Source organism: Staphylococcus sp. Marseille-Q5304, from assembly GCF_943737015.1.
Classification (GTDB): domain Bacteria; phylum Bacillota; class Bacilli; order Staphylococcales; family Staphylococcaceae; genus Staphylococcus; species Staphylococcus hsinchuensis.
Map to the genome: position 1 here is coordinate 57,672 of NZ_CALSFP010000001.1, position 461,373 is coordinate 519,044.

At 34.0% G+C, this 461,373-nt stretch carries 432 protein-coding genes, 7 tRNA genes, 3 rRNA genes, 9 pseudogenes and 3 riboswitches (2 of these 454 running past the window's edge); of the genes and pseudogenes, 326 read left to right on the forward strand and 125 right to left on the reverse strand.

Annotated elements, in window-relative coordinates; translation table 11 throughout:
- Positions 1 to 857 carry the 5' portion of a LysR family transcriptional regulator gene (locus tag NGI30_RS00295; protein ID WP_251521907.1) on the reverse strand. It extends 34 nt beyond the left edge of the window, so 857 of the gene's 891 nt are visible here — the first part of the coding sequence; it begins with the start codon at positions 855 to 857; its stop codon lies beyond the left edge, outside the window.
- A gap of 399 nt (positions 858 to 1,256) precedes the next feature.
- Here NGI30_RS00295 and NGI30_RS00300 point away from each other — a divergent pair, with 399 nt between their 5' ends.
- From NGI30_RS00300 to NGI30_RS00325, 6 genes are all read left to right on the forward strand, one after another.
- Positions 1,257 to 2,876 carry a poly(glycerol-phosphate) alpha-glucosyltransferase gene (locus NGI30_RS00300; RefSeq protein ID WP_502960373.1) on the forward strand — a complete coding sequence of 540 codons (1,620 nt, stop codon included), beginning with the start codon at positions 1,257 to 1,259 and terminating at the stop codon, positions 2,874 to 2,876.
- Between the two features lie 47 nt (positions 2,877 to 2,923).
- Complete coding sequence (locus NGI30_RS00305; protein ID WP_251942390.1) at positions 2,924 to 3,178, forward strand: hypothetical protein; 255 nt, start codon at positions 2,924 to 2,926, stop codon at positions 3,176 to 3,178.
- A gap of 291 nt (positions 3,179 to 3,469) precedes the next feature.
- Positions 3,470 to 3,862, forward strand: a complete 393-nt coding sequence (locus NGI30_RS00310) for a lactococcin 972 family bacteriocin (RefSeq protein ID WP_251942391.1) — start codon at positions 3,470 to 3,472, stop codon at positions 3,860 to 3,862.
- Between the two features lie 108 nt (positions 3,863 to 3,970).
- Positions 3,971 to 6,013, forward strand: a complete 2,043-nt coding sequence (locus NGI30_RS00315; protein ID WP_251942392.1) for a bacteriocin-associated integral membrane family protein — start codon at positions 3,971 to 3,973, stop codon at positions 6,011 to 6,013.
- A 1-nt stretch (position 6,014) separates the two neighbouring features.
- Positions 6,015 to 6,644, forward strand: a complete 630-nt coding sequence (locus NGI30_RS00320) for an ABC transporter ATP-binding protein (protein ID WP_251942393.1) — start codon at positions 6,015 to 6,017, stop codon at positions 6,642 to 6,644.
- Between the two features lie 128 nt (positions 6,645 to 6,772).
- A complete protein-coding gene (locus tag NGI30_RS00325) occupies positions 6,773 to 7,006 on the forward strand; it encodes a hypothetical protein (RefSeq protein ID WP_251942394.1) in 234 nt (77 codons plus the stop codon).
- Between the two features lie 156 nt (positions 7,007 to 7,162).
- Here the strand turns inward: NGI30_RS00325 and NGI30_RS00330 are convergent, their stop codons facing one another.
- Together NGI30_RS00330 and NGI30_RS00335 are read right to left on the reverse strand one after the other, a co-directional pair.
- On the reverse strand, positions 7,163 to 8,113 hold the full coding sequence (locus NGI30_RS00330; protein ID WP_251942395.1) for a glycosyltransferase family 2 protein: 951 nt from the start codon (positions 8,111 to 8,113) through the stop codon (positions 7,163 to 7,165).
- Positions 8,114 to 8,127: 14 nt separating this feature from the next.
- Entirely contained in the window at positions 8,128 to 10,173 is a 2,046-nt protein-coding gene (locus tag NGI30_RS00335) for a Mur ligase family protein (protein ID WP_251942396.1), read from the reverse strand.
- 476 nt (positions 10,174 to 10,649) lie between these two features.
- Here NGI30_RS00335 and NGI30_RS00340 point away from each other — a divergent pair, with 476 nt between their 5' ends.
- Positions 10,650 to 11,345 carry a transglycosylase family protein gene (locus tag NGI30_RS00340; RefSeq protein ID WP_251942397.1) on the forward strand — a complete coding sequence of 232 codons (696 nt, stop codon included), beginning with the start codon at positions 10,650 to 10,652 and terminating at the stop codon, positions 11,343 to 11,345.
- A 63-nt stretch (positions 11,346 to 11,408) separates the two neighbouring features.
- On the opposite strand, the gene NGI30_RS00345 is transcribed toward NGI30_RS00340, so the two are convergent.
- Positions 11,409 to 11,834 (reverse strand): MaoC/PaaZ C-terminal domain-containing protein, encoded by a 426-nt coding sequence (locus tag NGI30_RS00345; RefSeq protein ID WP_251942398.1) that lies wholly within the window; start codon positions 11,832 to 11,834, stop codon positions 11,409 to 11,411.
- 156 nt (positions 11,835 to 11,990) lie between these two features.
- Between NGI30_RS00345 and NGI30_RS00350 the strand changes: the two genes are divergently transcribed.
- The 3 genes from NGI30_RS00350 to NGI30_RS00360 are packed head-to-tail and all read left to right on the forward strand — an operon-like array spanning position 11,991 to position 15,156.
- A complete protein-coding gene (locus NGI30_RS00350) occupies positions 11,991 to 12,614 on the forward strand; it encodes a TetR/AcrR family transcriptional regulator (protein WP_251517096.1) in 624 nt (207 codons plus the stop codon).
- A 29-nt stretch (positions 12,615 to 12,643) separates the two neighbouring features.
- Positions 12,644 to 13,525, forward strand: a complete 882-nt coding sequence (locus NGI30_RS00355; RefSeq protein ID WP_251942399.1) for an ABC transporter ATP-binding protein — start codon at positions 12,644 to 12,646, stop codon at positions 13,523 to 13,525.
- 23 nt (positions 13,526 to 13,548) lie between these two features.
- The gene (locus NGI30_RS00360; RefSeq protein WP_251942400.1) at positions 13,549 to 15,156 is read left to right on the forward strand and encodes an ABC transporter permease; all 1,608 of its coding nucleotides are present in this window, start codon (positions 13,549 to 13,551) and stop codon (positions 15,154 to 15,156) included.
- Between the two features lie 64 nt (positions 15,157 to 15,220).
- Here NGI30_RS00360 and NGI30_RS00365 read toward each other — a convergent pair whose 3' ends face one another.
- Positions 15,221 to 15,439, reverse strand: a complete 219-nt coding sequence (locus tag NGI30_RS00365; protein ID WP_251517103.1) for a hypothetical protein — start codon at positions 15,437 to 15,439, stop codon at positions 15,221 to 15,223.
- A 195-nt stretch (positions 15,440 to 15,634) separates the two neighbouring features.
- Between NGI30_RS00365 and NGI30_RS00370 the strand changes: the two genes are divergently transcribed.
- Positions 15,635 to 16,474: a YitT family protein gene (locus NGI30_RS00370; RefSeq protein ID WP_251517105.1), complete on the forward strand. Its 840-nt coding sequence runs from the start codon at positions 15,635 to 15,637 to the stop codon at positions 16,472 to 16,474.
- A 69-nt stretch (positions 16,475 to 16,543) separates the two neighbouring features.
- On the opposite strand, the gene trhO is transcribed toward NGI30_RS00370, so the two are convergent.
- The gene (trhO, locus tag NGI30_RS00375) at positions 16,544 to 17,497 is read right to left on the reverse strand and encodes an oxygen-dependent tRNA uridine(34) hydroxylase TrhO (protein ID WP_251942401.1); all 954 of its coding nucleotides are present in this window, start codon (positions 17,495 to 17,497) and stop codon (positions 16,544 to 16,546) included.
- 333 nt (positions 17,498 to 17,830) lie between these two features.
- On the opposite strand from trhO, the pseudogene NGI30_RS00380 reads away from it, so the two are divergent.
- From NGI30_RS00380 to NGI30_RS00435, 12 genes and pseudogenes are all read left to right on the forward strand, one after another.
- Positions 17,831 to 18,769 (forward strand): annotated as a pseudogene (locus tag NGI30_RS00380) (ADP-ribosylglycohydrolase family protein).
- Between the two features lie 102 nt (positions 18,770 to 18,871).
- Complete coding sequence (locus NGI30_RS00385; protein WP_251517109.1) at positions 18,872 to 19,342, forward strand: peptide-methionine (S)-S-oxide reductase; 471 nt, start codon at positions 18,872 to 18,874, stop codon at positions 19,340 to 19,342.
- A 224-nt stretch (positions 19,343 to 19,566) separates the two neighbouring features.
- Positions 19,567 to 21,000 carry a YhgE/Pip family protein gene (locus tag NGI30_RS00390; RefSeq protein ID WP_251942402.1) on the forward strand — a complete coding sequence of 478 codons (1,434 nt, stop codon included), beginning with the start codon at positions 19,567 to 19,569 and terminating at the stop codon, positions 20,998 to 21,000.
- Positions 21,001 to 21,026: 26 nt separating this feature from the next.
- Positions 21,027 to 21,482, forward strand: a complete 456-nt coding sequence (locus NGI30_RS00395; protein ID WP_251942403.1) for a MarR family winged helix-turn-helix transcriptional regulator — start codon at positions 21,027 to 21,029, stop codon at positions 21,480 to 21,482.
- A 214-nt stretch (positions 21,483 to 21,696) separates the two neighbouring features.
- Positions 21,697 to 21,783, forward strand: a pseudogene (locus NGI30_RS00400) (hypothetical protein); the annotation flags it as partial.
- A 92-nt stretch (positions 21,784 to 21,875) separates the two neighbouring features.
- Positions 21,876 to 22,799, forward strand: coding sequence for an AEC family transporter (locus tag NGI30_RS00405; protein ID WP_251517115.1), 924 nt, complete (start codon positions 21,876 to 21,878; stop codon positions 22,797 to 22,799).
- A 158-nt stretch (positions 22,800 to 22,957) separates the two neighbouring features.
- A complete protein-coding gene (gene xylB, locus NGI30_RS00410) occupies positions 22,958 to 24,445 on the forward strand; it encodes a xylulokinase (protein WP_251942404.1) in 1,488 nt (495 codons plus the stop codon).
- A gap of 101 nt (positions 24,446 to 24,546) precedes the next feature.
- A riboswitch (TPP riboswitch) is annotated at positions 24,547 to 24,657 on the forward strand.
- Between the two features lie 69 nt (positions 24,658 to 24,726).
- The gene (locus NGI30_RS00415; protein WP_251517119.1) at positions 24,727 to 25,311 is read left to right on the forward strand and encodes a thiamine phosphate synthase; all 585 of its coding nucleotides are present in this window, start codon (positions 24,727 to 24,729) and stop codon (positions 25,309 to 25,311) included.
- Positions 25,304 to 26,431: a glycine oxidase ThiO gene (thiO, locus tag NGI30_RS00420; protein ID WP_251517121.1), complete on the forward strand. Its 1,128-nt coding sequence runs from the start codon at positions 25,304 to 25,306 to the stop codon at positions 26,429 to 26,431. The genes NGI30_RS00415 and thiO overlap by 8 nt, the downstream gene beginning before the upstream one ends.
- Positions 26,409 to 26,609: a sulfur carrier protein ThiS gene (gene thiS / locus NGI30_RS00425; protein ID WP_251517123.1), complete on the forward strand. Its 201-nt coding sequence runs from the start codon at positions 26,409 to 26,411 to the stop codon at positions 26,607 to 26,609. Before thiO ends, thiS begins: the two co-directional genes overlap by 23 nt.
- Before the next feature lies 1 nt (position 26,610).
- Positions 26,611 to 27,378 (forward strand): thiazole synthase, encoded by a 768-nt coding sequence (locus tag NGI30_RS00430; protein ID WP_251942405.1) that lies wholly within the window; start codon positions 26,611 to 26,613, stop codon positions 27,376 to 27,378.
- Positions 27,375 to 28,376: a ThiF family adenylyltransferase gene (locus tag NGI30_RS00435; RefSeq protein WP_251942406.1), complete on the forward strand. Its 1,002-nt coding sequence runs from the start codon at positions 27,375 to 27,377 to the stop codon at positions 28,374 to 28,376. The genes NGI30_RS00430 and NGI30_RS00435 overlap by 4 nt, the downstream gene beginning before the upstream one ends.
- Positions 28,377 to 28,573: 197 nt before the next feature.
- On the opposite strand, the gene NGI30_RS00440 is transcribed toward NGI30_RS00435, so the two are convergent.
- Positions 28,574 to 29,638 carry an LLM class flavin-dependent oxidoreductase gene (locus NGI30_RS00440; RefSeq protein ID WP_251942407.1) on the reverse strand — a complete coding sequence of 355 codons (1,065 nt, stop codon included), beginning with the start codon at positions 29,636 to 29,638 and terminating at the stop codon, positions 28,574 to 28,576.
- Positions 29,639 to 29,653: 15 nt separating this feature from the next.
- Positions 29,654 to 30,580, reverse strand: coding sequence for a VOC family protein (locus NGI30_RS00445; protein WP_251942408.1), 927 nt, complete (start codon positions 30,578 to 30,580; stop codon positions 29,654 to 29,656).
- Between the two features lie 615 nt (positions 30,581 to 31,195).
- Between NGI30_RS00445 and NGI30_RS11435 the strand changes: the two are divergent.
- Positions 31,196 to 31,324 (forward strand): annotated as a pseudogene (locus NGI30_RS11435) (KxYKxGKxW signal peptide domain-containing protein); the annotation flags it as partial.
- A gap of 185 nt (positions 31,325 to 31,509) precedes the next feature.
- Here the strand turns inward: NGI30_RS11435 and NGI30_RS11405 are convergent.
- Positions 31,510 to 32,277, reverse strand: a complete 768-nt coding sequence (locus NGI30_RS11405) for a hypothetical protein (RefSeq protein WP_286009859.1) — start codon at positions 32,275 to 32,277, stop codon at positions 31,510 to 31,512.
- Positions 32,278 to 33,817: 1,540 nt separating this feature from the next.
- Between NGI30_RS11405 and NGI30_RS11495 the strand changes: the two genes are divergently transcribed.
- The 8 genes from NGI30_RS11495 to gtfB all read left to right on the forward strand — a co-directional run bounded on the left by NGI30_RS11495 (position 33,818) and on the right by gtfB (position 50,968).
- Entirely contained in the window at positions 33,818 to 40,297 is a 6,480-nt protein-coding gene (locus tag NGI30_RS11495) for an LPXTG cell wall anchor domain-containing protein (protein ID WP_502960383.1), read from the forward strand.
- 140 nt (positions 40,298 to 40,437) lie between these two features.
- Positions 40,438 to 41,664, forward strand: a complete 1,227-nt coding sequence (gene secY2, locus NGI30_RS00460) for an accessory Sec system protein translocase subunit SecY2 (protein WP_285813481.1) — start codon at positions 40,438 to 40,440, stop codon at positions 41,662 to 41,664.
- Positions 41,665 to 41,674: 10 nt separating this feature from the next.
- Positions 41,675 to 43,234, forward strand: coding sequence for an accessory Sec system protein Asp1 (gene asp1 / locus NGI30_RS00465; protein WP_251942409.1), 1,560 nt, complete (start codon positions 41,675 to 41,677; stop codon positions 43,232 to 43,234).
- On the forward strand, positions 43,224 to 44,783 hold the full coding sequence (gene asp2 / locus NGI30_RS00470) for an accessory Sec system protein Asp2 (protein ID WP_251942410.1): 1,560 nt from the start codon (positions 43,224 to 43,226) through the stop codon (positions 44,781 to 44,783). Before asp1 ends, asp2 begins: the two co-directional genes overlap by 11 nt.
- The gene (gene asp3 / locus NGI30_RS00475; protein ID WP_251942411.1) at positions 44,770 to 45,747 is read left to right on the forward strand and encodes an accessory Sec system protein Asp3; all 978 of its coding nucleotides are present in this window, start codon (positions 44,770 to 44,772) and stop codon (positions 45,745 to 45,747) included. Before asp2 ends, asp3 begins: the two co-directional genes overlap by 14 nt.
- Positions 45,719 to 48,109, forward strand: a complete 2,391-nt coding sequence (gene secA2 / locus NGI30_RS00480) for an accessory Sec system translocase SecA2 (protein WP_251942412.1) — start codon at positions 45,719 to 45,721, stop codon at positions 48,107 to 48,109. The genes asp3 and secA2 overlap by 29 nt, the downstream gene beginning before the upstream one ends.
- Positions 48,110 to 48,126: 17 nt before the next feature.
- Complete coding sequence (gtfA, locus tag NGI30_RS00485; protein WP_251942413.1) at positions 48,127 to 49,635, forward strand: accessory Sec system glycosyltransferase GtfA; 1,509 nt, start codon at positions 48,127 to 48,129, stop codon at positions 49,633 to 49,635.
- Positions 49,628 to 50,968: an accessory Sec system glycosylation chaperone GtfB gene (gene gtfB, locus NGI30_RS00490; RefSeq protein WP_251517143.1), complete on the forward strand. Its 1,341-nt coding sequence runs from the start codon at positions 49,628 to 49,630 to the stop codon at positions 50,966 to 50,968. Before gtfA ends, gtfB begins: the two co-directional genes overlap by 8 nt.
- 275 nt (positions 50,969 to 51,243) lie before the next feature.
- Here the strand turns inward: gtfB and NGI30_RS00495 are convergent, their stop codons facing one another.
- Both NGI30_RS00495 and NGI30_RS00500 read right to left on the reverse strand, forming a co-directional pair.
- Positions 51,244 to 51,405, reverse strand: a complete 162-nt coding sequence (locus NGI30_RS00495) for a hypothetical protein (RefSeq protein WP_251517145.1) — start codon at positions 51,403 to 51,405, stop codon at positions 51,244 to 51,246.
- A 126-nt stretch (positions 51,406 to 51,531) separates the two neighbouring features.
- Positions 51,532 to 52,395 carry an oxidoreductase gene (locus tag NGI30_RS00500; RefSeq protein WP_251517146.1) on the reverse strand — a complete coding sequence of 288 codons (864 nt, stop codon included), beginning with the start codon at positions 52,393 to 52,395 and terminating at the stop codon, positions 51,532 to 51,534.
- A 79-nt stretch (positions 52,396 to 52,474) separates the two neighbouring features.
- Between NGI30_RS00500 and panB the strand changes: the two are divergent.
- From panB to NGI30_RS00520, 4 genes and pseudogenes are all read left to right on the forward strand, one after another.
- A pseudogene (panB, locus tag NGI30_RS00505) lies at positions 52,475 to 53,291 on the forward strand (3-methyl-2-oxobutanoate hydroxymethyltransferase).
- Positions 53,284 to 54,141 carry a pantoate--beta-alanine ligase gene (panC, locus tag NGI30_RS00510; RefSeq protein WP_251942414.1) on the forward strand — a complete coding sequence of 286 codons (858 nt, stop codon included), beginning with the start codon at positions 53,284 to 53,286 and terminating at the stop codon, positions 54,139 to 54,141. Before panB ends, panC begins: the two are co-directional and overlap by 8 nt.
- 203 nt (positions 54,142 to 54,344) lie before the next feature.
- Positions 54,345 to 55,832, forward strand: a complete 1,488-nt coding sequence (mqo, locus tag NGI30_RS00515; protein ID WP_251517152.1) for a malate dehydrogenase (quinone) — start codon at positions 54,345 to 54,347, stop codon at positions 55,830 to 55,832.
- 302 nt (positions 55,833 to 56,134) lie between these two features.
- Entirely contained in the window at positions 56,135 to 56,464 is a 330-nt protein-coding gene (locus tag NGI30_RS00520) for a hypothetical protein (RefSeq protein WP_251517154.1), read from the forward strand.
- A gap of 142 nt (positions 56,465 to 56,606) precedes the next feature.
- Here the strand turns inward: NGI30_RS00520 and NGI30_RS00525 are convergent, their stop codons facing one another.
- Positions 56,607 to 57,797, reverse strand: coding sequence for an MFS transporter (locus tag NGI30_RS00525; RefSeq protein ID WP_251942415.1), 1,191 nt, complete (start codon positions 57,795 to 57,797; stop codon positions 56,607 to 56,609).
- Between the two features lie 111 nt (positions 57,798 to 57,908).
- Here NGI30_RS00525 and NGI30_RS00530 point away from each other — a divergent pair, with 111 nt between their 5' ends.
- From NGI30_RS00530 to NGI30_RS00565, 8 genes are all read left to right on the forward strand, one after another.
- Positions 57,909 to 58,793, forward strand: a complete 885-nt coding sequence (locus NGI30_RS00530) for a LysR family transcriptional regulator (protein WP_251942416.1) — start codon at positions 57,909 to 57,911, stop codon at positions 58,791 to 58,793.
- Positions 58,794 to 58,869: 76 nt separating this feature from the next.
- Positions 58,870 to 59,625 (forward strand): glycerophosphoryl diester phosphodiesterase, encoded by a 756-nt coding sequence (locus NGI30_RS00535; protein WP_251517162.1) that lies wholly within the window; start codon positions 58,870 to 58,872, stop codon positions 59,623 to 59,625.
- A 29-nt stretch (positions 59,626 to 59,654) separates the two neighbouring features.
- Positions 59,655 to 60,110, forward strand: coding sequence for a MarR family winged helix-turn-helix transcriptional regulator (locus NGI30_RS00540; RefSeq protein WP_251519036.1), 456 nt, complete (start codon positions 59,655 to 59,657; stop codon positions 60,108 to 60,110).
- Positions 60,111 to 60,315: 205 nt separating this feature from the next.
- The gene (locus NGI30_RS00545; protein WP_251943890.1) at positions 60,316 to 61,245 is read left to right on the forward strand and encodes a ketopantoate reductase family protein; all 930 of its coding nucleotides are present in this window, start codon (positions 60,316 to 60,318) and stop codon (positions 61,243 to 61,245) included.
- Positions 61,246 to 61,338: 93 nt separating this feature from the next.
- Positions 61,339 to 62,982, forward strand: a complete 1,644-nt coding sequence (locus tag NGI30_RS00550; RefSeq protein WP_251942417.1) for an alpha-keto acid decarboxylase family protein — start codon at positions 61,339 to 61,341, stop codon at positions 62,980 to 62,982.
- Positions 62,983 to 63,319: 337 nt separating this feature from the next.
- The gene (locus NGI30_RS00555) at positions 63,320 to 63,898 is read left to right on the forward strand and encodes a PadR family transcriptional regulator (protein WP_502960374.1); all 579 of its coding nucleotides are present in this window, start codon (positions 63,320 to 63,322) and stop codon (positions 63,896 to 63,898) included.
- A gap of 3 nt (positions 63,899 to 63,901) precedes the next feature.
- A complete protein-coding gene (locus tag NGI30_RS00560) occupies positions 63,902 to 65,029 on the forward strand; it encodes an FAD-dependent oxidoreductase (protein WP_286009861.1) in 1,128 nt (375 codons plus the stop codon).
- Positions 65,030 to 65,165: 136 nt separating this feature from the next.
- A complete protein-coding gene (locus tag NGI30_RS00565) occupies positions 65,166 to 66,152 on the forward strand; it encodes a Gfo/Idh/MocA family oxidoreductase (RefSeq protein WP_251942418.1) in 987 nt (328 codons plus the stop codon).
- A 71-nt stretch (positions 66,153 to 66,223) separates the two neighbouring features.
- Here the strand turns inward: NGI30_RS00565 and NGI30_RS00570 are convergent, their stop codons facing one another.
- Positions 66,224 to 67,357, reverse strand: coding sequence for a glycerate kinase (locus NGI30_RS00570; protein ID WP_251519044.1), 1,134 nt, complete (start codon positions 67,355 to 67,357; stop codon positions 66,224 to 66,226).
- A gap of 1,018 nt (positions 67,358 to 68,375) precedes the next feature.
- On the opposite strand from NGI30_RS00570, the gene NGI30_RS00575 reads away from it, so the two are divergent.
- Positions 68,376 to 68,795: a VOC family protein gene (locus tag NGI30_RS00575; protein WP_251517174.1), complete on the forward strand. Its 420-nt coding sequence runs from the start codon at positions 68,376 to 68,378 to the stop codon at positions 68,793 to 68,795.
- Positions 68,796 to 68,900: 105 nt separating this feature from the next.
- On the opposite strand, the gene NGI30_RS00580 is transcribed toward NGI30_RS00575, so the two are convergent.
- On the reverse strand, positions 68,901 to 69,797 hold the full coding sequence (locus NGI30_RS00580) for a fructose bisphosphate aldolase (protein WP_251517177.1): 897 nt from the start codon (positions 69,795 to 69,797) through the stop codon (positions 68,901 to 68,903).
- A gap of 486 nt (positions 69,798 to 70,283) precedes the next feature.
- Between NGI30_RS00580 and NGI30_RS00585 the strand changes: the two genes are divergently transcribed.
- The 3 genes from NGI30_RS00585 (at position 70,284) to betA (ending at position 75,408) form a co-directional block, all read left to right on the forward strand.
- Positions 70,284 to 71,909 (forward strand): BCCT family transporter, encoded by a 1,626-nt coding sequence (locus NGI30_RS00585; protein ID WP_251517179.1) that lies wholly within the window; start codon positions 70,284 to 70,286, stop codon positions 71,907 to 71,909.
- 259 nt (positions 71,910 to 72,168) lie between these two features.
- The gene (betB, locus tag NGI30_RS00590) at positions 72,169 to 73,668 is read left to right on the forward strand and encodes a betaine-aldehyde dehydrogenase (protein ID WP_251517182.1); all 1,500 of its coding nucleotides are present in this window, start codon (positions 72,169 to 72,171) and stop codon (positions 73,666 to 73,668) included.
- A gap of 51 nt (positions 73,669 to 73,719) precedes the next feature.
- Positions 73,720 to 75,408 carry a choline dehydrogenase gene (gene betA, locus NGI30_RS00595; RefSeq protein ID WP_251942419.1) on the forward strand — a complete coding sequence of 563 codons (1,689 nt, stop codon included), beginning with the start codon at positions 73,720 to 73,722 and terminating at the stop codon, positions 75,406 to 75,408.
- A gap of 156 nt (positions 75,409 to 75,564) precedes the next feature.
- Here betA and NGI30_RS00600 read toward each other — a convergent pair whose 3' ends face one another.
- Both NGI30_RS00600 and NGI30_RS00605 read right to left on the reverse strand, forming a co-directional pair.
- On the reverse strand, positions 75,565 to 75,753 hold the full coding sequence (locus tag NGI30_RS00600; RefSeq protein ID WP_251517188.1) for a hypothetical protein: 189 nt from the start codon (positions 75,751 to 75,753) through the stop codon (positions 75,565 to 75,567).
- A 770-nt stretch (positions 75,754 to 76,523) separates the two neighbouring features.
- Positions 76,524 to 78,683: a bifunctional glycosyltransferase/CDP-glycerol:glycerophosphate glycerophosphotransferase gene (locus NGI30_RS00605; RefSeq protein ID WP_251942420.1), complete on the reverse strand. Its 2,160-nt coding sequence runs from the start codon at positions 78,681 to 78,683 to the stop codon at positions 76,524 to 76,526.
- Between the two features lie 474 nt (positions 78,684 to 79,157).
- On the opposite strand from NGI30_RS00605, the gene NGI30_RS00610 reads away from it, so the two are divergent.
- Positions 79,158 to 79,784 (forward strand): nitroreductase family protein, encoded by a 627-nt coding sequence (locus NGI30_RS00610; RefSeq protein WP_251517194.1) that lies wholly within the window; start codon positions 79,158 to 79,160, stop codon positions 79,782 to 79,784.
- 207 nt (positions 79,785 to 79,991) lie between these two features.
- Here NGI30_RS00610 and NGI30_RS00615 read toward each other — a convergent pair whose 3' ends face one another.
- Positions 79,992 to 80,930: a nucleoside hydrolase gene (locus NGI30_RS00615; protein WP_251517197.1), complete on the reverse strand. Its 939-nt coding sequence runs from the start codon at positions 80,928 to 80,930 to the stop codon at positions 79,992 to 79,994.
- A 196-nt stretch (positions 80,931 to 81,126) separates the two neighbouring features.
- Between NGI30_RS00615 and NGI30_RS00620 the strand changes: the two genes are divergently transcribed.
- Together NGI30_RS00620 and NGI30_RS00625 are read left to right on the forward strand one after the other, a co-directional pair.
- Entirely contained in the window at positions 81,127 to 82,518 is a 1,392-nt protein-coding gene (locus NGI30_RS00620; protein WP_251517200.1) for an MFS transporter, read from the forward strand.
- A gap of 547 nt (positions 82,519 to 83,065) precedes the next feature.
- The gene (locus tag NGI30_RS00625; protein WP_251517203.1) at positions 83,066 to 84,718 is read left to right on the forward strand and encodes an APC family permease; all 1,653 of its coding nucleotides are present in this window, start codon (positions 83,066 to 83,068) and stop codon (positions 84,716 to 84,718) included.
- A 380-nt stretch (positions 84,719 to 85,098) separates the two neighbouring features.
- Here NGI30_RS00625 and NGI30_RS00630 read toward each other — a convergent pair whose 3' ends face one another.
- Positions 85,099 to 86,328: an ArgE/DapE family deacylase gene (locus tag NGI30_RS00630; protein ID WP_251517206.1), complete on the reverse strand. Its 1,230-nt coding sequence runs from the start codon at positions 86,326 to 86,328 to the stop codon at positions 85,099 to 85,101.
- 186 nt (positions 86,329 to 86,514) lie between these two features.
- Positions 86,515 to 86,997 carry a GyrI-like domain-containing protein gene (locus tag NGI30_RS00635; RefSeq protein ID WP_251942421.1) on the reverse strand — a complete coding sequence of 161 codons (483 nt, stop codon included), beginning with the start codon at positions 86,995 to 86,997 and terminating at the stop codon, positions 86,515 to 86,517.
- 104 nt (positions 86,998 to 87,101) lie between these two features.
- Between NGI30_RS00635 and NGI30_RS00640 the strand changes: the two genes are divergently transcribed.
- Positions 87,102 to 88,061 carry a helix-turn-helix transcriptional regulator gene (locus NGI30_RS00640; protein ID WP_251942422.1) on the forward strand — a complete coding sequence of 320 codons (960 nt, stop codon included), beginning with the start codon at positions 87,102 to 87,104 and terminating at the stop codon, positions 88,059 to 88,061.
- Positions 88,062 to 88,133: 72 nt separating this feature from the next.
- Here NGI30_RS00640 and NGI30_RS00645 read toward each other — a convergent pair whose 3' ends face one another.
- Complete coding sequence (locus tag NGI30_RS00645) at positions 88,134 to 88,790, reverse strand: toxoflavin lyase-like VOC family protein (RefSeq protein WP_251517215.1); 657 nt, start codon at positions 88,788 to 88,790, stop codon at positions 88,134 to 88,136.
- Between the two features lie 695 nt (positions 88,791 to 89,485).
- Here NGI30_RS00645 and argF point away from each other — a divergent pair.
- Positions 89,486 to 90,481, forward strand: coding sequence for an ornithine carbamoyltransferase (gene argF, locus NGI30_RS00650; protein WP_251517218.1), 996 nt, complete (start codon positions 89,486 to 89,488; stop codon positions 90,479 to 90,481).
- Positions 90,482 to 90,697: 216 nt separating this feature from the next.
- Positions 90,698 to 91,678 (forward strand): biotin synthase BioB, encoded by a 981-nt coding sequence (gene bioB / locus NGI30_RS00655; RefSeq protein ID WP_251517221.1) that lies wholly within the window; start codon positions 90,698 to 90,700, stop codon positions 91,676 to 91,678.
- A gap of 134 nt (positions 91,679 to 91,812) precedes the next feature.
- On the opposite strand, the gene panE is transcribed toward bioB, so the two are convergent.
- Positions 91,813 to 92,730 (reverse strand): 2-dehydropantoate 2-reductase, encoded by a 918-nt coding sequence (gene panE, locus NGI30_RS00660; RefSeq protein WP_251519046.1) that lies wholly within the window; start codon positions 92,728 to 92,730, stop codon positions 91,813 to 91,815.
- Between the two features lie 241 nt (positions 92,731 to 92,971).
- Here panE and NGI30_RS00665 point away from each other — a divergent pair, with 241 nt between their 5' ends.
- Together NGI30_RS00665 and NGI30_RS00670 are read left to right on the forward strand one after the other, a co-directional pair.
- Positions 92,972 to 93,721, forward strand: coding sequence for a CPBP family intramembrane glutamic endopeptidase (locus NGI30_RS00665; RefSeq protein ID WP_251942423.1), 750 nt, complete (start codon positions 92,972 to 92,974; stop codon positions 93,719 to 93,721).
- Positions 93,722 to 94,058: 337 nt separating this feature from the next.
- Positions 94,059 to 95,831 (forward strand): acyltransferase family protein, encoded by a 1,773-nt coding sequence (locus NGI30_RS00670; protein WP_251942424.1) that lies wholly within the window; start codon positions 94,059 to 94,061, stop codon positions 95,829 to 95,831.
- Between the two features lie 846 nt (positions 95,832 to 96,677).
- Here NGI30_RS00670 and NGI30_RS00675 read toward each other — a convergent pair.
- Positions 96,678 to 96,836, reverse strand: a complete 159-nt coding sequence (locus NGI30_RS00675) for a hypothetical protein (protein ID WP_251517229.1) — start codon at positions 96,834 to 96,836, stop codon at positions 96,678 to 96,680.
- A gap of 333 nt (positions 96,837 to 97,169) precedes the next feature.
- Here NGI30_RS00675 and manA (NGI30_RS00680) point away from each other — a divergent pair, with 333 nt between their 5' ends.
- Positions 97,170 to 98,105: a mannose-6-phosphate isomerase, class I gene (gene manA / locus NGI30_RS00680; RefSeq protein WP_251517232.1), complete on the forward strand. Its 936-nt coding sequence runs from the start codon at positions 97,170 to 97,172 to the stop codon at positions 98,103 to 98,105.
- Positions 98,106 to 98,150: 45 nt separating this feature from the next.
- The gene (locus NGI30_RS00685) at positions 98,151 to 99,044 is read left to right on the forward strand and encodes an ROK family protein (protein WP_251942425.1); all 894 of its coding nucleotides are present in this window, start codon (positions 98,151 to 98,153) and stop codon (positions 99,042 to 99,044) included.
- 79 nt (positions 99,045 to 99,123) lie between these two features.
- Here NGI30_RS00685 and NGI30_RS00690 read toward each other — a convergent pair whose 3' ends face one another.
- Positions 99,124 to 99,582, reverse strand: coding sequence for a threonine/serine exporter family protein (locus NGI30_RS00690; protein WP_251517238.1), 459 nt, complete (start codon positions 99,580 to 99,582; stop codon positions 99,124 to 99,126).
- A 12-nt stretch (positions 99,583 to 99,594) separates the two neighbouring features.
- The gene (locus NGI30_RS00695) at positions 99,595 to 100,347 is read right to left on the reverse strand and encodes a threonine/serine exporter family protein (protein ID WP_251517241.1); all 753 of its coding nucleotides are present in this window, start codon (positions 100,345 to 100,347) and stop codon (positions 99,595 to 99,597) included.
- 267 nt (positions 100,348 to 100,614) lie between these two features.
- Between NGI30_RS00695 and NGI30_RS00700 the strand changes: the two genes are divergently transcribed.
- Both NGI30_RS00700 and NGI30_RS00705 read left to right on the forward strand, forming a co-directional pair.
- Entirely contained in the window at positions 100,615 to 101,514 is a 900-nt protein-coding gene (locus NGI30_RS00700) for a PLP-dependent cysteine synthase family protein (RefSeq protein ID WP_251942426.1), read from the forward strand.
- A complete protein-coding gene (locus tag NGI30_RS00705) occupies positions 101,514 to 102,653 on the forward strand; it encodes a bifunctional cystathionine gamma-lyase/homocysteine desulfhydrase (protein WP_251942427.1) in 1,140 nt (379 codons plus the stop codon). The genes NGI30_RS00700 and NGI30_RS00705 overlap by 1 nt, the downstream gene beginning before the upstream one ends.
- 92 nt (positions 102,654 to 102,745) lie before the next feature.
- On the opposite strand, the gene NGI30_RS00710 is transcribed toward NGI30_RS00705, so the two are convergent.
- From NGI30_RS00710 to NGI30_RS00720, 3 genes are all read right to left on the reverse strand, one after another.
- Entirely contained in the window at positions 102,746 to 103,366 is a 621-nt protein-coding gene (locus tag NGI30_RS00710) for a hypothetical protein (protein ID WP_251942428.1), read from the reverse strand.
- A gap of 126 nt (positions 103,367 to 103,492) precedes the next feature.
- Entirely contained in the window at positions 103,493 to 103,966 is a 474-nt protein-coding gene (locus NGI30_RS00715; protein WP_251517253.1) for a thioesterase family protein, read from the reverse strand.
- Positions 103,967 to 104,112: 146 nt separating this feature from the next.
- The gene (locus NGI30_RS00720) at positions 104,113 to 105,528 is read right to left on the reverse strand and encodes an APC family permease (RefSeq protein ID WP_418129320.1); all 1,416 of its coding nucleotides are present in this window, start codon (positions 105,526 to 105,528) and stop codon (positions 104,113 to 104,115) included.
- A 267-nt stretch (positions 105,529 to 105,795) separates the two neighbouring features.
- Between NGI30_RS00720 and NGI30_RS00725 the strand changes: the two genes are divergently transcribed.
- Positions 105,796 to 106,176, forward strand: a complete 381-nt coding sequence (locus NGI30_RS00725) for a VOC family protein (protein ID WP_251942429.1) — start codon at positions 105,796 to 105,798, stop codon at positions 106,174 to 106,176.
- Between the two features lie 51 nt (positions 106,177 to 106,227).
- Here the strand turns inward: NGI30_RS00725 and NGI30_RS00730 are convergent, their stop codons facing one another.
- On the reverse strand, positions 106,228 to 106,650 hold the full coding sequence (locus NGI30_RS00730) for a universal stress protein (RefSeq protein ID WP_251517261.1): 423 nt from the start codon (positions 106,648 to 106,650) through the stop codon (positions 106,228 to 106,230).
- Positions 106,651 to 106,718: 68 nt separating this feature from the next.
- Positions 106,719 to 107,786 carry a quinone-dependent dihydroorotate dehydrogenase gene (locus NGI30_RS00735; protein WP_251942430.1) on the reverse strand — a complete coding sequence of 356 codons (1,068 nt, stop codon included), beginning with the start codon at positions 107,784 to 107,786 and terminating at the stop codon, positions 106,719 to 106,721.
- 350 nt (positions 107,787 to 108,136) lie between these two features.
- Between NGI30_RS00735 and NGI30_RS00740 the strand changes: the two genes are divergently transcribed.
- The 7 genes from NGI30_RS00740 (at position 108,137) to NGI30_RS00770 (ending at position 116,021) form a co-directional block, all read left to right on the forward strand.
- A complete protein-coding gene (locus NGI30_RS00740) occupies positions 108,137 to 109,006 on the forward strand; it encodes a fructosamine kinase family protein (RefSeq protein ID WP_251517267.1) in 870 nt (289 codons plus the stop codon).
- Between the two features lie 87 nt (positions 109,007 to 109,093).
- Positions 109,094 to 109,876 carry a trypsin-like serine peptidase gene (locus tag NGI30_RS00745; protein ID WP_251942431.1) on the forward strand — a complete coding sequence of 261 codons (783 nt, stop codon included), beginning with the start codon at positions 109,094 to 109,096 and terminating at the stop codon, positions 109,874 to 109,876.
- Positions 109,877 to 110,185: 309 nt separating this feature from the next.
- Complete coding sequence (locus NGI30_RS00750) at positions 110,186 to 111,550, forward strand: amino acid permease (protein ID WP_251942432.1); 1,365 nt, start codon at positions 110,186 to 110,188, stop codon at positions 111,548 to 111,550.
- A 168-nt stretch (positions 111,551 to 111,718) separates the two neighbouring features.
- A complete protein-coding gene (locus NGI30_RS00755) occupies positions 111,719 to 112,303 on the forward strand; it encodes a M23 family metallopeptidase (RefSeq protein WP_251942433.1) in 585 nt (194 codons plus the stop codon).
- A 541-nt stretch (positions 112,304 to 112,844) separates the two neighbouring features.
- Entirely contained in the window at positions 112,845 to 113,582 is a 738-nt protein-coding gene (locus tag NGI30_RS00760; protein ID WP_251942434.1) for a transglycosylase family protein, read from the forward strand.
- 258 nt (positions 113,583 to 113,840) lie between these two features.
- Positions 113,841 to 114,998, forward strand: coding sequence for an aminotransferase class I/II-fold pyridoxal phosphate-dependent enzyme (locus NGI30_RS00765; protein WP_251942435.1), 1,158 nt, complete (start codon positions 113,841 to 113,843; stop codon positions 114,996 to 114,998).
- 24 nt (positions 114,999 to 115,022) lie between these two features.
- Positions 115,023 to 116,021 (forward strand): D-lactate dehydrogenase, encoded by a 999-nt coding sequence (locus tag NGI30_RS00770; RefSeq protein ID WP_251942436.1) that lies wholly within the window; start codon positions 115,023 to 115,025, stop codon positions 116,019 to 116,021.
- A gap of 97 nt (positions 116,022 to 116,118) precedes the next feature.
- Here NGI30_RS00770 and copZ read toward each other — a convergent pair whose 3' ends face one another.
- A complete protein-coding gene (gene copZ / locus NGI30_RS00775; protein ID WP_251517329.1) occupies positions 116,119 to 116,325 on the reverse strand; it encodes a copper chaperone CopZ in 207 nt (68 codons plus the stop codon).
- Between the two features lie 56 nt (positions 116,326 to 116,381).
- A complete protein-coding gene (locus tag NGI30_RS00780; protein WP_251517331.1) occupies positions 116,382 to 118,766 on the reverse strand; it encodes a heavy metal translocating P-type ATPase in 2,385 nt (794 codons plus the stop codon).
- A 254-nt stretch (positions 118,767 to 119,020) separates the two neighbouring features.
- Between NGI30_RS00780 and NGI30_RS00785 the strand changes: the two genes are divergently transcribed.
- A complete protein-coding gene (locus NGI30_RS00785) occupies positions 119,021 to 119,782 on the forward strand; it encodes an ABC transporter ATP-binding protein (RefSeq protein ID WP_251517333.1) in 762 nt (253 codons plus the stop codon).
- A complete protein-coding gene (locus NGI30_RS00790) occupies positions 119,772 to 121,682 on the forward strand; it encodes an FtsX-like permease family protein (RefSeq protein ID WP_251942437.1) in 1,911 nt (636 codons plus the stop codon). Before NGI30_RS00785 ends, NGI30_RS00790 begins: the two co-directional genes overlap by 11 nt.
- A gap of 131 nt (positions 121,683 to 121,813) precedes the next feature.
- On the opposite strand, the gene cwrA is transcribed toward NGI30_RS00790, so the two are convergent.
- Together cwrA and NGI30_RS00800 are read right to left on the reverse strand one after the other, a co-directional pair.
- Complete coding sequence (cwrA, locus tag NGI30_RS00795; protein ID WP_251517337.1) at positions 121,814 to 122,020, reverse strand: cell wall inhibition responsive protein CwrA; 207 nt, start codon at positions 122,018 to 122,020, stop codon at positions 121,814 to 121,816.
- Positions 122,021 to 122,137: 117 nt separating this feature from the next.
- Entirely contained in the window at positions 122,138 to 123,559 is a 1,422-nt protein-coding gene (locus NGI30_RS00800) for an SLC13 family permease (protein ID WP_251942438.1), read from the reverse strand.
- Positions 123,560 to 123,788: 229 nt separating this feature from the next.
- Between NGI30_RS00800 and NGI30_RS00805 the strand changes: the two genes are divergently transcribed.
- The gene (locus NGI30_RS00805) at positions 123,789 to 124,352 is read left to right on the forward strand and encodes a sugar O-acetyltransferase (protein ID WP_251517339.1); all 564 of its coding nucleotides are present in this window, start codon (positions 123,789 to 123,791) and stop codon (positions 124,350 to 124,352) included.
- Between the two features lie 70 nt (positions 124,353 to 124,422).
- On the opposite strand, the gene NGI30_RS00810 is transcribed toward NGI30_RS00805, so the two are convergent.
- Entirely contained in the window at positions 124,423 to 125,493 is a 1,071-nt protein-coding gene (locus NGI30_RS00810) for an acyltransferase family protein (RefSeq protein ID WP_251942439.1), read from the reverse strand.
- Between the two features lie 323 nt (positions 125,494 to 125,816).
- Between NGI30_RS00810 and pruA the strand changes: the two genes are divergently transcribed.
- The 4 genes from pruA to NGI30_RS00830 all read left to right on the forward strand — a co-directional run bounded on the left by pruA (position 125,817) and on the right by NGI30_RS00830 (position 130,418).
- Positions 125,817 to 127,361, forward strand: coding sequence for an L-glutamate gamma-semialdehyde dehydrogenase (gene pruA, locus NGI30_RS00815; RefSeq protein WP_251942440.1), 1,545 nt, complete (start codon positions 125,817 to 125,819; stop codon positions 127,359 to 127,361).
- Positions 127,362 to 127,610: 249 nt separating this feature from the next.
- Positions 127,611 to 128,075 (forward strand): hypothetical protein, encoded by a 465-nt coding sequence (locus tag NGI30_RS00820; RefSeq protein ID WP_251517346.1) that lies wholly within the window; start codon positions 127,611 to 127,613, stop codon positions 128,073 to 128,075.
- A 115-nt stretch (positions 128,076 to 128,190) separates the two neighbouring features.
- Complete coding sequence (locus NGI30_RS00825) at positions 128,191 to 128,721, forward strand: methylated-DNA--[protein]-cysteine S-methyltransferase (protein ID WP_251517347.1); 531 nt, start codon at positions 128,191 to 128,193, stop codon at positions 128,719 to 128,721.
- Positions 128,722 to 128,852: 131 nt separating this feature from the next.
- Positions 128,853 to 130,418 (forward strand): BCCT family transporter, encoded by a 1,566-nt coding sequence (locus NGI30_RS00830; protein WP_286009862.1) that lies wholly within the window; start codon positions 128,853 to 128,855, stop codon positions 130,416 to 130,418.
- Positions 130,419 to 130,515: 97 nt separating this feature from the next.
- Here NGI30_RS00830 and NGI30_RS00835 read toward each other — a convergent pair whose 3' ends face one another.
- Complete coding sequence (locus NGI30_RS00835; RefSeq protein ID WP_251942441.1) at positions 130,516 to 131,691, reverse strand: hydroxymethylglutaryl-CoA synthase; 1,176 nt, start codon at positions 131,689 to 131,691, stop codon at positions 130,516 to 130,518.
- A 102-nt stretch (positions 131,692 to 131,793) separates the two neighbouring features.
- On the opposite strand from NGI30_RS00835, the gene NGI30_RS00840 reads away from it, so the two are divergent.
- The 9 genes from NGI30_RS00840 to NGI30_RS00880 all read left to right on the forward strand — a co-directional run bounded on the left by NGI30_RS00840 (position 131,794) and on the right by NGI30_RS00880 (position 143,474).
- The gene (locus NGI30_RS00840; protein ID WP_251942442.1) at positions 131,794 to 132,948 is read left to right on the forward strand and encodes a thiolase family protein; all 1,155 of its coding nucleotides are present in this window, start codon (positions 131,794 to 131,796) and stop codon (positions 132,946 to 132,948) included.
- The gene (locus NGI30_RS00845; RefSeq protein ID WP_251942443.1) at positions 132,948 to 134,231 is read left to right on the forward strand and encodes a hydroxymethylglutaryl-CoA reductase, degradative; all 1,284 of its coding nucleotides are present in this window, start codon (positions 132,948 to 132,950) and stop codon (positions 134,229 to 134,231) included. Before NGI30_RS00840 ends, NGI30_RS00845 begins: the two co-directional genes overlap by 1 nt.
- A 114-nt stretch (positions 134,232 to 134,345) precedes the next feature.
- Positions 134,346 to 135,320 carry an SMP-30/gluconolactonase/LRE family protein gene (locus tag NGI30_RS00850; RefSeq protein ID WP_251942444.1) on the forward strand — a complete coding sequence of 325 codons (975 nt, stop codon included), beginning with the start codon at positions 134,346 to 134,348 and terminating at the stop codon, positions 135,318 to 135,320.
- A gap of 332 nt (positions 135,321 to 135,652) precedes the next feature.
- A complete protein-coding gene (nhaC, locus tag NGI30_RS00855; protein ID WP_418129029.1) occupies positions 135,653 to 137,149 on the forward strand; it encodes a Na+/H+ antiporter NhaC in 1,497 nt (498 codons plus the stop codon).
- A gap of 197 nt (positions 137,150 to 137,346) precedes the next feature.
- Positions 137,347 to 138,222, forward strand: a complete 876-nt coding sequence (cidR, locus tag NGI30_RS00860) for a cidABC operon transcriptional activator CidR (protein ID WP_251517359.1) — start codon at positions 137,347 to 137,349, stop codon at positions 138,220 to 138,222.
- A gap of 709 nt (positions 138,223 to 138,931) precedes the next feature.
- Positions 138,932 to 139,318 (forward strand): CidA/LrgA family protein, encoded by a 387-nt coding sequence (locus tag NGI30_RS00865; RefSeq protein ID WP_251517361.1) that lies wholly within the window; start codon positions 138,932 to 138,934, stop codon positions 139,316 to 139,318.
- Positions 139,319 to 140,005 (forward strand): LrgB family protein, encoded by a 687-nt coding sequence (locus NGI30_RS00870; RefSeq protein WP_251942445.1) that lies wholly within the window; start codon positions 139,319 to 139,321, stop codon positions 140,003 to 140,005.
- A 94-nt stretch (positions 140,006 to 140,099) separates the two neighbouring features.
- Positions 140,100 to 141,842, forward strand: a complete 1,743-nt coding sequence (locus NGI30_RS00875) for a pyruvate oxidase (RefSeq protein WP_251517365.1) — start codon at positions 140,100 to 140,102, stop codon at positions 141,840 to 141,842.
- 237 nt (positions 141,843 to 142,079) lie between these two features.
- The gene (locus NGI30_RS00880) at positions 142,080 to 143,474 is read left to right on the forward strand and encodes a YfcC family protein (protein ID WP_251517367.1); all 1,395 of its coding nucleotides are present in this window, start codon (positions 142,080 to 142,082) and stop codon (positions 143,472 to 143,474) included.
- A gap of 242 nt (positions 143,475 to 143,716) precedes the next feature.
- Here NGI30_RS00880 and NGI30_RS00885 read toward each other — a convergent pair whose 3' ends face one another.
- The gene (locus NGI30_RS00885; protein ID WP_251942446.1) at positions 143,717 to 144,049 is read right to left on the reverse strand and encodes a hypothetical protein; all 333 of its coding nucleotides are present in this window, start codon (positions 144,047 to 144,049) and stop codon (positions 143,717 to 143,719) included.
- Positions 144,050 to 144,507: 458 nt separating this feature from the next.
- Here NGI30_RS00885 and pgsB point away from each other — a divergent pair, with 458 nt between their 5' ends.
- The 5 genes from pgsB to NGI30_RS00910 are packed head-to-tail and all read left to right on the forward strand — an operon-like array spanning position 144,508 to position 148,965.
- Complete coding sequence (gene pgsB, locus NGI30_RS00890) at positions 144,508 to 145,665, forward strand: poly-gamma-glutamate synthase PgsB (protein ID WP_251942447.1); 1,158 nt, start codon at positions 144,508 to 144,510, stop codon at positions 145,663 to 145,665.
- Position 145,666: 1 nt separating this feature from the next.
- Positions 145,667 to 146,119, forward strand: coding sequence for a poly-gamma-glutamate biosynthesis protein PgsC (gene pgsC / locus NGI30_RS00895; protein ID WP_251517373.1), 453 nt, complete (start codon positions 145,667 to 145,669; stop codon positions 146,117 to 146,119).
- A 14-nt stretch (positions 146,120 to 146,133) separates the two neighbouring features.
- On the forward strand, positions 146,134 to 147,204 hold the full coding sequence (locus NGI30_RS00900; protein ID WP_251517375.1) for a CapA family protein: 1,071 nt from the start codon (positions 146,134 to 146,136) through the stop codon (positions 147,202 to 147,204).
- Complete coding sequence (locus NGI30_RS00905) at positions 147,194 to 147,352, forward strand: hypothetical protein (protein WP_251942448.1); 159 nt, start codon at positions 147,194 to 147,196, stop codon at positions 147,350 to 147,352. Before NGI30_RS00900 ends, NGI30_RS00905 begins: the two co-directional genes overlap by 11 nt.
- A gap of 2 nt (positions 147,353 to 147,354) precedes the next feature.
- A complete protein-coding gene (locus NGI30_RS00910; protein ID WP_251942449.1) occupies positions 147,355 to 148,965 on the forward strand; it encodes a gamma-glutamyltransferase in 1,611 nt (536 codons plus the stop codon).
- Positions 148,966 to 149,092: 127 nt separating this feature from the next.
- On the opposite strand, the gene NGI30_RS00915 is transcribed toward NGI30_RS00910, so the two are convergent.
- Positions 149,093 to 150,430 carry an aspartate aminotransferase family protein gene (locus NGI30_RS00915; RefSeq protein WP_251942450.1) on the reverse strand — a complete coding sequence of 446 codons (1,338 nt, stop codon included), beginning with the start codon at positions 150,428 to 150,430 and terminating at the stop codon, positions 149,093 to 149,095.
- 341 nt (positions 150,431 to 150,771) lie between these two features.
- Positions 150,772 to 152,880 (reverse strand): helix-turn-helix transcriptional regulator, encoded by a 2,109-nt coding sequence (locus NGI30_RS00920; protein ID WP_251942451.1) that lies wholly within the window; start codon positions 152,878 to 152,880, stop codon positions 150,772 to 150,774.
- A 773-nt stretch (positions 152,881 to 153,653) separates the two neighbouring features.
- Between NGI30_RS00920 and NGI30_RS00925 the strand changes: the two genes are divergently transcribed.
- The 6 genes from NGI30_RS00925 (at position 153,654) to NGI30_RS00945 (ending at position 158,708) form a co-directional block, all read left to right on the forward strand.
- Entirely contained in the window at positions 153,654 to 154,139 is a 486-nt protein-coding gene (locus NGI30_RS00925; protein WP_342610458.1) for a haloacid dehalogenase type II, read from the forward strand.
- Between the two features lie 48 nt (positions 154,140 to 154,187).
- Positions 154,188 to 154,328 carry a hypothetical protein gene (locus NGI30_RS11440; protein WP_342610457.1) on the forward strand — a complete coding sequence of 47 codons (141 nt, stop codon included), beginning with the start codon at positions 154,188 to 154,190 and terminating at the stop codon, positions 154,326 to 154,328.
- Between the two features lie 129 nt (positions 154,329 to 154,457).
- A riboswitch (TPP riboswitch) is annotated at positions 154,458 to 154,562 on the forward strand.
- 136 nt (positions 154,563 to 154,698) lie between these two features.
- Positions 154,699 to 156,444: a phosphomethylpyrimidine synthase ThiC gene (gene thiC, locus NGI30_RS00930; RefSeq protein ID WP_251942452.1), complete on the forward strand. Its 1,746-nt coding sequence runs from the start codon at positions 154,699 to 154,701 to the stop codon at positions 156,442 to 156,444.
- Positions 156,445 to 156,710: 266 nt separating this feature from the next.
- Entirely contained in the window at positions 156,711 to 157,304 is a 594-nt protein-coding gene (gene srtA / locus NGI30_RS00935) for a class A sortase SrtA (protein ID WP_251517386.1), read from the forward strand.
- A gap of 96 nt (positions 157,305 to 157,400) precedes the next feature.
- The gene (locus tag NGI30_RS00940; RefSeq protein ID WP_251942453.1) at positions 157,401 to 158,060 is read left to right on the forward strand and encodes an NAD(P)H-dependent oxidoreductase; all 660 of its coding nucleotides are present in this window, start codon (positions 157,401 to 157,403) and stop codon (positions 158,058 to 158,060) included.
- A gap of 99 nt (positions 158,061 to 158,159) precedes the next feature.
- A complete protein-coding gene (locus NGI30_RS00945; RefSeq protein WP_251943899.1) occupies positions 158,160 to 158,708 on the forward strand; it encodes a tubby C-terminal domain-like protein in 549 nt (182 codons plus the stop codon).
- A gap of 132 nt (positions 158,709 to 158,840) precedes the next feature.
- Here the strand turns inward: NGI30_RS00945 and NGI30_RS00950 are convergent, their stop codons facing one another.
- Positions 158,841 to 159,125, reverse strand: coding sequence for a GNAT family N-acetyltransferase (locus NGI30_RS00950; RefSeq protein WP_251942454.1), 285 nt, complete (start codon positions 159,123 to 159,125; stop codon positions 158,841 to 158,843).
- 177 nt (positions 159,126 to 159,302) lie between these two features.
- Between NGI30_RS00950 and NGI30_RS00955 the strand changes: the two genes are divergently transcribed.
- Complete coding sequence (locus NGI30_RS00955; RefSeq protein WP_251942455.1) at positions 159,303 to 160,262, forward strand: metal ABC transporter solute-binding protein, Zn/Mn family; 960 nt, start codon at positions 159,303 to 159,305, stop codon at positions 160,260 to 160,262.
- Between the two features lie 235 nt (positions 160,263 to 160,497).
- On the opposite strand, the gene aldA is transcribed toward NGI30_RS00955, so the two are convergent.
- Positions 160,498 to 161,922, reverse strand: coding sequence for an aldehyde dehydrogenase (aldA, locus tag NGI30_RS00960; protein ID WP_251942456.1), 1,425 nt, complete (start codon positions 161,920 to 161,922; stop codon positions 160,498 to 160,500).
- 258 nt (positions 161,923 to 162,180) lie between these two features.
- On the opposite strand from aldA, the gene NGI30_RS00965 reads away from it, so the two are divergent.
- From NGI30_RS00965 to isaB, 3 genes are all read left to right on the forward strand, one after another.
- The gene (locus tag NGI30_RS00965; protein ID WP_251517407.1) at positions 162,181 to 162,624 is read left to right on the forward strand and encodes a MarR family winged helix-turn-helix transcriptional regulator; all 444 of its coding nucleotides are present in this window, start codon (positions 162,181 to 162,183) and stop codon (positions 162,622 to 162,624) included.
- Positions 162,625 to 162,664: 40 nt separating this feature from the next.
- Entirely contained in the window at positions 162,665 to 162,877 is a 213-nt protein-coding gene (locus NGI30_RS00970; RefSeq protein ID WP_251517411.1) for a VraH family peptide resistance protein, read from the forward strand.
- Between the two features lie 321 nt (positions 162,878 to 163,198).
- Positions 163,199 to 163,711 carry an immunodominant staphylococcal antigen IsaB family protein gene (gene isaB / locus NGI30_RS00975; protein WP_251517413.1) on the forward strand — a complete coding sequence of 171 codons (513 nt, stop codon included), beginning with the start codon at positions 163,199 to 163,201 and terminating at the stop codon, positions 163,709 to 163,711.
- Between the two features lie 88 nt (positions 163,712 to 163,799).
- On the opposite strand, the gene NGI30_RS00980 is transcribed toward isaB, so the two are convergent.
- Positions 163,800 to 165,215 carry an anion permease gene (locus tag NGI30_RS00980; protein WP_251942457.1) on the reverse strand — a complete coding sequence of 472 codons (1,416 nt, stop codon included), beginning with the start codon at positions 165,213 to 165,215 and terminating at the stop codon, positions 163,800 to 163,802.
- A 473-nt stretch (positions 165,216 to 165,688) separates the two neighbouring features.
- Between NGI30_RS00980 and NGI30_RS00985 the strand changes: the two genes are divergently transcribed.
- The gene (locus NGI30_RS00985; protein ID WP_251517420.1) at positions 165,689 to 167,488 is read left to right on the forward strand and encodes a cation:proton antiporter; all 1,800 of its coding nucleotides are present in this window, start codon (positions 165,689 to 165,691) and stop codon (positions 167,486 to 167,488) included.
- 49 nt (positions 167,489 to 167,537) lie between these two features.
- On the opposite strand, the gene NGI30_RS00990 is transcribed toward NGI30_RS00985, so the two are convergent.
- The gene (locus tag NGI30_RS00990) at positions 167,538 to 169,490 is read right to left on the reverse strand and encodes a fructose-1,6-bisphosphatase (RefSeq protein ID WP_251517423.1); all 1,953 of its coding nucleotides are present in this window, start codon (positions 169,488 to 169,490) and stop codon (positions 167,538 to 167,540) included.
- 419 nt (positions 169,491 to 169,909) lie between these two features.
- Between NGI30_RS00990 and putP the strand changes: the two genes are divergently transcribed.
- Positions 169,910 to 171,448 carry a sodium/proline symporter PutP gene (gene putP / locus NGI30_RS00995; RefSeq protein WP_251942458.1) on the forward strand — a complete coding sequence of 513 codons (1,539 nt, stop codon included), beginning with the start codon at positions 169,910 to 169,912 and terminating at the stop codon, positions 171,446 to 171,448.
- Positions 171,449 to 171,647: 199 nt separating this feature from the next.
- Here the strand turns inward: putP and uptA are convergent, their stop codons facing one another.
- Positions 171,648 to 172,265: an undecaprenyl phosphate transporter UptA gene (uptA, locus tag NGI30_RS01000; protein ID WP_251517429.1), complete on the reverse strand. Its 618-nt coding sequence runs from the start codon at positions 172,263 to 172,265 to the stop codon at positions 171,648 to 171,650.
- Between the two features lie 316 nt (positions 172,266 to 172,581).
- Here uptA and NGI30_RS01005 point away from each other — a divergent pair, with 316 nt between their 5' ends.
- Entirely contained in the window at positions 172,582 to 173,820 is a 1,239-nt protein-coding gene (locus tag NGI30_RS01005; RefSeq protein WP_251943902.1) for a pyruvate MFS transporter, read from the forward strand.
- A 395-nt stretch (positions 173,821 to 174,215) separates the two neighbouring features.
- On the opposite strand, the gene NGI30_RS01010 is transcribed toward NGI30_RS01005, so the two are convergent.
- Positions 174,216 to 174,542: a hypothetical protein gene (locus tag NGI30_RS01010; RefSeq protein WP_251517435.1), complete on the reverse strand. Its 327-nt coding sequence runs from the start codon at positions 174,540 to 174,542 to the stop codon at positions 174,216 to 174,218.
- 189 nt (positions 174,543 to 174,731) lie between these two features.
- Between NGI30_RS01010 and budA the strand changes: the two genes are divergently transcribed.
- The 9 genes from budA to NGI30_RS01055 all read left to right on the forward strand — a co-directional run bounded on the left by budA (position 174,732) and on the right by NGI30_RS01055 (position 184,362).
- Positions 174,732 to 175,430 (forward strand): acetolactate decarboxylase, encoded by a 699-nt coding sequence (gene budA, locus NGI30_RS01015; RefSeq protein WP_251942459.1) that lies wholly within the window; start codon positions 174,732 to 174,734, stop codon positions 175,428 to 175,430.
- 313 nt (positions 175,431 to 175,743) lie between these two features.
- Positions 175,744 to 177,657, forward strand: coding sequence for an FUSC family protein (locus tag NGI30_RS01020; RefSeq protein WP_502960375.1), 1,914 nt, complete (start codon positions 175,744 to 175,746; stop codon positions 177,655 to 177,657).
- Between the two features lie 150 nt (positions 177,658 to 177,807).
- Entirely contained in the window at positions 177,808 to 178,221 is a 414-nt protein-coding gene (locus NGI30_RS01025) for a DUF2188 domain-containing protein (RefSeq protein ID WP_251517441.1), read from the forward strand.
- A gap of 165 nt (positions 178,222 to 178,386) precedes the next feature.
- Complete coding sequence (locus NGI30_RS01030; protein ID WP_251942460.1) at positions 178,387 to 179,082, forward strand: GTP pyrophosphokinase; 696 nt, start codon at positions 178,387 to 178,389, stop codon at positions 179,080 to 179,082.
- A 121-nt stretch (positions 179,083 to 179,203) separates the two neighbouring features.
- The gene (locus tag NGI30_RS01035) at positions 179,204 to 179,926 is read left to right on the forward strand and encodes a MerR family transcriptional regulator (protein WP_251942461.1); all 723 of its coding nucleotides are present in this window, start codon (positions 179,204 to 179,206) and stop codon (positions 179,924 to 179,926) included.
- Between the two features lie 296 nt (positions 179,927 to 180,222).
- A complete protein-coding gene (locus NGI30_RS01040) occupies positions 180,223 to 180,906 on the forward strand; it encodes a GntR family transcriptional regulator (protein ID WP_251517449.1) in 684 nt (227 codons plus the stop codon).
- 32 nt (positions 180,907 to 180,938) lie between these two features.
- On the forward strand, positions 180,939 to 182,480 hold the full coding sequence (gene gntK / locus NGI30_RS01045; protein WP_251517451.1) for a gluconokinase: 1,542 nt from the start codon (positions 180,939 to 180,941) through the stop codon (positions 182,478 to 182,480).
- A 133-nt stretch (positions 182,481 to 182,613) separates the two neighbouring features.
- Positions 182,614 to 183,972 (forward strand): gluconate:H+ symporter, encoded by a 1,359-nt coding sequence (locus tag NGI30_RS01050; RefSeq protein ID WP_251942462.1) that lies wholly within the window; start codon positions 182,614 to 182,616, stop codon positions 183,970 to 183,972.
- Between the two features lie 195 nt (positions 183,973 to 184,167).
- A complete protein-coding gene (locus tag NGI30_RS01055) occupies positions 184,168 to 184,362 on the forward strand; it encodes a hypothetical protein (RefSeq protein ID WP_251517457.1) in 195 nt (64 codons plus the stop codon).
- Positions 184,363 to 184,593: 231 nt separating this feature from the next.
- Here NGI30_RS01055 and NGI30_RS01060 read toward each other — a convergent pair whose 3' ends face one another.
- On the reverse strand, positions 184,594 to 184,863 hold the full coding sequence (locus NGI30_RS01060) for a DUF1413 domain-containing protein (protein ID WP_251517460.1): 270 nt from the start codon (positions 184,861 to 184,863) through the stop codon (positions 184,594 to 184,596).
- A 165-nt stretch (positions 184,864 to 185,028) separates the two neighbouring features.
- On the opposite strand from NGI30_RS01060, the gene NGI30_RS01065 reads away from it, so the two are divergent.
- Positions 185,029 to 185,733: an SDR family oxidoreductase gene (locus NGI30_RS01065; RefSeq protein ID WP_251942465.1), complete on the forward strand. Its 705-nt coding sequence runs from the start codon at positions 185,029 to 185,031 to the stop codon at positions 185,731 to 185,733.
- 5 nt (positions 185,734 to 185,738) lie between these two features.
- Here NGI30_RS01065 and NGI30_RS01070 read toward each other — a convergent pair whose 3' ends face one another.
- A complete protein-coding gene (locus NGI30_RS01070; protein ID WP_353047296.1) occupies positions 185,739 to 186,056 on the reverse strand; it encodes a helix-turn-helix domain-containing protein in 318 nt (105 codons plus the stop codon).
- Between NGI30_RS01070 and NGI30_RS01075 the strand changes: the two genes are divergently transcribed.
- Entirely contained in the window at positions 186,021 to 186,380 is a 360-nt protein-coding gene (locus tag NGI30_RS01075) for a Rossmann-fold NAD(P)-binding domain-containing protein (RefSeq protein WP_251517468.1), read from the forward strand. The two genes, NGI30_RS01070 and NGI30_RS01075, sit on opposite strands and share 36 nt — an antisense overlap.
- Positions 186,381 to 186,482: 102 nt before the next feature.
- On the opposite strand, the gene NGI30_RS01080 is transcribed toward NGI30_RS01075, so the two are convergent.
- The 3 genes from NGI30_RS01080 to NGI30_RS01090 all read right to left on the reverse strand — a co-directional run bounded on the left by NGI30_RS01080 (position 186,483) and on the right by NGI30_RS01090 (position 191,928).
- The gene (locus tag NGI30_RS01080; RefSeq protein ID WP_251517471.1) at positions 186,483 to 188,642 is read right to left on the reverse strand and encodes an RNA degradosome polyphosphate kinase; all 2,160 of its coding nucleotides are present in this window, start codon (positions 188,640 to 188,642) and stop codon (positions 186,483 to 186,485) included.
- 67 nt (positions 188,643 to 188,709) lie between these two features.
- On the reverse strand, positions 188,710 to 190,236 hold the full coding sequence (ppx, locus tag NGI30_RS01085; RefSeq protein WP_251942467.1) for an exopolyphosphatase: 1,527 nt from the start codon (positions 190,234 to 190,236) through the stop codon (positions 188,710 to 188,712).
- Positions 190,237 to 190,389: 153 nt separating this feature from the next.
- Entirely contained in the window at positions 190,390 to 191,928 is a 1,539-nt protein-coding gene (locus tag NGI30_RS01090; protein ID WP_251517476.1) for an AbgT family transporter, read from the reverse strand.
- 241 nt (positions 191,929 to 192,169) lie between these two features.
- Here NGI30_RS01090 and NGI30_RS01095 point away from each other — a divergent pair, with 241 nt between their 5' ends.
- On the forward strand, positions 192,170 to 192,988 hold the full coding sequence (locus tag NGI30_RS01095) for an SDR family oxidoreductase (RefSeq protein ID WP_251517479.1): 819 nt from the start codon (positions 192,170 to 192,172) through the stop codon (positions 192,986 to 192,988).
- Positions 192,989 to 193,066: 78 nt separating this feature from the next.
- Here the strand turns inward: NGI30_RS01095 and NGI30_RS01100 are convergent, their stop codons facing one another.
- Both NGI30_RS01100 and NGI30_RS01105 read right to left on the reverse strand, forming a co-directional pair.
- Positions 193,067 to 194,143 carry a M42 family metallopeptidase gene (locus tag NGI30_RS01100; protein WP_251942469.1) on the reverse strand — a complete coding sequence of 359 codons (1,077 nt, stop codon included), beginning with the start codon at positions 194,141 to 194,143 and terminating at the stop codon, positions 193,067 to 193,069.
- Between the two features lie 172 nt (positions 194,144 to 194,315).
- Positions 194,316 to 195,898 (reverse strand): annotated as a pseudogene (locus tag NGI30_RS01105) (FMN-binding glutamate synthase family protein).
- A 335-nt stretch (positions 195,899 to 196,233) separates the two neighbouring features.
- Between NGI30_RS01105 and NGI30_RS01110 the strand changes: the two are divergent.
- The 12 genes from NGI30_RS01110 (at position 196,234) to pcp (ending at position 207,391) form a co-directional block, all read left to right on the forward strand.
- Positions 196,234 to 196,884 (forward strand): ABC transporter ATP-binding protein, encoded by a 651-nt coding sequence (locus tag NGI30_RS01110; RefSeq protein WP_251517488.1) that lies wholly within the window; start codon positions 196,234 to 196,236, stop codon positions 196,882 to 196,884.
- Complete coding sequence (locus NGI30_RS01115; protein WP_251942471.1) at positions 196,881 to 197,651, forward strand: ABC transporter permease; 771 nt, start codon at positions 196,881 to 196,883, stop codon at positions 197,649 to 197,651. Before NGI30_RS01110 ends, NGI30_RS01115 begins: the two co-directional genes overlap by 4 nt.
- 156 nt (positions 197,652 to 197,807) lie before the next feature.
- Complete coding sequence (locus tag NGI30_RS01120) at positions 197,808 to 198,968, forward strand: MFS transporter (protein ID WP_251517495.1); 1,161 nt, start codon at positions 197,808 to 197,810, stop codon at positions 198,966 to 198,968.
- A gap of 100 nt (positions 198,969 to 199,068) precedes the next feature.
- On the forward strand, positions 199,069 to 199,665 hold the full coding sequence (locus NGI30_RS01125) for a YdeI/OmpD-associated family protein (protein WP_251517498.1): 597 nt from the start codon (positions 199,069 to 199,071) through the stop codon (positions 199,663 to 199,665).
- A 362-nt stretch (positions 199,666 to 200,027) separates the two neighbouring features.
- Positions 200,028 to 201,209 (forward strand): betaine/proline/choline family ABC transporter ATP-binding protein, encoded by a 1,182-nt coding sequence (locus tag NGI30_RS01130; protein ID WP_251517500.1) that lies wholly within the window; start codon positions 200,028 to 200,030, stop codon positions 201,207 to 201,209.
- Positions 201,206 to 201,841, forward strand: coding sequence for an ABC transporter permease (locus tag NGI30_RS01135; RefSeq protein ID WP_251517503.1), 636 nt, complete (start codon positions 201,206 to 201,208; stop codon positions 201,839 to 201,841). Before NGI30_RS01130 ends, NGI30_RS01135 begins: the two co-directional genes overlap by 4 nt.
- A 15-nt stretch (positions 201,842 to 201,856) precedes the next feature.
- On the forward strand, positions 201,857 to 202,801 hold the full coding sequence (locus NGI30_RS01140; protein WP_251942473.1) for an osmoprotectant ABC transporter substrate-binding protein: 945 nt from the start codon (positions 201,857 to 201,859) through the stop codon (positions 202,799 to 202,801).
- Positions 202,798 to 203,478, forward strand: coding sequence for an ABC transporter permease (locus tag NGI30_RS01145; protein ID WP_251517509.1), 681 nt, complete (start codon positions 202,798 to 202,800; stop codon positions 203,476 to 203,478). Before NGI30_RS01140 ends, NGI30_RS01145 begins: the two co-directional genes overlap by 4 nt.
- A gap of 23 nt (positions 203,479 to 203,501) precedes the next feature.
- Entirely contained in the window at positions 203,502 to 204,263 is a 762-nt protein-coding gene (locus NGI30_RS01150) for an alpha/beta hydrolase (RefSeq protein ID WP_251942475.1), read from the forward strand.
- Positions 204,264 to 204,725: 462 nt separating this feature from the next.
- On the forward strand, positions 204,726 to 206,117 hold the full coding sequence (locus NGI30_RS01155; RefSeq protein ID WP_251517514.1) for an MFS transporter: 1,392 nt from the start codon (positions 204,726 to 204,728) through the stop codon (positions 206,115 to 206,117).
- A 37-nt stretch (positions 206,118 to 206,154) separates the two neighbouring features.
- On the forward strand, positions 206,155 to 206,595 hold the full coding sequence (locus NGI30_RS01160) for a DUF805 domain-containing protein (RefSeq protein ID WP_251942477.1): 441 nt from the start codon (positions 206,155 to 206,157) through the stop codon (positions 206,593 to 206,595).
- Between the two features lie 154 nt (positions 206,596 to 206,749).
- Complete coding sequence (pcp, locus tag NGI30_RS01165) at positions 206,750 to 207,391, forward strand: pyroglutamyl-peptidase I (protein ID WP_251942479.1); 642 nt, start codon at positions 206,750 to 206,752, stop codon at positions 207,389 to 207,391.
- Between the two features lie 43 nt (positions 207,392 to 207,434).
- On the opposite strand, the gene NGI30_RS01170 is transcribed toward pcp, so the two are convergent.
- Positions 207,435 to 207,935, reverse strand: coding sequence for a GNAT family N-acetyltransferase (locus NGI30_RS01170; RefSeq protein WP_251517522.1), 501 nt, complete (start codon positions 207,933 to 207,935; stop codon positions 207,435 to 207,437).
- A gap of 140 nt (positions 207,936 to 208,075) precedes the next feature.
- Positions 208,076 to 208,915 carry a membrane protein insertase YidC gene (yidC, locus tag NGI30_RS01175; protein ID WP_251517525.1) on the reverse strand — a complete coding sequence of 280 codons (840 nt, stop codon included), beginning with the start codon at positions 208,913 to 208,915 and terminating at the stop codon, positions 208,076 to 208,078.
- 211 nt (positions 208,916 to 209,126) lie between these two features.
- Here yidC and NGI30_RS01180 point away from each other — a divergent pair, with 211 nt between their 5' ends.
- Entirely contained in the window at positions 209,127 to 209,939 is an 813-nt protein-coding gene (locus NGI30_RS01180; RefSeq protein ID WP_251517527.1) for a metallophosphoesterase, read from the forward strand.
- Positions 209,940 to 209,978: 39 nt separating this feature from the next.
- On the opposite strand, the gene tcaB (NGI30_RS01185) is transcribed toward NGI30_RS01180, so the two are convergent.
- Positions 209,979 to 211,187: a putative multidrug effflux MFS transporter TcaB gene (gene tcaB / locus NGI30_RS01185; protein WP_251942481.1), complete on the reverse strand. Its 1,209-nt coding sequence runs from the start codon at positions 211,185 to 211,187 to the stop codon at positions 209,979 to 209,981.
- Between the two features lie 300 nt (positions 211,188 to 211,487).
- On the opposite strand from tcaB (NGI30_RS01185), the gene NGI30_RS01190 reads away from it, so the two are divergent.
- Positions 211,488 to 211,871 carry a GtrA family protein gene (locus NGI30_RS01190; RefSeq protein ID WP_251517533.1) on the forward strand — a complete coding sequence of 128 codons (384 nt, stop codon included), beginning with the start codon at positions 211,488 to 211,490 and terminating at the stop codon, positions 211,869 to 211,871.
- Between the two features lie 220 nt (positions 211,872 to 212,091).
- Entirely contained in the window at positions 212,092 to 212,982 is an 891-nt protein-coding gene (locus NGI30_RS01195) for a cation diffusion facilitator family transporter (protein WP_251942483.1), read from the forward strand.
- A 104-nt stretch (positions 212,983 to 213,086) separates the two neighbouring features.
- Here NGI30_RS01195 and NGI30_RS01200 read toward each other — a convergent pair whose 3' ends face one another.
- Positions 213,087 to 213,452, reverse strand: coding sequence for an aggregation-promoting factor C-terminal-like domain-containing protein (locus tag NGI30_RS01200; RefSeq protein WP_251517538.1), 366 nt, complete (start codon positions 213,450 to 213,452; stop codon positions 213,087 to 213,089).
- A gap of 330 nt (positions 213,453 to 213,782) precedes the next feature.
- On the opposite strand from NGI30_RS01200, the gene NGI30_RS01205 reads away from it, so the two are divergent.
- A complete protein-coding gene (locus tag NGI30_RS01205) occupies positions 213,783 to 214,469 on the forward strand; it encodes a 2,3-diphosphoglycerate-dependent phosphoglycerate mutase (RefSeq protein WP_251517541.1) in 687 nt (228 codons plus the stop codon).
- 363 nt (positions 214,470 to 214,832) lie between these two features.
- A complete protein-coding gene (locus NGI30_RS01210) occupies positions 214,833 to 216,284 on the forward strand; it encodes an MDR family MFS transporter (RefSeq protein ID WP_251942485.1) in 1,452 nt (483 codons plus the stop codon).
- Between the two features lie 148 nt (positions 216,285 to 216,432).
- Here the strand turns inward: NGI30_RS01210 and NGI30_RS01215 are convergent, their stop codons facing one another.
- The gene (locus NGI30_RS01215) at positions 216,433 to 217,677 is read right to left on the reverse strand and encodes an aminoacyltransferase (RefSeq protein ID WP_251517546.1); all 1,245 of its coding nucleotides are present in this window, start codon (positions 217,675 to 217,677) and stop codon (positions 216,433 to 216,435) included.
- A 256-nt stretch (positions 217,678 to 217,933) separates the two neighbouring features.
- Here NGI30_RS01215 and NGI30_RS01220 point away from each other — a divergent pair, with 256 nt between their 5' ends.
- The 3 genes from NGI30_RS01220 to NGI30_RS01230 all read left to right on the forward strand — a co-directional run bounded on the left by NGI30_RS01220 (position 217,934) and on the right by NGI30_RS01230 (position 219,828).
- A complete protein-coding gene (locus NGI30_RS01220) occupies positions 217,934 to 218,302 on the forward strand; it encodes a cystatin-like fold lipoprotein (protein WP_251517548.1) in 369 nt (122 codons plus the stop codon).
- 45 nt (positions 218,303 to 218,347) lie between these two features.
- Positions 218,348 to 218,974, forward strand: a complete 627-nt coding sequence (locus NGI30_RS01225; RefSeq protein WP_251942487.1) for a DsbA family protein — start codon at positions 218,348 to 218,350, stop codon at positions 218,972 to 218,974.
- Positions 218,975 to 219,312: 338 nt separating this feature from the next.
- The gene (locus tag NGI30_RS01230) at positions 219,313 to 219,828 is read left to right on the forward strand and encodes a YceI family protein (protein ID WP_251517562.1); all 516 of its coding nucleotides are present in this window, start codon (positions 219,313 to 219,315) and stop codon (positions 219,826 to 219,828) included.
- A 65-nt stretch (positions 219,829 to 219,893) separates the two neighbouring features.
- Here the strand turns inward: NGI30_RS01230 and NGI30_RS01235 are convergent, their stop codons facing one another.
- Together NGI30_RS01235 and NGI30_RS01240 are read right to left on the reverse strand one after the other, a co-directional pair.
- A complete protein-coding gene (locus NGI30_RS01235; protein WP_251517578.1) occupies positions 219,894 to 220,664 on the reverse strand; it encodes a hypothetical protein in 771 nt (256 codons plus the stop codon).
- Entirely contained in the window at positions 220,651 to 220,989 is a 339-nt protein-coding gene (locus NGI30_RS01240) for a PadR family transcriptional regulator (protein ID WP_251517580.1), read from the reverse strand. The genes NGI30_RS01235 and NGI30_RS01240 overlap by 14 nt, the downstream gene beginning before the upstream one ends.
- Positions 220,990 to 221,162: 173 nt before the next feature.
- Between NGI30_RS01240 and NGI30_RS01245 the strand changes: the two genes are divergently transcribed.
- Together NGI30_RS01245 and NGI30_RS01250 are read left to right on the forward strand one after the other, a co-directional pair.
- Positions 221,163 to 221,759 (forward strand): helix-hairpin-helix domain-containing protein, encoded by a 597-nt coding sequence (locus NGI30_RS01245; protein WP_251942489.1) that lies wholly within the window; start codon positions 221,163 to 221,165, stop codon positions 221,757 to 221,759.
- The gene (locus NGI30_RS01250; RefSeq protein ID WP_251942490.1) at positions 221,760 to 222,242 is read left to right on the forward strand and encodes an SRPBCC family protein; all 483 of its coding nucleotides are present in this window, start codon (positions 221,760 to 221,762) and stop codon (positions 222,240 to 222,242) included.
- Positions 222,243 to 222,406: 164 nt separating this feature from the next.
- On the opposite strand, the gene NGI30_RS01255 is transcribed toward NGI30_RS01250, so the two are convergent.
- Positions 222,407 to 222,757, reverse strand: coding sequence for a magnetosome magnetite crystal formation protein family (locus NGI30_RS01255; protein ID WP_251517585.1), 351 nt, complete (start codon positions 222,755 to 222,757; stop codon positions 222,407 to 222,409).
- A 180-nt stretch (positions 222,758 to 222,937) separates the two neighbouring features.
- Here NGI30_RS01255 and NGI30_RS01260 point away from each other — a divergent pair, with 180 nt between their 5' ends.
- Entirely contained in the window at positions 222,938 to 223,030 is a 93-nt protein-coding gene (locus tag NGI30_RS01260) for a type I toxin-antitoxin system Fst family toxin (protein ID WP_251517587.1), read from the forward strand.
- A 222-nt stretch (positions 223,031 to 223,252) separates the two neighbouring features.
- On the forward strand, positions 223,253 to 223,789 hold the full coding sequence (locus NGI30_RS01265; protein WP_251517590.1) for a GNAT family N-acetyltransferase: 537 nt from the start codon (positions 223,253 to 223,255) through the stop codon (positions 223,787 to 223,789).
- Between the two features lie 183 nt (positions 223,790 to 223,972).
- Here the strand turns inward: NGI30_RS01265 and NGI30_RS01270 are convergent, their stop codons facing one another.
- Positions 223,973 to 224,407, reverse strand: a complete 435-nt coding sequence (locus NGI30_RS01270; protein ID WP_251517593.1) for an Hsp20/alpha crystallin family protein — start codon at positions 224,405 to 224,407, stop codon at positions 223,973 to 223,975.
- A 383-nt stretch (positions 224,408 to 224,790) separates the two neighbouring features.
- On the reverse strand, positions 224,791 to 225,231 hold the full coding sequence (locus tag NGI30_RS01275; RefSeq protein ID WP_251942493.1) for a MarR family winged helix-turn-helix transcriptional regulator: 441 nt from the start codon (positions 225,229 to 225,231) through the stop codon (positions 224,791 to 224,793).
- Between the two features lie 419 nt (positions 225,232 to 225,650).
- Between NGI30_RS01275 and NGI30_RS01280 the strand changes: the two genes are divergently transcribed.
- The 4 genes from NGI30_RS01280 to NGI30_RS01295 all read left to right on the forward strand — a co-directional run bounded on the left by NGI30_RS01280 (position 225,651) and on the right by NGI30_RS01295 (position 230,005).
- Positions 225,651 to 226,004: a DUF3139 domain-containing protein gene (locus NGI30_RS01280; RefSeq protein WP_251517599.1), complete on the forward strand. Its 354-nt coding sequence runs from the start codon at positions 225,651 to 225,653 to the stop codon at positions 226,002 to 226,004.
- 427 nt (positions 226,005 to 226,431) lie between these two features.
- The gene (locus tag NGI30_RS01285) at positions 226,432 to 227,706 is read left to right on the forward strand and encodes a cation:dicarboxylate symporter family transporter (protein WP_251517603.1); all 1,275 of its coding nucleotides are present in this window, start codon (positions 226,432 to 226,434) and stop codon (positions 227,704 to 227,706) included.
- Between the two features lie 169 nt (positions 227,707 to 227,875).
- Positions 227,876 to 228,454, forward strand: coding sequence for a peptidoglycan recognition protein family protein (locus tag NGI30_RS01290; protein ID WP_251517605.1), 579 nt, complete (start codon positions 227,876 to 227,878; stop codon positions 228,452 to 228,454).
- Between the two features lie 111 nt (positions 228,455 to 228,565).
- A complete protein-coding gene (locus NGI30_RS01295) occupies positions 228,566 to 230,005 on the forward strand; it encodes a sucrose-specific PTS transporter subunit IIBC (RefSeq protein ID WP_251942494.1) in 1,440 nt (479 codons plus the stop codon).
- Between the two features lie 86 nt (positions 230,006 to 230,091).
- On the opposite strand, the gene NGI30_RS01300 is transcribed toward NGI30_RS01295, so the two are convergent.
- Together NGI30_RS01300 and NGI30_RS01305 are read right to left on the reverse strand one after the other, a co-directional pair.
- Complete coding sequence (locus NGI30_RS01300; RefSeq protein ID WP_251517611.1) at positions 230,092 to 231,030, reverse strand: magnesium transporter CorA family protein; 939 nt, start codon at positions 231,028 to 231,030, stop codon at positions 230,092 to 230,094.
- A gap of 80 nt (positions 231,031 to 231,110) precedes the next feature.
- Positions 231,111 to 231,715, reverse strand: a pseudogene (locus NGI30_RS01305) (TetR/AcrR family transcriptional regulator).
- 159 nt (positions 231,716 to 231,874) lie between these two features.
- Here NGI30_RS01305 and NGI30_RS01310 point away from each other — a divergent pair.
- The 4 genes from NGI30_RS01310 to NGI30_RS01325 all read left to right on the forward strand — a co-directional run bounded on the left by NGI30_RS01310 (position 231,875) and on the right by NGI30_RS01325 (position 235,588).
- Positions 231,875 to 233,164: a YhgE/Pip domain-containing protein gene (locus NGI30_RS01310; protein ID WP_251517616.1), complete on the forward strand. Its 1,290-nt coding sequence runs from the start codon at positions 231,875 to 231,877 to the stop codon at positions 233,162 to 233,164.
- A 297-nt stretch (positions 233,165 to 233,461) separates the two neighbouring features.
- A complete protein-coding gene (locus NGI30_RS01315) occupies positions 233,462 to 233,875 on the forward strand; it encodes a DUF2871 domain-containing protein (protein WP_251517619.1) in 414 nt (137 codons plus the stop codon).
- Between the two features lie 211 nt (positions 233,876 to 234,086).
- Complete coding sequence (locus tag NGI30_RS01320) at positions 234,087 to 235,118, forward strand: NAD(P)/FAD-dependent oxidoreductase (RefSeq protein WP_251517622.1); 1,032 nt, start codon at positions 234,087 to 234,089, stop codon at positions 235,116 to 235,118.
- A 65-nt stretch (positions 235,119 to 235,183) separates the two neighbouring features.
- Complete coding sequence (locus NGI30_RS01325) at positions 235,184 to 235,588, forward strand: GNAT family N-acetyltransferase (RefSeq protein ID WP_251517624.1); 405 nt, start codon at positions 235,184 to 235,186, stop codon at positions 235,586 to 235,588.
- Positions 235,589 to 235,642: 54 nt separating this feature from the next.
- Here the strand turns inward: NGI30_RS01325 and NGI30_RS01330 are convergent, their stop codons facing one another.
- On the reverse strand, positions 235,643 to 236,632 hold the full coding sequence (locus NGI30_RS01330) for an acrylyl-CoA reductase family protein (RefSeq protein WP_251942496.1): 990 nt from the start codon (positions 236,630 to 236,632) through the stop codon (positions 235,643 to 235,645).
- Between the two features lie 585 nt (positions 236,633 to 237,217).
- Between NGI30_RS01330 and NGI30_RS01335 the strand changes: the two genes are divergently transcribed.
- The 3 genes from NGI30_RS01335 to NGI30_RS01345 all read left to right on the forward strand — a co-directional run bounded on the left by NGI30_RS01335 (position 237,218) and on the right by NGI30_RS01345 (position 239,152).
- The gene (locus NGI30_RS01335) at positions 237,218 to 237,757 is read left to right on the forward strand and encodes a hypothetical protein (RefSeq protein ID WP_251517630.1); all 540 of its coding nucleotides are present in this window, start codon (positions 237,218 to 237,220) and stop codon (positions 237,755 to 237,757) included.
- A 74-nt stretch (positions 237,758 to 237,831) separates the two neighbouring features.
- Positions 237,832 to 238,368: a hypothetical protein gene (locus NGI30_RS01340; RefSeq protein ID WP_251942498.1), complete on the forward strand. Its 537-nt coding sequence runs from the start codon at positions 237,832 to 237,834 to the stop codon at positions 238,366 to 238,368.
- Positions 238,369 to 238,405: 37 nt separating this feature from the next.
- Positions 238,406 to 239,152 carry a hypothetical protein gene (locus NGI30_RS01345; protein WP_251517637.1) on the forward strand — a complete coding sequence of 249 codons (747 nt, stop codon included), beginning with the start codon at positions 238,406 to 238,408 and terminating at the stop codon, positions 239,150 to 239,152.
- 89 nt (positions 239,153 to 239,241) lie between these two features.
- Here the strand turns inward: NGI30_RS01345 and NGI30_RS01350 are convergent, their stop codons facing one another.
- Positions 239,242 to 240,930 carry a CDP-glycerol glycerophosphotransferase family protein gene (locus tag NGI30_RS01350; protein ID WP_251942500.1) on the reverse strand — a complete coding sequence of 563 codons (1,689 nt, stop codon included), beginning with the start codon at positions 240,928 to 240,930 and terminating at the stop codon, positions 239,242 to 239,244.
- 252 nt (positions 240,931 to 241,182) lie between these two features.
- On the opposite strand from NGI30_RS01350, the gene NGI30_RS01355 reads away from it, so the two are divergent.
- Positions 241,183 to 242,784 carry an L-lactate permease gene (locus NGI30_RS01355; RefSeq protein ID WP_251942501.1) on the forward strand — a complete coding sequence of 534 codons (1,602 nt, stop codon included), beginning with the start codon at positions 241,183 to 241,185 and terminating at the stop codon, positions 242,782 to 242,784.
- A 133-nt stretch (positions 242,785 to 242,917) separates the two neighbouring features.
- Here the strand turns inward: NGI30_RS01355 and NGI30_RS01360 are convergent, their stop codons facing one another.
- Positions 242,918 to 244,066 (reverse strand): glycosyltransferase family 4 protein, encoded by a 1,149-nt coding sequence (locus NGI30_RS01360; RefSeq protein WP_251517644.1) that lies wholly within the window; start codon positions 244,064 to 244,066, stop codon positions 242,918 to 242,920.
- A 402-nt stretch (positions 244,067 to 244,468) separates the two neighbouring features.
- On the opposite strand from NGI30_RS01360, the gene mqo (NGI30_RS01365) reads away from it, so the two are divergent.
- Positions 244,469 to 245,947: a malate dehydrogenase (quinone) gene (mqo, locus tag NGI30_RS01365; protein WP_251517648.1), complete on the forward strand. Its 1,479-nt coding sequence runs from the start codon at positions 244,469 to 244,471 to the stop codon at positions 245,945 to 245,947.
- A 230-nt stretch (positions 245,948 to 246,177) separates the two neighbouring features.
- Here the strand turns inward: mqo (NGI30_RS01365) and NGI30_RS01370 are convergent, their stop codons facing one another.
- Both NGI30_RS01370 and NGI30_RS01375 read right to left on the reverse strand, forming a co-directional pair.
- Positions 246,178 to 247,554 carry a HAMP domain-containing sensor histidine kinase gene (locus tag NGI30_RS01370; RefSeq protein WP_251517650.1) on the reverse strand — a complete coding sequence of 459 codons (1,377 nt, stop codon included), beginning with the start codon at positions 247,552 to 247,554 and terminating at the stop codon, positions 246,178 to 246,180.
- Positions 247,547 to 248,221, reverse strand: a complete 675-nt coding sequence (locus tag NGI30_RS01375; protein WP_251517653.1) for a response regulator transcription factor — start codon at positions 248,219 to 248,221, stop codon at positions 247,547 to 247,549. Before NGI30_RS01375 ends, NGI30_RS01370 begins: the two co-directional genes overlap by 8 nt.
- 154 nt (positions 248,222 to 248,375) lie before the next feature.
- Between NGI30_RS01375 and NGI30_RS01380 the strand changes: the two genes are divergently transcribed.
- A complete protein-coding gene (locus NGI30_RS01380; RefSeq protein WP_251942503.1) occupies positions 248,376 to 249,428 on the forward strand; it encodes an ABC transporter permease in 1,053 nt (350 codons plus the stop codon).
- Positions 249,428 to 250,096, forward strand: a complete 669-nt coding sequence (locus NGI30_RS01385) for an ABC transporter ATP-binding protein (protein ID WP_251517658.1) — start codon at positions 249,428 to 249,430, stop codon at positions 250,094 to 250,096. Before NGI30_RS01380 ends, NGI30_RS01385 begins: the two co-directional genes overlap by 1 nt.
- Positions 250,097 to 250,285: 189 nt before the next feature.
- Here the strand turns inward: NGI30_RS01385 and NGI30_RS01390 are convergent, their stop codons facing one another.
- The gene (locus NGI30_RS01390; protein ID WP_251517660.1) at positions 250,286 to 251,236 is read right to left on the reverse strand and encodes a YdcF family protein; all 951 of its coding nucleotides are present in this window, start codon (positions 251,234 to 251,236) and stop codon (positions 250,286 to 250,288) included.
- Between the two features lie 364 nt (positions 251,237 to 251,600).
- Here NGI30_RS01390 and tcaA point away from each other — a divergent pair, with 364 nt between their 5' ends.
- Entirely contained in the window at positions 251,601 to 252,995 is a 1,395-nt protein-coding gene (tcaA, locus tag NGI30_RS01395) for a membrane-associated protein TcaA (RefSeq protein ID WP_251942505.1), read from the forward strand.
- Positions 252,996 to 253,235: 240 nt separating this feature from the next.
- Positions 253,236 to 254,444: a putative multidrug effflux MFS transporter TcaB gene (gene tcaB, locus NGI30_RS01400; protein ID WP_251517666.1), complete on the forward strand. Its 1,209-nt coding sequence runs from the start codon at positions 253,236 to 253,238 to the stop codon at positions 254,442 to 254,444.
- Between the two features lie 60 nt (positions 254,445 to 254,504).
- Here tcaB (NGI30_RS01400) and NGI30_RS01405 read toward each other — a convergent pair whose 3' ends face one another.
- The gene (locus NGI30_RS01405; protein WP_251942507.1) at positions 254,505 to 255,056 is read right to left on the reverse strand and encodes a TetR/AcrR family transcriptional regulator; all 552 of its coding nucleotides are present in this window, start codon (positions 255,054 to 255,056) and stop codon (positions 254,505 to 254,507) included.
- Positions 255,057 to 255,182: 126 nt separating this feature from the next.
- On the opposite strand from NGI30_RS01405, the gene NGI30_RS01410 reads away from it, so the two are divergent.
- Positions 255,183 to 255,830: an HlyD family efflux transporter periplasmic adaptor subunit gene (locus tag NGI30_RS01410; RefSeq protein WP_251517671.1), complete on the forward strand. Its 648-nt coding sequence runs from the start codon at positions 255,183 to 255,185 to the stop codon at positions 255,828 to 255,830.
- A gap of 13 nt (positions 255,831 to 255,843) precedes the next feature.
- Positions 255,844 to 257,715 (forward strand): DHA2 family efflux MFS transporter permease subunit, encoded by a 1,872-nt coding sequence (locus tag NGI30_RS01415; RefSeq protein ID WP_251942509.1) that lies wholly within the window; start codon positions 255,844 to 255,846, stop codon positions 257,713 to 257,715.
- Positions 257,716 to 257,796: 81 nt separating this feature from the next.
- Here the strand turns inward: NGI30_RS01415 and NGI30_RS01420 are convergent, their stop codons facing one another.
- Positions 257,797 to 258,426 carry a hypothetical protein gene (locus NGI30_RS01420; RefSeq protein WP_251517676.1) on the reverse strand — a complete coding sequence of 210 codons (630 nt, stop codon included), beginning with the start codon at positions 258,424 to 258,426 and terminating at the stop codon, positions 257,797 to 257,799.
- Between the two features lie 261 nt (positions 258,427 to 258,687).
- Here NGI30_RS01420 and NGI30_RS01425 point away from each other — a divergent pair, with 261 nt between their 5' ends.
- The gene (locus tag NGI30_RS01425) at positions 258,688 to 259,587 is read left to right on the forward strand and encodes an alpha/beta hydrolase fold domain-containing protein (protein WP_251517678.1); all 900 of its coding nucleotides are present in this window, start codon (positions 258,688 to 258,690) and stop codon (positions 259,585 to 259,587) included.
- Positions 259,588 to 259,700: 113 nt separating this feature from the next.
- Here NGI30_RS01425 and NGI30_RS01430 read toward each other — a convergent pair whose 3' ends face one another.
- Entirely contained in the window at positions 259,701 to 260,096 is a 396-nt protein-coding gene (locus NGI30_RS01430) for a hypothetical protein (RefSeq protein WP_251517681.1), read from the reverse strand.
- Between the two features lie 17 nt (positions 260,097 to 260,113).
- Positions 260,114 to 260,581, reverse strand: coding sequence for a thioesterase family protein (locus tag NGI30_RS01435; RefSeq protein WP_251517684.1), 468 nt, complete (start codon positions 260,579 to 260,581; stop codon positions 260,114 to 260,116).
- A 125-nt stretch (positions 260,582 to 260,706) separates the two neighbouring features.
- On the opposite strand from NGI30_RS01435, the gene corA reads away from it, so the two are divergent.
- Together corA and fni are read left to right on the forward strand one after the other, a co-directional pair.
- Positions 260,707 to 261,648 (forward strand): magnesium/cobalt transporter CorA, encoded by a 942-nt coding sequence (gene corA / locus NGI30_RS01440; RefSeq protein ID WP_251942511.1) that lies wholly within the window; start codon positions 260,707 to 260,709, stop codon positions 261,646 to 261,648.
- A 60-nt stretch (positions 261,649 to 261,708) separates the two neighbouring features.
- Complete coding sequence (gene fni, locus NGI30_RS01445; RefSeq protein ID WP_251517689.1) at positions 261,709 to 262,752, forward strand: type 2 isopentenyl-diphosphate Delta-isomerase; 1,044 nt, start codon at positions 261,709 to 261,711, stop codon at positions 262,750 to 262,752.
- Positions 262,753 to 262,945: 193 nt separating this feature from the next.
- On the opposite strand, the pseudogene gltS reads toward fni, so the two are convergent.
- Positions 262,946 to 264,155: pseudogene (gltS, locus tag NGI30_RS01450) on the reverse strand (sodium/glutamate symporter).
- A 233-nt stretch (positions 264,156 to 264,388) separates the two neighbouring features.
- Here gltS and NGI30_RS01455 point away from each other — a divergent pair.
- Positions 264,389 to 265,714, forward strand: coding sequence for a Na+/H+ antiporter NhaC family protein (locus NGI30_RS01455; protein ID WP_251517695.1), 1,326 nt, complete (start codon positions 264,389 to 264,391; stop codon positions 265,712 to 265,714).
- 78 nt (positions 265,715 to 265,792) lie between these two features.
- Here the strand turns inward: NGI30_RS01455 and NGI30_RS01460 are convergent, their stop codons facing one another.
- Complete coding sequence (locus tag NGI30_RS01460) at positions 265,793 to 266,401, reverse strand: DNA-3-methyladenine glycosylase (RefSeq protein WP_251942513.1); 609 nt, start codon at positions 266,399 to 266,401, stop codon at positions 265,793 to 265,795.
- A 217-nt stretch (positions 266,402 to 266,618) separates the two neighbouring features.
- Here NGI30_RS01460 and NGI30_RS01465 point away from each other — a divergent pair, with 217 nt between their 5' ends.
- A complete protein-coding gene (locus NGI30_RS01465; RefSeq protein WP_251517702.1) occupies positions 266,619 to 267,200 on the forward strand; it encodes a DUF805 domain-containing protein in 582 nt (193 codons plus the stop codon).
- A 33-nt stretch (positions 267,201 to 267,233) separates the two neighbouring features.
- On the opposite strand, the gene NGI30_RS01470 is transcribed toward NGI30_RS01465, so the two are convergent.
- The gene (locus NGI30_RS01470) at positions 267,234 to 268,850 is read right to left on the reverse strand and encodes a ribulokinase (RefSeq protein WP_251942515.1); all 1,617 of its coding nucleotides are present in this window, start codon (positions 268,848 to 268,850) and stop codon (positions 267,234 to 267,236) included.
- A gap of 184 nt (positions 268,851 to 269,034) precedes the next feature.
- On the opposite strand from NGI30_RS01470, the gene NGI30_RS01475 reads away from it, so the two are divergent.
- Positions 269,035 to 269,934, forward strand: coding sequence for an ABC transporter ATP-binding protein (locus NGI30_RS01475; RefSeq protein WP_251942517.1), 900 nt, complete (start codon positions 269,035 to 269,037; stop codon positions 269,932 to 269,934).
- Positions 269,927 to 271,165 (forward strand): ABC transporter permease, encoded by a 1,239-nt coding sequence (locus NGI30_RS01480; protein WP_251517764.1) that lies wholly within the window; start codon positions 269,927 to 269,929, stop codon positions 271,163 to 271,165. Before NGI30_RS01475 ends, NGI30_RS01480 begins: the two co-directional genes overlap by 8 nt.
- 107 nt (positions 271,166 to 271,272) lie before the next feature.
- Here NGI30_RS01480 and NGI30_RS01485 read toward each other — a convergent pair whose 3' ends face one another.
- Positions 271,273 to 271,437, reverse strand: a complete 165-nt coding sequence (locus NGI30_RS01485; protein WP_251517766.1) for a hypothetical protein — start codon at positions 271,435 to 271,437, stop codon at positions 271,273 to 271,275.
- A 400-nt stretch (positions 271,438 to 271,837) separates the two neighbouring features.
- On the opposite strand from NGI30_RS01485, the gene NGI30_RS01490 reads away from it, so the two are divergent.
- Positions 271,838 to 272,848, forward strand: a complete 1,011-nt coding sequence (locus NGI30_RS01490) for an aldose epimerase family protein (protein ID WP_251942519.1) — start codon at positions 271,838 to 271,840, stop codon at positions 272,846 to 272,848.
- 94 nt (positions 272,849 to 272,942) lie between these two features.
- Here the strand turns inward: NGI30_RS01490 and NGI30_RS01495 are convergent, their stop codons facing one another.
- Positions 272,943 to 273,632, reverse strand: coding sequence for an MOSC domain-containing protein (locus tag NGI30_RS01495; RefSeq protein ID WP_251517771.1), 690 nt, complete (start codon positions 273,630 to 273,632; stop codon positions 272,943 to 272,945).
- Between the two features lie 149 nt (positions 273,633 to 273,781).
- On the opposite strand from NGI30_RS01495, the gene NGI30_RS01500 reads away from it, so the two are divergent.
- On the forward strand, positions 273,782 to 274,468 hold the full coding sequence (locus tag NGI30_RS01500) for a ribose 5-phosphate isomerase A (RefSeq protein WP_502960376.1): 687 nt from the start codon (positions 273,782 to 273,784) through the stop codon (positions 274,466 to 274,468).
- Between the two features lie 67 nt (positions 274,469 to 274,535).
- Here NGI30_RS01500 and sdpC read toward each other — a convergent pair whose 3' ends face one another.
- Positions 274,536 to 276,056 carry a peptidoglycan release complex CPBP-like subunit SdpC gene (sdpC, locus tag NGI30_RS11415; RefSeq protein ID WP_286009863.1) on the reverse strand — a complete coding sequence of 507 codons (1,521 nt, stop codon included), beginning with the start codon at positions 276,054 to 276,056 and terminating at the stop codon, positions 274,536 to 274,538.
- 253 nt (positions 276,057 to 276,309) lie between these two features.
- Between sdpC and hutG the strand changes: the two genes are divergently transcribed.
- A complete protein-coding gene (hutG, locus tag NGI30_RS01510) occupies positions 276,310 to 277,239 on the forward strand; it encodes a formimidoylglutamase (RefSeq protein ID WP_251517776.1) in 930 nt (309 codons plus the stop codon).
- Here the strand turns inward: hutG and NGI30_RS01515 are convergent.
- Positions 277,229 to 278,104: a LysR substrate-binding domain-containing protein gene (locus NGI30_RS01515; RefSeq protein ID WP_251517779.1), complete on the reverse strand. Its 876-nt coding sequence runs from the start codon at positions 278,102 to 278,104 to the stop codon at positions 277,229 to 277,231. The genes hutG and NGI30_RS01515 overlap by 11 nt on opposite strands.
- A gap of 141 nt (positions 278,105 to 278,245) precedes the next feature.
- On the opposite strand from NGI30_RS01515, the gene NGI30_RS01520 reads away from it, so the two are divergent.
- The 8 genes from NGI30_RS01520 to NGI30_RS01555 all read left to right on the forward strand — a co-directional run bounded on the left by NGI30_RS01520 (position 278,246) and on the right by NGI30_RS01555 (position 287,937).
- On the forward strand, positions 278,246 to 279,520 hold the full coding sequence (locus tag NGI30_RS01520) for a YjiH family protein (protein WP_251942523.1): 1,275 nt from the start codon (positions 278,246 to 278,248) through the stop codon (positions 279,518 to 279,520).
- A gap of 40 nt (positions 279,521 to 279,560) precedes the next feature.
- The gene (hutU, locus tag NGI30_RS01525; RefSeq protein ID WP_251517783.1) at positions 279,561 to 281,222 is read left to right on the forward strand and encodes a urocanate hydratase; all 1,662 of its coding nucleotides are present in this window, start codon (positions 279,561 to 279,563) and stop codon (positions 281,220 to 281,222) included.
- On the forward strand, positions 281,222 to 282,454 hold the full coding sequence (hutI, locus tag NGI30_RS01530; protein WP_251942525.1) for an imidazolonepropionase: 1,233 nt from the start codon (positions 281,222 to 281,224) through the stop codon (positions 282,452 to 282,454). Before hutU ends, hutI begins: the two co-directional genes overlap by 1 nt.
- Positions 282,455 to 282,777: 323 nt before the next feature.
- Positions 282,778 to 283,914, forward strand: coding sequence for an amidohydrolase (locus NGI30_RS01535; RefSeq protein ID WP_251517788.1), 1,137 nt, complete (start codon positions 282,778 to 282,780; stop codon positions 283,912 to 283,914).
- Between the two features lie 66 nt (positions 283,915 to 283,980).
- On the forward strand, positions 283,981 to 284,862 hold the full coding sequence (locus NGI30_RS01540; RefSeq protein WP_251517792.1) for an SDR family oxidoreductase: 882 nt from the start codon (positions 283,981 to 283,983) through the stop codon (positions 284,860 to 284,862).
- Positions 284,863 to 285,009: 147 nt separating this feature from the next.
- Positions 285,010 to 285,621: a flavin reductase family protein gene (locus NGI30_RS01545; protein WP_251517795.1), complete on the forward strand. Its 612-nt coding sequence runs from the start codon at positions 285,010 to 285,012 to the stop codon at positions 285,619 to 285,621.
- 124 nt (positions 285,622 to 285,745) lie between these two features.
- Positions 285,746 to 285,847, forward strand: a riboswitch (SAM riboswitch).
- A gap of 105 nt (positions 285,848 to 285,952) precedes the next feature.
- Positions 285,953 to 287,245, forward strand: a complete 1,293-nt coding sequence (locus NGI30_RS01550; protein ID WP_251942527.1) for a Na+/H+ antiporter NhaC family protein — start codon at positions 285,953 to 285,955, stop codon at positions 287,243 to 287,245.
- Between the two features lie 185 nt (positions 287,246 to 287,430).
- A complete protein-coding gene (locus tag NGI30_RS01555; protein WP_251517800.1) occupies positions 287,431 to 287,937 on the forward strand; it encodes an SRPBCC family protein in 507 nt (168 codons plus the stop codon).
- 300 nt (positions 287,938 to 288,237) lie between these two features.
- On the opposite strand, the gene NGI30_RS01560 is transcribed toward NGI30_RS01555, so the two are convergent.
- Complete coding sequence (locus NGI30_RS01560; RefSeq protein WP_251942529.1) at positions 288,238 to 288,768, reverse strand: hypothetical protein; 531 nt, start codon at positions 288,766 to 288,768, stop codon at positions 288,238 to 288,240.
- 300 nt (positions 288,769 to 289,068) lie between these two features.
- Between NGI30_RS01560 and NGI30_RS01565 the strand changes: the two genes are divergently transcribed.
- The 3 genes from NGI30_RS01565 to NGI30_RS01575 all read left to right on the forward strand — a co-directional run bounded on the left by NGI30_RS01565 (position 289,069) and on the right by NGI30_RS01575 (position 291,007).
- Positions 289,069 to 289,983, forward strand: a complete 915-nt coding sequence (locus tag NGI30_RS01565) for a bile acid:sodium symporter family protein (protein ID WP_251942531.1) — start codon at positions 289,069 to 289,071, stop codon at positions 289,981 to 289,983.
- 181 nt (positions 289,984 to 290,164) lie between these two features.
- Positions 290,165 to 290,809 carry an HAD family hydrolase gene (locus tag NGI30_RS01570; RefSeq protein ID WP_251517808.1) on the forward strand — a complete coding sequence of 215 codons (645 nt, stop codon included), beginning with the start codon at positions 290,165 to 290,167 and terminating at the stop codon, positions 290,807 to 290,809.
- Positions 290,810 to 290,815: 6 nt separating this feature from the next.
- Positions 290,816 to 291,007, forward strand: a complete 192-nt coding sequence (locus NGI30_RS01575; protein WP_251517811.1) for a hypothetical protein — start codon at positions 290,816 to 290,818, stop codon at positions 291,005 to 291,007.
- A gap of 94 nt (positions 291,008 to 291,101) precedes the next feature.
- On the opposite strand, the gene NGI30_RS01580 is transcribed toward NGI30_RS01575, so the two are convergent.
- Together NGI30_RS01580 and NGI30_RS01585 are read right to left on the reverse strand one after the other, a co-directional pair.
- On the reverse strand, positions 291,102 to 291,278 hold the full coding sequence (locus NGI30_RS01580) for a hypothetical protein (RefSeq protein ID WP_251517814.1): 177 nt from the start codon (positions 291,276 to 291,278) through the stop codon (positions 291,102 to 291,104).
- On the reverse strand, positions 291,275 to 291,634 hold the full coding sequence (locus NGI30_RS01585; RefSeq protein WP_251517818.1) for a hypothetical protein: 360 nt from the start codon (positions 291,632 to 291,634) through the stop codon (positions 291,275 to 291,277). Before NGI30_RS01585 ends, NGI30_RS01580 begins: the two co-directional genes overlap by 4 nt.
- A gap of 338 nt (positions 291,635 to 291,972) precedes the next feature.
- Between NGI30_RS01585 and NGI30_RS01590 the strand changes: the two genes are divergently transcribed.
- Together NGI30_RS01590 and NGI30_RS01595 are read left to right on the forward strand one after the other, a co-directional pair.
- Positions 291,973 to 293,367: an amino acid permease gene (locus tag NGI30_RS01590; RefSeq protein ID WP_251517821.1), complete on the forward strand. Its 1,395-nt coding sequence runs from the start codon at positions 291,973 to 291,975 to the stop codon at positions 293,365 to 293,367.
- A 236-nt stretch (positions 293,368 to 293,603) separates the two neighbouring features.
- The gene (locus tag NGI30_RS01595) at positions 293,604 to 295,034 is read left to right on the forward strand and encodes an alkaline phosphatase (RefSeq protein WP_251942533.1); all 1,431 of its coding nucleotides are present in this window, start codon (positions 293,604 to 293,606) and stop codon (positions 295,032 to 295,034) included.
- A 158-nt stretch (positions 295,035 to 295,192) separates the two neighbouring features.
- Here the strand turns inward: NGI30_RS01595 and NGI30_RS01600 are convergent, their stop codons facing one another.
- The 5 genes from NGI30_RS01600 to NGI30_RS01620 form a co-directional block, all read right to left on the reverse strand.
- Complete coding sequence (locus tag NGI30_RS01600; protein WP_251517827.1) at positions 295,193 to 296,068, reverse strand: MurR/RpiR family transcriptional regulator; 876 nt, start codon at positions 296,066 to 296,068, stop codon at positions 295,193 to 295,195.
- A gap of 2 nt (positions 296,069 to 296,070) precedes the next feature.
- The gene (locus NGI30_RS01605; protein ID WP_251517830.1) at positions 296,071 to 297,510 is read right to left on the reverse strand and encodes a PTS transporter subunit EIIC; all 1,440 of its coding nucleotides are present in this window, start codon (positions 297,508 to 297,510) and stop codon (positions 296,071 to 296,073) included.
- A 40-nt stretch (positions 297,511 to 297,550) separates the two neighbouring features.
- On the reverse strand, positions 297,551 to 298,441 hold the full coding sequence (gene murQ / locus NGI30_RS01610) for an N-acetylmuramic acid 6-phosphate etherase (RefSeq protein ID WP_251517833.1): 891 nt from the start codon (positions 298,439 to 298,441) through the stop codon (positions 297,551 to 297,553).
- A gap of 4 nt (positions 298,442 to 298,445) precedes the next feature.
- Positions 298,446 to 299,504: a MupG family TIM beta-alpha barrel fold protein gene (locus NGI30_RS01615; protein ID WP_251942535.1), complete on the reverse strand. Its 1,059-nt coding sequence runs from the start codon at positions 299,502 to 299,504 to the stop codon at positions 298,446 to 298,448.
- A gap of 104 nt (positions 299,505 to 299,608) precedes the next feature.
- Positions 299,609 to 299,938, reverse strand: a complete 330-nt coding sequence (locus tag NGI30_RS01620; RefSeq protein WP_251517840.1) for a hypothetical protein — start codon at positions 299,936 to 299,938, stop codon at positions 299,609 to 299,611.
- 140 nt (positions 299,939 to 300,078) lie between these two features.
- Between NGI30_RS01620 and NGI30_RS01625 the strand changes: the two genes are divergently transcribed.
- Positions 300,079 to 300,810 carry a CPBP family intramembrane glutamic endopeptidase gene (locus NGI30_RS01625; RefSeq protein WP_251942538.1) on the forward strand — a complete coding sequence of 244 codons (732 nt, stop codon included), beginning with the start codon at positions 300,079 to 300,081 and terminating at the stop codon, positions 300,808 to 300,810.
- A gap of 28 nt (positions 300,811 to 300,838) precedes the next feature.
- Here the strand turns inward: NGI30_RS01625 and NGI30_RS01630 are convergent, their stop codons facing one another.
- Positions 300,839 to 301,531 carry a helix-turn-helix transcriptional regulator gene (locus NGI30_RS01630; RefSeq protein ID WP_251942540.1) on the reverse strand — a complete coding sequence of 231 codons (693 nt, stop codon included), beginning with the start codon at positions 301,529 to 301,531 and terminating at the stop codon, positions 300,839 to 300,841.
- Positions 301,532 to 301,961: 430 nt separating this feature from the next.
- Here NGI30_RS01630 and NGI30_RS01635 point away from each other — a divergent pair, with 430 nt between their 5' ends.
- The 7 genes from NGI30_RS01635 to NGI30_RS01665 all read left to right on the forward strand — a co-directional run bounded on the left by NGI30_RS01635 (position 301,962) and on the right by NGI30_RS01665 (position 309,999).
- Complete coding sequence (locus NGI30_RS01635) at positions 301,962 to 302,756, forward strand: inositol monophosphatase family protein (RefSeq protein ID WP_251942542.1); 795 nt, start codon at positions 301,962 to 301,964, stop codon at positions 302,754 to 302,756.
- 98 nt (positions 302,757 to 302,854) lie between these two features.
- Positions 302,855 to 303,772, forward strand: a complete 918-nt coding sequence (locus NGI30_RS01640) for an LCP family glycopolymer transferase (protein WP_251942544.1) — start codon at positions 302,855 to 302,857, stop codon at positions 303,770 to 303,772.
- A 306-nt stretch (positions 303,773 to 304,078) separates the two neighbouring features.
- On the forward strand, positions 304,079 to 307,033 hold the full coding sequence (gene fdhF, locus NGI30_RS01645; protein ID WP_251942546.1) for a formate dehydrogenase subunit alpha: 2,955 nt from the start codon (positions 304,079 to 304,081) through the stop codon (positions 307,031 to 307,033).
- On the forward strand, positions 307,033 to 307,497 hold the full coding sequence (locus NGI30_RS01650) for a helical membrane plugin domain-containing protein (protein WP_251517857.1): 465 nt from the start codon (positions 307,033 to 307,035) through the stop codon (positions 307,495 to 307,497). The genes fdhF and NGI30_RS01650 overlap by 1 nt, the downstream gene beginning before the upstream one ends.
- A gap of 223 nt (positions 307,498 to 307,720) precedes the next feature.
- Complete coding sequence (locus NGI30_RS01655; RefSeq protein ID WP_502960377.1) at positions 307,721 to 307,954, forward strand: hypothetical protein; 234 nt, start codon at positions 307,721 to 307,723, stop codon at positions 307,952 to 307,954.
- 32 nt (positions 307,955 to 307,986) lie between these two features.
- Positions 307,987 to 308,763 carry an N-acetylglucosaminidase gene (locus NGI30_RS01660; RefSeq protein ID WP_251517864.1) on the forward strand — a complete coding sequence of 259 codons (777 nt, stop codon included), beginning with the start codon at positions 307,987 to 307,989 and terminating at the stop codon, positions 308,761 to 308,763.
- Between the two features lie 111 nt (positions 308,764 to 308,874).
- Positions 308,875 to 309,999, forward strand: coding sequence for an FAD-dependent monooxygenase (locus NGI30_RS01665; RefSeq protein WP_251517867.1), 1,125 nt, complete (start codon positions 308,875 to 308,877; stop codon positions 309,997 to 309,999).
- Positions 310,000 to 310,056: 57 nt separating this feature from the next.
- Here the strand turns inward: NGI30_RS01665 and NGI30_RS01670 are convergent, their stop codons facing one another.
- From NGI30_RS01670 to NGI30_RS01690, 5 genes are all read right to left on the reverse strand, one after another.
- A complete protein-coding gene (locus NGI30_RS01670; RefSeq protein WP_251942550.1) occupies positions 310,057 to 311,013 on the reverse strand; it encodes a 2-hydroxyacid dehydrogenase family protein in 957 nt (318 codons plus the stop codon).
- Between the two features lie 98 nt (positions 311,014 to 311,111).
- Complete coding sequence (locus NGI30_RS01675) at positions 311,112 to 311,426, reverse strand: DMT family transporter (RefSeq protein ID WP_251517873.1); 315 nt, start codon at positions 311,424 to 311,426, stop codon at positions 311,112 to 311,114.
- Positions 311,426 to 311,746, reverse strand: a complete 321-nt coding sequence (locus NGI30_RS01680; RefSeq protein ID WP_251517875.1) for a DMT family transporter — start codon at positions 311,744 to 311,746, stop codon at positions 311,426 to 311,428. Before NGI30_RS01680 ends, NGI30_RS01675 begins: the two co-directional genes overlap by 1 nt.
- 236 nt (positions 311,747 to 311,982) lie before the next feature.
- The gene (locus NGI30_RS01685) at positions 311,983 to 312,429 is read right to left on the reverse strand and encodes a CHAP domain-containing protein (RefSeq protein WP_251517878.1); all 447 of its coding nucleotides are present in this window, start codon (positions 312,427 to 312,429) and stop codon (positions 311,983 to 311,985) included.
- Between the two features lie 300 nt (positions 312,430 to 312,729).
- Positions 312,730 to 313,098, reverse strand: coding sequence for a DUF4870 domain-containing protein (locus NGI30_RS01690; RefSeq protein WP_251517880.1), 369 nt, complete (start codon positions 313,096 to 313,098; stop codon positions 312,730 to 312,732).
- A 191-nt stretch (positions 313,099 to 313,289) separates the two neighbouring features.
- Between NGI30_RS01690 and NGI30_RS01695 the strand changes: the two genes are divergently transcribed.
- Together NGI30_RS01695 and nhaC (NGI30_RS01700) are read left to right on the forward strand one after the other, a co-directional pair.
- A complete protein-coding gene (locus NGI30_RS01695; RefSeq protein WP_251517883.1) occupies positions 313,290 to 314,360 on the forward strand; it encodes an NAD/NADP-dependent octopine/nopaline dehydrogenase family protein in 1,071 nt (356 codons plus the stop codon).
- A 41-nt stretch (positions 314,361 to 314,401) separates the two neighbouring features.
- Positions 314,402 to 315,811: pseudogene (gene nhaC, locus NGI30_RS01700) on the forward strand (Na+/H+ antiporter NhaC).
- A 379-nt stretch (positions 315,812 to 316,190) separates the two neighbouring features.
- Here nhaC (NGI30_RS01700) and NGI30_RS01705 read toward each other — a convergent pair.
- The gene (locus tag NGI30_RS01705) at positions 316,191 to 316,952 is read right to left on the reverse strand and encodes a CHAP domain-containing protein (protein WP_251517886.1); all 762 of its coding nucleotides are present in this window, start codon (positions 316,950 to 316,952) and stop codon (positions 316,191 to 316,193) included.
- 475 nt (positions 316,953 to 317,427) lie between these two features.
- Here NGI30_RS01705 and NGI30_RS01710 point away from each other — a divergent pair, with 475 nt between their 5' ends.
- The 4 genes from NGI30_RS01710 to NGI30_RS01725 all read left to right on the forward strand — a co-directional run bounded on the left by NGI30_RS01710 (position 317,428) and on the right by NGI30_RS01725 (position 320,863).
- Positions 317,428 to 318,495 carry an LLM class flavin-dependent oxidoreductase gene (locus NGI30_RS01710; RefSeq protein ID WP_251517890.1) on the forward strand — a complete coding sequence of 356 codons (1,068 nt, stop codon included), beginning with the start codon at positions 317,428 to 317,430 and terminating at the stop codon, positions 318,493 to 318,495.
- On the forward strand, positions 318,496 to 318,855 hold the full coding sequence (locus NGI30_RS01715) for a hypothetical protein (RefSeq protein WP_251517893.1): 360 nt from the start codon (positions 318,496 to 318,498) through the stop codon (positions 318,853 to 318,855).
- Positions 318,856 to 319,274: 419 nt separating this feature from the next.
- On the forward strand, positions 319,275 to 319,631 hold the full coding sequence (locus NGI30_RS01720) for a transcriptional regulator, SarA/Rot family (protein WP_251942552.1): 357 nt from the start codon (positions 319,275 to 319,277) through the stop codon (positions 319,629 to 319,631).
- Positions 319,632 to 319,783: 152 nt separating this feature from the next.
- On the forward strand, positions 319,784 to 320,863 hold the full coding sequence (locus NGI30_RS01725) for a PTS sugar transporter subunit IIC (RefSeq protein WP_251942554.1): 1,080 nt from the start codon (positions 319,784 to 319,786) through the stop codon (positions 320,861 to 320,863).
- 59 nt (positions 320,864 to 320,922) lie between these two features.
- Here the strand turns inward: NGI30_RS01725 and NGI30_RS01730 are convergent, their stop codons facing one another.
- The 4 genes from NGI30_RS01730 to NGI30_RS01745 are packed head-to-tail and all read right to left on the reverse strand — an operon-like array spanning position 320,923 to position 323,915.
- Entirely contained in the window at positions 320,923 to 321,618 is a 696-nt protein-coding gene (locus NGI30_RS01730; RefSeq protein ID WP_251942556.1) for an amino acid ABC transporter permease, read from the reverse strand.
- Between the two features lie 13 nt (positions 321,619 to 321,631).
- Positions 321,632 to 322,318 (reverse strand): amino acid ABC transporter permease, encoded by a 687-nt coding sequence (locus NGI30_RS01735; RefSeq protein ID WP_251517913.1) that lies wholly within the window; start codon positions 322,316 to 322,318, stop codon positions 321,632 to 321,634.
- Positions 322,318 to 323,127: an amino acid ABC transporter substrate-binding protein gene (locus NGI30_RS01740; RefSeq protein ID WP_251943907.1), complete on the reverse strand. Its 810-nt coding sequence runs from the start codon at positions 323,125 to 323,127 to the stop codon at positions 322,318 to 322,320. Before NGI30_RS01740 ends, NGI30_RS01735 begins: the two co-directional genes overlap by 1 nt.
- Before the next feature lie 41 nt (positions 323,128 to 323,168).
- Positions 323,169 to 323,915 (reverse strand): amino acid ABC transporter ATP-binding protein, encoded by a 747-nt coding sequence (locus NGI30_RS01745; RefSeq protein ID WP_251517916.1) that lies wholly within the window; start codon positions 323,913 to 323,915, stop codon positions 323,169 to 323,171.
- 153 nt (positions 323,916 to 324,068) lie between these two features.
- Between NGI30_RS01745 and NGI30_RS01750 the strand changes: the two genes are divergently transcribed.
- From NGI30_RS01750 to NGI30_RS01765, 4 genes are all read left to right on the forward strand, one after another.
- On the forward strand, positions 324,069 to 325,220 hold the full coding sequence (locus tag NGI30_RS01750; RefSeq protein ID WP_251517919.1) for an acyl-CoA dehydrogenase family protein: 1,152 nt from the start codon (positions 324,069 to 324,071) through the stop codon (positions 325,218 to 325,220).
- A gap of 257 nt (positions 325,221 to 325,477) precedes the next feature.
- Entirely contained in the window at positions 325,478 to 326,386 is a 909-nt protein-coding gene (locus tag NGI30_RS01755; protein WP_251517921.1) for an ABC transporter substrate-binding protein, read from the forward strand.
- Positions 326,387 to 326,639: 253 nt separating this feature from the next.
- Entirely contained in the window at positions 326,640 to 327,188 is a 549-nt protein-coding gene (locus NGI30_RS01760) for a biotin transporter BioY (RefSeq protein WP_251517924.1), read from the forward strand.
- Positions 327,189 to 327,217: 29 nt separating this feature from the next.
- The gene (locus NGI30_RS01765) at positions 327,218 to 327,967 is read left to right on the forward strand and encodes a GNAT family N-acetyltransferase (RefSeq protein ID WP_251517927.1); all 750 of its coding nucleotides are present in this window, start codon (positions 327,218 to 327,220) and stop codon (positions 327,965 to 327,967) included.
- Positions 327,968 to 328,039: 72 nt separating this feature from the next.
- On the opposite strand, the gene fdhD is transcribed toward NGI30_RS01765, so the two are convergent.
- Positions 328,040 to 328,843 (reverse strand): formate dehydrogenase accessory sulfurtransferase FdhD, encoded by an 804-nt coding sequence (gene fdhD, locus NGI30_RS01770; protein ID WP_251942558.1) that lies wholly within the window; start codon positions 328,841 to 328,843, stop codon positions 328,040 to 328,042.
- A 128-nt stretch (positions 328,844 to 328,971) separates the two neighbouring features.
- Between fdhD and modA the strand changes: the two genes are divergently transcribed.
- From modA to NGI30_RS01785, 3 genes are read left to right on the forward strand one after another with little or no spacing between them, the layout of a single operon-like run.
- Positions 328,972 to 329,745 carry a molybdate ABC transporter substrate-binding protein gene (gene modA / locus NGI30_RS01775; RefSeq protein ID WP_251517931.1) on the forward strand — a complete coding sequence of 258 codons (774 nt, stop codon included), beginning with the start codon at positions 328,972 to 328,974 and terminating at the stop codon, positions 329,743 to 329,745.
- Positions 329,746 to 329,756: 11 nt separating this feature from the next.
- Positions 329,757 to 330,428: a molybdate ABC transporter permease subunit gene (modB, locus tag NGI30_RS01780; RefSeq protein WP_251517933.1), complete on the forward strand. Its 672-nt coding sequence runs from the start codon at positions 329,757 to 329,759 to the stop codon at positions 330,426 to 330,428.
- Positions 330,429 to 331,043: an ATP-binding cassette domain-containing protein gene (locus NGI30_RS01785; RefSeq protein WP_251517935.1), complete on the forward strand. Its 615-nt coding sequence runs from the start codon at positions 330,429 to 330,431 to the stop codon at positions 331,041 to 331,043.
- 99 nt (positions 331,044 to 331,142) lie between these two features.
- On the opposite strand, the gene cudC is transcribed toward NGI30_RS01785, so the two are convergent.
- Positions 331,143 to 331,697, reverse strand: coding sequence for a choline uptake/conversion transcriptional regulator CudC (gene cudC / locus NGI30_RS01790; RefSeq protein WP_251517937.1), 555 nt, complete (start codon positions 331,695 to 331,697; stop codon positions 331,143 to 331,145).
- A 330-nt stretch (positions 331,698 to 332,027) separates the two neighbouring features.
- Between cudC and NGI30_RS01795 the strand changes: the two genes are divergently transcribed.
- Entirely contained in the window at positions 332,028 to 333,029 is a 1,002-nt protein-coding gene (locus NGI30_RS01795) for a ThiF family adenylyltransferase (protein WP_251517939.1), read from the forward strand.
- Between the two features lie 12 nt (positions 333,030 to 333,041).
- Entirely contained in the window at positions 333,042 to 333,545 is a 504-nt protein-coding gene (locus NGI30_RS01800; RefSeq protein WP_251517941.1) for a MogA/MoaB family molybdenum cofactor biosynthesis protein, read from the forward strand.
- A gap of 23 nt (positions 333,546 to 333,568) precedes the next feature.
- Here the strand turns inward: NGI30_RS01800 and moaC are convergent, their stop codons facing one another.
- Positions 333,569 to 334,057, reverse strand: coding sequence for a cyclic pyranopterin monophosphate synthase MoaC (gene moaC / locus NGI30_RS01805; protein ID WP_251942560.1), 489 nt, complete (start codon positions 334,055 to 334,057; stop codon positions 333,569 to 333,571).
- 52 nt (positions 334,058 to 334,109) lie between these two features.
- Here moaC and NGI30_RS01810 point away from each other — a divergent pair, with 52 nt between their 5' ends.
- From NGI30_RS01810 to NGI30_RS01840, 7 genes are all read left to right on the forward strand, one after another.
- A complete protein-coding gene (locus NGI30_RS01810; protein ID WP_251517946.1) occupies positions 334,110 to 335,369 on the forward strand; it encodes a molybdopterin molybdotransferase MoeA in 1,260 nt (419 codons plus the stop codon).
- The gene (gene mobB, locus NGI30_RS01815; RefSeq protein ID WP_251517949.1) at positions 335,366 to 335,839 is read left to right on the forward strand and encodes a molybdopterin-guanine dinucleotide biosynthesis protein B; all 474 of its coding nucleotides are present in this window, start codon (positions 335,366 to 335,368) and stop codon (positions 335,837 to 335,839) included. Before NGI30_RS01810 ends, mobB begins: the two co-directional genes overlap by 4 nt.
- 5 nt (positions 335,840 to 335,844) lie before the next feature.
- Entirely contained in the window at positions 335,845 to 336,297 is a 453-nt protein-coding gene (locus NGI30_RS01820) for a molybdenum cofactor biosynthesis protein MoaE (RefSeq protein ID WP_251517951.1), read from the forward strand.
- On the forward strand, positions 336,294 to 336,527 hold the full coding sequence (gene moaD, locus NGI30_RS01825; protein WP_251942562.1) for a molybdopterin converting factor subunit 1: 234 nt from the start codon (positions 336,294 to 336,296) through the stop codon (positions 336,525 to 336,527). The genes NGI30_RS01820 and moaD overlap by 4 nt, the downstream gene beginning before the upstream one ends.
- A 6-nt stretch (positions 336,528 to 336,533) precedes the next feature.
- Positions 336,534 to 337,139, forward strand: coding sequence for a molybdenum cofactor guanylyltransferase MobA (mobA, locus tag NGI30_RS01830; protein WP_251517957.1), 606 nt, complete (start codon positions 336,534 to 336,536; stop codon positions 337,137 to 337,139).
- Positions 337,140 to 337,156: 17 nt separating this feature from the next.
- Positions 337,157 to 338,179: a GTP 3',8-cyclase MoaA gene (gene moaA / locus NGI30_RS01835; protein WP_251517960.1), complete on the forward strand. Its 1,023-nt coding sequence runs from the start codon at positions 337,157 to 337,159 to the stop codon at positions 338,177 to 338,179.
- 404 nt (positions 338,180 to 338,583) lie between these two features.
- Positions 338,584 to 338,934 (forward strand): transcriptional regulator, SarA/Rot family, encoded by a 351-nt coding sequence (locus NGI30_RS01840; protein ID WP_251517963.1) that lies wholly within the window; start codon positions 338,584 to 338,586, stop codon positions 338,932 to 338,934.
- 238 nt (positions 338,935 to 339,172) lie between these two features.
- Here the strand turns inward: NGI30_RS01840 and NGI30_RS01845 are convergent, their stop codons facing one another.
- The gene (locus NGI30_RS01845) at positions 339,173 to 340,378 is read right to left on the reverse strand and encodes an MFS transporter (RefSeq protein ID WP_251517966.1); all 1,206 of its coding nucleotides are present in this window, start codon (positions 340,376 to 340,378) and stop codon (positions 339,173 to 339,175) included.
- Positions 340,379 to 340,813 (reverse strand): MarR family winged helix-turn-helix transcriptional regulator, encoded by a 435-nt coding sequence (locus tag NGI30_RS01850; RefSeq protein ID WP_251517969.1) that lies wholly within the window; start codon positions 340,811 to 340,813, stop codon positions 340,379 to 340,381.
- Between the two features lie 248 nt (positions 340,814 to 341,061).
- Here NGI30_RS01850 and NGI30_RS01855 point away from each other — a divergent pair, with 248 nt between their 5' ends.
- The 3 genes from NGI30_RS01855 (at position 341,062) to NGI30_RS01865 (ending at position 346,915) form a co-directional block, all read left to right on the forward strand.
- On the forward strand, positions 341,062 to 341,835 hold the full coding sequence (locus NGI30_RS01855; RefSeq protein ID WP_251517971.1) for a VOC family protein: 774 nt from the start codon (positions 341,062 to 341,064) through the stop codon (positions 341,833 to 341,835).
- A gap of 378 nt (positions 341,836 to 342,213) precedes the next feature.
- Positions 342,214 to 343,464 carry a lipid II:glycine glycyltransferase FemX gene (locus NGI30_RS01860; RefSeq protein ID WP_251517972.1) on the forward strand — a complete coding sequence of 417 codons (1,251 nt, stop codon included), beginning with the start codon at positions 342,214 to 342,216 and terminating at the stop codon, positions 343,462 to 343,464.
- Between the two features lie 265 nt (positions 343,465 to 343,729).
- Positions 343,730 to 346,915: an efflux RND transporter permease subunit gene (locus NGI30_RS01865; RefSeq protein ID WP_251942564.1), complete on the forward strand. Its 3,186-nt coding sequence runs from the start codon at positions 343,730 to 343,732 to the stop codon at positions 346,913 to 346,915.
- A gap of 179 nt (positions 346,916 to 347,094) precedes the next feature.
- Here the strand turns inward: NGI30_RS01865 and mspA are convergent, their stop codons facing one another.
- Together mspA and NGI30_RS01875 are read right to left on the reverse strand one after the other, a co-directional pair.
- Entirely contained in the window at positions 347,095 to 347,412 is a 318-nt protein-coding gene (mspA, locus tag NGI30_RS01870; RefSeq protein ID WP_251517977.1) for a membrane stabilizing protein MspA, read from the reverse strand.
- A gap of 61 nt (positions 347,413 to 347,473) precedes the next feature.
- The gene (locus tag NGI30_RS01875) at positions 347,474 to 347,650 is read right to left on the reverse strand and encodes an SE1832 family protein (protein WP_251517979.1); all 177 of its coding nucleotides are present in this window, start codon (positions 347,648 to 347,650) and stop codon (positions 347,474 to 347,476) included.
- A gap of 148 nt (positions 347,651 to 347,798) precedes the next feature.
- On the opposite strand from NGI30_RS01875, the gene NGI30_RS01880 reads away from it, so the two are divergent.
- Positions 347,799 to 348,707 carry an AEC family transporter gene (locus tag NGI30_RS01880; RefSeq protein ID WP_251517981.1) on the forward strand — a complete coding sequence of 303 codons (909 nt, stop codon included), beginning with the start codon at positions 347,799 to 347,801 and terminating at the stop codon, positions 348,705 to 348,707.
- 93 nt (positions 348,708 to 348,800) lie between these two features.
- Here the strand turns inward: NGI30_RS01880 and NGI30_RS01885 are convergent, their stop codons facing one another.
- The 3 genes from NGI30_RS01885 to NGI30_RS01895 all read right to left on the reverse strand — a co-directional run bounded on the left by NGI30_RS01885 (position 348,801) and on the right by NGI30_RS01895 (position 351,693).
- On the reverse strand, positions 348,801 to 349,592 hold the full coding sequence (locus NGI30_RS01885; RefSeq protein ID WP_251942566.1) for a glucose 1-dehydrogenase: 792 nt from the start codon (positions 349,590 to 349,592) through the stop codon (positions 348,801 to 348,803).
- A 66-nt stretch (positions 349,593 to 349,658) separates the two neighbouring features.
- Entirely contained in the window at positions 349,659 to 350,516 is an 858-nt protein-coding gene (locus tag NGI30_RS01890; RefSeq protein ID WP_251517985.1) for a RhaT/GlcU family sugar-proton symporter, read from the reverse strand.
- Between the two features lie 307 nt (positions 350,517 to 350,823).
- Positions 350,824 to 351,693, reverse strand: coding sequence for a GNAT family N-acetyltransferase (locus NGI30_RS01895; RefSeq protein WP_251517987.1), 870 nt, complete (start codon positions 351,691 to 351,693; stop codon positions 350,824 to 350,826).
- 125 nt (positions 351,694 to 351,818) lie between these two features.
- On the opposite strand from NGI30_RS01895, the gene NGI30_RS01900 reads away from it, so the two are divergent.
- Positions 351,819 to 353,957, forward strand: coding sequence for a DNA topoisomerase III (locus NGI30_RS01900; RefSeq protein WP_251942568.1), 2,139 nt, complete (start codon positions 351,819 to 351,821; stop codon positions 353,955 to 353,957).
- A gap of 112 nt (positions 353,958 to 354,069) precedes the next feature.
- Positions 354,070 to 355,404: an NCS2 family permease gene (locus NGI30_RS01905; RefSeq protein WP_251517997.1), complete on the forward strand. Its 1,335-nt coding sequence runs from the start codon at positions 354,070 to 354,072 to the stop codon at positions 355,402 to 355,404.
- Positions 355,405 to 355,510: 106 nt separating this feature from the next.
- Here NGI30_RS01905 and NGI30_RS01910 read toward each other — a convergent pair whose 3' ends face one another.
- Positions 355,511 to 355,894, reverse strand: coding sequence for a hypothetical protein (locus tag NGI30_RS01910; protein ID WP_251517999.1), 384 nt, complete (start codon positions 355,892 to 355,894; stop codon positions 355,511 to 355,513).
- A gap of 346 nt (positions 355,895 to 356,240) precedes the next feature.
- Between NGI30_RS01910 and rpsJ the strand changes: the two genes are divergently transcribed.
- The 35 genes from rpsJ (at position 356,241) to rpsI (ending at position 375,072) form a co-directional block, all read left to right on the forward strand.
- Entirely contained in the window at positions 356,241 to 356,549 is a 309-nt protein-coding gene (gene rpsJ / locus NGI30_RS01915) for a 30S ribosomal protein S10 (RefSeq protein ID WP_001118667.1), read from the forward strand.
- 27 nt (positions 356,550 to 356,576) lie between these two features.
- Positions 356,577 to 357,236 carry a 50S ribosomal protein L3 gene (rplC, locus tag NGI30_RS01920; RefSeq protein WP_251942570.1) on the forward strand — a complete coding sequence of 220 codons (660 nt, stop codon included), beginning with the start codon at positions 356,577 to 356,579 and terminating at the stop codon, positions 357,234 to 357,236.
- A 26-nt stretch (positions 357,237 to 357,262) separates the two neighbouring features.
- Positions 357,263 to 357,886, forward strand: coding sequence for a 50S ribosomal protein L4 (gene rplD / locus NGI30_RS01925; RefSeq protein WP_251518003.1), 624 nt, complete (start codon positions 357,263 to 357,265; stop codon positions 357,884 to 357,886).
- Complete coding sequence (rplW, locus tag NGI30_RS01930) at positions 357,886 to 358,161, forward strand: 50S ribosomal protein L23 (protein ID WP_002482614.1); 276 nt, start codon at positions 357,886 to 357,888, stop codon at positions 358,159 to 358,161. The genes rplD and rplW overlap by 1 nt, the downstream gene beginning before the upstream one ends.
- Before the next feature lie 29 nt (positions 358,162 to 358,190).
- Positions 358,191 to 359,024: a 50S ribosomal protein L2 gene (gene rplB, locus NGI30_RS01935; protein WP_251518005.1), complete on the forward strand. Its 834-nt coding sequence runs from the start codon at positions 358,191 to 358,193 to the stop codon at positions 359,022 to 359,024.
- Between the two features lie 64 nt (positions 359,025 to 359,088).
- Positions 359,089 to 359,367 carry a 30S ribosomal protein S19 gene (gene rpsS / locus NGI30_RS01940; protein ID WP_251518007.1) on the forward strand — a complete coding sequence of 93 codons (279 nt, stop codon included), beginning with the start codon at positions 359,089 to 359,091 and terminating at the stop codon, positions 359,365 to 359,367.
- A gap of 28 nt (positions 359,368 to 359,395) precedes the next feature.
- Positions 359,396 to 359,755: a 50S ribosomal protein L22 gene (rplV, locus tag NGI30_RS01945; RefSeq protein WP_251942572.1), complete on the forward strand. Its 360-nt coding sequence runs from the start codon at positions 359,396 to 359,398 to the stop codon at positions 359,753 to 359,755.
- A gap of 22 nt (positions 359,756 to 359,777) precedes the next feature.
- Complete coding sequence (gene rpsC / locus NGI30_RS01950; protein ID WP_251518012.1) at positions 359,778 to 360,431, forward strand: 30S ribosomal protein S3; 654 nt, start codon at positions 359,778 to 359,780, stop codon at positions 360,429 to 360,431.
- A gap of 2 nt (positions 360,432 to 360,433) precedes the next feature.
- A complete protein-coding gene (rplP, locus tag NGI30_RS01955) occupies positions 360,434 to 360,868 on the forward strand; it encodes a 50S ribosomal protein L16 (RefSeq protein WP_251518014.1) in 435 nt (144 codons plus the stop codon).
- Positions 360,858 to 361,067 (forward strand): 50S ribosomal protein L29, encoded by a 210-nt coding sequence (gene rpmC, locus NGI30_RS01960; RefSeq protein ID WP_002482620.1) that lies wholly within the window; start codon positions 360,858 to 360,860, stop codon positions 361,065 to 361,067. The genes rplP and rpmC overlap by 11 nt, the downstream gene beginning before the upstream one ends.
- A 25-nt stretch (positions 361,068 to 361,092) precedes the next feature.
- The gene (rpsQ, locus tag NGI30_RS01965; RefSeq protein WP_251518016.1) at positions 361,093 to 361,356 is read left to right on the forward strand and encodes a 30S ribosomal protein S17; all 264 of its coding nucleotides are present in this window, start codon (positions 361,093 to 361,095) and stop codon (positions 361,354 to 361,356) included.
- Between the two features lie 29 nt (positions 361,357 to 361,385).
- A complete protein-coding gene (gene rplN, locus NGI30_RS01970; protein ID WP_251518018.1) occupies positions 361,386 to 361,754 on the forward strand; it encodes a 50S ribosomal protein L14 in 369 nt (122 codons plus the stop codon).
- Positions 361,755 to 361,795: 41 nt separating this feature from the next.
- Positions 361,796 to 362,116: a 50S ribosomal protein L24 gene (rplX, locus tag NGI30_RS01975; RefSeq protein ID WP_251518020.1), complete on the forward strand. Its 321-nt coding sequence runs from the start codon at positions 361,796 to 361,798 to the stop codon at positions 362,114 to 362,116.
- A gap of 22 nt (positions 362,117 to 362,138) precedes the next feature.
- Positions 362,139 to 362,678: a 50S ribosomal protein L5 gene (gene rplE, locus NGI30_RS01980; RefSeq protein ID WP_251518022.1), complete on the forward strand. Its 540-nt coding sequence runs from the start codon at positions 362,139 to 362,141 to the stop codon at positions 362,676 to 362,678.
- A gap of 21 nt (positions 362,679 to 362,699) precedes the next feature.
- Positions 362,700 to 362,885, forward strand: a complete 186-nt coding sequence (locus tag NGI30_RS01985) for a type Z 30S ribosomal protein S14 (protein ID WP_251518024.1) — start codon at positions 362,700 to 362,702, stop codon at positions 362,883 to 362,885.
- A 31-nt stretch (positions 362,886 to 362,916) separates the two neighbouring features.
- Positions 362,917 to 363,315, forward strand: a complete 399-nt coding sequence (gene rpsH / locus NGI30_RS01990) for a 30S ribosomal protein S8 (protein ID WP_251518026.1) — start codon at positions 362,917 to 362,919, stop codon at positions 363,313 to 363,315.
- 24 nt (positions 363,316 to 363,339) lie between these two features.
- Positions 363,340 to 363,876, forward strand: coding sequence for a 50S ribosomal protein L6 (rplF, locus tag NGI30_RS01995; RefSeq protein ID WP_251518029.1), 537 nt, complete (start codon positions 363,340 to 363,342; stop codon positions 363,874 to 363,876).
- A gap of 31 nt (positions 363,877 to 363,907) precedes the next feature.
- Positions 363,908 to 364,270 carry a 50S ribosomal protein L18 gene (gene rplR / locus NGI30_RS02000; RefSeq protein ID WP_251518031.1) on the forward strand — a complete coding sequence of 121 codons (363 nt, stop codon included), beginning with the start codon at positions 363,908 to 363,910 and terminating at the stop codon, positions 364,268 to 364,270.
- Between the two features lie 20 nt (positions 364,271 to 364,290).
- Positions 364,291 to 364,788 carry a 30S ribosomal protein S5 gene (gene rpsE / locus NGI30_RS02005; protein WP_251518033.1) on the forward strand — a complete coding sequence of 166 codons (498 nt, stop codon included), beginning with the start codon at positions 364,291 to 364,293 and terminating at the stop codon, positions 364,786 to 364,788.
- Between the two features lie 16 nt (positions 364,789 to 364,804).
- Positions 364,805 to 364,984: a 50S ribosomal protein L30 gene (gene rpmD / locus NGI30_RS02010; protein ID WP_002482630.1), complete on the forward strand. Its 180-nt coding sequence runs from the start codon at positions 364,805 to 364,807 to the stop codon at positions 364,982 to 364,984.
- Positions 364,985 to 365,001: 17 nt separating this feature from the next.
- Positions 365,002 to 365,442, forward strand: a complete 441-nt coding sequence (rplO, locus tag NGI30_RS02015) for a 50S ribosomal protein L15 (protein WP_251518035.1) — start codon at positions 365,002 to 365,004, stop codon at positions 365,440 to 365,442.
- Complete coding sequence (gene secY, locus NGI30_RS02020; RefSeq protein ID WP_251518037.1) at positions 365,442 to 366,734, forward strand: preprotein translocase subunit SecY; 1,293 nt, start codon at positions 365,442 to 365,444, stop codon at positions 366,732 to 366,734. The genes rplO and secY overlap by 1 nt, the downstream gene beginning before the upstream one ends.
- Positions 366,735 to 366,751: 17 nt before the next feature.
- Entirely contained in the window at positions 366,752 to 367,399 is a 648-nt protein-coding gene (locus tag NGI30_RS02025; RefSeq protein WP_251518039.1) for an adenylate kinase, read from the forward strand.
- A gap of 174 nt (positions 367,400 to 367,573) precedes the next feature.
- Positions 367,574 to 367,792, forward strand: coding sequence for a translation initiation factor IF-1 (infA, locus tag NGI30_RS02030; protein ID WP_001118443.1), 219 nt, complete (start codon positions 367,574 to 367,576; stop codon positions 367,790 to 367,792).
- A gap of 30 nt (positions 367,793 to 367,822) precedes the next feature.
- Positions 367,823 to 367,936 carry a 50S ribosomal protein L36 gene (rpmJ, locus tag NGI30_RS02035; RefSeq protein WP_002471372.1) on the forward strand — a complete coding sequence of 38 codons (114 nt, stop codon included), beginning with the start codon at positions 367,823 to 367,825 and terminating at the stop codon, positions 367,934 to 367,936.
- Positions 367,937 to 367,957: 21 nt separating this feature from the next.
- Positions 367,958 to 368,323, forward strand: a complete 366-nt coding sequence (gene rpsM / locus NGI30_RS02040; protein WP_251518041.1) for a 30S ribosomal protein S13 — start codon at positions 367,958 to 367,960, stop codon at positions 368,321 to 368,323.
- Positions 368,324 to 368,346: 23 nt separating this feature from the next.
- Positions 368,347 to 368,739, forward strand: coding sequence for a 30S ribosomal protein S11 (gene rpsK, locus NGI30_RS02045; RefSeq protein WP_251518043.1), 393 nt, complete (start codon positions 368,347 to 368,349; stop codon positions 368,737 to 368,739).
- Positions 368,740 to 368,814: 75 nt separating this feature from the next.
- Complete coding sequence (locus tag NGI30_RS02050) at positions 368,815 to 369,759, forward strand: DNA-directed RNA polymerase subunit alpha (RefSeq protein ID WP_251942574.1); 945 nt, start codon at positions 368,815 to 368,817, stop codon at positions 369,757 to 369,759.
- 18 nt (positions 369,760 to 369,777) lie between these two features.
- Positions 369,778 to 370,146 carry a 50S ribosomal protein L17 gene (gene rplQ, locus NGI30_RS02055; RefSeq protein WP_251942576.1) on the forward strand — a complete coding sequence of 123 codons (369 nt, stop codon included), beginning with the start codon at positions 369,778 to 369,780 and terminating at the stop codon, positions 370,144 to 370,146.
- Positions 370,147 to 370,745: 599 nt separating this feature from the next.
- The gene (locus NGI30_RS02060; RefSeq protein WP_251518049.1) at positions 370,746 to 371,555 is read left to right on the forward strand and encodes an energy-coupling factor transporter ATPase; all 810 of its coding nucleotides are present in this window, start codon (positions 370,746 to 370,748) and stop codon (positions 371,553 to 371,555) included.
- Positions 371,552 to 372,415 (forward strand): energy-coupling factor transporter ATPase, encoded by an 864-nt coding sequence (locus tag NGI30_RS02065; protein ID WP_251518051.1) that lies wholly within the window; start codon positions 371,552 to 371,554, stop codon positions 372,413 to 372,415. The genes NGI30_RS02060 and NGI30_RS02065 overlap by 4 nt, the downstream gene beginning before the upstream one ends.
- Complete coding sequence (locus tag NGI30_RS02070) at positions 372,405 to 373,211, forward strand: energy-coupling factor transporter transmembrane component T family protein (protein WP_251518053.1); 807 nt, start codon at positions 372,405 to 372,407, stop codon at positions 373,209 to 373,211. Before NGI30_RS02065 ends, NGI30_RS02070 begins: the two co-directional genes overlap by 11 nt.
- A 4-nt stretch (positions 373,212 to 373,215) precedes the next feature.
- Positions 373,216 to 374,040: a tRNA pseudouridine(38-40) synthase TruA gene (gene truA / locus NGI30_RS02075; protein ID WP_251942578.1), complete on the forward strand. Its 825-nt coding sequence runs from the start codon at positions 373,216 to 373,218 to the stop codon at positions 374,038 to 374,040.
- 182 nt (positions 374,041 to 374,222) lie between these two features.
- Entirely contained in the window at positions 374,223 to 374,660 is a 438-nt protein-coding gene (rplM, locus tag NGI30_RS02080; protein WP_251518058.1) for a 50S ribosomal protein L13, read from the forward strand.
- Between the two features lie 19 nt (positions 374,661 to 374,679).
- Positions 374,680 to 375,072 (forward strand): 30S ribosomal protein S9, encoded by a 393-nt coding sequence (gene rpsI / locus NGI30_RS02085; protein WP_251518061.1) that lies wholly within the window; start codon positions 374,680 to 374,682, stop codon positions 375,070 to 375,072.
- 97 nt (positions 375,073 to 375,169) lie between these two features.
- Here the strand turns inward: rpsI and NGI30_RS02090 are convergent, their stop codons facing one another.
- Positions 375,170 to 376,156 carry an LLM class flavin-dependent oxidoreductase gene (locus NGI30_RS02090; RefSeq protein WP_251518064.1) on the reverse strand — a complete coding sequence of 329 codons (987 nt, stop codon included), beginning with the start codon at positions 376,154 to 376,156 and terminating at the stop codon, positions 375,170 to 375,172.
- A gap of 153 nt (positions 376,157 to 376,309) precedes the next feature.
- Here NGI30_RS02090 and NGI30_RS02095 point away from each other — a divergent pair, with 153 nt between their 5' ends.
- The 6 genes from NGI30_RS02095 (at position 376,310) to NGI30_RS02120 (ending at position 381,732) form a co-directional block, all read left to right on the forward strand.
- Entirely contained in the window at positions 376,310 to 377,317 is a 1,008-nt protein-coding gene (locus NGI30_RS02095) for an NADP-dependent oxidoreductase (RefSeq protein WP_251942581.1), read from the forward strand.
- A 17-nt stretch (positions 377,318 to 377,334) separates the two neighbouring features.
- Positions 377,335 to 378,366, forward strand: a complete 1,032-nt coding sequence (locus NGI30_RS02100; RefSeq protein ID WP_251943910.1) for a zinc-binding alcohol dehydrogenase family protein — start codon at positions 377,335 to 377,337, stop codon at positions 378,364 to 378,366.
- A gap of 315 nt (positions 378,367 to 378,681) precedes the next feature.
- Positions 378,682 to 380,205, forward strand: a complete 1,524-nt coding sequence (locus tag NGI30_RS02105) for a BCCT family transporter (protein WP_251942583.1) — start codon at positions 378,682 to 378,684, stop codon at positions 380,203 to 380,205.
- Positions 380,206 to 380,369: 164 nt separating this feature from the next.
- Positions 380,370 to 380,906 carry an alkaline shock response membrane anchor protein AmaP gene (gene amaP, locus NGI30_RS02110; protein ID WP_251518075.1) on the forward strand — a complete coding sequence of 179 codons (537 nt, stop codon included), beginning with the start codon at positions 380,370 to 380,372 and terminating at the stop codon, positions 380,904 to 380,906.
- Positions 380,907 to 380,918: 12 nt separating this feature from the next.
- Complete coding sequence (locus NGI30_RS02115; RefSeq protein ID WP_251518077.1) at positions 380,919 to 381,158, forward strand: DUF2273 domain-containing protein; 240 nt, start codon at positions 380,919 to 380,921, stop codon at positions 381,156 to 381,158.
- A 67-nt stretch (positions 381,159 to 381,225) separates the two neighbouring features.
- Positions 381,226 to 381,732, forward strand: a complete 507-nt coding sequence (locus tag NGI30_RS02120; protein WP_251518080.1) for an Asp23/Gls24 family envelope stress response protein — start codon at positions 381,226 to 381,228, stop codon at positions 381,730 to 381,732.
- Between the two features lie 142 nt (positions 381,733 to 381,874).
- Here the strand turns inward: NGI30_RS02120 and NGI30_RS02125 are convergent, their stop codons facing one another.
- On the reverse strand, positions 381,875 to 383,830 hold the full coding sequence (locus tag NGI30_RS02125) for an IucA/IucC family protein (RefSeq protein WP_251942585.1): 1,956 nt from the start codon (positions 383,828 to 383,830) through the stop codon (positions 381,875 to 381,877).
- Between the two features lie 104 nt (positions 383,831 to 383,934).
- On the opposite strand from NGI30_RS02125, the gene NGI30_RS02130 reads away from it, so the two are divergent.
- From NGI30_RS02130 to NGI30_RS02160, 7 genes are all read left to right on the forward strand, one after another.
- Positions 383,935 to 385,110 carry an MFS transporter gene (locus NGI30_RS02130; RefSeq protein ID WP_251942586.1) on the forward strand — a complete coding sequence of 392 codons (1,176 nt, stop codon included), beginning with the start codon at positions 383,935 to 383,937 and terminating at the stop codon, positions 385,108 to 385,110.
- Positions 385,107 to 386,864 carry an IucA/IucC family protein gene (locus NGI30_RS02135; RefSeq protein ID WP_251942588.1) on the forward strand — a complete coding sequence of 586 codons (1,758 nt, stop codon included), beginning with the start codon at positions 385,107 to 385,109 and terminating at the stop codon, positions 386,862 to 386,864. The genes NGI30_RS02130 and NGI30_RS02135 overlap by 4 nt, the downstream gene beginning before the upstream one ends.
- Positions 386,865 to 386,866: 2 nt before the next feature.
- Complete coding sequence (locus NGI30_RS02140; protein ID WP_251518092.1) at positions 386,867 to 387,940, forward strand: alanine racemase; 1,074 nt, start codon at positions 386,867 to 386,869, stop codon at positions 387,938 to 387,940.
- A 79-nt stretch (positions 387,941 to 388,019) separates the two neighbouring features.
- Positions 388,020 to 389,030 (forward strand): ABC transporter substrate-binding protein, encoded by a 1,011-nt coding sequence (locus NGI30_RS02145; RefSeq protein ID WP_251518094.1) that lies wholly within the window; start codon positions 388,020 to 388,022, stop codon positions 389,028 to 389,030.
- A gap of 12 nt (positions 389,031 to 389,042) precedes the next feature.
- The gene (locus NGI30_RS02150; protein ID WP_251518097.1) at positions 389,043 to 390,074 is read left to right on the forward strand and encodes a FecCD family ABC transporter permease; all 1,032 of its coding nucleotides are present in this window, start codon (positions 389,043 to 389,045) and stop codon (positions 390,072 to 390,074) included.
- Positions 390,071 to 391,033, forward strand: a complete 963-nt coding sequence (locus NGI30_RS02155; RefSeq protein WP_251942591.1) for a FecCD family ABC transporter permease — start codon at positions 390,071 to 390,073, stop codon at positions 391,031 to 391,033. The genes NGI30_RS02150 and NGI30_RS02155 overlap by 4 nt, the downstream gene beginning before the upstream one ends.
- 162 nt (positions 391,034 to 391,195) lie before the next feature.
- Positions 391,196 to 392,569 carry a YjiH family protein gene (locus NGI30_RS02160; protein WP_251942593.1) on the forward strand — a complete coding sequence of 458 codons (1,374 nt, stop codon included), beginning with the start codon at positions 391,196 to 391,198 and terminating at the stop codon, positions 392,567 to 392,569.
- Between the two features lie 114 nt (positions 392,570 to 392,683).
- Here the strand turns inward: NGI30_RS02160 and NGI30_RS02165 are convergent, their stop codons facing one another.
- Together NGI30_RS02165 and NGI30_RS02170 are read right to left on the reverse strand one after the other, a co-directional pair.
- On the reverse strand, positions 392,684 to 392,998 hold the full coding sequence (locus tag NGI30_RS02165; RefSeq protein ID WP_251518107.1) for a heme oxygenase: 315 nt from the start codon (positions 392,996 to 392,998) through the stop codon (positions 392,684 to 392,686).
- A 140-nt stretch (positions 392,999 to 393,138) separates the two neighbouring features.
- Positions 393,139 to 393,399, reverse strand: coding sequence for a SunI/YnzG family protein (locus NGI30_RS02170; RefSeq protein WP_251518110.1), 261 nt, complete (start codon positions 393,397 to 393,399; stop codon positions 393,139 to 393,141).
- Between the two features lie 171 nt (positions 393,400 to 393,570).
- Here NGI30_RS02170 and NGI30_RS02175 point away from each other — a divergent pair, with 171 nt between their 5' ends.
- The 20 genes from NGI30_RS02175 (at position 393,571) to glmM (ending at position 410,014) form a co-directional block, all read left to right on the forward strand.
- Complete coding sequence (locus NGI30_RS02175; RefSeq protein WP_251518124.1) at positions 393,571 to 394,077, forward strand: metal-dependent hydrolase; 507 nt, start codon at positions 393,571 to 393,573, stop codon at positions 394,075 to 394,077.
- Positions 394,078 to 394,145: 68 nt separating this feature from the next.
- Positions 394,146 to 395,333 (forward strand): UTP--glucose-1-phosphate uridylyltransferase, encoded by a 1,188-nt coding sequence (locus NGI30_RS02180; RefSeq protein ID WP_251518127.1) that lies wholly within the window; start codon positions 394,146 to 394,148, stop codon positions 395,331 to 395,333.
- Between the two features lie 15 nt (positions 395,334 to 395,348).
- Positions 395,349 to 395,972, forward strand: a complete 624-nt coding sequence (trhA, locus tag NGI30_RS02185) for a PAQR family membrane homeostasis protein TrhA (protein WP_251942595.1) — start codon at positions 395,349 to 395,351, stop codon at positions 395,970 to 395,972.
- Between the two features lie 401 nt (positions 395,973 to 396,373).
- The gene (gene sdrM / locus NGI30_RS02190) at positions 396,374 to 397,708 is read left to right on the forward strand and encodes a multidrug efflux MFS transporter SdrM (RefSeq protein ID WP_251942597.1); all 1,335 of its coding nucleotides are present in this window, start codon (positions 396,374 to 396,376) and stop codon (positions 397,706 to 397,708) included.
- 160 nt (positions 397,709 to 397,868) lie between these two features.
- Positions 397,869 to 398,327: a SepA family multidrug efflux transporter gene (locus NGI30_RS02195; protein ID WP_251942599.1), complete on the forward strand. Its 459-nt coding sequence runs from the start codon at positions 397,869 to 397,871 to the stop codon at positions 398,325 to 398,327.
- A 179-nt stretch (positions 398,328 to 398,506) separates the two neighbouring features.
- A complete protein-coding gene (gene salA, locus NGI30_RS02200; RefSeq protein WP_251518137.1) occupies positions 398,507 to 399,571 on the forward strand; it encodes an iron-sulfur carrier protein/transcriptional regulator SalA in 1,065 nt (354 codons plus the stop codon).
- Between the two features lie 477 nt (positions 399,572 to 400,048).
- Positions 400,049 to 401,598: ribosomal RNA gene (locus NGI30_RS02205) — 16S ribosomal RNA — on the forward strand.
- A 106-nt stretch (positions 401,599 to 401,704) separates the two neighbouring features.
- Positions 401,705 to 401,781: transfer RNA gene (locus tag NGI30_RS02210), tRNA-Ile, on the forward strand.
- Between the two features lie 163 nt (positions 401,782 to 401,944).
- Positions 401,945 to 404,866, forward strand: a 23S ribosomal RNA gene (locus NGI30_RS02215).
- A gap of 77 nt (positions 404,867 to 404,943) precedes the next feature.
- Positions 404,944 to 405,058, forward strand: a 5S ribosomal RNA gene (gene rrf / locus NGI30_RS02220).
- Together the 16S, 23S and 5S rRNA genes with 7 tRNA genes alongside form the textbook arrangement of a ribosomal RNA operon.
- 10 nt (positions 405,059 to 405,068) lie before the next feature.
- Positions 405,069 to 405,143 (forward strand) — tRNA-Asn (locus NGI30_RS02225).
- A 1-nt stretch (position 405,144) separates the two neighbouring features.
- Positions 405,145 to 405,216, forward strand: a tRNA-Glu gene (locus tag NGI30_RS02230).
- A gap of 5 nt (positions 405,217 to 405,221) precedes the next feature.
- A tRNA-Val gene (locus NGI30_RS02235) sits at positions 405,222 to 405,297 on the forward strand.
- Positions 405,298 to 405,314: 17 nt separating this feature from the next.
- Positions 405,315 to 405,398: transfer RNA gene (locus NGI30_RS02240), tRNA-Tyr, on the forward strand.
- Between the two features lie 7 nt (positions 405,399 to 405,405).
- Positions 405,406 to 405,480: transfer RNA gene (locus tag NGI30_RS02245), tRNA-Gln, on the forward strand.
- A 3-nt stretch (positions 405,481 to 405,483) separates the two neighbouring features.
- A tRNA-Lys gene (locus NGI30_RS02250) sits at positions 405,484 to 405,556 on the forward strand.
- Between the two features lie 257 nt (positions 405,557 to 405,813).
- Positions 405,814 to 406,719, forward strand: coding sequence for an arginase (gene rocF / locus NGI30_RS02255; RefSeq protein ID WP_251518140.1), 906 nt, complete (start codon positions 405,814 to 405,816; stop codon positions 406,717 to 406,719).
- 176 nt (positions 406,720 to 406,895) lie between these two features.
- Complete coding sequence (cdaA, locus tag NGI30_RS02260; protein WP_251942601.1) at positions 406,896 to 407,702, forward strand: diadenylate cyclase CdaA; 807 nt, start codon at positions 406,896 to 406,898, stop codon at positions 407,700 to 407,702.
- A 1-nt stretch (position 407,703) separates the two neighbouring features.
- Positions 407,704 to 408,636 (forward strand): CdaR family protein, encoded by a 933-nt coding sequence (locus tag NGI30_RS02265; protein ID WP_251518145.1) that lies wholly within the window; start codon positions 407,704 to 407,706, stop codon positions 408,634 to 408,636.
- Positions 408,637 to 408,661: 25 nt separating this feature from the next.
- A complete protein-coding gene (glmM, locus tag NGI30_RS02270) occupies positions 408,662 to 410,014 on the forward strand; it encodes a phosphoglucosamine mutase (protein ID WP_251942603.1) in 1,353 nt (450 codons plus the stop codon).
- Positions 410,015 to 410,077: 63 nt separating this feature from the next.
- Here glmM and NGI30_RS02275 read toward each other — a convergent pair whose 3' ends face one another.
- Genes NGI30_RS02275 through NGI30_RS02290 form a run of 4 tightly spaced genes read right to left on the reverse strand, consistent with a single transcriptional unit; the run spans position 410,078 to position 415,234 of the window.
- Positions 410,078 to 411,181, reverse strand: a complete 1,104-nt coding sequence (locus NGI30_RS02275; RefSeq protein ID WP_251942605.1) for a mannitol-1-phosphate 5-dehydrogenase — start codon at positions 411,179 to 411,181, stop codon at positions 410,078 to 410,080.
- Positions 411,181 to 411,615: a PTS mannitol transporter subunit IIA gene (locus NGI30_RS02280; RefSeq protein WP_251518151.1), complete on the reverse strand. Its 435-nt coding sequence runs from the start codon at positions 411,613 to 411,615 to the stop codon at positions 411,181 to 411,183. The genes NGI30_RS02275 and NGI30_RS02280 overlap by 1 nt, the downstream gene beginning before the upstream one ends.
- 6 nt (positions 411,616 to 411,621) lie before the next feature.
- Positions 411,622 to 413,658: a BglG family transcription antiterminator gene (locus NGI30_RS02285; protein WP_251942606.1), complete on the reverse strand. Its 2,037-nt coding sequence runs from the start codon at positions 413,656 to 413,658 to the stop codon at positions 411,622 to 411,624.
- A 34-nt stretch (positions 413,659 to 413,692) separates the two neighbouring features.
- On the reverse strand, positions 413,693 to 415,234 hold the full coding sequence (locus NGI30_RS02290; protein WP_251942609.1) for a PTS mannitol transporter subunit IIBC: 1,542 nt from the start codon (positions 415,232 to 415,234) through the stop codon (positions 413,693 to 413,695).
- A 614-nt stretch (positions 415,235 to 415,848) separates the two neighbouring features.
- On the opposite strand from NGI30_RS02290, the gene glmS reads away from it, so the two are divergent.
- The 4 genes from glmS (at position 415,849) to NGI30_RS02310 (ending at position 419,914) form a co-directional block, all read left to right on the forward strand.
- A complete protein-coding gene (gene glmS, locus NGI30_RS02295; protein ID WP_251518154.1) occupies positions 415,849 to 417,654 on the forward strand; it encodes a glutamine--fructose-6-phosphate transaminase (isomerizing) in 1,806 nt (601 codons plus the stop codon).
- A 206-nt stretch (positions 417,655 to 417,860) separates the two neighbouring features.
- Positions 417,861 to 418,220, forward strand: coding sequence for a DUF2200 domain-containing protein (locus NGI30_RS02300; RefSeq protein WP_251942611.1), 360 nt, complete (start codon positions 417,861 to 417,863; stop codon positions 418,218 to 418,220).
- A gap of 21 nt (positions 418,221 to 418,241) precedes the next feature.
- A complete protein-coding gene (locus tag NGI30_RS02305) occupies positions 418,242 to 419,027 on the forward strand; it encodes an ABC transporter ATP-binding protein (protein ID WP_251518157.1) in 786 nt (261 codons plus the stop codon).
- Positions 419,028 to 419,062: 35 nt separating this feature from the next.
- Positions 419,063 to 419,914: an HAD family hydrolase gene (locus NGI30_RS02310; RefSeq protein ID WP_251942614.1), complete on the forward strand. Its 852-nt coding sequence runs from the start codon at positions 419,063 to 419,065 to the stop codon at positions 419,912 to 419,914.
- A gap of 142 nt (positions 419,915 to 420,056) precedes the next feature.
- Here NGI30_RS02310 and NGI30_RS02315 read toward each other — a convergent pair whose 3' ends face one another.
- A complete protein-coding gene (locus NGI30_RS02315; RefSeq protein WP_251518161.1) occupies positions 420,057 to 421,178 on the reverse strand; it encodes a DUF975 family protein in 1,122 nt (373 codons plus the stop codon).
- Positions 421,179 to 421,312: 134 nt separating this feature from the next.
- Here NGI30_RS02315 and NGI30_RS02320 point away from each other — a divergent pair, with 134 nt between their 5' ends.
- Entirely contained in the window at positions 421,313 to 422,044 is a 732-nt protein-coding gene (locus NGI30_RS02320) for a metallophosphoesterase family protein (protein ID WP_251942615.1), read from the forward strand.
- Positions 422,045 to 422,239: 195 nt separating this feature from the next.
- Here the strand turns inward: NGI30_RS02320 and NGI30_RS02325 are convergent.
- Together NGI30_RS02325 and NGI30_RS02330 are read right to left on the reverse strand one after the other, a co-directional pair.
- Positions 422,240 to 423,192 (reverse strand): annotated as a pseudogene (locus tag NGI30_RS02325) (cation diffusion facilitator family transporter).
- A 10-nt stretch (positions 423,193 to 423,202) separates the two neighbouring features.
- Positions 423,203 to 423,499 (reverse strand): ArsR/SmtB family transcription factor, encoded by a 297-nt coding sequence (locus NGI30_RS02330; RefSeq protein WP_251518165.1) that lies wholly within the window; start codon positions 423,497 to 423,499, stop codon positions 423,203 to 423,205.
- A gap of 140 nt (positions 423,500 to 423,639) precedes the next feature.
- Here NGI30_RS02330 and NGI30_RS02335 point away from each other — a divergent pair, with 140 nt between their 5' ends.
- The 7 genes from NGI30_RS02335 to NGI30_RS02365 all read left to right on the forward strand — a co-directional run bounded on the left by NGI30_RS02335 (position 423,640) and on the right by NGI30_RS02365 (position 429,661).
- The gene (locus NGI30_RS02335) at positions 423,640 to 424,293 is read left to right on the forward strand and encodes an SDR family oxidoreductase (RefSeq protein WP_251942617.1); all 654 of its coding nucleotides are present in this window, start codon (positions 423,640 to 423,642) and stop codon (positions 424,291 to 424,293) included.
- A gap of 579 nt (positions 424,294 to 424,872) precedes the next feature.
- A complete protein-coding gene (gene manA / locus NGI30_RS02340; RefSeq protein ID WP_251942619.1) occupies positions 424,873 to 425,811 on the forward strand; it encodes a mannose-6-phosphate isomerase, class I in 939 nt (312 codons plus the stop codon).
- A gap of 22 nt (positions 425,812 to 425,833) precedes the next feature.
- A complete protein-coding gene (locus tag NGI30_RS02345) occupies positions 425,834 to 426,064 on the forward strand; it encodes a hypothetical protein (RefSeq protein WP_251518171.1) in 231 nt (76 codons plus the stop codon).
- Between the two features lie 114 nt (positions 426,065 to 426,178).
- Positions 426,179 to 427,561, forward strand: a complete 1,383-nt coding sequence (locus NGI30_RS02350) for an EVE domain-containing protein (RefSeq protein ID WP_251518172.1) — start codon at positions 426,179 to 426,181, stop codon at positions 427,559 to 427,561.
- 238 nt (positions 427,562 to 427,799) lie between these two features.
- A complete protein-coding gene (locus tag NGI30_RS02355) occupies positions 427,800 to 428,183 on the forward strand; it encodes a thiol-disulfide oxidoreductase DCC family protein (protein WP_251518174.1) in 384 nt (127 codons plus the stop codon).
- A gap of 19 nt (positions 428,184 to 428,202) precedes the next feature.
- On the forward strand, positions 428,203 to 429,066 hold the full coding sequence (rbsK, locus tag NGI30_RS02360) for a ribokinase (RefSeq protein WP_251518176.1): 864 nt from the start codon (positions 428,203 to 428,205) through the stop codon (positions 429,064 to 429,066).
- 151 nt (positions 429,067 to 429,217) lie between these two features.
- Positions 429,218 to 429,661, forward strand: coding sequence for a Dps family protein (locus tag NGI30_RS02365; protein ID WP_251518178.1), 444 nt, complete (start codon positions 429,218 to 429,220; stop codon positions 429,659 to 429,661).
- 114 nt (positions 429,662 to 429,775) lie between these two features.
- On the opposite strand, the gene deoD is transcribed toward NGI30_RS02365, so the two are convergent.
- Positions 429,776 to 430,486 (reverse strand): purine-nucleoside phosphorylase, encoded by a 711-nt coding sequence (deoD, locus tag NGI30_RS02370; protein WP_251518180.1) that lies wholly within the window; start codon positions 430,484 to 430,486, stop codon positions 429,776 to 429,778.
- Between the two features lie 184 nt (positions 430,487 to 430,670).
- On the opposite strand from deoD, the gene deoC reads away from it, so the two are divergent.
- The 4 genes from deoC (at position 430,671) to NGI30_RS02390 (ending at position 434,253) form a co-directional block, all read left to right on the forward strand.
- Complete coding sequence (deoC, locus tag NGI30_RS02375; RefSeq protein WP_251518181.1) at positions 430,671 to 431,333, forward strand: deoxyribose-phosphate aldolase; 663 nt, start codon at positions 430,671 to 430,673, stop codon at positions 431,331 to 431,333.
- Positions 431,334 to 431,402: 69 nt separating this feature from the next.
- Positions 431,403 to 432,704 (forward strand): pyrimidine-nucleoside phosphorylase, encoded by a 1,302-nt coding sequence (locus NGI30_RS02380; protein WP_251518183.1) that lies wholly within the window; start codon positions 431,403 to 431,405, stop codon positions 432,702 to 432,704.
- Between the two features lie 11 nt (positions 432,705 to 432,715).
- On the forward strand, positions 432,716 to 433,903 hold the full coding sequence (deoB, locus tag NGI30_RS02385) for a phosphopentomutase (RefSeq protein ID WP_251942622.1): 1,188 nt from the start codon (positions 432,716 to 432,718) through the stop codon (positions 433,901 to 433,903).
- Entirely contained in the window at positions 433,900 to 434,253 is a 354-nt protein-coding gene (locus NGI30_RS02390) for a DoxX family protein (RefSeq protein WP_342610407.1), read from the forward strand. The genes deoB and NGI30_RS02390 overlap by 4 nt, the downstream gene beginning before the upstream one ends.
- Positions 434,254 to 434,350: 97 nt before the next feature.
- On the opposite strand, the gene NGI30_RS02395 is transcribed toward NGI30_RS02390, so the two are convergent.
- Positions 434,351 to 434,821 (reverse strand): S-ribosylhomocysteine lyase, encoded by a 471-nt coding sequence (locus tag NGI30_RS02395; protein WP_251518187.1) that lies wholly within the window; start codon positions 434,819 to 434,821, stop codon positions 434,351 to 434,353.
- A 268-nt stretch (positions 434,822 to 435,089) separates the two neighbouring features.
- Here NGI30_RS02395 and NGI30_RS02400 point away from each other — a divergent pair, with 268 nt between their 5' ends.
- The 3 genes from NGI30_RS02400 (at position 435,090) to NGI30_RS02410 (ending at position 438,279) form a co-directional block, all read left to right on the forward strand.
- A complete protein-coding gene (locus NGI30_RS02400) occupies positions 435,090 to 436,274 on the forward strand; it encodes a M20 family metallopeptidase (RefSeq protein WP_251942624.1) in 1,185 nt (394 codons plus the stop codon).
- Positions 436,271 to 437,473: an L-aspartate--L-methionine ligase LdmS gene (gene ldmS, locus NGI30_RS02405; RefSeq protein ID WP_251518190.1), complete on the forward strand. Its 1,203-nt coding sequence runs from the start codon at positions 436,271 to 436,273 to the stop codon at positions 437,471 to 437,473. The genes NGI30_RS02400 and ldmS overlap by 4 nt, the downstream gene beginning before the upstream one ends.
- 140 nt (positions 437,474 to 437,613) lie before the next feature.
- On the forward strand, positions 437,614 to 438,279 hold the full coding sequence (locus NGI30_RS02410) for a DUF2750 domain-containing protein (protein ID WP_251518192.1): 666 nt from the start codon (positions 437,614 to 437,616) through the stop codon (positions 438,277 to 438,279).
- Positions 438,280 to 438,388: 109 nt separating this feature from the next.
- Here the strand turns inward: NGI30_RS02410 and coaW are convergent, their stop codons facing one another.
- Positions 438,389 to 439,192 (reverse strand): type II pantothenate kinase, encoded by an 804-nt coding sequence (gene coaW / locus NGI30_RS02415; RefSeq protein WP_251942626.1) that lies wholly within the window; start codon positions 439,190 to 439,192, stop codon positions 438,389 to 438,391.
- Between the two features lie 93 nt (positions 439,193 to 439,285).
- On the opposite strand from coaW, the gene NGI30_RS02420 reads away from it, so the two are divergent.
- The 4 genes from NGI30_RS02420 to pyrG all read left to right on the forward strand — a co-directional run bounded on the left by NGI30_RS02420 (position 439,286) and on the right by pyrG (position 443,219).
- Entirely contained in the window at positions 439,286 to 439,654 is a 369-nt protein-coding gene (locus NGI30_RS02420; protein ID WP_251518195.1) for a VOC family protein, read from the forward strand.
- Positions 439,655 to 439,729: 75 nt separating this feature from the next.
- A complete protein-coding gene (locus tag NGI30_RS02425; RefSeq protein WP_251518197.1) occupies positions 439,730 to 440,590 on the forward strand; it encodes a GNAT family N-acetyltransferase in 861 nt (286 codons plus the stop codon).
- A gap of 108 nt (positions 440,591 to 440,698) precedes the next feature.
- Positions 440,699 to 441,259, forward strand: coding sequence for a DNA-directed RNA polymerase subunit delta (gene rpoE / locus NGI30_RS02430; RefSeq protein WP_251518209.1), 561 nt, complete (start codon positions 440,699 to 440,701; stop codon positions 441,257 to 441,259).
- A gap of 355 nt (positions 441,260 to 441,614) precedes the next feature.
- Positions 441,615 to 443,219 carry a CTP synthase gene (gene pyrG, locus NGI30_RS02435; RefSeq protein WP_251518232.1) on the forward strand — a complete coding sequence of 535 codons (1,605 nt, stop codon included), beginning with the start codon at positions 441,615 to 441,617 and terminating at the stop codon, positions 443,217 to 443,219.
- Positions 443,220 to 443,347: 128 nt separating this feature from the next.
- On the opposite strand, the gene NGI30_RS02440 is transcribed toward pyrG, so the two are convergent.
- Positions 443,348 to 443,869, reverse strand: coding sequence for a DUF2529 family protein (locus NGI30_RS02440; RefSeq protein WP_251518233.1), 522 nt, complete (start codon positions 443,867 to 443,869; stop codon positions 443,348 to 443,350).
- Positions 443,870 to 444,069: 200 nt separating this feature from the next.
- Between NGI30_RS02440 and fdaB the strand changes: the two genes are divergently transcribed.
- From fdaB to atpB, 19 genes are all read left to right on the forward strand, one after another.
- On the forward strand, positions 444,070 to 444,930 hold the full coding sequence (gene fdaB / locus NGI30_RS02445; protein ID WP_251518234.1) for a class IIb fructose-bisphosphate aldolase FdaB: 861 nt from the start codon (positions 444,070 to 444,072) through the stop codon (positions 444,928 to 444,930).
- Between the two features lie 396 nt (positions 444,931 to 445,326).
- Entirely contained in the window at positions 445,327 to 446,586 is a 1,260-nt protein-coding gene (gene murA, locus NGI30_RS02450; protein WP_251518235.1) for a UDP-N-acetylglucosamine 1-carboxyvinyltransferase, read from the forward strand.
- Positions 446,587 to 446,661: 75 nt separating this feature from the next.
- Positions 446,662 to 446,985, forward strand: a complete 324-nt coding sequence (locus NGI30_RS02455) for a winged helix-turn-helix transcriptional regulator (RefSeq protein WP_251518236.1) — start codon at positions 446,662 to 446,664, stop codon at positions 446,983 to 446,985.
- A 241-nt stretch (positions 446,986 to 447,226) separates the two neighbouring features.
- Positions 447,227 to 448,654, forward strand: coding sequence for an aldehyde dehydrogenase family protein (locus NGI30_RS02460; protein ID WP_251942628.1), 1,428 nt, complete (start codon positions 447,227 to 447,229; stop codon positions 448,652 to 448,654).
- Between the two features lie 332 nt (positions 448,655 to 448,986).
- Positions 448,987 to 449,745 carry a threonine/serine exporter family protein gene (locus NGI30_RS02465; RefSeq protein ID WP_251942631.1) on the forward strand — a complete coding sequence of 253 codons (759 nt, stop codon included), beginning with the start codon at positions 448,987 to 448,989 and terminating at the stop codon, positions 449,743 to 449,745.
- 15 nt (positions 449,746 to 449,760) lie between these two features.
- Positions 449,761 to 450,219, forward strand: coding sequence for a threonine/serine exporter family protein (locus tag NGI30_RS02470; RefSeq protein WP_251518239.1), 459 nt, complete (start codon positions 449,761 to 449,763; stop codon positions 450,217 to 450,219).
- A gap of 459 nt (positions 450,220 to 450,678) precedes the next feature.
- Positions 450,679 to 451,995 (forward strand): transcription termination factor Rho, encoded by a 1,317-nt coding sequence (gene rho, locus NGI30_RS02475; RefSeq protein WP_251518240.1) that lies wholly within the window; start codon positions 450,679 to 450,681, stop codon positions 451,993 to 451,995.
- Between the two features lie 143 nt (positions 451,996 to 452,138).
- Entirely contained in the window at positions 452,139 to 452,396 is a 258-nt protein-coding gene (locus NGI30_RS02480; protein ID WP_251518241.1) for a type B 50S ribosomal protein L31, read from the forward strand.
- A gap of 191 nt (positions 452,397 to 452,587) precedes the next feature.
- Positions 452,588 to 453,187, forward strand: a complete 600-nt coding sequence (locus NGI30_RS02485; protein WP_251518242.1) for a thymidine kinase — start codon at positions 452,588 to 452,590, stop codon at positions 453,185 to 453,187.
- Complete coding sequence (gene prfA / locus NGI30_RS02490; RefSeq protein WP_251518243.1) at positions 453,187 to 454,263, forward strand: peptide chain release factor 1; 1,077 nt, start codon at positions 453,187 to 453,189, stop codon at positions 454,261 to 454,263. The genes NGI30_RS02485 and prfA overlap by 1 nt, the downstream gene beginning before the upstream one ends.
- Positions 454,250 to 455,089 carry a peptide chain release factor N(5)-glutamine methyltransferase gene (gene prmC, locus NGI30_RS02495; RefSeq protein WP_251518244.1) on the forward strand — a complete coding sequence of 280 codons (840 nt, stop codon included), beginning with the start codon at positions 454,250 to 454,252 and terminating at the stop codon, positions 455,087 to 455,089. The genes prfA and prmC overlap by 14 nt, the downstream gene beginning before the upstream one ends.
- Positions 455,090 to 455,173: 84 nt before the next feature.
- Positions 455,174 to 456,217 (forward strand): L-threonylcarbamoyladenylate synthase, encoded by a 1,044-nt coding sequence (locus NGI30_RS02500; protein ID WP_251518245.1) that lies wholly within the window; start codon positions 455,174 to 455,176, stop codon positions 456,215 to 456,217.
- Entirely contained in the window at positions 456,214 to 456,639 is a 426-nt protein-coding gene (locus tag NGI30_RS02505) for a low molecular weight protein arginine phosphatase (RefSeq protein WP_251518246.1), read from the forward strand. The genes NGI30_RS02500 and NGI30_RS02505 overlap by 4 nt, the downstream gene beginning before the upstream one ends.
- Before the next feature lie 138 nt (positions 456,640 to 456,777).
- A complete protein-coding gene (locus tag NGI30_RS02510; protein WP_251518247.1) occupies positions 456,778 to 457,302 on the forward strand; it encodes a TIGR01440 family protein in 525 nt (174 codons plus the stop codon).
- 20 nt (positions 457,303 to 457,322) lie between these two features.
- Positions 457,323 to 458,561, forward strand: a complete 1,239-nt coding sequence (gene glyA / locus NGI30_RS02515; protein WP_251518248.1) for a serine hydroxymethyltransferase — start codon at positions 457,323 to 457,325, stop codon at positions 458,559 to 458,561.
- Positions 458,562 to 458,577: 16 nt separating this feature from the next.
- Positions 458,578 to 459,207, forward strand: coding sequence for a uracil phosphoribosyltransferase (upp, locus tag NGI30_RS02520; RefSeq protein ID WP_251518249.1), 630 nt, complete (start codon positions 458,578 to 458,580; stop codon positions 459,205 to 459,207).
- Between the two features lie 21 nt (positions 459,208 to 459,228).
- Positions 459,229 to 460,365 carry a non-hydrolyzing UDP-N-acetylglucosamine 2-epimerase gene (gene wecB, locus NGI30_RS02525; RefSeq protein WP_251942633.1) on the forward strand — a complete coding sequence of 379 codons (1,137 nt, stop codon included), beginning with the start codon at positions 459,229 to 459,231 and terminating at the stop codon, positions 460,363 to 460,365.
- 149 nt (positions 460,366 to 460,514) lie between these two features.
- Positions 460,515 to 460,865, forward strand: coding sequence for an ATP synthase subunit I (locus NGI30_RS02530; RefSeq protein WP_251518251.1), 351 nt, complete (start codon positions 460,515 to 460,517; stop codon positions 460,863 to 460,865).
- Between the two features lie 29 nt (positions 460,866 to 460,894).
- Positions 460,895 to 461,373, forward strand: partial view of a F0F1 ATP synthase subunit A gene (gene atpB, locus NGI30_RS02535; protein ID WP_251518252.1) — the 5' portion only. It continues 244 nt past the right edge of the window; only the first 479 of its 723 coding nucleotides appear in the window; it begins with the start codon at positions 460,895 to 460,897; its stop codon lies beyond the right edge, outside the window.

Sequence of the window (461,373 nt, forward strand, 5' to 3'; positions counted from 1 at the left end):
AACTTAATCCAATTTTTAGTTAAGGAATCAACAATGACATCTTTTCTCCAAATAATAGCCAATTCCCATTTCATCGTTGGCTCGTTAATGTCGATTGTGAGTAAATCGCTATCCAGCAATTGCAAAATACCTTCAGGCAAAATACAGATTCCCATATTATTGAGTAACATTTCTTCAATAAAGCTCCATTGCGTTGATTCAAAGATGACATTCGGATTGAAATTATGATTACGACACGTATTAATAATTTTGTCATTTAAGAAAAAGTCAGAACTAAATAATATGAATTCTTGATCCTTTAAATCTTGTATATCAATCGATGATTTACTAGCTAGTTCATGGTCTTTATGCACCACTAACTTTAGACGCTCTTCCAATATAGAGAAATTATCGAATATCTCATTATTTGTAGGCAACACAGTAATCCCCATATCAAGATCACCATAATAGATATCATGCTCTATTTTCTTACTACCGTTTTCGAAAAGTTGGAAAGAGACATTAGGATACAATTTATGAAATTGTGAAATCAATTTAATTAACTTTCTAATGTTAATAATAGTCGGAATACCAATTTTAAGATGACCTGTTTTCATTTCTAATAAATTACTTAACTCATTTGGGATATTATCATACATCTTCAACATTTCTTTACATTGAAAGAAAAACGCTTCTCCAGCATCAGTTAAGTAGATTTGATTCTTATACCTTCTAAATAAAGTAACTTCAAGTTCATTTTCAATTAATTTAATTGTATTACTGATCGTAGGTTGCGTAATAAAAAGCTTTGCTGCAGCTTTGGTCATACTCTTTTCATTTACAACCTCTACAAAATACTGCATATGTTTGAGTTCCAACGTGTCTTTCCCTCCTATTATCCAAATGCGCTCAATCACATTTTATATAAATATTACTTTTCTTAGTCTATAAATCTATTTTATACCCTGCGTGTGTTTGGTGAAAGCCAACTTATCGAAAAGAGGGGCATAATTATTAATCTGAGTAAGACAGAATAAAAATGCTAGTAGTTAAAAGTTTATTTAAAGTAAATTGAAAATATTTTAAAGTATAAACGTACAGTCACTCAAATGAAAAAATAATTTATGATTATATATCATCAAAAAGTGTAGTTTGTATTCATATTTAGCTAAATTTAATGTAAAATACAAGTAAATATTCAGTTAGTGTTAAATATAATTGTAAAAAACTAAAGAACCCAAATATTATTTGAAAATATTAGAAAAGAGGTTAGTCTTTTGATTTTAGGAGATAGAATTAAACAACTATTACAAAAGTTAAATGATAGTCAACTTACATATGAATATGCCTTCCTTAGTTTAGGTAAGGCAAATATGAAAGCATCTGTGAAAATTTTAAAAAACCCTAGATATCTTGAAAGAGATATTAAAAAGCAATGTGAAAAGTTCAAAAAGCAAGCGGGTGTTGTACCACAATGGATAAAATTGGACGTTGTAACAGAAACAAAACAGGTCTTGTTTGATGATGTTATTGCAGAACTCATTGCTACACGACGCAATTATGTTGATTTTGGCGTGGCGTTAGATAAATATTGGAATCTGGCATTTTTACCTGAAGAAATTAATGCAAATGCATTTGTTCGACCTGCTAAAAATGATAAATCGAAATTCATTTTTTCAGATGAAAACGTCAACAACTACTTAAAAAAATATACGACACATAAAAAAGCTTTTTCATATGATTTTTATCAAGGTAAAGAAGTTACTAAATTTTATACACAAGGGTTTATTCAAGATGGCGAGGAGACATACAAACTGGGTGAGAGTGGCTACACTAAAAACCTACGAGAAGTAAGCCATTTACCAGAAGAAATTGACCGTATGTTAAATCATAGTGTTGAATATCTAAAAGGGATGATTCAACCAAATGGTAAATATCATTACGGATATTTCCCACATTTTGATAAAAATATAAACTTCTATAATAACTTAAGGCATTCATCTTCAACTTATGCATTAATTGAAGGTCTCAATTATTTAGGAAAATCAATAAGTCCTGCTGAAAAAGCAATTGATTATCTTATTGAGCATTATACTTATGAATCTGGAGAGGCAAGTTTCATTTATGATGATACAAATCAAATGAATGAAATAAAATTAGGTCAAAACGCTGCGTTTATTTTTGCAATATGTGAATATTTAAAACATAACCCGGGAAATACGAGATATTTAAATGTGGCTCAAAAAATAGCAAACGGTATTTTACAGATGATTAATTTAGAAACTGGTGAAACAACGCATGTGTTAAATTATCCAGACTTATCAGTTAAGGAAAAACACAGAATTGTTTATTATGATGGTGAAGCAGCTTTAGCTTTACTCAGACTTTATCAAATAGATAATAATACGCAATGGTTAGATGCAGTGAAATGCTTATTTGAGTACTTCATCGCACACGATTATTGGAAATATCATGATCACTGGTTAGGTTATTGTACGAATGAATTAGTTCAGATTGAGCCAGAAGAAAAGTATTACCGTTTTGGAATTAAAAATGTTAGTGATTATTTAGATTATATGCGTCAAAGAGAGACGACTTATCCTACGTTTTTAGAAATGTTAATGGCCACGTATCGTTTAGTAGAAAAAGCCAAGGCTACAGGTTATGGACATTTAGTAGATACATTGATTGATGAAGAAAAATTTATTGAGACTATTCATATACGTGCAGATTATGAACGAACTGGTTTCTTTTATCCAGAAATTGCTATGTACTTTAAAAACCCGGCAAGAATTTTAAATACATTTTTCATAAAACACCACGGTTATCGTGTCAGAATTGATGATATTGAGCATTACGTATCAGGTTACGTTCAATATCAACATGTATTCAAATAGAGCTACTCATTTAAAGTTGATATAAGTCATAGAAGGGAGTCGGTGATATGACTGAAAATAAAAACACTCAAAAATCAACAGAAAATAAAAAAGGTCAAACAGTAAAAGAACAACACGACGATGATAATAAAAGTGATATAGATAAAGAAATTGAAGCCGAATTATTGCAGTATTTAAAAGAACGTGAAGAAGGAAAACATGAAGAAAAGCAAGAAAAGAAAAAATACACAACTGCAATGTTTTTTGTAATGTTAGTCATTGCGGCCATATATATTTACAAATATATTCATCATTTAATATAAATAAAGAATGAAGAAGATGTAAAATAAAATCATGACAGAAATAAGCTCCTACACATTTATTAGTGTAGGGGCTTATTTATTTATAAAGATACGTTTTGTCTAGAAGAGGGAAATAAAACTTAAATAAAAATGCATAGTAGACTAAAAATAAGTCGTTAATTATCAATTTATTTTTATATAATTGTAAATGATAAAGTTTATGTAAATAATATTGTTTACGTCATTTTATGGTGCTATTATAAAATACGTTAATGATGCATCGTTAACAATTATTATAGGAGGTTTGTATTAATGAAAAAACAACTTTTACTTGCTTCTGTTTTTACTGTTGGCATCTGTGGTTTAGGAGTGATAGGTAATGCGAATGCAGAAATGACGGACTCTAAAGGAGGTTCTGAAAGTGTAGATGATTATCATGGTTTAAAGTCTTCAAAAACATATGATAGAGGTATTTCTCTACGATCAATCCAACTAGGAAAAATATCTGGTGGATATTGGATAAGAGGGACTACTAGTAAATATGTTAAATCCAAATACAAACATTATAAGGGCTATGGTTATGCTTCGGTTATAAATGGAAATGGCGTCCACAAAGACGGAGGGTGGCAAAGTAAAGGTCATTGGTCTAATGCTGTTTTGAAAAAAACAAAGCACGGAAACAAAGCTTTTTATGACCACACATAACCAAACTATGAAATAAATAAGAAAAGGGACATAGAAAATTTAGAGAGATAATGCCCTTTAGTGAAAATTTTCTGTCCCTAGTTATTCTGTGAAAGGTAATTTATATTAATGAAAAAAATATTGCTATTTTTATTGGTCTCAATTACGTTTATGTGCAGTTTAGTAATCGTAAACTCTGTTAAGGAACTATCTTATTATCAAGCTGTCATAAAAGATCATGATAATTTTGTTTTTAATTATTCGGAGAAAGAAAAGAAACATACTAAAGATGCTGCTCAATACTTTAATAAAATTGCCCAAAAGTACCATGTAGGTTTAACCAAAGTTACATATTTAAGTAATCATCGTATTCTATTAAATACTAATGAAAAAAGACTACTTAATCAAAGGGATAACCATCATCAGTTACATATATTTGATAGTAAACTTCATATCGATGTTGAAAATATAAAATCAACAAAGCATATTTCCGAAGTGGGGACATATTTCATAACAGGTGCCAATAAAGACAAAAAAACTGTTATTTCACTCATCAACAAATATGTGGGAGAAACAATAAACCAAACCCCTCCGAGTATTTTATCCTATTTGACTTTAGATCAATATACTTTATCATTAATTTTTTTATTAATTCTATTAATTTTCATTGTTTATTGTCACTATTTACAGCGTAATAAGCAAAACTATAAAGTACTTTCAGATTTAGGATACGGATCGCATCATCTTTTTTCATTTGTAATTCGTGATTTGAAATGGACATTTTTGAGTTGTATTTTAATTTCTGTCGGAACTACATTTATTGCTTACATGGTTATTTATAGAGATTTACATATCATACAATTATTAGCTATCGCGTGTTCCGTAATCGTTTTGACTTTCATTTCACTAAGTTTCATTACAATTATTATTTTAAAGATATATCAAAAGAAATTTTTTGAAAACCAGATCTCTACAAAGCTCAATCTAATACTATATCTATATATTTTACTTGGGTTTATAACGGCAATCTTTTTTACGACCTCGACGCATCAAATAATTAAGAATAATCATGATCTTCAGTCTAAAATCCCTTCACTTAAAGGGTGGAAAAATACGAAAAATGTTTATCAGACAAATGTGCAAGACAATGGAGCTACTTTTAATAAAAAAATTGAATTAGCTCAAGATAAGAAATTCGATCATTTATTAAAAAGTAAAAATAACCCTGGATTTTTAATCGATACTGAAAATTTTGAAGGCGAAAATACAGATATTCCATTATATGAATTAAATGAAGATAAAAATAAAAATATTGAACCTAGTGGGAAAACAATCATCGTCGATCAAAATTATCTCAAACGTCATCATATATTTACTTATAAAGGTCAAGATGTTTTGGAACGCATTCATTATAATAAATATACAAGAAATATATTGGTGCCAATCAAATTGAAACGTTATGAACATGAAATTATAAAGAATTTTACTGAAGATTTTAAAATGAAACGCACATTGTCTAATAACATTAAGAAAGATCGAGCTCCAGCTCATATAAATATTATTTATGTAAGAAACAGTTCAAAGTATCCGACTTACAATAGTGATATAGGGGGCGAAAATAATACAATAGTAGCACCTATAGCGATAGTTGAAACAGGAAATACACACATTAGAAACAATATGCATTATATGACGATGTGTTATTTCTTTGAGAGCAAAAAAGATAATCCTTATGATAGTTTGAAACCTTTATTGACAAAATATGACTTACTGGCAGACATAACTTCTATAGAATCGGTCTATGACACCAAAGTTAACGATATCAATGATATAAAAAAGGAAATTGTTAAGTACAGTTTACTAGCATTCATTACGTTAATTTCATTTATTATTTCCATACTTACGGCTATTCATTTATATTTTGTAAATTCCAGATATGAAATTTTTATTAAAGATAGTTTAGGATACTCCATTTGGAATACGCACAAATATGTATTTCTGTTATTCGCAATTGTTAACATATTGCTACTTAGTTTATTTTTACAAAAGTATCCCGTGATGAGTTTATTCATCTTTAGTGGGGTGTTTATTTTCGAAATGATTGTCATATCTATAGAATTTTTAATACTGAATCGAAAGAACCAGAATGCTATTTTGAAAGGAAAAGAATGAGATGATTAAATTAGACAGTATTTCTAAATCATTTAACAATACCTGTATATTGAATAATTTGAGTCTGGCTATTGAAGAAAAAGCGTTTGTAGTGATTAAAGGTAAAAGTGGGCAAGGTAAATCTACATTACTAAATATTCTAGGTTTGTTAGAGCCACCTACTGAGGGTCTAGTTAGATTTAAAAACCAATCTATAACGTCGAAATCACAAATTAGAAAGTTAAAAAAAGAGGATATTGCCTACATATATCAAAATTATGGCTTATTAGAAAATAAAACGGTGTTAGCAAACCTTATGTTACCGTTAAATATCTCTAAAAAAGACACACCTCAAATTATCAAAACGATTCAATCTGTCGGGTTATCTAAAGAGATACTTAAGCGGAAGGTTTATACTTGTAGCGGTGGAGAGCAACAACGCATTGCAATTGCTAGAGCAATTCTTAAAAAACCTACCGTTATACTTGCTGACGAACCAACTGGTAATTTAGATGAAAATAATGCTCGTGATGTCATTAATATTTTTCAATCCTTAAATCGAAAAGGCGTCACCATCATTATGGCCACTCATAATGAAAGTTATTTCAAAATAGGAACAAAATTGATTGATTTAGATGTTGTAAATGCATAGTATATACAATTTAATTTACCTGTCATCTCCTCAAACAATTTTGCCATATGTAAAGCCTTCTTCAATTAGAAAAAATATACTGTTAATATAATATTATAAACAGTATAACTATAATGAAGGAGAATTGGATGAAAGATTGGAAAAAATATCAAATTATATTATTTGTTACGAGTTTTATATTTTTTATTGGTTTTTTACTAGAATTAAGCGGTATTTTTTCATTCGGTGAAACTTTTAAAATGGTTTGCTTAATAATTTTCACTTTTTCAACATCAATATATATCTTTGAACGAGAAAAAATCGCTTCAGTTTTATTCATGATAAGTACTGTATTGATACTTTTATCATTAATTTTTAAATGATATTGGCAGTAATTTACTCCGACTCATGAGGGAATAGCATTAGCCGAAGACTACAGGCTGAGGCAGTGCCCGAGGAAAGCGTGCGCAAAAAATTGCCGACAAACGTGGTGAATTTGTCGGCAGTTCATTATGAACATTTCAATTTTCAAATATTAATCATTGGTATTGGTCATATTTACCTAAAAATAAGCTTTCTATAAACGCAATGGTCTTTTCATCCGCTAATGGGTTGCGCAATATTTTTAGTAAATCTGGTTTCGTATGTTTAAAGAATCGCATTGGGGCATACTGACCACGTTGAATCATCGATGTATAACGATTTAAGAATATAGTCAATAACATTAACTTTCTTTCTGAAGATAGATCAGTTTTGTGATTAATGAAATCATAAACAGCCAAATATATTTTTACAGCATCTCTTGGTGGTGTCTTAAAGTGTGTTAACGCTACATCGTCTTGTTGCTCATAAAAATAGTAATCTTTGCGATAACCAAGAATAGCGATATGATGAACTACGCTGTAAACTTGCATTAAAAACCAATTGTCTTCACGAACTTTAATACTTTCAGGAAAACGAATAGAATAGGTTTCTATTAAATCTCGTTTAATTAATTTACCGATGACATTTAACGAATTATACAATTTGGTTTCTTCAAATTTGAGTTTCGTGACTGTCATTTCATTTGAAAAGGCTGATCTACTAATTGGGCGTGTGCTGTTTTCCCCTCTAAAGTAAGGTAGACAAATGATATCATCCTCAGAAGATGCAGCAACTTCAAGTGCATCAGATAGGGCATGAGACGTAATATAATCATCCGAGTCAATAAACAAAATCCATTTACCTTGAGCGATATCTAACGCTTTATTTCTAGGTGCAGATGCACCACCTGAATTTGTAACGCTTTCCAATATCGTTAGATGAGGGAGCTGGTTGAGAAACGTCTTAGCAACGTCTAAAGAATGATCAGTAGAACGGTCATCAGACACTATGACTTCAACTTTCTGCATATCATATGTTTGTTCAACTAATTTATTGAGTAATCGTTGAATACCTTTTTCTCGATTATATAAAGGTATAATGATGCTAACATCTATTTGTTTGTTCAATGGACGTGCCCCTTTTAAAATGTGATTTTGCTTTTCAAATCTTCAATATTGTTATAAGACGTAAATATTATTGTCTGTTTTGAACCTCTAATAAGACCACTTTTATACTTTAATCCAATGATAAAAGCATTACTAAATCTGAAGATATCATATTTATACGCATTAAATAGTTTTAATAAGTCATGCACTGTAAATGATTGACGTTCTTTAATACGGAAACGTCCAGTTAAATTAGTAGAAATAGAGTTTGATAGTTCATGTTGCGTAATCAGTGTGTCAGTGAATTTCTTACGATTTGCAAAGTTTTTAAATACATAATCTACGAGTTCATATGTTTGTGAAGGGTGCGGTTGATTAGTCATACTTTCCAATAATTCAAATAATGTCGTTGGTTTACCTTTATAATATGTTTCGTTATTCGTAACCCATTTATTCATGATAATCTGTTCGTCATCTAACTTGTCTGCCATTGCTTTTAAATAATAAATGAAAGGCCCCATACCTTCGATTGTCATAGATTGGTCATCGTTATAGCGTTCAATGATTTCTCCTGTATGGTTATCAACAATAAGATAACTGCGACCGATTTTACTCACTTCTTCGAATAAGTCTCCGAAATCTTCATTTAAGCTCAATTGCTTTAAAACGTTAGGAAGTGCTTTAGCAACTTCTGGGAAATCTGTACCGCCACTAGATGATTTTAATAACGTAATTGAGTCGTTATTACAAAGATATTTTAAATCGTGCATGAGTAATGCTTTATTTGGATACCAAGTGATATGTTTATTTTTAACTTGGCCTACGACCGGTCGTAAATCAGCATCTAAACAAAGAATGTGATCTGCGTTGGAATCGTTTAACACTTCTATTAATTCGCTATGAACTTCACGAGATTTGTGACCGAGGTCATTGATTTTACCTAAGGCGATGACTTTGTTGCCACTGAAAAATTTAGTTTGAGAATTAAATGCTTGGATCGCATTAATCATCGCTGGTAATGATGCATTATGTGTGTCATCTATAATCGTAGCCGTATGCGTTGGTGTTTGTATTTCTTTCATCGCTAAAATCTTTGAAAATGGTTTGAACGACTCTAAATAATCTGGATTTACAGGTATTTGTAATGTCTTTAATGTTAATAAAGCTGCGAGTGTATTTGAAACCATGCCTTCACTAAATGTATTAATTTTATATTCCTCTAAACCGTGCGGGTGTTCAATACTAAATACGACTGCACCTTTGTGATAATCAATATGGTCACAATAGAAATCAACATTTTCATCTTTGTATTTACTATACGTAAGGACATTTTTCGTGTATTGAGACGCTTCGTCTTGAAGATAATCTGCAAACATCGTCTCGCCATTAATTATTGCCACTCCATCGTGAGAAAGTCCGGCGAATAATCGTGCCTTAAGTTGGGCGATTTCACTAATGGAATTAAATGTAGAGAAATGTGCAGCCCCAATGCCTGTAACAATAGCTATATCTGGCTTTAAATAAAGTGCAGTGTTCTCTCTATGATTAATTGCATTTAATGACGTCTCAATGACGGCAAAATCAGGATTTTTAATGAGCTTTAACATATTTGCATAAATGGCAGCACGGATATTGTTGTTTCCACGGTTTTCAAGTACGTTGTAGTCTTGTAGCAAGCTGCTAATGAGCATACGTGTCGAACTTTTACCCATTGAACCTGTCACTGCAATGACTGGGTTGTGATATTGATTTCGGATATGAATGGCTAAAGTTTTAAAGGCTGCAACTGAATCTTCAACGATGAGTTGGGGCGTTTTATGTTTTAAGTTTTCTACGTAATTTTCAGTAATAATTAAACCGACGTATTCATTCTCTTTATCGATTAAATCATTGCCATCTGGTGCGTTCTTGCTTCTACCGAGTTCTTTCCACCAAGTGTGCTTATTAGGTGAGAAATACGCAGTGCTTTTACTTTTTACAAAGCTGTACATAGTTTCAAAGTCATCAATTGTATTCGTTTCTTGGCCATTAGCATCTGCCAATGTGCCGCCAGTAATACGGGCAATTTCCTCGATGTTCATTGGTTATTTTACCTCCGTTTAAATATCACACTAATTATACTATATTTTATTGTGTCATGTATGTATATTTTTGTTGGATTAATGAAAATTCAATTGATTGTGCATATTCTTATTGGTAGGTTGGGTAAATAATTTATAAGATGAATCGAACTAAATTAACTTTCAAAGATTTTCCATTTATAAAAGGTGAAAGTCTAGGAATAATAAAATGAATATTCGTTCAAATCAGATATGTGTGAATACTTTATTTCACATGTGTTACAGTATTTTTTGTCAATTAAAATAAATCTAAAGGTGCATGCCAGTCTTCAGCCGTCGAAAGTAGTCGTGTAATATGCATTGAATGATGTAATTCTGGTGTAATGAAGTAGGTGTTTTTTTTATTTCGCTGTAACCTACGCCCTATTCTCGAATGTTACAGTAGTAATTAGCAAATTAATCAAAAAACAATTTACCTTATTAGGAGGACTTATATAATGAAAAAAACATTAATTACTTCAACATTAGCATTAGGATTAGGCGCTACAGGAATTGCAGCAGGACATTCAGCAGACGCAGCAGAACAAAATGTAGATAAAGCTGAATTAGCGAATACAGCTCAACATAACCCAGAAAAATTAAACAAAGCACCTTTACATGAAGGTTCTTATAACTATAACTTTAACTATGACAAATTAAACTATGACTTTGAATCAGATGGCACATATTGGTCATGGAGTTATGGCCCAGGTTCAGCAAACCATGGTGACCAAACTTCTCACCAATCACAACAACAAACTAAACAAGCTTCAGCTGAACAACCACCACAACAAGAAGCACCAAAACAATCAACAACGCAACAACCTAAACAAGAAACTACACAACAACCAAACCAAGAAGCACAACAAACTTCAAGCAAATCATCATCAAACGAAGCTTCTTCAGGTTCATCAGTACAAGTTAACGATCACTTAAAACAAATCGCTCAACGTGAATCAGGTGGCGATACTCACGCTGTTAACCCATCTACGGGTGCAGCAGGTAAATATCAATTCCTACAAAGCACTTGGGATTCAGTAGCACCTGATGAATACAAAGGTGTTTCACCAACTAAAGCTCCAGAGTCAGTACAAGACCAAGCAGCAATGGATCTTTACAACACAGCTGGCCCTTCACAATGGGTAACTGCATAATTCAATTAATCATGTAATTTAAAAAAGCCGATGAAGTCAGTGACTTCATCGGCTTCTTCTATATTATTTAGCGATAATCGTTGCTAAATCCCCTTTAAATACGAGTTGATCATGATGATTATAGGTGGACATGCGTATTGTGAGTAAACCGCTCTCTTTTTTTGTTGATTTTTTATCAATTACTTCGACAACGACGTATATTGTGTCGTTAGGGAACACAGGTTTAGTAAATTTCACGTTATCCATGCGTGTACCTGCAATAATATCTTCTCCATAATTTTCCGTTTCAACCCACAACTTAAACGACAAAGATAATGTTTGAAACCCAGAAGCTATAATACCTCCAAATTGTCCTTGTTCTGCCTTCTCTTTATCAATATGCATATACTGTGGATCATAAAATGTCGCAAATTGCATGATATCTTCTTCGGTAATGTGATATGTATTTGTTTTAAAAGTATCGCCGACATTAAATGCGTCAAATTTCATATATGTAATCACTTCTTTTCTATATATATTATGTATTTAAAACAACTACACCCATATATATTATAAAACCAATTTGTTCAAAAAATCATGAGGGATGTTTTTATTTTTAAAAACTAATTGACCAAACTGGTCACATTATATATGGAGGCACTCATAATGACTCATTCAAAATTCGAAAATTTAACTACCACTAAAAAAACAATAATTATTAACGCCGCTATTAAAACGTTCGAAAAGAACGGGTTTGATAAAGCGTCGACAAATGAAATCGTAAAACAGGCCAACATTTCAAAAGGTTCTTTGTTCAATTACTTTAATAATAAAAAAGACCTATTTCTCTATTTAATAGATTATAGTGTGCAAATATTAGAAGAAATGTATGAAAAAATCGATCTGAACGAAACGGATTTATTTAAAAGGATTGAAAATGTTGGCTTTCAAAAGTTAAAAGTTCAAAAAACACACCCTGAGATATTTGATTTTCTAAAATCTACAGTTAATGAGACATCAATAGAAGTGAAACCAATGATTGAAAGTAAATTATCTACTTTATATGAGCATGGGATGCAAAAGATATATTCCAATATAGATTATTCAAAGTTTCGTGATGATATAGATATAGAAAAAGCAACAGAAATACTAAATTGGACAATGTTAGGTTCTGGAGACAAAGCGATGCAACAAATAGAAACTTTTGAAGATATATCCCAATTTGGTGATCAATATTTAAAGGAATGGAACGCATACGCCCAAATATTAAAACGTGCATTTTATAAATAGGTCATTTTAAACAAAGGGAGGTTATGACTATGGAAGAAATTATGAAAGTCAATGGTTTGCACAAGTCTTTTGGTAAATTTAAAGCGTTGCAAGATGTTTCTTTTTCAATAAATGAGGGGGAAGTCTTAGGGTTTATTGGTCCTAACGGTGCTGGTAAGTCCACAACGTTGCGCATTTTATTAGGTTCCATTAAAAAAGACGGAGGGGAGGCTAAAATATTTGGCGAAGATGTTTGGCAACAAAGTATAAAAATTCATAAACGGTTATCTTATGTTCCAGGTGATATTGCGTTATGGGGTAATTTAACAGGTGGCGAAATTATCGATTTATTTATGAAATTACACGGTAAAGGAAACCAACAAAAACGTGACGAGCTTATTAAACGATTTGAATTAGATCCTAGAAAAAAAGCAAAAGGCTATTCCAAGGGGAATCGTCAAAAAATCGGTCTTATCGCAGCACTGGCAGTAGATTCAGATTTATATATTTTTGATGAGCCAACATCTGGTCTTGATCCGTTGATGGAAGTTGTGTTCCAAAAAGAAGTTGAAAAGCTTAAAAAAGCTGGAAAAACGATTTTACTATCTTCCCACATTTTAAGCGAGGTAGAACGTTTGGCAGATAGAGTTGCGATTATTAGAGAAGGCAAGGTAATTGAGACGGGCACACTCGATGAATTACGTCACTTAACGCGTACTAAAATATTAATCGAAACAGAGGAAGATGTTACGCAATTATCAACTTTACAAGGTGTCAGTGATTTCAGCCAGAGTAATAATCAAGCAACCTTTACGGTAGATAAGAAAGATCTTAACCATGTATTTAGTAAAGCGACGCAACTGAATATCAAAAATATTGAATCAAAACCACCTACACTCGAAGAATTATTTATCCATCATTATGAGAAATAAATGATGAAAGGAGGTCCTCGTTGATGAAAGAAAGATTTAATGGTTCGCACATGTTGTTATTGCAATATCTTAAACGCGATTGGAAGAAATTATTATTATGGATTTTATGTGTTACATTATTTTCAGTAGGTTTTATACCGTCTTTTAAAGAAATGAGTGAAGACAAAGCTTTACTAGGTTTATATGAAACATTTCAAAATCCTGCTATGATTTCAATGGTCGGTCCCACGCCTATAAATTCAGGTTCAGATTATACTTTAGGGGCATTATACGCACAAGAAATGCTATTATTTTGTGCGTTATTAGCATTGATATTATCTGTCTTACATGTGGTTGGACATACACGTAAGGAAGAAGAGTCGGGACTTACGGAATTGGTTCGATCATATCAAATAGGACGACAAGCTAATTCACTTGCAGTCATCGTTGAAATGCTAGTTGTTAATGTGTTGATAGCATTACTAAGTACTTTGATAATAGTAAGTTATCAGATGGATACAATTTCTGTTAAAGGTGCAATAATTTTTGGGATAACAATCGGAATGGCAGGTATGTTTGGGACAAGTATTGCGCTAGTCATGGCCCAATTAATGCCAACATCATCCTCCGCCAATGGATTATCACTTGGTATCATTGGCATATTATATATTATCCGAGCAGGGACAGACGTTTCGAATAAAGATTATTCAATGATTAATCCACTAGGGTGGGCATACCTCACTTATCCGTTTACAGATAACAACTGGTCACCAATCATTTATAATTTGATACTTTGTATCCTCTTAATATTCATTGCAATGATGTTAGAAAATTCACGAGACATGGGTTCGAGCTTTATTCCTGAACGTAAAGGGAAAGCACATGCCTCTAAATTTCTCATGTCTATTCCTGGTATATTTTTCAAAATAACTAAAGGGCTAATCTTTTGGTGGCTTCTCACATTTATATTGATGGGAGCTGCTTATGGTTCAATTTATGGAGATATGCAAGATTTCTTAGAGAATAATAAAATGATGCAACAAATGTTTGCATCAAAAGATCATTCACTAGAGGTATCATTTACGAGTACGATTATGGTGGTCTTAATTAGTTTAGTGACGATATTACCTATGATATTAGTAAATAAATTATATTCTGAAGAAAAGCAATTACACTTTACTCAAATCTATGCAACACATGTGTCGCGAAGTAAAGTTTATTGGACAGGTATCATCACAGCTATTCTAAGTGGTTTGCTAGGTATAGTTGTGACAACATTAGGTTTAGGTCTTGTAGCACAAGCATCGATGAAACATAACAGTGACTTAGCATTAATGGACTTTATTACGGCAGGCTATAATGATTTGCCATTTGTAGTATTATTTATCGGAATAACTGCACTAGCACTTGGGTGGGCGCCGAAATTCGGTAAATACGCTTATGCTTATTTAATCTATACGTTCGTTATTGATTACTTCGGTAACCTATTAGACTTCCCTGAATGGCTGGAGCATACTTCAGTGCTCAACTGGCTGCCACAGATGCCTAAAGATGAGTTTGAGGTCATGCCTTTTACAATCATTATGATAATAAGCATTGTCTTAATAGTGTTAGGATATATTGGATATAGAAGAAGAGACTTAATAGGTTGATCAAAAAATTAAGACCTACTACTTTTGCGGGTAGGTCTTATCATTTTAATTGTCCCTTTGTGCTTTAATTACGTTTAAATAAAAATAAAATAGCACCGATTAAACTGAAAATAGTTACTACAAAAACAATATTCATAATTGATAATGTTTCAATAATTACGACGTCTTTACCTAAGCGCTCAAATGCGTTAAGCTGTAAATCTTGCTCGAATTCTTCGTCGCTACGCGCTCTTGGTGATTTAACTTCTAAATCTTTCATCATTCTTTCTTCTACTTTTGGCATATTCATCCCCCTCAATTTCTATGTTCCCGATAAATGTAAAATAAATCATATAAAATATAAAAATACTCATTAAATTAAAAATGACCATTTAAAAATTTGAAAGAGTCATATATGTTTAATAATATAGAACATTGTGTTCAGCAATAATTTTTATTCTGTGCTTTAAAATAGACTGCGATAAAGGAGTGAGTATTTTTGGAATATCGTGTACATTTAAAAAATATTTTCTTTTGTTTGTTAGGGACATTTTTAATTGCAATTGGTGTAAATGCGTTTATACTTGCCTCTAACCTCGGTGAAGGTGGAACAGTAGGGATTTCGTTAAATCTTAAGTACACTTTAGGTATTTCACCAGCACTATCTTCTCTAATCATTAATATTATCGTTATTATTATTGGTTGGAGATATTTAAGCAAGACTGCTGCAATTTACACGTTAATCACTGTTATTTCAAGTTCGTTTTTTATTGGGTTAACAGAGAAATTCAATTTGCATATCGGTTCTGATTTTATAAATTGTGTATTTTCAGGCTTATTAATAGGTATGGGGACAGGTTTTGTCATTTCTGCTCGCAGTACGATAGGTGGCACTTCAGTTATTGCTAAGATTATAGACAAATATACTGAAATCAAGACATCTCAAGCTTTATTTATACTCGATACATTGATTGTACTTTCATTCTTGCTAGTCTTACCTGTTGAAAATGTATTATATACAATTATCATGTTGTTTATCGTAGAGAAAAGTATGTCCTTCGTCATTGAAGGGTTCAATCCTAAAAAAGCAATTACGATTATGTCGAAATATAATAAAGAAATCAGCCAACAAATTAATGTTGAGACGGGACGCGGTTCAACGTTATTAAATGGTGAAGGTGGATATGGCCAAGAAAAAAGCCAAGTTCTTTACGTTGTAGTCGCCCAAAACCAAGTTGGTCGTATTAAGAAGATTGTTAATGCGAATGATGAAAATGCATTTCTTGTTATTCACGACGTAAGAGATGTGTTAGGTAACGGCTTTATGAAATTAAATTAAATCAAAAAAACCCTTCAACGGTTCAAGTTAATTGCAACTTGTGTTGAAGGGTTTTTTTGATATATCATTTTATTGATTTATTGGTGTTTTGAAATTTTCTAAACGTTGCTCAATTTCTGCTTCGCTTAAATCATGCTTTTTAATATAACGGTTACGTTCATTGATTGCACATTCATACGAGCAAGCACCTAAATGACGGTGTTCATTCTCTTCAGATGAAAGGATTTGTTTATTACATTCAGGGTTACTACAGTTAATGTAACGTTCACATTGCGTGCCGTCGAACCAATCTTTACCGACTACTGTCTTCTCAACGTTATTGACGTCGACACTAATGCGTTCATCGAAGACATACATCTTACCGTCCCATAAATCACCTTGTGTTTCAGGGTCTTTACCATAAGTTGCGATGCCACCTTCAAGTTGGCTTACGTCTTCGAATCCTTCTTTCAATAAGAATGCTGAAAATTTTTCACAGCGAATGCCACCAGTACAATATGTGACGATCTTCTTATCCATGAATTGATCTTTATTCTCTTTAATCCACTCAGGTAAGTCTCGGAAACGTCTAATATCAGGACGAACTGCCCCACGGAAATGTCCGAGGTCATATTCATAATCATTACGGGCATCGATAACGATTGTATCTTCTGATTCTAATGCAGATTTAAATTCTTTAGGTGAAAGATATTTACCTGTTTCGTCAGTTGGATCCACATCATTATCTAAGCCAGAAGCTACGATTTCTTGGCGTGGACGTACGTGCATCTTCTTGAATGCATGACCTTCTGCTTTATCAATTTTAAATGTGATATCAGCGAAACGTGCGTCAGATTTTAATTGTTCCATATATTGATCTGTAGCCTCAACTGTACCTGATACAGTACCGTTAATACCTTCTGTTGATACTAAGATACGTCCTTTTAGGTCTAAACTTTTACAGAAATTTAAATGTTCCATTGCGAATGTATCTGGGTCATCAATTGTTGTATATTTATAATATAGCAATACTCTATAATCCATATTTATACGCTCCTTTTAAATTTTTATTTTCTTAAAATGAAATCTTTATCTATATATTAAGCATTATGCGATATATCATTATTAATCGTATTAAAAAGTTCAAATATATATTTTACCAAATTTACATAATGAATCAATATTTGTGACTCAATAATGAAATTATAATTTTTTTAATAGTAGTGAAAATATTTCGATAGAGTGTGATAAAATAATTAGAAAAATGAGTACTTTAATCGACGAAATAAATGGAATTTCTTCTATAAGTCACTTTCAAGATGGTTATTAAGTAGGGATAGGTGTGAATATGTGATGAAAAATAATTATTTAAAATCAATGATTTGGGGAGGAGTTGTTGGGGACGCATTAGGGGTTCCGTATGAGTTTAAATTAAGAGGGCAATTTCAAGCGCAAGAAATGATAGGAAATGGGACCTATGATTTACCTGCTGGGTCGTGGTCAGATGATACTTCAATGACACTCTGTACAGTTGAACACGTGGCCAAACACACAACTTTAAATCAGCTTATGGATGCATTTGTAGCATATGCAGAAGAGGACTATATGACGACGTCGTCAGGTCTATTTGATATCGGTATACAAACTCAAAATGCGATTGAAAGATGGAAATATTTGGAGACAGATGCAGAACATTGCGGTTTAAGTGATGAACGAAGTAATGGCAATGGTTCATTGATGAGAATTGCAGCAATCCTCCCTCTAACTTATGGGCAGGGAATGAAAATGTGTTTAACACTAGCTCGTCGATATTCTAGTTTGACACATGGTCATGAACGTTCAGTTGTTGGTTGTTTTGTATATTTGCAGTTGTTAGAAACTGTTATTCAATATTTAGAACAAGATAATCGTGATAAAGAGGATATTATAATTGAAACTGAGCAACGTATTACTCAATTTTTATCTAGTGAGCATTCATATGCAAAATTGAATAAGGAATATCAACAATTTTACAAAAGCGTTCTCAGTCCAACGATAAAAGGTAAAAATATTGAAGCAATTCCATCTTCAGGTTATGTTGTGCATACATTTGAAGCGGTCATTTGATGCTTTATGCAAGGGGATGACTATAAAGAAATCGTACTTCAAGCCGTGAATCTAGGGGAAGATACAGATACAATTGCATCTATTGTAGGACAACTTGCTGCGCTTTATTACGGTTATGATAATATTCCTGATGAATGGCTACATCAAATAAGAAATAAAGCACTTATTGAATCTGTATGTGGGAATTATTATGATATGTTAGATTTATAAATATTAAACTAAATTATGCTGATGCGTTCATTTTCATTGTATACATGTGAGTTTAACGCATGAGCATTTTTGAATTATATACTTGTTAAGAGAGGGATTTTAATGGAAACAGTTTATCTTGCTGGAGGATGTCTCTGGGGTGTACAAGCATTTATTAATACGTTGCCTGGTGTAATTGAAACGGAAGCGGGCAGAGCGAATGGTGACACAAATACGTTAGATGGTGAATACGATGGTTATGCAGAATGCGTGAAGACTACGTATGATCCACATCAAGTGTCAGTGTCAGATTTAATGAATTATTTATTTGAAATTATAGATCCCTATGCAGTTAACCACCAAGGCGAAGATGTAGGTCCAAAATATCGTACAGGATTTTACAGTGAGGATGCTTCACATTTAGAAGTCGCTCAAGCATTTATAAATGAACGAAATGATAAAGAACGTATTATGGTCGAAGTAAAACCTTTAAGCAATTATGTAAAAAGCGCAGACATTCATCAAAACCATTTAGAAAAATATCCCAATGATTACTGTCATATACCACCAATTTTAATGAATAAATACAAGTAAATTAATTGTAAATTTTTCTTGACATTAAAATTAAAAGGGAGTAATATGCTTAATTGTACATGGGGTGTACTAAATTTCTAATCTGTAACTTTTATTGGGATTATTTTTTTGAGTAATGGTACACAGGGTGTACTGTTTTGGGTGTTAACGATAAAAATAAGGGTGCTTATATAAATTTAAAACGATTAGTACAACAGGTGTACTATAGAAAAAGGAAGGTAAATATGTTTAATGAATTAAAATTTATTTTAAGAAATAAGATGTTGTTGGTATCACTTATTGCAATAGCGTTAGTTTCAACAATCTATGTTGCTTTATTTGTAGGATCCATTTATAATCCTTACGAAAAAACAGAGAACTTAAAAATTTCAATCGTCAACCACGATAAACCAGCAAAGTTAAATGGTAAGAAGGTGACGATTGGTGATGATTTAGTAGATAAATTAAAAGACAAAGATAATTTTAAATTCCAAGAAGTATCAGAAAAAAAGGCAGCTGATCAATTGAAAACAGGTGAAGCCACTGGAACTATCATTATTCCAGAAAATGCTTCACAAAATGCGACAACTTTATTAAATAAACACCCTAAAAAAATTAATTTAGAAACACAAGTCAACCCTGGATCAAGTTACACAGGTAGTCAAATATCACAAAAAGCTATTAATACTGTAACAGATTCTATTAAACAAAATATTCGCTCCAATTATCTAGACGACATGTTCGCTAGTGCTGGTAAATCCAAGTCAGACAATCAAGATATGTCTGATGCATTAGGTAAAATGTCTCACTCAGAATCTAAATTACTTTCAGGTAATCAACAAGTTACGGACGGTTTAAAACAACTTGAACCACAGGTCGGCCAACCGGCTCAAAAATTAATTTCAGGCAACCAAGATGTAACAGATGGTTTAAATCAACTTAAGAAAAATAACGATGAACTAAAATCAAAATTAGATAATTCAATCGCACAACAAAATGGCACATATTTAGAGAAAAACAATGAAAAAGCTATCAATGAAGTTACGAAAACGACTGAAAACAATCCTACTTCAGTAGACCACTATGGTGAATCAATCGTTCCATATATGGCAAGTGTAAGTTTATTTGTAGTTGCTCTATCGTTTAGTGCCGTATATCCACTAAGAAAGACAATTACTAAAGATGTGTCACCTTTGAAACAACTTACAGGCAAGTTTACACTTTATGTAATACAAGGTGCGGTAGCCGCATTGTTAATGAGTTGTTGGGTTATTTTCGCATTGCAAATGCCAATTGATCGTGTAGGATTATTCTTTTTAAATGGAATGGTATGGGGTATTACAGCAATCACAATTACGTCGTTCCTAGTACTGCTACTTGATAGAATTGGGTTGTTTTTATCAATGATATTATTAGTATTACAACTAAGTTCGAGCGAAGGTATGTTTCCTATAGATCTCTCAGCTAAATTCTTTAAAGTCATCAATCCGTTTTCACCAATGTCGTATGCTATTCAAGGATACAGAGAAGCTATTTTTACAAATGCAGGACATTACAGCTATACTGTCGTAATGATTGTGCTAATTTCTATCATTATCGTGATGATGATATTACAATTCATAGTGTTAACATGGTTTCATAAAAGAGAAAAACTGCCATTTACGATGAACTTTAAATAAGGATTTCATAACAAGGGGGATCTATAATGGAAAATATGGATCAAACGATTGAAGAGGCAATCAATAGGTTTCAAATCGTCATGTTGCGCTTGAATAAGGAAATTGTCGGCATTGTTAAAGAAACAGGTTTAGATAATTTACTTTCACGCGAACAAATTGAAGCCATGCGTATTATACAAAATAAGGGCAAAGTGACGATTAATGAACTTGCAGCACTGCAAAATATTTTTAAAACGGCGGCATCCAAACGTATTAGTAAGTTAGTAGAAATGGGCTACGTTACGCGAGCACATACCGAAAATAAAAGAATTAAGTTAATCCAATTAAGTGACGAGGGTGAGCAGTTTTTACAAAAAGCTACCGCCGTTATGACAGAAGCTGTGAAAGAAAGATTAGTACAACACTTCACCCAAGCAGAAATAGAACAATTCGTTGATCAATTAACCCATATCGACGATGTATTTAAGAAAAATAAAAAGTAAACTTTAGAAGGCATTTCATTCAAAAGAGTGAAATGTCTTCTTTTTTTAATGTTAAAATATAAGTAATACGATTAGGTCATTGCATAATAAAATTAAAGCAAAACCAATGATATTGATGTATAAAAATCGTAAAATTAAACTAAATCGCTTTAAATTAATATATACTAGCTTTAATTAAGAAAACGGAAGGAAAATTTTGAGGTGAGTTAAAATGATGATATTAGTAATGTTATCCCCAATATTTGTTATCGGATTTATAATATTATCCATCATGGAAGAGAAAAAACGTAAAAATAAGAAATAAAGTATTTCATCAGTCGTTCACATAGTTAAAAGATAAATGTATCATCATGCTTCAGTTTGTGAGTAGTTATAGAAAAAGGAGGATGCGTGATGAGTGCAATGTTATTTATTTTTCAATCGGTGTTATTACCGATATTCATTATGATTGGCTTGGGGTACATCTTACACAAGAAATTCCAACTCAATTTAAATACGTTAGCTAAACTCAATATTTATGTCTTTGTACCAGGCTATATCTTTGTTAAGTTTTACAAGACAGATTTTAAATTTAGTATGTTGCTTTATATTGCTTTGTTTTTTGTACTTTATGTCCTCGTACTTTATATAATTGGATGGTTAATTACTAAATTAGGAAATGTTGAAGAAGGTGAAGCGACAACTTTAAAAAATAGTATTTTATTTTTTAATTCTGGTAATTATGGTGTACCTGTAAACGATCTCGTGTTTAAAGGTGACCCGATTGCAATGTCAGTTCAAGTCATCGTATTGTCTTTACAAAATATCTTCACTTTTTCTTATGGTATTTTCGCAATACAGAAAATACAAGTAGGTAAATTGAAAGCACTGCTTGGTTATTTGAAGATGCCTGTACTTTACGCATTATTGTTTGCATTAATTTTAAATTATGCCAATATCCCTATACCTAAATTTATATGGACCCCAGCGAATTATGTAGCGGATGCAATGATCGCGATAGCTTTAATATTATTAGGTGCCCAAATTTCTAAAATTAAAATGAAATTGAAATGGTCACGCGCATATATTTTTATATTCATACGACTCGTTGTTGGACCGGTCATCGCATTCTTTATCATAAAAATTATGGGCATTGATGGTGTTATTGCACAAACGTTATTTATTGCTTCAGCTATGCCAACCTCAGTTAATAGTTCGGTGATTGCTCAAGAATACGATAATAATCCAGAATTAGCTGCAGAAATCGTATTTTTATCAACTTTATTAAGTGCTATAACCGTAGTTGTCGTGATTTATTGTTCCAAACTGTTATTTTAAAAATGTTAGTGTCCCGTTGCATTTTTAATTTAAAGTTAAAGCATTCTATCTCGATATATTTGATTTTATTTTTTATCGTGTTATAAATATAATGAATATTTAAATTAAGCAATTTTCCCAAAGCAATAAAATAAATTCAAAAAGGAACGGTTGGAAAAATGACAGACGTTGTTTTAGGTATTGATATTGGTACGAGTTCTGTGAAAGTGATTGCAGTCGATAAAGGTGGTCACGTACTTCAAACGAAGAGCGAGCCTTTAGAAGTCATGCAATTACAACCTGGCTATAGTGAGCAACATCCAGATGATTGGTATCAAGCAACAATCTCTGCGATTAAACAGTTATTAACTCAAAATGAAATGAAGCACGCCGTAGTTAAAGGATTATCTTTTTCAGGGCAAATGCACAGTTTAGTTATTATTGATGAACATAATCAGCCTATAAGACCAGCGATATTGTGGAATGATACGCGTTCTACACCACAATGTGAACAAATCATTCGAACAATAGGAGACTACGTGGTGTCTAATCCAGTGTTAGAAGGCTTTACATTAACGAAGTTGTTATGGGTGAAAGATAACGAACCTGATAACTGGCGTAAGATCAAAACATTCATGTTACCTAAAGATTATGTACGCTTTAAATTAACAGGCAACGTTCATATGGAATATTCTGATGCTTCAAGTACATTGTTACTAGATCCAAAGGAGAAGAAGTGGCGCAAAGATATTGCAGATCTGTTTGGAATTGGCGATATTTGTCCCGAACTTGTTGCGTCACAAGACTTTGTAGGAATGGTAGATAAGCTTGTTGCAGAGGAGTTAGGATTGAACGAAGATGTAGCAGTGTTTGCAGGTGGAGGAGATAATGCTTGCGGAGCACTTGGAGCTGGTATTATCCATCCGAATGACACGCTTTGTAGCATCGGCACTTCAGGTGTTGTATTGTCATGTGAAGATCAACAAAGTAAAGAATATAGACATAATATGCATTACTTTAACCACGTGTTAGACGATATGGACTATGTAATGGGAGTCACATTAGCAGCTGGTGGCAGTCTAAATTGGTTGAAGAATAATGTGTTAACGCAGTTTGATTATCCAGAAATTGTTAAAATGGCGAGCCAATCAACTGTAGGAAGTAGAGGGTTGCTATTTACACCGTACTTGTCAGGTGAACGTACGCCCCATGGAGATTCATCAATAAGAGGTAGTTTCATTGGCTTAAGTGTGATGCATACAAACAATGATTTGGCGCGTGCAGTAATTGAAGGTGTAACATACTCATTATTTGATTCTATTCAATATTTACGATCCCAAGGAAAGTCTATTGATCATGTTGTTGACATTGGTGGCGGTGCTAGAAGTAATTTCTGGTTACAATTACAAGCAGACGTATTTAATACAAAAGTGAGTAAATTAAAATATGAAGAAGGACCAAGCATGGGGGCAGCGATTATAGCAGTAAATGGTCTAGGCTGGTACGAAAGTTTGGAAGCCGTGTTAAATCAATTTATTGTTTATGACACAACTTTTAAACCTGACCCAAAAATGCATGAACAGTATATGAACTATTTCGATATTTATCAAAACGTTTATCAACAAACACAATCAATTACATCAGAGCTCTTAAAACGTTCACGTTAAGTTGAACTTTTAGAGTTGAATTCTCGTCTAATTAAAGATATTATGAAGTTAAATGTGAATGACAATTATATTAAATTACAACGAAAAACTATAAATTATATATAAACCACTGGAAGTGCCTTTGAAGAAGGGCTGAGACCGAAGTAACGACTGAGGAATTCCTTGAACCTGATCCAGTTTATACTGGCGTAGGAAAGTGGCGTTACTATCAGCGAAATACTTTTATTAAACGTTATTTTTCCTACGGGAAAGATAACGTTTTTTTGTATAGAGGTGAGGAAATGTTTATTGCGATTACACCGTATAAAGTATTAAATGAGCATGATATTGAACATTATCGAAGGATTGAGCAAGATATAGACTTTCTAATGATTCGGACCCCGATGGAAGTTGAACTTTTAGTCGAATGGATTGAACAGTTAAAACTTAATTACTTTCCTATAAACAAAATCATTATTCATAGTGACATCGATGTGCTTGAACGATGTGAACTATGGGCAATTCATTTTAAAGAGCAAGATGCGAGAATAGCACAATTTAAACAAGATAATCCAAACGTTCAAGTAAGTGCATCAACACATTATGAAACTTCCGTGGGTGAGGCACAATCGCTAGGCTTAGACTTTGTATTGTTTAGTCATATTTTTGAAACAGGGTCTAAACCTGGTCAACCACCTAGAACGGATCAAGAAATTTCTAGTGTATTGAAATACGATATTCCCATAATAGCGCTAGGTGGGATAAACAGTAAGACACTCAAACATTTACCTCAAGGGTTTAGTGGAATTGCAGGCATTTCAATTTTTGATAAAGCGCATGAGGATGAACTGAGTGCTTTAAAGGAGGTGTGGCAAGATTATGTATGATGTCATCGTTATTGGGTCTGGTGTGATGGGCATGTCCGTTGCGAGAAAGCTAAGTGAAGCGGGTTTGCATATTGCAGTGATTGATCGTGATGTTCCTGGTATGCATGCTTCTTATAAGGCGGGTGGCATGTTAGGTGCTCAGAATGAATTTCTGGAAGATAGTGACTTATTCAAACTCGCCACACGTTCACAAAAGATGTTTAAAACTTTGAGTGACGAATTAAATTCTGAAGTTGGTATTGATATTCAATATATCGAAAGTGGTCTCATCAAATTAGCTGATGAGTCTAATGATAACGTTACAATTGAACAACAATATCAATTTTTACATCAACATAATCCTGATGTTGAGCTATTAAATGAAGATCGTATGCATCAATTAACAGGTGGTAATAGCCATTTAGCTAACCGGACAGCAATGTACATTCCAGACGACCATCAAATTAATGCAAATTATTATACGAAAGCATTATTTCATTCATTAAAAAGACGAAATATCGACCGTATCTTTAAAACGGAGGTCGAATCAATTCAATCAGTCGAAGGTGGAGGATACAAAGTATTAACACAAGACGATGTGTTAATCGGTCAACAAGTTGTCGTAGCTGGTGGTGCCTGGAGTGGCCAATTATTAGGGTCATACATCCAAGATAAATGCGTGACAGGTGTTAAAGGAGAAGTATTGTTAGTCGAACAACCACACCTCAATCTCGATACTACATTGTTTACGACAAGCGGTTGTTATATCGTCCCTAAACAAAAAGACCGTTATTTAATAGGAGCAACGAGCTATTTTGATGATTACTCAGTTGGTGTTTCTGAGGAAGGAAGAAATTGGTTATTAGAGCGTGCTACCAAACATGTCCCAGGATTAAAAGAAAGTAAAATCTTAAAGCAATGGTCAGGGGTAAGACCTTATTGCACAAATGAACAACCTATTATGGATGAAGTTTCAAGAGATTTATTTGTCATTACAGGTCATTACCGTAATGGAATATTACTTTCGCCGATTATCGGTGAACTGATGAGTCAATGGATACTTAATCAGCATAGACCTCAAATATTAGAAAGCTTTCAGATAGAAAGGAGGCAACGCAATGCATTGCATCATCAATGGTGATCAATTTACTTTCGATCAATCAATGAATATTCAAGAGATTCTCCAAAGCCTTGAATTAGATGAACAACGTGTGATTGTCGAGCACAATGAACAATTGATTAAGAGAGAACAATTCCCCAATCAAATCGTTAGAGAACAAGATCGATTAGAATTATTAGAATTTGTAGGAGGCGGATAAAATGTTAAAAATTGGACAATTTGAATTAAACTCTAGGTTATTATTAGGAACAGGTAAATTTGAGAATCAGGAAATACAAACTTCAGCGATTAAAGCATCAGAAACTGAAGTATTGACTTTCGCAGTACGTCGAATGAATTTATATGACAAAGACTTACCAAACCCATTAGCAGAAGTAGATTTATCAAACTTTGTCACTTTTCCAAATACGGCAGGTGCGAAATCAGCTAAAGAAGCGATTCGTATAGCTGAAATTGCAAATCATGCAGGCGTATGTGACATGATTAAAGTTGAAGTAATCGGCGATGATGAAACACTATTGCCAGACCCATTAGAAACAGTTGAAGCTTGTAAAGTATTACTAGATAAAGGTTACACAGTATGTCCTTACATTTCTAACGATGTCGTATTAGCAAAACGACTAGAAGAATTAGGCGTGCATGCAGTTATGCCACTAGCTTCACCAATTGGTACAGGAAGAGGTATCAATAACCCACTCAACCTTCGCTATATTGTTGAAAAAGTGAATGTCCCTGTAATTGTTGATGCAGGTATCGGCTCTCCTAAAGATGCTTGTCACGCTATGGAGCTCGGTGTAGATGGCATCTTACTCAACACAGCTATATCTAGTGCTAAAGACCCTGTGAAAATGGCTGAAGCAATGAAACTTGGCATCAATGCTGGTAGATTAAGTTATGAAGCGGGAAGAATTCCTGTTAAATATACAGCTCAAGCATCTAGTCCAACAGAAGGTTTAGGTTTCTTATGATTCAGAGATATAACCGTCAAGCTCGATTTCATGGCTTTGGTGAACAAGGCCAACAACAACTCGGAACTCAACATATCATGATATTGGGTGCAGGCGCATTAGGCAGTCATTGTGCTGAGATGTTAGTTCGAATGGGCGTCGGTAAATTGACGGTAGTTGATATGGATATCGTAGAAATAGATAATTTGCATCGCCAAGCCACTTATGACGAACACGATGCACAGGACATGTTACCTAAAGTGATTGCTTTGCAACAACACTTAACACAAATTAATTCAGAGGTTGAGGTAGAGGCGTTATATCAAGAGCTGATGAATACTAACATTGAAGAAATAATTGCGAATGTAAACCCAAATATAGTGATGGACGGCATGGATCATTTTAAAATACGATATTTAATCAACGAAGCATGCCACAAATTACAATTATCATGGATATACGGTGCTGCTGTAGGTAGTAAAGGTACAGTTTATGCGATAGATTATCAAGGTCCTTGTTTAAAATGCATGCTACAAACCATCCCTGAAACAGGAGAAAGTTGTGCGATTAATGGTGTATTACCACCAGCAGTTCAACAAGTTGCAAGTATGCAAGTATCAGAACTATTAAGGTGGCTCTCAGGACATGGATTTTCTAGAAAATTAATCACATTAGATTGCTTTGAATTTAATTATCGTACTTTAAATATCGACCAATTGAAAGATTCTGAATGTCCAGTATGCGCTAAAGGTAATTACGAATTATTAAACCAACGTACAGAAAATAAAATTGAAGGACGTTGTGGTGACGTCTTCTTATTTAGATTTAATAGTAATACTTTCGACCATGTAGCGTATCTCCCTACACGTGTGTTGAAAAGTAATCCATTTGCTAAAGTGATGACTTATAAAGACTATGAAATGACCTTATTTAAAGATGGGCGTATGAATGTATACGGTATACAACAAGAGGGTGAAGCTGAAGCGTTATATCATACGTTGTTAAAAAGCTTGAAATAGTTATCTAAATTGAAAAAGGAGTGGGACAGAAATCGATTTTCTAACAATGATTTCGTAGTCCCACCCCGGCTAGAATGACTAGGATTGAAAAAGCTTGATATAAGCTCAGTTTCAATTTAGTCATCTACTGCCCAGTTGAAAAAGAGTCTGAGACAACACGTGTTGTCTCAGACTCTTTTTTTAAGTTAATATTAAAATTATTTATTTTTGAGGTGTTTGTTTACTTGAGGGATAATATCATTACCGATGAGTTCGATATTTTTCATGATTTGGTCAAATGGTACGCCACCAAAGTCGATTTGAGCCATAAATCTTTGGTGGTTGTATAATTCATGTTGATATAAAATCTTTTCAACGATTTGCTGTGTACTACCAACCATTAATGCTTCTCTATGATCTGGCGATTGATCAAATTGTTGTTTTGGATAGCCGGCACCTCTAATAAATGACATTCCGACATTTAAATGAGGATAATAATTTTTAAGTGCTTCTTGAGTTGTTTTCGCAGTATAGAATAAACTAGCTGTTGAAACAGGTAAACTTGAAGGTGAGGTATCAAAGCCATGTTCTTTAGCTGTTTGACGATAAACATCGATAGAGTCTTTGAACACCGTCGCTGGACCACCTAATGTAGTAATCATCATTGGCACGCCTTGTTGACCTGCTTTGATTGCACTACCAGGGCCTCCACCTACAGCACGCCATATTGGTAACGTATTATCTACTGGGCGAGGGAAGATCTTCATATTTTTAAGCGGTGGGCGGAATTCACCTGACCATGTAATTTTGTCATGTTTGTTGAGTTCTAATAGTAATTCCAATTTTTCTTCGAATAATGCTTCATAATCATTGATGTCTAATCCAAATAAATCAAATAACCCAGTACGTGATCCGCGCCCTGCAACAACCTCTGCACGTCCTTGTGAAATTAAATCCAACGTAGCAAAATCTTCAAACACTCTTACAGGATCCGATGCACTTAAAATCGTAGAAGAACTTGAAATTTTGATATTTTTTGTCGCTTGCGCGATTGCACCGAGTAATACCGTATGAGCTTGAGTAGTAAAGTGTTCCTGATGACTTTCCCCAACCGCAAAAACATCAATACCAGCTTGTTCTGCTAATTGACTAGCCTCAATAAGTTCTTGAATACGTTGTTGATAGCTTACTTTTTCACCATTTTCAGGATTTAATAAATGATCTCCTAATGAATATAAACCGAATTCTAAAGGTTTATTTGCATTTATATCTAATTGCGCCACAGCACATCGCTCCTTTTACAGTTCTTTCAACTTACTTTCAATTTCCTCGCGTTTTGGTTCTAAAAATTCCGGTAAATTTAATTTATTACCTAATTCTTCTTTAGGCGTGTCTACAGTGAAACCAGGTTCTTCTGTAGCAAACTCATACAAGATGCCATTTTGACGATAATAAAGAGATCTGAAGAAATAACGGTCAATAATGCCTGAATTATTACGTGGTTCAGCATCAATACGTTCAAATATTTCTTTTAAATCATCATCTGTTGGCGTCTTCACAGCAATATGATGGATATATCCTTGTGCTTGACGTGCACGATCTCCTTGTTCCTCTTTCACAACAAAGTCAGTGTAAAGTCCTTTTTTATCTAACGTCATTACAGTTTCATTGAAATCTTGACGTTCTTCATATTCTAATACATTTTTAAGAAAATCTATTGTTGCTTGAGCGTCTCGGAGTCTTAGTTCAACAGGTTCCATGCCTAGTATTTGATATTGTTCTGGTATATCACTGTAGCTATTACCTTGCCATTCATGTGGCATTTCATAATTATCATTAACGAGTAATATCACTTCAACGCCATCAACATCTTCAAATGAAATCGCTGGTTGATTTAAGTACGTGAGTTCATTCCACTCAACGTCATGTTGAGTTAAACGTTTTTTAAAATATTCTAATGATTCGTTATCTGGAATGAGTAATGAAAATCTATAAATTGAATCAGTCCCTCTTTTAGGTTGACCGACATTCGGTATTTCAAAATAAGTCAATAATGTACCTGGCGAACCTGTTTCGTCACCAAAGAATAAATGATACATAGAAGTATTATCTTGGTTAACAGTTTTTTCTACTAAACGTAAACCTAAAATTTCTGTATAAAATGCTTTATTGCGTTGAGCATCTTTAGTGTAAATGGAAATGTGATGATGACCTCTAATATTCATAAAAAATACCTCCTCTTAAATACGTGCTTTTAAAATCATTTAATGTTTATTTATGCGTTTTATTACTTTGAACTTTAGTTTTTCTAGTTGTTTAACTATTGCGTGAAATACAATTAGTATATTCGGTATAAATATTATATCATATTTGAATTTTAATTCAACTATGTAGAACATTGTTTAACTTTAACCGTTATTAATATTCCTCTTCTGACACTATTCTAATCATGGGCATTTTAATTTTCTTTCTTAATATATTGTGTTTGTTAATTTGTGTTTTATAGTAAATGAAATCAAATAATAAAATATTGCATTGTAGTAAATAGAAAAAAATAATGTTAAAGAGCATTTATTGTTTGATTTACATCAACTTAAATAATTAATAATTTTCGTATTTTAAAATAGACGTTATTTTCAATATAAAGATATTTAAATAGACTCAATTTGATAATAGAAATTAAACAATACATTCCTATTACAAAAATAAATTTAGTTGTAATGCTCAATGGAATAGTGCATAATATAATAAAACACTAATGTAAAAAAACCCTATATATGAAAATTTAGACGATAGATAGAGTTGTTTTATAAAAATTATGGAGAGGAAAGAGAAAGGGAATGTCAAAGAAAAAAAGAGATTTGCAACAAAGCTTAAATCAAGAAACTGCTCGTGTTAAATTATATAAATCTGGGAAAACATGGGTTAAAGCAGGTATTAAAGAAATTAAGCTATTAGGGGTTATGGGTTTACCATTTTTAAGTAAAGACACTGAAGAAATTCAAGAAAAAACTGAAACTACAAATAAAGATAAATTGAAAGGGCATGCGATTAAGACCACCGCGGTTATTGGTGGTGCTTTTACTGTAAACATGTTGCATGATCAACAAGCATTTGCTGCCTCAGAATTACCAGTTACATCTGAACTTTCAAGTCAAAGTGAAACATTAGGTAACCAAAATTCAACAACTGTAGAACAATCTGAAAGTGCAACTTCAACTTCAGAGAGTTCAGAAAGTAATAGTGACAATTCAACTTCAGAGAAATCTGAAAGTTCTAGTGAAACATCAACAGATAAATCCGAAAGCAACAGCGACGCCTCAACAACAGATAAATCCGAGAGCGATAGTGACGCTTCAACAACAGACAAGTCTGAAAGCAATAGCGATGCCTCAACAACAGATAAATCAGAAAGTAATAGTGACAATTCAACTTCAGAGAAATCTGAAAGTTCTAGTGAAACATCAACAGACAAATCAGAAAGTAATAGCGATGCTTCAACAACGGATAAATCAGAAAGTAATAGCGATGCTTCAACAACGGATAAATCAGAAAGTAATAGCGATGCTTCAACAACGGATAAATCAGAAAGTAATAGTGATGCATCAACAACAGATAAATCAGAAAGTGATAGCGATGCCTCAACAGCGGATAAATCCGAAAGCAATAGTGACGCATCAACAACAGACAAATCCGAAAGTAATAGCGATGCCTCAACAGTGGATAAATCCGAAAGTTCAAGTGAATCTTCTGCAAACGATAGTACAAGTACTACCTCAGAAGCTGATTTAGGTTCAAATTCAATCAGTTTATCTACATCTAGTGAATCAACAAGTACAGCACCGACAATGTTAAGAAGTTTTAGCACTTTTGCAACAATGAATACATTAGCTGCAGCTGCAACAACTCCACAAACAACCACTTATACAGGTGCCGGCGTTGATAAAGCATACAATATTCCGATTTACTACAAATTAGATGTGACAAGCGACGGTCAAAATTTAACATTTAAATACACTGTAACTTATGATAATCCAAATACTTCTACTGTTGAAGTAGCTCCATCTTCTGTCTCAAGTAGTTATTCTATTAAAAACTCAACAACAAGCAACTCGCCAATGTTTACTTTAGGTAGTGGATATGGTACACCAACGACATCTAATAGCTACATCGAAGATAAATATGGAAATAAAGTATCAGCTGTACCAGAAGCTAATTTACCAATTTCTCCAACTGGCGGTGGCTATTCTTGGTCAAATGACTATGCGATGAATGGTTATTATGCGAAACAAGGTGCAAGACTAGTAACAACATGGACAGTACCAATAACTGGTTCTGGTTCTGACTATAGTTGGACATTTAATCCTTATTCATCTAGAACGTCGACGGATGTTAACTACTTTAGTGGATCAATTATAGGAACTGATCCTATTAGTTCACAATCAGCAAGTACTTCTACAAGTGCATCGAATTCATTAAGCACGTCTGCAAGCACATCAACTAGTAGATCTAGTTCGTTAAGTGCATCAACAAGCACGTCAAATTCATTGAGTGCATCAGCGAGCACATCAACAAGCACGTCAAATTCGTTGAGTGCATCAGCGAGCACATCAACAAGTACGTCAAATTCATTAAGCGCATCAGCGAGCACATCAACAAGTACGTCAAATTCACAAAGTGCATCAACGAGTGAATCGACAAGCGCGTCAAATTCATTAAGTACATCAGCGAGCGAATCAACGAGTGCATCAAATTCGTTAAGTGCGTCAGCGAGTGAATCAACGAGTGCGTCAAATTCATTAAGCGCATCAGCGAGTGAATCAACGAGTGCGTCAAATTCGTTAAGTGCGTCAGCGAGCGAATCAACGAGCGCGTCAAATTCGTTAAGTGCGTCAGCGAGTGAATCAACGAGTGCGTCAAATTCACTAAGTGCCTCAACGAGTGCATCAAATTCAATAAGTACATCAGCGAGCACATCTGTCTCACTTAGCGATTCAGAAAGATCAGAATCACTGAGCACGTCAGAATCAAATTCGAATTCTTTAAGCGCATCCGAAAGTGACTCAGCAAGTGCTTCAACATCAGTGAGCGCATCCGAAAGTGACTCAGCAAGTGCTTCAACATCAGTGAGCACATCTGAAAGTGACTCAGCGAGCGCGTCAACGTCAGTGAGTGCATCAGAAAGCGATTCAGCGAGTGAATCAGCGTCATTAAGTACATCTGAAAGTGAATCAGCGAGTACTTCAACGTCAGTAAGCGCATCTGAAAGTGAATCAGCGAGTACTTCAACATCAGTGAGTGCGTCAGAAAGTGACTCAGCAAGTACATCAACATCAATGAGCGCATCTGAAAGTGACTCGGCAAGTGCCTCAACATCAGTGAGTGCGTCAGAAAGCGATTCAGCGAGCGAGTCAACGTCAATGAGTACTTCAGAATCTGATTCAGCGAGTGCCTCAACATCAATGAGTGTATCCGAAAGTGATTCATCAAGTACATCGACATCACTAAGCACATCCGAAAGCGATTCGGCAAGTACATCAACATCAGTGAGTGCCTCAGAAAGTGAATCAGCGAGTGCTTCAACGTCAATGAGTGCCTCAGAAAGTGACTCAGCGAGTGAATCAGCGTCATTAAGTACATCAGAAAGTGATTCAGCGAGTGAGTCAACGTCAATGAGCGCATCGGAAAGCGATTCAGCAAGTGCCTCAACATCAATGAGCACGTCAGAAAGTGACTCAGCGAGTGCCTCAACATCAATGAGTGCATCAGAAAGTGATTCAGCGAGTGAGTCAACGTCATTAAGTACTTCAGAAAGTGACTCAGCAAGTGCTTCAACATCAGTGAGTGCATCGGAAAGTGAATCAGTGAGTGCGTCAACGTCAGTGAGCGCATCGGAAAGTGACTCAGCGAGCACTTCAACATCAATGAGCGTATCCGAAAGTGATTCAGCGAGCGCGTCAACATCATTAAGTACTTCTGAAAGTGACTCAGCAAGTGCATCGACATCACTAAGTACTTCAGTATCTGATTCAGCGAGTGAATCAACATCAATGAGCACATCCGAAAGTGACTCAGCGAGTGAGTCAACGTCAATGAGTGCGTCAGAAAGCGACTCAGCAAGTACTTCAACATCACTAAGTACTTCGGTATCTGATTCAGCGAGCACGTCAACGTCATTAAGTACTTCTGAAAGTGACTCAGCAAGTACATCAACATCAGTGAGTACGTCCGAAAGTGATTCAGCGAGCGCATCAACATCATTAAGTACTTCTGAAAGTGACTCAGCGAGTGCATCGGAAAGTGATTCAGCAAGTGCTTCAACGTCAGTAAGTGCATCGGATAGTGAATCAACAAGTGCTTCAACATCAGTGAGCTTATCAGAAAGCGATTCAGCGAGTACTTCAACATCAATGAGCGCATCAGAATCAGATTCAACAAGTACTTCAACATCAGTAAGTGGATCAGAAAGTGATTCAGCAAGTGCTTCAACATCAGTGAGTACATCAGAAAGTGATTCAGCGAGCGCATCAACATCATTAAGTGCATCCGAAAGCGATTCGGCAAGTACATCAACATCAGTGAGTACATCAGAAAGTGATTCAGCGAGTACTTCAACATCAGTGAGTACATCAGAAAGTGATTCAGCGAGTACTTCAACGTCAGTGAGCGCATCAGAAAGCGATTCAGTGAGTGCATCAACGTCATTAAGTACATCAGAAAGTGATTCAGCGAGTGCCTCAACATCAGTGAGTGCGTCAGAAAGTGATTCAGCGAGCGCATCAACATCATTAAGTGCATCCGAAAGCGATTCGGCAAGTACATCAACATCAATGAGTACTTCAGAAAGTGATTCAGCAAGCACGTCAACATCAGTAAGTGGATCAGAAAGTGATTCAACAAGCGCGTCAACATCGTTAAGCACATCAGTATCTGACTCAACAAGTGCTTCAATGTCATTAAGTACGTCAGTATCTGATTCAGCAAGTGGGTCGACATCATTAAGTACATCTGAAAGTGACTCAGCGAGTGCATCGACATCACTAAGTGCTTCAGTATCTGATTCAGCGAGTGAATCAGCGTCATTAAGTACATCTGAAAGTGATTCGGCAAGTGCCTCAACATCAATGAGCGCGTCAGAAAGTGATTCAGCGAGCGAGTCAATGTCATTAAGCACATCAGAAAGTGATTCAGCAAGCACATCAACATCAGTGAGCGCATCGGAAAGCGACTCAGCAAGTGCCTCAACATCAGTGAGCGCATCAGAAAGTGACTCAGCAAGTGCTTCAACATCATTGAGTGCATCGGAAAGTGATTCAGAAAGTGCATCGACATCACTAAGTACGTCAGTATCTGATTCAGCGAGTGAATCAACATCAATGAGCACGTCAGTTAGTGGATCAGCAAGTACTTCAACATCAGTAAGCACATCAGAATCTGACTCAGCGAGCGAATCAACGTCATTGAGTGCATCGGAAAGCGACTCAACAAGCATGTCAACATCAATGAGTGTATCGGAAAGTGACTCAGCGAGTGCTTCAACGTCATTGAGTGCATCGGAAAGCGACTCAGCAAGTACTTCAACATCAATGAGCGCGTCCGAAAGTGATTCAGCAAGCGCATCAACGTCATTAAGTACATCAGAATCTGACTCAACAAGTGCTTCTGCATCAGTGAGTACATCCGAAAGTGATTCAGTGAGCGCGTCAACATCAGTAAGTGGATCAGAAAGTGATTCAGCGAGTGGATCAACATCAGTGAGCACATCGGAAAGTGACTCAGCAAGTACTTCAACATCAATGAGTGCATCCGAATCAGACTCAGTGAGTGCTTCGACTTCACTAAGTACGTCAGAAAGTGATTCAGCAAGCACATCAACGTCAGTAAGTGCATCGGAAAGTAACTCAACAAGTGTATCAACATCAATGAGCGCGTCAGAATCAGACTCAGCAAGCACATCAACATCAGTGAGCGCGTCAGAAAGTGATTCTGCGAGTGCCTCAACATCACTAAGTACTTCGGTATCTGATTCAGCAAGTGCTTCAACATCAGTGAGCACATCCGAAAGCGATTCGGCAAGTACTTCAACATCAATGAGCACATCGGAAAGCGACTCAGCAAGTGTATCAACATCAATGAGCGCGTCAGAATCGGATTCAGCGAGTGCATCGACATCGTTAAGTACGTCGGTATCTGACTCATCAAGTGCTTCAACGTCATTAAGTGGATCAGAAAGTGATTCAGAAAGTGATTCAGTGAGTGAGTCGACATCATTAAGCACTTCAGTATCTGAAGAGGCAAGTACATCGGCATCAATGAGTGCGTCAGCATCTGATTCGGAAAGTGCTTCAACGTCATTAAGTACTTCAGAAAGTGAATCAGCAAGCACTTCAACGTCAATGAGTACATCAGAATCTGATTCAGCAAGCACTTCAACATCACTAAGTACGTCAGAAAGTGAATCAGCAAGTGCGTCAACATCAATGAGTACATCAGAAAGTGAATCAGCAAGTACATCAGCATCAATGAGTACTTCAGTGAGTACATCAGAAAGTGATTCAGCAAGCGCATCAACGTCATTAAGTGGATCAAAAAGCGACTCAACAAGTGCTTCAACATCAGTGAGTGCATCAGAAAGCGACTCAGCTAGTGCGTCAACATCAATGAGCACATCAGAATCTGATTCGGCAAGTACATCAACATCATTAAGTACGTCAGAAAGCGATTCAGCGAGCGCGTCAACATCAATGAGTACCTCAGAATCAGATTCAGCAAGTACATCGACATCACTAAGTACTTCAGTGAGTAACTCAGCAAGTACTTCAACATCATTGAGCGCGTCAGAAAGCGATTCAACAAGTGCCTCAACGTCAATGAGCACGTCAGTATCTGATTCAACAAGCGAATCAACGTCAGTAAGTGCATCGGAAAGTGATTCGGCAAGTACATCAACATCAATGAGTGAGTCAGAAAGTGACTCAGTGAGCGCATCAACATCCATGAGCACATCAGCAAGTAATTCAGTGAGTGAGTCAACATCACTAAGTACTTCAGTATCTGATTCGACAAGCACATCAACGTCATTAAGCGCATCCGAAAGTGATTCGGCAAGTGAGTCAACATCAGTGAGTACGTCAGAAAGCGAATCAGCAAGCACGTCAACATCATTAAGTACATCAGGTTCAGTGAGCGAGTCAACATCACTAAGTACGTCAGTATCTGATTCAGCAAGTACTTCAACATCAATGAGTGCATCCGAAAGTGATTCAACAAGTGCTTCAACATCATTAAGTACTTCAGTTTCAGATTCAACAAGTGCCTCAACATCAGTGAGTGCATCGGAAAGCGATTCAGCGAGCGCGTCAACATCACTAAGTACTTCGTCATCTGATTCAGCGAGTGCCTCAACATCAGTGAGTGCATCGGAAAGTGATTCGGCAAGTACATCGACATCATTAAGTGCGTCAGGAAGTGACTCAGCGAGTGAGTCAACATCAGTGAGTGCGTCAGCAAGTGATTCGGCAAGCACATCGACATCATTAAGCACGTCAGAATCTGATTCAGCAAGCGCATCAACATCACTAAGCACGTCAGAATCAGATTCAGCAAGTGCTTCAACATCAATGAGTGTGTCCGAAAGCGACTCAGCAAGTACATCAACATCAATGAGCGCATCAGAAAGCGACTCAGCTAGTGCGTCAACATCAATGAGCGCGTCAGATAGTGAATCAGCAAGCACGTCAACATCATTAAGTACTTCTGAAAGTGATTCAGCAAGTACATCGACATCACTAAGTACGTCAGTATCTGATTCAGCGAGTGCCTCAACATCAATGAGCGCATCAGAAAGCGACTCAGCGAGTACGTCAACATCAATGAGTACATCAGAATCTGATTCAGCAAGCGCATCAACATCCGAAAGTGCGTCAGCATCTGATTCAACAAGTATGTCAACATCGTTAAGCACTTCAGTATCTGAAGAGGCAAGTACATCGGCATCAATGAGTGCGTCAGAATCTGATTCGGAAAGTGATTCAACGTCATTAAGTACTTCAGATAGTGAATCAGAAAGTACTTCAACGTCAATGAGTACATCCGAAAGTGACTCGGCAAGTGCGTCAACATCACTAAGTACATCAGAATCAGATTCAGCAAGCACATCAACATCAATGAGTGTGTCTTCAAGTGATTCAGCAAGCGCATCAACATCATTAAGTGCGTTAGAATCTGGTTCGGCAAGTGAGTCAATGTCATTAAGTACTTCAGAAAGTGATTCAGCAAGCACATCAACGTCAATGAGTATATCGGAAAGTGATTCAGCGAGTGAGTCAACATCACTAAGTACGTCAGTATCTGAATCAGCAAGCGCATCAACATCAGTGAGTGCATCGGAAAGTGACTCAACAAGTACATCAACATCAATGAGCACATCAGAATCAGATTCAACAAGTGCCTCAACATCAATGAGTACTTCAGTGAGTGATTCCTCAAGCACATCAACATCAGTGAGTGCATCCGAAAGTGACTCAGCAAGTACTTCAACATCAATGAGCGCATCAGAAAGCGACTCAGCGAGTACGTCAACATCAATGAGTACATCAGAAAGCGACTCAGCGAGTGAGTCAACATCAATGAGTACATCAGAATCAGATTCAGCAAGCGCATCAACATCCGAAAGTGCGTCAGCATCTGATTCAACAAGTATGTCAACATCGTTAAGCACTTCAGTATCTGAAGAGGCAAGTACATCGGCATCAATGAGTGCGTCAGAATCTGATTCGGAAAGTGATTCAACGTCATTAAGTACTTCAGATAGTGAATCAGAAAGTACTTCAACGTCAATGAGTACATCCGAAAGTGACTCGGCAAGTGCGTCAACATCACTAAGTACGTCAGAATCTGATTCAGCAAGTACTTCAACATCAGTGAGTGTGTCTTCAAGTGACTCAACAAGTACATCAACATCAATGAGCGCGTCAGAAAGTGACTCTGCGAGCACGTCAACATCAATGAGCACATCAGAAAGTGATTCAGCAAGTACATCGACATCACTAAGTACGTCAGAATCTGATTCAGCAAGTGCATCAGCATCAATGAGCACATCAGAAAGTGATTCAGCAAGCGCGTCAATGTCATTAAGCACATCAGTATCTGACTCAGCGAGTGCTTCAATATCACTAAGCACGTCAGTATCTGATTCAGCGAGCACGTCAACATCAGTGAGCACATCAGAAAGTGATTCAGCAAGTGCATCAACGTCATTAAGTACATCAGAATCTGACTCAACAAGTGCTTCAACATCAATGAGTGACTCAGCAAGCACATCAACATCAGTGAGCGCATCCGAAAGTGATTCAGCAAGCACTTCAACATCACTAAGTACTTCAGAAAGTGATTCAGCAAGTGCATCAGCATCAATGAGCACATCAGAATCTGATTCAGCAAGAACATCAACATCAATGAGTGCATCGGAAAGTGATTCAGCAAGTGCATCAACATCACTAAGCACGTCAGTATCTGATTCAGCGAGCACGTCAACATCAGTGAATGCATCAGAAAGCGACTCAGTAAGCACATCAACATCAATGAGTACATCAGAAAGTGACTCGGCAAGTGCCTCAACATCACTAAGTACGTCAGAATCTGACTCAGCAAGTACTTCAACATCAATGAGTACTTCAGTTAGTGATTCAGCAAGTACATCGACAGCACAAAGTACTTCGTCATCTGATTCATCAAGCACATCAATGCATCAATCAGAAAGTGCACAAAATACTGTTGGAAATACAAATATAGATAAAGAACACAATAAATCAGTAAAATTACCAGATACGGGTAAAGACTCAAATGAGAGAAATGGTTTAATTGGAGCAGCTTTAACTATGCTTGCAGGTTTAGGTTTATTAAGAAGATCTAAAAAAAATAAAAAAAATCAACATAGATAAAGCATAAAATTATATAATAGTTAATAACTAACAAAGAGGCTAAGGCAACGTTCATTTAAAGATTATAAAGTTAAATTTATTAATCAAATGATCAATGTTATTAGCCTCTTTGATATAATAATTAGAAAAAGAGGAATATTGTGAATAATAATTTTACGAAGACGTTTTTTAAGCAAATCGAATATAAAGTAATGTATAAAAGAATGTTATTTACTTCTTTGATACTTATTATTTATATTCTTGGCAGTAATATTTCAATAGTTGCTCAAGAAACTACACAACATGACTCACACAGTTTCTACAAAATAGCAGTAGCAAACACAGGTGGAGATTTAAATACATTAAATATTTTCACATTAGGATTAGGGCCATGGTTAACTGCCATGATTATTAGAAGTTTACTTGCATATAGAGACGTAGATAAGGCATCACGTCAAACACGCTCAGAAAGACATTATAAAGAGAAATTATGGACAATCATTTTGGCTATTGCACAGGCATATTTTGTAGTTAATGAATATGTAAGTAAAGGCAAGATTGATACGGAAAATACGTATATCTTACTCCTAATATTAATAACAGGAACGATGTTGTTAGTATGGTTAGCTGATCAGAATGTAAGATATGGCATTGCAGGTCCTATGCCAATCGTATTAATGAGTATTGTGAAATCATTATTCCATCAAAAGTTAGCTAGTTTGCACACGAGTACAATCGTCCTCATCTTAATAATAGTAGTTATAGCAATGGCGTTATTCATTCTCCTCTATATGGAATTAATCGAATATCGACTGAAGTATCGGGATATTATGAATTTTTCAAATGATGATATAAAAAAATATTTAGCTTGGAAGGTTAATCCTGCAGGAAGTATAACGATTATGATTAGTATTTCTGTATTTGTTTTATTAAGTAACATCGTAGGTTTGATATTAAATACGGTAATACCTGACGCAGATATAAATTTAAAGGTTTTAAGTTTTAGTAATCCTATTGGTATCACGCTGTACATTTTGATACAAATCATTCTTGGATACTTTTTATCACGATTTTTATTAAATACTAAAAATAAATCAAAAGAATTTTTAAAAAATGGTAATTATTTTATTGGGGTGAAACCTGGTAAAGAAACAGAACAGTTCTTAAATCGAAAAGCTAAAAATTTATGTTGGTTTGGGTCTATAGTGGTTGCTTTGATTATTGGTATACCTTTATATAGCACATTACTTATTCCACAACTTGCGCAACAGATTTATTTTGCAATCCAATTAATTATTTTAGTTTATATAGGAATTAATATTACTGAAACAATTAGAACATATCTATATTTCGATAAATATAAAGATATATTGAATAAGTATTGGTAAGGAGTTAACAATGAGGTATTTTATTCCAGCTTGGTATAATAATGGAAACTGGTGGGAAGATAAGACTGCACCATTTTATAGTAGACGGTTAGTTAAAGAGTTTGATGATGCGATTAGTTTAATGAATATGCATGTAAAAAGTAAGGAAGACTTTAAATTATTAATATTAAATTATTACCCTGATTTAAGGTTATTTTTACATACGCATGATTTATACGAAACGAATTATTGGTCGTTGTTTGATGACATTCAAGGTTTTACACATAAGACTCCACAACCGATTGATTATAGTGAATTAAATTGGCCTGATGGAACTGAATTTATCTATTCACCGTATCTAATTAGAGCGGTGACAAGTGAATCAACATATTCAAATATTTATTTTAACCCATATGGCTATATGATTTGGATTGAAGATTTCGAACAACAACAGAGAACAAAGCGTTATATTTTTGATGATCGTGGCTTTTTATCTACTATTTTATTTTTTGATGAAAATGGCACAGCGATGACTCAAGAATTTATGACAAGTGACGGTGACACTATTTTAACATTACATCTTATAAACGGTTCGGTCACAGTTAGTGATAAATATAAACAACGGTTCAACCAGCAGCATTATGAAAGTATGGAGACCTTGCTAACGGAGAAAGTTGAATCGTATGAGGCCATGCATATGAAGCAAAGTGACAATATTATTATCGCAGCAGATACGAGACATAATCAGATGCTTTCTCAAATATTTAAATCCTATGCACTTTGTTTTTCAATTTTTAAAAATAGGAATTTGCCACTAACTAACGAACAGTTAAAGACAATTGAACAAAGTTCATATTGGTTAGTCGATATGTTAGATAATGAAGAAACTTTGAAAAATTATAAAAATGAACATCATTTAGATACTCATATTATGCGTATTACGCCATTTGATACAGAAGTATTGCCAAATATTAGTAGTCAGTTATATGAAACGTATATCGGGCTTTGGGTAGATGGGTTAGATGAAGCACGTTTGAAACAAGCATTTTCTCAAATAGTGTCTTATATGCAACAGGAAGACCAGTTGCGATTAGTGTTACTGACAGAAAAAGAAAAAAGTAAACTACCCACATGGTTGAGTGAACAAGTTCAGGCGATAAATGATCAGCATAATAGTTTAGGTGTTGATCCAGATGGTGCAGAACTGTTGCTTGCTGAAGAGGAAGATTATGTAGAAATTATTCAAGTGAAATATGTGCCGTTTGAAAGTGATTTAATTGAGGCCATTTCAACTTTAAGAATTATTGTGGATTTAAATAATGAACCTGATTTATTTTTACAGATATGTAGTATTAGTGCCGGATTACCGCAAATCAATATGCGTACCACGGACTATGTGAATCATGAAGTCAATGGTTTGGTATTAAATAGCGTAGAAGATATAAATCAAGGATTAGATTACTTTTTAAGTCATTTAAAACACTGGAATTATTCCTATGCATATTCGATTAAATTGGTGGACACATTCGCCTCTAAAAATATTATTCAGCGCTTAAATCAGTGGTTTGAAGGTGAAATAAATGAAACGTAAATTTAAAGCATTGCAAATAGGTGGTGCTGATTTAGAAACTTACTTTGAAAATGAGAAGGGTGTTATTTGGGATTACTTTGATGTTTCGCTATTTAATTTTGATAGTGGTTATATCGAAGCAATTGAAGATGTAATTGAAGAACGTGGTAAATTTGATTTCGTCTTTGTACAAGCGCCATTTTCTCAACAATTAATAGAAGTATTTGAGATCATTAGTACACCTTATAACACATATATTGATCAGAACTTTTGGAGTGAGGCATTTCAACAATCAGATATCGTTAGAAGCCAAATGATTCGTCCGCTCATATATGATTCACAAGAAGAAATGATCGAGAAACTGCAAGCTGTATCATATTCAGGACAATATGGAGATAAATTATATCCAATGCATTGTGTTGTTCATCCTCAGTTTACAGGAGATGTTACTTTTAACGGAAATAAGTATATCGTGTTGGATGGGGATTTCGGTCAAATGAAATCACCAGTAATTTCATGGAAGAACAGTATCGTTTGTGACAAAAACAAAGGCACACAAATTTGGCCTGAATTTAAGACAGAAGGCGATGTTGAAATAGAATTCACCTTTAGATTGATTAAAAGTGGCACGGTCGATACGTTTGAAGAGACATACGTACTTAAACAAGACGAACTCGAACAACCTTTTGAAATACTTAGGAAACCCTACGATGTTTATGCGAGTGTGAGCTTGAAAGCCCGTGGTAACGGTAAGGTTTCTATCGGAGCAATACACAAGCGCTGGTCACGAAAAGATATGGGTCAATTTCTCTTCGGTGGTCAACGATATACTGATAATTCAAGAGAAGAGTTCTTTTATTATTTCAACCCAGGAGATATGAAACCACCGCTAAATGTTTATTTTAGTGGGTACCGTTCATTAGAAGGCTTCGAGGCGTATTTCTTAATGAAAGGTTTTGATGCACCATTTTTATTAATTAGTGACCCACGTATTGAAGGTGGTGCGTTTTATTTAGGTTCGGAATCATATGAACAAGCAATACAAGATGTAATTACAGATAAATTGAACTATTTAAACTTTAAGGATGATGAGCTTATCTTATCTGGTTTATCGATGGGATCGTTTGGTGCATTGTATTATGGCGCACAGATGAATCCGAGCGGTGTTATTATAGGTAAGCCACTCATAAACGTTGGTACAATCGCAGATAATATGCGCTTGTTGAGACCAGAGGATTTTGGAACATCTCTAGACGTCTTAATGGTTAATGAACAGGATAATTCGGCGCGTGCTATTTCAAATTTAAATAATAGATTTTGGAATGTGTTGAAACAAAGCGATGTCTCAAATATTACATTTGGTATCGCATATATGGAACACGATGACTACGATGCGACAGCCTTTCCAGATTTACTTCCTCACTTGACGCAACAACAGGCTAGGGTAATGAGTAGAGGTATTCCTGGTCGACACAATGATGATTCACCTACAATCGTAAATTGGTTTTTGAATTTTTACCGAATCATATTGGAAACAGAATTTGGGAGAGTTAAAAATGAAAGTGAGTAATAATATTGAAGTAACATGGAACCAAGTCGATACTACTACATTTATGTATGGTACTACGTTCAAATTTAAGGATGATTATACGCTTTTTGAAAATCATTTGATGCCTTCAGGTATCATTATGCAAGAGTGGACGATGTTTACTATTTTTAGTAAAGATAAAGCAATCCCATCTTTACCCATATTAAAAAAGGGTTGCACGTATCATTTTAACTTTGATTACACAGTAATACCTGAAAATAGTATTTATTTTAAATTGATTTTTTATAAGAAAAATGGGTCTGTCATCGATACAAAAATTATTAACGACCTTGATATAGAGATTTATTATCCTAAAGATGCACATACGTATAAATTACAAATGATCAATGCTGCGTCACAATCACTCAAATTTAAAAAGCTTACAATCTGTGAAGTGAATGAACAGATAAATACTGTACAAATAGGTGAGTTATTAAACAAAAATGAAGCACATCAAATGTTAAATATAATCTTTGTGGAACCTACTACGCAACAACAAACGACTGTATCTTCAGAAGCTATACGTAAGTTTGAAAACGTGTTACTTATTAAAGGTTGGTATAACGGAAAGTTAACGGACGGAATGTCTATGATAAAGCAGCATCTCACTCAGAATTATTCTGATTGCGAGTTGAATTTAATTGGTTATGGCCCTTTATCAAATGAATTTTCTAAAGCCATGAGTCATATAATAGAGGGTCAACCTTTTATAACATTCCATCAAAATACTTCGTTTGCCAAAAAATTATCTGAAGTCATAGGTGAAAATAATCAATCCCATCCAATCACAAAACCATATGTATACTTTGATACGGAAACACATCGACCACATGGTATGGAGGTCATGCAACCTGTATTAAATAAAACGCGTTATTTGGAATATCTTGATATACGTACTGTAAAAAACGGAGGTACCAATGAAACAAAAAATAGATTCAATAATTAATTCAATGAGATTAAGCCGTTTAGAAAAGACTTTACGTAAAATCAATGAATATAGCACGAAATTTGAGTCATTCACTGACGAAGCACTTCAACAAAAAACAAGTGACTTTAAACAAAGACTCAAGGATGGAAAAGTAACCTTGAACCAACTATTACCCGAGGCGTATGCAGTTGCACGTGAAGCGAGCAGACGTGTGTTAGGCATGTACCCGAAAGAAGTACAAGTATTAGGATCCATCGCTTTACATGAAGGTAATATCGCAGAAATGCAGACAGGTGAAGGTAAAACATTAACAGCAACCATGCCACTGTATTTAAATGCATTGACTGGACGCGGTGCATTTTTAATCACAACCAATGATTATTTAGCCAAACGTGACTTTCTGGAAATGAAACCTTTATACGAATGGCTTGGTTTAACGAGTGCGTTAGGTTTTGTTGATATCCCTGATTATGAATATAAAAAAGGCGAGAAGAAAGCCATCTTCAATCATGACATTATTTATACGACAAATGGTCGTTTAGGGTTTGATTATTTAATCGACCACTTAGCCGATCATATAGATGACAAATTTTTACCAGATTTGAACTTTGGGATTATTGATGAGGTGGATTCTATAATTTTAGATGCTGCGCAGACACCTTTAGTTATTTCAGGTGCACCACGTGTGCAATCGAACTTATTTAATATTACAAAAGGTTTTGTTGACACATTAGTAGAAGATGAACACTTTGAAATGAAAAAGTCTAAAAAAGAAATATGGCTAACTGAAAAAGGTATCCAAGCAGCGAATGATTATTTCAATGTTGAAAATATATATGGTGAAAAATACTTTGATCTAGTTCGAAATATTAATTTAGCGTTACGTGCACGTCACCTATTTGAATCGAATTACGATTATTTTATAAATAATGGTGAAGTTGTATTAATAGATCGTATTACAGGTCGTATGTTGCCAGGTACAAAATTGCAATCCGGATTACATCAAGCGATAGAAGCGAAAGAAGATGTTGAAATATCTAGAGATTTGAGTGTTATGGCTACAATTACATTCCAAAATCTTTTTAAACAATTTGATGAATTTTCAGGGATGACTGGTACAGGTAAGTCGGGCGAAGCAGAATTTTTCGATTTATACGCTAAAGTTGTTATCCAAATACCTACCGACAAGCCTATACAACGCATAGATTATAAAGATCGCGTATTCTTAAATATTAATATTAAAAATAAAGCCATTATCGAAGAAGTGAAAAGGTTACATGAAGCACAACGCCCCGTGTTACTAATAACGCGTACAGCTGAAGTGGCTAAATATTTTTCTACTCAGTTATTCCAAATGGATATTCCGAATAATTTACTTATCGCACAAAACGTAGCGAAAGAAGCACAAATGATTGCTGAAGCAGGACAACTAGCTGCTGTAACTGTTGCGACAAGTATGGCAGGGCGTGGTACCGATATTAAATTAGATCGTAAAGTGCATGAACTTGGTGGACTAGCCGTTATTATTAGTGAACATATGGAAAATAGTCGTGTAGATAATCAATTAAGAGGTCGTGCGGGAAGACAAGGTGACCCAGGAACTTCGCAAGTTTTTATATCACTAGATGATTTCTTAGTGCAAAGATGGGGCGAGACCGCGCTGAATAAAAATAAACAGTTACAGTCTATGGATAATTCCAAGTTAGAACATAGCCGTGTGTTTCAACGTCGAGTTCATAAAGTTGTGACGAGAGCACAACGTGTGTCAGAAGAACAAGGTGTTGCAATGCGAGAAATAGCTAATGAACATGAAAAAAGCATAAGTATTCAAAGAGATTTAGTTTATAAAGAAAGAGATAAAGTTTTATCTTTGAAAAATGTTGATGATTTTAATTTACAATCATTAGCGCGTGACGTATTCAAAGAAGATTTCATTTTAAAACACAATCAAATTACAGAATCATTATTGTTAGACTATATTTATAAAAATATAAGTTTTAAATTTGATGGTGATCTTTCTACTATTAACATTACAAATAAATCAGAAGTTCTAGAATTTTTGATGGAACAATTTAACAAACAGCTATCGGAAAATAAAGCTCAGCTTAAAGATGATTATTTTCATCTAAGATTTACTCAAAAATCAATCTTAAAAGCGATTGATAGTGGTTGGATTAACCAAGTTGATAATTTACAACAGTTAAAGGGTAGTGTGAATAATAGGCAGAATGGTCAACGTAATGCGATTTTCGAATACCATAAAGTAGCATTAGAATCTTTTGAATATATGGGAAGTAAAATAAAAGGAAATGTAGTTAAAAACCTATGTCAAAGTATTATTACTTATGATGATGGTGATTTAGTAATACATTTCCCATAATTATGAGGTGTACTGAGATGACAATTTATAATATAAACTTTGGTATAGGTTGGGCCAGTAGTGGTGTTGAATATGCTCAAGCATACCGTGCTAAGTTGTTGAGGAATACGAAACATGACATGAAATTCATATTTTTAGACTTTATTCAATCTGAAAATATACAAACGTTAACGCAAAATCTTGGATTTAAAGATGATGAAGTCATTTGGTTGTATCAATATTTTTCTGATATGAAGATAGCTCCGACAACATATACGGTTGAAGATGTCATCGCAAGTTTAGGAAATAAAGTGACCAAAACTGAACAAAAAGGAAAGATAAAGCGTTTATTTTTAAATAATGCACAGACGTTTGTGACGTGTTATTTAAAGGATCAGGAGAAAGATATTGTAGATCGTGCGGAATTTGTTGTTAATGGCATGCTCATTAGAAAGGATTTTTACAGTTATGTGAGGATCTTTTCAGAATATTACGCTCCGCATGATAATAAAGCGAAACTTTACATGCGCCAATTCTATAACGAAGATGGATCGATTGTTTATAATGAATACATCGATGGTGATTCGAGCGTTTATGCTTTTAAAGATGCGAAACTCTACAGTAAAGAAGCATTTGTAGGTTATTTTATTCAAAAACTAGAGCTGACGAACCAAGATATTTTAATTTTAGATAGAGCTTCTAAGATTGGTCAGTCAGTGTTGCAGAATAAAGGTCAAAGCAAAATTGGTGTCGTTGTACATGCCGAACATTTCAGTAAGAGCATCCAAAATAAACAACATATTCTATGGAATAATTATTATGAATATCAGTTTTCAAATGCGCATGAGATTGATTTCTTCATAACGGCGACAGATTTACAAAACGATATTTTAAGTAAACAGTTCGAACAATACGTCGGTTATATTCCTCGCATTCGAACGATACCAGTTGGCAGTTTAGATCAATTGAAAAAATCTAAAAAACGTCGTAATCCTTATGCGATGATTACAGCTTCACGCTTAGCAAATGAGAAGCATATTGATTGGCTCGTGCGTGCAGCTATAAAAGCGAAAAAACAAGTTCCGGAACTTACCTTTGATATTTATGGTGAAGGTGGAGAAAAAGGTAATATTGCGCGTATCATTGAAGAAAATGACGCCAATGATTACATTAAATTGTTAGGTCACGTCAATTTAGACGATGTTTATGTAAATTATGAACTATTTGTTTCTGCATCGACGAGTGAAGGCTTTGGTTTAACGTTGATGGAAGCGGTCGGTTCAGGATTGAGTATGATTGGATTTGATGTAAATTATGGAAATCCAACATTTATTCGTCATAAAGGAAATGGCTATTTAATTCCAATTGATTTAGATGAAGACAGTAACGAGGTCATTGTAAACTGTTTAGCTAAACATATGGTTAACTATTTCAATAAAGGTTTAAAGCAGTCGCATGAAACTTCATATGAAATAGCTGAGCCATTTAAAACTACTAAAATCGTGAAAAAATGGAAAAATCTAATTAAAGAGGTGCTCCATGATTAATTTATTTGATTATTTTGATGCTAAAACTGAACTGCTATATAAATCATTACAACTTGCAGGGCACAACAATCCGACGATTGTGCTACATGATGACGGCTTTCTACCTGATGAGGTAATGTCCCCGTATCGATTCTTCGCACATAATCTCGTTTCACCTCAAGATAAACCAAGATTTTTTAACGAAATCGAAGTACCTAGATTTTGGGAAATTGAAGGGAATAACGATGAAGCGTGGATTAAAGAGTTAGGCGAAAAACGTGGGAAAATTTGCTATCGCCCTAATGATAAACCGAGAATTGTTCAGCGTGTTGAATGGTACGATAAAGACAAAGTTGTGCGTTTTGTTGACCATTATACAAAAACAGGTATTAAATATGCGCAAACGGTATATGATAAAAAAGGTAAAGCTATTTTGAAAAAATATATGGATAGAAACGGCAAAGAAATTATCTATGAAAATTACGTCACACGTGATGTTGTACTAGATTGGGAAGGTCAAACATATTTCTTTGATTCTGAAGTTGCTTTTATTTTGTTTTATATTGAGCAATTAAATATCGAAATGGATGGATTTATTATTAATTCACTTGCGACTTCATTTGGCGTGTTATACAACCTCGAAACAAAAGGTGAAGACGTTCTGTTTTGGCAAGAACAAAGTAACGGTGTCATTCCTGGCAATATGAAAATGATTTTTAATAACGAGATGAGACGCAAGTTTAAAGTGAATGTGCCAAGCCGTTTAGAATATCAAACGTTGATGAACTATACACAAGATTCAGAGAAGAAATTTATACGCCCATCAGGTTATCTGTTTAAATATGACAAGAAAAACCAACATTCGGAAAATGCATTAATCATGACAAATTCGGATCAAATTGAACATATTGAAACAATTGTTATGACATCACCGAATATTACATTCCACATAGCTGCAGTTACAGAGATGTCTTCTAAGTTGATGAACTTAGAGCAACACCCTAATGTCAAACTGTATCCAACGATTACAAATGATAAAATACAGAAACTATATAAGACATGTGACGTCTTTTTAGATATTAATGAAGGCAAAGAAATTGTAGGTGCCGTACAAAAAGCATTCGACAACGACATGCTTATCCTTGGTTATAAGGAAATAGCTCATAATCGTAACGTTACGTCACCGACCAATTTATTCTCTAAAGTGAATGAATTACCTAACTTAAACGAAACTTTAACGTATATCTTTGAAAGTAAAGAAGCATTCGACCAACGTTTAGAGAGCCAAAAATTAAACGTCAACGAAGTGTCTAAAGCACAATTTAACGCCGCTTTAAATGCTGTTATTGAGTAAGCTATAATAGGATAAAGTAAAACAAAGAGTCTGAGACCAAACAAATGTCTCAGACTCTTTGTCAATTAGGCAGTAGGTGACTGAATTGAAAAGGCGATTATATCAAGCTTTTCCACTCCTAGTCGTCCTTGCTGGGATGGGATTACGAAATCTCTATTAGAAGATTTGATTTCTGTCCCATTCCCAAAAAACTGCTGATAAGAGGAATTTATTGCCGACAGTTATAAGCTACACGTTTTAAATTTTGTAATACATACATATCAGTTTGGTAAAAACTATTTTTTAGAACACTGTGAACAATAAACTTTTTGATTCTTTGCCCATTGTTTTACGTTTGTTATTCCCTTTAAATCCTTATTATTTATGGCAATCATGATGTCTTCATTGTCGTCGATTTCTTTTTTACAGTTATAACATTCTAATTTTGCTAAAAACATTTTTAACCACCTCTACTAAATAGTAGCATTAAATTTTATTCATTTTAATTAATGATGTGGTTGGTTTCAAAAACTATAAATCAATCTTCAAATAAGTATTTCAACTTCCCTATAGAGACTATCATCCTACTCTTCCGGTTGTTGGGCCAACAGTAAAGTATAAACAGTATCAAGTATCGGTGTGTGTAGTTGATGTTTTCGTGCACATTGATATAAGAATCCTTGGATACCATCAATTTCAGTTGGTCGTTGTGCTAACATATCGTAATACATGCTCGTTCCCATTTCAGGAGGATAGCTCTCATAAATATCCATAATGTCACTGACGGTGGAAGGTTCCAACACTATTCCTTCAGCTTTTGCAATAGAGATGCCTTCGTTAAGTAATTGATTGCACAACTGTTTCATATTTGGCTTTTCCATCACTTTGACGGGTTGTTGTGTCAAAGCAGTTATTGTATTAATACCTGAATTAACGAGTAATTTATACCAAATTTTTTCTTCTATTTGATCGGTCAATTCAATAGATAATTTAGTATTCTGAGCAATCTCAAATAACTGTTGAGTACGTGAATTATTGTCCATAATCAGAGTATGATCTTGAAAATGTGTGATGTGATTCTCTTGTTTCTGACCACTTATATATACGACAGCTTGATAGACATTTGGGTGTTTAATATGACCTAGTTGGCCATAGCCATTTTGAGCGAGAATAATAGTAGTATGGGAACCAATTAAATGATTTATTTGTGATAAGACGTTCTGAAGTTGAGGGATTTTTACGGCTATGATTAATATATCAACAACTTTTGAGAAATCATTGATTGCAGTTACTTGTAATGTCGAAGTTTGATCAGGCGTTTCATATGAGTGATAGTTCAGTTGTTTATTCGAACGACCGAGTAAGTGGACGTTGTTATATTTCTCTTGTAAATCTTTAGCAATCGTACTACCTACTGCACCAGGACCAATAATTGCAATTTGAGTCATATTGTCATTCCTTTTTATGTATAGTTTGTTAATATATGGATATTATTAAAAATATAACAAATTATGGGTGGGATTTTAATTGAAAACAATAAAACAATTCATCACGATGAAAGAAGAACAAGAAAAGATTTCAATGTTAACAGCATATGATTATCCGAGTGCAAAACAAGCTCAAGAAGCTGGAATTGACATTATATTAGTCGGAGATTCACTTGGTATGACGGTACTAGGTTATGAGAGTACAGTTCAAGTAACGATGAGTGATATGATTCATCATGCGAAAGCGGTGAAAAGAGGGGCGCCTGACACATTTACAGTCGTCGATGTACCATTTGGTGCAGTTGGTATTAGTAGTTCTAAAGATCTTGAATATGCAGTTAAGTTATATCAAGAGACAGAAGCAAATGCGATTAAGATGGAAGGCTCCTATCTCACTGAACATATTAGAAATTGTACGAATATCGGAATTCCTGTCGTATCTCATTTAGGCCTAACGCCACAAACAGTTGGTATCACGGGCTACAAAATGCAAGCTTCGACAAAAGAAGCAGCACAACAATTAATTAACGATGCCATTACTGTTGAAGAAGCAGGTGCAGTGATGGTGGTATTAGAGGCTGTTCCTAGTGATTTAGCAGAGGAAATTGCTCATAAATTAACGATTCCAGTTATCGGTATAGGTGCAGGTAAAGGCACAGACGGACAAGTATTAGTTTACCATGACGTTGTGAATTACGGTGTCGATCATCAGCCTAAATTTGTAAAACGCTTTGGAGATTTTTCATCGGGCGTGGATGCACTTGCTCAATATAATAAAGAAGTTAAAGCTAATGCATTTCCAGATGAAGCGCATACTTATAAAAAACAAGTGTTAGGTGAGGAATCATAATGACTGAATTAATTACTACCATTCGAACTATGATTTTAATATCACAACGTTATCATCAACAAGGTAAATCAATAGGGTTTGTTCCAACGATGGGGTCACTACATGAAGGACATTTAGAGATGATGAAGCAATCTGCATCCGAAAATGACATTACTGTAGTGAGTATCTTTGTTAATCCTCTTCAATTTGGTCCAAATGAAGATTTAGACAACTATCCAAGAGATATCGATAGTGATTTTGAAAAAGCTCAAAGTGTTGGGGTCGATTATGTATTTTATCCGAGTGAACAAGAAATGTATCCGGAAAGACCAACAATCGAAGTTAAAGCTGGAGAGTTGGCGACTGTACTTGAAGGTAAACAACGACCTGGACACTTTGATGGCGTTGTCACAGTTGTGAATAAATTATTTAATATTGTACGTCCACAGCGTGCGTACTTTGGTAAAAAGGATGCTCAACAATTAGCAATTGTAGAAAAAATGGTCGATGACTTTAATCAACAAGTACAAATCGTTCCTATAGATATAATACGAGAAGCGGACGGTTTAGCTAAAAGTTCACGTAATGTTTATCTTACTGAACAAGAAAGAACGGAAGCGCCACATCTTTATCAAAGTTTAAAGTTAGCGCACTCACTATATGAAGATGGCGAACGTAATAGCGATAAGATTATTGCAGAAACGACTGCTTATATTAAAGCGCACACAAGTGCTGATATTGAAACTGTCGCAATTTATAGTTATCCAGAACTTGTAGAACAGTCGCATATTTCAGGCAGTATATTTATTTCGTTAGCGGTTAAATTTACGCAAGCACGTTTAATAGACAATATTATTATCAAATCAGAGGAAAGCTAACTACATTATAGTAAGCCGAAAATTATTTTAGGCGTGAAATTAATCTCTATTTTACAATTGTATGACGTTGATTTATCATATTTATGAAGGGGTATTGTACGTATAGTACGCTTATAGTGAATTTCTATAATAAAGACGTCAAGGTCATTATTATTTATCAATTAGCTATAGCTATCTTAGTAAAAATAGAAAGGTGGTAAATAATGAGTAATTCAGAATCTAAAGACGTCATTTTAATCGGCGCCGGAGTGTTAAGTACGACATTTGGTTCATTTATTAAAGACTTAGCACCAGATTGGAATATTAAATTATTTGAAAGACTAGAAAAACCCGCAATTGAAAGTTCAAACGAACGAAATAATGCCGGAACTGGACATGCCGCATTATGTGAGTTGAACTATACAGTTGAACAAAAAGATGGTTCAGTAGACGTAGAAAAAGCAAAAGAAATCAACGAGGAATTCGAGATTTCTAAACAATTTTGGTCTCACTTAGTAAAGAGTAACCAAATTCAAAACCCACAAGAATTTATCCGTCCTTTACCACATATTAGCTTTGTGCAAGGGCCACGCAACGTGAACTTCTTGAAGAAACGTTTTGAAGCGTTATCAACTGTTCCAATGTTCAAAGAAATCGAATACACAGAAGACCACAACAAAATTAAAGAATGGATGCCTTTAATGATGGAAGGCCGTGATCCTAACGAAACAATCGCGGCAAGTAAAATCAATGAAGGTACAGATGTTAACTTTGGTGAATTAACTAGAAAGATGGCTAGCAATTTAGCAAAGCAAGATAACATCGATATGTATTATAAACACGAAGTTCTTGATTTCAACCGTCGTAAAGATGGCAAATGGGAAGCTAAAATCAAAGATCTTAGAACGAAGAAGATTGAACACCATATCGCTGATTATATCTTCATCGGTGCAGGTGGACATGCAATTCCATTACTACAAAAAACTGGTATCCCAGAAAGCAAACACTTAGGTGGATTCCCAATTAGTGGTGCATTCCTAGTTTGTAACAACCCAGAAGTTGTTGCTAAACACGAAGCCAAAGTTTATGGTAAAGAGCCACCAGGCACACCACCAATGACAGTACCACATTTAGATAGACGTTATATTCAAGACCATAATTCATTATTATTTGGTCCGTTCGCAGCAATCGGCCCTAAATTCTTGAAAAACGGCTCTAACTTGGACTTATTTAAATCAATCAATCCAAGCAATGTGTTAACAATGGTATCTTCAGCATTCAAAAACTTCCCATTAGTTAAATACTCTATTCAAGAAGTATTAGCTAAAAAAGAAGATCGCATGAAAGAATTACGTAGATTCGTTCCAGATGCTAAAGATGAAGATTGGGATATCCACGTTGCAGGTAAACGTGTTCAAGTTATCAAAGATACAAAAGAACACGGTAGAGGTTATATCCAATTTGGTACAGAAGTCGTTAATTCTAAAGACCATTCAGTGATTGCATTATTAGGTGAATCACCAGGGGCTTCTACTTCAGTTTCTGTAGCATTAGAAGTACTTGAAAAGAACTTCCCAGAGTACATGGATAAATGGACTCCAGAAATTCAAAAAATGATTCCATCATATGGTAAATCATTAATCGAAGACGAAGCGTTATTAAGACAAGTACGTCAAGCAAGTGCTAGTGAATTACAACTTAACAACGTATAATTCGTTTTAAGTCTAAGATATAAATAAAAACCAACCCGAAAGATTAATTTCTTTCGGGTTGGTTTTCTTTATATTAATTATATTGTATTTGTTCATATACATAGAGAGTCGTACGAACAATACTCATACTTTATATATTGATATATAATATAAAGTTATAACACACATTAGATAATAATTTATAAGAGTGAGATTGAAGACTATTGTTGTAAACAAATTGCGTAAAATTTGAAAATTTTATGTTTAAAAAGGGTATAAAATGTATATAGATTAGTAAATCAATCTATAGAGGGTGTCGTTATATGTTTATGATTATTCGCTATAGTAGAGGGAACACATTGTTTTATTTGAGAAATAATTCAAATGATCCTATCTATTCTAGAGTAGTCGCAATGCCTGATTACCAGTATAAAGAAAGTGTAAGTATTTTTGCTGAAAAGTTAACAAAACACGTCGATGCGACTATTAATTCAGTAAGGTTTATCGTCCTTGAAATGAACCACTTAGAACAATCTAACATAGATGACATTGATGAAGTTCGAGATTACCTCGAGGATAGTTTAAATACGCAAGTGATCATGACCAATGATATTATGGAATTTGATTATGATATGTATTTAGCTAAAAGTTAATAATCAAAAGAGAGGTTGAGGCTGAGGCAAAATAGTTGTCTCAGCTTCTTTGTCACCTATTGTGACTACGAAATCTCTATTAGAAAATTCGATTTCTGTCCCACTTCCAACCTCTTAAATTTATTTAATAAGACAAATTGATTTATTCACTTTTAATAGTTAATGCAATAATGAATGCACAAACCATAAATAAAGTAATCATTAATACTACGCCCGGCCATTGTATGAAATTATAAAATACTCCAGCTAATGTACCGCCGACCGATGAACCGATGTAATAAAATAGTAAATAAAGGCTAGATGCTTGAGCTTTATGATGTTCTGCACGTGTCGCAACGATAGAGCTCGCGATAGAGTGTCCACTGAAAAATGCATACACTGAAAATGCGAGTCCAAGTATTTTAAATATTAGGAATGGTAACATCGTCACCCATACACCAAAAATCAATAAAAGTATGCAAAATTTTAATGCGTTTAAAGTGCCTAATTTAGCACGTAACTTCGCATTTAAAATAGAAGACATCATGCCAATTAAAAATAATAGATAAATTAAACTAATCATACTTTCTGACATGTTGTATGGTTTGTGACCCAATACAAAACCAATATAGTTAAAAGCTGCTATATTACAACCAAGTAATAAAAAACCTAGCGCAAATGGTTTTAAGAGACGTTTATTCTTCAGATGATGGCTATAACTTTTCAGTAAAGTAGATATTGAAAAACTTTGCTTTTCAAAATTCTTTGAAGCTGGCACTAAAATAATAAAAAGTATTGCAGCCACTACACTGATAATACCAATTGCACCAAGACCGACTTGATAACCATATATACTTGAAATATAGGCAGTAAATATTCTACCAAATGCACCGCCGACTGCATTACCACTAATGTAGATGCCCATTGCTTCAGGTAAATTCGTAACTGAGATTTCTTCACCAATGTAGGCCATGGCAATCGAAGGTAGACCTGCTAAACAAATACCTTGTATAAATCTGATAATAAGAAATACATTAAAATCTGTGACAAATGCTTGTATTAAAGCCAGTATCGAAACAGAAATTACTGAGAATATCATTACAGGTTTACGACCAATGACTTCGGATATCGCTCCGAAAAAGAGCATTGCTATGGCGAGCGTTAACGTAGTTGTTGATAGTGCCAAACTGGATAATGTTTCACTAACATGGAACGCTTTCGTGAAATGAGGTATCAAAGGTTGAACACTGTATAATATTGAAAATATGATGAAACCTGAAATAAATAAGGCGATAATAATTCGCGTATACGCCTTTGTCCCTTTTGTTGCGCGAAGTTCGTTGGCTAATTCCATCTGTGTCATCCTTCTCTATAATTGTTAGTTTTATGGTAGCATGGAACTAAGGATTAAAAAAATGCATAATAATCATGATATCTATGCGTTTCGTACATAAGGAGGGGTAAGATGGAGTGGCATCACCTTGAATACTTTAAACATCTTGCGAATACTGAAAATATGTCATTATCAGCTGAACAATTAATGGTCAGTCAATCGGCCTTGAGTAGAGCGATTAAACATTTGGAAATGGAACTCGGTGTGCCATTATTTCATCGTACAGGACGAGCGATTACATTGAGCAACTATGGTAAATCTTTTTTAATAACGGTGAATAATATTTTAGATGAGATGGCTATTTTTCAAACAAATATTTCAAATGCAACAGACGAATACTCTGGTGAACTCACAATTGGCTTTTTGCATTCAGTTGGAGCAGGTTATATGTCAGAATTTCTGAAAACATTTAAAAAACAATATCCCAATATTCGATTAAAACTCGTTCAAAATCATGCTAATAAATTATTGAAAATGCTAGACGATGGTGAAGCTGATATTGTAATAACGTCGTTAGTTAATAAAGATCCAAACACAATCTTTGAACCGTTAATTACTGAAAAATTGTATATTACGATTAATGAAACGCATCCATTTTCGAACTATAATCAAATTGAAATAAATGCATTACGTGATGAAAATTTTATTTTATTGAAAAAAGGTTTCTCGTTACGAAAGCAAGTAGATGATATTTTAAAATCATACCAGTTACAGCCTCAAATCAGCTTTGAAGGTGATGAAATTATAACCATCGCTGCATTTATTAGTTCAGATTTAGGTGTGTCCATATTACCGCATTTAAGAGAAATACAAATTCCTAATTTAAAGCAAATACCTATAAAAAACCATGATGCTACACGTACGATAGGCATTGGTTATAAAGCAAAGAACATAGCCATACCTGTCATTGCGGAAACAAGAAAATCTTTATTAGCTTATTTTAAAGATTTCGAGTAAATCTACGTTAGATAAGTTGTAAAATCTGAGGTTTCATATCATAATAACTATAAATTCATTATAAAGGAGTGGCGTTATGTTTACGGTTTATGGTCATAGAGGGTTACCGAGTAAAGCCCCTGAAAATACGCTTGCTTCATTTCATGCTGCAGCAGATATAAAAGAATTAAATTGGTTAGAATTAGATGTAGCAATAACAAAAGATAAACGGTTACTCATTATTCATGATGATTATTTAGATCGTACAACGGATATGGTAGGAGAAATTACACAGCTAAACTGGTCTCAAATGCAACAAAGTTCAGCAGGTTTATGGTTTAGTGATGAATTTGAAAATGAAAAACTACCGACATTTGAAGATATTATTGCTTTAGCTAATGATAAAAAAATGAATTTGAATGTTGAATTAAAAGGCGTTTCTGGACCGAATGGACCACAACTATCCGAAGAAATGGTACGCCAAGTTTCTGAAAAACTTAAACAACTTGATAACAGTTTAAAAGTATTAATTTCTAGCTTTAATATTCCATTAGTACATTTATCAAAGCAATATATGTCGGAATACCCAAGAGCTGTATTATTTAAGACAGCAGCTTTTAAAGATGACTGGCGCACAATTATGGATTTTTGTGACTCTCAAATCGTCAATATTGAAGACGCACGCTTAACAGAAAAGCGCGTGAAGATGATTAAAGATGCTGGATATCAACTTAACGTTTGGACTGTTAACAAAAAAACACGTGCGAACCAATTAAAAAATTGGGGTGTAGATGGTATTTTTACAGATAAAGCAGATCAAATGATGCAATTACAAGATGAAAAGTCAAAATAATAACAAAAATTTTTAAAGGAATGTGGATGATGACATTAGACAATAACGACTATGAAAATCTATTGTTTTATTTTGCCTATAAAACTTTTATCAATACAGCTGACGAAATTATAGAACAACATGGATTGAACCGACAACATCATCGTTTTTTGTTTTTTATAGAAAAAGTACCAGGCATTACAATTAAAGATTTGTTAAAGAGTATGGAAATTTCTAAACAAGGCAGTCATGCTTCATTAAAAAAATTAAGAGATGAAGCTTATATTGAAGAAAAAACGTCTGAATATGATAAACGTGTTAAAGTGTTATATCCGACTGCCAAAGGGACAAAATTAGTGAAAGAACTCAATAAAGCTCAAAATGATTTGTTCCAGGATATTCAGAAAAAAGTTGGCAATGATTGGTATGCCATCATGGAAGAATTCGCCTCACATCGTCCAGGCTTCCACGAAGTTAAATATTTGAAAAATGAAGTAAACAAATAAAAGAATAGTTGAGGATATTAGTTTCTGATATTAAGCCCATTAAAAGGATTTTAATAAAATCTTTTTAATGGGTTTTTACTTTCCAATGATTCGTATTTTTAAACAACGTTCGGACGTAAACGCATTGTATTAAAGTAACGTTCAGTTCGGATTGTTGAAGTGTAAAATTATTAGTTCTACTATAAATATAAAGAGGAGTGATATGATGAACAAAATTGCTATTGCTGGTGCTGGCGCAATGGGTGGTCGTATTGGAACACACATTGCTAATGCTGGTTATGATGTAACTTTAATAGATTATTGGGAAGATCATGTGCAACAAATCAACAATAATGGTCTTGAAATTCAGACAGAAACTGAAACTTACACAGTAGACATTAAAGCGAAACATCCAGAAGATGTGTCAGAACATTTTGATTTAGTCATTATTTTGACTAAGGCGATGGAATCGGAACGTATGATTAACGATTTACTGAATGTAGATGCTATCCAAGATGATACTGCTATATTAACGATGATGAATGGACTAGGACATGATGAACGATTTTCAAAAATTGTACCTATGAAACAAGTATTCCTTGCTGTAACAATGTGGACGGCTGGTCTTAGAGGCCCTGGACAGTTGCTATTAGAAGGTACAGGCACAATTGAATTGCAACGTGCAGATGGGCATGCCGATGATCGTACTGAAAAGATTAATAATATATTCAACTACGCACAGCTCAACTCTAAAATTAGTGACAACGTATTTCATTCTATATGGTCTAAGGCGACATTAAATAGTGTATTAAATCCGCTATGCACAATTCTAGACAAAACAATAAATGAATTTGCGCAATATACTAATGCTCGTAAAATGATTACTCCTATTATTGAAGAAATTGTTGAAGTGGCTAAGCAAAAAGGCGTGTCATTGTCAGTAGATGAGTTGGTAGAAAAAATAGAAAATGCTTATCCTATCGAAGCTCAAGGTTTACATTATCCTTCAATGCACCAAGATTTATACAAGGGCCGTTTAACAGAAGTTGACTATCTCAACGGACAAATAGTTGAATATGGTAAAGCGTTTGATATCCCTACGCCAAATAATGAAATGTTAACGCATTTAGTACATCAACTAGAGATGAAAAAGTAAGAAGGGACGCAATATAAGTCAATATTATTGACCTTATTTATTAAATACGATACCTTGATAATGTAAGAAGTTCTTATGAAGGGGAATGATAATATGAAAAAACGAGTAGGACAATATTTATTAGATTGTATTCACGCGTTAGACATAGATAAGATTTTCGGAGTTCCTGGTGACTTTAATTTAGCATTTTTAGATGATGTTATTGATAGACAAGATATGCAATGGGTAGGTAACACAAACGAATTAAACGCAAGTTATGCAGCAGATGGATATGCACGTATCAATGGTATGGCTGCTATGATTACGACATTTGGTGTCGGAGAATTAAGTGCAGTTAATGGTATTGCAGGATCATATGCAGAACGTATACCTGTTATTCAAATTACAGGTGCGCCTACAAGAGCTGTTGAAAATGCTGGAAAATATGTACACCATTCTTTAGGTGAAGGTAACTTTGATGATTACCGCAAAATGTATGAACCGATTACAACTACACAAGCTTATATTACACCTGAAAATGCACAGACTGAAATTCCAAGAGTGCTTGAAGCAGCGTATAATGAACGCAGACCTGTGCACATTCACTTACCTATAGATGTAGCAGGTGAAGAAATCGAAGTTAAAGAACCATTCCAATTATCATCAACAGAAAGTAATGATATTGACCGTTATATAGAAATGGTGCACGAGAAATTACAAAGTGCATCTAAACCTGTGATTATTGCGGGCCATGAGATTAATAGTTTTGATTTACATGATCAATTAGAACGCTTTGCACGAGAAAAACAAATTCCAGTCGCTCAATTATCACTAGGAAAAGGTGCATTCAACGAAGAAAGTCCATACTATATTGGTATTTATGATGGCGTATTGGCAGAAGACCAAGTTCGAGAATACGTTGACCAAAGTGATGCGATATTAAATATCGGCGCTAAATTGACAGATTCAGCAACAGCTGGTTTCTCATACGAATTTGATTTAGATGATGTTGTGATGTTGAATCATCGTAATTTCAAAATGAATGAAACAACTGCAGATCATATTGCACTTCCAGAATTATTAGAAGGACTAAACAATATGGATTACAAAAATGATTCAGATTTCCCACAATATCAACGTGTTGAAAATCAAGATTTTGAATTGAATAACAATGCTTTAACACAAGAAACGTATTTCAAAATGATGCAAACGTTTATACAACCAGATGATGTTATTCTTGCAGAACAAGGGACATCGTTCTTTGGTGCATATGACCTAACATTAAGCCGCAGTAATACGTTTATAGGTCAACCATTATGGGGCTCAATCGGTTATACGTTACCATCAACTTTAGGTTCACAAATTGCAGATACAACACGTCGTAATTTATTACTCATTGGTGACGGTTCACTACAGTTAACAGTTCAAGCGATTTCTACAATGATGAGAGAACAAATTAAGCCAGTGATTTTCGTTATAAACAATGATGGCTATACAGTTGAACGTAAAATTCACGGAGAAACAGCTCGCTATAACGATATTAAAATGTGGAACTATCAAATGTTACCTGCTGTATTCGGCGAAGACGAAGCGGTATCAGTGCATGATGTAAATACAAGTGAACAACTTCAAGCTGCATTTGATCAAATAGAACGTGAAACAGATAAGATGCACTTAGTAGAAGTGAAAATGGCAGTACACGATGCGCCAGAAAAATTAAATGAAATGGGTAAAGTTTTCGCTAAGCAAAATGGCTAAGTAAAGGTTCACTCAAATTATGCAAAAAATTAAGTGGGACAGAAATCGATTTTTCATATAGAGTTTTTGTACGCTCACCTAATTGACAAAGAGTCTGAGACATAAATTTTTGTCTTAGGCTCTTTTTTTATATCAATATGCACTATTTAAAAAAGTAACTAACTATTCACTCATTTGTGGAAAATTTATTTCACTGTTCATTCTATAAAAACAAGTCATATCAAGTGTTTGAGCAAACAATTTATATAAAAATGGAAAATAGATAACGATATATCTTGACTGATAACGATATATCGTTTATTATTTCGATATATCGAAATAAAGAAAGGTGATTTATATGTTTAAAAGACATTTTCAAAAAAGACAAGCAGCATTCGCACATCGTTTAATGGATAAAGACGGCTTTGGTTTTGGCAAAGGTCATGAAAGATTCGGAGGACCATTTGCAAAAGAAAGATTTTTCAAAAAAGGTAATTTACAATTTGTTATTTTAAAAATGTTACAAGGCGAGTCTAAACACGGATATCAAATCATAAAAGATTTAGAAGAACAATTTAGAGGATTTTATTCACCAAGTCCTGGCTCAGTGTATCCAATATTACAAATGTTAGAAGATAGAGAGTTTGTATCTATCGAAAAGGACGGTAAAAAGAAAGTTTATTCTATAACTGAAGAAGGCGAAACATTTTTAGCTGAAAATATGGATGACGCCATGTTACAAAGATTAGAACAATTTAAAAATATGGACTTTGAAAAAATGAAAGCTTCTAGAGCACAACTTCAAGATTTATTTAAGACATTTATTATAAAAAGTAAAGAAGCAATGAAAGATAAAGAGAAAAAAGCAAAATTCGACGCATTTGTAGAAAAAACGAAAAACGATTTAGATGACTTATATAGTGAAAGAGAGGGATAAAAATTGGCAGTAAATAAAAACCATAAAATCGCTATTATCGGTGGTGGCCCTGGTGGGTTAATGCTCGGATTGTTACTTCAAAATGCAGGATACCAGTTCACTATTTTTGAAAAAGGAGAACCGACTATTAATAGTGAGAGAGGCGGTTCACTAGATATTCATGAAGAAAGTGGGCAAGTTGCATTAAAAGAAGCAGGTATTTTGGAAGAATTTAAAAAACTTGCACGTTACGATGGTGAAGATACAAAAATTGTAGGCAAAGATGGTACAGTCTATTACGAAGAAACTGCAGAAGGTGAAGGCGGTCGTCCTGAAATTGATAGAGGAGAGTTATGTGATTTAATCAGAACACATATCGATTCAAGTCATATTCAATACGGTTATAAGTTCAAGTCATTAGAGCAATTCAAAAACGGTCAAGTAGAAATCACATTCAATGAAAATGAAAAACAAATTTTTGATTTTGTGATGGGGGTAGATGGTGCATTTTCTAAAGTAAGACCTTACCTCACATCAACAGATATTGAATATACTGGAATTTCAATGATAGAAATCAATATAGATGACGTAAAAAACAAATATCCAGATTTAGCTGCCTACAATAAAAACGGGAAAATGATGGCACTCGATCAAAATCAAGCTTTATTAGCACAACTTAACGGCGATGGACGAATAAAAGTTTATGCTTCATATAGAATGGATTATGATAAATTAGATGACTATAAGAAACTGTCACCATCTGAACTAAAACAACAATTATTGAGAGATTTCCATGACTGGGATGCTTCATTATTACAATATATAGAATCTATGAATGATGACATTTTATTTAGACGTATTTATAAACTACCAATTAGCTTAACGTGGGAAAGTAATGGTTCAATTTCATTGATGGGTGATGCAGCGCATGTCATGAGTCCGTTCGCAGGTGAAGGCGTGAATGCAGCTTTATATGATGCGTATCTATTTGTTGAAGCTCTAAAGCAAAAAGATACATTATATCCAGCAATTCAATATTATGAACAAGAAATGTATAAACATTCTCGTGAAAGTGCTCAAGGCTCACAAGACAATTTAGAACGCATGTTTTCACAAAATGCAGCTGAAAAATTAGGAGAGCTTTTCAAATAATTTAGTTGAAAGAATTGTAAGTGAAAATGATTTTAGTATCAGATTGACCTTATGATAATTAATTGACATATAAGATTGAGTGATTAAGATTATGAGTAAGATCTTATTCTTAAATAAATAAAAGGGGTCAATAATTATGAACATTGGAATCGTTGGTGCAGGCAAAATTGTAAAAGAAGCTTTACCAGTATTTGAGCAAATGCAAGATGTGACGTTTCACAGCATCGTCTCATCCGGCCGTAACCCTCAAAATATTGAAACATTACAGAAACAATATAATATCAAGCATGCATACGAAGATTTCACCCAATTTATAACAGATGAATCGTTAGATGTTATTTATCTTGCTGTACCTAACCATTTACATTTTAAATTTGCAAAGCTGGCCATTGAACATCAGAAACATGTTATTTGTGAAAAACCCTTCACATTGACGAAAGCAGAGTTGCAAACGTTACAAACATTATCACAAGAAAATAATGTAATCATCATTGAAGCAATTAATAATTTATATTTAAATAACTTTGAAACTTTAAAAAATTCACTGAAAGAAATAGGACATTGTAAAATAGTGCAATTCAACTATTCACAGTATTCTTCTCGTTACGATAAATTTAAACAAGGAGAAGTTCAACCTGTATTCGATCCCGATAAAGGTGGCGGAGCATTAATGGACTTAAACGTTTACAACGTGCATCTTGCAGTTGGATTGTTCGGCATGCCTCTTCGTGTGACATATTTCCCAAATATAGAACGAAATATTGATACTTCAGGGGTGCTCATTCTAGAATATGAAAGTATGAAAGTCGTTTGTGTGGGAGCAAAAGATTCAACATCACCAAATCAGTCCACGATACAAGGCGATGTTGCGACATTACAAATTAATGGTCCAACCAATGAACTAAACGAAATAGAATTAAGATATAACGATGGTGGCGTTCAAATGTTTAAAGATCATCAAGATAAACATCGCATGTATGATGAATTTTTAAAAATCACTGACATCCTCCAACATAAAGATTACACATTTGCTCAACAACAACTAGAACATAGCATTAACGTAATGGAAGTGTTGGAACTGGCGTTAAAGAGCGCGAATATTGAAGTAGGACCATCTATATAATAAATAATATTTTTAGTGAGAAAGGTTCAGCGATTTATTGAAATTGCTGAACCTTTTTTGTATTACTTACACTATAAACTATGAAAATAAGTACTTATAATGTTTTGAGTTAATTTTTTTAGCAATTGTGGAGAGTGTTGTATCGTATATTCAAGGGATTGAGGTCGATCTGTTAAACTAAATGCTCCGATGACACCGTGTTGTTGGCATTGTTTGAAATCTACATCAACTGTGCCCCCAATAAATATCACTGGTACATTAAAGCGTTGTGCACAATGAGCAATACCAATAGGTGCCTTTCCAAAAAAGGTTTGGTGATCAATCTTTCCTTCGCCTGTAATGACTAAATCAGCATGTGGTAAATAGCTTTCTAAATTTGTATGTTTAATTACTACTTCAATGCCATCTTCAAAATAACTAGGGAAGAACGCTTTAAAAGCACCACCAAGTCCACCTGCAGCACCTGCACCAGGTAAATGATGAAGTTTCACATTTTGATATTGATTAATCACATCTGCCCAATGTTTAAGGTTGTTATCAAGCTGACGTTGTTCTGTTGTCGTTGCGCCTTTTTGTGCGCCAAACACAAATGACGCACCATTGGAACCAATAAAAGGATTTTGGACATCTGTAGCTATGATAAATTTGCTTGTTGAGATGCGTTGATCAAAATGTGATAAGTCGATGTGTTCGACTTGGCTTAAAGACTCGCCTCCGAAACCAATTTCATTACCGGCCTTATCAGTTAATTGAGCCCCCAATGCTTGTAACATACCAGCGCCACCATCATTAGTCGCAGAGCCCCCAATTGCCAAAATGAAATCTTTGTAACCTTGATCTAAAGCATGTTTAATCAGTTCTCCTGTACCAAATGTTGTTGCTTTCATGACGTTCATTTGGGATGAATTCACATGTGTGAGTCCTGATGCTTCTGCCATTTCAATGACACAAGTGCTTCGGTCGCCTAACACGCCATATCGTGCGTTAACTTGAGCATCTAATGGACCTGTTACGTTAACTTCGATAAACTGTCCATTTGTTGCATGTACTAATGCTGGCATCGTGCCTTCACCACCATCGCCAATAGGGAGGTCGTGAACTGTAGCATCAGGAAAAAGTTCATATATACTTTCTGACATATATTGTGTAATTTCAAAGGAAGTCATACTACCTTTAAATGAATCGGGTGCTAAAATAATATTCATCATTTTCACCTTCCGTACAACGTAATTTATTTCTATTATATCTTTTTTAGTACCGTTATATATATGAAGACACTTTTTCATCTATATAGGAAAAGGGTAAATAACAAAAAACTGTAGAGCATTATTAGCATGATTTGATAATTAAAAGTTTAAAATCACAAAAATAAAACTTCACAAATTGCAAATTTGATTATATAATTTAATTAAGTTATTACCTAACATTACTATACAAATTATTCTATATAGTTTTTGGCGTGAAATCCTAGGTCATTTATGTCAGGCAATGTATATTGTTAAGTAGTAACCTAAAATAACATCAATTGGTGTATTACATAGTGAAGGAGATGAACAACACGACAACATAGACTTACATGAATTCCTTAGTTATAAAGTCACTATGCTTTGAAGGGTGAAGGTGTTATTTATTTAAAATAAAACACAAGCCGTTAATTTGTGTTTTTGAATTGTTACTTTTATGTATCAACTATACTTTTTGACATTATGCATTGAGTTTAACGTGAATAGTGGTATAGGCGTCCCAACGTTTATATCATGTTCTGACAGAAAGTTGAACTACCTTACCGAATAATTACGTATTGATTTACCTCTCAAATTGTATTCCACTCATTTATGAATTACATAGAGTTTAAACAAATTTTATGTCCTCGTTTAATTTTTGAATTTCCTAGATCAACTTTTCCTCTTGAAATAAATTGATTCTGCAGAATTATTAAAAGGCATGTGCTTCCCTTTGGTAATTGTCGCTACCAATATGGATAGCATCACTTTTAATTAAACATAGTTTGTTTTCCCGTAGCTATTTTTATATTCATTTATAGTAACCGGTACTTATGTAAATTTTAATGAGCGTGAACTACAATGCCAAGTATCCATTGGGTACTTGGTTTTTTTGTGCGCTAAATAATGCTATTGCTTGAAAATGAATCTATGCCACCTATACTTAAATTAGAAAGTATTTAATATAAAGAATAATTGACTTAAACAAAGGAGACTAATTATGTTAAAAACAGTTACACCTTATTTATTTTTCAAAGGTAATTGTAAAGAAGCGGTAGAATTTTATAGTGAAGTATTTGAAGGTAAAGTATCTGAAATGAAAACATATGGAGAAGTAGATGAAAAATCTGTCGATAATCCAGATCGTATCATCCATGCGCGTTTAGAAGTAGATGACCAAGTATTTATGTGCTCTGACGTACCAGATGAAGATTTAAACGTGAGAGACAATAGAAATGTTTATCTAGTATTAGAATTTGATAGTGAAGAAGCAATCAAAGATGTATATGAAAAGCTTAAAGCTGATGGCGACGTTCAAATGGAACTTGCTGACATGTTCTGGGGCGCAAAGTATGCTAAATTAATTGATAAATACAACATTGGTTGGGATTTAAACTATACTAAACCTCAAAATAAATAATATTGGTTGAGGTTAGTGACAGTGACGCCTTATACGGAAATACGTTTATAGAAAAAAGCGACTCAGTTTGACTGAGTCGCTTTTATTTATTGTATTGAATAAGGATTAACCTTGGATTTTGTTTACTGAAGCATCATAGATAGAGTCTACAGTTTCAGCTAATACTTTATCGAATTCTTCTTGTGATTGACTTACGTTTAAGTCGTTGATTAGTGCACGTGAGAAGCTTGCGATTAAACCATCGTTTTGTTTAAGTACTTCATTTGCATGTGCTCTGCTATAACCACCAGAAAGTGCTACTACACGTACAACATTTGGATGATCAATAAGTGATTGGTATTGGTTTACTTTTGTAGGAATTGTTAATTTCAACATAACAAGTTGATCATCGTTTAAGTTATTTAGTTCTTCTAAGATTGCATCTGATAAGTAAGCTTCGATTTCTGCTTTGTCTTCAGCTTCAATATTTACTTCTGGTTCAATGATAGGTACTAAACCAGCTTCGATAATTTGTTTAGCAACTTCGAATTGTTGCTTAACGATTGCGTCGATACCTGATTTGTTAAATTCAAGGATGTTTGAACGCATTTTTGTGCCGAAGATTTTATGATCGTTAGCACGGTTTAATAAGTCATCTAAATCAGGATTAGGCTTCATTAATTGAACGCCATCTTTTTTCTCGTCTAAACCTTTGTCGATTTTTAAGAAAGGTACAACACCTTTATCAGCTAGATAATCTCCAGTATGTTTACCTTCAACTTCACGGTCCATTGTTTGTTCAAAAAGGATTGCGCCAATGATTTTATCTGATGTGAATGAAGGTGAAGAAACGATTCGTGTACGCATATCGTGAACAAGTTGGAACATTTCGTCATCATTATTGTATTGATCTTCTTCAACGCCGTAACCTCTAAGTGCTTTAGGAGTACTGCCACCACTTTGGTCTAATGCTGCGATGAAACCTTTACCATTTTTAACTTTGTCTAATTGTTCTTGATTCATACTTACAACTCCTTTTCGTATTGTCACTTCATAGTATGATAAAATTTCCTCTCTAACGCAAGTGGGGAGCCTCTTTATTCACAATGAGTACATATCTATTTTAAAAATTTTAGAAAAAGGTATTCACCTAAATAAGTACTAAAAATATTCGTTACAAATTTAATCAAATAAGGGTTGGTTTGTTTAAACTCAATAAAATATTTATTCGTCTATTATGAATAAATATGCATAAAAACAAATTTGTAATGTTTGTTCAGTTTGTTAAGTTAAAATTTAACACTATGATTGTGGCGATTTTAAACAGCGCTAAAAATATTGTAACTATATATTTATTCATAAAATGCATTTGTGAAAATTGAATGCGGTTTGCATTTTTATTTAATCTTCGTTAATCTCAAAGTTATGAAAACAAGAAAAGGGCGATGGTAGTTAGTCTAATCAATGTAATCAATTTCCATACAATTTTATTATGAGGAGTGCTCAGAAATGAAAAAATCTAAAGTTATGGATTGGCCTACCTTTATAGGTACAGTAGCTGTATTATTATTTTCAGTTATACCTATGATGGTGTTCCAAAAGGCAAGTGCTGATGTAATTACGAAACTCAACGATGCTGTGTCAAATAGCATTGGTGCAGTTTATCTCTTACTCGGGCTTGTAGTATTTGGATTTGTATTGTACATAGCATTTGGGAAATACGGGAATGTAACGTTAGGACGTGCTACGGACAGACCAGAGTTTAATAACTTCAGTTGGGCTTCTATGTTATTCTGCGCCGGTATCGGTTCAGACATTCTTTATTGGGGTGTCATTGAATGGGCGTACTATTATCAAGTACCACCACATGGCGGCAAAGGAATGACGGATAGTGCGTTGTCTTACGCTACTACATACGGTATGTTCCACTGGGGTCCTATTGCCTGGGCAATATATGTACTTCCAGCTTTACCAATAGGTTACTTAGTATTCGTTAAAAAGAAACCCGTCTTCAAAATTAGTCAAGCTTGTCGACCAATATTAAAGGGGCAAACAGATAAGCTATTAGGCAAAATTGTTGATGTTGTATTTATCTTCGGTTTATTAGGTGGTGCGGCCACTTCACTAGCATTAGGTGTACCGATGATAGCAGCAGGTGTTGAGAAATTAACAGGGTTAGATGGACAAAATATGTGGATGCGAACACTTATCCTTGTATTAATCACAATCGTATTTGGTTATAGTTCGTACAGTGGTTTAAAGAAAGGTATTCAAATATTAAGTGATGTGAACGTTTGGATTTCATTATTCTTATTAGTATTTGTGTTTATTGTAGGACCAACAGTCTTTATTTTAGAAACGACTGTTACATCTGTTGGTGAATTATTGAAAAACTTCTTCCAAATGGCGACTTGGCTTGAACCGTTCGGCGGTATTGGAGGAAGAAAAGAGACAAACTTCCCACAACAATGGACAATCTTCTATTGGTCATGGTGGATTGTGTATGCACCATTTATCGGGTTGTTTATCGCTCGTATATCAAAAGGACGTACTTTAAAAGAAGTCATTTTAGGTACGATTTGTTACGGAACGTTAGGTTGTATTTTATTCTTCGGTATCTTTGGAAACTATGCGGTATATTTACAAATTTCAGGACAGTTTAATGTCATTGAATTCTTAAATAAACATAGTACTGAAGCAACAATTATCGAAGTGATGCATCAGTTACCGATGGGTAATATTATCGTTATTTTATTCTTATTGGCAGCGTTCTTATTCTTAGTGACAACATTTGACTCTGCCTCATATATTTTAGCTTCAGCTACGCAAAAGCGTGTAGTCGGTGAGCCTATTAGAGCAAACAGATTGTTCTGGGCGTTTGCATTAAGTTTATTACCATATTCATTAATGTTAGTAGGCGGAGAACAAGCGATGAATGTGTTGAAGACTGCATCGATACTAGCGAGTGTCCCTTTAATAGTGATATTCGTCATCATGATGGTCTCATTTATTAAAACGCTTGAAGGAGATCGACTTAAATTACAAGAACGTGCAGATAAATATAAGAAAGTTGAAAGAAGATCATTAAGAATCGTTCAAGTAAGTGAGAAAAATAAAGAAGAAGACAATTTATAATAAAAGATTAAAAACCGGTCAAACAGCGAAAAGTTTGATCGGTTTTTTCTATATTATTGAAAGAAATGTCGGTACATTTTTTGAAAGAACTATTGGAAGAGATTGAGCTGTATATAATTTGGAATATCGGTACAACTGTCTTAATATGGGGTGAAGAGGTGTGTCATTTTACATTTGACACTGTATTATTGGCTATGCTAATATAACTTTATAAAATTCGTTAAATAAAAATTTAACAAACTTAACGGAGGTCGTACTGATGGAACTTGAACTTGTAAAAAATTTATCACGCCGTCAATATATTGATGGTGAATGGGTAGATGGAAGCAACAATGAAACGAGAGAAATCATAAATCCATATAACCAAGAAGTCATCTTTGAAGTAGCAGAAGGAACAGAAGAAGACAGTGAACGTGCTATTCTAGCTGCTAGAACAGCTTTTGAAAATGGCGAATGGACAAATGAAACAAGTGAAAATAGAGGTAAGAAAGTTAGAGCGATTGCCGATAAGATTGTAGAACATAAAGAAGAATTAGCTAGACTTGAAACATTAGATACAGGAAAGACACTAGAAGAATCATATGCAGACATGGATGATATTTCAAATGTGTTCTATTTCTTTGCTGGATTAGCAGATAAAGATGGTGGCGAAATCATTGATTCTCCAATTCCAAATTCTGATGCTAAAGTTGTGAAAGAACCAATTGGTGTTGTGACACAAATCACACCATGGAATTACCCATTATTACAAGCATCATGGAAGATTGCTCCAGCATTGGCAACAGGTTGTTCTTTAGTTATGAAGCCTAGTGAAATTACTCCGTTAACAACAATTCGCGTATTCGAATTAATGGAAGAAATTGGCTTCCCTAAAGGTGTAATTAACTTAGTACTTGGTGCAGGTGCTAAAGTAGGAAATCCATTATCAACACATAAAGATGTAGACTTAGTTTCATTTACAGGTGGTATTGCTACTGGTAAACAAATTATGAAACAAGCTGCTGACCACGTAACAAACGTAGCATTAGAATTAGGTGGTAAGAACCCTAATGTCATCTTTGATGATGCAGATTTCGATTTAGCAGTAGACCAAGCTTTAAACGGCGGTTTCTTCCATGCTGGTCAAGTTTGTTCAGCAGGTTCACGTATCATCGTGCACAACGATATTAAAGCAGACTTTGAAAAAGCTTTAATCGAGCGTATTAAAAATATCAAAATGGGCAATGGTTTTGATGAAGAAACAGAAATGGGTCCTGTCATTTCAGCTGAACATAGAGAGAAGATCGAAAAATATATGGAAGTTGCAAAATCAGAGAACGCAACAATCGCAATTGGCGGTAAACGTCCAGAGCGAGAAGACTTACAAGACGGATTCTTCTTTGAACCAACAGTAATCACAGATTGTGATACTTCAATGCGTATAGTTCAAGAAGAAGTGTTTGGTCCTGTTGTGACAATCGAAGGATTTTCAACTGAAGAAGAGGCAGTTCAATTAGCTAACGACTCTATTTATGGATTAGCAGGTGGCGTATTCACTAAAGACATCGATAAAGCTGAACGTGTTGTTAAGCAAATGAGAATGGGAACTGTTTGGATTAACGACTTCCATCCATACTTCGCTCAAGCGCCATGGGGTGGCTATAAACAATCAGGTATCGGTAGAGAATTAGGCCATGAAGGTTTAGCAGAATACCAAGTTGAAAAATTAATCCTACGTAATACGAAACCAGAACCAGTGAATTGGTTCGGCAAACAATAACAGCAAAATTTTTGCGATGATTTAACTTTAAACTAACAAGGAGGCATATACATGAAGAAATCATATGATTATATCATTATTGGTGGAGGTAGTGCAGGTTCTGTCTTAGGTGGCAGAATCAGTGAAGATGCATCAAACAGTGTACTTGTTTTAGAAGCAGGACGCAGTGACCATCCATGGGACTTATTAATACAAATGCCAGCAGCGTTGATGTATCCAGCAGGTAGTAAATTATACGATTGGATTTACGAAACGAACGAAGAACCTCATATGGATGGCCGTAAAGTAGGTCATGCACGTGGTAAAGTGCTAGGTGGATCAAGCTCAATTAACGGTATGATTTACCAAAGAGGTAACCCAATGGACTATGAAAAATGGGCGAAACCTGAAGGGATGGATAAATGGGATTTCGCACATTGCTTACCATATTTCAAACGTTTAGAAACAACATTTGGTGCTGAGAAAGATGATAAAATGCGTGGTCATCATGGTCCAATCAAGTTAAGACGTGGACCAGCAACGAACCCATTATTCCAAGCATTCTTCGACGCAGGTGTTGAAGCAGGTTATAACAAAACTCCAGACGTAAATGGTTTCCGTCAAGAAGGCTTTGGACCATTCGATAGTCAAGTACACAATGGTCGTCGTGTTTCAGCATCAAGAGCTTACTTACATCCAGCGATGAAGCGTAAAAACTTAGACGTACAAACACGTGCATTCGTTACGAAATTAAACTTCGATGAATCAGGTAAGAAAGTAACTGGAGTTACATTTAAGAAGAATGGTAGAGAACATACTGTAACTGCTAAAGAAGTTATTTTATCAGGTGGTGCGATTAACTCACCACAATTATTACAACTATCTGGTATCGGTGATTCTGAACATTTACGTTCTGTAGGCATCGAACCACGTTTACACTTACCAGGTGTAGGTGAAAACTTTGAAGACCATTTAGAAGTTTATGTACAACATAAATGTAAACAGCCTGTTTCTTTACAACCAAGCTTAAATTTATTCAAAATGCCATTTATCGGATTACAATGGATCTTTGCGCGTAAAGGTGCAGCTGCATCTAACCACTTTGAAGGTGGCGGTTTCGTACGTTCAAACGATGAAGTTGATTATCCTAACCTTATGTTCCACTTCTTACCAATCGCAGTAAGATATGATGGTACGAAAGCACCAACAGCACACGGTTACCAAGTGCACGTTGGTCCAATGTACTCAAATTCTCGTGGACACTTAAAGATTAAATCTAAAGATCCATTCGAAAAACCAGATTTCGTGTTTAACTACTTATCAACTAAAGAAGACGAACGCGAATGGGTAGAAGCAATTAGAGTAGCGAGAAATATCTTATCTCAAAAAGCATTAGATCCATTTAACGGTGGCGAAATTTCACCAGGACCAGAAGTTCAAACAGATGAAGAAATTCTTGAATGGGTTAAACGTGATGGTGAAACTGCATTACACCCATCATGTAGTTGTAGAATGGGTCCTAAATCAGACGAAATGTCAGTTGTAGACCCTGACACATTCAAAGTACATGGTATGGAAAATTTACGTGTCGTTGACGCTTCAGTGATGCCACGTACGACAAATGGTAACATCCATTCTCCAGTATTAATGTTAGCAGAAAGAGCTGCTGACGTTATCCGTGGTAAGAAACCACTTGAACCAGAATATGTAGATTTCTATCGTCATGGTGTACATGACAAAGACGCAGGTACAATGAAATAATAAGTAGACAATAAGGGGCGTTTGATTTATTTTAGCCCTTGTTAAACCTTAAAATCGTTGGTGCTTAAAGTTTAATGTAGCGCCTAAAGAGCTTTTAAAATTATAGCTATGAAAATCAGGTTACCACCCGATTTTCATAGCTTATTTTTTTATTTTTTATACAGTCTCTAATTTTGATCCTTCTTGATTGATATTAGATGATGATGAAGTGTTCAATATACTACTTGAAGTACTGTTGACACTTTTAGAATCTTGTTGTGCTGCTTCAACCGTTCCCCCAACTGAACCTATAAAGAAAGTCGCCACTGACACTGTAATAATACTTTTTATAAAATTCTTTTTCACAATATAAAACCTACAATTAAAATAAAAATATGATATAATAACAATTAATTATAAACGCAAAATTTTGTTTTTAGAAAGGGGCTATATAGCTGTGAAATTATATGACAATGTCATGCGAATACTAGTAGTAATAAGTTTTATCGTTTGTATAAATAGTTTATTTAATTTCAATGAAGATCTTAAAGTTTATATTAATATTGCAGCAATAATAATAATTATATTGCTAGCTGTTATAGGTTTTATACTAGCTAGAGTTAAAAATAACAATGATTAGAAAATAAAAAGATAAATAATATATACAGTTTGAGTTCATATAACACTTTATTATGTTAACTCCAATAAACGCCCTCAAACCTGTGATATCAAGCTTTGGGGGTGCTTTAGATTATACGTTGTTTATACAACTTAAATTGACCTGTTTTCAGGTATTTTCATCTGAATATGTTTTGTTTCTTTATTTAGTTTGAGGTGGTAAATATTTTATTCATGCCCTAAGCTTGTGAACATGTATAGTAATTACTTAAACATTTTAATTTTACTTAATGAGGTCGCCGGTTTGTTTCTGTTGGAGTGATTGACATAAAAAAGTTGGGAGTGGGACAGAAATCGAATTTTCTAATTGAGATTTCGTAGTCCCACTCCGGCAAGGATGACTAGATTTGGAAAAACTTGATATAAGCGCTTTTGCAATTCAGTCATCTACTGCCTAATTGACAAAGAAGCTGAAACAACTATTCTTGTTCCAGCTTCAAGCAGTATTGTTAACGTTATTATTGTTGTGAATCTTCTACGATAAGTTGGGCAATCTCTTTCGATGATTTGCCTTGTTCTACTGAGCAGAAATCTTCATAAAATTGCTTAATGTTAGATTTATAATCTGTTGCAATTTTGTCTATATGTTTCAAGTCTTCAGCTAGTTGATAAGCGTCTTGATAAATAGGACCTGGTAGATCTTTATGATAGTCCAGGTAGAAACCTCTTAAATCTTTACCATATTTGTCTAAGTCGTACGCAAAGAAGATTTGTGGGCGTTTTAATACACCGTAATCGAACATTACAGATGAGTAATCAGTGATTAAACAATCTGTAACTAAATATAGTTCTGAAATATCATTATAATTTGAGACATCGATTGCAAAATCTTCATAACCACGTAAATCTAACGCGTTTGAAATGAGGTAATGCATTCTTAATAGGACTACATAGTCGTCTCCTAATTGTTGTTGTAAATTATCCAAATCGATTTTTAAATCAAATAAATACTTACCTTTTTTAACAAATTCATCATCACGCCATGTTGGTGCATACATGATTACTTTTTTGTCGGCTGGAAGATTTAAGTTTTCTTTGATTTGTGCAATGTAGTCTTCATCATTTGCATGGTTAACTAATACATCATTACGCGGATAGCCAATTTCTAAAATTTGTTCAGGTGGCATCCAGAATGCTGTTTCAAAGATTTTTGAAGAATATGCGTTTGGAGAAACTAAGTAATCCCAACGACTTGTTTCTTCTCTGAAATTACGTTTGTAATTTTCAGTTGTCGTCCCTGGCATACGAATGACTTTCATATCGTTAGCTAGACGTTTGAGTGGTGTACCGTGCCAAGTTTGAATGTAAACTTGGTTCTCTTTTTTATTTAAATAAAGTGGTAATCTCGCATTTGAGACCCAATATTTTGCTTTAGCATAAGCATCATAATATGCTGCAGAACCTTTTTTCACCTTTTTACCTGGACCAGGTAAATGAACTTTACTTGGGTTTTTAAAGACCCAAATAAATTCGAAATTTGAATGGTATTTCATCATATATTCATAAATATACTTTGGACTGTCGCTATAGTTTTTACCACCAAATGATTCAAATACAATCGTATTTGATTGAACTTTGTCTTTGTTATCAGTTAGTTGATAGCGTGCTCGGTTTTTATTTTTACTACCTAAGACGATGCTCTTAACAAGACGTGCAGTTTTGCGGAAACGGTTCACTTTAGCTGCTTGTTCTTTCTTATTAAGCATCAACATAAGCGTTTCAAAGATAAATAATGGCTTTTCATTTTTAAATACAATTGGCGCAATCTCGCGTGCCATATTTGGTAATATATCAGAATGTGTTTGATAACGTGTAGCTGTCTTTCTTGCTGAAGGCTCAAATGATTGTTTGAACATCGTTGCCATTTTTTTCTTAATAAAAGTTTGGTTTTCAGATGGGGCACGTTGGATTGAATCAAAGAAACTGTGTACGTAGTCATCGAATATAATGTTAAAGTCTTGTTGTGATAATGCTGGATTTAAGAAAGGATCATAAACCTCTCCTCGAATATAGAATGGGAAACGGCTAACACGTACGAATGTTTCTGCGTATTTAATATATTCTAAAACGAACGACCAGTCGATAAATACTGATAAATCTTCATTAAATTCAATTTGATGACCACGGACAATCGCAGTTTTGAAAATAATATTACTCGCAGAATGTTTACGTAAAAATTGATTTGATTTCGTCTTAGTATATAAATAATCTACCTTTACTAAATCTTGGTCAATGTATTGTGGTACATCTAACGTAAATGAATGGATAGGTGCAATCAATGCATCCATTTGATTTAATTTCTTCATATAATAATTTAAAGCATATGAAGCTAAATAATCATCCGAATCAACAAAAATAAAGTATGGTGAAGTCACTTGCTCCATAGCGACATTTCTCGCATGGGCATGACCCATATTTTGTAGTAGGTCGACTTCTTTAACATTGATGTCCCAACCTTTTAATTGTTCGGTTGCGATAGTTTTCGATTGGTCTGTCGAGCCATCATTAACTAAGATGAGCTCAAAATCTTGATATCTTTGTTGCTTTAAGCTATTAATGCATCTTTCTATATAATCTTCTGAATTATAATAAGTAACGATTACTGAAATAGAATTCATTGTATAACCTCTTTTAACTGTTTTATATCATTATGTATCGCATTTCGTAAGTCTGATACATAAAATGGTTAATTTGTAATAATAAAATTCGACGTAAAAATTGTTCGAATAACTTTAAAGTATATATTATAACATTTTTTTGTATAAATTATGAAATATTTAGTGTTTATATAAATGGTTTTATATGCATTTTGACCAGAAATTCACATTAATACGTTTCATTATACTACAAAAGCAGTTATAAATACTCGGACATAAGATTGAGATGGGAGTGCGACAGAAATCGAATTTTCTAATAGGGATTTCGTAGTCTCACCTAATTGACAAAGCCTCTAAGTCATCTATTTTTCTCAGGTTCTTAGTTCAATAAATTTTAAGCAGCTTAAAATATTACTTGTGCAAACAGTTTAGTTGAAATAATTAATTAATTGAGTATAATTTGTTGTTGTGAGTAATAATAAAGGAGTAATATCAATGATTAACAATAATTTTGAAGATATTTTAATGAATCGTAAATCAGTAAAAGTGTTTGATGAACAAGTCAAAATCCCTGAAGAAGAAATGCAAGAAATGATACAAAAGGCAACTAAAGCGCCATCCTCAGTTAATATGCAACCTTGGCGTTTCTTAGTTGTACAGAGTGAAGAAGGTAAAGACAAATTACGCCCCCTAATTAGATTTAATACACGTCAGAATGATACATCAGCAGCCATGGTTGTTGTATTTGGAGACATGCACAATTATGAGTTTGGTGAAGAGATTTATAATAACGCGGTCGCACACGGAATGATGCCAGAAGATGTTAAAGAAGAAATGTTAGCTAAAGTGATCCCATATTATAAAAGTTTATCTAAAGCAGAGATGAATGATATCGTAAAAATTGATAGTAGTTTAGCTGCAATGCAATTTATGCTTGTAGCAAGAGCTTATGGATATGATACAAATCCAATCGGCGGATTTGAACGCGATCAAATTGCGCAAGCCTTTGATTTAGATGAAGAACGTTACGAACCTGTAATGATTATAGCGATAGGTAAAGAGAAAAACCCAGGACATGATTCATATAGACTATCTACTGATCAAGTTACGCGTTTCGTATAATCACTTAGAAAATTAATAATGAAGTTAAAAAATTTCGTATTTTCCTTAAGACATATTATGCATAGTAACTTCGGTAAGAGTCTTTTATAATAAATAAGCCCATCAAAGATTGATAATCTTTGATGGGCTTAATGCTGAGTAGCTATGTCTTAAACTCGGTTATTTTTAAACGTCAAAACCAACAGTTACACAGCATTATTGAATAGGTTATTTCACCTTTTTGGCTAGATTTGTAATGTATTCAAAGAAAGCATCATGTCGGACATTGTGTATCAACGAAATCTCACGTCCTGAGTCATTGTCTATCATCGTACGACCCTGGCTAGGCCCTTCTGCAATAACGGTAGTATAACATTGCGTTTTGTCGACGAGTTGTGGTTGGCCCACGTATGCCGTAGTCAATACATCCCATAAGAAATATGTCTCGTTTGTTTGGAAATGTGTTAACGGTGGAACAAGTGCGTAACTGATGCCTAAAAAGTCTACGCCTTCAAATTGTCGTTGGCGTGCCCACATTTGTCTAATGTCCCATGTAAGAGGGACTTGGTTTGTGCTTTCTAAAGCTACCATATCTATTGTAATATCTGAATCAAATACGCACTTTACTGCTTCTGGATCCCAAAAGGCATTCCATTCAGCTGTACCATCGTGCTCTGGCTCTTCAACATTACCTCGTTCAAGAAAAGTGCCGCCCATCCATACTAAACGCTCTATAGATTTAGTGATTTCGGGACGCATGTGTAGTGCTTTAGCTAAATCTGTAAGCGGACCTGTAAATAATAAAGTAACTGGTTCAGTACTCAACTGTAATTGTTCGATGATATCTTCATATGCTTCTCGCTTTGTGGGTTGGGCGTTTTGTAATGGTTGTTCATTTAATATAGGTAATGCGTCCATGTAGAACGCATGCATACGCCATTCTTTAGGGAAGGGATTCTTACCACGTTCTTTTGAAGCGGTCACTTGTAACGGTTTGTGACTAAAACGGTTGATGATTTTTTGAGATGCGCTTACGGCTGGCTCTACATAACAATCTGCACCAATCACACTTACACCTAGTAAGTCTACATCATCCATTTGTGAAAGAAGAAATAAAGAAATTAAATCGTCTACACCACCATCGTGATTAAAATATACTTGTTTCATATACATGATGCCTCCTTGAACACTAATTCATAGTTATTATAGCAAAAATCTTCATTACTCAATATGTTGTACATTTTAGTGATGGTTATTTTTATAAATTATGTTGTTTGCTTAATATATGTCATTGTACGCTTTTGTTTACAAATGACATCTTAGGTTATGCTAATAATAAAAATGATTAGAATGGGGGATATATGTGAAATTTAATAAGAATAAAGTGCATCACGTCGATCCGAATCAGACTAAAAAAAGTGTGATTGCTACTGGGATAGGCAATGCGATTGAGTGGTTTGATTTTGGGCTCTATGCACAACTTGCAGTGATACTCAGTGCGAACTTTTTTGGGGATTTACCTGAGGAAATGCAAATCATTTCGACGTTTGCTGTCTTTGCATTTGCTTTTATTGTTCGACCTATTGGGGGTATTTTCTTTAGCCATTTAGGTGATAAATTGGGAAGAAAGGTAGTATTATCTACCACAATCACTTTAATGGCACTATCTACGTTAGTTTTAGGTTTACTACCTACCCAACACCAAATAGGCATTTGGGCGCCCATTTTATTACTATTAGTTAGAATGATTCAATCATTTTCAACTGGCGGAGAATACGCAGGTGCAATGACTTATATAGCGGAAACTGCTCCGGATAAAACGAGAGGAAAATTAGGTAGCGGTTTAGAAATAGGAACATTAATCGGAAATATCATGGCCGCTATTTTAGCAGGTTTGATGTACAGCATATTGAGTGATCATCAAATGGAACAATGGGGATGGAGAATTCCATTTATCTTAGCTGCACCATTAGGTATTGTTGGTGTGCTTCTAAGATCTAGATTAGATGAAAGTCCCGCCTATGAATCCACGTTAGAAGAAAAGGAAGAATTAGAATACTCCTATATTGATATTGCTAAATACTACTGGAAAGATATTATTGTTTGCTTTACAGGTGTTGCATTCTTAAACGTGGCAAATTATATGGTGTTATCGTATATGCCATCATTTTTAAACAAAACAATAAATTTAGGTGGTACGGTAGGCTCCATTTTAAGTACAGTAGTCATGGGGGCGATGATACCAGCAGTATTTTTCTTTGGTTGGTATAGCGACAAGGTAGGGAACAAACGTACAATCATCTTCGGCCTGGCAGGATATAGTTTATTCTCTGTACTTGCGTTCTGGCTTATGTCTATACCAGTGTTACCTATTGTGATTGTAGGCTTAATCATTATTGCTTTATTTATGTCTACATTTGAAGGTGTTATGCCATCCTTACTGCCAAGCATGTTCCATACGAAAGTACGCTTACGAACTTTATCGCTCGTATATAATATTGGCGCAGCGATATTTGGAGGTCTAACGCCGTTTATATTATCAACATTGGTTCAAACAACGGGGCAACAAATTGCACCATCTTATTATTTAATGTTGATTAACGTAATTGGACTCATTATATTTTTAACTATGTTTAAGTCAACTTCTAATAAATCATTAAGAGGTTCCTATCCAAACGTAGAAAGTGAAGAAGAATATAAAGAAGTGATTCAAAATCCTAAAGATGCTTTATGGTGGGATGATGAATCAAAATAAGATTCGACATCAGTAAGAGGAAGCGTTTCTTTTTCTAAATAAATATTTTCTTTAGTTCACTAAACGTCACAATTTCTAATAATATATATTTGAGTAACATCATATTTTTAATGAAACTTGAGAACTGTGAGGCATAATTAGGATATTTTTAAAAGAATGTGTAAAAAATTATTATAGAGTATTATGTAAATAATTTGTTTTATTTAGTTTAAAAATAAGATCTAAAAGCTTGATATAACAATGATTTTAGCATTTCAAACTTATAAAAAATGTATTTAACGAAAAATTGTATTTTGTATAATTAAGTAACGTGTAAAAATAGTCGTTAATCAATGAGAACGATAACGTTGAAACCGATTTATAGCTTAAATTGATTATGCAGAAATTAACGTAATAACGTATGAATATACATTAATATTAATAGATTTATAGTTTTTATGCCTCGTTGACTAGAATGTTAATGAGAGTATAATAACATGTATACATGAAGTTGTATAATTCATACATATACATTCATGGATATAAAAGACAAATAGTGGGAGTTTTTATGGAAAATCAACAGAAAAATAAAAAAATTAATTTGGCGCAGCTTGTACTTTTAGGATTAGGGTCATTAATTGGTTCTGGGTGGCTATTTGGTGCCTGGGAAGCCTCATCAATAGCAGGACCCGCTGCTATCATTTCTTGGATTATTGGATTTATCGTTATTGGTTCTATTGCATATAACTATATTGAAATAGGAACAATGTTTCCCCAATCAGGTGGTATGAGTAACTATGCGCAATATACTCATGGTTCTTTACTTGGATTTATAGCTGCATGGGCGAATTGGGTTTCACTTGTAACAATTATTCCAATTGAAGCCGTATCAGCCGTACAGTATATGAGTACTTGGCCGTGGGACTGGGCCAAATTCATGGGCGGTTTAATGAAAAATGGTTCAATTAGTAATGTTGGTTTAATGGCTGTATTCGTAATAATCATTATCTTTTCATTATTAAATTATTGGTCAGTTAAACTCTTAACTTCATTTACAAGTTTAATTTCTGTATTCAAGTTAGGTATTCCATTATTAACAATTATTATGTTAATGATATCAGGATTTGACGCAGGAAATTATGGACATTCAGCAAGTACGTTTATGCCTTATGGTTCTGCACCTATTTTTGCTGCTACAACAGCATCAGGTATTATTTTCTCATTTAATGCATTCCAAACAATTATTAATATGGGATCAGAAATTGAGAAACCGGAAAAAAATATTGCACGTGGTATCGCGATTTCACTTACATTAAGTGCAGTGTTGTACATTGTTTTACAAAGTACATTTATTACATCAATGCCAAGTGATATGATTCATAGTAAAGGTTGGAGTGGTATTAACTTTAACTCTCCATTCGCAGATATGGCGATACTATTAGGTGTAAATTGGCTAGCGATTTTACTTTATATTGAAGCAGTTGTATCACCATTCGGTACAGGTGTTTCATTCGTTGCAGTAACAGGTCGTGTTTTACGTGCGATGGAAGAAAACGGACATATTCCAAAGTTCCTAGGTAAAATTAACGACAAATACAAAATTCCACGTGTTGCGATTATCTTTAATGCAATCGTCAGTATGATCATGGTTTCACTATTTAGAGATTGGGCCACTTTAGCAAGTGTTATTTCGACAGCAACGCTAGTAGCATACTTAACTGGTCCTACTACAGTCATTTCACTTAGAAAAATGGCTCCTAAAATGATGCGACCATTCCGTGCGAACATGTTGAAATTCATGGCACCATTCTCATTCGTTCTAGCATCATTAGCGATTTATTGGGCAAAATGGCCTACAACAGCTGAAGTTATCTTTATTATCATTCTAGGTTTACCGATTTATTTCTACTATGAATATAAAATGAATTGGAAACATACGAAACAACAAGTGGGTGGAAGTTTATGGATTATATTATATTTAGTCGTCCTTTCCATCATGTCATTTATTGGTAGTAAAGAATTTAACGGTATGAACTGGATTCATTACCCATATGACTTTATTGTGATTGTTATCGTAGCGATTATATTCTATATTCTAGGTACGACAAGTCACTTTGAAAGTAAATACTTCAGACGCGCTAAGAAGATCAACAAAGATATGCGCACGAACTTAAGAGAAGAACGTAAAGCAGAAAGATTAAGCGAACAAGAAAATGCATAAGTCAGTTTAAAGATTAAGAACATATGTCCTGTAAAAGAGCCTGGGACATAAATCCCAGAAAAATAGCACTCAGATGATTTAATTCAATTCATCTGAGTGCTTCTTTTTTTACAATACTTCGTATTGTTGGCTCGCTTTCTTAGGGGGCAGCTTCAGCCTGTAGTCTTCAGCTTGTCCAGTTCCCTCAAGAGTCTCGCCAAAATACTTCACATTTATATATAATTTTACGCTAAAATACTTTAAAAAAATAAGGCCTTACGTATAATTTAATAAACGCTTTTTTATATTATTTTAATAAACGGTAAAGAACAGTGAATTCGATGTTCTAGACGGTTTTTGGTTTTCAAAAATCTTTATATGGATGGTCCGATTGTATAACGTTATTTTGTACTGTACGTTGTTAAAAGCTCGATATAAAAATCGATGAATTTTAAGTACATATCTTTTTCAACAGCTTCATCAACTTGATGGGCGCCACTACCAGGTCCAAATACGACAAATGGGAATGATTCATCTTTACTACGTAATAAGTTTGATGCATCTGTTACGCCGCCGAATGCTGAAGATTTAAGTTCTTTATCAAACATGCGCTCACCAATCGATTTAGCAGTGTCGACGAGTTTGTTTTGGCCAGATGTACTTACGTGTTCTAAATCAAGATATAAATCACTTTCTAATTGTGCACCCTTTGCGTTATGTCGTTCTAGTGTGTTGTCGAATAGTGATTTAACCTTTTCGTTATTATATTCAGGAATCGTACGTATATTAAATTCAGCTGATGCAGCTTCTGGTACAGAATTAACTTGGTTACCACCATTGATAATTGTGTTGCTAATCACAAGTCCGTTTAATACATTTTCTAATTCACTGTCAGAAATATCTGATGAAAGTGACTCTTTAAATTTCTCTTTGATATTTGTGAAATCTAAAGTTTTACCTTTAACATCTTCTGTGATTTGAGCGTAAGATTCATCTATATCTCGAATAAATGAAAGTAACGGAGTAATTGCATTTTCACCTACAACTGGCATAGAACTATGTGCAGATTTACCTGTAGAATTGATGCGATAATCCATAGAACCTTTATGAGCATAAACAAGGAAGTCTTGGGATGGTTCAGCAATAACTAAAGCATCTACATCGTCCATATAGCCTTTTTCATGTAATTGAGCAGAACCTTTTTGTTCCACTTCTTCTCCTGTTGTGGCTAAAAATCTAATTCGACCTTGTTTAAGTGCATTTGCATTTTTAATCTCAATAAGAGAAATTGCTAATGCTGCTAAGCCTGATTTCATATCTGCTGCACCACGACCATATAAAAATCCATCTTTTTCTGTTAGTTTGAATGGATCATAACTCCATTGGTCACGGTCACCTTCTGAAACGACATCCATATGGCCAGAAATACCGATAACTGGAGATCCTTCTCCAATTTCAGCAATTAAATTTGCACGACGTTCATCAACTTTATCAATCGTTGAATCAATGCCATGTTGTGCAAATAACTTTTGGAAGTATTCACAAACCTCAAGTTCGTTGTCATTTACAGTATTAATTCCAACAATATCTGATAATATTTGAATTTTGTCTTCTGTTGAAAATGTGCTCATTTTATCCACTCCTTTAATTAAATTATACATCTGTGAAATATATTTGATAAGCAATGCCCATTATAAGCAAGAACAAATCATATAGATTAATGGTAAATACTTAAATTTATTTATGAAAAAAGACACGTCCTCTCATGAAATAGAGACGTGTCTTTATATAAATTTATTGATTGTAAGTTTTACTTATTAGCTTTGTTTTACAACTGGTATCCACATTTCACCGTAATAATTATCTTCTTGTTTACCCATTATTACAGCTGCGTTAGGTCCGCCTTGATAAGCTACATCGTTTAATTGAGGTACCACTTCACCAAATGCTGAACCTGTTAGTAATTCGCTTAATGCTTTTTCAGTTTCTGCCTCGCCTTTAACGACAAGATAATCGCTTTCAGGGAATTCTATAGCTCTTGTTGCTTCAGGTAAGCTCTCTTCAGTCATAACACCTGCATAATGCATCATTTTATTATTTACTGCTTCATTTGCGATGAATAAATAATCATTTGTGGCTACTGACTTTAATTTTTCAATGTCGCCATTTTCGTGTACGTTGTCCCAGAATTCTGATTTTTCCTTACTAATGCCCTCGTAATCTGTATAATCGCTTTTAAGTTCTGTGCCAATACCTAATACTGTAAAACTGTCTTTTTGCTCTACTGAATATTGTGTCATCTGAAAATGCCTCCTTAAAAAGTTAGATCGATATCATTTCTCTTGATGTTAAGTTTATAGTAACATTTAATCATGTCAAAAAATGATACTGTTTAGGAGTGTTTATGAAAAAAGTTGAAAGAATTAATACAATGATGCGCTATATAAGTAACCGTTCTTTTTTTACGATTAGTGAAATTATGCGTGAGTTCGAAATTTCTAGATCTACAGCTATTAGAGATATCAATGAAATTGAAAGTATGGAGATGCCTTTAGAAGCGGAAGTCGGTAGAGATGGGGGATATACAGTTATGAATAATTCTGTACTGCCTTCCATTCATTTTACAGATAATGAAGTGAAAGCATTGTTTATTGCATTTATGGCGTCTCGAAATCAGCAGTTACCTTATTTAGAAAGTCGACAATCGATTGCTGAAAAGTTATTAGGCCTCATCCCTCAAAATCAGCAAGATAATCTTGTTTTATTAAATCAAATACTATTATTTGAAAGTACACATCCAAATAACCCGAATATTTTAGATCTCTCTGATTTACCGAACCCGATTTTAGAAAAACTGATAGGACTATTTTTAGAGCACAGATATATTTCTATCACAATAGAGGGACAGGATCAGCATGTCGGTGTTCCTATTTATCTTCTACATCTTTATCGTGAAAAACATTTGTGGTTGATGGAAGGCTTTGATTTGAATGATGAAATTAAAAAGACATTTCATATTGATCGGTTAATAGATGTGGAAGTTTATAAACCTCATAAGAAATGGAGTAAGCGTAAAATCAAACATAAATTAGCTCATCAAGAACTCGACCCCAATTTAATGATTGAATTAGGCCCTCAAGCAATAGCTCAATATCATAAATATCACCCATTTAAGTTTACATTATCATTTATGGATCCATTTCAGACACAAGCTATTTTAAAGGAATGGGTCGACATGAGTGACAAACAGGTAATAGCAGATATTACAAACTGGATTTTATTTTTAGGAGAAGATATAAAATTGAAGTTAGTACCTAATGTTATTTTAGATAATTTAAAGCAGAGGTCACAAACATATCAATGAAACTGAAGAGATAGACGAATTATAGAAGGGGATCGTGAGGTAGGGTATTGTAGTTAAATAATGAATGATGTATTACTTATTATCAATAAACCATTGTTCATTAATATAAGATAAAGTAAAACGTGTGGTTTCAATTTTTATTGGATAAGCTTTTGAAGATTGATCAGAGAAATCCCATTTCTTTTCTTCAGAAGTTAGTATAATATAACTTTCATCCTGGGAGTCCCCGATGAAATTGAAATTTTCAGCAGTAGGATAAGCATGGTTTACAGTTTGAAGATGGTAATCAGAAAGTGCTGCATAAACATTTAACAAATCGTTACAGACAAAACCAATTTCACTAATTCTTATAAATTGCGCATAATCACTTATGTTTGAATTGCGAGCGATTAATTCTACGACATTCCCAGATGGATCATTAAAATAAAATGAATGAGCATAAAAAGTATCAAAGGTGGCTGTGTGTTGACCTTTTTCAGTTAATAAAAATAATATGTTCAAATAATGACGCTTCATTTCATTAAAGTGATTATATGGAATATCAATTGCAAAATGGTAAAACGGTTGGTTCATTTCGTGTGACTTTTGAAATAGTAATTGCGTTTCGCCAATCGTAACTTTAAACGCCATTGCGTTTATAATTTGAACTGGGCATTCTAATGTATCTTTATAAAAGTGAAATGTATCTACTAAATTTGCAGTAAATAATGTTATCGATTTGAGCTTCATAAGCGTACACATCCTAACTCAAGCTTTCCAATATATTTATTTGTACTGTATCAAAAAATAGACTTAGTTGGTAATATTAGACGGCTCAATGAGAAAAAAATATAATACATTATTTAAAGAAGGATATTATCAAATAAAAAACCCTCATGAACTGAATTCATGAGGGTTTTGTTTGGGGAGATTCGAACAAATGTAATAAGGGATAGTTTTTTGGGATAGTTAACTCATTTGCCTTTTTAAATTTTGTAACGAATAGAAAAATAAATTTGGGGTTAGGGTTTTTTAATGAATTGTTTAAAAATTATTTCTCTTGGAAACCGCCTGAAACGAATTGAGAAGCGATTTGTTTGATTACTTTGATGATTAAGTCGAACATGGTACTTCACCTCCGTGGTAATTATATTTACATCAATATTGTAAAACTTTTTACTTAATTTTTTATAAATAATGCATAAATCATTAAAAAAACTTCAAAATTGTACTTTTTAACATAATTTTTTTGCCTAACTGATTAAAATGAATACCCATTTGTAAATCCAATATTTTCATCAATCTCACTTATCAAATTCAAAAATATGCAGAAAAATGCATAAAAATTATTGAAAATTGCGTAAATTTAGATTATTATGAATTGAAATAGAATATATAGGAGTGATTTATATGGGGCGTACACAACAGATATAAAACAATTAGGTTTGTTTAAAGGTAAACATTTTTTAAAAACTTTAGACTTTACCAAAAAAGAATTAAATAGTTTAATCGATTTCACAGGTGAATTAAAGGAAAAGAAGAAACATGGTATACCACATCCATTTTTAAAAGGAAAAAACTTAGCTTTACTATTTGAAAAGCCCTCAACGCGAACACGTTCTGCATTTTGTGTTGCAGCGAATGATTTAGGAGCGCATACTGATTACTTTGGTCAAGGTGATCTTCATTTAGGTGTGAAAGAATCTATTGAAGATACTGCTAAAGTGTTAGGGAGAATGTATGATGGAATTGAGTTTAGAGGTTATCACCAGAAAGATGTGGAAACATTAGCACAACATGCAAATGTCCCAGTATGGAATGGTTTGACAAATGAATGGCATCCTACACAAATGATTGCTGATTTCTATACAATGAAAGAAAATTGGGGAACATTTAAGTCTAAGACATTAACCTACGTAGGAGATGCAAGAAATAATGTCGCTCATGACCTATTAATTACAGGGGCAACATTAGGAGTAAATATCAGAATAGCAGCACCTAAATCTTTGCAACCTTCCTCAGAAGTACAATTACAGGCAAAGAAAATTGCGCAAATGAATGAAAGTGACATTTTAATAACTGATGATCTTCAGCAAGCCGTGTACCAAACGGATGCACTATATACTGATGTATGGTTTTCGATGGGTGAAGATCAATCTGTAATAGAAGACCGCATAAAGTTATTATCACCTTATTGCTTAAACCAAAGTGTGATTGAACAATCAGCCAACTCGAATGTTATCGTATTACACTGTTTGCCTGCATTTCATGATTTGAATAGTCAACTAAGTAAACAGATTTATGATAAATATGGTATTTCAGAAATGGAAATAACTGATGAAGTCTTTAAAGGCGCACATTCTGTAATTTTCGAACAATCTGAGAACAGATTACATTCCATTAAAGCAATTATGGCAGTGACGTTAGGTGATTTATTTTAATATTTAGATAACCAAGTGGTTGAAGCTAATTAAATTTAGGATAACGTATATTTCGTACTTAAATTTAATGTAGCAACAATCACTTTTTGTGTTTTTGAAAATCTTCAACAATTAACAGTTTAAGGCGTTTATGAAATTAATATTGTAAACGAAATGATGAAATTAGTTTACATTAGTGGTATCCTCTAATTATATTAAAGTTATGGGGGAATTTTAATGGAAATTGCAAAACGCATATTAGATGGTGAGGACTTAACAAAAGAAGAAGCGTTATCCATCTATACTGATGATTCAATTGATACTTTAGATTTAGTTGATGAAGCGTATCAATTACGCAAACATTATTATGGCCATAAAGTTAAATTAAATATGATTTTAAATGCTAAAAGTGGTATTTGTCCTGAGGATTGTGGATATTGTGGCCAATCACGAGATATGAAAGTTAAGACACGTTACGCACTTGTATCAAAAGATAAGATTTCACAAGGTGCTACTGTTGCGAATGATAACAAAATAGGTACATATTGCATTGTAATGAGTGGTAGAGGCCCAAGTGATAAAGAAGTCGATTACATAGCGGATACAGTTGAAGAAATTAAAGCGAAACATCCACAATTAAAGATTTGTGCATGTTTAGGTATTGCGAACGAAGACCATGCTAAAAAGTTAAAAAACGCTGGGGTCGATCGTTATAACCATAATTTAAATACAAGTAAAAACTATCATAGTGAGGTAGTTACTACGCACACATATGAACAACGTGTGGAAACGGTAGAAACGATGAAGAAACATAATATTTCACCTTGTTCTGGCGTGATTTGTGGTATGGGTGAATCAAATGAAGACCGTGTGGATATGGCATTTGCTTTAAAAGCATTAGATGCAGATAGTATCCCAATTAATTTCTTACATCCAATTAAAGGAACTAAATTTGGTGATATGGATGAATTAACACCGATGAAATGTTTGAGAATTTTAGCGTTGTTTAGACTAATCAATCCATCTAAAGAAATTCGTATTGCAGGTGGACGTGAAGTAAACCTTAAAGCATTACAACCTATCTCATTGATGGTTGCGAATTCGATTTTTGTTGGTGATTATTTAATTACAGGAGGACAACCTAACAAATTAGATTTTGACATGATTGAAGATATGGGATTTGAAATTGATGAAAATCATATGATGTCAGAAGTATAAGAATGATTTATCGTTAAGATAATCGTTGTTAATAATAGAAAAAGGGCAGGGCCATATATGTCTTAGCGCAGGCGTGTGATGTACAACGCGTGTTTTAAGTTTAAAACATAAGCGGTCCTACCCATTTTTTATATTTATTCACGCATTTCTTTATAAACTTGGTGACTTTGATATACGCATGATAATAGTGGAGCTTCAATATTATACTGTTGTGCTAACTCTAGTAAATAACCTTGTAAATGATCTGTTTCTATTTTATGTCCTTTTTCCATGTCGCGTTGCATTGAAGTCTTGAAATGATAAGATAATTTATCAAATGCTGACATATACTTTTCAACGATATTATCTGAAAGTGGGGCTCCATGTTGTTGCATAATTGAAGCGACTTCATCATAAAGTGATCTGACAAAGTCAGTTCCTCCATTACTATCGCGAATCGGTCCAACGGGTGCATGCATTAATGTTGTAACACTAGAAAGTACTGTTATCATTAGATATTTATTCCACATACCTTTATTAATTTGAGTACTATGGATAAATTCAGCTTTCGTATTAGAAAAGGCTTGTTCTATTTGTCGTGCACGTTCACTATCTTTATTATTTAATTCGCCAAAGAATAGTTTATCAAAATCACTCGAATGCACAACTTCACCATTCGCATTGAGTGTAGTTTCAATCACACAGTAGCCACCCATGACTTTTTCATTACCAAATTCAGCTTGTAGTTCTTCAATGTGTTCGATACCGTTCAATACAGGTATGATTACTGTTTGATCATGTACAAAAGGTTTCAAATCTTCTATTGCATGTTTCAAGTGGTATGATTTTGAAGAAAAAATAACGACATCAAATGGATCTACTTGTTCTTTTTTAGTGATTAGTTGTGGAGTGAAATGATAATCTCCTTTTTCACTTTGTATGGACAACCCACGTTTTTCTAGCGTGGCTTTACGTTTTGGTCTTACAAGAAAAGTGACATCTTGTCCACTTTCAGCTAAACGACCACCAAAGTATCCACCGATGCCTCCAGCACCTAAGACGAGAATACGCATCGACACCAACTCCTCTATGTATATTAATTGTACTTAATGTTTATATACCACTATTTTAATGCTCTACGCATATACAAAGAAATTCAATGGTGTAAAAATGATATGTGAGAAGGTGAAAATAAAGGGGAATGAACAAGTATATTAAAAAGTAATTATATACTTATAAAGCTACAAAGTAGGAAATAATAATTATTTTTCAAAATTAATGTACTTATAAATGAATTGTAAGAGGTGATGATTTATGAAAATTAGAAATAATAAAAAATATGGTTGGAAGGATATTCAATGGAATGATTTCTCCTTGATATTATTCTATATATTTGGACTTATATTTGTATCGCTTATTAGTATGATTGTGGTAAATAGTATCACCGGTTTAAAGTTTAATGAAAAAGGCGAAAGTGGACATATAAGAGCGTTATTAACTGACATAAGTGTTTGTATACTATTAATTTTAGGTTGGATTATTTTACATAAAGAAACATATCGCCGACAAATAAAGCAAGGTTTATACAATATTAAGAAAAATTGGAAACTGATTGTGATGACACTTATCATTGTCATAATTTTAAAGATTGTTATCGGCTCATTGATAGATCAATTTGCTCCTCCACAATGGCAGTTTAAGGAGTCTGAAAATGATCAATCGATAAGTGAATTATTAACAGGATTTTGGTCAAAAGTTTTCATGTTTATATCAGTAGTCATTGTAGCCCCATTAATTGAAGAGTTTTTATTTAGACATTTGTTAATTGGTGAGTTAGGTAAAAAGTTCAATTTTGTTTTTATGTCGATTGTTTCTATAGTGGCCTTTGCTTATCTTCACGTAACGAATGCCAAGTCACCGCTAGAAATTATATTGTATTTAATAATTGGTGCAGCACTGGTCTTTGTCTATATGAAGTCAAACCGTAGCTATGCAACTTCAGTATGTTTACACAGTGTATATAATTTGGTTTCATTTATAGGAATGATTTCAATTTCACAATAAGTGAGCCGGTGTTTCACAAGGAACAATTAAAGAAATGTAAAAAACAAGTGACATGAATAATTATTGAATGGCATTTTTGAATTATTAATTTAATTTTAAGTTGAGTCGTATTTAAAAACCGAGTAAAGTTGTAATTTATATCTTTTAAAATACCGAATAATATTGATTTAACAGTATTTGTTGAATTTGATATTATTCGGTATTTTTAACTGAATATAATAAATTCCAAATTTATATAAAGATTTTGTAAAAATAATGATTATTTTAAGTAATTACTTTTTGATAATGATATGGTGTATTTATGTGGAAATATAGAGGGTAGGATTAATGACGAAAAATGCAACTAAGCAGAGTCAAACGATTATATAGTCATAGGTATCTGCCTGGTTTAGATGGCTTTCGTGCAATTGCGGTAATTGCAATTATCATCTTTCATTTAAATGCACAGTGGTTGCCAGGTGGTTTTTTAGGGGTAGACACATTTTTTGTAATTTCAGGTTATTTGATAACAGCTTTACTATTGTCGGAATATGAAAGAGAAGGTTCTATTGATTTAATAGCCTTTTGGAAGCGGAGAATCAAACGGTTAATACCAGCAGTTATATTCTTACTTGGGGTTGTACTAACTTATGTCGTATTATTTGAACCGAAATTAATACTAGACATTAAGCAGGATGTTGTTGCAGCGTTTTTCTATGTATCGAATTGGTGGTACATCATTCAAAATGTAGATTACTTTAATCAATTCGAAAGTGCACCGTTAAAACATTTATGGTCTCTTGCGATTGAAGAACAGTTCTATTTAGTTTACCCAATTATTTTATTATTATTATTGAAATTCGCAAAAAGGCGAGAAACTTTCTTCACCTTATTAATTGTTTCGTTAATTTCATTATTATTGATGATTATTTTATCTCATTTCAATAATGGGCAATCACGGGTTTATTTTGGTACGGACACCCGTTTACAAACATTGTTACTCGGTGCTTTATTAGCAATGGTTTGGTCCCCATTCAGCATGAAATCTAATATTCCTAACTCCCGAAGATCTTTAATAGATGTGCTCGGTGCTTTAGGATTTATAGGTTTAATCATCATGTTCTTTACTACATCTAGTAAAGCGGGATGGTTATACAATGGTGGATTTTATATTATTTCATTTTTCACGTTATTTATAATCGCTAGTGCGGCGCATCCATCAGGTTGGTTCGCTAAGCTTATGGGAAATAAATGGTTTGTTTATATAGGTAAACGATCATATAGTTTATATCTATGGCACTATCCAGTTATTACGTTTGTACATAGTCACTTCGTAGATGGTCAGATTCCATTTTATGCATATTTATTGGATCTTATATTGATGTGTCTCATGACAGAGTTCTCTTATAGGTTTATCGAAAAACCTGTTAGAAAACACGGTATCAAAGCGTTTGCTATTTCACCTACAAAGAGAAAACAATTTTACAGAATGGCCATTGCTGCCATCTTAGTTGTTCCTACTCTATTGTTGTTTAGTGGACAATTTGATGCGAAAGGTAAGAAATTCCAAGAACATAAGCAAACTTCTTTTAATAGCACAAAATCAAAAGATGACAAACAATCTAACAAGCAAAAACAAGGATTTGAAGGTCAAATTAAACCTATGCTTATTGGTGACTCAGTCATGGTTGATATCGGTAAGTATTTCCAAAAACAAGTACCGAATGCGAAAGTTGATGGTAAAGTAGGCCGACAATTGACAGACGCAAATAACTTAATTAATAGTAAATACGAAAATTATTGTAAGCCTAACAAAGACATCGTTCTTGAATTAGGTACAAACGGTGACTTTACTGAAGGTCAACTTAATACACTTATTAAAAAATGTAATGGCGCTAACATCTACTTAACGACGACTCGCGTGCCAAGAAAGTATGAGCAACATGTCAATCAGTTAATTCATGAAGCAGGTAAAAAGCATAAAAACGTTCATGTTGTTGAATGGTATAAAGCCTCAGAAGGCCATCAAGAATACTTTGCGAAAGATGGTATCCATCTACAACCTATAGGTTCGAAAGCATTATCTAATTTAATTATTAAGGAAATTAAAAAAGTGCATAACGCAGGATAAAAACCAACTGTAGTGCTAAATACCTTTTACACATTCAATATAACATGTATATGTATCCATTAAATTTCATTGGGATAACGTTTTATTACAATTATGTTTTGTTAATGTTTAGATTAGATTGAGTTTAATTTTAGTAATTTGTTAAAGTAATGGACTGATGTGTGGGTTTGCCTACGCATCAGTCTTGTTTTATTTTCTTAAAATATTCAATAATAGTAATTGTAACGGCATATATGAGAGTTTAAAAATTGAATTAAATCCATTGGAGGTTAAGCTATATGAAAATCAATTCAGTTTTATCAGGGGTAATTTTAATTATTTTGCTTATCGGTTCTATATTATTGAACATATTCGGTGTACCACGTATGGTAAGCATAAGTTATGATTTAGTTGCAATTATAATAATTATCTCTTTATTTTTTATTCCTACGAAAAGAAAATGATGTTAGTAGAGTGTTAAAAAGAAAAAATATTATATAAAAAAACGTTAACTTCCCAAGTTAACGTTTTTTTAATAAGTTAAGTGATTAATTTTCTATAATTTCTCATATTAATTTCATTCACTTATCTTTTTCCCAAAATAGACAAAATCAATTTCGGTTGGGCAATTCCTATTAATAATGATAAGTTAATTAAATTCATTTCTTTACATGAATTGGTATACGTTTCTTGTTTAGTTAAATAATGAGGATTGGAAATATAATTTATTAGAATTTTTATATCTTATCAAATCAAACTATTGTCCCAACCGTTGCGTAAATGAAAAAGTTTCGGAGAATCACGTAAGCTATGATATGTGACGTTTCAAACAAGGGGTATAATCGTTTATGCTAAAAGGAATACAATTTAAGATAAAATTTCGCGGATTTTATCGCAAGCATATTTATATTCAACTTTAGAAGGGTTTACGTCGAATTTGAACTCTAAATATGCTAACAACTTGTGATATTCGAAAGTAGACAAATCATTCGGAATATCAATAGAACGTAGTTTTAAACTTTCCATAATATAACACCTCACACTTTTGATTACTTATTACATCTTAACACTAAAATATGCCTTTGTTTTTTCAAGAACATTACAATGTAATTAAGTTTAAAACGGCGAACGTTTCAGTTGTTGAAGGGGGTTGTGACATTAAAAATGGGATATTATGCATGTTGAAAGACGGGCGATTTTTACTCGTCTTTTTTATGTGACATTTGTGTAATAGACTTTGTAATATTTCATAATTTTCATTAAAGATAGTAATTTATTTGAACAGAATATCGAGTCATGACAAGTCGTTTAAATTGCTTTATTATTAGTGTTGAAGACAATTAACGGAGGTTTACGTATATGCCATTATTTTTAGAACCAGTATTTCAGGAACGTATTTGGGGTGGCGCAGCACTCAAGTCTTTTAATTATGATATACCTAATGATTCTACTGGAGAATGTTGGGCGATTTCAGCTCACCCTAATGGACCTAATATCGTGAAAAATGGAAAGTACCAAGGGGAAACTTTAGACGAAGTATGGCGAAATGACCAAGCTTTATTTGGTGAAAATGAAGAAAGACCTTTCCCTTTATTGACGAAAATATTAGACGCTAATGATAAATTATCCGTTCAGGTCCATCCTAACGATGATTATGCTCAGAAGCATGAAGGAGAGTTCGGTAAGACAGAATGTTGGTATATTTTAGACGCTAAAGAAGGTGCTGAAATTATTTACGGAGTTAATGCTGAGTCTCAAAAAGAACTAATTCATATGATTGATCACAAGCAATTTGATCAACTATTTAATAAAGTGAAAGTCCAACCTGGTGAATTTTACTATGTGCCTGCGGGAACTGTTCATGCGATTGGCGCAGGGATATTAATTTTAGAGACGCAACAGTCTTCTGATACTACTTACCGGATATATGATTATGAACGTACAGATAAAAATGGTAAACAACGAGAATTACATTTAGAACAAAGTAAAGATGTAATTAATTTGGATGAAACGTCTCCAAATACGAAACCAAAATATGAAACGATTCAAGGTCATTCGTATACACAGTTTGTCTCTAATTCATTTTTTACTATTGAGCGTTGGATAATAGATGGCCATTTAGATTATTCTAAACCATATCAATATTGTTTAGTTTCTGTTATAGATGGTCACGGCACTGTGCGTACCGAACAACAATCTTATGATGTAGAAAAGGGGACGCATTTTATCTTAACTGTAGAAGATGAAAACATTGAATTTAACGGTGACATGACGTTTGTTGTGAGTCACGAATAAAAAACAACGCGCCATATAGGCCATTTATAATAGAGGTGACAGAATATGTTAAAACTTTGTGTTGATATTGGCGGCACAAAAACAATTGTTGGAGTCGTGAATGAACATTCTGAAATTATAGATCAGAAAAGATTTCAAACTTTCACATCCGACCCACAACAACAATTTAGTGAGATTATTGAAATAGCCCATCAATTTACGCAGCATTATGAACAACTAGATAAATCTATTTTGAATATTGCGATGCCAGGTCCTTGTGATTATAGAAAGGGAATATTTTTAAATCCACCGAATTTGCAAGCTTATAATCAATTCGACGCTGGACAGTATATCGAAATGAATAGTGATTTCCAACCGAACTTTGTAAATGATACGGATGCAGCAATCATTTCTGAGTATCAGCATATTAAAGATGAAACTGATAATTTTATCTATATTACCATTAGTACAGGTGTAGGGATGGCATATGTTAAAGATGGTCGTTTGGTTTCCGGGGTTGATGGAAACTTTGGTGAAGTAGGTCATACAATTATTAAAGGTAATAGCGATTATCTGTGCCCTGTGTGTCAGCAGTATGGATGTGTTGAAAATGAAATCTCAGGTACTGCAATGAGTAGAAAGGCAAGTGACTTATTACAAAGAGACGTTTCAACACGTGAAGCTATCGATATGTATATGAAACGAGAAAATCAAGCTATTACTGAAATGATAGATGAGGTATTAACGCTGACGCAACAACTGTGTACAAATTTAATAAGTATATTTAATACGTACCATATTGTGTTAGGTGGTGGCGTGACGCAAAGTAAATTACCTTATAGTGAGAAAATAATAGACTATGCAAAAGCACACCATCTCATAAAAGATGTACCACTGAAAGTTAAAGTCAGTGATTTAGAAGCGAACGTTTTAACAGGTTTATATTATATTAATGAATAAAATTAAAGTCGAGATTGGGTTTTCTATTTGCCAACCTCGACTTTTTATATTTGTATTTACAGCAGATTAATTTCAATATTTATAGTCTGTTTCTTTTTACCTTCCAAAGATGACTAATGTTCAATGATTTAGACAGTTGATCAGAAATTAATAGTCCTAATGCGATAGATCCCGCAATCAGTATTGCACGAATAAATGTATCTGATGCTTCTGCGAAATTTAAAGTCACGAGTTGTTGTGTAGCTCTAAATGCGATACTTCCTGGTACAAGAGGAATAATGCCTGGAATCATAAATAATACCACTGGCGCCTTAAAGACACGACTCATAATATGACTGAGTAGCCCTAATGTTAGGCTTCCTAATAAACTGCAATAAATGCTATCCATATTAAGATATTCGTGAAGAATAAAGTAAACTAAATATCCCGAAGCGCCAGCAAATCCAGCTGGAATAAATATTCTTCTAGGTGAATCATAAATGACATTAAAGAAATAAGAAGCGCTAAAACTACATATAAATGTAAATAAGATTGTCATATGTCATCCTCCTTAAAATATTGAGTAGGCAATAGCAATTCCTGAACCTATAGCAAATGCTATGACTAAAGCTTCTAGAAATTTAGCAGTGAACATTATCATATGGCGACTAAATAAATCTTGAATAGCCGTTGTAATTAAAACTCCAGGAACAATTGGCATAACGGAAGCAATCATCGAAGGTCCGAAGCGGTCTCCCACATGAAAGAATTCTGAACCAAGAATAACGATAGAACCTAACACAATTGATCCGATAAATTCAGGTATAAACATCGTTAATGATTTTCGTTGCAACAATTCAATAATGCAAAATCCAATAGCACCAGCAATTAAAGTCGTAATTAACTCTTTCAATGAACCACCTTGTAGATATAAAAAGCTAATCGATATTAACCCAGCAGCGATGACCTTTTTCCATAGCGCAATGCTTAATGACGATTGATCCACACGTTTAAGCAATGTATATGCTTCGTCAATTGAAATCTTGTTGCTCGTTAACTGTCGTGAAATAGAATTAACTTGGTATATTTTAGATAAATTTGTAATATTTTTATTGATTCTCAGTATTCGTGTATCATGCTCTTCGCTTAATGAAAAGTTGATAAACACATTAATAACATAACCTTGACTTTGATAATATCCCATACAAATTGCAATACGACGCATCGTATCTTCTATTCTGGAAACTTCTGCACCAGATGCTAAAAGAATCTTTCCGGCGAGCAGTATGACATTCATCGTAATTTTATCTTGTTGACGTTGCATATACTGACCTCCTCAAATTAATAATTAAAATTATTATCCCAATATTGTGAAAACAAAGCAAAGGGTAATGTTTAATTTACAATGTGGTCACATAGGAAGATCGACCGAGAGGAGTCTGAGGGTTGTGTCACCGAAGTCTCCCAAGTAGTCTAAAAGTGGGACTACTAAGCTGGTTTTCAATTTAAAAATTTGCAATACGTACGTTTTTTGTCTATAATCCTTAGCTGTGTGGTAAGATTTAATGGTATTAATATTTGGAGGTTAACGATGATAACTTTTGACTTAATAGGTCATACGCCACTAGTGTTGTTAAAGTCTTTTAGCGATGAAAATGTTCAAATTTACGCTAAATTAGAGCAATTTAATCCTGGTGGCAGTGTGAAAGATCGATTAGGTAAATATTTAATCGAGCAGGCAGTGGAGGAACATGGTTTAAAAAGTGGAGATACTATCGTGGAAGCTTCAGCTGGTAATACAGGTATAGGTTTAGCCATTGCAGCGAATCATTTCGATTTGAAAACAGTAATATTTGCGCCTGAAGGATTTTCAGAGGAAAAAATTTCTATCATGAAAGCGCTAGGTGCAGTTGTTAAACGTACGCCTAAGGATGGGGGCATGAAAGAAGCGCAAAGAGTAGCTAGAGCTTATGCTAAATCAAATGGTGCATTATATATGAACCAATTCGAGTCGGAACATAACCCACGAGCTTATGAAGACACTTTAGCTAAAGAGATAACAGATGAGTTGCCAGAGGTTGATTATTTTGTAGCTGGTGTAGGTTCAGGTGGCACATTTACAGGGGTAGCTCGTCATATGTCTACTTTAAATGTTGAAAATGTTATCGTCGAACCAGAAGGATCTATTTTAAATGGGGGACCACAACATCCTCATGATATAGAAGGGATAGGTTCTGAACAATGGCCTCAATTTTTACCTAAGTTATTAGTGAGTGATATTATAACAGTCAGTGATGCAGATGGCTTTAATAATGTAGCGCAAATAGCTAAAAAAGAAGGTCTGTTAGTAGGAAGTTCGTCAGGTGCCGCATTACAAGGTGCACTTGAAATTAAAAAACATTTAAATAAAGGTGTAATCGTAACGATTTTCCCAGATGGAAGCGATCGTTATATGTCTAAACAAATATTCAATTATAAGGAGAATGTATGATGAATAAAAAAACACAATTAATTCATGGTGGCAAGACAACGGATCCGTATACAGGTGCAGTAACAACACCTATTTATCAAACGAGTACGTATGAACAAGATGCTATAGGTGATTTACGCCAAGGTTACGAATATTCTCGTTCAGGTAATCCAACACGTACTGCATTAGAAGGATTAATTGCTGATTTAGAACATGGTCAACATGGCTTTGCCTTTGGTTCAGGAATGGCCGCAATTAGTGCAGTAATAATGTTGCTAGACGAAGGAGATCATTTATTAATTAATTCGGATGTGTATGGTGGTACGTACAGAGCCTTAACTAAAGTATTTACACGCTATGGTATAAAAGTAGACTTTATAGATACGACACAAATTGATTCTGTAGAATCATATATTAAACCTGAAACGAAGATGCTTTATATCGAAACACCATCAAACCCATTATTACGTGTCACAGATATTAAAAAAACAGCTGAAATTGCTAAAAAACATAATTTGATTTCAGTCGTTGATAATACGTTTATGACACCATATTTCCAAAATCCATTAACTTTTGATATCGATATCGTATTACATTCAGCAACGAAATATATCGGCGGACATAGTGATGTAGTAGCTGGTTTAGTTGCAACAAATAATGCTGATTTAGCAGAACGCATCGGTTTCATTCAAAACTCAACTGGTGGTGTGCTTGGACCACAAGATAGTTATTTATTAATCCGCGGTATTAAAACACTTGGCTTACGAATGGATCAAGTTCAACGTAATACACTAGCGATTGTTGAGATGTTACAAAGTCATGAGGCAGTACAAGCAGTATTCCATCCAAGTGTTGAATCACATTTAAATCATGACATTCACCAATCACAAGCAAGTGGACACACAGGTGTAGTAGCATTTGAAGTAGCTGATATTGAAACAGCTAAGAAAGTCATCAAGGAGTCTAAACTGTTCACACTTGCGGAAAGCTTAGGCGCGGTAGAAAGTTTAGTATCAGTTCCTGCATTAATGACACATGCTTCAATCCCTAAAGACGTTCGTGAAAAAGAAGGTATTGCTGATGGCTTAATTCGTTTATCCGTTGGTATTGAAGATACTGAAGACTTAGTAGCAGATTTAAAACAAGCTTTAGAAAAATAGTTTCAATATGAATCATAAATAAAGGTCAGAAAGCTTAAATGTTTAGAACATTTGGGCTTTCTGACCTTTTTAATTTATGTGCAATTTTTATTTTACTTGTCAAAGTATTCGCTGATTTTATCTTTTATTGAAGATAACTTGTCATCAATATCATTTAACAGATTGTTCACCTTAGATTGATCTTCGTTGTTTTGTTGTGCAATATTCGCTTTTTCTAATTTATCAGCTTGTTGTTGAAAATCTTGTGTGAGTTGTTGGTCTGTATCATTTTGAACGTTGCTTTTCAGATTATCGATTTTATCTTGAATTTTGTTAATAAGATCTTCACTATTTTGATTATCTTGTATTTGTTCTTTAGCTGTTGAAATTTGATTGTTGATATCACTAGATTGCGCTTGTTGTTGATAATCTTGAGATGCGTTAGGTTGCTTATCGCCAGTCTGTTGATTATTAGAGCTTTGTTGTTCATTAGCAGTTTGTTGTTGATTATTAGATTGTGTATCGTTCTTATTCATGAAGAAAATTGTGAGACAAATTGCGACGATAGCAACGAGTAGTATGATAATACCAGTTAACCATTTTTTGGATTTTGATGATTTTTCATTTTCATATTCTAATTGTTGTTCACGTCTTTGATCTCGTTCATTGTAATAGCGTTGTTCCATCTTTCTATCGTCTACATAATCATATTTATTTTTTTCCGTTCTTTTCATATAACCACTTCCTGTTATTTTAAAGAAATTACATCTTTTCATATATTTTAATGACTTTTATCAAATTTTGGAAGTTATTTTCTTAATGATAGGGCCAAAGTATGACAAAGATCATTTTGAAGTGGTTTATTTGTTTCTCGGTATTCCTATAATATGTCCTAATTGTTTAGGAATTTCAAAATCCGGTTGTTGATTATAATAATTAATAATTTTTTCATATATTTCATCTGGGAAAGTAGCACTGCGGCGTGTACGATTATTAACAGCCATCATCATCACTTCATAAGTTGCAGCCCGTTCATCGTGTTCATTATACATCGTTAAAAATAAATGTACTCGTTTCTCATCGTAATCATATAAATGAGACTTAATATAAAATGTTTCATTTAGTAGTAATTCATTTAGGAAAGAGACATGAGCCTCTATACTAAAAATTGTAATTTCTTGGTTTTGTCTATAGGAAATTGAAAAATCTATAGATCGGAAGAAATCCACGACTGCATCACTAAAAACTGAGTAATACTGTGCATCGTGCATATGGTTGTTATGATCAATCCAATTAGGTTGGACTGTATTTCTGTAAATAAATTCGTTAGACATTCAATCACGATCCTAGTTTTAAAATGCGAACCTCCGCCATTGTATCAATAATTGTATTAAGTATATATCAATAAGCTAGAAATCAGAAAGCTGATTTTAGTAATACAAAAAAGAGTGAGATTACTATCTCACTCTTTTACATAACCTTATGCTTTATGTTTTTTTGAATGTCTTACACCGTAAATGAAATATATTAATAGTCCAAATATGAACCAAATAAGGGTGTAAAGTTTTGCTTCTCCACTTAATCCCCAAAATACAACCGCTACACAGATAAACGAAATAATTGGTAACACTGGATAGAGTGGCATTTTAAATTGTGGAACGGGTAAATCTTTCCCTTGTCTTGGTCTTAAAGCAAACATTGCAATAGATACAAACATAAACGCCACAAGTGTTCCTGCTGAAATAAGTTGTGCTAAGAATGAGAACGGGAACATTGATCCGATGATTACTGCAATGATTGTTAATATGACTAATGATCTGTTAGGTAAGTTATTTTTATTTAAACCACCTAACCAAGAAGGTAATAAGCCATCACGACCGAATGAGTACAACAGACGAGAACCTGCCATCATCATACCTATAAGTGCGGTAAACATACCGATGACTGAGATTGCTTGAACAATTGCGGCAACAACGCCAAAGCCACTTTGTCGTAAAGCCCAACCTACTGGTTCTGCGTTTCCAGCATAGTCTGAGTATTTAAACATCCCAACGAGCACGAGTGCCACGGCAACAAATAGTATGACTGCAATTGCTAGTGAACCTAAAATACCTCTAGGCATTGTTTTTTGCGGATTTACAGCTTCTGCAGAGTTTGCAGCAATTGAGTCAAATCCGATATACGCTAAGAAAATCATTGAAACCCCAGCGTATATACCTTGCCATCCACCAAATGATCCTGCTTTCGTCATACGGTGTTCAGGTATAAATGGCACGTAGTTATTTATATTAATCACTGTTAAACCTACAACGATAAATAATAAAACTGCTAATACTTTAAGTACTACGAGAATATTTTCGATACGAGCTGTAGAAGTTGTCCCTTTAGCTAATAATAATCCCGTTAAAATAATAACGATTGCGGCAGTAATGTCGATGACACCACCATCTGTCCCAAAAGTATTTGCTAATGACTTAGGTAATTTGATACCTAATGGCGATATCAAACCTCGTAAGTTTGCGGAAAATCCAGATGCTACAAATGCCACAGCTATAAAATACTCGGCTAATAATGCCCAACCTGCAATCCAGCCAAACACTTCCCCAAATAATACATTGATCCAAGAATATGCGGATCCAGCATACGGCATGGATGATGACATCTCAGCATATGCAAACGAAACGAGTGCAGCAACAATCGCTGCGAAAATGAAGGATAATGCTACAGCAGGACCTGTATGATCAGCTGCAACAACCCCCGGTAATGTGAAGATAGATGTTGAAACAATTGTACCCACACCTAAAGAAATAAAATCCTTAACGTGTAAAGTACGATCTAAGTGTGCGTCTTTCCCTTTATAAACGGAAGGATCTTCTTTGGTAAATATCTTTTGCATAAAATTTGTCACTTTAAACCTCTCCCATAAAAATTGCAATTCACTAACATGAGTAAAAATATAATTCATATCATAACACATTTTCACTATAGATTTTAGATAATTCTGAAATTTCTTTTATTTTTTTGCTTTAAAACGGTAACGTGTCTTCTGTAATTTTATAAATAAGCTAAATGAATAACTCTATATCTTTAGTTTTTATATGATTAGTGTACAGAAATATGTTTTACTGAGTATAACTAAATTAAATTGAAAGTGGTGAATCAAATGGAAATACAATCAGCTTGGCTTAACTTACCTGTAAAAGATTTAGAGGCGAGTGAAAAGTTTTTTGAGGAAATTGGTTTTACAATTAAGAAACAAGAAGGCGTAATCGATAAAATGAGAGGCATTGAGACGGTAGATAACAAAGTGATAATGCTGATCGAACAAAGTCAATTTGAAAAAGTAGCACGTTTAAATGAAATCGGTAAAAATGAAGCACTCGTTTCAATTTCAGTTAAAACAAACGAACAAGTAGATGAATTGTTAGAACTTGTAGAACGTGCGGGTGGTAAAGTATTAGAGAAAGGAACTGTACACGAAGGTCTCTATGGCGGCTTATTTAGTGATGTTGATGAGCATTTATTTAATGTGATTGCAATGTAATCAAAATAAAACTCAATTTGCCGTAAGACAAATTGAGTTATTCACTGAGTGTTATTTAATGATAAGTACTGGGATGTTAGCACTATTTGCAATTTTATGTGTTACATTACCCAGTACATTTTTTATATTGGGACGTGCGCGTTTATTACTCATCACAATGACATCGTAATTGTTTTCGTTAATTTCTTCTAAAATAGATTGCTTAATATAACCTGATTTGAATTTAACTGAGACATTTAAATCACGAGATTTTAATTCGTCAATAAAAGGTTTGAGCTGTTCTTTTTTCTCTTCAACAAGCTCTTCGAAATGTACATTTTTATAGCGTACAGATGTTTCTAATTCACTCTCACTTATAACATTAAATATAGTAATTTGTGAGTCGTCAGAGGCTGAAGTGAGACGTTCAAGCTCTGCAGGGACGTTATTGAACTTATTATCGAAATCATAGGCTAGTAATATATTTTCATACATACGATGACCTCCTTTAGTTCTATTATAACGCAACGTTGTTAACTGTGAGAGAAAATTGATTCAAGTTATTACTCAACATCTAGACCGATAATTTCGCTAACATTTTGGTATCCGTTTGACTCTAAATATTGTGCAAGTGATTTATTTAATTTTTTAGTTAAACCAGGTCCTTCATAAACGAGAGAACTATATATTTGCACAAGTGATGCACCGTTTCTTAACATTTTTATTACGTCTTCACTAGTGAAAATACCACCAGTACCAATGATTAAGAATTGGCCTTTTGTATATTTGTACGCGTAATTTATCATTTTTAAATTACGTTCAAATAGAGGTTTACCACTAAGCCCACCAGATTCTTGGCGATGATCAGAGCTTAAACCGTCTCGTTGCTGAGTTGTATTGGCCAATATGATACCATCAAATGTTTCGACGATATGGTCGAGCATACGTCCTAGATCTTCAAGTTTTAAGTCTGAAGTTAACTTAATAAAGATTGGAACAGAAAGTTCTGTTCTTTGTCTGAAGTTCTGAATGGCTTCACATAGTTGTGAGAATTCACTTTTATCATGGAACTTTTGAAGATTTTCTGTATTAGGTGAACTAATATTAACAGTAAAGAAGGTTACATCGTGTTTAAACGTCTCCATTACTTTAATGTAATCTTGATAACGCTCTTCGTAAGGTGTAACTTTATTTACGCCGACATTTAATCCGACTGGGATGTCATAGTGGTATTTACGTAAATTACTTAACACTTTATTCATTCCTAAGTTGTTAAAGCCCATACGGTTGATAAGCGCTTGGTCTTCTACGAGACGGAACATTCTTGGTTTAGGGTTCCCATGTTGAGGTTTTGGTGTGATACCGCCTAATTCTATTGCGCCGAAACCAGCGTTTTCCAAAGCTTTAGGCACTTCACATGATTTATCGAATCCCGCTGCCAATCCAATAGGGTTACGAAACTCAATGTTATTTAAATTTTGTTGTAAACTCGGATGGTCATAGTGGTACATTTTTTTAATTAATGGTAAGAGTTGTGAATAATGTTGGACAAATTTTAAAGCATCTAAAGTTTTACCATGTGCTTGTTCAGGTTCATATTTAAATAAAAAAGGTTTGATGATTTTATACATAACAGTCAACTCCGTCGTTGAAATTTTTTGTGAATCATGATTGGGAGTGGGACAGAAATCGAATTTTCTAATAAAGATTTCGTAGTCCCACCCCGGCAAGGATGACTAGGATTAAAAAAAGCTTGTTATAAGCGCATTTTCAATTCAGACATCTACTGCCAACTTGATAAAGTGTCTGAAAAACTTATTTTTGTCTCAGACTCAATTTGTTTTATTTACCTCTATTAGACTAGCATTTTCTATAGATTATGCCTAGCGGAAATTAGTGATTAAATATGTATGTGAAGATTAATTTTCGAAAATAAGGAAATATAACAATATGTTAGATATCCAATGATGGAGGAATGTTAATGGCACAATTATGGGAAGAACAACTTCCATTAAATAATATTAAATCGATTAGGCCAGTAGCTGGTGGTGATGTCAATGAAGCATTTAAAGTTAACACATCAGATGAAACATACTTTCTACTCGTACAACGTCAGAGAAAATCATCTTTCTACGATGTTGAAATAGCAGGTTTGGAACTGTTTGAGAAAGCAAATATCACTGCACCTCGTGTCATAAAAAGTGGAGAGATCAACGAAGATGCCTATTTATTATTAACTTTCTTAGAAGAAGGTACGACCGGGAGCCAAGAAGCATTAGGGGAACTTGTCGCGAAGCTACATAGCGTGCAACAACCTGATAATAAGTTCGGATTTGATTTACCACATGAAGGTGGCGATATTTCATTTGATAATACGTGGACTGAATCATGGGTAACATTATTTGTTGAACGTCGATTAGACCATTTGCGCGATGAATTGGTTAGAAAAGGCTTGTGGGCAGATGTTGATGTAGAAACGTACGAACAAGTACGCTCACGAATTGTTGAAGAATTAAGTAATAAACGTAGTAAACCCTCACTCTTACATGGTGATTTATGGGGAGGGAATTATATGTTCCTAAATGATGGCTCTCCAGCGTTATTCGATCCAGCCCCATTTTATGGTGATAGAGAGTTTGATCTAGGTATTACAACTGTGTTCGGAGGCTTTACAGAATCATTCTACGAGACATATGATAAACACTTTCCATTGGGAGATGGTGCACAAAAACGTTTAGAATTTTACAGATTATATTTATTGATGGTGCATTTAGTTAAATTTGGTGCGATGTATGATAGTAGTGTACGTCGTTCGATGCAACAAATTATAACTGATTTCCCTCGTGGATAGATCAGTTTACAATTTATATTTGATTAATTTTAGGTTTTTCTATAAATTTAAATCATAAAACAATTTTAGTGGAGGTTTAGAAACATTATGAAAAAAACGCTTGCGGGTCTTACATGCTCGTTAACTTTATTATTGCCGTTAGCCGCAAATAACGCTTCAGCACATGCAGAAACAAATTCACAAGATACGCAACAACAATCGACACAAACACAACAAAAGACAAATGATACTGAGCAAACACCACAAGTTATCAATGAAGTTATTTTACCGAACGAAGATCGTCATCAAATTACGAATACAACATCAGGACATTATCAATCAATTGGTTTTATTAACGCAGGACAAAACATTGCTTCAGGTGTCGTAATAGATGACAATACAGTGTTAACAAATAAACACGCAGCGAATCTTTCAGATAATTTGACTTTCGCACCTGCAGCTAAAGATAGTGCTACATACCCATATGGAAAATTCACTGAGAAAGACGTGCAAGCTTATCCAGGTGATTCAGATTTAGTGCTTGTACACTTTAATAAAAATTCTAAAGGTCAATCTTTAGGTGACGTGGTACAACCAGCTTCAATTCAAGATGCTTCAACTGCTAGCAAGGGCGATGCTATGACTGTTACTGGTTATCCAGGTGATAAACCAATGGCTACGATGTGGGAAAGTAAAGGTAAGATTATTGAAAATCAAGGCACAGAATTAACATATGGTGCAAGTACGTTTGGAGGAAATTCAGGTTCTCCTGTATTTAATAGTAATAACCAATTAATCGGTCTTCATCATGGTGGCGTTGATGGACAAACAAATAACGCTGTGGCTATGACTGGAGATGTACTACAGTTTATTAACAACAATAAATACTAAGTCAGTTCACTATTCTATAAAGATTTCCCCCTTTGGTAGATTGTTCAATTGCCTTATACTTTATTGTATTTTGCAATACAAACAATTTATTAAAGGGGATTTTTATATTTTTATAGCTTTATGATGAATTATTTTGTCGATAAAATAAAACAGTTTCAAAAAAATAAAAATCGTGCTAAATGTAGTTATGATGCATAGTTTACGAATTCAGAGGAGGTTACAGAAGAAAATTTAAGGTTAATATTAAACGATTCGGGGAAAGATGTAAGTTATGAAAGGGCTTTAAATAAAAATTAAGGGGTAGAAACGATGTCGAAACAATTAAAGAGAGAGTTAAGTAATCGACACATACAGTTAATTGCCATTGGTGGTGCCATTGGTACTGGATTATTTTTAGGAGCAGGACAGTCGATTCATTTAGCAGGGCCGTCTATTTTACTTACATATATTATAGTTGGTTTTGTATTATTCATGTTTATGAGAGCTATGGGGGAAATGTTATTATCCAACACGGATTTTAACTCATTTGCAGATATTACACATAAGTATGTTGGGTCGTTAGCTGGATTTATTACAGGTTGGACTTATTGGTTAACGTGGATTGTGTCTGGTATGGCTGAGGTAACAGCAGTTGCAAAATACGTTTCATTTTGGTTTCCTCAAATACCGAACTGGTTAACAGCACTAGCCTGTGTACTTCTATTAATGTCTTTCAACTTACTTAGCACAAAGTTATTCGGGGAATTAGAGTTCTGGTTTGCATTAATCAAGGTTGGTACGATATTAGCACTCATTGCAGTTGGGATTGTAATGATTGTTATGGCTTATAAGACATCTTACGGACATGCAAGTTTGACTAATATTTATAGTCATGGTGGCATGTTCCCTAACGGTGCATCAGGCTTCTTTATGTCATTCCAAATGGCCATATTCTCATTTGTTGGAATTGAAATGATTGGGATTACTGCTGGAGAAACGCAAAATCCACATAAAACAATTCCAAAAGCAATTAATAATGTGCCATTTAGAATCTTAATATTTTATGTAGGTGCGATTGCTGTTATCATCTCAATCGTTCCTTGGAATAAGTTAGATCCAGATGGCAGTCCATTCGTAAAATTATTTTCATTAATTGGTATTCCATTTGCAGCAGGATTAATCAATTTTGTAGTGTTAACAGCTGCAGCGTCAGCTTGTAATAGTGGTATCTTCGCGAATAGTAGAACATTATTTGGACTAGCTGACAGAAAGCAAGCGCCACCGAAATTTCAAGTTACTAACAAGAAAGGTGTTCCGCTTACAGCAATTATAGCTACATCATCATGTTTATTAATTGCAGTACTATTAAATTATTTCATTCCAAATGCAACGACCGTATTCGTTTATATTAGTACAATTTCTACGGTATTAAATATTGTAATTTGGACATTGATTATTTTTGCATATTATCGTTATGCTAAATCACAGCCTGACTTACACAAGAAAAGCAAATATAAACTACCAGGCGGTAAATTGATGGCATTGTGTATTATCGCATTCTTTATATTTATCTTTGGTGTGTTATTAGTCAATCCTGAAACGCGTATCGGAGTAATATGTGCGCCGTTATGGTTCTTGTTACTCGCACTGATGTACAGACAATATAAAAAGCATACTGCTGAGGATGAAAGTTAAAATACAATATAATGAAGAAACTCGGAATATTTAGTAAGAGCAGTTATTTCTATTTAATGCGTTTAAATAGAAATAACTGCTTTTTTGTGGAATAGTTAAAGATAAAATATTTAAAATAGGACAATCGTGAGAGAAAAACAATAGTAGTTTTAAAGGATGAACCATATTATGAGAAAAATAATCACATTATCGGTAATATATATTGTCATCATTTCAGTTCTTATCATGTTATGGATGTACAAAGATCCAATTCAATATAACGTAAGCAGTTATGTAGAAGAATTCAATCAAAGTATGAATGAAGATAATAGTGGAAAATTGTCTCATGTTTTTGATCAAAGTAGAGAAACTGAGACATTTGGAGAATACAAATATAATGACTTCAAAGGTAAGCATTACGGTATTGATTACGATATTCCTAAAAAAACACCAGTTAAAGCAGCGTCCGATGGAGAAGTAACACGCACGTTCAACGATGAATATGGAGGGAAGGTCGTACAAATTTCTGAAGATAATGGACGATATTATCAATGGTATATGCATTTAAATGAAATTAAAGTAAAGGAAGGACAACGTGTTGAAGCGGGAGAAGTGATTGCTCTATCAGGTAATACTGGTAAAAAGACTTCCGGGCCACACTTGCACTTTCAACGTATGAAAGACGGGTTAGGAAATGATTATGCAGAAAATCCACACAGTTTTATAGATAAACTTCCAGATGGAGAAAAAAGCTTATATAAATTAAAGAAGTAGTAAATGTATATTACTTATGATTTGAAATATATGTTTATATGTATAGTTTTAATTGCATATTAACTTCATTAACAAATGTTAATTGAAGTTAAACACACTGAAAATTCATCAAACACACCATAATCAAGCACTTTCTGTAACTTGTAAAGTGATTTTTTTAGAAAAAATACTTAAAAAATATCAAAAAAGAACCCCCTAATTATATTACGTTATTGTTACATTGGATTACGTTGTAATATTTCTGAAAATAAAGACATAGAAGTGTGTTCGCTCTAAAAGGTTGTTGTAAAGGTGTTTATAACTATTTTTGTATAGTTAAATCAATCATTTAATCATTACAATACAAAACTAATAGGTGTCAATATTACAGAAAAGGTCTGTTTTTGTAAATTTTTGTTATATAGGTGTAATACAAATCTGTGAAATTTATGATATATTACTTATGGTCAAAAAAAACGAACAACAATTTTAAAAATTAACTTGCACAAACGATATTAAATTAAAAAAGTAAAACAAAACTTAAATGGAGGATTTTTTTATTATGAAAAAGTCAATTTTAGCATCGTCATTAGCAGTAGCATTAGGTGTAACAGGATATGCAACTCAAGCAGATAACAATGAAGCACACGCTTCTGAATCAAATATCGATAAAGCACATTTAGCTGAATTAGCACAAAGCAATGCTAAAGAATTAAATGAAAAACCATTACACGCTGGTGCGTACAACTACGATTTCGTATTAAATGGTTTCGAATATTCATTTAAATCAAATGGTGAAAAATGGTCATGGAGCTACAAACAAGTAGGTTCACAAAGCGCTGCTTCACACAGCACAGCTTCAAACACTTCACATAAAGATGTAAGTGCTCAAGTATCTCACCATTCAAATGAAAAATCATCTAACCAAGTTAGTGCTCAAAAACAATCAAACAACGTTCAAGTTGAAGCAGTTCAAGCTCCAAAAGCTTCTTCAAACAACAACGTTCAAAAAGCACAAAAAAGCACTCAATCATCAGCATCATCAAATGATACTTCAAGCATTGATGCAATTGCTCAACAAATGGCAGAACGTACTGGTGTATCTGCATCACAATGGAAAGGTGTTATCCAACGTGAAAGTGGCGGAAACCCACATGCAGTTAACGCTTCATCAGGTGCATACGGTTTATTCCAATTATTAGGTCACGGTGAACATTCAGGTATGTCAGTTCAAGAACAAATTAACACAGCTGCTCAAGTTTACAAACAACAAGGTTCAGGTGCATGGGTAGGTTGGTAAGCCGACCTTAACTAAGTAAGTAATATTTAGTTAACCTAATTAAAGAGCGACTCTTCGGAGTCGCTCTTTTTCTATTCGCTTTATTTATTTGAATATTCTGATAAAATAAAAGTAATTGAAATATTTTGTTGAGAAAGATGGGAGTGGGACAGAGATCGATTTTTTAATAAAGATTTTGTAGTCTCACTAGTAGACATAGAGTCTAAGACAAATATTATTGTCTCAGACTCTCGTATTTTTAATGAAGGAAGGTATTATATGGAACTATCAAATCGACTAGCTCAAATACCGGATAGCTATTTTGGTAAAACAATGGGCCGTAAAGTAGAACATGGCCCTTTACCACTTATAAATATGGCTGTAGGCATCCCTGATGGCGATACGCCTAAAGGTATATTAGATGAATTTTCGAACGCATTATATAAACCTGAAAATCAAAAATATGTCGCTTTCCATGGTAAAGATCAGTTTAAACAAGCGATTGTTGATTTTTATGAAAGACATTATCAAGTTTCTTTAGATAAAGAAGATGAGGTTTGTATCTTGTATGGAACTAAAAATGGACTTGTGAATTTACCTCAATGTATTGTAAATCCGGGCGAGACCATTCTATTACCTGACCCTGGTTATGCAGATTATCTTGCTGGTGTGCTACTTGCTGATGCTAAACCACAATCTTTAGTGTTAGAACCGCCTCGTTATTTACCAAAATGGGACCAAATTAACAAAGAAACTTTAGAAAATACACGTCTTGTTTACTTAACTTATCCAAATAATCCAACTGGATCAGCTGCGTCACAAAAAGTGTTTGATGATACGATAGCACAATTTAAAGGGAACAAAACAAGGATTGTGCATGACTTTGCTTACAGTGCATTTGGTTTTGAACATGACAATCCTAGTATTTTACAATCTGAGGGTGCTAAAGATTTAGCGATTGAAATTTATTCATTATCAAAAGGTTTTAACATGTCAGGTTTTAGAGTAGGTTTCGCAGTTGGAAATAAAGAAATGATTCAAGCTTTAAAGAAATTCCAATCACACACTCATGCAGGTATGTTTGGCGCTTTGCAAGATGCAGCTACGTACGCTTTAAATAATTATGATGACTTTTTACAGCAACAAAATACAACATTTAAACGTCGAAGAGATCAATTTACTGCAAAACTAGATGAGGAAAATTTGCCTTATGAACCAATGACGGGTGGGATATTCCTTTGGTTAAAAACGCCACCTGACTTTGATGGTGAAAGTTTCGAAAAATATTTACTAAAGGAATTATCTATACTCGTAGCTCCTGGAATACCATTTGGTGAACACGGTCGCAATTATGTGAGAATCTCATTAGCCTTAGATGACGATCAATTGATGGAGGCAACAGAAAGGTTGTTATCCATTAGTCATTTATATCAATAAATCATGTACAGGAGATGGTCAGTCATGACAAAAATAAAATTATTTGGAGTTAGAGAAGAAGATGTTCCTTATATTGAAAGTTGGGCAAATCAACATCAGGTAGAAGTTGATTTAGACGCTGAATTATTAACAGTTGATACAGTGGATCGTGTGCAAGGATTTGATGGTGTTTCATTATCACAACAAATCGAACTAGATGAAGAAGTTTATAAAAAGTTAAATGAATATGGTATTAAACAAATTGCTCAGCGAAGTGCCGGCTTTGATTGCTATGATTTCGAGTTAGCAGAAAAATATAACTTAATCATATCTAACGTGCCATCATATTCTCCACATTCAATCGCTGAATATACCGTTTCACAAGCGCTAAATTTAATTAGAAACTTTAATGATATCCAGCAAAAGACTGCCGAATACGACTTTAGATGGCAACCTGCTATACTATCTCGTTCAATTAAAGATTTAAAAGTAGCAGTAATCGGTACAGGGCGTATAGGGCGTATTGTGGCGAAAGTCTTTAGCCAAGGCTTTGGTGCAGAGGTAGTCGCATACGACGTCATACAACATAAAGAAAATGAATCATTTTTAACGTATAAATCTACATTAGATGAAGCAATTAAAGATGCAGATATTGTCACAGTACATATACCTGCAACAAAAGATAGTACGTATTTATTTAATGAAGAAAGATTTAATACTTTCAAAAAAGGCTCTGTCTTTATCAATTGTGCGCGTGGATCAATTGTTGATACGAAAGCGCTATTACGAGCTTTAGATAATGGTACAATAAAAGGCGCTGCGCTGGATACGTATGAAGGCGAAAAAGGTTTGTTCCCAAGCGATTCTCGTGGAAAAGGTATTAAGGATGAAATATTAAAGCAATTAATAGCAAGAAAAGATGTTATCATTTCTCCACATATTGCATTTTATACAGATGATGCCGTTAAAAATTTAATCGTTGATGCACTCGATGCCACACTCGACGTTATAAATAATGGTGACACAGCGTTACGTGTAAATTAATTGTTGATTATGATTGAGAAAAAATAAACGCCAATTTCTATTTAAATAGATAGAAATTGGCATTTTTTGTTGAATTATATATTTTTTTTAATGCTTGTTATTTAACATCGTAACCTTGATCTTCTATCGCATCTTTCATGTTATCGAAAGATACGTCCGTTTCATCATAGTTTACTGTGACGTTGTTATCTTCTAAACTTACATCCGCTGAAGATACCCCATTAAGGTTTGTTAATGCAGATTCTACTGCGTGTTTACAATGATCACAACTCATGCCTTCTACTTGAATTGTTTCAGTTGTCATAAGCACACCTCCTTAAGATAAGCATTTTTTCTATATATACTTTATACCCATTGTAACTATAATTTCATGCGTTTCAATCTGAGTGCATTGGTTACAACACTGACAGAACTTAAAGCCATCGCTGCGCCAGCAATCCATGGTGCAAGCAGACCGAAAGCAGCGATAGGTATGCCAGCTACATTGTAACCTAATGCCCAGAATAAGTTTTGGCGAATATTACGGATTGTTAATTTACTTGTATTAATAGCTTTTGGTAATAGCATTAAGTCTCCGCCAAGTATGGTAATATCTGCAGCTTCAATGGCAACTTCCGTACCTGTTCCGATAGCAATACCGATATCAGCTTTTACTAATGCAGGTGCGTCGTTAATACCGTCACCGACCATCGCAACTTTTTTATTTTCTTGTTGGAGTTTAGAGATGGTTGAAGCTTTTTCTTCTGGTAAGACTTGCGCATACACAGTATCTATATTGACTTGTTTAGCGATAGATTGTGCAGTTCGCTCGTTGTCACCCGTTAGCATCGCAACTTGAATACCTAAATCGTGCAATTGTTGAATTGCTTGAGCTGCGGAATCTTTTACCGTGTCTGCTACAGCGATAATACCACTGAGTTGTTGATCAATTGCAATCAACATAGCTGTTTTACCTTCATCTTCAAATTGAGTCATTTGTGATGTTAACTCAGTATGGGCAACGTTAGAATCTTGCATTAATTGACGATTACCGATGAGTAGTTGTTTGCCATCGACTTTAGCTTGGATACCACGACCAGGTAAGGCGTTAAATTCATCAACATCATAAAGGTCTAACTGTTGCGAAGTTGCGTAATTAACGATTGCTTCGGCTAATGGATGTTCTGATTGGTGTTCTGCACTTGCTAATAATTTCAATGTAGTGGTATCACCTTTAAAATCAGTCACCTCTGGAACACCTTTAGTAATCGTACCGGTCTTATCCAATACGATCGTATCTATTTCGTGTGTGCGTTCAATGTGTGCGCCACCTTTAAATAAGATGCCATTTTCAGCAGCTTTCCCAGTTCCTACCATTATAGAAGTAGGAGTAGCTAAACCGAGTGCACAAGGACACGCGATAACGAGTACCGCAATAGCAGCAACTAATGCAGGTTCGAATTGTCCTGTTTGTACGAGCGTAATCCATATTATAAACGTTAAGAGAGCAATACCTACAACGATAGGGACAAAGTAACCTGAGATGATATCAGCTAGTCGTTGAATCGGTGCTTTTGAACCTTGGGCTTCTTCGACGACATTTATAATAGAAGAAAGTGCAGTATCTTTACCTACTTTCGTTGCTTTCATTGTAATCGTACCGTTGTTATTCATAGTGGCACCGATAACGCTATCATTTTGTGCTTTATCAATTGGTAAAGATTCACCTGTTAACATCGATTCATCTACGGAAGTTCGACCTTTGATAATTGTACCGTCTACAGGTATTTTTTCCCCCGGTTTGACGATAAGCATATCGCCTTCATTGACTTCTTCAAGTGGAATCATAATTTGTTTGTCATTGCGAATAACGCGTGCTTCTTTAGCTTGTAATTGTAACAATTCGCTTAAAGCATTGGTTGTTTGACTTTTGGCGAGTGTTTCTAAATATTTACCAAATAAAATGAGTGTGATCAGTACTGCGCTCGTTTCAAAATAAAGGTGCGGTTCATAATTTGAACGTACTAACCATTTAATTAACTCGTAAATACTGAAAACATACGCAGCACTCGTGCCTAATGCTACAAGCACATCCATATTTGCTGAACCATTACGTAAGTTTTTGTAAGCTCCAACATAGAACTGCCAACCGATTATAAACTGTATTGGTGTCGCGAGTGCGAATTGGAACCACGGATTCATGATGAAATGTGGTAACGGTAAATGAAATAAATGTACTAGCATCGTCAACAATAAAGGTAAAGTGAGTATCGCAGAAATGATGAGCTTTGTACGTTTACGTTTGATTTCTTGATGTTTTGCGGACTGTTTCTCTTTAGCACTTTGTTTAAGGCTCGCATCATAACCTAAGTGTTGAATCTTAGCTATAAAATCAGATTCTGAAACAGTGTTTGGATTATAAGATATGACTGCATTTTCAGTCGTTAAATTCACATTTGCATTTGTGACTCCATCCATGCGATTGAGTCCTTTCTCAATGCGATTAGAACAAGCAGCACAAGTCATCCCTTGAACATCTAGCTCTATCTTTTCTGTGGCAATGTCGTAGCCTGTCTTTCTAATAGTGTTCGTTATTGCTTCTGGAGTAGTGTTATCTGGGTTGTAGTGAACAGTAGCCTTTTCAGTCGTTACGTTGACATTGGCATCAACGTCTTCCATACGATTGAGGTTCTTCTCAATGCGATTGGCACAAGCGGCACATGTCATGCCTGTCACATTGAAAGTAGTCTTTTTAGTTTCGCTCATAAATTCCCTCTCCTTACATTATAAGATTGTGTAATGAATACGTTTTTGTTAACTCTAATATACCCCCATAAGGTATATGGGTCAATGACTTTGTTTATAAAATGAATTGAGTTAGCTATTATAGAATTACTCAAATACATAAAGGAAGTGACAAATTTGTCATTTCACAGCGATATTTTGTTAGTTAAAACAAACGATGAATATAAAAATCTTTAATATGATATAGATGTAGAACAAAAGAAGGAGTGAAATAGATGTCAATTTTAAAAGTTGAAGGTTTAAGAAAAACTTACGGAAACAGATATAAAAAACAAGAAGTATTAAAAGGGTTAGATTTTGAAATTGATAAAGGTGAATTTGTGACAATCATGGGACCTTCAGGGTCTGGGAAAACAACTTTACTTAACGTAATCAGCTCAATCGATTACATTACGAGCGGGATTGTCGAAGTGAACGGCAACCAAATTAACAAAATGAGCAATCGTCAGTTAGCAAACTTCAGAAAAAGAGAAGTAGGATTTATCTTCCAAGATTACAGTGTGCTACACACATTAACAGTCAAAGAAAACATTATGCTACCTCTATCAATCCAAAAAATGTCTAAAAGTGAAAAAGAAAAAAGTTATAAAGAAGTAACTGAAGCTTTAGGCATCGATGAACTAGGTGCGAAATATCCAAACCAAATTTCTGGTGGTCAACAACAAAGAACAGCTGCAGCACGTGCTTCAGTACACAAACCGGCAATTATCTTTGCCGATGAACCAACAGGCGCACTCGACTCAAAAAGTGCACAAGACTTATTAAAACGACTACAAGATATGAATAAAAACATGAATTCTACAATTGTTATGGTCAGTCACGATCCAGTTGCTGCAAGTTATTCAAATCGTGTCATTATGTTGAAAGATGGCAACATTCATTCAGAAATACGCCAAGGAGATGACACAAATCAAGAATTCTATAAAAATATTATCCACATGCAAACAGCCTTAGGTGGTGTGGCAAATGAACTTTAATCAAATCGTATTAAAAAACTTCCGACAAAATTTACGACATTATGCGATGTATATATTTTCACTAATATTGAGTATTATTATTTACTTCAGCTTTGTCACATTAAAATATACACATAGTATTAATAATGATAATTCCGCAAAAATAATCCAGAAAGGGTCTGAAGTTGGTGCGAACTTTCTATTCGTTATCATTATTGTATTCCTAATGTATGCCAATTACTTATTTATTAAACGTCGTACACGGGAATTTGCACTGTTTCAACTAATCGGATTAACACGTAAAAATATCATGCGTATGATTATTATTGAACAGTTGGCAATGTTTGTTTCTACCGGGGTAATCGGTATATTAATCGGTATATTTGGTTCTAAGTTATTGTTGATGATTGTTCTGAAAATGTTGAATATATCCATAAGTGTGAAACTCACTTTACATTCACAAGCGCTAATACAAACAATTTTATTACTGTTTTTAGCATTTGTTTTCATCGTTATTCATAGTTACCTCTTTTTACGTAGACGTAGTATATTAACGATGATGAAAGATAATACGCAAGGGGATGCAAAAAACGCGAAGATTTCAATTTTCGAAGTGATCTTCGGTATTATTGGAATTGTGATGATCGTATATGGTTATTATTTAGCCAAACACTTTATGAATTATCTTGACAAGTTACAAATTATATTACCATTTATAATTTTGTTCCTAACTACAGTTGGGGCGTATCTATTCTTTAGAAGTTCAGTTTCCATGATTTTCAAGACATTGAAACGCTCTAAAAAAGGGAATGTCTCTATCACTGATGTAGTATTTACGTCTTCTATTATGCATAAAATGAAGAAAAACGCGCTTGCATTGACGATTATTGCTACAATTTCAGCTATAACGGTAACAGTTCTATGTTTCGGTGCTATATATAAAGCAAGTACAGAAACTATAGTGAATGAAACATCGCCTCAAGACTTCAATGTATATAAAGAAAAACAGGCACAACAATTTGAGAATAAGTTAGATGAGCACCATATACCTTTCAAAAAAGATTATAAAGAAACTGCTAGCGTAAAATTAAAGAAAGATAATGTATTTGAAAAACCTAAAGCGATGCCGAAACAAGATAATATAATGACTGTTACTAGCAATAAATTTTTCCATGATGATGATATCCATGGTAATCAGATTAAACTCATTAATACACAAACTATGGGGGCAGGTATGTTTAAACATCATTTAGGAAATTCTATTCAGTTCGATGGACTAAATAATTCAACTTTTAAAGTTAATAAAGAAGACAAGAAAGTAGTATTTTCTGGAGAATTAACTCATGATGCTCCTGTAATATTAGTTAAAGACCAAGATTACAACAAGTTGAAACACCATGCTAAAGAGATACATTCACAATACGGTTTTGATTTGAAAAATCAAAAAGATTGGTCAAAAGCTAATAAACTGTATAAGTCATTATTCCCTAAAAAAGAACAGCAGAGTCACACTACTAAAAAGGAAATCACTAAAACACTCGATTCTTCTAATGGAATTATATTATTTGTTTCTTCATTCTTAGGACTTGCATTCTTAGTGGCGGCAGGTTGTATTATTTACATTAAACAAATGGATGAAACGGAAGACGAAATTTCAAACTTCCGTATTTTACAACGTATGGGATATACACATAGAGATATGATGACCGGTTTAGGATTAAAAATATTCTTCAATTTCTCATTACCACTTGTCGTATCGCTATTACATGCATTCTTTGCATCAACGATTGTCATGAAATTATCCGGTGTTATCTCGATGATGCCTGTGTTTATTGTCATGGTAATTTACACACTAGTTTACTTCATCTTTGCTATAATGGCATTTATACATTCTAACCGAGTAGTTAAACATTCTATTTAATAAATATAAAAAAGCTCCAATGAGTGGTGATTCCCTCTCATTGGAGTCTTTTTTTGCTGGTTTTAAATATTGAATGAATTTTAGTCATTGGATTTTACAAAAAGTTAGTTTAAGTTTTTCGTTGAACGTAATTAAAAGAAATCTGAAGGTTTGATATCATCAAAATTTATATTTTTAAGTCCTTCGAAATTAAGGTTTTCAACGTTTTCTAATACATGGCTATTTTGTAATTGCGCATAATAATTCGAAGCTTCAGATGCAACGTCGTGTTCTTGGAACGTTTTCGCTATACCTAAGATTAACAAAATGGCAATGGCAGCTCGTAAAATTGTTTTCATTATACATGACTCCTTTATAGGTTTATATCAATATTATAATTGAGATGTATCATGTATACATGCGTCCGAAGTATAGAAAGTGTGTCATACTTTGGCTGTATAATGCACGTTGAATAGCTATAGACCAAACGCAATCGGTAGCCAGAAGTATGAAAAGACTGAGATGACAATAATCGCCACAATATTCAATATAAAACCAGCTTTAACCATGTCTTTCATTTCGAGTTCATCTGCACTAAAGACAGCGGCATTCGGTGGTGTTGAAATAGGTAACATAAATGCACATGTTGAAGATAGTGCTACGATACCCATTATAATAAATGGATCTGCATGAATTGCAGCCGCAAACCCGATACTGACTGGCATCAACATATTAGATACTGCCGTGTTAGACATCACTTCAGTTAAGAATAAAATCGCTGTCGTTAATACGATAATAATTAATATGATTGGTAATGGTTTCACGACGCCGAGAAGTCCACTAAACCATTTCGTAAGTCCTGAATCTTCGAATGCAGCAGCTAATGAAAGACCACCACCAAATAATAGTAGAATGCCCCACGGTAACTTCGTCATATCATCCCAGACGAGAAGGCCACCTTTTTTAGATTTCGCAGGAATTAAGAACAATAGGACAGCACCAAACATTGCGATTGTCGTATCTGTAATATGGAGCGAGTCAGGTAATACATTGCCTGCCATCCATAAAATACTTACGAGTAAGAACACGAGCCCTGTTAACTTTTCTTCGATAGACATAGGTCCTAAATCTCGCAACGCTTTTTTAGCAAAATCAGAAGAAACGCTATTGGCATCTTCTACTTTGAACAACCATTTCGTTAAAATGAAATAAAGTGCTGTTAATAGAATAATTGTCAATGGTACGGCGAATAACATCCATTGTGCAAATGATACTGATCTATGTAAGCTCGATTTCGCTACAGCGGCGAATACTGCATTTGGTACGGAACCAATTAATGTAGCAAGGCCACCAATAGATGCTGAATAGGCGACTGTTAATAACAATGATTTACTAAATTTATTCGCAGACTGTGGTTTCAGGAATTGTGCTTCTTTAATTTCTTTAATTAATGCGAGAGCAATCGGTAACATCATTAAAGCGGTCGCAGCATTTGAAATCCACATTGAAATAAACGCAGTCGCAATCATCGTTCCTAATATGATGCGATTACTATTTGCTCCCATCATCGAAATAATATTCATTGCGATACGTTTATGTAAATTCCATTTTTCAATGGCTAAGGCAATAATAAAACCACCCATATACATAAAGACGATTGGATCAGCGTACGCACTTGCAGCAACCTCTTCTTTAGTACCACCAGTAATCGGTAACAAGATTAAAGGAATTAATGATGTGACTGGAATAGGTAAAGCCTCGGTAATCCACCAAGTTGCAACTAATAACGTGACCGCTAGAACAGCTCTCGGTGCGTGCTCCAATCCGGTTACACTAGGTATAAAATAAAAGATGATAAATAATATAGGTCCTAGTATAAGGCCGATTTTCTCTTTCATAATAAACATCCCCTTTGTTTAAAAAAGCTATAATTTTAAGATATCAGTATAATTCTTGTAAAACAATCACTTTTCAGAAAATTAAAAAAATAAGTTGTGAAGCGGAAAAATGTCGTTTAGTATGAAATACCATTACATCTTAGTTAATACAATTCCTCAAAAGAGATGACGCTTAGTCTTTATCGTGTTAATGTAATAAATGGATTTTAAAATGATGGAGGGTAAAAAATTGACTGAAAAAGACAATATGATTAATGGCGAATGGTATAATGCAAGTTCTGACCACACATTAGTTGAAGACCGTTTACAAGCTAAAGATCTATGTGCTGAGCTCAATCAAACAAAACCAAGTAATAAAGAAAAACGTACAACGATTTTAAAAGATTTATTTCATTATGAACCAAATCATTTAGAGCTGTTAAGTCCATTCCAAGTAGATTATGGATATAACATTTTTCTAGGGAAAAATATCTTTATTAATCATAATTGTTATTTAATGGATTGTGCGCATATCGTAATTGGGGATAACGTATTTATCGGTCCAAATTGTGGAATATATACCGCAACGCATCCATTAGGTGCTAACGCCCGTAATTTAGGTATTGAGAAAGCATCACCAATCACAATTGGTAATAACGTTTGGATTGGGGCAAACGTTATCGTATTACCAGGTGTAACAATTGGTGAAGGTGCAGTCATCAGTGCTGGAAGTATCGTTACTAAAGATGTTCCTGAAAATGTATTAGCAATGGGATCACCAGCTGAACCTTATAAAAAAATTGATAACGAATAATATAAGCAAAAGCACGACCTCGCCGTTGAAAAACGACTTGGTCGTGCTTTTATTTTAATATGGTATATCATTAATCCATTTTGCCTACTTGATAACTTTCGTAAACTTTTTCATATTTAATCTTACCAATGCCTCCTACAATATACTTACCGAATTTAAATAAATTAAAGAGATAGGCAACGCATATAGATAGACATAGCGTAATAAATAAATTAAATACAATATTCTTAAACGGGTTATCTCCATTTAACAATCCTAAATCATGTACGAAGAAATAATGTATCGCATAAATGCAAAATGAGTAATTACTAATGTACAGAATAAACTTTGGAACGTATTTAATATATGCTGAAAATAAGAAAAACATTAAAATTACCATCGTTACATAAAACGGAATATCAAATCGTTTAGATTCAACCCATGTGCTAAAGCCCGAAACATAATTAGTGACAAGTATCGTTATGGCCAATAATGTTCCGAGAATGATTGCCCACGTATACTTTTTTATCTGTGTCATAAATGTTTCGTAATAAATACCAATATAAAAACCGAGTAAGAAATAACTGACCCAACCAAAGAACAACATCCAACCTTCACGTTCCCAAAACAATCCAATGATAGGAAGGTCTGGTTGAGGCCAGAATTGTCTGAACGCCCAATAAATTGTAGCGAATATGATTGAGCCAATAACAACAGGCAGTGGCTTCAATTTCACAAGATATTTCGCGAATAAATAATGTAAGGCATAAAACTGGAAAATGATTACAATAAAATACGTAATTGCACCACCGTGAAACATCGTATCACCGACGTTTCTTATATATTGTTGTAATGAATCTGGTTTTAAATAGAAATAGGAGATTCCCAAGTTTATCAATATGTAAGGAATACCTAGGTAGATTAACTTTTCTTTGAAGAAGCCTGGCTTCGTATTTACGTGATAATTTTTAGCTAGTAAAAATTCTGAAATAAAAACAAATAACGGCGTGCTAAACATTAATAGCAATTGTATTAATCTGATTAGCGTATCGTGTTCAACGTGATTCATCTTTGAAAAAGTAGTCGTGATGGAATGTATACACACAATACTAAGACAAGCTATCGTCCGCATCCAAAAGATAACGGAGGTATATGTTTTCATGCTAGAAATTCCTTTCATTCAAAATCATAGTTTACATTCTTTCAATATAATTAAATATTAAAATAACATAAAGTTATAAAACTTTACATAACAATGAGATTACAGTTTGAGTTGTATAAATACGAAATAAATCGATTTGACGCTTCTAACTTAATTTTTATAAATTACCAGAATAAAGTTATTTAAAAATTTGACGAAATTATAAGTATTTTCAGAAAAATAAATGCAAGCGATTGCATTTAGTAAATGAAGTAGCTACAATGGAGAAAGAAATGGATTGATTTCAATTCAGTTTACAATTTACAAACTCAGGGGGTAGAGAAATGGTAGTAAATTATAAGAACGAACCAGGTATAGATTTTACAGATAATAAGAACGTAGAATCTTTCAAAGAGGTATTAAAAAAAGTTAAAGGTGAATTAAACCAAAAAATTCCTTTAGTGATTAATGGTGAAGAGAAATTCACAAAAGATACTTTCCAATCAATCAATCCAGCGAACACTTCTGAAGTTGTCGCGGAAATTTCAAAAGCTTCAAAAGAAGATGTAGATAATGCATTTGACGCAGCAAATGAAGCTTATAAATCTTGGAGAAGATGGTCTCATAAAGACCGTGCTGAATTCTTAATGAGAGTTGCAGCAATCATCAGACGTCGTAAAGAAGAAATCTCAGCTGTTATGGTATACGAAGCAGGTAAACCATGGGATGAAGCTGTAGGCGACGCTGCAGAAGGTGTTGACTTTATCGAATACTATGCAAGATCAATGATGGAATTATCAGAAGGTAAAAAGGTATTAGATAGAGAAGGCGAACACAACCAATACTTCTACAAACCAATTGGTACTGGTGTTACAATTCCACCATGGAACTTCCCATTTGCAATCATGGCAGGTACTACTTTAGCACCTGTTGTTGCTGGTAACACAGTATTATTAAAACCAGCTGAAGATACAGTATTAACAGCTTATAAACTAATGGAAATCTTATTAGAAGCTGGATTACCTAAAGGTGTAGTTAACTTTGTACCGGGTGATCCTAAAGAAATCGGTGACCATTTAGTAGATAGTGTTCATACGCATTTCGTAACATTCACTGGTTCTCGCGCAACTGGTGTGCGTATCTTCGAACGTGCTGCTAAAGTACAAGAAGGTCAACAATTCTTAAAACGTGTTATCGCTGAAATGGGCGGTAAAGACGCAATCATCGTTGATAAAGATATCGATACTGATTTAGCTGCAGAAGCAATCGTAGGATCAGCATTTGGTTTCTCAGGTCAAAAATGTTCAGCTTGTTCAAGAGCTATCGTGCACAAAGATGTACACGATGAAGTACTTGAAAAATCAATCAAGTTAACTAAAGAACTTACTTTAGGTAACACTGAAAACAACACAAACATGGGACCAGTCATCAACCAAAAACAATTCGATAAGATTAAAAAATATATTGAAATTGGTAACAAAGAAGGTAAGTTAGAACAAGGTGGCGGCACTGATGGTTCTACTGGTTACTTCATTGAACCAACAATTTTCTCTGGTATGAAATCAAGCGACCAAATCATGCAAGAAGAAATCTTCGGACCAGTTGTAGGATTTATCAAAGGTGATGATTTCGAGTCAATGTTAGACATCGCTAACGATACTGACTACGGTTTAACTGGTGCAGTTATTACAAACAACCGTGAAAACTGGCAAGAAGCAGTATCTTCATTCGATGTAGGTAACTTATACCTAAATCGTGGTTGTACAGCAGCTGTTGTTGGCTATCACCCATTCGGTGGTTTCAAAATGTCAGGTACGGATGCTAAAACAGGTAGCCCAGACTACTTATTAAACTTCTTAGAACAAAAAGTCGCTTCAGAAATGTTCTAATTTATAGAAACATTTTATTATGTGCGGAGAAAGTTCCCATTCATATGGGAGCTTTCTCTTTTTTTATATTAAAAATTAGTGTACTTTTAATATATATAAAGAACGATTTTCTGACTGTTATAATAAAGTTGTATAGATATTTAATTGAATTATTGCTAGAATCATTAGTGAAGATAAATGTAAAAGTTTACATGGGTGTTGTATCGTGTATATATGAATTAATAAATGAAAAAGAAAAGGATGATAATAATGAATGGTGATAAACAAGTTTCAACATTACTAGATGAATATAAGAAACCATTAAAGAAACTATTTAAATATGACAAATCGAAAGCTTTAAAGTTTGATAAAGAAAGTAGAAGCGAGGTTGTTAATCAAAAAGGGATCTACGTCATTTTTAAAAATAAGAGCCCTTTATTTGTAGGTCAAGCTGGTGGTTATATGACTGGTTATAAACTTACACAAAAAGACCTTAACGATAAACTTGCACAATACAACTTAAAATCAACTGCCGGTACAGCAAAATTCAAAAGAACGTATGTACAAGATCAAAAATTAGACGAATCAGAAGTGAATAATATTAAAGCGGAAGAACAAAATTTAAGATTCCAATATATTAAAGTGAAAAACAATCCTGCAATGATTAATTTATTAGAAGTTTTAGCATTAGAATATGCGAAAGACAATAAAATTGATTTATACAATTTTTCATAATTACTAACAATTAAGTAGGAAAAATCTAATCTCAAATAACGATACACCGATTAAGCCTGTGCCATACGAAGTCACAGGCTTAATTGTTTATCTTTTAAAATAGAGGTGCTTATGAATGTATAAAACAGAATATCAATCACCTGTCGGTCAAATAACATTAACGTCTGATGGCAAACATCTCACTGGGTTGTGGTTCCCTAAAAATGATATAACCAAAAACGATGACTCACAATATACGCATCGCCCACAGTTACAAATTTTCGAAAAAGTCACAGCATGGTTGGACGCTTATTTCTCAGGAAATAACCCTGAGATTGACTTTCCTCTTCAGCCTGAAGGCACTGAATTTAAGAAACAAGTGTGGGACTTATTGTTAGAAATTCCATTTGGTCAAACACTATCTTACGGAGAGTTAGCTGAGAAAGTCGCAGTAAAACGTAATAAAGCTAAGATGTCAGCACAAGCTGTAGGCGGAGCTGTGGGGAGTAACCCAATTTCAATCATTATTCCATGTCATCGCGTAGTCGGTAAAGATGGTAATTTAACAGGTTATGGTGGTGGCATTGAGACGAAAGTAAAGCTGTTAGAGACAGAACAACTCGATATGAACCAATTCTATATCCCTAAAAAAGGCAATAAAATATAATAAAAACCTTCCTATATTTAATAAACAGAATGAGATCACCAATTAAATTGCGCAAAATTACTAAGTTGCACTATTAGCTTAGTATGTTAGTGTTTAGGTTGTCTTAAAACAAATATAGGGAGGCATAATGTGTGGAACACAGGGAAAAGAAGTTTTCTAAAGTATTTATATATGCGGCAGCAATTGTAGGTATACTTGTCATATTTGGTGCAGTGACACCAAAAGCATTTGGCAGTATTACAGGGGATATCTCTACATGGGTATCAAAGACCTTTGGTTGGTATTATATGGTTGTATATGCACTTGTGTTAGCGTTTTGTATATTTTTAATTTTTAGCCCGATTGGCAAATTAAAGTTAGGTAAACCAACGGATAAACCTGAGTTTAAGACGGTCTCATGGTTAGCCATGCTATTTAGTGCTGGCATGGGAATTGGTTTAGTGTTTTATGGTGCTTCTGAACCAATTTCACACTATTTATCTCCGCCAACTGCTAAGCCAGAATCTAAATCTGCAATGGCAGAAGCATTTAAATATTCTTTCTTAGATTATGGCTTTCATCCATGGGCTGTTTATTGTCTAGTAGCACTCGGCTTAGCATATTCACAGTTTCGTAAAGGCGAGAATGGATTGATTTCGAGAACTTTAAGACCTGTGTTAGGTAATAAAGTAGATGGCACAACAGGTGTCATTGTGGATGTGTTAGCCGTTTTTGCGACGATTATAGGTGTTGCGATGTCTCTTGGCGTTGGCGCAGTCCAAATTAACGGAGGTTTAAGTTATTTATTTGGCTTACCAAAAAATGTTGTCGTCCAGGGTATTATAATTGCAGTTGTAACAGTATTATTTTTATACAGTGCCTGGAGTGGACTGAGTAAAGGAATTCAATATTTAAGTAATTTAAATATGATATTAGCCGCATTATTGTTACTCGTATTATTTATCGTAGGTCCAACAGTGTTAATACTTAATATGATGACATCTGGATTTGGTGATTATTTATCAACACTTATTTACGACAGTTTAGATGTCGCTCCGTTGAATAAACAAAAGTCTGATTGGTTACAAACTTGGACAATTTATTATTGGGGCTGGTGGATGAGTTGGAGTCCATTCGTCGGTACGTTTATCGCCAGAATTTCAAAAGGTCGAAGTATTCGTGAATTTGTCATTGCCGTACTTGGTGTTCCTGTTATCATTAGTGTGATTTGGTTCAGTACTTTTGGTATGACTGGTATATCAGTAGGGCAGCACCATAAAGGTATATTTAAAATGCCACCAGAAACGCAGTTATTCGGTATTTTTAATGAGTTGCCATTTGGTACGATATTATCAATTATTGCGCTAGCATTAATTGCATCATTCTTTATTACTTCTGCCGATTCCGCAACATATGTATTAGGAATGCAAACAGCATTTGGTACACTTAACCCATCAGGCTTTGTAAAGATCGTATGGGGGATTTCATTAGCAGCTATCGCATATGTCTTATTGTTAGCCGGTGGAGACACAGGTTTAGCAGCGATGCAATCGGCAGCTATTATTTCTGCCTTTCCATTTAGTTTTGTCGTCATATTGATGATGATTTCGTTATTTAAAGATGCAAATGCAGAACGGAAATATTTAGGATTATCGTTACAACCTCATAAACAAAATATAAACTCAACAAAAGAACAACAATCACACATACCTCGTTAAACGAAAAAGAAACTATAAAAGAGCTCCTAGTGACGTTCAACACGTCAGCTAGGAGCTTCTTTTATGATTCGCTAAAAAGTGGTTTTAAGTGCTTTGATTATTGATTTAATGTATTATATTGACGAATATGATCATTGATACTTTCTAGATAGAAGATTTCATTTTTCTCATCAGCAAGTTCAACATCGTGATCAAATTCTAAATTATCGAAACGTTTAAAGAATGCTTCGTAATCATCAACAGAAATTTCTGTACGGTTATTTAATAAAGCTTTGTGACCTTCGATATCAAGTACATCTTTGAAGCCATCAACAAGTTGGCCACTGAAGAATTCACCAACTGAACCTGAACCGTAACTGAATAAACCGATGCTATCTCCAGCTGATAGGTTTTCATGAGTTTCAAGTAGTGAAATTAAACTTAAATAAAGTGATCCTGTATAGATATTACCAACATAACGATTGTAGTATGTTGCAGCATCATAACCATTAGTTAAACGTTCTTTAGTTTCGTCGTTGATGTCATCTGTTAAGATTGAATCAAGTGCTTTTTTACCCATTTTAGTGAATGGTACATGGAAGCATAATGATGCAAAGTCATCTAGTTGTTTGTTCGTACGACGTGCGTACTCAGACCAACTTTCTTGGAAGGAACGAATGTAAGCATCTTTAGATAATGCACCGTCAACAAGTGGATATGGTTGTCCTGTCGGTCTCCAGAAATCATACACGTCTTCAGTGTATGCTACTGCATCGTCATTTAGTTCAAGTATACGTGGGTTTTGTGATATCATCATAGCAACGGCACCTGCACCTTGTGTAGGTTCGCCTCCTGAATTAAGGCCGTAACGTGCTGTATCACTCGTAATTACAAGTACCTTTTCATCTGGACGCTTTGCGATGTAATCCTTAGCCATTTGAATAGCTGGTGTTGCAGCATAGCAAGCCTCTTTCATTTCAAAGCAACGTGCAAATGGTTGAATACCTAGCAAGTTGTGGATTTGAACTGCTGAAGCTTTGGCTGAATCGATTGCTGATTCTGTAGCAACGATAACCATGCCGATTTGTTTTTTATCGTCTTCTGTAACGATGGATTGAGCTGCATTAGCACCCATCGAAACGATATCTTGGCTCATCGGACTTACAGCCATTTCAGTTTGTCCAATACCGATTAAAAATTTATTTGGATCGACTTGACGTGCTTCGGCTAGTTTCGCCATATCTACATAGAATTTTGGAACGTAAAAATTGATTTGATCAATACCGATTGACATAAGTGTATCGACACCTTTCTGTATATAAATATCATTTGAATCATAACAAAACGTGTAGATAAAATACAATATTTTAATTTTTTAGAAAAAAGGAGTTTGAATATGAATAAAGTAGCTATTGTAAGTGCAAAACGTACCCCTATCGGGAAATTTAGAGGAAAATTAAGAAATTACTCAGCCGTGGAACTCGGTATCCATTCTTTAAAGGCTGCAATGAAAGCGGTTAAATTATCACCAGAACTTGTGGATCAAGTTATCTACGGTAATGTATTACAAGCGGGTAGTGGCCAAAATCCAGCCCGTCAAATTGGTATTAAATCAGGCGTACCGAACACAGCACCTGCAATGACTATCAATGAAGTTTGTGGTTCAGGCTTAAAGTCAATCATTCTAGGTAAACAACTTATTCAACTTGGTGAAGCAAAAGTTGTTGCTGTAGGTGGAATTGAGAGTATGACAAACGCACCTAAACTCGTATTAAGTGAAGATGGCAAACCAGTTCCTAGCTTTATGCATGATGGTTTAACTGACGCATTTTCACAATCACCAATGGGAGATACTGCAGAAGCGGTTGCTGAAAAGTTTAATATTACGCGTGAACAACAAGATGCTTTCGCAAATGAATCACATCATAAAGCGAGTCAAGCTGTAGAAGCAGGGAAATTTGATAATGAAATTGTTCCGTTAGAAGATGCAGATGGTGAACTTATGACAAGCGATGAAGGCATCCGCGGTAACAGTAGCATTGAAAAATTAGGCACTTTAGATACAATCTTTAAAGCTGATGGTACTGTAACTGGTGGTAATGCTTCACCAATCAATGATGGTGCATCTACTGTGATTTTAATGGATGAGGCATACGCGAAAGAAAATGGCTTTGAAATTTTAGGCATCGTAGGCGATTATACAGAAATTGGTTATGATCCAGCGTATATGGGTTACGCACCATATCACGCAGTGTCTCAATTATTAGAAAAAACAAATCAAACAATTGATGATATAGATGTCGTTGAAATGACAGAAGCATTTGCAGCACAAAGTATTCCAGTAAGAGATCATCTGAAACTTGATGAAGATAAGTTGAACTTATATGGCGGCGCAATTGCCCTAGGTCATCCAATCGGAGCTTCTGGTACACGTTTAGTCACAACATTAGTCAACGTGTTATCACAAGAAAATAAACAAAATGGTATAGCAACTGCTTGTATTGGTGGCGGTATGAGTATTGCGTTATCAGTGAGTAAGGGGAATCAATAATGGAGCGCTTAAGTAAGGAGTTTCGTCATAAATCAAGAGCCGATAAATTACAAGAACTAGAAGAGAAATCATGGTTAACTTCAGAGAATAGAGACATGTTACTTAATCATCCTTTAATTCCTGAAGAAATTGCGAATAGCTTAATTGAAAACGTCATCGGTCAAGGTGCACTACCGGTTGGATTATTACCGGAAATTGTTGTCGATGAAAAATCTTATGTCGTTCCAATGATGGTAGAAGAGCCGTCAGTCGTTGCAGCTGCAAGCTATGGTGCTAAACTTGTTAATCAAACAGGTGGTTTCAAAGTTGTTGAAAGTGAACGATTAATGATTGGTCAAATCGTCTTTGATGACGTGGAAGATACAGCTCAATTAGCGAAGACAATTCAAGGCTTAGAACCTAAGATTAAAGAAATAGCCGATGAGGTTTACCCTTCAATCATTAAAAGAGGTGGGGGTTATCGTCGTATTGAAATAGATACGTTCCCAGCTGAACAGTTACTTTCATTAAAAGTATACGTTGATACGAAAGATGCGATGGGTGCGAATATGCTCAATACAATTTTAGAAGGTATTACTGCTTATCTTAAAAATGAACTTGAGCAAGTTGATATTTTAATGAGTATTTTATCCAACCATGCAACTGCATCTGTAGTAAAAGTACAAGGTGAAATAGATGTTGATGCATTGACGAAAAATGGCCGTGATGGTAAGGAAGTAGCGCATCGTATGGAACGTGCTTCTAAATTAGCGCAAGTGGATATTCATCGGGCAGCGACACATAATAAAGGTGTTATGAACGGTATACATGCTGTCGTACTTGCAACAGGAAATGACACTCGCGGCGCTGAAGCAAGTGCACATGCTTATGCAAGTAAAGATGGACAATATAGAGGCATTGCGACGTGGCATTACGATGAACAGCGTCAGAAACTCGTCGGTACAATCGAAGTGCCAATGACATTAGCAACAGTTGGTGGTGGAACTAAAGTATTACCAATTGCACAAGCATCACTCGATTTAATGAACGTCGAATCAGCTCAAGAACTTGGTCACGTTGTAGCTGCAGTTGGTTTAGCTCAAAACTTCTCAGCATGCCGTGCACTTGTCTCTGAAGGTATTCAACAGGGTCATATGCGTTTGCAATATAAATCACTTGCCATCGTTGTCGGTGCGAAAGGTGATGAAATTGTAAAGGTAGCTGATATGTTACAACAGGAACCACGTGCAAATGCACAAGTAGCTGAAACAATACTTAACCAAATACGTTCTGAAAGTAATTAATAAATTCTATAACACTGACTTATAAGAAAGTAATCATATAATAGTTTTGTAAGCGTACGTTTTAAAGAATCTTTTGCTTTTATCAATGTGTTATTAACAAAGGGGAGATCGTTTATGACTCATTCAAATATTCCAGCTTTAACATATAAAGGTGACGCCAATACTGCTGTTCCATTACAAGCACACGAACAACAGCTTCTAACAGTTACCGCTGACCACTGGTTGAAAATTTCTGACGAAGGATTACAACTTGAAGGTTTATGCTTTAATAGAGATGGAGATTTAATACTTTGTGAAGTTTTTGGTGGAAGTGTGTTCCACGTAAAGTTACCTAATAAACGCGTAACGAAATTGTTCCATTCTGAAAAGCAAAATCCAGCTGCAGTTAAAATACACAAGGATGGGCGTTTGTTCGTTTGTTATTTAGGCGATTTCAAGGATTCGGGCGGTATCTTTGCCGTAGATTCGAATGGAGAACACCACGAAGATATTGTTTCTGATGTTGAAACAGAATACTGCGTTGACGACCTTGTATTTGATAGTAAAGGTGGTTTCTACTTTACTGACTTTAGAGGGTACTCTACGAACCCTAAAGGGGGCGTTTACTATGTTGATCCTGAATTCAAATCAGTTTCGCCTGTCATTCAAAACCTTGCTGTAGCCAATGGTGTTGCATTAAGTACAGATGAACGTACGTTGTGGGTGACTGAGACGAATGCGAATCGTTTACATCGCATTGATTTAGAAGAGGATGGGGTAACAATTGAACCATTTGGCGCCTCTATTCCATATTACTTTACAGGGCACGAAGGACCAGATTCATGTTGTATTGATAGTGACGATAATTTATATGTTGCGATGTACGGTCAAGGACGTGTGCTCGTATTTAACAAATACGGTCATCCAATAGGTCAAATATTGTTACCGGGTCGAGATGAAGGTCATATGTTACGTTCGACACATCCGGCATTTATACCAGGAACAGATCAACTTATTATTTGTTCAAATGATATGGATAATGATGGAGATTCATGGTTATTTACTGCAAAAGGCTTTGCGAAAGGTCACAATAGTTATCAATTTCATTAAATGAAGGGACAGCTCAATTCAATTATTAAAATGTGAGTTAGGTATCTCACATTCAGAGGGTGCGACAGAAATCGAATTTTCTAATAGAGATTTTGTAGAACCACCTCGTCGACAAAGAGTCTGAGACATCTATTTATGTCTCAGGCTCTTTTAACTTTAAAAAACAAGATAAGTAGGATCAATCAAACTAACTATTGCGATATATAGTTTTGATTTTAGGTTTATTTTTAATAAAGATTATTTTTGAATGCATAGTGAAATATAACTATTTAAGATGTAAAAAACATTAATAAATTAACAATACACCATTGTAAACGCTTACATATTCGGTTATGATTTATGTAATAAAAGGGAGGCGTTTTATTTTGGGTAAAAAATCAGAAAATTCGGATAAAAATCATAAAACGAAAAAGCCTTTAGGGCTTACTTCAGCATTAGTAACTTTAACAATAATGATTTCAACGATGTTATTTACTGTGGCAGTCCTAGAGAAAGAACCGCATATACCATTGATGATTGGTACAGCTGTAGCAATACTAATTACAATGTTACATGGATATGAATTTAGTGAAGTTGAAGAAATGATGTATAAAGGGATTAGACATGCTTTACCAGCAATCGTGATTATTATTTTAGTAGGTCTTATTATTGGCTCTTGGATTGGGAGTGGCGTCGTAGCTACAATGATTTACTACGGCTTGCAATTAATTGATCCAAGATTTTTCTTAGCTGTAGTTTTAATCTTATGTGGAATCGTGGCTCTGGCGATTGGTAGTAGCTGGTCAACGATGGCTACAGTTGGGGTAGCATCGATGGGTATAGGCATAAGTATGGGTATTTCACCTGGGATGGTAGCAGGTGCAGTTATTTGTGGGTCTTATTTTGGAGATAAAATGAGTCCATTATCAGATACGACAAACTTAGCTTCAGGTCTCACAGATGTTGATTTATTTGAGCATATTAAACACATGTTCTATACAACGATTCCTGCATTAATTATTGCGGTAGTAGCATTCTTCTTTATGGGCTTACAATTTGGTGGTAAACATTTTGATACTAAGAAAGTCGAAGGTATCTTAACTACAATGCAAGATAATTTCACGATTTCACCGTGGTTATTACTTATTCCGTTAATCGTAATTTTACTTGTAGTCGTTAAAGTACCTGCGATTCCAGCCATTTGTGTCGGTATTATCCTCGGATTTTTTGCACAAATCTTTGTGCAAGGAGATAGTCTAACTGATGCTCTAACGGCACTTCAAACAGGATATAAAATAGATTCAGGAAATAAAATGGTTGATGAATTGTTTACACGTGGTGGGCTTGAATCAATGTTCTATACTATTTCATTAACGTTGGTAGCAATGACGTTTGGTGGAGTATTAGAATACTCAGGAATGCTTTCTGCACTTATAAATGTCATTTTAAAATTTGCAAAATCAACAGGATCGCTTATTGCTTCAGTAATTGTGTCATGTATAGGTACTAACTTTACTTGTTCAGAACAATACATATCGATTATTGTTCCATCAAGAATGTACGCGAGTACTTTTAAAGAAAAGAATTTACATCCTAAAAATTTATCTCGAGCTTTAGAAGACGGTGGTACGTTAACTTCAGTGTTTGTACCTTGGAACACATGTGGTGTATTTATCGCATCGACTTTAGGTGTATCCGTAATGGAATACGCGCCGTTTGCAATTGTTAACTATTTAGTACCAATAATTTCTATTATATACGCTTATATTGGTTTTAAAATTGTAAAATTAAACGATGATAGAGACACTTCTTTAAAAGAAAAACCATTAAGCCAAAGTAAACCGGTTTAATTTACAACAATAAATTTTATATCTAATGAATTAAAACCAGGACGACAGGGTTCGTTTAGTCAAATTTTGCACTGAGAGTTGTTTTGACTTAAACCTTGTTGTCTTGGTTATTTTTGTTATAGATAAGAATATTGAAAATTTCTCATTTCAACGTATACTATTGGTTATATGAGTAGATTAAGTAAGGGAGAATGTCGATGGATATCAAACATATGCAATACTTTGTTGAAGTGGTTAACCAAAAAGGGATGACGAATGCATCTAAATCATTATATATTGCCCAACCGACGATTAGTAAAGCGATTAAAGATTTAGAAGAAGAGCTAGACATTGTATTATTTGATCGGAGTAAACGCCAACTTGTCTTAACAGATGCGGGTAGAATATTTTATCAAAAATGTAAGGAAATACTAACCTTGTATAAAGATTTACCGAAAGAAATAAATAGTTTGCTTGGGTTAGAAACAGGACATATTAGCATAGGTTTATCAGCGGTTATGAATATGAACAAATTTATTCATATACTAGGTGAATTTCATCAAAAATATCCAGACGTCACTTACAATCTAGTTGAAAATGGTGGAAAAATGATTGAAACCCAATTAATTAATGATGAAATTGATATTGGTATAACAACTTTGCCCGTAGATCAAACGATTTTCCATTCTATCCCTCTTTACCAAGAAGAGTTAAAACTCATTGTCAATCCAGAGCACCACTTAGCGAAATATGATGAAATTGACATGCATATGTTGAAGGACGAAGACTTTATTCTATTTAATGAAGACTTTTATTTGAATGATAAAATTATTGAAACAGCGAAAAATTCTGGTTTTGTGCCTAATACTATTTCTAAAATATCTCAATGGAACTTCATAGAAAATTTATTAAATGCCCATTTAGGTGTCAGTATCTTACCTGAAAATATTGTTTCGATGTTGGATCAGAACTTTAAAAACATTAAAATTAATAATTCCTCAATGCGTTGGGAATTAGGTGTGATTTGGAAGAAAGATAAATATTTAAGTTACGCAACGAGACAATGGATTGATTTTTTAAAAGCAAGATTATAACCGTTGTGATTTTGTGTTGGCTATAAGAATATTTAATAGAAGAAAATGGCAATACTTAGACATTTTAGGATGATATGATCTAGCACCACGATGAAGTTTGGATTCATCGATTTCATTAACATGTCGTGACATATCATTTGTGGGTATAAGAACTTAAGTTTCCATTGGTAGTGTAAGTTGAGTCATTTTATATTCTTTATACATAAGGCATCTAGTTAATTTAGTTTATTTGTGGTTATTAAATTATACCTAAGGGCCTTATTTTTAAAGTATTTTAATGTAAAATTACATATAAATGTGAAGTGTTTTGGCGAGACTCTTGAGGGAACTGGACAAGCTGAAAACTACGGGCTGAAGCTGTCCCCTAAGAAAGCGAGCCAACAATACGAAGTGTAGTATAAAAAAGAAGCACTCAGATGAATTGAATTAAATCATCTGAGTGCTATTTTTCTGGGATTTATGTCCCAGTCATTTTTAAGTTTGTCACTCAAGGACTTTTTGCGGTTATTTGATTAGTTGTAATAAATGAGGGATCGAAATCCTATGTATAATAAAATATAATATATTTCAATGTATTGAAACGTTTTCATAGATAAAAGTAATGGGTTATATTGAAAATATATATTTTTATTATAAAAGTTCGTGTTTTATACTAGTTGATGTGATAAAACAACAGCAAATGCGAATTCTTATAAAAGGGATGATGCGAATGCAACTCGTTCAAAAGGCAGTGAGAGTCATTATACAAGCTGCAATCATAATGTGCATTACGTATGTAGGTAATGTTTTGCAGCAGTTTTTCCATATACCTATTGCAGGCAGTATTGTAGGATTAATTTTGTTTTTCGTTCTTTTACAATTAAAAGTAATCCCGCCTAAATGGATTGACGAAGGTGCTAATTTCTTCTTAACGACGATGGTTTTTTTCTTTATTCCATCGGTAGTAGGGGTAATGGACATATTTTCAGAAATTAATATGAACTTCATCTTATTCTTTTCTATGATATTAATCGGAACTTGTTGTGTAGCTTTATTATCAGGTTTCATTGCGGATAAGATGGTTTGTAAATGGAAATATGGGAATGGTGACAGTTAAATGATAATATTTCAATCTATAATTATGATTCTATTAACGATTATCATGTATGTTGTCGCCAAGAAATTACAAGAAAAATTCAAAAGTCCATTTCTCAACCCTGCACTTATTTCCGCAATAGGCATCATCGTGATTTTATTATTTTCCCATAAAAATTATCACGATTATATGGTCGGTGGAAAATGGATTAATCAATTATTGAGCTGTACAGTGGTATGTTTAGCATATCCTTTATACCAAAATCGTCATAAAATATTAGCTTATTCAAAGGTAATATTTACGAGCGTTTGTTCAGCTGTAATTATGAATTTCTTATTCGTGTATATAGTATTGAAGTTATTTGGCTATTCAAAAGAGGTTATAGTAACAATGTTACCGCGTTCTATTACAGCTGCAGTTGGAATTGAAGTTTCGCATCAATTAGGTGGAACGGATACTCTGACTGTCATGTTTATTATTACGACAGGGCTTGTAGGTAGCATAGCGGGTTCCTATTTAGTGAGGATAGGACGCTTTGAAACTTCAATTGCCAAGGGATTAACATACGGCAATGCTTCACATGCATTTGGTACAGCGCGTGCACTCGAAATTGATTTAGAATCAGGTGCTTATAGTTCCATTGGTATGATACTCACTGCAGTCTTAAGTTCAATCTTTTTACCGATACTCATCCTTATTTTATATTAATAAGCAAATCGTTGTTTTGATTCAAAATAGAATGGTATTTATAATTATGATGTTATACTAAAATTATTGAAATTTGAAAGGGGCTATTTTAACGATGGCAAAGATTAAGGCAAATTATGCATTAGTTAAAGCTTTAGAAGCATGGGATATTGATCACTTATATGGTATTCCAGGTGACTCTATTGATGCGGTAGTCGATAGTTTAAGAACAGTAAGAGATAGTTTTGACTTCGTACATGTACGTCACGAAGAAGTTGCAAGTTTAGCAGCAGCAAGTTATACAAAATTAACTGGTAAAATCGGAGTAGCGTTAAGTATCGGCGGACCAGGTGTTGTTCATTTATTAAACGGTATGTACGACGCAAAATTAGATAATGTACCACAACTTATTTTAGCAGGACAAACTGATAGTACAGCACTAGGTACAAAAGCTTTCCAAGAAACTGATATTCCTAAAATGGTACAAGACGTTGCAGTTTATAGCCATCAAATTTCTGAAAATGATAAAGATATTTACGGTATTGTAAATGAAGCAATTCACACAGCTTACGAGAAAAAAGGTGTATCTGTACTGATCTTACCGAACGACTTATTATCAAGAAAAGTAAAAGATACAACAAATAAAGCAGTTGATACTGCACCACCAGCACGTGTAATTCCAAAACCACGTAGCATTAGAAAAGCAACTAAATTAATTAACAAGAGTAAACGCCCAGTTATGTTACTTGGATTAGGAGCTAAAAAAGCTTCTGACGAAGTACGTGAATTTATTGAAGCGGCTAAAATCCCTACAATTATCACACTTCCAGCGAAAGGAATCTTACCTGATTCACATCCTTACAATCTAGGTAACTTAGGTAAAATTGGTACAAAAACATCTTATCAAACAATCCAAGATGCAGATTTACTCATCATGGTAGGTACAAACTATCCATATGTAGATTATCTACCTAAGAAAAATATTAAAGCGATTCAAATAGATAATAATGAAGAAAATATTGGACACCGTTTCGACATTAATGTAGGTATCCACAGTGATAGTAAATTAGCTTTACAACAATTAACTGATTCAGTTAAACATGTTTCAAATCGTGACTTCCTAAACAAAACATTAGAAAGAAAAGCAACGTGGGATTCATGGATGGCAGAAGACATGCAAAATGAAAGCTCACCAATTCGTCCAGAACGTTTAATGGATTCAATCAACCAAGTGAGAAAAGACGATGCGATCTTCTCAATCGACGTTGGCACTTCAACAGTATGGTCAACACGTTATTTAAACCTAACTGTTAACAATAGATTTATCATTTCAAGTTGGTTAGGTACAATGGGCTGTGCTTTACCAGGTGCAATCGCAGCTAAACGTGCATATCCAAACCGTCAAGTTGTAGGTATTGCCGGCGACGGTGCATTCCAAATGGTAATGCAAGACTTCGCAACTGCAGTACAATACGATTTACCAATGACAATTTTCGTATTAAACAACGAACAATTATCATTTATCAAGTATGAGCAACAAGCAGCAGGTGAATTAGAATACGCAATTGACTTCACTGATATGGACTTAGCTAAATTTGCTGAAAGCTGTGGCGGTGTAGGTTACACATTAAAAGATCCAAGCAGAATCGACGAAGTAGTTGAAGAAGCAATGGCTCAAAATAGACCTACAATCGTTAATGTTTATGTAGACCCAACAGCTGCTCCATTACCAGGTAAAATCGTTAAAGACGAAGCGATGAACTATGGTAAATGGGCTTACCGTTCAATCACTGAAGATAAGAAATTAGACTTTGATGAAATCCCACCAATGTCAACTGCAATTAGAAGATTCTTCTAAGATATAGATTTAATGATTATACTACCTTCGAAGCACATCATGTGTGTTTCGAAGGTTTTTTTATGTTCAAAATAATAGAATTATACTCGATTAATAGTTTAATTAGAAATTTATTTTTCTGAAAAATCTGAAAAGTAGTTGAGTTCGTTTCAAGGAAAGTGTAAGTTATAAAAAAGAATACTTTTGAGAATGTAATAAATTTTGTATAAAGCAAGAACCTAGGGGAGAGGGTTAACTATGATAAAAGAGAAAATGAATAAACTGAATTTAAAAATGCCTCACACATATGCTTTATTATTAATCATTATTAGTCTTGCGGCGTTAATGACCTATTTAATTCCTGCTGGGGAGTATAAGCGTCAAAAGAAAGAAGGCGAAACGCAAGTTGTGTCAGGTACATATCATCACATTGAGCAACATGGTGCACATTTTTTAGATATATTTCGTGCCTTTCCAGAAGGTCTTATTTCAGGTGGAGAAATTGTGTTTTATATCTTTTTAGTTGGTGGTGCTTTTGGAATTGTACATAAAACAGGTGCATTTGAAAATGGTGTGAATAAAATGATGCAAGTCCTAGGAGCATATAAAGTATTAATGATTCCAATAACGATGATTATTTTTTCAATATTAGGCTTTTCCATTGGTTTGGCTGAAGAAACAATAATATTTGTGCCTATCGGTATTATTATTGCACGTAGTTTAGGATATGATGCGATGACTGGTACAGCGATGATTATACTAGGAGCAGCGAGTGGCTTTCTCGGAGGGATGTTGAATCCATTCACTGTCGGTGTTGCTCAAACAGTTGCCGAGTTACCGATGTTTTCTGGTTGGGGATTACGCTCTATCATCTATATCTTTATATTAATTGCGGCTATTTCAACGGTTATGCTATATGCACGTAGTATCAAACATGATAAGACAAAAAGTATTGTATACGAATTAGAACAAAAAGAACGTGCAGACGTTGAAACGCAATCTACATTAAATTTTAGCAAAAGACAATTAAGTTGTTTAATTGTGATTGTCCTTACGATTGTTTTCAATATCTTTGGCATATTTATGTATGGGTGGTCATTTAATCAGATGAGCGCTAATTTCGTTCTCGCCGGTATTATTGCAGGCATCATTGGTGGGTTAGGATTAAATGGTACATTTGATGCCATGATTGAGGGTATGAGAGATATTTTATTCGGTGCAATGGTTGTAGGTTTTGCTAAAGGTATAGTAGTTATATTAGAAGATGGGAAAGTCATTGATACGATTGTGCACAGTATGGCAATGTTATTAGAAAGTGTGCCAGCTTCAATCGTGATTATCTTAATGTTTGGGTTACAATTTCTATTGAATTTCTTTATCCCTTCAGGTTCAGGACAAGCCTTAACAACGATGCCGATTATGGTACCGATATCGGATTTATTAAATATTAACCGTCAACTCACAGTCCTCGCATTTCAATATGGAGATGCGATTAGTAACGTGTTATTCCCAACATCTGCCATCTTAATGGGAACGTTAGCTGTTGCAAAAATTAGCTATACACAATGGCTTAAGTTTGTATGGAAACTGCTCATCGTTTGGGTTATTATTTGTTGCTTAGGTATGTCAATTGCTTTAATTATAGGATATTAATACATTTTGGTGAGGAACATCTATATCAAAAATCGTTTGCAGTAAATCATTTTCGTTAATTATGAAATTATTGCTTAATTTTTAAAATGTTACACATATTTAAATGCGATTGTAACTTTTGATTTAATGGTATAGGTGTTCTTTTTATATGAGTAAGTTATAATATAACTGGATAGTAATTAAAGTGGTATAGCGTATTAAATGAGTAGGAATTAGTTGTGATTTGCACTTCAAACAATAGATTAACTTATAAAAAATACATGACCATTCTGAATATTACTATCCAAAGGCCATGTATGATGTGAAACTGTATGATTTATATCAGTCATTTGAACTGAATTCGAAGGTTTCTCCTGATTTGGCAATTCTTCTGAGTTCGGTGAAATATGCGTCGTGTTAGAAGCTTCACTGTTATTTAGAAGCTCACGATCGTGTAAATAACCCCCATCAAGGACAGCACCTTTCATATCATTTCCTTGCAAACTACCAATGAGAATCATCAATAAGTATCCAGTACAGAGGATTAATACAATTGCAAGGTAAATTGAAACAACTAGTTTAACTTGTTTACTCATGTTCTGCCTCCTAAATAGGTCGTAAGGAAAGTATTATAAATAAGTTAACATTTAAGTTTTAATATGTTGTAAAGATGCAGTAAATTTTTTGTTTTTATGAATATATTAAAGTTTGGAAGGAGGAAATATAAATTTATTAAATATACATATAAAATCTCTTACATATTTATTAATGTATAAGTCTGATTTTCAGGGGTTTTAAGGTTAGGTAAGTGTAATTAGACACACTTTGTAAATCTAAGTTTACAAAAAGTTAATAAAAAACTAAAACTTTTAAAACCAAATCAATAACAACATGATAGCATTACACTATTAGAAGGTGGGGTCTATTTATTTAGTCCCAAAAGCCTTTCAAATAAACGCATATTTGTGTGTTTTGAAACTTTTATTTTAGACTACATATTGTTTTGTAAAACTGAATATAAAATGTAAATACGTTGATGAAAAGAGGGAAAACATTGCCACTTATCATAATTTGTGTAGGACTTATTCTATGGTTAGGCATTATTGAGAAGAGAAGACACGCTAACCGATTAGAGAGAATTCCTATTCGTATAAATATAAATGGTATTAGAGGAAAATCAACAATTACCAGATTGATTTACAGTATCTTGCGTGAAGATCAGTATCGTGTTATTGGCAAAACTACAGGTACTGATGCAAGAATGTTATATTGGTTCACGCCAAGAGAATATCCGGTATACAGAAAACCTCAAGGTGCTAATATTGGCGAACAAAGAGATATCGTTCGTAAAGTTGTAAAACAAAAAGGAAACGCCTTAGTAAATGAATGTATGGCGGTTAATCCAGATTATCAAATTACCTTCCAGAAAGAATTGGTTAAAGCCAATATTGGCGTTATCGTCAACGTGATGGAAGACCATATGGATGTTTTAGGTCCAACATTAGATGAAGTTGCTCAAGCCTTTAAAGCGACAATTCCGTATAAAGGACATTTAATTGTAATGAAAGATGATTATACGGATTATTTCGCTAAAGTAGCCAAGCGACGTAAGACTAAACTTATCGTTGTCGATAAAGATGATGTACCAGAATCATTCTTAAGAAAATTTGATTACATTGTCTTTCCTGATAATGTTGCAATCGCTATGGGGGTTGCAGAAGCATTAGGTATAGATAGAGATACAGCATTACGTGGTATGTTAAACGCGCCACCAGATGTCGGTGCGGTTGAAGTTAAATACTTCAATGCAAACAATACTACGAATGTTTATGTTAATGCTTTTGCAGCTAACGAGCCTCAATCCACAAAGGCAATATTAAACAAAGTTGAGTCATACAACTATCCTTATCAGAAGAAAGTCATTGTATTAAACTGTCGTTCAGACAGGATTGATAGAACAAGACAATTCGTTGAAGACTTTGTTAAAGATGTTGAATTTGATACATTGATTTGTACTGGAAAGAGTACGCAATTAGTTACACAAGTCATGAATGAATTACCAGAAAAAAGATATTTGAATTTCGAAGGCAAAAACATCAAAGCTGTTCAAGAAGCTTTATATGAAGAGTCACAAAACGCATTAATCTTTTGTGTAGGTAATATTCACGGACCAGGTAAAGAAATAGCGCAATATATAGAAGGGATCAAATAATATGATAGGTTCAGAGTTATATTTTTCATTATTTGTAGGCATCGTACTTAGTTTAATCTTTGCTGAAAAGTTCGGTATTAGTCCAGCAGGTCTTGTTGTACCTGGGTATTTAGCATTAATTTTCGACCAACCAGTTATGTTATTATCCGTACTTATCATAAGCTGTATTACATATTTCATTGTTAATCACGGCGTAAGTAAATTCGTCATTTTATATGGACGTAGGAAATTCGCTGCAATGATACTTACGGGTATGGTTTTGAAATTTATATTCGACCTCATTTATCCACTCACGCCATTTGAAATGGTTGAGATGTCAGGTATCGGGGTTGTTATTCCAGGAATCATCGCTAATACGATTCAAAAACAAGGTGTTATTATCACTTTATCTACATGTATGTTATTAACATGTATTACTTACGTCATCTTATTCTTTTATAGCTTTATCAATTAGTAAGGAGTATGAAAATGAAGCAATCTAAACGATTATCCATAGATGAACGTGTTCTAAAATGGACAAAACGGCATAAAAAGAGAAATTCTCTTTATACAGGTATTATCTTAATAGTGGCCATTGTACTGATTGTGTTTGTGATGTCATCAGAAAAAATACAACCGGTTAAAGCTATGAGTAAAGCGCAAGGCGATATAAGAATGACGTATTTAGGCAACATTGAATTGAATAAACATATTCGAAAAAATAATATACACAAATCATTCAGTGCAGTTTCAGATATTTTAAAAGGAAGCGATTTTTCTACTGCTAGTTTGAATTATTCTAAGTTCTCTAAAAATAAGAAGAAAGATATCAATTCAAATATAGAAAACGTTATGTTTTTAAAAGATTTGAACATAAAGAGTTTAAATATTATAAACCAAGTTACAGACAATATCACAGCTAGAGATTTCGGTAGGGCAGTTGATGCTCAAGTTGGCGAAAATTATTTAACTGGTAACGGGTCAAATCCTATTAACAGTAAAACTGTACAACAAACAGTTAAGAATAAGAAAGTCGCTAATGTTTCATTTACTGATGTAGAATCTGATTACACAGATCCATTGAAAAATACTACTTCAATTAGTTTAGAACCAAGAATATTTATTCCATTGGTTAAGAAATTGAAAGAAAATAATGATTTCGTGGTTGTAAATGTTGATTGGGGTATTACAGATGAAAGAAACGTAACAACAAGACAAAGAGAATATGCACATGCACTTGCTGATGCTGGCGCAGATGTCATTATTGGTCACAACAGTGTACCACAACAAATAGAACACTATAAAAACACAGACATCTTCTATAGTTTAGGTAACGTGACGTCTGAAGGTTTCCTTTCTAAGAAAAAACATGGCTTAGCAGTTCAGCAGAATTGGAAAGGAAAACATTCTAAATTCATGATAACGCCAATTAAGTCACAGTCAGGTCAAATTACTGCAGATAAACCAAATAAAGTTGAAGAAATTAAGCTATTGAATAATCTTGAAAGTAAAAGCGTTAACCTTAAAAAAGAGAATGGAGGTTATGTATATGAAAATTAAACAAAATTGGGTAGGCATAACAGTCGTCTTAGTTATATTGGTTATTTTCCTTTTGATTACTTTTGCGAAAGCCAATGAAGGATTGGATTCACACGAACAACACGACCTCGATAATTCTCGACATCAATATTTATCTAAAGGAGCTTGAGTATGAGTATTTATAATAGAAGGACGCTCATCGTAATATTTCTCCTTACAATAATAGTTTCGTTTATCTTTTTTCTAATTACGAAAAAAGATAATTATAATAAAGATGAACTATATGAAAACAAAATCGCCGATCATGATCAAAATACGTCGAAAAAAAATTACGGTGTAGCTTCAAACAACGCGATAGCCACAAAAGTTGGTGAGAAAATCTTAAGAGATGGCGGTAATGCTGTAGACGCATCAGTTGGTGTATCTTATGCTCTAGCCGTGACAGAACCTCATTCCTCTGGTTTTGGTGGGGGAGGCGCAATGCTCTCTTATGATGGCAAGCCAAATTCAGAACCTAAGCAATGGCAATATAAAGATATTTCTTCTTATAATTACAAAAACAAAGACCAGACAGGTACGCCAGGGTTTGTGCGTGGTCTCCATGATGCACATAAAGAAGGCGGTAAAATGGATGAGAAGAAAATACTGAATTATGTTATTCCACTTGCTGAAGATGGCTTCGAAGTAGACTCAGAATTAGAACGAAGCTTGAAGTTATATGGTTCGGATGTAGACAGAGATTCTCCTTTCTTTGATGGACATCAAACGAAAAGAGAAGGAGATGTAATCAAACAACCAGCCTTAGCAAAAACATTGAAAAAAATCAGAGACCATGGACCTGATTATTTCTATAATCATATCGGTAAGAGTATTTCTAAACAAACTGATGGTAAGTTGATTAAGAAGGACTTTAAAAATTATAAAACTGTTAAAAAAGCGCCGATTAGTACAGATTATCTAAATACTAAAATTTATTCAGCATCAAACCCATTAGGTGGTGCATTAATGCTTCAAGGTATGAAGATTGATGAAGCAAAAGATAATGAATCTGTACCAGGAAATCGTTTAGATTTCATTACGAGTGTTTTAAAATCAAGAGAATTAATGTACCGAAACAGAGATATTGTAAACGGTCAGGACAATAATTCTAGCAAATATCTTTCGGAAGATTACTTACTTGATAAATTTAACGAAGTTAATGCGAATGTAAATGCGAATCCAAATCCAAACCAATTTAATGCAAACCCTGATCAAACGAGTACTACACACTTTGTTGTAGTAGATAAGAAAGGTCATATTACTAGTACAACAAATACGTTATCAAGCTTCTTTGGTTCAGGTAAATTTGTTAAAGAAGGATTCTATTTAAATAACTCATTATCAAACTTCTCAAATGATCCAATGAGTCCAAACTATAAAGGTAAACATAAACAACCTAGATCATTCACGGCACCAAGTATTGTTGTTGGACCAGATTATTATTTAGGTATCGGTACACCAGGTGGTAACAAAATCCCTACTACAATCAACCAAGTACTTGTTGATTACTTACGTGGTGACGGAACGCTTCAAGAATCAATCGATAAACCTCGTTTCTATAATGATGGTCATATTATTTATTACGAGAATGCTACAAGTAAGAAAGATATCGATATATTCAAGAGTCTAGGATATCAAGCAGAACTTAAGCATAATGATGCCAACTTTGGTAGTGTTCAAGCAGCCTTATATAATCGTAAAGATAAATCGGTTGAAATTGGACACGACGTTGGTAACAGATAATATAACTGATTATCTTAATAAAGAGATGATGAGATAAGATAAAGCCCCTCAAAAAGATTTTAAATAAATCTTTTTGAGGGGCTATTTTTATTTGTTGATACATATTTATTTTTAAAAAGAAACTACTTTACCAACCTTGTCCAGCTGTATCATAATCATTTAATTCGTCATTCATGTAAGCCTCGATTGTTCTTTCTAGAACGTCTAAAGCGTAATCTAGTTGCTCATATGAGATGACAAGAGGTGGTTGGAAACGTAGTACATTGCCTGCAACAGCAATAATTACAATACCTTCTTCGAAACAGCGATTACAAATTTTTAATGCTGCATCATTATTGCGTGATTTACTTTGTTTATCAGAAACGATATCTATACCAATTGATAAACCTTTACCACGTACGTCGCCTACGATGTCGTATTTTTCTGTCCAGTTGTCCATACGTTGACGTACATAATCACCTTTGTCTGCACTTGCTTGTAATAAATTTTGATCTTCAATCATTGAAAGCGTAGCTAAAGCTGCTTCACAACTAACTGGATTGGCATTTGTCGTAAAGAGATGTGCAGGTGCTTCTAGGTAATCCATTATTTCAGCTCTTCCGATGATTGCTGACATCGGTAATCCACCGGCTAACGATTTACCAAATGTGATAATATCAGGTTCGATATTGTAATGTGTAACTGAACTCCATGTGCCAGTACGTCCTAGTCCTTGTTGTATGTCATCAACTGCTAATAGAATTCCATGTTCTTTACATAATGATTGAAGTGCTTCAAAGTAACCTTCTACTGGTTCTAATAAACCACCATCACCTTGTATTGTTTCAATCATAATACATGCTACTTCCTCAGCTGGAACATATTTTTCAAACATTTCTTTTAATGGTGCGAGGTATTCATCCACTGTATTGGACGTCGGCGCGCCATATAACCCACGATAATTATCAGGGAAAGGAATATGATAGAAACCAGGTAACATCGGGCCGTATTTTTTACGCATATTTAAACTAATGGCAGACATTGATAAAGCACCATAAGTAGACCCGTGATACGCATTTACGAAACTTATAATATAGGGTCTTCCTGTATATGCACGAGCGAGTTTAACGACACCATCGTTCGCATCTGATCCAGATAAACCAAAGAGCACACGTTTTTCATAGTCCCCTGGTGAAATTTCACAGAGCTTTTTACCTAGTTTCACGAGTGGTTCGTGATACATATACGCGGGTGTATAGTGAATAAATTGATCTACTTGATTTTTGATAGCTTCAGTGACAGGTTCTGGTGCGTGGCCAACATTTTGTGAACTAGCACTTGATAGTAAATCGATGTATTCCTTTCCATCGACATCAACTAATGTCGCACCATAGCCATGAGATATTGCTAATGGAAAGTAATTAATCCTTCCTGGATTAGCAAAATATTTACTATCTTCATTAATAATATCTGTTGATTTTGACATAATTCATAGTCCCCTTTGTGTGTTGTAATACTTTATAAATGGTAGAAAGTCGAATAGAAAGTTTTAACAATTCTATTTGAGATCTACGCCGTAATCAAAGAAAATAGTAAGGTTTAAAATGGTTGATATATATGAATATACTAATAATTTTTTGACTTGTAAATATTTTCAGAAAATTGAATATAAAAATCTAAAAGATTGTTCAACTTTTTTGTGATTAATTGTAACAAAGGGGACAATATAATGTACTTTTGCTTATTTTAAGAGTTATGTAAAAATGGAAAACATACTATAAAATTCACGGTGTATGTTCAAATAAGCAAAAGTACCACTTGAGTAAATTATTCGTAATTGATCATTAAATAATGTATTGAAGCATCATCTAAGCTTAAATTAATCGCTTTGTGATGATTGTGTTTATTATAAGTTGCAAATGGATAATTCGAATGATTAATGTGATTTAACATTGTTGTGTTGATGGATGTTCTATATAAACTAGACGAAATCAAACACTTAATATTACCATGCTGATTATTCAATAAACGAGAAAAGATTGGAAAATCTCTATTAATATGGTGGGCTATCTCTATTTTTAAATGGTTAGATTGAGTTTCTGTAGCACGATGATGATATAACAATATGTGAAATCGTTTGTCTTGTTGAAATATGATGCCGTTATTAATTAACGTGACATTCTGATTCATAAATGGTTGTAACATGTTATAAACATGAACCATAGGCATCAAACTTTGGTTATGATCTATTACCATTAATTGATTCTCATCAATAGAATAGAGAGGGTAACCAAGTCCCGCTATGGGATAATCAAAATCTATCAGAAATTGTGTGAAATAAATATGGCTGGCACAAATTGTATGTTTAAAATACTTAATAAGTGCAGGGTGTGTAATGTTATTAAACACAAGTTTCTGAGTCATCGTCCTACCACATAATTCAATTAAATGCTTAAGTTGTTGTTTGATTTCAAATGCATGATGGTTGTTATGCTTTGACTTCAAACTGATATATGTCGATAACTGAATAAGGTCCATATTGATGTAGTAATAATCGACTTGTATCGAATGAATGTGTGAAATGATATCAGTTAAGTTTTGTCGTTTTTCAATAAAATGATCAATAACGAGTGCCGTTTTCAACCCTTGATACGGCTGGAGAACCGAATGAATTAAATTATAATTTTCTGTCGTAATCAATTGGGATGGTTCGAATAACAAACAAAGTTGTCGGATAAGTGATTGTTCTTTGTCATGTGCTTTAATCAATTTCAAAATTTTATGCTCGAATAACTGAAAGCTATCGAGAGAATGAATGTTAAAAGTTAAATGATATTGCTTTTGAATCAACGTAACGATAGCATTGAAAAGTTTCTGACTATCTAGAACATTAAAATGCTCTACATTTGTATTCTTAATTAGAAAATTGATATTTGAGAAATGTTGTAAAATACGATTCTCTAGTTGTTGGTCAGCCACGACAAGTAAATCATAAAGGCTATTCAGGTGGATAATGACATAATGCCCATTGATATGGATGTTAGGTTTAAGTTTAGTTAAATCAATTTTGAGTACATCATCATTCGGTTTCGTAAGGGCTTGTGTTTGATTATAACTTTTTAAAAATACTACTAATTCTTTATCTAAAACTTTTAATTTGTAATTATATGTGTCGCTAGTCGCTCTATATTGATATTTATATTCTTTAGGAGGTATTTTTAAATAAAATTTAAAATGTTTCGTAAATATAGCCACGTTGTTGAAATTATATTTGACTGCAATATTACTAATACTATATTGATTGTTAATTAAATCATAAATAGATAAAGAAATTCTTAATGAATTGATATACGATTTATAATTGATAGACATATGTTTAGAAAATAGTATAGAAATGTACGACTGTGATATATAAAAAGCATCAGCTAAATCTTTAGTAGTCAGTGCTGTATCAATATGACTATTAATATAATCGACAATCTTGCGTAGTAATGGATGTTTAGTATAGTAAGCAGGTAAATATGTATTGTTTAATTGTACCTTAGCATAGTCGAGTAAATATTGAATAACTTCGTTGATATAGGCATGTATATTCTTATTGTGACAATAAGCTTCAAATAAATCATGAGTGATAAGGCGTTTAAATGATGTGAAGTTTACGATTTGTTTAAAGTCGTAGTATATATAATTTAAGTTTGATGCTTTTTCACACAACAACTGTAACGGGATAGCAAGTTCAATGAGCTGTTCTACCTTTTCGTATTGATAGAGATCTGTATTGTTTATAATTAAACCTTCAGAAATAGTTAGCGACTTGCCGTTTAAATTTATATTACATGGCTTACCTAAAGGAATGAGTATGATGATTTTATTAATATTTCGCGTTAATAAGGATGTATAGTTGTTTCTTAAAGTTAGTGTAGTCGTATTAATCAATAATATCACCTTTGTTTAAATATAAAACGAGACCTTTTCGTTTAACGTTATTTTACTATTCTGTCCTAAAATTAAAATGGTAAATAGGAAATATTATTAAATGGTAGGTCAAATGTCATAAATCATACATGTGACGTTGCAGAAATTAAAGTTTTGTAAGCAGTTATTTATAAAAACAGGTGGTGGGATAAAAATTTAGGAGAAAAAAGTAGTTATTAGGCGGTAGATTGATCAAAATATATCAATTGAGTGTGGAATTAGGCAAGTAAAAAATACTTCTATATAGAAGAAGATCTAAAGTCACTAAAAGTAGCAACTTTAGATCTCTTTTTCAAATAGAGCGAGACAGCGGATTAAACAGTAATTTGGAAGAGAAATCGTACCAATTATTTAACCTGAGATGTCTATACTTTATTTGTGAGAAGGAAATTTTATATCATTGGGGTAAATGGGAATATAAAGCTTGGTTTGGGAATGTATTAAACGATGATGACTTTAAAGCTTGAACTGATATAAAAATAGTTTCCGTCTCTTATTTATATTATATAACTTTAATTGTAAAACCACAATATAAATTTAGAATTAAAAAAATAGGAGATGAAATGTTGGTTTTATATAATTTCTCTTCAAAACGAAACACATTTTTATATACAAGGGTCCCTACGTGAATATGTAAAGGTGTAAGATATTTATTATATTTTAATATTTCTGTTTAAAAATTATTCAAAAGTGTAAAATAAGAATAACTTTATTATAGAAAGAGAGGGGTAAAAATGTATAAGGCGATTATTTTTGATGTGTATGGAACTGTTTTTGATTTAGATTCTTTAAAAAATGAAATGATTGAATTTGACGAATCCTTAGCAAATCAAATTTCACGTGATTGGCGAGAAACACAAATCAATCATATGTTTATTAGACAAATAATGCACCGATATATACCCTTTGATGAATTAACTAAAAACGCTTTGCGTTATACATTAAATGTACATAATATTCAGTACAATAGAGAAGATATTAATCGTTTGTTTGATGCATTTCTAAAATTATCTTACTATAAAGAAATTCCGAGAGCACTTTCTGATATTAAAGCATTAGGTGTTGATATAGGGGTCCTTTCGAATGGAAATGATAGTATGCTCATGCCTTTAATTGATAACTCAGAGATTGCAGAATTCTTCGACACGGTGATTAGTGTTAATGAAGTGAAACAATACAAACCTAGTGAGGCAAGCTACGCACTCATATTAGATTATTAAAATGTTCGTAGAGAAGATGTCCTATTCGTTTCTTCTAATACTTGGGATGTGACAGGAGCCAATAACTTTGGCTTTGATACAGTATGGGTTAACCGTAATGATACGTTATTTGATCAAAATGGAGACGATCCAACAATTACAGTGAATCACTTGAATGAATTAGTAAAATGGTTGGAACTGAACAATTAGGGTAAGACAACTTATAGAACCCAAATGTGGTTCAGTGTTAATACAAATAGAATATAAACAAAGTTGTTTATATTCTATAAATTTTTGTATTTTCAACTAAAAAATGTTAACTTTTATTTATAATTTAATAACAATTGCTAGGGGTGCTTGTTAAGAGCTGAAAGAGATTATATATCTCAACCCTTTGAACCTGATCTAGTTAATACTAGCGTAGGGAAGCCGGTCACAATGTCTTGATACATTTGTTAAATAGATTTTTAAGGGATACTATATTCCAATCGTCTTTTACATATGTATATTTATGTAGATTAAGGTCATTGTGTATCAAAATCAGGTCTCCTAGCAATAATACATGCTAAGGAGTTTTTTTATGGAACAAGAAAAGATTGAATTAAAGAAACAATTCCCATCTAGTCGTAGAATTTGGGTGAATGGTGAAGATGATGATATTAAGGTACCATTCCGTGAAATCGAACTTTCACCAACAACTACTGAAGAAGGTACAACTGAAAACGAGCCTGTAGTTGTATACGATACGGCAGGCCCATATCATGATGACTCATATCAAATTGATGTGCAACAAGGTATTCCTCAATTAAGAAAAGATTGGATAGACCAACGCCAAGATACACAACGTTATGAAGGGAGAAAAGTACAGTCCCTTGATAATGGTTTTAAAAAAGATAACCATAAAAAGTTTGTAGAAACACCTTTTAAATATCAACCACGTAAAGCAGAAAGTGGACGATGTGTGACACAAATGCATTATGCGAAACAAGGTATTATTACGAAAGAAATGAAATTCGTCGCAACAAGAGAAGATGTATCTCCTGAATTTGTGCGTTCAGAAATTGCTAGAGGACGTGCAATTATTCCTAATAATGTAAACCATCCAGAATCAGAACCAATGATTATAGGTAAAAACTTCCAGGTGAAAATCAATGCTAATATCGGTAACTCAGCTGTAAGTTCATCGATTGAAGCGGAAATTGAGAAGTTAGTATGGGCGATCCATTGGGGTACAGATACGATTATGGATTTATCTACAGGTAAAAACATTCATGCGACACGTGAATATCTGTTAAGAAACTCTCCAGTGCCTGTAGGAACTGTGCCAATTTATCAAGCGCTTGAAAAGGTTGACGGTATTGCTGAAAATTTAACATGGGAAATTTATAGAGACACGTTAATAGAACAAGCTGAACAAGGTGTAGATTACTTTACGATTCATGCAGGCGTATTATTACGTTATGTCCCAACAACGGTGGATCGATTGACTGGTATTGTGTCACGCGGTGGCTCAATTATGGCGCAGTGGTGTTTAGCACATCACGAGGAAAGCTTTTTATATACACACTTCGACGAAATTTGCGAAATATTAAGTGCTTATGATATCTCTATTTCATTAGGTGATGGGTTACGCCCAGGTTCTATATATGACGCTAATGATGAAAGCCAAATATTAGAACTTGAAACGCTTGGTGAATTAACAAAAATTGCTTGGGAACACGATGTTCAAGTGATGATTGAAGGTCCAGGTCATATTCCTATGCAGAAGATTAAAGAGAATCAAACGTTAGCAGATTTCCATTGTCAAGAAGCACCATTCTATACATTAGGACCATTAACAACGGATATTGCACCAGCATATGACCATATTACATCAGCAATTGGAGCGGCACAGATCGCGAGTCATGGTACAGCAATGTTGTGTTACGTTACACCTAAAGAACATCTCGGATTACCAAATAAAGATGATGTACGTGAAGGTGTAGTCACATATAAAATTGCTGCTCATGCTGCCGATTTAGCTAAAGGTTTAAAAAATGCTCAAAAAAGAGACGATGAAATCAGTAGAGCACGTTTTGAGTTCAGATGGTACGATCAATTTAATTTATCTTTAGACCCAGATAAAGCGCGTGCATTCCATGATGAAACGTTGCCTGCCGAATCTGCTAAAGTCGCACACTTCTGTAGTATGTGTGGTCCTAAGTTTTGTTCTATGCGTATTTCTCATGATTTACGAAACAGCGAGGAATTACAACAATTTAAAGAAGAAGGTTTAAAAGAAAAATCAGAAGAATTTATCTCTGAGGGTAGTAAAATATACCACTAAATTTGTCTGTCTAAAATGAATATAGATAATAAATATTGAGGCAAACCCTACGCGATTTAAAGTGTAGGGTTTGTCTTTTTATTTATTAAATGCTAGATACAATGAGATGGACAAATCTTTAGCAAAAGCATAAAAATATGTCATCATAGTTAGAGATTTTACTGTTCTATAGTACGGTGAAATAAGTCCGATTGTTATGATGTTTCATATTCAATTGTGCTATACTGAAAGTAAATTTCTATAATGGGAACAAGGAGTTATATTAAATGAAAAAATGGGGAAATCGACTCATAACAATACTCGGTATCGTACTTATTCTCGCTGCAATTTACCTATTTGCCAAACCACACATTGATGAATATTTTGCACAAAAAGAGAACGACAAGCAGGTTCAAAAATATGATAAACAACAACAATCTAAAGCTAAGGCAGAAATACCTAAAGATAAATCAAAAATGGCGGGTTATATTTCAGTGCCAGATGCTCATATTAAAGAAGCAGTCTATCCAGGTCCAGCCACACCGAAACAATTAAATAGAGGCGTGAGCTTTGCTGAAGCAAATGAGTCATTAAATGATCAAAATATTGCGATTGCGGGACACACATATGAAGGTTCTTCGACTTATCAATTTTCAAACTTACACAAAGCAAAAAAAGGAAGTAAAGTTACATTTAAAACTGGAAAAGAAAAGCGTAAATATAAAATCACTAAAATTAAAGATGTAAATCCTAATGATGTCAAAGTTTTAGATGAGCAGAAATCGAAAAAACAACAACTCACTTTAATTACTTGTGATGACTATAATGCTAAAACGGATACGTGGGAAAAACGTAAGATTTTCGTGGCACAAGCTGTCTAGTTTTTAGAAATTTCAAAACATATTACTTTAATCGGAATAAAATAATCGCTTATACTATAAATTATAACGCAATTTATTTGAAAGGAAGGCATGAACATGACACAAATGCAACAAAAAATAATCGAAGCATTTAATTATAGACATGCGACAAAACGTTTTGATGCAAATAAGGAAATAGAGCAGTCTGATTTTAAAACTATTCTTGAAGCTGGGCGACTATCACCAAGTTCACTCGGGTTAGAACCATGGAAATTTATCGTTATCCAAAATAAAGAACTAAGAGAGAAGTTAAAACCTATTAGTATGGGGGCGCAAGGACAATTAGAAACTGCAAGTCATTTTGTGCTCATTCTAGCGCGTAAAAATGTAACGTTTAAATCACCGTACGTACAACATTTATTAAAAAATGTGAAAAAGTATGATGAAAGTACTTTCCCTGCTGTAGAAGAGAAATTTGATAATTTCCAAACAGGTTTTCACATCAATGATAATGCACGCACTTTATTTGATTGGGCGAGCAAACAAACATATATCGCTTTAGGTAATATGATGACATCTGCAGCATTACTTGGTATCGATTCTTGCCCTATGGAAGGGTTTGACTTAGATCGTGTAACCCAATTATTAGAAGATGAAGGCATTATTGATTCTGAACAATTTGCACCTTCAGTGATGGTTGCATTTGGTTATAGAGAAACTGAACCCAAAGACAAAGTAAGACAATCAACTGAAGATGTTATTGAGTGGATTGAGTAATTATATACACGTGTTCATTATAAATAAGTTATTATTATATGTATTTTCCCAACTTTGTTATAATTATGTTTAAGAACAAAATTTATGGAGGTTAAAAAGATCGTGCGCTTTTATTTCAAAGAGAACTTTTTTAATGCTTCAAAGTCGACAATCGATGTTTTTAATGAGAATGATGAAGCTGTATACAAAATGCAGTTGTTTTATACGTCAGCAACACAAGAGGCTTTTGCAATTTTCGGCGGAAAAGGTAAACAAAATTTCGAAATCACAGATGGTCATGATACGTATCGCATAACTCAAGAGAAAGCGATAAGTGGGAAAATTAAAACCCCATTTAAAACCGTATGGGACGTTGACAAAAATGGGAATAAATTTGGCGTTTTCCGTACTAAAATGGGCTTAAAACCAACGATGTTATTCGAAGGTAGCCAAGGTGACACTTTAAAGTTCCAATCAGGATTTATTTCAAGAAGTGTATCCGTAAATGACGGACGAAATGAGATTATGAATACTAAATCTCAACGCTTTAAAATCGCCTCTCGTCATGACATTGATATCCATACTGACGAATATCATCCGGCGATGTTAATTATGCTATTCCAAGTATTTTACGAATTCCAAGAACAACAACGCAGAAAATCTAGTTGAACAGATCTAGATTTCGATTTTGATTTTTAATCACTATCGAAATCTATTCAGTGAAATGCATTTTAATAATAAACACGCGACGTTTTTCATATCAACGTCGCGTGCTTTTTTTATAGTTAAGCATTGATGTGCTTAGTCATGTTGTTGATAAACATCTTGGTAATCATCACTTTTTTCCATTACTTTCTTAGCAAATGGGCAAGTTGCAGTAACTTTTAAGTCGTTTTCACGTGCATAATCAACGACTGTTTGTACAAGTTTAGACCCAATACCTTGGCCTCCCATTTCTTCAGGCACGCCTGTATGGTCGATATTAATAAGATTATCATCTTCTTTTTCGAAAGTAATTTGTGCTTTTGGATTCTCTTCGTTATCACCAATATAAAATTTATTTGATCCTTTTACGATTTCAGCCATACATATCTCTCCTTTGGCAATGTTCTTACTATATAAATATCCGTATAAGAAAAATTTAAACTGAAGTCAATAATGGGTATTTTACGAATTAGTGAAGTTTTTAGTTGAAACCATTGAAATATTTAGTAAATAAGTATATAGTTTGAACGGAATCTTTTGAGTTGGAGGCGTGTTTTTTTGAAGAAAAGTTTAGTAATCATTTTAATAAGCATGCTTATCGTCGTACTAAGTGGTTGTAGTCAATCTAATCATTCAGAGCATAAGCAGGTCTCAGAAAGTAATAAATTAAATATCTACACGACCGCATTTGCATTTCAAAGCTTTGCTCAACAAATTGGTGGGAAGTATGTGAAAGCCGAATCGATATATCCCCCCGGTGCAGATGCACATTCGTTTGAACCAACTCAAAAAGAAATGATAAATATTGCTAAAAGTGATTTATTTATTTATTCAGACGAAGAGATGGACCCTGTGGCAAAGAAAATTGCACAATCCATCAAGGATGATAATTTGAAATTACCAGTAGTTCAGGGGATAGATCATCATGACCTTATTTCAAGTCATGAGCATGAGCATCACCATGATGACCATGGAGGCCATCATGAAGGCGAAAGTCATGATCCACATGTTTGGTTAGACCCTGTATTAGATAAGAAGCTAGCTTATAATATTAAACAAGATTTAATTCGAAAAGATCCCAAACATAAAAAATATTACAATCATAATTATCAAAATTTAAAACAAGATTTAACACAAATCGATGAACAGTTGAAAGCAGTAACGAAAAATCCAAAAAGAGATACGGTCGTGATTTCTCATGATTCTATCGGTTATCTAGCACATCGTTATCACTTTAAACAACAAGGTGTTAGTGGCATAAATAATGAAGAACCGACACAACAAAATTTAGTCAAAATAGTTCATAGTATTAAAGATTCAAAACAACCATATGTGCTTTACGAACAAAACATTTCATCTAAAGTTACGAACGTCATTGAAAAAGAATCAGATACACAACCATTAGATTTTCATAATATGGCTACGCTAACTAAAGCACAAAAGAATGATAAAAACATTACGTTCCAATCACTTATGAAAAAGAATATCCACTCTTTAGATAAGGCACTTAATCAATAAAGAGGGTTTTGAGACACAAATACACAGTATTGAGCGTTTACAATCTGAAGCTTAATTCTCAAAAAAAGCGAGCTAATCCATTAAGGGTTAGCTCGCTTTTATATTAAAAATTTAATGATTTTGCCCGTACATACTTGAATAAGTTATGGTTCAATCATGTAGTCGCGACACGATTAAGGTGGGATACAAGTGATCAATGTCTCTTGCGTTAAGAAAGCGTTTCTAAGGCATTGCTTTAATCATATCTAATATATGAGACTGTTGTATTGTAATACTCTTCTAAACCATGAATTCCATCGGCGCCACCAAGTCCAGATTCTCTCCAACCTGAGTGAAATCCGTTCACTACTTCTTCAGCTTCGCAGTTAGCATAAACTTCACCGAACTTTAGTTGTTCAGAGGCAGTCATTACATCTTTTAAGTTTTCTGAGAATACATATGATGAGAGGCCAGCATTTGTGTCGTTCGCTTGTGTAATGGCTTCATCGTAATCCGTGTATGTTACGACTGGTAATACTGGGCCAAAGATTTCTTCTTTGAAGGCTAAATCGGATGGTTTAACGTTGTCTAAAATTGTAGGTGCATAGAAATAACCAGGACGATCGATAATGTGACCACCTGTTACACAGTTTGCTCCATTGTGGATAGCTGATTGGACTTTGTCATCGATACTTTGTAACTGAACTTCATTAATAATTGCACCATAATCTGTAGCTTCATCGTATGGATCGCCAACTGTTAACTGTTCCATCTTATCTTTTAAGGCTTTGATAAATTCATCATGTACTGATTGGTGAACGAAGATACGTTCAGGGCACGTACATACTTGTCCGGCATTATTAATACGTGCAGTAACAATATAGTCTGCAGCTTTTTCTATATTCGCATTTTCAGTAACAAGTACAGGTGCATTACCGGCAAGTTCTAAATTTACCTTTTTAACATTTGAGGCGCTTTCTGAGTAAACGGATTTACCAGCACGCATACTTCCAGTTAGTGAAATTAATTGAATGTCAGGGTGCTGTGCAAGTTGTGTACCGACAGTTTCACCTTTACCTGGAACGATTTGAACAAGACCTGCTGGTATAGTTAATTCGCGAATCAGTTCGGCAATTTTTAAAGTTATGAGAGAAGTTGCTTCACTTGGTTTGATGACTACTGAACAACCTGTCACAATAGCAGGGATGACCTTTCTAATCAATACTAAAATAGGTGCATTCCAAGGAACGATACCGGCAGTAACACCGATGGGCTTTTTCGTTAATAATATCGTTTCATTTTCCCGACTATTTTGTAGAACTTCGCCTTTATTTGACATACTGAGACTTGTCATATAATCGATAAAATGAATAGATTTTTCAATTTCACCTTTTGCAGAAGCTAACGTTTTACCTTGTTCTTTCACATATAAATCAGCTAATGCGTCTTTATTTTGTTCTAGTAATGGGATGAGTAATTTAGCATGATCTGCTCGTTTTGGTTGAGGGACTTTTTCCCATTCAAGTTGTGCTTGCTTAGATTTTTCTACTGCTTCGTTAACTTCTTCTTCAGATGCAAAAGTAACTGTATCTATTGTTTCTCCTGTAGCAGGGTTAATCACATCTATTGAGTCTGTTGATTTACTTTCGATAAATTCATTGTTTATAAATAGTTTGTTCATTTCTAAACACCTCCACATTATAAAAATACCACTTTAGGTAAATTTAAAAACTATCTGACTATTCAGTTATATTATTTTATGTTTAATTTTAAATTTATAATTGATAAAAAAGGAAAGAAATTATAAACTATAAATAAGGGAGACTATATAATCATTTTCAATAAACTACATTACTAACGATTATAATCAGACAAGTGAATTTTGAGAGTAATTATAATTTGGCTCGAATTTGATAGAAATGGGAAGTAGTTGATTTAATTGGATCGAACAAAAAATGCTTTGAATACATTTGTAGGTATTCATAGAACCGCGGATTATCTTGAACAAATTGTAAAAAATGATGTCAAAAGGTATGGTTTAAATATTACAGAATTTGCAGTTATGGAATTACTCTTTCATAAAGGGGATCAACCAATTCAACGAATAGGGAAGAAAGTTTTGATAGCTAGTAGTAGTATCACGTATGTAGTTGATAAACTAGAGAAAAAAGGATACGTAAAAAGGTTACGTCTTGAAAAGGATAGACGTGTTATTTATGCCTCGCTAACCGATGAAGGTCATGAACTTATGGCTTCAGTATTTCCGCATCACGCTGAAACATTAGATAATGCATTTTCAGTACTTACTGATGAAGAACTCCTCAACCTCCAGAATGCCTTAAAAAAGTTATCAAGATATACGAAAACAAATAAATGCAGTTGATTATTCATACTCCAACTTTTTACAGAAAGGAGAATAGATATTGTCTTTAAAAGAAATGTACGAAGAACTCATTAACAAACAATGGGAAAGAGACGAATTATTGATGGTAGGTGTATATTGCCTCATAGGTAGTTTTTTATTAACACCTATTTTCGGAATTCCAGGTGGCATCATTGCTTATTTTGCATTTGAAGATGAAGCATTTAAGGAAAAAATGAAACGTCGCAAGCAACAACATAAAGATATAAATTGATCAATTTTATTAACGTGATTCACAAAGTACTTTATATTATGTGTTTTTCATAACTGTATGAATAATCTGAGTCTGAGACAAAAAAGGTGTCTCAGACTCTTTTTTAATTAGGCGGTAGATGTCTGAATTGAAAATGTACTTATATCAAACTATTTCAACACATAGTCATTTTTACCAGGCTGGTGTACAAAACCTCAATTAGAAAATTAGTGTGTATATTTTACAACAAGATGACAGTGGTATGAGGTAATAGTAAAATAATTGACACATTTGTAATAAAATTGTAATATTAAACTATACTTAGTGTTAGGGGTGTTGAAAATGAAAAAAATTGTTAAACCGTTACTTGCAAGTGGAATTTGTGTCGCAACTGTCTTTGGTGTCAATTTTGCTCAATCAGGTCACTCTCATGAAGTCGTACAAGCATCTGAAATCCCTTATTATCAATTCAATGGCTACACTGGTAATCAATCAAGCTTTATCTTAGATAATGCTTTCGTCAATGCAGTAAGATCAGGTCATGTTACTTTTAATAATACAAGTGTTGATAATGAACATAGTGCTAACCAAGGTAAAGAAGTTACTTATGCATACGATCAAAAGTTTTATAAAGTTTCAGGAAATGTTGCATCAAGTGTAGAGTTTCCAATAGCTGAAGGTCAAGTAACAGTCGATGATCTTATAGATCACTACGGAGAAGACTATAGATATCAACCAGCGCATACTGATGCAGCTGATGAATCAGATGATGGTATGTATAGTTTTAACTTTGATAAACATAATATTACGTTTACTGTTTATCATAACCATGTAATCAAAGTTACTATTGGATAATAAGAACAATAATTGTATATTACGTTTTTATAGCAATAAATAACCCTACATCATAGTCTTCTTATGACTATGATGTAGGGTTATTAAATTACATAAGTCCGATAAGTTTCATCCATAGTGAACCGATACCGAACCATACGATTAAATAGAATATGGCTAGTATTGCATTCATTGTCCACCAGCGATTTTGTGAAACGTAGCCTGCAGAATAAAGTATTGGTGCAGGACCACTACTATAATGTGTTGTTGATGCCATTAAGTTACCAAAGAAACCGAGCATCAATGCACTGTATAAAGGAGGTGCGCCTGTAGCAATTGCAACACCAATTAATGCGGAATACATCGCACTTACGTGAGCAGTTGAACTTGCGAATAAATAGTGTGAATAGAAGTAGAATAGTACAAGTATAATCAATACTATTGGCCAACTTAATCCACCTAAGTTACTTGAAATAGCTTTACTTAACCAAGGGATAAATCCTAACTTGTTAAGTTGGTTAGCCATCATTACAAGAATAGAGAACCAAATTAATGTGTTCCAAGCACCTGTTTCTTTAAGGACATCATTCCAAGTTAAAACGCCTGTGATAAGTAATAACGATAAAGCGATAAAGGCAGTAAGCGTTGCGTCAATGTGAATGACACTACCTAGTATCCAAAGGATTAATGCAATTAAAAAGATTCCAATCATGAATTTTTCATTTTTATGCATTTTACCCATTTCATCTAATTCACCTTGTGCCCATGATTTCGCATTAGGTGTAGATTTGATTTCTGGTGGATAAATCTTATAGATGATGAAAGGTACCAAAATTAATGAGATGATACCTGGAACGAGCGCGACTAAGAACCAGTTCATCCAAGTAATATTAACGCCTTGATCTTTAGCAAGGGACTGGGCTAATGGGTTACCTGCCATCGCTGTTAAGAACATCGCAGCTGTAATCATATTACCTTGGAATTCTGTAAAGATTAGGAATGCACCCATTTTACGCTCTGTACCATCTTCCGGTTTAGAACCAAATGAACGAGAAAGTGCATTGATAATAGGGAACATGATACCACCAGCACGCGCTGTATTACTTGGTGTGGCAGGAGCTAATATTAAATCAACGCCGAGTAATGCATAACCTAAGCCTAATGTTTTCTTACCGAATAACTTTACGAATTGTAATGCAATACGTCTACCTAAGCCTGTTTTCACAAATCCACGTGATATGAAAAAGGCCATTGCAATTAACCAAATACTACTGTTACCAAAACCAGCCATAGCTGTGTCTGTTTTGACTGTTCCTGTAAGTACAGTCAGTGAGAAACCAATCATTGCGACTGCGCCAATTGGTAGTGGTTGGGTAATACAACCGATAATCGTAGCAACAAAGATTGCGAACATATGCCAAGCTGTAACGTCTAATCCTGCTGGTCTAATAGGGGTTAATAGCCAGAGGATAATGCCCACAACAATAGGAACGATAAACTTCTTATAATTAATATCTTTATTCATCAATATTCACCTTTCTTATTTATAAATTAAATTACTTACGTGAATAGAAAGTTAATTAACCACTATCAAAATAGTAGTAATTATATTGATGAAAATGGGGTGGCGGGTGATGATGCCATATAATTACTTCAATATAGTCATCTCTTTTCTATATAAATATTTATAAAATTCATATTCAATTATAGTTTGATATCTAGGTCCTGTAAAGATGACAATCATTATCAATGAATGTGTAAAACATGACAACGCTGCGATATTCTATTATAATCATTTCTTCGTATTTTTTCGAAATGAAATGGGAATTTGTAGTTATATTAAAATTTTGAAAAGTGTACGAGAAAATTAAGTTTAATTAAATGCGTAAATATGAAATTTTTGATAACATACCTTTTTTAGTACGTGCTAAAATAAGTTTAAATGAGTAATAGAAAATAAAAGATGTTTGAGATAGAGAAAGGAAAGAGGGAGTACATGTGTCATTACTAAAATTACCACTTATCCTGGTTATTGTTATATTTTTAGCTTTAGGTATATTTAGTCAGTGGCTAGCAACAAGAATCAAATGGCCATCGATTGTTGTTATGGCGATCATAGGTCTATTAGTTGGACCTATTTTAGGATTAATAAATCCACAAGAAAGTTTAGGGCACTCTGTTTTTAGTCCACTCGTATCGTTAGCAGTGGCAATCATTTTATTTGAAGGTAGTAGTACGCTAGACTTTAGAGAGCTTAAAGGCATTTCGAAAGCTGTCATAAGAATTATTACGATTGGTGCGGGGTTAGCTTGGATACTAGGTGCCGTTGCCCTGTATTTAATTTTTGGATTTCCAATCGAAATTTCGTTAGTACTAGGCGGGCTGTTCTTGATCACTGGGCCTACCGTCATACAGCCGTTGTTGAAACAAGCGAAAGTACATAAAAATGTAGATTCGATATTAAGATGGGAAAGTATTATCCTTGATCCAATTGGGCCTATGTTAGCTTTAGGGGCTTTTTACTTATTTGAAATCGTTGAACAAGGCTTTGAATTACAAATTATTGTAAGTTTCATTGTTCGATTGGTTATTGCAATTGCGATTGGTTTTGTCGCATCATTTATCTTTATGTGGTTTATTAAACGTGATCACATACCGCAAAACTTAATGCCACCAATTCAGTTAATATTTATATTACTTATTTTTGCAATTTGTGATGAATTTTTACCAGAATCAGGTTTATTAGCGGTTACAATATTCGGTTTAATGATGGCACGAATGAAACGTCACGATTTAATATTTAAAGAATCTGACCATTTCATTGAAAATACATCGACGATTATGATTTCAACGGTCTTTATATTAATTACATCGTCACTTTCATTAGATGTGTTGAAAAATGTTGTAAGTTGGCAATTATTTTTATTCTGTTTCGTCATGATTGTATTAGTTCGACCACTTTCGATCATTCTGTCTACAATAAATACAGAAATTTCAACACGAGAGCGCGCGATGGTCTCTATGATGGCGCCGAGAGGTATTGTAGTTCTAACTGTCGCACAATTTTTCGGTGGTTTATTTGTCCAAAAAGGTATGCCAATGGCGCAATATATTACACCAGTGACTTTTGGATTAGTATTTGTGACAGTGGTGATTTACGGCTTCACATTTGTACCATTGAGTAAAGTCATGAAGTTATCTAGTAATGAACCGCCTGGTGTTATACTCGTTGGTGAGAGTATGTTTTCTTATCATTTAGGTTCTAAATTAAGAGAACATAATATACCAGTTATGACGTTCAATTTATTTGATAATAAGAAAGATAGAGCAAAAGAAATGGATTTAGAAGTGTTTGAAGGAAACTTATTATCGAGTAATGATCGGATTTATTCAGATCTTACACGTTACAATAAATGTCTGTTAATGACACAGTCATTTGTATTTAACAGTTTGGCGTTTAATGAGTTGGTTCCTGAGTTTGGATTGAAAAATGTGCAAATGATGCCAGTTTCATTTACGGACGAACATGCGCGTAGTAATCTTGATGGACCGATAAGAAATCACATTTTATTTGATTGGAATTTCACTTCACATTGGTTTAATCGATTTGTTGCTGAAAATAATATTTTGGAAATTCCAGTTAAAGAAAAATCACAACTCACAGCTCATGATATGGTGTTATATCATATTAGTGAAAATAAGGTTGTAACATTTAAGAAAATGAACAACGATGTGCTTAATAAAGAAGAGGGTACGATAGGTTATTTAAAAGATGCGTACTTGCATCGCAATATTTAATAAATCAAAAACCACTTTGAGATACGAATATCTCAAAGTGGTTTTTTTGTTAATTGATGAAACGATCATGCATAAGTTCTTTTAATACGTTGATTTCATCTTGAATTTCTTGTCCAGTGTTCGTGTCTCTAATTTTTTTACGTGTAAGTTCTTCATCAACTACACGTCTTATTGAAAGTTCATCTGCACCATTCAATAAGACATGCTCTTTACTATTGAATTGTTGGTGGGCAACGAGCTGCATACCAAATGAATTGTATAATAATGTATATCCAGCAATACCTGTTGTTGATTGATATGCTTTTGAAAATCCACCATCAATGACGATCATTTTACCATCAGCTTTAATAGGATCTTCCCCGTCTATTTCTTTAACAGGTGTATGACCGTTAATAATATGACCTTGTTCTGGATCTAAATCAAAGTCTTTTAACATTTTTTTACACATATCAACGTCTTCACGTAAGTAGTAGTATGGATTTTTCTCTTCTTTGTGAGATGCTTTGTCTTTAATAAAGTAACGTTCAAATGTTGTCATCGCACGTTTACCGAATAATGAAGAGTATTTACCTGTCCATAAGTACCAAACGAGATCCGTTGCAAGATCATCTTGTTGATCTTTATGATCGAATGCATGTCTTACATAATATTCAAAGTTATCTAATAAATCACAACCGTGATGCTCAACATCATCGATAACCATAGACTCCATTTCACCATTTTCATCGACTGGAATACAACCATGAATTAATAAATTACCATTATAACGTAGATATAGGTTACCCTTTTGCATTAAGAACGTCATATGACGTTTTAACTTTTCTGATTGTTGCACAGAAAGTAAAAGTTTATTGATAACCTCTTCTTCTTCCTCTAATAATTCATTAGGGTTATCTGGGTTTAACGTGTGGAAACAAGTATTTTCTAAAGGATATGTTTTCCCATAAATTGTAGCTTCCATTTTGTCAAAATCAATACTTTCTAGTACAAGTCGATCTTCCATTTCAAACGTTGGGCGTCGTTTAATGATTGGTGCTTCAAGTTTGAATTGAATCATCGCAATAGCTTGTTGAATCTTAGTAATTTGTTCACGTTCTAGTTCTGTTAAACCTTCTGCATTTTTCGGGCGAAAAGCTGGATTTTTACCGTCGTAATATTTTTCAGCTAATGTAAGTAACGGTCTCAAATTAATTCCATAAGCATCTTCTATAATATCTAGATTGTCGTAGCGAGCACAAATACGTAATAAGTTTGCTAAACATACCTTTGAACCTGCATAGGCACCAATCCAAAGTACATCGTGATTTCCCCATTGGATATCTACGGAAGGATATTCGATCAGTGTATCCATAATCTTGTCTGGATCTGGTCCACGATCATAAATGTCACCAACAACATGTAAGTGATTGACCACGAGATGTTGTACAGTAAATGATAAGCCGATGATGATGTCATCAGATTGTTCTAACTCTACGACTTGTTTCATTAACTTTTCATAATAGGACTGTTTATTATTGTATTTATTACTTTTATAAAGAAGTTCTTCGATAATAAAGACGAAGTTTTTTGGTAACGTTTTGCGTAACTTAGTACGCGTATACTTTGATGATGCATATGTAATAAGTTTGATAAGACGATTGATTGTCGTTACATACCATTCATTTAATTCTGCTTTTGATTCACATGCATTTTTAACGAGATTTAACTTTTCCTCTGGATAGTATACAAGTGCTGAAAATTCATTAATTTCTTCTTCGGATAGTTTATCTTTAAAGATGTCATTTATTTTAGAACGGACATTACCTGAACCGTTACGTAATACGTGTTGGAAAGAGTGGAATTCACCATGTAAGTCACTAACAAAGTGTTCTGTACCTTTAGGTAGCTCAAGAATTGACTCTAAATTGATAATCTCAGTAGCTAATTCTTCTTTATTGTTGAATTGTTCTGCTAATAAATCGAGATACCTGCTCTTCACACTTTTCTCTGTAGCATTATGCATAATTGTGTCACTCCAGTTGTAATATTTAGTGAATTGAATAAAGCGTTTTCATATTATATTTATTATTATATCATCATTTGGCTTACGATTCTTCCTCCTTTAATACTTTGTTCAATTTTAAGTAACATTAAACGGTAAAATTAATTCTTTTTATTTTGATGATGTTACTCAAATATAAAAATGAGTGAGAAAAGCCATTTTTTATATACAAAATTATTGAAAAGTGAATATTATTTATTATAAGTTAAAATATTTCATATATGTACAAGCAATATATTAGGTTTAAATAGTTTAATTTAAGGCTTTTTACAATGTAAAAATAACAATTATTATAAAAATATTCAGAATACTCTTTTGTTTTCTCTAATATTTTGTATAATTAATGCATGTAACAAAAATAAATATTAGGGGGATAACTTATGTTTACATTGGGAGCGACTTTATCAAGTCAAGTTAATACAAACTGGCAAACATATATAATGCTGACACTGTATTTTGTTATTTTATTAGGTATTGGTTATTATGCTTATAAACAATCTACAGGGAATGTTAGTGAATATATGCTGGGAGGTAGAAATATCGGGCCTTACGTAACTGCATTGTCAGCTGGTGCTTCTGATATGAGTGGTTGGATGATCATGGGATTACCAGGAGAGGTCTATTCAACAGGTTTATCAGCAGCGTGGTTAGCAATCGGTTTAACGATTGGTGCATACATAAACTATATCGTTGTAGCGCCTAGGCTTCGTGTATATACAGAAAAAGCTGGAGACGCCATTACATTACCAGATTTCTTTAGAAACCGACTAGATGATCGATCTAACATTATCAAGATTATTTCTGGTGGTATTATTGTTGTATTCTTTACGCTATATACGCACTCAGGAATGGTATCTGGTGGTAAGTTATTTGATAGTGCCTTTGGTTTAGATTACCACCTTGGATTAATATTAGTATCTGTAATTGTTATATTGTATACATTTTTCGGCGGGTATTTAGCTGTATCTATCACTGATTTCTTCCAAGGGGTAGTAATGATTATCGCTATGGTCATGGTACCATTAGTTGTAATGATGCAACTAAGTGGGCTAGATACATTTTCACATGCAGCAGAATTAAAACCAACAAATTTAGATTTATTTAAGGGGACAACAATTGTTGGTATTATCTCATTCTTTGCATGGGGACTTGGATACTTTGGTCAACCGCATATTATCGTACGATTTATGTCTATTAAGTCAGTGAAGCTATTACCAACGGCAAGAAGATTTGGTATCGGCTGGATGGCTATCAGTTTATTAGGTGCAGTTGCAGTTGGACTTGTAGGAATTTCATTCGTAGATGAAAGACATGTGCAGTTGAAAGATCCAGAGACGCTATTTATTTTAATGGGACAAGTTTTATTCCATCCATTAGTAGGTGGATTCTTACTTGCAGCTATTTTAGCAGCGATTATGAGTACGATTTCTTCACAATTGTTGGTAACATCAAGTTCTTTAACAGAAGATTTTTATAAATTAATCCGTGGTGAAGATAAAGCTAAAGAACATGAAAAAGAGTTTTTATTAGTTGGTCGTTTATCAGTTATCGTAGTAGCCATTGTTTCAATTATGATTGCATGGTCACCAAATGATACAATCTTAAACTTAGTAGGTAATGCTTGGGCAGGATTTGGTGCAGCATTTGGACCACTCGTGTTGTTATCACTTTATTGGAAAGGCTTAAGTCGTACAGGTGCAGTAAGTGGTATGATTTCTGGTGCGATTGTTGTAATTCTTTGGATTACATTAGCCAAACCTTTAGGGAAAGTGAATGACTTCTTTAATTTATACGAAATTGTACCAGGTTTCTTAACAAGTTTAATCGTGACAATTGTCGTGAGTAAATTCACAAAAAAACCTCAAATCGATGTCGAAAGTGACTTGAGAGAAGTTAAAGCACTCGTGAACAATAAGTAATGTATTTTTGAAAAAATATGATAAAAAATTTTGGTTTAACCATCAAAATATATAACCTGGGAAATTAGCATAGAATAAAGCCCATCAAAATGATTTGAATTTAAATCTTTTGATGGGCTACTTTTATATATAATTCATCTTGGTTGTCTTCGGTTAAGGAAAAATTATTTAACGATCACAGTTACGCTACAATTATAAATTAACGAACGCGTTTTTTGTTTTTATTTTTATAAAACTTCACGATTAAATAAATGACAACGATAGCAATGATAACGTACATAATGTAAGAATATGTGTGTAAGCTATTCATTAATAAATCCCAATTATCACTTAATGCACGGCCGAGTAAAATGAGACCAAAGTTCCAAATCGTTGTACCGATTAATGAAATAATCGTAAACGCAACGACGTTCATTCTATTAATACCAGCTGGTATCGTAATTAATACTCTTAATACAGGAATGAAACGACATACAAACACTGCCACTGCACTATATTTATCAAACCAATCGTTTGCGCGTTCTACATCTCGACCTCTTAATTTAATCCATTTACCATATTTATCGACAAAGCGATATAACTTTTCTTCAGATACTAGGCGACTAATGTAATAAAGTGTTATGAGTCCTATAAGAGATGCAATTGTTGAAATAATAAATAACATTGCGATATCTAGGTCTGATTTAACTGACATTAAGCCAGAAAGTGTAAGTATAATTTCAGAAGGTATAAACGGTAAGATATTTTCTAATAGAATTAATATCGCTATGGCCGCATAACCCCATGTATTTATAAACTGAGTTAATATGTGTTCCATTGTTTTGAAATAAGCTCCTTTGAAAATAAAAATATAATTTTTGGACATTCGTATTTATTATAGTCTAATTTAGCGAATAATCCACAAAAATCTCTACTACTTTCGTATGTACTTTACTTAAAGTATAAAAGTTTTGGTTATTATAGTAAATTTAAGAATACTTATCATGACAAAAGAGAAAGAAAAAGAGTTGTAAGCGGTTACACCTTGTGGTAATATCAAGAGATAATATTGGCCAATCGTTGGCTAGTAACTTCTTAGAGAAAGCGAGAATCATATGGAACAGAAAAAATCAAAAATCAGGTGATATTTTGCAATAGCATTCTTTATTATCGGAGTTATCGCTTATATGGATCGCTCTAATATTTCAATTATTGCAGGGCCTATGATGGAAGACTTAAATTTAAATAAAACGCAATTCGGAATGTTGGCTTCATTTTTCTCATTGGGGTATGCATTAATGCAAGTCCCGTCAGGATTATTGGCTGAGAAATTTGGGCCTAAAAAAATGCTTTCTATCGCGCTTGTTTGGTGGAGTGCATTTACGATATTAACAGGTGTAGTGAAAAACCACGGTTTGTTATTTGCTATCCGTTTCTTATTTGGTATAGGTGAAGCGCCTATGTATCCTTCAAACGCAGTCTTTAATTCATACTGGTTTGCAAAAGGCGAAAAGGGACGTGCTTCAAGTGTTTTATTAGCTGGTTCTTACTTTGGACCGGTTATAGCACCTGTAGTAACGATTTCAATCGTTAATATGTTTGGGTGGCAAGCAGTGTTTTATATCTTTGGTCTGATCGGAATAATCATTGCAGCTTTATGGGTAATTATTTCAAAAGATTTACCAGAGCAACATAAAATGGTTAACGAAGCGGAAAGAAAATACATTATGGAAAATCGTGATGTATTAAATACAGAAAAAACAAAAGCCCCTTGGAATATATTTTTAACAAGATTTAGTTTTTATGCATTAGCCGCACAATACTTCGTAGTTCAATTTGTCGTGTCACTATTTTTAATTTGGTTACCTACTTATTTAACGGAACAATATCATGTGAAATTAAGTGATCCAGATATGGCATGGGCAGCTGGCGCACCATGGATTGCGATGTTCATTTTAATATTACTTGCTGGAACGATTTCAGATAAAGTATTACAAAAAGGAAAATCTCGTTTCATGGCACGTGCTGCAATCGCTATTATTGGATTTTTAGTCTTTTGTTTCTCACTCTTTATGTCAATTCAATCGGATAATTTAGTCGTCAATGTGATTTGGTTATCTCTTTGTTTAGGTGGTATTGGTGTTGCTACAGGGATGAGCTGGGCAGCAGCTACCGATTTAGGACGTAATTTCTCAGGTTCTGTGTCAGGTTGGATGAACTTATGGGGGAATATTGGAGCGTTAATCAGCCCCCTATTAGCAGGTTTCTTATTAGATATTGTAGGTTGGATTGTTACATTAGAACTTGTAATTATTCCAGTAATATTTGCGATTATAATGTGGTTCTTTGTACAACCTGATAAACCACTAATCGTTGAAAAGGACAAACTATAAATTTTAAGTGTTGCTTAATGATTATAGTGAAGAGTCTTGGACATAAATCTCAGAAAAATAGCACTCAGATGATTTAATTCAATTCATCTGAGTGCTTCTTTTTTATACAATACTTCGTATTGTTGGCTCGCTTTCTTAGGGGACAGCTTCAGCCTGTAGTCTTCAGCTTGTCCAGTTCCCTCAAGAGTCTCGCTGAAAACTTCACATTTATATGTAATTTTACATTAAAATACATTGAAAATAAGGCCCTTACGTATAATTTAATAAGCACAATTAATCTTAATTAACGAGGTGCCTTATGGTTAAAGATTATAACATGTCTCAACTTATTTTTTATTATTCGTAGATAATTTCGTATTTCAGAACATTAGCTATTTAACTAAACAAAATTACTTTTAATTTCTTAATATGTGATTAATTACGTTTACATGAAGACCACTATTTTTATATCCTTCTAAAATGTCAAACACTTGCTCCATAGGAATTTCAGGTAAATCTCTTATCTCACAAAGTTTCTTTTTAAACACTTTTTTACTTACTTTTTTATCATTAGCTGTTAAATCAAATAGATATTTATTTAAATGCTCAATTTCATCTACTGAATACCAATAACGTAGTAATACTAAGTCTTTCGTTTTTAAATTTGGAGCTAACTCTTCTTGTAATACATCAATCGATTGTTTAATCAATAACAGTTTTGATTCTAACTCTTCATTATTCATTGAACTACTCCTTTGAAAGATATAATAGAAGTCTATTCATCATGATAATATCAAAAATATTAATTATTTAAAGTACATATTAATCACATAGCTATTGTATCTTGACTTAAACATGTATAATTTTAAATAAAGGAATGTTTGCACTAATAGAGAAATAAGAACGTAACAATAGTAAGGAGCGTTGATGAAATGTTATATCAACATGGTACGTTAGGTACGTTGATGGCTGGTTTATTGGAAGGAACGAGCACAATTGATGATATTTTGAAACATGGTGATTTAGGTATCGGAACTTTATCAGGTTCTGATGGAGAGGTTATTATATTAGATCGTATCGCTTACCATGCAAATGAATATGGTGAGTTTAAACGTTTAGAAGCAAGTGAACTTACGCCATACGCTGCGGTTACACCGTTTAAAGTAGATAAATCATTTGAAGTGCGCAATATTACTGATGATGAAGCAATTCTCAATGAGGTAGTTGATAGAGCGAAAACCCAAAATGCATTTATTGCAGTGAAAATTACAGGTAAATTCGAAATGATGCATGTACGCATGATGCCAAAACAAAATCCACCATATGAGAAATTGATTGAATCCGCAAAACGTCAACCAGAATTTAAATATGAGCAAGTTGATGGTACAGTTGTTGGGTTTTATGCGCCATATTTATTTCATGGCATTGCTGCAGGTGGATTCCATTTACACTTTGTCGATGACGCAAGAACAGTTGGAGGACATGTGTTAGATTTTGAATTAAATAAAGGGATTGTTGAAATAAGTGATATCGAAACGTTAGAACAACATTTCCCTGTGGATAATCAAGCGTTCCGTGATACAGAAATTGATTATTCAACAGTAAATGAGGACATAAAGGAAGCTGAATAGCCCATGTAACTGAGTGAATGATTGTATCCAGATGAATACTATAACTTTTGTTGAATTTTAGAAAAAGGTATAGCTCAAACAGTGAAAAATGTTAAAATAGTAGGGCGTTCAATTCAGAATATGAAAATTCGTGGATACACGAAAGAACTTTCGGAATAACTAATTGATAAATGGGGTTGGACAACATTCGTCAATGATTGAATTAGACCATCATCAGCGTTTGTATACCGACCTCACTTTTTACTGTTTACATAAAACTGTGATTCACTTGATATACATGTTTAAACGCGAGTGATTCAATGATTTATTAAATATGAGGAGGTGTAGGGAGACGTTGAATCATTATTTTAAATCACTACTTGAATTTAATTCTATGAAAGTCGACGTGAAGAAAGGCTTTCGTCAAGGTATGTTAATGTTTGTCCCTCTAATAATAGGTTATTTAGTTGGACATTTCATGACAGGGTTGTTAATTGCAACAGGAACTTTGGCACATATTTATGTGTTTGGTGGTACTGCACAAGCGAAATTACGTATTGTAATATTTTGTACTTTAGGGCTTTCATCTGCAATGGCGTTAGGCTCCCTTACTGCTAACCAACCTATTATATTTGGGTTACTCTTATTAGTCATATCTGTTGTAGCGTATTTTATTTTTAGTACCTTTAAAATACCGGGACCATCTTCTATATTTTTCATCGTCGCATATAGTTTACCGACTAATTTCCCTGTAGCACCTGAAGAAGCATTATATAGAGGTGCTTGTATGTTTACAGGTGGTGTATTAGCAACGATTGTTGTCGCTTTAGTCATTTTATTTTCAAGAGAATCTGCAGAAATGAAAGCTGTGCAAAATGACTTTAATATGATTAAACAATTGGTTTATAACTTTGATGATCCTAAAGCATTCGCAAAAGCTTCACAATTTGCAGTTTCTACCTTTAGAACTTCAGATGACCAATTGATGACATCAAGCATTACTAACTTTAAGACATCCCCTCGATTTCAACGTTTATTATTACTACATAATACTGCACAAGGGATACATTCTGACTTATTAGAGCTTAATGAAAGTGGTGCAAGACCGCTTCCAAATGATATTAAAAAGATGACAGACTTTGTGATTAAACTTGTTTTTGCTAAAGGTCAAGTCAATAATCGTTGGAATCAAACGATTGATGTTGGTGATGAATATAAAAACTTAGTGGATAACATATTTAAAGTAGATGTAATTATGAACGCTTCCGATGAACGTTTAGCCCATGAAGTGGATATTCGTATGCCAGTATATGGCCATCGATTGTTAATGAATTTAAACTTAGAATCAATTGTCTTTAGAAATACTTTACGTTATATCGTTATTATGGCAATTTCGATTATGATTGCACTGCTATTTGATTTTGACAAGGCGTATTGGGTGCCTTTAAGTACACATACGATTTTGACTGGTACGCACACTTTACACAGTTTCGAACGAGCAGGCGCCAGAGGTATCGGAACGATTGTCGGCGTGTTAATACTATCCCTCATTTTACTCGCACATCCACCTATACCAGTGTCTATTCTATTATTAGCGATTTCGGCAGGTATTACAGAAATGATTGTTGGTGCTAATTATTCATATGGCGTGATATTTGTCACGTTACAAGTACTATTGTTAAACGGTTTAGCCTCAGGGCATTTAACGATACTCAATGCATTACCTAGGGTAGTAGATGTGATTACAGGAATTATTATTGCTGTGGTTTGTTTACTATTTATAGGACGTAAGACATCCTCATTGATGCTTCCAAAAACATTGGCCGAAGTTACGAGACATGAAGCGCGATTGTTTCATTATATTTTCTCTAGTAATCAATATGATTCTTTAAAAGAAGACAAAAAAGAAATGTTGAAACTCAGCGTGCACTTAAATAACATGATTCAAATGTATAACAGTGCTAATGGTGAATTATCGAGTGATAAGAAAGAACTGCAATATTATTATCCAAGTATTTATGCCTTGGAAGAAATGAGCTTTATTTATACGCGTGCATTAAGTAATGAGAAAAGGTATTTCGTAGATGATGAAACGATGGGAAGATATTTACTCATCTTCGAAAATATTGCAAAACACTTTGAAAGAGGTACACATATTAAACCTTTAGAGGTGCCCGCATTACCTCAATACACATATATCCGAACAACATTAAAAAACATACAAAATAACTGTATTAAAGAACGATAATTTAAGATGGATGTAGGTTAGTCATTTCATGCTATTTGAAATGTTCTGTAGCTTACGTCCATCTTTTATATTGTGAAACAACGCATTGGGTGAAAAGATCGATTTAAGGGTAAACAATCAAAGACATATTAAAACGAAGGAGGATTCATCATGCCTTGGACAATGAATGACTATCCACAAAGTTTGAAAAACTTAGATCAGTTAGAGAGAAAAAAAGCGATAGATATTGCGAATGCCATGCTCAAAGATGGTTATGAAGAATCAGAGGCGATTCCAATTGCGACGAAACAAGCGGAACAATGGTATAAAGACGCTACTAAAGAAGAAAAAGAAGAGTTAAAGAATAAAAAAATAACGCAACATGATAAAGATGAAGATGCTAACCCTGAATTGAATGATAAGGACGTACATGTGTATTTTGAAGATGATGTTTGGAAAGTGAAAACAGATGGTGCTAAACAAGCCTATGCGACTTTCGACAAAAAAGAAGATGCAATGAAACGTGCGAGAAATACTGTAGATAATAGATCGACAGAGATTATTGAACATAAAAAAGACGAGTAATATAGGTCAATATGAGCTGAATTGTTACCGATCCACCTTAAGCAACTTATCGTTCTTAAGGTGGATTTTTGTGTGATTACTGACTTTTGGGCTGTTATAATTTAATGTTTAATACTAATTTCGATATAATAATAAATGGTTAGTATAAAAATGGAGGCACAAAAGATGTATGTCGAACGAAATAATTCCCAAAATGTTGAAGACTTAAAGGCAGACTTTAGAGAGAATTTTGGAGAATTTACAAGTTCTGAAGCGGCATTTGAATCATTGATCGGTTTTGTTTCTTTAGAACAACTATATTCTTCAGCATTAAAGGAAATTAGTACAAAACTTGATATATTAGATGATCATTTCCAACAAATGTATAAACATAATCCAATTCATCATATGGAACGTCGCGTGAAGGAAATGCGTAGTTTAATGAAGAAATTAAAACGTAAAGGGTTACCCATTTCAACTGAAGCGGCAAAAGAGCATATTCAAGATATCGCTGGTATCAGAGTTATTTGTAATTACCTTGATGATATTTATATGATTGAGTCGTTATTACTTAAACAAGAAGACGTGAAACTGCTTAAACGTAAAGACTATATTAAAAATCCAAAAGGCAATGGCTATCGCAGTTTACATATCGTCGTAACAGTACCTGTGTTTTTAGCGAATGCAGTAGAGATTGTACCAGTAGAAATACAAATACGTACGATTGGTATGGATATGTGGGCGAGCTTAGAACATAAGATTCGTTATAAAAATAGTACCGATACTGAACAATATAAAACTGATTTACACGAATGTGCAGAAGAAATCACCGCAATCGAAAATAAAATGCAACGTATTCATTCTGAAGTATTCACTAACTAATGTAAGTTAATTTCATATGTTTATGTTCCCTTTATGAATAAGCATTTTCTAAAACTTTAAAGAAAAGGTTGATAGTGACGTTACGTCATTTACTAGACTAAGCCTCAAGGAGGTAATTAAAATGACAACATATCAGACAGGGGAACTTGCTAAGTCGTGTAATGTATCGGTGAGGACCGTCCAGTATTATGATAAAGGAGGGTTGTTACAATCCAATCAACAGGGAAACTATCAACGTCGAATCTTTGATGAAATAAGTAAAGAAAGATTAGAAATCATTATAATTTTGAAGTCTTTAAATTTCGGTTTAAAAGACATCAAAGCGATATTGAATGATGATAATGGTTTAAAAGTTGTGCGTTCGCTTGTCACACAACAAGAAAGACTATTAGAACAAAAACGTGACGAGATCCATGAAACATTAAAGCAAATCCATAAATTTAAGCACTATGTTGGTGAAGATGTAGAAGCCCCGTTACCCAAAATAATCGAAACACATCAACTAATGAATGACAGTGCAACAGAAACACGTTTATTAAAATGTATTGGCAAGCGATTTATACCGTTAGTGTTACTACAATATAGCTCACTGTTAGTAAGTATTTTGAAACAAACATGGAAACCAATATTATATACTTTCCCACTATTGTTCGGCGGTGCAACGTATTTGGCGAATATAATCTATAAAGATTTAAAATATCTTTGTCCACATTGTCAGCAAATATTTAAACCATCATTTACACAATGGGCGAGTGCGAAACATACTCCGCGTACACGTCAATTGACATGTACGCACTGCCATACTCAAAGTCACTGTATTCCAGTTGTTGAGGGCACACATTAATAAGATATTACTCAAAAATGATTTTTATTTCCTATGGAGATAGAAATCATTTTTTGTTTAATATAAAATGTGTATTTTGACACGTCGGGCAGAGTGCTAGGGGTCAAGTTATCAGAAATAAAACATATGACTGTCTAATTTGAAACAGAAATTCATATTGTATAATTAATAACTATGTTTAAGATTTATGTTAAAAAGTGCATAAAACAAACGAATGCAAGCGCTTGCATAAAATAGTGAGTTGTGTTACCATACTTGTATACAAGTATTTCGAACGTTAAAGAGGTGATGAATCAGTGGAATTTGAATATCCCGAAAGATGGCTTGAGAATGGCTCGAAAGGTGAATTAATAGCAGCCGAAATTCGACTCATGATCGTCGATGGCAAAATCACTCCAGAAACTTTACTTACTGAAAATCAAATCGCAAAGGAATTTAATGTCAGCCGATCACCGGTGCGTGATGCTTTTAAATTATTGAAGCAAGACCAGCTTATTCATTTAGAAAGAATGGGTGCAGAAGTCTTACGTTTTGATGAAAAGGAAAAAAGAGAGCTCTATGATCTACGTATTATGTTAGAGTCTTTCGCGTTTAATCGAATAGGAGAACAAGACCGTTCATATATTGTTAAAGAGTTGAAAAAACAATTGGAAATGATGAAAGTATCCGTACAGTTTGAAGATGCTGAGTCATTTACACAACACGATATGAAATTTCATGAGGTCACTATATTAACTTCAGGTCATCAATATTTAAAGTCATTTTGGAATAATTTAAAGCCAGTAATGGAAGCACTTATATTATTATCAATGAGAAAAAGAATGCAACATGACCCAAAAGATTTCGATCGAATTCATCATAATCATTCAGTATTTATAGAAGCGGTTGAACAACAAGATCCAGAAAAATTACGACAAGCATTTCATTTAAACTTTGATGATGTAGGCGATGATATTGATAGTTTCTGGTTAAGTAAATGAACTTAATCATATAAAAATGAGGAGGGCGCGCCATGAAATATATGATTGGTGTAGATATAGGGACGACGAGTACAAAGTCAGTGCTCTACGATGAAAATGGTCAATTTATTATGAAACATAATATTGGATATACTTTAAACACACCAAATGTTGAAACTTCAGAGGAAAATCCCGATGAATTATTTGATGCTGTGCTAATGACAGTAAAATATGTCATGCGTGAATCAAAAATAGCTAAAGAAGATTTGAAACTCATTTCGTTTAGTGCACAAATGCATAGTCTCATTGCCATGGATGACAAGCATCAAAGATTAACGGAAAACATTACATGGGCGGATAATCGTTCAGCTCGATATGCAGAAAAATTAAAAAACGAACACGATGGTTTAACTATTTATCAACGCACTGGAACACCGATACATCCGATGTCTCCATTATCTAAAATATATTGGCTGAAACATGAACAAAAAAATATTTACGACCAAACTGCGTTGTTTGCAGATATTAAAACATACATTTTCCATGAATTATTTGAACAATATGTCATTGACCAATCAATGGCTTCAGCTACGGGGATGTATAATTTAGAGTCAATGACGTGGGATAAAGAAGTATTGGATTTATTAGGAATAAAGGAATCACAATTACCAGAAATCGTACCAACGACACATATTTTAAAAGGGATGAAACGACGCTATGCTACTTTAATGGGCATAGATGCAGATACGCCTGTCGTAGTTGGAGCGAGCGATGGTGTATTATCGAATTTAGGTGTGAATGCATTCAAAAAAGGCGAAGTTGCCGTAACGATCGGGACTTCAGGTGCCATTAGAACGGTTATTGATAAGCCACGCACAGACTATAAGGGGCGTATCTTCTGTTATGTATTAACCGAAGACCACTATGTCATAGGGGGACCGGTTAACAATGGAGGCGTCATTTTACGCTGGCTTAGAGATGAAGTGTTAGCAAGCGAAGTTGAAACTGCTAAGCGTTTAGGTGTTGATCCGTATGATGTGCTCACACGTATAGCAAGTCGTGTTAAACCAGGTGCAGATGGATTATTATTCCACCCTTATCTAGCAGGAGAGCGTGCCCCATTGTGGAGCGCTGATGCGAGAGGTTCATTCTTTGGTTTAACTTTATCACACAAAAAAGAACACATGATCCGTGCAGCATTGGAAGGTGTATTATTCAATCTTTATACCGTATATTTAGCTCTGATAGAAGTTATGAATGAAACACCTTCAACAATTAAAGCGACAGGTGGATTTGCCAAAAGTGAAGTTTGGCGTCAAATGATGTCAGATATTTTCGATACAGATTTAATTGTTCCAGAGAGCTACGAAAGTTCTTGCCTAGGGGCGTGTGTATTAGGTATGAAAGCACTTGGGGAGATTGATGATTTCTCTGTTATTGAAGACATGGTAGGAACGACAAATGCACATCAACCTAACCAAGATAATGTGAGTATTTATCAACAACTCGTCTCAATATTTATTAAATTGAGTCGATCGTTAGATGAAAGCTATCATGAAATCTCAAACTTCCAAAGAAATCATATATCAACATAAAGTAACTGTGGAAATCGCAAGAACGTGTAATTCTTGCGTTTCCATAGCAATTTTAAAATAAAAAGAAAGCGCTATCATAATAAGTTTGTTATTAAAATACAACTTATTATTTGCTTTGAAAGGGGAGACCTGTATGTTTGAAACAATTTGGCCGTTAATTACGGTTGTTATAGGGATTATTTTATTATTATCACTCATCATATTTATGAAATTAAATACATTTATAGCATTAATTATTACTTCAATTGTTACTGCAATTTTATTGGGCATGCCTTTAGATAAAATTATTGAAACGATTGAAAAAGGAATGGGTAGCACATTAGGCCATATCGCATTGATATTTGGACTGGGTGCCATACTTGGTAAATTACTTGCAGATGGGGGCGGTGCTACACGAATTGCTGATACATTAATCAATAAGTTTGGACATAAGCATGTACAATGGGCCATGCTAATTGCTGCATTTATTGTAGGTATCGCACTGTTCTTTGAAGTTGGATTAGTCTTATTAATACCACTCGTATTTACAATTGCAAAGCGTGCGAATGTTTCACAACTCAAACTTGGATTACCTATGGTCGTAGCATTATCGGTTATACATGGTTTCTTACCACCACATCCAGGGCCGGTAGTTATTGCGAAAGAACTGAAAGCCAATCTAGGGCAAGTATTACTTTATGGGATGATTATTGCGATTCCGGTAACAATTATTGCTGGACCAATTTTTAATAAAATGGCTGAAAAGATTATTCCTTCAGCTTATCGTCGTGAGGGAGATATTTCAGCTTTAGGTGCGCAAAAAGAGTTTACTGAAGCTGAGATGCCAAGCTTTGGAATTAGTATATTAACAGCTATTTCACCTATTGTATTAATGTTAATTGCTACGATTGTGCAATTGATTACAGGACATGAAGAAGCTAAGAACGGTATCGAAAGTTTTATTTACTTTATTGGTACTGCAGGTACGGCGATGTTAATCGCAGTCTTACTAGCAATGTATACGATGGGATTCAAACAAGGACGTAACAATGCAGAAATCATGGATTCTGTATCAAATGCGATTTACCCAATTGGCATGATGATCTTGATTATTGGTGGTGGCGGTACCTTTAAACAAGTATTAATCGATGGGGGCGTAGGTGATACAATATCTAAATTATTTGAAGGTACTGAGATGTCACCGATTCTATTAGCGTGGATTGTTGCAGCAGTTCTTAGAATTGCACTAGGTTCTTCAACTGTTGCTGCGATTTCCTCCACTGGTATTGTAGTCCCCTTACTGCAATCTTCTGATGTCAACGTTGCACTTGTCGTACTTGCTATTGGTGCTGGTAGTGTTATATTATCTCATGTTAATGATGCTGGATTTTGGATGTTTAAAGAGTACTTCGGTTTAACCGTAAAAGAAACATTCTTAACGTGGTCGTTACTTGAAACAATTATTTCTGTCTCAGGACTTGTCTTTATATTGTTATTAAGTATATTTGTTTAAATAAATTGATAGACCAAGATGTTAGGCCAAGATGAGGTGCTGACATCTTGGTTTTTATCGTTAGTGTTTTGATTACTAGGTTTAAGATGAATATTGACTATTTTGTGAAAATAATCACAAATAGCTTCTCAAAACAATCATGAAGCGTTAATATAAAAGTGTAATAAAGATTAAAGAAAACACGGAGTGACTTATATGAGAAAGGTCATAGAAGAAGTTATCTTTTCAGAAGAAAGTAGTTATGAAATTTACACACATACGGGTGTAAATCAAGGTATTATTAATGACATTAAAGATGGATACAGATGTATTGACTATATAACATTTTCAGATGCGGAGAAATTGTACAACTATGGATTGGAAAAACAACAGCAACTTGTTATAAGTTAAAAAACTGTAACCATCGTTAGTATTGGGGTGGGTTAGTTTTATCATATTTATTTCATAAAACACTCATCTCATGCATGTTTTTCTCCCTAGTATGAATCTCTTTCATGATTTATGCCGCGCCCTTAAGTATCGCTTAGTGCGTTTAGGCTCTTATGCCTAAACAAAAATAGAGCTCTGTGAGGTTGTAATACAATCTACACAGGGCTCTTTTTACTTTTACGATGTAATATATTAAACATAAGCACTAAAGTTTTCTTTAACTTCGTTATAACTATATTCAATATTAAAAATGCTGAGACGTATTTTATCTTCCGATGTGTAAGGAATACGTAGATAATTATGTTTAGAGACAAATGATCTAAATGATTTTTCTAATCGTTTACGTTGTGCAATTTCCATTTTAGTCCATTCTTCTTCAGTAAATAAATCTTCAAATTTAAAATTAAAGCTTGTCTTGTCAATCGTCTCTCTTAATTGGGCAACTCTTTGTTCGAATTCCATATGATACCTCCTATAATCTCACGGTATATATTACATATATACCCATTTTACGTTTTAATATTTTGAACTAGAACAGTCCGTTTAAATCTCAAAGACTGCAGTACCGTTACAGTGATTGTTACAATGAGTTTATAATTAAGATTTTGAGATGAAAGGATGAATGAAATGAAACAATTACAAGGTCAAGTTGCAATTATCACAGGTGCAAGTAGTGGTATAGGTGCTGGCATAGCACAAGAATTTGCTAATCATGGGATTAAGCTTGTACTATCAGGGCGTAATCAAACACGTTTAGATTCAGTTGCTCAACAAATTAAACAACAATCACAAGCAGAGGTCACTACTGTTATAGCTGATGTGACTAAACAAGAGGAGGTTGAACATTTAGTAGCCCAAGCCAAAGAAATTTATGGACAAGTTGATATTTTAGTTAATAGTGCTGGCAAAATGCTTTCCTCTGCTATTAGAGAAGGCGCGGTTGAAGATTGGAATGATATGTTAGATATTAACGTAAAAGGTACGTTATATGGTATAAATGCTGTCTTACCGACATTCCTAAACCAATCCAGTGGACATATCATTAATATTGCTTCAATTTCTGGATTTGAAGTAACAAAGACAAGTACGCTTTATAGTGCTACAAAGGCAGCTGTACATTCAATTACACAAGGTCTTGAGAAAGAGCTCGCTAAGACAGGTGTGCGTTCTACTAGTATCTCACCAGGTATGGTTGATACACCGCTTAGTGGTGGTTCCGATTGGGGCGGACGTAAAAAGTTAGATCCAAAAGATATTGCAGAAGCTGCGATTTACGCATTAATGCAACCGAGTCATGTGAATGTGAATGAAGTTACAGTTAGACTTGTTTAAAACAATTATTTAGATAAATTCATATCATCTGTAATGTTAAAATCACCATGTTCTAAATACTCTAGTTTTGCAGTTAAAATGTTATCAATTTCATTTAATTCATTGATTTTTTTACGAATTTTTTGTTGATATTGTTTTATAAATATTTTGCTTTCGTCGGTTGATAAATTTTGAATTTCACTGATTTGGTTTAATGTAATATCTAGGTTTTTTAAATATTTAACTAATAATAGCCATTTCACGTGTTGTTCAGTATATTGTCTATAATTATTATTGTCACGGAGAATATGATTAAAGACGCACTTTCTTCTAAAGTCCTTTATACATTAGCATTGTCGCAAAAGTTACAAGGAACTTCAGTGACAGCAAATCTGTTCCATCCGGGCTATGTGTCCGACTCGAATTTATTACTTCCAAAATCCAAAATAGGTAAGTTTGGCTATAAAATTTTAAGTCAAATATTAATTTTAATATTCAAAGTCTTTTCAGAACCAAATCCAGATGTTGGTAAGAAATTAGTTCTTGATACGGATTTATCACAAACATCAGGTAAATTCTTTAATGAAAAAAGAGAAATCGTGCCATTGTCAAACAAATATAGTCAAGACAAGATAGATCAAATATTTGCCCATAGCAAACAATTTTAAGATTAAGTTCTTTTATAAAAGGCCGTCAAATACAAAAAAGCGAGGTAGCAATCTAACAATTGCTACCTCGCTTTTTATATAATAAAGAACTATTTTAGTTAATTATTTTCTAAAACTGTTTCGAATTTTTGAGAACCAACTATTTCTAGAGGCAACCGGTACATTTTGTGGTTGAGAAACAGCTTTTTTGAATTTAAGACCTGTATCTATAGATTCTTTCATTAAGTATGCTTGAGAATCTAATGGTGACAAGTCATTTTGTACATAATGATAGTTTCCTTCACTATCTTGATAGCGTCCTTTTTGATTATCTGATAGTTGTAAGTTCATAAAGTCTAGTAGACGTTTAGCAATTTCTCTATCCTCAACAGGGAATAAGATTTCAACACGTTTAATCATGTTACGCGTCATCGCATCTGCAGATGAAAGATAAATCTTTTCATCTCCATTATTATGGAAGTAATAAATACGTGAATGCTCTAGGAAGCGGCCAACAATACTTACTACTTCGATATTTTCACTGACACCAGGGATACCTGGTTTTAAGCAACAGATACCACGAATAATCAACTGTACTTTAACACCGGCACAAGATGCTTCAAATAACTTCAAGATAATTTCCTTATCTGTTAATGAATTCATCTTCATGATGATTTTACCATTACCGTGTTCTTTGTGTGCTTGGATTTCTGTATCTATGCGTTTTAAGAAGATATCACGGATATCAAATGGTGCTACGATAAGTTTGTTGTATTCCGGTTTCATAGAATAACCACTTAAGTAATTGAAGAATTTAATTGCATCTTCTGCGATTTCTTCGTTTGTTGTAATGATACCCATATCCGTGTAAAGTTTTGCTGTCTTATCATTGTAATTTCCAGTACCTAAGTGAACGAATGAAGTTAGCTTATTATTTACACGTTTTACAACAAGTGAAATCTTACTATGTGTTTTTAAGTGCGTCATACCATAGATTACGTGACAACCTGCATCTTCAAGCATTCTCGCCCAGTGTACGTTATTTTCTTCATCAAAACGTGCTTTAAGTTCAACAAGTACTGTGACTTGCTTACCTTTTTCTGCAGCTTCTTTCAAGCTGTTGATAATTGGTGAATCTTTACTTACACGGTATAGCGTTTGTTTGATTGCGATTGTGTTTGGATCATCTGCCGCTTCACGAATGAAATCAACGATAGGTTCGAATGATTCATATGGATGATGGAAGAAGATATCGCGTTTTAAAGATAAATCAAATACGTCATTGTTACCTAATGAACTAGGAATTTGTGGCACATACTTGTTGTATTTTAAATGTTTTAATTTGTTTGATAAATGACCAACTAAATCTGATAACATTGTTAAATCTAACGGACCGTCTAAGAAATAAAGGTCGTTATCATGTACATCTAATTGGTTGATAATCCAAGCTACGTCTTCATAAGTGGCTTGTCGACCATCAACTTCTAAACGTACTGCTGAACCACTCATACGTTCTTTTAAGAAACGTTCTATTTCGATTAATAGATCTTCTGCGCCATCTTCATGTATTGTTAAATCGGCGTTTCTAGTAATACGGAAAGTGAAAGTATTTAACACTTCAAATCCAGTGAATAAATGATTGATAAAGAATGTAATGACATCTTCAATCATTACAATATATTGTTTATCTCCTTCGTTAAATGCTGAGAAACGAGGGATTAAAGAGGGTATTTGAACGATAGCTGAATTAATCGCATCTTCTGTATCGATATCTACGAAGATATTTAAGCTTTTGTTATTTAATTTTGGGAATGGATGGTAAGCGTCAATTCCTAATGGCGTTAAAGTTGGTAAAATATTTGTTTTGAATTCTTTTTCCAATTGTTGTAGTAATGATTCCGGTAGTTCTTCTGGTTTTACGATTTCAACGTTGTGATCTTTTAATTCTTCAACTAATTCGTTATAACGTTTGTATTGTAAATCTACATATTTGCTATTTTTAATTTTAATTTGATCTAGTTGCTCTCCAGGCGTTAATTGAGCCTTGTTCTCTGGCTTGTCGTAACCCATTTTTACTTGATCTTGTAGTCCAGCGACACGAACCATGAAAAATTCATCTAAATTCGAGCTGAAAATAGATACAAAGTTTAATTGTTCAAGTAAAGGGTTATTCTGATCTTTAGCTTCTTGTAATACACGAAAGTTAAAGTCTAACCAACTGAGTTCTCTATTGTTATAATACTGTGGCAAATTTAAGTTGTTTTCTCCCAAATTACTTTGCATAACGCTTTTTACACCTCATTATAGTCTTGATTACATAATTTGCTAAATATAACTTATCATATAAATATTAAGATTTTGTAAAGATTATAGAAAGATCTGCTTTTAGTATTTTTTCGATGTGTTTCTTCTGACGTTGTGCTTGATATTCTTCTGCGATAGGTTCACCAGAACTTTCTACGTATAATGTAAAGTGTTTATCTTCTTTTTCAAGTTTAACCTCTTTAACTGAGTTTGTATGAGAGATATTCATTGCATTAACGAATTTAATGATACCCCCTAAGTATTGTACATTCTCAAGTTCCTTGCCGTGCAACCATTTTGTCTCATGACTATAAAATTTTAATAAAGACTTGTTTTTAAAGCTAGCTAACAATGCAAGTTTAACACGTTCTTCATGTCTAAAACCATCAATCATTGAATTTGCGATAAGATAATACGTATGTGGTGAACTTGAATCAGAATCTATAAAGCTACCTAAATAGTATAAGAAAGCACCGTCGATAAAGAGTTGTTTTTCTTGTTTAGAAACCTCTATCTTCTTTAAGTCTATCAATTGATTTAATAACGATTGTGCTAGTTTCACACGTTGTTCAGCATTCTCTTCTTCAATCCCATATTCATTCGCTAGATGATATAGAGCATCTTTGCGTATATTTTGCTTTTGGAATTCTTTAGGGTAGTGTTCGCTTAACAACTTCATCACATAACCTTCGCGTAATCCCTTACGTGAAAATGTGAACTGTGTTGCACTGATTTTATCAAATAAAGCTTTAAACACTGCAACAGCTGGTAAGATAATGTCTACACGATCTCTACTCAAACCATCAATGTCTTTTAAGTCATCACGTGAGCTTTTTCTAATTATTGAATATACTTCATCAATATCGTCTTCTGACATCGTATAGTTATGAACACCACCAATTGGGTAAGAATGTTCAGATTGATGAATACGTGCAACATTTCGAGCTGATCCACCGATACCGACTAATGAAATATTATGTTTTTTCAACCATGGTAGTTGATCAAATTGTTTTGATATAAATTTCTCCATCGCTTTGATAGCCGATTTATCATTGTGATCTTTACCTTCAAAGAATTTCTTTGTTAAAGTAACGACACCAAAAGGAAAACTGTGTGCTTCGATTAAATTTTTATCTCTGAATAAAGTTACTTCAGTAGAGCCCCCACCGATATCTACAGATACACCATCCTCTACATCTGTTGTATGTGTGATGGCATAAAATCCATAAAATGCTTCGTCCTTTTCAGGAACAATGGTAATATCAATTTTTAATTCCTTTTTAATATGTTCTATGATTTTTTTACTGTTTGTAGATTGTCTTATTGCGGCAGTAGCAATAGGGTGTAATGCATTTACATTAAATTTGTTAGCAACTTTTTTGAAGCTACGTAATGCTTTAGTGAGTACTTCAATACCTTCTTCATTCATCATAAGATCTTCTGTTAAATATTGACTAAGTCGCGCTGGTGTTTTGATATTTAGTATTTCATTTAAACCTGACTTAGTATCAAATTCAAATATAACAAGCCTAATTGTATTCGAACCAATATCGATTAAACCTATACGTTCCATTTTTGCCTCCTAGAAAATTATGAGGATAAAGTTCATACCGTAAATCTATTACCCTTTTATATTGTATATATTACATGATTTAAAATGATTTGTATGCAATATAAAAGGATATAAACACAAAAAATTAAGTTTAGTAATTCAATTAAGTAAATTTTATTTTACATGTAATGGACCACCAGGACCTAAAGGCCATCCGAGTAAATACCAAACAATCATGAATAACGGCCATACGATACTTAATATGATTGTATAAGGCATCAAACTAGATAAGAGTGAACCGAGTTTCATGTTTTCATCGTATTTTTGTGCATAGGATAACAACAACGGTAAGTACGGCATCATCGGTGTAATTGGGTTACTTATTGAATCACCTATACGGTATAACATTTGAGTTAAAGCTGGATGGAATCCGACTAACATTAACATTGGAATAAAGATAGGGGCTAAAATACCCCATTTAGCTGAGGCGCTACCAATTAATAAATTAATGAGAGAACTCAATAATATGATACCTATGATTAACAGCACACCGTTTTGTCCTTTTAACAATTCGGCTCCATTTACAGCGACTACAACACCGAGGTTACTCCATTGCAGAAAGGCGAGTAATTGTGCTGCAAAGAATACGATAACGATGAATGAACCCATCGAAGCCATTGAATCAGCAAACATTTTACCGAGATCTTTAGAATTGTTAAATTCCTTCATCAACAAACCGTACACGAGACCTGGTACTAAGAACAGAATTAGTATTAATATACCTACACCGTTAATAATCGGTGCATCTTCGAGCAGACTACCTGTTTTCGCATTACGTAAGAAACTATTTTCCGGTATAGCTAATAAAATGATAACTGCGATGACTAAAAAGAAACTGATGTTAGCCCAAAATACAGCGCGATTCTCTTGAGGTGTTAATTTCGTCTTTGATTCATCGATATTGATATCTGCGTCTGAGGCGTTATACCTCCCTAAACGCGGAATGACGAAACGCATTGTGACCCAATATACAGCTGGTAATAAAACGATGACACTTGCAGCTATAAAGTACCAGTTCATCGCAACATTAATATGAGGGTTATCAGAAACAATTTTGGCGGCTGGTTTAGTAAATGCATAAAGTAATGCATCAGACATTCCAATTAACACATTCGCAGAAAATCCGCCAATAGCGGCTGCGTATGCCATCGCCAAACCGGCAATTGGGTGATAACCAAGTTTGATAAACACCATCGCCGTTAATGGTGGTAATACGATAGGTGCTGCATCACCAGCAGCATTACCTAAAATACCAATTACAATAATAATAGGGATGATTATTTTTTTAGGTGCTTTATTAACAACTTGAATCATTAATTTATCGAAATAACCTGTACGTTCAGCGACACCTATACCGAGCATGACTGCGAGAACAAGACCTAATGCTGGAAACTCAGAGAAATTTTTAATTGCATCGTTTAACATCATCGCAATACCGTCTTTACTGATTATACTTTTTACTTCGACGGTTTTACCTGTCCCTGGATGTTTGACTGACACATGAAATAAAGAAACAATCCAAGTGATAAGTGCTAAACCTACACACATGAGAAAGAATAAAATACTTGGATCAGGTAAACGGTTACCTACTTTTTCTACAACATTTAAAAACCTATTAATTATGTTCGGTTTTTCCTTTACATTTGAAGTCATTTTTCTACCTCCCCCAATAAGTTACCGAAAGTATAACAAATTATATTAACAAATAGAACGAAAATTCAGAAATATCACAATTTTAGTTGATTTGATTGTATATTTAATTACATTTATAAAGTGTCAAAGTATTTAAGAATGATTTTTGTCGTATTAAAGACATGTATGAAATGTTTTGTTATTACAGCTTTAGGAAAAAATAATATTGAAATGGAAAAAAGGAAGGAAGAAGGGAATAATTATGGGAAGATTAGATAATAAGATTGCAGTGTTAACAGGTGCGAGCACAGGAATTGGCGCTGCAACGGCTAAAGTAATAGCAGATGAAGGCGCCCATGTCATTGCAGTAGACGTAGCTGAAAATGTAAAAGAAACAGTTGAAGAAATTAAAGAAGCGGGCAATGAAGCGACAAGTTATATCGTAGATATATCAGATGAACATGCTGTTGAAAACTTGGCCCAAAACATCAAAACAACGTTTGGTCGTGTTGATGTTTTATTCAACAATGCTGGTGTAGATAATGCTGCGGGTCGTATCCATGAATACCCAATAGAAGTATTTGATAAAATCATGGGTGTCGACTTAAGAGGTACATTTTTAATGACGAAATTTATATTGCCACTCATGATGGATAATGGTGGCTCAATAATTAATACTGCCTCATTCTCAGGTCATGCTGCAGATTTAAATCGTTCAGGATATAATGCCGCTAAAGGAGGCGTAGTTAACTTTACGCGTTCAACAGCGATTGAATATGGAAGAGAGAATATTAGAGCGAATGCGATTGCGCCAGGTACAATTGAAACACCACTCGTTGATAAATTAACAGGCACTGCAGAAGAGGAAGAAGGTAAAGCATTTAGAGAAAATCAAAAATGGGTTACGCCATTAGGTCGTTTAGGTAAACCTGAAGAGGTTGCTAAACTTGTTGCTTTTCTAGCATCAGATGACAGTTCGTTTATCACTGGAGAGTCAATCACGATTGATGGTGGTGTAATGGCTTATACTTGGCCAGGAGAAATGTTAAGTGATGATAGTTGGAAGCGTACGACAAAATAATAAATGAGTGAACCATACAAATCCCCCGCTGGAATTCCAGTGGGGGATTAATATGTTTTTCATACTTTTTAGATTAAATTACCAAGTTAAATCTTCTATGACTTCATCGTTTAATGATTTTACGATTTCAGTTACAAGGGCAACAGAGTTTTTATAATCGTCTGTGTGTAATACTGAAACATTTGAGTGCATGTAACGTAATGCTACGCCTATTGAAAGTGTTGGGATACCTTCATTAGCGAGGTGGATACTACCGGCATCCGTACCGCCACCTGCCATTGAGTCTAACTGAATATCTATGTTGTGTTGCTTAGCGAGTTGTTTCACATGTTTGAGTAAGCCAACGTGGCCCACATTTGAAGCATCCATCACGATAACAACAGGGCCTTTGCCCAATGCTGTGTCGCTTACTTGACCTGACATACCTGGCGTATCATATGCGACGGCTACGTCTACTGCAATTGCTAAGTCTGGATTGATTTTATTAGCTGCGACCTTTGATCCACGTAAACCAACTTCTTCTTGCACATCTGCACCAGAATATAAATTGATATCGATATCTTCATTTTGTAGATTATCTAAAACATCAATAGCTAATGCACAACCGTAACGGTTATCAAATGCTTTTGAAGTTAAATATTTGTCATTGGCTAAAGTTTCAAATTCACTGTAAGGTGTGACCATATTACCAATTTCAACGCCTAATTTTTCCGCTTCTTTTTGATCATCTACACCGATATCGATGAACATATTTTTTATTTCAACGTTCTGCTTACGTTCTTCCTGAGATAAAATATGTGGTGGTTTAGAACCGATAATACCACGAATTTTCTTACCTTCATCCGTAGTTACTGTAACTTTTTGTGATAACATTACTTGATTCCACCAACCACCGATTGGTGTGAAGCGTAAATGGCCTTGCTCATCTATCTTCGTAACGAGAAAACCAATTTCATCTAAATGACCTGCCACCATTAATTTCTTACTTCCTTGTGCTGCAGATTTTTTACCGAAGATGCCGCCTAAGTTATCTTCAACGATTTCATCACTGAGAGGAGATAAATATTCACGCATACGCGCTTTAACGTCCATTTCATGACCTGCTATACCGTCCACTTCAGTTAAAGATTTTAATAATTTAACTGTATCTTTCATCATAAAACCTCCTACGTTCATGTTAATTACAATTCTAGCACGAATAACAGTAAAAGATGATTAATGGGCTTATGGTTTTGAAGATACATAGAATGTATAAAAAATGAGCCACCGATTATGATTTGGCAGAAAGTAACTGCCTATCATTCAAATCGAATGGCTCAATGATATATTATTTCTGTTCTATTAACTTAAGTTTGTAATCATGGATAGATTGCAATTCGCCGCTTTTCTTTTTAATGATGATGTGATCTTGATTAATTTGGGTAGGTGATTCAACGCCTACAGCTGCTGAAATATTATAAAGACCTTCGTGTAAACTTGTAATATAGTTTGTGACACGGTATTTTTTCTCATCAACGATTAATCCTTTTTCACGTTTAGGGTTAGTAGTCGCTACACCTACAGGACACGTATTTAAGTGACATTGTTGACTCATAATACAACCTACACTAATCATCATGCCACGTGCAATGTTGACTAAATCTGCACCTAAGCCCAATGCAATTGCAATTTTATCTGGAGTGATTAATTTACCAGAAGCAAAGATTTTAATCTTATCTCTGATACCGTGTTTTTCAAGCATTTGTGATACGATTGGCAACGCTGTAAATAACGGTAAACCGACGCCATCTTGTAATTCTTGGAACGTTGCACCCGTACCGCCTTCGCCACCATCTACTGTAATGAAGTCTGGATATTGATTTGTTCGTACCATTGTAGATACGAGTGATTCAATTTCGGCTACATTGCTTACTACAATTTTAAAGCCAACTGGTTTTTGTCCATGTTTCTTTAAAATTGAAACCCAATTTAATAAATCTTCTGGTGAATCTAAATCAGTGAAACGGTTAGGTGAATTAATTGTTTTCCCTGGTTCTACTTTACGAATTTCGGCAATTTCTTTAGTTACTTTATTTCCTTCCATATGGCCGCCTCGTGTTTTAGCACCTTGGGCCAGTTTCAGTTCAAATGCTTTAACTGTTTCTTTTCTCGCTATATCTAAAAATGCATTTAAATCAAAATGACCGTCTTTGTCTCTTACACCGAACAATCCAGGTCCGATTTGGAAAATAATATCTACACCACCAGATAAATGGTGTTTAGAAAGGCCACCTTCACCAGTGTTCATCCAAGTATTGGCCATACTAAACCTTTTGATAGGGCTGTGATTGCATTACTACCTAACGCACCATAACTCATGCCTGATTGACCAACGAGAAGCTTAACACGGAATGGGTGAGCGAGTTCGGAACCAATCACTATTTGATGCTCATCGTGTAAATAGTAAGGATCAATTTCTGTTTCCTCACGATGTTCTTCACGATCAAATAAACGTTCGTTATCAATCTTATAAAGGAAAGTTGAAATCATTGGTGATTGATCAATTTTCAAGTCTGACTTTTGATGAGGGAACATTGTGTTCTGTATGTAAAAACCATCTTCGTACTGATTTTGAGTACCAAAACTCGCCATTCTTGAATTATATTTCCCTGCTAGCACAATATTTTTATAATCATTTCTTGAAAAAGGCTTGCCTTCTGTATCTGCTAAAAATAAATATTGTCTTAATTCAGGTCCTATCTTTTCGCCGAAGTAACGTACACGTGCAAGTAACGGATAATTTCTTAGTACACTATGTTGTTTCTGACGCTTATCTTTAAATAGTAATATCCCTGCTATGACAAGGATACTTAATAAAAATGCTACAATAATGACATTTACAATTAATTGTAAAATTGTTAAAAAAGTCATCCCAATACCCCCTTATATATTGTATATTTTACATTAAATAGTACTATTTACCAATGAATTAATTAATATAGAATAAAAATTTAGAATACTTTTTTAGTATATTTAAAAATTGAAACTATCTTCCATCTATTTATATGCTACGCTCGATAGAAGAAAACAATTTAAATAACTATAATGAAGTATTTTACGGTGTTTAATTGCATTATTTTAGTGGAACAAATCAATGGTATGTCATAAAAAAGTTATATATTTCAAAATTTGTTGTTTTATAATGACGGTATTACACATACAATGGATAAGTGAATATACTGTGTTAAATTTCAGGAGGGTATCAGATGTTAGAAATGCGCAACGTGTCATACGAGGTAGATAATCAACGCATCATCAAAGGTATTGATTTGAAAGTATCTGAGGGGGATACAATTGCCATCGTAGGACCTTCGGGGAGCGGTAAGAGTACACTCTTTAGACTAATGAATCATTTAATTAGCCCTACAGACGGCACTATCACTTTTGAAGGTAAACGATATGAGGATATTCAACCAGAACAATTACGTCGAAGTATTAGTTATCTGTTACAAGAAAGTGACTTATTTGATAAAACAATTGGTGAGAACCTTGCCTTTCCATCAGTAATTAGAGGTGAAACGTTTGATAAATCTCGTGCTTCATCACTATTAGATGCGGTTGGATTAGGGCATTATGAATTTGATAAACGCGTCGAACATCTATCAGGAGGAGAGCGTCAACGTATAACGATAGCACGCCAACTGATGTACAAACCTAAAGTGTTGTTGTTGGACGAAGCAACAAGTGCATTAGATACAGCAAATCGAGATAAAATAGAACGTCTTATATTTGATTTGGCTGATGAAGGTGTAGCGATGTTATGGATTACGCATAGCAACGACCAAAGCATACGTCATTTCAAACGAAGAATACAAATCGTCGACGGTCAAATAGATAAGGAGGAAAGTTTAAGATGAGCAATACAGCATTAGTATTAACCGGTTTATTATTACTCTTTCCTATAATTGTATCTTACAAAGAGAAATTACATATCATCAAAGATTTATTAATCGCTACACTAAGAGCAGTCGTACAACTTGTCATCTTAGGTTACTTACTGCATTTTATTTTTAATGTAAACCAAAAATGGTTACTTGTGTTATTCGTACTTATCATCATTATTAATGCTTCCTGGAATACAATCAGTCGTGCGTCTTCAGTGATGCATCATGTGTTCTGGATTTCTTTTGTATCTATCTTTATAGGTGTGGCCTTACCTTTAATAGGTGTCGTACTTACAGGCGCTATTGATTTTAAACCGAATGAAATTATTCCTGTAGCCGGTATGTTAGGTAGTAATGGCTTGATTGCGATTAACCTAGCTTATCAAAATCTTGATAGAGAATTTGTTAAAGAAATGAGTCAAATTGAGTCTAAATTAGCATTAGGTGCAAATCCTAAATTATCTTCAAAAGCAACAATTAGACAATCTATTAAGACAGCAATCGTACCAACGATTGATTCGGTGAAAACGTACGGTATTGTGTCTATCCCAGGTATGATGACCGGTTTAATTATAGGCGGAGTCGATCCGTTAGATGCCGTCAAATTCCAATTAATGGTTGTGTTTATTCATACAACAGCAACGATTATGTCAGCCCTGATTGCGACATACCTCAGTTATAGACAATTCTTTAATAACCGTCATCAACTCATTGCTAGAGATTTAGTTAATGAAAAATAATTTAATTTACACCACTTTGTGTTCGTCTCTCTTAGATTAACAAAGTGGTGTTTTTTAATGAAATCTAGCTCATAGACCTCTAACAATGTCTAATTACATTGACGTATGGTTTATAATAGAATAGTTGAAAAAATATTAGAGGAGGCGATGAATTTGATGTCACCCATGCGTATTATCACTTTTATATTAAGTATCTTTATCGTAGGCATGGTGGAAATGATGGTGGCAGGCATCATGAATTTAATGAGTCATGATTTGCATGTAAGTGAAGCTATCGTTGGACAACTTGTCACGTTGTACGCAATTACATTTGCGATTGCAGGGCCTATCCTTGTGAAATTAACGAATCGATTTGCGCCAAAACCTGTCTTATTGTGGACGTTATTTGTGTTTATCGCCGGAAATGTCATTATTGCAGTAGCACCTAATTTCCCTATATTAGTAATAGGAAGAATTTTATCTTCTGCAGCAGCGGCATTAATCGTTGTGAAAATTCTAGCATTAACAGCTCTGTTAACCTCACCAAAACACCGCGGGAAAATGATAGGAATTGTCTACTCAGGGTTTAGCGGTGCAAATGTATTAGGTGTACCGATTGGAACCATTATAGGAGACTGGATTGGTTGGCGTTTTACATTTCTATTTATAGTTGCTGTCAGTGTGCTCGTAGGTATATTAATGTTTATTTATGTCCCTCAAGTTCAAGCGCAACAAGTTGAACAAACGACAGAAAGTGCCAAACAACATAGACCCTCTCGTATCTTAAACACTACAGAAATTATAAAATATTTAGGTATCACATTCTTATTATTAGTAGCTAATTCGATAACTTTCATTTATATTAATCCACTTATGTTAAAAAGTGGCCATACTTTAACTTTCGTTTCAATTACTCTTTTAATTAATGGTATTGCAGGTGTCATAGGTACTTCAGTAGGTGGATTTTTATCAGATAGGTTAACGAGTAAACGCTGGTTAACAATTGCCACTGCAGTATTTATGTGCATGTTGCTTATTTTAAATACAACATTCTCTATGACGGTATTGTTATTAATTGTTATTTTTATTTGGAATATCATGCAATGGAGTACGAACCCAGCAGTACAAAGCGGTATTATTGAACATGTTGAGGGAGATACTAGTCAAGTGATGAGTTGGAATATGTCTAGTTTAAATGCCGGTATTGCAATTGGGGGCATCATCGGCGGCTTAGTTGTTTCTAAACTCAACGTATATGCGACCACATATTGTTCGGCATTAATTGCATTTATTGCTCTAATATTAATCATTAGTTTGAAAAAGGTTCGAAATGATTAAACAAATTTAAATAGTAAGTAAGTTGGTTTGTTGTCAGAAATTTTATATAATAACCTCAAAGAAAGTCGTATAAAATTACTCGAAAAGGGGTTACACACTAATGCCAGAACAAGAAAGCCATCCAAAAGTAGATGCTTATATAGAAAGACAAGACAAATGGAATGAATCGTTTAAATTACTTCGTACTTTATTACAAGAAACAGAATTAACAGAAGATTATAAATGGATGCACCCTTGTTATACATTGAAAAATAAAAATGTTGTGATTGTTCAAGACTTTAAACATTATTGTGCATTGTTATTTGAAAAAGGTGCAATTATGGAGGATCGTTACAAAACATTAATTCAACAAACAAAGAATGTTCAAGCAGCACGCCAACTTAGATTTGAAAGCTTAGATGAAATTGAACAACGTAAAGAGGAAATTAAATGGTATATAGACGAAGCGATTCGAATTGAAAAGTCTGGTAAGAAAGTGCCAATGAAAAAAACAGAGGATTTCGAAATGCCTGTTGAATTGCAAAATAAATTTGAGGAAATACCTGAATTGAAAGAAGCATTTGACAAATTAACACCTGGAAGACAACGTCAATATATGTTGCATATTGGACAAGCCAAAAGAGAGCAAACACGACAACAACGCGTTGAAAAATATGTCGATCATATTTTAGCTGGAAAAGGTATGAATGATAAATAATTTTATATAAAAGATATCAATAATCAAGATATTGAAGTCGTATATTGTGAGTTAGTTCTTTAAGATTAGCTCTTATAAAAGCACTTCGGTATCTTGATTTTTTTGCTCCAATTAAAATATTTTTTAATTTTAAGATTTTATAGTTTTAAGGAAAATTAACGATTTTCACTATTATGTTATAATTAATTTGTGAAGTGATTACTTGAAATAGATGTAGAAATTAGAAAATCGTAAGGGTTATTTGTGCAGTTGTTTATACATATTTTAGTCTTTTTAGAATTTGTAATACATACACAAGTAGCCCTAAGTTTATTTGCGGTTATTTTAATATTGAGACTCTACATAAAGAAAGGAACTGACCAATGTTAAGTATTGAAAATTTAACTAAGATTTATAGCGGTGGAAAAAAGGCCGTCGACAATATTTCTTTAGATATTGAATCCGGTGAATTCATTGCTTTTATTGGTACCAGTGGGAGCGGTAAGACAACTGCATTACGAATGATTAATAGAATGATTGAAGCTACAGACGGAAAAATTTCGATTAATGGACAAGATGTGCGAAAGATGAACCCTGTCGAATTACGCAGAAAGATTGGCTATGTTATTCAACAAATCGGGCTTATGCCGCATATGACGATTAAAGAAAATATTGTCCTCGTACCTAAATTATTGAAATGGTCTCAAGAAAAGAAAGATCAAAAAGCGAAAGAACTTATTAAACTCGTAGATTTACCTGAGTCCTTTTTAGAACGTTATCCTTCTCAATTATCAGGAGGTCAACAACAACGTATAGGTGTTGTACGTGCGCTCGCAGCAGAACAAGATATCATCTTAATGGATGAGCCATTTGGTGCACTTGATCCAATTACTCGAGACACATTACAAGATTTAGTGAAAGAACTTCAACAAAAGTTAGGTAAAACATTTATATTTGTAACCCATGATATGGATGAAGCGATTAAGTTAGCTGACAAGATATGTATTATGTCAGAAGGGCAAGTCGTACAATTTGATACACCAGATAATATTTTACGTAATCCTGCAAATGACTTTGTACGCAACTTTATCGGTCAAAATCGTTTGATTCAAGATAGACCTAATATGCGTACTGTTGAGGATGCGATGATTAAACCAGTCACAGTGAACGTTGATAGTACATTAGACGAAGCGGTTACAGTGATGAGAGAAAAACGTGTAGATACGTTATTTGTCACTGGTAAACATCAGAGGTTACTCGGATATCTGGATATTGAAGACATCAATCAAGGTTTACGTGCTCAAAAAGAACTTATTGATACGATGCAACGAGATATTTATCGTGTGAGAATAGATAGTAAATTACAAGATTCGGTAAGAACTATTTTAAAAAGAAATGTGCGAAACGTGCCTGTGGTTGATCGTGATGAAGAAACGCTCATAGGTTTAATTACAAGAGCGAATTTAGTAGATATCGTTTATGACAGTATTTGGGGAGAACCTAGTGATACAACTCATGACGATGGCATTGTTGACCCAGTACATGAAGGGGATGTCCGACCATGATGGCTTTCTTAAATAAATACGGCGGTCAACTCGCATCTAAGACATTTGAACATTTCTACATTTCAATGATTGCCTTGCTCATAGCGATAATCATAGCTGTGCCATTAGGAATATTATTATCGAAACATAAAAAGGTTGCCAATGTAGTATTAACAGTAGCGGGCGTCTTACAAACGATTCCTACTTTAGCTGTCCTAGCTGTAATGATTCCTATCTTTGGTGTAGGGAAATTACCAGCCATTGTCGCTTTATTTATATACGTATTGTTACCGATTTTAAATAATACAGTTATCGGCGTACAAAATATTGATAAAAATATTAAACAGGCTGGTGCAAGTATGGGCATGACACAATTTCAATTAATGAAAGATGTGGAACTACCTTTAGCCTTACCACTTATTTTAGGCGGTATTAGATTGTCTTCAGTTTATGTCATTAGTTGGGCAACGCTAGCGAGTTATGTCGGCGCAGGTGGTTTAGGAGACTTTGTATTTAACGGTTTAAATTTATATGATCCGATGATGATTGTGAGTGCAGCGATTCTCGTTACGTTATTAGCACTCATTGTGGATTTCATTTTATCACTTGTTGAAAAATGGGCCGTACCTAAAGGCTTAAAGGTAACTAAATAACAAAGGAGGACACTCATGAAGTTTAAATATATAATCACGTTGCTTGTATTGTGTCTGACAGTGTTAAGTGGTTGCAGTTTGCCCGGTCTAGGCAATCAACGTTCCGGTTCAGAAATTAAAATCACAGCATTAGCGACGAGTGAATCACAAATTATGTCTCATATGTTGAGACTACTCATTGAACACGATACAAAAGGAAAAATAAAACCAACAATTATTAATAATCTCGGTTCGAGTACGATTCAACATAACGCTTTAGTAAATGGTGATGCGAATATGTCAGGATCCCGCTATAATGGGACAGACTTAACAGGTGCATTAAAAGAAAAGCCAATCAAAGATCCAAAGAAAGCGATGGAAGCAACGCAACGTGGCTTTAAACAGAAATATCATCAAACGTTCTTTGATTCATATGGATTTGCTAATACTTATGCATTAATGGTGACTAAAGAAACCGCAAAAAAATATCATTTAAATACAGTTTCAGATTTGAAAAAACATAGTAAACAACTTCGAATCGGTGTTGATAGTTCTTGGCTTGAAAGGTCCGGAGATGGATACAAAGACTTTTCGAAGGACTATGGTATTGAATTTAAGAAGGTAAGACCTATGCAGATTGGTTTAGTTTATGATGCGTTAAATTCTAACCGTTTAGATGTTGCGGTAGGTTATACAACAGACGGACGTGTAGACGCCTACAATCTCAAAGTACTTAAAGATGATAAACGTTTCTTCCCACCGTATGCGGCAAGTCCTGTTGCCACAGATGAAATACTGAAGAAGCATCCTGAACTGAAAGATACGATTAATAAAATGAAGGGGCAAATTTCAACAAAAGAAATGCAACAGATGAATTACAAAGCAGACGGTGAAGGGCAAGAACCGGCTATAGTCGCTCAAAACTATTTAAAAGCACATAACTATTTCGAAAATAAAGAGAAAGGTGGTCACCATGAATGAAAGGTAACTTAATTCAACAGATTTACGAATATTATACGATGAACTTTGGCTACCTCTGGGATTTATTTATTAAGCATTTATTGATGTCGGTTTACGGTGTTTTATTTGCAGCTATTATTGGTATACCTATTGGCATATTGATTGCTAGATATTCTAAGTTATCATGGATTGTTATAACAATTGCAAATATCATTCAAACTGTGCCAGTTATTGCGATGTTAGCGATATTAATGCTAGTGATGGGGCTCGGGCCAACCACAGTAGTCATTACAGTATTTCTTTATGCATTATTACCTATTATTAAAAATACATTCACAGGTATTCAAGGTGTAGATGCGAATATTAAAGATGCAGGTAAAGGTATGGGCATGACACAAAACCAAGTGTTACGGTTAATCGAATTACCGTTATCTTTATCAGTAATTATTGGCGGATTAAGAATTGCTTTAGTTGTTGCTATCGGTGTAGTTGCCGTTGGTTCATTTATCGGTGCACCGACATTAGGAGATATTGTCATTCGTGGGACAAATGCAACAGATGGTACGACGTTTATCTTAGCAGGTGCCATTCCAATCGCACTCATTGCGATATTAATTGATATAGGCTTGAGAGCACTTGAGAAAAAGTTAGACCCAGCTAATAGAACAAAGAAACCTCAACCTCAAAAGGTAGAATAAATATGAATAAGGAGTGACCAGTGATGGCGTTTTTATCATTAAATTATAAATCAAAGACGATTGGTAAAGATCAAACATTGTCTGTAATCTTACCTGAAGATGATAGTTATTTTGATAGTAAAGCCCAACCGAAACAATTGAAATCGTTAATGCTATTACATGGATTATCGAGTGATTCAACGTCTTATGTAAGATATACAAGTATAGAACGTTATGCGAATGAGCATCAATTAGCCATCATCATGCCAAGTGCAGATCATAGTTTTTACAGCAATATGAAATATGGCCATAGTTATTATGATTATATATTAGAAGTTTATGACTATGTGCACCAAGTGCTGCCATTGTCACGTGAACGTAAAGATAATTTTATCGCAGGTCATTCAATGGGCGGTTATGGCACAATGAAATATGCTTTAACCCAAGGTGCTCGTTTTGCAAAAGCTTGTAGCTTATCGGCAGTGTTTAAGGCTGAAACGTTTATGTATATTAACTGGCCTGACTTTTCACCTGAGGCAATTGCAGGAACTAACAAACAAACGCAAGGCACTGACCTTGATTTATATCATCTTGTTGATCAAGCGGCAGAATCAAAAATGCAGTTACCTGAATTATTAATTATGTGTGGTCGCACAGATGAATTGTTTGATGAAAATGTTCGGTTTATACATTACTTAGATGACAAAGGCATTGATTATCAATTTAAAGATGAACCTGGGAATCACGATTATGCTTATTGGGATCATGCTATTAAACAAGCAATCGAATGGATGGTAGAAAGTTAACTATGCATTCATTCTCTGTATACTTTATCATTATGGGCATAATGTAGGGGGTGGGACAGAAATCGAATTTTCTCATAGAAATTTCCTAGTCTCTCTAGTTGACATAGAAGCTGAGACAACTATTTTTGTCCCAGCTTCTATTTTTATGTCTTTTTTATGAGAAATCATAAATCGATAATTCACATTGCTTGTATTTAGAATTGTAAGAGGTAAAATGTTATTTTGGGTATAAATATTGGATTTAATTTTCAAGATAATTTATGAGATGGTTTAAGTTGTTTTTTTTATAATTTAATTTAAACGATTATAATGCGACAGCTCAAGTTTAAATAAGATTATATCCTAGCACTTAATATTTATTTATAAACATCAATTTGAATTTATCTCGTATAAAGTAAGGTATATAAATATTTGTTTAGTGTACTCCAACATATTGAGGATATTATAGGAGGAAGTAAGTATATGGAGTCATCACAAACCTTTGAAGGAGATAATAGACTTCTTTTTGGAATATTTTTAGGTGTAATAACGTTTTGGTTATTCGCACAATCACTCGTCAATATAGTCCCTGATTTACAATCTTCGTTCAATACAAATTATGGAACGATCAATGTAGCAGTGAGTTTAACAGCATTACTCTGTGGTTTGTTTGTTGTAGGTGCAGGGGGTCTAGCGGACCGTTATGGTAGAGTGAAGATGACCTATGTGGGATTAATACTTAGTGTCATTGGTTCATTGTTTATTATTATTACTGGCTTAACGCCATTCTTAGTTGTAGGCCGAGCAATACAAGGCCTCTCAGCAGCGTTCATTATGCCTTCTACATTAGCGATTATTAATGAATATTACATAGGAACAAGACGTCAAAGAGCATTGAGTTATTGGTCAATTGGCTCTTGGGGAGGTACCGGCGTTTGTTCATTCTTCGGCGGTATTATGTCTACATTTATTGGTTGGAGATCAATCTTTGTAATCTCAATCCTCGTTGCGCTCCTCGCAATGTATTTAATGAAACACACACCCGAGACGAAAGGATTAACGAACATAGAAAAAGAACAAGGTAAATTTGATTATGTCGGTTTAGTATTACTGATTGTTTCGATGTTAAGTATCAACTTGATTATTACGCAAGCTGCAGATCACGGTATAACATCACCATTTATTCTAAGTATGATTGTTGCTTTTATTATGTCGACTGTTGCGTTTGTATTGTATGAACGCAAATTACGCAATCCGCTTATTGATTTTTTATTATTTAAACATAAAGGATATAGTGGGGCGACGATTTCTAACTTTTTACTTAACGCAGTCACAGGAACACTGATCGTTGGGAATACTTATTTTCAATCTGGATTGCACTTTAACGCCTTTCAGTCAGGTATGATGACACTTACATATCTAGTGGCAGTACTTGTGACGATTCGTGCAGGTGAAAAGCTCATGCAAATGATGGGAGCCAAACGTCCAATGCTATTAGGTGCAGCATTGAATACGATAGGTATTTTAATGATATCGTTATCCTTTTTACCATTAACGCTATATATCATCATGTGTGTATTAGGCTACCTCATTTATGGTTTAGGGCTGGGGGTTTATGCAACACCGTCCACAGATACAGCAGTTTCTACGGCTCCAGAGTCAAAAGTTGGCGTAGCTTCAGGTATTTATAAGATGGCCTCATCGTTGGGTAATTCATTTGGGGTAGCCATTTCAGCTGCCATTTATGGTATCGTTACATCTGCGACCAACATCCATTTAGGGGCAATGTATGGTTTATGGTTTAATGCTTTGTTAGCTTTATTAGCATTTACAGCAGTACTCATATTAGTGCCGAAAGGACAATATAATACGTAAACATTTGAAATATTTAACAGAAAAGGATGATATTTTAATGGTAGAAGCGTATAAAGATTTCTGGAAACGATATTTTGACCTTAAAGGCAAGTCGAATGTTCAAGAATTTTGGACGCCAGTACTCACACATATCGTTTTAGTAATTATCGCTATAGCTATTGTTAGTGGTATAGAACATTTACATATGCTTTATTTGAAAAATATTGTATTTACGTTCTTGGCTATATTAGGTTTATCAATTATTATTCCTACGTTAGCAGTTACTGTAAGACGCTTTTACGATGCAGGTAGAAAAAGATTATCAGCGGTTATATTATTATTTTTAGCTATAATATTAAACATATGTGCTGATTTTACGCATATTTACTTATTGTCTTTCTTTTGTACGGCACTTGCAAAATTAATGAAATTGATAATAGTGCTTACCGCGTTAAGGTCATCAAAAGATGTTTCTGCTGAGGAATTGAAATGGATATAACATCATTTTTCAACCTTTGAAAAAGTAAATAAAAAATTGTATTACTTAATAAAGAGGAAGTTATCGTATTTGAGTGCGATAGCTTCTTTTTTGAAAAAGAAACCGGTTTAGGTAAGATAGTTATAAATCGTAAATAAATAAAGGGGTGTGCGTTATGAAAATATTAGTGGCAGGGTTTGAACCGTTTGGAGAAGATATAGTAAATCCCGCATCAGAAGTGCTCCAACTTCTTCCTAAAACAATACAAACACATAAAATTGATACTTTAGAAATACCTACAACATTTAACGAAAGTAGTAAAGTGTTAGAACAAGAGATGAAGCGATATCAATATGATGTGGTGTTAGTTATCGGACAAGCAGGAGGTCGTTTCGAAATTACACCAGAACGTATAGGTATTAATTTAGATGATGCACGTATTCCAGACAATAATGGCAAGCAGCCGATAGATGAGCGTATTCAAGAGGGTGGAGCGTCAGCGTATTTTTCAAATTTACCGGTGAAGAGAATCACAAAAGCAATTCGAGACGTGGGTATCCCAGCACGTTTATCACATAGTGCTGGAACCTTTGTATGTAATCATATACTTTATCAACTGGGCTACATGCATGAACAATACTTTCCAAATTTAAAGTTTGGATTTATTCATATTCCTTATATTCCAGAACAAGTCATACAAAAAGGTGAAACGCCGTCCATGTCTCTCGATTTGATTGCTAAAGGTCTGATTACTGCACTCGAAGTGATTGTTTCATATGAGGATGACATTAAAATTGCATTAGGTGAAATACACTAAGTTATACCAATCGACCACACGAGATATTCCAGTGGTACGTTTTTTAAATCTCATGTTTATTACGGTGGTAGTTCATACGGATTTCATTATAATATTTACCAAAATAAACGGTCTTTTTATCTGATGTTTTCTCAAAACCAATTTGTTCATAAAAGCGGATAGCACTAGCGTTCTGTTCAACAACCCATAACGTAATATCATCAGGGTAGGAGAGTTCTAAAGCACGTTGCATCAATGCATAACCAATCATGTGATGTTGATATTCTTCTAACAAATAAATATCAAATATTTCACTCCAATTGTCAGAGGCTTTGATTTCATGGGTTTTGCCATAAGAGATGAAGCCGACAACTTGGTTTCTAACAGTTGCTACAAGCGTAGGGGTATTGTGTAAAGATGAGGTACTTAAAAATTGATGTTTATCTAAATGTTTCAAATAATTATTCTCTAAAAGATTATTATAAGTAGTAAGCCAACTTTCATAATGCACGATTGCGGCACTTTGTTTATCATCATCATTAATAGGCCTAATTGTAAATTCCATTTCGCTCCTCCTCGTTCATGTCGGTGATTTTAGCATAGCACTTTAAGTAACTAAAAGAAAATAAGGTGTGAAGCACATGAAATATTTAATAAAAAATCCCACAAAGTTACTAACTTTGTGGGATGAGTTAAATATAGGCTTTAATTCGTTTCATCTCGTGCTTCTGCTTTTTTGATTCTATCTTCGAGTTCTGCCGCTTCTTTTTTAGCTTTTTTATTGTAATAGCCATGTGCTAAATGCATTTGGATAATTAGGAATAAACCACCTACTGTCCAATATAAACCGAGTGCACTTGCTGACTGTAAAGAAATGTATGTGATGATAATAGGTGAAGCAATCATCATAAAGTAATACGTTTTTCTTTGATCTTTTGGATAGTGAATTGAGTTGACTAAAGGTTGGAAGAAATAAATAATGGCCGCTATTAATGAAATCCATAAGTTCGGTTCAGTTAGATCGAACCAAAGGAAATTAGGATACTTTTCGATTCCGCCACCACTTGGATATTTTAAAGTTTGTATTAGCCCGAATAGAATAGGTAATTGAATAAAGATTGGTAAACATCCAACCATATTCTTGAAAGGACTGATTCCATATTTTTTGTATAGCTCTGATAGTGCTTTATTAACTTCCTGTTTCTCTTCTTTATGTTTTGCATCTTTAGCTTGTTTTTTCAATTCATCGATATGTGGTTGTACGACCTTTGTTTTTTCTCTCATCATATGCATACTTTTAACCTGCATGACCATTAATGGCATAATAATAAGTCTGATGATGATTACAATCGTGATTATGGCTAAGCCGTAGTTTTCACCATAGAGATGTCCGAGTCCGTGTAATAACATGTCGATAGGTTGTGTGAACACCATATCAAACCATGAATTACGGTGAGAATTTGTATGACTACTAGCAAATACATCATTACTAGCTGTTAATATTAACAAAGGGGTGAGTAATAAGGTTAGCCACTTACTGCGCATTAAATTTTTCCTCCAAAAAAATAAATAATCAAATATAACCATAACACAATTAAATATTAATTTTAAACATAACTGTGGAAAAGTGTAAATATATCTTGCGCGTGAGACAAGAAAAACGATAAAAAATAAGGAAACTAAGCAAAACATTTAAGTGTTATATGTATGAAGTGTCATAATAACGTTGTTAACTAAAGTAAGGAAGGTAATAAGGATGAGGATTGGTGCAATTTCAGATTTACATATAGACCGTCATAAATCTTTAACTCCGGAAGATTATTTAAAAATTATGGTACGTACTTTGCAACGTGAAGAAGTAGATTTATTGTTAGTCGCAGGTGACGTTTCTAACAATTATAAATTGACGCATCAATTTCTGGAACAAATTGAGCGACAAACATCGATAACTGTTAAATTTATACCAGGTAATCATGACTTTTGGTCGACAGATACAGATTTAAATTCAAATGAAATATTAGAATATTATATGAAAATGGATGCATGTTTAATAGGAAAGCCTTTCGTTATTAACGACGAATGGGCAATTGTTGGCAACACAGGATGGTACGATTATACGTACGCAAGTCCAAAGTTTTCATTGGAACGTATAGCGAGACGCAAATATTATGGAGCGACATGGCAAGATAAGGTGAAGATAGATTGGGAGACGGAGGACCAACAATTATCAAAAAAAGCAGCAAAACAAGCCGAGAAAGACTTACAAGCGGTAAAAGATAAAAAGGTTATTCTAATGACACATGTCGTTACACATCCTAAATTTGCAGTACCTATGCCGCATCGCATATTTGATTATTTTAATGCGTTTATAGGTACGTCTGACTTTAATAATTTTTATGAGCGTTTTAATATTCGACATAGCATCATGGGGCACGTGCATTTTAGAAGTAAATTTGAAGAAAATGGTATTATGTATTATTGTCCATGTTTAGGCTATGGTCGAGAATGGCGTACAGATAATATTGAGACAGAGATTGACCATGCATTAGAGGTTATAGAAATTGAATAAAAAGAAAAAGGGAACGATACAACGTTCCCTTTTTTTAATTTAAGCATTTGTTTTTGTATTTTTATTAGTATATTTTAAAGCAAAGATCAGAATAATAATTAATAGCGTCGTTACTACTAATATAATTGCATAAGGTGTAGTATTGAATTCACCTTTTAAACCTACAAGAGGTGACATCACTGCACCGAGTATAAATTGGAAGAGCCCTAATAAACTAGAGGCATTACCACTACCACCTGTACGTGATTCCATTGCCAATGCGAAGCTGAGTGGTCCAATACCGGTCACCGGACAAACATTTAAGAAGAATGCAACAATGAGAACCCATATAGGGAGATGCATCGTAAGGGCCACTATAATTAAAATAACACCGCTGATTTGAATCATTGTTAATATGATGAGTAATATACGACGATCCACATATTCAACGAGTTTAGCGGTTAGTTGACTTGTAATAATCAACCCAATCCCATTAATAGAAACGAGAATACTAAATTGTTGAGGTGTGAGTTCGTAAATCTTTTGAGTGATGAAAGGTGCTGCTGATGAAAAGCTAAATAGCATTACATACGTTAACCCTTGTAGTAACATTGGTATAACAAATGAAGGTCGACGTAATAAATAACCAAAGTCTTTAAAAATTGCACCAAAATTTAATTTAGTAATATCGCTCTGTTTTGTTTCTTCCATAAAGAGAATCGCAAATAATAAAATAATAAAGCTCACAATCGTTAATATTAAGAAGATTGCCTTCCAATTTGCGATGGATAAAGCATATCCGCCAATAAGTGGGGCAATAATTGTAATTATTCCGTTAACGACGAGCAAAGATGCGAGTACTTTAGCTAAAGTTTGACCTTTATGTTTATCACCGACTGAGGCTTTTGCAATTACGATGGCGCCACCGCCCGTTAATCCTTGAATTAATCTCAATACGAGTAACCATGAGATCGAAGTTGTAAAGATCGCGATACCAGATGCTAATGTATAAATTGCGATAATGATGAGGGCGACCTTTTTACGACCGAAGGCATCTGATAGAGGACCAAAGATAAATTGTCCAATCGCAAGACCAATCATCGCAAATGATGACGTTAGTTGTGCTTGTGAAGTTGTTATTTTAAAGTCACTTTGAATACTTGGTAATGACGGCACATACATATCTATTGTGAGTGGGCCGAAAGTAGTCATTATACCTAAGACGATAATAATAATTAAAGGTATTTGACGTGTTGTTGCTTTGTTCATATGTGGTACTCCTTTTGAACGCTTGCGCATGTGTTTGTTTTGTTTCTAACTAGGTAATTATCCCATATGCATGTAAAAATGCAACGTTTAATTTATAATATTTAGTGTTCGTTATTTAACTAAAAATGATTATATAAATCATATCATAACCGAATAGATATTTTGAGGACGTAGAACATAAAAATACATACTTAAGTTAAACATCGTGTTTATCTTGTACTGTTCCTATCAAGTATATAAAATATGTTAATATTGGAGAAGTTGAATCCGGGTAAGAGCAATGAATTAAAGGAGAAACACATGAAATTAAAGAAGACGCATTATGAAATTATTAAATTTATCATTGTTGGTGGGATTAACACTGCAAATTACTATGCCGTGTATTTACTGTTATTAAAAGGGATCGGACTGAACTATATGATAAGCCATATTACAGGTTTTATTTTTAGTTTTGTCGTTTCATACTTTTTGAATTGTTATTTTGTATATAAAGTGAAACCGACGTGGAAGAAATTTTTAGCATTTCCATTAACGCAAGCGATTAATATGGGCATGCAAACCTTACTACTATATATATTTGTAAAATGGTTCCACATTTCATCCATCATTGCACCATTTGCAGGTCTGATTATAACGATACCTGTGACATTTGTACTGTCTAAATACATTCTTAAAGATAAATAAGATATTTTGATAAATTAATTTGAAAGGCTGGGAGCAAAACTAAATGTGCTCCCAGTTATTTTTATGCTAAAAATTTTCTAAATATCTATGCAATTTTTAGGCAATGTTAAAAAATATTTTTATTAATTTGTATTAAATCATTTCCTGAAAAAAACAGTTGTCATGCGTGATTTAATCATTCATACTAAAATCCCAACATAAATAAAGGTGGTTGTAGTTCATGTCCCAAACTGAAAATTTAAAAGTAGCACAAAGAGGTGCATTTTTAAGTTTAATCGTCTATATTGTAATGGCAATTGTAAAATATGCAGTCGGTTATATTTATGATTCTGCTGCAGTTCGTGCCGATGGTATTAATAATATGACGGATATCATTGTATCTTTAGCAGTCATTATAGGGTTGAAGATTTCAATCAAACCACCAGATAAAAATCACCCATACGGCCATCTTAAATCAGAAAATATATCTACATTGTTAGTATCATTTATCATTATGTTTGTTGGACTTCAAGTTACAATCGAAAACTTTCCTCGAATATTTATAGGAAAACATCCTACACCTAATTTGATCACAATTTATATCAGTATACTCAGTGGTGCGTTGATGTTAGCAGTATTTTTTATAAATAGACGTTTGGCACGCCGTACGAATAGTAGTTCATTAAGTTCTGCTTCGAAAGACAATTTATCTGACGCCCTCGTAAGTATCGGAACAGCAGTTGGATTACTATTTACACAAATGGGCTTACCTATTTTAGACTCAATCCTAGCAACGATTCTTGGTCTTATCATTATATATACAGGCTTTGGTATTTTTAGGGAATCCATTTTTACATTGAGTGATGGCTTTAATGAACAAGACTTAATTGAATATAAAAACGATGTATTAGAAATAGAAGACGTCATCGCGGTTCAAAATATTAAAGGACGCTATCATGGTAGCAGTGTGTTTGTGGACGTAACCATCGTCGTGGATTCACATTTATCTCTTGAAGAAGCTCATAATATTTGTGATGCAGTTGAGCGTCACATGCATAAAAAAGGAATTTCATCTATTTATGTTCATCCAGAACCAGCTTCAATACAGGACCAACATGAAGCGGAAAGTTAAATAACGTGGTTATACTAAAAACTCCGTTGAAAGCATACACTTTCAACGGAGTTTTTTTATATTAAATGTTATTGGAATTCAAATTATGAAGATACTTTAAAAAATTACCACCAGCCGTGTGCTTCACGGAATTCAATTGCTTTATCAATTGAACCATAACGTTCTTCAGCGTAATTAATCATACCTTTTGTTTGTTCTTCAACTGAACCAGAACCCCAAGCTTCTTTTGTTTGTCCTAGACCTTTATAACCTGCTGGATTTACGGCATCTGGATTACCACCTGATTCTGGTAATACAACTTTTTCCCAAAGTTCTTTTGTGCCGCCAGCTTCGATGAACTCTTTATATACGCTATCTGTAGATTGTGTAGTCGTTTCAGAAGCATCAGCTGTATTTACACTTGCTCCTGCACTATATCCTGTTGCTGCAATTGTTAATGACGCGAAAGATGCTAATAATAACTTTTTCATAAATAAAAGTCCTCCTAATTTAATTTTAAAAATTTAAAATTATTAACTAAGTAACTAGATATTTTATTAATTCAACGATGCCTACTATATCATCAAATTCAAATGTGTAGGTTACAGTCATTTTAAAATGCATTTCTATTTATGATAAAAATAAGACAATTATTTCAATGAAAAGCGAGTATTGTCATATTTGTTTATAGTAAAATCCATTAAAAACGAGATAATCATTTAACAGAAAGCGTTTTAAAGTGATAAGATGCAATTGAACGATTTGTAATATTTTGTAATAACCAATTTCAAAATAAATTTTAAAAAGAAGGTAGTGAGATTATGGCAAGATTAGTTTTATGTAGACATGGCCAAAGTGAATGGAATGCTAAAAACTTATTTACTGGATGGGCTGATGTTGATTTGTCAGAAAAAGGTCATCAAGAAGCTAAGACAGCAGGAGAAAAGCTTAAAAATAATAACATCCAGTTAGATGTCGTTTATACATCATTACTGCAACGTGCGATTAAAACAACGTACCATATATTAAATGAATCACACCAATTATATCTTCCAACTTATAAACATTGGCGATTAAACGAACGTCATTATGGTAATTTACAAGGATTAAACAAAGATGATGCACGTGATGATTTCGGTGAAGAACAAGTGCATATTTGGAGACGTTCATATGATACTGCACCACCAGCTCAAGATGAAGATCAAAGACAATCTTATATCAACGACCCTAAATATCGTGATTTAGATGCGAGAGTAATGCCTGATGCAGAAAGTTTAAAAGATACGTTGGTACGTGTGAAACCATATTGGAATGATCATATTGCACCACAATTATTAGCAGGAAAAACTGTATTAGTTTCAGCGCACGGCAATTCATTACGTGCATTAATTAAATATTTAGAAGATGTGAGTGATGAAGACATTACCGGGTTAGAAATTAAGACAGGTGAACCTCTTGTTTATGAACTAACTGATGATTTGAAAGTTGAAGATAAATACTATTTATAGTTGAAAAATCATTTTCATGATTCAACTAATGGTTAAATAGGTAGTTATACAAAAATGTTTAATAACAATCAAGATGGAATTAGGAAAAAGGTGACAAATGAGTGTTTTTTATAAAACTCATTATTATTAATACATCCTAATTTCATCTTTTTTATATTTTACATAATTCAGTGAATTTTTTAACAATCAATTAACCTAAAGATGCAACAATGTGGTATACTCGTTAGTCCGAGTAAAAAAGTCAGACTGATGAACGATTTTTGAACGAGATAGATGCATTTCATATGATAACTATTTATAAAATCTGTATAATGCGTTAATGCATGACTTAAAGCTTACGGTTCACAATTAAGGGAGGTAAATATGTCACATAAAACGAAATTAACGATGATTATTGTAATGTTATTTGGGGGCTTCTTTGGTCTCTTGAACGAAACATTATTAACCACTGCATTACCAAGTATTATGAAAGATTTTGATATTGATTACACACAAGTTCAATGGTTGACTACGGCTTTCTTACTTGCAAATGGGGTTGTCATACCATTATCTGCAATGGTGATTCAAAGGTTTACAACAAGACAAGTTTTCTTAACGGCGATCACCATTTTCTTCTTAGGTACAATTATTGCAGGTTTCAGTCCAAACTTTAGTATTTTATTATTTGCTAGAATTATTCAAGCACTAGGTTCAGGAATCATGATGCCCCTCATGATGACGACAATATTAGATGTGTTTGAACCACATGAACGTGGGAAGTATATGGGAACGTTTGGATTAGTGATCGGTTTAGCTCCAGCTATTGGTCCAACTTTATCAGGTTATTTAGTTGAATATTTCAATTGGCGTTCATTATTCCATGTTGTTGCGCCAATTGCTGCACTAACATTTATTGCTTCATTTATATTTATTAAAAATGTCGGTACAAACAAAAAAGTACCTATCGATTTAATTTCTATTATTTTATCCAGTTTAGGTTTCGGTGGTTTACTATACGGTACAAGTTCAATATCTCGTGATGGTTGGGACGATCCAATCGTTTTAACTACGATTATTGGCGGTATTATCTTGATCGTGCTATTCGTATTAAGACAACGTAAGTTAGAAACACCACTCTTAGATTTTTCAGTATTTAAGGATAGTCAATTTACAGTCGGAATTATTATCATGGCATTTACGATGATCGCGATGATTGGTTCTGAAACTGTGTTACCAATGTTTGTACAGAACATTATGAAAGATTCGGCATTACAATCTGGTTTGATTCTTTTACCAGGTGCGATTGTAATGGCTATTATGTCGGTTATTTCAGGCTTACTTTATGAAAAGTTCGGTGCTAAAATTCTTGGGATAATCGGTATGTTAACTGTTGTAATCACAACATCGTATTTTGTAGTAATGGATGAAAATACAGCTCCAGCATTATTAGCTACAATTTATGCTATTCGTATGATCGGTATTGCATTTGGACTTATGCCGTTAATGACACATACGATGAATCAATTACCGAAAGAAATGAATGCACATGGTTCATCAATGACGAATACGGTTCAACAAATTGCAGCTTCTATCGGTACTGCAGGTTTAATTACAACTATGAATCAAGTCGCAAAGAATTTCTCACCAACTATGAGTGATTATAAAGGGATGAACAAGAAAGAAATGGCTGCACAAATTCAAAAAGATGCATTATTAAATGGTTACCATGGTGCGTTTTGGTTTGCGGTTATTATTTCAATCATTAGCTTGATTTGTGTATTTATGTTGAAAAGCAAAAGAAAGTTAAATGAAGAAGCGAATAACACAGCTGAATAATGATTCATAAACCCCTATCAATTTTTTAGTAGATTGATAGGGGTTTTTCAGATTTTATGTATCGTATTCCAAAGTAATAGATGGGTTTGATGTTCTAAAAAACCCCCTCAAACTTTTTGAAAGTTGAGGGGATTTATATTTGAAGTTTTTATAATTTACCAATCGCTTTGCCGAGTGTGTAGGCTGCTGTATTGATAGGTTTAACGAAATCGCCGATATATTCTTCAACGTCTGCGTTAAAGCCTTTTTTAAATTGTTGTACACCAGCGTCTTCAGCATCCTCACTAAAGTCACCTGTAACACCATAGAAATTGTATCTATCAATGCCATGTGCTTTGGCAAATTTAATCATTTCCCATTGTAATTTATATGCACCCATATAAGGGTTATATTTAGGGTTTGAGCCACTTGATAAATAATAGACTTCATGGTCATTGTATATATAAATAGCTGCAGCTAAATCTAATATTTCACCATCAGATTTAATAGTATTTTCTGTATCATCAATTTTTCTGCGTGTACTATTTAATTGTTGCGTGATTTGTGTATGTTTTGTCTTTTGTTTTTTCGAATTAGGGCTTTCTTCTAATGCTGATTCAACCTCAGATAATTGAGTTTGAAGTGTATTCAGTTTAGTCGTTAAGTTCGATAAATATTTTGTTAGATCTACATACGCTAATCTTAAAGAAGCATTGCCTTTATAGGCTTGTTGTAATTCTTCAAAATAAGGCTCGTCACGGAAACTGAAACCGTGTTTCTCTTCTGCCATTTTAAATAGTTTAAAGAAACGATCTGTTTCTTCGATTGGAAGCGTGCAAACATCTACGCCCATTTCTTCTGTACGCTTAATATTTCTTCGTGTTTGGTAATCCATTTCTTTAAGTAATTGTTTTTCAGATTTACCTTGTAAGTCTAATACGGATAACCAACGTGCTTGGCTTGTTTTTGAGTAGCCCACTGTGAAACCTTCATGTTTATAACCGAGTGACTCTAAAGTATTTATTAAAATACGGTTATCATAAGATTTCACTATTTCACCGTCAGCATTTCTTAAATTTTCTAAAATATAGGGATCTAAGCGAACGTAAAGACAGTTATGCTTTTTTAAGTAAGATGTAAGTGATTTAAAGAAGAAATTCACTAAAGCGATATTATTATAATCTAATACGGGGCCACGTTGGCTGTAGAAGTATTTAAAATATTTTAAAGCACGTGCTTCAGTAAATAATCCAGCAGCAATCACTTCATCATTATCATCTTTGACACCTAGTAAATGAGCATTATTGTAATCATGTTCAAGATGTTCATAATTTAAACGTGATTGTGTATAATGTGAGAAGTTTTCTGTTGTAAATTTTTCGAATTCATCAGGGGTAATTTTCACAAATTGCATAATTTAGTAATTCCTCCTTAAAAAAGCAACCCAATGTACATGTATTATATCAAAGTTAAATATAAATAGCATATCAAAAGCAAATGATTAAAATGGTTTAGTGTCCCAATTTAAATGTTGTGCTATAGGTTATATCATATTAAAATGCACTAGTATATTTAAAAATTTAGGTGTATGATGTAGTATACGGAAATACATGTGTTTATTTTAGAAAATAACATAGATATAGATTATAGTTTGAAGGTGACTTGATTTAATGAAGAAATTTACAATATTATTCGCAATCGTAGCATTATTTCTTTCTGCTTGTAGTAGTGGAAAATATGCTGGAGAAATAGATAAAGCTGTTCAGAAACAAGAGAAATACCAAAAGAAATTAGCACATAAACGTAAAGGTGATGTAGATAAAAAATTCGATAAAAAAGAAGCGAATATTTACGTTTATGGAAAAGGTAAATACGTTACTATCGCGTATAAACCATTAAAAGGTGATGCTGAAGAGCATTATTTCACTTATAAAGTTAAAAATGGCAAAGCACATTACTTAAAAGACTTTAATTCTAAAGGTTACACACAAAGACATGAGGCCGACTATAAAGAAGAAAATATGAATAAAAATGAGTAATGCGTTGTTTGTCTAACAAACAATCGAGGTGTACACAAAAGTTAAATGAAAAAGTTATTTGTTACTCTGTGCTTTCTTTTGTCAATTATAGTCCTGAGTGGGTGTAACAATATTGACAATCTCCATAAAGAAGAAGAGACAACAAAAGATGGTAAAGTGAAAATTATTGAATATGGTGACTACAAATGTTCATATTGTAAAAAGGTAGAACAACATGTACTACCTAAGCTGAAAGAAAATGATATTGATAAAGATAAAGTAGATTATCAATTTGTTAATATTGCTATTTTAGGTGATGATGCACTCCTCGGTTCACGTGCAGGGCATGCGGTTCAACAATATGCCCCAAAACAATACTTAGCATTTCAAAAACGCATGTTTGAACAACAACCTAAGTCTGAAAAAAATTGGATTACTAAAAAGTTAATCGATAAACAAATCGACGCTCTAAAAATTGATAATCAGAAAAAAGCTAAGATTAAAGAGGCATACAAATCAAAACAAAGTTCTGCATGGAAAGTTGCAAAGAAGGATCAACAACAAGCTAAAAAAGATGGTGTAACGGTAGCCCCTACAGTTTATGTTGGTGGGGAAAAACTAGAGGATCCATATAAATATGCCAACTATAAACGATTGATTGATAAACACACACAGAATGATAAGGACAATTAAAGTTTATTGTGTTTTTTTGAAATAACATATAAGTATTGAGTAATAACAAAACGAATTATTGATATAAGTATAAGCCCCTCAAAGATTCTTTGAGGGGCTTAATGGTTGTTATTTATGTCCTGGATTTTTTAGTATTTATACATTTCTTAAATAATAATGAAGTAATTAACACTCATTAGAACGGGTAGAGTGGTAATGAAAAACTTTATATTGTTAAATAGCACCTCATTTTTCCGAAGTACAACGTTTATTTTTAAGTAGTGAGTTTTCATGTTTGATATATTATATGTATTTGGTATAATGAATATATCGAAATGATTATTAGGAGGTAATGTAGGATGGCAAAATTAAACTTTGATGCAGCACATTCAGCTGTTGAATTTTCAATTAAACACTTAGTAATTTCAAATGTAAAAGGTAGATTTAACGAATTTGAAGCAAAACCAGAAGGTGACGTAGAAGATTTAAGCTCATTACAAGGTGAATTTATCATTAACGCAAAATCAATTGATACACGCGTAGAAGATCGTGATAATCACTTACGTGGCGAAGATTTCTTAAATGTTGAACAATACCCAGAAATCAAATTCGAAGTTACAAAAGCAGATGAAAAATCAGTAACTGGTAATTTAACAATTAAAGATGTAACAGAAGAAGAAACATTTGAACTAAATTATGAAGGTAAAAGTAAAAACCCAATGAACGGTGCAACAACAGTTGGTTATATCGTTAACGGTTCAATTAATAGAGAAAAATATGGCATCACTTTCAACCAAAAACTTGAAACAGGTGGCGTAATGATCGGTAAAGACGTACACTTCCAAGTAAGCTTAGAATTTGCAGTAGAAGAATAATTCATTTTAAAAGAAACCAGCCATTTCATCAACTCAATGAAATGGCTGGTTTTTTTATGTGAAATTTAATTTTTAGATCGTTTGTCTTTATAATATGCATATATAGTATAGCCTATAAAAGCACAGTTAAAAATAATAAGTCCTATTAATGAAATAATAAGAAAATTAGTATTGGTATAATCTTTTCCAGTGACTAGCAAACCGATAATTTCAGGTAGACAAAGTCCTATGAGAATCAGACCGAAAAATTTTTGTTTTTTAATAATAGTTATAATTACGGAGATAACTAATAATATGCTCCCCATTATAATGTTGGTAATAAAGCTTGGATTCCAAAAAGTAACAAGAGGATAGTGACGAGTTAACCATTCTAATCCAATGAATAGTAAGAAAGCTGTAACTGACCATATACCAACTACAATATACGTTTTTTTATTATCTCCCCAACGTACAATCGCTTTTTTTAAAACAATTAAATCAAAAATAAATACTAATAGATAACCAAAAGTAATATATAATATTAGACTTAAACTTAATGTGAAAGAGTTGTCTATCATACGTGGAATAATAAATATCAATATTAAGAATGTTGCTAAATAATAGATGAATTTGCCTAAACCGGTGTCTCGACTCAGTTCTTCTGAGAAATTATCAGCGTATGCTTTGATAGGTGTATTGACTATACTAGAAACATCTTCATTGTTCGCTTCTGCTATCGCAAGATGATCGTGTAATTCATCTATAATTTCTTCAATTTCAGTTTCATTTTTACCTCTTAAGAGCAATTCGGCTTTCAGTTTTATTAAAAAATTTTCAGCTTTGTCACTCAACATCATCAACACTCCTCATTAAATTATTCATACCGTGATTCAAATAGTTCCATTTATACTTAAATTTATTTAATTCTGCTAAACCAGAGTCAGTAATTGAATAGTATTTCCTTCTTGGACCACCACTGTCAGACTTCTTTGTTACTGAAGAGACGTAACCTTTCTTACTTAACCTCAATAAAACTGGATAAATACTACCATCACTAATTTCTGGAAATTGTTGGGCCTTTAACTTATCTAAAATTTCATAACCATATGTTTCGTTTTGTGCGATTAAGCTTAAAATTGCGCCATCTAGCAAACCTTTCATCATTTGATCGGATATAGACATCGTATCCCTCTTTTCACTATCTTATATAGTAAGATAGTATGGAAATAATCGTTTGTCAACTACCTTATAATAAAAGATAGTGCATTTTACGAAAGACGTTGTTTCTGACAAAAAAATATTGTATTGAAAGCTATGTAAACGGGTAATGGTACTTAAAAAGGGGGCGATATGACATGACGACAGCATTACCAAATATTGGAAAGCCTGCTAAAAATGCTTTAGATAATTTAGGAGTAACTACATTAGAAGAGGTCGCCGAATATGAACGTTTGGCATTATTAGATACGCATGGGGTAGGGCCTAAAGCAATAGAGAGATTGCAAACTGCATTAAAAGAAATTGGATTAAACTTTAAACACGAAGCCATTACTAACCTACCATTTGAATTCGAAGGAGATTTAAATTGCGATAATGCCCCGAAACGACGTAGGATGATTGATTTTATCATCGGGACTGCAACGATTGATGATGCATTATTGAAAAAGATAGCCGACGACAATATGGTTTGGGAAATAGCTGGCTATAATCAAGAAACATATAGTTTGGAAGATTTCATTAGCGAGCTCAATGAACATAAAACAGCCATCACTTCTATTGAAGTCAAACATAATATCTCTCATGGTAAAATGGGATCAGTGGATGGTAAACAAATAACTAAAGATGGTACCATTACACATTTTGCCGACTTTTTTGAATTTGAAAGTCATAAGAAAGATGCAAAAATTAAAAAAGTGACATCATATGTCATTATGGAAGAAGAGGATGATTAAATGGCTTTAAGAGTAGAAGAAAATAAAATTATTTTCACTAGAAAGTTTAATACGACAAAAGAGAATATATTTAAAGCTTATACAGAGCAGGATTTATTTGAAAAATGGTTCCATCCAGAAGGGGCAACATTAGAAGTATTCGAATTTAATGTCGAAACAGGTGGAAAAGCATTTTTTGCTATCAAAGCACCTGAGGCAACAAGTTATACAGTTGCACAATATAAACGTGTTGAAGCACCTCATTTAATTGATTACTATGATTATTTTGCTGACGAACAAGGCAATATAGATCAAAATATGGACGGTATGCACAATACGATTCGTCTTATAGGGCATGAAGATAACTCCTCGACAGTTGAATCAGTAGCTGAATTACCAGATGCGGAAGCCGCTCAAAAATTATTAGATATGGGCGTGGAAGCTGGAATGAATAGCACATTTGATAATTTAGAAAAGTTAGTTCAAAAAGAATTTAATAAATAAAAAAGGGAGTGAGACAGAAATCGAATTTTCTAATAGAGATTTCGTAGTCCCACCCCGGCAAGGGTGACTAGGATTGAAAAAGCTTGTTCTAAGCGCATTTTCAATTCAGACATCTACTGCCAAATTGATAAAGAGTCTAGACACCTATTTTTGTCTCAGACTCTTTATTCTTTAGTTAATAATTTAATGCCTTTAGCAATATTTTTAATAAATAAAATGAGTGCGATGATACCGAATATTACTAACACGATAATGGCACCAGTTTGCATCATTTCTGGATTATCAAAAGGTTTATCAGGAATTTCTGAATAGAATATGTCAGCTCCCTTTGCAATAAAGAACATAATCCATAGAACAATCTGGTTAAAGAAAGCTTGCTTTCCATGTTGTGCCGATTGTTTTTTAGAAATAATCCAGACAAGTAATGGAAAAATCACTGGCGCGAATAATATACTAAAATAACTTAGTGCTGATAATACGTTATCGTTATTATTTCTATTTTCGATGTGTAACACCTCCAATTACTATTCAAACATACGTTAAATAAAAATGATATCTACCTTACAGTTTTGTTAGATAAGTATGAATAAAATGATTATTTGAGAAGCGGGTGCGTGTAAGTATTTAATAATGATATAATAATATAGTCGCCTTAACTTCCATAGGCGAACCTGACTATGGAAGGAGGTGAATTCATGAATCTCATCTTTGTGAGTATTATTGCACCCATCATCTCTGGGTGTATTGTTGCGATGTTCACGTTTTGGCTAAACAATCGTAACAGATAGGCGACATGAGCCTCACCGTAAAAACCCCCAATCTATGACCGTAGATTGGGGGTTTGGTGATTCATGAATCTTATCTTTGTTAACTAGATTATAACATGAGGTTATATAAAAAAGCAAAACACAATAATTGACTGAAAGTCTGTGAAAGGCGTAATGTGTCCATATAATTATATTATTCTAATGTCGCTTATAGAGTAAAGTAGCTTAAAAGGATGTGAAAAAATGTCAGATTACAATATTAGAATTGCTGATACTTCAGATGCTGAAGAAATTCAAGCAATAATGTATGATGCGTTTACACCACTTAGAGATTTAGGGATAGATTGGCCATCAGTAAATGCTTCAGTATCAGATGTTAAGAAGAATATTATTGATAATACTACATTTGTGTTAGAAATCGAGGGGGAAATCATATCGACAATTACAGTGCGTTACCCTTGGGGAGGGAAAAGACGAATTAGTATTTATCCCTTTGTGTGGTGGTTTGCAACGAAACCATCATATGACGGTCAAGGGATAGGAAGTTATTTATTGAAATATGTAGAAGAAACGTTTTTACGAGATACACTTAAAGCAGCAGCTGTCACACTTGGCACATCAGCACGCAAGCATCCATGGTTACTCGATATATATAAGAAACGTGGCTATGAAATTTACGCTGAACATGAAAGTGAAGATGGTGATTTAGGCGTTATTATGAGAAAGGTATTAATTCCAGAGAAGTTCGATGAATCTATTTTAGGACCTCCACCATTTTAATATAAAAAACGGGGAGCGGAACAGCAATCGAATTTACTAATAAAGATTTCTTAGTCCCACCCCGGAAGGATGACTAGGATTGAAAAAAGCTTGATATAAACGCATTTTCAATTCAGTCATATACTGCATAGTTTAAAAAGAGTCTGAGACATCTTTCTTTGTCTCAGACTCTCTTTCTTTGTATTAGTCAATTTGAATATTTGATACAGGTTGTTCTGCTTTAGGTTTTTTAGGTAATGTGATTTCAAGAATTCCATTAGTATAAGAAGCTTTAATAGCTTGTTCATCAATATTTTCAAAAGAAAATTGACGTTTCATATCGTTGAAACTACGTTCTTGATGAATAATACGTCCATTATCATCTTGTTCAGTTGTTTGCGTTGTTTGTTTTGCTTCAAGTGTTAGTAAATTATTTTCGAATTGTAATGAAATGTCGTCTTTGTTAAATCCTGGAAGTTCTGATTGTAAAATATAAGCACCTTCAGTTTCCTTTACATCAGTCTTAATCATGTTGTTTCCAGGGAATTGTTCGAAAAATGTACGTCCGAAATCTTTAATTAAGTTGCTAGGGTTCATGTCTGAAATTGAATTGTTGAATGGTTTAGATTCAAAAGCCATACATATCACTCCTTAATTTGTTTATTAAAATAAAACAATCGTTATTTGCAATTGAGCTTGTGATATAGGTAATGTAACAGTTAATATCACATTTGTCATTTATACAGTCATATTGTGTCAGTCATTATTGAATAAATAACTATAACTAGCCTTTATTCATAGTTGAAAAAAAAATCTTACAAGTTCATTGTAAGACAATAGTCAAAGAAAGTCAAAGTCAAAACATTGGTAAATAAAATTTTATAGGAGTAGAGTGTAATAATGCTTAATTGAATACGAAAAATAAAAATGGAATAAGGAGGGGTATGGGGGAATAGAGGTACGAAAAAGTATTAATTGAACGCGGATAGAGATCAATATGACTTTTTAATACCTCGTTTATATTAAATATTGTCAGTAAAATGATTGTTTACAAATTTCTGTAGTGATTCTTTGAGTTCAATTGCCTCATCGATGTTCATATCTAAATCACCGAAAACCTTTTTGGATATATCTAATAACGGGTCTTTTATAGAAACCCCTTTTTCTGTTAATGAAATCTTTAAACTACGTTCATCTTCGAGCTCTCTTGTACGTGTCACATAACCTTTTTTCTCAAGCTTTTTGAGTAATGGTGTTAACGTACCAGAATCTAAAAATACACATTTACCTAGTGTTTTAATATTAATTTTCTCGTCTGATTCAATAGCAAGTAGCACTATATATCCCGTGTAAGTTAGATCGTACTCCTTTAAATATGAAGTATACTTCTTTATTACTTCTTTTGAAGAAACATAAAATAGAAAACATAGTTGTCGCTCTAAATAACTATCTTTTTTCTCCATTAAATCACCCCTTTTGAAAACTAACGATATTATGAACCGTATTTATTGTCAAGGAACGGTTGTGCACCCTTTTAAGTAAGAATTTATAGTATTTTAAGTTGTATGTGTTTACTCTCAATTAAAATAAAATATTGTAACATATTTTGCATAGATGATTTTGTGAATATAAAAAATGCAATGTTGTTTAATTAATCTGCACAACGTTCAATTATAATTATAAATAAAAACCTTATGAATAGAAACAAAAACTTGTCGATAATATAAGAAAATTTTGTTACAAACTGAACTTTCCTCTTTAATAATGTAATATTTTCAGTCATACTATTACCGTTATGAATTAAATTAGGTGATTCCAATAAAATGTATGATTTATTTTTATGATATAGTACGTTTTAATTGTTGATGGAAGGAGTATAACAATGAAGACATTTTTAAAAGTATTTGGATTGCTTGTCATTTCGTTAATTTTAGCAATTGCTTTTTTCTTAGGTCTTAGAACATACCAAGGACATAAAAACCTTGAGCTTGTAGATCATTATTTAAAGGAAGAACATCTAACTGATAAAGTTAAATCAGAGAAAACGTTATATAGTGCGAAAAAAGGATTGTATTATAAACAAATTAAATTTAAAGATGACAAAGGTGTCGTGTATGATGTACAGCCAGTTAGTACTTATAAAGGTATAGTCGTTCAAGGCTTTGATTCAGAAACTAAGAAAGAAGTACGTGATGCCAAACATAATAAGTTTGATGAGAAATACAAAATGAAATAATTAATATGAGTTTAATCAAACTATTGATGATTACAATATAAATTAAACGAGCTATGTGTCGTTACGTAGCTTAAATAAAAGGATTGTTTCCTAAGTTAGAGGAAACAATCCTTTTTATTTGTTAAGGTAAAATATTTGCAATTGAGATACTTAATTTTACTCAAATATAAAATACAATAATATAGCTTGAAAATTTGAGACTATTCCAATAGAAAAAGGATCTTAAAATGTAATTTGACACCGTATGACTGATTTTACTAGATTTTTAAGAAATAAAACATAGCTATTAAACATGTTACTTATTTATAAAATATAATGGTATATTGATAATATAGTTGTCAAAATACACTGTATCATCAATTTTGTTATATCTAACTAAAAATTATTTTGGTATAATAGAGAAATGTCAGAAAAGGGGAGACATAGCATGACAAAAATTAAGAACATTAGCTTGCCGATGCAAGTAATTATTGCATTGGTCCTTGGTGTGATTGTAGGGTTACTCCTTTATGGTCACGATGAACTTGCCAACTATATTAAACCGTTTGGCGATGTATTCTTAAATTTAATCAAAATGATTGTGATACCAGTTGTGTTCTGTTCATTAGCTTTATCTATTTCAAACGTAGGTGAGTCAAAAACAGTAGGTCGATATGGACTGAAAACAATTGTGTATTTTGAAATTATAACAACTATAGCAATCGGATTAGGTATTATATTCGCAAATTTATTTAAACCTGGAGCAGGATTAGATCCTGATAAATTGCCTAAAGGTGATATATCAACATATCAATCTTCAGCGAAAGCAGCAGAGGAATCTACATATGGTAATCATTTTATTGATACTATTGTAAATATTGTACCAACCAACTTTTTTGAAGCATTAACTAAAGGTGAGTTATTGCCTATTATATTCTTTGCAGTATTCTTTGGTATCGCCTTATCGGCTGTAGGCGAAAAAGGCGAACCAGTTAAAGCTGTCTTAAGTGGTACGTTAGATGCAGTATTTTGGATGATTAATAAAATCCTAAAATTAGCACCAATTGGTGTGTTCGCATTTATTTGTACAACTATTATGACATTCGGGGCTTCTGCTTTATTACCACTATTAAAATTATTGTTAGTGGTTATTGGTTCAATGGTATTTTTCGTAATTGTTGTACTCGGTATTGTGGCGTGGATTTGTGGCGTAAACATATTCTCAATTATGAAGATTTTGAAAAACGAATTAGTTTTAGCATTTTCAACTTCAAGTTCAGAGTCAGTGTTACCGGTTATAATGAAGAAAATGGAACAATTTGGTGCACCAAAAGATATTACTTCATTTGTAGTGCCAATAGGATATACGTTTAACTTAGATGGGTCAGCATTATATCAATCAATCGCAGCGTTATTTGTTGCACAAATGTATGGTATAGATATGTCGATTGGTCAACAAATCGTATTGATGGTGACATTAATGGTGGCATCTAAAGGTATGGCCGGCGTTCCTGGTGTATCTATCGTAGTATTAATTACAACATTAACTTCAATGGGATTACCTGCAGAAGGTCTTGCACTTATTATCGGTATTGACCGATTATTAGATATGGTAAGAACTTGTGTCAATGTTATGGGTAACGCCCTTTCAACTGTTGTTATTGCTAAATGGGAAAAGGTTTATGATAAAGAAAAAGGTAAAGCATACTTGAAATCAATTTAAATAATATAAATTCTGACATTTATGAAAGTGCAGGCGTTATTAATTAACGTCTGCATTTTTATTTGGGATGGAGTAATGTTCAAAGAAGTTGAGCATTAATTATTCGTTGGTTAAAATTGAAATCAACGAAATTTTCATTGAAATACGATTTAAGTAAGGAGATTAATGTATGCTTCATCACATATATTCCGATTATTATAAACAACCTGCGAAAATTACAGAAAAAAAGCCTGAGATACACGGGGTCGTTTTGCACGATGATGCAGAAAATAATAAAGCAGTTGATTATATTCAATGGTTGCAACGCCGTATTGATAAAGATGAATTAGAAAAAGGTTGGGCCTGTGTTTATGTAGATAAAGAAAGTTGTTATTGGTTTCATCCTTCTAACTATATAGAGTGGCATTGCGGTGAACCATTTGCAAATGCACATTTTATTGGTATAGAAAGGTGTCAGTCATTAATTAATGGTGTTTTATCAGATAAAGCCTTTATGGAAAATGAAGAAACAAGTTATTGGATAGCAGCTTTGTTACTAAAAAAATATAATCTTCCTATAACAAGAGAAACTGTGCGACTTCATAAAGAATTTTCAGATACAGCGTGTCCAGCACGTGCGTGGCAAGTTCATCTAGGCGATGTACCAACAAATGAGAAAAATATAAATAAATTGAAAGATTATTTTATTGAACATATAAAACGCTACAGTGACCAAATTACCAAAGATGACCTCGACGTACTTGGATAAATGGTAAAAAACATTGGCTTAATATATAGTAGCTATTGCGTTATAAAGTGAAAACGATTACAATAATTATAAATAAAATTGGAACCGGTTCTACAACTGGGAGGTTGATTTATGAATTATAAAAAATCTGCTGAAAATATCATTCAAGCGATTGGCGGAGAAGAAAATATCGATGCCATGGCACATTGTGCAACAAGACTAAGATTAGTATTAAATGATGAAAGTAAAGTACAAGAGAAACAATTATCAGAGATGGATGTCGTCAAAGGGACATTTTCAACTGGGGGACAATATCAAATTATAATCGGTTCAGGTACTGTGAATAAAGTATTTGCTGCTATGGAGCAAATCACAGGTAAAGAAGCATCTACTTCATCTGAAGTGAAAGAACAAGGCAATAAAAATATGAACCCCTTCCAAAGGTTTGTAAAGATGTTATCTGATATCTTTGTACCTATTATTCCGGCTATTGTAGCTGGTGGTCTATTGATGGGGATTAATAATATTCTGACTGCACCTGGTATATTTTATGATAAACAATCATTAATTCAAGTACATGACCAATTTAAAGGTCTTGCAGAAATGATTAATATATTTGCGAATGCACCATTCACACTATTACCGATTTTGATAGGGTTCAGTGCTTCCAAACGATTTGGAGGCAATCCATTCTTAGGAGCTGCTTTAGGTATGATATTAGTACATCCTGAGTTAATGAGTGCATATGATTACCCTAAGGCATTAGAAGCTGGTAAATCCATCCCGCATTGGGATTTATTTGGTCTGAAGATTAATCAAGTCGGTTATCAAGGTCAAGTACTACCAATGTTAGTGGCATCTTATATATTAGCTACGATTGAGAAGGGATTACGTAAAGTTGTCCCGACTGTATTAGATAATTTAGTTACACCACTTGTTACTATATTAACGACAGCATTTGTTACATTTTTATTTGTCGGACCTTTAACAAGAACTTTAGGTTACTGGTTATCAGATGGTTTAACATGGTTATATGAGTTCGGAGGCGTAATTGGTGGTTTAATATTCGGTTTACTTTATGCTCCGATTGTAATTACAGGTATGCATCATAGCTTTATTGCGGTGGAAACACAATTGATAGCTGACAGTACCAAAACTGGCGGATCATTTATCTTCCCAATTGCAACAATGTCTAACGTTGCACAAGGTGCAGCAGCAATAGCTGCGTTCGTTATTGTAAAAAATAATAAAAAGTTAAAAGGTGTTGCATCTGCAGCAGGTATTTCTTCATTACTAGGAATTACAGAACCAGCAATGTTTGGTGTGAATTTAAAGTTAAAATACCCATTCATAGGAGCGATTATCGGTTCAGGAATAGGATCAGCGTATGTTGCGTTATTTAAAGTTAAAGCAATCGCTTTAGGAACAGCAGGCCTGCCTGGATTTATTTCAATAAGTGGGGCACATAGTGGATGGTTACATTATGGAATTGGTATGGTTATTACATTTATTGTTACCTTTGGCGTAACATACAGTTTATCTTTTAAAAAGAAATACCGTGAAGTAAAATAAAACTTTCTATGGTTATAAGAAAAAACCTGACGTGTTGAACGATAAGTTCAACACGTCAGGTTTTTTGTGTGTTAAGTAAAATGAAGTCATAATTTCTGTTTTCGCCAAAGGAAGGCGCCAACAACCGTAACTAATACTAAAGAAATAATGATAACAATTGCCCATGATGTATAACTATGATCATCAATTGGTAATGGAACATTCATACCGAAGAAACTAAATACAATCGTAGGTAATGTTAAAAATACTGTAAACAACGTCAATGTCTTCATCGTATTATTCATTTCGTTAGATAATAAAGAGGCATATGAAGTTGTAATACTTTCAAGTATTTCCGTGTAAAGCTGAGTGGTCTCTATAGCTTGGTTACTCTCGATGATTAAGTCTTCGAGTAATTCTTCATCTTCGTCGAATCGCTTAATCGCTGGAAGTCTAAATAACTTTTTGATAATGACGTCGTTTCCTTTCAACGCAGCTAGGAAGTAGACTAAACTTTTTTCAACTTCCATTAAATTATAAAGTTGCTTATTGGTAACATTATTTTTCAAATCACGTTCGATGCGTAATCTTGTTTTGTTTAATAGTCTAAGGTTTCTATTATAGTGATTGGCGATTGTTAATAATATATTTAAAGCAAAACGACTATGGAAATGCAAATTAATATTTTGACGTGCAAAGTTGTTTAGAAATTCATTTTCTACATTACACACAGTTAAAATTCTTTTATTTCCTATAATAATACCTAATGGAATCGTAATGAAAGAAAGTACTTTTAAATTTGTGTCATTAACGATTGGAAAATCGACGATGATAAGTGAATAACCTGTATCTTCGTCATATTCAACACGTGCACTTTCTTCTGAGTCTAAGGGGTCACGAATAAAATCTTCCGGGATATCATATGAAGTCATCAGTGTTTCAATTTCATCTAAAGTGGGGTCTACCACATTTATCCATGTAGGACGATTATCTAAAGGACATTCAATCACTTCATGCGTTTCAGAATGTTTAAAAGGCCTGATCATTCCACACATTTCCTTTCTTAACAATGTATTTTTTAATATTAGCGAAATTTGTTGTCGTTAGCAACTTAACTTTATAATTTTTATTGCACCTGTTCATTTGCCATCAATCGTAACGGTCCATTGAAGATAATTTTAAATATATGATTTACGAGTTCGTCAGGAGGCATCCGATCTTCATCTAGAACCCAATACTTAATAATTGAAATCATTGCACTGTAAGTGTAACTGTGGAATATGCTAGAGGTATATTAGAAACGGTCCTGGAAGGAGCAAGTTGCTTTTCCATATTTTGATACATTAAAGCAGCTAATTTTTCTTCCAATTGATTTGTACGATTTAAAGTAAAAATCACTTTGTAAAATTCTATATTTTTATATATATAAGCTACTATTTTTTTTAAGATATTTTCAAAAAAACGCTCTGCAAAAGTTTCAATATCTACACTGTTATCAATTATCTCATTGAGATCCACATTCCGTGCCAAACTTTGAACATATTCATCTTCTATCTCGGATAGTAAATAATATTTATCTTCATAATGTAAGTAAAATGTCCCTCTATTTATATCTGCTTTATTTGCGATATCTTGTATCGTGATTTTTTCTAGGTCTTTTTCTTTAAGTAATTCTAAAAAGTTGTTCTGGATTGCTTCTTTCGTTTTTCGAATGCGTCGATCTTGAACCATAACGTAACCTCCAATCATAAATAGACAATTTGCAACAGTTTGTTGATTAACGAACAGTATGTGGGAAATTGGTCATTGCTTGTCTTATATATTTAATTATAATAGACAATGTATTAAATATTCAACACATTGTTTATTATTTTAAAGGAGGTATACAAAGTGAATATTTTTAAAAGTAAATTATTTTGGTTTGCGCCCGTCGTTTTATTATTATTGATGGTCATTTTTTCAGTTGCTTTTTATCCGGCATTCAATCCAAAACCGAAAGATTTAAAAATAGCGATAGTTAATCATGACAAAGGTACTAAAATTCAAGATAAAAAAGTCGATATTGGAAAAAACTTAGAAGACAAGTTAAAGGATAGTGATTCTGATAAAGTCAAATGGGTTTCAGTAGATAGCGAAAAAGATGCACGTAAAGGTTTGGAAAATCAAAAATATTATGGTGTAGCAGTGTTAGAAAAGAACTTTTCTAAACATGCCATGAGTAAAACACAAAAAGTTGCCATGGACAGTAAAAAACAAGAAATGCAAGATAAAGTTAAATCAGGTGAAATTCCACCTGCACAAGCGAAACAAATGCAACAAAAGATGTCTAAATCAGGTGGCGCTCAAAATATAAATGTTAAAAAGGCACATATAAAAACGTTTGTTAACGGTGGCGGTAATTTACAAACAACACAAATGGCCTCACAAATTTTAGAAAAAATTGGTACAAACGTAAATAATCAAATAACTAAACAAGGACTTTCTACTTTAGATAAACAACACGTGAAAGTAGATGCGAAAGATATTCATGCATTGACAAATCCTGTTAAAGTAGACAGCCATAAGACGAATAAGGTGAAAGACCATCAAGCTAACGGTAACGCACCGTTCTTAATGTTTATGCCCGTATGGATGGGTTCAATTATAACTTCTGTATTATTATTCTATGCATTTAGAACTGCAAATAATGTAGGTGTAACACAACGTCTAATCGCTGCTGGTGCTCAAATAGTTGCAGCAATCGTCACTGCATTTATTGGTGGGTTTGGCTATGTATACTTTATGTCTGGCGTACTCGGCTTTGACTTTAATGACATAAATAAAATGGCAGTATTTGTTTCACTCGCAATCTTAGGATTTATAAGTTTAATATTAGGTACGATGAGTTGGATAGGTATGGTATCAATACCAATCTTTATATTACTCATGTTCTTTAGTATGCAAATGGTCATGTTACCTAAACAAATGTTACCGAAATTCTATCAAGATTATATTGTAGATTGGAACCCATTCGTGCATTATGCAAATAATTTAAGAGAAATACTTTATATGGGACACTCTATTGAGATGAATAGCACGATGTGGATGTTTATTGGATTTATGATATTTGGTATTATTTCAGTATTATTAGCTTCCGTTGTGAAAAAACATAAAGGTAAACGTTCTGAAATTCCTTCATAGATAAATTTGAATTTTAGGGAGCGAGGACAGAAATCGAATTTTCTAATAGAGATTTCGTAGTCCCACCCCGGCAAGGATGACTAGGATTGAAAAAAGCTTGTTCTAAGCGCATTTTCAATTCAGACATCTACTGCCAAGTTGATAAAGAGTCTGAGCCACCTATTTTTGTCTCAGACTCTTTTTAAATAAATTATTTAAGTGTTGGAACAATAATAAGCTATAGAAGATCACTCTTTACTAAATTGTCACTTTATTTTATGAATGTATGTCTTATAATGACATTGAGGAGGAAGGCTGATGCGTAGGATATTGTATGCTTTTTTGATTTACACAGTAATCGGTTTATTAAGTGGATTTTATTATAGAGAGCTAACAGTGGCCCATCATTTTCATGGTGATACACAATTAGCTTTAGTACATACGCACACGTTAATGCTAGGCATGTTTATGCACTTAGTATTATTAGGTTTAAATAAAGTGTTTAAATTAAGCAGTTATTATTTATTTAATTGGTTCTTTATTATATATAATATAGGAGTAGTAGCAACAATCGCGATGATGTTTTTAAAAGGAACTTACCAAGTTATTGGCAATAAGGTTCCCGAAACATTTGCTGGGTTCGCAGGAATAGGACATACAGTTATTACTGCTGGCTTTATTTTATTATTCTTTTTATTAAGAAATGCGATTGTTAAAGACCCTAAATCTTAAAATATTTAAAACACGCGTGAATAAATTGAACATTCGGAAACACCTTTATGAGTTAGCTCATGGAGGTTTTTTGATATATGTAACCTGTTAGAAAATGGGTTAATTACTGAGGTGCTTTTTGTTTATAAAGTTATGTTTTTGATATTGATAATGATTTTCAATTATAGGATAATGAAATAAAGAGATGATTGGAAAGTTTGGAGGGATGACGATGGATGATGTCATCATTATCGGCGGAGGACCCGCTGGTTTATACGCTAGCTTTTATGCTGGTTTAAGAGGTATGAAAGCGCGCATTATCGATATTCAAGATAAACTTGGAGGCAAGATGCAAATCTATCCTGAAAAAATTATTTGGGATATTGGTGGTTTAGCACCGAAACCCTGTTATGAAGTTATAGAGGACACAATCGCACAAGGTTTACACTTTAAACCTGAAGTTAATTTGAATGAACGGGTCGTTGATATACGTAAGATCGGGGATCAACAGTTTGAAGTGGAAAGTGAGCAAGGGCATGTCTATAAGGGAAAGTCGGTTATAGTAGCGATTGGTAGTGGTATCATTAACCCGAAGCAATTAGAAATTAAAGATGCTGAAAGATACAAATTGACCAACTTAAATTACGTCGTTCAGTCGTTGAAAAAATTTAAAGATAAAGATGTGTTGATTTCTGGTGCAGGAAATTCAGCCCTCGATTGGGCAAACGACTTAAATGGTATTGCAAACAGTGTTACTTTAATTTATCGGCGTGATGAAATTAAAGGTTACGAAGCAATGAAAGATATATTAAGGAATTTAAACGTCAAACAGATGCCAAACACGCATATTTATCAATTAATTGGAGATACTACCCAAACTAAAATAGACCAAGTTGTGCTAGAGCATATTGATACGAAAGATAAAGAGATGTATCACTTTGATGAAGTCATTATCAGCCATGGGTTTGATATCGAAAATGCATTACTTGAACAATCCACCACACGTGTTGATATGATGAATGAGTATAATATTAAAGGCTTTGGCAATACATCAACAAGTGTTGAAGGTCTCTTTGCATGTGGTGACATCATATACCATGAGGCGAAAACACATTTGATTACGAGTGCATTTAGCGATGCAGCGAATGCGGCCAATTTAGCTAAACGATATGTTGAGCCAGAAGCAAATGCTGAAGGATACGTATCAAGTCATAACGAAGTATTTAAAGCATCCAATGAAGTTATTATGAAAAAATATCTATAATGGAATGTAAAACATAGTCTGGCAGAGAAATAGTTGAATTAATGAGGTTAAGGAGTGTGAAAAAAATGGCTGAAATAAAGTTTTCTGCTCCGAATGTAGCAGAATATTGTCATTTAAGAAAGATCGCGGGCTTAAGTGAAAAATCAGAAACGGCAGCAAAGAACGGATTGGGTAATGCTTGCTTTGATGTCACTTTATATGAAGACGATAAACTAATCGGTATGGGAAGAGTAATAGGAGATGGTGGAACTGCTTTTCAAATCATTGATATTGCTGTAGATCCTCATTATCAAGGTATGGGTCATGGAAAAGCAATTATGCAACACATTATGGAGTATATAGAAACTGTAGCGGTATCAGGCACATATGTCAGTTTGATAGCAGATTATCCTGCTGATACTTTGTATAAACAATTTGGTTTCATTTCTACAGAACCGAAATCAACAGGCATGTATTTACATTATAAATAGATAAAATAAAACATAGGACGTAGAGTATTTGCTCTACGTCCTATGTTTATCTACTTAATCTTCAAATTTGATTACAATACGACCGGAGTTATTATGTTCTAAAACTTCATTAATGTATTGTTCTATGTCTTTGAATTCTACAATTTGTTTAATGTCATGTAATTTATCTGGTTTTAAATCACGGGATAAACGTCTCCATATATGTTTACGACGGTTCATCGCTGTATATACTGAGTCAATACCTATAACATTTGCACCTCTAAGTATAAATGGGAACACTGAAGTTTCAAATTGCGTGCCACCTGTCATTCCGATAACTGCAACGCTACCTTCATAATCGAGTTGTTTAATTATTTGTGATAAACTTTCGCCACCAATAGGGTCAATTACTGCTTGCCATTGTCTCTTGCCTAATGGTTTTGAATCACTTTCTTTAATACGTGATATGACTTCTTTAGCTCCCAATGTTTTTAAGCGGTCTTCAACGCCTTGTTTACCAGTGCTCGCAATAACATCGTAACCAATAGAATCTAACATCATAGTAGCTAATGTACCTACGCCACCCGTTGCGCCGCGAACAAGCACATCATCTTTTTCAACTGAAAGTCCATTATGTTCAAGTCTTTCAATAGCTAAGCCGGCTGTATATCCTGCTGTACCATAAATCATAGCTTCTTCTAATGTTAAATCTTTTGGAAGCGGAACGATCCATTCTTCTTTTACACGTGCATATTCACTAAAGCCACCATAGTGATTTGTACCAAGTTCATAACCTGTAACAACGACTTCGTCCCCTTTATCAAAGGTATTCGTGTCAGAACTTTCAACGACACCAGCTATATCAATACCTGGAACCATTGGATATGATTGTACAATTTTAGTATTGGCTCTTGTGGCTAACGCATCTTTATAGTTAATACCTGAATATTTAACTTTAATAAGAACTTCACCTTCAGGAAGATCATCAAAGGTTAGTTTTTTAAATTCATTGGTTACGTTACCATCTTTTTCATCGACGACAAACGCATTAAATGTTTCAGTCATTTTAGTACTCACTTCCTTACATACGTTTTTTTTATCTATATTTAAAAAACACTACCAACTTTATCATTAATTTTAGCTTAACACAATAAGGCTCAAACCTGTGAAGAGTAAGAAAGCGCTTTACTTATGATTTGTTTTAAATTCACATTTTCAATTTAAATTTTTCATAAAAACCACATATATTGTTTGCGAAACTTTTACTAATTTAATACATATATCTTTCTACTTTCAGTTAATTCTACTGTTAAGTAACTTAGGTAATGATTACTGAGGTGTAAAATCTTAATTGATATACATTTGAATACAAGTAAATTGGTGGAAAATAATCTCGTTGTATAATGTAAATTTTTATTACATATATTACGACAACACCCTTTTTATTAAATGAATGTAAATAAATAATTTAGTACTTTGATATAGTGTAACTTTTTTATTTAAATGCAAAAAAGTTTAGATATTTAATGTTTATGATTTTATTGAACGTGTATAACGTACTAATTCTCATTGATGCTCTTGCGATTATTTCATTTAAAAGTAATTTCAAGAGGACAGTGATTATTAAAATTCAAGGAGGTATTTTCTTTTATGAGAAAACTATTAGCCGGTTTCTTAACACTATCATTAGCGTTAGCAGCTTGCTCAGGCGGTAGTGGTGATAGCGGTAGTAGTAAAGACGACAGCTCAAAGGATAAAACTGAACAAAAATCAAAAGATAAGGAAAGTAATGATAGCTCTGATAAAGGTTCAAGTGAGGATAGCAGCAGCAGTTCAGACAGCGGCTCTAGCTCTGATAGCTCATCATCAAAAGACTCAGGCTCAAGCAGTGATTCAGGTAGCTCATCATCAGAAGACTCAGGCTCAAGCAGTGATTCAGGTAGTTCTTCATCAGAAGATTCAGGCTCAAGCAGTGACTCAGGTAGCTCATCATCAGAAGACTCAGGCTCAAGCAGTGATTCAGGTAGCTCATCTTCAGAAGACTCAGGCTCAAGCAGTGACTCAGGTAGCTCATCATCACAAGATTCTGGATCAAGCAGTGACTCAGGCAGCTCATCTTCACAAGATTCAGGCTCAAGCAGTGACTCAGGCAGCTCAAGCGACAGCGGTTCATCAAGCAGCGAATCATAATCCATTAAGAAAAGTAAGTTAGTTATTGAAAATTAAAATTATTAAAAAGTAAAAAATTCTAGGAGGAATTAATCATGAAAAAGTTTTTAGCAGGATTCTTAACAGTATCATTAGCATTAGCAGCTTGTTCAAATAGTGACGACGGTGGTAAGAAAGACGATAGCTCAAAAGATAAAACAGAAGAAAAATCAAAAGATTCTAAGAGCAAAGAAGACAAAGGTTCTTCATCAGATAGCTCATCATCAGAAGACAGCGGTTCTTCATCAGATAGCTCATCTTCAAAAGATAGTGGATCTTCATCAGATAGCGGTTCTTCTTCATCAGAAGATAGTGGTTCAAGCTCAGACAGCAGTTCTTCATCTTCAGAAGATAGTGGTTCAAGTTCAGACAGCGGTTCTTCATCTTCAGAAGATAGTGGTTCAAGCTCAGATAGTGGTTCTTCATCATCACAAGATTCTGGATCAAGCAGTGACTCAGGTAGCTCATCATCAGAAGACTCAGGCTCAAGTAGTGACTCAGGTAGCTCATCATCAGAAGATAGTGGTTCTACTTCAGGCGGTTCTAGCTCAGATAGTGGTTCTTCTTCATCTTCAAGTGACAGCTCTCAATAATAATATAAGTGTTAGACAATAAGGAGGCCTTTCTATTATGAAGAAATTTCTAGCAGGCTTTCTAACACTATCTTTAGCCCTAGCAGCTTGTTCAAATGGTAGTGATGAAGGCGGCAACAAAAAGGACGATAGTTCAAAAGATAAAACAGAAGAATCGTCATCAAGTAAAGATAGCAAGAAGGACAACGATAGTTCTTCTTCATCTAGTGATGACAAAAGCTCAGATAAGAGTTCAGATAGCTCATCATCAAAAGACAGCGGTTCTTCATCAGATAGTGACTCGTCAGATAGTAGCAATTCAAGTGATAGCGACTCTGACAGCAATAGTAGTTCGTCAAATAGTGGCGCTGCGTCAGCAGGTTCAAGTGCTTCTAATGGAGCTTCTAACAATGCGTCAAACAGTAATGCGAACGCTAACAATGTAAATAATAGCAGTGCTAATAATAATACTGCTTCAAACGGACAAACTACACGTTATGTCCCACCTTATCAAGGTCAAAGAGCAGCAGCTGTTTCAGAAAGCGTTTCTAACGGTAATGTTAATTCACAAGATGCTTTAAGACATTTACCAAACTTCCAGAACTCACTTAATAACGCTTCAGCTCAAGTTAAAGCTGCAACTGGCCAACAACACACATATAATGACTACAGTTTAAGAGGTAGTCATGGAAATTATAGTTATGTCTTTAGTTTCCAAAACCAGGCTAAACCAGGCACTTATACAGTTGCTACAGTAGATCAACAAGGCATCGTAAGAATTGTTGATTCTGCTTACCAACGATAAGTAGCTAATTAAATAGAAAAATAGCTGGGCAACACTTTCAATTTTGAAAGGTTGTCCAGCTTCTTTATGTTCTCGATAAGATCATTAGGTTATTTGTTTTTAAAAGACTTTTGTATGATGTGTGATAAAGTCTCAAATGCATGATTATCATCATTCACAAATTGGCTTGACTTGATTTGTTTCATTTGATGACTGATTAAATCATTTAATAAAGCTTTTGAGTCGCTATAACGTACAGTCGCTAAATCATCCATTACATCCTCATAGACCCCACGTTCTGAGACATATCGCTCATGGTTTGGTGTATATTGACATACAATTTTGTCTACTGTAATCGCATCATAAATAATAGATGAATAATCTGTCAGTACTACATCAGAAACTAAAATTAAATCTTGAGTTTCTATATGATCAGGCGCAATAATTGCATTATCTGGTTTGAACGCATTGCGGTCTTCATTGTGTGCTTTATAAATAACATTATATTTATTTAATAAACCATCACTAATTGGTAGCAAATCTTCTGCTTCTGCTTTCGTTTTCCACGTAGGAGCATAAAGTAGTGTTGGTTTGTCATGATTTAATCGTAATTCTTTTTTAATGAAGTTTTGATAAGGTAGGTCATGTTGTTTATCTAATAAATATCTGACTCTAGGATAACCTGCACTTAAAACTTTCGTGTGTTGCTGTGGGAAAGCAGACTTAAACGTATCGATAATTGCATCATTATCAACAACTAAATAGTCTTGTTGTATCCATTTATTATATTTTCTAGCTCTATAGTTATAAATATTTTGATTTTGATGTGGCTCACGACTATCTAAAAATAACTTTTTAATCGGTGTTCCATGCCATAATTGTATAATTGTGCCATTTGGTTTTAAATCATCAGGTATGTAGCTTTCAAGAATAACGACACGTGCTGTTTCTATGAGTTCTTTTGCTTTATGATCGTCAGGTTTAATAAAGTTTGGTCCATTGACATCTTTCGTTATAAAGTAAATAGGTAATTTAGAGAAATGCTTAGCAAAATGGTTAAATAAATAGCGTGAATTACCTCTGAATTGATAATCAAAACCTAAAAATACAATATGATCTTGAAGTTTTGATTTGTCTTTGCGATAAATATAACTCATTTGTTTGTGTTTCTTTAATGCCTTTTTCTCAATGGTATTGTATAGCCAATGCGGTAATTTAAATCCTGAATTTTTCAACATTTTATCTGTGGTGCGCAATTGTTCTGGAGCTAAAGTATCTTTGGCTTTAAATGGAATTGAATGATGATGTTGATAAGCCAATTTATTTAAATTAAATGCTGTTGTATTTAATGGTTGTAATTGTTTAACGCTTTCCCAAACATTTGGGCTTGTTGAAAATGTTTCTTTGAAATCAAAAACAACATGACTATCTGTAACAATGTCTTCTTGTAATAAGGATAAGACAACCAAATCAAATAGTGCATTGACGTAATGATGATTAATCATATGTTGTATGGTCTCAATATGGAAAATAACATTTGGATAATGGTTGATATTTTCTATCCAGTCATCGAATGTGATTTGCCTCTTTCCGAAGTAACGACAATCATTTAAATAGTGTTGGTCAATGGTATAATCGACAACAATTGTACAAGGGTGGAGTTCGACAGCGTCTAATTGCTCTTGATATAGATTAATTCTCTCATCTGTGACTATGAAATGTGTATAGCCTTCAGCTGTTGCATCTGTTAATCGTGCATCTAACTCAGACCATTTTTGAATTGTTAATTGTTTAATCATTTATATCCCTCTAGTTTATATTTATAAATACTATTCTATCACGTTGTTCTTATGAGTTTAAAGACACACAGTGCTATTAAATAAATATTTATATAAGGTGATTTAATATTTATGCACTAAAATTTTGAAGATCGTAAAAATGGAGTTGTATTTGCTGGAAAAGGTGTTATACTTTAATTGTGAAATGATTCACAAATTAAATGTGAGGATTTTAGTGATAAAAAATATAGATGAAAGAAGAAGTGAATCAAAATGTTTGTTGAAAGTTTTAACCCCTTTAATAATGTATGGCTCTCAAGTCTCATTGCTGCTATACCAATTATATTATTCCTGTTGTGTTTAACCGTGTTTAAGATGAAAGGTATATATGCATCTATTACAACCGTTATTGTTACTTTAGTAATTGTGTTATTTTTCTTTAAGCTACCAGTAAATATAGCTTCTGGCGCAGCTATAGAAGGTTTCTATCAAGGTATTTTACCTATCGGTTATATAGTAATGATGGCTGTATTATTGTATAAGCTAACGAATAAAACAGGCCAGTTTAAAGTCATTCAAGATAGTATTTCTAGTATTTCTCAAGACCAACGTATTCAATTACTCTTAATTGCTTTCGCATTTAATGGCTTTTTAGAAGGCGCAGCAGGCTTTGGTGTTCCTATTGCTATTTGTGCACTACTACTTACACAATTAGGTTTCGGGCCATTAAAAGCCTCTATGTTGTGTTTGATTGCAAATGCTTCTGCAGGTGCTTATGGTGCGATTGGTATCCCAATTCAAGTTGTTGATTCGTTGAATTTACATGGTGACGTTTCGAGTTCTGCCGTTTCCCAAACATCTGTGTTCACCTTAGCGATAATTAACATGTTTATTCCGTTTTTATTAGTATGGATCGTTGATGGTTTTAAAGGTATTAAAGAAACATTACCTGCAATATTAGTCGTAGGTGTGACATTCACTATAGGGCAAGGTCTCATCGCAATGTTTATTGGGCCTGAATTAGCTGACATTATCCCTCCTTTACTTGCCATGCTAGCTTTAGCTTTATTTTCTAGAAAGTTCCAACCTAAAAATATTTTTAGAGTAAATAACGATAAAAAAATTGAAACACCTGACAAACATAATATTAAGACATTAATTTACGCATGGAGTCCGTTTATTATTTTAACAATTGTAGTAATGATATGGAGCGCACCTCAATTTAAGAAACTATATGAACCAGGTGGACATTTAGCTTTTCTAGCAACACAAATAGAAATTCCTGGAACATATAGTGATGTAGCACAAAAGGCAATAACACTTCCTTTCAATTTCATTGGCCAAACAGGAACAGCCATCCTTATTGTAGTGTTGATAACTTTTGTCATGTCTAAAAGTGTTAAATTCAGCTCACTGTTACAATTATTAAAAGAAACATTCTTGGAGTTATGGCTTTCAATTATTACGATTTGTTTTATATTAGTGATTTCGAAATTAATGACCTATGCAGGTTTAAGTACTGCATTAGGAAATAGTATTTCAAAGACAGGTAACGTATTTCCGTTACTTTCACCTATATTAGGATGGATCGGAGTATTTATGACAGGATCAGTAGTGAATAATAATTCACTCTTTGCTCCGATACAAGCCGCTGTATCTAATAACATTGGCGCGAATGGGGCATTATTCGTATCGGCCAATACAGTTGGTGGGGTGGCTGCTAAACTGATATCACCTCAATCAATTGCAATTGCCACAGCCTCTGTTAAACAAGTAGGGAAAGAATCAGAACTTTTAAAAATGACATTACATTATAGTATTGGTTTACTTGTATTTATTTGTATATGGACATTTGTTTTAAATTTAATTATGTAAATGCTCTAAAATAAAATTAGCATTTTAATAACAAAAGCCACTAAATTCCTTTAATGTTTGAGGAAACTTAGTGGTTTTACTGTATGTGTCATAGTTTTGCCTGAAAATTGAGGACTTGATATGGTGGCATACTTTAGCTATTTAACATTGAAATGAAACTTTCATAGACTTTATCTGGAGAATATTGTTCAACAGTTTTATAACCATTTTCAATGAGTACATGTTCTTTCAGTTCTTGGTTTATTAATCTAAGTAATAATCTTGATAGTGCCTTTATATCGCCGTGTCCGATTAAATAACCGTTAATATTATTTTCAATGATGGAATCAGGGCCAACATTTCCATCAAAACTTACAATAATGCTACCTTGATTCATTGCTTCTAAAATGACCATGCCAAATCCTTCATTACGAGAAGGGATGACAGTGATTTCACTTTTTGCTAATTGTTCATTAAGCTGTTGTGTTTGCCCTTTTAGTCGGACGATTTCTTGGAGGCCATTTTCGTCGATTAAACGTTGTAATTTATCCTTTTCTTGTCCTTCGCCAAAGATTTCTACGATATAGTTAAACTGGTTGAGATGTTGTTTAATTGGTATAAGACTTTGTATGAGTAAGTCGAAACCTTTTTCATATTCTAACCGTCCTGCGGCAGTAATGAGCTTAGACTTTGATAAAGATAAGCGTGGTTCTGACAAAATATTTGGGATTACGTAAACCGGACGAGAAAGATGTCTTTGATAAACACGTCGATCTATAGAAGTAAGTGTAGTAATTTTATCTAAACGTTCGTACGCTTGAATGATTTCGTGTTGGTACGATTTGGGATGGGCAGAGAAATTCATATGTTCCATCCCGATTTTTTCAATATGCGAAGCCACATGATTTCCTATTAAAATATTGAAACTTGCTCGAGTACCCACAATGACGTCAGTAGAAATATTGTTCAGGGCTTTAATCATTTTACGTTCAACGTAACGAGAAAATTGGTTTATTCCTGGTTCGAATTGAGAAATTTTCTTAGGTTGGTTCATAGAAGTATATCGCCTGATACGGTTAAAGAAAATACTGATTAAATTCTTAGGGTGAGGTCGATAATCGATTAATGGTTTAACTATGATAGATGGGTGGAGTTCAAAGTATGGTGAAGATTGGGCTTTAAATACAGAAATAATTTCTACATGATGACCTTTTTCTGCAAGCGTATTTGCAAGTTGTGATATCGCCTTTACTGTTCCTCCTATAGCATAGACGTTATGCATAAAAAATGTGATTGACTTCATTTGGGGACCTCCCATAAGTTTGAATTCGAAATTATTGATAATTATAGCATGTATTGAAATAAATTCACCTATCATAATAAATTATATGTGAAATGTAATTATTTAATCATGTTTATAACGATACTTTTTCCAAAAAAATGTATTTCAAACATTTTAATTTTTGTCATTTCAACAAAATTTGTGTAGAATTTCTGAAATCCCTTTTTTCAGAAGATAATAAGGTATATAATTAAGAAAGTATAGATATTTGTCTAGTGTTTGTATGATTCTAAAAAATATCATTAATAATAACTGACTTTTTATTTTTTAAACTTTAGAAAACGCTTTATCAAATTAGATGTAACAGTAATCAGATGAAGTAATTATTTCTATAAACATATCAGAAGGGGGACTGTATTTGTTATGACTACACAACATAGCAAAACAGATGTCATCTTAATTGGTGGCGGTATTATGAGCGCAACGCTAGGAACATTATTAAAAGAATTAACACCAGAGAAAGAAATTAAATTATTTGAAAGATTGTCTGAACCTGCTAAAGAAAGTTCAAACGCATGGAACAATGCTGGGACTGGACACTCAGCTTTATGTGAGTTGAACTATACTAAAGAGGATAAAGACGGTTCAATTGATATTGAAAAAGCAATTAAAATTAATGAACAGTTCCAAGTATCAAAACAATTTTGGAGTTATTTAGTTAAGCAAGGTCAATTAAAGAATCCAGAATCATTTATAAAACCAGTGCCACATATGAGCTTTGTACAAGGTGTGCAAAATGTAGATTTCTTAAAACGTCGTGTTGATCGTTTAAGCCAAAACATCCTTTTTAAAAATATGGTTATCACTGATGATAAAGAAAAAATTAAAGAGTGGACTCCTTTAATTATGGAAGGTCGTACTTCTCATATTCCTATGGCAATTACATATGATAAGACAGGTACTGACGTAAACTTCGGTGAATTGACTAAGAAATTATTGAGCAATCTTGAAGCGAAAAATGCAGAGCTTAACTATGGCCAAGAAGTTCAAGACTTGAAAAAACAAAAAGATGGCACTTGGGAAGTTAAAATTAAAGACTTAGACTCAGGTGATGAATATTTCGTAGAGAGTAATTTCGTATTCATCGGTGCAGGTGGTGCGAGCTTACGTTTATTACAAAAGACAGGTATTAAAGAATCTAAACATATCGGCGGTTTCCCTGTAAGTGGTTTATTCTTAGTTTGTAGAGAACCATCTATTACTGAAAAACATCTTGCAAAAGTGTATGGTAAAGCTCCAGTGGGTGCGCCACCAATGTCAGTTCCTCATTTAGATACACGTTATATTGATGGTGAGAGAACATTATTATTTGGACCGTTCGCTGGCTTTTCACCTAAATTCTTAAAAACAGGTTCTAATATGGATTTAATTAATTCTGTTAAACCAAATAATTTACTAACAATGTTAGCAGCAGGTGCAAAAGAAATGAAATTAACGCAATATTTAATTTCACAATTAATGTTATCTAGTGAAGAAAGAATGGATGACTTAAGACAATTTGTACCAAATGCTAAAAGTGAAAACTGGGAAATTGTCGTTGCGGGTCAACGTGTCCAAGTTATTAAAGATACTGATAAAGGTAAAGGTACTTTACAATTTGGTACTGAAGTCATCACTTCTGAAGATGGTTCATTATCAGCATTATTAGGTGCTTCACCTGGTGCATCAACAGCAGTTGATATTATGTTAGATTTATTGAAGCGTTGTTATAAAGATGAATTCCCTCAATGGGAAGAGAAAATAAAAGAATTAGTACCTTCATTTGGTATGAAACTTTCTGATAACGAAGCGTTATATACTCAAATTAATCAAGAAGTTAAAAACAACTTAAAAATCGATTAATGCATTTGATTTTTATTATAAAAAAACAGTGAAGACTGAAGGTCTTCACTGTTTGACTGTCGACAAAGCTTATAACTTTGTGGGCAGTTTTTTTATGCAAAAATTTTCAAGGCGCTACTTCATTTTGTAGATAGACATTTTTCCCTTGGGAGCCAGCGCATAATTACTGTCCAATTGCACATAAAGTTGTAATGGCTCATTAATATACGAGTAATTTATATTTAAGTTTGTCATGAGTGGCTAGAGGGCAGTTCAATGGTGAAAGTTGTACCTTGGCTAATTTGACTTTCAACCTGGATGGTACCTTCATGTAATTCAATTATTGCTTTAGCAATTGCAAGGCCAAGTCCGTTGCTGTTGTCATTTTCATGATTTACTTTATAGAACCGTTCGAATAAATGTGCTTGTGTTTCAGTATCCATGCCTAGACCATCGTCTGTGATTGTACAAATAATAGCAGTGGAAGTTTGGTTTAGAGTAATTTCAATCGTGCCATGTCTTTCCGAATATTTAATCGCATTTGTAATCAGGTTTTGAAATGCTTGATACAATAATCTTTCATTACCATCATAATTTATTTCATTTAAGTCAGACATAATAATAAGGTCTTTTTGATTTGCTGCAAATTGCTCATGTCGAACTATTTTTTTCAGTAATTGATTTAATGCTACAGTGTCTGTGAATTTTAAATGTGTACCATTGTCGATTTCAGATAATAATAGGAGTTCTTTCGTTAAATCACTGAGTTGTGTCGTTACGCTGTGAATTTCATTAATATATGAGTCACGTAATACAGGATCTTTAGAGCTTTGTAATTGATCTAATAAATGATGTATATGTGTTAAAGGTGTTTTAATTTCGTGAGAAACATTCTGAACGAAGTGTTGTCTCATATCATCGACTTGCTTTAAAGAAAGTCGCATATCATTAAATCGATATTGCAATGTTCCAAGTTCATCTTCACGTGTTTGTTTAATAGGTGTAGTAAAATCTCCTTGCATCAATCGATGTGTTGCTTGTTTTAGTTGTTGGATGGGTTTGATAATCGAATACGTTGCTGAAATCGTTAATATAATTGAAAAAATCAATAATAACGCGATTAATATTGCAAGAAAGATTCTAAATTCGCTAAAGGTCTTTCCTATATCAGGTCGCATAAATACCGCGAGTTCACCTTCTTTAGTGTTAAATGTAACACCGACAGTATTCTTTGTTGTATTTTCAAAGAAGCCTGTGATGAAAAGATTATAAGGCAAAGATTTAATACCATGGTAATCGTGGCCGTTTAATACTTTATCAATCTGGTGTTTGGATATATTATCTTTTCTAAAATGAGCACCATAAAATGTTTTCTTTCCTGAAGTATTTACAGTCATAAGTTGATAGTTCATTTCGCCTATATGTTTAAAGAAGTTCTTTGACTCTTCTTGAGGCATTTCACTGTGGAACGTTCTAGAATCCTTTAACGTTCGCATAATTTTAGCATCGTTATTTGCTTTTAAATATTGGTGGTAAATAATATTAGTACATAGAAAGCTTGCTACAGCACTGACTAATAACATGGTGATGAGATAAATAGCTAAGCGCGTATAGAGTGATTTAAACATGAGCATCTACCTTATAGCCAAGTCCGCGAACTGTTTGAATTGTAACGTTGGCTTCTAGCTTTTCGAGTCGTTTGCGCAATCGTTTAATATGGACATCTACAGTACGTTCATCACCTTCGTAATCAAAACCCCATATTTTTTCAATGATGTCATCTCGACTAAAAACTTTATGTGGGTTAGAAGCCAGTAAAAAGAATAATTGAAACTCTTTATTTGGTAAATTCATCGTTTTATTGTGCGTTTGAATTTCTAAATAAGATTGGATTAACGTGAGGTTTCCAATATTTAATTCTTTATTAGCATTAATATTATATCTTTTCAGAACAGCTCTAATTCTAAATATAAGCTCCTTTACTTCGAAAGGTTTTGTGACGTAATCATCAGTTCCTGTAATATAAGCTTGTTCTTTGTCGCTTAATGCATCTCTGGCTGTGAGCATAATGACTGGGAGTTCAAAGTCTTCCTTTAAAGTTTGACATAACTCAAAACCATTCATTCCACTCATCATAATGTCTACAATTACAATGTCGACTTGTTGGGTCTCAAGGTAGTCTAATGCACTTTCCCCACTCGTTTGCACTACAGTATTTAAACCTTCTCTTTCTAAATGCGTTGAAACATATTCTAATATTTTAGCGTCGTCGTCAACAATAAGACATGTTGTCATATGAATAGGCTCCTTAAAATAATTATTAATATCAATGTTACGTGATGTATATGTAAAAAACAATAAACCTAAAAAATTTCATTAAAGTTCATATTGAGTTCATATCTAGGATATAGACTTAATATATACATTATTGAGAGGGAGTGACCAAATTATGAAATTAGCATGGCAAGAGATTAAATTCTATAAATTTCGATTTATGTTAATCATGTTAATTATATTATTATTAGGCGTAATGGTGTTATTTATTAGTGGATTAGCGCAAGGTCTTGCTAGGGAAAATATTTCAATGTTAGATAATTTGAAAAGTGAAAAATATGTGATGCAAGATACGAAACAACCAAAAATCGAAAAATCTATAATAAACCCAACACAACAGAAGAAAATAGAAGACATCATAAATCAAAAACCTCTGAAAATTGCACCTCAAACATTAAAAGTTGATGGAAACGAAGAAGATGTACTCATGACGAATAAGGTTAAAAATAAGAAACCGAAATTAATAGATGGCCATTTTCCAAAGAAAAAGAATGAGATTGTTATCAATGAAAAGTTAACTGCTAAAAATATAGCAATAAGGGATACGATTAAAACGACAAAAGGAAATCGTTTAACTGTTTCTGGTGTGATAAAAGATACAATGCATGCACACAGTTCAATTGTGATGGCATCTAATAAAGGGTTTAATCATCTGAATAAACATAGCAGTATGGTTTATCCATTATCACACCTAAACCATAAGCAACAACAGAAATTGAATGATATAAAAGGTATCAAAGTATTTAGTAAGGATGACATTACAAATGAAATTCCAAGTTATAAAGCTGAACAAGCACCACTCAATATGATGATTACGAGCTTATTTGTAATTTCTGCAATCGTATTAAGTGCATTTTTCTATGTAATGACGATACAAAAAATTTCTGAAATTGGAATATTAAAAGCAATTGGTATTAAAACTAAGCATTTATTAAGTGCATTAATTACCCAAATATTAATTACGACATTGATAGCGGTACTTATTGCAGTTGGAGTAATTAGTTTATTGTCTCTTATTATGCCGGTTTCAATGCCATTCCATTTAACTATTGCGAATATCTCACTCGTCGTAGTGGTCTTTATTGTAGTTGCATTGATTGGTGCTACATTATCTTTAATAAAATTATTTAAAGTAGATCCTATAGAAGCTATTGGAGGGGCTGAATAATGTCGTTAGAAGTAAAGAATATTAATAAATCCTATGGACAAGGTGATTCAAAAACACAAGTATTAAAAGGTATAGACTTTGAAATTAAAAAAGGTGAATTTGTGATACTGACTGGTGCTTCCGGTTCAGGCAAAACAACATTATTAACGATATTAGGTGGATTGTTAACACAAGATAGCGGAGAAATCATATTTGATGACAAACCTTTATTTTCAAAAGATAACAAAGCAGTTGATCTACGCTTAAATGAAATAGGGTTTATTTTCCAATCCTCACACCTTGTCCCTTATCTAAAGGTAAGAGCACAATTAACAGTGATAGGTACTGAAGCAGGCCTCTCGAAAAGGGATGCAGTTAAAAGAGCGGACGAATTATTAAAACAAATTGGACTCGGACATCGATTAGATGTCTTTCCGCATATGTTATCTGGAGGAGAGAAGCAACGTGTTGCGATTATGCGCGCATTTATGAATAATCCTAAAATCGTGTTAGCAGATGAACCTACAGCGAGTCTAGATGCCCAACGTGCTACCGAGGTCGTTGAAATGATTAAATCACAAGTACAACAAAAAGACATGATTGGGTTGATGATCACACATGATCAAAGGTTATTTGAGTTTGCAGATCGTGTTATAGAATTAGATGATGGAAAAATCGTAAATAAATAACAAAATAAACGAGTTATTAAGTACTATAATGGTTGAAAAAGGCAATTTCTATTGAAATAATATAGAAATTGCCTTTTACTTTGATTGAATTGTAAAAAAGTGTCTTATTCTATATAAAAATTTATGTGCTGTACATGCTTGTATATATAGAAAGCACAATAAGGCACTTTAATAGAAAAATGGTAATATTCATTTTATATAAACAGTAGCAAAAAATAATAAAGCAAAATACACAGTTAATAACCGTTTATATTGGAACATAAGGGCTAAAAAGTCACGTATCATTGCATATTCTAAAAAATGATAAGGCGTATGACTTCCTAAACCATGGAATTTCAGCTTTAATTTTTGACCTAAACGTAATGCGCGCATGATATGAAATTGACTTGTCACACATATAATATCAGCTGATTTTGTTTCCCTTTCTGATATAATTCTTTTAGTGAATTTAATATTTTCATACGTGTTAGTTGATTGGTTTTCCATGATAATCCTATTGTTTGGCACACCTTGTTGATGTAAATAACGTTGCATTGCTAATGCTTCTGATATAGGTTCGTCTTCTCCTTTGCCACCGCTTACTATGAAATGTGATTGAGGATTTAATTTATAAACATTTAATGCTTGATCTAAGCGATTTGCTAACATAGGAGGGACTTGTTCATTAAAGATACCAGCCCCAAGGACTAGTATATATTTATAATCTTCGTTGATATGCTTATATTGATAACTTGAGATATTTGATACATAAATAATAAAGGTAAATAATGCACTGAGTGCAATTGATGCGAGCCATAAAGCGATTGCACTAACGATGGGTAGCTGAGAGATGTATACTAAAATGCAAGTGAGTAAAGCGATTTTATAAATAATTGGAAATAGTCGCTTTAAAAATTGTAAACTCTGTTTATTTCGAAAGAATACTCTGTGTTTAAATAGTAGTAATAAACAGCCGATAATAATGAGTATAATGGAATCGATAGGCCAAGTCTGATTTATGATATGTACGAGAATGACGATGTATCCGAGCGAAATCATACTAAAATAGATATTGATATGTGTTAAAATTTTAAAGTTAAAAAACAGCCCAATTAAATAGATTCCTATAATTAAACTACAAACAAGCGTAAAGATATTCATGGTTCACCTCAAGTTATTTATCTGTATATTAAATGTAGTTGAATCAACAGAATTAAGCAACTGAATATATCGGTTTTAATATTTGTGAAGTATTCAACAATGTCTTCCTAGTCATATGATGTGAAATAAACAGTAGTACATGGCAGAATAACGCACAGCGTTTTTGAATTAAATTAGACTAAATATGTATATCAATCACATATTAAAACAGATATAATAATAGAGATAGTATAAAATACACTTTCATGGCTTCGTAGCATAAATCGAATAAGGTGAGACATTGATTTTGGATGAGGAAATCGTTAATATAGGTCGAGTATCTATTCATTTAAACTAACGTAAAGAATATAAAGAAGAGGTGATAATGATGCGACAATGTCCTAATTGTAAACGTGATGTAGAAGACAGCAAACATCAATGCCCACATTGTGGATTCCAGTTGTATGGTAAACGTACTAATAAAAACAATGACAAGTCTGAAGAAAAGTCAGGCAACAAGACAACACTTACGAAAGCGCAAAAGGTCATCCCTTGGGGTATAGCAGGTTTTATTATTATTTTACTGATTATCATCTTCTTTTTATTACGTAATTTTAATTCTCCAGATGCTCAGTCAAAAATATTACTTAATGCGGTAGAAAATAATGATACACAAAAGCTTTCTACGTTATTGAGTACGAAAGAAAATAATGTCGACGATACTGAAGCGGCTCAATACATAAAGTATATTAAGAAAGAAGTTGGGCTAAAACGATTTTCGACAGAAGTGAAAAGTAAAATAAAAAATTTAAATGAGAGCGATAATAAAGTTTCTTCAAATATTTTGGCTAACAATGGTGATAGTGTTTTAAAAATAACTAAAAATGGAACGCGTTACTTATTCTTCGATAACATGAATTTTACAGCTCCGACAAAAGAAGCAGTTGTTAAACCTAAATATAAAACAACTTATTTATTCAAGTCAGATGGTAAACAGAAAAAAGTTATTGCTGAAAAAAATCAAAAAACATCATTAGGTAAATTTATTCCAGGTGAATATATATTGGATGCGAAAAAGAAAATGTCTAATGGTCAGTTTATCGGTCAGTTGAAATTTGATTTTAGAGATAGTGATAGTGGCACTGTTAATGTTAACGAAGATTTTAATGAAGCTTATATCAATGTAGATTTAAACGGGGCGAAGAATATAGATAAGAAATCAGTTAAGGTTAAGATAAACGATAAAACATTTAACTATAAAAAAGGTCAATCTATAGGTCCATTCCCACAAACAAAATCACTAACAGTTTCAGCAGAAGGGAAAGCTAAAAAGAAAACATTTAAATCTGCAAAGACGACAGTCATCCCAGATAACTTAAAAGAAGATACCCAAGTATCAGTAGAGTTTGATGATGATGAAATTAATAAGTATGTGAAGAAAAAAGAGAAGGAATCGAGTAGTTTTAGCGATAAAATCTCTAAGTTTCTAACAAAATTCACGTCAGCCCACAATAAGGCGGATAATAAAGGTGAATTTGCTTTAGTATCTCCATTGTTAAAGAAAGACTCTGATTCATATAAATCGATTAAAAAGTCGGTCGATTCTGATGATAAGTTAAAACTCAACCAGCCTCAGATTACTGATGTTGTGAAAAAAGGTAAACAATTCTATGTCACAGCAACATCATTGAAAGATAACGGGGAATATGAAAAATCTGACTATCAATTAGAAGGTACAAATAAAGCGAATGATTTAAAGTTAGTTAAATACGATGAGTAAAGTTAATTGTTTGAATCTGAGACATAAATAAATGTCTCAGATTTTTTGTCTATTAAGAGGGAGCACGAAATCTCTTTTAGAAAATTCGATTTCTGTCCCACGCCTTTTTTCTCTAAAATTTAAATAGTATAAATAATATATGGATTGTTCAATATTATGCACTTTCAAGCTATAATAGTTTATATCATTTTTATAGTTAAACTATATTTTAATATAGATGATTGGAACAGGAGGTCTTCAATGACTGAAAAAGAAACGACCAATAAACAATCAACATTATTTACAATTATATTAGGTGCTTTAACTGCAATTGGTGCTCTGTCTATAGATATGTTTTTACCAGGTTTGCCTCAAATACAAAGTGACTTTAATACAACAACGACACATGCACAGATGGCAGTTTCGATGTTCTTGATAGGACTTGCGTTAGGAAATCTATTCGTAGGGCCGATATCTGATGCGTTGGGAAGAAAGAAACCACTCATATTCGCAATGGGATTATTTACATTAGCGAGTATCGGAATATGTTTCACGAATAGTATTGAATTTATGTTAGCCTTGCGTTTTGTTCAAGGATTATGTGGCGGTGCAGGTGCTGTGATTTCTAGAGCGATTGCGAGCGATTTGTATAGCGGGAAGCAGTTAACACAGTTTCTAGCATTACTAATGTTAGTCAATGGCATTGCGCCAATCATTGCTCCCACTATTGGAGGAGGTATTATTACATATGCTAACTGGCGAATGGTCTTTATCGTATTAACTGTGTTTGGCATATTGATGCTCGTAGGCTCAACAATTAAAGTAAATGAAACATTGACTTCTGAACATCGAGAACCACCTCAAATCCTGATAATTTTTAGAAACTTTCTAACTTTATTACGAAGCGCCCACTTTGTATTACCGATGCTGATTCAAGGCGTTACGTTCGTAATGCTATTTAGCTATATTTCTGCCTCACCCTTTATTACTCAACGCGTATACAGTTTGACTGCACAACAATTCAGTTATATGTTTGCGGGGATAGGAATTACCCTGATTATTTCAAGTCAACTTACAGGTAAGTTAGTCAATTATATCGAACGTCAATATTTATTACGCACTTTAACTGCCATACAAATTATAGGGGTAGTTTGTGTAGTCACTACACTTACTGCGCACTTACCCATAGTGGTGTTAATTGCAGGTTTTATATTGTTAGTTGCTCCTGTGACGGGTGTTTCAACGTTGGCTTTTTCAATTGCTATGGATGAAAGTACTGTCGGTAATGGAAGTGCCTCAAGTTTACTTGGATTAATACAATCATTACTTGGCGGAGTTGCTTCATCACTCGTAGGTTTAATGGGGGAACAAAATATCATACCATATGTAGTTATTATTATTGTGGCAGGCATATGTTTAATCGTATTACAAACTTTAAATTATATTGTATTCCGAAAAAGTAATATTTAAATAGTAAAAAGCGATCAATCTAAGCAAATGTAGATTGGTCGCTTTTCTATCTTAATTGTGTCATTGTCTTCTTACTCTTAGCACATTCTCAAGCAAAATTTTTGCTAGCTCTTCAGGGGTTTCTTGACAACCTTTGTAAATCCAAAAGTATATAACTCCAATTTCACCTCCGACGATATAAGTGACCATTTGTTTTTGATGTTCTATCGACGAATAGTTTTTTAACATTTGTTGATATACTTGTTTCGTATTTTTAATATAATCTTTAATTAACGAACGGTTAGGATGAACTACAATGATTGCATGAAAGAAAGTATAATGTAGACGTACGTACGTTAATAATATTTTGAAAAATTTATATACTTTGATATTCCTGTTTGTTTTGTTTTTTAAACTGTTATTGAGTGCATCTAATAATTTTAAATATTTTTGTAAATGGTGGGCTTGAATTTTTGAAATGAGGTCGTATTTATCTTCAAAATATTTATAAAAAGTAGTTCTGTTTACACCACTATAAGCACATAACATTTTTATTGTTATTTCCTCAAAAGGATATTCCTTTAATAATAAAATCATATTTTGAATAATCTTACGTTTTGCGGTTGATTTCATATATTCTCCTCACCAGTCATGTTTTAGATAGGTCAACACATTTGATGCAAGTGTTGGTGTTTTTTTCATATCTACGTTCTTATAATAAATAAGGTGACTTATAAAAGCAAATAGGAGGTAAGTGGAATGAAAAAAATGGTTTTAATAAATATCATTACCATTGTAGTTCTTGTAATCATAGGCGTAGTTGGTTTCCATTTTTATAACCAAGCTACAAGTTTCGTCAGTACTGACAATGCCAAAGTAGATGGCAAACAAATCAAAATTTCTGCCCCAGCAAATGGTGAGGTCAAATCTTTAGATGTTAAAGAAAATGACAAATTAGATAAAGGTGACAAAGTCGCTGAAATCGCAGCTAAAGGTGATAACGGCCAATCTCAAAATATGGATATTAAAATGCCACAAGATGGTACAATCGTGAAAACGGATAGCACAAAAGGATCTATGGCTCAAGCAGGTACACCGATTGCATATGCGTATAATTTAGATGATTCTTACATCACAGCAAATGTTGATGAAAAAGATATTAAAGATGTAGAAGAAGGTAAAGATGTAGATATCAAATTAGATGGTGAAGATTCAAACATTAAAGGTACAGTAGAAAGCGTTGGAAAAGCAACAGCTTCTAGTTTCTCATTAATGCCTTCATCTAATAGCGATGGCAATTATACAAAAGTTTCACAAGTGATTCCAGTTAAGATTTCACTTGATTCTAAACCATCTGAAAATGTTGTTCCAGGAATGAACGCTGAAGTTAAAATTCATAAAAATTAAGGGGGGTCTTTAAATGTCAGCGGCCTTCATAGTGATTTACGTAATTATAGCGCTCATTCTAGTTGGTTTGATTAACTTATTCTTTGTTAAAGGAAGAAAAAAGAAATCAAAACAAACGATGGAACAATCAACATCTAATCACAATACTTCAAATGAAAGTTATCAATCTAAATTTAATGTGCGAGATCAAGAAAAACAATCTGAAGATGTTGAAAGCAATGCACGTCACAACGATACACAATCAACACAAAGTAAAAACGACACAACTCAAGAAGTAAACGATAGTAATACTGAAGATAAAGATCATGAAAAAATCAATCCTCAATCAGATGAAGCAATTGTAAACGAGAAGCTTAAAAATAAACATAGTTCATTTATGTTTGGTAAAGGGACATCTCAAACTAAAATATTAATAGCAATGATATTTGGTATGTTTATTGCGATTTTAAACCAAACGCTATTAAACGTTGCCTTACCAAAAATAAACACTGACTTCAATATTTCTTCTAATACAGGTCAATGGTTGATGACAGGTTTCATGCTAGTGAACGGAATCTTAATCCCGGTCAGTGCATTCTTGTTTAATAAGTATTCTTATAGAAAATTATTCTTAGTTTCAATGTCTTTATTCACGTTAGGTTCTCTCGTCTGTGGTTTATCCGGTTCATTTACAATGATGATGGCTGGTCGTGTGTTACAAGCGATCGGTGCCGGCGTCTTAATGCCATTAGGAACAAACGTGTTTATGACGATATTCCCACCTGAAAAACGTGGTGCTGCTATGGGTACACTCGGTATTGCGATGATTTTAGCCCCCGCAATTGGCCCGACGTTATCAGGTTATATCGTTGAAAATTACCACTGGAACGTGATGTTCTACGGTATGTTTATTATTGGATTAGTTTCGTTACTCATTTCTTATGTATGGTTCAAAGTATACCAAGTTACTTCAAATCCTAAAGCTGATATTCCTGGAATTATTTGTAGTACCATTGGTTTTGGTGCACTGTTATATGGATTTAGTGAAGCGGGGAATAATACGTGGACATCACCAATTGTTCTTATTTCACTTATCATTGGTATCATCTTCATAGTCTTATTTGTTGTACGTGAAATGACAATGCGTGTACCAATGTTAAATATGGAAGTGTTAAAATACTCAGGCTTCACACTTACGACAGTCATCAATATGATTGTAACGATGAGTTTATTCGGTGGTATGATCTTATTGCCACTATATTTACAAAATATGAGAGGATTTACGGCAATTCAATCAGGACTTCTACTGCTTCCAGGTGCATTAATCATGGGTGTAATGGGTCCGATTGCAGGTCGTTTATTAGATAAGATTGGTATCAAACCATTAGCTTTAATCGGTACAGGTATTATGACCTTTGCGACATGGGAATTAACGAAGTTAAATATGAATACCACATATGGACATTTAATGTTAATTTATATTATTCGTTCATTTGGTATGAGTTTTATTATGATGCCAATAATGACTGCAGGTATGAACGCATTACCTCAACGTTTAATCCCTCATGGCAATGCGTTATCTAATACGTTAAGACAACTTGCAGGTTCAATCGGTACAGCATTATTAGTTACAGTGATGTCTACCCAAACTACAAAGCACGCTGCAACATATGCACAAGATTTAGATAAAACGAGTCCATTTATTAAAGATAGACTACAAGAAATGGCTCAGGCAATGGGTGGCGAACAAATGGCCACACAACAAATTCTACAATTTGTACAAAAACTTGCTTCTATCAATGGTGTTAATAGTGCATTTATCGTTGCTACTGGATTAAGTGGTTTAGCATTTATTCTCAGTATCTTCCTCAAAGGAAAAGAACATTATATTTCTAAAGAAAAATAACGATAGCATAAAAAAGCCCAAGTGCGATAATTAGCACTTGGGTCTTTTTTTGTATTCATTTAAATAAACACATATTTCAAATTAATGTACGCTACGGTTTCTAAAGAACAAACTAATAAACAACAGTGCCAGGGCACAAATTAATAAAATAAATGCATTGTGAATCGCATTGGATTGTGTAACAATCTGATCAGGTTTAACAGATAATGAAAATTCATTTATTTTATCAGCGATTCTGTTTGCAATATTGTTTATTAAATAAGAAAAACCGAATGTGATGACGAACATGATTGCTATAATGAAAAAGTTTAAAATCTTTAATGCAGTTCTATTAAATAGCATTGTCAAAATAGTTAAAATAATACTGATAATACCTGCAATAAAGAAGGCGTAAAATACAATAATTAATTGGTCAATGACTTGTTGGAGATTATCGATATTTTGAATGTTTAAGTTCAAATTGCCAATATCATTCATAGTATTTTGGAAATCCGTCAATTGGTGAAAGTTAATCGTTTTATCGACAAAGACTAATTTAAAGATAGGATCTTTAAACATACTGTAAACGGAAATGGTCACTAATATCAGTACGATAAATTGGATAATTAAACTAATCCATGATCTTTTCTTCTTTCCTCGTGACATAACTCTATGCAAGGGTTCATGTGTCAAAGTATGTTCGAAATCCCTGAGGTGTTGTTTTTGAGACATAACATGCTCCTTTCTAACAAGTGGTCACTATTGAATTATTTTAGAATATTTAAAATGAATTTGTTATAATATGTAACAAGTGATTTATTTTAAATAAAGTACGAATGTGGTTTTCAAACTAGTGATCTTTTTATTATTCTCATTATATTATACGAGTTTCTAATTGTCATGATATACATTTCCTCATCATATTTAAAGAATTACATGTTACCGTTAATCATAAGGGGCTACTTAATATTACTTAGATAGGATTGATAATAGATGAAATCAAAGTTAGCAACGAAATTTATTAACAAATATTTATTACCACAAAGATCAATACTGTTTAAGGATGAACAGCATTTTGAAAAATTTTTAACTAAAAGAGAAAGTGTAAATGCAAAAAAGCATAAAAAACCTGAAACGCTTAATGTTAAATCAGATTTAGATAAAGATGCTCTAGGTGATATGCAATTATTTAGATTTAGATTTAGACATAGTCACGAGAAAAAAATATTATATATTCATGGTGGGTATAACATATTTCAGCCATCAGCATTCCATTGGCGATTTATGGATAAGCTTGCCTTAAGTACTTTGTATGAAGTGGTGATGCCTATTTATCCTAAGACACCGTCATTTCATTTAGAAGACACATATCAAGCCGTATTAAAAGTTTATGAGCAACTATTATCTGAAGTACAAGCACAGGATATAGTGATAATGGGTGATGGTACTGGTGGCGCATTGGCACTGAGCTTTGTGCAGCAATTACAAGCAAATAATCAGCCACTACCTAATAAAGTTTATTTAATTTCACCAATGTTAGATGCACAATTAGATAATAATGAAATTACGTCACAATTAGAAGATAAAGATGTCATCGTCAAAAAGGATGGACTTAAAAAGATACTCCAACAATGGGCTGGCGACGTACCATTGGATGATGCGCGCATTTCCCCTATAAATGGCAATTTAATCGGACTGCCTCCAGTGTTTATGTTTGGAGGTACAAGAGAAATTTACAATCCTGATATGGTTAAGTTAGAACAAATCTTAAAATCTGAACAACAACCGGTTCATTATTTTGAATATCCAAAAATGGTGAATGCTTTTGCACTATTACCAATCAGAGAATCTCATAAAGTAGTGAAACAAATTGTAAATACGATTAATCAATAGAACACGACGCCTTAATGCGTATGCTAAAAGAAGGCGAAAATACTTAACAAGGCAGGACACAATGAGTGTTTTAAACAGTTGGTTTAACCGCACAATTTGTTCCGCCTTGTTTTTTAATTGGTCTTATTCATTTGTTCAAAAACGAATTGTTGCCCTAAAGCATGATAGTACTTTGATATAACTTGTTCAAAATCATCATTTGGTTCAGACATATTAGAAAAGTATTTTTTGTTACTATCTAATTGTTCTTTAACCATTTGTTCAGTTGATTTATAACTCGATAAAAATTCACTTTCGTCTGGATGTTGCTCTATTAAATTAAAGATGTGGTCTGTTGCTCGTTTCTGACCTTGGAGGTAACTTATTTCAATTCCACGTTTGATGAGTTTTGTATCTGGACCATTTATGACGAGTGCTTTCTCTTGATTTAGTTCTGTCAGCTGAGCTTTAATTTCATCGTATATGTCATAAAGTTGAGAATGAATCGCATCTTTTTTAGATTGTGTCATGATTAACGTCCTCCGTCTCATTTCGGAATATCTATACGATGACCGAGTTGCTTCGGCCAGTCAATTTGTGGTTGTTCTTTATAGTACTGCTGAATTTGTTTGGCATATTGTTCAGGAAACGGTGCAGTTTTACGTGTCTCTCTACTTATGCCTAACATCATAACTTCGTTCGTTGCTACAGTTGTGCCGTCCGGTTTAGTCATTATATTGAAAAAGTGAACGCGTTTCTCATCATAATTATAAATATAAACATTTATTTCGAAGGCCTCATTTTTTAGTAATTCCGCTAAATAACTTGTATGTTCTTCAACAGTAAACATCGTGTATTTTAACTGTTCTCTTTCCTCGAGGGATAATCCATTTTCGTAATTAAATTCATTTATAGCTTTACTGAATAAAATATTATAATTTGCATCATGCACATGACCATTGTGATCAATCATATCTTCCGTAACTGTTTGTGTTAGTTTGAAATTTTTAGACATAGTGCAATCTCCTTTCTGTTAAGAATTTGAAAATATTAAATAACATTCGGATAACTTATTAAGTAATCATCATACATATTTCCCGATTCGTGATAAAATAAAGTAAACGATTTGAGGTGATTGTAATGACTGTCATGATAAAGTATAAAACTGAACAAAATACTTTAGCTTCAGTGAATCATGTTGATGACATACCTGAAAATGCGTCATTCATATGGTATGACTTTGATGATCCTACTGAATCAGAAAGTCACATGTTATTAACGGATTTTAACTTTAATAAACTAGAAATTGATGATACAGTAAATGGGACGCCGAGAGCAAAATTTAAAGCGTATGATACATATCAATATATGGTGTTTCATGATTTGAATCAACCTAATTATTCCATAAAGGCCTTGAATATTTTTATCCATGACAATACATTAATTACATATCACCATCATGAATTTGATATTGAACAACAAATTGAATACATCATACAGAAATATAATGATTTAAAGGTAATAGATATCGTTTTATTTCTTTTAGATCAATTAGTGGATCAATATTTTGATAAGGTTCATGAAGTAGAGGATCGCGTATTTGAGTTTGAGGATCATCATATAGAAGATAGCGCGAACCCATCCTTTATGGATAAGGTATATCGATTACGTTCAAAGATTATTAAACTCCAACGACTTATCTATCCGATGCATGAATTGGTTGATGATTTGAAAGAGAGCCCTAAATTACTTGTAGATGATAAAAATCATCTGTATATTCAACATATAGAAGATCATTTAATTAAACAAATTCACATATTAAAGCAATCTCAAGAAATGACAAATGAAATTAGAGATAACAATTTATCTTACACTTCTTTTAAAATGAATCGCGTTATGCAAGTGCTTACGTTAGTATCGGTTATATTCTTACCATTAACTTTAATCAGTGGTATTTATGGTATGAACTTTGAGAATATGCCAGAATTAAAATGGCACTACGGTTACTTTATCGTACTTGCTGTCATGTTATTGATTAGCATAAGTTGTATTGTGTATTTCAAAAAGAAGAAGTGGTTTTAATATAATTGAAAAAATGACTATTTAAAAAAGCTAGAATAAAGATTAAAGGTAGGAGACGACATGAGTGATTTAAAAAGAGAACAGCGAAAAAATGAACACGTTGAAATAGCTATGGCTCAAGAAGATGCCAATATTTCTGATTTTGATGGAATGCGTTTTGTTCATCATTCTATCCCAAACATTGATGTGAAAGACGTATCATTGGAAAGTGAATTAAAAGACTTCACATTACAGCAACCACTTTACATCAATGCGATGACAGGCGGAAGTGACTGGACGAAACAAATCAATGAGAAACTTGCTAAAGTAGCAAAAGAGACGAACATGGCTATGGCTGTGGGGTCAACTCATGCCGCACTACGAAATCCTGATATGGCATCTTCATTTAGCGTGGTAAGAGATGTGAATCCAGAAGGTATTATTTTTAGTAACGTAGGTGCTGATGTACCAGTAGATAAAGCGATTGAATCAGTGAAATTACTTGATGCTCAAGCTTTACAAGTACACGTGAATGCACCGCAAGAGCTAGTTATGCCAGAAGGGAATAGAATATTTTCTACATGGATTGATAATTTATCACAAATTGTTGCTCGTGTTGACGTCCCTGTCATTGTTAAAGAAGTTGGTTTCGGGATGAGCAAAGAGACGATTAAACAATTAAATGAAATAGGTATTCATTACGTAGATGTAAGTGGTCGTGGAGGTACGAACTTTGTTCATATTGAAAATGCGCGTCGCGAACACAAAGATATGGACTATTTAAGTATGTGGGGACAATCTACAGTTGAGTCGCTATTAGAAAGTACATCATATCAAAATGATATGAATATATTGGCAAGTGGTGGTGTGCGTACACCATTAGATGCAATCAAATGTCTCGCTTTAGGTGCGAGTGCTGTAGGTATGTCAAGACCGTTCTTAAACCAAGTAGAATCTAATGGTATTGACGCAACTATAGAATATGCAGAGCAATTTACTGAACATATGAAAAAGATTATGACAATGCTTGATGCACAAAATATAGATACTTTAAAACATAGCCAAATTATATATAGTAATAAATTGTTATCTTGGATTGAACAACGCGGTTTAGATATTAGATAACTTAAAAAGGGAGCGGGACAGAAATCGAATTTTCTAATAGAGATTTCGTAGTCCCACCCCGGCAAGGATGACTAGGATTGAAAAAAGCTTGTTCTAAGCGTATTTTCAATTCAGACATCTACTGCCACATTGATAAAGAGTCTGAGACACTTATTTTTGTCTCAGACTCTTTTTATATTTGTTTACTCCGTATTTATTTAAATAAATTTATAAATGTCATCACGATAGGTACACCAAGTAAATCTATTAAAAATGCACCTACGATTGGTACAACGAGATATGCTTTAGGTGATGCACCGAACTTTTTAGTAATAACATCTAAGTTTGCCATCGCATTAGGCGTTGCACCTAAACCGTGTCCTAAGAAACCGCCGATCATTACGGCAGCGTCATAGTTTTTACCGAGACCACGGAATACAACAAAGACAGAAAATAAGACGATAAAGATAACTTGTACTAATACGATAATAATAAGTGGAATAGCGAGTTGGTACACTTCTGTTAACTTAATGCTCATCAGTGCGATTGACAAGAACAATCCGAGAGAAACATCGCTAATATTATCCACGATTTTCATATCGATAAGATTTAAATTACCATATTCTGAAATATTTCTAATTATAACTGCTACAAACATCGCACCAACATAGATTGGAATGTTTTGGCCAGTTAAATCAGAGAAAGTGTTTCCTATGTATGAACCAATCGCCATACATACTACAATAATTGTGAATTGTATAATAAATACAGTAGTTGGTTTCATACGATTATGTAAATGTTTATTACCGTCGACTTTACCGTAGTCTGTCGTAGTAGCATGAATATCTTCTGGCTTTAAATTGTATTTCTTAATCAAGTATTTCACGACAGGGCCACCAATTAAACCGCCAGCCACGAGTCCGAGTGTAGCTGCCGCTAATGCTGCAGTTAAAGCTGAATCCACACCCATTTCTTGTAATGTCTTACCGTAAGCAGCAGCGTTTCCGTGTCCACCTTCCATTGACATTGAACCAGCAGTCATACCTAGTAAAGGAGGTATATTTAATACTTTAGCTAGAGAAACACCAATGATATTCTGACAGATGGCAAGTAAGCCACAAAAGACAAAATATAAAATTAATACCTTTCCACCTAATTTTAATAATTTAAGTGAAGCGCCGAGACCTATTGTAGTGAAAAAAGGCCGTCATAAAGAAATTCTGAATAAACTCCGAGTCCAATTTGATTGTAATTATGTTTAATGATTCTAAAATCGCTACAAGTATAGAAAATAGTAATCCGCCTATAACAGGTGCTGGAATACATAAGCGACGTAAAATAGAGACGTTATTTGCAATATATGTACCAAGTAAATATAAGACACTTGCTAACGCTAACGTTGTAATAGCATCTAGTTTTAACATATTCTTCCCCCTTATTAAAATATAGCTTCAAACAAAGGTTAAATTGACCGTTAAAATATATATCTAAGAAAACGTTTACAAAAACCCACGATAGCTATTATACATAAAAAAAACTATAGATGCTAGGAAAAAATATAATAATTATATAAATCACTAAACATTTTTAATGACGAAAAGCGATTTTTGATATAATATATATCATAGTGAAATAATAGGAAATAAGGAGTAAAAATATGTCTGATTCATTAAGAAGTCAAAAGCAGTATGGTGCTTTGGCGTTATTGCCGCTCGTCATCTTTTTACTATTATATATAGGGGTAGGGATTACCTTTACAATAATGGGCAAAGAAGATGCATTTAATCAGCTACCACGTCATGTTGCAGTATTTATAGGGATTGTTATAGCATGGACATGTTATGATCGCAAAACGTCATTCGCAAAAAAGGTACAAATCTTTACAGAAAACGCAGGTAACTCAAGTATTGTAAATTTAGGGTTGATCTTATTACTTGCCGGTGCATTTTCAACAGTTACGTCTGAAATGGGCGGTAAAACAGCGATGGTCAATATGGGATTATCTGTTATACCACCGAGTTTATTAATCCCTGGTATATTCATTATGAGTGGATTTGCAGCATTAACATTAGGTACATCCACAGGCGCACAAGCAGCCTTTATACCAGTAGGTGTCGCCGTTGCGCAAGCAGCTGATTTGAGTGTTGCTGCTGCCGGTGCGGCAGTTATAGCTGGTGCTTATTTCGGTGACAATTTATCAATTATTTCAGATACTACGATTGCTGCTACAAACGGTGTCGGTGCAAAAATGAAAGATAAATTTAGAATGAACGTCTTAATAGCAGTACCTGCAGCAATTATCACAGCGATATTTTACGCAATTATAGGTGGCACAGGTCATGTAAAAGGTGATTTAAGTTTTAACTTTTTAAATATATTACCTTATATATTCGTCTTAGTTGCAGCAATTGCAGGTTTAGATGTTGTCCTCGTATTAATTATTGGAATTATCATGGCAGGATTACTTGGTATCGTGCAAGGCAAATTTGGAGTGTTTGATTTTACGAAATCTATCGGAGACGGCATGGAAAGTATGTTCTTAATCTTTTTAGTCGCTTTCCTAGTATCAGGATTAGTCGCGTTGATTAGATATTATGGTGGTATCGATTGGATTATCAAGACGATGAAAGAAAAAGCTAAAGGTCGTAAAAGTGCGGAATATGTAATCAGTCTAATGTCAGGTATCTTAGCGGCAGCGCTTTCTCATAATACGTTAGCAATTATTATTTCAGCACCGATCGCTAAAGAAATCGGCGATGAATACAAAGTTCCACCTAAACGCATGGCAAGCTTACTCGATATATTCGCGTGTTGTGCGTTAATGGTCTTACCACACGATAGTGGGATGTTAATGGCAGAAAAATACGGCCATGTGTCTTATTTAGATGTGCTACAATATTCAATCTATCCTGTCATATTTATATTATGTACGGTAATTACAATTCAGTTCGGATTATTAGATAGACCAAAGAAGACTAAGTAGGAATTTTAAAGAAAATTAAAATTTTTAGTATTTAAATAAAAAGAAGCAGGGACATAGATGCATGTCTCTGCTTCTTTTTTATCGCCATGTTTCTTCTGGTAACTGCATGTCTGATTTACGCATTTTTGAAACGTAGGGATTACCATGTACGGTGTAGCGTAAGGGTGTATGGGTCCATTCGCCTTTATTAGGAATGCCAACACGTGCACTTTCGTCAATATGACGTGGAAATTTTCGACGCTTTGTATCAATCTTTAGACGTCCTTCATTCAATCTAGAGCCATCGAGGTGTCTTGGTATATTAAATGCTTTCGTCCATTTACCGGGGCCATTGGTTAATTCGTAACCCCTCTTACCTCTGTTTAATTGCATCGTTTCAATGTTATCCTCAGGTTCTACTGCTCTGATGAGCACTCCTTCTGGTACACCTTCTGCTTGAGTTACAAAGTTGATTAGTAAATGTGTGTGCATAACATGTCCGTAAATTGTACCACCTGATTTATACAATGAGCGAACTTTAGGTGTTTGTTTGCCATTATATCCATGTGCGGCTCTGTCTTTAAACCCGAGATAGGCTTCGGTTTCAACGATATAACCTGTATAGGTATGTATATCATCTTGGAATATCACGCGAACGCCTAATAAATCTTTTGCAATTGAACACGTATCTCTTGTTAAAAAATCCATTATTATGCCTCCATCGCTAAGTGTAATTTTAAGATAAAGTTGGTACTTTAAATATTTTTAAAAAATAATATTACTTTTTATAACTAGTTTTGTTAAACTATAAATGTATTAGATAAGTACTATGTATCAATAAATACATATACCCTAAATATACATAAATTTGTTAATTGTACATATTGTTACTATCTAATAATTATAAATAGAAAGTAGGGGACTTATGGAGAAAAAAGTAGGTTTTAAGGAAGCTTTGAAGCTTTTCTGGCAAAACTATGTTAATTTCAAGGGACGCTCTCGTAGAAGTGAATACTGGTATATGACGCTATGGCATATAATCTTTATGATACCAGCCTATGCCTTAATATTTATCGGAATGGTTATGGCTATCGCTGGTTTTGGTGATAACAATGGTGGCGTTGGTACGATAGGTTTAATTGTATTATTTTTAGCTTGGATATACCTTATCTTGTATGCATTAGCAACATTTATTCCAAATATCTCTATATTAGTGAGAAGATTTCATGATACTGGCCGTTCGATGCTTATGCCTTTAATTGGTATTGGCGCAGGTATTTTTGGATACATTATTCTCATCATTATTTCTTCAATGGATCCAGAATTCAATAGTGTCGTTAGTATCTTGTTTTCATTAATTATTTATTTAATTATGATAGGTTTAGGCATTTATAATTTTGTAATTACTTTATTGGACAGTGAACCTAATAATAATAAATATGGTCCAAGTCCAAAATATCATTCACAAAATAACCATGTAAATAATCAGTATAATTCAAACATTTAATAAAAAAACGGTGCATTTATATATGCGCCGTTTTTATTTTAATCGTGAGAGATGTGGATATGATTGGCCGAGTAGATCGTGAAGAGCTTTGTAACGTTCGAACTGTTTTTGATAGGCTGTGACTTTATCTGGATTGGGTTGCTTTCGATAATAAACAGGTTGTTTCATATACTCAACAGTTTCTCGTAAAGAATTATAAGCGCCTCCTACAGTGGCACCTAGCATTGCCGCACCTAAAGCGGTAGCGTTGGTAGAATCAATGACGACAACTTCTTTATTTAATACATTTGTATAAATATCAACGAGTAATTCACTTTTTAGTGGTATGCCGCCTGTAGCATAAACGGTATGAATAGGTACGTCGTTATCTTCAAACTGTTGCATAATGATTTTCGTCCCATATGCCGTAGCTTCTAAATACGCACGATGGACCATTTCAAAAGGTGTATTTAGCGTTAAACCGAAGATACTACCTGTTAAATGGCTATCATTTAAAATATTACGATTACCATTATGCCAATCTAAAATTGTGACATGTTGTTGTTCAATATCTATGTCTGATGCGAGTTTTTCTAACTGCTCTAATATTGAAATATTAGCCTGATTCGCTTGATCAACGATAGATTTAGGTGCTTGGTTGGCAGAGTATTTAAATAAATCTCCGACCGCTGCTTGGCCTGATTCATAAGCATACAGACCAGGGATAATTGCATTTTTAACAGAACCAGTGATACCTGCGATAGGCACTTGTTTAGGGTCAAGCATAAGATGGCATGTGCTCGTACCTATAACTGAAGTGAATTCACCTTGTTCGATAGCACCCACACCAAGCACGCCTGATTGAGCATCGATGATATAAGGTGACACTTGTACCTTATCCGTTAATCCCCATAGATTTTGATAACTTTGAGTGAGGTTGCCTGCACTTTCACCAATGTCAATGACAGTTGCTTCACATTTGGATTTAATAATTGCAGGTAATTCTGGATCTACTGCTTTGAAAAAGTCATAATTAAATCCAGTTTCTTCATTATGGAATCCTTTAAAACCGATGCCACAATTTGAACGTATATTGTTACCCGTTAATAAACTGACAATATAATCCCCAGCTTCCATAATATAAGCCGTCTGCTCTAATATTTCTGCTGCTTGTTCTTTTATTTCTAAAATTTTTGGAACCATCCATTCGCTATTCACATTATGACCATAATAATCTAACCAATTTGATTGATGTTGGTCACTTATTTTTTTCATATATGAAGCTTGATCTTGAGCGCCGTGGTGTTTCCATAATTTAACATAAGCATGAGGGTTATTTTTTAGATTGTCATGTGTATGCATAGGTTTAAAGTGTTCGTCTAAGCAAACAATCGTACAGCTCGTAAAGTCTATACCTATTCCGATGATATTATCTGTATCTACTTTGCTTTGTTCTATAACATTTTTGATGCCTTCTTCAAGAATTAAAGTATAATCTGTCGCGTTTTGGAGAAAATAGTTATGGGGTAAAGGCGAGCCATTGAGTTGCTCTGAAATTGTGCCATGTGGATAATCTTTCTCATATGAGGAGACAATACTACCATCGTCAGTATCTACTAAAAAGACACGACCTGATAAAGTACCAAAATCTATACCAATACTGTAACTCATTTAAATCCCCCTAATTACTTTGATTATTATAGTTACAAATATCATAGTTCTATCCTTTGAGGTTGTAAAGTATACGTATTTTTGAGAGTTTTTTTATAATTTTCGAATCATATCGTTATAGTACATTATTTAATGATATGATTGGTCTAACTGAAGTGTTGAATTTAGTTAAGGGGTGATTTTAATGTCTTTGCAAATCAATCATGTCACAAAAAAGTATAAAAATTTTACGGCAGTTAATGATATTTCATTATCGTTAGAAAAAGGGAAAATGCTTGGATTTTTGGGAAGAAATGGGGCAGGTAAGACAACGACATTTAGAATGATATTAGGTTTGACACCTATTACTGATGGCACGATTACATATAACAACCGTCCTATAAATAAAACGATACATAATAGAATTGGTTATTTACCTGAAGAACGCGGGTTGCATCCTAAAATGAAAGTCTACGATGAGTTGCGATATCTTGCTAAGTTAAAAGGGATGAATGCCACAGAAATAAATGAAAATATCGATTATTGGCTCAAACGTTTTGGTATTGAAGAAAATAGAAATAAAAAAATAGATTCATTATCTAAAGGTAATCAACAGAAGATACAGTTACTGGCAAGTATGTTACACCAACCAGAGTTATTGATTTTAGATGAACCTTTTAGCGGATTGGATCCTGTAAATGTAGCATTACTTAAGTCTGCGGTTAAAGACTTAAACGATAAGGGTACAACTATTATTTATAGTTCTCATCGTATGGAACATGTTGAAGAACTTTGTGATGATGTGTGTATATTAGATAAAGGCGAATTAGTTGTATCAGGGCCCATTGACCAAGTTAAAGCGAATCATGGTAAGAAAAATGTCATTATTGAAACAGATTACGAAATGAAAGAAATTGAAGATTTAGAAGGTATTTTAAACATTAAACGCACGAAAAGGGAAATCGAAGTATTGATAGAATCTGAAGAAGTTGCTGAACGTATTTATGAAATTGTAACTAATTATGGATTTGTAAAACGATTCCAAGTTCGTGAGCCATCACTGAACGAAATATTTATTGAGAAAGTAGGTGGGGCGCATGAGTAAATTTCTTGCTACTTTTGGATTAACTTATAAAAATAAAATTAAAACGAAAGCATTTATGATATTTACTGTTATTGTCATTTTGCTCATGATTTTAGGAGCTAATATTAATAAAATTGTAGACTTGTTCGATGGAGGTAACGACAAAATTGGTGTTGTTACGAACAACGAGCAAATTTATAAAACGCTAAAATCACAAGGCAGTAAGCTATATGATGATGCTTCTTTCAAAAAGGTTTCTGACAAAAAAGCACATCGATTGGTCAAAAATGAAAAACTAGATCGTGCTTATATTATAAAAATAAAAGATAAAAATCAGTTATCTGCTAAGATTTTAAGTCGTGATACAGTATCAAACGAAGATAAACAAAAGCTAAAAAGTGTATTAACCACGATGCAGACACAAATTGTTGCACATGATTTAAAACTATCACCACAGGATTTGAAACAACTACAAAGTCATAGTGCTGTGGATTCTGAAGTGATTACAAAGCATGGTAAGCAGTCACAACTGAATGCGTCTGAAAAAGGTTTTAATATGATTATTATTTATATTGGTGTCATGTTGATGTTTTTCATTATATTGAATTATGGAAATCAAGTCGCGATGGAAATTGCTACAGAAAAAACTTCTCGTGTCATCGAAATGATTATAACGAGTGTGTCACCGATTAAACATTTATTTGCAAAAGTGCTTGGTGTTGTTTCCGTTGCACTAACTCAAATATTAATTTTTATTGTGGCTGGATTAATCTGTTTCTTCGTTTTTGACATTAAAAAGATGTTAAAGGGATTCAAATTAGAACCTAATGGGCTCACACTACAAATTGCGATAGTTGGAATAATATCCTTAATACTCGGTATATTGACGTATGTATTTTTAGCAGCAATACTCGGTTCAATTACTGCACGCATTGAGGACATTAGTCAAACTTTAATGCCGATGACATTGTTAAGTATGATCGCATTTTACATTGCGTTATACAGTTTAATGCAGTCAGAAACCATTTTTACTAAAGTTGCGAGTTTTATACCGTTTGTATCGCCTTTCGTCATGTTCGTAAGGGCTTCGTCACCAGATGTAGCCATTTGGGAATTTATACTAAGTTTCTTACTTTCAATCATCACCATTATCATCTTAGTGTGGTTAGCCGTACGAAGTTATAAAGATTCAATCTTAAACTTTGATCAAAGTTTCTTTAAATCGATGAGACGTATTTTCAAAAAAAGTTAAGTTGCATGTATAAAAACAGATATCAAATATATGAAAAGGGATAGAAATCATGGCATTTAGATTTCTATCCCTCTTTTTTTACTATTTTGAATCAGTGATAGTATGTACTAATCGAAAAACTGTAAAATGGTCAAAAGAATCGATAGTAAACAAGCAACAAGCATAACGCTTTGTGATTGTGGCGTTGATTCTTTACCTTGACGATATATGAAGAATACGAATACCCACGCGAGTATAACTAAAATACCTAAAGTTATAGCTAATACTTTCACTTTAATGCCCCCTTTAATTATTAGGCTATCATACTGCTAAGGTGAAATGTACACCTTATTTACAGGTAACATTTTTGCAGATTGTTTGTTAAAATTTAAGAATTACTATAGAAAACTTTTTGAAGAAATTGTTACAATAGTAGAGACGATATATAGTATATAGGGAGAAATATCAGTCTATATGTAGGGACGTTTGATAGTAGACAGATAGTTGGAATGTTAATGATTATAGTAGGGGACATAAAAGTTGAGTTAACAACAAAAGAAGAAAACATGCTAGAGTTTAGGCGCTTATTACGCTTGTAGAGTAGATATTTATTATAAAAACGATGTCATTGTTATTGGATGATGCATTTTAATATGTCTTTTTAAGCGTTTGATTTGAAAGGGAGTAATGTCAATGATTGCGAAGGTAGAAAAACAAAGTAATGGTATTGATTTAATTAAAATTGATAATGAAGAAACGAAAATCGTCTTTTCTAATTATGGTGCGCGCATCGTTTCATGGAAATTTGATGATAACCTGATAGTTCTAGGAAATGTAGTTGAGGCAGATGAATTTTACTTTGAAAATCCATTTAAGTTTGGTGCAACGGTAGGGCGTTATGGTGGGCGAATTGCTAACGCCACGTTTGAGTTAGATGGAAAAACATACGAACTACCTAAAAATGATGGTGAGAATAATTTACATGGCGGACCGAATGGTTTAGATGATAGATTCTTTGATTATGAGATTAAAGAACAAGTGGGTCAAATACAAATTGTTTTCAAAACGCAAATCAAGAATAAGGATGATTATTTCCCAGGTGATATTCAATTGGAAGTTATTCATACTTATGATGTTAACCATAGATGGACAATTGAGTATAAAGCAACTGCTTCAGAAACAACACTCTTTAACCCAATGAATCATGTATATTTTAATTTAAACCGTGATAATAAAGTAGTGGATAATCACTTTATTAGTAGTGAAGCATTAAAAATGTATCCATTAGCAGAAAATAATATTGTGACTGACACAACACCGATAGATTTAATCAATGTATATGAATCAGATAAAGTACAATTAAAGGATATATTCGAAAGTGATTACCCAGAAATTAAACAACAGATGGCACAATTCGGTGGTTTGGATCATCCTTTTGATATTCATAATGGTTATATGACGATAGAAAATGATCATTTTATGCTTTCCGTAGAAACAGACATGCCTAATGTGGTTATGTTTACTTTCAATCATCCGAAGTCATGGGAAAGCGATTTTAATATTTATAAACCGCATTCAGGTTTTACTTTAGAGACACAGTGTATGCCTAATGACATTAATTTATATGGTGATCAGGCATCGTCAATTTTAAAGGCTAATTCACCTTTTTATTCAAAAACAGTATTTCAAATAAACGAAAAATAATACATACATTTGGTGATAAAACCGACGTATTAAAAGTGCGATTTAGGCAATCTTGTAATTGACCTGAATCGCACTTTTTAAATAGAAAGATATATTAACTTAGTGATTCTTTATTTTTTTCTGAGATTTTAATCGCACGATTGAGAAACTTTTGCAATTTTTCCTTTCTAGCGTCAGTAAGATATGGATTATTTAATGCGTACTGTAAACGTTCGATATTTTTCTTATCGTTATAATAAATATCATTCAATTCAAACACAGTGAGTGCCGTTTCTGGTTCAGCCTGTTTGATAAGTGTTAAATCGTCGGTTTGATTTACATAACCTTCTTTCACTACTCTAAAATAGAATCCAGTTCTACCAGATTGGGACATACGTTTCACAAGGTCTGGGATTTGATATTTAGCTTGAATCTTCCAGCACGGTTCGCGAATTTCGGAAACTTCAATGATTGCTTCACCGAGTTGAAACTGGTCACCAAAGTGAATTTTCTGTTCATCGATGTCTTGTGCAGTTAGGTTTTCACCAAACATTGCGTATTCAGGTAACACATTGAGGTCATTTTCCCAAAGTTTATAGTTGTTTTTACTGTATAAGCAAACTGCTTTTTCAGGTCCACCATGATCTTTATATTCCTGCTCATCTTCCGTAAAACCTGTGTGAGTTAAATACATTTTATCGTTAAACTTTTCTTTGTTTAAAGCAGAACGCATAGGTCTCTTTTTACTATAATCTAACGATTCAACTTTGCCAGTTGTGATAGCTATTAATTGATATGTTTCCATGATGATTTCCCCTCCTATTGTTAATTATTTTATCATAATTAACAGAATAAACTTGATAAATATCCAAAGATAAATCTGTTTTTTTAAGCTATGTATTTTACTTAAAGTCATGTACAATGATAGTAAATATAAGTGTGTAAAGGGGTAGCATGATGAATAAAGACCAATTGAAAAAGAGCACATTTAAAGATGCATTAGCACAAATTCAAGATGGGATGGTTATAGGTATTGGTTCTGGTTCTACTATAGAGCTTCTCATCCCAGAATTAGCTACAAAGTTACAACAAGAAAGTATTGAAATCACAGGTGTGTGTACCTCAAATAAAACAGCCTTTATCGCTAAAGAACACGGTATTAAAATTTTTGATGTGAATGACGTTCAACACATTGATATCGCCATTGACGGGGCTGATGAAATTGATCGTGAATTAAACTTAATTAAAGGTGGCGGGGGCGCACTGTTTAGAGAGAAAGTCATTGATTCAATGGCCGAAAAATTTATCGTATTAGCAGATGATTCGAAATGTGTCGATTATCTAGGAGAGACATTTAAATTACCTGTGGAAGTTGATAAATTTAATTGGCTCTTAATTGCTAAAAATATTGAAAGTATTAAGCAAGTGAAAGCGATCCGTAGAATGGTAGATGATGTACCATTTATTACCGATAATGGAAATTACATATTAGATTTAGAGCTTAATAATCATATAGATGCATATGAAATGCATGAGTATTTAATACACTTGATAGGTGTATTAGAAACAGGATATTTCTTAGACGTCACTGATCAGGTCATTATTGGTTCAACTTCAGGTGTTAAAGTGATTAATAAATAATTACAAATAGAAAACCCCAGCTTTGAGTTTGTTCAAAGCTGGGGTTTTTTCAAGTTATTTAAGATTGTTATCTACGGTGACGACGTTTGTTCTTTATGCTGAATGGTGAACGTTGACGGTTGTTTTTAGGCGCATCACTCTTGTTTTGATCAAAAGTTGTTGATGCATTTTCATTTTGTGATGTCTCAGGTTCTAATGAATCTTTAACCTCACTCACAACTGTGGATGTACGTTTTCTTTTGTGTTTCTTTTGTTTCTTTAAATCTGTGTCACGTTTCGACTGTTGTTTGCTTTTTCGTTCAGTAGATGATTCGACAGGTGAACGCTGTTGTTGTGAGAATGCAGTATCTTCTGCCGTTTCACTATGAGGTTGTTTATTAACTTCTGTTGAATCATTATCTAAAGGTTCATTGTGCGTTGGATTAGTGATACGTGATGTTTCTTCTGTCGTTGTATCGTCTGTGTCATGAACATCGTTTTCTTTTTCAGAAGTTAGCGATTGATCTGATTCGTCTACATGAGACGTTTCAGCTGCTGTTGTTGAATGCGTAACATTCATTTGTTCATCATGATTAGAAACAACATCGTCCTCTTTATCTATATGTTTATTGACGCTCTCTGATGATTGTTGGTTGTCAGATTTTGTTGCTGAAGATTGATTGTCACGAATGTTTGTATGTTCATCGTCTTCATTAGGTGTTTCCTGTTGATGATTTACTTTGTTCGTCTCGTGGTTATTGTGTTGATGAGTAGAATCATTCACATGGTCGAAATAATTATTATCTTCTACTTCATCAAGATTACGATTGGTAGATTTATAAATTAAACCGCGAATAATCGTGCTCAATAGTATGTAGACAATTGCTACAAATACTGTAGAGAATGCAATAATTTTCATAGAAAGTATATTACCGAGTTCTTCATTAAATAAGTAAAGTAGTCCAAATGACATCATTAAATTAAATAATGTAGCAATATAAATTGTGCGACCTTTTGTGCCTCGTATTAATTCTCCGACAATGATTGAAAATGCAAAGTAGAATAATAAATTGTATAGCATGAATTCTACGCCGAATACTAATTTAATATTCCAAACTGCAAAAATAATACCTACGACAATAGAAGCAAAAAATGTTGCCATTCTGTTTTCAACGATATTTTGTAAATATACTCGGAAGCCTAACTCAACACAGAAAGCCATTAAAACTTGACCTATTAAAACAATAAGAAATGGAACTGAGAAATCTTCAGATTGTAATAACACAAAACTATCAGCAAATATATTTAGACTAACCATTGAGATGATAAATATAACTAACGGCAAAATAATAGCTAATAACAACCGTTCGATTACTTTTAAATCTATAGAAAGTTTAAAATGCGCAAGTTGTAACTTTTTATATCTAAATACAATGATACAGAAGATTGCGCCTAATAAAGGAGCCAAAACACTTAAATCAAATACATAGTATTTAAATGGTGTAGCACCTTGAAAATCTTTCAGGATAATGGGTGCAGCGAATGCGATGATAGTAAAAGTAAATATCATCATTGCCCATTGAAAGCCTGGAATACGTTTATTATTCATTGTGTAACCTCCATTAGGTACAGAAAAATCATTTTTCACCAATTATACATACAAATTTATAAGAAATAAATTAATATTAAGGATTTATCATTGAAATGTAATATTATGACTAATATCACTAACTATCATAAAGCTTTAAATAATAAAAATATTAAAGCCGTGTGTGTTTGCCTCAACATAAATATGGATTGAATTGATATAGCTGTGGGCGTATACTGAAATTGTGAAGCTAGCAATCGAAAGGGGAATTACGATGTATAATTTGTCAAACAAAGAATTGTGGCAAGGAAGAGTGGACAGTGAAACAGATTCAAGTCATTTCAGGCACTTTCAAACAATCAATTTCCGAAACATTTCAGACAGTTTTGATGAAGAACAACATGGGGTAGGTATGATTGGTTATGCGGTTGATAAAGGTGTTGAATTAAATAAAGGGCGTGTAGGTGCCAAAGAAGGTCCTGACGCGATTAAAAAAGCATTCGCAAATTTACCAGTTATGCGCGATACTCAAATTTATGATTATGGTAATGTTGAGCATGATTATGAGAGATTAGAAGAAACACAAAAAGAATTCGGTCATTATGTAGCACAATCAATCCAACGTCATAATCAAACATTTCTTCTAGGTGGTGGACATGACATTGCGTATGCTCAGTATTTAGGTGTACGTGAAGCGCACCCTGACGCATCAATAGGTGTAATTAACATCGATGCACATTTCGATACACGTAAAGAAGAAGGCTCAACATCAGGTACAAGCTTTAGACAGATCTTAGAAGGAGACGACAATGCAAACTATTTAGTATTAGGTGTTCAAGAAGGCGGTAATACACAAGGATTATTCGACTATGCTGAAGAGCGCGGTGTAGGTTATGTGTATTCAGACGAACTTTTACACCAAATCGCTCCTCCAATTAAAGATAAAGTAGAAAGATTTATGAACGACCATGATGTTATTATGTTTACAATATGTATGGACGTCATTGACAGTGCTTTTGCACCAGGTGTTAGTGCCAATGCTGTACTAGGACTGTTTCCTCATATTGTTCTAGAGATTGCTAAACGTATTATACCAAATGAGAAAGTATCAACTATTAGTATTGCTGAAACAAATCCAAAATATGACATCGATCAGCGAACTTCAAAGTTAACAGCTAATTTCTTCCACCATTTCATTCTCTAAATTTCCAAAAATCGATGCATTGATTAATTAAAGAAAGTACCCGTTTAGGGTGCTTTCTTTTTTTGAGGTAGTTGATATAAATCGCACGTTTGATTTTAGGTTTGATTGTCACAATTTCTAGGTTACGTGTATTGAATGATTGATAGTAAACTTGAGGGATAATCGCATAACCCATTCCTTTATGCACATAGTTAGTAGCTGCTTCAAATCGGCTCACTTCAATTACAATATTAGGATGAACGTTCATTCTATTGAAGTATTCATCGATATGTTTGCGTACTTGTGATCCTTTCATAGGTACGATTAGCGGATAATGTGCAACAGCCTTTGTTTCCCTTTTGTTAAATACATTCTCAGGGGTTAGTAGAACATAAGATTCTTCGTATAATTTAATCGATTCAATATTTTCATGTTCTATTTTTTCATTGGTTATTGCGATATGATTTTCAAAATTGAGTAGCTGTTCTAAGATTTTATTTTGATCATGAACTTCAGCTACATAATAAGTTTGATCCTGATTATATCGGCGATGATTAGATATAATTTGTGAAATCCATTGATTTGTAGATTCAAGTATAGATAACTTAATCTTAGGTGCATGACTCATATTAAGGTCATGCATTTTTTCCAATGTTTGATGGTAGTGTTGAATTAAGTCTTGAGCATAATGATAGAATTGAATACCTTTTTCAGTAATTTTAATATCTTTCGTAGTTCGAATTAATAAATCGTACCCTAAATCTTCTTCCATTTTTTTAATTGTTGTAGTTAAAGAAGGTTGACTAATGTGCAAATAATTAGCAGCTTTCGTGAAACTGTTGTAGTTAACTACTGCTACAAAATACTCTAATTGAATAATTTTCATATACTTACCCCCTTATATTTCATCCATTTATAACTTAAAGCTATCAATAATTAGTTTATTTATATTGGTCGTCTATATCATATCATAATATACTGATAAATATAGAGGGAGGTGTACTTTCATGTTAGGGGCGTGAAGTACATGTGGAAGTTTTTTGTGTATAGTTTAATAGGTATTATTGTCTTTTTCATACCTATAACCCTTTTCGGAGAATCAACAATCTTAGTTGATCATATCGTGAAGTGGATAACCGCATGGGTCAAACCGATTTTACCGTTTTATGTACTGTGCTTAATTATAATTGGAGCTGTACTTCCATTTGTTAATAAAGAATGGAATAAGTCTAAAACGAGTATTGTGTTTTCGTTATTTAAAGTGTTAGGCGTTTTTATTGCGATTATGGTCGTTTTTCATATCGGACCTCATTTTATTTTGAAGAAAGATATAGGGCCTTTTTTGTACGATAAGTTGGCAATGCCATTAAGCTTATTAATACCGATAGGAGCTATTTTATTATCATTTTTAGTTGGATATGGATTACTAGAATTTATTGGTGTGCTTTGTAGGCCAATCATGCGGCCCATATTTAAAACACCAGGTAAGTCGGCAGTGGATGCAGTTGCCTCATTCGTAGGAAGTTACTCTATAGGTTTACTTATAACGAATAGAGTTTATAAGAATGGTGGCTACACTCATAAAGAAGCTGTCGTAATCGCAACTGGATTTTCAACAGTTTCTGCTACATTTATGATTATTGTCGCGAATACTTTGAAAATTATTGATTTTTGGAACTTGTATTTTTGGTTCACACTTGTAGTAACATTTATTGTTACTGCTATTACGGTACAACTCCCACCTATAAGATTTGAAAAGAATGACACCTTCGAAAATCAACCGTATCAAAAAGAAGTGCGCAGAGATATGCCTTTACTTAAAGAGGCATGGTTAGAAGCTAAACAAGCAGTAGGACAGGCGAATTCACTAGTAGATAATGTTAAAGAAAATTTACGCGACGGTGTGTTAATGACGATATCAATACTACCTTCAATAATGTCTATTGGTTTAATAGGTTTATTGATAGTTGAATTTACACCAATTGTTGAATATGTAGCCTATATATTTTACCCATTTATTTCAATCTTCCCAGTTAAAGATGTAGGCGTTTTAGCTCAAGCTTCAACAATTTCGATTGTTGAAATGTTGTTACCTTCAGCAATTGCACAAAGCGCTGATTTAGCTACACGATTTGTGGTGGCAGTAACAAGCGTTTCGGCTATCATATTCTTTTCAAGCGTTGTACCCGTTATTTTATCTACGGAAATTAAGGTTTCTATAGGTAAATTAGTGGTCATATGGTTTGAAAGAGTAGTATTAACGTTATTAATAACAATTCCTTTTGCGTTATGGATTTTCTAAATGTTTAAAGTGTATTTAAATCTAACGAGGAGTGATTTAAGTGAGAAAAATTGAAGCAAAAAAAGGTTTAGACATTGAATGTAAAGGTTGGGAACAAGAAGCAGTATTGAGAATGTTATACAACAACTTGGATCCAGAAGTTGCTGAACGTCCAGAAGACTTAGTTGTATATGGTGGTATCGGTAAAGCTGCTAGAAACTGGGATGCATTTGAAGCTATTGAAGAAACATTACGTAATTTAGAAGCGGATGAAACAATGTTAGTTCAATCAGGTAAACCAGTAGCAGTGTTTAAAACACACGAAGAAGCACCACGTGTATTATTATCAAACTCAGTATTAGTTCCTGAATGGGCAAACTGGGATCATTTCAATGAGCTAGATAAAGAAGGCTTAATCATGTACGGTCAAATGACTGCGGGTAGTTGGATTTATATCGGTTCACAAGGTATTGTACAAGGTACGTATGAAACATTTGGTGAGCTAGCTAATCAACATTTTGATGGTGATTTAAAAGGTACCGTAACATTAACTGCTGGTCTAGGCGGTATGGGTGGTGCACAGCCACTTGCTGTTACTATGAATGGTGGCGTAGTTATCGGTGTTGATGTCGATGAAACACGTATCGATAAACGTATCGAAACGAAATATTGTGATGTTAAGACAAGCGATTTAGATGAAGCATTACGACTAGCAGAAGAAGCAAAAGAACAAGGCAATGCTTTATCTATTGGTTTAGTAGGTAATGCAGTTGATGTACATCAAGAAATTTTAGACAGAGGATTTAAAGTTGATATCGTAACAGACCAAACAAGTGCACATGACCCATTAAATGGTTATGTACCTCAAGGTTATTCATTAGAAGAGGCTAAAGCATTACGCGATAAAGACCCGAAAGAATATGTGAAAAAATCAGAATCTTCAATGAAAAAACACGTAGACTTAATGTTACAATTCCAAAAAAATGGTGCGATTGCATTTGACTATGGTAATAACATTAGACAAGTTGCATTTAATAATGGTTTAGAAAATGCATTTGATTTCCCAGGATTCGTGCCAGCGTACATTAGACCATTATTCTGTGAAGGTAAAGGTCCATTCCGTTTTGCTGCTTTAAGTGGAGATCCTAAAGATATCGAACGTGCTGATGAAGAAATGAGAAAGTTATTCCCAGAGAATGAAAAACTTATCCGTTGGTTAGATTTAGCACAAGAAAAAATCGCATTCCAAGGTTTACCATCACGTATTGCATGGTTAGGTTATGAAGAACGTGCGAAAATGGGGTTAGCTTTAAATCGTTTAGTACGAGAAGGGGAAATATCTGCACCTATCGTTATCGGTCGTGACCACCTTGACTCAGGTTCAGTTGCAAGTCCTAACCGTGAAACTGAAGGAATGAAAGATGGTTCTGATGCTGTAGGTGACTGGGCTGTATTAAATGCTTTAATCAATACAGCAGCAGGCGGTTCATGGATTTCATTCCACCACGGCGGTGGCGTAGGTATGGGTTATTCATTACATGCTGGTATGGTTGTTGTTGCGGATGGCTCTGAACGTGCAGATCGTCGTTTAGGACGTGTATTAACTACAGATCCGGGTATGGGAGTAGTGAGACATGCTGATGCAGGTTATGAATCTGCAGTAGAAGTTGCAAAGGAAAAAGGTATTCACATTCCAATGATTACAGGTAAAGGAGACAAATAATGAACGATTTAATTATTCAAAACATTAAACAATTAATTTTACCGAAATCAACAGACTGTCCTTTAAAAGGGAAAGAGTTAGACGAACTAGAAACAGTTGAAAATGGTACAGTTGTAGTTAAAGACGGCAAAATCGTTTACTCAGGTGCACACACGGATGAATATGAAGCGGAAGAAGTTATTGACGCAACAGGTAAAGTTGTTTCACCTGCACTTGTAGAAGCTCATACACACCTTGTACATGGTGGCTCACGTGAACATGAAATGTCACTTAAAAGACAAGGTGCTTCTTATTTAGAAATCCTTGAACAAGGTGGAGGCATCCTTTCAACTGTAGAATCTACACGTAAAGCAACTGAAGAAGAATTATTCGAAAAAGCTGAGAAGAACTTGCTAACAATGGTTCAACACGGTGTGTTAGCTGTAGAAAGTAAAAGTGGTTATGGTTTAGATAAAGAAAACGAATTAAAACAGTTACGTGTATCAAATCGTTTAGCAGAAAAATATAATTTAGATATGAAACATACTTTCCTTGGGCCACATGCAGTACCGAAAGAAGCAGAATCAAACCAAGCATTTTTACAAGAAATGATTGATTTATTACCAGAAGTTAAAGAATATGCTGACTTTGCTGATATTTTCTGTGAAACTGGCGTATTCACAGTGGAAGAATCAAAACAATATATAGAAGCAGCAAAAAAAGCAGGATACGATGTTAAGATTCATGCAGATGAAATCGATCCTTTAGGTGGTTTAGAACTTGCGATTGACGAAGGTGCAATTTCAGCAGACCATTTAGTTGCTTCAAGTACAGAAGGTAAAGCGAAGTTAAAACACAGTGATACAGTAGCGGTGCTATTACCAGGTACAACATTCTATCTCGGTAAAGAAGATTATGCAGACGCAAGAGGCATGTTAGATAATGAAGGTGCTATCGCAATCGCAACAGACTTTAACCCTGGTAGTTGTGTAACGAACAACTTACAACTTGTTATGTCTATTGCAGCTTTAAAATTAAAATTAACTCCAAATGAAATTTGGAATGCTGTGACAGTCAATGCTGCAAAAGCCATTGATGTTGATGCTGGTACAATTAATGAAGGTGACAAGGCAAACATCGTTATTTGGGATGCACCAAATCATGAATATATCCCTTATCACTATGGTATCAACCATGCACAAAAAGTTATTAAAGATGGTAAAGTGATAGCAGATAATCACTTTGAACTTTAATTTTATGAAATAAATCGAATAAAGTTTTTAGGAACTTAGTGTTCTAACGTGAAGAAAGGCAATTTCTATTGAAATAATATAGAAATTGTCTTTTCTTTTAACTAAATAATATGAAAGGTTTTTAATTATAGCTGACCCATGTTGGGTATTTTAATGCTTGCCGCTCTATCAGATATATTATTGATAAGCACTAGATGTCCTATAGATTATTAAGAATATTTTGACAATTATGATAAAATGACAAGTATAAGTACAAAAGTGTAAAATGTTTAGTCATCTATCTTAATTGGATTAATGAAAATAGAGAAAGGTCGTGGCAATGTATGCCTAAATATGAAGATTATGTGCAATGGAGAAGAACGTTTCATCAATTCCCAGAGTTATCTGAGTATGAATATGAAACAACTAAACGTTTGAAACGTATACTAGAATCTTATGATATTAAAATATTAGATTTACCTTTAGAAACAGGCCTTGTCGCAGAGGTAGGCCAAGGTGATGATTTTGTTGCTGTAAGAACGGACATCGATGCTTTACCAATACATGAGCAAGTCGTGCATGAATTTACTTCAACAAATGATGGTGTGATGCATGCGTGTGGTCATGACATTCATATGGCTAGTATTTTAGGGGTGGCCACTGGTTTAAAAGAGATAGAACAAGAATTAGATGGACGTGTACGTATTATTTTCCAACCAGCTGAAGAACTAGGTCATGGAGCATTTTCAATTACTGAAACGAAAGCAATAGATGGAGCAAAAGCTGTCTTAGGCTTTCATAATTATCCTTCAATGAATATTAATGAATTCGCAATTAAATCAGGCGTATTAACATCAGCTGTAGATCGATTTGAATATAAAATCCAAGGTAAAGGTGCACATGCTGCAAAACCTGAACAAGGGAATGATCCAGTCGTGGCACTAGGACAACTGATCAACAGCGTTCAATCTATTGTAAGTAGAAATTTATCGGCATTTGATAATGCAGTAGTTACAATAGGAGAAGTATCTTCTGGTAATACATGGAATGTCATTGCTGATCAAGCATACGTACAAGGTACTGTTAGAACATTTGATTCAAAGGTTCGCGAACGAATTGAATCACGCCTACATGCGATAGGTAAAGGGATTGAAACGACATTCGATTTAGAAGTAGAGACACGATATCAACATTTACCAGGTGCAGTTGTAAACGATGAACAACTGACGCAAGAAGCGATTAAAGTAGCGAAACAATTAGACTATGACGTGAAATTGATGCAAGAACCGCTGACGATTGGCGAAGATTTTGCTGGATATTCACAGCAATACCCGAGTGTCTTTGCGTTCATAGGATCAAACAGTAAATATGATTTACATCATCCGAAGTTTGATCCTGACGAGCGCATATTAGAAAAGGCTCCACAATATTTTATTACATTTGTTCAACAATTATTGAACGGTGAAACTGAAGAATCGTAATAATGCATAAGATTTATTTCACATGGGTACAGACTAAATAAGTCAATATTTAAGGAGTGATTGTATATGGGTGCACAAGATCCAAGAAATAAATTTTCAAGCGCAGATTTTCCAAAACAAGAACAACCGGTACCAGGACTACAGAAAGAACTAGATCCTAAACCGGATTGTGGTGAAACTTCATATGAAGGACATGGACGTCTTAAAGATTATAAAATGCTTGTAACAGGCGGAGATTCATCAATAGGCCGTGCTGCTGCCATCGCATATGCTAAAGAAGGTGCAGATGTGGCGATTAACTATCTTCCAGCAGAACAAGAAGATGCTGAAGAAGTCAAGCAAGTCATTGAAGAAGCTGGACGTAAAGCAGTCTTAATTCCTGGTGACTTACGTGATGAACAATTTAACTACGATCTCGTTGAACAAGCACATAAGCAATTAGGTGGCTTAGATAATGTAACGCTAGTGGCGGGGCATCAACAATACAGAGATGATATTCGCGGTTTCGATACGGCATCATTTACTGAAACATTTGAAACTAATGTTTATCCAATCTTTTGGACAGTACAAAAAGCGTTAGATTACTTTGAAGCAGGGGCAACGATTACTTTAACGTCATCTGTTCAAGGTTATAATCCAAGCCCAATCTTACATGATTACGCAGCGACGAAAGCGGCTATCATTTCACTCACTAAAAGCTTGTCTGAAGAATTAGGAGCACAAGGTATCAGAGTGAATTGTGTTGCTCCAGGTCCATTCTGGTCACCATTACAAATTTCAGGTGGACAACCCCAGTCTAAAATTCCTGAGTTTGGACAAAAAGAAGTACTCGGTCGTGCAGGTCAGCCAGTAGAACTTGCAGGTGTTTATGTACACTTAGCGGCTGAAGAATCTAGTTATACAACAGGCCAAGTTTATGGTGTAACTGGTGGTACCCAAATCGACTAAAAATATACACAAAGGTTAGGATATCTTAAGTAATATTTCGTAGCACAATTTTGTAAATGTAAACAAATAAAGCGAGTACACAACAAATTAAAGGTGTCCTAACTTTGTTATATTATTTTTTGCTAATGAAAGGTTACGTGATAAATTATGAAAAAAATAGATGCGTCAACGATTTCAAAGGTACAAAATTATAAATTGTTAACGGGTAGCATCATACCGAGACCCATCGCATTCGTTACTTCACAAAATAAAGAAGGTATATTGAATGCTGCACCATTTAGTTTTTTTAATGGGGTTAACAGCGAACCACCAATGATTATGTTTTCTGCGACACGTAGTGAAGGTCAACGTAAAGATACTTCATTGAATATCGAAGAAACAGGAGAATTTGTACTGCATATTACTGATGAAAACAATGTAGAACACATTAATCGCACTGCTGCACCTTTAGAGAGAAAAGCTAATGAGTTAGCACGTACAGCGTTTACTACCATCGCTTCAGATGAAGTGAAAGTGCCAGGTGTAGCACAAGCAAAAGTACGTATGGAATGTAAGTTAGATCAAATCATTCCACTTGGTGACTCTAAAAATGGTGCTGATCTCATTATTGGTGAGATTGTGATGTACCATATCGACGACGACGTATATATTGAAGATAGTAAAATTGATGCCTCAAACCTCAATCCAGTTTCACGTTTAGCTGGTAATAATTATGCGTTAACTGGAAAAACATTTTCATTAGAACGACCAACTGAATAAAATCTATGTATGTTTTTACATGTAAAATAAGTTGGTAATATAAAATATAGAGGCGTTCAATAATTTTCCGTGAATAAGATTGACGAATGACTCTCAATCATGTAGTGTAATGTAATAAATTAATAACTTATCAAGAGAAGTGGAGGGACTGGCCCTAAGAAGCTTCGGCAACATGTTAAATGTGCCAATTCCAGTAGCATAATTGATTTATGCTAGAAGATAAGATGATATGTGAATCGTTAACTCTTTTCTTCTAATTATTATAAGAAAAGAGTTTTTTTAGTTTAAAAATTAAAATAATTATATTTGATAGAAAGAAAGTAGGTAAATCATGGTTCAAACAAATAAAGGTAGCGCAAAGGCATTACTTCCCTTAATTGTGTTTATCGGTATGTTTTTAGGTGTTGGGATAATTACTGGTGATTTTTCTACAATGCCACTCAACGTAGCTATTTTAGTTGCTTCATTGTTTGATTTGTTTTTAAATCGTAAAGAATCATTCCAAAATAAGATTGAAATTTTCACAAAAGGCGCAGGTCATTCGAATATTGTACTCATGATGGTAATCTTTTTATTAGCTGGCGCATTTTCCAAAACGACCGAGAACATGGGCGGCGTTAAATCGACTGTTAATTTAGGTTTATCACTGATTCCTGAAAACTTATTAATCGTAGGTTTATTTGTGATTTGTATGTTTATTTCAATCTCGATGGGGACTTCAGTGGGAACTGTAGCTGCGATTGCACCAGTTGGTTTTGGTTTGAGTCAGGCTACAGATGTTTCGGCAGCTTTAGCTATGGCGACTGTAGTCGGAGGCGCAATGTTTGGTGATAATTTATCGATGATTTCCGATACAACTATTGCAGCGGTAAGAACTCAGAATACGAAAATGAGCGATAAATTTAAGGTCAATATTAAAATAGTATTACCAGGAGCCTTACTAACAATTTTAATACTTTGGTTATTGACGAACGGTGTACACGTCGATGCATCTAAAGATTATGCTTATAATATCATTAAAGTTATTCCATACTTATTTGTACTTATCCTGGCACTTGTAGGGGTCAACGTAATTATTGTCCTTATCGGTGGTATTGCTTTATCAGCAATTATAGGGTTAGTCGATGGGTCATTTGGTTGGAAAGGATTACTGTCAGCTATTTCCAAAGGTATCATCGGAATGGAAGATATTGCGATTATCGCTTTACTCATTGGCGGACTGGTGGCGTTAATTGAACATAACGGTGGTATAACTTGGCTATTAAATTTTGTACGACGTAGAGTGAAATCGAAACGTGGTGCTGAACTTGGTATAGCAAGTTTGGTCAGTGTTGCAGATCTTTCTACAGCAAATAATACAATTTCAATATTAATGGCAGGTCCATTGGCCAAAGAAATCTCAGAAGAGTATGATGTAGACCCACGTAAATCTGCTAGTATTTTAGATATGTTCGGTAGTTGTTTCCAAGGACTAGTACCTTACAGCCCCCAACTTATCGCAGCAGCAGGTGTCGCATCAATATCACCATTTGAACTGGTGCCTTATTCCATATATCCAATTATATTAGGCCTCTCAGGTTTAGTTGCAATTCTATTTGGATTACCGCGATTAAAAAAAACGTAACCTATATAACTTGAAACGAATACTGAGTAATATAAATTTTTTAAAGCTAAAATAACAATTTTCAATACTAATTTTGTCGAAACTGAGAAAGAATCAAGAGTAAAGGTTTGAATTATAGTATTTTTGTTTAGAAAAGATATAGAATCAGTTAGAATGTACTTAAGAGTGAAAGTAGGTGAACGAGAGTGGCTAAATATAATGTAGAAAATGAAAATGTTGAGATTGAACTCGAACGTTTATTTAAAGTCGAGCCCGCATTATTATATCAAGCATGGACAGATCAACGTTTCTTAAAACAATGGTTCATGACCTCAGAAAGAACAAACAAATTAATACATGTAGAGCCTAAACAGGGTGGCGAATATAAGATTGTCGATGTTTATAAAGGAAAGCAAAATATAATAACAGGTCAATACCAAACATTAACACCATTTGAGTATATCGTGATGACTGTAAGCATGCCTGAATATAGTGATTCAGAAGATCAAATTAATGTAGAAATATTTGAACGAGAACCAGGTATCACACAAATGGTCTTTAATTATAATGCTTATGTACCCAAAGAAAGAAGACTTACGACATTAGAATATAAGCAAAAGAAAAAGGAATACCACGACTCTACCGCTCATGGTTTTGAAACACTTTTTGATAAATTACAAGTTGTTTTAGAAGACTTTGAAAATAATATGTAATGAACAGCTCATTTGTATAAAATGATATATAAATAACAGCATATGTATATATAGCAAAGGGATTGGGATATAACAGTGTTGACCTTTATAACAAGAAAGCCACCTCAAAAGATTAAATTCATCTTTTGAGGTGGCTTTTTCTAACATGTATAACTTGGTCTCTTTAACTTTAATAGATATACGGCTACATACTACAAAATTAAAGAAATAACGTTATAATACGATTGACAAGTTAATGGCCTACTTAAATCAATATAGAAAGAATTTTGTGTTGAAAATTACTTATGAAAAATATAAATACTATGAAGTTCTTGCATTATTAATATAATTTGGATTGCACTTTGCACCGTGGATATCAATATTATGTGTGGCAATTTGATAGATAAGTTTAGAAAAAGTTGAAGATGTACAAGAGACAAAAAGTTTATTCTTATTGAAAGTATATCTTAAATCTTCTGTGTTTTTAATGTAATTCGTAATATCGATTACTTTATCTTTAATAAATGGGTCGATGAGTCCATCAATATTAACAACAAAACGTTTTGTAGACACTAATAATTGTTGTGTGTCAATGAGTTCTTGATTGTCACATTTATCTAAAATTTGATAAATAGCATAATTATGGAAGCTTAAATAAGTAATCATATACGGTAATTGTCGTTTTGGTAAGTTTAACTCTAATGCATAAATTTGTTTCGATTTATATATCGAAAAGTTCAAAGACTTACAAAAATGTGTATGTTTGAGTAATTTAATAAGTTTTTTTCGAGTAGTTCTTTGATGAAGTCCCCCAATATTCAATAAAAAACTTTCTTTTTTATCTAAAATCATGGTATACCTCCGTCCGTTTAATGAAAGTTCGTAATTTCCCAACTGATAACATTGGTTATGCGAATTTAAAAGCTTCCCAAGGCTTAAAAATGATTATATAACCAATATTTGAAAATATTTGTTAATTTACTTTAAATTGTAGCACTGTTTTTGTAAGAATACACTAGGTCTTTGGAACTAAGTTAAAATAATTTAATTTTCGCAATTAAGTGTTAGAATATTTAGAAAACTATATTGTTTCTGCTATTAAAGTGTGATACATTTCCCTTTATAGATATATAGAAGAAATGAGGGGGAAAGATGTTAAGAAAAGTAAGTCGTTTTGCAACTAATACATTTTTAGTATGGATGTTAGTTGCAGCATTTATTGGTTTTGTGTTTCCAAATGAGCTTGCCAAATTAAGTGGATGGGTTCCGTATTTACTTGGAATCGTTATGCTCGGAATGGGGTTAACCATCAAACCACAAGATTTCAAAATTGTTTTTCAAGCACCCCGCGCAGTCATAATAGGGGTGATCTTACAGTATACAATTATGCCTATCGCTGCGTATTTAATAGCGAAACTCTTCCATTTACCTGCAGAAGTTGCGATAGGAGTAATACTTGTTGGATGTTGTCCAGGTGGGACATCGAGTAATGTGATGAGTTATTTAGCAAATGCTAATGTGGCTTTGTCTGTAGCAATAACGAGTGTTTCTACGTTGCTAGCACCGTTTATCACACCATTTTTAATTTATTTATTTGCACATCAGTGGTTGCATGTGTCATTTATGAGTGTGTTTTGGTCAGTGGTACAAGTTATATTGATTCCAATTTTACTAGGATTAATTTTACAGAAACTCTTCCGAAACTTAGCAGAAAAAACGGCACATGTTTTACCTATTGTCTCAGTTGTTTCTATCTCACTCATATTGGCGTCTGTAGTAGGTGGAAGCAAATCACAGATTTTAGAAACAGGTTTACTTATATTTGTAGTCGTGGTGCTACATAATGTAGTAGGGTATACGTTAGGATATACTTTAGCGAAAGTCTTCAAACTTAAACGCCCTGATAAAAAGGCTGTTTCAATAGAGGTAGGTATGCAAAATTCTGGCTTAGCAGTGTCGCTAGCTACTGTACATTTTAGTCCATTAGCAGCTGTGCCTGGCGCAGTATTTAGTTTAGTGCACAATATTAGTGGACCGATATTAGCGAAATATTGGAATAAACGATAATTTAAGCGAAATGTTAGATATATGTTTTTGGGAGTGGGATAGAAATTGAACTTTCTAATAAAGATTTCAAAGTCCTACTAAATTTACAAAGAGTCTGAGACACCTATTTCTGTCTCAGACTCTATTATTCATATACAATGAAAGATAAGCAGTTAAATAATGCTATAAAGGAGGATGAGACATGTATAGAGCAGTTATATTTGATTTTGATGGTACGATTGTTGATACTGAACAACATTTATTTGATACAATCAATCATCATTTACAGCAATACAATAAACCAGTGATATCATTAGATTTCTATAAACAATCAATCGGAGGAGCTGCAACGCAATTACATACATATTTAGAGGAACAACTTGGTACAGAAAGAAAAGAGGAAATATATAAAGAACATCATCAATCAAGTGAGTTTTTACCGATAAATGAGGATATCCAAAAGTTAATGGCATTTTGTAAAAAGCGTCATATACCGATGGCCATTGCGACGAGTAGTTATCGTAAAGATATTATGCCTATATTTAATCGTTTGAATTTAGATGAGTATATAGAGGTAGTCATCGGTAGAGAAGATGTAGATGCGATCAAACCAGAACCGGATCCATATTTAACTGCCGTTCAAAGTTTGAATTTCAATCCAGTTAACTGTTTAGCAATTGAGGATTCAGTCAATGGAGCTACTGCTGCAATAAATGCAGGATTAGATGTCATCATTAATACAAACGAGATAACAGCTAAACAAGACTTTAGTTCAATTGCGTATACAGATAAAGATTTATCAGCAGATGAAATGATCGAGAAGTATTTTGAAAAAAGTGGGAGTTAATCATTTATGAATGGATATATTATTTTATTCTTCTTAAGTGGACCATTGATTTTAGCAATAAGTAAATTATGGTTAGGACCGAAATTTGATAAAAATAAAACCATTCAATCTCAATTTAATTATTTTTTAATAGAGACAATGGCGTATCTTGTGTTTGCTGGTTTAGTTTATTATTTGGTATTGAAAAGATTTTACTAAAAGTAATGAGGCAAAAGGAGCCATTATATTTTTTACAAAAAATGAGTTTGGAGGCACGTTTATTACTGCCTCCAAACTCATTATGATATTCAATCTATTTATAGAATAACGCGATTAAGATTAATATAAGTAAAATAGTATCTATCCCAAACATAATTGCAAAACGTGTTGTTTTTTCACCGTTCGCTTTAGCTTGTTGGTACTTTTTGAAGTTTGGAATTATACTCAATATTAATAACACGATTAATATAAGACCTATGACCATATTCATTGTCGATCACCACCTGATTTGCGTTTCTCTATCCATTCCCATATATAACCAGCAAGCACACCGATAATAAGTCCTACAATGATACCAACTTTTATAGCTGAAAAAATTGCAGTAAGTAATATTGCTAGCAATAGGCAAATAGGGATCGTAATTCCAAATTTATATTTACGCTCTGGCGAATTTAATATTGAAAATAAAGTGTAATATAACAACGCAAAGACAATTGTGGCTATGATTCCTCTAAGTATGACGTTACCGATAGAGGCGTGACTCTCACTAAAGTAACTAAATATACAAAAGAATAAGCCAAACAGAATTGAAAGTATAACTGTTCGTTGGGTTAAAGTTTTATTCATAAATAACTCCTTAAGTAAATCTTATATAGATTATATCATAATCATACATAGACATTATATTTTTGTAGTTGAACGAATGGAACTATTTCATTACTAGTGCGCTGTAAGACTTTTATGAAGGGTCAATAACGAATGACTAAATTAACCATTAAAAAGTAAAAATACATAAAAATTTTATTCAAATATGACGATTTGTTTAAATAGGAAATACAATTGTACATGTAATCGTTTACATTTTTCAAAAAATTGTTTAAATTTTAAAGATTTATAGTATAATAACGACATGACAAGTGATTAATGAATATGGACTGATATAAGAAAGAGATGGGGTTTATAAAATGAATGATAATAATGAGTTACAAAGGGGACTCAGTGCTCGCCAAATGCGAATGATTGCATTGGGTGGAACAATTGGTGTCGGTCTGTTTATGGGTGCAACAAGTACAATTAAATGGACAGGGCCTTCAGTAATTTTTGCATATTTAATTGCAGGTTTATTTATATTTTTAGTTATGAGAGCAATGGGAGAAATGGTTTATTTAACACCTACTTCAGGATCATTTGCTAATTTCGCAGGAGATTACATACATCCAGTCGCAGGCTATTTAACAGCATGGAGTAATATATTCCAATGGGTTGTCGTTGGAATGAGTGAAGTTATAGCCGTCGGTGAATATATGAATTTCTGGTTCCCACATTTACCACAGTGGATCCCAGGTGTTATTGTCGTGCTGTTATTAGCTGGAGCTAACTTAGTTTCAGTTAAAGCTTTCGGCGAATTTGAATTTTGGTTTGCAATGATCAAAGTTGTAACAATTATCTTAATGATTATCGCTGGTATTGGATTAATCTTCTTTGGTTTCGGTAATGGCGGTAACCCAATTGGATTATCGAACTTATGGTCACATGGTGGGTTTATGCCACACGGATGGTTAGGTTTCTTCTTTGCATTATCAATTGTAATTGGTTCATATCAAGGGGTTGAATTGATCGGTATCACTGCCGGTGAAACAAAAGATCCTCAAAAAAATATTAAAAGTGCAGTCAACGGTGTTATCTGGCGTATATTAATCTTCTATATCGGAGCAATATTCGTCATTGTAACCGTCTATCCTTGGAATGATTTAGGTAATATTGGTAGTCCATTCGTTGCGACATTTGCCAAAGTAGGTATTACATTCGCTGCTGGTTTAATAAACTTTGTTGTATTAACAGCTGCCATGTCAGGATGTAACTCAGGTATCTTTAGTGCAAGTCGTATGATGTTAACACTATCTAAAAATGGTCATCTACCTAAAGTCTTTACGAAAGTAATGAAAAATGGTGTACCACTTTGGACAGTATTAGCGATTTCAATCGGAATATTGATTGGTGCATTATTAAATGTGATTTTACCTTTATTTATTAAAGGTGCGGATAGTATTTTCGTCTATGTTTACAGTGCTTCAATCTTACCAGGAATGGTGCCGTGGTTTATGATATTAATAAGTCATATGAGATTTAGAAAGCATTATCCTGAAAAAATTGAAGGGCATCCGTTTAAAATGCCTGGAGGAAGAGCGACAAGTCTTGTGACAATGATCTTCTTTATCATTGTGCTAATTGGAATGTTATTCAATAAAGAAACTGTCGTTTCAGTTATAATCGGAATTGTATTTTTATTATTTATGACAGCATTTTATTTCATAAAAGGCTATCATAAGTTAAGTAAAGACGAACAAATATTAAAATAATTAGGTCTATATTTAAATGATCACTTAAATATTACATTTTGTAAGTTAGCTATAAACGTAGTGCCTATAGGTACTATTGTTTATAGCTATTTTTTTAGATGATACACATAACAAAGACGATTGATTTTTAAAATTATCTACAGTTTACATAAAATTTACTATATTACAAAATTGCCTCAACGTTCATGTACTATAATTTTATTTGTAATAATTAATACATAAAGGGGTTTTAATTAATGAAAATGTACAAAAAGTTTGCAACAGCTTCTTTAACTAGTGCAATCGTATTAGGTTCAGCATTTGGTGGAGCTCAAACAATTCACGCTTCTGCAGGTGGTCAAGCACCAGGGAATGATTCAGACGTAACTTACATGGGAAATACTAAAAATCCTAAAAATGTAATTTTCATGGTTGGCGATGGTATGGGACCTTCTTATAATTCAGCTTACCGTTACTTCAAAGATAAACCAGAAACGAAAGAAATGGAAAAAACAGCTTTCGATGATTATTTAGTAGGGACACAACGTACAAACCCTGATGATCCAGATGAAAACGTAACTGACTCAGCTGCGGGAGCAACAGCTTTCAGTTCAGGACATAAAACATACAACGGTGCTATCGGTGTTGATGGTAACAAACAAAAACTTAAAACAGTATTAGAACAAGCTAAAGAAAACGGTAAATCAACTGGTTTAGTTTCAACTGCTGAAATCACAGATGCTACACCAGCAGCATATGCAGCACACGTTGATGACCGTGACAAAAAAGATGAAATCGCTCAACAATTCTACAATGATACAATCAATGGTCAACATAAAGTAGACGTTCTTCTTGGTGGGGGAGCTAAATACTTCGGTAAAGAAAACGGAAACTTAACTGATAAATTCAAAAAAGACGGTTACGACATCGTAAACAATAAAACACAATTACAAAATTCTAAAAATAACCAAGTATTAGGTTTATTCTCTGATGAGAACATGCCATTACAAATCGATGCACCAGCTAAAAACCCTAAATTAGTAGACATGACTGACAGTGCAATCAACCGTTTACAACAAAATAATAAAGGTTTCTTCTTAATGGTAGAAGGTGCTTCAATCGATAAATCAGGTCACCCTAACGATATCACTGGTGTAATGTCAGAAATGCAAGGTTTCGAAAAATCATTCGACTACGCAATGAACTATGCTAAACAACATCCTGATACATTAGTTGTAGCAACAGCTGACCATTCAACTGGTGGTCTTTCAATCGCTAAAGGTAAAGATTACAAATGGAACCCAGATGCAATCAAGAAAATGAAACATTCTGGTTCTTACATGACTCAAGAAATTGCTAAAGGTAAAGATCCTGAGAAAGTAATTAACGAAGGTTATGGTTTCGAATTATCTAAAGATGATATGAAAGCAATTAAGAAACAAGCTAAAAACATTAAGAAATACAACGAAGACGATAAAGACTATGCAGCTGAATTACAAAAATTACAAGACGCTATCCAAAAGCCAATTAACGATGAATCACACACTGGTTGGACTACTAACGGTCACACTGGTGAAGACGTAAATACTTACGCATTCGGTCCTGGTAGCGATAGATACCAAGGTAACATCGACGATACTGACGATGCGAAAAACATCTTTGACTTCTTCAGAAACTCAGCTAAATAATCGTTAACTACAATAAGTTCAAAAAACGTACTGGCTATTAACAGTCAGTACGTTTTTTCTTTATAATAAAAACACTCAGTTTTGATTTCATTAAAAATCACTAACTGAGTGTTTTGTATTTATATTTATTCTGAATAGTTTTGACGTTCATACAAAATTTAATGTTTGAAGCGTATAGTAGATAGATGTTTACGATAATTGTCTAATGCCATTTTGGATTGTGTGATTGAATCGAGTGCTGTTTGATAATTTAATGCGATATAGCGATAATATAATACATCAACTGTAAATAATTGTGCAAACAGAGAAGTTGTAGCTGCCATACGCAATTCGTTTTCATCAGTTTGACCATAGATTAACGTATGATCTGAAATTTGAGTGATAGGATTGTTTGCATCACTCGAAATTGTGATAAGTGAAATATTATAATCCTTTGCAACTCTTGCCATGGATATCATTTCGCTATGATTACCTTGGTTCGTAACGAAGATAATACAATCTCTTTCGTCATGTGTGGCTAATGTCGTCATAAACAGATGTGTTTCCTGTAATAATCGGACGTTCAGACCTACACGAGATAGCTTTTGAAATAAGTCCGTGACTATAATGAATGAAGCACCATATCCAAATAGAAAAATAGTACGTTTATGTTTTAATATGTCGCAAATTTCGTCGATATTTTTACTATTGATTTGGTTTGATACGAAATTCATCGTATCTTTGGCTCTTGTTAACATTTTTGATTTAATCGCATCAACAGATTCATTCACCATTAATTCCATATGGTTATTATTAATTGTATCTTCAGGCAAATAACGGGAAATGGCTATCTTTAATTCCTGGAAACCTTGCCCTGTAATTTTTCTACTAAAACGTACAATTGAAGCCGTACTCGTATCTATTTTTTCAGATAAATCTTGAACTGACATATTTATAATCTTATGTGGTGCATTTAATATAAAATCTGCAATTTTCTTTTCAGTTCTTGTAAATTGTGAATATTGGCTATCTATCTTGTATAAAACGTTGGTCATCATCAATCCCCTAAACTATCAGTTTCTCTCATATCTTTTGTCGTACCTAAGAAATAAGTGAAGATGAAACCACCTATATAAGCGGCAAGTAAGCCTGCAATATAACCTAGATACATATTATCCGAGATAAGTGGTAACAATGAAACACCGCTTGGGCCAATCGCTTTGGCTCCGATATGTCCAATACCTCCGATGACAGCACCACCGATACCTCCACCAATACATGCAGTGATGAAAGGTCTGCCTAATGGTAATGTTACACCGTAGATTAATGGCTCACCAATTCCTAAGAAACCAATAGGTAAAGCACCTTTAATCGTATTACGTAAAGTAGTGTTTTTCTTACAACGTACCCATAGTGCTAATGCGGCACCTACTTGACCTGCGCCAGACATCGCTGCAATCGGAAGTAAGTACGTCGCACCTGATTGGTTGATCATTTCGATATGAATTGGTGTGAAAATATGATGCAATCCTACCATAACAAGTGGTAAAAAGAAAGCGCCTATAATGAAACCACTAAAAATACCACCTATATTTATAATACCATTAATTACTGAAACCAAACCGTCAGAGATAAAGCCAGCAATAGGCATAAATATGAAGATTGTCATCAAACCTGTAACTAATAGTGAAATAGTAGGGGTAATGATGATATCAATCGCGTTAGGCACAATTTTGTGTAATCGCTTTTCAATCATACTTAAAATCCATACTGCAAAGATAACTCCGAGAATACCACCTTGACCGGCTTGTAGAGGTTCGCCAGTGAAGATGTTTGTAATAGCTGTCTTCTCAGTGAGTCCAGTGAGTAATGTCGTACCACCAATTACACCACCTAAACCTGGTGTAGCTCCAAATTCTTTGGCTGCATTAATACCTGTGAAAATAGCAAGATAGGCTAGCATCCCATCTTTAATTACGTTAAAAATGGTAACTAATTGAGTGACCCATGCTCCGGAAATCATGTGAGCTGCTAATAAGTTACTTAAGACAGCACCAATACCTCCAATTAATCCAGCACCGATAAATGCGGGGATTAATGGAATGAATATATTGGCGATTACTTTCAATACACGATTAAACTTACCATTTTTTTGCTTACTTTTAACTGCTGCTTTATTTTTCTTCGCTCGTTCTTCAGCGTTCGTCTTGAAATCTGATTTATCATGAGGAATAGTTTCGCCTAATTTAACACCACTTAAATCAGACATATGCTGGGCTACTTTATTCACAGTTCCAGGGCCGACAACAACTTGAATGCGCTCGTCCTTAACAACTCCCATAACCCCTTCAGTGCTTTTGAGATTGTCATAATTGACTTTGTCTTCATCTAGCACTTTGATACGGACACGCGTCATACAGTTAATTACACTATCCATATTATCCATGCCACCGACTGCCTTGATAATATCTTCAGCTAATCTTTGTTCTTTAGTCATATGGATGACCTCCTTTATTTAAAATATGTAATATATTGGTTTATTGATCTTTAATTGCTTGTTTAACGATATTGTTGTTACGTTTTAATCTTTCTTGAGCAGCTTCTCGATTGATATCACATAAATGCATGACAACTGCTACTTTGACGTCTGAGCGGGCAGTTTCATATAACTTCTGTGCTTGCTCGTAGGTAATATCACAAATATCTTGGATAATTCTAATTGATCGGTCGACAAGCTTTTGATTTGTGGCTTTAACATCAATCATTAGATTGTCATAAACTTTACCTACTCCTACCATTGTTAGTGTTGAAATCATATTGAGTATTAACTTCTGTGCAGTACCTGCTTTTAATCGTGTTGAACCTGTTAATACTTCTGGTCCTACAGCAACTTCGATAGGAAATTCAGCGCTTTCACTAATTTCAGTGTTGGTATTACAAGCTATTGAAACAGTATGTGCGCCTAAATGTTTTGCATAATATAAACCACCTTTAACGAAAGGTGTGCGACCGCTTGCGGAAATACCTATGACGACATCTTTATTATTCAGTTCAATTTCTTTTAAGTTTGTTTGAGCAAGCATTTCATCATCTTCGGCACCTTCGACGGCTTCTGTCATAGCACGTGAACCTCCAGCGATAATACCAATAACATCACCAGGGTCTGTATTGAAAGTAGGTACACATTCTGCGGCATCGAGTACGCCTAAACGCCCACTCGTTCCAGCACCTATATATATGATGCGCCCTCCATTCTTAAATTGTGTTGTAGTTACTTCAATAACCTTTGCAATTTGTGGTAATGCAGTGTTGATAGCTTGTGAGACACGTTGATCTTCTTGATTCATTGTTTTCAAAGCTTGTTGAATAGACATTTCATCTAAATGCATGGTAGCTTCATTTCTTGTTTCTGTTGTTAAATGTTTCATTTGTTTACTCCTTAATCTCTTCCTTTTTAACTTTAAAATCGAATGTATCTGAAGGGCTTAATATATCAATCAAAGCAACATCTCGTTGTATTACATGACCAATAACATTGATATTTGGATGCGCAGGTAGAGTTTGTTTTATAATCTGTAATTCACCTTGGTAACGACCATTGAGGTGATTATCTACTGTGATTGCGCCTCTTGCTCTTGTTTGATTTGATTTAGGTTGTATCTCACTATTGCAATAGTGACGAGATTCTTGAGACCGTATAACATGTTGTGGGTTATCAGGTCTTACTGAATGAGGTTGTTCTACAATATACGCTACTTGGTCATCTGTGAGTTGAATAGAGATGGTAAAGTGTCTGTTTTGTAAATATTGCATTAATTGTTCCGCTAATTCAGGTGTAAGGTACGGATCACCAACTAAAATATGTTCCACATTCGTATCTTTTAAACGTTGTGCTGCTGCGATAGGATGAATCTTTCGAGTCGATTCCAATGTAGGTAATCCTTTATAAAGTGGTCCTCTATATTCAGAACCTGTAACAAATGCATAGATGTCAGCTTGAGTATTGTGATGCAAGATGCGTTCATTTTGTTGTTGAACAAACGTTTCCGCTAGACCAGTATCAGGACGAGGGTAGTAATTATGGCAGTAACATAACTTTGAAAAGTCTTGAAGTTGTTGTTTGAGCTCAGATAGTAACTCTTCACTTACAATACTTGCGTTAAGACAGCATTGATAGCCGCGTAATGTGATTGCATCGATGGATTGCGTGGAGGTCTTATTATCAATACGTATAATAAATTGCGCAGTATTATAACGTTGCAATATATTAAAAAATCGTTCATTCAGGAGATCAGGGTTGATATCTATCATATACGTCACTTGATAAGTGGCTAGTTCTTCTAGTAGTTCTGTAAAATAGTGATATTTTGTTTGTTCGTCTTCTTCAGGAATTTGTACAGATGTGAAAATTGTTGTGTACCCTAATTCAACCATTTGTTTAGCATAAGCTTTATCGAACGGTTTACCGAGATAAATTGAAAAACCATGCACTTCGTATCACTCCTACATAAATGTAATCGTTTTCATATGTATTATACAATATATGAAATAGTATTACAATTTACTATTTTAAATTTTTATAAAATGAAATAATGTTACAAAAAGACAGATAATAGTTTGCGTATTTCGTGAAGTCGATTTTGTAATGTAGTGATATGACCTGCAGTATTACCTACAGTGAATTCAACGATGGGGTGGCTGTGTTGCTCAGTTAGAAATTGGAAATATTGATAGTGTATGAGCGAATGTTTACAGAGGTTTGATTTTTCTAAATAGTTTAAATCGGTAGCGACGAATTGATGAATTTGTGTTTGATATTTATGCTTATTTTTATCATCAGTAACAATTGCAAATTTATAAAGTTCGAAATGATTGAGTAGTTGCGTAATATTTTGGTCTAATTGGTGATATTCTAGTTGATACATTCTATTCTTCCTTTCATTTATAAATACAATATCCATCATAGATATTATAAATACTGTTAATTGCGATATAATTGTGAATGTATTATTGTACAAATGCATAGAAGTTGATTAGAAAGAGATATGTGAGAGAGGGAATGAATTTGACGTCATGGAAACAAAAGTTTGAAAAATTAAATGGTTATGATTTTTTAACAATACCGATTTTAATAGTGAGCTTAATCATATTATCGTTATTAGGCATGGACTACCGTTTATACTTTGTAGGTGAAATTTCTAAACAACAAGAAGTGATGTTTGGGGCAATTATTCAATTGATGTCATATATTATTGTGATATTGAGTATTTATCTCATACATTTTGAACGTATTGATGAGTTTGTGCGTTGTATTAGATATCAATTATCGTATATTAAACAACATATCGTATTATTAGTGATTGTGTTTATCGGATTGTATGTTCTAACGTATTGTTATAATGCGTTGATACAATTTATGCCGGGAAAAATGCAGTTTAACGAAACACAAAATGAATTAAAGTTATCAGTTTTATTTGATAATCCAACATTTTTACCGATTACTTTTATATTTGTAGTTATCGCAGCGCCAATGATTGAAGAGTTTATATTTAGACACTTGATTATTGGAGAATTGGGAAAAATATTTAATTACTATATAATGGGCGTGGTTTCAGCAGTATTATTTACTCTGATACATGTAACAGGAGCTCACTCTCCATTAGAGTTTGGGAGTTACATCATATTAGCCTCTGGATTGGTATTAGTATATTTAAAATCAGGAAGAAAGCTAGGTGCAAGTCTGTTTATACATGCTTTGAATAACTTTGTAGCTTTTGTGATAAGTGCTTTCTTCTAATATTGCGTAGTTAAATCCAACTGATTTATTAACTTTCAGTTGGATTTAAAAATTGGTGATAGTTACTAATTGTAATATCTTGGGTTTTTATCGTTTTTTCGAAAGAATAAGCGATATCTTGAATAGCAGTAATTGGAATTTCATTAGTAGTACCTAAACCAATTTCAAAGATAACAGCTTTCCAAATACCGTCTTTACAAAGTAATCCTATAAATATAATGTTTTCCGTATATGTTTGATTGTCTTGTTGGTACTCGACAGACATCACATTTCTCTCCGTACAATAAATTAATACATCTGAAAAAATTTCAGGTAAATCTGGTTGGTGATGGTTGTCGAACTTAATATATCGATCTAACTTTTTTAACGTGCGCCTCATTTTTGTGTATTGAAGGTTAAGGCATTTTTTTATAATTGCTTGAATTTCTTCTCTGTACGGTAAAGTCGAGTAAGATTGACTTTCATTTAATACTAAAAATAAAGCAGACAACTGACTCTCTGTGAGTTCGATTGAGTAGCTACTTTGTGTTTCTTGTAATTGATAGCCACCGAGTTTACCATGTTTAGCTAATATCTTTACACCTTGATCTTCTAAATCTTGTATATCTCTTAAAATGGTGCGTTTGGATACTTTCATATTTTGTGCTAATTCCGTAGCGGTTATCTGTCTATTTTTTTGAATAGCTTGTACGAGTTTATTTTGTCGCTCTCGTTTATTCATCAGAAAGTCACCTCCCGAATGATTACATATTACATTTAGTATAGCATAAATGCTTTTGTGACGATATTTAGAAAGTTTTTTCTAAATATTTTTTAGAAAACGCTTACATTACGTGAAAATATGTGATACTATATAGTTAGTAACAAGAGGGTTACGAATAGATGACAAAGGGGTAGGCTATTTTAAATAGTTTTGTTTACATGTATTCGTACAAGTTACTTATATCAAACATCTTCAATATTTATTACTTACTTTCCTTTCTATTTGCCGGCTAGCTAAGCTAGTCGGTTTTTTTGTAGTTCATTTTATTTTTGGGACGTACTTTTTATAAGTGAATCCTAACATCTATATATGTAAGTTTCATTACATATGATAGAATGAAGGCGATTATTTACATAGAAAGCTCAAAATAAAAAAATGAGGTGTAGACATGAAAGTGGAACAATTAAAAGATATAGATAATGCAATAAATAAATGGTTTGCTACGCTCGATGACATCATTCCGAAACTCATAGAAGAAATGGTAACGAGCACTAAGAAAAATCGCTTTGATTTAGTTACAAATGTAGACAAAACAATTCAACAAAATTTTGAGCAATATTTAGCTGAACATTTCCCAGAACATCAATTGTTTGCTGAAGAAAAATCAAACGCTGACGTTCAACCTAAAGAAGGTCACGTGTGGGTCATGGATCCAATTGATGGTACGACGAACCTTGTAAAGCAACAAGATGACTACTGTATCATTTTAGGTTATTTCGTCGATGGGGAACCGATGTTGTCATATATTTATGATTATCCTAAAGGTGAGTTATACAAAGCTGTAAAAGATAACGGAGCATATGTTAATAGTGAACCTCTAACGCCTCCTGAAAAGTTAAATCTTGAAGATGCAATTATTTCATTCAATGCATTAGTATTGAATGATGCCACACTGCATCAATTATTTGATTCAGCTTTTAGCTTTAGATTTATAGGTTCGTGTGGACTTGATTCACTTAGAGTGATCAAAGGACAATTTGGTGCACATATCAATACAAATCCAAAACCATGGGACATTGCGGCTCAATTTTTATTTGCGAAAGAATTAGGATTGAAAATGACTACGTTAAATAATGAACCATTAGATTTCTCTACAGCTGGACCATTTATTATTAGTAATACAGCATGCCACGAACACATTTTAGAGATTATGAATTCAGACGGAGGATATGCTAAATCGTAATTGTACTTCGATACAATAATAGGTCTAAGGTACTATGTTCAATCACTATAATTACTATATAATTATCTTAATTGAATATAGAATGGAGACCGATAAAATTGAAAAAAATAATATTATGGTTACTAGGTATAGTCTTCATCTTAGTTATTGTTGCAGTGATATATATTGGATATAAACTATTTGCAGTAGGTGATGCAATACATCAACCACTCGATAGAGATAAATCGAATTTGCGAGATAAGAAGGTTAACTTGAAAGATGGAGATCCATTTACGATTGCTTTATTTGGAGTAGACTCAAATGCTGAACGTAATGCACAAGGCGCTGGGCAAAGAAGTGATACAATTATGGTGCTATCCATTAACCCTAAGAAAAAAACAACAGAAATGGTAAGTATTCCACGAGACACGCAAGCTAAAATAGTTGGTAAAGGTTCCACAGAAAAGATTAATCATGCATATGCATACGGGGGACCTGACATGGCAGTTAAATCACTTGAGAAATTACTAAATGTCCCAATTGATCATTATGCTACGATTGACATGGACGGTATGCAACAAATGATTGATACAGTGGGTGGCATCGATGTCACAAGTAACGCGACATTCTCATATAAAGGTTACCAGTTTACCCAAGGTGAAAAGTCACATATGGATGGTAAAGAGGCGATGGCATTTTTACGAAGTCGTAAAGAGAATGGGGCAGGTGGTGACTTTGGTCGCCAAGCGCGTCAACAACTTGTAATCCAAGGATTAGCAAACAAAATGACAAGCACAAGTTCTATCACACATTTCAATGATTTGACGAAACAAATTGAAAAAAACGTGAAGACAGATCTTAAATTAAGTGAATTATATACAGTGCGTAACCATTATAAAAACGCCAATAAAAATGTCCATAAACAACTATTAGAAGGTCAAGGTGGTATCCAAAATGATGGTTTATACTATTACGTTCCGAGTGATGATTCGTTGAGTCAAATTGAATCAGCGATTAATGACAATTTAAACCAATAAAGGCATAAATATAAAATAAATTAATTACTAAAGTCAGGGATATCAATCCTAGTGAAAAGTCGCCTCAAAAGATTAAAACAATCTTTTGGGGCGGTTTTTTTATTATTGATGAATAAAGAAAATCAAATGGTAGTCAAATGCTTTCTATAAAGAAAAAGGGGAATAACGTAAAATATCTTAACATTAAATCATTTTAGTTATACAATAAAAATAACATGACTTAAAAGCGTGGGGCTTTTTATAAGTGATGTGGCTGACATCGAATTAAGAAGGGCATAAACAATAGAATTCTGAGGGGTTGAACATATGCAAGAGCATTTAATTGTGTCATTAGACGGTAAAGATTACTTAGTCGAACCGGGCACAAATTTATTAGAATTTATTAAATCACAAAATACCTTTGTGCCATCTATTTGTTATAACGAATCGTTAGGCCCAATTCAAACGTGTGACACTTGTACTGTAGAAGTTGACGGACAAATCACTCGCGCTTGTGGTACAACGATTGATAGACCAATGGTAGTAAATACTACTTCTGATAACGTACAATCTAGCCAAAAAGAAGCTTTGGACAGAATTTTAGAGAAACATATGTTGTATTGCACAGTATGTGATTACAATAATGGAGATTGTGAAATTCATAATACGATGGATCAATGGGGTCTTGAGCACCAAACATATGAATATAAAGAAAAACCATACGAAAAAGATTATGGACCTTTCTATCGCTATGATCCAAATCAATGTATCCTTTGTGGACGTTGTGTGGAAGTGTGTCAAGACGTTCAAGTCAATGAGACACTAACAATTGACTGGGAACGTCAAGAACCACGCGTCATTTGGGATAATGATACTTCTATTAACGATTCATCATGTGTAGGATGTGGGCAATGTGCAACAGTTTGTCCATGTAATGCAATGATGGAAGTGAATATGGAAGGAAATGCGGGTTACATGACAGACTTAGAGCCAGGATCATTAGCTGCAATGATTGATCTTACTAAAAAAGCAGAACCTGGTTACGGTCCGTTATTTGCAGTTTCTGATTCAGAAGCATCTATGCGTGAAGAACGAATTGAAAAAACAAAAACGGTATGTACATACTGTGGTGTAGGTTGCTCATTCGATGTTTGGACAAAAGACAGAGAGGTATTAAAAGTTCAGCCACAACATGAATCACCAGCTAATAAAATTGCTTCTTGTGTAAAAGGTAAATTCGGATGGGATTACATTGACTCAGACGAACGATTAACAAAACCACTTGTTCGTAAAGGTGACCAATTTGAAGAAGTAGAATGGGATGAGGCGTTACAAGTCATCGCTGATAACTTTAAAGAAGTGAAATCGAAGCTTGGTTCTGACGGTTTAGCCTTTATTTCTTCTTCAAAAGCAACAAATGAAGAATCATATTTAATGCAGAAATTGGCACGTCAAGTCATTGGTACTAATAATGTAGATAACTGTTCACGTTATTGCCAAGCTCCAGCAACTAAAGGTTTATTTAGAACTGTTGGTCACGGTGGGGACTCAGGATCCATCGATGATTTAGAAATTGCTGATATGGTGGTACTTGTTGGTACAAATACTGCAGAAGCACATCCAGTAATTGCATCACGCATAAAACGCGGACATAAACTATATAATAACACTTTAAATGTGTTTGATATTCGTAAGCATGAAATGGCAGACCGTGCTGATAACTTCTATCAACCGAAACCAGGTACAGACCTTGTTTGGTTATCAGCGGTTACGAAATATATCATCGACAACAACTTACATGATCAAGCATTCATAGAAGAATGGGCGAACGACTTTGACGCTTACTACGAATCATTAGCTCCGTTTACGATGGACTTTGCTGAAGAAACAACAGGTATCGCTAAAGATGACTTAATAGATTTTGCGCAACAAATGGTTAAAGCAGAGACAGTTTCTATTTGTTGGGCGATGGGTGTCACACAACAAGATATCGGTAGTGATACGTCAACAGCTATCTCAAACTTATTGTTAGCTACTGGTAATTACAGAAAGCCTGGTACAGGTGCATATCCATTACGTGGACATAATAATGTTCAAGGATGTAGTGATATGGGAAGCATGCCAGATAAATTCCCTGGTTACCAAGGTGTAGCTGATGATGAAGTTAGAGCGAAATTTGAACAGGAGTACGGTGAACAATTACCAGCAGAACCTGGTAAAGATAACCATCAGATGATGGAAGGTATTCATAACGGAGAAATTGACTCATTATATTTATATGGTGAAGATACTGGCATTGTTGATTCAAATATTAACTTTGTGCAGTCTGCTTTAGAAAAGGTAGGATTCTTAGTTGTACAAGATGAATTCTTCACATTCACTGCTACATTTGCAGATGTTGTACTTCCTGCCAGTCCATCATTAGAAAAAACAGGTACATTTACGAACACTGAACGTCGTATTCAAAGACTTTATAAAGCGTTAGAACCTAAAGGTGATTCCAAACCAGACTGGGAAATCATTCAATTGGTTGCGCAATATCTAGGATATGATTGGAACTATACGCATCCTAGCGAAATTATGGACGAAGTCGCTCGTGTCACTCCGCTTTATTCAGGTGTAAATTATGACCGTTTAGAAGGATATAACAGTTTACAATGGCCTGTGCATGAAGATGGTACAGACGAACCATTACTCTATCTTGAAGGGTTCAACTTCGATGATGGAAAAGCAAAATTCTATCCATTAACGTTTGATAACTTCTACAAGGTCAACGAAACATACGATTTACATGTGAACAATGGTCGTTTATTAGAACATTTCCACGAAGGTAATATGACGTATAAAGTTCCTGGTTTAGAATATAAGATGCCACACCCATTCGTTGAGGTGTCGCCTGAATTAGCAAAAGAACGTGATATTCATGAAGGTGCGGAAGTTAAACTCATTTCAGATACAGGTGAAGCGATATTGATTGCTACTGTTACAGATCGTGTAAAAGGCAAAGAAATATACATTCCATTAAATAACAACGCTATGGTACACGGTGATCATGGTGCGATTAATAAATTAACGAATAGTGACGTAGATAAAGATACTGACACACCATCATATAAAGCTACAAGCTGTCGCATGGAAGTGAAGACACGTCGAGGTAAATCACCGTTGAACCCGACAAACTTCCGTGTCAATAAACAACGTATGCCACAACATAGTGTGCGCGTTGAAGATAAATGGAAACGTGATGACTACGTATTCCCAGGAAGTCAGGTGGATCAATAATGGCTGAAAGAATAACTAAGATTAAAAAACAAGAAAAAACTGAAGCGGAAATTAAGCAAGAATCTTTAGCGGAAGTAACTGATGCAATTGCTGAAAATAAAGATAGTATACTAAAAGCGATTAACTTAATTAGCACATTAGATGACGCAAAAATATTAGACGCTTTAACAGGTGCAGTTAATAGTAGAGGCGTTATTGCGAATAAGTTCTCTGTAGAATTAAATAAAGAACAATATACAGGACTAATTTCTAACATGGCTTCACTCGTATTCTTATTAGGAGATTTAGATGTAGACGATTTATCTGAACTGTTGAACAAAGTAAACAAAGGTCTTCACGTAGCCAATCAAGCAAATCCTAACCAAAAGACTTCTATGACCGGATTGATGCGTATCCTTAAAGATGATGAAATGAATCGTAGTTTAACTTATATGTTGAATATGTTAAAAGGCATGTCTAGATAATTGAATACTAAATACTTAAAAGAGCAAGATGATGAAATCTTTCTAGATTTCCGTCTTGCTCTTCTTTGTTTAGGTACATCGATTATTATTTTTAATAAAGCGTCTGGTAGGTTTTCTTTAATTTAGAAATGATATATTGCATTATTTAGAAATATGATACAATTTCAATGATAAGTAACATATTTTCAAAGCAGTAAGGAGAGGAAACGCTATTAACCCGAACATGATAAAAATAATGGCAATCATTTCTAATGTTTTTCTCGTTATCGGTATTATTTTCTTGGTAATGATGAACATCCCGATGGCCATCACAATGTTTGTATTATCATTAGCAATCAGTTTAACAATTTTCAATACATTATTTAGAGATAGAAAAGGTATGAAGATTGCGATTAATGTTTCATTTATCATCGTCATGTTAGCAATTATCTTTGCATACCTCGTCTTAACGAAATAACAAATCAAACAAGTTAAGGGGTTTTAATTCATATGAATGAAATCACAAAGCGCAAATTAACACTGACGTTTTTGGCAATCATCATACTAACATTTGTAGTTTTACTGATTATAAATGAAACGAACTTGTTTAATAAACAACAAACACATTCATTTGAAGATGCGGCGAACCGACAAGTTAGTAAAGGTACTTTAAATGTTAAAGAAAAAGACGGTCGTTTTGTTAATGCTTCAAAATCTGAAGTGAAAAAAGCCATGACGGTTAACAGTGATGAAGATAATTTAAATCATATGGATGTTTCTGAAAAGGTTTCTATTTCTGAATCAGAACTCAATGATATATTAAAAGATAAAGGTATTCTAAAAAATAAAGCTAAAACATTTCTTAAAGCACAAGATAAATACGAAGTGAATGTTATTTATCTTGTCAGTCATGCTTTAGTTGAAACAGGGAATGGTAAATCACAATTAGCACAAGGCCTCAAGAATGGCAAGAAAAAATACTATAACTTTTACGGTATTGGCGCTTTTGATAAAAATGCAGTGAAAACAGGTAGTAGTTATGCTAAGAAACAGCAGTGGGACTCACCTGAAAAGGCTATTATGGGCGGTGCAAAGTTTGTAAGAAAACATTATTTTGATAATTACCAATTATCACTTTATCAGATGCGTTGGAACCCTAAATCACCTGGCAAACATCAATATGCGAGTGACATCAATTGGGATCGACGCATTGCACATTTTATGAAACATTATTATAAGCAATTAGGTATTAAAAAAGATCACGTGAATAAAGATTATTATTTATAACTTTAAAAGATAACAGAGTGTTTTTTAGCATATTTGTTATCTTTTTAGTTTGAAAAGTTATATTATTAAAGATAAGTGAAATACGAAATGTAGGATTTGGAGTGAATTTAAATGAAGATTGCGATAGTCGGCGCAGGAATAGGTGGACTTACGGCAGCAGCACTACTAATTGAACAAGGCCATGAGGTCAAAGTATTCGAAAAAAATAATAAGGTTTCAGAAGTTGGCGCAGGTATTGGAATAGGTGGCAATGTTATTAACAAATTAAATAATCATGACCTCGCAAAAGGATTGAAAAATATTGGGCAAATCATCGATACGTTACAAGTACGTGATGAAAAAGGAAAAATATTGTCAGCTGTTAAACTTAAAGATAAAACAGTCAACCTTACGATGTTACGACAAGATCTTATCGAGACGATTCAATCGTATGTTCCAAGTTCAAATATTTATTTAAATCATCGCATTAATAAGTTAGAAAATAGCCCACTAAAAGTGACGTTACATTTTGAAGAACAACAATCAGAGGCATTTGATCTTTGTATTGGTGCAGATGGCATTCACTCTATAGCGAGAGAAACATTGTATCCAGAAAGCAAAGCAGAATATCAAGGTTATACTGTTTTCAGAGGTTTGGTTGAGGAGGCGCATTTAGAAGATAATAATGTAGCTAAAGAATACTGGACCTCTAAAGGAAGAGTAGGGATAGTACCACTATTAAATAATCAAGTGTATTGGTTTATTTCGATAAATGCTAAAGCTGATGATAAAACGCTTAAAGGATTTGGTAAACCTCATTTACAAGCACGTTTTAACCACTTCCCAAATGAAGTGAGACAAATATTAGATAAACAAAGTGAAACAGATATTTTGTTACATGATATTTACGATATCAAACCATTGAAGTCTTTTGTTGATCAACGTGTTGTATTACTTGGAGATGCAGCACATGCGACGACACCAAATATGGGTCAAGGTGCAGGCCAAGCAATGGAAGATGCTGTTGTGTTAGCGAATTGTCTAGCTACTTATAACTTTGAAGAAGCTTTACAACGTTATGATAACTTACGCGTAAAGCACACGAAAAAGGTAATTACTAAGTCTCGTTCAATTGGTAAAATAGCACAACTTCAAAACCGTTTAATCGTTGCGATTCGTAATAAATTTATTCAATTGATGCCAAATTCTATGATAGGAAAACAGACGCATTTCTTATATAAGACAAAATCTAAATAATGAATAAAAAAGAGCAGGACTAGAAAATAAGATTTTCCGTCCCGCTCTTTTTATTTGTTAATTTACTACGTATTTCGGTTGTTGATCATTCATTTTACGAATAGCATCATTTGCCACAATTTTAGACATCATATCGCGGGATTCAAATGTAGCATTACCGATGTGTGGTGTCAGCACTACATTATCTAGTGATTTTAAAGCGTCTGTAATCTCAGGTTCAAATTCATAGACATCAAGTGCTGCGCCTTCGATTTCTTTATTTTTTAATGCTTCTACTAATGCGGCTTCGTTCACGATTGGGCCACGTGCAGCATTGACTAAATAACTCGTCGATTTCATCATTTGAAGCTGTTCAGCATCAATATGATGGTGAAGTTCAGGTGTATAAGCAGCATTGATAGTGACAAAGTCAGAATGCTTTAATAAAGTTTCTAAGTCCACATATTTAGCACCAATTTCGATTTCTTTTTCAGGTTTTTGATGTGGACCTGTGTATAACACATCCATATCAAACGCTCTTGCACGTTTTGCTACGGCACTACCAATCTCACCTAGACCGATGATTCCAATTGTTTTACAAGAAACTTCTCGCCCTCTAAAGAATAATGGGGCCCAACCATCAAAGCCTGTCGTGCGACATAGTTTGTCACCTTCAGGAATACGTCTAGCTACTGCGAGAACTAAAGCAAATGTGAGTTCAGCTGTAGAGTTTGTAGAAGCTTTAGGTGTGTTTGTTACATCTATTTGTTGTTCACGTGCGTAATCAACATCTACGTTATTGAACCCGGCACCATAATTTGTAATAATCTTCAATTGTTTACCGGCATCAATGATTTCTTTATCTACTTGGGTTGAAAGAAGACTTACGAGTACATCTGCATCTTTGACACCTTGTTTTAAAGTTTCTTTATCGATAATGCCTTGTCCATCGAACATTTCTATTTCATAACCCTGATCTTTTAATAATTTTAAGCCGATTTCAGGGATTTGACCTGCAATATAAACCTTTACCATAGATAATCACTTCCTTTTATTTAAAGTATAGTAAATTACCCTTTGCGTAACAACGAATAATGGTTCGTATAAAGATGTTTATGCGTCTGTTTCAAAAGTTATTTTACTAACCGTAAACCAATAATCGAAACAATGATGAGCGCAATAAAGAAAATACGTTTTAGATCTTTCGATTCATTGTAGAATATCATTCCAATTAAAGTGCCACCAGCTGTACCGATACCACTCCAAATTGCATAAGCCGTCCCCATAGGTATATCATTCATAGCAATTTTTAAAGTAGTAAAGCTACAAATAAAAGTGATTGCTAATAATACAACTAACCATTTCTTTTTAGTGCGTGTGATTTCATTTAAGATAACGACACCAGCGACTTCCATTAAGCCGGCTACAAAGAGAATGATCCATGCCATTATTCATCGCCCTCCTCAGTGGCCAGTTTTAAGCCCATAATACCGATAACGAGCAGGATGATAAGTGATATTTTAATGATATTGAAAGACTCACCAAAAAAGACGATATCAACAATGACTGTACCTACTGCACCAATCCCTACAAATACAGCATATACTGTGCCTACAGGGAGGTGTTTACATGCAGAAATCATTAGGTAAAAGCTTAAAGCAATTACGAATAAGACAAATAACCAACTCCACCATGAATTTGCAGTGTTAATTCCTGTAACCCAAATTATCTCAATAAAACCAGCGAAGATCACTTTAAGCCATTGCATTGTACATCCTCCTTATTTTCCACTATCCTATATTCTCTCAAACGTCATAGAAACCTGCAATAAAGCTGATTTGAAAAAAACGCACTTTAATATGTATAGATTGCTAAGATTATGTTTAAACGAAAGAAATCTATGGTATATACAAAATAAAAATCCTACGGTTATACTTTTTCAAGTTAACACATAGGATTATTGTAGCGATTTTATTTTATTGTAGAGACATATTTAAATTATTCTTATACGTGAATATACGTATATGAATCAGCAGAGCTTGAAGAGATTGTACGAGTACTTTTTACGAATGGTCCACCTGAATAGTTCATTTCAGAAATTTTTACGGCACCACTGCTCGTAACATCTTCAACATAAGCAACGTGACCATAAGGGCCTGAGTCTGTTTGTAAGATTGAACCTTCAGAAGGTGTGTGGTTTACTTTATAACCAGCTGCTGATGCTGCAGTATCCCAATTATTTGCATTTCCCCAAAGTGTACTGATTTTTCCACCAACACGGTTATATACATACCAAGTACATTGACCTTCAGTATATAAGTTGCCATCTGCAATTGATGATCCACTTTCATTTGTAGTTTCTGCCGCGTGTGCTTCGTTACCATGATCTAATCCCACTGCTGCTGCGCCTAAACCTGCCACTAAAGTAGTAGCTGTTAATAGTTTTTTCATTTTAAAAGTCCTCCCAATTAAGATTAAGCATTTATATTTATATAAATAATCAATGATTTCTCCGTGCTTTTTTACGACAAGTTACACTCTAACAAATAAATAATCATTTGTGGGGGATGTTATAACTTTGTAAAACAATTAAAAAAACCTCTCATGTCTTTGTAATAAAAGTATGAGAGGTTACAGTGCGTCTACAACTTAATCATTGGCATTGAACTGGGAAATAACGATGTTGCCACGCATATTTTTTATTTTAAATATTACAGAGCTTGTAAAAAATCGCAATATTTTGAGTACAAATTATTTGAAGAATGGAATTGAAAGTGGTGGCAGGTAATCTTCACCTTGATACGCTTTAATTGCTCCGACAATTGTAAAAATAAACATTAAAATTGCTATGATTGGTGCAATGATAATTCCAATTAGAATAAACATTAGTAATGTAGAAATCGTTAGCCAGATTGAATAAGAAATAAAGAAATTCCAATAGTTTTTACCTGTTCTATCAATAAATGTGGATTCATCCCTTTTTATTATCCAAATTATTAAAGGTGCTATGAAACTTCCAAAAAAACTTGAAACGTATATTAATGCTGCCATTAACCGATCGTCATCAGTTGGTTGATTCTGTATTGCTTGAGATGGGTTCTTAGTATCAAATTCATTCATATATTGACTCCTCCTTGTTTATTAAACATTGTAACATAATATTTTCAATATTTTATTAAATTATTGTAATTTAAATCGTGTGTAAAACCTCCATCTAATTGACTATTTCGTTGTTTACTGCATGCCTAATAGGCTATAGAATATAGGGATACATAGAAATTAATTTTTTATTAAGGAAAGAGGGAAGGACTATGAAAATTGCAATTGTCGGCTCTGGGAACGGCGCAGTAACTGCTGCAGTAGATATGATTTCAAAAGGGCACGAAGTTAAATTATACTGTCGAAATCAATCAATACATAAGTTTGACGAAGCCATGAAACAAGGTGGATTTACGTTTAATAATGAAGGGGAAGAATCATTTGTTGAATTTACTAATATCAGCGATGACATGGAATATGTTTTAGAAGATGCTGAAATTGTACAAGTAGTTATTCCTTCTTCATTTATTGAGCATTACGCTTACATGATGGCGCCTCATATTAGTAATGACCAAATAATCTTATTCAATATGGCAGCTGCTATGGGCTCAATACGCTTTATGAATGTACTTGAAGATATGCATATAGATGTGAAACCTATATATGCAGAAATGAATACTTTAACGTATGGGACACGCGTGCAATTTGATAAAGCGCAAATAGATCTATCACTAAATGTTAAAAAGGTTTATTTCACAACATTTGATAAAGAATCACTAAGTGAGACGTTCGATAAAGTAGAAAAAATGTATCCACATATAGTGAAGGAAGAAAGTTTATTAAAAACAAACTTAGAAAATGGTAACCCAGAAGTTCACCCTGGGCCTACGTTATTAAATGTAGGACGTATCGATTATGCGAAAGAATTTTCTTTATATGCTGAAGGTATTACTAAACATACGGTGCGTTTATTACATGCTGTAGAATTAGAACGTCTAACATTAGGTCGTAAATTAGGATTTGAATTATCCCCTGCTAAGGAAGCACGTATTGAACGTGGTTATTTAGAAGAACAAGACGAAGATGAACCATTAAATAGACTATTTAATGAAAGTCCAGTGTTTTCACAAATTAAAGGGCCAAATAAAGTGAAAAATCGTTATCTTACTGAAGATATCGCCCACGGTCTTGTGTTATGGTCTAGTTTGGGCAGAAATATCGGGGTGCCAACACCGAATATTGATGCTATCATCATTATTGCGTCAACAATATTAGAAAGAGATTTCTTTGAAGAAGGGTTGACTGTTGAAGAATTAGGGACTGATAAATTAGGTTTAGATTAATTTAAACTTAAACGAGCAAAAATTTTATAGGGGGATTGAGTATGACTAAACATACAAGGCAACCTACTTTTCTAGAATCCATTTCTACAATTATTGTAATGATTATAATTGTTATAACAGGATTTGTAGGATTTGAAATTCCAATTCAGCCATTACTTATTTTAGCATCAGCGTATGCTGCTTGGATTGCTAAACGCGTAGGATTAACGTGGAATGATTTGGAAGAAGGGATTACGAAACGTTTGGCAACAGCTATGCCAGCGATTTTCATTATACTTTCTGTCGGAATAATAGTAGGTACTTGGATGTATTCTGGCACGGTACCAGCATTAATTTATTATGGATTACAATTCCTAAATCCTAATATCTTTTTAGTATCTGCATTTATCATTTGTGCATTAACTTCTGTAGCTACTGGAACTGCATGAGGTTCAGCATCTACAGCTGGTATCGCTTTAATGGCTATCGGTACGAATCTAGGCTTAAGTGAAGGTATGGTAGCAGGTGCTATCATTGCCGGGGCAGTCTTTGGAGATAAGATGTCGCCACTTTCAGACACTACAAATTTAGCAGCATTAGTGACTAAGGTGAATATATTTTCACATATTAAAGCGATGATTTGGACGACGGTACCCGCATCGTTAGTCGGCATCATAGTTTGGTTTATCGCAGGTAGTCAACATGGTGGCAGCGCGAAATCTTCACAAATAAAATCGATGTTACATGAATTATCTCAAATATATAATATAAACATCTTTGTTTGGATACCTGCAATCGTAATTATCGTTTGCTTACTTTTTAAAATGAATACAGTACCCGCAATGCTGATTTCAAGTTTAAGTGCTATCATCGTAGGTACTTTCAATAACGGTTTCAAAATAGTCGATGGGTTTAAGGCAACGTTTGATGGCTTTAGTAAAGGTATGGTACCGAAAGACGCTTTAGGTGCTGGAGGCTTATCTGATAAGGCTGTCACTTTAATTGAACAAGGCGGTATGATGAGCATGACACAAATCGTAGTGACGATATTTTGTGGTTATGCCTTTGCCGGTATCATTGAACGTGCAGGATGTTTAGACGTCATCTTAAAATCTATTTCTAAAAATATTAATAGTACAGGACAATTAATATTAACGACAGTCATTGCCAGTTTGATTATGGTGCTTGCAGCAGGTGTTGCTTCAGTAGTCATTATCATTGTGGGTGTATTATTAATGGATATGTACGACAAAATGGATTTAGATCGTACAAATTTATCAAGAACACTTGAAGATTCAGGAACAATGATTATACCACTGATTCCATGGGGAACTTCAGGAATATATTATACACAACAACTCGGTGTTAACTTCAGTCAGTTCTTTATATGGGCAGTGCCTTGTTATTTATGTGTGATATTCGCTATCATTTATGGCTTTACTGGTATAGGCATAAAGAAAAAGAAACAATAAAATATTCAAAAATATGAGATATACCTTAAATGAAACTATTAAAGTAATTAAAAACAACTTATTTTAAATACCTATTAAAAGTTTAAAAACATCAATTAAGGATAAATATAGATTAGATGAGATGAATTACTAATGTCATTAGGATTTTTGTAGCGATTTTTCTAGGGACAATAATGTTCATCAATATTCATAAATAGATGTAGATTTAAATATCCTTCTATTACTTATCTCGGTTCTATATTGGATTTTGTAGCGAGGTACAATATAGAACCGTTTTATTTAGGGAACTATCTTTCGTATATAATGAGAGAATATATAAAAAGCCGATTCAAAAGCTTAAATCTTTTGAATCGGCTATCTTTATATTATTAATTAAAGATTAGTGAATGTAGTTGTAGCTTGAAGCTTGGCTTGCAGAGATTGTACGTGTAGTTACAACTCCAGGCCCTTGACCATAGTTCATTTCAGAAACAGTAACAGAACCGTCACTATTTACATTTTCAACGTAAGCAACATGTCCATATCCACCAGCACTTGTTTGTAAAATAGAACCTGATGAAGGCGTGTTATTTACTGTGTAACCAGCTGCTGATGCTGCGCTAGCCCAGTTATTAGCGTTACCCCAAGTTGAACCAATCTTTCCTCCTACTTTGTCATATACATAATAGGTACATTGACCAGCAGTGTATAGGTTAGTTGATGAACCTGAAGCACTTGAAAGTGATACTGATGAACTTGATGAACGAGTTGAATTTGTTGATTTAGATGAACTTGATGGTGCGTTAGTTGTACTTACTGAATAATTGTTATTTGAAACTTTGTGATTATTATAAGATCTGCTGTGATTATTATTAGCAGTATAAGATTCTTGTGAATAGTTATTTCTGTGTGATTGTGTAGCTTGTTGGTTATTGTAGCTATAACCTTGACTACCTTGGTTTAATGAATTTGGACTCCAGTTACCTTTCCATGAGTAGTGGTATTGTCCCTGTTGGTCAATTGTGTATGAATATTCATATGATGTTGGGTCGTTAGGGTTGTATCCACCATTGTTATTTTCTGCTGCATCTGCTTCGTGTTGTGCAAAACCAAAAGTAGCGACTCCGGCTGTAGCGATTGTAGCTGTAGCGATTTTTTTCATTGTTAAATATCCTCCTAAAATAGATAAAAATTTATTCCCAGTCTCAAATGACTAACTTTAATATTTTTCGTTGTTTTAACGACAAGCAATACTCTACCAAAAATTTTTATGTTTGTGTGGGATGTTATCATTTTGTAATTTAGTTCTAATAAATTATGTGTATATGTAACAAATAACAGTTAAATGTCACAATTTAAAAAGTGCATAATATCAATGTTTTGATAGTGTTTAGTTACTGGTAATTCTCAACAGTATTACGTTTTTGTAATATAACAGAATATTTCAAGTTCTAATGCATGAGTGTAATTTGTTATTGAAATGCATTTAATTATATCGTCCTCTGCTCAAAATAATTTCCTATTATAAGCAGACAATTTTTAGCTAAATTGAAGAGAAAATCTGAGTAGTTGACAAGGAATAAAAAAAGGATTACGATATTGGTATAAAAATTATACTGATTAAGGAGGAAAGTGTCATGAGAATAGAACTTGGTTTAACGTCTTTTGCGGATAACAGTGACATTTATACTGATGAAGGACGTTCTGACGCGATCACTGCAGGAGAACGAATTAGAAATATTATAGAAGAAATAGAAGTAGCAGACCGTAATGGTCTAGATGTTTATGGGTTAGGAGAACATCATCGACCTGATTATGCAGTATCAGATCCGGTATCAGTATTATCTGCTGCAGCTCGAACTACTAATAATATTAAATTAAGTAGTGCTGTTACTGTATTATCTTCAGATGATCCAGTTAGGGTGTATCAACGTTTTTCAACATTAAACGCAATTTCGAATGGACGAGCAGAAATCATTGTAGGTAGAGGCTCATTTATTGAATCATTCCCATTATTTGGTTACAATCTTAATGATTATGATGAGCTTTTCAATGAAAAAATTGATTTGTTAACGCACATCAATCATAATGAAGTTGTAAATTGGAAAGGGCATTTTAGACCTTCAATTGAAGGTTTAGGCGTTTATCCAAGATCAGAGTTTGGACCAATTCCAATCAGTATAGCAACTGGCGGTACTCCAGAATCTTCTTTAAAAGCTGGGGCTTTAGGATTACCAATAACTTATGCGATCATAGGGGGAGACCCAAAACGTTTCAAGGGACACGTTGACGTTTATAAAGCAAACGCTGAAGCGTACGGACATGACGTAGATAAATTACCAATTGGAGTACATTCATGGGGCTATATTGCTGAAACAGATGAACAAGCAAGAAGAGAGTTCTTCCCTTCAGTTAAAGCTAGTCATGATGTCTTAGCGCGTGAAAGAGGTTGGCCTCCATATAGTGAGAACAGTTTTGAAAGAGAGCTGGGACCTAATGGTGCTTTATATGTAGGTAGTCCTGAAACAGTTGCGCAAAAAATAATTGATACTGTTGAAACATTAGGGATTACACGATTTATGCTACACACTCCTGTTGGTTCAATGCCTCATGAAAAAACAATAAATACGATTGAACTCTTGGCAAAACGTGTAAAACCTATTGTAGATAAATATTTTGAGGATAAAGAGAAGGAGAGTATGTAAATGATTTTACGTTATTTAACAAATCTAAAGTTAGCTAAAGAATTATATGGAGCTTCAAAACCTAAATTAAAAGGTGACCAAGGCATGAAAGATACATTCGAAAATGTCTTCAATATGCCTTCAAATTCTGTACCTTTAGCAGGTGCATTAGAAGCATTAGCTGCACTGTTTTTCACATTCAGTTTTGCAAGTAAAAACTTATCTCGTTTAGGCTCAATATTTACATTTGGTGTATTAGGAATGGCAGCATTTAAACACTTTGAAGCAGGCCACGGTAAAGCAGGTGCGAAACATGCTTTAGATTTACTTGGTTTAGCTGCATTAAGTTTCCTAGACACTTTAGATTGTAAGAAAAAATAAATTTATACAGTAAAATAAGTCTGAGACATTTGTATTCAGATTAAGAGAAAACGATGGTTTCTATGGAGAGAAGTAGAAACCATCGTTTTTTATATTAAATATTTATTTACAAGGGTGCAGGCGTGTTTAATAATTAATCCCGAGTTATCAGATAAAAATTGCATAAAATAGAAAACGATTGTTACATGTATGGATATTAAAAATTAAAATTTTGAACAATTTAGTAATAAAACAAGTGTCTAAACATTAAAAATTGGAAAATAAAATTAAACATTAATAAATGAATGGTAATTATTCAGATTTTGCATAGTTCATTTTATTGAACTAATAGCATAAAGTGGTTTAGTATAAATGTATCTTATCGTTTTTATTTATTATTATTTATAAAAACAACAAGAAATAACACAAGGAGTGATTTTATGAAACGCAATAATTTTGAAACATTAAATGATTTAATCACAGTATTCCAGCAAGGGAAACAATTTTTTAAACTATCAAAAAACGAATATAAGTTGAATTACGAAGAAATTTTTATTTTAAACTACATTTATCAAACTGAAGATAATAACATTACAGCAAAAACAATAGCCGAGTATTCAGGTTTAAAGCCTTATTACCTAACAAAAGCATTACAAAAGCTAATTAAAATGGACTATTTAAGTAAAACAAGAAGTGACTTGGATGAACGTGCAGTCGTAGTAAACGTTAGTAATGAACAACGTAAGCGCATTGAACAAACAATTGAATCATTACAAATGCAACTGCAAAAAATGTAAATCTCTAATAAAAAGTATTAAAAGATTGATAAGTTTTTAAAAAAATGAAATATTCCATTTATATTTAATTTTAATACTTATTGAAATATGCTATACTTCTTTTTGTAGAATGAAAGCGCATACAAAATGTATAAAAAAAGAAGGGGTTTTTTATGAATTTAATCATAGGGGTTATTTTTTTAGGGTGTGTTTTATGTTTGTTTACGTTGTTTACGAATAAGGCACCTAATGGCGGAAAAGCAATGGGTGCATTAGCAAACGCTGCTATCGCATCATTTCTTGTTGAAGCATTTCACAAGTATGTCGGTGGAGATTTGTTTGGATTAACGTTCTTAGGTAAATTAGGAGAAGCAGCAGGTGGATTAGGTGGTGTAGCAGCTGCAGGACTTGTAGCGTTAGCGATGGGAGTATCTCCAGTATACGCATTTGTTATCGCAGTTGCATGTGGCAATATGGATTTACTACCTGGATTTGTTGCCGGATACATAATGAGTTTTGGTATGAAATGGATGGAAGAGAAGGTGCCAGATGGCTTAGATTTAATTGCAGCTATTATCGTTGTTGCTCCGTTGACACGTTTAATTGCAATGGGTACAACGCCACTCGTTGATGCGACGTTAGTACAAATCGGGAACATTATTAAAGAGTCAACAACGTCAAGTCCGATACTGATGGGTATAGTCTTAGGTGGTATTGTAACAGTCGTTGCAACAGCGCCATTAAGTTCAATGGCTTTAACTGCTTTATTAGGTCTGACAGGCACTCCGATGGCAATTGGTGCTTTAGCGGTTTTCGCATCATCATTCATGAACTACGTGTTCTTTAAACGTATGAAATTTGGTGATCGTAAGACAACAATTTCAGTAGCGATAGAACCATTGTCACAAGCTGATATTGTTACAGCAAATCCAATTCCGGTCTACGTCACGAACTTTGTTGGTGGGGCAATTTCTGGTGTAATTATCGCAATGTTTGGCCTTGTTAATGATGCCACAGGAACTGCGACACCGATAGCTGGCTTTATGGTCATGTTTGGTTTTAACCACCCAGGAACGGTATTACTTGTCGCTGGAATGTGTGCAGCCTCTAGTGCAATTTGTGGCTACGTTGGTTCACTTGCCTTTAAAAATTATCCAATCATGACGAAAGATGAATTACAACATGGTGCGATGCCTAAAAAAGTAAAAAGATATTATGCACTAAAAAGAAAATATGCTGAAAGCTTAGCTTAATATAAATAAAAACAAACTGTTGCTAATTTATATCAGTTCAACAGTTTGTTTTTTTATGTTTATGAAGTTGGTTGTAAATGTTTGGTCGTTTTATGTTCAAGTTTATTAAAGATAAATTCGAATATCGCCGCTAACAACCAGTAGAATATTGCTGCCACTGAATAGACAGCTACAAATCGGTAGCCTTCATTTGCAATCACGTGACTGATCGCCATGATTTCTGTAACTTGAATTGCAAAAGCGAGAGAAGTTCCTTTTAATAACATGATATATTGATTTTCAATATTTGGAAGTGCATAACCAAAGGCTTGAGGTAACACGATTCTTCTATATATGTTGAACTTGGATAACCCTACAGTTTGGGCAGCCTCGATTTGAGCATCATCCACAGATTGCAAACCACCTTTAATTGCTTCGCTTAAATATGCTACTGCATGGAAAGAAAAGACGATAAAGGCTATCACTAACGGTGGAAACAAATCAGGGTTAATTGACAAATGCAACTTACTATTCAACGTGAGAATCAGTGCAGGCAGACCATAATAAACTAAAAATAATTGTACAATTAATGGAGTGCTTCTGAAAAAAGAATTATAAATTACGATAAGTTGTGATAATACAGGAATACGTTTAACACGAATGATTGCAAATAGTGTACCTATCGCAAGCCCCACTACCATCGCTACGATTGAAATAGCTAAAGTTTTAGGCACACCTTTGATTACCTCGGTCACTGTATATAATAAAAATGACATTGCTATGCACCTCCTATACTTGATATGGTTTCTGAGCGCGTTTATTAATTAGTGTAAAGACACCTTGTATAATAAGTGCGATCATCCAATAAATAATTGAAATTACAATATAGACTTCTAGCATGCCTAAACCATAATTATTTCCGATAATCAATTTAACTTGACCCATCATATCAATAATACCAATTGTAAATGCAAGCGAAGTATCTTTGACGAGTTCAATAATTTGAGTCGTTAAGTTAGGTATACTATTGCGTAATGCTTGCGGAATAACGATATCTTTTAAAATTCTTGGATAAGATAAACCTACCGATAGTCCTGCTTCAATTTGACTATATTCGACAGATTGAAAACCAGCACGAATAATTTCTGATAAATAAGCACCTGTATGCAATGAAAAAGCTAGAATCACGAAAAATAATCTACTAAAATGATTAATATCTATATGAATGAGTAACAACACTTGAGGTAAAGCAAAATAGACTAAAAATAATTGTACTAACAGTGGTGTGCTTCGAATGAATGAAATGTATACACGTACGATAGGTGAAAGTATTTTTATTTTTTTAATACGGATCGTAGCTAATATAAATCCGATTATAATAGCAAAGATAAGTGAAATAATAATCATCAATAATGTTAGTGGTAATTGTTGTAAAACTTGTGCAAATAAGTCTGGCCAGTTTACTGAATTTGACATTATTCCACCTCCAATTTATCTTTATTTTTATTTATATCTTCTAGACTATCGAAGATGTTAATATCGAAATATTTTTTAGAAAGTTTTTGTAACTTCCCTTCGTCTTTTAACTCCTGAGTCGCTTTATCAATATCGTCATGTAATTTTTGTTGTTTTTTATTATAGACAATATGAAGCGGTTCTTTCTTAACGATGCCTCCAATTTTAACATCGGCGTTAATTTGTTCTTGTATTGCAGTATAAGTATTCCAATTTAAGAACATTGCATCACGGCGTTGTTGACTTACCATTTTTAAACTATCACCATTGGAAGGTTCTTGGATTGTATCTATATCAATTTTTGAATCATGAGATTTATTATATTGCGTTAAGATAGAATATAACCCACCACTTGGAGCCATTGGTGTTAACTTTTTATTTGGTAAATCGTTTAAGCTATGGATATTGTTTGTATCTTTATTAACGACTAATAACGGTAATGCGTAACTATATGGGACATCTTGATAAAGAAATTGTTTCTCACGTTCAGGAGTTTTGAAGAACCAGTTGATACCCATATCGAACTTACCGGAGCCGATACCAACTAAATTAGATTCTTCTTCGCCCACTTCATATTTAAAATCATATTGGGGCAATTTCTTCTCTAACATTTTCATATAATCCATATCTAAGCCGACAAATTCATTTTTCTTATTTGTATAAAGGTAGGGTGGATTGACTTCAGCAGATAATGCAACTTTAACTTCTTTTTTATGACCTTTACCAGATTGATCATCCTGAGAATTGCAGGCTGTTAAAGTGATAATCATTGTTAAAAATAATGCAATCATGAACCATTTTCTTATTGTCACTATAGTTCACGCTCCGTTCCTACTTTATTTAAGAAACGATGGATTCTATCTGAGTCTGTTTGTTCTAACACCTCATTAGGCGTGCCATGATGAATGATTTTGCCTTCGTCAATAAATAAAATTTGATCCGCAATTGCTTTTGCAAATTGTATTTCATGTGTAACGAGTACCATTGTCATACCTTCTTCAGCAATTGATTTAATTAGCTTAAGAATACTTTGTATCGATTCAGGGTCGAGTGCAGAAGTCGGTTCATCCAATAACAGCACCTCAGGATTGAGCGCTAAGGCACGTACGATACCAACACGTTGACTTTGCCCTCCTGATAGTTGTATTGGGTATTTATCTTTATGTGATGTTAAATGAACGCGATCCAAATAAGATAAAGCGATTTCTTCTGCTTCCTTTTTATTATGTCCTTGCCCATATATAAGGCCTTCAGTGATATTTTCGAGAATTGTTTTATTTTTAAATAGATTATAATTTTGGAAGACCATCGCTGATTTTTGGCGTAATTGGGTCACTTCTTTTTTACTATGTTTTGCAGTATCAAATATTTGATTACTAATTTGTATTGTTCCAGATTCTGGCATTGCAAGCCCATTTAAAGTTCTTAATAGAGTGGTTTTCCCTGATCCACTCGGTCCGATTATTGCAGTCACTGTCCCTTTTTCTTGTGAAAAGCTCACATCGTTTAGCGTTGTATTTGATTTATATTTGTGTATAAGGTTATTTACAGTAATCATTCTATTTGCCCCCATTTTCTAATATATAAAAAGTATCACAATATATCCTATCGGTAAAGTAGGGATTAAAGGAATTTAACTTTATTTCATAAAAGTTGAGTGTTAAACTAAGATTAAATAATTTTATATAAAGTTAACGATGAGGTGATTGTTTTGAAATATTCCGCGTTAATACATTCGGATATTCAAAAGAAATGGATAGAAAAATTCGATTCGATTAAAGATCAGTTTAAAGAAAAAGCGGAATACAATGATGTTCATTCACGTTTCCCTTATGAAAATATTGAATGGTTAGTGAAAGAAGGGTACACATTACTTACTCTACCTAAAGCATATGGTGGTGAAGGTGCTACAGTCGAAGATATGGTTATCCTTCAAACCTATTTAGGTGCGATTGACGGTGCCACTGCTTTATCAATTGGGTGGCATCTTAGCGTCGTTGGACAATTGTATGAGCAACAAATGTGGGAACAAGACATGCTAGATCAATTTGCTAAGGAAATTAAAGAAGGCGCATTAGTTAATAGAGCTATTAGCGAGGCAGACACTGGAAGTCCTACACGTGGTGGTAGACCTGCAACGTATGCTGTAGAACAAGACGGTGAAATCGTTGTAGATGGTGTGAAGACATTTACTTCTATGAGTAAAGGACTCACACATTTTGTCGTAAGTGCTTATGATCAAGCTTTAGAAAAAGTGGGCTATTATCTCATAACAAAAGATATGCCAGGTGTTGAAATTGCAGATAACTGGAATATGATTGGTATGCGTGCGACTGAAAGTCATGATTTAGTACTTAATAACGTACGAATTCCGAAAGAAAACTTTGTTGAAATCCGTGGCGAAGGTGGAAAAAAACCAAATGGTTGGATTCTTCATATTCCTAGCGTTTATTTAGGTATAGCACAAGCTGCTAGAGACTATGCTATAGATTTCGCAAAATCATATAGCCCAAATAGTATTGATGGAACAATTGGTGAAATAACAACAGTTCAACAAAATATAGGTAAGATGGAATCTTTATTGTTATCAGCAAGACATTTCTTGTGGAGTACAGCTGCGATGTATAATCATACTTCTGAACCGCAACAATTGTGGAATGAAACATCTGCAAGTAAAGTTCTAGTAATGAATCAAGGATTAGAAGTTATCGATTTAGCAATGCGTATCGTTGGTGCTAAGAGCCTTGAAATGGAACGACCTTTACAACGTTACTACCGTGATATGCGTGCGGGCATTCATAATCCACCGATGGAAGATATGGCGTACACGAATATTGCTAAGTCAGTTCAAGGATTGTTTTAAAATAATAGAGAGAAACTTATCATTTTGACAATTTACTATGTTTTACAAAAATATATAGAACAAATAAACCCTTACCTAAAAACAAAGGTAAGGGATTTTATTTTAAAATAATATCTATTTGAATCACTCATTAATATGTTCGCTTTCTATTGTTACTAATGAAATATCTATCAATTTTCAAATTTCTTATTGTCAATTTTCAAATTTATCTATATAATCTTTATTAACTGATAATCATTTTCAATGGAGGAGACATAATGAGAAAATTATTAATTCCGTTAATTGCTTTAGTATTAGTTTTAGCAGCATGCGGTAATAAATCGGATAGCGGCTCAAAAGATAGCAAGGCAGAAACTAAGTCATATAAATTAGATAACGGGAAATCTGTAGATGTGCCTAAGCACCCTAAACGTATTGCAGTGGTAGCACCAAGTTATGCAGGTGGTATTAAATACCTAGGTGGTAACATTGTAGCTGTTAACAAACAAGTCGATAACAGTAAAATACTTAAAAATAAATTTAAAGGTGTAGAAAAAATAGGTGACAACGATGTAGAGAAGGTAGCGAAAAAGAAACCTGATTTAATCGTCGTACTTTCTACAGATAAAAATATTAAGAAGTATAAAAAGATTGCCCCAACTGTACCTTATGATTATGCTAAACATAAATATTTAGACCAACAAGAAGAATTAGGTAAATTATTAGGAAAAGAAGACAAAGTTAAAAAATGGAAATCTGAATGGGAATCTAAAACTAAAAAAGATGGTCAAGCAATCAAAGATAAAATTGGGTCTGACGCTACAGTTTCCATCTTTGATGAGTTCGATAAAAAGCTTTACACATACGGCTCTAACTGGGGTCGAGGAGGCGAAGTTTTATATCAAGCATTCGGTTTGAAAATGCCATCTAAATTAGAAAAAGCTGTGAAAAAAGATGGTTGGAAAGAAATAAAACAAGAACAAATTGCAGATTATGCTGGTGACTATATCGTTTCTACAAGTGAGGGTAAAGCTAAACCTTCATATGAAAAAACAGACTTATGGAATAACATTCCTGCTGTTAAGAAAGATCATGTAGTCAAAGTTCAAGCAGAAACATATTGGTATAATGATCCATATACATTAGAACATATGAGAACTGACTTGAAGAAAAAGTTGTTGAAATAAAATTATAAAATAGATTATCAGTGTAATTATGTTATTAATATAAATGGGAACATAGAGCCTAAGACAGTTGTGTTGTCTTAGGTTCTTTTTTGAGATGAGCCCCCTAAGGGCACAGGTGCACGAAAATTTAATAATTTATACTAGAAGTATGTTATTTTATGAAAAAGAAAAGTTTTTCCCATCAAATGTAAACTTTTTGTTTTTATATGTTTACATTGGTGGTATAATCATGAAATTGAGGAGGTTTATAAATATGACAACAAAAAATTTGATTTTTACAGCACTTATGACAGCGATTATAGCGGTCTTAGGTTTCGTCCCATCGATACCGTTGCCATTTATGCCTGTACCTATTGTAGTACAGAATATTGGTATCTTTTTAGCTGGGATATTACTCGGACGTAAATATGGTACGCTCAGTGTAATTGTATTCCTATTACTCGTAGCTGCTGGTCTACCGTTATTATCAGGTGGTCGCGGAAGTATCGGTTCTTTTGCAGGCCCATCAGCTGGATTTTTATTTTTATATCCTGTCGTTGCGTATCTCATTGGTTTAGTGAGAGATTTATATTATAATAAAATAAATTTAATTATATTACTTGGTGCAACGTTAGTCATTGGAGTATTAATGTTAGATATCGTTGGTACGATTATTATGGGAATGATTACCAACTTACCATTTACTAAATCAATCACATTTTCACTAGCATTTATACCAGGAGACGTTGTTAAAGCGATTATAGCAAGTGTTGTAGGAAATATTTTATTAAATCACACACGTTTCCAACAATTACTTAAATAATCGTAACTATTTAAAAAGGTGATGCCAATATGATAAGTATGAAAGATATTTATCAGCAAGGACAAATATATTCTAAAAATGAAAGTGAAACAATATACTTAACACCAGATGAACCAGACGTTTTTGATGCTAATAAATGGGTTTATCATCAAATGCCTTCATTAACTAAATGGAAGCACGATTTGGAATACCAATTAACATTACATTTGTCTCAACATTCGAATCATCTGGCATTTACCTTTCCTGAAAATGAATCACTTAATCATGATTGGATTGACACAATTAAAGGACATGGCTTTGAAATAGGTCTCATGGAACTTTACGCGATTAAAGCTAATCATTTAAAACTGAAACATAATTCAAATGTACATATAGAATATGTAACTTCTAACAATTTAGACGATTATATAGATGTATTTCGCCAATTTTCATTGCCTTTTGGCGAAACATTTACTGAAAATAATGTTACTCGAATTTATACAGACTTTGATAAAGATGCAAAATCACGAATTGTCGCATATAAAGATGGTACCCCTGTAGGGATATTGGATATGATTAGCTCCCATCAATTTATTGAAATTGATGGGTTTGGGGTACTTGAGCCTTACCAGCGTCAAGGTATAGGTAGTGCGATGCAAAGCTTTGTAGCTCAAGTTGATCGTAATAAGACAATTATCCTTATTGCAGATGGACAAGATAGTGCGCGCAATATGTATATAAAGCAGGGGTATAGATTCGTGAGTCGTTGCTATCAAATCGTTAATGAAGAAATGGTTTAATTATGTAACTCTCTATTTTTGAAATGCCTACTATAATAATTTAATTAATAAGCGGGAATTAGAAATCTATATTTAGATTTCGTTCCCGCTTTCTTTTATGCGTTCTGGATGACTATATATATTAAAGTGACCGTCTCTTATAAAACCAATTGCCGTAATGTTCAAATCGTGTGCGAGTTCGACCGCTAACGTTGTTGGTGCTGACTTGGAAAGAATCATGCCGACCCCAATTTTTGAAGCTTTTAATAATATTTCAGAAGAAATACGTCCACTAAATATTAAAATTTTATCTCTCACAGGAATATGATTTTGAATACAATATCCATACAATTTGTCTAAAGCATTATGACGGCCGATATCTTGTCTGTGTTCAAAAAATGCATCAGCATCTGAAATAGCCGCGTTATGCAAGCCACCTGTTTGTTTGAATATCCTACTCGCTTTCTGTAGTTGTTCCATCATATTGATGACTTGTTGCGGTTGAATTGCCATTTTGGTCATAGAAGTTTTAGCGATAGCTGCATCATTATGAAAGTAAAATGCACGACTTTTTCCGCAACATGAAGCAATCATACGTTTGGTAGAATATTCAAAACGTTCCCCAAGAGGGTGTGTGAGTTTTACGTGTGCGAACCCTTTACTATCGTCTATTTGTATAGATTGTAAATCGTCTCTTTTTAAAATTGCGCCTTCAGAAGCTAAAAAACCTAACACAAGTTCTTCTAAATGGTTTGGGCTACAAATAACTGTAGCAAATTCCTCGCCGTTGACATTAATCGTTAATGGAAATTCGGTTACATAGTGGTCTGTCGTTTCTTTAAGTTCACCGTTTTCGTATCTAATGATAGGTTTGTTTTTCTGTACGTCTTCATTCATTTTATAACCCCATTTCATCTTCAATTCTATTTTATCGCATTCCTCATATTAAACAAAGATGAGGAGGTTGCTTGCACTTTTGTTTTTAAACAGTGAGTCATATAATAGAGAAGAAGGAGTTAATGTTTATGAAAAAAAGATTATTAACAGCTTTTATAACTTTAGGGTTAATTTCTTCAACGGTAGCAGGTTGTGAAATGCCCCGAAAGAACGAGTCTCAAACATCAAATGACGATAAACACACATTACATATAGCAGCAGCTGCAAGCTTAACTGATGTGACTAAAGCATTAGAAAAAGCTTTCGAGAAGCAACATAAAGGCGTCAACATAGAATTTAACTACGGTGGTTCAGGTTCACTTAGACAACAAATTAAAAATGGCGCTCCCGTAGATGTATTTATGTCAGCGAACACGAAAGATATAGATGCTCTCAAAGGTAAAGCCAATAATAAATTTATATACGCTCAAAATAAACTTGTTTTAATTGGTCAAAAGGATACGAGATATAAATCTGTGAAGTCTTTAAAACAAGAAGATAAATTAGCTATTGGTGAACCTAAGTCAGTCCCTGCAGGTAAGTATGCACAGCAATATTTAACAAACCATCATTTATACAAACAAGTTCAACCGAAATTAGTGTTCGCTAAAGACGTTAGACAAGTGTTAAATTATGTTGAAAAAGGTAACGCACAGCTTGGATATGTTTATCAAACAGATTATTATCAAAGTAAGCGCAACAATTCAAACCAAGTTAAAGTCATTGATCATTTATCATTAAAACAGCCTATTAAATATGAAGGCGCAACGGTATCGGATAAAAAAATGGGCAAACAGTGGATGCAATTCTTAAAGTCTAAGCAAGCTAAAAAGATTTTGAAAAAATATCACTTTGAGGTATAGGGGGTAACAAGATGCCGGATATTACACCGTTTTGGATTTCTTTAAAGGTGGCAATTATTAGCACAATCATAGTTACATTATTCGGTATACTAATCGCGAAATGCTTGTATCATCGACGTGGGTGGTTAATAAGATTAATCGAGAGTGTTATCGTGTTACCCATCGTTTTACCACCGACAGTAATGGGGTTTATCTTGTTAATTGTATTTTCACCTCATAGTCCCATTGGTTTTTTCTTTGCACATATTTTGCATTTACCTGTGGTTTTTACATTGGTCGGGGCCATCATTGCATCAGTCATAGTAAGCTTTCCATTAATGTATCAACATACAGTTCAAGGATTTAGAAATATAGATGAGAAGATGTTGAATACAGCTCGAACAATGGGGGCGAGTGAAGGTAAGATTTTTTTGAAAATAATTCTACCTTTATCGAAAAGGTCAATGCTCGCAGGTATTATGATGAGTTTTGCGCGGGCTATAGGGGAGTTTGGGGCTACGCTTATGGTGGCAAGTTACATCCCTCATAAAACGAACACTTTACCATTAGAAATATACTTTTTAGTGGAACAAGGTAAGGAAAATCAAGCCTGGTTATGGGTTGTTGTATTGGTAGCATTTGCAATTACTGTTATAGGCACCATCAATGCATTGAATAAAGCACCGTATCAGGAGGACAGATAATTGATTGAACTCAAATTAAAACATGAACTCAATAACTATCAACTTTCTATAAACATAAAGGATACTACCCCGAAAATATATGCAATCAAAGGTCGTTCCGGAAGAGGGAAGACTACAATTTTAAATATTATAGCTGGTTTAAAACGAGCTAACGCTTGTTACTTAAATCTAAATAATAGAACATTAACTGATACGGAAAATAATAAAGAAGTGAAGATTCAAAAGCGTAACATCGGCTATTTATTTCAAGATTATCAACTCTTTCCAAATATGACAGTTTATCAGAATATTACGTTCATGGCTCAACATAGCGATCATATTGAAAATATCATGCATCAGCTCAACATTGCTGAATTAAGTGAGCAATATCCACGTCAATTATCAGGCGGGGAATCGCAACGTGTTGCATTAGCAAGGACGTTAAGTACCAAGCCCGACTTAGTACTGTTAGATGAACCATTCTCAAGTTTAGATGATGATACAAAAGATGAAAGTATCTCGCTTGTACGTAATATTTTTGAACAGTGGCAAATTCCAATCATTTTCGTTACGCATTCGAAATTTGAGGCACAATCATTAGCACACGAAATCATTGATCTTGAGGTATCACGTTAATATATCTTATTCTCAATTTGAATTAAAAAAGGAGCAAAACGTTAAAATCTAACAATTTAATTAGATTTCAACGTTTTGCTCTTTATATATAGGCAGACATTATGCATTGTCTTCTGGTATCGGAAAAGCTTTGAATATTTCACCTGTCGCTAATGCATTGCTTAATGTTGAAAGCCAAGCATAATACGTTTTTGAATGTTCAATTTGAGTCAGTAATTTGGTTGCTTCCTCTCTAATTTCTGTCGATGTGGAGTCAGATTGTACGATTGGATTTAGTATATCTTCAGCTTTATGTATTGCTTCTAAATTTAATTTAATTTCACGTTCCCATTTTTGTGAAAAGAAGTTGCCAAAGAAAGTAAAGAAATCTTTTTCAGCGGTAAAATGCTGTTTACGACTGCCTCGTATAAAGTCTTGTTTGACTCCATCAAATTCTTGTAATCTTTTTACCCCAGCGCTCATGCTAGGTTTACTCATTTGTAGTTCATTGCGCATTTCGTCTAATGTCATGCTCTTGTGTTCGAATACCATCGTTCCATATAGATTACCTACGCTACGATTAACACCATACAAATCCATTGTTTCTCCAATTGAGTTTATAACTATATCTTTAGCTATATCTAATTGCTCTGTATAATCTTTTGCTCGTCCCACAATCTCACCTCCATTGCATTGTATATGTTTAGTTACCTTTTAATTAATTGATAGAAAACGATTGTTACATTTACATTTTATGTTGTGACTTTTAAAAAATATTATTATAGTTGCAACTTACAATTTTAAATGATTATGAAACAACTGTACACCCAAATTCAACTATTTATTTAGATATTACTTTGTTTTTTCATTTGATGCAATGACTAAGAAATATACATCAACCTTTTGGGAATTTTTAATGATTTTGCTAGAACAGGTGTAAACCATTGTTACATAAATGTGCAAGTTTTATAATGAATATAATGATTGAGAGGGGAATTAATTGCGATGAGTGATAAATATTCTAGACAAACGTTGTTTAAACATATAGGTCAACATGGGCAACAACAACTGATGGACGCACGTGTATTGATTGTAGGCATGGGAGCCTTAGGAACGCATGTTGCCGAAAGTTTAGTAAGAGCAGGTATCGGTCATTTAACGATGATTGACCGTGATTATATTGAAGAAAGCAACTTGCAAAGACAAACTTTATTTACTGAACGTGATGCTCGCCAAGCTTTGCCTAAAGTGATTGCTGCTGAGAATAAATTAAAGCTTATACGTGAAGACGTAAGCATTGAAGCTCATATTGGAAATATGGACCGGTGGTTTCTAGAGAATTATGCTCAAAATGTTCAACTTATTATAGATGCGACAGATAACTTTGAAACACGTCAGTTAATAAATGACTTTGCATATCAACAACACACACCGTGGATTTATGGTGGAGTTGTACAAAGTACATATATTGAAGCAGCATTTATCCCTGGTGAAACACCATGTTTTAATTGTTTAGTTCCTCAACTACCAACAATCAATGTCACATGTGATACAGTGGGGGTAATTCATCCTGCTGTAACGATGACGACCAGTCTACAAGTTCGTGATGCTATGAAAATATTAACGCATCAAAGTTTTACACCTAAAGTAACATACGGTGACATATGGGAGGGTGAACACTTTCAATTTGGTTTTAGTAAACTTCAACGAAACGAGTGTGCCACATGTGGAGAGTCACCCACATTTCCATATTTAAATGAAGCAAAGCGTCAATATGCGAGTTTATGTGGTAGAGATACGGTACAATATGAAAACAACAATATTACCTGGGAAATATTGGAAACATTTTTATATCAACGTCATATTCAATATCGTTCTAATCATTATATGATACATTTTAACTTTAATCATCATCGCATCGTTTACTTTAAAGGGGGGCGTTTTTTAATACATGGTATGACGAATCCGCAACAAGCAACGACCTTAATCAATAAATTATTTGGGTAGAGGAGTGGACTTATGCATCATAATGAAACATTAAAGAGAAATATTAAATGTGCAGTGCTTACTATTTCTGACACGAGGGACGTTAATACAGATAAAGGGGGACAATTGATACAAAACCTTCTATCTGAAAGCGACATGACTGTAGATTCCGAGATACATTATGTCATAGTGAAGGATGAGATAGATGCTATTCAGCAGCAACTTCAAGAATGGCTTGCCCAAGATGTCGATGTAATTATTACGACAGGAGGCACAGGTATTGCCGAAAGAGACGTTACGATTGAAGCGATTGAACCTTATTTAACTAAAGAGATAGAAGGATTTGGTGAACTCTTTAGGTATTTAAGTTATGTAGAAGATGTTGGTTCACGTGCAATGCTTTCAAGAGCTATTGGTGGCACAATTAAAGATAAGCTTATCTTTTGCTTACCTGGATCTACAGGCGCAATAAAATTAGCGATGAATCGATTAATCATACCAGAAGTGAACCATCTCATCTCAGAAATTAGGAAATAATCATTTATATATATTGATGAAGATTAGTCTGTTGTTCTCGTATAGTCACCAGACTTACCACCGCTTTTTGATAGCAGATAAGTTTCGCCGATAACCATTGATTTATCGAGTGCTTTCGTCATATCGTAAATCGTTAAAGCTGTAACAGAGGCAGCAGTTAAAGCTTCCATTTCCACACCTGTCTTGCCGGTAGTGGATACAGTGACCTCAATATTTAAAACGTAAGATTCGGATGCTTGTTTCCAATCAAATACAACATCAATGCCGGTTAGCGGTAAAGGATGGCACATAGGTATCATATTTGAAGTGTTCTTCGCTGCCATAACGCCAGCAATTTGAGCCGTATTTAATACATTACCTTTATCATTTGTATGTTGAACAATCTGTTGGTATATGTCTGGATTTACAGTAATGCCTGAATGTGCAACGGCAATTCGTTTCGTAACTTCTTTACTAGAAACATCGACCATCTTCGCATTACCTTGTTGATTGATATGTGTGAATTCAGTCAAAAGAATACCTCCTTATTTTAATATAAATTATAACACGAAAGGAGCAGTTTTGATGCCAGTTGAGAAAAGAACGCCACTACCCGTAGGAAATGCAATAGAACGTATCGTAAATGAAGATATTCAATCAGAGACCATAGAGGTTTCATTAAATGAAAGCTTAAATTATATTTTAGCAGAAGATATCGTAGCAACTCATGATATTCCTCGTTTTAACAAATCACCGTATGACGGTTTTGCACTTCGCAGTGTTGATACTTTAAATGCGAGTGGTGACAACCGAGTTGAATTTAATGTCATTGATCATATTGGTGCTGGTGACGTTTCGAAAAAAGTCGTAGGGGAGCAAGAAGCAGTGCGTATTATGACAGGTGCTGCGGTTCCTGAAGGTGCAGATGCAGTCGTTATGTTAGAACAGACAGTCGAAGGCGATCAAAGTTTCACGATTCGTAAACCTTTTAATCGTAATGAAAATATTTCTTTTAAGGGTGAAGAAACGCAACAAGGTGACCTGATCTTAGAAAAAGGTCAACACATCAATGCCGGAACAATAGCAGTATTAGCAACATTTGGTTATACAGAGATACCAGTTTTTAAAAGACCGAGCGTGGCTATTATAGCAACTGGTAGTGAGTTGTTAGATGTAGAAGATGAATTAGAGCCTGGAAAGATTAGAAACTCAAATGGTCCTATGGTAGCTGCATTATGTAAAAAGTTAGACTTACCTTGTAGCACTTATAAAATACAACAAGATGATTTAGAAAGTTCTATTCAACGTGTTACTGAAGCGTTAAAGCAACATGATATCGTTATTACGACAGGCGGGGTATCAGTAGGTGATTTTGATTATTTACCACAGATTTATGAAGCATTAGATGCAAACGTATTGTTCAATAAAGTAGCAATGCGACCTGGTAGTGTGACGACAGTTGCTGTAGCTCAAGGTAAATATTTATTTGGTCTGTCAGGTAATCCATCTGCCTGCTTTACTGGATTTGAGTTGTTTGTTAAGCCTGCAGTTCTGTCTATGATGGGGGCACATAAGCGTTTCCCACAAGTAGTACAAGCAACTTTAATGGATAACTTTAAAAAAGCAAATCCATTTATGCGATTTGTTCGTGCTCAAGCGACATTTGATGGTAAACAAATGACCGTGAAACCGGCTGGATTTAATAAATCGAGTGCAGTTGTCGCGATTGCCCACAGTAATTGTATTATGGTATTACCTGGAGGGTCTAGAGGACATCAGCAAGGCTATACAGTCGATGTAATATTAACCGAATCTCAAACATATGAATGGGATGCGTTCGTATGATTTTACAAATTGTAGGGTTGAAAAATTCAGGCAAAACGACACTCGTCCAACATTCAGTGAAGTTATTGAAGGAACATCATTATATGGTGGCGACAATCAAACATCACGGGCACCAGAGTGAACACGATATTACTTTGCAACAATCCAATGTAGATCATATGAAACATTTTGATGCTGGTGCAGATCAAAGTATCGTGCAAGGATATGAATATCAACAAAGCGTCACAAGAACTGCTAAACAAAGTTTGGATGAAATCATCAGTCAGTCTGTTACAATAGACAGTAACATTATTCTAGTTGAAGGTTTTAAAGAAGCGGATTTTAATAAAGTACTCGTGTATCGAACTGAATCTGATAAAAACACTTTAGCTGAGCTCTCTAATGTTAAATATTATATTAACATAGACGATCAAGATGCATTAGCAAGCTATGATGAGTGGTTATTATCTTTTGTAAATAAGAAGGAATGAAGGTTATGAAACAATTTGAAATCGTTAATACACCTATAGAAACCGAACAATATAGGGACTTTGTAGTAAATCCATATCAAGGTGCAGTCGTAGTGTTTTCGGGCCATGTTAGAGAATGGACGAAAGGTGTCAAAACAGAATATCTTGAGTACGAAGCGTATACACCTATGGCAGAGAAGAAATTAGCACAAATTGGAGATGAAATTAACGCACAATGGCCAGGCACCGAAGTCGCAATTGTACATCGTATCGGGCCATTACAAATTTCAGATATAGCAGTACTTATAAGTGTCTCATCACCCCATCGTAAAGATGCATACCAAGCGAATGAATATGCGATTGAGCGCATTAAAGCTATTGTACCGATATGGAAGAAAGAAATTTGGGAAGATGGTTCCGAATGGCAAGGTGATCAACGTGGAAACCATACAGAGGCTAAAAAAGGAGGCCAATCATGAAAGTCCTATACTATGCTGAATTAAAAGAAATATTGGGCACTGATTCAGAAAATATTGATCTAAGTTATGACATAACAGTTAAGGATTTTATTACAAATTTATTTAAGAAACATCCAAGTATTCAAGAAAAACAGTTTCAAATAGCGGTAAATGAGGAGTTTGTTCAAAGTGATGACGTCGTTAGACCTAATGATATTGTGGCCTTGATTCCGCCCGTTAGTGGAGGTTAATGAAAGATGATAGCTATTATTCTTGCAGGCGGTCGTTCAGAACGTTTTGGTGAACCGAAAGCATTTGCCGAAATTGATTCTCAAATGTTCTATCAACGCATAATTAACGTCTTAGATCGTACGAATATGTTTAACAAAATAGTTATAAGTACTAATGAAAAGATTGTTGATCAATTTAACTATGATCCTATCGTTATCGATCAGTCTATTCATAAAGATAAAGGGCCTTTAGCTGGAATCTATTCAACGATGTGTGCCTTTCCAAATGAAGAATTATATTTTGTTATTTCTGTAGATACACCGTTGATTACACAAAAAGCAATTAGTCATTTATACCAATTTATGGTAGAACATCTCATTGATGATCAATTAGACATTGCAGGCTTTAAAGAGGGTCAATATCCTATACCAACGATTGCTTTTTATAGTCCACGTACTAAAGAAGTAATAAAGCAAGCATTAACTTCGAACGATTATAGTTTGAAAAATGTCTATTCAAATATGAGAAGTGACTGGTTAGATGTCGATGAGATTAATTCACCAGAATACTGGTATAAAAATATTAATTATCAACAAGATTTAGACTCTATAAAACAAAAGTTAGAAAAATAGATCGGGGGTCTAACTGTATGGTACAACAAATCACTGATAAACTAGGTCGGCCAATACGTGATTTAAGAATTTCGGTTACAGATCGTTGTAATTTTCGTTGCGATTACTGTATGCCTAAAGAAATATTTGGTGATGATTTCGTATTTTTACCCAAAGATGAATTACTCACGTTTGAAGAAATGGAACGTGTTGCACGTATTTATGCACAATTGGGTGTGAAAAAGATACGTATTACTGGTGGTGAACCACTGTTAAGACGAGACTTATATAAACTTATTGAAAAACTCAATGCAATAGAAGGTATAGAGGATATTGGTTTAACCACAAACGGTTTACTACTGAAAAAGCATGGAGAAAATTTATATAACGCTGGATTACATCGTTTAAATGTCAGTTTAGACGCGATTGATGACGAGACGTTTCAATCTATAAATAATAGAAATATTAAGGCGACGACGATATTAGAACAAATAGATTATGCCAAATCGATAGGTTTTCATGTGAAAGTGAATGTTGTTATACAAAAAGGTGTAAATGACGACCAAGTGTTACCGATGATTCAATATTTTAAAGATAAAAATATTGAAATTAGATTCATTGAATTTATGGATGTAGGCAACGATAATGGTTGGGATTTTAGTAAAGTGGTAACTAAAGATGAAATGTTATCACAAATTGAAGCGAATTATGATATTGAAGGCGTGCCACCAAAGTATTATGGTGAGGTCGCTAAATATTATCAACATAAAGATAATGGAGCGAAATTTGGTTTAATCACTAGTGTTTCCAGTTCATTTTGTTCTTCTTGTACAAGAGCACGTTTGTCATCAGATGGAAAGTTTTACGGTTGTTTATTTAGTGAAGTAGATGGATTTGATATTAAGTCATATCTCAGAGCAGGTGCCTCTGATCAACAGTTATATGAAAAATTCATTGAATTATGGCATTTAAGAGATGATCGTTATTCAGATGAAAGAACAGAACAAACAGTAGCTAATAGAAAACGCAAAAAAATTAACATGAATTATATTGGCGGTTGAATGTTAGCTAAATATAAGAAAAAGAGGAGTCTGAGATATCTATTTTTGTCTCAGATTCTTTTTTGTATGTCAAAATAATTAAGCGATTTAAAATATCCCACAATAATAGTAGCGTTATCAATAAACTAACCACTGAATCACTTGCCCCCTAATTATAAATTAAGAAATAAAAATTCAAACAAAATAGTACATGAGTTTCTAAATGATGAATTTAAAATTAATGTTCATACTAAAAAATTCGATAAGAAATATAGGGTATAAAAAAATCAATGCATAGAGAAATTTATTTATTTTAAACTATATAAATAATAGATTTAATGAACGTAATGTAGTATAATACAAAAAAAGGATTAATTAATTTAAGCCTAAACTAGCAAGAAAAGACAATGAGGAGGCAATGCAATATGGAAAGTAACGTGTCGTATTTCATAATGTCTGAAAGGGCATTAAGTCAACTGAAACACTGGTTGAAATCTGAACATCGACTATCAATTGAAGAATTTGTAGTTTTGTATAAAGTTCTAGAATCAAAGAAGATCAGTGGAAAAGAATTACGTGACACCCTACACTTTGAAATGTTGTGGGATACTAGTAAGATAGATGTGATTATAAGAAAGATTTATAAAAAGGAATTAATTTCTAAATTACGTTCAGAAACCGATGAAAGACAAGTATTTTATTATTATGATGCAAATCAATCAAAGGGCATAGAAAGTATTATTAAAGATGTTGAAAATATTAAAATACCGCAATAATTAATACGTTTTTAATCAACTCATTAACACCGAGAAGTAGTTAATCCATTTATACGAAAAAAGATGGGGGCGGGACAGAAATCGAATTTTCTAAGAGAGATTTCGTAGTCCCACCCCGGCAAGGATGACTAGGATTGAAAAAAGCTTGTTCTAAGCGCATTTTCAATTCAGACATCTACTGCCAAATTGATAAAGAGTCTGAGACACCTATTCTTGTCTCAGACTCATCTTTTTTTTATTAACTAATTTGTTCTGATTTTACGTTTTTACCGTGTAGGAAGAAGTAAAGTACTGTCATTACTAAAACAACAATAGCCATAATACCGTAAAGTTGAGCGTAACTCATTGTAGAAGTTAAGAAACCTAAAACGTAAGGACCAAAGCCAATGCCTAAATCTAACCCAATGAAATAAGTTGAAGTAGCTATACCATACTTCTCAGGTGGAGAAACTTTAATTGCTATCGCTTGCATACATGATGAAATATTCCCGTAACCAGCGCCTAAGAGTAGGCCAGCAATAATGAGTAGCAATCCGTTATGTGTTAAACATAAGGCCACAAATGTTAAAAATAAACAAATAAATGCAGGATAAGCTACAACATTTTCGTTTTTATCATCCATTAATCTACCAGCAATTGGACGTGTGATTAATGAAGCAATCGCATAAAAAATAAAGAAGTAACTTGAAAGTGCTACGAGGTGAATTTCTTCAGCAAAAAATTGTAAGAATGTTAATATGGAAGCATATGTTAAACCTGCAATTAACATAATTAACGCGATAGGCAATGCTTCTTTAGCAATATAATTATGAATACTTAAAGCACTATGTTGATTTGTTGTTTTATTGTTCGTTGGCGTTATGTCGAATTTGATATTTACGAAGAAAGTAATGATTAAACTAATAATCCCACAAACTAGACAAATCACAAATAGTAACTCAATTGGGAAACTGTGAATTAAAAGCAATCCGAAAAATGGTCCAATCGCAGCACCAATGACAAGACTCAATGAAAATAAACTTATGCCTTCACTCTTACGTTCAGGCGGTGTTACAAATGCAGCAATGGTACCTGTTGCTGTAGTCGTTATACCCGTAGCAATACCATTTATGAGACGGGTGAACATGAGTAAACCAAGGGAACCTTGTATAAAGTAGAAAAGTTGCGTAATAATTAGAAAGCCTAGGCCTATTAATAAAATCTTTTTAGGTCCTAATTTATTAACGAATCTACCTGTCGCAAAGCGTCCGATGAGAGATCCGATAATGAATAAACCAGATACCAACCCTGCGATACTATCAGATGCGTGATATTCAGATTTAGTATAGCTAGCAATAATAACTATAAGTAAATACATACACAAATAGATTAAAAAATTAGTAATAAAGTTAATGTTAAAACTCTTCGTCCAAATAGGTGTTTTGGTTGAAGCTGCTTGTGTCATTTAATTGTCCTCCATTCCGATAATACTTTCATGAATTAATTCCATAGTTTGAACTGTAGTTTTGATTTGTTCTTCTGAGATAGCTACATTTTGAAGTATGTCATTTTGTACCTGTTCGATACGATGTAAAATTTCGCGGTATAGCTCTTGACCCTCAGGTGATAGTGATAGTATTTTTTCTCTTTTATCACTGCCTTGTTCAATGTGGAGTAAAGACTTTTCAGAGAGTACCTTTAATATCTTTCGGGTCGTTGGTTTCTCAATTGCACGACGTTTTGAAATTTGTACCAATGTCGTTGGTCCATTCATTGCAATATCTTTTAAAATGAGCCACTGTGCAGAATAAAGGTTAAATTCATCAAAAATTGGCTGTAATTGTTTAATATACGGTCGATACATAGCAGTAAATTGATTAAATAAAGAATTCGCTCCCATAAGATCCTCCTTAAAAATATAGTTAGCTAAGCTAACTATTTGGACGTATATTATTCTACGACTTTTATCCATACAAAGCAATAGCTTATTTCAAATTCCTTTAGAAAAACATTATTTTAATGCAATAAAGTTTTGTTTAAGTGGAAGAATAAAATAACATATGATTAATCAATATTATTGTTTTAAACGAGTAAAGTGTAAGCGAATTTGTTAAGATAAAACAAAGCTATAAAGATAGGAGTGAGGCTATGGATGATTTGAAATTGGACCACATCATTCACTATGTCCAGAATTTAAATGACTTTAATTATCCAGGTCATTTGTTTAAGTTGTATCAAGGTGGGCAGCATGAAAAGTTAGGTACATACAATCGTTTAGCATTTATAGATAATACTTATTTAGAGTTATTAGATGTCCATAAACCTCAATTATTAAAAAAGGTAGTTAAAACTGAAGAAGGTCGTGTAACGTTTCCGTCTAAAATTGTGCAAGATAACTTTCGCCAAGGGATAAAAAATATAGCGTTTCGAACTCAAGATATTGATCAAGTGAAACAAAGTTTGGAATTAAGAAATGTTGATGTGATTGGGCCAGTAAAGATGCAACGTGAAAATAGAAGAGGTAAACGTTTAACGTGGCGCGTTCTATATATTGCTGATCCTGATTACCGAGTTAAGCCACCGTTCTTCATTCAATGGGATGATGCAGATGGGGTCAGAGCTAAAAAGATTGATCCATACGCTCAAAATGAATTTAAGGTACATGGAATCAAGATTAATAGTACTGAACGTAAACATACTGTAGCAAAATGGAAAAATTGGTTTGATATGGAAGTCGTGGATGAAACAGATCATTACACGACAATGAAATTGAAACATGACGATATACTTTATCACATTTATGACGGAGATTTTTCAGGTTATAAGACTATTTTATTGAAAGATAAAAAGACAACTTCTTCATATACATTAATCATTCGAGGCGCCACATATCAGTTTACTGCAGACAGTGAAAAGGAATGAATTTGATTCGCGCATTAGTATCTAAAAGTATATTTGAGTGTTAAAATAGAGAAGTAAGCGGTAGCGTGTTTTGAACGCCAATTTGGGCTTGATGGAGCATTGTTAAACAGACAATTATTTAAATCAATTGATGAATCAGTCCTACGTAAATAATGTACGTATGAGCAAAATTAGCACAGGTTATTCATGCTCATTTTATTGCATAACTATACTTCAAATTAAAAAGAAAAGCACACAAGAAATAACGTATTAAAATGAAGCAATACCGTAAAATAAGTGCTGTAAGGTATATCTCATTAGCATGTTTTATTATGTGAAAGTATGCATTAAGCGATGTATAATAAAATGGAGTGTAACGATAAAGGAGAATTTCGGTTTATGGAAAAGATAAATATCACAGATCAAGAACACGATGCGTTTGTTAAAGCACATCCACAAGGAGATTTACTACAATTAACAAAGTGGGCAGAAACAAAAAAGCTCACGGGTTGGTATTCTAAAAGAGTAGCAGTAGGAGAATCAGGTGAAATTGTTGGAGTAGCCCAACTATTATTTAAAAAAATACCTAAACTACCTTATACACTATGTTACGTATCTAGAGGTTTTGTAACTGATTATAGTAATAAGTTAGCTTTAGAAACCTTACTAGAAGCTACAATTCAAATCGCTAAAGAAGAAAAAGCTTATACAATTAAAATTGATCCCGACGTAGAAGTTGATAATGGCGCGGATGCATTAAAACATTTAAATGAGCTTGGATTTAAACACAAAGGTTTTAAAGAAGGTTTATCGAAAGACTATATCCAACCTCGGATGACAATGATAACACCAATCGATAAGTCTGATGATGAATTAATGCAAAGTTTCGAAAGAAGAAACCGTTCTAAAGTTAGACTTTCATTAAAAAGAGGCACTAAAGTTGAACGTTCAAATCGTGAAGGCTTAAAAACATTTGCGGAATTAATGAAAATAACGGGTGAACGCGACGGCTTCTTAACAAGAGACATTAGCTACTTCCAAAATATTTACGATGCTTTAAACCCTGACGGAGATGCTGAACTGTTCTTAGTAAAATTAGAACCAAAAGAAGTCTTGAAAGACTTACGAGACGAAAGACAGAATAGTGAAGAAGAAAAATCACGTTTATTAGAGAAAAAGCAAAACAAAAAAGTATTAAATAAAATTAACGATGCAGATAACAAAATTGCAAAAACACAAGAGTTGATAGACGAAATGGAAGAGTTAGAAGAGAAACATCCTGATGGTATGTATTTATCTGGCGCTTTACTCATGTTTGCAGGAAATAAATCTTATTATTTATATGGTGCTTCTTCAAATGAATATCGTAACTTCTTACCTAACCATCATATGCAGTATGAGATGATGCGTTTTGCAAGAGAACGTGGAGCAACAACATATGATTTCGGTGGCACAGACAATAATCCAGATAAAGACTCATCGCATTACGGTCTTTGGACATTTAAAAAGGTATGGGGCACATATCTAAGCGAAAAGATTGGTGAATTTGACTATGTGTTAAATAAACCATTATACCAAGCTATTGAGAATGTAAAACCGAAACTGACAAAAGCTAAAATCAACCTTTCTAGAAAACTAAAAAGAAAATAATCGTTAGGTTTACAAAATTTTATAATCTAATTAACACTCTATAAAGTTGTGAAAGCTAAAATGTTAATCGTGGTTAATATCATGCAATTTATTTACATGATTCACGATTACATATTCACAATTTTATAGAGTTTTTACATATTTAACCGATAATAAAAAAACATTTCCAGTAAATGTTTTTTTATTTGTTATGAATTATGTATTTTATTGAACTTAATTATGTTAAATTGGGTGTAATACTATAAAAAGGAGAGGGGATTCATGCATGATTAAAAAATTGCTGCAATTTTCATTAGGAAACAAATTTGCAATTTTCCTAATGGTATTGCTCGTCATTTTAGGTGGGGTATATTCAAGTGTGAAGATGAAACTTGAATTGTTACCCGATGTTGAGCCACCGATGATTACAGTACAAACAACAATGGAAGGTGCTACACCACAGACTGTTAAAGAAGAAGTCAGTGATAAAATTGACGATCAAGTCAGGTCAATGGCGAAAGTGAAAAATGTTGAAGCTGAATCAGATCAGAATGCGTCTATGGTAAAAGTAGAATATGATCAAGGTACAGACTTAGATAAAGTAGAAAATGATTTAAAAAAAGAATTGGATAAAATATCATTCAAAGATGGTGTTAAAGAACCTGAACTTGTCAGAAATTCAATGAATGCTTTTCCAATCGTAGCGTACTCATTTACTACTAAGGATAATAACTTGAAAAAAACTACAAGTGAAGTTAAAAAGAACCTTATCCCTAAATTACAAACGGTAGATGGTGTTCAGAACGTACAAATTAACGGTGATACAAACCGTGAAGTATCAATTAAATTCGATCAAGATAAATTGAAGAAAAAAGGCTTAACAGCTGATAACGTTCAACAATACATAAAGAGTGCGACGAACGAAACACCATTAGGTTTGTTCCAATTCAATAAAACTGAAAAATCGATCGTTATTGATGGTCAATTTAAATCAGTAAAAGGATTGAAAAATTTAGAAATACCTTTATCTGCTTCAAGTATGTCTAGTGGTCAACAAGGAGACAAAGGTGATTCACAAGGTGGCTCACAAGGGGGCTCTCAAGGTAGCTCAAGTGGTTCAATGCAACAAAGTGCTTCTAGCCCACAAGCAGCTAGCAGTGCTAAAGGTATGCCATCTGTTAAATTAAAAGAAGTCGCTAATGTTTCAATAGGAGACAATAGAGAGTCTATCTCTAAAACGAATGGCAAAGATGCAATAAATGTTCAAATTATTAAAGCACAAGATGCGAATACTGTTCAAGTTGCAAAAGATACGAAGAAGGAAATTGATGAATTTACTAAACGTAATCCAAATATTAAAGATACGAAAGTAATGGATACTGCGAAACCTATTGAAGATGCGATTTATACAATGGTTGAAAAGGCATTACTCGGTACAATATTTGCGATTATCGTTATCTTATTATTCTTAAGAAACATCAAGACGACGCTGATTTCAATCGTATCTATCCCGATGTCTATATTAATCGCAATGGTTGCACTAAAACTTGCTGATGTATCGTTAAACATCTTAACTTTAGGAGCCTTAACTATAGCGATAGGACGAGTAATTGATGATTCCATTGTTGTAGTGGAGAACATATATAGGAGATTGTCCGATAAAAATGAACAATTACAAGGCGGTCGTTTGATTACAAGTGCAACAGCTGAAGTGTTTAAACCGATTTTATCTTCTACGCTTGTAACGATTGTCGTATTTTTACCTCTAGCATTTGTAACCGGTACAGTAGGAGAGATGTTTAGACCGTTTGCATTAGCGATTGCATTCAGTTTATTAGCATCATTACTCGTTGCCATTACAATTATTCCAGCTTTAAGTGCGACACTATTTAAAAATGGAGTAAAACGCAAGCAAGAAGAAACACTAGGTTCAATTGGTAAAGGCTATAAAAAAGTATTAAGTTGGGCATTAAATCATAAATGGTTAGTGATGATTATTACAACTGTACTACTATTTGCTAGTATTGCTTTAGGAGCCGCAAAATTAGGTACAAGTTTCATTTCAAGTGGGGAAGACAAGTATATGGCTTTAACATATACACCTAAGCCTGGCGAAACGAAGAAAAGTGTACTGAAGCATGCTAAACAAGTACAAAAATATTTAAATGGTAAAGATAAAGTTAAGACAGTTGAATATTCTGTGGGAGGTAAATCACCTTCAGACCCAACAGGTACGTCTAATAATATGGCTATCATGGTCGAATACGATAAAGACACGAAAAACTTTGATAAAGAGCCTGATAAAGTATTGAAACATATAGAAAAATTCCATCAACCTGGAGAATGGGGTAACCAAGACATGAGTGGTGGCGGTGGCACTAACAATAAACTAGAAATTACAGTCACAGGCCCTACACTTGACTCTATTAAAGGTACAGTTAAGAAAATGGAATCAAAAATGAAAGATATGAAAGGTTTAGCAAATGTTAAATCAGACTTAACCGAAACCTATGATCAGTATGATCTTAAAGTTGATCATAATAAAGCGAGTCAATATGGTTTATCTGCTTCACAACTTGCGATGAGTCTAAATGAAAATACACCAGAACAAACAGTTTCAACAGTAAAAGACCACGGTAAAAAAGTAGATGTGAAGATTAAACAAGATAAAGAAACACATTGGACTAAAAACAAACTTAAAAATACAGAAATTCAAACACCAACAGGTAAATCAATTAAACTGAGCGATGTAGCTGAATTGAAGAAATCAACAACACCAAACAAAGTTATGACTAAAGCTGGAGATCAAGCAACAACCGTATCCGCCAAAGTTACTGACAAAGATGTTGGTGGCGTTTCTCAAAAAGTAATTTCTAAAGTGAACTCAATTGATAAGCCTAGCAATGTGAAAGTTAATGTAGGTGGGGCAAGCGAAGATATTGGTAAAGCAATGACTCAATTATTAGTAGCAATGCTCGCTGCAATAATCATTGTCTATCTCGTATTAGTATTAACGTTTAAAGGTGCTTTAGCACCACTAACTATACTGTTCTCATTACCATATACAGTAATTGGGGTAGTAATTGCCCTTGTGGTGACAGGTGAAACTGTTTCAGTTTCAAGTATGATAGGTATGTTAATGCTAATCGGTATCGTTGTCACTAACGCAATCGTTTTAATTGACCGCGTCATCAACAAAGAACGTGAAGGATTAAATATGAAAGATGCATTACTAGAAGCTGGTGGAACGAGAATTAGACCAATTCTCATGACAGCATTAGCTACGATTTGTGCTTTAATACCATTACTTTTCGGGGAAAATAGTTCAATTATTATCTCTAAAGGTATGGCAGCTACAGTAGTTGGAGGACTCATTTCTTCAACGCTATTAACTTTAATCGTAGTACCAGTGATTTATGAGATTCTATTCGCAATCAAACATAAATTCACAAGACGTAAATCTAAAAAGTAAATAAATATTTTAGCGATTCATTTCCTTGCAATTGAAGTAGGGGAATGAATCGTTTTTTATTTTATGAAAAAGAAGAAAAATATGCCCTTAGAAGTAAATGAGAATTACTTCTAAGGGCATAAGATTTTACCAAATATATAAAAGAATCAAGTATGATAATCATTGGTTTATGAAGATATTTAATAAACGATAAGCGTTAAAATAAGGTAGATAACAAATAATGAAATTGTTATGATGTTTAGAATTTTTAATGCTTTTTCATCGTCTTTACTATGTTTAAATGCCGTAATTTCTACGTTGGCTACAATTAGCAAGAGTATGACGAACACCCACCAATTGACTAATGGGAATGAAAGCGTCGTAAGAGCCACGACAAATAATAATAATATTGCCATAATTATACGTAAAATACGTGTGATAATAGTATTCATCTTATAAATACTAATATAGCTAACGATAAGATATAATATCGGTAGTAATATGAGGTAAAGTTGCATTGAATGACATCCTTTCTATTTTCGCTCTTTATCTTAGCATGACCAGATTGCGATGACTAGGTTATTTATTTTCTTGTTGTCTCATTTCAGAACGAACAGATGCCATTTCTTGTTCTATTTCATCAAGTTGACGGACCAATGGATCTACATCTTGATTGACAGATTCTCTTTTATCTAGATCATTTTGTAATCTTACATAATCATATTTAAGTTCTTCTAACTTGTCATTTAAATTCATCTGAGTTGACTCCTTTTTTGAAAACTATTCAATACTTTATTTTAATATAAATTATAACACGAAACTGAAAGCTTCTAAAATAGACACAATTTATGTTAAAGTATGAAAATGTAATGAAAACGAAATATAAAATGAAAGAAGGATTATTGTGACGCAACAATTTATCATAATCATTTTACTTATCGCCTTAGGTTACTTTTTAAAACATCTTAACTTTCTAAAAGCAAATGATAGTCAAGTATTGTCGACGTTGGTATTTAATGTCACGCTTCCTTCGTTAGTTATAGTTAATTTGAATAAAGCCGAACTAGATCCTTCACTTTCTGTATTATCGATCATGATGATTATTTATGGTTTGGTTGCGAAAACACTCGTTGTTTATTTATTTTTAAAATATGACAACCAAGTTCGCGGAACAGTAGGCATGATGATGGCTTCTTTAAATATCGGGCTATTTGCATATCCACTCGTGGCAGCTATTTGGCCAGATTCAGGCATGATATACTTCGGTATGGCTGATATTGGTGGTGCGCTCATTATGTTTGGGGTAACATACTTTGTTGGAAGTTACTTTAGTAGTGGTGGAGATAGTTTTGATTTTAAATACTTAGCGAAAAACATAGTGAAATCTGTTCCACTTATGACATACATGATTATGTTTATATTGAATATGGCAAATATTCATTTTCCCAAGCCAGTAACTCAATTCTTTTCCGATTTATCAGGTGCCAACATGCCGCTATCTATGATTTTACTTGGGTTAATGCTTAACTTTAATATTGATAAACGCTATTTACCAATTGCACTTAAATACCTTGGTATACATTATGGTTTTGGTATAGCGATGGGGCTATTGGTACACTTCTTTTTACCAGTATCAGACCCTATGATTAAGACGACGTTACAAGTTGCCTGGATTTTACCTGTAGGTATAGCGATTATTCCATATTCCATTCAATTTAAGTATAAAACCATACCACTTACAGGAATGGTTATTAATGCGTCTATCATCATCAGTATTATATTGATTTATGTTTATCAAGCATTATTTGTATAAGTATAATTCATGATAAAGCTTTAAATAATATGAAAAAGCCGATCAGATATGCAATTCTGATCGGCTTTTATATATAGGTATGGAAATGTTTTCTTAACCTTTACCACCCATAAACGCTGGATAATTAGTCATACCACCATCAACGTAAATAGTTGTCCCGTGTATATAACTTGAGAAATCTGAAGCTAAGAATAATGCTACATTGGCAACTTGATCTGCTTCGCCAATTTCTTTAGCTGGAATCATTTCTAATGTTTCTTCACGTGTTTTTGGATCTGAAAACTTCTCTTTCGTATGTTCAGTTACAATGGCACCTGGAGAAATATTGTTTATACGGATACCATGTTGTGCGTATTCCATAGACATCGTTTCCATCATGAGCTTTAATCCGCCTTTACTTGCTGCATAGTTCGCATAATTAGGCCATGGAATTGTGTCATGAACACTAGAAGTATTTATAATTACACCTTTTTTATCTTCTTTTAAAAACTGTTTAACTGCTGCTTTTGCTCCAATAAATGCGCCAGTTAAGTTGATATCAATTACTTTATTCCATTCTTCTACTGACATTTCATGTGTAGGAATAGGTTTTTCATAACCAGCATTATTTAGCATAATATCTAATGTCCCATATTCATCCACAGTAGCTTGAACAAGCTTGTTTACGTCAGCTTCCACTGAGACATCAGCTTGAACTTTAATTGCTTGTCCACCGGCTTCTTCTATAAGATTAATAGATTGTTCCATCGCTTCTAAATGACGATCAGAACGATAATTCATCACGACTTTAGCCTGAGCTTTACCAAATGATTCCGCGAATGCTTTACCTATACCGCTACCAGCACCAGTAATAACTACGACTTTACCTTTTAAATCTTCAAACATAGAAACTCCTCCAATATTTATAATTACCTATAAAATAAGAATTTGACCATTTTTACGTCATTGAGGTTAACCTTTAATATTACCGAGTACAAAAGCCGCGATAATAATGAGGGCGATACCAGACCATATTCCAATCATCTGACGTTTATCTTTGCGTTCTCCAAGTAAGAAGATACCACCAAGCGTTGAAACGATAACTAATAGTTGTGAAAATGAAAAGCTTGTTGCGACGCCAACTTTAGGTTGAGAATAGAACATAAATAAGTTACCAATACCCCAAACAATACCTGGAATCAAGTTCCAAAGTGTGCTTTTTGTTGAAGTTTCTCGATTGATTGATAATATTATTCCTCCGATTGCCATTCCGACTGATTGGAAGAACAATGCACTCATACCATCTACACCAAAGATTTGTGCGACAACAACATATACAACATAACCAACAGTAGAAATTAGTAAAATTGGCATTGCTTTCCCAAAGTTTTTATTATTTTCTGCTGCTTCATTTTTACCTTTAATTGAGGTAAGTGCTATTCCGATTACGAGGAGAACCATAGCAACTAAACCTAATAACACTTGGGTTCCTGTGCTCCATTCACCTAAGAAAATAGCACTAAATAAAGTTGTCCCAACTAATTGTAAGCCTGTAGAAATAGGCATCGTTTTCGATACACCAATAAGACTTACGGATTTTAACTGGTACCCTTGACCTAACGCCCAGAAGGCGCCTGAAATTAAGCCGACTATAATGACGGTGATATTATCAAATTTGGCATTTCCTGTTAATAATAAAATAATACCGATAATTAACGCGCCAAATGTTGTACCTCGTATTTGATTATAGGGGCCTCCACCTACAAAAACATTAATTAACACAACACTACCCCAAAAAAGGGCAGGTAGTAAGGCAATTAATAAATCCATCTATTACTCACTCACTCTCTATTTTCTTTCTTATAGACAGATTTCTCAATGTCTATAGCAACTCATTTTATAGTAAAAAAACGTTTTAGTAAAAAATATAGCTTATTTTTTTAAAAGGGTTTATTTTAAAGGATTTTAATTTTCAGAGAAATAAAATTAGCGTAATTCAATTAATGAGGCTAGTATATACATGATAAGTCGAGTGTAAACATAGTCGTTTGTTAAAAATAGCTTAATAAACCAACACATATAATAGTTAAAATTAATGAATTCGGGTTGCATAAAGGTAAAATAAAAAAGTCATGTGTTACACATGACTTGAAACAAATTTGAACTTTTTATATTCCACGTTCACATTAAACCCTAGCTCGTTAAAACGTTCAACGAGTTTGTTGTTTTTACTACGAATTTTGAAATATATGATGTTTATATCGTAATGTTGGAAAGCATAATGAAGTGCATGCGTTAATAAATCGAAAGCAATGCCTTTCATTCTATAGTCTGAATGTGATGTGAAATACTTAACTTCAGCATTATGGTTGTCTTCATAGACTTGTAAATATAGATAGCCTTTAAGCAATCCCTCGGACATAAATACATATAATTTATTATTGTCGTCTAAAGAATTAACAATTTCATCCGCTGTCATCGCACCATGTTTAAATGTGTGTGCGTGTAACTTTTGAAAGGCGCGATAATATGAAGGGTGATATTCAGCAATATTTTGTTCATGTTCGGTAGTACCAACATCTTTTGTTGCGATTAAATGATAGTCTGTAAAGTTGTAACCGGCTTCTATAGCTTTCATCATAGGTGTGTAATCTTGTTCATTTACAATGAAAGAAAAGTTAAAACTTACTTCTTCTGGTTTACTTTCTGTTAATGATTTGAATAAATCTTGAAATAACTCTAGAGAAAGAGGTTCGCCTTTACGAATAAATGGTCCGATAACTTTATATTTATTATCATCATATTTAAATGGTAAGAGCAACATTTGGATTTGATCTTGATCATCAATTTGTGCAAATACACCTGGGTCCTCTATCGTGTTACGGATGTATTGTTCAACATCTTCACTGTTTTGTTGTAATTTGTATAAATAAGAAGCTGAGATATCATCGGCATCGTTGATAAATTTCATTATTTCTTTGTAGTCGTTAATTTGAATAGTTTTCATAACATACCTCCTTCAGAGATCCTATTACTTTAATTATATGAATAAATTAAGATAAATGGAAGTTATGAGGTGCTATATACATGTTACAATGAGAATATTATTTAAAGTTTTGAAAGGAAGACATTATGAAATCACTGATTATAGCTGAAAAACCTTCCGTTGGCAGAGATATAGCTAAGTCTCTAAATATTAATACTAAAAGACACGGTTTTTTCGAAAATGAAAAATACATTGTAACTTGGGCATTAGGACATCTCGTGACTAACGCAACGCCTGAACAATACGATGTACAGTATAAAGAATGGAAGTTAACTGACTTACCTATAGTTCCGAAACAAATGAAAACTGTCGTTATAAATAAAACGAGAAAACAATTTTCGATAATCAAAGGTCTTATCAATGATAACAAAGTGAAAGATATTATTATCGCAACGGATGCAGGGCGAGAAGGGGAACTCGTTGCACGACTTATATTAGATAAATCTAAAAATAAAAAACCCATTAAACGCTTATGGATTAGCTCAGTAACGTCAAAAGCGATTAAAGAGGGATTTAAGAAATTGTACGATGGGCGCAAGTTTAATGACTTATATCAAGCAGCTTTAGCAAGAAGTGAAGCGGACTGGATTGTTGGAATTAACGCAACGCGTGCCTTAACAACGAAGTATGATGCGCAATTATCATTAGGCCGTGTTCAAACGCCTACAATACAATTAGTACAAATGCGTCAAAATGAGATTAATCAATTCACCCCCGAAACTTATTATTCGCTGAAGTTGATGGTGGGAGGATTTGAATTTAAATGTGTAACACCAAAATCGCATTCTGACAAAGCATATTTAGAACAGATACAAACACAGATTAAAGGGCAAGCTGGTGAGATTACTGACATTAATAGAACGCGTAAAAAATCCTATCCTTCACAGTTATATAGTTTAACCGATTTACAGCAGGATGCGTATAAACGATTCCATATGACACCTAAAGAATCACTTAATGTACTGCAAAACCTATATGAACGTCATAAATTACTTACATATCCTCGAACGGATTCGAATTATTTAACGGATGATATGGTGCCTACACTTAAAGATAGAATAAAAGCTTTATTCGCTACAGATTTTAAAGATATAGCAAAATCCCAAATGAACCGTTCATTTAGTGGGAAATTTAAATTTGTAAATAATAGCAAAGTCTCAGACCATCATGCGATTATTCCTACAGAAATACGTCCTGATATGTCACAACTGAGCCCTAGAGAATCTAAAATATATTTGATGGTAGCTCAAAGATTTCTGGAGAACTTATTACCACCACATGAATATGAAAGTGTATCTGTTACGTTACAAACATCAGATTATAAGTTTATTTTCAACGATAAGGTAACGATAAATCCTGGTTATTTAGCATTAAGAGACAAAGAGGCTAATGCCCATCGAGACTTAAATCAATTACAACGAGGCAATACTTTCACATTAAATAATGTGAAGATTGAAGATCATGAAACAACAGCACCGAGTTATTTTAATGAAGGTACGTTACTTAAAGCAATGGAAAGCCCCCATAAATATTTCGATTTACAAGATACGAAACACCAAAAAACTTTAAAAATTGCAGGTGGTATCGGGACGGTCGCAACACGTGCAGATATCATTGAAAAGTTATTTAACATGAACGCCATTGAATCACGAGATGGTAAAATAAAAGTAACACCAAAGGGTAAACAAATATTAGAATTAGCACCACAACGATTAACTTCACCATTATTGACTGCAGAGTGGGAAGAGAAACTTCTCAAAATAGAAAAAGGTCAATATAACGCACAACAATTTATTAATGAGATGAAAAACTTCACATATGAAGTTGTAAATGAGATTAAAGAAAGTGATCAGAAATATAAGCACGATAATCTTACTTCAACCGAATGCCCAACGTGTGGCAAATTTATGATAAAAGTAAAAACGAAAAACGGGCAAATGCTCGTATGTCAAGATCCCTCATGTAAAACGAAAAAGAATGTTCAGAGAAAGACTAAAGCTAAATGTCCAAACTGTCACAAAAGAATGACCTTGTTTGGCAAAGGAAAAGAGGCAACTTATCGTTGTGTTTGTGGCCATACAGAAACACAAGCACAAATGGATCAGCGTCTAAAAAATAAAAAAACAGCAAAAGTGAATAAGAAAGATCTCAAAAAATATATGAACCAAGATGATGGCATAGAAAATAACCCATTTAAAGATGCATTGAAAGATTTGAAATTGTAGCTTTTTATCGAACGTAGAGATATTTAATTATAATAAAGTTCGTGTTTGCTATTGTAAAAGTGCAAGAATGGTATTAAAATATGTAAGTATTTTAAATAAAGGAGAACTAACCATGAAAAAGTATTTCGAATTTGATAAACATGGTACAAGCTATAAGAAAGAGATACTTGGTGGTCTTACAACTTTCTTGTCCATGGCGTACATTTTAGCGGTAAATCCTCAAGTTTTAAGTTTAGCAGGCGTGCATGGTGTGACTGAGGACATGAAGATGGATCAAGGCGCAATCTTTGTAGCGACAGCTCTTGCAGCCTTTGTCGGTTCATTGTTTATGGGATTGATTGCGAGATATCCCATTGCATTAGCGCCAGGAATGGGGCTTAATGCATTTTTCGCTTTCACCGTTGTATTAACGATGGGAATTCCTTGGCAAATTGGTTTAACTGGCGTGTTATTCTCAGGTATATTCTTTGCAATATTAACATTAACAGGTCTACGGGAAACCATTATCAATGCTATACCATATCAAATGAAAATGGCGGTTTCTGCGGGGATAGGATTATTTATTACCTTCGTCGGATTGCAAAACTCTGGTATCATCGTTAAAAATGATTCAACCCTTGTTACGTTAGGTCATCTTACTGAAGGTCCCGTTTTATTAACAATCTTCGGTATAATCGCTACAGTTATTTTATATGTATTACGTGTACCGGGAGCTATTTTTGTTGGTATGGTTTTAACTTCAATCATTGGAATGCTAACAGGACTTATACATACACCAAAAGGCATTGTTAGTTCGGTACCGAGTATCGAGCCGACATTTGGTGCAGCATTCGAAGCTTTCAAGGATCCAGGACAATTACTTACAGTACAGTTTTTAATTGTTATTTTAACTTTCTTATTTATTGATTTCTTTGATACAGCAGGTACGTTAGTAGCGGTTGCTACACAAGCAGGTATGATGAAAGATAATAAATTACCAAGAGCTGGTAAAGCATTATTTTCAGATTCACTAGCTACAATTGTAGGTTCAATTTTTGGAACGACAACTACGACTACTTATATCGAATCAACATCAGGTGTTGCAGTTGGAGCCAGAACTGGTTTTGCTAGTTTAGTAACTGGATGTTGTTTCTTACTTGCAATGTTCTTCAGTCCATTAATGGAAGTAGTAACTAGTGCCGTAACTACTCCAGCACTAGTTGTAGTAGGTGTATTAATGGCATCTAATTTTGCTGAAATTGAATGGAAGAAATTCGAAGTTGCAGTTCCTTCATTTATTACTATTATAATGATGCCTTTATCATATTCTATTGCGACAGGTATTGCATGCGGGTTTATATTTTATCCAATTACTATGCTTATTTCAAAAAGACATAAAGAAGTACATCCTATTATGTATGTGCTCATGGCATTATTTATTTTATACTTTGTATTTGTTCACGGATAAGAAAAAGACACACGATTCAAGTGATATTAACTTGAACCGTGTGTCTTTTTATTTAAATGTTACATATAATGGAAGAAAAGCATCAAAATAGATTTAATTATCTTAGTTATTTGCGTCTTCTGTGTTCAGTATAAATTACTTTTGCATGCTTATTTGGAACGTATAGGGGCGCAGAAAGTAAAACAAGCATAAAAAATAACATTAAAAAGAATAAAACCCAATGAATGATCATTCCTAAAAATGGAACGATAGCCAAAAATGAACCGATAATACCTATAAAAAGAATGATAACCATAGGGCGAATTGTATTTTGTCGGTCGATAAGTAAATATACGGCCATGACTAAATAAAGGAAAGCGTTGATTAATAGAGGTTGCCAACCTGTACTAAGGATAAAGCTTCCACCTAAAAACGGAACGCCATATATACACTCACTTATGATGAGTATCAAACTTATAATAACAAGAAATGCACGACTGCCTCTCGTCATATAAAATCACCACCTGTTTTGTTGCTTATTTTCATTTTAAAGCATATAAATGGTAAAAACTAGGAAAGTTATTTCATAAATACTAGAAAAATTCCTTAAAGTGGTTGAAGTGTATCGTAATTTCAAGTAGAATAACAAGGTATGTGTTAGAAAAAAGCTTGAACAAATTTGGAGAAAAGCTTGATAACGCACAGTTTTTCATGTATTATATATAAATGTTGGACTTTAGTAAATGCGATGAAGCGAAAGGTTACTGACACACCCGGCCGCTTTGCCATGGCGCTGTGTGAGATAGTTTTCGTGGAGAAGTCTATCACTAAATGTAGACGAATAAGGAGGGAAAATTATGGCAAAACAAAAAATCAGAATCAGATTAAAAGCTTATGATCACAGAGTGATTGATCAATCAGCTGAAAAAATCGTTGAAACAGCGAAACGTTCTGGTGCAGATGTTTCTGGACCAATTCCGCTACCAACTGAAAAATCAGTTTATACAATCATCCGTGCGGTGCATAAGTACAAAGATTCACGTGAACAATTCGAACAACGTACACATAAACGTTTAATCGACATTGTAAACCCTACACCAAAAACTGTTGATGCTCTTATGGGCTTAAACTTACCATCAGGTGTAGACATCGAAATCAAATTATAATAACAAATTACAGGAGGTGGACTTTCGATGACCAAAGGAATCTTAGGAAGAAAAATTGGAATGATACAAGTTTTCGGTGAAAACGGTGATTTAATTCCAGTAACAGTAGTAGAAGCAAGTCAAAACGTAGTATTACAAAAGAAAACTGAAGAGGTTGATGGTTATAATGCAATCCAAGTAGGTTTTGAAGACAAACAAGCATATAAAAAAGATAGTAAATCTAATAAATATGCAAACAAACCAGCTGAAGGTCATGCTAAGAAAGCAGGCACAGCACCTAAGCGCTTCATTCGTGAATTCAGAAACGTTAACGTTGATGAATACGAAGTAGGTCAAGAAGTCTCAGTTGATACATTTGAAGCTGGCGACGTAATTGATGTAACTGGCGTATCTAAAGGTAAAGGTTTCCAAGGTGCTATCAAGCGTCATAATCAAGCACGCGGACCAATGGGACACGGTTCTCATTTCCACAGATCACCAGGTTCAGTAGGTATGGCGTCAGATGCGTCTAAAGTATTCAAAGGACAAAAAATGCCTGGTCGTATGGGCGGTAACACAGTTACAGTTCAGAACTTAGAAGTAGTTCAAATCGACACAGACAACAAAGTTATTTTAGTAAAAGGTAATGTACCTGGTCCTAAAAAAGGATTAGTAGAAATTATATCTTCAATTAAAGGAACTAAATAATATATAACGAAAGGAGGAAATGCATAATGGCTAATTATGATGTATTAAAAGTGGACGGAACTAAATCAAGTTCAGTTGAATTAAACGATGCAGTATTTGCTATCGAACCAAATAAAGATGTTTTATTTGAAGCAATCACATTACAACGTGCTTCATTACGCCAAGGTACACATGCTGTTAAAAATCGTTCAGCAGTAAGTGGTGGTGGACGTAAACCATGGAGACAAAAAGGTACAGGACGTGCGCGTCAAGGTACAATCCGTGCTCCACAATGGCGTGGTGGTGGTGTCGTATTCGGACCAACACCAAGAAGTTATGCATACAAAATGCCTAAGAAAATGCGTCGCTTAGCATTGCGCTCAGCATTATCTTACAAAGTACAAAACGAAAGCTTAACAATCGTTGATGCTTTAAGTTTAGAAGCTCCAAAAACAAAAGAGTTCAAAAACATTCTTACAAACTTAAAACAACCTGAAAAAGTATTAGTAGTTACTGAATCAGAAGATATGAACGTTGAATTATCAGCACGTAATATCCCTGGCTTACAAGTTACTACAGCTCAAGGTTTAAATGTATTAGATATCACTAGCGCTGACAGTGTATTAATTACTGAATCAGCTGCTAAAAAAGTTGAGGAGGTGCTCGGATAATGGAAGCAAGAGATGTTCTTAAGCGCCCCGTAATCACTGAAAAATCTTCAGCTGCAATGGCAGAAGATAAATATACATTTGACGTTGATACTCGTGCGAACAAAACACAAGTTAAAATCGCAGTTGAAGAAATTTTCGACGTGAAAGTAGACAATGTAAACATCATTAACTACAAACCAAAGAAAAAGCGCATGGGCCGTTATCAAGGCTATACAAATAAAAGACGTGTCGCAATTGTGAAATTAAAAGAAGGATCAATCGATCTATTTAACTAAAAATTATACCAATAAGGAGGTAAACGACAATGGCTCTAAAAAAATATAAGCCAATTACGAATGGTCGTCGTAATATGACTACGTTAGATTTCGCAGAAATTACGAAAACTACACCTGAAAAGTCATTATTACAACCGCTACCGAAAAGAGCGGGACGAAATAACCAAGGTAAATTGACAGTTCGCCATCATGGTGGCGGTCATAAACGTCAATACCGTGTTATTGATTTCAAAAGAAATAAAGATGGCATTCCAGCTAAAGTTGATTCAATTCAATACGATCCAAACCGTTCAGCAAACATCGCATTATTAGTATATGCAGACGGTGAAAAACGCTACATCATCGCTCCTAAAAACCTAAAAGTAGGTCAAGTACTTGAAAGTGGTGAAGAAGCAGATATCAAATTAGGTAACGCATTACCGTTACAATTCATCCCAGTTGGTACAGTAGTACACAACATCGAATTAAAACCTGGTAAAGGTGGACAAATCGCACGTTCAGCAGGTGCAAGTGCACAAGTACTTGGTAAAGAAGGTAAATATGTATTAATCAGATTAAGATCTGGCGAAGTACGTATGATTCTTTCTACTTGCCGTGCAACAATCGGACAAGTTGGTAACATCCAACACGAACTAGTTAACGTTGGTAAAGCAGGACGCTCAAGATGGAAAGGTGTTCGTCCAACAGTTCGTGGTTCTGTAATGAACCCTAACGATCACCCACACGGTGGTGGTGAAGGCCGTGCGCCAATCGGATTACCATCTCCAATGTCACCATGGGGTAAACCTACGCTTGGTAAGAAAACTCGTCGTGGTAAAAAATCTTCAGACAAACTTATCGTTCGTAGACGTAAGAGAAAATAAAAATAACTTATTTGAGTGTGCGGCTTAATTGCTGCACGCACACAATAAGAAGGGAGGCGCCACTATGGCTCGTAGTATTAAAAAAGGACCTTTCGTCGATGATCATCTTATGAAAAAAGTTGAAGCTCAAAGCGGAAGCGAGAAAAAACAAGTGATTAAAACATGGTCACGCCGTTCAACTGTATTCCCAGATTTCATCGGACATACATTTGCAGTATATGATGGTCGCAAACACGTACCAGTATTCATTACTGAAGATATGGTTGGTCATAAATTAGGTGAATTCGTACCAACACGTACATTCAAAGGTCACGTAGTTGACGATAAAAAAACTAGAAGATAATTTCTAACAAGTAGAGGAGGAAATACGAATGGAAGCAAAAGCGGTTGCTAAAACAATCAGAATCGCACCTCGTAAAGTTAGATTAGTATTAGATCTAATTAGAGGTAAAAGTGCTGGTGAAGCTCTAGCGATTTTAAAATTAAAAAACAAAGCTTCATCACCAGTCGTTGAAAAATTATTAATGTCCGCTTTAGCAAATGCAGAGCATAACTACGATATGAACCCTGACCAATTAGTAGTTAAAGAAGCATATGCTAACGAAGGACCAACATTAAAACGTTTCCGTCCACGTGCACAAGGTCGTGCAAGTGCGATTAACAAACGTACAAGCCACATTACAATCGTCGTAAGTGACGGTAAAGATAAAGAAGAAGCTAAAGAAGCTTAATAAACTTTAAGGAGGGAATACTGTGGGTCAAAAAATTAATCCAATCGGACTTCGTGTCGGAGTTATCCGTGATTGGGAAGCTAAATGGTATGCAGAAAAAGATTTCGCTTCACAATTACACGAAGATTTAAGAATCCGTAAATTTATTGATAACGCATTAAAAGAAGCATCAGTTTCTCACGTTGATATCGAACGTGCTGCTAACCGCATCAACATTGCTATTCACACTGGTAAACCAGGAATGGTTATCGGTAAAGGCGGTTCAGAAATTGAAAAATTACGTAACAAATTAAATTCATTAACTAACAAAAAAGTACACATCAACGTAGTAGAAATTAAAAAAGTTGATTTAGACGCTAAATTAGTAGCGGAAAACATCGCACGTCAATTAGAAAACCGTGCTTCATTCCGTCGTGTACAAAAACAAGCTATCTCAAGAGCTATGAAACTTGGTGCAAAAGGTGTTAAAACACAAGTTTCAGGTCGTTTAGGCGGAGCTGACATCGCTCGTGCTGAACGTTATTCAGAAGGAACTGTTCCACTTCATACTTTACGTGCTGACATTGGTTATGCACACGCTGAAGCAGATACTACTTACGGTAAATTAGGTATTAAAGTATGGATCTATCGTGGAGAAGTTCTTCCTACTATGAACACTAGTGAAGGAGGAAAATAATAATGTTACTACCAAAACGTGTAAAATACCGTCGTCAACATCGTCCAAAGACAACTGGTCGTTCAAAAGGCGGTAACTATGTAACATTTGGTGAGTATGGTCTTCAAGCAACAACAACGTCTTGGATCACTTCTCGTCAAATCGAATCTGCTCGTATTGCAATGACACGTTACATGAAACGTGGCGGGAAAGTTTGGATTAAAATCTTCCCACACAAACCATACACTAAAAAACCTTTAGAAGTACGTATGGGTGCTGGTAAAGGTTCAGTAGAAGGCTGGATCGCAGTTGCAAAACCAGGTAGAATTTTATTCGAAGTTGCGGGTGTTAACGAAGAAGTAGCACGCGAAGCATTACGTTTAGCAAGTCACAAACTTCCAGTTAAAACTAAGTTTGTAAAACGTGAAGAATTGGGTGGTGAAACAAATGAAAGCTAAGGAAATTAGAGACTTAACCACTTCAGAAATCGAAGAACAAATCAAATCTTCAAAAGAAGAACTTTTTAACCTACGCTTTCAGTTAGCTACAGGTCAATTAGAGGAGACTGCACGAATTCGCACAGTAAGAAAAACGATTGCTCGTCTTAAAACTGTTGCTCGTGAAAGAGAAATTGAACAAGGAAAAGCTAATCAATAATTAATTGGAAGAGGAGGTTACAAAAGTGAACGAAAGAAATGATCGTAAAGTTTATGTAGGTAGAGTCGTTTCCGATAAAATGGATAAAACTGTAACTGTACTTGTTGAAACATACAAAACACACAAACTATATGGTAAACGAGTAAAATACTCTAAAAAATACAAAACACATGATGAAAACAACTCAGCTAAATTAGGGGACATTGTTAAAATTCAAGAAACACGTCCTTTATCAGCAACGAAACGATTCCGTTTAGTAGAAATTGTTGAAGAATCAGTTATTATTTAATTAATGTGAAGATAAAGGAGGTTTAACTCATGATCCAACAAGAAACACGTTTAAAAGTAGCAGATAACTCTGGTGCTCGTGAAGTTCTTACTGTCAAAGTATTAGGTGGATCTGGTCGTAAAACAGCGAATATCGGTGACGTTATCGTAGTTACTGTTAAAAATGCTACACCAGGTGGCGTTGTCAAAAAAGGTGAAGTAGTAAAAGCTGTTGTCGTACGTACTAAATCTGGTGTACGTCGTAAAGATGGTTCATATATTAAATTTGATGAAAATGCATGTGTCATTATTCGTGACGACAAAGGACCACGTGGTACTCGTATTTTTGGACCTGTAGCTCGTGAATTACGTGAAGGTAATTTCATGAAGATTGTATCACTAGCTCCAGAAGTACTATAATCAAATCATTTATAATATAAAGACTTAAGGAGGTGCCACACATGCATATCAAAAAAGGTGACAATGTAAAAGTTATCGCAGGTAAAGACAAAGGTAAGGAAGGTAAAGTTGTTCAAACATTACCTAAACAAGACCGTGTCGTTGTGGAAGGTGTTAACGTAATCAAAAAACACAAAAAACCAACTCAATTTAATCCTGAAGGTGGAATCTTAGAAACAGAGGCAGCAATCCATGTTTCTAACGTACAATTATTAGATCCAAAAACAAACGAACCAACACGTGTTGGATACAAAATCGAAGATGGTAAAAAAGTTCGTATCGCTAAAAAATCAGGCGAAGAAATCAAATCTAATAATGAATAATTAATTGAAAGGAGGATCCACTTTGAACCGTTTAAAAGAAAGATATAGCTCTGAAGTTACTCAAAACTTAGTTAAAAAGTTTAACTACAGTTCAGTAATGGAAGTACCAAAAATTGAAAAAATTGTTGTGAATATGGGTGTTGGTGACGCTGTTCAAAATTCTAAAGTGTTAGACGACGCTGTAGAAGAATTACAAGCAATCACTGGTCAAAAACCATTAATCACTAAAGCGAAAAAATCAGTAGCAACATTCCGTTTACGTGAAGGTATGCCAATCGGTGCAAAAACAACTTTACGTGGAGAAAGAATGTATGACTTCTTAGACAAACTAATCTCAGTTTCACTACCACGTGTACGTGACTTCCGTGGTGTTTCTAAAACTGCATTCGACGGTAGAGGTAACTATACTTTAGGTATTAAAGAACAATTAATTTTCCCAGAAATTGACTACGATCGAGTAAGTAAAGTAAGAGGAATGGATATCGTTATCGTAACGACTGCTAACACTGACGAGGAAGCTCGTGAATTGTTAACACAATTCGGTATGCCATTTCAAAAATAATCTCTAAAGGAGGCTAATTAAGTGGCTAAAAGTTCAATGGTTGCTAAGCAACAGAAAAAACAAAAGTACCAAGTACGTGAGTATACACGCTGTGAACGTTGTGGTCGTCCACATTCTGTATATCGTAAATTTAAATTATGCCGTATTTGTTTCCGTGAATTAGCTTATAAAGGCCAAATCCCTGGCGTTCGTAAAGCTAGCTGGTAATATATAAAAGTCTGAAAGGAGGCAACAATCAATGACAATCAACGATCCAATTGCAGATATGCTAACTCGTGTAAGAAACGCAAACATGGTGCGTCACGATAAATTAGAATTACCTGCATCAAATATCAAAAAAGAAATTGCTGAAATATTAAAGAGTGAAGGTTTCATCAAAAATGTAGAATACGTTGAAGACGATAAACAAGGAGTTATCCGTTTATTCCTTAAATATGGTCAAAACAACGAACGTGTTATCACAGGTTTAAAACGTATTTCTAAACCAGGTTTACGTGTTTATGCAAAAGCTAACGAAGTACCTAAAGTACTTAACGGTTTAGGTATTGCATTAGTTTCAACTTCTGAAGGTGTTATCACTGACAAAGAAGCTAGAAAACGTAACATCGGTGGAGAAATCTTAGCATACATTTGGTAATAATAAATAAGGAGGTGCGATAACATGAGTCGTGTTGGTAAAAAAATTATTGACATTCCAAGTGACGTAACAGTAAGTATTGAAGGCAATACTGTAACTGTTAAAGGTCCTAAAGGTGAACTATCAAAAACTTTAAGTGAAAGAATGACATATAAACAAGAAGAAAGTACATTAGAAGTTGTAAGACCAACTGATTCTAAAGATGATAGAACAGTACATGGTACAACTCGTGCTTTAATCAATAATATGATTTTAGGTGTTTCTCAAGGTTACCAAAAAACACTTGAACTAGTAGGTGTTGGTTACCGTGCGCAAATGCAAGGTAAAGACTTAGTACTAAACGTTGGTTATTCACACCCAGTTGAATTCAAAGCTGACGAAGGTATTAACTTTTCTGTTGAGAAAAATACTAAAGTTACTGTAGAAGGTATTTCTAAGGAACAAGTTGGAGCAATGGCTTCAAACATCCGTGCAGTAAGACCTCCAGAACCTTATAAAGGTAAAGGAATTCGTTACCAAGGTGAATATGTTCGCCGTAAAGAAGGTAAAACTGGTAAATAATAAATAACTTTCAGAAGAAAGGAGTAGTAAAATGATCAGCAAAATTGATAAAAATAAAGTACGTTTAAAAAGACATGCTCGTGTTCGTACTAAATTATCTGGTACAGCTGAAAAACCACGTTTAAACATTTATCGTTCAAACAAGCATATCTATGCACAAGTTATCGATGATGTGAACGGTGAAACGTTAGCGCAAGCATCAACTCAAGAAGATGCATTTGCAAACGAATCTGGTTCAAAAGTTGAATTATCAGCTAAAGTCGGAGAAACAGTAGCCAAAAGAGCAAGCGAAAAAGGCGTTAAAACAATCGTATTCGACCGTGGAGGTTACTTATACCATGGCCGTGTGAAAGCTTTAGCCGAAGCAGCTCGTGAAAATGGATTAGAATTTTAATTTAAAGGAGGGACATTTACATGGCTCGTAGAGAAGAAGCTAAAGAGTTTGAAGAACGCGTTGTTACAATTAACCGTGTTGCAAAAGTTGTAAAAGGTGGACGTAGTTTCCGTTTCACAGCTCTAGTAGTTGTTGGTGATAAAAACGGACGCGTTGGATTCGGAACAGGTAAAGCACAAGAGGTTCCAGAAGCTATCAAAAAAGCTGTAGAATCAGCTAAAAAAGATTTAGTTCACGTACCACGTGTTGAAGGAACTACTCCTCACATCATCACTGGTCGTTATAGTTCAGGTAGCGTACTTATGAAACCAGCTGCACCAGGTACTGGTGTTATCGCAGGTGGTCCAGTTCGTGCGGTATTAGAATTAGCAGGTATTACTGATATCTTAAGTAAATCATTAGGTTCAAACACTCCAATTAACATGGTTCGTGCGACAATCAATGGTTTACAAAACCTTAAAAACGCTGAAGATGTTGCGAAATTACGTGGCAAATCAGTAGAAGAATTATACAATTAAGGAGGGAAAATAAATTATGGCTAAATTACAAATTACCCTCACTCGTAGTGTTATAGGTCGTCCAGAAACACAACGTAAAACTGTTGAAGCTTTAGGTTTGAAAAAAACTAATTCTTCAGTAGTTGTTGAAGATAACCCAGCTATTCGTGGGCAAATCAACAAAGTAAGTCACTTAGTGACAGTAGAAGAAAAATAATTTGAGGAGGTGCCGAAATGAAATTACATGAGTTAAAACCAGCTGAAGGTTCACGTAGAGAACGTAACCGCGTAGGTCGTGGTGCAGCTACAGGTAACGGAAAAACAAGTGGTCGCGGTCAAAAAGGACAAAAAGCGCGTTCAGGTGGTAAAGTAAGACCAGGATTCGAAGGTGGTCAATTACCATTATTCCGTCGCTTACCAAAACGAGGTTTTACTAACATTAACCGTAAGGAATATGCTATTGTTAACTTAGACCAACTTAACAAGTTTGAGGATGGTACAGAAGTAACTCCAGCCTTATTAGTAGAATCTGGTGTAGTTAAAAGTGAAAAATCTGGTATTAAAATATTAGGTAATGGTACGCTTGATAAGAAACTAACAGTTAAAGCTCATAAATTCTCTGCTTCTGCAGCAGATGCTATTGATGCAAAAGGTGGAGCACACGAGGTGATCTAATGTTTAAAACGCTTGTGGAGTTCTTTAAAACAAAAGAAGTCCGTAACAAGATCTTTTTTACACTCGCAATGTTAGTTATATTTAAAATAGGTACTTTTATTCCCGCACCCGGGGTTAACCCAAATGCCTTTGAAAATCATCAAGGTTCTCAAGGTGTCACTGATTTGTTAAACACATTCGGTGGTGGAGCCTTGAAGAACTTTTCTATCTTTGCTATGGGGATAATGCCTTATATTACTGCATCGATTGTAATGCAGTTATTACAAATGGATATTGTTCCGAAGTTTACAGAGTGGGCAAAACAGGGTGATGCAGGAAGAAGAAAGCTGAATAACTTTACACGTTATTTTGCAATTGCTCTTGCATTTATACAATCAATCGGAATGGCGTTCCAATTTAACAATTATCTAAAAGGCCAATTGCTAATAGATAATTCGATATTAAGTTATTTATTGATTGCTGTCGTGTTAACAGCTGGTACGGCATTCTTAATTTGGTTGGGTGAACAAATCACTCAATTTGGTGTAGGTAATGGTATTTCGATCATTATCTTTGCAGGTATACTGTCATCATTACCATCATCTTTAGGTCAATTTTATCAACAAGCATTTGTCGGACAAGATGATGTCTCAATGGCTTGGTTGAAAGTAATTGGTTTAGTTGTGGGTATGATTTTATTAACAGTAGGTGCAATTTACGTATTACAAGCTATTCGTAAAATACCAATTCAATACGCTAAGAAACAATCAACACAACGATTAGGTTCACAAGCAACGTATTTACCTTTAAAAGTTAACTCTGCAGGGGTTATCCCAGTTATCTTTTCAATGGCGTTTTTCTTGTTACCAAGAACATTAACTTTATTCTTCCCCAAAGCAGAATGGGCACAAAAGATTTCAGACGTAGCCAATCCATCACATAATATCGGAATGGTTGTATATGTTATATTAATTATTGCATTTGCGTACTTCTATGCGTTTGTGCAAGTTAATCCTGAAAAAATGGCAGATAACCTTAAGAAACAAGGAAGCTATGTTCCCGGTATTAGACCTGGTGAGCAAACTAAAAAATATATTACTAGAGTACTCTATCGTTTGACGTTTGTAGGTTCTTTATTCTTAGCAGTGATTGCAATTTTACCTATTCTTGCTACGAAGTTTATGAACTTACCACAATCCATTCAGGTTGGTGGTACAAGTTTACTTATCGTTATAGGTGTTGCAATTGAAACTATGAAGAGTCTAGAAGCTCAAGTAAGTCAAAAAGATTATAGAGGCTTTGGTGGTAGATAAATTGTAGGAGGGCACTTATGAATATCATTTTAATGGGTTTACCTGGTGCAGGTAAAGGAACTCAAGCGAGTGAAATTGTTAAGAAATTCCCAATTCCACACATATCTACTGGTGACATGTTCAGAAAAGCGATTAAAGATAAAACTGATTTAGGTAAAAAAGCTGAATCATATATGGATCGTGGTGAACTTGTTCCTGATGAAGTTACTGTGGGTATCGTTAAAGAAAGAATTTCTGAAGACGATGCGAAGAAAGGGTTCTTATTAGACGGTTTTCCTCGTACTATCGATCAAGCTGAAGCATTAAATAGTATTATGCAAGAACTTGATAGAGAAATTGATGCAGTTATAAACATTGAGGTGCCAGAAGAAGAATTAATGAACCGCCTTACTGGTCGTAGAATTTGCGAGAAGTGCGGAACAACTTATCATCTTGTATTTAATCCTCCAAAGGTTGAAGGTGTATGTGATCTTGACGGAGGGAAATTGTATCAACGTGAAGATGACAACCCAGAAACAGTTGCAAATCGTTTAGAAGTCAATGTTAAACAATCTAAACCTATTATCACTTATTATCAAGATAAAGGTGTATTGCGTAACATTGATGGTTCAAGAGATATTGACGAAGTTACAAAAGATGTAATCAATATTTTAGAAAACTTATAGGATCAACTATTACGGTCTGTAGTTAAGCCAAAGGTATAATTGAATAAGAGTGATAATGCGATTGAGTAATTCATTTTAATTTTGTTAGACTTTTATAAACGCACTAATAGACTCGTATGGTTTGAGTTGATAGGTAACGATAACCAACTATATGTATAAGGGGGAAATTAGTAAATGGCAAAACAAGATGTAATTGAATTAGAAGGTACTGTATTAGATACTTTACCGAATGCAATGTTTAAAGTAGAATTGGAAAATGGTCATGAGATTTTAGCACATGTAAGTGGTAAAATCAGAATGAATTATATCCGTATTCTACCTGGCGACAAAGTAACAGTAGAAATGTCTCCGTACGATTTAACACGCGGAAGAATTACTTATCGTTATAAATAAAGTCACTCCATAATATAGGGAGGTATAAAAATGAAAGTAAGACCATCAGTAAAACCAATTTGCGAAAAATGCAAAGTCATTAAACGTAAAGGTAAAGTAATGGTAATTTGTAGCAATCCTAAGCACAAACAAAAACAAGGATAATAAAGAGAGGTGTAAATAATTATGGCACGTATTGCAGGAGTGGATATTCCACGTGAAAAACGTATCGTTATTTCATTAACATATGTATACGGTATCGGTACAACAACAGCAAACAAAATTGCTGAAGAAGCAAATGTTTCACCAGCTACACGAGTTAAAGATCTAACAGATGACGAATTAGGTCGTATCCGTGAAGTAGTAGACGGCTATAAAGTTGAAGGTGACTTACGCCGTGAGCAAAACTTAAACATTAAACGTTTAATGGAAATCTCATCTTACCGTGGTATTCGTCACCGTCGTGGCTTACCAGTACGCGGACAAAAGACTAAAAACAATGCTCGTACAAGAAAAGGCCCAGTTAAAACTGTAGCTAATAAGAAAAAATAATAGGTAAAGGAGGCAAAATATAAATGGCACGTAAACAACAAGTATCTCGTAAACGTAAAGTGAAAAAGAATATTGAGAATGGTGTTGCACACATCCGCTCAACATTCAACAATACAATCGTAACTATCACTGATGAGTTTGGTAACGCATTATCATGGTCATCAGCAGGTGCACTTGGATTCAAAGGTTCTAAAAAATCAACACCATTTGCTGCTCAAATGGCATCAGAAACTGCATCTAAGACAGCTATGGAACATGGTTTAAAAACTGTTGAAGTTACTGTAAAAGGACCTGGTCCAGGTCGTGAATCAGCTATCCGTGCATTACAATCAGCTGGTTTAGAAGTAACTGCAATCCGTGACGTTACTCCAGTACCACATAATGGTTGTCGTCCACCAAAACGTCGTCGCGTATAATTTTATTGTTTAGTCACAGGTCACTGAGAAATACAGTATATATCAAGTCGACGTATTCAAGGAGGATTTTTGTAAATGATTGAAATAGAAAAACCTAGAATTGAAACAATTGAAATTAGTGAAGATGCTAAATTCGGTAAGTTCGTTGTTGAACCACTAGAGCGTGGCTACGGTACTACACTAGGAAACTCCTTACGTCGTATCCTACTATCTTCATTACCAGGTGCAGCCGTCAAGTACATTGAAATCGAAGGTGTGTTACACGAATTCTCAGCAATAGATAATGTAGTCGAAGATGTTTCAACAATTATTATGAACATTAAAAAACTTACATTAAAAATCTATTCTGAAGAAGACAAAACTTTAGAAATTGATGTTAAAGATGAGGGCGAAGTTACTGCAAGTGACATTACTCATGATAGTGATGTAGAGATTTTAAATCCTGATATTAAAATCGCAACAGTTTCTAAAGGTGGACATTTAAAAATCCGTCTTGTTGCTAATAAGGGTAGAGGTTACGCATTAGCAGAAGAAAATAACACTAGTGATTTACCAATTGGTGTAATTCCAGTGGATTCACTTTATTCACCTGTTGAACGTGTAAACTATACAGTTGAAAATACACGTGTAGGTCAAAGTAGTGATTTTGATAAATTGACTTTAGATGTCTGGACAGATGGTTCGATTACGCCACAAGAATCTGTATCTTTAGCAGCTAAGATCTTAACTGAACACTTGAATATCTTCGTTGGATTAACTGATGAAGCTCAAAATGCTGAAATCATGATTGAAAAAGAAGAAGATCAAAAAGAAAAAGTATTAGAAATGTCAATTGAAGAACTAGATTTATCTGTTCGTTCATACAACTGCTTAAAACGTGCAGGCATTAACTCTGTTCAAGAATTAGCTGATAAATCAGAAGCAGATATGATGAAAGTGCGTAATTTAGGACGTAAATCTTTAGAAGAAGTTAAATATAAACTTGAAGATTTAGGTTTAGGTTTAAGAAAAGAAGATTAATATAAAGGAGGTTAACTCATGGGTTACAGAAAATTAGGACGTACTTCTGATCAACGTAAAGCAATGTTACGTGACTTAGCGACGTCACTTATCGTTAGCGAACGCATTGAAACTACAGAAGCTCGTGCAAAAGAACTACGTAGCATCGTAGAAAAATTAATCACTTTAGGTAAAAAAGGCGATATCGCTTCTCGTCGTCAAGCAGCTGAAACATTACGTAAAGTTGAAATTTTAAATGAAGATGAAACTACTCAAACAGTACTTCAAAAGCTATTTGGTGAAATTGCTGAACGTTATGAAGAACGTCAAGGCGGTTACACTCGTATCTTAAAAGCAGGCCCTCGTCGTGGTGATGGTGCTGAGTCAGTAATCATTGAATTAGTTTAATTTAAATACACGTACTACTATATATAAAGCAAATGAGTGCAACGATAGTATTTGCCACATACAAATATTGTCTAGCTCAGAGTACCCCATCAAAACTAAATAACTTGTTAAAGCGTGAACTCAATATTGATGGGGTGCGCGCTTTTTTTTTACTCCCCCTTATTAGCTATGCTAATTAGGGGGAGTTATGCATTTGCCAATGCAAATGCGAACCGCTAAACCCTTATTAGTTTTACTAATTAGGGGGAGTTGACTGTGGGACAGAAATCTAGAAAGATTTCGTAGTCCCACGTCGGCAAGGATGACTAGAATTGAAACAAGCTTTTTAAAGCGCAATTTCAATTCAGACATCTACTGCCAAACATGTAGCAGGTATGTAATTAGAATAATCGAATATGCGAATCTTTGAGCCATTGAAACGCTGGTGATTAGGGGGAGTCTTTTAGGGAACACCTGAGCAGAGTTCATGTGTAAGTATCACTAAGTTGCAGGGCAATAAGTGCTGCTTTATTTGTTCAATATGATTGAGGGGTGTGCATTTTTAGCATGTTTCATGTAGAATAAAATAGATGTATTAATTTATTTTGGAGGCAATTGAAATGGTCATGGATAACCATGCGATAGCGTTTAATCATGTTTCATTTAAATACGATGAGGATGCATCTTTAGTACTAGATGATGTATCTTTTAATGTGCCTACAGGCCAATGGACATCTATTGTTGGTCATAATGGTTCTGGAAAGTCTACGATTGCTAAATTAATGATTGGTATTGAAGAGCCAGTAGCAGGAACGATTTATTTAAATGGTCAGCAACTTAACGCATCTTCGGTTCAAGAGTTAAGAAAGCAGATTGGTATTGTATTTCAAAATCCTGAGAATCAATTTGTAGGGGCTACGGTTGAATTTGATGTTGCATTTGGGCTAGAAAATCATGCAGTGGGTTATGAAAAAATGCAACAAATTGTTCCTGACGTACTGCAAGATGTGGAGATGTTGGATAAAGCAAAGTATGAACCACAATCATTATCGGGTGGTCAAAAACAACGTGTTGCTATTGCAGGGGTTCTTGCATTGAATACAGATATCATTATTTTGGATGAAGCAACTTCAATGTTGGATCCTTCGGGGCGTAAAGAATTATTAAACTTGATTCGAGAATTGAAACAACACAGAGATGTTACGATTATATCGATTACGCATGATTTAACAGAAGCTTTAGTAGCTGATCATTTAATTGTGATGAACGAGGGTAAAGTTTATGATGCAGGACCACCACAATATATTTTTAAAGATGGTGCTCAATTGACGAAAATAGGTTTAGATTTACCATTTTCAATGCGTATGAATCAGCTCCTCTTTAATAAAAACGACTTTGTAACTTACGAAAGGTTGTTGGAGAATTTATGACAGTCAAATTTAATCATGTGAGTTATACCTATCAAGTAGGCACACCCTTTGAACATCAAGCTTTAGCAGACGTTGTAACGCAATTTGAAAATGGCCGATACTATGCACTCATAGGTCAAACTGGTTCTGGGAAGTCGACTTTAATACAACATTTCAATGGTTTACGAAAACCCACTGAAGGTGCTTTGCAAATTGACGATTTAACGATTACGAAAAAGAGTAAGGATAAACATTTAAAGTCTATTCGTAAAAGAATAGGAATGGTCTTTCAATTTCCTGAGTCACAGCTATTTGAGGAAACAGTGGAAAAAGAGATTCTTTTTGGGCCTAAAAATTTTGGCATGCCAGTGGAGCAAGTTAAAGACAGAGCAAAATCATTATTAGAAGAGTTTGGCTTTGATAAAGATATAATGCAGCAATCACCATTTCAAATGTCAGGTGGTCAAATGCGTAAGATAGCATTGACTTCAATATTAGCAATGGATCCAGATATTATCATTTTAGATGAGCCTACTGCAGGTTTGGACCCTCAAAGTAGAATTCAAGTGATGACAATGATAAAAGAGCTACAGTTAGAACACCAAAAGACAATCATACTCGTAACACATGAAATGAATGATGTTGCACGTTATGTAGATGAAGTGAAAGTGATGGCGAATGGGAATGTCATAGATAGTTGTTCGCCACGCAAGTTGTTTCGAGATGTTTCATTTGTACAACAATATAATTTAGAGTTACCAGATGTAGTACAATTACAACATGATGTTGAACAGAAAAACAAAATTAGCTTTAACGATCTAGCATTAACAGAAACAGAATTTGTTGAATTGTATAAGGAGTGGCAACGTCATGAAAGATAAATTAATTATTGGTCGTTACATCCCTTTAAATACTACTATTCACAATTTAGACCCAAGAGCGAAATTTATCTTTACTTTTATATTTATCATACTTATCTTTTTAGCACATTCTGTGGCTACTTATCTCTGGTTATTTATACTGATATTCATTTTTATGAAATCAGCACATATCAAACCATGGTTTTTAATAAAAGGCTTAACTCCCATATGGTTCTTTATGATATTTACCTTTTTAATGCATGTATTTGTGACAAAAGGTGGTACACGTCTTGTAGAATTTGGTGTGATATCTATCGATACAAACGGAATTGTGGAAGGGATATTTATTGGTTTAAGATTAATTTTTATATTATTAATTTCAACAATTTTAACCTTAACGACGAGTCCTATTGATTTAACGGATGCATTTGAAAAGTTGTTAACGCCTTTAAAATGGATTAAAGTACCCGTCAACCAATTAAGTTTAATGATGTCTATTGCTTTAAGGTTTATACCAACTTTAATGGATGAATTAGATAAAATCATCTTTGCACAAAAATCAAGAGGATCAGAAATGAGTTCGGGAAGTATTTTAAATCGTATTAAAGCTTATATCCCATTATTAATTCCACTATTTATCTCATCGTTTCAACGAGCAGAAGATCTCGCTATTGCTATGGAAGTGAGAGGTTATGATGCGAATAGCCAAAGAACAAGTTACCGTCAATTACATTGGCACATGAAAGATACAATTTCAATAATACTTTTAATACCGATCGCAGGTATTTTAATTGGGTTAAAGTTATTAGGAGTGTAGTAAGATGCGTGTTTTAGTAAACATTTCATATCAAGGAAGTCAGTTTCTTGGCTTTCAAATCCAACAAAATGGTCGAACAGTACAACAACAATTTGAAAAGATTTTGACTAGAATGCACAAACGGCACGTCAGAATTCATCCTACCAGTCGCACAGATAGAGGAGTCCATGCGATTGAGCAGTATTTTCATTTTGATACGGAACTCAATATATCTAGGCAACAATGGCAGTATGCAATGAATCGATTTTTACCGGATGACGTATGTGTTAATGAAGTAACATTTGTAGATTCAGAGTTTCATTGTAGATATGACAGTTTAGGTAAATGCTACCGTTATAAAGTGTATCAAGACCAGCGTAAGGATCCGTTTCAGAGTGGACTTAAAAAGCACATACCAGAAGAATTAGATATTGAAAAAATGCAACAAGCAGCGCGCTTATTTATCGGAACACATGACTTCACAGCATTTTGCTCACAAAAAGCAGAAACAGAAAGCAAAGTACGTACTTTATATGATAGTAAAATTGTTAAAACGGAAGATGGCTTTGATTACATCGTTGCTGGTTCAGGCTTTTTATACAATATGGTTCGGGTTCTAGTGGCATTTTTAGTTCAAGTAGGGAAAGGCAAACAAGACCCTCAAGCTGTCCCTCAGTTATTAGCAGATAAAGATAGAAATAAAATTCCGTTTACAGCACCACCTGAAGGACTGTACTTGCAAAAGGTATATTTAACGGAAAATGCACTTATTTCAGATTACGGAAAAGACGTTTTAACAGACAAAAAAATTGATACAAAATATCAAAATGAGATTGACAAAACCCTTTAAAAATTATACGATTATTAACGGTATTGTTTTATATCACCCCACGATAAGCCCCGGAAACTTATTGTGTTACAAGATATAGAAGCACGTAGAACAAATAATGGAAATAAATGAAAATTTATGATTTAAGAGTATCTACTATTAAACAAGAAATATTTATTTATTTACTCTAGGAGGACAATGAAATGCGTCAAACATTTATGGCAAATGAATCAAACATTGAACGTAAATGGTATGTTATCGATGCAGACGGACAAACATTAGGTCGTTTATCATCTGAAGTAGCATCTATTTTACGTGGTAAGAATAAAGTAACTTATACACCGCACGTTGACACTGGTGATTATGTAATCATCATTAACGCTTCAAAAATTAAATTCACTGGTAATAAAGAACAAGATAAAGTTTATTACCGTCACTCAAATCACCCAGGTGGAATCAAATCAATCACAGCTGGTGAGTTAAGAGCAACTAACCCAGAGCGTTTACTTGAAACTTCAATTAAAGGTATGTTACCAAGTAACCGCTTAGGCGAAAAACAAGGTAAAAAACTATTTGTATATGGTGGCGCTGAACATCCACACGCTGCACAACAACCAGAAAACTACGAGTTACGTGGTTAATTAGAAGGAGGAAATTACATTGGCACAAGTTGAATATAGAGGCACAGGCCGTCGTAAAAACTCAGTAGCACGTGTACGTTTAGTACCTGGTGAAGGTAATATCACTGTAAACGATCGTGATGTACGTAGCTACTTACCATTCGAATCATTAATCTTAGATTTAAACCAACCATTTGAAGTAACTGAAACTAAAGGTAACTATGATGTATTAGTAAACGTTCACGGTGGTGGATTCACAGGACAAGCTCAAGCAATCCGTCACGGTATCTCACGTGCATTATTAGAAGCAGACCCTGAGTACAGAGGTTCTTTAAAACGCGCTGGATTACTAACTCGTGACCCACGTATGAAAGAACGTAAGAAACCAGGTCTTAAAAAAGCACGTCGTTCACCACAATTCTCAAAACGTTAATTTGTCACTGTTGCGAAATTATTTGCTTACAGTTTCGATACGCAAATTGCGTTCAAAAAGCACGCTTTGGATTATTCCAAAGCGTGCTTTTTTTATTTTATAATGCAATAAGTTCTAACAAGGATTTTCGATTTTCTTCTCCGTATACATGAGGCATGACCATAACTTCATCAATATTGTATTTAGCATACAATCCATTTAACGCTTCCTTAACTTCCTCAGGGGACCCTGCTATAACACGACTTTTATTTTTATAAATTTTAGCTTGTTCTCTTTCAGAAAACTTTCTTTCATTCGCATATTGGATTGAGTAATATGACGTAGGTTGATTTAAATAATTTATTCGCAATAACCATAAATGAAATGCGCGTAACAAATCATTTAACACTTTCTCATTTTTAGCAGTTACCACGAAAGTAGCTAACATCACATAAGGCTGTTTATCTGAATGGAGCTGTTTAAAATGCGAACGATAAGTTTCAATAACCGAATTTAATGCCCGTTGCTGTTGACCCATTTGCATCACAACGAGTGGTAGTCCTTTTTCTGCAGCAAGTTTGGCACTCCGCGTACTCATGCCTAATATGAACATTTGAGGTTGGGTAGCAATTTGAGGTGTGGCTAATAAGCCTTTAAAACGATTATGTTCTGATGTGTCATCATTAAAATAAGCTAATAAGTCATCAATTTGCGTACTATAATTGACTTCGCTTTTATCTTTATGTTCGTTTAATGCTTCATTCACATTTCTAAAGCTCGATGATTTTCCCGTACCAATATCGACTCTATTTGGATGTCTGGCTTCCATAATTTTCAACTGTTCGCTCACTTTATAGGCACTATAATGCGGCAACATAATACCGCCACTACCGATACGAATTGTCGACGTATTTTCTAACAGTGACATCATAATCATCTCTGGAGCGCTAGATGCGACAGATAAGACTTGATGATGTTCTGCAACCCAATATCGATGGTATCCTAATTGTTCTGCCCATTGTGCGAGTTCTATAGAATGATTCAAAGCTTCTGTAGTATTGCGGCCTTCAAAAATAGGTACATAGTCTAAAACACTTAGCTTCATTTAAGTTGCTCCTATCAATTTGGTGTTTCTACGTTCAATGTTAAAGTTAAGGTCATCATAACACGCTATGTAAATCTCCTATAAACGATTTGATTGCCTTGTACAAGCTCCTCCATTTAAAATGAAATAAAAGAATGAATGGAGGCATGTTTTATGAACAATGAACGTATTGTATTAGCACAAAGACCACAAGGAATTCCTTCTGATGATGTATTTCGTACCGAAACAGTAGAATTAAATGATTTACAAGACGATGAAATTCAAGTTGAAGCTTTATATATTTCAGTAGATCCTTACTTGAGAGGTAGAATGAATGACACAAAATCTTACGTGCCACCGTTTCAACTTGATGAGCCAATTACAAGTCATCTTGTCGGTAAAGTCACAGAATCAAAGCATTCACAATTTGAAAAAGGTGATATTGTAACAGGTAGAGCACCATGGCAAAAGGTGACAAACATTTCAGGCGAAGATATGACCAAAGTATCACAAACTGATGTGCCATTATATTTATATCTAAGTGTATTAGGTCTAACAGGTCAAACAGCATATCACGGACTATTAAAAATAGGAGAACCTCAACCAGAAGAAACGGTTGTAGTTTCAGCAGCATCAGGGGCAGTAGGTTCAGTCGTAGGTCAAATTGCAAAAATTAAAGGCGCACATGTTGTTGGTATTGCGGGTGGTCCTGAGAAAACAGCCTACTTAACTGAGGAATTAGGTTTTGATGCCGCTGTTGATTATAAAAAAGATGATTTCAATGAGCAGCTAGCTAATGCAGTGCCTAATGGTATCGACGTTTATTTCGAAAATGTAGGTGGCGATATTGCAGATAAAGTGTTTAAACACTTAAATCAGTTTGCACGAATTCCTGTATGCGGTGCGATTTCTCAATATAACGATACAGAAATTGAACATGGTCCACGCATTCAACCAATATTGATTAAATCACAAGCATTGATGAAAGGTTTCATTGTTGGTAATTATGCAAATGACTTTAAAAATGCTAGTAAAGAATTAGCACAATGGGTACAATCAGACCAAATAAAAACGAAAACTTCAATTATGGAAGGGTTCGACAACCTACCGCAAGCTTTTAGAAACTTATTTACTGGTGATAATTTCGGTAAACAAGTAGTAAAAGTTGCAGAAGTGGATTAAATTTAGGAGTTGGTATGATGAAAGCAATTGTTTCAAATAATCAATTTTCATTAGATGATGGGAACCAATTTTCAGAAATAGATATACCTCAGCCGGAACCTGGTGAGGGAGAAATACTAATTAAAGTAGAGACGTTGAGTGTCAATCCTGTAGATACGAAATTGAGACAACAACCATTTAGTGATGAAGAAAAACATCGTATATTAGGTTATGATGCAGTAGGAACGATTGAAAAAATCGGAAACAATGTTTCAACATTTAAAAAAGGTGACAGAGTATTTTATTCTGGTGCGCCATCTTATGCAGGTGCCAATCAGCAGTATCAACTTATGGATGTACGTTTAGTTGCACACGCACCTCAATCATTGAAGCCGACTGAAGCGGCTGCACTACCGTTAACAGGTTTAACAGCTTATGAGACGTTATTTGATACTTTCAATATCTCAGAAAATCCACAGGAAAATCGTGGTAAAACATTGTTAATCATAAATGGTAGTGGTGGGGTTGGCAGTATTGCAACTCAAATTGCCAAAGCTTATGGGTTACGTGTCATTACTACAGCTTCTAGAACAGAAACGATAGAATGGTCAAAACAGATGGGGGCAGACCTCGTCCTTAACCATAAAAATGACCTATCAGATGAATTTAAAAAACACGACCTTGCTGATGTTGATTATATATTTTGCACCTTTAATACTGATGCTTATTATGAAAAAATGATTGAACTCGTAAAGCCACATGGCAAGATTACTACAATTGTTGCGTTTCAAGACAAACAAGATTTGAATTTATTAAAATCAAAGAGTGTCACATTTACACACGAATTCATGTTCACAAGACCGTTACATCAAACTGAAGATATGCAAAAACATCAAACTTATTTACAAGATATTGCACAAAAGGTTGATGACGGCGTTTATCACACGACATTAAATCAAACATTAAATGGGCTTACGACAGAAACGCTTTTTAAAGCACATGAAATACTAGAAAGCCATAAGATGATTGGTAAGTTAGTCATTCAAGTTGATGAAGATAGCGAAAATTAAAATAAGCGGAGTGGAATAGAAATCGAATTTTTTAATAGAGATTTCGTAATCCCACCCTGACAATGATGACTGGGATGGAAAAGCTTGATATAAGCTCGTTTTCAATTCAGATTCTAAGCCACCAACGAAGATTAGTTTTATCTTCGCTGGTGGCTTTTAATATGGTTTTATATGGATTTGATTATTTAATATATAATAAAATATTATTAATTAATATATTTACGATAAACTTGCGCAAGGTTCACGAAAAATATTTTTATTTTCATTATAAACGGGTATATAAATTGTACAAAGAAAAGGGAGTGTTATTTTGACATGCGGTTAAAAAAATTAACAGCAGTATTTTGGATTGCACTAGCAATTTGTACACTATTTGTTATTTATGGTGCAATTCTACCGAAACAACTTGAGAAAGTAACTCAAACAATTACCAACTTTATTGCAGTTAATTTTGGTTGGTATTATTTATTACTTGTTTTAGCTATATTAGTAGTTTGCGTATATTTATTATTCTCTCGCTTTGCTTCAATCACATTAGGTGAAGAAGGTGAGGATCCAGAGTTTTCTCTTAAATCATGGTTCGCTATGTTATTTAGCGCAGGTATGGGAATTGGCCTTGTATTCTGGACGACAGCAGAACCAATAAGTCATGCATATACGTTAACACCGTTACATAAAAAAGGGACACAAGCAGCAATAAATGATGCAATGCAATTTTCATTTTTCCATTGGGGTGTTCATGCATGGGCAGTGTATGGCATCGTCGGTTTAGTGTTTGCTTATTTTAGTTTCCATAGAGGTTACCCTGGTTTAGTTAGTGCTACGTTAACACCTATATTGGGCTCTAAGATGATGAAGGGGCCTGTTGGAGGCGCTATAGACGTATTAGCGATAATTGCCACAGTGACAGGGGTTGCTGCCACGTTAGGTTTTGGTGCATTACAAATTAATGAAGGTTTAAATTTCTTGTTTAAAGTACCGTCTAACTTTGGCATGCAAGTAGTCATCATTATTATAGCAACGATATTAATTACTTGGTCGGCCTGGTCAGGTATTGATAAAGGTATTAAAGGATTAAGTAATATTAATATGGTGCTTGCGTTTATTGTGCTATTAATTTTGTTTTGTGTAGGACCTACATTAACAATCTTAAATACGTTTACTAACTCACTTGGTGATTACATTGCTAATTTCTTTAAAATGAGTTTACGTATACCACAATCAGGTGGAGAAAAATATAAATGGCTTCAACAATGGACAATTTTCTACTGGGCTTGGTGGATTTCATGGGCGCCATTTGTTGGAATATTTATCGCTCGTGTATCTCGTGGTCGTACAATCAAAGAATTTATTATTGGTGTTTTATTTGTGCCAGCAGTAGTTTGTTTCTTATTTTTCGCAGTGTTTGGAGCTTCAGCAATGCAGTTACAGCAAAATAAAGTAGCAAATATTGCAAAGGAAGCGACAGAAACAGCAACCTTCGCAACGTTGCAACATTATCCATTAGGTTTCTTATTAAGTATCATCACTTTAGTGGTTATTATGATATTCTTCGTTACTTCAGCAGATTCAGCCACATATGTGTTAGGTATGTTAAGTTCAAAAGGTTCAATTAATCCTTCTAGTATCGTAAAAGTAAGTTGGGGAGTTATTCTCGCGTTGTTCGCGGTTATCATGATTTATACTGGTGGAACGCAATCAATTCAAAATTTATTGATTATTGCGGCATTACCATTCTCCATAGTGATAATTTTAATGGTGTGGTCATTGTTTAAATCATTAGCTGTAGAAAAACCACGATCCAGTAAAAAGAAACGGGAAAGACATGAAAATGCATAAAAAGCAAATAATTTTTATCTTAAATTAAGGAAAATCACTTCTTTAATTGAAAATGTAACTTTTACCATAAAATAATAAAAATATAGGTTTTTAGCGATTGTATAAAGGGTATTAATCAGTTGTAACAACAGCAACATATTATAGTATTGGAGGTGGCATACGAGGTGAAACGACTAAAGAATTTTATACTAGGGCTATTAATTGTAGTAATTGTCGGAGTATTACTATTTATGTTTATTAAAGATTCACGTATTAGTAAATACCAAGATCAATTAATGCACTTTAATTGGTTCGTTCCAACATTAATTGGTTTGTCGGCGTTACTCATCTTAATCGGTCTTATAATGGTATTCAGCTTGTTTAAACCTACGTATAGAAAGCCTGGATTATATAAAGATTTTGAAGACGGCCATATTTATATTTCAAGAAAGTCAGTTGAGAAATCAGCGTACGACACTATTTTGAAATATGATGAAGTCAGACAACCGAATGTAGTAGCAAAACTTTATAACAAGAAAAAGAAATCGCATATAGCATTAAAAGCAGATTTTTTCGTTCCTGGCGATGTACAAGTGAATTCGTTAACGGAAGAAATTAGAAATGATATCAAGCAAAATGTTGAACATTTTACAGAATTACCAGTTTCGAAGTTAGAAGTTAACGTGAAAGACCAAAAAACTGCAGGCAAGCGAGTGTTGTAAGGGAGGGATATCATGAGTGAAAATAATAATTCAAATGAACAAGATTCTCTACAACAAATCATCAATTTCTTCAAGGAATATAAATGGAGAATCATTGGTTTCCTAGCATTTTTAATCATTGCGTTACTATTTTTAAATATAGGTTTCTGGAGTACAATTTTAATCATCGTTTTATGTTTGATTGGCGTAGGTATAGGGTATACGAAAGATCGAACACAAGATTTTCTTAACTTTTTAAATCGATGGAGTTAGTTTGTATAAAGAGAAAACAACATTTGGCCATTGACTTATAAAATATTTATTATAAAGGAGAATTATTATGGCAGTAGATAACAATAAAGCTAAACAAGCATATGACAACCAAACAGGTGTAACTGAACAAGAAAGACGCGAACAACAAGCACAACAACAACAAAACCAAGAGCAACAATTTTCTAATAAATTAACTTTTTCAGACGAAGTAGTTGAAAAAATTGCTGGAATCGCAGCACGTGAAGTACAAGGCATCTTAGAAATGAAAGGCGGCTTTGTCGATAACATTTCAAACTCATTTGGAAGCAGCAACAACGTAACACAAGGTGTAAGCGTTGAAGTTGGTGAAAAACAAGCCGCAGTAGACTTAAAAGTAATCTTAGAATATGGTGAATCAGCACCAAAAATCTTCCGCAAAGTGACTGACTTAGTGAAAGAACAAGTTAAACACATTACTGGTTTAGATGTAGTAGAAGTTAATATGCGCGTTGAAGATGTAATGACTAGAAAAGAGTGGGCTCAAAAGAAAGAAAAAGGCGATAACCCTTCAAATGAACAAAAGAATTTAAAATAATATAAATTTAGAAAACCCTAAATGCAATTATGCATTTAGGGTTTTTTATTGGTGTTATTGAATATCTAATATTTCAATTTGTATAAAAACCCCCATTAAAAGTTTGAATAAATTCTTTTAGTGGGGGTTGAAAAATTAAACATTATTTTCGAACCAAGGGATTTTTTACTTGAATGTACGTATAGTAATCAGCTTCATCTTCTAATCGCATGGTTGTAACACATTTATAATCTATTTTTGGTGCGAAGATTGTTTGACGTATTGCATCAATATTAGATTGCTCTGACTCAGACATTGAGTTAGCAATTTGATTAAGTTTAACGTCAATAATATCGCTAATTTCCGACCATATTGTTGATTCTAATTTCCGGTTATCACACGATTTAGCAATACTTGCAATAAGTTCTCCTAGATGATTTTGAATCGTAGAGTAAAACATTTTATTAAATACTGTAGTTTTAGAATCCGTTAATATTAAAGATTTTTCATGGAAGTGCTCGGTTGAATATCCAGCTTGATTGAGCTGTACTTTATCAATACGTAGCCCCTCAAAATCTCTAATATACATTTTATTTAAACTACCGTCTTGATTGAAACTTGCAATCGTATTTTGTAAATGTGCTTCCATGGCGATACCATATTTGACTACTAAAGGTAAAGTCATATCGAGAATTGCTTGACTGTACTGTTTAAACCATTCAATTGACGCTTTATTAAATGACTCAATGTTTTGGTGTGCTTTGTAAAGTTTAATCAGTGATACTAAAGGCGTCTCATCGTTTAACGGATGTGTTGCGACTAAACTGGATGGTATCAATGGTACCGTGTCAGATGAAATCATTTGGTTGATGTTCGTTCTAAATAAAGTCCCCAATTGTTCGCTACGTTGTACTTGTACATCAGATGAATCAGAAGGGTGATAAAAATGAATCCCAGCAATTTCATCAATAGTATCGGCCTCAATTTCACTAAATAATGGATCGGTAGACTTAATATTATTTAAAATAGCAGTTAACTGAGGTCCATTAATCGTTGTTTGTTCAGAAAGTGTACGAATTTCACCAGTAATATGGACATTTGTCGACAGTTTAATATGAGGTGTCGTTATCGGTAATTCTGGCATCAATGTTCTGAATGATAACCCTGCAAAATAATTGATATCATATTGAAGTGGTATCATTTGACCAGATTTTAGCTCTTCTTGATATTCCTTCAACAAAATATTGTCGTATTGCCACGGATGAATGGCCATCACATAATATTGTTCTAGTTGTTGAGCGCTTACGTGTTGTAACGCTACGTCATGTAATCCTTTAAATTGATGATATATCGTTGAATTATAATCACCATCTAAAGTAGCAACTTTGGCTATATCTTTTGCAATTAATACAAAATGCATCGGGATAGGATGACCAAATTCAGATGAATAGTTGATTGTTGTAGCAGGACTCATCCCTTTTCGTAATTTAGCACCTGGATGAAGTGGGTGTCCTTCTATCACGGCTTGTTCAGATCTTAAATAAGGATCTTGATGTTGATTAATGAGCTCAAACAATGGCACGGTTACATCAGCAAGTTGATATGTTTGAAAGCTTAAAGCAATCGCCATGTTTGCAGCACTATTATTTATATCGTCTAAAAATTGTTCACTGGCTTCATTATTTAAGTGAGGTGCTTCACTGAAAATTAGATTTAATATTGTTTCTGGATGCAGTACGCGTTGTATTTGATGTTGATTGGTTATGTAAAATGGGCCTTGAACATCTATACGGTCAAAAGCATGTATACCACTAATAGGAGCATACAATGTTTTATCAGTAGTTGGGAAAGCGATTTTTAAAACTTGGTGACAGTTTGTATTTAATGAGTAGGGTAGGTTTGAAATATCAACAATATTACTTCTCTCACGACTATTGACCAAATTCTCTCTATGTAATGAAGTAATCAAACGTTGTGTTATTTTATCTCTACTTGGCATGAGCATAGTGTTGAAATGCTCGGCCCATAATTTGTTTGTGGAATTTAAATAAGATAAGGCCTCACGTTCGTCATGCGTGAGTTCTATATTTAAACTGGAAAAATTATTGTTCGAATTCATATAAAGCACCTCTAAAATTTATTTTACAAATGTATACAATATTTGTATAATCTATATTAACGATAATGAGAATTGTTATCAATTAAAAAGATAGGTGGAATATCATGGCAAAATACTTCTTTCCTAGTTCATTCTTACTGTTTTTAGGAAATTGGATTGGCCAAATCACTTTAAATTGGTATGTGTTTAATTTATATCACAATGCAATTTACTTAGGTTTAATTAACTTTTTTAGGCTAGTACCAATTTTACTCATTAGTTTGTGGGCTGGGGCATTAGCAGACAGATGTGATCGTGGTAAACTATTGCGCATCACAATTACTTCATCATTTATATTAACGACAATATTATGTTTATTAGTTTTACAAAATAATAATCTACCTATCGCTATATTTTTAATATATTCACTTGGACGCGGTATCATTAGTGCAGTTGAAACACCTGTAAGACAAGCCGTATTACCAGATTTAACTGAACGATTATCAACGACACAAGCCGTATCATATCATTCATTTATTATTAATATATGTCGTTCAATTGGGCCAGCAGTTGCTGGGTTTATCATGGCAACTTATAACGCTGAAGTGAGTTTTTCGGTACAAGCACTGTGTTACTTTATCGCAGTACTTTGTTGTATACCTTTGAAATTTCCAAAAAATATTCAAACACGTGAACAATCTAAAGTAAGCATTAAGTTTGTACTCGAATATTTTAAGGATCATCGCATAGGTGCGCGAATTTTCATTACGTCATTATTAATTATGGCTACAGGTTTTACATATACCACATTATTACCTGTACTAACCGATAAGACATTTCCAGATCAGGTCGCCATTTTTGGTAATGCAATGACGTGTTGTGCGATAGGGGGTATTATCGCGACGATGATATTACCAAATTTACTTAATAAAATTTCAATGGTTCATATGTACTATTTTAGTTCAATATTGTTTGGTATCGCATTAATAGGTGCTATGAGTAACCAAACAATAATTTTATTTATTTCTCTTTTCTTTATTGGATTATTTAGTCAATGGGCCAGAACGACAAATAGAGTATATTTTCAAAAGCAATTACCGAGAGAACATCGGGGTAAAATATTAAGTGTCGTGATGATGGATAGAGGCATGATACCTTTAGGTGCTGTTGTGATGAGTTTTCTTGCTGATTTAATTGGTATTATTGAAACATTTTTAATTATGGGTATCAGTACAACAGTTATTGGAATCGTATTTCTTATTATTAATAAATTTAGTAAAGATGGAGGCAAAGTTGTATGAATCAACAAATGTGGCTAGTTGCCGATCAAAATGTTCAACACCGTATCATAAATGCGATGATAAAGGAACATATTTATACTGAGGATACGCAATTAAGTGAAAGTGACGAATTGGTGATATTTAACAAAAATAACTACAAATTGAATATAGAAAAAGTGAGAACCACAGCATTAATGCGCTATCAATTTAATGGTTTTCCTCAATTTGTGGTAGGTGAAAGAGTTGAGGAAGTAGCTTCCGTAGAACGTTTATTAGAAATAATTGAACATTACTTTGATATACCTGTATCTCAAAGGTTAACAGAGGAACTAGTCTCTAGTCGAAATGGCTTTGTATTAACGTATAAACATTTTGAGAACAGAAAGGCGTTAATCAAATCTAGTTTACAATTTACTAAAATGCCTGAGAGTTTAAACTTTTTTGCCTGGTTACAATATTTAAATGATAACAATCAGTTAGATGAATTAAATTATTCCGAAAGTTTGATACTTGAAGGACATCCGACGCACCCTCTGTCTAAAACGAAACTTCCATTAACTGATGAAGAAGTAAAACGTTATGCGCCTGATTTTGAAAAAATTATACCTTTAAAAATCATGCTTATTCATCATACACATTGCGTAACAACATCGATGGAACAAAATGATCAATATATTTTGGATTACATTATTCCAGAGTATAAAGGGAAATTGGAAGCATTCCTCGCTCCTTATCAGCTAAAGTTAGAAGACTATAGAGTTATGATTGTCCATCCATGGCAATATGACAACGTGATTGTGCAACAATTTTCTGAATGGATAAAAGAGAGCAAACTTTTACCAACTCCATTTGAAATTGAATCTAAAGCAACACTTTCCTTTAGAACGATGGCGTTACTGCATAAACCGTACCACATTAAATTACCTGTAAATGTGCAAGCGACGAGTGCTGTGAGAACCGTATCGACAGTAACAACCGTTGATGGCCCTAAGTTGAGTTATGAGTTACAAGATATGTTGAACATATATCCACAATTGCAGGTTTCAATGGAACCCTACGGTATACATGCCATGACAGATTTAAATACTGCGCGTCAATTAGGCGTGATAGTTAGGCAACAACCAAAGATAGATCATGATGGTATAACACTTGTAACTGCAAGTTTAGTTAATCGTAACCCTGTTGACGGGAAAGTAATTGTAGATAGTTATTTAGATTGGGTTGGTGAGGGTGTGACAACGAAAGCGATCAAACGTTTTATTAAAGCATATGCAGAAACACTGATTAAACCTTTGCTTGCGTATATCCAAGATTTTGGTATTGCTTTAGAAGCGCATATGCAAAATACTATTGTGAGTTTAGGCGAAGGATTTCAAATGAAATTCAATGTGAGAGATCTTGGTGGTTCGCGTATTGATTTAACAACATTTAATCATCGTGTGCCCCATGTCGAACTTACGAATAAAAGTTTAATCGCGGAAGATATTGTAGCGGTTATAGCGAAATTTCAACACGCAGTGATTCAAAATCAAATTGCTGAGTTAATACACCATTTTACACAATATGAAGGTGTCGCAGAACGTGAATTATTTGATATCGTTCGAGAAGTTACCCAAGATTCGATTGACAATAATAAACCACATGCAACGCAAATCAATAACGTTTTATTTGGAAGAAAGATCACAGTTAAATCACTGTTACGTATGCGAATGGAAAGTAAGGTAAAGCAATATGTGACCATTGATTTAGACAATCCGTTATATAGAGAGGTATAACTATGGCACAATTGAAGATAGATTTATCAAAAATACAATATAATGCACATATATTACGAGACATGTGTAAACGTAGTCATATTCATTTTACCCCTGTAGTTAAGGGTGTCGGTGGGGATGAACGAATCATTCAATCGTTAGCTGAAATAGGCATAACGCATTTTGCAGATGCTAGAATAGATAATATTAGAAAGAGTTACAATGGTCATTATACTTATACAATGATAAGAACTGGTAATCAAAGTGAACTCAAAAACATCGTAAACTATACTAATATTAGTATTCAAACTGAATTGGAAACGATACAACACATTAATCAAATCGCGAAATCACTAAACAAAACACATGAAATTTTATTAATGGTTGATTGGAAAGATGAAAGAGAAGGTATACAAACATATGAAGTTATAGAATATATAAACAAAATCGTAAATATGCAACATGTGAAAATGAAAGGATTGGCCTTTAACTTTATGTGTTTTCACTCTGATACTCCAACAACTGAAGATATCCAATTAATTAACGAATTTGTAACGCACGTTGAAAGCCAAACAGCATTAAACATGCAAATTGTCTCAGGGGGGAATTCAAGCGTATTACCAGAAATGGCTAAAGGTCCTCTAGGGAAAATCAATGAATTGAGAATAGGAGAAACTTTATTTAGGGGTGTCAATACCACTACAGATACGCCAATACCTGCTTTGTACCAAGATGCGATTACTTTAGAAGCGGAAATCGTAGAAATTAAACCGAGATTGAGGCATCAATCGCATCATGATTATTTACAGGCGATTCTTGACATAGGCAACCTAGATACAAAAATTCCTGAAATACAACCGTTACATCATGAGGTAGACGTTTTAGGTGCAACAAGTGATCATGTTATGGTTGATTTATATAATCATGATAATTATCAAGTTGGTGATAAGATTCAATTTAGCTTAGGCTACAGTGCTATGGCACAGAGTATGTACATGCCTAATATTACAAAAACGTATGTTGTAGACGAAGCAATTCAAATAATTAATGAAAATTTTGATAAAGTTTTGGGTGTTTCGAAAAATATTCATAAATAGATGTAAAATCATATTGACAATGATAATTGTTATCAATAGAATAAAAGTGTAATTGATACATACATGAGGAGTGAAGTAGATGAAGCACAGCAAAAAGTTTTTGAGCCTTGTTGTTCTTATGGTTGCCGTACTAGTTTTAACTGCATGTGGCAGTGTGAGTGATAACGAAGCGGGTAAATCGAAGAATAATAAATCAAGTAAAGATACGGTTTCAATTAAACACGATGAAGGCACTACAAAAGTACCTAAAAATCCTAAAAAGGTCGTGGCTTTAGAATTCTCATTCGTCGATGCATTGGCAGCTTTAGACATTAAACCAGCCGGTGTAGCGGATGATGGAGATAAAAAACGTATCTTACCTTCTATACGTGAAAAAATTGGTGATTACAAATCTGTGGGTGCTAGAAAGCAACCTAATTTAGAAGAAATTAGTAATCAAAAGCCAGATCTTATTATTGCTGATAGTAATAGACATAAAGGCATTAAAAAAGATTTAGAAAAGATTGCTCCAACAATCTTCTTACCAAGTTTCGATAGTGATTACAAAGATAATATCGAAGCATTTAAAACAATTGCGAAAGCAGTAGGTAAAGAAGATAAAGGAAAAGAAAGACTAGATAAGCACGATAAATTAATGGATAAATACAGCAAGAAGATTACTATGGATAAATCTGAACCCGTTTTACCAGCAGTAGCATCTAAATCAGGTTTATTAGCACACCCAGAGAATACTTACGTAGGTGAGTTATTAAAAGAATTAGGCTTTAAAAATGCTTTAAATAAAACTAAAACAGATAACTTGTCTAAATACTTAAAAGGACCTTATTTACAATTAAATTCAGAAGTTCTTTCTGATATCGATCCTGGGCGCATGTTTATCATGACGGCTAAAGGTAAAAATGATCCCGATCTTAAAAAGCAAGAAAAAGATGCGGTTTGGAAAGACCTAAAAGCAGTAAAAAATGATAGAGTATCAGTAGTAGATAGAAATACTTGGGCACGTGCGCGTGGTATCATATCTTCTGAAGAAATTGCGAAAGAACTTGTTGAAATTTCTAAAGAAAGACAAAAAGACAAACAATCAAAGTAAGGTGAAATGGTAATGACTAAACAATCAAATATTAGTCAAACCAATACGAAAGACACTAAAATGCAAAAACGCACTGCGCTCACTTTTATAGTGAGTGTATGTGCGCTTTTTGTCATTATGTATTTAAATTTACGTATTGGTTCATCACAGATAAATATCAATGATTTTAAAGATTATATTTTGAATGATCATACAAAACAAACTAATTTAATACATAGTGTACGTATGCCAAGAATGCTTGCTGGTTTAATTATAGGGGCAGCTTTAGCATTATCCGGTTTGCTTATGCAAGCGATGACGAGAAACCCACTCGCTTCACCTCAAATTTTTGGGGTGAATTCAGGTGCTTCATTTGTAGTGGTTTTAATTACAATGTTAATCCCTGCTTTATCTGGCTTCTCTACAATACTTGCTTTTGTTGGTGCTTTCATCGGTGGGTTAACCGTTTATTTATTGTCAGGTTCAACGAAAGGGATGACACCAGTCAAGTTAGCGCTTGCCGGAATGGCGATTCATCTATTCTTTTCAAGTATGACTCAAGGTATTATCTTATTGAATGAAGATGCGACTACATCAGTTATGTTTTGGCTTGTTGGTTCACTTTCAACAATAAAATGGGCACAAGTTATCGCTATCTTACCTTGGTTAATAATTGCATTTATCATCACGATATTAATAGCACGTCAACTAACAATTATGGAACTTGGTGAAGATTTAGCAACTGCCTTAGGTCAAAATGTTAAAATGCTACGTCTTATTACAGGTGTATTAGTAATCGTAATGGCTGGTGCTTCAGTCTCAGTAGCAGGACCTATTGGGTTTGTAGGTTTAATCGTACCGCATATCGTTAAGCATTATATACGTACGGACTATAAGCTAATGGTGCCTTTAACGATGATTATAGGCGCAGATTTATTAATGTTATCTGATGTATTGAGTCGATTAGTTGCGTATCCATTTGAATCACCTGTTGGAATTGTAACTGCATTTTTAGGTGCTATTTATTTCTTAGTGATTACGATTAAAGGAGTGGAAAGCCTATGAGTAAGCAATTAACAATAAGATATGTAATAGTTGTTATACTGCTGCTCTTAGCTTCAGTTGCCACTTTATCTATTGGTTCTGTAATGATAAACCCAATAGATGCAATTAAGGGAATTTTCACACACGATAATTTTATATTGAATGAATATCGTTTGCCGAGAATGTTATTAGGTCTCATCGTGGGTAGTAGTCTAGCTATGTCAGGTTCGTTAATACAAGGAGTTGTACGAAACCCTTTAGCTTCTCCTGACGTTATTGGTATAACTAAAGGTGCCAGTTTAACAGCTGTCATTATCATTATGTTATTTCCATCAGCGCCATTATTTGTTTTACCATTTGGTTCATTTTTTGGTGCATTGATTATTAGTGTGATTTTAACGGTACTGATTTCAAAATTTAATGTGAGCGGGTCAAAACTCGCATTAATTGGTTTGGCAATTGGGGCGATTTGTTCAGCGATTGTACAATATTTACTCATCCGTAACCCTTTAGATGCTAATAAAGCATTAGTGTGGTTGACTGGTAGTTTATACGGACATAACATGTCGAATGTTTTAGTAATATTGCCGTGGTTTATTATAGCAGTACCATTAATTGTATATTTTTGTAATCAACTGGATATTTTATCGTTAGGTGATGATATTGCTATCGCATTAGGTGCAAAGGTTAAGAGAACTAAAATGATTCTGTTGCTATTAGCAGTCATATTAGCTGGTGCATCGATATCAGTTGTAGGAGGATTAAGTTTTCTAGGATTAATTGCACCGCATATCGCACGACGTATAGTAGGACATAAACATATTCATATTACGATTATGTCTGGTTTAATGGGAGCATTATTACTCACACTCAGCGATGGTTTAGCACGAGGTATTCACCCTCCATTAGATATCCCCGTTGGTGTCATAGTTGCAATTGTTGGAGTTCCATATTTCTTATTCTTATTGAGAAAAATATGATCCCTTAAGTGAAAATATATTGTGAAGCAATTAAATTATGTATATAGTATGATAAATAATGTCAGTAAAATAATACATTTAGTTATTTACATATTTATGCATAATAGGTTATAATTATTGGTGTTATTTAAAAGAGATAAAAACCACCAAGGGGTGAAACTTATGAACCAATATAGTCGATCGCAAATTTTGAAGGGCAGATTGAAATTTATCATTATGTCATTAATTGGGATAATCTTATTTTTAATACCTATTCCAGTAACAAAAGATGGTAAGACAGAAACCACTTTGCCTGTAGCATTTTTAGCGTCATTTTTGAAAGATATTATAGGGGGCGCAATGCCCATCATTATTGTTTTAATCATTACAGTATCAGGAATAATCACACTACTTTGTTCAACGATATATAAGGATAAGATACATCCTACTGGATTATTAGCTAGTGCATTTAAAGTTAGACCAGTTTGGCTTATATTAAGAATTTTGGCTGTGGTATTTGTATGGATGACATATTTAAAGATTGGGACGAAAGTCATCTATTCTTCTGACACAGGTGGGTTAATATTTAGTGATTTATTACCTACGTTAGTGACAGTATTTTTCTTTGCAGCACTATTCTTACCATTACTTATGGAGTATGGTTTACTTGAGTTACTTGGTCCAATTTTTAGACCAATAATGAGACCATTATTTACCTTACCTGGACGATCTACAGTAGACAATTTAGCTTCGTTTATTGGTGATGGGACAGTCGGGGTCGTTATTACGAGTAGACAATATCAATTAGGTTTTTATTCAAGACGTGAGGCGACAGTAATTTCAACGACATTTAGCGTTGTATCAATAACTTTTGCTATAGTTGTAGCAAATACTGTAAATATGCAAAATCATTTCTTTTATTTTTATTTAAGTGTTATTGTATCGTGTCTTGTTTGTGCGTTAATATTGCCGAGAATATGGCCTTTAAGTGCAATAAAAGATGAATATGCAAAAGAAGTACCGGAAGAACATCGAACAGAGAAATTGCCAGACAACCAATCGGCAATAAGTTACGGTTTCCAACAAGCTACAGAAACAGGTATCAAAGCGCCAGGAGTTAAAGAATTCTTTATTTCAGGATTTAAAACTGTAGTTGATATGTGGTTTGCGATCTTGCCAGTGGTAATGAGCATCGGTACAATTGCGACAATCATTGCAAATTACACGCCATTCTTTGCGATTATAGGAAAACCATTCTTGCCATATTTAGAATTATTACAAATACCCGAAGCTACCAAAGCATCTGAAACAATTATTATCGGATTTGCAGATATGTTCTTGCCATCCATTTTAATAGATGGTGTTAAAAACGATATTACTTTATTCGTGGTTGGTGCCTTAAGTATTTCTCAACTTATCTACTTATCAGAAGTTGGTGGCGTTATTTTAGGTTCGAAGATACCAGTGAGTATCTTTAAACTGTTTATAATCTTTTTAATTCGTACAATCATCGCTTTACCGATTATCGCGTTGATGGCGCACTTATATTTCGGCTAATTAAGCTTGTTGCGTTTAAGGTAATTTATTAGTTTTATAATCAAAAATATACATTAAAATGAATAAAAACACGTCAGGTTTAATAAGAACCTGACGTGTTTTTTTAGTATACAATTAATCAAGTGTAGATAGGACGTGCGCTTTTACGATTTCATTTTCTATTACCGGTGATTCCTCATCTTTAGATTTTGATTTATGACCATGTGCCTCTTTAAAGGCATCACTCTTAAGCCATGCATTAAAGTCTTCTTCAGTTTCCCACCATGTATTAACGTACATATAATCTGCATCTTCCTCGTTATCGAGCTGCCACACTTCAATACGTTTGAAACCATTCAACTCCTCAATTTTTCCACCTTTAGTAAAATGAGGCGCCATCTTTTCAGCGAAACCAGCTTTTAGTTTCATTCGATTTGTAACGACATACATTGGATTCACCTCTTTCATTATTTTCTACTATTATAACATTCTAGAGATAAAATCTGTTTTAAAAGCATAGCTGTAATTTATAACAAAGAACCTGTTAGATTCGAAATGAACCTAACAGGTTTTTATATAAAGTATTAAATTTATTTTGTTATTTCGTTGTATACTTTTTGATCGTTTTGAGTATAAATAATGTATTCATGGTCTTTAGTATCAATGATTACGCGATTTGTTTTACCGAAAGTAGAACCGATACGAGAAACTTTGTCTCTATCTAATTTAGGAACTTCGTGGATATTTTGATCTTGAGAAATATTTGTTATTTCACTAGTAGGAATCTTAATATCTGCAACTCTCCATTGAATTCGTACTTCGTTATTATCTTTCTTTACAGTCATTGCCATTACTGAACACATCCTTTAAATATTTTGTAGCTATATCATACAATAACTTGTAATCGTTTTCAAGGAATTATGCGATACTTTTAATTATTGTGTTATACTTTTTTCGTTGCGAAAGTATGTTCGCATTTTCGCTTTAAATGTGTTACTATATCCTTTAAAGGAGCAATGTAAATGACAGGCAAAACGCATATATCTTGTGGACTTTTAATAGGTGCATTATCTATTAATTATTTCCATACAGAAATATTTACATCTGTTACGATTATGACTTTGGCAGTAATTTCGAGTATATTTCCTGATATTTGCCATACACGTAGTATCATTGGAAGACGCTTTAAATTAATTAGTTTCATTGTAAGAATGTTATTTGGACATCGGACGTTTACGCATTCATTGTTGTTCATGATAATCATTGGAGCATTATTAGTCTTTATACAATCTCCCACACGTTATATAGTAACAATTATGTTAGGATTAATATCACATGTTATACTAGACATGTTAACATCAAGGGGTGTTAAATTATTTTATCCACTTCCGATTAATGTTAGATTTCCATTTGTTTGTCGAACTGGAGGATTAGTAGATTTGTCATTAGCTAGTGCGATAACAGTTGGTACTTGTTATGTGCTATTACGACCGTTTATAGATCCTTTTATTTCGCAATGGATTCATTAAATAATTTTGGGGTAAATCAATACATATTATAGTATAAATATTATTCTTTAAAATTGAGGAGAGAACTTATGCTAGATAAGAAAGAATTGGACAAATATAATCAGGGACATTTAACTGAATTTGAAAAAATGATGAGCAATAATGAAAAAGAGCAACTAGCTAATAAAGTAGAAGAACTTGATTTAGCTGACATTCAAAGTCTATATGAAGAACTGTATGTAAATAAGAAAGTTATTAACGACGTATCTTCTATTGATGAAGTGAGCTACAATGTGAAGAATGATTATACAGATGAAGAAATTAAAGATTTTGAAAAGACAGGACTAGAAGCAATTAAAAAAGGAAAGTTCGCCGTGGTATTAATGGCTGGTGGTCAAGGTACACGTTTAGGTTATAAAGGGCCTAAAGGTACTTACGAAATCGAAGACGTAAGTTTGTTTGAACTTCAGGCGCGTCAACTTATCAATTTATATGAGCAAACAGGAGTTTATATAGATTGGTATATCATGACGAGCAAGATAAATAATCGTGAAACGCAATTATTCTTTGAAGATCAGGATTATTTTGGCTACGACAAAGAACATATCCATTTCTTTAAACAAGATAATGTAGTGGCGTTATCTGAAGAAGGTAAACTTGTATTAGATGTTAATGGCAATATTTTAGAAACGCCAAATGGTAATGGAGGTATCTTCAAATCATTGAAGAAAGCTGGCTACCTGGAGGAAATGTCTGAAAACGGTGTAGAATTTATCTTTTTAAATAATATTGATAACGTCTTAGTAAAGGTACTAGATCCTATGTTTGCAGGTTACACTTATCAAAAGAGTGTAGATGTAGCAACTAAGTCTATTAAACCCAAGGAAGGTGAAAGTGTTGGTAGACTTGTAAATGTTGATCAAAAAGATTCAGTTTATGAATATTCTGAGTTAGATGAGTCAGCGGCAAATTCCTTGGATAATGCCAACATCGGCATCCATAGTTTCAAGCTTAGCTTTATAACAAACGTTGTAGATTACAAATTACCGTATCATTTAGCTGTCAAGAAATTGAAGCAACTAGATGAGGACTTTGGCGTGATTGAACAGTCTACGCTCAAATTTGAATTGTTCTATTTTGATATATTCCAATATGCGAATAGTTTTACTACACTTCAAGTACCGAGAGAAGAAGAATTTTCTCCTTTAAAAAATAAGGAAGGTAAAGATAGTGTTGAAACAGCAACAGCTGACTTGAAACGAGTTGGTTTGATTTAAAAGGTGGTTAAAATTATGTCAGATTCCATGGAAACTGATTTGAAAAATAGCGATAATACTTTGAGAAAAATGATTCCATTAAGTTTTGGTGAAGAAGTAGGTAATTCAGTTTCCCATGGGGTGGCAAGTTTTTTAACCCTAATAGCTTTACCATATGCAGCCGTTAAAAGTTATATTGAATTTGGTGGCATAGGCGCACTGAGCGTATCGATATTCGTCATAAGTATATTTTTAATGTTTATGTCATCAACAATTTATCACACAATGCCAAGTTACTCATCACATAAACTCGTGTTGCGCATTATCGACCATAGCATGATTTATGTTGCGATTGCTGGCACGTATACCCCCGTATGTATACTTGTAGTAGGTGGATGGTTAGGCTGGTCAGCAATGCTAATTCTATGGGGTATCACCATTTGGGGTGTCCTGTATAAATCATTATCGAAAAATGTTAGCCATAAACTTAGCTTAACAATGTATTTAGTTATGGGATGGATAGGTGTACTATTTATACCTACTATTTTATTTGATACATCGCTGACGTTTATGCTGTTTATTTTATTTGGAGGTATTGCATATACAGTAGGTGCTTGGTTTTATGCACAGAAAGAGCGTACGTACTTTCATATGATATAGCATTTCTTTATAATGTTTGCATCTATATGTCATTTTATAGCGATTGTATATTTCATTAAATAATATTCAGTCTAATCACTAAGATAATATAGTTAATAATTGAAATGTATAGGGAATGGGACAGAAATTGAATTTTCTAACGGAAATTTCATAGTTCTACCTAATTGTTAAAGAGTCTGAGACATCTATGTTTGTCCCAGACTCTATTTTTGTGCTTATCAGAATAATATTTCTCGATGATAGCGATTTAATAAGCAAATAATAACTTCTATATACTATTTGCGAATTTTAAATTTTTCATAGGCCAGAAGATGTAATTTACATATTATGTATTGCATTAAAAGATAAAAAGTGGATAATTTATAATGGTTTAATTAGATATATTAGAGAGGTGATATAGTTTGAATTGGAAATCAATAGGGGTCGTTACTGCGCTCGTATTAGTAATGTTTATGTCAGCGATTGAAACATGTATCGTTTCTCTAGCTATCCCAACAATAAAGAATGATTTGAACGTGACACATTCAATATCACTCATATTTGCAATATATTTTATTGCTATAGTGATAGCAAATCCTATTGTAGGTGAATTGCTCAGTCGTACTAAAATTATATACATCACTTTAGTAGGTATATCTCTATTTACAATAGGTAGTTTATTTTCTGGTTTAAGTCAAACATTTATGATGCTAATCATTTCAAGGTTTGTTCAAGGACTCGGAGCTGGAGTAATGATGTCGCTAAGTCAAATTGTACCTAAATTAGCATTTGATATACCATTCCGCTATAAAGTTATGGGAATTGTAGGAAGTGTATGGGGCATTTCTAGTATAATAGGTCCATTATTAGGTGGCGGTATTCTAGAAATTGCGTCTTGGCACTGGTTGTTTTACATAAACATTCCTATTGCCGTGATTGCAATGATTATGGTTTTACTAACATTTCATTTTGAAAGAGAAACCACTTCGAATGCCAGTAAATTAGATTTGAGAGGGTTATCGTTATTTTACGTATTTATCTTTAGTTTAACCTTCGCTGTGATGTATCAAGGGGGAATTATTCTAAATATTGTTGCACTCATCGTAGCAATAATTGTGGGTGTATATTTAATTAAAAGTGAGAAGAAGCAAAGTAATCCTTTTATTCCAGTTATGGAGTTTAACCGAAGTATTATATTAGTGTTTATAACTGATTTTTCCTATGCAATTATTCTTATGGGCTATAATTTATATATGCCATCATTCTTACAAGAATACTTACATATTTCTCCGTTACAAAGTGGATTCGTAATTTTCCCTATATCATTTGCATGGTTATTACTTAACTTTGTTCTAGATAAACTGGAAAGTAAAATGAGTAGAGAAATGTTATATTTATTTGCTTTTACATCATTAATGCTTTGTGGCATAATAGTGATGTTCGGAACATCCTCACCAATATTTATAGCGGTGAGTCTATTACTTGCTGGAATGAGTTTCGGTATAGTTTATACAAAAGATAGCGTAATAACACAAGAAGAGTCAGACCCTACAAATATGAAAAAAATGATGTCCCTTTACACATTAACTAAAAGTATAGGTAATTCATTTGGTTCGACAATTATGGGTTATGCATATGCACTTTCACTTTCGTTTACTGTTTATCATATTCACAATGTTATTTTATTATCAATTATAATTTTAATTGGTTTAATCATACTTTGGACTACAGTTTACCGAGGTAAAATCACGAATTAAATACTTTAAGACAGGGTATTAATACTAAGCTCATGCTACATTTCAAATAAGGTTTCTAGTTATTTGGTAGTTGATTGTTATAATGATACTATGATGATTATACGGGGATAATTATAAAAACATGGAATTAATATATAATAAAAAGGGAGGACAGTAGGCAATGAAATATATTAAATATTTATTCACAACGCTTATTGTGCTTTCTGTATTTATCATGTCTGGAGCTATCTTCTTAGCTTTTCTAGGTTTTGGGCTCTATGGTTTAAGTAGAATATTAATTTATTTCCACCTCGCTTATTTTGGTTATAATAAAAGTTTCTATGATAATTTAATTTATTATGGTAGCTATATCGTATTTGGTTACTTTACATTATTCTTTATAGAAAACCTCATGTATTATTTCAGAAAGAAAATGCCTGATAGTCCGTATTTTCAAGGTTTAACATTTCAGTTGATTACGTTTACAGTGACGACTTTAATATTTTATTTTGTAGTTCATATTCATTATAGCTATATTAATATTGATTTTTGGGTCATCGTATTAATTATGGGACTTCTCTTCATATGTAAGGAAATATTTTATCCAGAAAGTGAAAACCTTAATCAAAAAAATAAATGACTCATTTTGTAGGATTATTAATAATTTAGAAGTTAGTTCGACTTTTTTAAAGTTTGTGAGCTAACTTCTTTTTTTTATTTTTTATGCTATTTATACTTAATTCGAATGATTTTAAAGCAAACTATGTCGTTGTTTGTTAGAATACAATTCATACACTAGTTTTTAAAGGGGGATATATTGTGTTATCAATAGAAGAAGTAAAATCTCTTGTTGGTGAAATCAAAGACCCAATAATAGATGTGCCATTAAAAGAAACTGATGGTATTGTGGATGTCAAAATAAAAGAAGAGATTGAGCACGTTAGTGTTAAAGTAGCTATGGCTCAATTAGGAGGTCAACCACAACTAGATTTACAAATGGCAATTGTAGAAGTTTTAAAAGAAAATGGCGCGAATACAGTCGGCATTAGATTCGAAGAACTACCTTCAGAAACGGTAGAACAATATAGAGGCGCAGGTTCAGATGAACCTCAAACGATTGAAGGGCTGTTATCTAAGGATAATCCTGTTGAGTTTATCGCGATAGCTTCAGGTAAAGGTGGCGTTGGTAAGTCAACAGTCGCAGTCAATCTTGCAGTTTCTCTTGCAAGAGAAGGAAAAAAGGTAGGATTAGTGGACGCAGATATTTATGGTTTTAGCGTTCCTGATATGATGGGCATCGACGAAAGACCAGGTGTTGAAGGCAAAGAAATTATTCCCGTAGAACGCTATGGTGTCAAAGTAATCTCAATGGCATTCTTTGTTGAAGAAAATGCACCTGTCATATGGAGAGGTCCTATGTTAGGTAAGATGTTAACGAACTTCTTTACTGAAGTAAGATGGGGAGAATTAGATTACTTAATCTTAGATTTACCACCTGGTACAGGCGACGTAGCCTTAGACGTACATACAATGTTACCTTCAAGTAAAGAAATTATCGTTTCTACACCTCATCCTACAGCAGCATTTGTTGCAGCCAGAGCAGGTGCAATGGCCAAGCATACAGATCACTCAATCTTAGGTGTCATTGAAAATATGTCTTACTTCCAAAGTAAAGAAACAGGAAATAAAGAATATGTATTCGGTAAAGGTGGAGGAGAGAAGTTAGCACAAGAACTCCAGACAGATGTTCTAGGTCAATTACCACTTGAACAACCTTCTTGGAACCCTAATGATTTTGCACCTTCTATTTACCAAGCAGAAGATAGCTTAGGTAAAATATACCAATCAATAGCACAACAAATCATCGAAAAAACAAATAAATAATCTTAAAAACGAAGAAGAGTTTTACTTTTCTTCGTTTTTTCTATTGAAAAATTTTAAAAAGATGGTAGAATAAGTCCTTGTGATCAATAAGACAGACAAAACGTTTTTTTGAAATTACTTTTCATAAAAAATTGTTTGAGCTATTGACATTAATTGTTGAGATTGATATTATATAAAAGTCGTCAAAAACGGCACGGAATTATTTAATTCCTTTATAAAAAGTGTAAAAAATATACTTGAAAAGTTATTTGTTTTGTTTTAATATTATAAAAGTGATGTTAACAAAACATTTACAAAATTAATTTTCTATTGACATTCCTTAACAGAGTTGTTAACATAGAAAAGCCGATATTTAAATGAACATTGAAAACTGAATGACAATATGTCAACGTTAATTCCAAACGCAACAACTTAAAGTTGTTAACAAGTGTTGAAGAAACACATTTAGTATTATGAGCTAATCAAACATCATAAATTTTTATGGAGAGTTTGATCCTGGCTCAGGATGAACGCTGGCGGCGTGCCTAATACATGCAAGTCGAGCGAACAGATAAGGAGCTTGCTCCTTTGACGTTAGCGGCGGACGGGTGAGTATCACGTGGGTAACCTACCCATAAGACTGGAATAACTCCGGGAAACCGGGGCTAATGCCGGATAATATTTAGAACCGCATGGTTCTAAAGTGAAAGATGGCCTTGCTATCACTTATGGATGGACCCGCGCCGTATTAGCTAGTTGGTAAGGTAACGGCTTACCAAGGCAACGATACGTAGCCGACCTGAGAGGGTGATCGGCCACACTGGAACTGAGACACGGTCCAGACTCCTACGGGAGGCAGCAGTAGGGAATCTTCCGCAATGGGCGAAAGCCTGACGGAGCAACGCCGCGTGAGTGATGAAGGTCTTCGGATCGTAAAGCTCTGTTATTAGGGAAGAACAAATGCGTAAGTAACTGTGCGCGTCTTGACGGTACCTAATCAGAAAGCCACGGCTAACTACGTGCCAGCAGCCGCGGTAATACGTAGGTGGCAAGCGTTATCCGGAATTATTGGGCGTAAAGCGCGCGTAGGCGGTTTTTTAAGTCTGATGTGAAAGCCCACGGCTCAACCGTGGATGGTCATTGGAAACTGGAAAACTTGAGTGCAGAAGAGGAAAGTGGAATTCCATGTGTAGCGGTGAAATGCGCAGAGATATGGAGGAACACCAGTGGCGAAGGCGACTTTCTGGTCTGCAACTGACGCTGATGTGCGAAAGCGTGGGGATCAAACAGGATTAGATACCCTGGTAGTCCACGCTGTAAACGATGAGTGCTAAGTGTTAGGGGGTTTCCGCCCCTTAGTGCTGCAGCTAACGCATTAAGCACTCCGCCTGGGGAGTACGACCGCAAGGTTGAAACTCAAAGGAATTGACGGGGACCCGCACAAGCGGTGGAGCATGTGGTTTAATTCGAAGCAACGCGAAGAACCTTACCAAATCTTGACATCCTTTGATCGCTCTAGAGATAGAGTTTTCCCCTTCGGGGGACAAAGTGACAGGTGGTGCATGGTTGTCGTCAGCTCGTGTCGTGAGATGTTGGGTTAAGTCCCGCAACGAGCGCAACCCTTAAGCTTAGTTGCCATCATTAAGTTGGGCACTCTAGGCTGACTGCCGGTGACAAACCGGAGGAAGGTGGGGATGACGTCAAATCATCATGCCCCTTATGATTTGGGCTACACACGTGCTACAATGGACAATACAAAGGGCAGCTAAACCGCGAGGTCAAGCAAATCCCATAAAGTTGTTCTCAGTTCGGATTGTAGTCTGCAACTCGACTACATGAAGCTGGAATCGCTAGTAATCGTAGATCAGCATGCTACGGTGAATACGTTCCCGGGTCTTGTACACACCGCCCGTCACACCACGAGAGTTTGTAACACCCGAAGCCGGTGGAGTAACCTTTGGAGCTAGCCGTCGAAGGTGGGACAAATGATTGGGGTGAAGTCGTAACAAGGTAGCCGTATCGGAAGGTGCGGCTGGATCACCTCCTTTCTAAGGATATATTCGGAACATCTTCTACGAAGATGAAACGGAATAACATTGACATATTGTATTCAGTTTTGAATGCTCATCAGAGTATTTAAAATATTATAGAAATGGGCCTATAGCTCAGCTGGTTAGAGCGCACGCCTGATAAGCGTGAGGTCGGTGGTTCGAGTCCACTTAGGCCCACCATTTTGTACATTGAAAACTAGATAAATAAGTAAAATAATGATTTTACCAAGCAAAACCGAGTGAATAGCGTGTATACGCTTGAATTCAAAAATAATCGCTAGTGTTCGAAAGAACACTCACAGATTAATAACGTTTGCTTTTTAGTCTTTTGACTAAAAACATAGATTAAGTTATTAAGGGCGCACGGTGAATGCCTTGGCACTAGAAGCCGATGAAGGACGTTACTAACGACGATATGCTTTGGGGAGCTGTAAGTAAGCTGTGATCCAGAGATTTCCGAATGGGGAAACCCAACACGAGTTATGTCGTGTTATCGATATGTGAATACATAGCATATCCGAAGGTAGACGCGGAGAACTGAAACATCTTAGTACCCGCAGGAAGAGAAAGAAAAATCGATTCCCTGAGTAGCGGCGAGCGAAACGGGAAGAGCCCAAACCAATGAGCTTGCTTATTGGGGTTGTAGGACACTCTCTACGGAGTTAGAAAAGAATAGATTAGACGAAGTAACTGGAAAGTTACATCAGAGAAGGTAATAATCCTGTAGTCGAAAATCTGTTCACTCTTGAGTGGATCCTGAGTACGACGGAGCACGTGTAATTCCGTCGGAATCTGGGAGGACCATCTCCTAAGGCTAAATACTCTCTAGTGACCGATAGTGAACCAGTACCGTGAGGGAAAGGTGAAAAGTACCCCGGAAGGGGAGTGAAATAGAACTTGAAACCGTGTGCTTACAAGTAGTCAGAGCCCGTTAATGGGTGATGGCGTGCCTTTTGTAGAATGAACCGGCGAGTTACGATCTGATGCAAGGTTAAGCAGCAAATGTGGAGCCGTAGCGAAAGCGAGTCTGAATAGGGCGTTGAGTATTTGGTCGTAGACCCGAAACCAGGTGATCTACCCATGACCAGGCTGAAGTTCAGGTAACACTGAATGGAGGGCCGAACCGACTTACGTTGAAAAGTGAGCGGATGAGTTGTGGGTAGCGGAGAAATTCCAATCGAACCTGGAGATAGCTGGTTCTCTCCGAAATAGCTTTAGGGCTAGCCTCAAGTGATGATTATTGGAGGTAGAGCACTGTTTGGACGAGGGGCCCTTCTCGGGTTACCGAATTCAGACAAACTCCGAATGCCAATCAATTTAACTTGGGAGTCAGAACGCGAGTGATAAGATCCGTGTTCGAAAGGGAAACAGCCCAGACCACCAGCTAAGGTCCCAAAATATATGTTAAGTGGAAAAGGATGTGGCGTTGCCCAGACAACTAGGATGTTGGCTTAGAAGCAGCCATCATTTAAAGAGTGCGTAATAGCTCACTAGTCGAGTGACACTGCGCCGAAAATGTACCGGGGCTAAACATATTACCGAAGCTGTGGATTGTCCGTAGGACAATGGTAGGAGAGCGTTCTAAGGGCGTTGAAGCATGATCGCAAGGACATGTGGAGCGCTTAGAAGTGAGAATGCCGGTGTGAGTAGCGAAAGACGGGTGAGAATCCCGTCCACCGATTGACTAAGGTTTCCAGAGGAAGGCTCGTCCGCTCTGGGTTAGTCGGGTCCTAAGCTGAGGCCGACAGGCGTAGGCGATGGATAACAGGTTGATATTCCTGTACCACCATGATTCGTTTTAAGCGATGGGAGGACGCAGTAGGATAGGCGAAGCGTGCTGTTGGAGTGCACGTCCAAGCAATAAGACTGAGTGTTAGGCAAATCCGACACTCATAAGGTCAAGTTGTGATGGGGAGAGGAAATTGTTTCCTCGAGTCGCTGATTTCACACTGCCAAGAAAAGTCTCTAGCTAGAATACTGGTGCCCGTACCGCAAACCGACACAGGTAGTCAAGATGAGAATTCTAAGGTGAGCGAGCGAACTCTCGTTAAGGAACTCGGCAAAATGACCCCGTAACTTCGGGAGAAGGGGTGCTCTTTAGGGTGCAAGCCCAGGAGAGCCGCAGTGAATAGGCCCAAGCGACTGTTTATCAAAAACACAGGTCTCTGCTAAACCGTAAGGTGATGTATAGGGGCTGACGCCTGCCCGGTGCTGGAAGGTTAAGAGGAGTGGTTAGCTTCTGCGAAGCCACGAATCGAAGCCCCAGTAAACGGCGGCCGTAACTATAACGGTCCTAAGGTAGCGAAATTCCTTGTCGGGTAAGTTCCGACCCGCACGAAAGGCGTAACGATTTGGGCACTGTCTCAACGAGAGACTCGGTGAAATCATAGTACCTGTGAAGATGCAGGTTACCCGCGACAGGACGGAAAGACCCCGTGGAGCTTTACTGTAGTCTGATATTGAAATTCGGCACAGCTTGTACAGGATAGGTAGGAGCCTTAGAAACGTGAGCGCTAGCTTACGTGGAGGCGTTGGTGGGATACTACCCTTGCTGTGTTGGATTTCTAACCCGCACCATTAATCATGGTGGGAGACAGTGTCAGATGGGCAGTTTGACTGGGGCGGTCGCCTCCTAAAGAGTAACGGAGGCGCTCAAAGGTTTCCTCAGAATGGTTGGAAATCATTCATAGAGTGTAAAGGCATAAGGAAGCTTGACTGCGAGACCTACAAGTCGAGCAGGGTCGAAAGACGGACTTAGTGATCCGGTGGTTCCGCATGGAAGGGCCATCGCTCAACGGATAAAAGCTACCCCGGGGATAACAGGCTTATCTCCCCCAAGAGTTCACATCGACGGGGAGGTTTGGCACCTCGATGTCGGCTCATCGCATCCTGGGGCTGTAGTCGGTCCCAAGGGTTGGGCTGTTCGCCCATTAAAGCGGTACGCGAGCTGGGTTCAGAACGTCGTGAGACAGTTCGGTCCCTATCCGTCGTGGGCGTAGGAAATTTGAGAGGAGCTGTCCTTAGTACGAGAGGACCGGGATGGACATACCTCTGGTGTACCAGTTGTCGTGCCAACGGCATCGCTGGGTAGCTATGTATGGACGGGATAAGTGCTGAAAGCATCTAAGCATGAAGCCCCCCTCAAGATGAGATTTCCCAACTTCGGTTATAAGATCCCTCAAAGATGATGAGGTTAATAGGTTCGAGGTGGAAGCGTAGCGATACGTGGAGCTGACGAATACTAATCGATCGAAGACTTAATCAATTTTTAAACGTTTTGTTTGGTTTCATTCATTTTACTTATTATCTAGTTTTGAATGTATAATTTCATACATTGCATTGTCTGGTGACAATGGCAAGGAGGTCACACCTGTTCCCATGCCGAACACAGAAGTTAAGCTCCTTAGCGCCGATGGTAGTCGGACTTACGTTCCGCAAGAGTAGGACGTTGCCAGGCATTTGATTAATCCACAGTAGCTCAGTGGTAGAGCTATCGGCTGTTAACCGATCGGTCGTAGGTTCGAGTCCTACCTGTGGAGCCATGGCCCCGTGGTCAAGCGGTTAAGACACCGCCCTTTCACGGCGGTAACACGGGTTCGAGTCCCGTCGGGGTCATTTATGGAGGATTAGCTCAGCTGGGAGAGCATCTGCCTTACAAGCAGGGGGTCGGCGGTTCGAACCCGTCATCCTCCACCATTTTAATTAAATAGCGCGGAGGGGTAGCGAAGTGGCTAAACGCGGCGGACTGTAAATCCGCTCCTTCGGGTTCGGCAGTTCGAATCTGCCCCCCTCCACCATTCATATTGGGCTATAGCCAAGCGGTAAGGCAACGGACTTTGACTCCGTCACGCGCTGGTTCGAATCCAGCTAGCCCAGCCATTTGAGCCATTAGCTCAGTTGGTAGAGCATCTGACTTTTAATCAGAGGGTCAGAGGTTCGAATCCTCTATGGCTCACTTTAAAGCATTTCTTGTTAAAGAAATGCTTTTTTTTATATGCAAATTTACTATCAGTTAAAAAATGAAAATTAAATATTTATAAATTACTTAGTGGGAAATCTGATGTTAAGTAGAGAAAATTGTATGTTAAATCATTATATTGACTTTTTATGTAAATGTATTTTAAAAGCTAATATATTATATTACATTTGTCTTGAATGTTTTTATTATTTAGATTATTCTAAATATAATGAAAACAAAGGGGTTGTTATAATATGAAACGAACAATTGATATTATTGGAGCGCCTTCTACATATGGACAGCGCAAATTAGGTGTAGATTTTGGGCCAGATGCCATACGTTATGCAGGGATAGTTGAACGTATAGAAGCGATTGGACATAAGATAGAAGATAAAGGGAATATTGACGTCCCACCTATGGATCTTAAAAAATTTCATGGTGCTCAAAAAGGGTTACGTAATTTGGATGAAATAATTGCAATGTCGAAAAATTTAAGTGAAGCAACTTCTGAAAGTATAGAAAGTGATCATTTTCCATTAACATTGGGTGGGGACCATTCAATTGCAATAGGTTCAATTTCAGGTATTAGTAAGCATTATAATAATTTGGGTGTGATTTGGTATGATGCACATGGCGATTTAAACGTACCAGAAGAATCACCTTCTGGAAATGTTCATGGTATGCCTTTACGTGTACTATTAGGTGAAGGAAATGAATCATTAGTGAATATAGCCTATCCATCTCCAAAAGTAAAATCAGAAAACGTTGTACTCATTGGTATGAGAGATTTAGATCATGGTGAAAGAAGTTATATTAAAGAAAACAATATTAAGACTTATACTATGGCAGATATAGATCGACTTGGAATTGAAAAAGTGATAACTGAGGCAATAGATTATTTAGAGGATAAAACTGATGGAATCCACTTCTCATTAGATGTTGATGGTGTAGACCCAACCGAGACCCCTGGTACTGGTACAAGAGTACTTGGTGGATTAACTTATAGAGAAAGTCATTATGCAATGGAACTGTTACATCAATCTAACTTAATCACTTCTATGGATATAGTAGAGGTGAACCCGTTGATAGATCAAAATAATCATACAGCAGAACAAGCAGTGAGTTTATTAGGCAGTTTCTTCGGAGAAACATTATTATAGTTTATACGGTAAGGTTGAACATAAATCTATACATAATTGGATAAATTATATTCAGTTATGTCAGGATTTGGTTCAGCCTTTTTATTTTTGTATCATTTCTGCATAACTTAATATGACAGGAAAACTTATGATTGGTATAATAGATAGCATGGGAACAGAATACCGGAGGAGATGTTATGGATTTTTCCAATTTATTTGATAACTGGAGTACAGTGAAAATAATTACAAGTGTACTCGATTTACTCATTGTATGGTATGTACTTTATCTTCTCATTACAGTTTTTAAAGGTACGAAAGCCATTCAACTATTAAAAGGTATTGTTGTCATTGTAATAGGACAACAAGTGAGTAAAATGCTTAGTCTAACTGCAACTTCTCGTCTATTTGATTTAGTTATTCAATGGGGAGTGCTAGCGTTAATTGTTATATTCCAACCAGAGATAAGACGAGCTTTAGAACAATTAGGTAGAGGTAGTTTATTTAAACGTTACTCATCTAATTTAAATAATGATGAAGGTAAATTAATTTCATCAGTTTCAAAAGCTGTACAATATATGGCAAAGCGTCGTATCGGAGCACTGATTGTATTTGAAAAGGAAACAGGTTTACAAGATTATATTGAGACAGGTATACCGATGAATTCAGATATTTCACAAGAGCTATTAACAAATGTTTTTATTCCAAATACACCTTTACACGATGGAGCGATGATTATTCAAGACAGTAAAATTGCTAGTGCAGCAAGTTATTTGCCTTTATCAGATAGTGCAAAGATTGCCAAAAGTCTTGGTACAAGACATAGAGCGGCTGTTGGGATTTCAGAAGTCTCAGATGCATTTACTATTGTTGTATCAGAAGAAACGGGTTCAATATCAGTGACGTTCGACGGTAAATTAAGAAAAGATATTTCTACAGAAGCATTTGAAGAATTATTAGCTGAACATTGGTTTGGCTCACACTTATATCAGAAAGGTGTGAAGTAATATGTTAGAAAGTAAATGGGGCTTAAGATTAATTGCTTTAGTATTAGCACTTGTATTTGTACTGTCGGTTAATAACGTATTTGGAAACATCTTTGATTCGGACAGACTAGGTCAGAAATCTGATGATACGATTCAAGATGTTCCAGTTCAAGTAAAATATGACAATAAAACTTTGTACGCCAATAATGTACCTAAAAAAGTAGATGTAGAGATTTCAGGACCACAATCGCAAATATTACAAACTGCAAATTCAGAAGATATAAAAGCGATTGTTGACTTGCGCGACAAGAAAGCAGGTAAACATACGGTTCAGTATAAAGTAAATGGGTTAAATAAGGATATAGATTACAAAGTTAAACCGAAAGAGGTAGCAGTCAACTTAGAGAAAAAAGTTAGCAAAACAATGAAGGTTGAACCAGATGTCAGCAATAATGATTTGAGTGACAACTACAGAGTGAAAAAACAAGAAGTTTCTCCAGATCATGTACGTGTGACAGGTGGTAAAGAACAAATTGATAAAATTGCATATTTAAAAGCGACTTATAAGAATAATAGTAAAATATCAAAAGATACAACAGATGACGCAAAAATAACAGCATTTGATAGAAATCTGAATAAGATAAATGTTTTAATAGACCCGGAAGATGTTAAATTAAAGGTAAACGTTGATAATTATAGTAAAAAAGTAAAGGTTAAACCACATGTTGTGGGAGAACTAGATGACAACAAGAAATTAGATAAGATTGAATTAAGCGATAAAGAGGTAGAGATATTTGGTAACAGAAAAGAAATTGAAGATATTAATTCTATAAATGCTAATGTCAACGTAAATGGCATTACAGATACTACTAATAAACAAGTTCAATTTGACTTACCAGATAAAGTATCAAAGGTTAATCCTGAAGATACCGACGCTAAAGTTATTGTAAAATAGAGTTTTTATAAAGGAGAAATAGATTATGGCAAAATATTTTGGTACAGATGGTGTGCGAGGTATTGCAAATAAAGAACTAACACCAGAACTTGCATTTAAACTTGGAAGATATGGTGGTTACGTTTTAGCACATAATGAAGGTAAATCACATCCTCAAGTACTTGTAGGTAAAGACACACGTGTATCAGGTGAGATGTTAGAATCAGCCTTGATTGCAGGGTTAATATCAATAGGGGCAGAAGTTATGCGTTTAGGTGTAATTTCAACGCCAGGCGTGGCCTATTTAACACGTGAACTTGATGCTGAGTTAGGTATTATGATTTCTGCATCACATAATCCAGTAGCTGATAATGGAATTAAGTTCTTTGGATCTGATGGTTTCAAATTATCTGATGATCAAGAACGTGAAATTGAAACATTATTAGAGCAAGATAATCCTGATCTCCCACGACCAACAGGTAACGATATTGTCCATTATTCAGATTACTTTGAAGGTTCTCAAAAATATATAAGTTACCTTAAGTCGACAGTTGATGTTGACTTAGATGGTATGAAGATAGCACTAGACGGAGCTAATGGCTCAACATCATCTTTAGCACCATTCTTATTTGGAGATTTAGAAGCTGATACAGTCACAGTTGGTTGTAATCCAGATGGTTATAATATCAACGAGGGTGTAGGATCTACACATCCAGAACTATTAGCTGAAAAGGTTGTCGAAGAAGATTGTGACTTCGGTCTTGCCTTTGATGGGGATGGTGATAGATTAATTGCCGTAGATGAAAACGGTAATATTGTGGATGGCGACCAAATTATGTTTATCATTGGGCAAGCCATGGCGAAAAATCAAGAACTCAACGATAATATGATTGTCTCAACTGTAATGAGCAACTTAGGGTTCTATAAAGCATTAGAAGCAGAAGGTATCCAATCTAACAAGACTAAAGTCGGCGATAGATACGTTGTAGAAGAAATGAGACGCGGTAATTATAATATCGGTGGAGAACAATCCGGTCATATTGTATTAATGGATTATAATACAACAGGCGACGGTTTATTAACAGGTGTCCAATTAGCAAGTATCATTAAAATGACAGGCAAGCGTTTAAGTCAACTTGCAAAACAAATGAAAAAATACCCACAATCACTAGTGAATGTGAAAGTTACAGATAAATATAGAGTTGAAGAAAATGTCGACGTTCAAGAAATTATGACAAAAGTTGAAGTCGAAATGAATGGTGAGGGACGTATATTAGTTAGACCTTCAGGTACAGAACCTCTAGTACGTGTTATGGTAGAGGCAGCTACTGATGAAGATGCGCAACGTTATGCTCAAACGATTGCAGACGTTGTTCAAGATAAAATGGGTACAAAATAATATATATAAATCCTGAGACATGAATACATGTCTCAGGATTTTTTGTGTTATTTAGAATTTTTATTATAAAACGTTATAAGCTGTAACAATTTCTTCAATTAACTTGTCGTCAATTTTAGCATACTGTTTTAAGAATGCTTCAATACCATTTGATTGAATGTAATTGTTCTTTTCTACAGTTTCTGAGTCATCAGCATCATCATATTTTAATAATAATGCTGCAGTTTTTACGAGACCGTCACGTTTTAAGTTATTTTGGTATAAATAGTTTAAAGGTTTTATGATGCGATCTTGAGGACCTATTTTACGGAGTGTCCCACGACCGACTCTCGTTACTTCGTCTGAAAGATGAGGATTTCTAAAACGATCAATAATTTTATCTACATATTGTGCTTGAGCTTCTTCAGTAAAGTTAAATTTAGTTGTAATGTATTGGCTCGTTTCTTCTAATACTTCTTTTAACCCTTGTTGAATCATATGATCATTAACGGCATCAAGTACCGTTTGTTTCTGATGATAACGGCCTGCATAAGCTAAATAAGCATGACCTGTATTAACAGTTAATAACTTTCGTTCAATATATGGCGTTAAATCATCAACGTATTTGATGTGATCTAATTCAGGACCATACCACGCATCTCTTTCCACGACCCATTCAAAGAAAGGTTCAACCATAACATCTAATGCGTTGTCATTTTTTTGAATCGGAACAATTCTGTCAACTGCTGAATTAGCAAAATGAATATGCTCTCCGAGTGGTCCTGTAATATCTAGAATGGCTTTTTTTAATGTATTTGTAGCCATAATAGCATTTTCACAAGCCACAATATTCACAGGTGTTTCTTTCTCTAATAAAAATGGTGCAAACGTCTTGGCTATAATAGGTAGAATATTTACACCGACAGCTGTTGTAATAATATCCGCTTCTAATACTGCTTGCTTAAGGCTGTCTGTTGGTTTTGCAGAATTAATCGCACTAACATTATGCACGCGCGTCGTAGTCTGCGCTTCGTCAGCGAGTATGACATCATATTCGTGTTGTTGGTCTAGTTGATTTATAACGGATTCATTAACATCTGCAAATGTTACTTTAACGTTGTTGTCTGCAAGAATGTAGCCGATAAAACCTCGACCAATATTGCCAGCTCCAAAATGTAATGCTTTCATTAAGCTTCAGCCTCCTCAAAGACTTGTTTGATTTCTTCAGCAGATGAAGCATTAACAATGCGTTCCACATTTTCTTCTTCACTAAATGTAATGGCAATCTTTGATAATAGATCTAAATGTTCTCCATCTTTACCAGCGATACCAACAACGACTTTAACTTCTTCGCCGTCCCAATCAATACCTTGAGGGATTTGAACTAAAGTTAAACCTGATTGTAAGACGCTTGATTTCGCATCATCAGTTCCATGAGGGATAGCTAAGCCATTACCCATAAACGTAGAAACAACTTGCTCACGTTCTTTCATAGCTTGAATGTAATCCTCTGTTACAGCGCCACTTTGTACAAGTGCTTGTCCTGCTTTTTCGATAGCTTCGTTTTGATCTTTGATTTCTTGGTTGATAAAGATATTTTCATTACTAAATAGTTCTGACATTTAAATTCACTCCATTGTTAAATTTGTTTTGAGTTGGTTAAGATATTGCTGTTGTAATATCTCAGTGATATGTTCTTTCTTTGTTAAGAATTGATCGAGATTGTCTAAATGTTCCACTAATGATTCAGATAGGGCACTTACCATTTGTGCCAATGTTTCACTAGGTGGTATAAACATATTGATTAAATATTTAATCTTAACTTCGCCATTTTGACCGTCATGAAACTCAATCGGTTCATTTAAAATAGTGATTAATATAAGTGGTTTCAAAATGATTTCACTTTTTAAATGAGGCATTAATATAGGATACGGGTCTAATGTGAACCCTCGATGTAATACAATTTGTTTCATACGTTCAGCGAATGACGTTGTATCTGCTATTACTTCTTGTTGATAGAGGTTGTCTGTAATATAGTCTAGCCAGTCTTGAGATAAACTAATATGTTCAATGTTGACATTATCGATTAAAGTTAAACCTATACGATTTTCATTCATCACGTCATCAATATTAGTTGTAATTGAATCAGTTGGGAATGTTTGAGTCGGATTTAATGATTTAGGTTGTTGGTTATTTATTAAAGTAGTGACGTGGTTAATGTCAGTTTCTGGTAACAAGGGATTTACAGTAATATACGGTTCGTTAATATCAAGGTCAACTGTAGAAATGATAGCGTCAAAAGCTTGAAGGTCGAGTTGGTTTAAATCACCAACAGATGCTTGCTTTATCGAATTGATATCAGTAAATGCTTGTGTTAAGCGTGACGCTAGCAACCGACTTGTGCCTATACCACTACTACAAACGACGAGTAAATTGTATTGTGCTGTTCTTTGAGTTTTAAGTGCGCCGCCAAAGTGTAAGACGATAAATGCAATCTCACTGTCTGGAAAATCAAAATCAGGCCAAGTTTTTTCCAAAGATAGGGCAACACTGTGGAATAAATCATTATATTTTTGCTTAATCATTTCAGTCATTGGATTATACGTTTCGATATTCGCTTTTAACCGATTAATCGCAGGGATGATATGCAGTGTTAATCCTTGTGTTAAAGCGGGTTTATCATAAAATGCGAGACCCGTATCTGAGATCACAAAGTCGATGAATGTTGTGATACGTTCTTCGTCGTTATCATCGTTTACTATTTCGTTCGCATTTTTACGTTTAGCCCCACGAAGGTGAATAGTAATAAATGTAATTTCAGCTTCTGTGAATTGCACACCATAGATGTGCTCTAATTGGAGTGCTAAAGCTGTGGCAACTTTATATTCTAAAGTATTGTTTACATCATGATAAATGTCTTTGTTAATAGCTACGTATTCATTATTGAGCATACGATCAATGCTAAGTACGATATGCACTGTTAATGATAGATAGCTTGATTCAGTCAAAGCGTATGGTAATTGATCTAGAAAGTCCATTAGCATACGTTCAACTTCGAAAATCTTTTCTATATCCACCATAGATAACTGGGCATCATTTATCGAGTGATATACAAAATGGTTTTCAATAACTGAATAAACACTTGTACTATTTAAATTATTAACCATTAATTGACTGAGTAATTCTCTCTTTTTAGATTCAGCGCCACTTAAATGAATACCTTCTCCTCGTTTCTTATGGAGCTGTAGTTGATATCTTTCTAAGGAACGCTCTAATGAATCAAGCAGCTTGGTTAAGGTTTGATTTGAAACCCCCATTTCATGTGCTAAGCTGTATTGTTTGATAGGGGATTTTGTTTGAATAAGTGCATAGAGTATTGCAACTTTTTGTTCTTCCTCAGATAAATCTACAGTACTTTGATTTTGGATTGCGCTTTTTAATGCATTTATCGCTTGGTTATCACCAGTGAGTTGAATACCTTTTTTGTTTACACGTCGTAACTGGACGGCGTATTTATCTAAAAACGATTCAAGGGATTTTAGTTCTCTATGAACAGTACGGGAGGACACACCTAAATGATGTGCAATGTCATATATTTTTACAAAGTTACTCTGGTATTTTAATAGCATTTCAATAATACCTTTTTCTCGAGTACTTAATAACATTATTCTCCCTCCCATATTATGTTCATGTTAAAAATTATTTATTTTTTAGGTTTTCTAGCAATTCATCATATCTTGGAGAATTTAAAAAGTTATCTACTGAAATATGGATTGCATTTGGTGATTGTTTAATTGCTCTGTCAGTTAGTTTCTTTTGAGTAATAACGAGTTGTGCATCTTCTGATAATTGGTTAATTGCTGTATTTGATACATCTACGTTTTGAATATCAGCTTTTTTGAATTTATTACGTAACATGCTTGCTCCCATAGCACTTGAACCCATACCAGCATCACACGCAAAGATAACGTGATTAACGTTGCTATAATCGTGTGCGTCAACGTTTTCAGTATCATAATTGTCTAGAAGATCCTCTGAATCATCTTCTTCCTGGCTATTAGTACTTTGTGCTGCAGTTGTACCAGCAGCTGTAGTCGTAGCCTTATCTTGTTCATTCCCTTTTAATTTAGATGATACACTTGATTTTTTACCTTTCGTTGCTTCCATTTTAGCAGTGGCAGCTTCTAAATCTTGTTTAGGTTCTTTCGTGAATTTTAAAATTAATGAAGCAACAATAAATGATACAAGGGCAGCTAACAGTACACCTAGAATCATAGTTAAATAATCACCTTTAGGTGTATTGATAATATATACGATAAATGAACCAGGTGATGCCGGAATCTTGAACCCGAAATTAAGCAATGAATAAGTTGCTACGCCTGTCATACCACCTAAGATTACGGCGATAAATAATAATGGTCTCATTAAAACATATGGGAAATAAATTTCATGGATACCACCGAAGAAATGGATAATACCAGCACCATATGAAGTCGCTTTAGCAGTACCTTTCCCAAAGATCATATATGCAACTAAAATACCTAAACCAGGTCCAGGGTTTGATTCGATTGTGTAAAGGATTGATTTTCCAGCTGAAGCAGCTTGGTCCGCACCTAGTGGTGTGAACACACCATGGTTAATTGCGTTATTTAAAAATACAATTTTTGCTGGTTCAACAAGAATACTTACTAGTGGTAATAAATGCGCATGTACTAAACCACCTACTGCGAGAGAAAGTATATGCATAATAAATGACATAATTGGCGCAAGAATCTTAAATCCTACGAGTGTCATAATAAAACCAAGGATACCTGCTGAAAAGTTATTGAATAACATTTCAAAGCCTTGTGGCGTTCTTGGTTGTATAAATTGGTCTGTTTTTTTCATTAACCAACCGACAAGTGGTCCCATAATCATTGCTCCAAGTAACATTGGTGTGTCTGGTAGAGCAACGATAACACCCATTGTAGCAACGGCTGCAATAATACCTCCACGCATTTCATGGATTAAACGTCCACCACTATATGCGATAAGTAAAGGTATTAAATAAGAAATCATTGGAGAGGCTAGCTCACCTAACTCTTTATTAGGCCACCAACCACCTTTAATAAATATTGATGCGATTAAGCCCCATGCTATAAAAGCCCCAATATTTGGCATAATCATACTACTTAAAAATGACCCGAAGGCTTGAACTTTGCGTCCGAGTCCTTTATTTTCTGCTGTTTCTGTTTGTGACATAACTTTTGCCCCCTTTAAATATTTATTTTATATACTAAATTTTAAGGTGTTTTGTTAATGAGAACAATATAAAGTAGTTTCCGATTTGGCACGATTAATATGACAATCGTAAAGTAAGTCGATTACAGTATATATAGTAGAAAGTGATATTGACGCGTTATATTGGGTAAAATGGAACTTTATTTTATTTGCAATGAGAGTTGAGCGCATTGTACAATAGAAAGTATTGATGGAAAGGAGGGAATAATAGCAAAAAAGGTAATCAAAGCGCCTGTGCAAGTAGGTTGATATGTTGAACATTTAAGGTTTAAAACAGAAATCTTAATAGATATGTTAATTGTACTTGTAGACGAGGAGGATAGTTATCGAATCATCGGCGGATGCTATCCCGGATGTGGCTCATTCGACAACTTATTAAGTAAAACATTAGGGCAACCTAGTGCACAAAGTTAATAAGCTAGCCAATGAATATAAAGTAATATGGTTCATAGAAGGTCTTAAGTTACTAAATGACAATGACTGAGACATAATGAAACATTGTATGAGCGTATATAAACAATGTTTTGTTGCTATATGATTTTCTGTGAATACTGTAGATGGAGGTTAATATTAATATGTGCGGAATTGTAGGATATATCGGGCAAGATAATGCCAAAGAATTATTATTAAAAGGTTTAGAAAAATTAGAATATAGAGGTTATGATTCAGCTGGGATTGCAGTAGTTAATGAATCAGGTACTTCAGTATCAAAGGCGAAAGGACGCATTTCAGAACTTAGAAAGGTTGCAGAAGCAGATGATCAAGATGGTACGTTAGGTATTGGTCATACACGTTGGGCAACACATGGTGTACCTAATTATGAAAACTCTCACCCACATCAATCAGCTTCAAAGCGTTTCACTTTAGTACACAATGGTGTAATTGAAAACTATGAAGAGCTTAAGAACGAATATTTAAGCGACATTACTTTCATCTCTGAAACTGATACGGAAGTTATCGTTCAATTAGTTGAGCATTTTTCAAATGAAGGTCTTTCAACTGAAGATGCCTTCACAAAAGTAATCTCTTTATTAGAAGGTTCTTATGCTTTAGGTTTAATCGATAATGAAGATGAAGATAAGATTTTCGTAGCTAAAAACAAATCACCACTATTAATCGGTGTAGGAGACGACTTTAATGTTATCGCTTCAGATGCGATTGCGATGTTACAAGTTACAAATCAGTATAAAGAAATTCACGATCATGAAATCGTAATTGTTAAACGTGATGACGTTGTTATTAAAACACTTGAAGGTGAAGTTCAAGAAAGAGAATCATATACGGCTCAAATCGATGCAGCAGATGCTGAAAAAGGCGTATACGATCACTATATGTTAAAAGAAATTCACGAACAACCAGCTGTTATGCGTCGTATTATTCAAGAATACCAAGATGAAAATGGAAACTTGAAGATGGATTCAAGCATCATTAAAGATGTGGCAGAAGCAGACCGTATTTATGTTATTGCGGCTGGTACAAGTTACCACGCTGGTTTAGTCGGCAAAGAGTTCATTGAAAAATGGGCAGGCGTGCCAACTGAGGTACATGTAGCTTCAGAGTTCGTATACAATATGCCATTATTATCTGAAAAACCATTATTCATCTTTATTTCTCAATCAGGTGAAACAGCAGATAGTCGTGCAGTATTAGTTGAAACAAATAAATTAGGTCATAAATCATTAACGATCACAAATGTTGCAGGTTCAACACTGTCACGTGAAGCGGATCATACTTTATTATTACATGCAGGTCCAGAAATCGCGGTTGCATCTACTAAAGCTTACACAGCACAAATCGCTGTTTTATCTATTCTTTCTCAAATCGTTGCGAAAGAGCACAAGAGAGAAGCAGATGTTGATTTACTTCGTGAATTAGCTAAAGTAACAACAGCTATCGAAGCAATTGTAGACGATGCTGAAGTTATGGAACAAATTGCAACTGATTTCTTAGAAACAACGCGCAATGCATTCTTTATTGGTCGTACAATCGACTACAATGTAAGTTTAGAAGGTTCATTAAAACTGAAAGAAATTTCATATATTCAAGCAGAAGGCTTTGCTGGGGGCGAGTTAAAACACGGTACAATTGCCTTGATTGAAGATGGAACACCAGTAATTGCACTTGCTACACAAGAAAATGTAAACCTTTCAATCCGTGGTAACGTGAAAGAAGTTGTAGCTCGTGGCGCTAATCCATGTATTATTTCAATGAATGGATTAAACAAAGATGGTGACACTTACGTGATCCCGCAAGTACATGAGTTATTAACGCCATTAGTTTCAGTAGTAACTTTACAATTAATCTCTTACTACGCAGCGTTACACAGAGATTTAGATGTTGATAAACCACGTAACCTTGCTAAATCAGTAACGGTTGAATAAACGAATTTAATCAAATGTATATCACAGCTAATCGGTTCTTTTTGAACCGGTTAGCTTCTTTTATTTATTTAAAAAGTTATCTTTACGTTCGTTATATTTTTTAGATAATGTACGTTCACCATTGAAATCTTTGTCGTGCATTTAAAAGTTAATTATGATTGAATAAATAAGTACAATAACAATTGAGATATTAAGGAGGATTTAAAATGGCCGAGCTAAAAATTTATAAAATGTTATTTGCGAAGGTATACCCACTTTTAGTAAAGAAAGTTGAAAAAAAGGGAAGAACTGAAGCTGAATTAAAGGAATTGATTTTTTGGTTAACGGGGTATAATGAATCACAATTAGAAACTTTATTGGACGAAGAAGTTGACTATGAGACCTTTATAAATCAAGCGCCACAACTCAATCCTCATCGAGAATATGTTACCGGTGTCATTTGTGGCACGCGTGTGGAGGAGATGGAGCCTTCTACGATGAAAGAAATTCGCTATTTGGATAAAATGGTAGACGAACTTGCTAAAGGAAAGGCAATGTCTAAGATTTTTAGAGAAGATAAAATTTAAGTCATGAAATAAGGTGAGCTTATGCTAATAAAATTGGAGAACGTGTCCCGTCAGAAACATGGTAATTTGATTATTAATGATGTCAGTTGGCAAATTGACCAAGGAGAAAAATGGTTGCTGTATGGTTTAAATGGGGCAGGGAAAACAACATTATTAAATATAATGAACGTATATGAACCCATAACATCAGGAGAAATCACACTTTTTGGCAAACAGCCTGGAACGAAAGGATATTCTGCAGATATTGTAAGAGATAACATTGGATTTGTTTCTAATAGTTTAATGAACAGATTTCAAGAAGGAGAAAAAGTGATTGACGTCGTGTTGAGTGGGTTGTTCAAATCCATTGGCTTATTTCAACACGTCAATAATGATCAAATTGAATTGGCACGAAAACAATTGGAAGCAATAGGCATGGAAGAGTTCGAAAATCAGTATTATGGTTATTTATCGACTGGCGAACGACAAAAGGTGTTAATTGCTAGAGCAATGATGACACGACCGAAATTATTAATATTAGATGAACCTGCGTCTGGTTTAGATTTTATTACACGTGAAGATTTATTAAATTCCTTGGAGGAAATGTTTGAACAACATCCTGAATTGGCAGTCATCTACGTTACACATTTTATTGAGGAAATAACCCCAGCTTTTAAAAAAGGTTTTCTACTCAAAGATGGGGTATGTTATAAACAAGGCAATTTAATAGATATTATGAACAGTCATACATTAAGTGATTATTTTAATAGAGAAGTTATTTTAAATAAACAATATCAACGCTATTCACTATTTTTAAAAGATAAATGACGATATCTTTAGCTGAAATGAGAGAGGAAGTTCTTATGGATAATATAGAAGCAATTTTTCTTGATATGGATGGTACTTTATTACATAAAGATAATAAAGTAGATTTAGAAACAACAAAAGTGATTCAACAAGTGAGAGGACGCGGGTATAAAGTATTTTTAGCAACGGGGCGTGCTCATGATGAAATTCGCAATTTAATCCCATCGACATTTGAAGTAGATGGCATCATTAGTTCAAATGGTACATTAGGGAAAGTTAATGATGAGACGATTTTTAAACATAGTTTAGATTTCAATACAGTTGATAAAATAGTAGCGCGAGCGCAAGAACAAAACATCTATTATGAGGTATTTCCATTTGATCAAAATAGAATCATTCTAGAAAAGGACAAAGAATGGACGACTGAATTATTTGAAAATGACACTCCACCTGGTGATGTAAGTGAAAGTGAGTGGGCGTCTAGACGAGAGTCTATAAGTGAAAAGGTGGATTGGGTTTCAAGAATACCAGACACCCATTTTTCAAAAATTTATTTATTCTCACCTGAATACAGTAAAATTGCTCGATTTCGTGAAACACTAGCAAACGAGCAAGAAGACTTACGTATAAGTATTTCTAATTCATCGCGCTTTAATACAGAAACAATGGCTTATAAAAAAGATAAAGGTACAGGTATTAAGGAAATGATTGATCATTTTAATATACCACAAGCATCAACGCTCGTGATGGGTGATAGTGATAATGATAGATCTATGTTTGCATTTGGTGGTTATACGATAGCGATGAAGAATGCTCGTCCTGAAATACAGGCATTGACTGATGATGTAACTACATTTACTAATGAAGAGAACGGTGTGGCCAAGTACTTAAGTGAACATTTTTTATAATTTAAGTAATACGTCATAAAAAACAGTGTTCCCACAAAGTTTTCCCCTTCGAAAATAGGATATAAAGATAGCCACCCCATAAGATTGAAGTCATCTTTTGGGGTGGCTTTTTTCTAGGATGTTACCTAGCGTTTCTATTTAATTATTGATCTGATTTTTTAACAGAATCTTTTAAATCATGTGCTTTATTTTGACCAGATTCTTTTAATTCATCAGCTTTCTCATTAAATGATGAATTTGTATGTTCTTTGTTGTCTTTAGTATGATCTTTTGATGTCATGTCATCTTTGATGTCTTGTGATTTGTCTTTTAATTGAGACTTTTTATTTGTGTTCTTGTTGCCTTTTTTACCTTTACTTGTTTCTAATTTTTCACCATCACGATTGAAATATTGAACAATAGCTAAAGTATTTAGATAGTAAATTAAAATACGAGCAATTATTACAACGATTGATAATACAGTAACTATTACGTTAGCAAGTGTTTGTGACATATTTCCTGTGAAAATAGAAATTAATTGACTAATTGGAGATGCTAATATGATAGCGATTAAGTTCAATAGTAATAAACCGATAAAGAATTTGAACCAAGTTTTTCTACCGTTTTTAATAGCTTTGAATCCACGTTTTAATTTAGCCCAAGCACCTTTTGAAGGGTCTTTAATTGAAGCTAAAATGGTATTGATAACAAGTGTAATTAAGAACCAAATTACAAATGATTGGATAAATAATACTAATGTTGCAAAAATGATTTGCATTGTTAGTGAAATGCCTAAAGCATGATCTGAACTACTAATTGGTCCTTGTAATACTGTAAATAATTTAACAACACCGAAGTTTAATAGTTTTGATATTAACAAGTTAATAATCATTAAAACAATGATTGTTAATAGTACGACAAATGAAAGTTTCAAGTTTTTAAGATAATGGCCTTTTTTAAAGCCGGCAAAAATATCAGTGAATTTAACCGGTTCTTTATTTATGGCTTTATCTATCGCATATATAATTCCTACGATTAACGGGAATAGAACCAATGCAAAAATTAATATTGGAATAAGGATTGATAGTACAGTCGTAATTATTGGTCCTACTAATGACTGTTTCATCATCGCTGACAGCATTATTTTTTGTATTGCTGCTTGGATAGGTATCATTGATAAAGCTAATAATACATAAACAATGATAAAACCAATAAATGAAAATAATAAAAGTTTACCATTTTGTTTCTTTGTATTTTGTAATGCTAATTTATGAAAGTTAAACAAATTTTAAGCACTCCTTTTTGATGATAAGATTACGATATCAAAAATATAGACATTTTCAAATTAATAGCTAACAAAATTACTACAAAATGTTAAAATATTTCTGTGAATAAGATAAAATGAAAGGAGATTTCATCATGAAATTTGCAATTATTACAGACGTTCATGGCAACTTTGATGCATTAGAGGCAGTACTCGATGACATTGATAGTAGGAATGATATAGAAACGATTTACAACTTGGGAGATAATATTGGTGTTGGACATGAAACAAATAAAGTTTTAGACGCAATATTTGACCGAGACGATATGGAAATTATTGCAGGTAATCATGATGAGGCAATTATGTCATTAGTTAATGACACTCCTTACCCTGAAGATTTAAAAGATAAGTTTTATGAACATCATCAATGGATTGAAAGTCATTTAGATGAGGATTATTACGATCGTTTAAATCAATTACCTCGTAAAATTGAAAAATCAATAAATCAACGCAAATTATTATTTATTCATTATGAAATTAGTAATGATAAATTAAATACCCCGATCGATGGTATTCCATTTAGCCCGATTGTAGAACCAACTGAGAACAATATGACACAGCTATTTTCCGATAAAGATGCTGATTTCATAGCGTTTGGTCATAATCATACTGTACATTTATTTGATGATAAATCGACAATTTATTTTAATCCTGGTGCAGTAGGTTTAAATAATGGATCATATGCTGTATATGGAATTGTAACGATAAATGGTAACGAAATTGATGTAGAACGTGTGAAAGTACCTTATGATAATGAAGAATTTCTTCGTGGCTATGATGAAAAGCAAGTACCAGGAAAGGATTTAATTTTTGATAAATTCTTATAAAAAGTTCGCTTTTGTTATCGATACTAAATGACGGAAGTTGACCGTCGTAATTCGATCGACCCATATGTCACTTGCGTTTAGAAGCATTTAAGTCCCAAATACAAAATACGATATATTCATATAAAAATAGCCAACGCTAAAGATGGATTAATACCTCTTTGACGTTGGCTTTTTGGTATTTTTGTTAGGAACTTATTAATGTTGGTGCGCTTTATGGTCATCTATAGAAGTGCATAAAGTCTCATCCCCATGATCATGATCAGCGGTTTCGAGTTGAATGGTCATGTGATGAATATTTAAATGACCCAATCGATGTTCAAGTTGCTTTAATATGGTTTCACATTGAGTGACCGATAATGAATGTGGTACAACCGCATGGCAACTTAAGGCGTTTAATTCGTTTGAAATTGACCAAATGTGACAATCGTGGACATCTTGAACATGTGGCTCACTTGTAATTGTTTCAATGACATGGATCATATCGACATCGTTCGGTGCACCTTCCATTAAAATATTGATCGATGACGACAATATTCCCCAGCTACTTTTAATAATAAGTAATGAAACGATTAAACTTGCAATAGGGTCAGCATACGTGAAATTGAAAGCCCAAATTAAGAGTGCTGCGATGATGGCACCTACTGATCCTAATAAATCCCCGATGACATGAAGGAAAGCACCACGCATGTTGATATTATGTGTCGTATCACTACCTCTAAACATTAAAAATGCGACAATGATATTTACGATCAAACCTAATATGCTTATCAGGAACATTTCAGAAGAATTCACATCTTGGGGTTTGAAAAATCGACTAATTGATTCATAGATAATAAATAAACCGGTTACGAATAGCGTAACACCATTAAATAAAGCAGCTAATATTTCGAAACGTTTATAACCGAATGTCTTACGAATCGTAGCATGTTTTTCAGCATAAATAAAGGCGAATAATGCAACGCCGAGTGATACAGTGTCACTAAACATATGCAATCCGTCAGATAATAAAGCTAAACTATTGGATAGAAAACCTCCAACAATTTCAATAATCATAAACAAACCAAAAATAAAAAACTTATAAGTAATACCTTTTTGTTATTGGTGTGCACGTGATGGTGATCATGTGAATGATGTTCTGACATCAGTATTCATCTCCTTTTAATTATGGCTAGCATGATGTATTGCTTGGTGTAAGAGGGTAGATACATGTGTATCATCAAGTGAATAAATCATAGTTTGTCCATCACGCTCAGCTTTCACTAATTGTGCTTGCTTTAAAATTCTTAATTGATGGGAAACATTCGATTGATTTAAATTTAATGCATTCGCAATATGACCGACGCTATCATTACCTTCAGCTAAGTAGTGCAGAATTCGAATACGATTTGCATCACTTAAAGCTTTAAAAATTTCAGAAACGCGATCTACTGTAGTTGGATTTAGTTCTTTAGCCATAGTAAACTCCTTATATTAATATATGAACATTTATTCATATATTAATATAACTTAAGTGAAATGTCAAAGTAAGCATATATGTTTTAATTCATTTACGTAGTGATAAAATTAAGTATATATAATAAAGGAGGTAGCAATATATGAGTATTCTTATTATTGGCGCTAACGGTGGCGTAGGGCAATTTCTAGTTGAGCAGTTAAAAGAGAGTGGAGAAACGTTTACAGCCGGCGTTCGCAAACAAGAACAAGTAGATGCTTTTAAAGAAAAAGATATAGATGCTACATTAATTGATGTTGAAGCGGATGATTTGTCAACATTAACTGATAAAATTAAAGGCTATGACAAAGTGATTTTCTCTGTTGGTTCTGGTGGTAAAACAGGCGCAGATAAAACTTTCTATGTAGACTTAGATGGGGCAATCAAAACAATTAAAGCAAGTGAAGAAAACAACGTTCAACAATATGTAATGGTTTCAACATATGATTCACGTAGAGTAGCTTTTGATGCAAGTGGAGACTTAAAACCATATACAATTGCTAAGCATTATGCAGATGAATATTTAAAACAAGCTAAAGTACCTTATACAATCGTCCATCCTGGTGGATTATTAGATGAAGCAGGTACAGGTAAAATTGAAATTGGACAATTCTTTGAAGGCAGAGGTACAATTCCTAGAGAAGATGTTGCCACTGTATTAAAAGAGGTCGTTACAACAGAGGGTTTCGACAATAAAGAATTCCAAATCATTAGTGGTGAGAAAGAAATTCCACAAGCATTAACAAACGTTAAATAAATTCAAATATCTGGATAAGAGACTAGGACACAAACGGTCATTGATAAATAGGCCAAGCCATTTCAACGTGTCTTAGTCTCTTTTTTTATCTATATTTGGATTTCTCTATATTAAATTTGGTATACTTGCCGGAAAGTATCTCATTTTTTCCGTTAAAAACATTCATTGATAATAGAAAAAACCCAAACTTTCCACAGTTTGGGTTTCGTAGCAAATTTTATTTGTTTGAAAAGATTAATAAACCTTTTCAAGTGCATAATTAATCATGTAATTACCTTATATATAGAGCCTTTGAGTCTCATTAATAATTCTATAATTATTATACTATTGCGTACAATTTGGAGCAAGCACTATTTTGGGTAATTTTACTCTTTTGAAGTGGTGTGACTTTAAAATGTATACTTTTAGTAAGCGAATATTAACAAATTGTTAGAAATACTTCATTTCATAGATTTGAGATATGATACAATCACTAATGTAAAAATAATATGATTGCAATTATACAAATTTAAAACATTACGAAATTAAGGAATAACGCATTATTTGAAAAATGTTTCTTTAGTTAACGGAGGTGCAATAATGGCTTTATTTTTAAAACCCATCTTTCATGAAAAGATATGGGGAGGAAACAAACTTGAATCATTGGGTTATGATTTGCCAAATGATCATATAGGAGAAGCTTGGGGGATTTCTGCACATCCTAATGGTAGTTGTGAAATCTTAAACGGTCCTTATAAAGGACAAAAGCTAGATCAAGTGTGGGCAGAACATAGAGAATTGTTTGGTGACTTTCCAAGTCAAGAATTCCCTTTACTCACTAAATTGATAGATGCGAAAGAAGCGATGTCTATCCACGTACATCCTGACGATGCGTATGCTTTTGAAAAAGAAAATGGTCAATTTGGTAAATCTGAATGCTGGTATATTATCGATGCTGAAAAAGACGCAGAAATCATTTATGGCTTAACTTCTACTTCAAAATCAGAAGCGTTAGAACAAATAGAGAATGGGCAATATGATAATGCATTTAATCGAATAAAAGTGCAACCGGGGGAATTCTACTTTATACCTGCAGGCATGGTACATTCAATTGGTGCGGGGATTTTAGCTTATGAAACGATGCAATCTTCTGATGTCACTTATCGTATTTACGATTATCATAGAGGGCAAGATGCACGTGCTTCTAGAACTTTAGATCTGAATAAAGCAAGAGATGTCATAGAAGTTAAAGATGAATCTTACAATATTGCTAAAGAAACAGAAATTATTGAAAATCATAAACGTACTCAACTCGAATCTAATGATTTCTTTACAATGGTTAAGTGGGAAATTTCTGGGACGTTAAATTACATGAAACCGAGAGAGTTTGTACTTGTATCTATACTTAAAGGAGAAGGTCAAGTTATTGTTGATGGGGATATATATTCCGTTAAGCAAGGTCAAAACTTTATTTTAACGTCAGATGATTTAGATACGATATTTGAAGGCGATTTTGAATTAATTATTAGCTATTTGTAATTTATAGTAGGAGTGAAAGGCAGTGTACAAATTTTTATATGTTGCATTAATATGTGGTTTACTTGCTGGGGCAGGAATTTTCCTGAAAATGCCACAATATCCAACGCTTGCAATACCAATGATTATTGCGGTGATTGGAATTATCGCTACAGTCGTTACGATTCCTAATAAGGAAATAAGTGGAATGTTGAAATTCGGAGGGATTTTAATCAATTTAATGCCGCTTTTAGGTGCATTTACGGTTGCACATTAATCAAAATACAAATTAATTGATTAAGCGAAATTATTTGATAAGTAAAGATTGTAGAAAGACAGAGTTTTGAATATAATAGACAAAATAGATTTTTTAGAGATAAGGAGTATACCTATGTCAGAGGAAACAAGATATTTTTGGTTGAATTGCGGTTATAACCGATGGAATCACAATGAGCCATTAGTAGGTCAAACAACCCTGTTTGAATCTGGTGCACAATTTAATCCATCACAAGGTTTCCGTGCTTTTAAACAAGCTAAAGTTGGAGATCGTGTCGTTTTCTATCAAGTACAAATGGACACTGGATTATTAGGATACGGAGAAATTACAAGTGTTCAAACTGGTGCGCAAAATAAGATACGCGTTCATTTTGAATTATTAGAAGAACTTAAACCACTTACTGCGGAATATTTAAAAAGAAGTGAAAAGTTAGAATTCAGAATGAGCCAAATGAAAGAAACACTATTTAATCAAATAAGCGAAGATGAGTTTAATCTGATTTTAAGTTTAGGTAAAGGTGAAATGACGATACCGAGACATTTCTTTATTTCAGAAACTGAAGAATTCAAACCAGATTCTTATCATACTTTATTTACGCATACATACAATGGAATTAAACGTAATGGGTACCATTTTTATACGCAATTGGAAATGGGTGATCAGCTCGTATTCTACAACCGACACAAAGATCAATCTGTTATAGGTATAGGAGAGGTTACTAAGCATATTCATGAAAAGCCGCCTATTCCAGGGCGCACAAATAGTACAGCAATTGAAGTATATTTCAAAAATGAAATTACACCGGTGTCTCTAAGTACGTTGAATAAACATCCGAAGTTAAAAAACTTATACTTTTTACAAGAAAATACAAAACAAGCCATTGCAAGTATGTCGAAAAAGCAATACCAAGCAATTCTTGAAATGAGTGACAACGATGGTGGTATTAAGCCTCAATTTGAAGCGGTGAAAAGCAATGAGATAATAGAAGAATCGGACGATAATTTAAAGCCATTCATCTTATTAGTCGCTGATAAAGGCAATGGTTTAAGTGCAGCCGAAGACTTATTACAAAAAGCAAATGCTAATCCTGTATTTACAACAGGGCATCCTGATTTTTCCGAAGATATGCTTTATGGTAAATATTTACCTAATGAAACAGGAGCGTTGTATTTTAGAGAAGGCTTTATAACGAATTTAATGCCAAAAAGTGATAAACGTTATTTAGTCATCGATAATTTTAATCGGGTGGATCCTGATATTTTCCAAACGTATATAAACGTGTTGGAAGGTTATGAGATGACGATGCCTCGATATAATCGCGAAGGTAATATGGTTAAATGGTCTCGCCATAAAGATTCATATTATCACTTTAATCCGAGTTGGCACATTATTGGAATTACTTATGATGAGCTTAATGAAATTAAACAAAAATATACTGAACAATTTCTTAAATATACTAGAATTGTAAAAGTTAAAAAAGACGATGTTTTAAAATAAAGTAATAGAAGATATGGGACAATATGTCTTCAGGCTAGAATATAAGGTGGTTACTACTGAAAAAGTAGTAACCATCTTTTTTTAAAATTAGCATGAAATTAAAATCATTTTTGCGCTATAAACGAGTTACTATATGTTATATCGATGTTCCTTTATAATATAAATAAATGGTTCATTGTAAGATATCTTTAAAAAATAAGTACCATTTAGTTACATTGTAAAAAAGGAGAATTGATTTATGCCTATTATTTATTATGATGCAAATTGTGTATACTGCTACAACTATGCGATTTGGTTAATTCAAAACGGTTTATCAACACGCTATGAATTTGCAAAATTGCAAGGAGATGTGGCTGAACAATTACGTGAAAATTATCCAGAAGCGAGACGATACGACAGCGTCATCTTACAAGAAGGTGAACATTTAGAATTCAAATCTGACGCGATTGCAACACTCATCACTTCTTTAACGCAATATAAATGGTTAGGTGTGTTACTCAAATTAACACCGAAAATATTAAGAGACTTTGGTTATCAATTATTTGCAGATAACCGTAACCATATGTGGAAAACACACTGGCATCAACCAAATGATTATGAGAAATCATTTTTTATAGACTAAACAGACGGAGGATTTGTGTATGGGAAACATTGTAGTTATAGGTAGTGCATCAATTGATTTGGTGGTTAAGACATCAGTACTTCCAAATACAGGAGAAACTGTAATGGGAGATACCTTCTTTACTAATCCTGGTGGTAAAGGAGCTAACCAAGCTATAGCTGCAGCACGTTTAAGTGACAAAGTATATATGATTGGCGCAGTAGGCGAAGATGCGCATGGCCAACAGATTATTGATAATTTAAAACAAAATAATGTAGATACGTATTTTATGGATACAATTAAAAATGAAAATTCTGGTACTGCACATATCACATTATATGAAAATGACAATAGGATTATTGTAGTACCGGGTGCAAATAATTACGTAACACCTGAAAACGTATTGCCCAAGATTAAACAATTTCAAGCTGGTGATATCATAATAATGCAACAAGAAATTCCAGAAGACACCATTACAGCAGTAGTAAACTATGCATCGAATCACGGTATGAAAGTGATACTCAACCCTGCGCCATATCGTCCTTTAAATCCAGAAATTATTAGTAAAGTAGATTGGTTAACGCCAAATGAATCTGAAAGCCAGTTGCTCTTTAATCATAAAGAGACACAAGCTTTAGCACAATTACCAAATAAATTAATCATTACTCAAGGTGCTTTAGGTGCATCATTCTACAATGATTCTCAATATCATATAGATGGATATAGACGAGATGTTATTGATACTACAGGGGCTGGAGACACATTTAATGGTGCATTAGCAGTTGCTCTAAATGAGAATAAAGCATTGGCTGATGCGATTGATTTTGCCAATTTAGCTGCGAGTTTTTCAATAACTGACTATGGTGCTCAAGGAGCGATGCCATATAGGAAAGATTTAGATTAAGCTATTTATAATTGGGTAATTAAGAAATAGATGGAAAACATCTCAAACTTAACCATTTACAGTTTACAGATTGTAATAATTATAATATAATAATTATTGTAATCAAGAACATGTCTCTTTGATTAAGGGAATAAAAAGGAGAGGTTTTATAATGGCAAATAATGAAGATGTAGTTAAAGTATTAAACCAACAAGTAGCAAACTGGACTGTAGCATATACTAAATTACACAATTTCCATTGGTTCGTAAAAGGACCTAATTTCTTTTCACTACACGTGAAATTTGAAGAATTATATGATGAAGCAAGCCAATATATAGATGATTTAGCTGAACGTATTTTAGCAGTAGGTGGAAGCCCAGTAGCAACATTAAAAGAAAGCTTAGAACTTTCAATTGTTGAAGAAGCGGAAAAATCTTATAAAGCAGAAGAAATGGTAGAAGAATTATCAAAAGACTTCACAAACATTTCTAAACAATTAGATGAAGCAATCGAAGTTGCTGGCAATGCTGATGATGATGTAACGGAAGATATGTTTATCGGTATGAAAACAGATATCGACAAACATAACTGGATGTTAAAATCTTATTTAGCGTAAGAAATGTTAAATAGAGTACCTCAGCCTTTGAGGAATTAATATATAACAAATAAAATGAGCCCTTCAAAAGTCTATTCTATGAGTAGACTTTTGAAGGGCTCTAGTAATGTTAACTTATTCAGCAATTTCTAATGCAATTTCCATCATTTGAGTAAATGCATTTTGACGTTCTTCTGGTGTTGTAGCTTCATCTCTTAATATATGATCACTTACAGTAAATACGCCTAATGCCTTTTTATTAGCATAAGTTGCATTTAAATATAAACCAGCTGACTCCATTTCTATACCTAAAATTCCCATACGACGCCATTGGTCGTTAAATGTTTCATCTGCATTATAGAAAGTATCTGAAGATAAAATATTACCAACGTGTGTTGTAGCACCAATTTCGTCTGCTTTTTGTTTAGCTTTTAACATTAAATCAAAGTCAGCTAACGGTGCATAATGACCTGGAATATTGAATTGTTCTACATAATTTGAATTTGTTGAAGCTCCTTGAGCAATAATAATGTCATATAAATTAACATTTTCTTGTAAAGCTCCGCATGAACCAATACGAATAATTGTTTCAACATCAAAGAAATTATATAGCTCATATGAATAAATACCGATGCTCGGTATACCCATGCCTGAGCCCATTACTGAGATTTCCTTACCTTTATATGTACCAGTATAACCAAACATATTTCTTACTTCGTTAAATTGCTCAACATCTTCTAAATAATTGTCAGCAATGTATTTGGCACGTAGCGGATCGCCAGGCATTAATACCGTTTTGGCAATTTTTGACTCTTTAGGTTGAATATGAGGTGTACCGTTTGTCATAGTCATCTTCTCCTTTAAATTCTTTATCAAAATAAAGATAACATTTGTTTATTATTTTTGCGAATTTTTGTAGTATAGGAGAAAAGGGCATGCGTTTTATCTAGAGACGTGTGTGAACGTTATGGAATAATTTCAGTTCTGTCCCATATTTAAATGAGTCAAATAATTTTTAGGAGGATGCATTATGAACTATGCACAATATATCGATCACACTTTATTAAAACCTGATTCTACAAGAGAACAGGTGGATAAGATTATCGAAGAAGCGAAACAGTATCACTTTAAATCAGTATGCTTAAATCCGAGCCATGTGGCATATGCTGCTGAAAAGTTACAAGATAGTGATGTATTGGTATGTACAGTGATCGGCTTTCCATTAGGTGCTACGACAACTGAAGTTAAGCGTTTTGAAACGGAAAATGCAATCAAAAATGGCGCATCAGAAATCGATATGGTAATCAATATCGGTGCACTTAAAGATGGCCGTTATGATGATGTTCAATCTGATATCGAAGCTGTTGTAAAGGCTGCTCAACAACATACAGTTAAAGTAATTATAGAAACATGTCTATTAACTGATGAGGAAAAGGTTAAAGCGAGTGAATTGAGTAAAGCAGCAGGTGCACATTTCGTTAAAACTTCAACTGGTTTTGCTGGCGGTGGTGCCACAGCTGAAGACGTTAAACTTATGAAAGAAACTGTAGGTGATGATTTAGAAGTCAAAGCTTCTGGTGGAGTAAGAAACTTAGAAGATTTCAATAAAATGTTAGAGGCAGGCGCTACAAGAATTGGTGCAAGCGCAGGCGTACAAATCATCCAAGGTTTGGAAAGTAATTCAGATTATTAAGAAATAAATATTTGATAAGCAGTAATATGCATAAGTGTTTTAAGTCAAAGACATAGGAGGTCGTAACTTATGCGAATGGTTGATTTAATTGAGAAAAAACGCAATGGAGAAGCTTTAACGACATCAGAAATTGAATTTTTTATCAAAGGCTATACGAAGGGTGAGATACCTGACTATCAAGCATCCAGTTTAGCGATGGCGATATTTTTCCAAGATATGAACGATGAAGAACGTGCAGCACTAACAATGGCTATGGTTCAATCGGGTGATGTCATTAATCTTTCACGTATTGAAGGAATTAAAGTAGATAAACATTCAACAGGAGGTGTGGGCGATACAACGACATTAGTATTAGCACCATTAGTAGCTTCTGTTGGCGTTCCAGTAGCTAAGATGAGCGGGCGAGGTCTCGGTCATACGGGTGGTACGATTGATAAATTAGAATCAGTTTCAGGTTTTCATGTTGAAATAGAAGAAGATCAGTTTATTAAACTGGTAAATGAAGATAAATTAGCAGTAATTGGTCAAACTGGAAATTTAACACCAGCAGATAAAAAGCTCTATAGTTTACGTGATGTTACAGGAACTGTTAATTCCATACCGTTAATTGCTTCATCCATTATGAGTAAGAAAATAGCTGCTGGCGCAGATGCTATTGTGCTAGATGTTAAAACAGGTAATGGGGCTTTTATGAAGACAATTGAAGAGGCTGAAGCGTTGGCACATGCTATGGTGCGAATAGGAAATAACGTAGGTAGAAAAACGATGGCTATTATTTCAGATATGAGTCAACCGCTTGGCTACGCTATTGGTAATGCACTAGAAGTGAAAGAAGCCATCGAAACATTACAAGGTCGGGGTCCAGAAGATCTCACAGAACTCGTACTAACTTTAGGTGCTCAAATGGTTGTATTTGGTGGTAAAGCTGAAAGTATAGACGAAGCTAAACAAATTTTACAAAAAGCGATTGATGATGGTTCGGCGTTAGACCGTTTTAAAGTATTTTTAGAAAATCAAGGTGGCGACGGTTCGGTCGTTGAAGATACATCTAAACTACCTCAGGCACAATATCAAATAGAACTTCCAGCACAGACTTCAGGCATCGTAACTGAAATGATTGCCAATGAAATTGGTGTTGCATCAATGATGTTAGGTGCTGGACGTCAAACAAAAGATGATGAGATTGATTTAAGTGTGGGTCTCATTTTGCATAAAAAGGTAGGAGACAAAGTACAACAAGGTGAATCCTTATTAACAATCCATAGCAATTCACAGGATATTGAGCAAGTCAAAGAGAAATTATATGACAATATCACGATAAGTGAATCAGGACAAACATTACCATTGATTCATAAAGTGATAACAGAATAGGAGTGAATCAAATGACTCAACCATTTAATAGAGTACATTTAATCGTAATGGATTCAGTAGGAATAGGTGAAGGGCCTGATGCGAAAGCGTTTAATGATGAAGGAAGTCATACATTAAAGCATACGTTAGAAGGTTTTGAACAATCATTACCAAACTTACAAAATCTAGGCCTAGGTAATATAGAGCCACTTCCTGTCATAGAACAAGTAGATACACCTCATGCGTTTTACACGAAAATGAGTGAAGCTTCTGTAGGTAAAGATACGATGACAGGTCATTGGGAAATAATGGGATTAAATATCATGCAACCATTTAAAGTGTATCCTGAAGGTTTTCCTGAGAAATTAGTTAAAGAAATTGAAAGCATTACAGGAAGAAAGGTCGTAGCGAATCGACCGGCCTCTGGTACTCAGATCATTGATGAGTGGGGCGAACATCAAATGAAAACAGGTGATTTAATCGTCTACACTTCTGCTGATCCAGTATTACAGATTGCAGCGCATGAAGATATTATACCTTTAGAAGAATTATATGATATATGTGAAAAGGTTCGAGAACTAACGAAAGATCCAGAATATTTAATTGGTCGTATTATTGCACGCCCTTATGTCGGGGAACCTGGTAACTTTACACGTACACCAAACCGTCATGATTATGCATTAAAGCCTTTCGGTAGAACGGTCATGAATGAACTTAAAGATCATGATTATGATGTGATTGCTTTAGGTAAGATTAATGATATTTATGATGGAGAAGGTATTACTGAAGCGGTTCGTACTAAAAATAACATGGACGGTATGGATAAATTAATCGATACTGTCAAACGAGATTTTAAAGGCTTAAGCTTTTTAAATCTTGTTGATTTTGATGCGCAATATGGACACCGTAGAGATAAAGCAGGTTATGCACAAGCACTTAAAGACTTTGATGAGCGTTTACCAGAATTAATAGATCACTTACAAGAGGACGATCTCGTAATTATTACAGCCGATCACGGTAATGATCCAACAGCAGAAAGAACAGATCATACACGTGAATATATTCCAGTGTTAATGTTCAGCCCTAAGATTAATGAATATCATGGCTTAACAACAGATAATACATTCAGTTCTATTGGTGCCACAATTGCAGATAACTTTGATGTACCATTACCAAAGTTTGGTAGAAGTTACTTAAAGGAAATGGGTATTGAAAAGTGAAACATTTAATTAGAATATTGCTCGGCTTAATGTTTACGATAGCAGGGGTGTTACATTTTAAAGATGAACCTAGCTTTAGAAAGATTGTTCCTGACTATTTACCTTTACGTAAAACAGCGGTACTCATCACAGGTGTAATTGAAATCATCTTCGGGGGATTATTGATAAAACAACGCCCTACAACTTGTTTAAAAAGAGCAATAAGTGCATTTCTATGGGCAGTATTACCTGCAAATGTATATATGGCACGAAAAAATATACCTTTAGGTGGTAAGCAATTACCTGCGTGGTTATTATATGCGAGGTTACCATTACAATTTGTATTAATTAGAATAATTCATAAATTATAATTATTTTTTCTATGGGAAAATGCTATAAAAATAAACCCCACTGATAGTATTTATTGAAATCTATCAGTGGGGCTTTTAAATATTGGGATATAAGTTATTATTTACCTTCGCCGTAAATGTCGTCCCATTGTGCTTTTTTATCTAAGAAAGCTTGTGCGATTTCTTTTGCACCTTCTAATGAATGACTTGCTGCCCATCCACATTGAACTTCATTACAAGCTGGTACTTCTTCTGCATTTAAGACATCTTGTAAAGTTTGTTCAATTATATTTAACACATCTTCATAATCATCATGGTTAATGAAAGATACATAAAAACCTGTTTGGCAACCCATAGGGCTAATATCTACAATTTTATCTGAATGGTTTCTAATATTTTCAGCCATTAAATGCTCTAAAGAATGTAATCCAGGCATTTCCATATGTTCTTTATTTGGCTGTTTGAAACGGATATCGTATTTATGAATAACATCTCCATTTGCACCTTCCATTTTCCCAGCTAGACGTACAAACGGTGCAACTACTTTTGTATGGTCTAAATTAAAACTTTCAACATTCATTTTTGGCATAACAATATCCTCCTAGTCATTTAATTACCATAATTGTAACAAGCATATGAATTATTTACAATTTCACAACAATGTCGATATGATATGTATATTAGTATTAAAATTTTAAAATTTCTGAAAAATTAATGACAGATTGAACTTCACCGTATAAAATAAATGGTAATCACAAAAATTATATTTATAATTCATACAAAAAATATAGGGAAATTAAGTAAAAGCGATTGATGTAACAGAAGTTGTATGATTGTGGGGAGGCAGTTTTGCAAATATGAATGAAAAACAAAGTATTTTAGATTATATAGAAAGTGAAAAACATAAATATATTGATATTAGTCATTTAATTCATCAACGTCCAGAGTTAGGTAACGAAGAAATATTTGCATCACGTACATTAATTGATCAATTAATAGAGCAAGATTTTAAAGTTGAAACAGATATTGCTGGTCACGGAACAGGTTTTATAGCGCGTTATGATTCTGAACTACCGGGGCCAACTATTGGTTATTTAGCTGAATATGATGCTTTACCTGGTTTAGGACATGCATGTGGCCACAATATTATAGGAACTGCGAGTGTATTAGCAGGTATAGCTTTAAAACAACATATAGACCAAATCGGTGGTGAAGTCATTGTCTTAGGTTGCCCAGCAGAAGAAGGCGGTGAAAATGGGAGTGCCAAAGCATCATATGTTAAAGAAGGGGTCATTGACGACTTGGATATCGCTTTAATGGTACATCCAGGTAATGAAACTTATCCTACTATCAATACATTAGCTGTAGATGTGTTAGATATTAAATTTTATGGTAAGAGCGCACATGCTTCTGAAAATGCGGATGAAGCAAAAAACGCATTAGATGCAATGATTTCGTACTTTAATGGTGTTGCCCAACTACGACAGCATATTAAACGCACTGAACGTGTTCACGGCGTAATATTGGATGGTGGTCAAGCAGCAAATATTATTCCTGATTATACACATGCACGTTTTTATACTAGAGCAACATCGCGTAAAGCGTTAGATATTTTAACAACGAAAGTAAGTCAAATCGCCAAAGGTGCAGCGATTCAAACCGGTTGTGATTACGAATTTGGTCCTATTCAAAATGGAGTCAACGAATTTATTAAAACACCTAAACTGGATGAACTATTCGAAAAATTTGCGACTGACTTAGGTGAAAATGTAAGTCATGATGACTTTGGTTATGGCTCAACGGATACAGGTAATGTAAGTCATGTTGTTCCAACAATTCATCCGCATATCAAAATAGGTTCTAGAAATTTAGTAGGTCACACACATAGGTTCCGTGAAGCTGCAGCAAGTCATCAAGGAGATCAAGCATTAATCAGAGGTTCAAAAATACTGGCATTAATGGGTCTTGAACTAATAATAAATAAACCATTGTTCGATGAAATTGTCGATCAATATAAATATACGAAGGAGCACAAAAAATGAGTAGCCCTAAAACACTACAACCAAAATTATCATTGAGTGATTTGTATGATTCAAATGTAGTTTATTCTTCTCGTCCGTCTTATTTAGCGAATCCATGGTTGGAAGCTGAGGAACATCAGTCTAATTTTTTAACAGCACGTGAATTAATCATTGCAAACCAACTACCCGTCATTGTGCATAAAGCAAGTGTGACAGATAAAATCCAACAATTATTTGAAATGATAGGTAAAGATATGCCTGAAAATATTTATTCATTTGAAGATCGACAAACATATGAACGTTTGCTTAAAGATATTGCACACACTCAAAATAAAAAAATATATTTCCAATATATACATGAAGAATCGGTCGTGAATAAAAAACATTACGCATTAGACAAGGACATTTTTGTTGCGTTAAATAATAAATCACGCATACCAGAGTGGACGAATTTTAAGCATTTACCTAAAAGAGAAATCGTAAAGATGGAGGAATTCGAAACAAAAATTAAGGAATGGGACTTTCCTTTCGTTTTAAAACCTGGCGATGAATTACCAACAGCAGGTGGTTATGGTGTGATGATTTGTTACAACAACACAGATTTAGCAAAGGCTAAAGCACGTATTAAGAAAGCTGAAGATGCAACCCAAACGATGATTATTGAACAAATGATTGAAGCGGTAGCAAATTACTGTGTACAATTTGCATACTCTGAGCAAAGAGGCATACAATACATCGGAACTTCTGAGCAACTCACTGACAAATATGGACATTATAACGGCAATCACAATTCTATAGATGTTCCTGAAAAAGTTATTCAAGCTGGTAGAGAAATTATGGAAATTGGCGTTTCTAAAGGTTACTTTGGTGTTGCAGGCTTTGACTTGCTATTAGATAAAAATGGGGATATCTTTGCAATCGATTTAAATTTCAGACAAAATGGTTCAACGAGTATGCTCTTATTAGAGCCGTTATTAACTCAAGGTTTCCATAAGTTTTACAGTTATATCGCACCTTGTGATAACACGCATTTCTTCAATACAATAAAGAAATATGTCGCACGAGGTGTATTGTTACCTCTGTCTTATTATGACGGTGATTGGTATAAAGATGATGATGTTAAATCGCGTTTTGGTTGTATATGGCATGCTGAAAATCAAGCAGAGGTAGAAAAGTTAGAAAGACAATTTTTAAAAGAATTAAATGCAAATAACAAGTAATATCTATTTAATTGTAAATAATTAACAATTAAAGTAATTTAAAAAATAAATGAATACAGTAAATCACTAATTGACGCGTATAGTTGTGTCGTTTATATTTTCAATGTAAGCAAATTTAAAAATGAATAGAAGGTGTAAACATGTCTTACAAAGAAAGTTCATTTTTCAAAGATATTTTAGTGAATGAAGTTTTTTATGTAGCAGTAAAATCTAAAGAGCTCGTGCGAGTTGAACGTGATGGGAAAAACGTTGTTATAGCATGGTCAGACAAAACAATGGCAAAAACATATTTAGAACAAGAAGATGTGGACGTCGACAAGATTAAAAGACTAGATGTCGATCGCTTTGTGACGTATGAGCTAGATGATTTCTTCACAAAAGATGAAGAGATTTTAATGAATCCAACATCAAAAAATGACGGGGAATTTATTAATATTTATAAAGCGACAAATGAACTTATGTCAGATTTAGATAATGTTCGTGTGAAAGAGTTTGTCAAAGATGTAGCTAAAGATGATTTAGTATTTGGTTTAACTAACAAAAATCAAAACCAATTCATTATGATTAGCGATGAAACACATCAACGTCCACAAATTATGCCTGTTTGGAGTATTAAAAGTAGAGCTGAAAAAGTACGAAACGCAGACTTTGAAGAATGTGATTTAATAGAAGTTGAAGGCGAAGTTTTCGGTGAATGGCTTGATAACTTAAGAGATGATGATAAAGCAGTAGCCATTGATTTGAAACCAGGCGTTATTGGGACAGTAGTATCGGCGCAAAAGTTAGCTGATCAACTTACGTTTTAATAAAAAAGCGATTGTAATTTGAAGCTATAATTAAACAAAAAGAATTTGGGAATTTAGAAAAACCACCTTACAAGTTTCATTAATCTTGTGAGGTGGCTTTTTATATTAATTATTTAGATAGATGTATAGAGCCTAGTGCACCTGAGAATGCGCCATGTTCGATATAGTATGGTGTAAAACCGCGTAACACTGTATAATTTTCAACGACTTCACGTAATAATTGGTTGTTGCTAAAAGATGAACCGATATAGGCTACATTTTTCGTTTGATACTCTCTTGCTAATGTAATTGCCATCGTCGTAACAACTTCACCGACGACACCGATAACTGAGGCTAATTTATCTGCATCAGTGAAAGTTTTATCTAAATGATGTAATACATGTCCAAAGTTTGCGGCAGTTAAATCCCCAGAGATAGGTGGCTCACTACCTTGATATACATGTTTAACCTTTAAATCTATAATTTCACGATCGCCTTGTTGTGCGAGGTTCGTCAATTGTGTGTAATCATCAATTCCAGTTAATAAATAACCTAACCCTTGAATCATACCTCCACCAGTACCAACGCCGCCTACACGTTGCTGAGATTTACCATCTGTATAATGTAGTGATGTCCCTGTTCCTACATTTGCAAATATGTAATCAGTTAAATGATGACCTTGTTCGTTTAACAACATTTCTAACCCTTTTGATGATGCGTCAAACTCGACGTGAACATTGGATGCACAATCAAGTTTGCTACTAATTGAAGCGGCTTGCCCACCTGTTAAGTTAATATCTTCACATTGTTGTTGGTTCAACCAGTTGATAACTTTATCTATTTCAGTCGTAAGCATAGTTTCATACTGGCGTTCACCATTATGTTCTTTAACAATTTTAATAAGCGTTCCACCAGCATCGACACCAATTTTCATTTGATAGCCTCCTAGAATGATTTTACATTACATCTAATAATATAATAAAATAGAGAAAAATCAACACGAAATTGTAAAGGGAGCGATAGGTAAATGATTCAATTAAGTCCATTTATTAAAGTGAACGATGTAGAGGAAGCTGTTAATTTTTATAAAAATGCGTTTGGCGGGGAAATAAAGAAATTAAACGAAACGAATGGTCATTTATTACATGCTGAATTACATGTAAATGAAACAATCGTTATTCACATTTCAAGTACATATGGACGTGAATGGAGTAATGACAATACGAATGTGATTTTAACATTTGATAACTTAGATGAACAAAAGCAAACGTATGAAGCATTAAGTGAAGCGGGCGATCCACACATGCCACTTGAAAAAACTTTCTTTAATGCGATGCATGGACAAGTTAAAGATAAGTATGAAGTGAACTGGTTAATGAATTGCTTTTTAAATTAATGATGCTTAATAAATGGAATATTTATGATAACTTGGGGTATTGATAGATTATTAAATTAAACTAGGGGATTGACGATGTTGATAAAAAAACAATTCGAAGATATAACAGTTCAACCATATGAGGAAAATTTTAAAGAAGCGTTATTGGGATTTAAACTTAATGAACGTCAACAGATTTACTCTTCGTTGCCAAAAGATGTACTAGATGATGCATTAAATGATGAAAATAGAATTCCAAATGTTGCCTTAAACGACCAAGGGGAAGTTGTAGGTTTCTTTGTACTACATAAACATTATCAACATGAAGGTTATGAAACGCCTAATCATGTCGTGTATGTGCGTTCTTTATCTGTAAATGAAAAATACCAAGGTCATGGGTATGGAACAAAGATGATGATGTATTTACCTCAATATGTTCAAGCTTTGTTCCCAGATTTTAACCACCTTTATCTTGTCGTAGACGCTGAAAATACTGGTGCATGGAACGTTTATGAACGCGCAGGTTTTATGCATACGGCAACCAAGGAAGAGGGGCCATTAGGTAAAGAAAGACTTTACTACTTAGATTTAGATTCTAAATATGTATCGTCATTAAAGCTTATGCCCAATGAGGAAGCAACACCTTATGATATTTATATTATAGATTTGATTAAAGATAATGAAAAAGTTGGTTTTATCGCTGTAGAACAACATGAACAACGCATGAATATTTCAAAAGTAGAAGTAAATAAAGACCAGCGAAACAAAGGGATTGCTGAGAGCGCTTTAAGACAACTTTCGACTTATGTTAGAAAGCACTTTAAAGACGTTAATAAACTTTCAATTACATTATACGGTGAAAATAATGAATTAAAACCGTTATGTATGAATAGTAACTTCGTAGAAATCGATGCTGCCGATGACTTTGTCGTTTTTGAAAAATATATAAATTATTAATTGACATTGATAAATTGCACATTGTCATTTATAATTTAGATTTGTTATGATGACTTAAGATAAAAGATCTGAATGGGATAAATGCCATTGAAAGGAAGAATAGTTGATATGAAAATTCAAGATTATACAAAAGAAATGGTTGATGAAAAATCTTTTATTGATATGGCCTATACTTTGTTGCATGAAAAAGGCGATACAATGAATTTATATGATATTATTGATGAGTTTAAAGCTATTGGACATTATAATGATGATGAAATTGAAGATCGTATCGTACAGTTCTATACGGACTTAAATACAGATGGTCGTTTCTTAAACGTTGGTGAGAATATTTGGGGATTACGCGACTGGTATTCAGTTGACGATATTGAAGAGAAGATTGCACCAACAATTCAGAAGTTTGATATTCTTGATGACGAAGACGAGGAAGATAAGAACTTAAAGTTACTTGGTGAAGATGATAATGATGAAGATGATGATATACCTAAAGTTACAGAAGACCAAGAAACTTTAAATGACCCGGAAGATCCAGAAGAAAACAAAGTGGATCAAGTCGAAGAGGAAATTGATGAATCAGATATCGTTATCGATGAAGATGACGAAGAGGACGAAGACGATCTTGAAGAAGATGATTATGAAGAGGAAGAAGAAGATTCTAAGCAAGAATAAATCATAAAATAAATATAATCATTTAATTGACTTTTCTTGTGAAAGTGATAGAATTTTATTCGGGCTCCTTTAATTAGGACGACGTGTATAAAACATATACGCTCCCCCTTACTATGATGTGAGAGGGAGCGATTTTTTTATTTTATAACAAAAAACATTGGTAAATATGTATGTATTTTATAAATTATTGAAAAGCACCTAGCGTCAATTTTTTCGATATGCATTTCATTATTCAAAATGCGTTTGTAAAAGCGTTTGGGTTTTAGAGTAAATGTTAATTTTCAGTTTAAAAGAAATTCCAATCATGATTATAGTAATAGTTTAACTTTTTGTTTTTATTTATAGGAGGCATATTATGACAAAATTTATTTTTGTAACAGGTGGGGTTGTATCTTCCTTAGGAAAAGGTATTACTGCTGCATCTTTAGGTAGATTATTAAAAGATAGAGGATTAAAGGTAACTATTCAAAAGTTCGACCCTTATTTAAATGTTGACCCGGGAACGATGAGCCCCTACCAACATGGTGAGGTATTCGTAACCGATGATGGTGCAGAAACAGACTTAGATTTAGGACATTATGAAAGATTTATCGACATTAATTTGAACAAATATTCAAACGTAACAGCGGGTAAAGTTTATTCACACGTGTTGAAAAAAGAACGTCGTGGCGATTATCTAGGTGGTACAGTTCAAGTTATCCCTCATATCACAAATGAAATTAAAGAACGTTTATTACTTGCTGGTGAGAGTACAAACGCTGATGTGGTTATTACTGAAATCGGTGGAACTACAGGTGACATTGAATCATTACCATTTATCGAGGCGATTAGACAGATACGTAGCGATTTAGGGCGCGACAATGTGATGTACTTACACTGTACGTTATTACCATATATTAAAGCTGCTGGTGAAATGAAGACGAAACCAACACAACACAGTGTGAAAGAGCTACGTGGTTTAGGTATTCAACCAGATCTCATCGTTGTGCGTACAGAGTATGAAATGACTGCCGATTTAAAAGATAAGATTGCTTTATTCTGTGACATTAATAAAGAGAGCGTTATTGAATGTCGTGACGCTGAATCATTATATGAAATTCCATTACAATTAAGTAAACAAGATATGGATGATATTGTTATCGAAAGACTAGCGTTAAATCCGAAGTACGATACACAATTAGATGATTGGGAAAACTTATTAGATACAGTAAACAATTTAGATGGCACGATTAAGATAGGATTAGTAGGTAAATATGTAAGCCTACAAGATGCTTATTTATCAGTTGTTGAATCGTTAAAGCATGCGGGTTATCCATTCAAAAAAGATGTTGAAGTTAAATGGATTGATTCGAGTGAAGTAACAGATGATAATGTTGCTGAATATTTAGCAGATGTTGATGGCGTTTTAGTGCCTGGTGGCTTTGGTTTCCGTGCAAGTGAAGGGAAAATATCAGCGATAAAATATGCACGTGAAAATAATGTGCCATTCTTTGGTATTTGTCTAGGCATGCAACTAGCGACAGTTGAGTACGCAAGAAATGTACTTGGTTTAGAAAATGCCCACTCAGCAGAATTAGACCCAAATACGCCTTACCCAATTATTGACTTATTGCCAGAGCAGAAAGATATTGAAGATTTAGGCGGGACTTTAAGATTAGGTCTTTATCCATGTCATATTAAAGAAGATACTTTAGCTTATAACATCTACAACAAATTAGATATTGAAGAAAGACACCGCCATCGTTATGAATTCAATAATGAATATAGAGAAAAGTTAGAATCTAATGGAATGGTCTTTTCAGGAACAAGTCCGGATGGCCGATTAGTGGAAATGATTGAAATACCTAAAAATGATTTCTTTGTGGCATGTCAATTCCATCCTGAATTTTTATCAAGACCGCAACGACCTCAACCAATCTTTAAAGCATTCGTTGAAGCGGCAATGAACAAACAAAAATAGTTATTTTGAATTAATTAGATTTGAAATACTAGCTTATAATAAAAACGATGATTTCTACTGAGAAATGTAGAAATCATCGTTTTTTGTTTTTCAAAATAAATAAGAGGTTAGTTCAATATACACGTGTATTACAAATCTAAATCTCGAATCATCTCTACCATTTGTGTGTAGATTTCGTAATAAATATAATGAAAAGCGATAGGGTGTGGTTCCACTACTTTATCGTAATCTTCTGTAAATACGATAGGTCTTGGTGAACTTAAGTTGACGAAGTGGAATAAGTGATCCGGAAATTCAATATTTTTAGGTTTATTACATATGAGAACAAAATCAGTGTCTTCTTTAATTAAAGCATTAACATCTTCTTCTACCTGCTCAGTGTAAAATGGTGCAAATAATAATACACGATCAGTCGTGTCTAATTGGTGGAAATCAGATAATGTTTCAAGTGCTTTACTAGATTTTAGTTGTTCTTTGCTGTTGAGTATATAAGATTCATAAAACTTTAAATCGTCATAACCTTTAATATAAACATGACCTTCACCGCCGATAGCCTGAATCAGACATTGACTCGCCATTTGAACATCTATACTTTGATCTTCTATACGGTTAAAAATACCGGTTAATTGAGTAGTTAATATTTTCGACATCGTTTACCTCCATTCCTACATTTATCTATTGTAAAAAACGTACGTGTCGATTGCAATATTATGCATGTTTCTGAAATAAAGATAAAGACAACAGTAAAATTAAAAACGCTTTCAAAGATACTGAATAATGCAAAAAGTTTATTAATTTGGTATAATGATTTTGTAAAATTATGTGCATAATGCACCAAGGAGGAACTTTCATGCCTTTAGTTTCAATGAAAGAAATGTTAATAGATGCAAAAGAAAACGGTTATGCAGTTGGTCAATATAACTTAAATAACCTAGAATTTACACAAGCAATTTTAGAAGCTTCACAAGAAGAAAATGCGCCAGTTATCTTAGGTGTATCAGAAGGTGCTGCTCGTTACATGGGTGGTTTCTACACAGTTGTTAAAATGGTTGAAGGATTAATGCATGATAAAGAAATCACTATTCCAGTTGCAATCCACTTAGACCATGGTTCTAGTTTCGAAAAATGTAAAGAAGCAATCGACGCTGGATTCACTTCAGTTATGATTGATGCTTCTCATGAACCATTTGAAGACAATATTGAAATCACTTCAAAAGTGGTAGAATATGCACATGCAAACGGTGTTTCAGTTGAGGCTGAATTAGGTACAGTTGGTGGACAAGAAGATGACGTCGTTGCAGATGGTGTAATTTACGCTGATCCAAAAGAATGTCAAGAACTTGTTGAAAGAACAGGAATCGATACATTAGCACCTGCATTAGGTTCAGTACATGGACCATATAAAGGCGAACCTAAATTAGGATTTAAAGAAATGGAAGAAATTGGTGCATCAACTGGTTTACCACTTGTATTACATGGTGGAACTGGTATCCCAACGAAAGATATTCAAAGAGCTATTCCATACGGTACAGCTAAAATTAACGTAAACACTGAAAATCAAATTGCTTCAGCAAAAGCAGTACGTGAAACATTAAATAAAGATCAAGATATGTACGATCCTCGTAAATATTTAGGTCCTGCACGTGAAGCGATTAAAGCAACAGTTATTGGAAAAATTAAAGAATTTGGTACTTCAAACCAAGCAAAATAAATTTCAAACTTTAAATCAAACCGATGTTATCTATTATATAAAGATGACATCGGTTTTTTATTTTATAGGTAGTCTTTATTCAAAATTATACTTACAAAATTTATACATTAGTGGATGGTTTATTTTATAAATTTCAATATTTTATACTAATCACTATTTAAATTTTTAAACTCTGATGTATTACATAAATGTTGTATGGAAAAAACATAAATTTATGATTTAATTTATGCTCCATTGGGAAAAGTAAGTAGATAAATATATCAATTTACATAAAGCTTTATATTGATCGTTACAAAACAAAATACCATATGTTTTACAAAGCGAATCGATATAATTTATAATTCATACGTATTATAAAATAGAAAATCGAATGATAGGTAAAGGAGAACAAAACGAATGGTTCAAGAAGTGATTAAAATTAGAGGTGGTCAAACACTTAACGGTAATGTGGATATCCATGGGGCAAAGAATAGTGCAGTAGCAATTATTCCAGCAACAATTTTAGCAGAAGAACAAGTGACTATTGATGGGTTACCACAAATTTCAGATGTAGAAACTTTAGTAAGTCTATTAGGTGATTTGAATATTAAAACTGATTTAGATGGAACAACGCTTAATGTGGATCCAACTCAAATTGAAAATACTTCATTGCCTAATAATAAAGTAGAATCATTGCGTGCATCTTATTATATGATGGGCGCATTGTTAGGTCGATTTAAGAAATGTGTGATTGGCCTTCCAGGTGGCTGTCAATTAGGACCAAGACCAATTGATCAACATATCAAAGGTTTCAAAGCATTGGGTGCCACAATTGATGAATCAAGTGACTCTTCAATGAAAATTGAAGCAGAAAAGTTAACAGGCGCTAACATTTATTTAGATATTGTAAGTGTTGGTGCAACGATTAACATCATGTTAGCTGCAGTTCGCGCTGAAGGACAAACTAAATTAGAAAATGCAGCAAAAGAACCTGAAGTGGTAGACGTTGCTAACTTCTTATCTAGTTTAGGTGCCGATATTAAAGGTGCAGGAACATCAACAATTAAGATTAATGGCGTTGATCGTTTACATGGTTCTAGACACCAAGTTATTCCTGATCGTATAGAAGTAGGAACTTATATGTGTATTGCTGCAGCAAGTGGCGAACAAATGCGAATCAATAATATTATACCTACGCACGTAGAATCACTAATCGTTAAACTAAAAGAACTCGGTGTAGATTTAGAAGTCGGAGAAGACTATGCTGTAATAAATAAAAGTGATGCGTTCAACAGTGTTGACATCAAAACGCTAGTTTATCCTGGCTTTGCTACAGACTTACAACAACCGATTACACCATTATTATTCAAAGCAGATGGTGTTTCATTTGTAACAGATACAATCTATCCTGCACGTTTCAAACACGTGGATGAATTAAAAAATATGGGTGCAAATATTGAGGCTGATCAAGGCACTGCAACAGTTAAACCTTCTACACTAACAGGTACTGATGTGTATGCAAGTGACTTACGTGCTGGTGCATGCTTAATTGTCGCTGGATTACTAGCTGAAGGCGTAACGACGATTCATAACGTTAAATATATCCATAGAGGCTATGCAAATATTGTTGACACATTAAATGGATTAGGCGCAGATATTTGGACAGAAGAAATTTAAAATCTATGGTATAATAAGTATACTCTAGTTAAGATACATGTATCTTAAAAATTATAGTGATATGAGGTGATTACCATGGAGGTTTGCCCTTATCTAGAAAAGACCTTTAAAATTTTAGGGAGAAGTTGGAACGGTCTTATCATAAATTATTTATCTAGATGTACAGAAAGATCTGCGCATTTTTCAGATATGAAACGTGATTTAAAAACAATAACGCCACGTGCACTTAGTCTCAAGTTGACTGAACTTAGTGAATGGGGACTCGTTGAAAAGAAGATTATTTCTAAAAGTCCATTGAACATTTCGTATCAATTAACTGACAAAGGTTATGCATTAGCTGAGGCGCTCGTTCCAATTGAAGACTGGGCACACGATCATTTGGATTTGGAAGAAAACTAAATATATTGTTTTATTGTAAGGTAGGCCATATTAGTACTTTGTTATGGTCTGCCTCTTTTGTATTGGAACTTAATATTCAGCTCATAGATGAGATGGATTTTTTTCATTAACTATATGTTGAAACACTGCAAATACAGTCATGTAAAGGGATTCACAATGTTTGCATGAGCAGAAAAGTTTAAATATAAAATTGATAGGTTAGAATAAAAGTAACGATATAGACAAAAGGAGTGAATGTACGATGAGAAATTTCACTAAACAATATATTGATGGTGAATGGGTAGAAAGCGCTAGTGGAGAAACTTTAGATGTTATCAACCCAGCTACCGAAGAAGTGGCAGGCACAATTGCTAAAGGTAACGAAGACGATGTAAATAAAGCTGTAGAAGCTGCAGATAGAGTTTATGTAGAGTTTAGAAATACAAGTGTCAAAGAAAGACAAGATTTACTAGATAAGATTGTTAAAGAATATGAGAATAGAAAGCAAGATATTATAGAAGCAATTACAGATGAGTTAGGTGCACCATTGTCAGTTTCTGAAAATGTCCACTATCAAATGGGCTTAAATCATTTCACAGCTGCAAGAGATGCTTTAAATGACATGGAATTTGAAGAAAGACGTGGAGACGATTTAGTAGTTAAAGAAGCAATCGGTGTAGCAGGACTTGTTACGCCTTGGAACTTCCCTACGAACCAAACTTCATTAAAACTAGCAGCTGCATTTGCAGCAGGTAGTCCAGTAGTATTAAAACCTTCAGAAGAAACACCATTTGCAGCTATTATTTTAGCTGAAATCTTTGACAAAGTAGGCGTACCTAAAGGTGTGTTTAACCTAGTAAATGGTGACGGCGCTGGAGTAGGAAATCCATTAAGTGAACATCCTAAAGTTAGAATGATGTCATTCACTGGTTCAGGCCCTACAGGATCAAAAATCATGCAAAAAGCTGCTGAAGATTTCAAAAAAGTATCACTTGAATTAGGTGGTAAATCACCTTATGTTATTTTAGATGATGCAGATGTTGAAGAAGCAGCAAAAGCAGCTACAAGTAAAGTTGTAAACAATACGGGGCAAGTTTGTACAGCAGGTACGAGAACATTAGTACCTGAAAGCATGAAACAAGATTTCTTAACAGCAGTTAAAGAACAATTTAGTAAAGTTAAAGTTGGAGACCCTCGTGAAGAAGGCACAGAAGTTGGTCCTATTATTAGTAAAAAACAATATGACCAAGTTCAATCATATATTGATAAAGGTGTAGAAGAAGGTGCCGAATTATTCTTCGGTGGCCCTGGTAAACCTGAAGGATTAGATAAAGGTTATTTCGCTCGCCCAACAATCTTTAATAACGTTGAAAATAGCATGACTATTGCTCAAGAAGAAATATTTGGTCCAGTAATGTCTATCATCACATACAATGATGTGGATGAAGCTATTAAGATTGCTAACGATACTAAATATGGACTAGCAGGTTATGTATTCGGTAAAGATAAAGAAACATTGCATAAAGTTGCACGTTCTATCGAAGCTGGAACAGTAGAAATTAACGAAGCAGGACGTAAACCAGACTTACCATTCGGTGGTTATAAACAATCTGGTCTAGGTCGTGAATGGGGCGATTACGGAATCGAGGGATTCTTAGAAATCAAATCAATCGCTGGTTATTACAAATAATAAAAGAGAAGGGGTAGCACCCTTCTTTTTTATGCATTAATTTATCTAGTCAAAAAAATTAATTTATGGTATATTTTTAATGCAAATATTTTAATATTATATTTGTATTAATAGAAATAAGATATTTATTTCTGTTGAATTTTTTTAATAAATACATCGCTATAATATAGCGGTGTTTTTTTATCGGAGGTGGACTAGACAAAAACGGATTATAGAGCAATATTTATTTAACCATCAATAAATAAATGTGGAAAAACAATAAATTCATACATGCAATGAAAGTATTATATTGCATTATTTATAAACTGAATCTTTATAAGAGGAGTGTCTCAATGGAACATATAGATGAGGAAGAATATAGGCAGATTACTGAAACAATATTACTCGCAGGACGAATTTTGCTAGAATCTGGCGCTGAAACGAGTCGTGTTGAAGAGACGATCTTTTCGATGGCTAGAAATTTTGGTTATTATCATTGCGAAGCTTATGTTATAAGTAACATTATTAATGTTTCATTAGAAGAAGGTAGAGCACCTAAGATTGTACGTATTCAAGCGAACACAACAGATTTAAGAAAAATATATGAAGTTAATCTCGTAGTAAAAAGAATCATCCACCAAGAAATTGATACGTTCGAAGCGGAGAAAATATTGAAAAAAATTGACGAAAAGACCCCAATGTATAGTTTCATATATAAAGTCTTATTAGCCGGGTTGATTTCATTTTGTTTCCTTTATTTACAAGGTGGAGAATGGATAAACACGCCAAGTGCAGTAATCGCTGGAATGGCAGGTTTCGCTATTGCAGAAGGAATAAAAACGAAAACTTTAGTACTCTTCATCCCTGACTTTATAGGCGCCATTGCTATCGGTGTATTGGTTACATTAGGACATGCGCTTACCCCAGATTCGAAATTTACTCCAGTACTAGTTGCAGGTATTATGCCAATCGTACCCGGTGTGTTAATTACTTCAGCGATACAAGATTTATTCAGTCGTCACATGTTAACTTTTACAGCAAAATTATTACAAGCAATCGTGATCAGTTTCGCTATCGGGTCAGGACTTGCTGTATCATTACTATTTAAATAGAGGAGGCTAGTTGCAATGACATTACTTTTACATATTGTATTAAGTTTTTTAACGTCATTTGCTTTCAGCTTTATATACAACAGCCCTAAACGTACATTCGTTTACTCAGGTCTTGCTGGTTGTTGTGGTTATATGGCTTCGTACTTAGTAGAAACGTATTTTGGTATAGACAGTATTTATTCAAAATTCATTGGAAGTTTAGCACTTGGTTGTGTGAGTCAAATCTTGGCGCGTAAGTTCAAGGTGCCTGTTATATCATTCTTAGTAACAGGTTTAATACCATTAGTGCCAGGTAGTATTATTTCACGCGCAACACAAAAGTTAATCCAACTCAATTTTGGAACTGCTACTCCAATTTTTATTGAAGGTATGTTAATTGCAAGTTCAATCGCTTTAGGTTTATTAATTTCAAACCAAATTGCGAAAATGCTAGGTTTCAACCAAGTTACTAAGGAAGATTATTACCCAAACTAATATACTTTTACGATATTATGACACAATGACTTTTTAGAAAAAGTATTCATAAATATTTATAAAAAGAAGCGATGAGGCTGGGACAAGAATAGTTGTCTCAGCTTCTTTGTTAACTAGTAGGACTATGAAATCTCAATTAGAAAATTCGATTTCTGTCTCACTTCCATCGTTTTTTTAATTCTAAAACATTACCTTTTTAAACTGGTATTACGTGAAGAATCGATAGGGTACATTAAAAATTAAATAAAAGTAAAATTTTGATATATTCCTCATTTAAAATTAAAGAACGATATAAATATGTAATTATTAGCATGTGTATCTATTTTACTCGAATCTGAAAAGTATAATGCTTACAGAAATACATTTTGTATTTAAATAGAAAATTTGCTATAGTTAGAAAAGTAAATAACGGACATAGCTCGTTATTTAAATACTTATTTATGAAATGGGTGCAATTTAATGCCTGAAAAAGAACGAACATCACCTCAATACGAATCGTTCCACGAGTTATATAAAAATTACACTACAAAAGAGCTCACTCAAAAAGCTAAATCTCTTAAACTTTCAAATTACAGTAAACTTAATAAAAAAGAACTTGTATTAGCTATCATGGAAGCACAAATGGAAAAAGATGGTAACTATTACATGGAAGGTATTTTAGATGATATCCAACAAGATGGATATGGCTTTTTAAGAACTGTAAATTATTCTAAAGGTGAAAAAGATATTTACATTTCGGCTAGCCAAATTCGTCGTTTTGAAATTAAACGCGGTGACAAAGTAACTGGTAAAGTAAGAAAGCCGAAAGATAATGAAAAGTATTATGGTTTACTACAAGTTGACTTTGTAAATGATGAAAATGCAGAAGAAGTAAAAAAACGCCCGCATTTCCAAGCGTTAACACCGTTATATCCTGAAGAACGTATTATGTTAGAAACATCTTCAAACAGTTACTCTACACGTATCATGGATTTAATTACGCCTATTGGTCTGGGGCAAAGAGGTTTGATTGTCGCACCGCCTAAAGCAGGTAAAACATCGTTATTAAAAGAAATTGCCAATGCAATTGCGACAAATAAACCCGATGCGGAGTTATTTATTCTATTGGTAGGAGAACGACCAGAAGAAGTAACTGACATAGAACGCTCCGTAGAATCAGCAGAAGTTGTACATTCAACATTTGATGAACCGCCACAACACCATGTTAAAGTGGCTGAGTTATTACTAGAACGTGCCAAACGATTAGTTGAAATTGGTAAAGATGTCATTATTTTAATGGATTCTATTACACGTTTAGCACGTGCATACAATCTCGTCATCCCACCAAGTGGTCGTACACTATCAGGTGGTTTGGATCCAGCGTCATTACATAAGCCTAAAGCATTTTTCGGTGCTGCCCGAAATATCGAAGCAGGTGGAAGTATGACTATCCTTGCTACGGCATTAGTAGATACAGGATCACGTATGGATGATATGATTTACGAAGAATTTAAAGGAACAGGAAATATGGAGTTACATCTCGATCGAAAACTTGCAGAGCGTCGCATATTCCCTGCCATCGACATAGGTCGCAGTTCTACAAGAAAAGAAGAACTATTAATATCTAAGAAAGAACTTGAATCGTTATGGCAGTTACGTAACATTTTCACTGATTCTATTGATTTCACTGAGCGTTTTGTACGTAAATTGAAACGTACTGACAATAACAAACAATTCTTTGAACAATTACAGAAGTCTGCAGAAGAAAGCACGAAGACAGGAAAGCCTATAATTTAAATTCATACCTATTGACATGTGACTAAGAAGTTTGAAATAGGGTTGCTTTTTAAAATTATAGCCTTTATAATTGGTTAGTATTGAGTAAAGCACTCACAAAATAACTCTGTTCCAGATGGTTCAGGGCAAAGGAGCTGAAAATAATGAAACAAAATATTCATCCCGAATACCACACAGTAATCTTTTTAGATACAACTACAGATTACAAATTCTTAAGTGGTTCAACTAAAACATCATCAGAAACTATGGAATGGGAAGATGGCAACGAATACCCAGTAATTCGTTTAGACGTATCTTCAGATTCACACCCATTCTACACAGGTCGTCAAAAATTCGCTGCTGCGGATGGTCGAGTGGAACGTTTCAACAAGAAATTCGGTTACAAATCAAAAAACAACTAATTTGTTGTATTCAAAAAGCATTCTCAATCAATGGGAATGCTTTTTTTATGATGCATATAACGTAAAATGTAAATGATTGCTACATTTTAAATTTATACATAAAACATCAAGATATCTGTGAAAATCTCGTATTTCGATTTTAAAATATGATATAATGAATCGATTATGTTTTGAAAAAGGTGGAACGTATCATGTATGAGACACATCATTCCGGGTGGATTGAATGTATTACGGGTAGTATGTTTAGTGGGAAATCTGAAGAACTGATTCGTCGATTGAGACGTGGATTATACGCTAAGCAAAAAGTGGTCGTATTTAAACCAGCAATCGATGACCGCTATCATAAAGATAAGATTGTTTCTCATGATGGCAATGAAATAGAAGCAATCAATATTTCATCAGCGGCCGAAATTATGAAACACGATTTATCAGATGTTGATGTTATCGGTATAGATGAAGTACAATTTTTTGAAAAAAATGTAGTACATATCATAGAACAATTAGCTAAAAAAGGACATCGTGTGATTACAGCAGGATTGGACATGGATTTTCGTGGTGAGCCTTTTGAACCTATTCCAGAGTTATTGGCAGTTAGTGAAGAAGTCATTAAATTACGTGCTGTCTGTGCAGTTTGTGGTGCTTCCGCAAGTCGTACGCAAAGGTTGATAGACGGTCATCCCGCCAAAGTTGATGACCCGGTAATCTTAGTAGGTGCAAATGAAAAGTATGAACCAAGGTGTCGCGCGCACCATATCGTTACACCAAGTGATAATGATAAGGAGGAAATGTAGTGTTTGATCAATTAGATATAGTAGAAGAAAGATATGAACAATTAAATGAGATGTTAAGTGACCCTGAAGTTGTCAATGATCCAGATAATTTACGTAAATATTCTAAAGAACAAGCTGATTTACAAAAAACAGTAGAGGTTTATAGAGAGTATAAACAAGTTAAGGAAGATTTATCAGACATTGACGAAATGATAAGAGAAACTAAAGACAAAGACGAGTTAGATATGCTCAAAGAAGAAAGTCAATCTTTAAATAGTCGTGTGCCTGGTTTAGAAGAGGAATTAAAAATGTTATTAATTCCTAAAGATCCTAACGATGATAAAAACGTTATCGTAGAAATTCGTGCAGCAGCTGGTGGTGACGAAGCGGCTATTTTTGCTGGTGATTTATTTAGAATGTATTCACGTTACGCAGAATCTCAAAATTATAAAACAGATATCGTAGAAGTTGCTGAAAGTGACCATGGAGGTTACAAAGAAATCAGTTTCTCTGTTTCAGGTGAAGATGCATTTAGTAAATTAAAATATGAAAATGGGGCGCACCGTGTACAACGTGTACCGGAAACGGAATCAGGTGGTCGTATCCATACTTCTACAGCTACTGTTGCCGTTTTACCTGAAGTTGAAGATGTTGAAATCGAAATACGTAACGAAGATATTAAAATCGATACGTACCGTTCAAGTGGTGCAGGTGGTCAGCACGTCAATACAACAGACTCAGCAGTACGTATTACCCATTTACCAACAGGTATTATTGCAACATCTTCTGAAAAATCACAAATTCAAAACCGTGAAAAAGCAATGAAAGTTTTAAAAGCCCGTTTGTATGACATGAAATTGCAAGAAGAACAACAAAAATATGCTGCTCAACGTAAGTCTGCAGTAGGTTCTGGTGACAGATCAGAACGTATTAGAACATACAATTACCCACAAAGTCGTGTAACAGATCATCGTATCGGTTTAACTTTACAGAAATTAGACCAAATCATCGAAGGTAAATTAGACGAAATCATTGATGCATTAACGGTTTCCGAACAAACTGAGAAATTGAAAGAATTAAACAATGCTGAACTATAAATCATTGTTAGGTCAGGCTCAACAGCAGTGCCTTCATAAAGGATTTGAAAAAAGTCGAGCAGAGTGGTTAATGCTCGACTTATTTCATTGGAATAAAACCGATTTGCTTTTGCATTTAAATGATGAAGTGACGGCTGAACATTTGAAACTTTATGAAAAAGCAACTGAAAGAATGCTAACTGGGGAACCGATACAATATATCGTCGGACACCAAACTTTCTATGGAGAAACATTTAAAGTTAATCAACATTGCCTCATTCCAAGGCCTGAAACTGAAGAAGTTATGTTACATTTCTTTCATCAACTTAAACATGAAGATCAAGTGGTAGATATAGGTACGGGTAGTGGTAACATTCCTATTATGCTTAAAAAATTAGACCCCACTTTGAAAGTATATGCGACTGATTTATATTCAGAACCATTAGAGATTGCAAAAGATAATGCCAAAAAACATAATACTGAAATCAACTTTCTACAAGGAGATACATTAACACCGTTATTCGAGCAAGGGCTCAAATTTAATGGTTTAATTTCAAATCCACCATATATTGATAATGAAGAAGCAAAAATGATGGAAGAAACTGTGCTTAAATACGAACCGCACCATGCATTATTTGCTGAATCACATGGTTACCAAATTTATGATCAAATATTAAGCCAACTACCAAAGGTATTATTGCCCCATGCAAAAGTTGTGTTTGAAATTGGATTCAAACAAGGAGAACAGTTAAAACAGATGATTTATGAGCGATATCCTCATTTGGAAGTGAATTTAATAAAGGATATCAATGGTAATAATCGAATTATTTCATTTGAATGGATATAAGAGTTATGCAACTTTAGTTAATTTAGAGTGCATAACTTTTTATTTTATTTTAAAATAATTATTAAATTGAAAGGATGTGAGTAAATGGATACTAAAGTTTGGGACGTTCGTGATTATCAGCAGAACTTAAATCAATATGAAAATTTAGATGAAATCAAATTAACGTTTGAACGTGGTGGTCTCGTTGCTTTGCCCACAGAAACGGTTTATGGCTTAGGTGCTGACGCTAGAAATTCATTAGCTGTTGAAAAAATATATAAAGCAAAAGGACGCCCATCGGATAATCCGCTTATTGTACATATTCATCATCGCAGACAGTTGGAAGACTTTACTGAACCAATAAACGATAAAGTTGAACTGTTAATGGAACAATTATGGCCAGGGCCAATTTCGTTTATTGTGCCATTGAAACGTGGGTTTTTATGTGAGCGAGTAAGTGGAGGATTATCTTCTATTGCAGTAAGAATGCCAAGTCATTCGATAGGAAGACAATTACTTCAATATGTCGATATGCCCATCGCAGCTCCAAGTGCTAATTTAAGTGGAAAACCCTCCCCAACCACATTTCAACATGTATATAAAGATTTAAATGGCAGGGTAGAAGGTATAGTGAATGGTGATCAAAGTGAAGAAGGGCTTGAGAGTACAGTGTTAGATTGTACGCAGTATCCTTTTAGAATTGCACGACCAGGTGCAATTACGAAATCTATGATTGAAAAGATAATTCCTGATTGCGTAGATGACCAAGAAATATTAGATAGTGAAAAACCGATCGCACCAGGAATGAAGTATAAGCATTATGCACCTGAAACGCCATTGACAATTATCAATTCATTTGAAGGTTTGGAAAATGCAAAAGATACATGGAACAATAGTGCCTTTATTGTCCCTGATGACAAACAAAGTCTTGTACCTAAGCAAGCTCAACTTATTTCTTTATGCCAAAATGAAGAAGATATAAAAACTGCTAATCACAATCTATATCACATTCTACACGACTTAGATACAAATGAGGCCATCCAAGATGCTTACATTTATGGCTTTGAAAAAAGAGACGATACGATGGCAATTATGAATCGAATGGAAAAAGCAGCAGATCATCATATAGGTAAAGGAGACAATGTATGAAAGTAATTTTTGTTTGTACAGGAAATACTTGTCGCAGTCCAATGGCAGAAAGTATGGCACGTGAGAAAATGCCGCAACATAAATTTGAATCACGAGGCATATATGCAATGGAAGGCCAACCAACCTCTTCACATACAATAGAAGTGTTAAACGCTTATCAATTACCTAAACCTACAAATAGTCAACCGTTTAAACAAGAAGACTTATCAGCGGATCTTATACTGACAATGTCAACCGCTCATAAAGAAATGTTGCTCAGTATGTCTCAAAGTGCACACAATATTTATACTTTAAATGAATATGTCGAAGAACCTTATGAAGTTGCTGATCCATTTGGTGGCACAAAAGAGGCATATGAAACAATATATAAGCAATTAGATGACTTACTGAATAAATTGAAAATTAAATTAGCACAGCGTTAATTTTGTGAAATCAGTATAAGTGTATCTTTAAATGCGTTATAATGAATGCGTGTAGCAAATTTGTTATTACATGAATTGTGTCGCATAAAGCCAATGACAGATGTCATAAAGTGATGTCAAAAAGTGGAGGTGGGAAATATGAAAGAGTTAAAGTTATTGCTTGAATCCTTAAAAGCGCAGTCATTTTTTAAACCACAAGAATTATGTGTAATAGGTTGTTCAACTTCTGAAATTATAGGTGAGAAAATAGGTACGGTAGGTTCAATGGATGTAGCCCAAGAGATTTTCACTGAACTTAAAGAAATCGAACAACAAACCGGCGTATCATTTGTATTTCAAGGTTGTGAGCACATCAATAGAGCGATAACAATTGAAAAATCTCATTTCAACCCTCTTACTATGGAACAAGTTGATGTCGTACCAGATGTGCATGCGGGCGGTAGTTTAGCCACATATGCATATCAACATATGGAAGACCCTATTGTTGTAGAACATATCAAAGTACATAAAGGTATCGATATCGGACAGACACTTATCGGCATGCATCTGCATCATGTAGCTGTCCCTGTGCGCACAGATGTAAAGCAAATTGGCCAAGCAGTTGTTACTATTGCTACTTCCAGACCTAAGAAAATAGGTGGCGAAAGAGCAAAATATAATTAATACAGAAACGAGGAATTCCAATGTCATTTATTGAAAAGCAAGATAAAGAAATTTATGAAGTGATTCAAAATGAATTCAACCGTCAAAATAATAATATCGAACTGATTGCTTCTGAAAACTTTGTATCAGAAGCGGTAATGGAAGCACAAGGTTCAGTATTAACAAACAAATATGCGGAAGGTTATCCAGGTAGAAGATATTATGGAGGCTGTGAATACGTAGACGTTTCTGAAACATTAGCAATTGAAAGAGCTAAGAAATTGTTCGGTGCTGATCATGCTAACGTACAACCACATTCAGGTTCTCAAGCAAATATGGCTGTTTATTTAGTCGCTTTAGAACATGGAGATACAGTGTTAGGTATGAACTTAAGTCATGGTGGACATTTAACACATGGTGCCCCAGTTAACTTTAGTGGTAAATCATATAATTTCGTTGAATATGGTGTAGATAAAGAAACTGAAAAAATCGACTACGATGAAGTATTAAAAGTAGCAAAAGAACATAAACCTAAACTAATTGTTGCCGGTGCTTCAGCTTATTCACGTACAATTGATTTTAAACGTTTCAAAGAAATCGCAGACGAAGTAGGGGCTAAATTAATGGTCGACATGGCACACATTGCAGGATTAGTAGCAGCTGGCTTACATCCAAACCCAGTGCCTCATGCAGACTTTGTTACAACAACTACGCATAAAACTTTACGCGGCCCACGTGGTGGAATGATTTTATGTAAAGAAGAATATAAAAAAGAAATCAATAAAACGATTTTCCCAGGTATCCAAGGTGGACCTTTAGAACATGTTATTGCAGGTAAAGCTGTTGCATTTGGTGAAGCTTTACAAGACGACTTTAAGACATATCAACAACAAGTTATTAAAAATGCTAAAACATTAGCTGATACTTTAACTAAAGAAGGTTTCAAAGTTGTATCTGGCGGTACAGACAACCATTTAGTCTCATTAAATGTAAAGGGTTCAGTTGGTATCACAGGAAAAGTTGCTGAAGAAACATTAGATTCTGTAGGAATTACATGTAATAAAAACACAATTCCATTCGATCAAGAAAAACCATTTGTAACAAGTGGTGTACGTTTAGGAACACCTGCAGCAACAACTCGTGGTTTTGACGAAGCTGCATTTGAAGAAGTTGCTAAAATCATCAGCTTAGTTCTTAAAAACCCAGAAGACGAAAAAGCTTTAAATGAAGGTAAAGAACGCGTTAAAGCCCTAACGACGAAGCATCCTTTATATAAGTAAATAGGAGGAAAGAACAATGGGAAAAGTACATGTTTTTGATCATCCACTTATTCAACACAAATTGAGTTACATTCGTGATGTCCATACAGGTACGAAAGAATTTAGAGAATTAGTAGATGAAGTCGGAATGTTGATGGCGTACGAAGTGACACGTGATTTGGAGTTACAAGATGTGGAGATTGAGACACCTGTTACTAAAATGACTGCTAAGAGATTAACAGGTAAGAAACTCGCTTTTGTTCCTATTTTGAGAGCAGGTTTAGGCATGACACAAGGAATTTTGACATTAGTACCTGCTGCAAGAATTGGTCATGTAGGGCTTTACAGAGACCCTGAAACATTAGAGGCAGTGGAGTACTTTGTAAAGTTACCTCAGGACATTGGAGAACGTGAAATTATTGTTGTAGACCCAATGTTAGCAACTGGTGCATCTGCTATTGAAGCAATTCATTCATTGAAAAAGCGTGGAGCAAAAAATATTCGTTTCATGTGTTTAATAGCTGCACCAGAAGGTGTTGAAAAACTTCAAAACGCACATGAAGATGTTGATATCTTTATAGCGGCGTTAGATGAGAAGTTAGACGATCATGCATATATTACACCTGGATTAGGTGATGCAGGAGATCGCTTATTCGGTACGAAATAGTATTTCTTGGAGTGGAGTAGTATGAAAAAAATAATGACCATTTTCGGAACGCGACCTGAAGCAATAAAGATGGCACCGCTTGTCTTAGCATTACAGCAAGATTCAGAGTTGCAACCTGTCGTGGTAGTCACCGCACAACATAGAGAGATGTTAGACGCTGTATTGTCTCATTTTAATATCAGTCCAGATTATGATTTGGATATAATGAAAGCAAAACAATCTCTAACAGATATTACTTCTCGCATATTAACGCGCATAGATGAAGTCATTAAAGAAGAACAGCCAGATATGATTTTAGTTCATGGAGATACTACAACTACGTTTGCGGGAAGTTTAGCTGCATTTTATAACCAAACTCCGATAGGTCATGTTGAAGCTGGCTTGAGAACTGGAAATAAAAACGCTCCATTTCCTGAAGAAATGAACAGGCAATTAGTAGGAGTAATGGCTGATTTGCACTTTGCTCCTACTTATATTGCTTATCGTAATTTAATAGCTGAGCAAAAAAATGACAACTCGGTTGTAGTGACAGGAAATACTGCGATTGATGCTATGAAATCAACAGTGAATCTTAACTATGATCCAGAAATCATTAAGAAAAATAACGATAAGCGAATCATTTTATTAACAGCACATAGACGTGAAAATATAGGTGAACCTATGTCACGTGTCTTTTTAGCAATCCGTGACATTGTTGATGAGTTCGAAGATGTAGTGGTCGTATATCCCGTCCACAAAAATCCAAAAGTTAGAGCTTTAGCAGAAGAATATTTATCTCAGCACCCACAGATTGAACTTATTGAACCTTTAGATGTTGTTGATTTTCACAACTTTGCTCAACATGCGTACTTTATTTTAACTGATTCTGGCGGGGTCCAAGAAGAAGCACCCTCACTCGGCAAACCTGTTCTAGTCCTACGTGATACGACAGAGAGACCTGAAGGTGTAGAAGCTGGCACTTTAAAGCTCATTGGTACCCAGAAAAATGATGTGTATCAATCTATCAAACAATTGTTGGTTGACAAAGAGATGTATCAAGAAATGAGTACAGCAAAGAATCCATATGGAGATGGCTATGCTTCTCAACGTATTTGTGAACACATCAAATATTTTTTCAATTTGACAGCAGATAAACCAAATCAATTTAAATTATATTGATAAAATGTGGCTATTTTGTGACAAATCTAAAAAGAATTTTACTAAAATTTGAATAGAATTGACACGATTTACGCCCTATATTATTATTAAAAATGTATGATTGAAATGGTTTACATTTAAGAACTGCAAAGTCGGAAAGAGGCACAAAAATGAAACGTTTCAACATCATTTTCAATCAATATATACAGTATTACATATACGGTATTATTTTACTTGTTATTGTGTATTTTTTCACATATTCACCATTTGTATTAGGTCTTTTAATTGGAACAGTTGGTTCAATGATTATCACTTTTACTTTCGAGTATTTTTTAGCAAAAGCTAAAGAGAAAGATAATATACATATTTCAACAGGCAACATTTGGAGATATCTTACAGTGATACTAGCTTGTTGCATCTGGGTCATGTTCAGAGACGTAATCAATATATTTGGTGTTATGGTGGGACTATCTCTTTCTTATATCTTGTTGATTGTCAAACCATTTATAAGAAAGTATTAAAAAATTTTATATGAAAGAGGTGAGATTATATGCAACATGAGAGCCCTCTTGCTAGTTGGAAGGTTTTTGGCATAGATATTGTTTTTAATCTATCATCTATCATGATGTTGATTATTACATCGATTATTGTTTTTGTTATCGCTATTATATGCACACGTAATCTTCAAAAACGTCCAACTGGTAAACAGAACTTTATAGAATGGGTTTTTGATTTTGTAAGAGGGATAATTGAAAGTAACATGGCATGGTCTAAAGGTGGACATTTCCACTTCTTAGCAGTGACATTAATCCTTTTCTTATTTGTCAGTAACATGCTAGGCTTACCATTCTCAATCGTGACAGGGAACACTTTATGGTGGAAATCACCAACGGCAGATCCAACAGTCACATTGACACTTTCCGTTTTAATTATATTACTTACACATTATTACGGTATTAAGATGCGCGGTACGAAAAAGTACTTTGGTAATTACACGAAACCAATTTTCTTAATGCCAATTAACATCTT

Excerpts from the sequence above, each read along its gene's own strand:
- NGI30_RS01260 (WP_251517587.1), top strand. The coding sequence starts at position 222,938 with ATGAATCTCATCTTTGTGAGTATTATTGCACCCATCATCTCTGGGTGT.
- NGI30_RS01560 (WP_251942529.1), bottom strand. The coding sequence starts at position 288,768 with ATGATTTTAGATAAAAAAGAAAGTTTTTTATTGAATATTGGGGGACTT.
- NGI30_RS02330 (WP_251518165.1), bottom strand. The coding sequence starts at position 423,499 with ATGGCTAAAGAACTAAATCCAACTACAGTAGATCGCGTTTCTGAAATT.
- rpsM (WP_251518041.1), top strand. The coding sequence starts at position 367,958 with ATGGCACGTATTGCAGGAGTGGATATTCCACGTGAAAAACGTATCGTT.
- NGI30_RS02145 (WP_251518094.1), top strand. The coding sequence starts at position 388,020 with ATGAAGCACAGCAAAAAGTTTTTGAGCCTTGTTGTTCTTATGGTTGCC.
- gtfB (WP_251517143.1), top strand. The coding sequence starts at position 49,628 with ATGATTAATTTATTTGATTATTTTGATGCTAAAACTGAACTGCTATAT.
- NGI30_RS02265 (WP_251518145.1), top strand. The coding sequence starts at position 407,704 with ATGTTAGAAAGTAAATGGGGCTTAAGATTAATTGCTTTAGTATTAGCA.
- NGI30_RS02420 (WP_251518195.1), top strand. The coding sequence starts at position 439,286 with ATGATTCAATTAAGTCCATTTATTAAAGTGAACGATGTAGAGGAAGCT.
- glyA (WP_251518248.1), top strand. The coding sequence starts at position 457,323 with ATGTCATTTATTGAAAAGCAAGATAAAGAAATTTATGAAGTGATTCAA.
- NGI30_RS00555 (WP_502960374.1), top strand. The coding sequence starts at position 63,320 with ATGTTTAAAAGACATTTTCAAAAAAGACAAGCAGCATTCGCACATCGT.
- NGI30_RS00335 (WP_251942396.1), bottom strand. The coding sequence starts at position 10,173 with ATGAACATCGAGGAAATTGCCCGTATTACTGGCGGCACATTGGCAGAT.
- rpsS (WP_251518007.1), top strand. The coding sequence starts at position 359,089 with ATGGCTCGTAGTATTAAAAAAGGACCTTTCGTCGATGATCATCTTATG.
- NGI30_RS00530 (WP_251942416.1), top strand. The coding sequence starts at position 57,909 with ATGGAGTGGCATCACCTTGAATACTTTAAACATCTTGCGAATACTGAA.
- NGI30_RS02275 (WP_251942605.1), bottom strand. The coding sequence starts at position 411,181 with ATGAAAGCATTACATTTTGGAGCTGGCAATATTGGTCGAGGTTTTATC.
- NGI30_RS00915 (WP_251942450.1), bottom strand. The coding sequence starts at position 150,430 with ATGTCAAAATCAACAGATATTATTAATGAAGATAGTAAATATTTTGCT.
- NGI30_RS00840 (WP_251942442.1), top strand. The coding sequence starts at position 131,794 with ATGAATAAAGTAGCTATTGTAAGTGCAAAACGTACCCCTATCGGGAAA.
- nhaC (WP_418129029.1), top strand. The coding sequence starts at position 135,653 with ATGATTTATGTAATAAAAGGGAGGCGTTTTATTTTGGGTAAAAAATCA.
- NGI30_RS00875 (WP_251517365.1), top strand. The coding sequence starts at position 140,100 with ATGGCAAAGATTAAGGCAAATTATGCATTAGTTAAAGCTTTAGAAGCA.
- NGI30_RS01890 (WP_251517985.1), bottom strand. The coding sequence starts at position 350,516 with ATGGATTTATTAATTGCCTTACTACCTGCCCTTTTTTGGGGTAGTGTT.
- NGI30_RS00780 (WP_251517331.1), bottom strand. The coding sequence starts at position 118,766 with ATGAGCGAAACTAAAAAGACTACTTTCAATGTGACAGGCATGACATGT.
- NGI30_RS02305 (WP_251518157.1), top strand. The coding sequence starts at position 418,242 with ATGCTAATAAAATTGGAGAACGTGTCCCGTCAGAAACATGGTAATTTG.
- NGI30_RS00720 (WP_418129320.1), bottom strand. The coding sequence starts at position 105,528 with ATGCAAAAGATATTTACCAAAGAAGATCCTTCCGTTTATAAAGGGAAA.
- NGI30_RS00740 (WP_251517267.1), top strand. The coding sequence starts at position 108,137 with ATGGCACAATTATGGGAAGAACAACTTCCATTAAATAATATTAAATCG.
- NGI30_RS00765 (WP_251942435.1), top strand. The coding sequence starts at position 113,841 with ATGGAACTATCAAATCGACTAGCTCAAATACCGGATAGCTATTTTGGT.
- NGI30_RS01055 (WP_251517457.1), top strand. The coding sequence starts at position 184,168 with ATGAGAAAGGTCATAGAAGAAGTTATCTTTTCAGAAGAAAGTAGTTAT.
- bioB (WP_251517221.1), top strand. The coding sequence starts at position 90,698 with ATGGAAATTGCAAAACGCATATTAGATGGTGAGGACTTAACAAAAGAA.
- NGI30_RS01520 (WP_251942523.1), top strand. The coding sequence starts at position 278,246 with ATGTGGAAGTTTTTTGTGTATAGTTTAATAGGTATTATTGTCTTTTTC.
- NGI30_RS01065 (WP_251942465.1), top strand. The coding sequence starts at position 185,029 with ATGAAACAATTACAAGGTCAAGTTGCAATTATCACAGGTGCAAGTAGT.
- NGI30_RS01580 (WP_251517814.1), bottom strand. The coding sequence starts at position 291,278 with ATGAATATGGTCATAGGTCTTATATTAATCGTGTTATTAATATTGAGT.
- NGI30_RS01125 (WP_251517498.1), top strand. The coding sequence starts at position 199,069 with ATGCCAGAACAAGAAAGCCATCCAAAAGTAGATGCTTATATAGAAAGA.
- ppx (WP_251942467.1), bottom strand. The coding sequence starts at position 190,236 with ATGGAACGTATAGGTTTAATCGATATTGGTTCGAATACAATTAGGCTT.
- NGI30_RS01455 (WP_251517695.1), top strand. The coding sequence starts at position 264,389 with ATGTCTGATTCATTAAGAAGTCAAAAGCAGTATGGTGCTTTGGCGTTA.
- NGI30_RS02070 (WP_251518053.1), top strand. The coding sequence starts at position 372,405 with ATGAAAGATAAATTAATTATTGGTCGTTACATCCCTTTAAATACTACT.
- NGI30_RS02155 (WP_251942591.1), top strand. The coding sequence starts at position 390,071 with ATGAGTAAGCAATTAACAATAAGATATGTAATAGTTGTTATACTGCTG.
- NGI30_RS00355 (WP_251942399.1), top strand. The coding sequence starts at position 12,644 with ATGGAAGAAATTATGAAAGTCAATGGTTTGCACAAGTCTTTTGGTAAA.
- manA (WP_251942619.1), top strand. The coding sequence starts at position 424,873 with ATGGCTTTATTTTTAAAACCCATCTTTCATGAAAAGATATGGGGAGGA.
- NGI30_RS00825 (WP_251517347.1), top strand. The coding sequence starts at position 128,191 with ATGTATAAAACAGAATATCAATCACCTGTCGGTCAAATAACATTAACG.
- rho (WP_251518240.1), top strand. The coding sequence starts at position 450,679 with ATGCCTGAAAAAGAACGAACATCACCTCAATACGAATCGTTCCACGAG.
- pgsC (WP_251517373.1), top strand. The coding sequence starts at position 145,667 with ATGATAGGTTCAGAGTTATATTTTTCATTATTTGTAGGCATCGTACTT.
- NGI30_RS00725 (WP_251942429.1), top strand. The coding sequence starts at position 105,796 with ATGGAAATACAATCAGCTTGGCTTAACTTACCTGTAAAAGATTTAGAG.
- NGI30_RS01180 (WP_251517527.1), top strand. The coding sequence starts at position 209,127 with ATGAGGATTGGTGCAATTTCAGATTTACATATAGACCGTCATAAATCT.
- NGI30_RS00310 (WP_251942391.1), top strand. The coding sequence starts at position 3,470 with ATGAAAAAACAACTTTTACTTGCTTCTGTTTTTACTGTTGGCATCTGT.
- NGI30_RS00635 (WP_251942421.1), bottom strand. The coding sequence starts at position 86,997 with ATGACACAATATTCAGTAGAGCAAAAAGACAGTTTTACAGTATTAGGT.
- NGI30_RS01670 (WP_251942550.1), bottom strand. The coding sequence starts at position 311,013 with ATGGTAAAGGTTTATATTGCAGGTCAAATCCCTGAAATCGGCTTAAAA.
- NGI30_RS00980 (WP_251942457.1), bottom strand. The coding sequence starts at position 165,215 with ATGAATAAAGATATTAATTATAAGAAGTTTATCGTTCCTATTGTTGTG.
- NGI30_RS01110 (WP_251517488.1), top strand. The coding sequence starts at position 196,234 with ATGTTAGAAATGCGCAACGTGTCATACGAGGTAGATAATCAACGCATC.
- NGI30_RS01195 (WP_251942483.1), top strand. The coding sequence starts at position 212,092 with ATGTCCCAAACTGAAAATTTAAAAGTAGCACAAAGAGGTGCATTTTTA.
- NGI30_RS02170 (WP_251518110.1), bottom strand. The coding sequence starts at position 393,399 with ATGGCAATGACTGTAAAGAAAGATAATAACGAAGTACGAATTCAATGG.
- NGI30_RS00940 (WP_251942453.1), top strand. The coding sequence starts at position 157,401 with ATGACACAAATGCAACAAAAAATAATCGAAGCATTTAATTATAGACAT.
- NGI30_RS00735 (WP_251942430.1), bottom strand. The coding sequence starts at position 107,786 with ATGTATAAAATCATCAAACCTTTTTTATTTAAATATGAACCTGAACAA.
- NGI30_RS01710 (WP_251517890.1), top strand. The coding sequence starts at position 317,428 with ATGAGAATAGAACTTGGTTTAACGTCTTTTGCGGATAACAGTGACATT.
- NGI30_RS01760 (WP_251517924.1), top strand. The coding sequence starts at position 326,640 with ATGACAACAAAAAATTTGATTTTTACAGCACTTATGACAGCGATTATA.
- infA (WP_001118443.1), top strand. The coding sequence starts at position 367,574 with ATGGCAAAACAAGATGTAATTGAATTAGAAGGTACTGTATTAGATACT.
- NGI30_RS02195 (WP_251942599.1), top strand. The coding sequence starts at position 397,869 with ATGAAATATATTAAATATTTATTCACAACGCTTATTGTGCTTTCTGTA.
- mobB (WP_251517949.1), top strand. The coding sequence starts at position 335,366 with ATGATTTTACAAATTGTAGGGTTGAAAAATTCAGGCAAAACGACACTC.
- asp3 (WP_251942411.1), top strand. The coding sequence starts at position 44,770 with ATGAAAGTGAGTAATAATATTGAAGTAACATGGAACCAAGTCGATACT.
- panE (WP_251519046.1), bottom strand. The coding sequence starts at position 92,730 with ATGCGTATTCTCGTCTTAGGTGCTGGAGGCATCGGTGGATACTTTGGT.
- NGI30_RS00605 (WP_251942420.1), bottom strand. The coding sequence starts at position 78,683 with ATGAATTCTATTTCAGTAATCGTTACTTATTATAATTCAGAAGATTAT.
- betB (WP_251517182.1), top strand. The coding sequence starts at position 72,169 with ATGGAACTTGAACTTGTAAAAAATTTATCACGCCGTCAATATATTGAT.
- NGI30_RS01585 (WP_251517818.1), bottom strand. The coding sequence starts at position 291,634 with ATGAATAAAACTTTAACCCAACGAACAGTTATACTTTCAATTCTGTTT.
- NGI30_RS02060 (WP_251518049.1), top strand. The coding sequence starts at position 370,746 with ATGGTCATGGATAACCATGCGATAGCGTTTAATCATGTTTCATTTAAA.
- NGI30_RS01795 (WP_251517939.1), top strand. The coding sequence starts at position 332,028 with ATGAGTGATAAATATTCTAGACAAACGTTGTTTAAACATATAGGTCAA.
- NGI30_RS00770 (WP_251942436.1), top strand. The coding sequence starts at position 115,023 with ATGACAAAAATAAAATTATTTGGAGTTAGAGAAGAAGATGTTCCTTAT.
- NGI30_RS01800 (WP_251517941.1), top strand. The coding sequence starts at position 333,042 with ATGCATCATAATGAAACATTAAAGAGAAATATTAAATGTGCAGTGCTT.
- NGI30_RS01600 (WP_251517827.1), bottom strand. The coding sequence starts at position 296,068 with ATGACCAACGTTTTATACAAGATAGATAGCCAATATTCACAATTTACA.
- rplN (WP_251518018.1), top strand. The coding sequence starts at position 361,386 with ATGATCCAACAAGAAACACGTTTAAAAGTAGCAGATAACTCTGGTGCT.
- NGI30_RS01230 (WP_251517562.1), top strand. The coding sequence starts at position 219,313 with ATGGCAAAATTAAACTTTGATGCAGCACATTCAGCTGTTGAATTTTCA.
- thiC (WP_251942452.1), top strand. The coding sequence starts at position 154,699 with ATGGAACAAGAAAAGATTGAATTAAAGAAACAATTCCCATCTAGTCGT.
- NGI30_RS01240 (WP_251517580.1), bottom strand. The coding sequence starts at position 220,989 with ATGTCTATATCCGATCAAATGATGAAAGGTTTGCTAGATGGCGCAATT.
- upp (WP_251518249.1), top strand. The coding sequence starts at position 458,578 with ATGGGAAAAGTACATGTTTTTGATCATCCACTTATTCAACACAAATTG.
- sdpC (WP_286009863.1), bottom strand. The coding sequence starts at position 276,056 with ATGAATAATAAACGTATTCCAGGCTTTCAATGGGCAATGATGATATTT.
- fni (WP_251517689.1), top strand. The coding sequence starts at position 261,709 with ATGAGTGATTTAAAAAGAGAACAGCGAAAAAATGAACACGTTGAAATA.
- NGI30_RS00550 (WP_251942417.1), top strand. The coding sequence starts at position 61,339 with ATGAAAAAACGAGTAGGACAATATTTATTAGATTGTATTCACGCGTTA.
- NGI30_RS00750 (WP_251942432.1), top strand. The coding sequence starts at position 110,186 with ATGTCGAAACAATTAAAGAGAGAGTTAAGTAATCGACACATACAGTTA.
- hutI (WP_251942525.1), top strand. The coding sequence starts at position 281,222 with ATGAACGATTTAATTATTCAAAACATTAAACAATTAATTTTACCGAAA.
- rpsH (WP_251518026.1), top strand. The coding sequence starts at position 362,917 with ATGACAATCAACGATCCAATTGCAGATATGCTAACTCGTGTAAGAAAC.
- wecB (WP_251942633.1), top strand. The coding sequence starts at position 459,229 with ATGAAAAAAATAATGACCATTTTCGGAACGCGACCTGAAGCAATAAAG.
- NGI30_RS01375 (WP_251517653.1), bottom strand. The coding sequence starts at position 248,221 with ATGACAACATGTCTTATTGTTGACGACGACGCTAAAATATTAGAATAT.
- moaA (WP_251517960.1), top strand. The coding sequence starts at position 337,157 with ATGGTACAACAAATCACTGATAAACTAGGTCGGCCAATACGTGATTTA.
- NGI30_RS00520 (WP_251517154.1), top strand. The coding sequence starts at position 56,135 with ATGTTTATGATTATTCGCTATAGTAGAGGGAACACATTGTTTTATTTG.
- NGI30_RS01690 (WP_251517880.1), bottom strand. The coding sequence starts at position 313,098 with ATGAATGAATTTGATACTAAGAACCCATCTCAAGCAATACAGAATCAA.
- NGI30_RS00615 (WP_251517197.1), bottom strand. The coding sequence starts at position 80,930 with ATGAAACAAGTATATTTTAATCACGATGGTGGTGTAGACGATTTAATT.
- NGI30_RS02530 (WP_251518251.1), top strand. The coding sequence starts at position 460,515 with ATGAAACGTTTCAACATCATTTTCAATCAATATATACAGTATTACATA.
- NGI30_RS02485 (WP_251518242.1), top strand. The coding sequence starts at position 452,588 with ATGTATGAGACACATCATTCCGGGTGGATTGAATGTATTACGGGTAGT.
- xylB (WP_251942404.1), top strand. The coding sequence starts at position 22,958 with ATGACAGACGTTGTTTTAGGTATTGATATTGGTACGAGTTCTGTGAAA.
- uptA (WP_251517429.1), bottom strand. The coding sequence starts at position 172,265 with ATGGAACACATATTAACTCAGTTTATAAATACATGGGGTTATGCGGCC.
- NGI30_RS00950 (WP_251942454.1), bottom strand. The coding sequence starts at position 159,125 with ATGGCTGAAATCGTAAAAGGATCAAATAAATTTTATATTGGTGATAAC.
- NGI30_RS01420 (WP_251517676.1), bottom strand. The coding sequence starts at position 258,426 with ATGTCTCAAAAACAACACCTCAGGGATTTCGAACATACTTTGACACAT.
- NGI30_RS01535 (WP_251517788.1), top strand. The coding sequence starts at position 282,778 with ATGCCTAAATATGAAGATTATGTGCAATGGAGAAGAACGTTTCATCAA.
- NGI30_RS01475 (WP_251942517.1), top strand. The coding sequence starts at position 269,035 with ATGTCTTTGCAAATCAATCATGTCACAAAAAAGTATAAAAATTTTACG.
- NGI30_RS00695 (WP_251517241.1), bottom strand. The coding sequence starts at position 100,347 with ATGCAACGTCAACAAGATAAAATTACGATGAATGTCATACTGCTCGCC.
- fdhD (WP_251942558.1), bottom strand. The coding sequence starts at position 328,843 with ATGAATGAAGACGTACAGAAAAACAAACCTATCATTAGATACGAAAAC.
- NGI30_RS02410 (WP_251518192.1), top strand. The coding sequence starts at position 437,614 with ATGTCTTACAAAGAAAGTTCATTTTTCAAAGATATTTTAGTGAATGAA.
- NGI30_RS01075 (WP_251517468.1), top strand. The coding sequence starts at position 186,021 with ATGATTAAAGACGCACTTTCTTCTAAAGTCCTTTATACATTAGCATTG.
- NGI30_RS01720 (WP_251942552.1), top strand. The coding sequence starts at position 319,275 with ATGAAACGCAATAATTTTGAAACATTAAATGATTTAATCACAGTATTC.
- rplQ (WP_251942576.1), top strand. The coding sequence starts at position 369,778 with ATGGGTTACAGAAAATTAGGACGTACTTCTGATCAACGTAAAGCAATG.
- NGI30_RS01335 (WP_251517630.1), top strand. The coding sequence starts at position 237,218 with ATGAGAAAACTATTAGCCGGTTTCTTAACACTATCATTAGCGTTAGCA.
- glmM (WP_251942603.1), top strand. The coding sequence starts at position 408,662 with ATGGCAAAATATTTTGGTACAGATGGTGTGCGAGGTATTGCAAATAAA.
- NGI30_RS02380 (WP_251518183.1), top strand. The coding sequence starts at position 431,403 with ATGCGAATGGTTGATTTAATTGAGAAAAAACGCAATGGAGAAGCTTTA.
- NGI30_RS00545 (WP_251943890.1), top strand. The coding sequence starts at position 60,316 with ATGAACAAAATTGCTATTGCTGGTGCTGGCGCAATGGGTGGTCGTATT.
- NGI30_RS00760 (WP_251942434.1), top strand. The coding sequence starts at position 112,845 with ATGAAAAAGTCAATTTTAGCATCGTCATTAGCAGTAGCATTAGGTGTA.
- NGI30_RS01685 (WP_251517878.1), bottom strand. The coding sequence starts at position 312,429 with ATGAAAAAACTATTAACAGCTACTACTTTAGTGGCAGGTTTAGGCGCA.
- NGI30_RS02400 (WP_251942624.1), top strand. The coding sequence starts at position 435,090 with ATGAATGAAAAACAAAGTATTTTAGATTATATAGAAAGTGAAAAACAT.
- mqo (WP_251517648.1), top strand. The coding sequence starts at position 244,469 with ATGACTACACAACATAGCAAAACAGATGTCATCTTAATTGGTGGCGGT.
- gntK (WP_251517451.1), top strand. The coding sequence starts at position 180,939 with ATGAAATATATGATTGGTGTAGATATAGGGACGACGAGTACAAAGTCA.
- prmC (WP_251518244.1), top strand. The coding sequence starts at position 454,250 with ATGCTGAACTATAAATCATTGTTAGGTCAGGCTCAACAGCAGTGCCTT.
- NGI30_RS02335 (WP_251942617.1), top strand. The coding sequence starts at position 423,640 with ATGAGTATTCTTATTATTGGCGCTAACGGTGGCGTAGGGCAATTTCTA.
- NGI30_RS00575 (WP_251517174.1), top strand. The coding sequence starts at position 68,376 with ATGTTAAAAACAGTTACACCTTATTTATTTTTCAAAGGTAATTGTAAA.
- NGI30_RS00385 (WP_251517109.1), top strand. The coding sequence starts at position 18,872 with ATGGAAACAGTTTATCTTGCTGGAGGATGTCTCTGGGGTGTACAAGCA.
- NGI30_RS00810 (WP_251942439.1), bottom strand. The coding sequence starts at position 125,493 with ATGAAAACATATACCTCCGTTATCTTTTGGATGCGGACGATAGCTTGT.
- murA (WP_251518235.1), top strand. The coding sequence starts at position 445,327 with ATGGTTCAAGAAGTGATTAAAATTAGAGGTGGTCAAACACTTAACGGT.
- NGI30_RS01215 (WP_251517546.1), bottom strand. The coding sequence starts at position 217,677 with ATGCAATTTGTGAAAATTACCCCTGATGAATTCGAAAAATTTACAACA.
- NGI30_RS00570 (WP_251519044.1), bottom strand. The coding sequence starts at position 67,357 with ATGAATATTATTTTAGCACCCGATTCATTTAAAGGTAGTATGACTTCC.
- NGI30_RS01725 (WP_251942554.1), top strand. The coding sequence starts at position 319,784 with ATGAATTTAATCATAGGGGTTATTTTTTTAGGGTGTGTTTTATGTTTG.
- trhO (WP_251942401.1), bottom strand. The coding sequence starts at position 17,497 with ATGGATTATAGAGTATTGCTATATTATAAATATACAACAATTGATGAC.
- NGI30_RS00305 (WP_251942390.1), top strand. The coding sequence starts at position 2,924 with ATGACTGAAAATAAAAACACTCAAAAATCAACAGAAAATAAAAAAGGT.
- NGI30_RS01575 (WP_251517811.1), top strand. The coding sequence starts at position 290,816 with ATGAATGGATATATTATTTTATTCTTCTTAAGTGGACCATTGATTTTA.
- NGI30_RS01515 (WP_251517779.1), bottom strand. The coding sequence starts at position 278,104 with ATGAAAATTATTCAATTAGAGTATTTTGTAGCAGTAGTTAACTACAAC.
- NGI30_RS01860 (WP_251517972.1), top strand. The coding sequence starts at position 342,214 with ATGGAAAAGATAAATATCACAGATCAAGAACACGATGCGTTTGTTAAA.
- rpsE (WP_251518033.1), top strand. The coding sequence starts at position 364,291 with ATGGCTCGTAGAGAAGAAGCTAAAGAGTTTGAAGAACGCGTTGTTACA.
- NGI30_RS02320 (WP_251942615.1), top strand. The coding sequence starts at position 421,313 with ATGAAATTTGCAATTATTACAGACGTTCATGGCAACTTTGATGCATTA.
- NGI30_RS01235 (WP_251517578.1), bottom strand. The coding sequence starts at position 220,664 with ATGATGTTGAGTGACAAAGCTGAAAATTTTTTAATAAAACTGAAAGCC.
- NGI30_RS02455 (WP_251518236.1), top strand. The coding sequence starts at position 446,662 with ATGGAGGTTTGCCCTTATCTAGAAAAGACCTTTAAAATTTTAGGGAGA.
- NGI30_RS01300 (WP_251517611.1), bottom strand. The coding sequence starts at position 231,030 with ATGATCAGGCCTTTTAAACATTCTGAAACGCATGAAGTGATTGAATGT.
- NGI30_RS01205 (WP_251517541.1), top strand. The coding sequence starts at position 213,783 with ATGGCAAGATTAGTTTTATGTAGACATGGCCAAAGTGAATGGAATGCT.
- NGI30_RS02310 (WP_251942614.1), top strand. The coding sequence starts at position 419,063 with ATGGATAATATAGAAGCAATTTTTCTTGATATGGATGGTACTTTATTA.
- pyrG (WP_251518232.1), top strand. The coding sequence starts at position 441,615 with ATGACAAAATTTATTTTTGTAACAGGTGGGGTTGTATCTTCCTTAGGA.
- NGI30_RS01655 (WP_502960377.1), top strand. The coding sequence starts at position 307,721 with ATGATAAAAATAATGGCAATCATTTCTAATGTTTTTCTCGTTATCGGT.
- NGI30_RS00360 (WP_251942400.1), top strand. The coding sequence starts at position 13,549 with ATGAAAGAAAGATTTAATGGTTCGCACATGTTGTTATTGCAATATCTT.
- NGI30_RS01740 (WP_251943907.1), bottom strand. The coding sequence starts at position 323,127 with ATGATTATCACTTTAACAGCCTGCAATTCTCAGGATGATCAATCTGGT.
- NGI30_RS00700 (WP_251942426.1), top strand. The coding sequence starts at position 100,615 with ATGATAACTTTTGACTTAATAGGTCATACGCCACTAGTGTTGTTAAAG.
- NGI30_RS00320 (WP_251942393.1), top strand. The coding sequence starts at position 6,015 with ATGATTAAATTAGACAGTATTTCTAAATCATTTAACAATACCTGTATA.
- NGI30_RS00435 (WP_251942406.1), top strand. The coding sequence starts at position 27,375 with ATGATTCAGAGATATAACCGTCAAGCTCGATTTCATGGCTTTGGTGAA.
- NGI30_RS02050 (WP_251942574.1), top strand. The coding sequence starts at position 368,815 with ATGATTGAAATAGAAAAACCTAGAATTGAAACAATTGAAATTAGTGAA.
- NGI30_RS00745 (WP_251942431.1), top strand. The coding sequence starts at position 109,094 with ATGAAAAAAACGCTTGCGGGTCTTACATGCTCGTTAACTTTATTATTG.
- NGI30_RS00705 (WP_251942427.1), top strand. The coding sequence starts at position 101,514 with ATGAATAAAAAAACACAATTAATTCATGGTGGCAAGACAACGGATCCG.
- NGI30_RS00715 (WP_251517253.1), bottom strand. The coding sequence starts at position 103,966 with ATGTCTAACGAATTTATTTACAGAAATACAGTCCAACCTAATTGGATT.
- NGI30_RS01355 (WP_251942501.1), top strand. The coding sequence starts at position 241,183 with ATGTTTGTTGAAAGTTTTAACCCCTTTAATAATGTATGGCTCTCAAGT.
- NGI30_RS02350 (WP_251518172.1), top strand. The coding sequence starts at position 426,179 with ATGTCAGAGGAAACAAGATATTTTTGGTTGAATTGCGGTTATAACCGA.
- putP (WP_251942458.1), top strand. The coding sequence starts at position 169,910 with ATGTTTACATTGGGAGCGACTTTATCAAGTCAAGTTAATACAAACTGG.
- cdaA (WP_251942601.1), top strand. The coding sequence starts at position 406,896 with ATGGATTTTTCCAATTTATTTGATAACTGGAGTACAGTGAAAATAATT.
- NGI30_RS01265 (WP_251517590.1), top strand. The coding sequence starts at position 223,253 with ATGTCAGATTACAATATTAGAATTGCTGATACTTCAGATGCTGAAGAA.
- NGI30_RS00755 (WP_251942433.1), top strand. The coding sequence starts at position 111,719 with ATGAGAAAAATAATCACATTATCGGTAATATATATTGTCATCATTTCA.
- NGI30_RS01315 (WP_251517619.1), top strand. The coding sequence starts at position 233,462 with ATGCGTAGGATATTGTATGCTTTTTTGATTTACACAGTAATCGGTTTA.
- NGI30_RS00430 (WP_251942405.1), top strand. The coding sequence starts at position 26,611 with ATGTTAAAAATTGGACAATTTGAATTAAACTCTAGGTTATTATTAGGA.
- NGI30_RS01120 (WP_251517495.1), top strand. The coding sequence starts at position 197,808 with ATGTCACCCATGCGTATTATCACTTTTATATTAAGTATCTTTATCGTA.
- NGI30_RS01900 (WP_251942568.1), top strand. The coding sequence starts at position 351,819 with ATGAAATCACTGATTATAGCTGAAAAACCTTCCGTTGGCAGAGATATA.
- NGI30_RS01490 (WP_251942519.1), top strand. The coding sequence starts at position 271,838 with ATGATTGCGAAGGTAGAAAAACAAAGTAATGGTATTGATTTAATTAAA.
- modB (WP_251517933.1), top strand. The coding sequence starts at position 329,757 with ATGCCGGATATTACACCGTTTTGGATTTCTTTAAAGGTGGCAATTATT.
- NGI30_RS01840 (WP_251517963.1), top strand. The coding sequence starts at position 338,584 with ATGGAAAGTAACGTGTCGTATTTCATAATGTCTGAAAGGGCATTAAGT.
- NGI30_RS02355 (WP_251518174.1), top strand. The coding sequence starts at position 427,800 with ATGCCTATTATTTATTATGATGCAAATTGTGTATACTGCTACAACTAT.
- rplM (WP_251518058.1), top strand. The coding sequence starts at position 374,223 with ATGCGTCAAACATTTATGGCAAATGAATCAAACATTGAACGTAAATGG.
- NGI30_RS01635 (WP_251942542.1), top strand. The coding sequence starts at position 301,962 with ATGAAAGTGGAACAATTAAAAGATATAGATAATGCAATAAATAAATGG.
- cwrA (WP_251517337.1), bottom strand. The coding sequence starts at position 122,020 with ATGAAAACAATTTTACGAGCTGCCATTGCCATTTTGTTAATCTTAGGT.
- NGI30_RS00445 (WP_251942408.1), bottom strand. The coding sequence starts at position 30,580 with ATGAATATTAGAGGTCATCATCACATTTCCATTTACACTAAAGATGCT.
- betA (WP_251942419.1), top strand. The coding sequence starts at position 73,720 with ATGAAGAAATCATATGATTATATCATTATTGGTGGAGGTAGTGCAGGT.
- NGI30_RS01160 (WP_251942477.1), top strand. The coding sequence starts at position 206,155 with ATGGTAGAAGCGTATAAAGATTTCTGGAAACGATATTTTGACCTTAAA.
- rplX (WP_251518020.1), top strand. The coding sequence starts at position 361,796 with ATGCATATCAAAAAAGGTGACAATGTAAAAGTTATCGCAGGTAAAGAC.
- NGI30_RS01820 (WP_251517951.1), top strand. The coding sequence starts at position 335,845 with ATGAAACAATTTGAAATCGTTAATACACCTATAGAAACCGAACAATAT.
- NGI30_RS01705 (WP_251517886.1), bottom strand. The coding sequence starts at position 316,952 with ATGAAAAAAATCGCTACAGCTACAATCGCTACAGCCGGAGTCGCTACT.
- panC (WP_251942414.1), top strand. The coding sequence starts at position 53,284 with ATGACTGAATTAATTACTACCATTCGAACTATGATTTTAATATCACAA.
- NGI30_RS01275 (WP_251942493.1), bottom strand. The coding sequence starts at position 225,231 with ATGGAGAAAAAAGATAGTTATTTAGAGCGACAACTATGTTTTCTATTT.
- cidR (WP_251517359.1), top strand. The coding sequence starts at position 137,347 with ATGGATATCAAACATATGCAATACTTTGTTGAAGTGGTTAACCAAAAA.
- NGI30_RS00390 (WP_251942402.1), top strand. The coding sequence starts at position 19,567 with ATGTTTAATGAATTAAAATTTATTTTAAGAAATAAGATGTTGTTGGTA.
- NGI30_RS00905 (WP_251942448.1), top strand. The coding sequence starts at position 147,194 with ATGAAAATTAAACAAAATTGGGTAGGCATAACAGTCGTCTTAGTTATA.
- NGI30_RS01330 (WP_251942496.1), bottom strand. The coding sequence starts at position 236,632 with ATGACTGAAACATTTAATGCGTTTGTCGTCGATGAAAAAGATGGTAAC.
- NGI30_RS01755 (WP_251517921.1), top strand. The coding sequence starts at position 325,478 with ATGAGAAAATTATTAATTCCGTTAATTGCTTTAGTATTAGTTTTAGCA.
- NGI30_RS02160 (WP_251942593.1), top strand. The coding sequence starts at position 391,196 with ATGAACCAATATAGTCGATCGCAAATTTTGAAGGGCAGATTGAAATTT.
- NGI30_RS00630 (WP_251517206.1), bottom strand. The coding sequence starts at position 86,328 with ATGAGCACATTTTCAACAGAAGACAAAATTCAAATATTATCAGATATT.
- NGI30_RS01060 (WP_251517460.1), bottom strand. The coding sequence starts at position 184,863 with ATGGAATTCGAACAAAGAGTTGCCCAATTAAGAGAGACGATTGACAAG.
- NGI30_RS00580 (WP_251517177.1), bottom strand. The coding sequence starts at position 69,797 with ATGAATCAAGAACAATTAGACAAAGTTAAAAATGGTAAAGGTTTCATC.
- NGI30_RS01845 (WP_251517966.1), bottom strand. The coding sequence starts at position 340,378 with ATGACACAAGCAGCTTCAACCAAAACACCTATTTGGACGAAGAGTTTT.
- budA (WP_251942459.1), top strand. The coding sequence starts at position 174,732 with ATGTTATATCAACATGGTACGTTAGGTACGTTGATGGCTGGTTTATTG.
- NGI30_RS01665 (WP_251517867.1), top strand. The coding sequence starts at position 308,875 with ATGAAGATTGCGATAGTCGGCGCAGGAATAGGTGGACTTACGGCAGCA.
- NGI30_RS02065 (WP_251518051.1), top strand. The coding sequence starts at position 371,552 with ATGACAGTCAAATTTAATCATGTGAGTTATACCTATCAAGTAGGCACA.
- NGI30_RS01850 (WP_251517969.1), bottom strand. The coding sequence starts at position 340,813 with ATGGGAGCGAATTCTTTATTTAATCAATTTACTGCTATGTATCGACCG.
- NGI30_RS02175 (WP_251518124.1), top strand. The coding sequence starts at position 393,571 with ATGACAGGCAAAACGCATATATCTTGTGGACTTTTAATAGGTGCATTA.
- NGI30_RS01875 (WP_251517979.1), bottom strand. The coding sequence starts at position 347,650 with ATGAATTTAAATGACAAGTTAGAAGAACTTAAATATGATTATGTAAGA.
- NGI30_RS01280 (WP_251517599.1), top strand. The coding sequence starts at position 225,651 with ATGAAGACATTTTTAAAAGTATTTGGATTGCTTGTCATTTCGTTAATT.
- asp2 (WP_251942410.1), top strand. The coding sequence starts at position 43,224 with ATGAAACGTAAATTTAAAGCATTGCAAATAGGTGGTGCTGATTTAGAA.
- NGI30_RS02365 (WP_251518178.1), top strand. The coding sequence starts at position 429,218 with ATGGCAAATAATGAAGATGTAGTTAAAGTATTAAACCAACAAGTAGCA.
- NGI30_RS11495 (WP_502960383.1), top strand. The coding sequence starts at position 33,818 with ATGAGTGTATCCGAAAGTGATTCATCAAGTACATCGACATCACTAAGC.
- NGI30_RS01410 (WP_251517671.1), top strand. The coding sequence starts at position 255,183 with ATGAAAAAAATGGTTTTAATAAATATCATTACCATTGTAGTTCTTGTA.
- NGI30_RS01080 (WP_251517471.1), bottom strand. The coding sequence starts at position 188,642 with ATGCAAAGTAATTTGGGAGAAAACAACTTAAATTTGCCACAGTATTAT.
- NGI30_RS01010 (WP_251517435.1), bottom strand. The coding sequence starts at position 174,542 with ATGAATAATGAAGAGTTAGAATCAAAACTGTTATTGATTAAACAATCG.
- rplB (WP_251518005.1), top strand. The coding sequence starts at position 358,191 with ATGGCTCTAAAAAAATATAAGCCAATTACGAATGGTCGTCGTAATATG.
- NGI30_RS01030 (WP_251942460.1), top strand. The coding sequence starts at position 178,387 with ATGTATGTCGAACGAAATAATTCCCAAAATGTTGAAGACTTAAAGGCA.
- NGI30_RS01345 (WP_251517637.1), top strand. The coding sequence starts at position 238,406 with ATGAAGAAATTTCTAGCAGGCTTTCTAACACTATCTTTAGCCCTAGCA.
- NGI30_RS01190 (WP_251517533.1), top strand. The coding sequence starts at position 211,488 with ATGAAATTAAAGAAGACGCATTATGAAATTATTAAATTTATCATTGTT.
- NGI30_RS02440 (WP_251518233.1), bottom strand. The coding sequence starts at position 443,869 with ATGTCGAAAATATTAACTACTCAATTAACCGGTATTTTTAACCGTATA.
- hutG (WP_251517776.1), top strand. The coding sequence starts at position 276,310 with ATGTATAATTTGTCAAACAAAGAATTGTGGCAAGGAAGAGTGGACAGT.
- rpmD (WP_002482630.1), top strand. The coding sequence starts at position 364,805 with ATGGCTAAATTACAAATTACCCTCACTCGTAGTGTTATAGGTCGTCCA.
- rplO (WP_251518035.1), top strand. The coding sequence starts at position 365,002 with ATGAAATTACATGAGTTAAAACCAGCTGAAGGTTCACGTAGAGAACGT.
- pcp (WP_251942479.1), top strand. The coding sequence starts at position 206,750 with ATGAAAATATTAGTGGCAGGGTTTGAACCGTTTGGAGAAGATATAGTA.
- moaD (WP_251942562.1), top strand. The coding sequence starts at position 336,294 with ATGAAAGTCCTATACTATGCTGAATTAAAAGAAATATTGGGCACTGAT.
- NGI30_RS01630 (WP_251942540.1), bottom strand. The coding sequence starts at position 301,531 with ATGAATAAACGAGAGCGACAAAATAAACTCGTACAAGCTATTCAAAAA.
- NGI30_RS00990 (WP_251517423.1), bottom strand. The coding sequence starts at position 169,490 with ATGCATAATGCTACAGAGAAAAGTGTGAAGAGCAGGTATCTCGATTTA.
- NGI30_RS02095 (WP_251942581.1), top strand. The coding sequence starts at position 376,310 with ATGAACAATGAACGTATTGTATTAGCACAAAGACCACAAGGAATTCCT.
- NGI30_RS02100 (WP_251943910.1), top strand. The coding sequence starts at position 377,335 with ATGAAAGCAATTGTTTCAAATAATCAATTTTCATTAGATGATGGGAAC.
- rplV (WP_251942572.1), top strand. The coding sequence starts at position 359,396 with ATGGAAGCAAAAGCGGTTGCTAAAACAATCAGAATCGCACCTCGTAAA.
- NGI30_RS00625 (WP_251517203.1), top strand. The coding sequence starts at position 83,066 with ATGGAAAATCAACAGAAAAATAAAAAAATTAATTTGGCGCAGCTTGTA.
- NGI30_RS01020 (WP_502960375.1), top strand. The coding sequence starts at position 175,744 with ATGAGGAGGTGTAGGGAGACGTTGAATCATTATTTTAAATCACTACTT.
- NGI30_RS01745 (WP_251517916.1), bottom strand. The coding sequence starts at position 323,915 with ATGATTACTGTAAATAACCTTATACACAAATATAAATCAAATACAACG.
- NGI30_RS02140 (WP_251518092.1), top strand. The coding sequence starts at position 386,867 with ATGGCACAATTGAAGATAGATTTATCAAAAATACAATATAATGCACAT.
- NGI30_RS01220 (WP_251517548.1), top strand. The coding sequence starts at position 217,934 with ATGAAGAAATTTACAATATTATTCGCAATCGTAGCATTATTTCTTTCT.
- tcaA (WP_251942505.1), top strand. The coding sequence starts at position 251,601 with ATGATGCGACAATGTCCTAATTGTAAACGTGATGTAGAAGACAGCAAA.
- NGI30_RS00790 (WP_251942437.1), top strand. The coding sequence starts at position 119,772 with ATGAACTTTAATCAAATCGTATTAAAAAACTTCCGACAAAATTTACGA.
- NGI30_RS01425 (WP_251517678.1), top strand. The coding sequence starts at position 258,688 with ATGAAATCAAAGTTAGCAACGAAATTTATTAACAAATATTTATTACCA.
- NGI30_RS00395 (WP_251942403.1), top strand. The coding sequence starts at position 21,027 with ATGGAAAATATGGATCAAACGATTGAAGAGGCAATCAATAGGTTTCAA.
- gtfA (WP_251942413.1), top strand. The coding sequence starts at position 48,127 with ATGACAATTTATAATATAAACTTTGGTATAGGTTGGGCCAGTAGTGGT.
- NGI30_RS00710 (WP_251942428.1), bottom strand. The coding sequence starts at position 103,366 with ATGAAAAGAACGGAAAAAAATAAATATGATTATGTAGACGATAGAAAG.
- rpmC (WP_002482620.1), top strand. The coding sequence starts at position 360,858 with ATGAAAGCTAAGGAAATTAGAGACTTAACCACTTCAGAAATCGAAGAA.
- NGI30_RS01910 (WP_251517999.1), bottom strand. The coding sequence starts at position 355,894 with ATGACGAGAGGCAGTCGTGCATTTCTTGTTATTATAAGTTTGATACTC.
- NGI30_RS01865 (WP_251942564.1), top strand. The coding sequence starts at position 343,730 with ATGATTAAAAAATTGCTGCAATTTTCATTAGGAAACAAATTTGCAATT.
- corA (WP_251942511.1), top strand. The coding sequence starts at position 260,707 with ATGACTGTCATGATAAAGTATAAAACTGAACAAAATACTTTAGCTTCA.
- NGI30_RS01430 (WP_251517681.1), bottom strand. The coding sequence starts at position 260,096 with ATGACACAATCTAAAAAAGATGCGATTCATTCTCAACTTTATGACATA.
- NGI30_RS00495 (WP_251517145.1), bottom strand. The coding sequence starts at position 51,405 with ATGTTTTTAGCAAAATTAGAATGTTATAACTGTAAAAAAGAAATCGAC.
- NGI30_RS02120 (WP_251518080.1), top strand. The coding sequence starts at position 381,226 with ATGGCAGTAGATAACAATAAAGCTAAACAAGCATATGACAACCAAACA.
- NGI30_RS00835 (WP_251942441.1), bottom strand. The coding sequence starts at position 131,691 with ATGTCAATCGGTATTGATCAAATCAATTTTTACGTTCCAAAATTCTAT.
- NGI30_RS00885 (WP_251942446.1), bottom strand. The coding sequence starts at position 144,049 with ATGAGTAAACAAGTTAAACTAGTTGTTTCAATTTACCTTGCAATTGTA.
- glmS (WP_251518154.1), top strand. The coding sequence starts at position 415,849 with ATGTGCGGAATTGTAGGATATATCGGGCAAGATAATGCCAAAGAATTA.
- NGI30_RS01730 (WP_251942556.1), bottom strand. The coding sequence starts at position 321,618 with ATGTCATTTTTATTATATACAGTGACCGAGGTAATCAAAGGTGTGCCT.
- NGI30_RS00870 (WP_251942445.1), top strand. The coding sequence starts at position 139,319 with ATGATAATATTTCAATCTATAATTATGATTCTATTAACGATTATCATG.
- NGI30_RS02465 (WP_251942631.1), top strand. The coding sequence starts at position 448,987 with ATGGAACATATAGATGAGGAAGAATATAGGCAGATTACTGAAACAATA.
- NGI30_RS00565 (WP_251942418.1), top strand. The coding sequence starts at position 65,166 with ATGAACATTGGAATCGTTGGTGCAGGCAAAATTGTAAAAGAAGCTTTA.
- aldA (WP_251942456.1), bottom strand. The coding sequence starts at position 161,922 with ATGAACAAACTATTTATAAACAATGAATTTATCGAAAGTAAATCAACA.
- NGI30_RS01225 (WP_251942487.1), top strand. The coding sequence starts at position 218,348 with ATGAAAAAGTTATTTGTTACTCTGTGCTTTCTTTTGTCAATTATAGTC.
- NGI30_RS00340 (WP_251942397.1), top strand. The coding sequence starts at position 10,650 with ATGAAAAAAACATTAATTACTTCAACATTAGCATTAGGATTAGGCGCT.
- NGI30_RS00610 (WP_251517194.1), top strand. The coding sequence starts at position 79,158 with ATGATTAACAATAATTTTGAAGATATTTTAATGAATCGTAAATCAGTA.
- ldmS (WP_251518190.1), top strand. The coding sequence starts at position 436,271 with ATGAGTAGCCCTAAAACACTACAACCAAAATTATCATTGAGTGATTTG.
- NGI30_RS01095 (WP_251517479.1), top strand. The coding sequence starts at position 192,170 with ATGGGAAGATTAGATAATAAGATTGCAGTGTTAACAGGTGCGAGCACA.
- NGI30_RS01130 (WP_251517500.1), top strand. The coding sequence starts at position 200,028 with ATGTTAAGTATTGAAAATTTAACTAAGATTTATAGCGGTGGAAAAAAG.
- NGI30_RS01545 (WP_251517795.1), top strand. The coding sequence starts at position 285,010 with ATGAAAAAAATAGATGCGTCAACGATTTCAAAGGTACAAAATTATAAA.
- thiS (WP_251517123.1), top strand. The coding sequence starts at position 26,409 with ATGCATTGCATCATCAATGGTGATCAATTTACTTTCGATCAATCAATG.
- NGI30_RS01350 (WP_251942500.1), bottom strand. The coding sequence starts at position 240,930 with ATGATTAAACAATTAACAATTCAAAAATGGTCTGAGTTAGATGCACGA.
- NGI30_RS02480 (WP_251518241.1), top strand. The coding sequence starts at position 452,139 with ATGAAACAAAATATTCATCCCGAATACCACACAGTAATCTTTTTAGAT.
- NGI30_RS00845 (WP_251942443.1), top strand. The coding sequence starts at position 132,948 with ATGGAGCGCTTAAGTAAGGAGTTTCGTCATAAATCAAGAGCCGATAAA.
- NGI30_RS01680 (WP_251517875.1), bottom strand. The coding sequence starts at position 311,746 with ATGCAATGGCTTAAAGTGATCTTCGCTGGTTTTATTGAGATAATTTGG.
- NGI30_RS01135 (WP_251517503.1), top strand. The coding sequence starts at position 201,206 with ATGATGGCTTTCTTAAATAAATACGGCGGTCAACTCGCATCTAAGACA.
- NGI30_RS02280 (WP_251518151.1), bottom strand. The coding sequence starts at position 411,615 with ATGTCAGAACTATTTAGTAATGAAAATATCTTTATCAACCAAGAAATC.
- yidC (WP_251517525.1), bottom strand. The coding sequence starts at position 208,915 with ATGCGCAGTAAGTGGCTAACCTTATTACTCACCCCTTTGTTAATATTA.
- NGI30_RS01145 (WP_251517509.1), top strand. The coding sequence starts at position 202,798 with ATGAAAGGTAACTTAATTCAACAGATTTACGAATATTATACGATGAAC.
- modA (WP_251517931.1), top strand. The coding sequence starts at position 328,972 with ATGAAAAAAAGATTATTAACAGCTTTTATAACTTTAGGGTTAATTTCT.
- NGI30_RS01765 (WP_251517927.1), top strand. The coding sequence starts at position 327,218 with ATGATAAGTATGAAAGATATTTATCAGCAAGGACAAATATATTCTAAA.
- NGI30_RS01245 (WP_251942489.1), top strand. The coding sequence starts at position 221,163 with ATGACGACAGCATTACCAAATATTGGAAAGCCTGCTAAAAATGCTTTA.
- NGI30_RS01200 (WP_251517538.1), bottom strand. The coding sequence starts at position 213,452 with ATGAAAAAGTTATTATTAGCATCTTTCGCGTCATTAACAATTGCAGCA.
- NGI30_RS01470 (WP_251942515.1), bottom strand. The coding sequence starts at position 268,850 with ATGAGTTACAGTATTGGTATAGATTTTGGTACTTTATCAGGTCGTGTC.
- NGI30_RS01370 (WP_251517650.1), bottom strand. The coding sequence starts at position 247,554 with ATGTTTAAATCACTCTATACGCGCTTAGCTATTTATCTCATCACCATG.
- NGI30_RS00730 (WP_251517261.1), bottom strand. The coding sequence starts at position 106,650 with ATGTATGAAAATATATTACTAGCCTATGATTTCGATAATAAGTTCAAT.
- NGI30_RS00640 (WP_251942422.1), top strand. The coding sequence starts at position 87,102 with ATGAAAAAAGTTGAAAGAATTAATACAATGATGCGCTATATAAGTAAC.
- isaB (WP_251517413.1), top strand. The coding sequence starts at position 163,199 with ATGAAAAAAATTGTTAAACCGTTACTTGCAAGTGGAATTTGTGTCGCA.
- deoD (WP_251518180.1), bottom strand. The coding sequence starts at position 430,486 with ATGACAAACGGTACACCTCATATTCAACCTAAAGAGTCAAAAATTGCC.
- thiO (WP_251517121.1), top strand. The coding sequence starts at position 25,304 with ATGTATGATGTCATCGTTATTGGGTCTGGTGTGATGGGCATGTCCGTT.
- NGI30_RS01140 (WP_251942473.1), top strand. The coding sequence starts at position 201,857 with ATGAAGTTTAAATATATAATCACGTTGCTTGTATTGTGTCTGACAGTG.
- NGI30_RS01480 (WP_251517764.1), top strand. The coding sequence starts at position 269,927 with ATGAGTAAATTTCTTGCTACTTTTGGATTAACTTATAAAAATAAAATT.
- deoB (WP_251942622.1), top strand. The coding sequence starts at position 432,716 with ATGACTCAACCATTTAATAGAGTACATTTAATCGTAATGGATTCAGTA.
- rpsK (WP_251518043.1), top strand. The coding sequence starts at position 368,347 with ATGGCACGTAAACAACAAGTATCTCGTAAACGTAAAGTGAAAAAGAAT.
- NGI30_RS01895 (WP_251517987.1), bottom strand. The coding sequence starts at position 351,693 with ATGAAAACTATTCAAATTAACGACTACAAAGAAATAATGAAATTTATC.
- NGI30_RS01360 (WP_251517644.1), bottom strand. The coding sequence starts at position 244,066 with ATGAAGTCAATCACATTTTTTATGCATAACGTCTATGCTATAGGAGGA.
- mqo (WP_251517152.1), top strand. The coding sequence starts at position 54,345 with ATGAGTAATTCAGAATCTAAAGACGTCATTTTAATCGGCGCCGGAGTG.
- NGI30_RS01810 (WP_251517946.1), top strand. The coding sequence starts at position 334,110 with ATGCCAGTTGAGAAAAGAACGCCACTACCCGTAGGAAATGCAATAGAA.
- NGI30_RS02300 (WP_251942611.1), top strand. The coding sequence starts at position 417,861 with ATGGCCGAGCTAAAAATTTATAAAATGTTATTTGCGAAGGTATACCCA.
- NGI30_RS01115 (WP_251942471.1), top strand. The coding sequence starts at position 196,881 with ATGAGCAATACAGCATTAGTATTAACCGGTTTATTATTACTCTTTCCT.
- NGI30_RS00325 (WP_251942394.1), top strand. The coding sequence starts at position 6,773 with ATGAAAGATTGGAAAAAATATCAAATTATATTATTTGTTACGAGTTTT.
- rplD (WP_251518003.1), top strand. The coding sequence starts at position 357,263 with ATGGCTAATTATGATGTATTAAAAGTGGACGGAACTAAATCAAGTTCA.
- rplC (WP_251942570.1), top strand. The coding sequence starts at position 356,577 with ATGACCAAAGGAATCTTAGGAAGAAAAATTGGAATGATACAAGTTTTC.
- NGI30_RS01320 (WP_251517622.1), top strand. The coding sequence starts at position 234,087 with ATGGATGATGTCATCATTATCGGCGGAGGACCCGCTGGTTTATACGCT.
- NGI30_RS01100 (WP_251942469.1), bottom strand. The coding sequence starts at position 194,143 with ATGAAAGATACAGTTAAATTATTAAAATCTTTAACTGAAGTGGACGGT.
- NGI30_RS01855 (WP_251517971.1), top strand. The coding sequence starts at position 341,062 with ATGGATGATTTGAAATTGGACCACATCATTCACTATGTCCAGAATTTA.
- NGI30_RS01660 (WP_251517864.1), top strand. The coding sequence starts at position 307,987 with ATGAATGAAATCACAAAGCGCAAATTAACACTGACGTTTTTGGCAATC.
- NGI30_RS00365 (WP_251517103.1), bottom strand. The coding sequence starts at position 15,439 with ATGCCAAAAGTAGAAGAAAGAATGATGAAAGATTTAGAAGTTAAATCA.
- NGI30_RS01285 (WP_251517603.1), top strand. The coding sequence starts at position 226,432 with ATGACAAAAATTAAGAACATTAGCTTGCCGATGCAAGTAATTATTGCA.
- NGI30_RS01210 (WP_251942485.1), top strand. The coding sequence starts at position 214,833 with ATGTCACATAAAACGAAATTAACGATGATTATTGTAATGTTATTTGGG.
- murQ (WP_251517833.1), bottom strand. The coding sequence starts at position 298,441 with ATGAAACATTTAACAACAGAAACAAGAAATGAAGCTACCATGCATTTA.
- NGI30_RS01035 (WP_251942461.1), top strand. The coding sequence starts at position 179,204 with ATGACAACATATCAGACAGGGGAACTTGCTAAGTCGTGTAATGTATCG.
- NGI30_RS01435 (WP_251517684.1), bottom strand. The coding sequence starts at position 260,581 with ATGTCTAAAAATTTCAAACTAACACAAACAGTTACGGAAGATATGATT.
- NGI30_RS00925 (WP_342610458.1), top strand. The coding sequence starts at position 153,654 with ATGTATAAGGCGATTATTTTTGATGTGTATGGAACTGTTTTTGATTTA.
- NGI30_RS02510 (WP_251518247.1), top strand. The coding sequence starts at position 456,778 with ATGAAAGAGTTAAAGTTATTGCTTGAATCCTTAAAAGCGCAGTCATTT.
- NGI30_RS01715 (WP_251517893.1), top strand. The coding sequence starts at position 318,496 with ATGATTTTACGTTATTTAACAAATCTAAAGTTAGCTAAAGAATTATAT.
- NGI30_RS00800 (WP_251942438.1), bottom strand. The coding sequence starts at position 123,559 with ATGAAAGAGAAAATCGGCCTTATACTAGGACCTATATTATTTATCATC.
- NGI30_RS00785 (WP_251517333.1), top strand. The coding sequence starts at position 119,021 with ATGTCAATTTTAAAAGTTGAAGGTTTAAGAAAAACTTACGGAAACAGA.
- NGI30_RS01905 (WP_251517997.1), top strand. The coding sequence starts at position 354,070 with ATGAAAAAGTATTTCGAATTTGATAAACATGGTACAAGCTATAAGAAA.
- rpoE (WP_251518209.1), top strand. The coding sequence starts at position 440,699 with ATGAAAATTCAAGATTATACAAAAGAAATGGTTGATGAAAAATCTTTT.
- NGI30_RS01620 (WP_251517840.1), bottom strand. The coding sequence starts at position 299,938 with ATGTATCAACTAGAATATCACCAATTAGACCAAAATATTACGCAACTA.
- NGI30_RS01595 (WP_251942533.1), top strand. The coding sequence starts at position 293,604 with ATGAAAATGTACAAAAAGTTTGCAACAGCTTCTTTAACTAGTGCAATC.
- NGI30_RS02105 (WP_251942583.1), top strand. The coding sequence starts at position 378,682 with ATGCGGTTAAAAAAATTAACAGCAGTATTTTGGATTGCACTAGCAATT.
- NGI30_RS02505 (WP_251518246.1), top strand. The coding sequence starts at position 456,214 with ATGAAAGTAATTTTTGTTTGTACAGGAAATACTTGTCGCAGTCCAATG.
- NGI30_RS01500 (WP_502960376.1), top strand. The coding sequence starts at position 273,782 with ATGATGAATAAAGACCAATTGAAAAAGAGCACATTTAAAGATGCATTA.
- NGI30_RS00405 (WP_251517115.1), top strand. The coding sequence starts at position 21,876 with ATGAGTGCAATGTTATTTATTTTTCAATCGGTGTTATTACCGATATTC.
- rpsJ (WP_001118667.1), top strand. The coding sequence starts at position 356,241 with ATGGCAAAACAAAAAATCAGAATCAGATTAAAAGCTTATGATCACAGA.
- NGI30_RS01150 (WP_251942475.1), top strand. The coding sequence starts at position 203,502 with ATGGCGTTTTTATCATTAAATTATAAATCAAAGACGATTGGTAAAGAT.
- NGI30_RS02150 (WP_251518097.1), top strand. The coding sequence starts at position 389,043 with ATGACTAAACAATCAAATATTAGTCAAACCAATACGAAAGACACTAAA.
- NGI30_RS02460 (WP_251942628.1), top strand. The coding sequence starts at position 447,227 with ATGAGAAATTTCACTAAACAATATATTGATGGTGAATGGGTAGAAAGC.
- NGI30_RS02425 (WP_251518197.1), top strand. The coding sequence starts at position 439,730 with ATGTTGATAAAAAAACAATTCGAAGATATAACAGTTCAACCATATGAG.
- NGI30_RS01675 (WP_251517873.1), bottom strand. The coding sequence starts at position 311,426 with ATGGCATGGATCATTCTCTTTGTAGCCGGCTTAATGGAAGTCGCTGGT.
- NGI30_RS02125 (WP_251942585.1), bottom strand. The coding sequence starts at position 383,830 with ATGAATTCGAACAATAATTTTTCCAGTTTAAATATAGAACTCACGCAT.
- NGI30_RS01155 (WP_251517514.1), top strand. The coding sequence starts at position 204,726 with ATGGAGTCATCACAAACCTTTGAAGGAGATAATAGACTTCTTTTTGGA.
- NGI30_RS01025 (WP_251517441.1), top strand. The coding sequence starts at position 177,808 with ATGCCTTGGACAATGAATGACTATCCACAAAGTTTGAAAAACTTAGAT.
- NGI30_RS01460 (WP_251942513.1), bottom strand. The coding sequence starts at position 266,401 with ATGGATTTTTTAACAAGAGATACGTGTTCAATTGCAAAAGATTTATTA.
- NGI30_RS00685 (WP_251942425.1), top strand. The coding sequence starts at position 98,151 with ATGTTAAAACTTTGTGTTGATATTGGCGGCACAAAAACAATTGTTGGA.
- tcaB (WP_251517666.1), top strand. The coding sequence starts at position 253,236 with ATGACTGAAAAAGAAACGACCAATAAACAATCAACATTATTTACAATT.
- NGI30_RS00345 (WP_251942398.1), bottom strand. The coding sequence starts at position 11,834 with ATGAAATTTGACGCATTTAATGTCGGCGATACTTTTAAAACAAATACA.
- NGI30_RS00820 (WP_251517346.1), top strand. The coding sequence starts at position 127,611 with ATGAATGGTGATAAACAAGTTTCAACATTACTAGATGAATATAAGAAA.
- NGI30_RS01465 (WP_251517702.1), top strand. The coding sequence starts at position 266,619 with ATGGAGAAAAAAGTAGGTTTTAAGGAAGCTTTGAAGCTTTTCTGGCAA.
- NGI30_RS00880 (WP_251517367.1), top strand. The coding sequence starts at position 142,080 with ATGATAAAAGAGAAAATGAATAAACTGAATTTAAAAATGCCTCACACA.
- NGI30_RS02470 (WP_251518239.1), top strand. The coding sequence starts at position 449,761 with ATGACATTACTTTTACATATTGTATTAAGTTTTTTAACGTCATTTGCT.
- NGI30_RS01415 (WP_251942509.1), top strand. The coding sequence starts at position 255,844 with ATGTCAGCGGCCTTCATAGTGATTTACGTAATTATAGCGCTCATTCTA.
- NGI30_RS00500 (WP_251517146.1), bottom strand. The coding sequence starts at position 52,395 with ATGACTCAAATTGCAATTATTGGTCCTGGTGCAGTAGGTAGTACGATT.
- NGI30_RS00900 (WP_251517375.1), top strand. The coding sequence starts at position 146,134 with ATGAAGCAATCTAAACGATTATCCATAGATGAACGTGTTCTAAAATGG.
- NGI30_RS00690 (WP_251517238.1), bottom strand. The coding sequence starts at position 99,582 with ATGACAATCTTATTTACATTTATATGTAGTTTTAGCGCTTCTTATTTC.
- NGI30_RS01735 (WP_251517913.1), bottom strand. The coding sequence starts at position 322,318 with ATGTCAAATTCAGTAAACTGGCCAGACTTATTTGCACAAGTTTTACAA.
- NGI30_RS01540 (WP_251517792.1), top strand. The coding sequence starts at position 283,981 with ATGGGTGCACAAGATCCAAGAAATAAATTTTCAAGCGCAGATTTTCCA.
- secA2 (WP_251942412.1), top strand. The coding sequence starts at position 45,719 with ATGAAACAAAAAATAGATTCAATAATTAATTCAATGAGATTAAGCCGT.
- rplP (WP_251518014.1), top strand. The coding sequence starts at position 360,434 with ATGTTACTACCAAAACGTGTAAAATACCGTCGTCAACATCGTCCAAAG.
- secY (WP_251518037.1), top strand. The coding sequence starts at position 365,442 with ATGTTTAAAACGCTTGTGGAGTTCTTTAAAACAAAAGAAGTCCGTAAC.
- truA (WP_251942578.1), top strand. The coding sequence starts at position 373,216 with ATGCGTGTTTTAGTAAACATTTCATATCAAGGAAGTCAGTTTCTTGGC.
- NGI30_RS00675 (WP_251517229.1), bottom strand. The coding sequence starts at position 96,836 with ATGGAAAGTTTAAAACTACGTTCTATTGATATTCCGAATGATTTGTCT.
- NGI30_RS02130 (WP_251942586.1), top strand. The coding sequence starts at position 383,935 with ATGGCAAAATACTTCTTTCCTAGTTCATTCTTACTGTTTTTAGGAAAT.
- pruA (WP_251942440.1), top strand. The coding sequence starts at position 125,817 with ATGGTAGTAAATTATAAGAACGAACCAGGTATAGATTTTACAGATAAT.
- NGI30_RS01270 (WP_251517593.1), bottom strand. The coding sequence starts at position 224,407 with ATGGCTTTTGAATCTAAACCATTCAACAATTCAATTTCAGACATGAAC.
- NGI30_RS02285 (WP_251942606.1), bottom strand. The coding sequence starts at position 413,658 with ATGTTATTAAGTACTCGAGAAAAAGGTATTATTGAAATGCTATTAAAA.
- tcaB (WP_251942481.1), bottom strand. The coding sequence starts at position 211,187 with ATGAACAAAGCAACAACACGTCAAATACCTTTAATTATTATTATCGTC.
- NGI30_RS00850 (WP_251942444.1), top strand. The coding sequence starts at position 134,346 with ATGACTCATTCAAATATTCCAGCTTTAACATATAAAGGTGACGCCAAT.
- NGI30_RS01550 (WP_251942527.1), top strand. The coding sequence starts at position 285,953 with ATGGTTCAAACAAATAAAGGTAGCGCAAAGGCATTACTTCCCTTAATT.
- NGI30_RS02500 (WP_251518245.1), top strand. The coding sequence starts at position 455,174 with ATGGATACTAAAGTTTGGGACGTTCGTGATTATCAGCAGAACTTAAAT.
- NGI30_RS01565 (WP_251942531.1), top strand. The coding sequence starts at position 289,069 with ATGTTAAGAAAAGTAAGTCGTTTTGCAACTAATACATTTTTAGTATGG.
- NGI30_RS02115 (WP_251518077.1), top strand. The coding sequence starts at position 380,919 with ATGAGTGAAAATAATAATTCAAATGAACAAGATTCTCTACAACAAATC.
- NGI30_RS01650 (WP_251517857.1), top strand. The coding sequence starts at position 307,033 with ATGGCTGAAAGAATAACTAAGATTAAAAAACAAGAAAAAACTGAAGCG.
- copZ (WP_251517329.1), bottom strand. The coding sequence starts at position 116,325 with ATGACAACTGAAACAATTCAAGTAGAAGGCATGAGTTGTGATCATTGT.
- NGI30_RS00645 (WP_251517215.1), bottom strand. The coding sequence starts at position 88,790 with ATGAAGCTCAAATCGATAACATTATTTACTGCAAATTTAGTAGATACA.
- coaW (WP_251942626.1), bottom strand. The coding sequence starts at position 439,192 with ATGAAAATTGGTGTCGATGCTGGTGGAACGCTTATTAAAATTGTTAAA.
- NGI30_RS00670 (WP_251942424.1), top strand. The coding sequence starts at position 94,059 with ATGCAACTAAGCAGAGTCAAACGATTATATAGTCATAGGTATCTGCCT.
- NGI30_RS01170 (WP_251517522.1), bottom strand. The coding sequence starts at position 207,935 with ATGGAATTTACAATTAGGCCTATTAATGATGATGATAAACAAAGTGCC.
- srtA (WP_251517386.1), top strand. The coding sequence starts at position 156,711 with ATGAAAAAATGGGGAAATCGACTCATAACAATACTCGGTATCGTACTT.
- NGI30_RS01495 (WP_251517771.1), bottom strand. The coding sequence starts at position 273,632 with ATGGAAACATATCAATTAATAGCTATCACAACTGGCAAAGTTGAATCG.
- NGI30_RS00350 (WP_251517096.1), top strand. The coding sequence starts at position 11,991 with ATGACTCATTCAAAATTCGAAAATTTAACTACCACTAAAAAAACAATA.
- NGI30_RS00415 (WP_251517119.1), top strand. The coding sequence starts at position 24,727 with ATGTTTATTGCGATTACACCGTATAAAGTATTAAATGAGCATGATATT.
- NGI30_RS00535 (WP_251517162.1), top strand. The coding sequence starts at position 58,870 with ATGTTTACGGTTTATGGTCATAGAGGGTTACCGAGTAAAGCCCCTGAA.
- NGI30_RS00540 (WP_251519036.1), top strand. The coding sequence starts at position 59,655 with ATGACATTAGACAATAACGACTATGAAAATCTATTGTTTTATTTTGCC.
- rplF (WP_251518029.1), top strand. The coding sequence starts at position 363,340 with ATGAGTCGTGTTGGTAAAAAAATTATTGACATTCCAAGTGACGTAACA.
- NGI30_RS02165 (WP_251518107.1), bottom strand. The coding sequence starts at position 392,998 with ATGTATGTCGTTACAAATCGAATGAAACTAAAAGCTGGTTTCGCTGAA.
- NGI30_RS01885 (WP_251942566.1), bottom strand. The coding sequence starts at position 349,592 with ATGTTTGAAGATTTAAAAGGTAAAGTCGTAGTTATTACTGGTGCTGGT.
- NGI30_RS02025 (WP_251518039.1), top strand. The coding sequence starts at position 366,752 with ATGAATATCATTTTAATGGGTTTACCTGGTGCAGGTAAAGGAACTCAA.
- fdhF (WP_251942546.1), top strand. The coding sequence starts at position 304,079 with ATGCAAGAGCATTTAATTGTGTCATTAGACGGTAAAGATTACTTAGTC.
- NGI30_RS01385 (WP_251517658.1), top strand. The coding sequence starts at position 249,428 with ATGTCGTTAGAAGTAAAGAATATTAATAAATCCTATGGACAAGGTGAT.
- NGI30_RS02135 (WP_251942588.1), top strand. The coding sequence starts at position 385,107 with ATGAATCAACAAATGTGGCTAGTTGCCGATCAAAATGTTCAACACCGT.
- asp1 (WP_251942409.1), top strand. The coding sequence starts at position 41,675 with ATGAGGTATTTTATTCCAGCTTGGTATAATAATGGAAACTGGTGGGAA.
- trhA (WP_251942595.1), top strand. The coding sequence starts at position 395,349 with ATGTCAGATTCCATGGAAACTGATTTGAAAAATAGCGATAATACTTTG.
- NGI30_RS02395 (WP_251518187.1), bottom strand. The coding sequence starts at position 434,821 with ATGCCAAAAATGAATGTTGAAAGTTTTAATTTAGACCATACAAAAGTA.
- rplR (WP_251518031.1), top strand. The coding sequence starts at position 363,908 with ATGATCAGCAAAATTGATAAAAATAAAGTACGTTTAAAAAGACATGCT.
- NGI30_RS00910 (WP_251942449.1), top strand. The coding sequence starts at position 147,355 with ATGAGTATTTATAATAGAAGGACGCTCATCGTAATATTTCTCCTTACA.
- NGI30_RS00865 (WP_251517361.1), top strand. The coding sequence starts at position 138,932 with ATGCAACTCGTTCAAAAGGCAGTGAGAGTCATTATACAAGCTGCAATC.
- NGI30_RS00665 (WP_251942423.1), top strand. The coding sequence starts at position 92,972 with ATGAAAATTAGAAATAATAAAAAATATGGTTGGAAGGATATTCAATGG.
- NGI30_RS02290 (WP_251942609.1), bottom strand. The coding sequence starts at position 415,234 with ATGTCACAAACAGAAACAGCAGAAAATAAAGGACTCGGACGCAAAGTT.
- NGI30_RS01295 (WP_251942494.1), top strand. The coding sequence starts at position 228,566 with ATGAATTATAAAAAATCTGCTGAAAATATCATTCAAGCGATTGGCGGA.
- NGI30_RS01290 (WP_251517605.1), top strand. The coding sequence starts at position 227,876 with ATGCTTCATCACATATATTCCGATTATTATAAACAACCTGCGAAAATT.
- NGI30_RS01090 (WP_251517476.1), bottom strand. The coding sequence starts at position 191,928 with ATGACTTCAAATGTAAAGGAAAAACCGAACATAATTAATAGGTTTTTA.
- NGI30_RS00315 (WP_251942392.1), top strand. The coding sequence starts at position 3,971 with ATGAAAAAAATATTGCTATTTTTATTGGTCTCAATTACGTTTATGTGC.
- NGI30_RS02090 (WP_251518064.1), bottom strand. The coding sequence starts at position 376,156 with ATGAAGCTAAGTGTTTTAGACTATGTACCTATTTTTGAAGGCCGCAAT.
- NGI30_RS01250 (WP_251942490.1), top strand. The coding sequence starts at position 221,760 with ATGGCTTTAAGAGTAGAAGAAAATAAAATTATTTTCACTAGAAAGTTT.
- mspA (WP_251517977.1), bottom strand. The coding sequence starts at position 347,412 with ATGCAACTTTACCTCATATTACTACCGATATTATATCTTATCGTTAGC.
- NGI30_RS00585 (WP_251517179.1), top strand. The coding sequence starts at position 70,284 with ATGAAAAAATCTAAAGTTATGGATTGGCCTACCTTTATAGGTACAGTA.
- NGI30_RS01325 (WP_251517624.1), top strand. The coding sequence starts at position 235,184 with ATGGCTGAAATAAAGTTTTCTGCTCCGAATGTAGCAGAATATTGTCAT.
- NGI30_RS01590 (WP_251517821.1), top strand. The coding sequence starts at position 291,973 with ATGAATGATAATAATGAGTTACAAAGGGGACTCAGTGCTCGCCAAATG.
- NGI30_RS01405 (WP_251942507.1), bottom strand. The coding sequence starts at position 255,056 with ATGAAATCAACCGCAAAACGTAAGATTATTCAAAATATGATTTTATTA.
- mobA (WP_251517957.1), top strand. The coding sequence starts at position 336,534 with ATGATAGCTATTATTCTTGCAGGCGGTCGTTCAGAACGTTTTGGTGAA.
- rocF (WP_251518140.1), top strand. The coding sequence starts at position 405,814 with ATGAAACGAACAATTGATATTATTGGAGCGCCTTCTACATATGGACAG.
- manA (WP_251517232.1), top strand. The coding sequence starts at position 97,170 with ATGCCATTATTTTTAGAACCAGTATTTCAGGAACGTATTTGGGGTGGC.
- rbsK (WP_251518176.1), top strand. The coding sequence starts at position 428,203 with ATGGGAAACATTGTAGTTATAGGTAGTGCATCAATTGATTTGGTGGTT.
- NGI30_RS01050 (WP_251942462.1), top strand. The coding sequence starts at position 182,614 with ATGTTTGAAACAATTTGGCCGTTAATTACGGTTGTTATAGGGATTATT.
- NGI30_RS01340 (WP_251942498.1), top strand. The coding sequence starts at position 237,832 with ATGAAAAAGTTTTTAGCAGGATTCTTAACAGTATCATTAGCATTAGCA.
- NGI30_RS01380 (WP_251942503.1), top strand. The coding sequence starts at position 248,376 with ATGAAATTAGCATGGCAAGAGATTAAATTCTATAAATTTCGATTTATG.
- fdaB (WP_251518234.1), top strand. The coding sequence starts at position 444,070 with ATGCCTTTAGTTTCAATGAAAGAAATGTTAATAGATGCAAAAGAAAAC.
- NGI30_RS01570 (WP_251517808.1), top strand. The coding sequence starts at position 290,165 with ATGTATAGAGCAGTTATATTTGATTTTGATGGTACGATTGTTGATACT.
- NGI30_RS01605 (WP_251517830.1), bottom strand. The coding sequence starts at position 297,510 with ATGACTAAAGAACAAAGATTAGCTGAAGATATTATCAAGGCAGTCGGT.
- NGI30_RS01695 (WP_251517883.1), top strand. The coding sequence starts at position 313,290 with ATGAAAATTGCAATTGTCGGCTCTGGGAACGGCGCAGTAACTGCTGCA.
- rpmJ (WP_002471372.1), top strand. The coding sequence starts at position 367,823 with ATGAAAGTAAGACCATCAGTAAAACCAATTTGCGAAAAATGCAAAGTC.
- rplW (WP_002482614.1), top strand. The coding sequence starts at position 357,886 with ATGGAAGCAAGAGATGTTCTTAAGCGCCCCGTAATCACTGAAAAATCT.
- deoC (WP_251518181.1), top strand. The coding sequence starts at position 430,671 with ATGAACTATGCACAATATATCGATCACACTTTATTAAAACCTGATTCT.
- NGI30_RS02180 (WP_251518127.1), top strand. The coding sequence starts at position 394,146 with ATGCTAGATAAGAAAGAATTGGACAAATATAATCAGGGACATTTAACT.
- NGI30_RS00525 (WP_251942415.1), bottom strand. The coding sequence starts at position 57,797 with ATGGAATTAGCCAACGAACTTCGCGCAACAAAAGGGACAAAGGCGTAT.
- NGI30_RS01390 (WP_251517660.1), bottom strand. The coding sequence starts at position 251,236 with ATGAATATCTTTACGCTTGTTTGTAGTTTAATTATAGGAATCTATTTA.